Source organism: Pontimicrobium sp. SW4, from assembly GCF_039954625.1.
Lineage (GTDB): Bacteria > Bacteroidota > Bacteroidia > Flavobacteriales > Flavobacteriaceae > Pontimicrobium.
Genome location: NZ_CP157199.1, coordinates 2,305,871 through 2,767,243, shown reverse-complemented (window position 1 = coordinate 2,767,243; position 461,373 = coordinate 2,305,871). Strand labels below are relative to the sequence as shown.

Sequence of the window (461,373 nt, the reverse complement as noted above, 5' to 3'; positions counted from 1 at the left end):
GCAATAAATAAAAGTCTAGTAATGTATGCTTTCAATAGTTTAATATTAGCTAAGTTGTTCACTCGTTTTTCCAAATCGTCTTTCTCTTTGTTGATAGTTTATTATGGCTTCATACAAATGTTGCTTTGTAAAATCTGGCCAAAACACATTTGTAAAATATAATTCAGCATAAGCAATTTGCCATAATAAGAAATTACTTATACGTTGTTCGCCACTAGTTCTAATTAATAAATCTACGTCTGGCAAATTTTGCGTGTAAAGATGCTCATTAATTACGGATTCATCAATTTTTTCTGGCGAAATTATATTATTTTTAACTTTAATACTTATTTGTTTAACAGTATTTACCAATTCGTCTCTAGAACCATAACTTAATGCAAGGGTTAGGGTTAAATGACTGTTAGCTTTTGTTAACTCCATAACATCTATAAGTTCAGTATATACCTTAGATGGCAATGCCTTAAGGTTTCCTATAGCGTTAAGTTTTATATTGTTTTTTTGAAGTGTTTTTATTTCTTTCTTTAAAGATGAAATTAGTAACTTCATAAGGGTTTGCACCTCTAATTTTGGTCTGTTCCAGTTCTCGGTTGAGAACGCATATAGTGTTAAATTTTTAACACCAAGTTCTGCACAACCTTCTACAACTTGCTTTACAGCTTTACTTCCTTTTTCGTGACCAAATAAACGTAATTTCCCCTTTTCTTTAGCCCAACGACCATTACCATCCATAATAATGGCAATGTGTTGCGGTAATTGGTCAATATGAATTTGATCTTTTTTATCCACGTTAAAAATCGCAGTAACAAGGTTTTCGTGCAAAGGTATAAGTTAAAGTAATACCTGTAAACATATACCAATCATTATTATTTAAATTCCCAAAACTATAATTAAAAAGCGATGATCTTTCTGGAAAATTACCATCTAGCTCATCAGAAAATGTATAGCGAGCCCCTATTTCGGCAGCAATAAGTATGTGATTGGTTAAAGTTGTTTTATAGCCTAATGCCATTGGTATTCCAGTGGCCCAACTTGATGTGTTTTCAGAAGTTTGAACCCCATTTCTAAAGTAATAATTGTCATGTTTTGCAAAAGAAATACCTGTATAAATATACGGCGTAGATTTGTTTCCATCACCATGAAGGTTAAAATCAAAAAAAGTAAATTCCATACCTAATGCAACCTCTAACAAATTACCATTAAAAGAATAATCTCTATCTATTCTTCTTGGATCGTCTGATTTTGAATCTTTTGCATCTAAGTCAGTAAAAATCACAGACAGCCTATAAGAATGTCTAGGGCTTCTATTCCATTTAAAAACACCTCCAAATGCTGGTTGATTAGGAGCAATATATCTACTCGAACCTACATCTCCAATTAAATTACTTCCACCAGCAAAAACACCAACTTCATAAATTTGGGCATAATTTAATTGGCTGTTTAAAAAGCATATAATAAAAACGGTTAAATACCTCATAGATGTTCAAAAGTTTGCAAATATAATAAATATGATGAGCCTATTATAATTTGTTGTTTAGTATTACAGATAAACACTAATTAAGAAAATTTATTGTCTAATTCCGTTTATCTTCACCCCAAAGAAGTTTATTGCGAAGTGTGCTTAAAAAACTTTCGCTAGAAAGTTCAATCATTTTAATTTTGAAGTCAGCTAATTTTATAATTACGGTTGCGTTATTGTCTAGCGTCGCAATTCTAGAATCAAGAGATACTAAATAGCTATCCTCTCTACCGCTAACTCTTAGTTTTATTTCGGTAGAATTTTGGATTACTAAAGGTCTAGCATTTAAATTATGAGGTGCAATGGGTGTTAAGGTAATGCTATCTGATTCAGGCATAATAACAGGTCCTCCGCAACTTAAAGAATATCCAGTAGACCCAGTTGGCGTAGATATTATGAGTCCATCTGCCCAATATGATGTTAGATATTCATTGTTTAGATAGGTTTCGACAGTAATCATTGAAGTAGTATTTTTTCTACTCACAGCAATTTCATTTAATGCTACGTTAAAGTCGAATAACGATTCATTCTCAGGCTCAGTGCGTATGGTGAGTAGACTTCTTTCAGAAATTCTATAATTCCCTTTTACAATATCATCTATAGCTTTTGCAATATTATTCTTTTGGATAGTTGCCAAAAAACCTAAACGACCAGTATTAATGCCTATAATAGGAATATTTAAATCACGTATATAAGTAGTGGCTCTTAATATTGTTCCATCACCACCAATACTTATAAGGAGCTCAAAAGTGCTATCTAATAATTTAAAAGTATTAAAACCTTTGATGATTTCTCGGATACTTTCTTCTTGCTCGATAGATTCAAAAAAGGAGGCTTCAATATGAACATCAAAAGATTTTTTATGGCAAATTTGAATAAGACTTTCAATAGGAATTAATGAATCCCTCTGATATACTTGACCGTAAATAGCAACTTTCATATACTATAGGTTTAAGTATTTATTTAAATAATCTGATCTTTCTTTAAGGTTTTGAACAAAAGTATCGTCCTCATGACCAGAAATAATGTTATAGCTATAGCGTCTAAAACTTTGAATAATATCATTAAGCCCAGTATTTCCTATTTTGAGTGTAATTTGCACCATATCGTTTTCAATTTTAGAAATAAAAGCACCCAATAGCTTACCGTTATTAGATTCGGCTATTTGGCAAACTTCACTAAACGAATAATCATTATACCCTTTTTCTACAATTAAGATGCCACCTGGTTCTGAGAAAAAAGGTGTTTGATTGAACATAGAGATAATATCATTAAGCTCATAGTAACCCAAATACTCATTGTTATCTCCTAAAACAGGCATAACATTTGTGTCCTTTTGAGCGAAAGCTTCTAAAATATCCAGCCAAAGGGTAGATTTTCTAACAAAAAAACCTTCAAGAGTGTATAAATGTTCAGCTATAGATTTATCCGAATCAAAGCAATGTGCATCAGTTTCAGAGATACAGCCAATATAAACTCCATCTTTTTGAACGGGAATATGAGAATACGTTAGCTGATTGAAAAGCTGTTGAGCCTCACCAATATTACTGGTAACTTTTAGAGGTTTAATATCATTAATTATATACTCGTTTAAAGGCATAATAGGATGTGTTATCTATTGCAAAATAATCAAAAATAAATACAATAAGCGTAACTTACTTTGTATTTTTGTGTTTAAAATTTTACTGATGACAAAGTTAAGTGTAAACATTAATAAGATAGCAACGTTGCGAAACTCAAGAGGGGGAAATACACCAAATGTTGTGCAATTTGCTAAAGATGTTCAAGAATTTGGAGCTGAAGGCGTGACAATCCATCCACGTCCAGACGAACGCCATATACGATATCAAGACGCTTACGATTTAAAACCAGTTGTTTATACTGAATATAATATTGAAGGGAATCCAATTCCAAAGTTTGTGGATATGGTTTTAGCTATTAAACCAACTCAAGTCACTCTGGTGCCTGATGCTGTAGATGTATTAACAAGCAACGCTGGCTGGAACACAATTAAGCATAAAGGGTTTTTAACTGAAATTATTAAGGAATTTAAAAATAACGGAATTAGAACCTCAATTTTTTTAGACCCTGTTGTTGAACAAGTGGATGGTGCCAAAGAAACAGGAACAGATAGAATTGAATTATATACTGAAGCTTTTGCACATCAATACAGCTTAGGAAATAAAAAGGCTGTTGAACCATATGCAAAATGCGCAGTTAGATGCAGTGAATTAGGCTTAGGTATAAACGCAGGTCACGATTTGTCACTTGATAATATTCAATTTTTTAAAGAAAACATACCTAACCTTTTGGAAGTATCTATTGGCCACGCATTAATTTCCGAAAGTTTGTATTTAGGAGTTGAAAATGTTGTACAAATGTATTTGAATAAATTGAAGTAAATGAAAAAAACAGTTTTAATAACTGGGGCTAGTAAAGGTATAGGATTTGCCCTTGCAAAAAAGTTTTTAGAAGAAGGTTTTTATGTTATTGGTACATCTAGAGATGGAAAAATTAAAGATGTTTTCAGTAAAGATTTTACAGTAATAAAACTAGATTTATCTGATGTTTCAAGCATTAACATAGCAAGCGATACGATTTTAAAACAATTCAAACCAATAGACATATTAGTAAACAATGCTGGGATTGGTCCCGATTTAGATATGGAATACCCAGAGTTGGATAGTTTTAACTTAACACTTAATGTTAATTTAACTGGAACAGTTTTCTTTACTGAGTCTATTATAAATTTTATTAAGAAAAAAGTAATTAATATATCTTCTAAAATGGGTTCAGTAAGTATGAATTCGAATACAGACTCTGTAGCTTATAGAATATCTAAAAGCGGTATAAATATGTATACCAAAATTTTAACTAATAGGCTGAAAGATAAAATAAATGTAGCAGCAGTTCATCCAGGTTGGGTAAAAACAACAATTTCAGAAAACAGTAACGAAAATGCTCGATTGACTTCAGAAGAATCAGCTAAGAGAATTTATAATTTTATTAATCGTGATTTTGACAACGGAGTATATTGGGATGTTGAAACTCATAGTAAAATAAGTTGGTAAATCTGTATGGAAAAAGTATTACATTCAAATATAATAGGAGAAGGTAAACCATTTGTGATCCTTCATGGTTTTTTGGGAATGGGTGACAACTGGAAAACGCTTGGAAAGCAATTCAGTGAGCAGGGTTATGAAGTACATTTAGTAGATCAACGTAATCATGGACGTAGTTTTCATGAGGAAGATTTTGATTACGATATTTTGGCTGAAGACCTAAAAAAGTACTGCGACTATCATGAATTAGAGAATATTATTCTACTTGGACATTCTATGGGAGGAAAAACAGCTATGCTTTTCGCGGCTAAATATCCAGAAAAAGTAGAAAAATTAATTGTTGCTGATATTTCTCCGCGTTTTTATCCAATACATCATGATACTATTTTAAAAGGATTAGCGGCATTAGATTTTAATGAGATTTCGTCTAGAACTGAAGCAGATGAAGTACTTTCAAAATATGTTTCAGAATTTGGAATAAGACAGTTCTTATTAAAAAATTTATTTTGGGTAGAAAAAGGACAGTTAGGCCTTAGAGTGAATCTAGAAGTTCTAACTAAAAATATATCCGAAGTAGGCGAAGCTTTACCTATACATTTAAAGTTTGAAAAAAGCACTTTGTTTCTTCGTGGAGATCGATCAGAATATATTGGAGCTAATGATGAGCGACTAATAAAAATGCAATTTCCAAATGCTTCGATTGCTACTGTAAATAAGGCAGGACATTGGTTACATGCCGAAAACCCTAAAGAGTTTTATCAATTCGTTATAGAATTCATAACCTAAAAAGGAATATTTCGTATCTTCAATCAAATAAAAATTAGATATATGAAACTATTAATGAAACTTGTTTTAAGTGCTATTGCTGTAGTTATTTTGGCAAAATTGCTTCCTGGAGTATCACTCGATGACTCATTTACTACACCTTTAATTGTTGCTTTAGTTTTAGCAATATTAAATGTGTTGGTAAAACCAATATTAATTATTTTAACCTTGCCTATTACCATCCTAACCTTAGGGTTATTTTTGTTAGTAGTAAACGCTTTAATTATATTATTGGCTGATAAGTTAATTGATGGTTTCCAAGTGTCTAGTATATGGACAGCTATTCTGTTTAGCTTGTTGCTTTCGTTTTTACAATCCATCTTATATTCTGTATTAAAAGAAGATAAAAAATAGACTGAATTTCAGTCAATTAAAAACTTTGTTCAATCTCAAAAATATCGTACTTTTGCAGCCAAATTTTATTTAGGCAAAATGAATATTACAAGAGAAAATATCGATGCATTAAATGCAGTAGTAAAAGTAGATATTGAAAAAGGCGATTATGCAGATAAAGTAGAGAAAATTTTATCCGATTATCGTAAAACTGCAAACATTCCAGGATTTAGAAAAGGACATGTTCCAATGGGAATGGTTAAAAAGCAATATGGAAAGGCTGTATTGGTAGATGAGGTAAATAAATTACTTCAAGATGCGTTGCATAAATACTTAACCGAAGAAAAGCTTGATGTTCTTGGAAATCCGTTGCCAAAAGCACAAGACGATTTAAATTGGGATGCCGATGATTTTACTTTTGAGTTTGAATTAGGCTTAACTCCAGAGTTCGAAGTAAAACTTAAAGGAAAAAAAGCTATTACGCATTACAACATTGTTGCTGATGATAAAATGATTGATGATCAAGTTGAAAATATTCAGAAGCAATACGGTAAAATCATTTCTAAAAACGAAGTTGAAGAAAATGACGAAATCACAGGAACTTTTGTAAACGAAGAAAAAGAGATTAATAACACCACAACTTTAACTTTAGATAAACTAAAAGGTAAGGTAAACGCTAAAAAGTTTATTGGCGCTAAAGTAGGCGATGTTATTACCTTAAAAACAAAAGGGCTTTTTAGTGACGATCATGATTTAATGAACTACTTAAAAGTACCTCATGGTGATGCTCATGGTTTAAATATTAATGTAGATTTTACAATTACCGAAGTTAACTCTAGAGAACTTGCTGATTTAGATCAAGAGTTATTCGATAAATTATTTGGAAAAGGCAACGTAACATCTGCAACTGAGTTGAAAGAGAAGATTAAAGAAGATGCCGAAAAGCAATTCGTTCAGCAATCTGATCAAAAATTATTAAACGATGTGACAGAATATTTAGTAGAAAACACAAAATTTGATTTGCCAGCTGAGTTTTTACAAAAGTGGATTCAAACAGCAGGAGAAGAGCAATTAGATGAGGTGCAAGCTAAAGAGGAATACGAAAAGTCTGAAAAAGCAATGCGTTATCAGTTAATAGAAAGTAAGTTAATTGTAGAGAATAACCTTCAAATAAACTTTGACGATCTAAAAGCTTATACGCACGAGATGATTAAAGGTCAAATGGCGCAGTTTGGACAAATGAATCCATCTGAAAAAGAGTTGGATGATATTTCGGCTAGAATATTATCAAATCAAGATGAAGTTAAGCGTTTGTCTGAACAATTAACAAGTCAAAAATTATTAGCATTCTATAAAGAAAATGCAAATCTTAAAGCTAAAGAATTGTCTTACGACAAATTTGTTAAAGAAGTTTACGGTTCATAGTTTTAAAAAATCACTATATTTAGGCGTTGAATTCATAAGGATTCAACGCTTTTTTTATTATCAATTATATTACTTAAAATAACTATGGATTACGGAAAAGAATTCGAAAAATTCGCTATAAAAGATCAAGGCATTAGTAGTACTTATTACAATAAAATTATTAGTAGTATGTATCCAACTAATTTAACACCAAATATTATTGAAGAGCGACAAATGAACATTGCTATTTTTGATGTGTTTTCAAGATTAATGATGGATCGTATCATTTTTATGGGAACTGCAATTAACGATCAAGTAGCAAATATTATTCAAGCGCAACTATTATTTTTGGAGAGTACAGATTCTACAAAAGACATTCAAATATATATTAACTCTCCTGGAGGAAGTGTGTACGCAGGTTTAGGTATTTATGATACTATGCAATTAATTAAACCAGATGTAGCAACTATTTGTACAGGAATGGCAGCATCAATGGGAGCAGTACTATTATGTGCAGGAGAAAAAGGAAAACGAAGTGGGTTAACACATTCTAGAGTTATGATTCACCAACCTTTAGGAGGTGCACAAGGGCAAGCTAGTGATATTGAAATTACTGCTCGTGAAATATTAATACTTAAAGAAGAGTTGTATAAAATAATAAGTAAGCATTCTGGACAAGATTACGACAAAGTATATGCTGATAGTGATCGTGATTATTGGATGAAATCTGATAAGGCTTTAGAATATGGAATGATAGACGAGATACTGTCTCGTAACTAGAAAAATAATATGAATAGTGTGTTGGTTTAGAAACATTTTGAAAAGTTTGATCAAAAGGTTTTCACTTTTAACTAATCACTTTTAACTTTAAAGAATGGCGAAGGAAGAATTAGAATGTTCGTTTTGCGGTAGAAAAAAACCAGAAACCAATTTATTAATAGCTGGCTTAGATGCACACATTTGTGATCGTTGTATTGAGCAAGCTCATGGAATTGTTATTGAGGAATCAAAACAAATGGATTCAGGAGATTTGTCTGCAGAATTAATGTTACGCAAACCTCAACAAATTAAAGGATTTTTAGACGAATATATCATAGGTCAAGAGCATACTAAAAAAGTAATGTCTGTAGCTGTGTATAATCATTATAAACGTTTATTGCAATCACCTACCGATGATGATATTGAGATTCAAAAATCAAATATCATGATGGTTGGTCAAACAGGAACAGGTAAAACGTTAATGGCAAAAACTATTGCCAAAATGCTCAATGTGCCTTTGGCAATTGTAGATGCTACAGTACTTACTGAAGCTGGGTATGTCGGTGAAGATGTAGAGAGTATTTTAACACGTTTATTGCAAGCAGCTGATTATAATCTAGAAAAAGCAGAACGAGGTATTGTATTTATTGACGAAATAGATAAAATTGCACGTAAAAGTGATAACCCTTCAATTACCAGAGATGTATCTGGCGAAGGTGTACAACAAGCATTATTAAAATTGCTTGAAGGAACAGTTGTTAATGTACCACCAAAAGGAGGTAGAAAGCATCCAGATCAAAAATTTATTGAAGTAAATACCGAAAATATCTTATTTATAGCAGGAGGTGCTTTTGATGGTATTGAGCGTCATATTTCCAAACGTTTAAATATGTCATCTATTGGTTATAAAGCGTCACATGAAGGAGAAATAATAGATAAGGATAATATTTTGCAATATATTATCCCTAAGGATCTTAAAGACTTTGGTTTAATTCCAGAAATTATTGGACGCCTCCCAGTATTAACATATATGAATCCCTTAGATGCTAATACCCTTAGAGCAATCTTGACGGAACCAAAAAATGCTATAGTAAAACAATACAAGAAATTGTTTGCTATGGATGAAATAGAGCTGTCAATAACTGATGGAGCGTTGGATTTTATTGTAGAAAAGGCAGTTGAGTATAAGCTTGGAGCACGTGGCTTAAGATCGCTTTGTGAAGAAATTTTAACTGACGCTATGTTTAATTTACCAAGTAGTAATGAAACTAAATTAAATGTTACTAAGGCCTATGCTGAAGGGAAACTAACAAAAACAAGACTTAAAAAATTAAAGGCAGTTTCTTAGTTTTTTAAGCTTTTAAAATAAATAAAAAAACCACTCGAAACGAGTGGTTTTTTCGTTGAATGTCTTTTTATTAAACGTCTAAAAATTATAAATTCTATTATATAAGAGCTTCTACAATAATTTTTTTTAAATTTGAGAAAAAGCACTCATGAAAAAGTTAAAAAAAGTATTAGTATTATTAGTAACAGTTTCTACAATATTAAGTTGTAGTAAGAAAGAATCAGCTCCAACTCCTGAAGTTCGAACGGCCGAAGATGTTATAGAAGATTTCCAAAATCTTGATGTACAGCCAGGGATTAATGATTTTGCATTAGAGACATTAGTCAGTGATAAGTACTGGAATTTTAGAGTTGTAGCGCCAGCAGATGCGTCAATTGATAATTTAAGACCGTTGGTTATTGATTTACACGGAGCTTCAGGAGGAAGTCCTTCAGCACATAAAAATACAGAATGTTATGTAGAAGATGGATTACAAATTTTAAATGCGTTCATTATTAGCCCTAATGCAGGTTTTGATGAATGGTACGATTCTTCAAACCAGCAACAAGTACTAGCATTAATAGATTTAGCAAAGTCTAATTGGTATATAAACCCTAGTCAAGTTATTATTACTGGTTATAGTAATGGAGGCAATGGAAGTTGGTTTTATGCAGATTATTATCCAGAACTTTTTTCAGCTGCAATTCCTATGGCAAGCTCATATGATCCAGAAAGAGCATCTGGTGAAGTTCCAGAAATAGATGTGCCATTGTATGTTATTCATGGGGAAGATGACGAATTATTTCCAGTAGAAGCAACGGAAGCTTTTGTAAACAAATCCAGAAATGCTGGCTCAAGCATAGAGTTTGTAGTAGCACCAGGACTATCACATTTGGATGTATGTGATTATGCAAGCTATTTAGCTGATGCTGCCACTTGGGTTCAAACTGAAGTTTGGAATTGATTTTTAGTATACTAAGCTAAAATGACCCTTATAAGTAACCAAGTTATTGTTTAGGTCATTAACACTTATAGTAAACCAATAATCACTTGATGGTAATTTTTTTCCATTAAAAGTACCATCCCAACCGGAGTTTGGATTTAAAATATTAAGCAATTTCCCATACCTGTCGAATATATTAATATCTGAGAAGGTAAAATTATCATGATCTAATCCTTTTACTCTCCAAGTATCATGATAGCCATCATTATTAGGTGTCAAGAATTTTTGAAAACCAAAAACAAAAATTCTTTGCACCACTGTGCCACAAACATTATTAATATATACATCGTAAGTTCCTGGAGGTACATTTTTAAAAGTGTTTTCAGATTGGTAATTAAATGTAAAAACATCATCTATATTGTTTAATGCGTAAAGATTATCGCTATTATGTGCGGCTGATACAGTTACAGTATTGCTATCTCCTACATCAACAGTAATACCGTTTAAAATAGGTGTAGTTGAGCTTAATACTTTAAAAGTTTTTTGCTTTTCACAATCTGAAACATTATCAACAATTGTAAGAATCACTGTTTGAGAGCTAGGTATTGATATTTGATAACCTGTATCATTTGTACTCCAATAATAGCTATAGTTATTTTGTATATTAGTAGGTATTGGAGCGGTTAAAGTGATAGGGAATGAGTTATTGCAAATAATGATGGTTTCCTGAGAATCAAACTCAGGAAATGTACTAATGAGCAAATTTACTTGTCCAGACCCATAACAGTTTCCATTGTCTTCAACTTTAAAAAACAAGGTTGTTTCTTCTGTTGCATAATTGTTTTCAGAAATTTCATTGTCATTTATAGCATTTTCAAGAGAATCATATAAAGTAACAGTATATGTGCCAGCTGGGTTAAGTGAATTAATGATGTTATTTTTAATATCGGATAGTTTAAATAAAGCAGTATCATCTCCCAGATTACAACCATATTCATTTGCTGCTAATAATGCAGTACTTGGTGTTGCTATTAATTCAATTTCACTTAAACTATAGCAGTCATTCCCAATTTCATAAACTTTAGCTATAACAATTTGATTTGCAATTGTATTCGAAAAAATAGGATCTAATGAGTTTTGATTTAAAGGGTCTGATGCTGCATCAGAAACGTTTAAATAGAAATAAACATTAAAATTACTAGATCGATTACTGGTTATTAAATCGATACTGTTTCTTAAATCAAATGTAGTTAGACCATCTTGCGAATCATTATCAAATAAATCACATTTATCTAGCATTACGTTAGAATTAATATTTGGAGGTAAGTTAAATGTAATATTTGCAAAGCCTTCATATTTGTTGTCACAGTTATCATGAGAATCAACAAAAAGCGAATAAGTACCTATAGTATTCGAACCATCACTATTTATGATTAATTGATGAGGAGGAGAAGGCGTTGGGATATTAGTAGTTGTAGTACCATCATTAAACGCCCAAAAATATTCAGCTCCAGGAATGTTAGGTCCGTTAAGTGTATAAGTGCTATCGTAACAGATAGCAAGATCCGCACTAGTTTCAGTAACTTCCTCGTTAGGATTTACAATATTAAAGTCGTTTATAATAAAAAAGGATTGAATAAAAGGAGGTAGTCCTTGCATTACTTGCCTGCCGTTACCAAAGTCAATATAATCTAATTCCAAATTACAATCATCACCTTTTAATTCAGGATTGTGAATTACATCTAAGTATTGTGTCCCCACTGTATATTCTTCAGGAATTGTGACATATATTTTTAAATCTGGACCTAATTGTAATGCACCTCTATAAGCTAACTCAGAATGCAGAAGTGTCATTCTAGTTCTAAGATTAGTATCTTTAAGATCGAACTGATAAAGTTTATATGTATCACTATCTAATGTAGATGCATATAACATATTACCACTCGAAGAGAATTCAATACCATAAGGAGCTTCTACACCACCAGAGTTAAATATCATGTCGCCATCATTGGATACAACACCAGTGCTATTATTAAAACTGTATAATAGAAGCCCACTAGTACTTGAAGTTAATCCTTGATGCGCTACAGCTAACTTTTTTCCATTAGGTGAAATTTTTAAGTAACCTCTGGATTGTCTTGACATAAAATTTACCTGAGAAATAACAGGAGTTGGATTTACCCCATTTTCGGTTACTTTATATGAGTAAAATAAATTATCAACTAACGAAATTACCCAATAACCATCACAATTCTCAGTTTCTACTGCTGTAATTTTTTCTGACCAGAATCCTCCATCGCTACTTCCAGATAAATCTGTAGCAGCTCCTGAAATATCTCCTAAGCCATTATTGAGTGATAAATCTACAGTATAATAATGATAGCCTGAGGGTTCTATTGTGGAGCCAACAGTAAACAAATAATAGATATTTAGATATGTTGGATTAGGAACTATAATAGCAGATTGTGTACTAGATTCATCTCCTAGTAAATCGGTGCCGTTTGGCATAGGTTGATGCGTTCTAGTCCACGCAGTTGAACCATCCGAATAAAACAAAAGTCTTCCATTCGCATCAGATATTGATGCACAACCTTCTAATGTATTTAAACTACCTTGCTGTACTGTTGGTCTAGGCGAGTTTCTATTAAATCGCAATCCCATGTTTTCACCAAAAAACCAGTTGTTAGCTTCGTTTTGGGAAAACAATATGGTAGTAAATAGCATACATATTACTACAATCTTCTTTTTCACTTTCTAAATGTATGAATTTATAAGTAAAATTCAAGTTTTATAAGGCATAAGCTATTAAAGTTAGATTAAATGACTTTTTGAAATAAAAAAACCACTCGAAACAAGTGGTTTTTATCTTGGATTATAATTAATGTCTGCTGTAGGGTTTTTAATATCTTTTTCTTAATTACAGTTTAAAAGTAGCATTATAATTGAGAGAAAAAAAAGTGAGTGTCTATTTTTAGATGAATACAAGTGTATATTCGTTTAAAGAAAAAAGAAGGTCTTTTTTACCGATGAAGAGTAATAGTATTCTTAACTATTCAATCTCAACAACTCCTCCAAATAATCTCTAGAATTAGAAAGCCTTGGAATTTTATGCTGACCACCAAGTTTATCTTTTTCTTTTAACCAATCGTAAAATAATTGTGGTCGTGCAATGTTTATTTTAGGCTGATTAAGTGTAATGTTGTTATAGCGTTTAGCTTCATAATCGGAGTTTAAAGATTTTAAGGCATCGTCTAGTAATACATTAAAATGTTTCATATCGTTAGGAGGTGTTTTAAACTCAATAAGCCATTCATGGGCTCCTTTTTCTTTTCCTTTCATAAAAACTGGAGCAGCTGTATAGTCAATAATTTCAGCATTGGTTTTTTTGCATACATCTTTTAAAGCATCTTCGGCATTTTCTATAATGAGTTCTTCTCCAAATACGTTAATATGATGTTTGGTTCGTCCAGAAACCTTAATTCGATATGGATTTAACGAAGTAAATCGAATAGTATCTCCAATTTTATAACGCCATAACCCAGCGTTAGTCGTAATTATAACTGCATAATTGGTATCCTTTTCAACTTCGCTTAAAGGAATTACTTTTTCTTTAGGAGTTCCATAGGTAGACATATCTATAAACTCATAAAAAATACCATAATCCAACATCAGTAATAATTCACTGGAATTATTTTGATCTTGAATGGCAAAAAAGCCTTCAGAGGCATTATAGATTTCGTAATATTTAAAATCTTTTCGAGGTAAAATAGATTTATATTGATTCATATAAGGCACAAAACTTACACCTCCATGAAAATAGGCTTCTAAATTTGGCCAAATATCAAATATATTTTCTTTTCCTGTAGTTTCTAAAACACTATTAAGTAATACTAACATCCAAGAAGGCACTCCTGCTAAACTTGTTACATTTTCGTTAATAGTTTCGTCAACAATCGCTTGCATTTTATACTCCCAATCACTCATTAAAGACACTCTGCTACTAGGTGTACTGCTAAACTCTGCCCAAAAAGGCATATTGTCTATTAAAATGGCCGATAAATCTCCAAATACAGTACCATTCTCTTGATATAATTCTTTACTACCTCCTAACCTTAAACTTTTACCAGTAAACAATTGAGAGTTTTCGTTGTTATTTAAATACATACAAAGCAAATCTTTACCTGCTGCATAATGACAATCTTCCAGAGACTCCACACTTACTGGAATAAATTTACTCTTCGCATTGGTTGTTCCGCTTGATTTTGCAAACCATTTTATTGGTGTTGGCCAAAAAATATTTTGTTTTCCTTGTCGAGATTCTTCAATAACATTCTGAATATCTTCATATGATACAATAGGAATTCTTTCGCTAAACGTTTTATAGTTTTTAATAGAAGCAAAATCATATTGTTTCCCTATTTGCGTGTCTTTGGCAGTGTCTAAAAGTGAAAAAAGCAGCTCATTTTGAACTTCATTAGGGTATTTTAAAAACAATTCGATTTGATGAAATCGTTTTTTTAAAAACCATGAAGCAATAGAATTTACTAAGGGAATTGGCATATATTGGTTATCTTTACGAGGTCTAAAATAGGAAAAATCTTTTTATGCAGTACCAAGGTGTGTTAACAAAAATGGAAACTGAATTTAGCAGTCCAATTAATTATTATTTAGTGTTTGAATCGGATTTTATAAACATGAATCAGCTTCTTAATAAAACGCTAAAAATCAGTTTTGTAAAGTATCAATGCCTTAATTGTGGTTTAGATAAAACCATTTATAGACAGGGTTTTTGTAAAAGTTGCTTTTTTGATATTCCACAAGCTGCTGACTGGATTATGCGTCCAGAATTAAGTACTGCACATTTAAATAAAGAGGATAGAGACCTGGAGTACGAGAAAAAAGTACAGTTGCAACCACATATAGTCTATTTAGCTAATTCAAGTAATGTAAAAGTTGGAGTTACTAGAAAAAGTCAAGTGCCAACACGTTGGATAGACCAAGGCGCACATGAGGCTATTGAAATTGTTGAAGTGCCAAATCGTTATTTAGCAGGAATTACTGAAGTCGCTTTAAAAGACCATGTGGCTGATAAAACCAATTGGCGAAAAATGCTTAAAAATGATATTGAAGATGAAAACTTAGTGGATTGGCGCGAAAGACTTAAAAATTATATTCCAGATGAAGCAAAAGAATATTACATAGCAAGTAATGCCGAAACTAATATGGATTTTCCAGTACTTAAGTATCCTAAAAAGCCTTCGAGTTTGAATTTAATTAAATCTCAAGAGTATATTGGTAAACTAGTAGGCGTCAAAGGACAATATTTAATTTTTGAAGACGAAACTGTTTTTAATGTTAGAGCAAATGAAGGATTGGTAGTTAGTCTAACGATTAATTGAAAAATCCCATTTAAAACTAGTTTTAAATGGGATGGATATTTTCTATTTTATGAAACATCCATAACTATATTTTGATACCTAAGGAAATGATTAAATGGATGTCGCATGTGACATTAGAAAAACAATAAATATAAACACATGAAATACTAAATTTCCTCTTGATCTCTTAGGCCTTGTATATAAGAAGCTTTTTGGATTTCACGACGTCTTTTAACTGAAGGCTTTGTAAAAAATTGGTTTTCTCTTAAATTTTGCATCACCTTAATATTTCTGTGCTTTCGTTTGTAACGTTTTAAAGCACGCTCTATATTTTCACCTTCTTTGATAATAATTTTTAACATATATATTTTTATTAATGTTTTACTTTTAGGCTTATCCTAAATATGTTTTTAATACTTTACTTTTTGATGTATGTCGTAATCTGCGAATTCCTTTTTCTTTTATTTGTCTAACACGTTCTCGTGTCAATCCAAAAGAGTCGCCTATTTCTTGAAGGCTCATAGGTTGTTTTTTGTCAATCCCGTAATAATGGCGCAAAACTACGGCTTCTTTTTCTGATAGTGTGTCTAATGCGCGATTTATTTCAATAATTAATGAACCTCTCATTAAATCGGCATCAGGTTTTGGTGACTCATTAGAATTTACAACATCGTAAAGTGTTGAATTTTCACCTTCTTTTAAAGGTGCATCCATCGAAACGTGTCTTCCAGAAATTTTCATAGACTGTTTTACATTGCTAACAGAAAGATCTAGATTATTCGCGATTTCTTCAGCACTGGGTGCTCTTTCATGAGTTTGCTCTAAAAAGGAATACGCTTTGTTTATTTTATTAATAGCTCCAATTTTATTTAAAGGGAGTCTAACTATTCGAGATTGCTCAGCTAATGCTTGTAAAATGGCTTGTCTAATCCACCAAACAGCATACGATATAAACTTAAAACCTCTTGTTTCGTCAAAGCGTTTTGCAGCCTTAACTAAACCAGCATTACCTTCATTAATCAAATCTGGTAATGATAATCCTTGATTTTGGTATTGTTTAGAGACAGAAACAACAAAACGTAAGTTAGCTGTTGCGAGCTTATCTAAAGCAACTTGATCTCCAGCACGTATTCTTTGTGCTAATTCTACTTCTTCATCAGCAGTAATTAAATCAATTTTACTTATGTCTTGTAGGTATTTATCAAGTGATTTGGATTCTCTATTGGTAACTTGTTTCGTAATTTTTAATTGCCTCATATATTAGTTTAAAAGTTTAAAGTGTTATATCTTCTTAACTTAACGTTTTTATTCAAAAAACCTAATAAATGAGCTGTTTTATTACAAAAACTACAAAAAAGAAGCTAATTTATGGTATCTTTTTTCTTTTTTCGCTTTTTTAATAAATCACCTAAAATACTTTTAACAGTTTCTTCTGTTTTAGTTTTAGTGCTATCGTTTTTTATATTTGTACTATCTTTTTTAGTTTGTATTTTCGCTTTTGTGCTATCAGTTGGCTTTTTCTTGTTGTTTAAAACACCATCTAGTAAATTCTTCAATTTATCTTTTCCAGAGTTTAAAAGCTTTTGTTTTTCAATCTCGATAAGTTGCTTAGTTAAGTTTGCGACCCCACTTGTTAAATCGGTTGATACTTGCGGACTAGCATATGTACCAGAAATGTTTGCAGTGACTGGAATGGTTATTTTGTTGACTTCGTTATCGTTAATTCTACCAATTAATCTATTAACTTCTCCACCTAAATACTTTGCTGGTACATCAAGTATGGCTTTGTAGTTTAAAGAGGTGTCAAAACCATGAGAGCCTGATACTTGAATATTAATGTCTTTATACTTAACGCTGAAAGGTTTTACATTTACTAAGCCGTTTTCAAAAGATAGATTGGTTTTTAAATCGTTTAGATTTAGTTTGTCAAAATCGATAAAATTTAAGCTTTCTTCTAGCTTTCCAAGTACTTTTAACTTTTCTGAATTTACAGAGCTTACAAAAAGCTGTGCAAAGGTGTTTCCAGAAACCGATGCCAATTCGGGAGTGAACGACTCGTTTAAATTGCCTTTTAAGTTAATAGTAGAGTTTAGTTTTCCTTGTAATGCAGTAGCAATAGGAGCTAAACTTTGAAACAACTCTAAACCGTTAAAAGACTTTGCGATATCAAAATTATCAACTCCTAAGTTGATATTAAATGTTGGTATTGCTTCTTGGGTTGATACATTTCCAGTAATTGCTAAAATACCTTCAAATAGCTTTGAGGTCAAGCCTTTTAAATTGGCTTGCTGGTTATTAATAGATAATGAACCACTAACATCTTTTAAATTTAAATTGTCATAAATAACAGTATTGACATCAGCCGTGATATTGCAATCTAAAAACTCAGGAATTTTGAGCGATTCTGTATTAGAAGTGGTCTTGTTTTCTTCAGCAGTGTCATCTTGTGCAACCATAAAATCGTTCACCGCAAATACGTTCGATGTTACTATAAAATCACCTTGCAATTTATTTTTCTGCATTAAAAAACCAATCAAATTTTTAATAGTTCCAGTGGCATTAATGTCACTTTCGCCTGTTTTAGCAGCAAAATTATTCAGCGAAATGATTCCTGGTTTAAAAGTTAAATCTGCCTTTGAAATATGAATTGGATTTACAATATCTTCTGAAGAGAAAATAAAATCGGTAATACTTACTGAGCCATTATTTTTAATACGATTATATGAATTGGTTTCAATAGCATTCATGTCGAAAGACGTATTTAGTTTCCCTTTTAAAATACCACTAAGCTCTTTGTCTAATTCAATAGGATATGCTTTTGAAATGTTCGCAAGGTTAAGTGTTCCGTCCAAATTGGCATCTACTTGCGTATTGTTTCCTAAGTTTTTTAAGATAGCTGAAGACTTAAAAATATCTTGATCTATTTTAAAGTTAAGCGTACTCAAATCTACATAAGTATCATCAGGATTTCCATTATCATTTTTTACTGAGGCATTAATATTAATATTTTCAACTCGTTTAGGAAGATTAGGATACTTAAACGATGCGTTATTCGACACCATCTTTATATCTATTGTAGGAATGGTTTTGTTGGACACTAAGCCTTTAATAATTCCTTCTACTTTAAAATCGCCTGAGGTTTCTACATCATCAAGGTTTTTAGCATAACGCTCAGGCATGACAGCTAGAAAACCTTTAAACGACGATTCAGGGTTCTTAAAAGTGATGTCAATTAATTGTCCTTCGTCTTTGAGTTGTACATAACCATCAAATTCTAAAGGTAATTGATTGATGAATCCTTTATTTTCTTTAAAGGTGTAGGTGTTGCTTTTTAGATTTAAATCTATTAAAGCATCTAAAGTAATATGATTGTTTTCTAGGTAAGAAGTACTATCAATGTTTAAGCTAACATTGGCTTCAGATTTGGTGTCTAACTCAGAAATAACATCAGTAAATTGTGCATTTCCGGAATGATTTAAACGCGTTACATATACTGTAGTATTTGAAACTTCGTCAATATAAGTTAGTGCACTATTAGTAATGCTGTAATCTTCAATATTAATTTTAAAACCATTACTTTCTGTTGAAGCAGTATTCGTGCTTTCATTGGTTTCGGTTTTAAAAATATCCCAGTTGGTTGCCTCAGTAGTACTTTCTTTTAAAGTGATTAACGTCTCGTCAATAGTAACACTAGTAATAACAATAGGCTCATCATTTTGATTTTTAAAAAGCTCTTTTATAGCCATTTTTAAGCCAATAGATTTAGCCGTTGTAAAAGTTTCATCTTTAAACGGAGCGTTATTGGTAATGGTAAGATTATCAATAGTCACTTTGGCATTTGGGAAACTACTAAGCAAGCTCAAACTAACATCGTCAAATTCTACTTTGGCATTTATGTTTTCATCTACGTAAGCTTGAACGATAGCATCAATTTTAGATTCTAAAACAAAAGGAATTGCTGCTAAAATCACTACAAAAATTAATAATATAATACCAATAATCTTAAATATTTTCTTCATAAATGATTGTTTGTAGGAATATATACGATTAAAATTAGAAAATAAGTCTTAACAAACTATTAAAGCAACGAAATTTCTTCGTTAACCTTTAGTTTAAAACGTTTTCTAAACAAATAGACACCTAAATACAAGAAAGGGGTGTCAATAGCTGCGATCATAACTTTAAATAAAAATCCACTAATTAGTAAGCCTTTAAAGCTTTCCCATGGCAGCACTTCAAAAGTGCATAATAAGGTAAGGATGGAAAAGGTATCAATAAATTGTGAAAACCAAGTGGAAAAATTATTTCGCAACCATAAATGTCTACCTTTGGTTAGGCGTTTCCAGAAATGATAAATTTGAATATCGATAAACTGCGCAAACAAATAAGCGGTCATACTAGCAAATACTGCGATAGCTGATTGTCCAAAAACTTTGGTAAACAAGGCATCATCAACAGGAGAGTTTTCTATTGCTGGAACATTATCAGCAACTAAAATAATGAGTAGTGAAAACACCGAAGCAAAAATTCCTGTAACCACTACTTGATTAGCACGCTTTTTGCCATAAATCTCACTTATTAAATCGGTTATTAAAAAAGTTATTGGATAAGGTAAAATACCAACGGAAATTTCAAATAAATTAGCTCCAAAAATTTCTATATCTAAAGGATGCCAATAAAAAAACTTTTGAAAAATTAGGTTAGACACTACTAACGACGTGATAAATAAAGCTCCTAGTAGCATGTAAATACGTTGCGCTAGAAGTTTGTCTTTTAGTGTCATTTAAATAGCTATTAATAATTTTTCTGTCAGTTCGAATATTTCGCTTTAGCGAAATGTATCAAGAGTTATTGATTAGAATAAATCTTCTCAACACAATTCCGATGAAATATAGGAATCACTCGAAGTGACATATAGTGTTAATTTACACACAAGATGTTTTTGTGAATAAATCGTTACAGTAAATATAAACTAATAAATTTTCTTTTAGTTAATTTGCCATTGCTTATGAACCAACCACAGCAAGTTTATATATCGTTAGGAAGTAATAAAGGCGACAGGTTTAAAAACCTTCAAGAAGCCATTGATCTTATTCATGTTGGAATTGGAACTGTAAAAATAATTTCTAAGGTTTATAATTCACCAGCTTTTGGTTTTCAAGGAGACGATTTTTATAATGCTTGTCTTCATGTATCGACCTATTTGAAACCTAAAAAGGTGATGCAAGAATTATTGTCGATTGAGAAAAGTTTAGGCAGAGTGAGAAGTCAAAAAAATGGTTACGAAGCACGAACTATTGATCTAGATATTTTGCTAATTGATGATGAAGTAATCAACACGAAAACGCTTAAAGTTCCTCATCCTGAAATGCATAAAAGACGTTTTGTATTACGTCCTTTAAATAATATTGCTCCAAAAGTTGAGCATCCAGAACTTAATAAGTCTGCGAGTTTACTTTTAGAAGAATGTGAGGATGGTAGTGAATTGGAAGGCATTAATATTTGGCTTAAGAATCCAAGTAAAGTATTTAATTTTTCTAAGCATAACTATATTGCTATTGAAGGAAATATTGGTGCAGGAAAAACAAGTTTGGCAACAAAAATATCACAAGATTTTAATGCTAAATTGGTGTTAGAGCGTTTTGCAGATAATGCCTTTTTACCAAAATTTTATAAAGAACCACAGCGTTATGCGTTTGCTTTAGAAATGTCTTTTTTGGCTGATAGATACCAACAAATAAGTGACGATTTATCACAACTGGATTTATTTAAAGATTTTATTGTAAGTGATTATGATGTGTTTAAGTCGCTTATTTTTTCTAAAATCACCTTACCAGAAGATGAATTTATCCTATACCGAAAGCTATTCTATTTAATGTATAAAGACATTGCGAAGCCAGATTTGTATGTGTATTTACATCAAAATATTGAGCGCTTACAGGCTAATATAAAAAAACGCGGACGTGATTATGAGCAGAATATTGAAAATGGTTACTTAGAAAAGATTAACTCTGGGTATTTAGAATTTTTGAAAAATCAGACAGAAATTAAAGTTAAAATCATCGATATTTCGGATATGGATTTTATTAAGAATAGAGCAGATTACTTATGGCTATTAAATCAGATTTGTGAAGATGATGCATAGAATTATTCAATCACCTGAGATTTTAATTGTTGGCATGAAAGCTAACATGTCTTTTGAAGCGATTAGTGAAGAAACAGGGAAGTTAGCAAGGCAATTTATGCCAAGATTAAAAGAAATTAATAACCGAGTAGATGATTATACATTGTCGCTTCAAAATTATGATGATTTTAATTTTAGTAAAGTGTCACCAATTATGACTTTCGAAAAATGGGTTGGTATTGAGGTTACTAATTTTAATAATGTCCCGATTGGAATGGAAATACTTACTATTAATCCTGGAAATTATTTAGTAATCGATTTTAAAGATTCTATGCAAGAGTTTGTAAAAAATTGGCATTATATACATTCACAATGGTTACCAAATTCTGAATTTAAACTAGATAACAGGCCACATTTTGAAAAGCTAGGCCCAAGTTATAGTCCAATAAATGCTGTAAATGAGGAAGAAATTTGGATTCCTGTGGTTTGAGAATATTTGTCATTCCGCACTTGATGCGGAATCCAGTAAATTACTTATAACTTCGATAGGTACTCATTAATTATTTTATTTTTGTTAAATTTCCATCATCGAATCCAGCGGTAATATTCTCAATCTTTGTTAAGAAACTTTTATTCTCTTTTAAATATTTTGATATCAAAGAAACGCTAAAGTCTAATACATATTCCCAACCAGATTCGTTAAGTTTTGAATCATTTAAATCCAAATATTTATATTTTGGTTCATAATCAACCTTACAAGCCCAATTCTCATCATTTTCATCAAATTTCTCAGCTCCCATTAAATACATCATATAAGAATTAGTAGTTTCAAATAATCCGAAATTCAATGCTTTTATACTTTCATTTGGTGAATTCTCGGATTCTATCATATTAATCCACTTAAAGAATCTTTCTGGTATTGTTAAATTATTATCAGAAAACGTTAAAAATCTCTTCTTTAATGGTTTATCTCGTTTTCTGAATAGACTTTTCATAATAATGGCATCCAAAGTTATGGTTTGATTTTTTAGCTGTTAATATCAGACGTTAAGCTAAGTTAGCTTACAAAACATATCCCAAATCACAACACCACAACTCACCGAAATATTCAACGAATGCTTGGTGCCATATTGTGGAATTTCAATCACCACATCACTAGCATTAACAACCTCTTGTTGTACACCTTTCACTTCATTGCCAAAAACAATCGCATATCTTGTTTCTTCTTCAGGCATAAAGTCATTAAGCATTGTAGAATTTTCGGCTTGTTCGATTGAAATAATTTTAATGTTGTTTCTTTTTAATTTTTCAACTAGCGTTAACGTACTTTCAACATATTCCCAATCAACAGTTTCGGTACTTCCCAACGCTGTTTTATGAATATCCTTATGTGGTGGTTTAGCAGTAATGCCGCATAAATAAATTTTCTCAATTAAAAATGCATCACTTGTTCGAAAGACACTCCCAATATTATTGAGACTTCTAATGTTGTCTAAAATCACAATTAGAGGCGTTTTTTTAGATTCCTTAAACTCATCAATGGACAATCTATCTAGTTCGCTATTTTTTAGTTTCCGCATCAAAATTTTTTTTGTCATGCTGAGCGCAGTCGAAGCATCTTTTTAGTGAAGATTCTTTACCTTGTTCAAAATGACTATCAACTGTTGTTAAAATCTCCCAATAATTGTAAATAACTTATAATGTTAAGCCTTCACAAAACATGAAATATTAGTTACATTAGCATTCTTAATTTTACTTGTTTTCGATACAATTTGCCAAAGGTAAATCACTCAAACTGACGTAAAATAATTAGAAATATCAATTCGAGTATTTTGATAGCATTCAAAAAGTATCGAGAATCATTTCTAATGCAAAAGTAACATATAAAAATCACTTAAAATTGGCTAAAAAAGCAAAAAAGGTAACACCATTAATGAAACAATACAATGCCATAAAGGTAAAGTATCCTGATGCGTTGTTGCTTTTTAGAGTAGGAGATTTTTATGAAACTTTTGGTGGTGACGCTGTAAAAGCATCTAAAATTTTAGATATTATTCTTACCAAGCGAGGTGCAGGAAGTGAAAGTGAAACTGAACTTGCTGGATTTCCGCATCATTCATTAAACACTTATTTGCCAAAGCTAGTAAAAGCAGGTGAGCGTGTTGCTATTTGCGACCAGTTGGAAGATCCAAAGCAAACTAAAACTATTGTAAAACGTGGTGTGACAGAATTGGTCACTCCTGGAGTTGCCTTGAATGATGAGGTGTTAAGCTCAAAATCTAATAACTTTTTAGCATCAGTATATTTTGGTAAATATATTGGCGTATCGTTTTTGGATGTCTCCACAGGAGAGTTTTTAACCTCTCAAGGGAATGCTGAATATATAGATAAACTGCTTCAAAATTTTAATCCTAGTGAGGTCTTAATTGAAAAGCAAAAACGGACAACGTTTTCTGAAACATTTGGCAACGATTTTCATACATTTTATATGGAAGATTGGGTGTTTCAAGACGATTATGCCAATGAAACCTTGAATAATCACTTTCAAACAAAGTCATTAAAAGGTTTTGGAATTGAAGATTTATACGAAGGCATTGTAGCTTCTGGTGCGATTATGCATTATTTAGGCGAAACACAGCATCATAAATTGCAACATATTACATCTATACAGCGTATTGCTGAAGATGCCTATGTTTGGATGGATAAGTTTACTATTAGAAATCTTGAGCTCTATAATTCAACAAATGTAAATGCTGTTACGTTAATTAATGTCATAGACAAAACGATTTCTCCAATGGGAGCACGTATGCTTAAGCGTTGGTTAGCATTGCCTTTAAAGAATGCTAAAAAAATCAAGAATAGACATGAGGTTATACAATATTTACTGGATAATGATGCCGTATTACATAAAGTACAGCATCAGATAAAGCATATAGGAGATATTGAGCGTTTAATATCTAAAATAGCGACAGGAAAAGTGAATCCTAGAGAGGTTATTCAGCTTAAAAATTCTTTAGAAGCGATTGTTCCAATAAAGGCACTCGCTAGTAATTGTGCTAATGAAGCACTAAAAATTATTGGAGACAATATTCAAAGCTGCGACCTACTTCGAGAAAAAATTAAGGAGACTTTAAACGAAGATGCGCCAGTAAACATATTGAAAGGAAACTCTATTTCTTCTGATTTTTCTTCTGAATTAAAAGAACTTCGTGATTTAGCTTTTTCAGGTAAAGATTACCTAAATAAAATGTTAGAGCGAGAAAGTGAGCGTACAGGAATTACGTCACTTAAAATAGCATCTAATAATGTGTTTGGATATTATATTGAAGTAAGAAATACGCATAAAGATAAAGTCCCAGAAGAGTGGATTCGTAAACAAACCTTGGTAAATGCGGAGCGCTACATTACCGAAGAATTAAAGGAATACGAATCGAAAATATTAGGAGCTGAAGAACGCATTTTAGCCATAGAACAGCAATTATTTAATGAGTTAGTTGCTTGGATGAATCAATACATCAAACCAGTTCAACAAAATGCCAGTTTAATTGGTCAATTAGATTGTTTATGTGGTTTTACGCAATTGGCAAAAGAAAATAATTATGTGTATCCAACAATGGATGAATCGTTCGATTTGGATATTAAAAATGGACGCCATCCAGTTATTGAAAAACAATTGCCAATAGGCGAGCCCTACATTGCTAACGATTTATTTTTAGATAGGACTTCACAACAAATCATTATGATAACTGGACCTAACATGTCTGGTAAATCAGCTATTTTACGTCAAACAGCTTTAATCGTACTACTAGCTCAAATAGGAAGTTTTGTACCAGCTGAAAGTGCTAGAATTGGTTTGGTAGATAAAATATTTACGAGAGTAGGAGCAAGTGATAATATCTCTATGGGAGAATCAACGTTTATGGTTGAAATGAATGAGACAGCTTCTATTCTAAATAACATTTCTGAGCGTAGTTTAGTGTTATTAGATGAGATTGGTCGAGGTACGAGTACTTACGATGGGATTTCTATTGCTTGGGCAATTAGCGAATATTTACACGAGCATCCATCTAAAGCAAAAACCTTATTTGCAACGCATTATCATGAGCTCAATGAAATGACCGAAACCTTTGAGCGCATTAAAAACTATAATGTTTCTATTAAAGAACTTAAGGACAATGTATTGTTTTTAAGAAAACTGGTTGAAGGTGGAAGTCAGCATAGTTTTGGGATACATGTAGCAAAAATGGCAGGAATGCCACAGCAAGTAATCCATAGAGCAAACAAAATATTGAAGCAATTAGAAAAATCACATTCTAGTGAAGAGTTAACAGATAAAGTAAAGTCGCTAAATGATGAAATGCAGTTAAGCTTTTTTAATTTGGATGACCCTCTTTTAGAGGAAATTAAAGATGAGATTTTGCACATCGATATTAATACGCTAACACCTGTTGAAGCTTTAATGAAGCTTAATGAAATAAAGCGAATGTTGCAAAAAAAGAAAAGAGCATAAAAATTATAAAAAAGCCTTTGCTATTATTAGAATTGTTTTAAATTTGCATCCGCAATCATAGGATTGTACGTTCATTAAAAACTGCGAAAGTAGCTCAGGGGTAGAGCATCACCTTGCCAAGGTGAGGGTCGCGGGTTCAAATCCCGTCTTTCGCTCTACACTATAAAAATATACCAATGCTGAAGTGGTGGAATTGGTAGACACGTTGGACTTAAAATCCAATGGACATTAGTCCGTGCGGGTTCAAGTCCCGCCTTCAGTACAAAAGCCTTTGTAAGATTTCTTATAAAGGCTTTTTTTATTCAGGTACAACATAGGTACAACAAATTAGATTTAATCGTTTGTTTTTATCTCCTATAATATTCTACTAATTTCTGTCCGAGTAAATGTAGTAACTCCAATTCATTCAATGGATGCAAATGGGATAAATATTGAGCAAAAGTCTTGTTTAAAATAACGCTTAATTATTTATTACTTACAATTAACAATAGGTTTGCCTATCCATATTAACTCTTAAAATCATAATTCATTACTTACACATCATTTTTTAAAATCTCAACCAGTTTAATAGCTTGTTTTGTACAACAAAACAATATTTGACATGAAAAAACAATTACAATTATTAGTATTTATTTTACCATTAGCTATTTTTAGCCAAACACAATTAGGTATTAATATTGATGGTGAAAATTGGGAGGACCGATTTGGAAGTTCAGCCTCTATATCAGGTGATGGAACTGTTGTTGCAATAGGCGCTTCTAATAACGGAGGTAACGGGGCAGCATCAGGTCATGTTCGAGTATTTCAATTTAGTGGTGGTGCATGGTTACAATTGGGTAGTGATATTGATGGAGAAGCACCGAGTGATCAATCTGGTCGAGCAGTAAGCTTATCTAATGATGGCTTCACGGTAGCAATTGGAACACCTTTTAATGATGGTAATGGCACTAAATCAGGTCATGTACGCGTATACCAATTTAGTGGCGGTAGTTGGTCACAGCTGGGGGTAGATATAGATGGCGTATCAGACAGTTCATCAGGTGATTCAATTAGTATGTCTGGTGATGGAACTATAGTAGCTATTGGAGCGAATTCAGATGATGGAAATGGAACTAATTCTGGTCATGTAAGAGTATATCAATACAATGGTGGCACATGGTCAAAATTAGGAGGTGATATTGACGGTGAAACAGCAGGTGATTTATCAGGTGCTTCTGTAAGCCTAAGTAATGATGGCTCTACAGTTGTTATTGGAGCTTTATATAATGATGGTAATGGAATTGATGCTGGGCATGTAAGAATTTATAGATACAGCGGTGGTACTTGGTCACAATTAGGTGACGATATAGATGGTGAAGCAGCAAATGATAGATCTGGATCTGTGAGTATTTCAAGCGATGGAAATATTGTGGCTGTAGGCTCTTTTCTTAATGATGGAAACGGTAACGCATCAGGTAGTGTGCGAGTTTTTCAATATAGCGGTGGTAGTTGGTCACAATTGGGAGGAGATATAGATGGTGAAGCAGCAGATAGTCGTTTAGGTGAATTTGTAGCTATATCAGCCAATGGATCTATTGTAGCTACTGGCGCTCCATCTGGTGATAATTATGTTCAAGTGTTTCAATATATTGGGGGTGTGTGGTCTAAAGCTGGATCAAATATAGATGTTAATGCTTCATCAGCGGGCACTTCAGTAAGTCTATCAAATGATGGTTCTAAAGTTGCTTTTGGTGCCCCAAGTAATCTTGGAGGTAAAGGTAGTGCTTATGTGTTTGATGTTAGTGGAGTCATATTATCGTCAAATGAGTATGTATTGTCAAAATTTAGCATGTACCCAAACCCAGTAAAAAGTCAATTTAACATTGAACTTAAAGACGGTTTAGAGTTACAAAAAGCAAATGTTTATAATAATTTAGGTCAGTTAGTTGCTACCGAAACCAAACCTGTAATAAGAGCCTCTAATTTTGCTGATGGGCTTTATTATGTAGAAATTATTACAAATAAAGGGAAAGCAACTAAAAAAATAGCTGTTAAAAAATAAGTAGAATATGGTTGGAGAGTTCTATTTATTAAAAAAAAGCCTCAATTAAGTTGAGGCTTTTCTAAAAATAAATTGTATTTAATTTTTTACTATTTCCTTTAAATATAGATGTTTGTCTATATCGTTTGGATAAAACCAAATATCCCTAAGTTTTCCGTCTATTAATAACTCTAACTGGTCTCCATTAAAGGGAGAATCTTTTTGGGATGCATTTCCATAGCTCAAAACACCCTTTGCCCTAATTTTATCGCTGAATTCAACAACAGAGGTAAAGGCCGAACCACCTAATAAAGTATATTTTGTTTTAGACATAGGACGGTAAAAACCAGCATTAAAGCTACCAACTTCACTCAATCCTAGCCCTCCTTTAAAATTCTTGTTAGCATAATTAGTTTCGTATACTTCTCCCCAAGATATATCAAGTTTACTGTATTTCTCTTTTGTTTTTTCAACTGCTTTTAAAAGTAGTCTTTTGGCTTCTTTAGTAAGTGTATTTGGAGTGTTAAGAGGGTCTTCCTTTGTAAATTCAACTTCAAACACCTTAGTTTTCTTTAATGAGTTAAACCAATTTACATAAAGAACCGAGCCTTTGCTAGACGCATCTAAGGTTTTATCCCATTTTTTTAAAACTGCTGCAGCTTTATTTAATAACGAGTCTGTAGATGTTTCTGCAAATTCCACTAATTCAGGAAGTGTTCTATCTGTTAATTCAGCGTAAGTAGAAGACTGAAGCTTTACTATTTCATCAAAGCTAAGTTTATCTTCTTTAACAATCATTTTAAGAGAATTTCTGCTTCTATTATCGAAATTCATAAATGGTTTATCGGTAATATAGGATGCATAATCTTTAGGGAAGATTTCGTATGGGTAGGTACTTGTCCAAGGATCATTATTTGAGTTTGCTACAAAACCAGATTTTGGATTAGTGAATTTTGGCAAATCACTGTATAACACATATTCTGTTACTAGTGCACCTAGCTTATTCGATGGAATTATTTTAGACCATTCATTTAAATTACCTTCAGGACGTTTTGGGATTATTCCATTGTATAAATAGAATATATCTCCTGTTTTATCAGCATAAATAATATTTTGTAGTGGTAATTGTAGTTTTTTTGTGGCTGTTTTAAATTCATTTAAATTCTTTGCCTTGGCCATCTCATTAAATTGTTGCATAAAAAATGGACGGTCAAATCCAGATAGTCTTAAAGCGAGTGCTTTTCCATTTTTTTCTTCTATTATATAGCCAAAATCTGATTTTTTGACTTGAATAGTTTCAAATGAAATGCTGTCTTTCTTTTTTACTTTTATGATTTTTTCTGTTAACTCAATAGGTTTCCAACTTCCTTCAATTAAATATTTGTCATCCTCAATTTCTAACTCAATTAAATCCATAGTATCTGCTTGATTGAATGTAAGTGCCCATCCTAAATTTTCATTAAATCCCATCGCGATACTAGGGCTTCCTACTAAAGCTATTCCATAAATATTTAGGTTTTCACTTATTAAATGAGCCTCAAAAAACAAATAATCTGGAAACCAAGGTGGATGTGGTTGAGTAAGTAATAGCGCATTGCCAGTTTCAGATTTTGAAGGTCCTATAGCCCAAGCATTTGACCCTGCCGTTTTCCATTGGGAAGCTTGTGGCTGCATAGCAAAAGCGCCAACACTTAAATGATATGACACTTGAAGTTGTGCCAGTGGATCGATATGATTTAAAGGAAAAACTGCTTTAAGCTTGTCGCTTATTTGATTTGGATTGTTCTTATAAAAATCATTCATCCCTGCTACAAAGTTTATTAGCATTTTTTTTGTGTCTTCATTTTGAACATCATACCATTGTTGAGCTCTATTAGGAATATTAAGTCTATTTATTAGTTTATCACTTTCAAGGTTTTGCTTACCTCCCCAATATTCAGCTGAACGTCCTCTGGCTTTTGCATACGATTGCAAAATAAGATCTCCGTGTGCTTTCATTTGTGCCCAACCAAAAGCATAATAAGCATCTTCTTCATTTTGAGCGGATATATGTGGAACTCCCCAAGTATCCCATTTTATTTCAGTTTGTTTGGAATCTTGTGCGCAAGCGCTCATATTTATTATTAATAAAAGCACGAGAATCTTACTAATCTTAAAAATTGTCATTGTATTTGATTTAATGAATTACAATGCAAAATTAAGGGCACAAGAACTGTTTAATGTTCGCGAATCGTAATCTCGAACACATTTATAATAAAATTATCTTAGAAGTTTTTGTTTATACTGAGTCGGAGTATAACCTGTTTTCTTTTTAAAAGTTGTATTAAAAACTGATCGAGAATTGAATCCAACATCATACATGACTTCCATAATGGTTAATTGGTCATCTGAATTATTTTCTATTAAATCTATGGCTGATTTAATTCTAAAGGAATTAACATACTCAGAAAAGGAGCTGTTCAGAATATGATTTATGACCAATGATAAAGTTTTAGGGTGAGTATCCATTGACTGAGCTAAAGTAGTTAGGTCTAATTCAGAATCTAAATATGGTTTCTTGTTCTTCATGTAGATTTCTAGATTGTTAGCTAAAACCGTATGGACCTCATTAACTTGATTATTGGATTTGGCAATAAGCTTATCTTTTTTAACCAAATTAAAATCATCTTCTGAAATTTTTTGAAAGAAAAGAGGGTTTTTTAAACCTTGATATATAATAAGGTTTACAAGCATTAATATGCAAACTTGAACAACATGCTCTAATTTTATGGTTAACCCAATAATAGACAATTGGTTTAGTTGCATTTGAACAAGATTTAATACTAAAACAATAACCATACTAATCAAAAGGGTGTTAATCCATTTTATTTCCGAATGATTAATATTTGAAGACACTTGAAGCATCACCTTTTTATACTTTTCAACTTCAAAAAAACCAAGAAAGCAATAAAAAAGCATTACTGGAACAATTAGTAATTTAGCTGTATTACAAATGGCAACCCCAAATAAGGTAAGCATTACAATTGTTAAAAAGGGCAAAGAGTGAAGTGATTCTAATAATTTTATAACAAAGTTTTTACGTAGATGAGATTTTATATATAAAAATAATAAAGGCCCATAGAGAAACCCATAAACACAGCTATATTTTGGCAAAACATTTAAATATAAACTATTAGATAGTAGTACATTATAAATAAAATGTACTCCTAATACGAATAAAAAACCTGCCAAAAATTTATTTTCTTTTTTTTTATTGTATTTAGGAGTAATCAATACAATTGCAAATAGCAAACTTTGCCAAATTATTAAACTATGAATGATATTGATAGATTCTATTTTCATTTAATAAACTACTTATTGTAAAAGTATGTTCTTTTTGCTAAATGAAAAACTATGCATTACAAAATATATAATTAAGCTTAACTAATATTATTAATGTTTATTATATACCATAATTATAAGATTTCAAATCTTATTTAATGCAATTAATTCATGTTACTAATTAAATAGTTTTGGCAACTTTAATGTGTGGTGAGATTAGGGTCCAGGTTCCCAAATTACTATTTTAAAAATATTTACGATTCTTAACATAAAATTCAAAAAATGAAGAAATATTGTTATTTATATGCCTATCAATTTAGTTGTTGTTTTCTTTTTTAAATTAAATAGATAGATTCCTTTATGATTTTTAACCCAACCATTTTTATAGATGATTTGCTTCCCGTTTGGAGAAAACCTAGGCTGAAAACAACCTCCTTCACATTCAATAATTTTCTTTAGGTTACTACCATCTTTATTAACTAAATAAATGGAAGAACTATTGATGTCCTTAGTAGCTTGATTAACAAAAATAATTTTCTTACCATCACTAGACCAACTAGGGTTATATGATACAACTTCTAAATTCTCAATAGGTATAATCTTTTTATTATTCATATTAAAGATAGATACATGAAATTTATCTTTTTTTAATTTAGATTTAGCAGCAAAAAGCAACTCGATTCCATTAGAAGCTATTCTTGGATACACATAATTCATAGACGAATCAATAACTAATTCATTATTCGTTTTTCCATTTAAATCAGTAATAAATACTCTTCTAGATTTTGTTGGTTTGTTAAATTGACTATAAACAATAGACTGAGAATCTGGCAGCCAAGAAGGAGTTACAGAATCAACATCATAATTAGTTATTTTCTTAATAACTTTGGTTTCTACATTATACACATACACTTCTATATCTCCTGGCTCGCCAGTTGTAAATGCTATTTTTTTTCCATCTGGAGACCATGACGGTGTATATTCAGGCTTATCTGTAGTTGTTATTTGTACATTAGATTTTGTTTTTAAATCAAAAACATATAAATCACTTTTATCATTAGATTCCAAAATATAAGCAAATTGATTGCCATCGGGAGACCATGATGGCGCTCCATAGTTACTAGTTTCTTGTCCATAAAAAGAAGAACATAATAACAGATTTAATAAAACAATAATGTTTACTGTTTTTGGTCTAAAGTGATGATATAGTATATTTTTAATCATAAATTTCAATAATATTAGTATTAAATTCAATTATACTAACCTTTAAATAAAGGTACATCATTTTATCTCAATTTATATATATGTATACATCGTTATTAGGGTTATTCATATCAAATTTAAAAACATTCAACTCATTTACACTAAAGCAAAAAGGTTTTTGATAACTTTAATATGTGCAAATTTTAAAATCAAGCCAACAATATTCTAATTAATTTTGGTTTGTATAAACAAAGTAACACATCAAATAATGAAATCTTATTATCTATTACTACTACTGCCTTTCGTTTCTTGCCAAAATAAAAGCATCACAAATACAACACAACTTGCTGACTCAGTAACCATTTTTAGAGATGAGTTTGGTGTACCCCATGTATATGGAGAAGATGATAAAAGTGCTGCTTTTGGATTTGCCTATGCTCAAGCTGAAGATAATTTTCCAATTATTGAGGACAACTACATTGACGCCCTTGGTAGAAGTACAGAGGTTATAGGCAATGATGGAATCTTGGATGACTGGTTAAACAGATCGTTGGAGATTGTAAAATATGCCAAATTAGAATACGACTCTTTTTCACCAGAAGTAAAAGCTATATGTGATGGTTACTCTAGCGGTTTAAATTATTATTTAGAAAAAAATCCTGATGTTAAACCAAAGCTCCTTAATCATTTTGAACCATGGCATATAGTGGCATTTATTAACTATTTATACTATCAAAAGGTATTATTGGTTCACTATTCTAATTTGCCTGAGGCTGGGTTCAAAGATGCTTTTCAAAAATTGAATGGTTCTAAAAGCCTAAATATCGCAAATTTAGACTTCAACAATAAGAAAAATGAAAGTGAAGGGTCAAATACTTGGGCAATAAATGGTGAAAAGAGTGAATCTGGTAATGCACTATTATTTATAAATCCGCATTTAGGATTTTTTGGAAATTCACAAGTTTACGAAGCACATATTATGAGTAAATCTGGTTGGAATTTTACTGGATACACACGATTTGGTTTTCCGTTTCCTTATGTAGGTTTTGGAGAAAATATTGGATGGTCTAGTACCGATAATAATGCTGATTTAGTTGATGCATATATTGAACAAATAGATTTTGCTTCTGAAAATATAACGTATCAATATGAAGGAGAATCAAAACCTCTTAAGAGCTGGAAAGAAACACTAAAAATTAAAGATGGAGAAAAGGAAACTATAAAAGAGTTTACTTTTTATAAAACACACCATGGTCCACTAATTAGTACACAAAACAATCAATTTCTGGCTGTGAGAATGGCAAAATATGAAACTCCTGGTTGGTTGTCTCAATGGTATTGGATGACCAAAGCACAAAATTTTGAGGAATTTAAAAAAGCAGCTTCTACATTAGAAGTGCAATTTGGTAATTACACGTATGCAGATGTAGATGGCAATATTATGTACGTGTATAATGCTGCGGTACCAAAACGCTCAGAAAAATATGATTGGACACAACCTGTTGATGGTAGTACATCAGACACTGAATGGTTAGGTTATCATACGTTTGATGAACTTCCTAAAGTAATTAATCCATCCTCTGGCTGGATTCAGAATTGCAATGGCACTCCTTTTTTAGCAACACTTAACGATAATCCTAATCCTAGTGATTTTCCTTCATATATGGTAGTTGAAAACGACAATATGCGTAGTGAGCAATCTCGTAGAATTCTTTATGAAACCACTATGTTTAATTTTGATAGTTTACGTGAACTCTCATATTCAACCTATCTATTAAGTGCCGAAAAGCAATTACCATCCTTATTCAAAAGTTGGCAAAATTGTAACAATAGCCTTTTAAAAACACCTAAAATAGACGAAGCCATTTCTTTATTACAAAATTGGGATTATAAAAGCACGATAGCATCAGTTGCTACAACCATCTATATTCATTGGAACGAAGAAAGAAGACAACTGGATAAAAATATGGAGTATGTAGATTTAATTGCTTTACAAAACGCCATGAGCAAACTAGAGACAAAATGGAATACATGGAAAGTAGCTTGGGGCGATATTAATCGCCATCAAAGATTTTTAGACAAAGGAGACAATAAACTACAATTTAACGATTCGCTACCAAGTTTACCTATTGCAGGCGTACCTTCTTGGACTGGAGCAACATTTACCTTTTGGACACAAGCTACAGACGATACTAAAAAGCGTTATGGTATTGGAGGAAATAGTTATGTGAGCATTATTGAGTTTGCCAAAAACAATGTAAAGGCTGAGTCATTACATTATTTTGGTGCTAGTGGCAATCCATCCTCACCACATTATTTTGACCAAGCTAAAAGATATACACAGGGTAATTATAAAAGAGCGTATCTAACTTTAAAAGAAGTAAAAGAAAATGCAATAAAAGCCTATAAACCTGGTTTTAAAGCTAAATAATAAAATTTCCCTTGGTTATAAAATTAATAGCGATTCTAACAAGCATCTAATTACCTAATTAACCCAATTTCTTTATGTACTGCTTTGAGTAATTTAAATGGTTCATGTCCTATATCATTAACAATTATTATTTTAATTTTATGATTATTATATGGGTTGAGTTTATTCATGTTTTTTGATTAGAATATGTGTTACAATCGATTAATTATATATTTGATATATCAAATATATAGCAAGTACTTTTTAAGAGTTTCGATTTTTGCTATTTTCAAATCAATAAAAACCACTCCTAATGTATTATTTTTGGTCTTTAAATCATGATTCAAGCACTAGGCTTCAAAGAAGATGATTTTACGTGGCTGAATGGCCATGTGTTTCACCAAAAGCCATAATAGATTTATTTTGTGCAATACTACATGGAAAGAACCCTTAACCTACGTTTTCTCTCTTTCTGATATATAGTATCCCTTTTTATAGATTCAGGAATATGCATTACTTTGCCCTTTTCAAAGCCAAGAAAGAGTATAAAGTGACCTGCATCTTTTAGTAATCCATTGAATTTAAAATGCGGTTGGATTTCTCTGTAAGGAATATTTCCCATATTACTTTTGTTTAACTCAATAAGTTTTGGTCTCGGTGAATGAATATATTTTTTGAACAATTGCATTTCTTTATTATCGAATGCAGGAGGTATAATTATGGCTATACTTTTTGGGTGTTTTTTTAATAATTCTGAAGTGAACCCCTTACCTGACAATTCAGTATGTTGAGAGCCAAAAATTAATAGCGCTTTGAGTTTTTTTTCATAAATTTCTTTTTCAATTATCTTAATAGGATATCTACCACGATTTGAAAATGGTTCAAAGTCATTATAGCTATTAACTTTACTCCAATCTATTGGAGGATCTGCGGCAATAACTCTAATTTTCTTGTTGTTGAATTTTTGATTCACTTCTCGAACAGCCAAAAAAACTGCTCATATACTGGAGAATCCCATACACCACCAACTTGTGTTGTGTTCTGCCACACTTTTCTTAATTTTTGAATAGGAATATTTTTGCCATTAACATAATCATCGATAATATCTTGATATAATGGGTTAGCAAACTCTACTACAATTACATCGACTATTTGGGGAAAATTTCTATGTTTAATTAAACTTAATCTAAAATTAGATTCATTTAACCTACCGTGATTCTCTCCTAATGCTACTATTTGATTTTCATTGAATAAGTTTAAAACAGTATTCGCAAGCTCATTATAATTATTGGTAGAAATCTGAGAATTAGCTGAATTTGTTAATAAAATAGAAATGATTAATACTGTAACCTTTGATTTCCAAATTAATTGGTATTGAAGTGTTGCTGAATTCATTAAATTTAATAATTTAATTAGTTTAGGGATTTAATCAAAATGTGTTACAACAAAAGTATAGCAAACACTTTTTAAGAGTATCAATTTTCGGCATTCTCAAATCAATAAGAATTACTTCCAATGTGATATTTAAGCTATTGGAATCATAAATTAAGCTTTTAGCTTCAAAGAAGATTATTTTTATGCATCACTTCTAACTGTAAAATTCATAGGGAATCGAATAGAATCATAACGAATCCATAAGCTTTTTAAATATTGTATTTAAAAATGTACTCGAATGCGTAGCCGCTTGGGTAGGGTTTAATTGAAACTCATGATTGGTTACTACGATAAGTTCATCTTCAGGAACACAAAGCAATAACTGCCCTCCATAGCCTAACCCGAAAAATACAGACTTACCATTATATGTCCCATTCCACCATAAGTTACTATAATGTAAATTTTCAATGGGTCCGTAATTACCGTTTAAGTCTATTTTTTGATTCCAACTGTTATTAACCCAATCATTTGTTACTATTTGGTCTCCTTTAAACATTCCGCCTTCTAAATATAAATACCCAATCTTAGCACAATCACGAGCCCTTAAAACTAGTCCAGCATCTGACCTTGTAATGCCCTGAGGGTCTTTATCCCAATGGTAATTAGTAACACCTATTTTCTGGAATAAATTTGTGTTTGCAAAATCACTATAACTCATTTCAGATTCTTTATTCAAAACATGAGCAAGCAAAGACACAGCCCCAGAATTATAGTTAAATGTAACTCCTGGATTATCTAAAATCTCTTTTGAAAAAAGATATTCTAAAGGATTGGTAATTTGAGTGTACCAATTTATTGCTTCATTGTTTTCGTTCCAGTTAAACCCTGACTGCATATTTAAAATATGTTGCACTGATAATTCCTGGAGTCTATCATCTGAAGATTCATTAATGTAAGTAGGAAAATAATCTTCAATTTTTATTTCCGTACTAGGAAAAAGGTCTTCTTTTTGTGCAATACCAAATACGATTGATGAAACACTTTTAGTAATAGATCGTATATGAAGCAGTGATTCTTTGTTTTTACCATTATAGTAATTTTCAGAAATTAATTTTCCGTTTTTAACAATGATAAAACTATAAATATTAGGAAGATTACTTGCTTGTAAGGATAACTCATCAATTAAACTATTTGATAACCCGACTGTACTGGGTAATGCTTCTTCCCATTTAAACGCAGACTTTTGTGTGTTTTCATTAACATCATTACTATTTGAACAGGAAAAAAAAGTAATAAAAAGAGAAAGTAAATATTTCATTATTGGCTAATTTATTTTAAAAGAGACCATATAAATTTTACTCAAACCGTTATTACTTTCAACAGTATGTTTTTTAAACTCTGAAATAGTATCAAACTTTTTTGATTTGATGTTATTTCTCTTACTCGTAAAATATAAGATTTGATTTTCTTCATCATAAAATGGGCAATATTCCATATACTTTGTATTGATGGGAATTCCTAAATTTGTTGCCTTTCCCCATTTTCCATTTGCATCCTTTTTCGAAATGTATAAATCACCACTCCCTTGACCATCTTTTTCTCCATATCTTGTATACAATATGAAATCTTCCTCTTCTGAAATAAAAGCATTAAATTCATAACCATCACTATTAATGTTTTCACCTAATAAAACTGGGGTTGAATACTTACCATTTTTCCACTCACAAAAATAAATATCATCTTTGCCAAAACCATTTGGAGAGTCCATTGTAAAATATAGGTTGTTATTTTTACTTACTGAAGGGTAAAATTCATCTAAGTCTGTATTGATTGGTTTTCCAATATTCTTAGGTTTTGACCAATCATCATCTTTACTATCTCTATCCACATACCAAATATCAAAATCCTTTTTATTAGTAACAGAATCGCTCAATGGTCTATCAGAAACAAATAACAATCGATTTCCATTAAATGACAAAAAGGGTTCTAAATACATATATGAGTCGCAAAAAGGCAATAACTTTGGTTCTGACCATTCGTTATTTTCTTTTTTAATGTAAGCTATTTGAGAAATTTCTTGACCAGGACTTTGAATTGTAAAAAATGCTTCTTTGTGGTTTTTTGAAATAGAAAAATCTCGAACATTGAGAAATTGATTTAGTGATTTATCAAATTGTTTGATATCATTTTTATTTTGAGCTATTAATAAATTTGAAGTAAAAATCAACGCTACAATTAATGTGTTTTTTGTCATAATTATATATTATTACTTTATAAAACCCTGTTTATGTTTTAAACGTTATAGTATTTACTTTTTAAATCTTACCACCTTCGACATTTACAAAACCTTCCTTTTCGATACTTCTTTTGCAAGACATATAAAAAATTATGGATAAGGCACAAAAAAGGGTAATTAGCTTTTTCATTATTTATTTTTATTGTAAAAAATTAAAGCATTCTCATTAAAGATGTTATAAAATTTAATAAGTTATGCGATACAAGAGCTAATAGTATACTTCCACTCTTAACTGTTATCCAACCATATAAGTAACCTATAAGTGTTGTTCTAATAAAGGGATAGGCATAGAATGTCACTTCTAATGAGTCGTTTAAAAATAAACCATGCCCAAACCCAAACATAAGTGACGCCACAAGTATAGCAGGGTTTATTCTAGATTTTTTAAAAAGCTTTTTCTCTGAAGATAACACTTGTACTAAAAGCCCAATTATAATAGCTCTAGAAGCCACTTCTTCTTGAATTCCAGGCATTGTTAATTGATATAATAGTGTATCTAAGCTCCAAGGCATTTTATTACTCAAAAAGACATAAGAAATGACTTCAATTAATATATAAACTAAAAGAATAAGTATACCTTTTTTTAAAAATGATTTATTTTGCTTTAAAGTAAGGTAGTAATCTTTTAGTTGAAACTTTCCATACACAACCAAAAATAATAGAACACCAAGGGTAGCATACAATTTACCAGACCAATTCCATTTACTATCAAATAGCACTAATGACTCATATTCTATTGGAACAATCATTAAAACGTTGGAAAGTAGTGCTATGGAAGCAAAAGCTAATATAACTTTTAGTGTTTGCCTTTTTTTGTCTTTTAAAGAGTAGATGATTATTGGTGAAATTAACACTAAATAAAAGAGTGTTTCTAAAATTGCTTTTTTCATTGAGATTGATTTTAAACTTTATACTAATTAGACACTTTCTTTGTAGCAATTTGAGCATGAGTTATAATAGAAAATCCATTACCGTAAGTACGTTGCGAAATGTATAAGTGAATATTACTATCGAGTATTGTATATGTAATATTATCTACAGCGTTTTCATCTTCATATATTACTGTTTCTACCATCTTTCCATCAACTAGTTTTGTAGTATATTTTATTTTTTTACCTGTAGCAATCTCTAAATAATTATTCTCCCAGCTATCTGTTTCTTCAATATAGTCGTAAGTGATTTTAAGGATTAATTCTCCTTTATCATTAAGAGTTTCTTCAACGAACGTAAGACCGTTATCTGCTACATAAACCTTATGTTTTCCAGTCCCTGTTTTCCACTTGTATCGACTTATTAATGCTTTGTGAGTAGCATCCCATTCTCCAATGCGAAATGCATATTGATACACACCTTTAGGCGCATTTACACTAATACCTAATTCATCTTTTTCAATTGGTATATTATTTTGCGCCTTGCAGCTCAAAAAGGTTATAAACAGTAATAATAGAATGTAATTTTTCATGTTTTTTTTATAAAGAAACTAAATACTACTTATGAATTTTGATAATTGATTTAGATGATGCTAAAAATGATTTAGAACGATAATTTATTCTTCCCTATTAGTAATTCTTTCACATAATTAATATTAGGTTTGCATAAGCGACAACTATTCTAGTTCTAGTTACACTTTTCTTTTTCTGCATGAAGATAGCTAGCTATTTCTGGCATAAAGGCCTCTAAATTTTTATATGTGTTTCTGTTAGATTTATACTTTTTTATAAGTGGTACCAGTCCTTTTAAATAGATGAAACGTCCGTTTTCATAAAAATCTATATATAATTTGCTTGCGGTTTTGCTTCCTAATATTTCTTCGGTAAGAATCACTTCATTTGCTCTAACTAAATGTTCATATAAACATGATTTCCATGTTGAGTAAGCTTGTTTTTTCATAGCTTCTTTTATTGGGTTTAAAAGACAAGCATCTTTTTCGAGCTCATCAAAAAATTTGTCTACTAATGGATTACAAAAAGTATGACTGAATTCATGAATAATATAATCTTTAAGGAGTCTATTCGGGTCAAAATAGGGAACAGCCCTACTATTCTCTGATGGTCCAATAATTGCAAATAAATCTGTGCCTACCTTAGATTGGATTCTTGTAGCAAAACCACCATCATGTAATAATGGTGTTAGAATAATATTATAAGACTGTTGTTCTAAGCCATAATGTGTTTCCATGATTTTTACAATATCATGCTTTTCAATTTCGCTTTGAACATTTTCTATTAATTGATTATATAGCTCCTTATGGTTTTTATAGAATTGATGGAAGTTTGTTACTTCATAAAAATCTTTTAATTCAACAAAAAACTGTTGAATTTTATCTTTGTTCTTTTCAAATTTTATTTGAGATTGTTCTTTTATGGAAAACTCATGTTTTAAATTAAAACCTGGGAAATCGTAATGATACATTATCATTGGAACTTTATCGAAATTAAAAAAATCGTTTTGAATGTCTTGAATTAACCCAATAACTTCATGATTTATATAATCCTTAAAGTAAGTATCAATATCTTTAGTATAGTTTATATCTGCTTGTGTTAATAAAAAATAACCACTTAAATATTGTACTGTGGTAATGAGTTCCATTCTTTCATCAACAGTAGTGTTTATCTTTTTTGATTGACTGTTTATATTTAAACATTTTAGAATAAGGATAATTAAAAATAGATTTTTCATAAAACTCAATATTTTCAATTTGTAATCCTATATTTTTTTTCAAAAGCTTTTAAGCTTTTTCTTTCTAACTTTGTTGGTTGTAGAGCTTTTATAGGTTCATTATCTAAAATGCTATTTATAATATTTGCTAGAGACTTTACACTACTCATACTTCTATTAGTTAGAATAATAATAATTCTATTTTTCTTTTCATCTACTTCTGCCCAACTTACAAATCCTCTTTGACTACCTGAGTGATGGTATTTATTGCTACTATCTATTGTCCAAGCAAAACCATAATTAGATAAAGTATTATCATTTAAAACTGCAGGTTCTTTTGATTGACTTAACATGGCAGGGGAAAAGAAATCTTGATTTCCATAATATGCTCTTGTCCATTTAAATAAATCTTTAATAGTTAGTGCCACATTTTTGTCTCCATAAATTCCTTCAGGAGGCTTATTCTCCATTAATTTAAAGTCCGTAGTATAACGATTAGCTAAAAATTCATTGGCATTATCATTTGGGTTGATCAAATAAGCACTATTTAATCCAAGAGGAATAAAAAACTCTTTTTGCAGAAAACTTTGAAATGATATTTTAGAAACAGCTTCAATAATTGAAGCTAAAACAAGATATCCAGAATTTGTGTACTTAAAACTCTCTCCAGACGAAAAATCTAATTCTGGTTTTATCTCGTTAAATAGATTAAGAATGTATTTGTTTGTTAAAAAACTGGGTTCATTTTTATTTCTATTAGTAAACCATAGGTGTAAATATCCATGAAGCCCAGATGTATGGTTAAGAAGCTGTCTAATGGTAATATTTTTATATGGAAAATCTACTAAATATTTTGAAGCAAAGTCATCTAGATCTAGTTGAGAACGGTCACATAGAAGCATAATACCTGCAGCCGTAAACTGTTTAGAGATTGATGCGATGTTAAAAATTGTCTTATCAGAGATTGGTGTTAAAGACTCTGCTTTAGATAAACCATAAGATTTAATAAACTGAATGCTGTCTAGTGAACCAATTAGTAAGGTTCCATTAAACTGATTATTGCTATATAAATTATCAAATGATTTTTCAACTTTTTGATACTGACCATAGCTTAAATTTGTAGTAATTATAAAAGTAATTAATAATTTTAGAGTGTGATTTTTCATAATCTGCTTATTTCAATTTATTTGTGGTACATTAAATTCTACTTTATTTCTTCTTTTAATAACAAATTTAGTATACTCTAAAGAGCACACTTCAAATTATTTTTATGATATATTTAATCACCTATGGCAAACTCAATATATTTGATTATTAAATCAATCATTTCTTTGTCAACAACATTTTGGTTTCCTATCCTTTTAAAACATTTAATCCCTAAAAAATAACCATCAAAATATAGTTCAATGCAAGGATTATTTGTTTCGTGGGCTAGGGTTATGCCATCATATCCTAAAAAGCCATCTTTTCTTGTCCATAAAACTTTTAAGTTATCATTCCAGTTTCCTTCCATAGAGTAATCAACTCTTATGATCCCATATAAATTTATTTCTTTTAGCACATCAGGTAATATTGTCATATATTTTTTTATTTATGATTATTGCTTAAAGGTTAGCTGCTGTTTTATAACTCTTTAATGTTTTGTTTAAAACTCAGAAGTCGTCTTAGAATTTCTTTATCACTATTCAAAATACTCAGCTACAAATTGTGTCCATTCATATAGAGGTATCGTTTTATCTAAAAAGATGTCTGGCTGTAAGCCTTTTCCATCTATTGCAAAATCAGGTACTCTTTGACTCCTTGTTAAACAGTGGCTTTCCCAAAAAATGCCACTTGGTGAAGTAACATTATACATATTTGAAAAATCAAGCATCCCTGCTGTTGTCTGTCCAAATAACTTTACCTTTTTACTCTGTTTTGCGGCTAATATAAATTGCTCATCTGTACTTGCATTTCTGCCATTTATGATAACACCTATATTTTTTGGATAGGGGTAAATTGTATCAAAGGTTGTTATGTTTATGTCTTTATCGCTAACACGAACAAATTCTCCACGTTGCCTTTCTAACTTGTCAAAAGCCTCCTGATACCATTTTTTATCTTCATAAGTTGGAGCATAGATAGAGTCATTCATAAACTTAAGCATTCTCTTATTGTTTAACTCAGTTGATCGATATTCCACCGCTGGAGTTCTAATTGGATTTGTATATAGAAAAGGCAGTATTTCTCGATAACTAATACCTGATCCACCAGTGCCATAATGGATATCGATAATTAAGTTTTTAGTACTTAATATCTTCTCTTTATTTTTATTTATCACACTATCAATGGCAGCTTTTGACCTACGATTAAATGAAGGAATTCTAAAATACAGCGTATTCTTGTTTAGTTCTTCTAAATAGGGTTTTTTACTGGTAAGAGCCTTATAATAATTAGCATACATTTTATTTGTTTTTGATTCTAATTTTGGATACATTCTTTCTAAACCATTCATATCAACCTGTAAATGATTTTCTCCCATTAAAAAGACGTCATCTGATTCCAGAGTAATTCCTTTAACGATATAAAAAGTCGACTTAATTTCATCACCATCTATAGTAAACTCAAACCGTACATCTTTTTCTTTCCAAGCTTTATCTTCTGAAGTTATAATAAACCCGATATATGCATCTCCTTGTTTTTTTATACCGATTGTTTGTGTATCCATTTTCCAAATCCCTTCATAATCGTGAGATTCTTTTTGGGCTAAGTACTTTTTAAATTCTTCAATATCAATAGTCATTTTTTGCCAATCAGAAAAATCTTCAGTAATACCAGTGTCTATGTATTTCTTTTTATAGTCTTTGGTAAAACCAAAACCAACATGCCCCATTCTAAAAAAATGAAGCCAATCAAATAAAATATTTTTACACACTGCGTATGTTTTTGCCTTCTTTACTTTTTCGAGTGTTTTTGCATTAAAAGAAGCGTAAGCCAACTCTCCTTTTTCTTTAATATGATAAGTAAAACCAGCATCGTTTTCTTCAAATGTTTTTTTTAACCATTGGAATTCTGATGTACAATCGCAATCTTGTGAGGCAATTGCTTCTTTTTTGGTTTTCTTATTACAAGACAATAGTATTAGCCCTGCAAAAATTAGATAGTAAAATGTAGCTTTCATTTATAATGATTTAATCAATAACAAAGGTTTTAAATTGCTCTATAAATGGTACCGCATTGGTATATCCCATGCTAGTTATATTGTCTTGAGCCTTAGAATAGGCTTTTAAAGGAATATGAGCAACAAATAGTTGCTTAGGGTTAATATATTTTACAATAATATTCTCTTTTTGAGATGGCCCCAAAAGCCAATAGGGCAATATGACTACATCAATATTCTCATTGCCTAAATTAAATGCTTTAAGTCTTTTAATTTCTACATTAGAATCTCCCAGGTGAAGAATCTTTTTTCCTCCAATAGTGATTAAATACGCTACATTTTCGGCTTCTTTCCAAGGGGAATCTCCAGCGTGTTCAAACCTCAACACTTTAATTTTGACATTATTTAAAGTAAGCGTTTTACTCTCAAAAAAATTAGGGGTTTCTGAAGTTACCTGAGATGAAATAGTTTGAAATGCGTCAAAATTTTCCTTAAGTTGGTTTGCTGTTTCGTTTGGACCTAAAAAACGAGCTTTAGTATTATATTTTAAATGGTGTCCAACAAGCTGAGCATTAAAGTGGTCGCCATGTAAATGCGTTGATAAAACGATATCTACATTACTATAAGGAGCTTCTGCCTTTTTAAGTTTTTCTAATTGATTGTCTGGTAACACATCTAAATAATCAAACTCTTTGTCAAAAATAGCATCAATAAGTATTTCGGTATTTTCATATTTTACAAGTACACCTTCATTGGCCAAATATTGTATTTTAACTTTTTGAGCGATTATACAATTAGACTGTAATAAAAACACTCCTAAAATAGCGGCTATAATGTAGTTTTTCATTTTGATAATGTTATAGTTCCTGAATGATTCCCATCACAGTCAGTTCCAGTTATGTTTATGATAATGGAGTTATCTTCAAGTAGTTTTCCGTTACCTGCAAAAAGACCATTGCAATTTGGAATGATATCATCATACTTAAAATTGCTAAGTACATTATTGTCTATCGTAAAAGAAACAGCACCATCATTTTCTCCACTATTGCAACAACTGGTGAAGTTGTTCGAGATAAAAAATGAACCTTTAAATTCCCCAGAAGCAAGTTCATTAATACTTGCCGAAATAGGTAAGTCCGTAAACGACCTTTCGGCAGTTGATGAGCTCCATAAACCTGTATAATTTCCTGAAGTTAAGGTATATTCATTCTCAACGGGATTCCCTTTATCTTTAGAATCTTTTTGATTGCAAGATGAAAAAGAAATAATAATACATATTAATAGTAAATAGGTTTTACTCAATACTCTCATGAACAAGATATTAAATTTATTTTTTGGCCATTTTTATGATTTTAATTAATTTTATTTAGCATCATTTTATAAATTAATTTCCAAGTCTTCATATTATCTCTAGAGTAATAGAAGTTTCTTTGGTATTGGTTGTTAGAAATTATTATATCAATAGCTTTCACATCATATTCTTCATTACCACTATAGCCTCCTTTTACAATTGTAGTCATTTTCCCATCAATTATTTTACTGGAAAATTGATGCCATCTTTGAGCTCTTGCATTTAAAAAAAGAGCTTTCCATTCTTTTGTTTCAGTATTATATGTCCTAATATCTGTTGTAAAGGCTCCCTTTTTAGTTGAATACTGAGATTGAAATGTTTTATGGTCTTTTAAAAACATTCCTCTTATCGTAGATTCACCCTCCATTTTTTTAAAAGAGCCATCCTTTTGCTTGATTTCCATTTGAACACGCCAAAGACCTCTATAGTATTCAAATTGAGAAAGCTCTGGTATTGATTTATCTGCCATCCCATACAAGCCAGTGTTTTGCGAATACACTAAACAATTAAGCCAAAAAAATAATAAAAAAGCAACTACTAACTTCTTCATTTACTAAATATTAATTAGGCTTTTTTGTTGCAATACTCACATGATTCACTATTGTATAACCATTACCAAATGTTCGACGTGCAGTATAAATATAAATGTTGTCTGCAAGAACTGTATAGGTATTATTATTTGTACTGTCCTCTCTAACAATTGTTTCTACCATATTTCCATCAACTACTTTTGAAGAATATTTCACCTTTTCACCTGTATTGTCTGAATAATTATTTTCCCAACTATCAGTGGCTTCTATATAATCATATGTAATTTTATGAGTAATATTTCCTTTGTCATCTATTCCTTCTTCAATAAAAGTAAGCCCATTATCTGCTAGATAAACTCTATGTGAACCCGAACTACTATCAGTTTTCCATTCATATCTTGATATTAAGGACCTTGAAATGCCATCCCACTCTCCAATACGAAAAGCATATTGATAAACACCTTCAGGGGCAGTTAAACTAATGCCTTTTTCATCTTTTGGGACATCGGAATTATTTGATTTTTTTTCTTGTGCATTTGCTTGTGAAAATACAATTAAACATAAAATTAGTATTAGTCTTTTCATGATTTTTAAATTCTGTTTTGTAATTTTTTGAGTGATAAATATCAAAAGAAAAATAGTTGCCAAATCAGAATTAATTGTTAATTGAGTTGAAACAATTAATTTTTGATGTAGAATAGCTAAAAAATGCTCTATAAACAGGAACCTCTTTACATTTAAAAATCAACGATGTGTTTTTAGTGTTAATTTTCAGTATTTGATATTGCCCATTTTTTCCAACTCTCAATATCGTTTTCATCATAATCCTTTTGACTCCATTTTTTAATAACCGTATAAGCATTTTTGTAATTATGAGCGTCCTTTTTCTCTAAAATTTCAATAAGAATCTCAGACAATCTTTTTGAATCTTCCTTATTTAAATTATCTAGTGGTATAGATCTTAAAATTACTAGAGCTTTATTTCTGTCTGTAAAGCTTGGAAAATCTAACGCATCAATTATTTTTGAGATATTAAATTCCATATCTGGAAATGCACGTGCCATATAATAAATAACGCGCATGCTATTGTTTCTCACACTGCTCTCAGCATCCCGAATACTAGGCATCAATGTTTGCAGTAAGTCTTCGTTATTCATTTCAGCGTGTGCTAATAAAAATGCTGCTGAGGCTCTTTGATCTGCCAACTCACTTGTATTTAATATATTAATAAGCTCATCTTTATGCTTAGGTGCGTAGGTGTTTATAGCATCTAAATAAGGTTCTAGCTTTGGATGATTAAACGACCATAAACAGTGTATTACTGGACAGCTATAATCTTTAATCTCACCATCTTTGAATAGTTGGTAACTAAGCTCTTCATACTCTTGCCATTTTGCTATCAATCCATTTGGATCATCAAAATGCTTCGTATTAATAGTCCTATAATTAAGACGCATTTTTGCCTCCTTAGCTTCTACAAAATCAATGATGAAATCATAATCATTGGTGAAACTTTTAAATAGACGAACATTTGCATAGGCAAAATCACCCAATGTTAGCAACTTATTGTCTAATTCTATCTTTTTTGTTTTGTATGTTTCACGATCAGAATCGTAAAGTGTTTTCAGCATTTGTAACTCATCCTTACATTTTTTTACAACTTCTTCTTTAGAAATAATATCTGTACCAAATACGGTTACGCCATAATCTTGCGCAAAAGCAACATTTATAGTACTTATAGCCATTAAAAATATAGCAAAGGTTTTTTTATTAAAATTTTTAATATTCATTTTTACATTTTTTTAGTTTGCATGTTTTTTTAAAAATTTACCAATCCTTGTCATGGTTTCAATCTGATTGTCTTTTTTTCTAATACCATGACCCTCATCTTCAAACAAAATATATTCTGTTGGCACCTTATTAGCTCTTACTCTTGCAACAATGCTGTCCGACTCACTTTGATGTACTTTAGGATCGTTTGCTCCTTGAATCACCATTAATGGTTTTTTAATATTATCACTAAAAAATAATGGTGATTTATTATACAACATTAAAGAATCTTTTTTAGGATCTCCCATTTCCTCAAAAAGTGCTTTTTTTCTAGCTGCCCAAAAATCAGGTGTATTATTTAGCACTTGTAGCCAGTTTGAAATTCCAAACATATCAATTCCAAATGCAAATTCATCGGGATGAAATGTTAATGCAGCCAATACTAAATAGCCTCCATAAGAATCTCCAATAATTCCTATTCTATCTTTATCAATACCTTCCATGGACGCTAACAACTCTTTCCCCTTAATAATATCTTGAAGATCATCAACACCATGTTTTTGATTATCTAAAGTTTTAAAGGTTTTTCCATAACCACTACTTCCTCTGTTGTTTACCGCTAATACAGTATATCCTTGGTTAACTGCAAATTGTATGTATTGGTTGTAGTTAGTACGAAATTGTCCTCCAGGGCCACCATGTGTCCAAACCAAAGCTGCACCATTTTTTACGCTACTGTGAGGTTCATATAAAAATGCAGGAATTTCAAGCCCATCAAAAGAAGTAATTGTGATGTCTTGTGGTTTAGATAAATCATTTGGATTTATTTCATCGTTAAGACTAGAAAGTATTTGTTCAGCTTTCCCAGTTTTTAGATTTAAAAGCCAAATGTTTTTTGGTTGATTATATCCCGTGACCCTTAATGCCAAATACTTATTATTAGGGCCAAAATTTGCTTCCTCTACTTCAGCAGTCTTTAAAAAGGGAATGTCTAAAAATTTGTCTTTCTGTAAATCTTTAACTTTAACCCGAGCTCTACCATTTTCGTTTGTGTAAACTACTAAGAAATTATGGTCTGGAGTAAAGCCAATTTTAACTATATCCCAATTTTCTTTTACAATTACAGTTCTTTCTTTGGTTTCAATATTATATTTCTCTAAATACAGAAATTCATTTCCATAGTTAGTTAGATAATATACTTCTTTGTTATTTAGTGAAAATCCTTTACCATAAAATTGAGAATCGTTATTTTCTGGAGATAAGGAAATACTCGTTTTATTAACTATATCATATAAATGAAGATTGGTAATATCTTCGGTTACTCCTTCGTGTAACAAAATATATTTATGGTCGTAAGAATTAAAACTAGTGCTATATTTTGTATCATTTTGAAATACTAATTTTGATGTTTTGTTTGCAAAATTATATTCATACCTATCGAATTTTCGAGGAGTTCGTTGATTTGATACATAATATATACCTGAAAAATCATTGTTTACGCCACGCCAAGTAGCTCTAACATTTTCACCAGAAGTTATATTTGTTATAATATTATCTTCTTTAGCATAAAGATGCATGGATCTACCACCATTAGGATTCATGATATATATTAAGTCATCATTATCTCCATAAAGCGTCAATGAATAAATAGCATTTACAGAATCTGAATGTATTAAGGTTTTCTTTTTTGTATTAATATCATAAACCCATGCTGAAGGCGAACCCGTTTCATCACTTGTGTATAATAATTTGTTACCGTCCTTTGAAAAAGAACCAGAAGATAAATATTTATTTTTTGCAAATTGTTCAGGCGTATAATTCTCTACATAATTAACTACATTACTATTTTGATCTATATTTTTGCTATTACTTAATACATAGTACAAGAAAATAGCTAGTAAGAGAATTATTGAAAAGGCTAGTAGCACAAATCTTAGGGATGCTTTTTTTAATTTCATGTGAATTTATTTTTTTGTTTTCTACTTTTTTGATTTACAATCGGAAGGCTAAAATAGTTCCGAAAGCTTTCCTTTCATAATAATGTAATTCTCATTCGTGCGAATGGGAGGTAATTGCTACTAAAATTATTGAGATGGGTAATGTAATAGTAGAATGCTCATTTAAATACTTAAATTGTAGGATGGATATAAGACACAAACTATCAAAAAAATGAACTGGAATTATTTGTCTTTACTGGAAAGAAGCTTGACAAAATAAAAGAAGATGACATTCTTACATTTAATCAATAAAACTAATTAATGAATTTGATTTAGAAATGTATAACCAAAATATAGAAGCATAAATTTCTAAGCTATTGCCCCTTTTTACATGCAAGCCACTAGTTCAAAAACTTCATTTAAATCAAACCAGATGCTGTTAAGGACAGAAAATAGTATGTTAAAATCATTATTTCTTATTGAACTACAAGATTTATGTGTAATACTATTAAAAAAACTAATTTACGCTTTGTAAAGTACTTTGCTCTTTTATGATTAAAAATAATATTTATGAAAAAAATTCTTATAATTTTTAGCTGCTTAATTCTATCGCAATTAACGGCACAACAAAGCAAAAATGACAAAATTTTTGAGGCAGTTAATAAAAAACTTGATGAACTTTGGAAAGATTCAACTGCTCCTGGATTATCATTATCCATTGTACTGCCCGACGGAGAAGCAAAAACACTAACAAGAGGTTTTGCTGATCTTGAGAAAAAAATTAAAATGTCTCCAACAACTAGAATGCTAGGCGGGAGCACAGGAAAGGTATTCTATTCTGTTGTTGCACTTCAATTGATTGAAGAGGGTAAGCTTAAATTGGATGAACCCATATATAAATCCATGTCAAGTTATTCTTGGTTTGACAAAATTCCAAATGCAAAAAGTTTAACTGTCCGATCTTTAATGAGACATGAAACAGGTATTCCTAGGTATGTTTTTAGTGAAGCATTTCAAGCAGATGTCTTAAAAGACGTAGACAAAGTTTGGAAACCTGAAGAATTGCTATCTTATGTTTTTGAATCAGATTCAGAATTTGAAGTTGGAGATAGCTGGGCTTATTCAGACACTAACTATATTATATTATGCATACTTATTGAGAAAGTAACTGGTAACTCTTTATATAGTGAGGTCCAAAAAAGAGTTTTGGATAAAGCTGGATTAAAAAATGTTGTACCTCAAACAACTAGAAAATATAAGAACATTGCACAAGGATATAATGCTAAGGATGATTCTTTTTTTCCAGGTGTGCAATTTGATGAAACTGGAAAAAGTCGTTATAATTTACAGTTTGAATGGGCTGGAGGAGGCCTAGTAATTACTACTCATGACTTAGCGGTATTAGGAAAGAAAATTTATGAAGGAAAAATGTTTGACCCTAAACTTCTTGATGAATATTTTAGAGGTATTGACACTGATAGAGAGGCAAGTCAATGGGGATTGGGGGTTCATATTCGTGATACACCTAATGGTTTAATATATGGGCATAGTGGTTTTATGCCAGGGTATGTTACTAATATGATGTACTTTTCTAAAGACAAATTTTCAATTTGCTATCAACTTAACACATCAGATAGAGCCAAAACATCTATTATGAGGCATCTTCCATCAATTGGTGAGTTAATTAGTGAAGAATTGAATAAATAATTTATTTGATAAACTAATATAATTCATTAAAAGATTATTTATTCAATTACTCGCTCTTTAATGAAGATTTATATTGATTATACAATATAAGTCAACTAAAAGTTTAGGTGTTAATGACATAGAATATAAAGACATGATTCTACTTATAAAGTAATAGGCTTTATTAAAATATTCTTATAATGAGTTCTCACGATTAATTTAGAACCACCACCATTAATTTTACCAGATAATTGGTTGGTGAAATTTTGAATTTTAGTTCCATCATTTGAAAACACCTCAAAACCTGTTTCTATAATTCCTTTTTTTGAAGTTGCATTTATGTTTGCGTTAATATTCTTTGGAAATAAAAGGCTTATTTTTCCACTATAACTACTAAAAGCCATTATTGAGTCAGAAAATATGGAATCAAAACTTAAAAAAATATCACCGCTGGTAGTGTCTGCGGACGTTGTTCCTGAAATATATAAGCCTATAATATTACCGCTTCCGTTAGAAAGCTCTAGGTTTCCAGAAACACCTTCAACTTTAATATTACCATTACTAATAGTTTTTAGATTTAAATTAGTTTTTTTAGGCACTTTAATTTTGTAATTAAATGTTATTTGTGGAGTTTTATTTCTAATAGTGATAATGTTATTGAACTCATCAATAACAATGTTTTCAAAATTAGTATCATCAGCATTTATACCTAAAATCGTTATTTCTACATCTTTCCCTTCATAGGCTGTTACTTCTATGTTTCCTTTTACTTGTTTTAATACTATTTTTCCAGTTTTTGATGGATCGCTTAGTTTTATTATTTTAGATTTTGAAGTCTCATTTATTTGAGAAAACACATTTAAACTAAAAGAGACAAAGAGTAATAGTAAAATATTTATCTTTTTCATAGTTAAGAATTATAGTTTAGTAAGATATACATCACCATTAGTTGTTTTAAAACTATATTCAATTGGATTGGTTAGATTATTTTTACTAGCTTCTATTTTTAATTCAGAATAAAGTTTACCACTTCCTCCTTTATTATTAAAATTGATATTTGCATTTAAATTGGCTTGATAAGCGATCCTTATATCTCCGTTAATTGACTGATACAAAGATGCTTTGTTCGGATTTTTTGTATAGGATATTTTGATGTCTCCATTAATAGTTTTAGCTTTTGTGTTTCCCGAAATATTAGTCAAAATTAAATCGCCAGCTATATTGGTGGTTTTTATATGTTGACTTTGTATTCCATTAACTTTTAATGACCCTTTTCCAATGGTTCTTGCATCAATATTTGTTGCTATTGGTACTTTTACTTTAAAGTTTAATTGAAATGTATAAGGAGCTTTTGGAACAGAATCGTTAAAATGAATGTTCATTTGATTATCATAACTAAAAAAAGGAGCGTTAGGATGAATAGTGATTTCGTTGCTTTTTTCAATAATTGAATAGGATATTTCTTTTTTCCCCTGTTCTAAATATTCGTCATCTGCTGTATTAATAACTTTTTCTACTTCAATAATTATTTGATTGCTTTCATGACCTTCTATTTCTATATTGCCATAAACATTTTTCAACACCAAATTGTTTGATCCATTAAGGTTGTTAAATTCTATTTTTTTTGTACTTAGCTCTTTGTAGCTTTGTGCCAATATTAAGTTACATGTAAAAATTAGTGTTAGTATTAAGGTTGCTTTTTTCATAATATTTATTTTTTAGATTTTTGATATCATTATTTTTTCAATATCTTCTTTAACTGTTGGATTTATTTTTTTTATATCGATGAGTTTTTCAATAGCTTCTATTCCCTCTTTATTTTCGAGACTCATCATTAATTCTGCCAACGTCATTTGTATAATAGGTGAATCTTGAAATGAAATGCTTTCTATTAAGCCTTTAATTACATTATCATCATTTTTAAATTGGATTAAGAAATCTAAAATGGATAGCCTTACATTAACATTTGAATCAGAATTCAACGATTTAAACAAAACATTTAGCAAGTTATTATCAATTGATGCTAAATGATTAATTTTACTGACCCCTTGGAGTCTTTTATCAACCTCTGGTTCATTTAACAAATAAACAACTTGTTCCAATTCATTGTGTACAGAAACCCCATTATTAACCCTAGATTTGTTAACTTTAATACCAATTACACTGCCAATAAATATTAAACAAACGGCATATGCCAGTTTCAAGGAATTACTTTTGTTAAAAATAAACGTTGACAAAATCAAATTATTAAACCAATTTGATTTTGATGACTTAATATTAGCCTCAAGCATTTGGTAAAACTGTACGTCCATGGTTGTATTTGGCTCTGGAGAATCATCTAAGATTGACAGCTGATTCCATGTATTTTTTATGCCTTCAAAATGCTTTTTTAGACTATCATCATTCCTAAGTTGAGCTTCAAAATATTTTGCTTCTTTTTTAGATAAGTTATTTGATAAATAGTCTACTATTTTTTTTTCAAATTCCATATTATTAACGAGTTCTATTATGCAGCCTAAAAAATATTATTCTAAGTTCTTTTAAGGCTCTAAATACTTTTGTTTTCACCGCTCCTTCATTACAATCTAAAATAATTGCAATCTCTTTATAAGGCATCTCATGGTATTTACTTAAAATCAAAATCTCCATTTGATTTATTGACAGTTGCTTAAACGCATGTTGAAGCAGTTCTTTTTCTTCATTTAAATTTTGAGTTGTATCTAATTCATAAGAAACCAAATCTTTGAAAGAATCATATTCCAACGAGGTTGTTTTATTTTTTTTATAATGATCATAATAAACATTCCTAGCTATTCTAAAAATCCAGCTTGTAAAAGTTCCTTTGTCAATAAATTTTTTTCGATATTTTAATATCCTTACAAATACGTTTTGGACTAAATCTTCACTTAATTGTGCGTCATTATTTAGTTTATAGAAATAGCCAAATAATCTTTTTTTATAGCGCTCATAAAGTAACCCGAGAGTTTCGATATTACCGTCTTTTACTTTTAGCATTAATTCATTATCTGTTAGCATAAAAATCTATTGATAAATTGACACAACTTACTCCTTAATAATTTTAAAGCTATTCATCATATTTTGTTTAAGACGAGTTATTGGACTTTTATCATTCTTACTGTTTTCTTTTCCTCCTATAGTCACTCTAACAAATTTGTCATCTAACCCTATTTTTTCAGGTTGTAAACCGAAGTTAGACATGTTTTCGTAATAAGCAACTACTAGCTCGCTTCTATAATCGCTTGCATAGTTTACTAAAAAATCGCTTAAAACAACGTCTTCATATTCGTAATTATTTTCTTCTAAATAACCGTAGGTAACTTCATGCTCTAGACCTTTCCCTTTCCATTTGTCGATGAAGTTTCTAATATGAAGAACATTTACAGCATTAATATTTTCTTTACCAAACCAATGATCTCCTAGTAAAATAGAATCATTATAATTCTTTTTATATGTATACTCATTGTCTGGTAAATACGCTTCGAATTGAAAAGTTAACATTTTTTTTATTGAATCGTTTTCAACAACAGCGAAAAGATATCTTTCAACTTCAGCAGAATTGAAAAGTACGAAGTTTAATTTTCCAATAAATTCATATTCTTTATCTACTTCAATTGTAATATTTGGTTGTGCATCAGAAACAATTCGGTTTTCTTTTACAGTTCTCTCTGGTTTTTGTTGCGTAAAAAAGCAGAACAGCACTATGGTTATAATAAATACGTATTTCATGTTTGTTTTAATTATTATTTATGTCCAGGATAACTCCAAAAAACACAAATGGTTACAAGAAATGCTTAATTTTTTATTTATACTGTAAAAAAAAGTGCTAGCACTATATTCTTTTCTTTTTTAGTAAACCTTTAATGTTATTATAATCAATATAATATACTATTCTAAGTGAAAACACATGCTCTATAGGTTGATCGAATAAAGTGCTTAAACTATCAAAATAGTTATCACTGGACATACTATTAATATTAAATAGTGAATTCCTGTAAAGTGCTGTTAATAAGCTGCCAGGAGCAAATTGCCATGAATAGCTAAAATCTAAATTCCAGGTGCTAAAATTCACATTAGGGTTGAAACCAATATTTTCCAGATTGTAGCCTGTACTGTTATCAATTGATCCATCATCAAGCAATGTATAAAGGTTGTAATCATAATCTGCAGTAGACCAATAATTTCTGAATGTTAATTTTAAGCCATGAAACGAGTTAAAGTTGTACGATCCAGTTATTGAGTTTTCTATTGTACGTTGATCGCGCTGTCCAAATATAATGCCATCATTTATTTTAGTTACATAACCTCTATCTCCATTTCCATCTTGTATTAAACTACTATACCTTAGAGAAAATTTGTCTGAAAATCTAAATCTTACTCCAACAGAAACATACTTTCTAAAGGTATCACGATCAGGGTCAAAGTATGTTGTAATTCCACTACCCAACCCAACCGACAAAGGTTTTGCTTGATTAGAGGTAATACTAGCTGTTATGGTAAACATGTTTTCATAAGTGAAGAAGCGACCATCTGTTCTTGGTTCCCAATAATCATACTGTTTGCCAAAGTCCCAATTCATGTTGCTACTTAGTTGCCATAGATTTTTAAATTGCATTGAAGCAAAATATCCAATATTTTTACTTACATATGTATCTGGGTTAAAAAGTCTCCTATAATTAAACCAAGTACTAGCTCTAAAATTATTTATGTTACCCTTTGGTTTAAATGTTCTATAGGAAAGAAAATAATGGAAGTTGTGATAGTTGTTCTGGAACTGAATTCCCATATCGTTAATATTATATTTTTTATCAGCAAAGGAGTATCCTGCATTATGTCTGAAGTTGCCACTTATCTCACTAAAATCAATGCTTCCACTAAATCCTGTAAAGGTTTCATTGGTTTCCATATATTTTACGTTACTCATTTTAAGAGCACCTTCATAATTAAAAGTGTTTTTTTTATTGGTAATGTCGAATAACCCAGCAGTTACATTTGCATCTCTAAAGCCACCATCTCTCATTACATTCGTATTTACCAAACTAATAGAAGAGTTTCCGCTAAATTGTTTGTCAATTACTAAGATGTTATAATTGGCAAGCGGTTCAACAACTTCTCTTCTGGTTTCTTGAGTTACATTATTTTTAATTACTGCTTCTGTCTTTTCTGTAATCGCATTAAAAAACCCAACTCCTAACCCTTCTTTGGTTCTTCCGGAGAGCTTTAAGGCATTTAATACTTTAACACTGCTTGGATAATTGGTCACTTCTTCATCGGCTTCAAGTATTGGGTATCCAGTAGGAGCACTTCCTATACGTCTTGAATAGAACAGATTCCCTTTGTTAAAAAGATCAACACCTTCTTTAAAGAATTGACGTTGTTCGGCTAACTGCTGCTCAAATGGCCCTAAGTTTAATTCAATATTATCAAATCCAGCCTGACTGAAATCGGGAACAAGAGTAGCATCGAGGGTAAAGTTTTCAGTAATTCCATATTTTAAATCCATTCCAAAAGTGAAATCACTATCGGTTTCTCCATCATAACTTCTTGTTAGTCCAGATGCAAACGGATAAAAGCTAAGTCTGGTTGGAGGTGTAATGTTTTCAATACCATGTACTTCGCCGCTCATTTGTCCAGCTTTCATCCCAGAAGATAAGTCCAATGGATTCCAAGAGTATTGACTATTGTTTCTAATAAACTTTCTGTGAAAGTTTATAGCCCAGGTTTGAATCCCTTTGTTAGAGAAACGTAAAGCTGAATAAGGGATTTTTACTTCAACTACCCACCCGTTGTCAACAATTTTAACGGCACTGTCCCAAACAGCATTCCAACCCCAATCTTCATTTCCGTTAGAAGTTACAATAGCATCACCTTGAGTCCCTGAGCTAAATACAACAAATTGAGTATCGTTTTGTCCATTATTATTAGGGTTAATGGCAATTAGAAAAAAATCAGTTTGTCCAAAATTGTCACGCGTGGTGAATTGCTTCATAATTTTAGCTGGATTATCTTGCAAATGAGCTGCGAAATAAACAGCGTTGTCATCATAAGTCATTTTCACAACAGTTTTCTGATTAGGATCTTCAACAACTCCCATGTCGGGTCTAAATTGAACAAAATCTTTGGCCTCCTCAGCATTTTTCCAAGCGGGATCGTTAAGAACACCATCAATCTTTGGCGCTGAGTTCGTTCTTTTGATGGTTAAGGTTTTCTTTTCTTGGGAAAAAATTGTCAAAATGCTAAACATAGCAATAAGAAATAATAATGTTTGTTTCATGGATATTAATTCAATTGATTAAATAATTGTGTATAATATCAATAACTTTGAAAAAAAATAAAGGTGACATTTTTTTAAAACTTTGATGTGGAATGCTACAATTATGATGTGATTGCCTTCGTAAAAACTTAGAAAAATATTTGATTTTAAAATCAAGAGTGGTTTTTGATGTACTCCGAAGGTGTAAACCCTGTTTGAGCTTTAAATGCGCGATAAAAAGTAGCAGTACTTTTAAATCCAGCTTCATTAGCTAATCCAGAAATTGATAAGTGTTTTTTGTCTATATTTAATAAGTCTTTTTTAACATAATCAACTCGATGTTTATTCATCAAATCATTAAAACTACACTCTAATTCTTGATTTAGAAATTCTGTAAGTTGGTGACGACTTATTGCTAACTTATCAGCTAAATCTTCTGCTTTTAAGTTAGGCGTAAGAAATATTTTCTCTTGACTTAAAAGGATATTTAACCTCTCGTCTAATTCTTCTAAATTCTGTGATTGTAAATTTGAGTTTTTATATTTTTTTACTTGGAATACAGTAAAGTCAAAAGAGGTACTAAATCCCTTTATCAAGTGAACTTCTAAAATTGTTATAAAACCAATTAAAAAAACAGTTACAATGGATATTAAATCAATGCTTTTTATTTCAAATACAATGATAGCTAAATACTCCAAAAAGACAATAATTGCAAAAAGTAACATACAAATAGTAAGAAATTTTAAAACTTTTGTAGGTTCTATGTCTTCTTTTTTTCCTTTACCAAGCAATTTAAAACTTACTATACTATAGCTTAATAATTGTATTACTAAGGATGAAAATATTACTTTTTTTAATGTTGGAGTGTTTATTCCAATAAACATAATAGATGAAAAGAAAATAAAAGGTAAAAAATGCAATGCAGTTTTTAATGAAAACTTTTTATAATTAAGATTGCTTGAGCAAAATAGAAAATATAACGGTGGAATCAGAAACATAGGAGAAAACCCAAGCATAAAAAAGGCTCGGTAATTTTCTCTATACCCTAACTCAGTTAACATATATTGAATTACAATAAAAGTAGTAACAAGTAACAAAGAAATTAAATAATAAATTCCTTTGTTACGCTTTCCTTCAGCTGTACTTAATAAATAAATAAGCAATAAGCTTTGAATAGTCGCATACCCAATAACAAAAATCAATAAATTCATAATGACTTCTAAAATGTATGTTTAAAGTAATTCATTTTAGCAATTTTATTAAAAATATACAATTAAGCTAAAGTAGTTTCTTCAACAAACGGAATTATTATTCGCGTAATAACTCCTCCACTCTCAATATTATCAAAATAAAACTCGGAATTATTACCATATAATGCTTTTAATCTTTCCATTATATTACTTATGCCGTTTCCTTTAGAAATGGTAGTTTTTTTATTAATTGGTTTACCATTGTTAAAGACTTCAATAACTAATTTGTTTTCTTTTTTAAAGACATTGAGTTCAATAACTAGTTTTTTAACTTTTATTGAATAGCCATACTTTATTGAGTTTTCAACGATTGGCTGAAGCAACATAGCGGGTATTAAACTAAATAGAGTGTTTTCTTCAATATTAGTTTTTATGGTTAAATGGTCAGAAAAACGAATTAACATAATACTAAAGTACTTATCTAATACATTCATTTCTTTTCGCAACGTTATAAAATCGTCATTTTTTAATTCTAAAATCTCCCTTAAGAGGTCGCTTAAATCTGCAATAGTATTTTGAGCTTGAGTTGGATTTGTTTTTACTAAAGTAGAAATACCATTTAAAGTATTAAATAAAAAATGAGGATGTAATTGGTCTTTTAAGGCTTTCATCTTAGCACTAGTCAATTGATCTGAAAGCTTAGTCTTTAGGTATTCATACTCTTTTATCTTATTTACATAATAGTATACATATATTATTGCAGCCATTACAAAATAGTTAACAAAGTTTATATCAAAAGTTCTAGCGAAATGGTTAATAGAAAGATTGTTTATAGCTTTTTCTAAGTCGTATTGCCCAATGATTAAATTAATAATAGAGGCGCAAATAAATAGAAACCAAGTCATTAAAATAGATAGCATAAAATGAGTTAAAAGTATTGAAGGTAGCTTAACATTTCTATCAATCATTCTTTTAGTTAATAATGCAACAAACAGCATATAAATCACTACTAAAACCCAATCTAAAAAAGTACCTGAAAAAATTAACTCAAACCAACTAAAGTCATTATTTTCAAAGGCCTTTGCTGAAATTATGAAATACAATCTTTTAGAAAAGGTTAATAACACAACCACTCCATAAAAGGCAGCTAGAATTTTGATTAGTTTTCTATCTATTTTTTTTTTCATTTTAACTAAACCCCTATTTTTTTTAAAAAATCTTTTTTATAGCTCTTGCTTATTCTAAAAAGTTTGTGATCCTTCATTTTAACATCCATATCTCCAAAATTAGAGTTAATCAATTCATGGACGTACTTTATGTTAATTATTGTAGACCTATGCACTCTAATAAAATTATTTGGGTCCAATTCAGTTGATAGTTTTGTTAAGGATTCTCTCATTAAATGCTTTTTATCATCCGTATAGATTTCTGCATAATAACCGGACGCCAATATATACTTGATATCACTTAGCTTTAAAAAAGAGATTTTATTCCCTAATCTTATTGGGATATTTTTTTTGTAATTATTTTTAGACTCGTTTGATGAGCCCTTTAAATATGACAAAAACTCACTAAGTTTTTCATCGTACAAAGGCTTATTGTTCTTAATATAATCTAATGCATTTGAAGTAGATTTAAAAAACCTTTCATCCTTAAATGGCTTTAAAAGATAATCGAAAGCAAAATTGTCAAAAGCTTTTAAAGCAAACTCATCGTAAGCAGTTACAAAAATAACCAGTGGCTTTTTTTTTGTGGAAATTTTATCTAAAACGTCAAAACCCGTCATATCCTTTAATTCAATATCCAAAAAAATAATATCTGGCTCTAACTCATCTATTGTTTTGACAGCCTCTTCACCAGTTTTACAAACCCCCTCAAGTTTAATAGCATGGATATCGTTTAACAAATTTTTTAACCTCTGTCGGGCTAATGGCTCATCATCTATAATTAAAACCTTTATTTGATTGTCCATTTTCTTCCTTTTTTAACAATTTCTAAGGGAAATTAATATTTTTATTTAAAGAATGTATTAAAAGTACACACCTAATATCATTATAAGTACCACCTACATCTCTTTATGTATTATATAAATCATTTTACAAGTCATTAAGTGCATGTGTAGATTGTCCTAAAAAGTAGTAATTATGCAATGAAAACCATTGCAAATGATTAATGAAGTTACAAAACACCTCCAATTCTTAAAAACTCTCAATCAATGTGTCAGACATTTCACATCGTGTAAACGACCTCTAAAATCATTAAAAGCGACTTTCAATTCATTACCCTTAAAACAAAGTTAAACTTCTCCTTTCTTTACTTCGCAATTTTTACAAAAGGCAGTGTAGTGAAACTAACTAATATGTTAAGGTTCCACTAAACTTTGACTTCATTTTATTAGTAATAAATATTTGAATTAGTCACTTGAAATTTATTAACTGCCTGCCTTTTTTTTATTGTACAGACAAATACTAATTCAATTTAAACTAAAATTTTATGATGGTAAAGAATTACTTTATTATGTCATTGCTGCTATTGTTTTCAATAGCCTCAACGGCTCAGGTGAAAAAAATTTCAGGAACAGTTTCAGATGAATCTGGAACGCCGCTTCCTGGGGTTAATATTGTAGTAAAAGGCACTACAAATGGGACACAAACAGATTTTGATGGTAATTATACGATTAATGCCAATACTGGTGATGTTCTTGCTTTTACTTATTTAGGTCTTAAATCCTCAGAGCAAACGGTAGGGTCTTCTCTAACGATTAATGTTACTATGAAAGAAGACGCAGCTCAGTTGGACGAAGTTGTTGTTACCGGTGTAGCTGGGGCAACGTCCAGAAAAAAATTATCTGTTACAGTTGCAAAAGTATCTTCAGATGATTTAGAAAACATTCCAACAACTTCCGCTGCTTCTGCACTTCAAGGAAAAATTCCGGGAGTAACTGTTACCAATTTCGGAAGACCAGGGCAAGGATCAACTATTTTGTTAAGAGGGTCAACTAACTTATTTGGTTCTCAATCACCGTTAATTTTGGTAGATGGTATAATTGTTCAAGGAGGATTGCAAGACATAAATATTGATGACATAGAATCCTTTGAAGTTGTAAAAGGCGCTTCAGCCTCTGCATTATATGGGTCAAGAGCTGGTAATGGTGTAATTGTTATTACTACTAAAAAAGGAAAAAGTGGTAAGGTAAATGTTTCCCTTAAAAGTGAAATTGGTTTTTCCGAATTCAATAGAAGAGTTGAGTTAAGTAAATCACATAATTTTGATTTAGCTAGTGATTGGGAAGATTTTAAAGGTGTTTATACAAAATACGATGGAGTTACTTACCCATCTGATTACAATGGCTCAAATTATGCTAATGTAACAGGGGGGCGTATACCCTCAGCAGATGGCTATACTGATAATCCATATGGCAAGTATTATGACAACCAAGATTTGTTTTTTAGAACTGGTGTAAATCAAACACTTTACGCATCTTTAGCTACAGCATCTGAAAATTCCAATATTTATTTTTCAGGAGAAAATGTTAAGCAAGAAGGTGTATATAGAGATACGGAAGGCTACGAAAGAATTTCGGCTAGACTAAATGCCGATTTTAGGATAAATGAATGGTTGAAGTTTTCTGGAAAATCTAATTTTATAAAAACAGTAGATAAAACACCTGGTGGAGGTTCTTTATTTGCATTAACGTTAGCTGAACCAGATGTAAATTTAAGCGCTCCAAATCCAGATGGTCAGCCATATTTATATGTGCCTAATCTTTGGGCGTCTAACGTAACTAACCCTCTTTATGGTTTATACGATGCCAAACCAATCGCCCTAGGAAACACATTTTTAGGTTCATATAGTTTTAATATTAAACCGTCGAATTGGTTGAATTTTGATGTAGAATATACTTTAGAAGCTACTAATAGTCGTTTTGAATCATTTTTTGGCACAAATTCCCTAACAACTGGTGGACCAAAATCAAATTATTATTCACAATACTTTACAGGTCAGTTAACCAAAACTTCTAGCTATACACTTTCACAAAAAACACAGTTTACGGCTAATTTTCAGCACTCATTAGAGAATCTGAATATTAAAGGCAAGCTGAGCTATTTAATGGAAGACTATCATTCAGAATGGTTTCGTGGAGTTGGAAATAATTTAATCTATCAAGGTGTGGTTTCATTGGACAATTTTGATTCAGCCAATACGAGAACATCATCAAGGTATTCTGATCAAAGAGCCCAAAATGCCTTTGCTATTATTGGTCTTGATTATAAGGACAAACTTATCCTAGATGCCATGTATAGAATTGATGGTTCTTCACTATTTGGTAGTGAGCAAAGATGGAATCCGTATTATCGTGTTTCCGGAGCATATCGAATTTCTCAAGATTTTGAGAATGACAACGTGCAAGAATTGAAATTAAGAGCGGCTTATGGAACTGCTGGTCAACGACCAGGGTTTAGTTGGCAGTATGATAGAATTACCTTACTTGAGGGGCAATTATCAACTAACAGGACTCAAGCAAATCCAAATTTATTACCATCTGAGACTACAGAATTTGAAGTAGGGCTTTCTGGTAGATTCTTTGATAGATTTGATATAGATGCCATTTATTCAAAATCAAAAACTGAAGATCAATTTATGCTAGTTGATATTTTTGCACCAGCTAATAATGGTCAGAATAAAAAATGGGATAATATTGGAACCATAGATTTTGAGACTATCGAAGTGAATTTAGGTGTTGATATCCTTAAAGGTGGTCCTTTTAAATGGAATACAAATTTTGCGTTTTCAACGACAAAAAACGAAATCACAAAATTAGATGTAGATCCGATTAAAGTTGGGCCTTCAAATGCATTTTATATAAAAGAAGGAACTGAATTTGGAACAATGTTTGGAAGAAAATTTGTTAGCTCCTTAGATCAAATGAGTAACCAATTGCCTTCAGGCAGAACACTTGATGAATATTCCGTTAACTCCGATGGAGTAGTAGTAGAAACAGCCTCGATAGGCACTACTTCTGAAAAAGCTATTATACTCCTAAATGATGACGGAAGCGAGGCATATAAGGAAATTGGAACTCAAACCCCTGATTTTACCTTAGGAATAACTTCAAATATGAGTTACAAAGATTTCAGCCTGTATATGTTATGGGACATAAAAAAAGGTGGAGATATTTATAATCAAAATGGACAATGGCTAACCAGAGATAATAGACATGCTATGGTTGACCAGGCAGGAAAACCAGCAGCTCAGAAAAAAACTTATGATTACTATCAGAGCTTATATGATGTAAATCAAGTTAACGGTTTTTGGGTTGAAGATGCTTCATTTACTAAGCTTAGAGAAGCTTCCTTATTCTATACATTTAGTAAGGATAAATTGAGTGGTGTTGCCAATGGTTTTTTTGATTCTCTTCGTATTGGCCTAACTGGGAATAACTTATTGACATTAACTGACTATTCTGGTTTTGATCCTGAGGTACAAACCTTAGATAATAATACTCAGCAGTATTTTGCAGTTGATAACCAATCATATCCGGTCTTTAGTACCTATACATTCTCTGTATTACTTAAATTTTAAAAAAAAACTATGAAAACAATAAAATCTATTTTAGCATTTATAATAATCTCTTCAAGCTTTATGGCCTGTGAAGATTATAATACCGACCTTGAAGTTGATAATATTGAAGACCCAAATAGTCTTCAACTAGGGACTGAATCAACTGCACAAAAATTATTTCAAAACTGGTACTTTAATGCAAATCGATATGTCAGCCCTTCCTTAGCTATGGCAACTATGTCAGATATGCACTCGTGTTCATGGGGAAATGCTGCAATGCGAGATATGTCAAGTGAGCCACGAATAGCTTGGAATAATGATCCTGCATATTCTAATCAAACATTTACTAATACTTTTTTTAATTCCATGCATGTGGTTTTAGCAGATGCTAATGCTATTATTGCATCTATTGATAATGGTGCTATATTTTCTGATAATAATAAAATAAAAGCTATAGCAAGAATGGCGCAAGGTTTATCAGTTGGATATTTAGCACTTAATTTTAATCAAGTTTGGTTATCAGATGAAAGTGGACCATTAAATGATGGTGGACCTGTACCATATGGGGAAGCTATAGATTTTGCTCTGAGCATGCTTGATGATGCAATAAATATTTCTAACAACAATACCTTTACAGTAGAGGGGACATACTTTAATGGCGTTGACAAAAGTAGCACTGAATTTTCACAATTAGTAAATGCATTTGCTGCAAGGATTTTAGTTAATAGTGTAAGAAATTCTACTCAAAGGGATGCTTTAAACTGGACAAGCGTAATAAACTACGTTGATAATAGTGTTTCAAGTGACTTCGAAATTGCTGGAAATGGATGGAATGATAATTGGGTAAACGAATGGCCTTTGTATGGATATTTCCCTGGATGGGGTCGTGTAGATATGAGAGTAGTTAATCTAATGGATCCTAACACAATTGACTATTGGACAGACACAAATCCGGTAGCACCACAATCAACGAGTACAGATAATCGTTTAACTACAGATTTTCAATATTTAAACAGTCAAGACTTTATACCAAGTAGAGGAATCTACCATTATTCATCTTATAGGCACTCACGATACGATTGGTATATTAATGCTAACTACTTTGGTAATTATCCAGAGATATTAAAAGCCGAAATGGACTTATATAAGGCTGAAGCATTATTAAGAACTGGAGATTTGGCAGGTGCTGCTGCAATAATTAATGCTGGCACAAGAACCACTAGAGGTGGTCTTCCAAATGTAGCTACAGATGCACAGGAAATTGCAGATGCTATACATTATGAAAGATCAATAGAGCTTATGAGTACTGGGTCTGGTTTATCATTTTATGAAATGCGTAGAGAAAATATGCTGCAAGCCGGAACATTATTACATTTCCCTGTTCCTGGTAAACAATTACAAGCTGCTGGAATTGAAAACTACACCTTTGGTGGAACGTCAGGTACTCCAGGGGAAGATTACTCTATAAGTGGTTGGAATGATTAAATACAAATTAGTAATCAAATCCCTGACAAGATAGATTATAGCCCAAAGTTTTAATTAAGTTCTGATGATTTTTAATTAAATGGTGATTGGTTATATAGCTCGCAAGAAATTGCGAGCTATTTTTTATTTTATAACTAATTATATAGCTAGTGCGAATCCAGTTTAATCTAAAAAAATAACTTCTTAGACTATATTAAATAATTAAAGATTTAATTAATGGAACATCTTAAAAAAGACTTGTAATTAATTTATTGAAATTTGGATTAGTTAGCATACATGATTTTTTATTCGATTTAAATAATTAGAACCCCAAAGTACCATTAAAGAACTCTTTTTATAAATACCGATGCATTTAATAATGTTGACTAAGAGTAACCATTAGTCAACAAATAACAATAGTTTCTTTATAGCAGAATTAAATAGATTAACTTGATAAATCTTTTTATCTGTGGATAACAAAAAAATAGCCAAAGCTAATCACAGCTTTGGCTATAGAACTAAAAAAATTTACATAAACAAAATGAAATGGTACTACTCAGAACCAAAATTTTGTTTTAAATCCTCACTGCAAGATATATATTAAAACAAGTAAAAACGTTAATTTGAAAGACTATGATCTGGACAGATATTTAAATGATGTAAACTAAAATATTTATGCTACACAATCATTGTTTTGTGCTAATAACTAAGTTTAAATAAAAAACCCACTATATAAATATAATGGGTTTCTCAAAAAACTCTATTGGGACATTATTATTCTTAACAAACATACAATATGTCCCAAATTGAGTTCACTTAATCACTAATCAGGTTTTAATTAAAATTATATCTTAATCCAACTCTAATTTGCCATCTAGAACTTTGAACACCTAAATCATCAATTTGTTCTATATTATCTACAACAGATGGGTCGAAATTAAATACAGGATCTGGCGCAGCTGAAACTGTATTAAGTAATTCAATTTCCCCAAAGTTTGGTACATACTTTCTAACTCCCCATTCTTTGTTTAATAGGTTTGTTAAATTAAAAATATCCATTGTAAACTGTAAGGTGTTTTTAGTGTTTCCAAAATTAAAGTTTAAATCTTGAGCCAATTTAAAATCCACAACATGACTCCATGATTCTCCTCTATCTCCATTTCTTTCAGCATATTTACCTCTTCTGCTTCTCAGATACTTATTATCCTCTATAAAAGCGTTTAATGCATCCCATTGCTCTTGTGTAGTAAGCCCGTTGGCTCCATCTAATAATGTTATTTCGCTTTGGTCAGCTGGAACATAAATTAATGCATTATCACTGGAATCATCATTTAATAAATCCGGTCCGTCATTATATGTATATGAAAAAGGCATTCCTTCTCTTCCCTCATAGTAAAAACTTACAGCAGTTTTAAGATTTTTTAACCATTTAAATTCATAAGACATCCAACTAGCAATTTTATGTCCTGCAGCGAAATCTGATCTTGTAACTGGTAGATTTGAATTCTTACCATTAACCGTTTGAAGATTTCTCCATTGTGAACTGTTCTGCGAAGATGTTAAATCAAATATTCCTCTAGCATCACCGTAAGTATAAGTTATATTACCCATAAATCCTTTTGAATACGTTTTTGTTAAACCTACTGAAGCATTCCATGAATAACCTTCTCCTGTATTAGATCCTAAAATTACTCTTCCATAAGTATTATCTATTAAATCACCAAAACTATCGCTATAGTAAGGTCTATTATCTGCGCCATTTAAATGACCTGCTGGCCCTTTAATATTCAAGTTTTCATAATATAAAGTTTGAATATTATCTTGATAGATAAAGTCGGCATTAAGAACTAATCCCCACCAAGGTAATTTTTTATCTACACCAATATTATACTTTACTATTTGAGGTAATTTCAAGTCTGAAGCAAATAAATCTATATTCCCTCCAGTTCCTCCCGAGCCTGGTGCAACTCCAACAGGTTGATTATTAATATCTGGATTAAACATAAAATCAGGACTTCCATCAAATAAATAACCTCCTGTTATCCCATTATTATTATATACTGCTCCTGGCCAAACATTTGGCATTCTAGATGTAAATACACCCAAACCTCCTCTAATTTGAGTTCTATAATCTCCATTAACATTCCAATTGAATCCCATTCTTGGAGAAAAATGTACTGTAGAAGAAATACCACCACCTGCTCTTGCCCCTTGCAAGTTTTTGCCAGCAGCTTCTAATAGAGGAATAGTTCTATTATTAAAATCATCATTAAGTAAACCATCTTTCCATACTGGTAAGTCAAATCTCAATCCGAAAGACATTTTTAAATCATCGGTCATTTGTACTTCATCTTGAAAATACACTCCATATTGTACCAAATCAAACTCTGCTGCTCCTGATGATGTATCACCAACCCCATCAGATAAAAGAGAGTATCCTCTTTGGTACTGATTTGGTAATGCATTGGTTAAGAAGTCATTTAAATTAGAAAATCTATAAAATCCATAATTGTTTGCGAAAAATAAATTTTTAGAAGAAGAAAATTCATTATGAGTGCCAATAGTCAGTGTATGGGCGCCTCTATAAATTTCAAAATTATCAGTAATTGTAAATACTTTTTGATCTAAAAGATTTGCTGTGGAATATTGTTCACCTCCAAATTGTATATTACCACTTCCATCTCGAATTTGTACAGATGGAAAAGGATTACCAGAAGGATCTCTGTCATCAGCAACTTTAGTATATCCAATTATTAAATTATTAGATGCTCTATTTCCAATTTGCCAATTCCACTCCAAAGTAGCAGAATTTGTCTTAGAAGAAAACAATTCAGATCCGTTAGCAAAATTTATACTATTATAGTCGGTAGTATTAGCTTCAAGATTTTCTATTCCAGTATATCTATAGGATAATGAGAATTTATGATTTTCATTGGCATTGTAATCCAATTTAGCTGTTACTTTATCATTCTCTAAAAATGTTGTGCCAGAGTTTGGGCTTCCAGGATCATATCCAAATCTCGACACTAAATCACTGCGAAGAGCACTAAGGTCTGTTGCTAAACTATTCCCAATATAACCATCCAAATTAAATGAATTAGGTGTTTCGTTTTCTTCTCTTTCATAATTAACAAAGAAGAACAATTTATCTTTCTTTATAGGCCCACCAATACTAATACCATATGTATTAGAAGTAAATTCGGCTACTTTTTCTCTTTTCCCACTAGTAACTAAATCTACCGGTGTTTTTCCAACTAAATCCTCATTTCTTGAAAAGCCATAAACAGTTCCTTTAAAATCATTTGAACCTGATTTTGTAATTGCGTTGATTGCCCCTCCAGTAAAACCTGATAGCTTAACATCAAATGGTGCAACAGCAACATTAAATTGCTCAATCGCATCCATCGAAAATGGAGAAGCACCAGTTTGTCCACCATTAGTACCAGATGCAGAAAGTCCAAATTGATCATTATTAACGGCTCCATCAACAAAAATGGTATTAAAACGATTATTCTGTCCAGCAATATTAATACTGAATCCATCAGAGCCTTCAGATATTGTAGCTTGAGGTGTTATTCTAACAAAATCGGCTATAGATCTTGAAGTTGTAGGTAAACTATTAATTTGCCTAGAATTAATTGTTGTTTCTGTCCCTGTTTTATTTCCATCAAAAATATTATTACTTTGGGCAGTAATGACTATTTCTTCCAACGCATTTATATCCTCAACCATAACAGCATTGACCCTAAAGGTTTGTCCTAACTGAAGTGCAATATTTTCTCTAATAAAGTCTTTGAAACCAACGTACGTTATACTTACAGTATATGGCCCTCCTACTCTCATGTTAGGAATTCTAAAAAGACCATCAATATCTGAGATCGTACCATATTGAGTCCCAGAAGGTATATGTGTAGCAACTATATTCGCCCCTAGCAAGGGTGTATCTCCATCGAGTACTTTTCCATTAATCGAAGAAGTTGTAATCCCCTGTGAAAAAGAACTTTGAGAGATAAAAACAAATACAATTGCAGCTAAAAATTTAGTGAGATTTTTCATTAATAATTTTGTTTAAATAAGTAATTTGTTAATTTTTTAATAAAATTAACTTATACAAATCACGAGTAGTCAATAAATGAAGTGAACGCTCTATTATATGAAGTGAAGATGTATTTTTTACGAGTTCCTATTTTTGTATAAAAATTATAGATCCTTTATTTAACAAAATGGTAAACTTTAAATAAAACAAACGATTTTTTAAATTAGACCCGATGTTTAGTTTGGCAAAAGTAGTCAGTTATAAATTGTGAAAATTTAGAGTGAGTTTAATTAAAAAAAACAGAACTTAAAATCAAAAATTATTTGTATAAAAAAATTACCAAGTAGGCATTATATTAATGCTTGGTTCATTTGTGAGCATAGTCTCTTTCCACGTGATAAGGTTTTTCTTGAATAATTGCTGTTTTTCTCTTGACCATCCCCGAAAAAACTATCTAATCTCCTAAATCAGACCAAACCGGAGAAGAGTAAGAAACTATATTGTTAGTCACAATTCTTAAAAATCAAAACACAGTCTTTATTGGGAGGCTACAAGTTATTCTACATTTATTACAATACTAGAGACTATTTTCAATTATTCAATACACTCAATTTATAAACACATTCGCTGTGGTAAATCATGGATGATTCAATATGATCAATATTATGAAAACTAGCAAGCTCATCCATAATAAAAGATCTCAAACTATCAGAATCTATTACAGCAACATGAATCATAAAATCGGTATCTCCAGCAAGGTGGTAAAACCGTATGACACCTTTAATAGAATTTAGTTTCTTTATAAACGAATTTACTATTTCCCTTTCATGTCTTTTTAAACGAACAGCTACCAACACCTCTATGTTAACGCCTAATTTTTTCAAGTTTAAGTCTGCATTAAATGCTTTAAAAAAACCCTCATTAGTTAACTTTTTAAGCCTTTCATGGCAAGTTGACGGAGCAATATCTAGTTCAACTGCTAACTCTTTGTTAGACAACCGAGCATTATTCTGTAATAGTGTTAATATCCGAATATCCTTTTGATCTAGTTTCATAATAATTTTTTTATAGAATTATTTTCAGTTTAATTAAAATTATGAAGAATAATAAATTGATTTAATACAAAAAATAAGAATTTTGTTCAAATATAATTAAATATTTTTATAAATGAATATTGGCATAATAGGACTTGGAACCGTTACTCAAGGATTTGTAGAAATCTTGCAAGAAAAAGAAGATTGGATTAGAGATACATTTGGATCTAGTTTAAAAATTGTAGCTATTAAAGACCTTCAAAAAGGCAATATCTATAATTCTAATGGTATAGACTTAAAAACCCTTTTAAGTAAGTTACAAAATAATGAAACTATTAGTGATGGAAGTTTGCATGAAAACGACGCTGTTTCTTTAATTAAAGATGTAGACTTAATCGTTGAAGCTACATATAGTGATTATAAAACCGGAGATCCTGCCTATACTTTTATAAAAGATGCATTAAAGAATGGGAAACATGTTGTAACTACAAACAAAGGTCCTATTGCTTTACATTATGCAGAGCTTAACAAAATTGCCATTAAAAATAAGGTGTCATTGTGTTATGAAGGCACTGTATTAAGTGGTACACCAACATTTAATTTAATAGACAACTCTTTAGCTGGAAATAATATTATTGAAGTAAGAGGTATTCTTAATGGAACTAGTAATTATATACTTTCCGAAATGGCAAAAGGTGAGTCTTTTAAAGACGTTTTAGCTATAGCACAAGAAAAAGGATATGCCGAAGCGGATCCAACGAATGATGTGAAAGGGCACGACGCTAGGGGGAAAGTAGCAATTCTTTCTCATAGAATCTTTGGTGTTGATTTAGGTTTAGAAAACATTCCAACAATGGGAATTGACGCAATTTCTAAAGAAGAGCTAGACACTGCAAAAAAAGAGCACAAGAACATTCGCTTAATTGGCACACTTAAAAAAGAAGGCAATATCGTTACAGGTAAAGTTCAACCAGAAGTATTAGATGCTTCAGATGCTTTATTTGGTATTGATGGCGTTACGAATGCTATAGAATTTACTACAGAATATTTAGGAAAAACTATGATTACTGGTCCAGGTGCTGGGAAACTTGAAACTGGATACGCTGTGTTTTCAGATGTTTTATCAATCATTAAGAAAACGAAATAGCTATGACTTTAAAAATGTTAATTGGCGACAATTGGATTGAAACTAAAGAGAAATTTCCAATTCAAAATGCATATTCAGGTAGAACCATTTACTATGGCTCCTGTGCTTCAAAAAAGCATACAGAAGATGCGCTGCTATCGGCAGAAAAAGGAAAAGAGATTTCAAGAGAACTATCTCCATATATGCGTAGTGAAATTTTAACTAAAGTAGCTACTCTTTTAAGTGAAAGAAAAGAAGAATTTGCAAAAACGATTGTTTCTGAAGGTGTAAAAACTATTAATGAGTCCAGAAAAGAAGTCGATAGATGTATTAACACATTAACACTTTGTGCTGAAGAAGCCAAGAGAAATAATGGAGAAATGGTCTCTTTTAATGCCTTTAAAGGATCGGAAAACAGAACAGGATATTATGTAAATAGTCCAATAGGTATTGTAACAGCAATTACACCGTTTAATGATCCCTTAAATTTAGTGGCTCATAAATTAGGACCAGCTGTAGCTGCTGGAAATGCTATTATTTTAAAACCTTCAGATTTTACTCCTGTTTCAGCCATAAAACTAGGAGAATTATTCTTAGAAGCGGGTTTACCATATCATGTGTTAAATATTGTAACAGGACCGCTTAGCAATTTTGGAAACATTTTAGTTACGGACAATAGAGTAAACATGGTAAGCTTTACAGGAGGAACGAAATCTGGGGAAGCTATTACTAAAGTAGCTGGAATAAAGAAAGTCGCCATGGAGCTAGGATCAAGTTCACCAGTAATTGTAATGAATGATGTTAATGTTGATGAAGTAGCTACAAATTGTTTTGGGGCTATTACTTGGGCGGCTGGTCAAAACTGTGTTGGTGTAAAAAGAATGTATGTACATGAAGACATTTACGATGCTTTTAAAAACAAATTAATAGAGTGTGCTAAAAAGGTAAAAATTGGAAATCCAGAAGATGAAACCACAGATATGGGACCAATTATTTCTAATCACGCCATAGAAGAAATTGAAACATCAATAGAAGAGCTTAAGACTTCAGGATACACTGTTTTACAAGGCGGTAATAGAATAAATAATGTTTTTGAACCTACCATTTTAGAAGGGAATTTTGATAACCCACTAAATGGTAAAAAAGAAATTTTTGGACCAGTAGCAACATTGTCTAAAATAAAAACCCTAGAAGAAGGTATTAAAGCATGTAACGATTCGCCTTACGGATTACATGCTGGCATTTTTACTAATAATGTTAATATGGCTTTTAAAGCAACAGAGCAAATACAATGTGGTGGTGTTATGGTTAATGATACATCAGATTACAGAATAGATATGATGCCTTTTGGAGGTATTAAGCAAAGTGGTATTGGTAGAGAGGGTGTTGCATCAGCCATTAAAGAAATGACCACAACCAAAATTGTATGTTTTAATTTAAATAACAAATAGATTATGAGTGATATAACAAATTCCAAAATTTTATCTCCAAGGAGAAAATCTTCTACAGTAACTACTATAGAAGCTTTAGCAGCAGAGCAATTAGAGCATTTTAGCATAGATGCCAATAGCGATTATGGTAAAGCACTTAAAAGTGCTGCCATTGATATTTACAACGCACAGTCCGATATTACCAAGTTGCAGGAAATAACTAGTAATACTATTTCTAAACTAGATCAAGGAGAAAAAGTAGCCTATTTTAATGCAAAGCGTTTTTTGTCTTTTCAAATAGCCAAAGTACTAGAGACATTACAAGGGCCATTAAACAAAACTTATCAGTCTTTAGGTCAATCAGACGAAACTTTGCAGGCTAAAGGACCATTTCCTTTAACTAATAATATTGCAGCATTATTTTCTGCAACTCCAGTAATTGCTCGTACGTCTACATATGATTATTCTTGTACGGAGTGGGTTGATGATGCATTCAATGGTAAAGAATCTATTCACCACATCTATTCAAGATTATTAAACCCAACTTCTATGGCACTTTCACAACAGATTGTACATATAGAAGCAGGAAAATATGCCGATGATTATACCGCTTGGAACTTTAATAGTGGTATGGCAGCTGTTGATGCATTGTTGAGTAACATATTGAATTATGGAGATGTACTTGTACTTTCAAGAAACGTGTATGGTGGCGTATATCAATTAATTGAAGATTTTTTTGCTAAAAAGAATAAATTCGGCATCAAAATAGTTTGGTTTGATGGTTACTCAGTAGAAGATTTCAAACCTGTACTTGAAAAAGCAAAAGAAGATTATAAGGACATTCTTTCTTCTGGCAACAAATTACACGTATATATGGAATCTCCTTGTAATCCACATGGTTATATGTTAGATGTTCCTGCTATTTGTAAATTCTCTAAACAACATGGAGCAACTGTAGTTTTAGACGGAACGGTTGCTACACCTTTTCTAATTAAGCCTCTACAGCACGAAGACGAACAACTTCGACCTGACTATTTATTTCATAGTTACACGAAAGATATTACTGGTTCTGGTAATGCTATTGCAGCAGGCATTATTGCTAAAAATGACTTGATGTTCTTGCCTAAAGGTGAGAAGAAAAATGGTATTAACTGGGATGAAACTCTTTTTTGGAATGTATACTATGTGAAAGGCGCTTTCTTAAATTCTGATACTGCTTTTGAAGTATTATCTGGATTAAAAACATTGAGTTTAAGAATGGCTCAAAAATGTGTAAATACATTAGTGCTTGCTAATTTTTTTGACTCTAACCCTGGAGTAACAGTACATTGTAGTGGACTGGAAGGAAACCACAACAATGCAATTATGAAGAAAATTAGCAAATATCAATTAGCTGCACCTTTGTTCACTATTGATTTTGAGAACGCAAAAATATCGGACAAGGCATTTAAAATGTTCTTTGATGCATTAGCACCAGCTTATGGTCTTCAGGTAAGTTTAGGGCAAATTAATACGACACTTTTATGTCCTGCCTTCACATCACATTCAGAATTGAATAAAGAAGCCTTATTGGATGCAGGTATACATAAAACAACCATGCGTGTATCAGTAGGTAATGAAAACCCTAAAGAGTTGATAGGTCATTTTTTACAGTCTATTAAATTAATGATAGATCCAGAAAAACCAGAATTCTCTAACGAGTTCTTATCTATGAAAGAAGTAGATAAATTATACGCAGAAACGTATATGGAAGTACAAAAACAATTAATTGACAATGGTTATTTGAGCTAATAATTAACACTTAAAAATAAAAACATGATTAACGGATTAAATTTAGAAGCATTAGGAGCCTATAAAGCGACTGTAGAGCAAGACGCAAAAAAAGGAATGTACAATGGAGGCATAAAGGCTACTTGGATGGGTGGCACTAAAGTAGGAGTAAAAACAAACAACCTTATTTTAGGTGATGAAACTATTCCTCATGATTTTTCTTTTACCATTGATGAACCAGAACAATTATTGGGAGCACATTCTGCACCAACGCCTCAAGATTATATGTTAGGAGGATTATCTGGTTGTATGATGGTTACTTTTGTGGCTATGTGTTCTATTAAAGGAATAGAATTGGAATCTGTTACGTTAGACATAAAGTCAGGATTAGATCTTCAAGGTTTCTTGGGCATCAACGAAACATCTCCAGTTGGTTTTGATACTGTTGAGTACGCATTTTCAGTAAAAGGAAATGGAACAGAAACTCAATATCAAGAAGCAGCTAACGAAGTCATTAAATTTTCTCCTAATTACGCAACAATGGCTAATAAAGTAAAGATGGTAGCTAGTTTAAGTATAGTTTAATTAGGGTGGTGAGTTTTTTATACTCATCTGCAACCAAGGGCTTATTAACACTAATAAGCCCTTAACTTTAAAAATCTAAAGAAATACAATGGAAGAATTTAAAAAGGAAGATATTACTGTTCTTTGGGATGCTACCAAATGTGTACATGCTGGTTATTGTGTGAAATTATTGCCTAACGTATACAGACCAGGAGAAACTCCTTGGGTACATACAGATTGTGCTTCTAAAGAAGATATTATAAACCAAGTTTCTCAATGTCCATCAGGAGCATTAACGATAAAGCAACAGTAACTAAAAAATAATATTTATATGACAATTTCTGTATGGTCAGATATTAGATGCCCTTTTTGCTATATAGCAAAAAGGAAATTAGAGGATGCTATTTCACAATTCAACAACAATGAAGATAAAATTATTGTTGAATGGAAAAGTTTTGAATTAGATTCAAACCTTCAAACCAATATAGATATAAACTTAATAGATTACTATGTAAACAAAGGAGCTAATAAGCAACAAATAACAGATTTATTTACTCATGCAGAAAATATGGCAAAAGAAGTTAATCTAGAATTTAATTTAGATAAAGTTGTTGTAGCTAACTCATTTAATGCTCATAAACTAATACACTTGGCTAAGACAATAAATAAACAAAATGAAGCCAAAGAATTATTATTTAAAGCTTACTTATGTGAAGGAAAAAATATTGATAGTACTAATACTTTGTTAAGTATTGGGGGAGTTCTTGGGTTAAGTATTAATAATGTATTAGAAGGTTTAAAGAGTAAAAAACTAAAAAACGAAGTATTTAATGATCAAATAAAAGCTAAAGAGGTTGGTGTCTCTGGAGTACCTTTTTTTATATTCAATAATAAGTATAGTTTATCTGGAGCCCAACCAGTAGAAACATTTTTAGATGTAATAGAAAAGGCTTACAATAATTAATTAAAAAAGCTCTAGAATTTCTAGAGCTTTACAAAATTTGAACTTTAAATAAGTTCTAGTTTTTTATCATATCAGCTGCTTTGTTAGCATCTTTTTTAGCGTCTTCTACTACATCTTTTGCCTTTTCAACAGATTCCATAGAAAGTGCTTTTAACTCTTCTAATGCTTGTTTAGCTTCTTCAACTTTTTTGTCAGCAGCTATTTTAGCATCTCCTACTGCATTTTTTGCAGCTTCTTGAGCTTCTGCTAATGCTTTTTCTGCATTTTCTACAAGTTCGTTACCTGCTTTTTTTGCTTTAGCTACAGCGTCTTCAGTTTCCTCAACTACGTCTTTAGTGTTTTCAACAACTTCTGTCATAGTTTCTTCAACTTCCTCTGAAGCTTTTTTGTCTTTACAAGACGTAAATGTTAAGCCTAATGCTAAAACAAATGCAGTACTTAGAAATAATTTTCTCATTTTAGTGATTTTTAGTGATTTAATTTAGTTTTTAAAAATATGATTATTTAATCGACAAACTATCGATATGTAAATAACTAATACTATTTACGTTTATAATTCAGTTTTGGATTTTTAGTAAATAAAAAAGTCTTATAATGCTGTAAGATCTTTATTTATTTTTAATCTGTTTGATTTTTGTATTCATTTTTTCAAGCCATTCAAAATGTTCTTTAATCTTTAAACGCCTTTCTTCAAGGGTTTGAAATTTCTCTTCTCTTAATTTTTGTAGTTCAAGTTTTTCAGCCTCTCTATTTGCTAATTTTTGAAGCTTATCTTTTTCTCGCTTTTTTTTTCTTCGCGCCTCAAGAATCTCTGGCATCCAAGAATATAAATACATAGCTCCAAAAAAAAGAACCATTGCAAGTATCATTTTTAAACCATCTGCCATAATCTAAATATATGAAAAAAGCTCTAAACAATTCATTTAGAGCTTTTTTTATTTTAGAAATGATACTAATTAGTATTATTTATTTGAGACAACGCCTCCTTTTTCACTATCTACAGTAATTGTATAATTGGAGTTTCCTTTAATAATCCACCGTACTTTTACAATACTATTTCCAGGTATGTTTGCGACTCTTAATGTTTCAGGGTTGGTTTTTTGTTCTTCGGTAAACCCAAAATCTTCATTAGTAATAATCATTCCAGCAACCACATTTGTACCTTTTATAGAAATGTAATCTGGTCTAGTAATTTTGTATTTTAAATCTTGACTTGCATGTGTAGGCATAAGTCTATCATTCTTTATATAGGCAGTAACCTCGGTTAACCCACCACCTATTTTCTTTTCTTTAACTTGATCAATAGATAAATTTGGCATATGAAAGGCATGATAAAATGTAAATGCCATGTTACGATGCAACTCTTCTTCTAACATAAATCCTGGAGTTGCACGTCCAATGTTTTTTCTAAATCCTCCAATTTCTATCTCACCATATGTTGGGTGGTTGTATGGTTTCCATTCAGTAAAAGCATCACCTAATAACAAATCTTTTTCAAAATTATACATTTGGTTTCTATCTCTTTCATTAGTCTTATAATAAGCAAAAGAGCTGAATATTTCATTGGTAAATGTATAGACACCACGACTACCATAGAACCAGTCTAATTCGCCTCCAAATACAGAATATAAATCTTTGTAAACTACCATATAGCGATACCCAGGCATCATTTCTTCTCCTTTTTTACCTATGGCATCATAGATAGCGATATCTGCTCTATTATATGTAGATAGATCTTCTTCGGCACCTGGTCCTCTTAAAATCATCCCACCAGAGTTATGAAAACTTTGCGCACCAGCAATATTTGGATGTTTTAGTACAAAATCTGCAACGGCTCTTGTTTCTGGAGCTGAAAAAGGATACTTGTAAGCACCACCTTGGATATAATCTGGTTGCCATTTCCAAGCCCAATCTCTATTAGGGTCATAGTAACCAGGACGATCTTCATTAACACGACCATCGCCATCATTATCTATTCCTTCAGAGCCTAGGTTTTCATAACGTTGAGCTGTTACAACATCATCAGGACCAACTTGAATCATCATTCTTGGGTCTTTTGGGTCAATAATCATGTTCCCATTCGGATTTTTACGACGCATACTTGTAACCGAGCCATCACCATCTAAATCTTCAAGACCATCTTCATCAAACAAACCATCTCTATCATCATCTAAAGCTATCATTCCAGCTCTTGGACTACTTCCTGTATTGGCTTCTTTCATATAATTATTCCTAGCATCAGGATTGATGGTTGGAACGATATAAAAAACACGATCATTAAGCATATTTGTGATATAGTCAATATCTCCAAAATTTTCGGTTAAATACCAAGCTGTATATGTGCTAATTTCAGCACCTTGAATTTCATTAGAGTGTATGTTACCATCAATATAGAATCCAGGTTTTCTATCGGCATCTCCTACTTTGTAATTGGTAATAGCCATCATCCAGATGTCTCTTCCTTCAGTAGATTTTCCAATAGATTCTCTTCTTACTAAGTTTGGATGAGCATCAGCAATTTTCTTGCTTATAGCTGCAAGTCCTTCAGCTGTATAGTATTTGTTAAAAGAAATTTGAACTTTAGGGTTGTGAGGTGAACCTGCAGCTCTAAATATTTCTTCGGCTTTTTGTGCATTTATTGCTAATGGAACCATTAACATAATCGCAATTAAGAGTTTTATTTTGTTATGTGTTTTCATGATTCTTATTTTAAATTAATGGTTGTTGAGTCTGTTCCTGTGTGTGCAGCACCTGCTTCAATCGTTACAGAGCCTTTGCCTTTAATTAGCCATGTTAATTCTTCTGAACTGTCGCCATCAATACTGTCTATGAGTTGAACTTTTCTTCCAGAAACTACCTCTTGGTTGCTATTTAGTTTTAAATCAACTTTAATACGCCTTAACCATCGCGAGCGTTTACCCATTTCGGTATGTGTTGGTAATAGTCCCTTATTATGAATATTTAAGGTTACTCTAGTAAGACCATTATCTACTTTTTCGGTAGTAACATTTTCGATAGAAATATTTGGTTGCATTTTAGTCAGTTCAACAACAAAATCGGTATGTTTCGTGCTTATATCTCCAACCATATTATAAGGAGGGTTTGACATTTTAAATGGAGCAATACCTCCAACTTCAACTTTTTTATTTGGAAAATCAGGATGTTTTACCTCTTTCCAATCAACAAAATGGTTAGACAGATTTTCTTCTTCAGCCCATTGTAAAAAGTTTGCTTTATAGTTCTTTTTTGCTTTTACAGTAGAATCTCCTTTAAATTTTGGTGCCCACCAACCTGGAGTACTCATAGCTAATTTACCAAAGTGAAAATAAGACCATTCAAAAAATCCACCGCCTTTCCCATTGGCAGTTGGTGCGTCTTTGGTATCAGTAATTTTAGAGTATTTTTTTGAAATAAACTTATTTAACGCTTCATCGTCTTTTAAAATACTAGTCACTACTCTTTTTTTAGCATTTGCAGCATTATATTTTAAAGGATTTGATAAATTATTTGTTGGACCTAAAGTGATTATTGCATAAATATTCCATTGCTCATAAAGAAAATCTAAAAGTGCACGATGTTCTTTTTCAGAAACAGCATGCTCACCAGCTCCTGGTTTGAAATATGGAAAATTGTAAGTTAGATTTTTATTGAAATGAATTCCTCCGTCTCCATCTTCATTATAGTTTCCATCTTTATCATTATCAATCCCTTCACTATAGACTTTATAAGCACCTTTTTCACCTTCTTGAGCATCGGCTTTAACCATGATTCTTTCATCTTCTTTTAGCTTCACATAATCTCCAGTGACATCTTCAACTCTTATTAAAGTAATTAATCCGTCGTTATTTAAATCTTCAAAAGGGTCTTCATTAAAGAGGCCATCTCTATCATCATCAGTTTCCTTAGCATTTCCCAACTTATGATATTTAAGTGAAGAGAAATATTGTTGAGAAGCATGTGGACTCATGTTTGGAAAAATATAAAAAGTAGTATGTTCCAAAACATCTTTATGGTTGTTCAAAATATTTTCAGCAATATTTACAGCCATTTCTCTACTCAGTAATAAACTCCCATCAACACCTCCTACAATTGCAATTGCTGGATTGTTTTCAGGTTTTCCTTGAAATAAGGTTAAAGCCCAAATGTCATGCCCTCCAATAGTTTTTGTTAATGATTGAAGTTTTACATTTGAAGCATGTTTGCTTTTAATTTGTTTTAGTGCATTTGTTAACTCGTTATTATTTCTGTAATCTGATTGCGCAAAGATATTTACAGAAACGAGACACATACATATCCAAAAAAGTTTGAATATTGGTTGGTTGGTTTTAAACATAATGTGTGTAAATTTAGTTTATGATTATGAATAAGCCCTTCAAAGAGGACATCTAACAAACCTATTTGATATTTACATATAATCCAAACAAATTAAAAGCTTTAACGTTTGTTTAGGTATGTTAATATTTGTGCTACTGCGCCTTTGTTTTTAGAAATATAGTTAGCATTAAACTCACCAGATTTGATTCTTAAATCATCATTTTTAATTAATCGATTTAAAATAGAATCAAATTCAGTTTGGTTTTCAATACTGAACATGCCTTTATTATCAATCATAGCTTTAGCCTCTGGAAATTTCTCATGGTTTCCTCCAATAATAATGGGCACGCCAAAAACAGCAGGTTCTAAGGTGTTATGCAATCCTGTTGAACCCATAGCACCACCAACATAAGCGATATCACTATAACTATATATTTTCGATAAAATACCAATAGTATCAATTATAAAGACTTTAGCTTTGGTTAAATCAACGGAGTCTTTTTCAGAATAGAGTATGGCTAGTTTATTTAGTTTGTTTTTTAAACTTGAAATTTGACCACTCTTAATATTGTGAGGTGCAATAATGTATTTAGTGTTTGAACTATCATTATTAATAGAGTTAATAAATAAAGCTTCATCTTCTGGCCAAGTGCTACCAGCTACAATGCAAAGTTTATTTTGTTTGAAAGTTTCAATAAAGTGCAATTTATTGTTGATTTTTAATTGATTTGAAACCCGATCAAACCTAGTGTCACCAGAAACAGTAACCTCATGATAACCAATAGTATTTAAAAGTTTTTTTGATGTTTCATTCTGAACAAAAATATGTTTAAAAGCAAATAATGCTTCTTGCATCCACTTTCCAGAAGCTTTGAAAAAACTCTGATTTTTTCTAAATAACGCAGAAATTAAAATAGCATGAATTTGTCGCTTATTGATTTCTAGAAGGTAATTTGGCCAAATCTCATATTTCACAAAAACGATTAATTCAGGTTGTATCAAATCAAGAAATTGTTTAGCATTTTGCTTTGTGTCTAAGGGTAAATACACGACACAATCTGCAATAGGTGAGTTTTTTCGTATTTCAAAACCAGAAGGCGAGAAAAAGGAAAGTACAATTTTATGGTTAGGCTGTGAAGCTCTAATTTCTTCAAAAACAGGAAGTCCTTGTTCGTATTCACCAAGCGAAGCACAATGAAACCAAATAACTTGGTCTTTATCACTAATTTTATTTTTTAAGACAGAAAAAGTCTCATCTCTGCCTTGTACACCAAGTTTTAGTTTATTATTAAAAATGGCGGCTATTTTTATATGAAATGCGGCAATATGAGTTAATATGTTGTAAAGTCTTTTCAAAGTAATTTCTATAAAGCTAAAATACATTCTTTAATCTAAAATACATTCGCAAAAACCTACGAATTTTGTATTTTCGCTAACTAAGAAATTCAAATTCTACTGATGAAAAAAATACAAATGGTAGACCTTAAAGGTCAGTATGAAGAAATTAAAGAGACCGTTAATTCTTCTGTATTAGAAGTTATAGATTCTACAGCTTTTATTAATGGGCCTAAGGTTCATGAATTTCAAAAAAACTTAGAAGATTATTTAAGTGTAAAACATGTTATTCCTTGTGCAAATGGTACAGATGCGTTACAAATAGCCATGATGGGATTAGGGTTAAAAGCAGGAGATGAGGTTATTACTGCGGACTTTACCTTTGCTGCTACTGTAGAGGTTATTGCATTATTAGGTTTAACTCCAGTTTTGGTTGATGTTGAACCAAAGACCTTTAATATTGATATTGACGCCATAAAAAAAGCCATTACACCTAATACTAAAGCTATTGTTCCTGTACATTTATTTGGACAATGCGCAAATATGGATGCCATTATGGATATAGCCAAAGAGCATGGTTTATATGTCATTGAAGATAATGCGCAAGCTATTGGAGCGACATATACATCGTCTAATGGAACAAAGCAAAAAGCAGGAACTATTGGTCATGTGGCTTCTACATCATTTTTCCCCTCTAAAAACTTGGGATGTTATGGTGATGGTGGTGCCATTTTTACAAATGATGATGATTTAGCTCATATAATTAGAGGTATTGTAAATCATGGAATGTATAGACGCTATTATCATGATGTGGTTGGTGTAAACTCTAGATTAGACTCTATTCAAGCAGCTATTTTAAATACAAAACTTCCAAAATTAGACGTATACAATGAACGTCGAAAAAATGCAGCTAAAAAATATGATGAAGCTTTTAAGAATATTGAAAACATTATAATACCATTTAGAGATGGGGATAATGATAATCATGTGTTTCATCAATACACTTTAAAAATAACGAATGGTAAACGAGATGCTCTTGTAGAGCATTTAAACAACAACGGAATTCCTTGTGGTGTCTATTATCCTGTGCCATTACATAGCCAAAAAGCATATCAAGATTCAAGATATAAAGAAGAAGATTTTCCTGTAACTAATCAGCTTATAAAGGAAGTGATTTCATTGCCAATGCATACAGAGTTAGATGACGACCAAATTGCATTTATAACTAGTACTATAATTGATTTTATAAATGGCTAAAATACTTGTAACAGGAGGTTTAGGGTTTATTGGGTCACACACAGTTGTAGAGCTTCAAAATGAGGGTTTTGAAGTAATTATTATTGATGATTTATCAAATTCTTCGGAAGATGTTTTAGATAGAATTGCTTCAATAACAGGCATAAAACCTTTTTTTGAAAAACTTGACTTAAAAGAAAAGCCTAAAGTTCAATCTTTTTTTAAAAAGCATAGCGATATACAAGGAGTTATTCATTTTGCAGCAAGTAAGGCAGTTGGCGAAAGTGTTGAAAAACCACTTTTATACTATGAGAACAATATAAATACCTTGGTTTACGTACTTCAAGAAATACAACAACTTGAAACTGCTAACTTTATTTTCAGCTCCTCTTGCACAGTTTATGGACAAGCAGATGTTATGCCAATAACCGAAGACGCTCTAGTAAAAAAAGCTGAATCGCCTTATGGGAACACTAAACAAATAGGTGAGGAGATTATTCAAGATGTGTGCAAAATTAATAACGAGTTTAACGGCATCGCTTTACGTTATTTTAATCCAATTGGTGCGCATAAAAGTGCTAAAATTGGTGAATTACCAATTGGAGTTCCGCAAAATTTAGTGCCATTCATTACGCAAACTGCTATTGGATTAAGAGAACAATTGTCTGTTTTTGGAGATGATTATCCAACACATGATGGTACTTGTATAAGAGATTATATTCACGTAGTAGATTTAGCAAAAGCGCATGTAGTTGCATTGCAACGTTTGTTAAATGCGAAAAACACTTCAAATTTTGAAACTTTTAATATCGGGACTGGAAAAGGGAGCAGTGTATTAGATGTTATTAAATCATTTGAAAGAGTTTCTGGACAAAAGCTTAATTATATAATGACCGATAGAAGAGCAGGCGATATTATAGAGGCATATGCTAATACCAAAAAAGCCAATACTGTTTTAGGCTGGAAAGCACATTCTAGTTTAGATGATGCATTAGCTTCTGCTTGGAAGTGGGAGCAAAACATTCGAAAAAATCCCTAAATTAGAGGTTTAAATTTATAACATTTAACAATTAACCAAAAAATGAAAAAATTACTTTTTCTACTTACCATATTGCTATCATTTAGTATTACTGCCCAAAACACCTATTTACATTGTGGAAAATTAATTGATACTAAAACTGGAAAAGTTTTAAAAAATAAAACTTTAGTAATATCTGGTAAAAAAATTGAATCTGTTTTAGACGGATTTGTAAATCCTGAAAGAAATGATGATGTGGTCGTTGATCTAAAAACAAAAACTGTTATGCCAGGACTTATAGATATGCACGTGCATATTGAAGGTGAATCCAGTCCAAGCAGGTATATGGATACATTTACTAAAAATGATGCTGATGTTGCTTTTGGATCTTTAAAATACGCTAAAAAAACACTTATGGCTGGTTTTACTACCATTAGAGATTTGGGCGGAAGTGGCGTTAATATTTCATTGCGCAACGCTATTAATAGCGGTGAAGTTAAAGGTCCAAGAATTTTTACAGCTGGGAAAGCTATTGGTACAACAGGAGGACATGCCGACCCAACTAATGGACTACGTAAAGACCTTATGGGAAATCCAGGACCAAAAGAAGGAGTTGTTAACAGTGTTGATGATGCTAAAAAAGCGGTAAGACAACGCTATAAAGATGGTGCCGATAATATTAAAATCACTGCTACAGGTGGTGTTTTGAGTATGGCTAAAAATGGACAAAACCCACAGTTTACCTTAGAAGAAATACAAGCTATCTGTCAAACAGCAAAAGATTATGGAATGATTATCGCTGCTCACGCCCATGGAGATGAAGGTATGCAACGCGCAGTAATTGGAGGTGTTACGACGATAGAACATGGAACTTTAATGAGTGAAGAAACCATGGATTTAATGATAAAACACGGGACGTATTATGTACCAACTATTATTGCTGGTAAAAAAGTAGTTGAGAAGGCAAAAATTGAAGGATATTTTCCAGCGATTATTGTCCCTAAAGCTTTAGAAATTGGACCAAAAATCCAAGCAACTTTTGGTAAAGCTTATAAAAAAGGTGTTAAAATTGCTTTTGGTACAGACGCAGGAGTTTTTAATCATGGAGAGAATGGAGAAGAATTTGGTTATATGGTTGAAGCTGGAATGTCTGAAATAGAAGCCATTCAATCAGCAACTATTACAAACGCTAAAGTATTAGGAATGGGTAATGAACTTGGACAAATATCAGAAGGTTTTTTAGCAGATATCATTGCTACGGATGATGATCCAACTAAAAACATAAAGACTATGACTAACATAGTTTTTGTTATGAAAGAAGGTAAAATTTATAAAAAATAAGCAGTATCAATTAACAGCCTCAACATTGTTGAGGCTTCTTTTATGTCTTTACTTTGTCTTTTTTTCGTTGTTTTAAACTAGACCAAAGTATTAATATCATTCCAGTAGTTACAGATAAATCTGCAATATTAAAAATACCAGTACTTACAAAACCTAGGTCTATGAATAGAAAATCGGTTACTCTACCGTAAGCAAACCTATCAAAAACGTTAGCAATCCCACCACCAACAACACACGAAAAGCCAATTAATGACAACCTATCCATTTGCTTTTCTTTAAACACATAATAAAGTACAAATAAAAGAACAGCTGCTGGTAATATTAGTAATAGAATTATTCTTAAGGGGTCGCTCAAATCACTACCCATTCCTAAAAAAGCACCTTTATTTTCAACATTTCTTAATGTAAGATAGTCACCAATTATTGGTGTACTACTACGAGGTTCTACCACAGCTTTTACCCAAAATTTTGAAATTTGGTCTGCTGCAATATTTGCAATAACCAATAGAATTATAGATGTGTTGCGAGATATATTCATCTAGGGTTAAGCTTCTAAAGTTGCTGATGCTGTTTCGGCTTCACGATGTATTTTCTTTACTAACCCTTGCAATACTTTTCCTGGACCTACTTCAGTAAAGTGTGTAGCTCCATCAGCAATCATTTGCTGTACAGACTGTGTCCATCTAACAGGCGCTGTTAATTGTGAAATTAAATTTGCTTTTATGTCATTTTCATCAATTACCGCAGTTGCAGTCACATTTTGATAAATTGGGCAGTTTGGTTTGCTAAACGTTGTGTTTTCAATAGCTGCTGCCAATTCTTCACGAGCAGGCTCCATCATTGGTGAGTGAAATGCACCACCAACAGGTAATACTAAAGCGCGACGAGCGCCTTCTTCTTTTAAGGCTTCACAAGCTCTATTAATAGCATCAATCTCACCTGAAATTACTAACTGCCCTGGACAATTATAGTTAGCAGCTACCACAACACCATCGGTTGTTGCACATATTTTTTCAACGACATCATCATCTAAACCTAAAACGGCAGCCATAGTACTTGGTTGAATTTCGCAGGCTTTTTGCATCGCTTGAGCGCGTTGAGAAACTAGTTTTAAACCATCTTCAAAAGTCAATGCTCCTGCAGCAACTAAAGCAGAAAATTCCCCAAGTGAATGTCCAGCCACCATGTCTGGTTTAAAATTTTCACCTAAGGTTTTTGCTAAAATTACTGAATGAAGGAAAATAGCTGGTTGTGTTACTTTAGTTTCTTTTAAATCATCAGCAGAACCTTCAAACATAATGTCAGTGATTGAAAAACCTAAAACTTCATTAGCTTTTTCAAAAAGCTCTTGTGCTAATTGAGAGTTTTCGTATAAGTCTAAACCCATTCCTGAAAATTGAGCTCCTTGACCTGGAAAAATATATGCGTTCATGTGTTTTATTTTGAGTTGCAAAAATAGGAATATTTTTTTTAGATGTAAGACCGCTTTGCTGTTAGATATTAGAACATAGACTTCACTCTAAATTATATTAAACCTAGAATATCTATCTATATTTACAATCCAACAATTGCGGCTTCCGCACAACGTTCACCATCCATAGCAGCAGATACAATGCCTCCAGCATAACCACCACCTTCACCACAAGGAAATAAGTTATGTACGTCTGGATGTTGTAAATTTTCATTTCTTGGAATACTTACAGGAGACGATGTTCTGGATTCTACACCAACAACATTGGCTTCAGCTGTGTAATAACCTTTCATTTTCTGTCCAAATGCGGCAAAGCCTTTTCGCAAATTACCACCTATCAGTTTTGGTAATAACGAATGTAATGGCGCCGATTTTAACCCTGGTTGATACGAAGTTGAATTTAAATCTCGAGATAAGTTTCCTTCAACAAAATCGGTGAGTCTTTGTGCTGGAGCAGTCTGCGTTCGCCCTCCAGACGTAAAAGCTAATCGTTCTAAATTCTTTTGATATTCCAACCCTTTTAGCGCACCAAATTGTTCATATTTTGGAAGGTCTTTATCAACATTTATTTCTACAACAATGCCTGAATTAGCAAATTCGTTGTTTCGTTTTGAAGGCGACATACCATTAACAACCACTTCGCCATTTGCTGTTGCAGCTGGTACAATAAAACCGCCAGGGCACATGCAAAACGAATACACACCTCTATCATTTACTTGTTGCACCAAACTGTAAGCAGCTGCAGGAAGTAATTCATCTCTTTTACCCGAACAATGATATTGTATGGAATCTATAATATGTTGAGGATGTTCTACACGAACTCCCATAGCAAATGATTTTGCTTCAAGTGCAACTCTTTTTTTATCTAATAAATAAAAAATATCTCTTGCAGAATGCCCTGTTGCTAAAATGACTTTTTCGGTTGTGAGTTCTTTATCGTTTTGTAATTGAATGGCTTGTATGTTATTATCTTTAATAATAAAATCAGTGACACGGCTTTCAAAATGAATTTCACCACCATATTTTAAAATGGTTTCTCGAATGTTTTGGACCACCTTAGGTAATTTGTTGGTGCCAATATGTGGGTGCGCATCTACCAAAATTTGTTCAGTAGCTCCATGAAATACTAAATTTTCAAAAATGCGTCTTACATCACCACGTTTTAAACTTCGGGTATATAATTTGCCATCACTATACGTTCCTGCACCACCTTCTCCAAAACAGTAATTAGAATCTTCATTCACATAATGGTCTTGATTAATAGCTTTTAAATCACGACGTCTGTCCTGTACATTTTTTCCTCGTTCTAAAACTATTGGTTTATAGCCTAATTCAATACAGCGTAAAGCAGCATACATACCAGCTGGACCAAAACCGATAATATGAATAGGTTTAGCTTTCGACACATCTTTGTAATCAAAATGATATTTGGAAGTTTCTGGTAATGGTTCTTTTATAAAAACAGAAACTTTATAATTAAACATAATTTTAGGCTTTCTGGCATCAATGGATTTTCGAAGAATTTTAATACCAGAGATATCGTGATGCGAAACGTTTAGAAATTCGGCAGATTTCTTTTGCAGAATATCCTGAATTCTTTCTTCTTTTAAAGAAATGCGAAGCTGAATGTCTTTTACCATAGCACAAAATTAGGTATATTTAGTAAGTATAAAAGAGAATTTAGAATATTGAATATTTATCATAGAGGTTTCATTATACAAGAATGCAGTTTCGCTATTTCAATTCTTCTACAAGTTGAATGTTGTTTCCACAAGTATCGTTAAAAACAGCAACCTTTACATTTCCCATTTCGGTTGGTTTCATGCTAAATTCTACTTCAAGTTTAGTTAATCGGTCATATTCTGCATCAACACTTTTAACGTCAAATTGGGTATAAGGATAACCTGCTTCCAGAAGTGCATCTTGATAAACTTTACAGGGTTTAAAATGTAATGGACCTGGTTCTAATAACAATTCTGGACCATCTTGCCATTCTGCCGAAACTAATGTTAGCCATCTATTTCCTCCACCTAATGGAAGATCTTTCTTTTTTAAGAAGCCTAGTTTTTTTGTATAAAAGTTTAAAGCTTTTTCTTGATCTCTGACTGGAATACTGATTAGTGTTACTTTCATCTTTAGTTGTTAATTAGTTTATAAATATTGGTCGTTTAATCTCGCAAATAATGCTGATATGAGCTAATTAATAAGTACTAAAAGACCTTAAGCAATTTCGATAAAAATAATTAGAGAGTCAAATCTAAACTCTTTGATAGGTTAAAAATGAAAACGCATATTCATGATTTTCGTCTTTATCATGAAAGGTATTACTGGTTTCTTTCCATAAAGAGGTATCTATCTTTGGGAAAAAGGTATCTGCTTCAAAGGAGTGATGCACTCTTGTAAGTTCAATTGTATCGGCCAAAGGCATGGCCTGTTTGTAAATTTCGCCGCCACCAATAACAAACGGTTGTGTGTCATTTCTAGCAGCATCAATAGCATCTTCTAAAGAGTTCACTACAATGACACCATCTGGAACTTTGTAATTTGCTTGACGCGTAATGACTACATGAATTCTATTAGGTAAAGGCTTTGGGAAGCTTTCAAACGTTTTGCGTCCCATAATAATATGGTGATTATTAGTTAGACGTTTAAATCGTTGTAAGTCGTCACTTAAATGCCAAATAAGTTTATTGTCTTTGCCAATAGCATCGTTTTCGCCTGCAGCTACAATAATTGTGAGCTTATTAGTTTTTTTTTTGGAGATGGCTTCTATCTTATTTTCAGGATTAGCTTCGTTATAAGCTTGACTTTGTGCTATGAGTTTTTCCTCTTTTATAAAACCTTCTTTTAGTTTGTTTATACGTTCTTGTTGTTTGGCAACGAGTTTATCTAACTGAGATTTTTCCCAATCTTTGTCCATAAACTTATTGGTAACAAATACATTAAAACAATGATAAAGAAACAGGAATAGCCAAGCAAAAGTTGCAAAAAGAAACCATTCTTTCCCAAAGAATTTCACGTCTTTGCCAATTCCTAAAACAGTATTTGCTAGTATTAAAAAAACGGAACCTATTAAAAATATTACAAAATGCACATATAAACGTTTCTTTTGTTTTATACGTTTTTGAGCATTTTGTATTAATTCTAGTTGTTCACTATCTATGGATGGAATATTTTTCTTTTTTCCGAACATATAACTATTCTATAATTATTAGTTACAAATTTAATTAAAATGGATTAGAAAATAAGAAAGGGTTTTGGTAATCACCAAAACCCTTTCAAAAATATCTTAAAAAGAAGTTTTACTTCTTAATAAATCGTTTAACACCTTTTTTACCATTTGAATTAATTTCTAAAAAGTATATTCCAATATTTAAGTTGTCGACATCTATTTGATTATTTTCTAAAACACCTCTCATAACATTCTGTCCAAGAGCATTGTGAATCATATAAGACGCATTGTCGCTTATTTCACTAGGCATGTTTAGGTTTAATCTATCTGCAACAGGATTAGGGTAAATTTTAATACTCTTGCTAATTTCATTGTCTTCAATTCCTAATACATGATTAATAGTTGCCTCAAACATACCATTACCATGAGTTCCAATAAGTAACTTATTGTCGTCTGGTCTATAAGCTAATGAACTAACTACTGCATAACCAATTAAATTAGGAGCTTCTCTAGTCCAGTCTACACCTGAGCCACCATTTACAGGGTTTGTAGAACTATATAGTCCCCTTGCTGTTCCTACTAGGTATAAAGCCTCTCCAGCAGTATTTGTAGTAATAGCTGCAGACCTAATAGAATGTGAAGATAAATTTCGTTCAGCTACGGTCCAAGTTGGCGTAGCAGCTGTTGCATCAGTCGTAATGTAAATGTTTGTTAAGCCATAGTTGGAATAAGTCAATAACACAATATCTGGATTTGTAGGGTGTATCGCTAAACCAGTAACCACACCAGAAGTTACTCCCGATGGTGTTATGTCTACTGCAGTATTAACATTTGCTGCATTTTGAGGGTCATCCAATCTTAAAACAGTTCCAGTATCACCACCCATTAGCAAATAACTCGAAGCAGGATTATAAGCTCCCCAACTTGCAGAGAATCTACTAAACCATTCATTAGCTCCACTAGTTCCAAAACCAGTAGGTGATCCCATGTTAGTCCAAGTGCCAGAAGTTACATTTGTAGCATCAGTAGTTCTATATAGAACTCCTTTTCCAGCATAATATAGGTTTTTATTGTTACTTTGATCTAAATGAAAATATGTAACAAATTGGCTAGTTGCACCTGTAGGCTCAATATCGGTCCATCCTCCAACATTTTTAAAAATTCGATAAATTGGACCTGCTTGGAAACCAACAAATACAGGAACATTGGCATTATCTCTGGAAATACCAACAGCGACACCATCTCCTCCCCAAATATTGGTTTGAGTAGTTAAACTTGCTTCACCAGCACTTAACCCTCCTTGATTAGTTCCATTGTCTTGAAGACCACCTACCACATAATCAGATGCTGATTGAGGGTCTATTGCTACATGGTAAAATTGTTGTGTTTGATAATCATTATTTAGATTAACCCAAGTGACAGGAAATGTACCACCTGTTGCAGTAATATCAAGAGTTTCACGAACTCCTCCATCTGTTCCAGAAATTAAATTACTGTTATTAAATGGATTAAAAACTAAAGCATGAATATCTGGATGATGGTTTGGATATTGTGCATAGCCACCAGCGGTAGCATATCCTCCAATTCTTCCAAAAGAACCAGCTGCAGTGATATCAGCCATTCTATAGGCATTTGTTCCACCAATAACTACGAAATTTTCATTATCTGGTTTTACGCTAACGACTAGGTCATAACCTCCTTGTACTGCAAGAGGGTCATTACCGTCACTACATCCACTTTCGTCTGGAAGTTTACCAGAGTAGTCTGTCCAAGTTGTAGTAGATTGGTCCCACATTACTAAATCGGCTTCAGGAGCTGCTATACCTGTACAATCTGATGATACACCATTAACGTATAGTACATACAGTTTATTCTGGTTTGATGGTGCTAAACCTAAAACAGCTCTTCCAGTTAGCTTAGTATGTATTGGTATTCCGCCGACAACAGCAGTTGGATACGTAGTATTGTCAGTAATTCTAGTCCAACTACCTTCACCGTTTGCTGAAGTCCATACACCTTCTCTATTAGCATCTTGATTTCCTGAAAATGCAACATAAACCCTACCGCCAGTTGTTATAACAACATCTGTAGCATACGAAGTATTTCCTCCAGAATTTGTTATTTCAATAACCCAAGTAGATGTGCCAACATCATATCTGTAAATTCGACCTCCTACTGCAGCAAATAAATCACCAGTTGTTGGATGAACTTCTAGTTTATAAACAATATCGAAGAAAGAATCATACGATTCATAAGTTCCAGTAGTACCAGCCATCGGCGACCAAGTTAATCCACTATCAGTAGATTTCCATATACCGTCACCTAAAAAGAAAGACCCTAATGATGCAGAGTTACCACGACCTTCACCAGTTCCATAATACCAAGTATTTAAATTGCTAGGGTCCTGTGTTATACTTGTAACACTATGTACTTCATCATTTGAAGATACTTTAGTCCAAGAAGTCCCCCCATTTGTAGTTCTAAAAACCCCGCCGCTAACACCTCCAGCAAGGATTGTGTTACCAGTTCCGTCACTTTGATCAAAAACAATGGTCCTAGTTCTACCACCAAGATTAGAAGGTCCTCTGTTTACAATAGAAGCATCAGGAGCTCTTAAGTTATCTCCACCATCTATTCTGATTTTTGCTTTCTTAGAATTTTTAAATTCCAATTCTTTTTCTTCGATTGGAATTTCACCTGTTGTAGGATTGGCTTGTAGCTTATATTCATATAGCGCTCTTTCCTCAGCATATTGTGCACGTAATTCAGGTGTTTTTTTAGGTAATTTTGGGCGAGAAGCAATTTTTTTATCTTCAATATTTACGTCTTGCTGATCTTCTTGAGATGTAAATTTAAAAGCAATAAATGCCAAAATTAAAAATACTCCAATGGGTAATAGTTTCTTCATAGTTAATGTTTTAGTGTTTCTTTATAGAGATAGAGGGTTATAAGTTACTAAAATAAAGCTTTATACGTCAAAGACAAAATAATATTCGACGAATGGTAATACAGTCATAAAAATTTTGAAAATATTACACCGCAACAGTTCCTTTTATATGTGGATGCGGATTATAATCTATAAGTGTAAAATCGTCAAAAGTAAAATCAAAAATATTTTTAACTTCTGGATTTAAAATCATTTTTGGTAATGGTCTTATGTCTCTAGATAACTGTAATTCTAATTGTTCATAGTGGTTACTGTAAATATGTGCATCTCCAAAGGTGTGAATAAATTCACCAGCTTCATAACCACAAACTTGAGCCATCATCATTGTAAATAAGGCATATGACGCAATATTAAAAGGCACGCCAAGAAAAATGTCAGCACTTCGTTGATATAGTTGGCAAGATAATTTTCCATCAGCGACATAAAACTGAAAAAAAGCATGGCATGGAGGTAATGCCGCTTTTCCATTGGCTACATTTTCACTAAAAGACACAGAAGTATCAGGTAAAACCGAAGGATTCCAAGCAGATACAAGCATGCGTCTGCTATCTGGATTGTTTTTTAAAGTTTCAATAACTTCTTTTATCTGGTCAATTTCATCACTATTCCAGTTACGCCATTGGTGTCCATAAACTGGACCTAAATCGCCATTTTCATCAGCCCACTCATTCCAAATTCTAACACCATTTTCAGTAAGATAATTTGTGTTAGTATCTCCTTTTAAAAACCAAAGCAATTCATAAACTATAGATTTTAAGTGCAGTTTTTTGGTAGTCACCATTGGAAATCCTTTACTTAAATCAAAACGCATTTGATGTCCAAACACACTTTTAGTACCAGTTCCTGTACGATCTGCCTTTTCATTTCCACTTTCTAATACGTGTTTAACTAAGTCTAAATATTGCTTCATTATCTCTTTGATTTCGTGGAAATAAAAGTAAAAAAAAGCTCCAAAACTAAAAGTCTAGAGCTTATATTTATTTAAAAAGTTATTAACTGTTTATCCAATAATCATTCCTGCAATAGTCGCCGAAATAAGTGAGGCAATGGTTCCTCCAATAAGAGCTTTCATTCCAAATTTAGATAAGGTTTTTCGTTGTCCAGGAGCTAACGACCCAATACCTCCGATTTGAATGCCAATAGACGCGAAATTTGCAAATCCACAAAGCATATATGTTGCCATAATAACTGATTTGTTATAAGTTAAATGGGTAGCACTAGCTACATTTTTCAAGTCTGCTAATTGAATATAACCAACAAATTCACTTGCTGCAAGTTTGATTCCTAGGAGTTGTCCCATGAGAGCCATATCTTCCTTAGCTACGCCTAAAAGCCACATTAATGGAGCAAAAGCATAGCCCAAAATAAATTCAAGCGATAAACTTTTATAAGGTGTGTTTGCTACTATCCAATCATTTAGACCTCCTATTTGTCCTATTTGTAAAAAAATCCAATTACCCATTGCAATAAAAGCCACAAAAACTAACAGCATTGCACCAACATTTACTGCTAATTTTAAACCTTCGGTTGTTCCATTGGCGATAGCATCAAGAATATTCGTTCCAATCTTCTCTTGCGAAACAGAAACATCTGTATTTATGTTTTCAGTTTGAGGGTATAATATTTTTGAAATAACTATAGCGCCTGGAGCGGCCATAACAGAAGCTGCCAAAAGATGCTTAGCATACTGTAAACGAAGAACTGGGTCATCACCTCCAAGAAAACCGATATATGCAGCCAATACAGCACCAGCTACGGTCGCCATACCACCAATCATTACTAAAAGCATTTCAGATTTATTCATCTTTTCTAAATATGCTTTAATTAATAGAGGTGCTTCGGTTTGACCTAGAAAAATGTTTCCAGCCACACTTAAACTTTCTGCACCTGATATTTTAAGTAATTTAGAAAGTAACAATCCAAACGCTTTAACAATCCATTGAATAATACCTAAATAAAAGAGAACAGAAGTTAAAGCAGAAAAGAATATTATAGTCGGTAATACTTGAAAAGCGAAAATAAAGCCAAAAGTATCCATATCAACCACTAAACCTTCAAATAGAAACTGACTTCCTGCACGAGTAAAATCTAGCACTTTAACAAATAGTTGTCCGACAAATTCAAAAGACTTTTGAACAAATCCAACTTTTAATACACCTATGGCAATTAATAATTGAAATGAAAGCCCAATACCAACTGTTTTCCAATTGATAGCTTTTTTGTTGCTACTAAATAAATAGGCAATAAAAATGAGAGAAATCATTCCTAGAATACCTTTCCATATGCTAGTAAAAGAGGTGCCTTGACTTGGAACTATTTCAGTTAAAACTTCTTGTGCAAAAGTTGGTGTGATCACAAAAAAAATAGCTGCAAAAGCTAAGAAACATTTTTTCATAAAAGTAAATTTAAAAGTGACGAACACTCACGATGATTGGCTTTTAATAGAATTAGAAAAGCAAGATAAGGATTTATTTTGGATGATAGTTAGTAAAATCTAACGCTTCGACATTTCGTCTCTTATTCTTGCGGCAGTTTCATAATCTTCATTTGCAACAGCTTTATCTAACATTTTTTGAAGCTCGTCTAAAGTTTTTCCTTTAAAATTATCTTGACCAGATGAGGTTTCAATTTCTTCTGCAAGAACTTCATCAACTAGAATGTTATCAGCTTTTTGTTCATCCTCTTTATTTACTTTTAAATAAATTCCAGCTTTATCAAGAATGTTTTTATAAGTAAATATTGGTGCTTGAAAGCGTAAAGCTAACGCAATGGCATCACTTGTACGTGCATCAATAATTTCTTCAATTTTGTCGCGTTCACAAATTAGACTAGAATAAAAAACGCCGTCTACCAGTTTGTGGATAATAACTTGTTTTACAACAATATCAAATCTATCGGAGAAATTTTTAAATAAATCATGAGTAAGAGGTCTTGGAGGTTTTATCTCTTTTTCTAATGCTATTGCTATAGATTGTGCTTCAAAAGCTCCAATGACGATTGGAAGTTTTCGGTCTCCATCCACTTCACTCAAAATTAGTGCATAAGCACCATTTTGCGTTTGACTATAAGAGATTCCTTTTATGTTAAGTCTTACTAAACTCATAATATTTAAAACACAAAGAACTGTTTAAATTTAGACTTTACCAACTACCTAAGGTAGAATTAAGATAAACTAACCTCAAATTTCGCTAAAAGTTAGAAATTAGAAAAAGCAGTATCATTTTAAAGAGGATTTAAACAGTTCCTTGGTATTTAAAGTTAAAAAAATTATGCGTTTTGTGCTTTAAATTCTTTTAATTTTTCTATTAATTGTGGAACAACCTCAAATGCATCACCAACCACACCATAATCCGCAGCCTTAAAGAAAGGTGCTTCAGGGTCAGTATTAATGACTACTTTTACTTTAGAAGCATTAACACCTGCAAGATGTTGAATAGCTCCTGAAATTCCTATAGCAATATAAAGGTTTGAAGCTACTGGTTTTCCTGTTTGTCCAACGTGTTCACTATGTGGTCTCCAACCTAAATCAGAAACAGGTTTAGAACATGCAGTCGCTGCGCCTAGAACTTCGGCTAATTCTTCAATCATTCCCCAATTTTCAGGGCCTTTTAAACCACGACCTCCAGAAACTACTATATCGGCATCAGCAATAGATACTTTATCTGAGGCTTTATCTACTGATTGTACTTTATTGTCTGAAGTCACTAAATTTGGTGTGAAACCTTCAGCTAATGCACTTCCTGAGTTTTCAACTAACCCAAAAGAATTGTTAGAAACACCAACTATTTTAACTTCTGTATTAATTTCTGTTAGGCTAAATGCTTTGTTCGTAAAGGCTGTACGCTTAACAGTAAAAGGAGATGTGCTAGTAGGTGCTTCAATAACATTAGAAACATAACCTGCGTTTAACCCAACAGCTAATAATGGTGCTAAATACTTTGCGTCTGCACTTGAGCTTACAATTACTACTTTTGCATCTTCTTTTTCAGCAGCTTGTTTTAAGGCATCAGCATATATTTTAGCGTTGAATTCGTTTGTGTTTGTTATGTTTAATACTTTATCTACACCATAGTTGCCTAATTCGGAAGCATCACTAACATTAAAAGTAACTGCAGTAACAGTTGTTCCCATTTGCGAAGCCACAGCTTTTGCATAAGAAGCGACTTCTAAAGCAACTTTCTTAAATTTTCCTTGTTCTGATTCTGTATATACTAAAACTGACATGTTTTTAAATTTTGAGAATGATTAAATCACTTTAGCTTCATTGTGAAGTAAGCTTACTAATTCGTCGATATTATCTGGTGATACTAATTTTACAGCTCCTTTAGGTGCTGGTTTTTCAAATTTTACAGCAGAAGTTTCTGCGTTAGCATCTACAGGCTCCACCACAGTTAAAGGCTTTTTGCGAGCCATCATAATACCTCTCATATTCGGAATACGTAAGTCACTTTCTTCAACTAAACCTTTTTGCCCACCTATAATTAATGGTAAACTTGTTGAAATTGTTTCTTTTCCACCATCAATTTCTCTGGTAGCAGTCGCATTAGAACCATCAATTTCTAAACTAATACAATTGTTTACAAAATTGGCATCAGTTAGAGCAGCTAGCATTCCAGGAACCATCCCACCATTATAGTCAATAGATTCACGACCAGCTATTACTAAATCGTAACCACCATCTTTAACCACTTTTGCTAATTGTTTTGCTACAGCAAATCCATCAGTTGCAGGAATATTGACTCTAATTGCACTATCCGCACCTATAGCTAAAGCTTTACGCAATGTCGGTTCGGTTTCAGCTCCTCCAACATTAACTACATCAACAGCAGCACCTTGTTTTTCTTTAAACCACATAGCTCTTGTTAACCCAAATTCATCATTAGGATTTATTACAAATTGAACGCCATTTGTGTCAAATTTTGTGTCGCCTTCAGTAAAGTTAATTTTTGAAGTTGTGTCTGGCACATGGCTAATACATACCAATATTTTCATCTTACTTATTTGATTTTTTAAATGTAATTTTTTGAGGTTACGAAGGTAATTAAAATAATAATAATTTCCTATGCATGCATAATAAATTTTTAAAGTAAAGATTCGCTTATAATTTTCTAATTATTGTTATTTTTGCTGTTCGATTAAAACTTGATAAATGAAAACAATTCAGTTTAGAGAAGCCGTTTGTGAGGCAATGAGTGAAGAGATGCGTAGAGACGAAAGTATCTACTTAATGGGAGAAGAAGTGGCAGAATATAATGGTGCTTACAAAGCTTCAAAAGGGATGTTAGATGAATTCGGACCTAAACGTGTTATAGATACTCCAATTGCGGAGTTAGGTTTTTCAGGAATAGCTGTAGGGTCGACAATGACAGGAAATAGACCAATTGTTGAGTTTATGACTTTTAACTTTGCATTAGTTGGAATAGACCAAATTATAAATAACGCAGCAAAGATTAGACAAATGTCTGGAGGACAATTTAAATGTCCAATTGTGTTTAGAGGCCCAACAGGTTCTGCAGGTCAGTTAGCAGCAACACATTCTCAGGCTTTTGAAAGTTGGTATGCTAATACTCCTGGATTAAAAGTTATTGTACCTTCAAATCCATATGATGCTAAAGGATTGCTTAAGGCTGCTATTAGAGATGACGATCCAGTTATTTTTATGGAAAGTGAGCAAATGTATGGAGATAAAGGAGAAGTGCCAGAAGGCGAATATATTTTGCCAATTGGAGTAGCTGAAGTAAAGAGAGAAGGTACAGATGTGACTGTAGTATCTTTTGGAAAGATTATTAAAGAAGCTTTTAAGGCTGCAGATGAACTTGAAAAAGAAGGAGTTTCTTGTGAAGTTATTGATTTACGAACAGTTCGTCCTTTAGATATCAATACAATTTTAGATTCGGTTAAAAAAACTAACCGATTAGTTATTTTAGAAGAAGCGTGGCCTTTTGGTAATGTGTCCACAGAAATTACTTATCAAGTGCAAGAAAAAGCATTTGATTATTTAGATGCACCAATTCAAAAAATAAATACTGCAGATACGCCTGCGCCATATTCACCAGTGTTATTGGAAGAATGGTTGCCAAATAGTAACGATGTGGTAAAAGCAGTTAAAAAGGTGCTTTACAAATAAAATAAAACAATATTTTTACGTTATAAAGCTTCATTAGCACGATTGTTGATGAAGTTTTTTCTTATTATGAAATATAGATTAGTAGTACTTCTTTTTTTATTCGGAATATATTCTGGATTCACCCAAACAAAAGTTAGTGGTCACGTGCTTGATGAGAACAATGAACCTGTGTCTTTTGCTAATGTTATTTTTAAAAACTCATCTGAGGGAACGATTACTAACGAGAACGGAAGATTTTATTTAGAATCTGATGGGACTTGGGAAACGATTGTTGTTTCATTTATTGGGTATAAAACTTTAGAGTTAAATCTCGACAAAAAAGTAAGTTTCGATTTAAAAATCATCTTAAAAGAAGAGACAGCGCAACTAGATGCTGTTGTTTTGATTTCGGGGAAACAACCAAAAAAGAATAATCCTGCCATTGATATTTTACGAAAAATTTGGGAACATAAACGAAAAAATGGACTTAAACAGTTTAAACAATACGAATACGACAAATACGAAAAAGTAGAATTCGATATCAATACCATAGATAGTACACTTATAAAAAGCAAACTGTTTAGAGGGATGGAATTTGTGTTTGATCAAGTAGATACATCTAGCGTTACTGGTAAAACGTATTTGCCAATGTTTATTAATGAGGCTGTTTCTAAAGTTTATGGAGATAACACGATCAATAAAGAAAAAGAGGTTTTAGAAGGAAACAAAAATTCAGGATTTAGTGATAATCAAGTTATTATTGATTTTGTGGATGATTTGTATTCCGATTTTAATATCTACGATAATTACTTAAAGTTTTTCGACAAGAGTTTCGTAAGTCCTTTGTCTAGAACAGGAATACAAACTTATAACTATGTACTATCTGATAGTGCTTTTATAGATAATAAATGGTGCTATAATATTATTTATTACCCAAGACGTAAAAATGAGTTAACATTTAAAGGAGATTTCTGGGTAAACGATTCCACGTATGCGATAAAAGAAATAAATCTGCAAGCCACCAAAAGCGCCAATATAAACTGGGTAAAAGAAATTTATATAGAGCAAGAATTTGAAGTGCTTAACGACTCCTTGTTTTTGGTAAAACGCGATTATATGTTGTCTGATTTCGCGTTTAATAAAAAAGAGAAATCACGAGGTATCTACGGTAAGCGAACTACTTTATTTAATAATTATATGTTCGACGTTAAAAAGGATAAAAAATTCTATGACGAAGAAGTATATTATTACGACAAGGATGTTTATGATCGAGGCGATGAATTTTGGAACGCCAACCGTTTAGAGGAGCTTAGTAAAGATGAAATAGGTGTCTATAAAATGCTTGATACCTTAAAAACAGTCAAAAAATTTAAACGATTGTATAATTTGGGAAGTATCTTGACCTCAGGTTATATAGAGTTTAATAGCCTGCCATTAGATTATGGTCCCATTTTCTCAACCTTTGGATTTAATGAGGTTGAAGGGATGCGTTTACGAACTGGTGTTCGAACTTACTTTGGAAAAAATGATATTTGGCGTTTAGAAGGGTTTTTAGCCTACGGATTTAGGGATGATAAGTTTAAATATGGTATTTCAGGGAAATGGCTAATTGATAAGAAGAATAGACTTATTATTTCGGGAGGAAAACGACGTGACGTAGAACAAATAGGAGCTAGTTTAACCACGTCAACAGATGTGTTAGGACGAAGTTTAGCATCCTCCTCGGTTGTAGGAACAGGAAGTAACGATAAACTAACATCCATTAACTTAACAAGTGCCGCCATCGAAATGGAGCCTTGGCGAAACTTGGTGATGCGACTTGGTGGAAATTACCGAACGTTAGAATCGGCATCACCTACCTTTAGTTTAGATTACAATACAGCTGATGGTGTAGCTTCGAAGATTGAACAGTTTGAAACTACCTTTTCTATGTCCTATTTTCCAGGAAGAAAAAAGACGGGTTTTGGTGTAGAACGGTATGATGCTAATGATGATTATGCACGTTTGTTTGCTCAAATTAGTTTAGGAAACAAAAATATGTTTAATAGTGATTTTGATTACACGAAGTTACAGTTTTCATATTTACAACCATGGCAAATAGGAGGTTTTGGACGTTTAACTACTACCATTGAAGCTGGGAAAACTATTGGCGATGTACCGCTTGGGTTATTAAGTGTAATTCCAGGAAATCAATCATATTTTTCAATATATAATACTTTTTCGCAGCTCGATTTTTACGAGTTTGTTACAGATACCTATGCATCACTCCATTTAGAGCATAATTTTAATGGTCGTTTCTTTTCTAGAATTCCATTATTACGTAAGTTGAATTTACGCGAAATTATTAGTGTGCGTGGTGTTTGGGGAGAACTATCTGATGGAAATATCGCTTTGAATAGCCCAACCAATATCCCATTAGTAGCGCCTAATAATGAAATTTATTGGGAATACAGCTTAGGTGTAGGTAATATTTTCAAAATCTTCCGTTTAGACTTTAACTTTAGAGGTAATTATCTCGATAATCCAGATGCTAGAAAATTTGGAGTGACTGGAACGTTTGGGTTTCATTTTTAGGAGATTCGTTTAACGGTTAGTGTATGGTTAGTTACGGAAAATCAGTTAGGATTTTCCGACGTTGAGCTAAGTTAATTAATTCGAGTGAATTCCTGCGAAGGAATTCCGTAGTAATTAATTATACACGTTGTTACCTGCTGGCATCTTTTATTGTCTTTTCTGCTTGTTTAATATGTCTTTCATTATGATATATTAGTACTCTAAATGTATCACCTAATCTCAATTTGATAAATGTAGAAATTGAAATTGCCGTTTTAGTTTTGTCTAAATTTACTTTTTTGGATTTATCTAAAAGTTCTATTATCTGATGTTGTTGACCAATGAATTTGTCTAGTGTTTGAATATCTAGATCTGAGTTTAAAGGATTCATAGATTTAAACGTTTTCATTTTGTTTAAATCCTCATTGTAAGCAACTGATTTGCTAAAATATTTACCTAGCCAATTACTTTTAAAAATTTCAGAATGCTCGTATTTAGAAGTTTTTATTTTGTTTGCTATTTCTGGAATATAGAAATCTCCATACCTATTTAGATGTTCAATGCATTCTAATGCACTCCAACTTTCAGAGTCTTGTTTCCAATTTAGAGAATCAAGAGGTTGCTTTTTTAGTAGTTCTACGTTGTTTAAGTTCTTGCGAGTAATTTCTAATAAGTTTTGTAATAATTTTTCAGTTGCTAATGCCATTACATTTATTTTATTACAAATATCAATAGATAATCTTTTAAAAAAATTGATTGAAATTAAGATTTTTTAATTCTTGAAAGTGTTTCAGGTGTCATTCTTAAATACGAAGCGATATATTTATTTGGTATTTCCTGAAATAGCTGAGGACTTCGCTCCAAAACTCTTTTATATCGTTCAATAGGAGATGACGTTAGAATATCTCTTTCCCTTTCCATTTGCTGCAAAACGAAATTTTCTAAAACAGAAAGCCATATTTCTTTATTCTCTGATGATGATTCAATGAAGGGTTTATACTTTTTTTTATTGATGACTTTTACATTAGTTTTTTTTAATGCTTGAATATAGAAGTCTGAAGGTTTTTCATTCAAGAAAGAATCTAGAGAGGCTATTAAGTTGTCCTTATAACCAAATCTTATTGTATGTTCTTCGAATTCATCAACTACAAATATTCTTAAGCTTCCACTTTTTACCAAATAAATATTAGTGTCGATACTTCCTTTTACCTTTAAATATTCATTACGTTCTAATTCGATTTCTCTATCCCAAAGTTGTTGACTGTTTATTTTATCAATTAAATTTGAAATTGGGTTCATATTAGCTTGCAGGTAATGCGATGATATACAACGTTTTAATGTTTTATATCAGTCGTTAAACGAAGTTAGTTGTTTTTTCTTACAAAGTCAAATAGATTTTATTCCAAAAGCCCATCAAGCACTGTAAACGATTCTTCACTATCGCCAACAAAACGATGTAAAATTTTACCTTCTGGGTCTATAATAAACTTGGTTGGGAATCCAGCAACATTAAAATTTAAAACAAAATCGTCATCTCCATTACCATTCATCAAGTGTGTCCAAGTATAGTTGTTTGGTGTTATAAATTTTTCAACTTGCTCTTTAGTGTCTCCTTGATTAATACCAAGAACTACTAACTTGTCTTTATATTTTTCTTGATATTCTTTTACTTTAGGCATTTCGGCAATACATGGTCCACACCACGTTCCCCAAAAATCAATGAGTACATATTTTCCTTTTAAAGAGTCAAACTCAAACGAATCACCAGTAAATGTGCTATTAGTAGTAAAGTTTTCAACTGTTTTTCCAATTAAGGTAGCTTCAATGCCAGCTACACGTTTGGCAACTGCTTTATAAAAAGGATAGTCGTTTAAGTTGTTATCTAGGTTCTTAAAAGCGGTAATAGCTTCGTCATTAGTAACCTGACTACGAATCATCATATCAGATAAATACCAAGCAGCAGCTTCTGAATTTGGATTTGCTAATACAAACTCTTTTTTCAAGGCTACAACTTGTTCATCTATACTATTAATAGAATCTTCAATAACTTTAAATTGAGGATCGTCTTCTTTTAATTTATTTTTTTCTAATAATAAATTAACCGATTTGTTCATTAAAGGAAATATCTTATTATTTATACTTGCTAAATCTTCGTTGCTTTTAGTGCCACTAGGATAAGCGTCTATAAAATCGGTCACTTCACCATTAAAAATAATATGGTCTCCAGGACTTGCCAAAAATGCAAATTGCGACGATTTTGCTGGGTAATAACCACGACCACTTCGTTTAATTGTACGTTCAACATTTGGCCAAAAAATAATATGCTCTGGCTCATCAATTTTTGCAGTATAGGTAAAACTTCCGTTCTCAACAAAAATAGAATCAGATACGCGATTGCCTTCGGCATCTTTGTAACTTCTGCTCATATACTCAGTGTCTAAACCTTTTATGGTTCCAGATACTATAAATGAGTCAGCAGGCACTTTAATTTCTTCTTTACAGCTCTGTGAAAGCATTGCTGCAAAAACTACAACGCTTAATTTTACGATATTCTTTAGCATAATTTATTGTTTTTCTCCTGGTTTATAAGTTTTTGTAGCTCTCTTTTCTACATCTTCTCTGTAATAAGCAATATCTTTAAATTCGCCATCCGCATAGCGTTGCGCTTGGTCATCAAAATGTGGTGAATTCGAATCACTACTCTGTCCACCAGCTAACATGGATTTAGCTTTTACTTTATCACCAAATTCTACAACAGCTACAAAGCTATTTCCGGAAGTTCCATATTGACGCTTAGTATCTTTTCCAAATCGTGTTCCATAGGAGGCTAAAGCTCCCCAAGATCCTGATGCCATACCTACAGCAATACTTGGTTTAGAATCATCAAATTCTTGAAAAATCTTGCCATCGTTTCTTTGGTAACGATTAAACTCTCCCCAAGGTGTTTCCCAAGAACCAAAATCTTTAGTTAATTTTTCTAAAGCGACTTGAAACACTTCTAAACGTTCTTCTGGAGCTGAGATTTTACTCATATAATCAAATCTTCCAAGTGCAGATATTCTTTTATTCCCTGTCATTGTTGGAATTTTTCCTGAGCGATAATAGGCATTCAAATAAAATTGCGCTAATGTCATACTAACTGAGTTTTTGGAAACCTTAAAATCCCAATTCTTTAAAAGCTCTATAGCTGCTTTTGCTTCAGCTGTTTTTACTTCTGAATTTTTAGCTGCCTCTAATAAACCAGTAATTAATAAATTGGCTCCAGGTAAATAGGTGTCGTATGCTAAATCGATTAAAGAGTCTAAAGTTAAATCATCAGCTTCTTGCAATAGAGGTATGGCATGCATGCCTCTAAAATTTTCAGGATAAGAAGTCATGTATTCAGGATAATCTTCTTTTTTCGGACTATACTCTGCCGCACTTGTAAAAGGAGTAGAATTACAATTCTGTATCCAACCATTTGGAGGATTTAAAACTAAAATATTGTCTTTCAAAGGATGTAATCCATTCCAATCGGTTTCAGGATTACTACCATCAACAGGTTTTGTGTAATCAAATTTTTCGTTTCTTTTTGGAATAAAGTTTCCGTGATAATACGCGATAGTTCCATCTGCATCTGCATACACGGTATTGTTTGATGAATTGGTGCGAATATCCATCATTTCGTAAAACTCTTTATGATTAGATTTTTTTGTTCTTGTAAACGATTGCTCTAAAGCTTTTATTGGACTCCACATTAAAGCAGTAGCTACCCATTTGTCGTCATTAGCATGGGTAATTGGACCATGATGAGTTCTATACATCATAAATGTTTTGTCTTTTAATCCATCAGCACTTTTGTAATTTAAAGTGACTTCTATAGAATCTACAGCACGAACTTCATTGCCATATTTATATGATGTTTTACTATCGTCTTTTACAATAGTCTCTTCAAATTCGTCAATAATATCTGTTCCAGTTGAGGTATGCATCCAGCCAGTTTTTTCATTAAAACCTTGGTATACAAAAAATTGTCCCCAAGTTACAGCGCCATAAGCATTTAAGCCTTCTTCGCTCACTACATGTACTTCTCCACGAAAAAAGAATGAGGTATGCGGATTAATAACTAACATGGCATCACCAGATTTTGTTTTATCACCAGAAATGGCAAAACCATTAGAACCACGAGGTTCATCATCTTTCAATCTAATTAAACCATCATTAATGGCTAATACTTCATCATTATCATTATCGTAAAAATCTTTAATTTTTCTAGTAGAAACTCTTTCAATGTCACCACCAATAGAACCTTCGCTAAAATACATTGGCATCCAAGGTTCAAAATGAGTTAATAATTTTGGTTTTACTTCTGGATGTGTTTTAAGATAGTAGTTTACACCATCAGCAAAAGCAACACATAAATCTTTTAACCATTGAGGACTGTTATTGTAATTCTTAATTGCTTCTTCTTTGGTCATGTATAATCTAGCTCGTAAATCACTGTAAATAGAGGCTTCACCTTCTACTTCTGCTAGCCTACCAATAGCCCAAATATAGTTACGCTCAACACGATTAAAATCGTCTTCACATTGCGCATATAATAATCCAAAGACTGCATCGGCATCAGTTTTGCCGTAGATATGTGGTACGCCAAAGTCGTCTCTAATAATTTCGACATTTTCTGCATGTTGTTGCCAACGTTGTTCTTCATCAGTTACAGTTTTTTCATTTTTACAACTGACTAAAATAAAAAGGATAAGAATGGATACTATACGATTCATAATGGTTGGTTTTTTAGTGTTTTAATTATCAAAATAAGCTTTGATTAAGTCTAATTTTTGGAGGAGTAGCAAGTTAGTTTTTTTTTCTTACAAAATCAATGCATATTTTGTTGTTAAAAGTTAAAATGATGTCTACCTTTGCGCTCCCAAAAAATGGTAACTATGAGCAAGAAAAAAGAAGTGACTTTCGATGTGCTAATCGAAATCCCAAAAGGTAGCAGAAACAAATATGAATATGATTTTGTGTTGAACAAGATTCGTTTCGATAGAATGTTGTTTTCATCTATGATGTATCCAGGAGATTATGGGTTTATTCCAGAAACATTAGCGTTAGATGGCGATCCGCTTGACGTATTAGTTTTAGGAACTGAGCCAACATTTCCTATGTGCGTAATGGAAGTTAAACCTATTGGAGTATTCCATATGGCAGACGAAAAAGGACCAGATGAAAAGCTAATTTGTGTACCAATGAACGATCCTATTTGGCATGGTCACAATGATATTGCAGATATTAGTTCACATAGATTAAAAGAAATAGAACATTTCTTTCAAGTGTATAAAGATCTGGAAAAAAAGAAAGTAGATGTTGGTGGTTGGGGAAATGTAGAGGAAGCTATTAGTATTTATAACAAATGTATTGAACGATATGATGAAAGTGAACATAAGAAAAATAGAACGTTCACGATATAATAATGCTTAATATAAAAGCAGTTAAGCCATTCTTTTAAATTAAAGAGTGGCTTTTTTTATCAGCTATATTTTACTATTTTTGGCGCAGTCTAAAAAATAAACAACTAACATATGGAATTATTAGTAAAATTTTTACCAGCATTTGGTGTTTTAGCCTTGATTTTTGTTTTTATAAAAAGCGGTTGGGTTTCAAAACAAGAAGTTGGTGATGCAAAAATGGCGCGTATAGCCAAAAATATTGCCGATGGTGCAATGGCATTTTTAAAAGCTGAATACAAAGTTCTTGCAATTTTTGTGGTTGCAGTAGCAGTGTTATTATTCTTTAAAGGAAGTAATGAAGTAGGCTCAAGTGGAATGGTAGCAGTATCATTTATAGTTGGAGCGATTTGTTCGGCTTTAGCTGGGTTTATTGGAATGAAGGTTGCAACTAAAGCAAATGTTAGAACGACACAAGCTGCACGTACATCTTTAGGAAGAGCCTTAGAAGTGGCATTTGCTGGAGGTTCAGTAATGGGCTTAGGTGTTGTAGGTTTAGGTATTTTAGGATTAAGTGGCTTATTTGTACTTTATCAAAGCATGTGGCCAGGAGCTGAAAATTTAGTAATGGTATTAAATGTGCTTTCAGGGTTTTCATTAGGAGCGTCATCTATTGCTTTATTTGCACGTGTAGGTGGAGGTATTTATACTAAAGCGGCCGATGTAGGTGCTGATTTAGTAGGTAAAGTTGAAGCAGGTATTCCAGAAGATCATCCTTTAAACCCTGCAACAATTGCAGATAATGTTGGAGATAATGTTGGAGATGTTGCTGGAATGGGAGCCGATTTATTTGAATCATATGTTGGGTCAATTATAGGTACTATGGTATTAGGAGCAGTTATCATAACGCCTAGTTTTGATGGCTTAGGAGCTGTATACTTACCATTGGTTCTTGGAGCCGTAGGAATTATAATGTCAATCATAGGAACATTTTTTGTAAAAGTAAAAGATGGTGGAAATCCACAAACAGCATTAAATATTGGTGAATTTGGTTCAGCAGGATTAATGGCTATTGCGACTTACTTTTTAATTCAAGAATTTATTCCAGAAACGTTTAACTTAAATGGCGTTGAGTACACATCTATAGGTGTATTTTTTGCTGTGATTGCTGGTTTAATAGCTGGTTTAGCGGTTGGAAAAATAACAGAGTATTATACAGCTACAGGTAAAAAGCCTGTAATGTCTATTGTAAGGCAATCTGAAACAGGATCTGCTACAAATATTATTGCTGGTTTAGGTGTTGGTATGATGTCTACAGCTATTCCTATTATTTTAATAGCTGCTGCTATTATTGTATCTCATCATTACGCAGGATTATACGGTATTGCAATTGCAGCTGTAGGGATGTTAGCAAACACAGGTATTCAGTTAGCTGTAGATGCTTACGGACCAATTTGTGATAATGCTGGTGGTATTGCTGAAATGGCAGAATTACCAAGTGAAGTACGTGAGCGTACAGATAAATTAGATGCTGTTGGTAATACAACTGCAGCAGTTGGAAAAGGTTTTGCTATTGCTTCGGCAGCGTTAACAGCGTTAGCATTATTTGCCGCTTTTATGCAGACAGCAGGTGTAACTGCAATTGATGTATCTAAACCAAATATTATGGCAGGATTATTAGTTGGAGGTATGTTACCATTTGTTTTTTCTGCATTGTCTATGAATGCAGTTGGTAGAGCAGCTATGGCAATGATTGAAGAAGTTAGACGTCAGTTTAGAGATATTCCTCAATTAAAAGCAGCTTTAGAAGTAATGCGTAAGTATGATAGTGATATGTCTAAAGCATCTGACGCAGATAGAAAAATATTTGATGATGCAGATGGCGTTGCAGATTACGGAAAATGTATTGATATTTCCACAAAAGCGTCAATTAAAGAAATGGTGTTGCCAGGTCTATTGGCAATTGTTGTTCCTGTTGCTGTTGGATTTATTGGAGGAGCAGAAATGCTAGGAGGTCTTCTTGCAGGTGTTACAACTTGTGGAGTACTTATGGCAATCTTCCAATCGAATGCTGGAGGTGCTTGGGATAATGCTAAGAAAACTATTGAAGAAGAAGGTAGAAAAGGAACAGAGGCTCATAAAGCTGCTGTTGTTGGTGATACTGTAGGAGATCCATTTAAAGATACGTCTGGACCATCATTAAATATCTTATTAAAGTTAATGTCTGTAGTAGCATTAGTTATTGCACCAAGTATTGCTTTAACTGGAGACAGTGCTTATGCTGTTGAAGCAAATGAAAAAATTTGGATTGATGAAGATGGAAAAAAACACGTTGTTAAAGGAGATATGGCAATGTTAACTGAAGAAGCTGAAAAAATAGTAAAAGTAAACATCGAAAAGAATGACGATGGTACTGCTAAAGCAACTGTAACAACTAACACCACTAAAGATGGCAAAACAACAACTGAAGATAAAGTATATGAAGGTACTTTAGAAGAGGTTAAGGCACAGTTAGATGCGCTTGAAGATGTTGGGCAAAAGGTAGAAGTGAAGAAGAAGATGATTAAAAAAGTTATCGAAGAAGTAGAAGAAGAGAAAAACTAATACTTCAAACTTCATATTAAATAAAAAACCACGCAATTAGCGTGGTTTTTTATTTATAAATTTGAGGTACATTCTAAAATCGTCAAAATGAAAAGATTTTTTTTAGCACTCTTAATAGTTCTTACAAGTTGTAAATCAACAACGGATCAAGAAATTAGCAATACTAATGAACAACACGTTATCTTGATTACGTTAGATGGATTTAGATGGCAAGAATTGTTTACAGGAATAGATGAAGATTTAATGGTCAATAAAGATTTTTCTAGTGATACTTCAAGGTTAAGGAAGCTTTTCTGGAAAGAGACGCCTCAAGAAAGGCGTAAAGCATTATTACCTTTTATTTGGGAGGCTGTTCCTAAATTAGGTCAAATACATGGTAATAGAATATTGGGTAGTCATGTTAATCTTACCAATTCCTTTTGGTTTTCTTATCCAGGGTATAATGAAATTCTCTCTGGGAATGCTGATGATGATAGAATACAAAGTAATGACAAAATACCAAATCCAAATAGAACTATTTTGGAGATAGCTAATGCAGATGAACGTTACAAAGGTAAAGTTGGTGCTTTTGCAAGTTGGGATGTGTTTCCATATATAATAAACGAAGAGCGTAGTGGAGTGTCTGTAAATGCAGGTTTCGATTTAGCCGAAGGGACTTCTTTAACTAGTAACGAAGCGTATTTAAATAAGCTACAAGAAGCAACACCTAGTCCGTGGAGTACTGTTAGATTAGATGTGTTTACACATCATTTTGCTTTAGAATATCTAAAAAAAGAACATCCAAGCTTGGTATATATTTCTTATGGTGAAACTGATGATTTTGCCCATGATGGAAATTATGATGCTTATCTAAAATCGGCAAATACTACAGACGGATTTATTAAAGAGCTATGGGAGTATACTCAAAATGATCCTATTTATAAAGATAAAACAACCTTTATCATTACTACAGATCATGGACGTGGAACACAACCAATTGAAACGTGGACAGGTCATGGCTCAGATGTAAATGGTGCCGATGAGGTTTGGCTTATTGCTTTTGGAGCAGGTGTTAAGTCTTTAGGAGAAATCACTCAAGATGAACAATTGTATTCTAATCAAATTGCTAGTACAGTTGCTCAATTATTGAAACTGGATTTTGAATCCAATGGCTCACCAATTAACTTGAAGGATTAAATAAAAAACCACGCAATTTGCGTGGTTTTTTGCATAAAAAAATTAAGTTCCTAATCATTTTGAGGGATATCTCTATTCATTTCAATCATATCAACATCTTTAGTCTCAACGCCAAGTAAGTGTTTACTAAAATAATCAACTTGCATCCAAAAGAAATATTCAGTCATATTACCAAAACCGTGACGTTGCCCTGGCATTAGCATAAAATCAAAACGCTTATTGGCTTTTATTAATGCGTTAGCCATTCTTATAGTGCCCCCTGGATGTACATTATTATCAATATCGCCAGTTACTAGTAATAATTTTCCTTTTAGGTTTTTAGCAAGCGACTGGTTTTTATCGATGGCATATTTATATTTAATACTGCCATCAGCTTCCATTTCTTCCTTTATACCATGATGAGTCTCACTCCACCAGCTATTATAAATTGAATTATCATGATTTCCTGCAGAAGATACTGCTACTTTAAAGAAATCAGGATAAACAAGCATTGCAGCTGTAGACATAAAACCACCTCCAGAGTGACCAAAAATACCAACTTTCTCTATATCAATAAATGAGTGTTTATCAGCCAATTGTTCGGCAACATATTTTTTATCGGCTAAACCATAATCTCTTAAATTACCATATCCGTAAGTGTGATACCATTTTGAACGCGCTGGATGACCTCCTCTATTACCTAAAGTAACTACTATAAAGCCAGCTTGAGCTAAACGGTCAGTTCTATTCATTCTAGGAGAAAAAGATTTATTCACTGCTTCTGTTTGCGGCCCAGGATATACATACTCGATTAAAGGATATTTTTTGTTTTCATCAAAATCGAATGGTTTGTACATTACGCCATAAATATCAGTTATACCATCGTCTGCTTTAAACTTAAAAGGTTCTGGAAATTGATATCCAGTAGCCATTAGTTGTGATAAATCGGCTTCTTCTAATTTCATAACCAAGGAACCAGTATTACTTCTTAATTCTGACTTAGGAACTGTATTAACTTTAGAATAGTTGCTCACAAAATACTTGTTAGAATCAGAAACGTCTACACTACTATTAAAATCTCCTGGATTTAAACTTTTAAAGCCTGTTCCGTTTAGGTTGACTTTATATAAATGAGCATAGTATGGGTCTTCATCTTTATTCACACCATTTGCTGTAAAATATACTGTGCGTTCGCTTTCGTCGATGCCTTCAAAAGTGTCAATATGAAATTCGCCACTTGTTATTTGACGTTTCAAGTTTCCATTGGCGTCATATAAATAATAATGTCCCCAACCATCTCTTTCTGACCAGAATAAAATTTCAGACTCATTATTAAATAGCTGAATGCCTTTTCCTCTACTTTCAATATAGGTATTAAAGTGCTCTTCTATTAATGTGGTGACTTCTCCTGTATTAATATCGGCTACATGTATATCAAATCGCTTGCGATCCCTACTGGTGGTATTGAAGTATATTTTCCCTTTTTTAGAAAGTAACAATGCAGGTTTGTGCTTACTGTCATCATTCTTTTTATACCTATGAGAATAAAGACCAACACTTTGTTGTACTGAAGTATCAAGTTTTATTTGAATCATTTCCTTTGTTGGGATATCAAAAATCTCTACGTAAGGCTTATAAAATTCTTGTTCCCCAGCCATGTGGTATTTATAGGTTTCAAGTGTTGGACGATCTTCAGTAGCTGAATTTATCACCCAAAGATCTTTTATGTGTCTTGAATCTGTTTTTTGAATTACAAATTTTTTAGAATCGTGAGACCAATATCCGAAAACACCTTTTCTTTTGTCTTTATTTTTTTCTTTCTCTACATTGTTTTCTCTTCCGCCACCATAGCCAAAGTGTTCAACGCCATCTTTAGTCCATTGGTGTTCCACAATAGTAGAATCTTTTTCATCTTCAACTGCTTTTAAGAAGTTTTCTTTGTCCATCCAATATAAGTTGTGTTTTTTAGAGAACAATACAATAGAACTATCTGGCGCAACATTTGCCCAACGAATACGTTTTTCATCGTCTTTAGAATTATCAATAATGGTTAATCCATTGCCACCTAAACGATACTCTAAGAAATACACCTTTTTTTCCATTTTCGGCTTTTTCTTTTTGGCCTTTTTTATTTTTGTAGAATCTTGCTCGGTGTTTTCCTCTTCCTTTTTATCTTTTTCATCGTCTTTTGCTTCTACTTCTTCAGTAGAAGTTATTCTAAAACGAATAGCCGTTTCATTTTTAACAAACTCGAAATCAAAACGTGGTAAGTGTTGCGCATCATAAGGATCTTTTGTGATTTCGGTTAACCACTTAGCCATTTTAGCATTATCAAACAGTTTAGTTCTTGTGCGTTTGTCTGGGTCTACGATGTAGTAGTTAGAACCTTCGGTAGTTTTGTATTGATACCAAAAACGATTGCCTGTTTTTAACCAATTTGGACGCACAGTTGTTGAGTGTACTAATTTTCCAAGATTGTTTGGCGAATATTTTGCGGCTAATCTATAATTTGGAACGGGTGTTTGTGATTCATCTTGTGCAAAGATGAAAGTTGTGCTTAATATACATATAAGCAAGAATGTAAACTTTCTCATAATTGTTGGTTGGAAATTTATATAAACTTTAGTTTCATTGACTAAAGTAATAAATCTAACCTTTAAAATGAGCGGTGGATATGTTAAAATAAACCGTGAATCTCTGCGTCAATGGTATTAATAATGCTTCCCAAATCTTCTGGATTATCCACAAAGTCTAAATTATCTACATCAATGATAACTAATTTACCTTTATTATAGCCATGAATCCAAGCTTCGTAGCGTTCGTTGAGTCGGCTTAAATAGTCTATGCTTATAGAGTTTTCGTAGTCGCGACCACGTTTATGAATTTGACTTACTAAATTAGGAATTGAACTTCTTAAATAGATTAATAAATCAGGACCTTTTACTAAGGATTCCATAAGTTGAAATAACGACGAATAATTTTCGAAATCACGATTTGTCATTAGACCCATGGCGTGTAAGTTGGGCGCAAAAATATGAGCATCCTCATAAATGGTTCTATCTTGGATAATTTCTTTACCGCTTTGATGAATTTGCAATACTTGGCGAAAACGGCTATTTAAAAAATATACTTGTAGATTAAAGCTCCAACGCTCCATTTGATTATAGAAATCGTCCAAATAAGGGTTGTCAACCACGTCTTCTAATTGAGCTTCCCATTTATAGTGTTTTGCTAGTAATTTTGTAAGCGTAGTTTTTCCTGCGCCTATATTTCCTGCAATTGCAACGTGCATAATTTAATCTTTTATTAGTTGGTATTCATGAAGAAATTCATCGTCGTAAATATACAAGCTTCCATTGGTTACTAAAAACTGTTTTATTAACAATTTTGGAGTGTCAATTGGAATGAGAGCTTGATCATAATTTCTAAAATAAAAAAGACCTTTATCAGATTTTAGCAAAAAATTCTCTTTAAAATCTAGTGTAATATTAGTATAGCCTTTATTCTCAAATTTAAAAATAAGGCTTCCCAAAGAATCATATTTATATAAATAATTTTCTGTAAGCAACCAGCAATAACTATAGTCGCTTTTAAGATCAACAACATTAGATTGAATAGGCAAAGATTTTGCTGTTACTTCACCTGTTTTATAATTATATAACTCTAATTGTTGAGTGTCCTGATTAAAAATCCAAAGTTTATTTCCAAAACTTGTAGTAACATGTGTTATGTTTTTGTAAGGCTTTATAGTGTTGAAATTAACTTTATCCATTTCTGCTAAACGGTTATCTAAAACCACAACAGTATTAAAGTTTTTGTAAAACAACTTGGTTTTTGATGGACTAAAAGCGTCTATAGATGTTATTTCGTCTAATTGTAGGTTGCTGTAATTATAAATAATATTCTCATTTAGTTTTACAAACAACGTGTTATTATCAATATACTTTATAGATTCATAACGATTACTCTTAATAACAGAAGCAATAATTTTTGCTTTTAGCTCAGTTTTTTTTATAAATAAAGTTTTATAAGTTTCTTGAGAGAATATAGATATTGAAATAAAAAAGAAAAGAAAAGGTATGTGTTTCATAGTATTTGGAAAAATACAAAAATCAAACCACTTTTTAGCATATTAATTTATAGCCAAAACCACGAATATTTACAATTTGAATAGTCTCATCTTGTTTTAACTTTTTGCGAAGCTTAGTTATAAAAACGTCCATGCTCCTTGCAGAAAAGAAATCGTCGGTTCCCCAAAGTTTATTTAATATTAGTGAGCGATCTAACACTTCGTTTTTGTTTTTTATCAAATGATATAATAGATGTGCTTCACGATGGGTGAGCTGTACTTTTTCGGAGTTTTTAAAAGTAATGTGTTGCTTAGGAAAGTTAAACGTATATGCACCAATTTCTAAGACATCAGCAGTTTTTTGCAATTGTGTTCTGTTTAGTAAATTATTAATTCTAACAATAAGCTCTTCAATGCTAAACGGTTTTTTTAAGTAGTCATTGCCTCCAATATTAAAGCCTTCAACAACATCTTCAGTTTGAGATTTTGCGGTTAAAAAAATAATAGGAATAGTATCGTCTTCTAAACGGATTTCTTTTGCTAACGTAAAGCCATCTTTTTTTGGCATCATTACGTCAAGTACTAATAGCTCTGGACTGTTTTGTTTGTAAACTTGATAAGCTTTTTCTCCATTTTCGCAGAGCAATACGTGAAAGTTTCTGGTTTCTAAACTCTCTTTAATTATTTGACCTAAAGCTGGTTCGTCTTCAGCGAGTAATATGGTGTTTTTCAATTTATCCATTTGGAACAGAAATTTTAAAAGTTGTCCATTTGTTTTCAAGATTCAAATGAATTGCACCGTCATGTTTTTCAATAATTTTTTTGGCATAATACAGGCCAATTCCAAAACCCTTTACATCATGTGTGTTTCCTCTAGGTATGCGATAAAATTTTTCAAAAATTGTATCCTTATTTTCTTTAGTTAACGTTTTTCCATCATCAGAAATAGTTACAGTAAAACCAATTGTGTTTTGATCAAGGTAAATTTTTATGTTTTCCCCACCATATTTTATAGCGTTATCTATTACATTGTTTATAGCATTTTCAAAATGAAAAGCGTCAATGTTTGCATGGATATCATTTTCAGGATGATTATATGTTAATGATTTTTCTTCTAACTCTAAAGTGTGTTTATTTACAAGGTTTTGTAATAAATGAGTAACATTGCTTTGTTCTTTTTTTAATTGAAGATTTTCGCTATCTAATGAGGCCGTTTCAAGAAGCTTTTCAACCATAATATTCAATTTACTCAATTGAGTATTAGACATGTCTATGTAGCTCTTGGTTTTTTCTTTATCATTAATCACATTAAAATTCTTAATGCTTTCAAGTGCAACACCAATGGTTGCAATTGGTGTTTTAAACTCATGTGTTATATTACTAATAAAGTCGTTTTTTACTTCAGCAATCTTTTTCTGATGTTTTATAATTTTAAGCAGGTAAAACAAACAACTTATAACTATTAATGCTAATAATGTAGATAGTAAAATCCCAGTGAGAATGCGTTTTAATATTTCTTTTGTAGAATTAGAAAACCCAACAAAAAGACTATTGTGAGGTGGTAAAAAAGGAGATTTGGAAAATGTATATAATTCGGAAGCGTTTATTAGTTTAGATTGTAATGAATCAATACCTATATGAGACTGATTATTGTTTAACGTATATTTAATGTCAAGATTTTTAGTTAAAATTTCCTCATTAAAAATCGAATCAATTTCTTTAAGCTGTAATGAGTCGCTAGTCATTGAAATAATAACTTTAGAAGTGAGCATTTCAAAATCCTTTGTAATAATAGAATCTTTTAAGTATAAACTGTCATATCTAATTTTTCTCTTTTTCCAATAAGCTTTATTGTTAATTGATTTAAATATCGAATCTCTTTGAACATCACCAAAAATTGTAATGCCATCCCCAATTTCAAAATCAATAGAATCAATTCCTTTAAAACTTGACTTAGCAATATCTAGATAATGAATTAAGCTATCAACTCCTTTATTCTTAAATAATAAATCGTCATTAGAAGCTGTTTTAAAGGCAAAACTGATGGTTTGCTCTTTAGCTAAATTTGTATAATACTTTTCTACAGCATTATCTAAACTAACTTGAACATCATTAACTAATTGTTGCTTATTGACTTCGTAATTTTTATAGTTCCAATATACTTGAATGCTTATTGTACCAATAATTACGGCAATAATAATATATAGTATTAGTCTATATCTAGCGTCGTTCATAATTCAAAAGTAAACGTTAAAAGCATATTAAACCAATCGCTTAACACACGTTAACACTAGTTAACGGTGAAATTGTAAATTGTAAATCATATTTGTAATGTTAAATTATTAATCAAAAAATAAAATGAACAGATTTACAAAATTATTATTCGCAATTACTGTGCTTATATCTACAAGTGTTATAGCACAAGATTTTCAAGGAATAGCTACTTATAAGTCGCATAGGAAGTTTGATATTAAGCTAGATAGCTCTCAAATGAACTCAGATATGCATAAGCGCATGATGGATATGATGAAAAAGCAGTTTGAAAAAACATACAACCTTGCCTTTAATAAAGAAGAGTCTCTTTTTAAAGAAGAAGAACAATTAGAAGCTCCGCAACCTCAAGGTATGGTAATGGTTATGGTTGAAACAGGAGGGTCTGATGTGATGTATAAAAACACAAAAGAAAAGAGATATACCAATCAAAATGAATCGTTTAGTAAGTTGTTTTTAATTCAAGATAAATTAGAAGATTTAAATTGGGAATTAGGTAGCGAAACTAAAAATATTGGAGAATATACATGCTATAAGGCAACCTTAACAAGAGAGGTAGAAGTAAGAGAAAGTGGTATTAGTGTAAATGGAGACAAGGACCTCGATGAAGAAACTAAGCCAAAAATGGAGGAAATTACTATTACAGCTTGGTATACGCCTCAAATTCCTGTAAATGCTGGTCCAAGAAACTATCAAGGTTTACCTGGGTTGATTTTAGAAGTTACTGATGGTACTGAAACTTTAATGTGTAGTAAGGTAGTACTAAACCCTGAAAAAACTATTGAGATTAAAGAGCCAACAAAAGGTAAAAAAATCACCCAAAAAGAATACGATGTAATTATGGAAAAGAAAATGAAAGAAATGAATGAACGTATGCGAAATAGCCGTGAAAGACGTGATGGAAACAGCTTTGAAATTCGTATAGGAGGATAATTTTCTGAAATATTTAACACATCTCAATTAAACTATTCATCATTTTTAAAGTCAAATACGAGTTAAACGTATTTTAGCATAAATTTTTAGACTTAAAAACAGATGAAATCAAACTCGATTAAATTAATAGTTAGCTGTTTGGCTATCATGATTTCTGCATTTTCTTTTGGACAAGAATTTCAGGGTAAAGCATATTATTTCTCTAAAACAACCATGGACATGGGTAATTTTGGAGGAAGAGAGATGAGTCCAGATATGAAAAAAAGGATTGAAGAAAGAATGAAAAGTATGTTTGAAAAAACATTTATTCTAACCTTCAATAAAGAAGAATCGATTTATAAAGAAGAAGAAAAATTAGAAGCTCCTGGAGGTGGAGGAATGCGTTTTGGTGGATTTTCTATGACTGGCGGTAACCAATACAAAAATATAAAAGAAAATAAATTACTAATAGAGCAGGAGTTTTTTGGAAAACAATTTTTGGTAAATGATAAATTAAAAAAACTAGAATGGGTTATGACCGCCGAAACGAAGCAAATTGGTAAGTATATGGCTATGAAAGCAACAGCTGTTGTAGAATTAGATAACACCGATTTTATGAGCGCTAGAAGAAGAAATAGAGACCGAGATAATGCAGATAGTGCGAAAGCAAGTGATTCTACTAAAACAAATAACCCAATGGATGAGATAGAAATACCAAAAACGCAAATAGTTACTGCATGGTACACACCTCAAATTCCAATTAACCAAGGACCAGGAGAATATTGGGGACTTCCGGGATTAATTCTAGAAGTGAATGCAGGAAGAACAGTTATTTTATGTTCAAAAATAGTCATGAATCCTGGAGAGAAAGAAGAAATTAAACGACCATCTAAAGGAAAAGAAGTAACCCAAAAAGAATATAGCGATATAGTTAAGGAAAAGATGGAAGAAATGATGAATATGCGAGGCAGAGGTCGTCCAGGAGGCGGAAGAAGAAACTAAAATCATTAATCAAAAAAATCAACAAAAAAACATCTAAATGAAACAATTAATTACTGCAATAATTTTGCTAGTAGCCTGCACATCTTTTGCTCAAGTTAGAGTAGAAGGTGTAATAAAAGACAGTATTGGTAACCCGTTGGAGCTTGCTAATGTTATAGCAATAAATCAAGAAACAAAAATTTTAGATTCGTATGGCATTACTAATGGCCAAGGACGATATAAGCTAAACCTTAAAGAAGATTCTAAGTATGAAATTCAGGTAAGTTATATTGGAATGAAAACTACCAAAGATAGTTTAGAAACAAAGAAAGAAGCTATCATTAATAAAGATTTTACATTAATTGCTGATAATTCTTTAGATGCAATTGAGCTTACTTACGAAATGCCTGTTTCTGTTAGAGGAGATACACTAGTTTACAATGCAGATTCCTTTAAAACAGGAACTGAAAGAAAACTTGAAGATGTACTTGAAAACTTACCAGGTGTTGAAATTAATGAAGATGGACAAATAGAAGTTGAAGGAAAAGTGGTCTCTAAAGTAATGGTCGAAGGTAAAGAATTCTTTGATGGTGATACTAAATTAGCGACTAAGAACATTCCGTCTAATGCTGTAGACAAAGTGCAAGTACTTAAAAACTATGCAGATGTTGGGCAATTAAGTGGCGTTACAAATAACCAAGATAATGTCGCTATAAATATCAAACTAAAAGAAGGTAAAACTAATTTCTGGTTTGGGAACATTACTGCTGGAGGAGGAGATTCGCCTAATGGAGGCTTATATATGTTTCAACCAAAATTATTTTATTACAGTCCAAAATATAGTATTAATATCATTGGAGATTTAAATAATCTTGGAGAAGTTGCTTTTACTAGAAGAGATTATTTTAATTTCTCTGGAGGATTTAGAGGACCTAGTAGATCTAGTGGAACAAATATTAATTTAGGAAGTAATAATTTAGGGTTTTTGTCAACTCAAAATAATAGAGCGAAAGATATTGAAACAAAATTTGGTGCTGCAAACTTTAGTTGGTCACCAAACAAAGCTTTAGATTTAAGCGGATTTGCTATTTTTTCTAACAACAAAACTGAAATCCAAGAAAACAGAGATAAGCGATACACTGATCCAGATTTGGGTATTCCTGATGAAAGTACAGAAAGTAATACAATCCAAAATAGTGATTTAGCAATGTTGAAGTTATCAGCAAAGTACAAGCCAAATGCTAATAATCAATTGGACTATGATATTTTTGGTAAAGTTTCAAAAGAAAGACAAGATCAAGGATTTTTCTCATCAGTTATTGGAGATATTAATCAAATAGAAAGCTCGAGTCCTTATAGTATTAACCAGAATGTAAACTATTATTATACACTTAACGAGACTAATATCTTTGCGTTTGAAGCACAACATTTATTGAGTGACGAAGATCCTTTTTACAATGCCATTTTAGAAGATAAAAGCAATTATGATGGCACTGCAAATAATTTAGGCTTAGATGGTGCTCAACTAGATTATAATATAGGACAAGATAAGCGCATAAAATCAAATCAATTAGATGCTAAGCTCGATTATTGGAATATTTTAAACACTAAAAGTGACATTAATTTTACCCTTGGAACTATATTGAGTAATCAAAAATTCGATTCTAATATTTTTCAATTTTTAGATGATGGATCTAAGTATAATCCAACGCCAACAATTAATGGAGGCTTAGATAACAATAATATAGATTATAGTTTTAGCGATGTGTATTTAGGTATTCATTATCGTTTAAAATCTGGTATTTTCACCTTTACTCCTGGAGTGTCTGCACATGCTTATAGTACAAAAAATGACCAATTTAACACAGAGACTACAGATAATTTCTTTAGAGTGCTTCCAGACTTTAATATGCGTATGCAATTAAAAAAGAGTGAGCAGCTAGTATTGAACTACCGTATGCAAACACAATTTACAGACGTATCTAAATTTGCAAGTGGATTAGTACTAAATAATTATAATTCTTTGTTTTCTGGTAATCCAGAGCTGGAAAGTGCATTATCTCATAATTTAAGCCTCTTCTACAATAGCTTTAATATGTTTAATTACACCAATGTATTTGCAAATATTAGTTACAATAAAAGCATTGATAATATTAGAAATAGGTCGAATTTTGAACCAGGAAGTGTGGTAAATATTAGCTCGCCTTTTAATTCAGACTTTGCCGATGAAAGTATAAGTGCATCAGGACGTATGCAAAGAACTTTTAATCAGGTTAGAGGTACTTTAAGAGCGAATTTTAATTACTCTAAGTTCAATCAGTTTATTCAAAATAGAGTTTCACAAAATGAAAGTTTTAGTCAAACATATGTAGCGCAGGTAAGAACTAATTTTAGAACAGCACCAAATGTAGAAATTGGCTATAGCTATAGAATTCAAGATAATAGTTTAGGACAAGGAGGTGGTTCAAAATTCTATACTAAATCCCCTTCTATAGAAGCTGATGCATTAATTTTTAAAGCTTTTACTCTTAGAACAGATTACACATATAACAATTTTAGTGATCAAGATAAAACCATAAACACTTATGAGTTTTGGAATGCTTCCTTAGCATACAGAAAAGATCAAGATGCAAAATTTGAGTATGAGATAAAAGCAACAAATTTGTTAGATACACGAGCTCAAAACCAAAGTAGTACTGGAGCAGTATCAGTAAGTGCAACCGAGTATTTTATACAACCTAGGTTTGTCTCCTTTAGATTACGATACGAACTTTAAAATTTAAGCCAGTTTATTTAAACTGGCTTTTTTATTGACGAAAAGTTGTTAATTAACTAAATCTTAACATTTTCAAAAAATAAAATTACTGTTAAATATTGTAGCTTGTGCAGTTAAATAAAATTTACAACCAATCAATTTTTAAAATGAAAAATGCAATTAAATTATTGTTGGCATTTGTGCTATTACTAAATAGTAACGTATATGCTCAAGATTCAGATCCTGTAATAGAAGGGATTATTAAAGAAGCTAATGAAAATTCAAACTTAGAGCGATTAGCGCACGAACTTTTGGATGTTGTAGGTCCTAGACTTGTAGGAACACCTCAAATGGAACATGCAAGTAAATGGGCAATCGAACAATATGCTAAATGGGGAATTTCAGCTAGAAAAGAAAACTATGGTACATGGCGTGGTTGGGAGCGTGGTATTACGCATATTGACATGGTATCGCCACGTGTACAATCACTAGATGGTACGCAGTTAGCTTGGAATCCAAGTACAGGTAGTAAAGGTGTCACAGCCGAAGCAATTACATTGCCAAACTTTGCAGATGAAGCAGCTTTTAAAGCGTGGTTGCCTAGTGTTAAAGGGAAATTAGTACTTATCTCAATGAACCAACCAACTGGACGTCCAGATTATAACTGGGAAGAATTTGCAACCGAAGAATCTTTTCAAAAAATGAAAGACGACCGTGATGCAATGACTAGAGAATGGAGAGAAAACATTCGCAGAACAGGATACAATACACGTACAATTATCGCTGCCTTAGAAGATGCTGGAGCAGCAGGTCTTGTAGCTTGTAACTGGTCTAGAGGCTTTGGTGTAAATAAAATATTTAGTGCCAGAACTAAAAAAATTCCAACAGTAGATATGGAATTAGAGGATTATACAATGGTATATAGAATGGCAGAATATGGTGACAAGCCAGTACTTAATATTGTAGCAGAATCTAAAGAACTAGGTGAAGTACCAACGTTTAATACTATAGGAGAAATTAAAGGAAGCGAAAAACCTAATGAGTACATTGTACTATCTGCACATTTTGATTCTTGGGATGGTGGAACTGGAGCTACTGATAATGGAACAGGAACTTTAGTTATGCTTGAAGCTATGCGTATTTTAAAGAAAATGTATCCTAACCCAAAGCGTACTATTATTGTTGGACATTGGGGAAGTGAAGAGCAAGGCTTAAATGGCTCCAGAGCTTTTGTTGAAGATCATCCAGAGATCGTAAAAAATGTACAAGCATTATTTAACCAAGATAATGGTACAGGGCGTGTTGTAAATATTTCAGGATCTGGATTTTTACATTCTTACGACTATTTAGGACGTTGGCTAAATGCTGTGCCAAGAAGCATTACCAAACATATAGAAACCAGCTTTCCGGGAAGTCCAAGTACGGGAGGAACAGACCATGCATCGTTTTTAGCTGCTGGTGCACCTGCATTTAATTTAAGTGCTTTAAACTGGTCATACTGGGACTATACATGGCATACAAATCGTGATACATACGATAAAATAGTATTTGACGATGTTCGTAATAATGCTATCCTTACCGCTATTTTAGCTTACATGGCATCTGAAGATCCAGAAAGAGTCTCAAATGAAAAAATGGTAATGCCAATTAATCCAGGTACTGGAGAACGTCGTGATTGGCCTACTAAAAGATCACCAACTAGAAAAGGTGGTATGTAATAAATTATATGCACATTATAAAACTAAGCCTTCTCGATTTGAGAAGGCTTTTTTTGTAGTTTAGCGTGTATGTGTTTTTTATATTAGTTAATAAACGTATCAATATTAATTTTCCTACTTCTATTATTTGCATCCTTTATTGATTGCAACATTTTATCTAATATTGTTCTATCTAAAAATTTGCCATTAGCAATTACAGCATTTATAGTTCTTGTGTTGTTAATATCTTCCAGAGGGTTTTTTTCTAAAAGAACCAAATCAGCTCTCAAGCCAACCTCAATTTTTCCTGCATCACTTTGCATCCATTTTGCAGGAGCAAGAGTTGCTGCATATAGCACTTGACTATTCGTTAGACCTGATTTATTAAGAGACTCTAATTCATCATGTAGAGAAAACCCAGCAATAACACCAGCAGTATTAGAATCTGTTCCTGCTGTGATTGTTACACCATTGTCAGCCAAAGCTTTGGTCATGATATGAATAGCTTCAACATAAGTTTTCCAAAATAGTTTGCTTTTTTTAGCTTTCTCGGGATTGTTTTTTATATCCAAATTTTCATAGCTATTGTTTCCAGGTAACCATCCTTTAGCTAGTTTAGAGCCTTCTATTTCTCCTGGATTTTGATACTCTAGCTCAATAGTTTTAAGGAAATTTTCAATATCAAATTTTTGTTTAGGTAAGCTCTCCATTAACCAGATAGTAGAAGAAACCACCATCTCAATTTCTTTAAGTTCAATGGCAATAGCATCAACATTTTTTTTAAGATAGGTTAAATATGCTTCAGTATTGTCATAACTTAAGCCTCCAAAATCATGCATGGTAGCTTTGGTTATTTCCTCAATATGCGCCAATTGAGATTGGCCAGAAGTATATAATCCTTTCAAACTAACATCAGATGTTAAATGACCTATCGTTGGTATATTTTGTTTTTTTGCCTCATCAGTTATTGCATAATAGATTTCAGTATTTAAAAAAGTACTAAGCTTAAGAGCATTATAGCCTTCTTCTTTATGCTTACGAACAGCTTTTCGTGCTTTATTTGTAGTTGTATAATTAGGACTAGAGCCAAACCAGCTTCTTATTTTTGACATAATTCCTTTTTTGCTAGCTAACTTCCTTGAAGCAACATAAATTTTAGGACTAAGCGCACCATCTTCTGCTTCTTTTCGCCATTTAAGATGTCTTTCTTGTCCAAACATCTCACTTATATGGGTTACTCCATTTGCTAAATATAATAATAGATCATTTTTGCTATCGTGTAAATGTGCATGTGTGTCTACTAACCCTGGAATGAGGTATTGACCTGTTCCATCTATTATGTTGTATTCATTTGTTATACTAACATCTTTAGTAATACTTATAATTTTTCCGTTTCTTATTAATACGGTTAAACTATCTAGCATTTTGGTGCAATCGGTTGAGAGCACACTAACATTTTTTATGGCTAGAGGGGATTCATCTATTTTAAATATTGATGGGTTTATTAATTCTGTTTTTGCTCCTAAATGTTGTTTGATTTGAGATTTAACTCCAATACATGATGCAATGCTAATTACGACTAAAATTAAAATTATACGTAATGACCATTTTTTGATTGTTTTGTATTTCATAATATTTCTATTGTTTTTTATATAATTTAGGCTTGTTTTCTTTTTAGTATGAAGTAAACGACTATCATGTTTGGTATCCAGCTTAGCCACGCAACAATTTTATATGCCATTATAAATTCACCAAAAATAAAAATGAGAAAGGGTAACCATAATCGTAATGTTACGGCTCCAAAAGTACCAGCGTAGCTGTACATCATAAATTTTCGATGTGCTTCAATATGCCCTTTTCGTATTTTACTAAAACCTAAATAAGTAATAATGATCCAAAGTAAAACTCCAATAGAAAAACCTAATTGTGGCAATAATCCACCAGTAGCAAAAAAGGCAATATATAATCCTGCTGGTCCGCTAATTAAAACTGAAGCTATATATACTTTGCCAATAATTCTATGCAATTTTATGTTTTTACTTCTTAACTTTTTACTGAATTGCAACCATCCTATTAAAAGGGCAATACCACCTAAGGTAATATGTGAATAAAAGAAGATATTATAAACATTACTTCTTAATAATTCTGTAGGTTTTGATAATAATAGAGCGATGGGTTTGTCAGCTAATAAGTATTGAATAGGATAGAGGCTAATAAGCACGCATAAGCTTCCGAAAATAATCCAGATAAGTTTTTTCATTTTGATTGATTTTTTTGATTGATAAGGCTAAAATATAATCAAAATAGTGCTTTGGCGTATAATGAATTTAATAAGGGATAAAACTCATTATTTTAGGTGTAATTGTAATAAATTGGTACAAACCAAGCTATTTTAGGTATAAAAATTACAACGATAATAGCTGATTTTTGTAGTTTTTAGAAACAGGTAGTTCTATTTGAGTTAATGAAATGGTTGTGGAATCTTTCCAAGATTTAAAATGTGAAGGATTGATTAAATGCGAACGATGTACTTGCACTAAAAACTGAAAATCAATCTGAATTTTTTTTAATGAACTACGTAATAATTTCGTTTTAAGCTCATTATTTTCGAGGAAGAAAATCTCAACATAATTTTGTGAGTTTGAAATACAGATAAGGTCAGATTGTTTAATTTTTAAAATATCTAATTTATTTTCTCCTTTGAGGGTAATGCATTCTTCTTTTGAAGGTATTAGTTTAAATACATACCTCCGCACAAAGAATATTAGTGGTGTAAATATAAGAATGATATTAACCATGATATCAGTTAAATACTGGCTAAATTCATAAATACCTTCTATCACTGAGCTTTTATAATATATATAAGTCATTATAGTATATAGAAGATAGAATAGAATATAGACACTACTTTCAAGTAGAATACTCCATTTGTCTAATTTTTCATAGACATATTTTTGATACAAACTCACAAAAATATAAACTATAAACGCTATAAAACTATAACCAATACTAACATAAATCCATTTTTGAAAATCCATATAGCCGTGTTCAAAAGGCCTAGAGAAGAAAGCAAACAAAAAACTCCATAAACTTATTACAATTCCAATTAGGATATGATGTTTTAAGGAAGGATTTGATGTTTTCATTTATCTGTTTGAGATATTTTTAAACAGCGTTGATAAACGCATTTTTAAGATAGGATTTAGTTTGAAAACGAAGTTCGTCTTTTTTTATTAAAAAGTCAAACAGCAAAACCTCATAAAACTAATTATGAGGTTTTGTATTATTAAATCTCGTTTCATTAAAGCCAATCAGGTTTATAAACCAAAAGCAGTTTTTACTTTATCAACATAATCTAATTTCTCCCAAGTAAATAACTCTACATCTAAAGTAATTGGTTCACCATTTGGTTGTTGGAAAGTTTTAGTGACAGTTTCATGAGGTCTTCCCATATGTCCATAGGCAGCAGTTTCACTATACATAGGGTTACGTAGTTTTAAACGCTCTTCAATAGCAGCTGGTCGCATATCAAAAATCTGAGATACTTTTTCAGCAATTTCACCATCGGTCATATTAAAAGTACAAGTACCGTAAGTATCTACAAAAATTCCCATTGGCTCAACAACACCAATTGCATAGCTCACTTGCACCAAAATTTCACTACAAACTCCTGCTGCAACTAGGTTTTTTGCAATATGTCGTGTGGCGTAAGCGGCACTTCTATCTACCTTACTTGGGTCTTTTCCTGAGAAAGCACCTCCACCATGAGCACCTTTCCCACCATAGGTGTCTACAATAATTTTTCGCCCAGTTAAGCCTGTATCTCCATGAGGGCCTCCAATAACAAATTTCCCTGTAGGATTAATGTGATATGTAATATCATCAGTAAATAGAGCCTGAATTTCACTAGGCAACTTTGCTACGACTCGAGGTATTAAAATAGCAACAATATCTTTTCTGATTTTCGCAAGCATTGCATCGTCAGTATCAAAATCATCATGCTGCGTAGATACTACAATAGCATCAATACGTTGAGGTATATTATCATCGCTATACTCAATAGTCACTTGACTTTTTGAGTCTGGACGTAAATACGTAATATCTTTGTTTTCACGACGTAATTCAGCAAGTTCAATTAAAATACGATGTGCCAAATCTAATGCCAAAGGCATGTAGTTTTCGGTTTCACTTGTAGCGTAGCCAAACATCATTCCTTGATCTCCAGCACCTTGCTCTTCTTTGTTTTCTCTATCTACACCTCTATTAATATCCTCAGATTGCTCATGGATAGCAGAAAACACACCACAAGAATTTCCATCAAACATGTATTCGCTTTTCGTGTAACCAATTTTATTAATGGTTTCTCTTGCTATCTTTTGAACATCTAAATAAGTGTTCGATTTTACTTCGCCAGCCAATACTACTTGACCTGTAGTTACTAAAGTTTCACAAGCTACTTTTGAGTCTCTATCGAACGCTAAAAAGTTATCAATTAAAGCATCACTAATTTGATCTGCTACTTTATCTGGATGTCCTTCAGAAACACTTTCTGAAGTAAATAAATATGCCATAAATCACTGTTTTTAATAAATAAGGAAAATTGTAATTGCTAAGTAGCTAGAGAAGTATGGTAATTACTGCTTTAGCATTTTTTATGAGGTTGCAATCAGGTCAAATTTTTCCTCGTATTGTTCGTTCGCAAATGTAAAAAATATCGGTAAACTAAAAAACGGTTTTGTTATAAATAGGTGCCAAACCGAAAAAAAATCTAAAAACCAACCCTTAAGCTTACTCTTTTAGAAAAACATCATTCCATTTCTAGATTTACAGAAAACTAATTTTAACTTAACTCAAGAAATATTGAATTATGATTCAGAAAGTTTTACAGTGCAATTTTTTAAATTATAGAAATATTCATCGTCTTCTTTTACTAAATATAGGGTACCTGTAACGGTAACTATGTCATCGGTTTTAAGTTTTGATTTTTGATTTTGAAAATCCACAAGCTCCATAACCGTTTCGGGACCAACACCAGTGCAAAAAAAGCAATTTTCGAAAGGAAATCTTGAGAGCATGTACCACATAGAATCTGCACCTAAGTCTAAAAAATAACCTCTAATGGTAACTTCTTTTCCTTCAACATCTTTTAGAGATATTGTTTGTTTATCGTCCTTATTTTTAAGGACAACTTCTTTGTAAAATAAGGTGGTTTTTTTTTCTTCGTCACTTTTCTTATTATAAATCTCTTTGCGATATATAGTAGTGAGCTCTTTCCAAGTTATTTTTTCTTGACTAAAAGCAGTCGTGTAAAACAAAGTAAAAAGTAAAAAAAACAATACAGATTTAACTTTCATGACTTATAATTTTAGAAATATCCATTTTAAATATTGGACGAATGGCTATTAATGTTGCAATAATAATTATACCAAATATAAACAATAACAATTCTAAGATGTCATTATGGTATTCTAATAAATAGATTTGTTGTTTATAAGTGTCTTTAATTAACGAAAATATAGCTTGTAAGCTAAAGGTAGCTAACAAAACTCCAAAGAAAAAGCTAAAAAGGCCAACTAATAAACCTTCAGAAAATACAAGTAAAATTAACCTGTTTCTACTAGCGCCATAGGTTCTAATTAAAGCTAATTCTTTAGCTCTTTCTTTTACCATTCTATATAAGCTAACAAACATACTTATGCCAGAAACCAATAAGATAGAAAGAGCAATCCATGTAATTGCTTTTGTGCCTATTGCTGTAAATTTAAAAAGTTTATCTAGTTGATACTTTGGTAATGCTGCTTGAAATGGTGTATTTTCATTAATACTCCTTGGGAGAAATAACAATCCCCTTTTATTTTGAAACTTTATTAATAATGCTGTTATATCTTCGTTGTCATGATTGTGATTATCATGGTTACTATTTTTATCTTCGTGTTCATGGAGATGCCAAACAGTTTCTAGATTTGTTAAAATTAATCGATCAATAACATTTTGCGTAGGTTTCAAAATCCCTACAACTTTAAGAGGATGTTCATCATGATTTTCAACAGCATTTTCAATCATTCCATGCGAGCTATAAAGAGTATCTCCAATGTTTAAGTTTAAGTTTTCAGAAACAGCATTACCTATTACAACTTCATTGGTTGTATTGAACATAGCTCCAGTTTCTATACTGGTTTTATGTAAATCGACAAAACCAATAGAAGTACCAACAATTTTATAGCCTTTATAATTATCGCCAATTGAAACTGGAATAGCATCTTCAATGTATTTGTTTTCTGCAATCTTTTTTGCTTCATTATAAGAAATATTCCCAGTGGGATTGTCAATATGTAAAACAGTAGAAAGTACTAATTGTAACGGACTACCTTTGGCACCAACAACCATATCAACTCCGTTTAAACTTTGTTGTAATTGAGATTCAAAAACTTTGTTCAGCTGTTTTACTCCAAGGAGTAGTCCTATGCTTAAAGAAAGTATTAAAACCGTTAAAAAAGTTTGTAACGGTTTGGCAATAATATTTTTATAACTGAGCGTTACAATGTTCATAAAACAATAGTATTAGTAAATGAATTTTTTATACGTTGATCATGAGTGATGATAATCAAATTCGCATTCGACTTTTTTGCCTGATTTTTCAATAAATCAATTACTAATTCACAATTTTCATCATCTAAACTTGAAGTGGGTTCATCTGCAAGAATAATATCTGGTTTATGAATAACGCCTAAAGCAATACCCAAACGTTGCAATTGACCTGTACTTAATGTATTAGGTTTTTGGTTTTTTACAGAAACTAAATCTAATTGATCCAAAATGTTTTCAATCGCTTCTTTTTGATTGGAAATTCCACTAAAATACAATCTAGCTTGTAAGTTTTCGTAAACGGTCAATGACGAAACGGCAATAGTGTTTTGAAAAACAATACCAATATGCTTTCCTCTAAAAGTATCTAATTTTTTACTACTAATACTGGTGATATTGGTATCCTTGACGAAAATATCTCCATTATCAGGACTTAAAATTCCTGCCAATAAATGTAAAAGAGTAGTCTTACCAATACCCGATTTACCAAGAATTAATAATGACTGACTACTGGTTAACTCAATATCAGGAAAATTAAAAGAAGATTCTTTAGTGTAAGAAAAAGTTACATCTACTGTTTTAAGCATATAAAATTATATAAGAGTGTAAATATATTAAGTTTTAATGTTGAAAATAAAAATATAGAATATTTGTAATGTTAAAATATTTTTTGATATTTGTCTTAATTATTGTGAAAAAACAAATTTTAAATATTATTTCTATTATTGTCGTAGTGATTATTTCACAACGATAGGGAATGGTATTGTAAATTTTAAAATAAATTTAAAGCCTTCCCTAAACGGAAGGTTTTTTTAGTTTATAGAAAAAATGAATATAGAATTTACCATAGCAATCATTATTTGTGTTGTTGTCATTATTAGCTCCAGTTGAGTTGATACAGATTGCTATAATCATATTTAAAGCCTGTATCAGTAAGATGCAGGTTTTTTTTATGATAATTTTTTAAGTATTGAACATCATAAAAATAATTAATTAAATAATTGATAATCAATAAATTAAATTAAGTCGCTGTTAAATGAATTTAAACGAGAAATAAATGAGTAAAACACAGAATATTTGTAAAGATTTACTTTCGAACTCTATAAGCTTCGCTTATCAAGAAATTATAGAAATAGAATGAAGGAATTGAATAAACATAGTAGTAGATTAACACAGGATGAGTCTCAACCAGCATCACAAGCAATGTTGTACGCAGTAGGCTTAACTGATGAAGATATGCATAAGGCCCAAGTAGGGATTGCTAGTACTGGTTATGATGGAAACCCATGTAATATGCATCTAAATGGTTTGGCTGGAGAAGTAAAAATAGAATGTAAGATAGCTGGTTTAGTTGGGTTAGGGTTTAATACCATTGGTGTAAGTGATGGGATATCTATGGGAACTTCAGGTATGAATTATTCTTTAGCTTCAAGAGATATAATTGCAGATTCTATAGAAACTGTAATGAATGCACAGAGTTATGATGCGCTAATCTCTGTTGTTGGCTGTGATAAAAATATGCCAGGAGCAGTTATTGCTATGCTACGATTAAACAGACCATCTATAATGATGTATGGTGGTACTATAGCTTCAGGAAAGTATAAAGGAAGAAAGCTTAATATAGTCTCAGCTTTTGAAGCTTTAGGGCAAAAAGTTGCTGGTGAAATAGATGAGAATGAGTATAAAGAAATTATAAGAAGAGCCATTCCAGGTGCTGGTGCTTGCGGTGGGATGTATACTGCAAATACAATGGCTTCAGCAATTGAGTGTATGGGCTTTTCATTACCATATAACTCGTCAATTCCAGCTGAGAATCCAAACAAATTATCTGAAGCAGAAAGAACTGCGTTAGCTATTAAAAATCTACTAGAGCTAGATTTAAAACCTTTAGATATAATTTCTAAAAAATCTATTGAAAACGCTATTGCATTGGTAAATGCATTAGGAGGTTCTACAAATGCAGTGCTACATTTTTTAGCAATTGCGCATGCTGCTGATATAGATTTTACTTTAGAAGATTTCCAACGAGTTAGTGATAGAACACCATTAATAGCAGACTTAAAACCTTCTGGAAAATATTTAATGGAAGATGTTCATGGTATTGGAGGTACACCAGCAGTTATGAAATATTTATTAGACAATGGATATTTATATGGAGATTGTTTAACAGTAACAGGAAAAACTTTAGCTGAAAATTTAAAAGATATTGAGCCACTTACGTTTGAAAGTAATCAAGATGTGATTTATCCAAAAGATAAAGCATTAAAGACTTCAGGAAATATTCAAATCTTATATGGAAACTTAGCTCCCGAAGGAGCGGTTGCAAAAATTAGCGGAAACGAAGGATTATTGTTTGAAGGTAAAGCGGTTGTATATGATGGAGAGCAAGCTGCTAATACTGGAATATCTAATGGAGAGGTTGAAAAAGGCGATGTAGTTGTAATACGTTATGTAGGGCCTAAAGGTGGCCCAGGAATGCCAGAAATGTTAAAACCAACGTCTCTAATTATGGGAGCTGGTTTAGGGAAGTCGGTTGCTTTAATCACAGATGGACGTTTTTCTGGAGGCACACACGGTTTTGTAGTAGGACACATTACACCAGAAGCTCAGTCAGGTGGAGCCATAGGCTTATTACAAACTGGGGACAAAATTAGAATTAATGCAGAAGACAATTCCATTAATGTACAGCTTTCTGAAGAAGAGTTATTAGAAAGAAAATTTAATTGGGTTATGCCAGACTTAAAGCACAAAAAAGGAATATTATATAAATATGCAAGAACTGTATCATCAGCATCTAAAGGATGTGTAACTGATGAATTTTAATTAAAATTATGGATACACAAACAATAAAACAAAAGCAATATTTAGAGCAGCCTAAAGAGCGTATTTCAGGTAGCGAAGCCATAGTAAGATGTTTATTAGCAGAAGGTGTCGATATACTATATGGTTATCCAGGTGGTGCTATAATGCCAGTTTACGACGAACTTTTTAAGTATCAAGATAAAATACATCATGTACTTACACGTCACGAACAAGGTGCTACACATGCAGCGCAAGGATATGCTCGCATTTCTGGAAAAGTAGGAGTTGCTATGGCAACTTCTGGACCAGGAGCTACTAATTTAATAACTGGGATAGCAGATGCACAAATAGATTCTACACCAATGGTATGTATTACAGGTCAAGTGCCTTCACATTTACTTGGTAGTGATGCATTTCAAGAAACAGATATTGTTGGAATTTCAACACCAGTAACTAAATGGAATCACCAAATAACCAAAGCATCAGAAATACCTGAAGTGATTGCAAAAGCATTTTATATTGCAAAAAGCGGACGCCCTGGACCAGTTTTAATAGATATTACTAAGGATGCACAATTTGAAGAGTTTGATTTTCAATATAAAAAGTGTGAAGGCATAAGAAGCTACAAGCCTATTCCTGAAACAAATATTGAATCAGTTAAAGCGGCGGCAGAGTTAATTAATAATGCGAAAAAACCAATGATAATTTGGGGTCAAGGTGTGATTCTTGGTAAAGCCGAAGAAGAATTTAAAGCAGTTATAGATAAAACAGGAATACCTTCGGCATGGACTATTATGGGGGCTTCTGCTATACCAACATCACATCCATTAAATATTGGAATGGTAGGAATGCATGGTAATTATGCGCCAAATGTATTAACCAATGAATGTGATGTGTTAATCGCTATTGGGATGCGTTTTGATGATCGTGTAACAGGAAAATTAGATGAATATGCAACTCAGGCTAAAGTTATTCACTTTGAAATTGATCCTGCAGAGATAGATAAAAATGTAAAGACAGATGTTGCTGTATTAGGTAACGCAAAAGAAAGTTTAGAATTGTTATTACCATTACTAAATAAAAATTCTCATCAGGAATGGCTTCAAAAATTCAAAGATTTATATGCTTTTGAATTTGAAAAAGTGATTAAGGATGATTTACACCCAACGAAAGAAGGATTAACAATGGGTGAAGTTCTTAAAGAGATTAACATTCAAAGCAAAGGTAAAGCAGCAATAGTGTCTGATGTTGGGCAACATCAAATGATTGCTTGTCGTTATGCCGAGTTTAATGAAACAAAAAGTAACATTACTTCAGGTGGTTTAGGGACTATGGGATTTGCATTACCTGCAGCTATTGGAGCTAAAATGGCAGCGCCAGAACGAGAAGTAGTTGCTATAATAGGAGATGGTGGTTATCAAATGACTATACAGGAATTAGGAACCATTTTTCAGCAAAAAGCAGCAGTGAAGATTGTGGTATTAAACAATGAGTTTTTAGGAATGGTACGTCAATGGCAGCAATTGTTTTTTGATAAACGTTATGCATCTACAGAAATGACAAATCCAGACTTTATAACAATTGCTAAAGGCTACTATATAGATGCTAAACGTGTTACAAAAAGAGAAGATTTAGCAAACGCTGTGTCAGAAATGATGGCTTCAAAAGAGGCATATTTCTTAGAAGTTTGTGTAGAAAAAGAAAATAATGTATTTCCAATGGTGCCTTCGGGAGCCTCAGTATCAGATATAAGATTAGAATAGTTATGGATATAGAAAATAAAACATATACAATCTCTATATATACCGAAAATAATATTGGATTGTTAAATCGTGTTTCGGCAATTTTTCAAAGAAGACGTATAAATATTGAAAGTTTAAACATTTCAGTATCTGAAATTGAAGGTGTTTCTCGTTTTACAATAGTTGTAGAAATGACCGAAGATCAAATTAAAAAAATTATTGGTCAAATTGAAAAACAAATAGAGGTTATAAAAGCCTATTATCATACTGATGAAGAAACCATTTATCAGGAATCGGCAATGTTTAAAATTAAGTCTGACTTACTGTTTGAAGAGCGTGAAATTCAGAATATAATTAAGGAGAGTAATGCTCAAATTGTCACTGTAAATAGAGATTTTTTTGTACTTGAAAAGTCAGGTAGAAGACATGAGATAGAGCTTTTACATAGAGAGTTAAGTGTTTTCGGAATTTTACAGTTTACACGTTCAGGACGTATAGCAGTCACTAAAGAACCAATGCAAATATCACAAATGCTAAAGGCATTTAATCAATAAAAACAAAAAACAATGGCAAATTATTTTAATACACTATCGTTAGGTCAAAAACTAGATCAATTGTCTAAGTGTAGATTTATGGAATCTTCAGAATTTGAGAACGGAGTTGAAGTTTTAAAAGGGAAAAAAATAGTAATAGTAGGTTGTGGAGCACAAGGATTAAACCAAGGATTGAATATGAGAGATTCTGGTTTAGATATTTCATACGCACTGCGTGAACAAGCTATTAAAGAAGAGCGTCAGTCTTTTAAAAATGCTAGTTCTAATGGATTTACTGTTGGGACTTATGAAGAGTTAATACCAAATGCAGATTTGGTTTTAAACTTAACACCAGATAAACAACACTCAAATGTTGTGGATACAGTAATGCCAATGATGAAACAAGGTGCGACATTGTCGTATTCACATGGTTTTAATATTGTTGAAGAGGGGAAGCAAATTCGTAAAGACCTTACCGTAATTATGGTAGCACCAAAGTGTCCTGGAACCGAAGTCAGAGAAGAGTATTTAAGAGGCTTTGGAGTACCAACATTAACAGCTGTGCATCCTGAAAATGACCCAGAAGGAAAAGGTTGGGAGCAAGCAAAAGCGTATGCTGCTGCAACAGGAGGACATAAAGCAGGTGTATTAGAATCGTCGTTTGTTGCTGAGGTAAAGAGTGATTTAATGGGTGAGCAAACTATTTTATGTGGCGTGTTACAAACAGCTTCCATCTTATCTTTTGATAAAATGGTAGAAGAAGGAATTAATCCTAATTATGCGTCAAAATTAATTCAGTATGGTTGGGAAACTATTACTGAGGCCTTAAAACATGGCGGTATTACAAATATGATGGATCGTCTATCTAATCCTGCTAAAATTAAAGCATACCAATTATCAGAAGAGCTTAAAACAATTATGAAACCATTGTTTGAGAAGCATATGGACGATATCATGTCTGGGTATTTCTCTCAAACTATGATGGAAGATTGGGCAAATGACGATGTAAATTTATTAAAATGGAGAGCTGCAACAGGAGAAACTGCTTTTGAAAAAACAGAAGCAACATCTGAGCACATATCAGAGCAAGAATATTTCGACCATGGTGTGCTAATGGTTGCCTTTGTAAGAGCAGGAGTAGAATTAGCTTTTGAAACTATGGTGAATTCTGGAATTATAGAAGAGTCAGCTTATTATGAGTCATTACATGAGTTGCCGCTAATTGCAAATACAGTAGCTAGAAAAAAATTATTTGAAATGAATCGCATTATTTCAGATACAGCTGAATACGGATGTTATTTGTTTGACCATGCTGCAAAACCAATGTTAGTAGATTTTATGAAATCTATTAAAACAGATGTTATTGGGAAATCTTTTTCAACAACAAATGCTGTTGATAATGCTGAATTAATTGAGGTTAATAATAACATTAGAAACCATCCAATTGAATCTATTGGAAAAACACTGCGTACTGCTATGACTGATATGAAGGTTATAAAAACCGAAACTCAAAAAAATCCAGTCTTAGCTTAATTAATAAGTATGAAAACCACAACAACATATTTCCCAAGTATAAAGGCAGTAGAAACAGCAGCAAACAAGTTAAAAGATGTTGTGTCTATAACGCCTTTAACTTATAATACAAGATATTCAAGACAATTTGACTGTGATGTATTATTCAAGAGAGAAGACTTGCAACAAGTACGTTCGTATAAAATTAGAGGTGCTTATAATAAAATGGCTTCTTTAAGCGAAAGTGAAATTGAAAACGGAGTAATATGTGCAAGTGCAGGAAATCATGCACAAGGTGTGGCATTATCATGTAAATTATTACAAACAAAAGGAACTATTTATATGCCTGCTCCAACACCTAATCAAAAGGTGGAGCAGGTAAAAATGTTTGGTGAAGAATTTATAGATATAGTATTGGTAGGTGATACTTTTGATGATTCTTATCATGAAGCATTGGTAGAGTGCGAGCGTTTAAATAAAACGTTTATTCATCCTTTTAATGATGAAAAAGTAATAGAAGGTCAAGCGACTGTAGGATTAGAAATAATCAACCAAAGTAGTAAACCTATTGATTATGTTTTTATTCCTGTAGGAGGTGGTGGATTAGCTTCAGGCTTATCTACTGTGTTTAAGTTACTATCTCCTAAAACTAAAATAATTGGAGTAGAACCAGAAGGAGCTCCGTCCATGCTAACATCCATACAAAAAGGACGCGTTATAAAGCTTAAAAATATTGAAAACTTTGTTGATGGTGCTGCAGTAAGAAGCGTTGGCGATAAAACCTTTGCTATTTGTAAAGATACTTTAGACGATATGATTACTGTTCCTGAAGGCAAAGTATGTCAAACAATACTAGAATTATATAATAAAGATGCTGTAGTTGTTGAACCAGCAGGCGCATTAAGTATTGCAGCATTAGATTTTTATGCTGATGAGATTAAAGGTAAAAATGTGGTTTGCCTAGTTAGTGGTAGTAATAATGATATTACAAGAACTCCCGAAATAAAAGAACGCGCATTATTATATGCGAGTTTAAAACACTATTTTATTATTAAGTTTCCACAACGACCAGGAGCTTTAAGAGAGTTTGTGGCTGAAATTTTAGGCCCAAATGATGATATTACTCATTTTGAGTATACAAAAAAGGCAAATCGTGAGAATGATGTTGCAGTTGTAGGGTTAGAGTTAAAATCACCATCCGATTTAAAGCCATTGATTACTAAGATGAAATTGCATAATTTTTATGGAGATTATCTAAACGATAAACCAGATTTATTTCAGTTTTTGGTGTAGTTTTTTAATAAATTATTAAAAAAATTGATAAAATAGTTGTTGTATAAAAATAATTCTTAGATTTACACCAATGAAAATATCATACAATAAAATACGTACAAATTCACCCATATTGCGCTTGCGCAATCGACGTCGCTAATTCTTCTATTTAGCAATAATCCAATACGTAATTTTATTTTTTTCACCTTGTACAAAACCATTTTAATATCATTTTTTCAAAATTTAGTTATCTCTTTAGATAACAAGGTTCCTGTACGCCGATTTTTCCCTCGTCGCCCGTAAGGGTGTTTTATGTTTTAGAACTAAGGTGAGTCCAGTTCTGCTTCTCAAAATCATATTTTTCTAAAGAGTTTAATTCAAAATCAAGATAATAATGGAAATCATTATTGCGGATAAATCACATAGTATTTATGCAGAAATTATTTGCGAAACTATCGCAGAAGCTGCACAAGTTAGAGGAACTGGTATTGCGAAACGCAAGCCAGAATATATTATTACCAAAATGGAAAATGGGAATGCTGTTATAGCTTTAGATGGAAATAAATTTGCAGGCTTTTGTTACATCGAAGTGTGGAGTCATGGAAAATTTGTTGCTAATTCGGGCTTAATAGTACACCCGGATTTTAGGAATAAGGGACTAGCAAAACAAATAAAACAGAAAGTTTTTGAGCACTCTAGAACTAAATTTCCCGAAGCTAAAGTATTTAGTATTACTACTGGATTAGCGGTTATGAAAATGAATAGCGATTTAGGTTATAAACCAGTCACTTTCTCAGAGTTGACAAACGATCAATCTTTCTGGAACGGTTGTCAAACATGTAAAAACTACGATGTATTACAGCGGACAGAACAAAAAATGTGTTTGTGCACTGGAATGTTGTACGATTCAGTTAAATCAAAAACAGAGAATAATAAGCAAATCAAGCCAAAGGTGTTTCAAAGATTAAAGCTTATCAAACAAGCAATGTTTTTAAAAAATAATAAAAAATGAAAAAATTAGTCATAGCATATAGTGGAGGTTTAGATACGTCTTATTGTGCCGTTAGTTTATCAAAAAAAGGATATGACGTGCATGCAGTGAGTGTTAATACTGGCGGATTTACGCAAGAAGAGATAAATACCATTGAGACAAATGCTTATAAAATGGGAGTATCTACGTATAAAAACATTGATGCGGTTGGGACATTCTATCAAAAAGTAGTAAAGTATTTAATCTTTGGAAATGTACTTAAAAACAATACCTATCCTTTATCTGTCAGTGCCGAAAGAATTATTCAAGCTATCGAAATTGTTGAATACGCAAAAAGTATAGACGCAAAATATATTGCACATGGAAGTACAGGCGCAGGAAATGACCAAGTGAGGTTCGATATGATTTTTCAAATTTTAGCACCACATATTCAAATTATTACACCAATTAGAGATCAAAAACTATCAAGACAAGAAGAGATTGAATACCTAAAAAGTAATGGTATTGACATGTCTTGGGATAAGGCAAAATATTCTATTAACAAAGGCCTTTGGGGAACAAGCGTTGGAGGCGAGGAGACTTTAACTTCAGAAAAACCGTTGCCAAGTGAAGCGTATCCTTCACAATTAGAACATACTGAAGAAGAAAAAGTGACATTAACTTTTTTAAAAGGCGAATTGGTTGCTGTTAATGGAATAGAAAACAATCCTGAGGTTAATATTGAAGTGTTGAATAATCTAGCTTCAGTATATGCAATAGGTAGAGATATTCATGTAGGCGATACTATTGTTGGTATAAAAGGGAGAGTGGGTTTTGAAGCTGCTGCTGCTTTAATCATTATAAAGGCACATCATTTATTAGAGAAGCACACACTTACTAAATGGCAGTTACAACACAAAGAGTATTTAGCAAGTTTTTATGGAATGCATTTGCATGAAGGTCAATATTTGGATCCTGTAATGAGAGACATGGAAGCCTTTTTACAGAGTGGTCAGGAGCAAGTTTCTGGAGACGTTATTGTAAGCTTAAAACCGTATCATTTTTCTTTAGATGGAATAATTTCCAAACATGATTTAATGAATGCAAAGTATGGAAGTTATGGCGAAATGAACAAAGGTTGGACCGATGAAGAAGCAAAAGGATTCATTAAGATTCTTGGAAATCAAAACAAAATATATCAACAAGTAAATAATTAGTTATGCTACAAGTAGGAATCATAGGAGGAGCTGGTTATACAGCTGGAGAATTAATAAGATTGTTGATGCATCATCCAAAAGCAGAAATCAATTTTGTGTACAGCACATCAAATGCAGGAAATAAAATTAGTAGCATCCATCAAGATTTAGTGGGTTCCATAGATATGAATTTCACAGATTCAATTAATTCAAGTATCGATGTCTTGTTTTTATGTTTAGGACATGGAAATTCAAAAGCTTTTTTAGAAAAGAATAGCTTTTCGGCTAAAACAAAGATGATCGATTTGAGTAACGATTTCAGATTAGAAAAGGACAAGGTCTTTCAAGGCAAAACCTTTGTATATGGCTTACCAGAATTACAAAAAGAGAAGATTAAATCTGCGAATTATATAGCAAATCCAGGTTGTTTTGCAACGGCCTTGCAATTGGCGATTTTACCATTAGCGGATAAAAGTTTGTTAAATGATGATGTTCATATTAATGCAACTACAGGAGCAACAGGAGCTGGAACGTCCTTGTCCAAAACAACGCATTTTACATGGAGAGACAATAACTTCTCGCATTACAAAGCGTTTACGCATCAGCATTTAGGAGAAATAAATCAAACAGTTAAGCAAATACAAAATGATTTTAATTCTGAAATTAATTTTATGCCCAATAGAGGGAATTTTTCTAGAGGAATTTTCGCCACAGTGTACACAAAATTTCAAGGTAGTTTAGAAGACGCTAAAAAACTTTATAATGACTACTATAAAGATGCAGCTTTCACTTTTGTGTCTAATGAAGAGGTGCATTTGAAGCAAGTTGTAAATACAAATAAATGTTTATTGCATTTACACAAACACAATAACAAATTATTAATTACAAGCATAATAGATAATCTATTAAAAGGCGCTTCAGGTCAAGCCATTCAAAACATGAATTTAATGTATGGTTTTGAAGAAGTTGAAGGATTACAGCTTAAAGCCAACTTTTTTTAACATGCTATCACCTTGAGCGCAGTCGAAAGGTCTTAGTTAGAAAAAAGTTTAATTAAAAAGATAACCGCTTTCGCGGTCAATAAATATGAAAATAGCAATCATAGGAACAGGAAATTTAGGAAAGTCAATCGCAAAAGGATTGATAACAACAAATGCCATTACATCACTCTATTTAACAAAGAGGGATTTAGATAGCATAAAAGAGTTTGAAGGTTATAAAAATGTATTTCTAACGGTGGATAATACCGAAGCGGTTAAAAACTCAGACATCATAATTTTTGCTGTTCAACCAGCACATATGGAGAATATCTTAATCGATATAAAACCATTGCTTCATGAAAATCATGTGTTGATTTCGACCATTACTGGGTTTTCCATTGAAAAAATGGAAAGCATTGTTGGAGCAGATAAATTTCTAATTAGAGCAATGCCAAATACAGCTATTGCAGTTGGGAAGTCTATGACCTGTTTGTGTAGTAATGAAAAAGGAAGTTTAAGAGTAAAAATTGCAGAGGCTATTTTTAACAGGTTAGGAACTTCATTAACGATTCCTGAAAGTCAAATGCAAGCTGCAACTGTAGTTTGTGCTAGCGGAATTGCATTTTGGATGCGATTGATTAGAGCAACAACGCAAGCAGCAATTCAACTAGGTTTTGATGCTAAAGAAGCACAGGCATTAGCTATGCATACTTGTGAAGGAGCTGCAAGTTTATTAATTAATACAGGCAATCATCCAGAACAGGAAATAGATAAAGTAACCACGCCGAAAGGGTGTACGATAGAAGGTTTGAACGAAATGGAACATAAAGGATTAAGCTCTTCTTTAATTCAAGGGATGGTGTCTTCTTATAAGAAAATTAATAGTATTAAAACAGAGCAATTATGAAATTATTCGACGTATATCCTTTGTTTAACATCACTCCTGTAACTGCAAAAGGTGTTTATGTGTATGATGAAAACAACACTAAATATCTCGATTTATATGGAGGTCATGCTGTAATTTCAATTGGTCATTCGCATCCAGAATATGTAAAGCGTATAAGCGACCAAGTCGGCAAATTAGGGTTCTATAGTAATTCTATTCAAAACCCTTTGCAAATTGAATTAGCGGATAAATTAGGGAAGTTATCAGGCTGTGAGAGTTATCAATTATTCTTATGTAATTCTGGAGCAGAAGCTAATGAAAATGCTCTTAAGTTAGCATCTTTTCATACTGGAAATAAGAAAATTGTGTCCTTTAAAAACTCTTTTCATGGTCGTACTTCTGCAGCTGTGGCCGCAACCGACAATCCTAAAATAATTGCACCAATAAATGCTCAACAAGAAGTAGCATTTTTAGAATTGGGAGATTTAGAAGGGTTAAGTGACGTATTGAAAACAGGAGATGTTTGTGCTGTAATTATTGAAACTATTCAAGGAATTGGAGGATTGGATGAGGTTACTACAGCGTTTTATCAAGGCATTAGCAAATTGTGTAAACTTCATGGGGCACTTTTAATTGCAGATGAAATCCAATGTGGATTTGGAAGAACAGGTGATTTCTTTGCTTTTCAAAAACATGATATTGTGCCAGATATTATTTCGATGGCGAAAGGCATGGGTAATGGATTCCCTATCGGAGGCATATTAATTCACCCAGATATTAAAGCATCATTTGGATTATTAGGAACAACCTTTGGAGGAAATCATTTGGCATGTGTAGCATCAATAGCTGTTTTGGATGTGTTGAAGAAAGAGAATGTAATGCAGCATGTAAAAGAAATTTCTAAATATTTCATTGAGAAAGCAGGAGGAATTTTACAAATAAAAAACATAAAAGGAAGAGGGTTAATGTTAGGATTGGAATTCGATTTCCCAATAGCAGAATTACGAAAAACATTGATACATAGGCATCATATATTCACTGGAAGTTCAAAGAATCCTAATTTATTAAGAATTCTACCACCTTTAACAATTCAAAAAGAACATATAGATCTATTTTTTGATGCATTAAGGAGTAGGTTACTAAGTAGTTAATAGCGTCATTCTGAATTCATTTCAGAATCGCATAAAAATATACTAATGAGAAGCTGAAACAAGTTCAGCTTGACGTAAAAATTAAAAAAATGAAAAAATATATAAACATAGATGATATTGAAAATGTTCCCAAAATTATTCAGGAAGCAATTCAATTAAAGCAAAACCCATTTCAATTTGAAAATTTAGGAAAGCATAAAACATTGGTTATGCTATTTTTTAATTCTAGCTTAAGAACGCGACTAAGTACCGAAAAGGCAGCAAAAAACTTAGGTATGGAGGTCATGATTTTAAATGTCAATGATGCTTGGAATTTAGAATACGAAGACGGGAGTATTATGAATTTAAATACTGCCGAACATGTTAAAGAAGTTGCTCAGGTAATTTCACAATATGCCAATATTATTGCAATTAGAGCATTTCCAAGTTTAAAAGATAAGGCTAAGGACGAAACGGAGTATATACTCAATAATTTTAAAAAATACGCTTCTGTGCCTATTGTAAATATGGAAAGTGCAACAGCGCATCCATTGCAAGCATTAACAGATGCTATAACCATTGAAGAGTTAAAGACAAAGCAAAAACCAAAGGTAGTATTGTCGTGGGCACCTCACCCAAAAGCATTACCGCAAGCAGTTGCGAATTCATTTGTAACCATGATGCAGGAGTTGGATGTAGATTTTAGTATAACACATCCAAAAGGTTATGAGTTAAATGCTAAAATAACCAAGGATATTCCAATTAATTATAATCAAGTAGATGCTTTAAAGGATGCTGATTTTGTTTATGTAAAAAATTGGAGTAGTTATTCTGACTATGGAAAAATCTTGTCGCAAGAGTCTAATTGGATGATGACAAAAGAAAAATTAGGGAATGCAAAATTTATGCATTGTTTGCCTGTAAGGCGTAATGTTGTGGTTGAGGATGCTGTGTTAGATAGTGAGCAATCAGTAGTCATTCAACAAGCTAATAACAGGACATTTGCTGCTCAAGTAGTATTGAAGAACATATTAGAAAACGTTAAATAATCGTCATTCTGAATTTATTTTAGAATCACATAATGAGAAGCTGAAACAAGTTCAGCTTGACAAGAAAAATGAAAACATTAAAAATTATAAAAATTGGAGGAAATATCATTGATGATAAAGCATCATTGATAGATTTTCTTGGTGATTTTTCTAAACTAAGAGGCCCAAAAATCTTGGTGCATGGAGGTGGAAAGCTAGCTTCAAAATTGGCGAATCAAATGGGAGTTGATGTAAAAATGACCAATGGAAGACGTATCACAGATCCAGAAACTTTAGATATTGCAACCATGGTATATGCCGGAAAAATTAATAAAAATATTGTTGCACAATTACAAGCAAACAATTGTAATGCTGTTGGATTTTCTGGAGCAGATGGAAATACAATAGTATCTGTGAAACGTCCTGTAAAAGAAGTAGATTTTGGTTTTGTTGGAGATATCATACAAGTAAACACAAAAGTATTACAGTTATTACTTCATAATGATGTAAGCCCAGTTTTTTGTGCATTAACACATGATAAGAATGGACAGTTGTTAAATACCAATGCAGATACTATAGCATCAGAATTGGCTATTGCGTTTGCTAATGATTTTAAGGTAGAATTGTATTACTGTTTTGAGAAAAACGGTGTACTAAAAGATGTAAACGATGAGGATTCGATCATTCCAAATATTAACACAAAGACTTATCAATTTTTAATTGATGAAGGGATTATTACAGACGGCATGTTGCCAAAAATCAACAACTGTTTTCATGCGATAGAACATCAGGTAACTAAAGTGTGTATTGGGAAGCCAAACATGCTGTTCGAATCTAATTCAAAATTCACAACCATTCAGAAATAATGAAGCAAAAAGAATTAACAAAAAACGCTATTACGTTACTCAAAAATTTAATCGAAACACCATCGTTTTCTTCCGAAGAAGAGAACACCGCAGTTTTAATTGAGAATTGGTTTAAGAATTATAAGATTCCGTTTCAAAGAACAAAAAACAATGTTTGGGCTACTAATAAATATTTTAACAAGCACAATCCAACGCTTCTATTAAACTCGCATCACGATACAGTAAAACCAAATAATGGGTATACTAAAGACCCTTTTAAAGCGATTGTTGAAGACGGTAAGTTGTACGGATTGGGAAGTAATGACGCAGGAGGTTGTTTAGTATCTTTATTGGCAACATTTACGCATTTTTATGAGAAGAAAGATGTAAACTATAATTTGGTAATTGTCGCTTCTGCCGAAGAAGAGAGTAGTGGTGCAAATGGGTTAAATAGCATGCTTTCTATTATCCCAAAAATAGATGTTGCCATTGTTGGTGAGCCTACTTTAATGCATCTAGCAATAGCCGAAAAAGGCTTGGTAGTTTTTGATGCCAAGGTAAAAGGCACGCCTAGTCATGCGGCGCATCCTAATCATGATAATGCTATTTATAATACCATAAGTGTGCTAAAATGGTTTCGAGATTTTAAATTTAAAGAAGTCTCAGAAGTACTAGGCGAAGTAAAAATGACCGTGACACAAATTAATGCAGGAAAACAACATAATGCAATTCCAGCTGAGGTGGATTTGGTAGTTGATGTGCGTGTAAATGATAAATACTCTAATCAGGAAATTGCAGATTTGTTAGTGCATAATTCACCATGTACAAGCATTAAAGCACGTAGTTTACGATTAAACTCATCTTCCATTCCAGTGAATCATGAATTAGTAAAGGCTGGAATTTCTTTGGGTAGAAAAACTTACGGATCTCCAACTTTATCAGATCAAGCATGTTTAACCTGTCCTTCTTTAAAATTAGGACCAGGAGATAGTACACGATCGCATACTGCGGATGAGTTTATTTATCTCAAAGAGATAGAAGAAGGTGTTAAAATATATATTGAATTGTTGAATAAAGTAGTTGCTTAACAATTCTGTCATTCCTGCAAAGGCAGGAATCCACAAAATAACAATAAAGAATAAATAGATTCCTACCTTCGCAGGAATGACAAAAGACAACAATTATGAAACTCTGGGACAAAGGATTTACAATAGACAAACAAATAGAGCAATTCACTGTTGGTAACGATAGAGAAATTGATTTACATATTGCTAAATACGATGTAATTGCATCGTTGGCACATGCAAAAATGTTGAAGAAAATTACTATAATTTCTGCTGAAGAATTGCAACAGCTAGAACATGGACTAGCTATTTTAAGTCAACAAATAGAAGAAGGTTCTTTTATTATTGAAGATCAGTTTGAAGACGTACATTCCAAAATAGAAGCAGAACTTACCCAAATGTGTGGAGACGTCGGTAAAAAGATTCATACAGCACGTTCCAGAAACGACCAAGTTTTAGTAGCACTGCAATTATATTATAAAGAGAGCCTTTCCGGAGTAACTACCAAAGTCAAAACCTTATTTGATACGCTTTTACAGTTAGCTGAAACCTATAAAGACAAATTATTACCTGGTTATACACACTTACAAGTAGCTATGCCATCCTCATTCGGTTTATGGTTTTCGGCCTATGCCGAATTATTGATTGACGATGTACATATGTTAAACGCGGTAAACAAAATTGTGGATCAAAATCCTTTGGGGTCTGCAGCAGGTTATGGTAGCTCGTTTCCTATTGATAGAGAGTTTACAACTAAGGAACTAGATTTTTCAACCTTAAAATACAATGTGGTTGCGGCTCAATTAAGCAGAGGTAAAAGTGAACGAGCAGTTGCAAGTGCCTTGGGAGGATTAGCCAATACTTTAAGCAGATTTGCAATGGATATTTGCTTGTATATGAGTCAGAATTTTGGTTTTATATCTTTTCCAGATGAGTTGACTACTGGAAGTAGCATCATGCCACATAAAAAGAATCCAGATGTGTTTGAACTCATAAGAGGAAAATGTAATAAAATTCAAGCATTGCACACCGAAATGCTATTAATCACAAACAATTTGCCAAGTGGCTACCATAGAGATTTTCAGTTGTTAAAAGAGTCTATGATTAATGCTTTCGAGGATATAAAAAATAGTCTAGATATTTTTAATTACGCAATACAACAAGTAATTGTAAAAGATATTGATTTGAGTGATGAAAAATACCAATACCTGTTTACGGTAGATAGTATTAATAATTTGGTAGTCGATGGATTGTCGTTTAGAAAAGCGTATCAACAAATTGGCGCACAAGTACAAGATGGAACGTATAAACCAGATATGAGCAAAGAACATTCTCATGTTGGTAGTATTCATAATTTGTGTTTAGATAAGATTAAGGCTAAGTTTCCAGAGTAGTTAAGCTTGTGTTATATGTGATTAAGTATATTTCTTTGCAAAATTGAAATATCTTATTAGCTTAAAAACTAGCTTAAGGTTAAAAGTGTCTAACGATTTAGATAAGCAAGTAGATGTATTCTTTATTTTAATTGCAACGATTTGATTATCAATTAATAAATTATTATATTGTTGCATATTATAATATTTTACTCTCCCTTAAAGATTCTAATTTTCAGTTATTTTTCATTGTTATTTCTTATTTAATAACTAAAACTGATTACCATGAAATTAAAAAAAGTAACCTGTGTTTTAATGTGTTTTGCATCCTTTTTAGGGTATGCGCAAATTGATAAAGAGCATGTAAAAAAAGATTTGGAAGAAAAACAAGAGAGGTATGTGAAAACTCTCAATATTTATAATAAGGAAAAAGATAAATTTGATACTCTCGTTAAAAATAAGTCCTTTTCCAGCATAAAAGAGGTAGAACTCAAAAAATTAGATAGTTTAATATCAGATTTAAATAAAATATTTGAAGAAGCTCAGTTAGCTCGAAATTATTATTTACAAAGTGATATCAAAGACTTAGCAGACGGTGTGAAAAAAGATTCGCTTGATAAGTTTTATAATATTAATAAATATTCGAAAGTTGTAAAAGAAGAAGCGAAAAAAGAAGAAGCGAAAGTATATCTCTATTTTGGCGATAAAAAAATCATTGAAAAAGATAAATTTTTCAATAGAGAAACTGAAGATGAAATAATTAAAGACATGCTTAACCGAGAGAGTGAATCTTATTTTGGAAATTTTAGCATTCCTGAAAAGGAGAAAGATATATTTCTTGTTGAGTATAAAGAGAAAGCGGATAACTCTTTTAGTTTTGAATATTCTCCTAAATCCTATAAGTTTCATAAGATTGATCTTGAGTTATATGAAGGAAGCTTGGTAGATATTAAGTTGTTTTTAAAAGATAGTGAAGGAAGTGTCTATCTATTTGAAAATAAAATATGGCCAATATCATTACTTAGATTTTCAAAAACGGCCTATAAATTTTATTTGCAATATTCTTCTAAACAAAAAAAAGGAATAGATGAGATTGACGATGGAAAATATAAAGATGAAAAGTATTATGTTAGACTAAGTGATGTATTGCAGTATATAAATAAGCCTGGAAAAAACTTTGTGCCTGATGACCAAAACTTTTCATTTCCAATAGAAGACGAAAACACCAGTCCTACAGTTTATGAGTTAAGGCAAGATACCAGTTTAAAAAATGTGTTAGAGCTAAGAGCTTACACTGACTTTTTGGGCTTGTTTAATGATGATCCTAATGGTATTGTACAGTTTGAAGGAGATGCTAGTTTTTATATTTTCCCTTTTAGATATCCAAATACAAATATTTATTATTTAAAAAAAATCAAACCTTATGTGCGATTTTCTCGATTTGATGAAGGAGATAATATAGTGCAAATAAACAGCGATTCATTGGTAAATGGACTAGATGTAATTAAAAAAACCTACCTAAGTTTAGGAGTTAAACTTGATGTTTTAAATTTTAAGTTTAGTAAGGAATTGCCTTTTGAAGTTAATATTTATGGAGCAGCAAGGTACAACGTTGCCAATGTAGCTTTCGATGCAGAGAAAAAAGAAAAGGAAAACTATAAAGCCATGGGTTTGGGAGTCGGGGCGAATTTAGATTTTAGACGATTTGATAATTTTGGTTTTAATCTATCAACAGAGTTTATATGGTATAATCTAGATGATTGGAACAATTATAACCAAATTATTGATATGCAAAAACATCTTTTGGCATTTAAATTAGAATCTGAAATATCCTATTTCCCAGCTAGTTCAAAAACAAGTGCGATTTTTTTAAGGCTAAAAGTGTTTAATGATATAGATAGACAAAGAGATTCCAACTTTTTTCAATTTCAATTTGGGTATAAATTTAGTGTGGGCTTAAATGCTATTAAAAAATAATGTATTTGCAATCAATTTATATAATTGTGGATTGTCTCAAATGTATATTGGTAAAATTTAAATTCGAGTCATTAAGAGAAGTGTATCTAAATACCATATTGGGAGTATTCATAATTTGTGCCTAGATAAAATTAAAGCTAAGTTTCCTTAATAGTAGGCTTTGTAAAGAAATTAATCTAGCTTCGTTTTGTGCAAGTGTAAATGATCAAAAAGAACAGAGTTAGTATACTATAAACTAAAAAGCTAATAATAACTATATTTAACAGTTTTAAAGCTCATAAGTATTTAAATGAAGAAAATAGTTATTCTACTTACATTAAGCATTTTGTTCTGTCATAGCTACGGACAAACAAAAGAATCAATAACAAAAAAACTAATAGAAGATCTAGAGCAAATCTATTCGCAAGATTATATTAACGGATTTTCGGTGGCAATTGTAAATGAAGAAGAAACGCTTTTTGAAAAAGGATTTGGTTATTCTAATAGAAAATTAAACAAAAAGTATACAAAAAATACTATCCAGAATATTGCTTCTATTTCTAAAACTTTTATAGGGATTGCTTTGTTAAAAGCTCAAGAACTTAATAAGCTTAATCTTGATGATCCTATAAACAAGTATTTACCTTTTAATGTGGTCAATCCTTATTTTCCGAATACACCAATAACTATTCGGCAATTGGCGACACATACGTCTAGTATTAAAGATCCTTCTAGATATGAAAAAAATGGATACATTTTAAAAGATAAAAACAATGGAGAAGCTAAAGTAAATAGTAATTTCCGTTCTCCAGATGAAATGATAACACAAAGTGTTTTTTTGAAAAACATTTTAAATGAAAAGGGTAAATGGTATAAAAAAAGTAATTTTTTAAAAGCCAAACCAGGAATGCTTTTTGAATACTCCAATGTTGCAGCAAGTTTAGCAGCTTTTGTTTTAGAAAATGCAACAGGTAAATCCTTTAATGAATTTACAAAGACTTATATTTTTGAACCTTTAGAAATGTCTGATACTGGTTGGTCTTTTCATGAAGTAGATTTTTCAAATTATTCAAATCTTTACGCGAATAAAGAAACACAACTAGCCTTTTACCATTTAGTAACTTATCCCGATGGAGGTTTAATCACATCATCAAGTGATTTAGGTAAATATTTATCAGAACTAATTTCTGGGTACAGTGCAAAAGGAAAAATCCTTACTACTGAAAGCTATATTGAGTTGTTTAAACCATATTTAACTGATAAACATTATAAAGAAAGAAATGATAGCTTGTACAATGACGAATACAATATGGGGATTTTTATAGGTATTTCTGCTCAAGGACAAATAGGTCATACAGGAGGAGATCCAGGAGTGGCAACATTTATGTTTTTTAATTCCAAAACCAAAGTTGGTAAAATTCTAATTGTAAACACGGAACTTAAAAAGAAAGGGGTTAAAGAGTTTGTAGATATTTGGAAAACATTAGAAAAATATGAAAACAGGTTGTGAATTAAATGCATGAAATTTACAATTGTTCTTCAGTATACAAGGTAATTAACAAACTGACGGTATATTTAAAAATGGTATGAGTAAAGAGCATTTCCATATTGGTAGTTTTCATAATTTGTGCTTAGATAAAATTAGAGCGAAGCTTCCAGAGTAGTTGACTTTGTAAGAAAATTAAGCTAACTTCGTTTACTTCTGCTGAACTAGCTTCAGTGACAACGGATAAAAGCAATTAAAAAAAAATATATCAAAGCATTGTACATAATTATTAGAGCATAAGTTCCTATTCAATAATTTTAGAACTTTAAGAATGAATCTCCTTGGAAAAATTTCTCATGAAAATGAGGTAATAGATAAAAAAGTAAAATTGTTCTATGATTATTTTCATAGCTTTCTATCTAAAAACGAATATTTAAGGCTTCAAAACCATCCTTTGAATAATCATTTAACATTATTCCAAAAAATAGATTATAGACTAAATCAAGATAAATTAGAGTCTAGTTCTAAGGTAATCTTAAAAAAATTAGTTCAAAATAAAATGTTTAATTCATCAGATGAATTTTCTAAAAAACAAGAACTATCGATAATAATTAAAAAAATTAGAATGCTATTATCTCAGCCAAATATCTCGATTTCGGAGTTGAAGGAAGAAGTTGAAAAAGGTGTGATTTATCTAAATGATTCTTATAATTATGAAAGCATTAATTATCTCGATAAATGTATCCATGAATTGATTTCATATCTTAGTTGTGGATGCGATTTATCTGTACATAAGGCACAAATAATTTATTACTCAAAATTAATTTCTTCAGAGTTTATACGTCATAACTTCAAACTAGATGAATTAACCAGAGGTGACGGACTATTCAACAAAATACTATCAAAAGAAATAAACATCGAACCTTCATCAAATTATACTTACACAAATTTTCCGCTTCCAGAAGAAATTGAAAAACTAAGAGAGAACACTCCTGAATTTAATGAAAAAGTTGAAGAGTTTTTATCAAATCGAACTTTTAAACAACAATTTCAAGGAATTGTAAATTATCTACAAAAAGAAGAATCACCTTCATACTTTATTGTTAAGGTTGCTAATGTAAATACGAGAGAAGAGTTTAAAAATATATTTGGTGAATATGAGATATTTACGAAATCATATTTTGATATGATTAAAATAAATTTACCTCAAGAATGTCATGAAAATCTTGATAGATTTAGTAATCAAGAGAATATTATTTTTATAAAAATACAAGTAAAGTCTAAATCCAAAAAAAATGCTAAACAGATTGCATTCTCTGAAGCTGAAAATGTATTATCGTATCTAAATTATCCAAATGAAACAAAAGGATATATAGACAAAAGTGAAATTATTGAAATATTTGAAGAGTCTATAAGTTATTCTTATACACATGAAATCTTGCGTATCGCCCATGATAATGGATATATTTTAGATAAATCAATAGAAAACACAAGATTATATACACAATTGAAAAATTTAGACAAACTATATTTCAGAGCATTTACTAGTAATTTAACAGAGGATAAAATTGTAAACGCTTGGAGATATATCGAAATTCTTGCTAAATATGCCAATTTTAGCAATGATAATATTAGGATAAAAAAAATACCATATATTTTAATGTGTTCAGAAGAACACATTACTAAAACTCACCTTGATTTATTAATTTTTAATTTGATTTATAATAATCAAACTGAAGTCAACTCAACAATTTCACATAAAGAATTTCATAATATATCTGGAAAACCAATAGACATTGATTTTCTACAAATAAAAACAAACTATTATTTCACTAATGAGTTAATTGATATTTCAAAAAAGTTTACTGTACTATTTAACGAATCGTATAATAGATACAAAACGCAGTTTGAATTATTGTATGAACAAAGAAACTATATAATTCACCAATCTGAAATATGTTCTATAGATATAGATTCATTTATTGAATTTATTCAAAATTTACTAAAAAGAATAAGAAGGTCTATAATTGATTATATAAAACTTACACCAGACACGAATCTAAAGGATGCAATAGAATATCTAATAACAACTGGACAAGCAAAAATGGAAGAATAACTATGTACAACACCGCATATAAAAAATTTCTTTTTACAGCTAAATTCAATGTTTATTAATTTTTAATTACTATTTTTTAAACTCGGAAAACAGGGTTTGTATAAAACGCAACTTTCCATATTTAAACCCGTTAAACGAACAGATAGAAAATAAAGTTAAGAAGCACCTCAATCAAGATGCTTTTTTTAGTATGTTTTACAATCAATTTATATAATTGTAGACTGTCCCAAATGAATATTAGTAAAATTTAAATTTGAGTCTTCAGGATTTGTAATAAAATCTTCAATAAAGTCGCCAACCTTACCGGTAGTAACATTATCGTATTTTGTATTAATATCTGGTGTTGTAATATGTAATTTCAAAGATTTTTCGACTGCTGTTTTAATTAAATCAGCTTCCGCATGCAATTCAAAATGCTCTAATAACATGGCTGCCGATAAAATAGAAGCAATTGGATTCGCAATACCTTTCCCTTTAGCTTGAGGATATGAGCCATGAATCGGTTCAAACATCGCATACTTATCTCCAACAGAAGCAGATGCTAATAAGCCAATTGAGCCTCCAATAACACTAGCTTCATCGCTAATAATATCACCAAACATATTTTCAGTTAAAATCACGTCAAACTGTTTTGGGTTCAATATCATTTGCATGGCAGCATTATCTACAAACAAGAAGTCTAATTCTACATCTTTGTAGTTTGCGGCGATTTCAGTTACTACTTTACGCCATAAACGTGAGCTTTCTAATACGTTAGCCTTATCTACTAGCGTCACTTTGCGTCTTCTAGATTGTGCAGCTTTAAATGCTAGATGTGCAATACGCTCAATTTCTTCACGTGAATATTCACATAAATCAGAAGCTGTGTTGCCATCTTCACTTAAATTCTTTTCACCAAAATAGATACCTCCAGTCAATTCACGATAAATACTAATATCTGTGCCTTTAATAATATGACGTTTTAAAGGCGACTTGTCTAATAAGCTTTCGTATGCTTTAACAGGTCTGATGTTAGCATATAAACCTAATGATTTACGGAGTCTTAGCAATCCTTGTTCTGGTCTTACTTTTGCAGAAGGATCATTATCATATTTTGGGTCACCAATAGCACCAAATAAAATAGCATCGGTTGCCTCACACACATCTAAAGTTTCTTCTGGTAAAGGGTTTCCAGTTTCGTCAATGGCGATAGCGCCAACAGGAGCATATGTAAATGTAAATGAATGGTTAAATTCCATAGCAATAGCTTTCAAAGCTTTTATGGCTTGATCTGTTACTTCTGGTCCAATACCATCTCCTGGTAAAACAGCAATATTAAGTTTCATCGAAAAATTTATTTTTCGTTCCCATGCAAATGGGAACCTTTCTTTATAATTTTATTCTTTATTTTTTGCGTTACCTTTCGTTTACACTTCAGGTCGCGTTTTCCGTTTTATCTTTTGTTTTGTTCTCGATACTTGCTTTGCAAACTCGAACTGACAAAAAAAGGATGTCACTGCAACCGCTAACGCGACATTTCAAAAGCTTCAATTTGTTCTTTTTTACTTAACAAATAGTCAATATCATCATAACCATTTATCATGCATGTTTTTTTATAAGCATCTATTTCAAACGACTCAGATATGTTTGAGTCTGAAATAACAATTGTTTGCGCTTCTAGGTTAACTTCAATTTGTGTTTCAGGATTGTTTGTGACAGTATCTAACAAAGTCTTTAAAAACACTTCTGATACTTGTACGGGAAGCAATCCATTATTAAGTGCATTGCCTTTAAAAATATCTGCAAAAAAACTAGATACAATAACTTTAAAACCATAGCCAACTAAAGCCCAAGCTGCATGTTCACGACTGGAGCCACAACCAAAATTATCTCCTGCTACTAGAATGCTTCCTGAGTACTTTTGGTTGTTTAGATTAAAATCAATATTAAGCTCTCCAGCTTCATTAAATCTCCAATCGCGAAATACGTTATCACCAAATCCTTGTTTATCGGTTGCTTTTAAAAAGCGTGCAGGAATAATCTGGTCTGTGTCAACATTTTCAATGGCTAATGGAATAGCTCTTGATGTAAGTGTTGTGAATTTTTCCATAATTAAGCCAATTCTAAAGTTTCTATATCTTTTGTTACATCTACAATTTTTCCAGCAACTGCAGTTGCTGCAGCCACTAAAGGACTTGCTAAAATGGTTCTTGAACCTTGTCCTTGTCTACCTTCAAAATTTCTATTTGAAGTAGATACGCAATATTCTCCTTGCGGAATTTTATCATCGTTCATTGCTAAACACGCTGAACAACCTGGTTGACGAAGCTCAAAACCAGCAGTATCAAAAATATCTTTAAGACCTTCTTCAATTATTTGTGCTTCTACTTGTTTACTTCCAGGAACTAACCATGCAGTAACATTATTTGCCTTTTGTTTTCCTTTAATAAAGTTGGCAGCTACTCTAAAATCTTCAATTCTCGAATTTGTGCAACTACCAATAAACACATAATTTATAGGCTTATTAATCAATGATTCTCCAGCTTCAAAATTCATGTATTCTAATGATTTTTTAAAGGAAGCATTGTTGTCTACAGGAATAGTTTCAGAGATTTTAATTCCCATTCCAGGATTGGTTCCGTAAGTTACCATTGGCTCAATATCTGCTGCGTCAAAGTAATATTCCTTATCAAAAACAGCATCAGCATCAGTTGGTAAGGTTTTCCAATAGGCTATTTTTTTGTCAAATGCTTGTCCTTTAGGTGCAAATTCTCGACCTTTTACATACTCAAAAGTCGTTTCGTCTGGAGCAATCATTCCGCCACGAGCTCCCATTTCAATACTCATATTACAAACGGTCATTCGACCTTCCATACTCATGTTTTCAAATACATCGCCTGCATATTCACAAAAATAACCTGTACCAGAATTTGTTCCCAGCTTAGAAATGATGTAAAGAATGACATCTTTTGGTAAGACGCCATTCTTTAATTTGCCATTAACCGTAACCCTTAAACTTTTCGGTTTAGATAATAATAAGCATTGACTAGCAAATACTTGTGCTACTTGACTGGTGCCAATACCAAAAGCAATAGTACCAAAAGCACCGTGTGTTGAGGTGTGACTATCACCACAGACCATGGTCATTCCAGGTTGTGTGATGCCTAGTTCTGGAGCCATTACATGTACAATACCGTTGTATTTATGACCAAGCTCATAAAGCGTAATATCATTTTTGTTGCAATTTTCAGAAAGCTGCTCTAGTTGTTTTCTAGATAGTTCATCCTTAATTGGTAAATCTTGGTTTAAGGTTGGCGTATTATGATCAGCTGTTGCAACAATTTGATTTGGTCTAAAAACTGGAATTCCGCGAGCTTCTAATTCATTGAACGCTTGCGGACTTGTTACTTCGTGTATTAAGTGTTTGTCTATATATAAAATTTGAGGTCCATTTTGAACCGAATCGACGACATGTGCATCCCAAACTTTATCAAATAATGTTTTTCCCATATGTATTTTCCGCGAAAACGGAAATCTCTTTTTAGTTAAGCTGAGATAATTTCTCTATAAATTTTACTAGTCTCAATAATTTGATGAATATCACTATCATTGATTTCTTTCTTTTTATCTGCAAAGGTTAAGAAATTTGCATATACTTCATCCAGTTGTAATTTAGTAAGTTCGTAACCTACATTTTTTGCTCTATACGCTAATGCAGCACGACCACTACGTGCAGTTAATACAATGGCAGATTCAGTAACACCAACTTCTTTAGGGTCAATAATTTCGTAAGTTTCACGATTTTTTATCACACCATCTTGATGTATTCCTGAGCTATGAGCAAATGCATTAGCACCAACAATAGCTTTATTTGGTTGTGTATATATTCCCATACTATCAGACACTAATTGGCTAATACCATATAGCATTTCTGTTTGAATATTGGTGTCTAAATTTAAGTATGGATGCTGTTTTAAAATCATCACGACTTCTTCTAAAGCCGTATTTCCAGCACGTTCACCAATGCCATTAATTGTGCATTCAATTTGACGAGCACCATTAATAACACCTTCAATAGAATTTGCAGTAGCAAGTCCTAAATCGTTATGACAATGACAAGATAAAATAGCTTTTTCAATGCCTTTTACATTTTCTTTTAAGTACTTTATTTTTGCACCATATTCATGAGGTAAACAGTAACCTGTAGTATCTGGAATATTTAACACAGTTGCTCCAGCTTTTATGGCAGCTTCACAAACACGTGCTAAATAATCGTTGTCAGTTCGTCCAGCATCTTCAGCATAGAATTCAACATCTTCAACAAAAGATTTTGCATAACTCACAGCTGCATAAGCGCGTTCTATAATATCTTCACGATTACTTTTAAATTTATGTACGATGTGAGAATCAGAAGTGCCAATTCCTGTATGTATTCTTGGTTTTTTTGCATGTTTCAATGCTTCTGCTGCAACCTTTATATCATTTTCTACCGATCGCGTTAAACCACAAACCGTTGCGTTTTTTACTATTTTTGAAATTTCTTCAACCGATTTAAAATCTCCTGGACTAGATACTGGAAATCCAGCTTCTATTACGTCAACACCTAATGTATCTAGTTGTTCAGCTATCACAACTTTTTGTTCAGTATTCAATTTGCAACCAGGAACTTGTTCGCCATCTCTGAGGGTTGTATCAAAAATTTGTACTTGAGAATTTGACATTTGTTCTAATATATTTTTGTATTGTAATACGAATTTATATTTTGGATTATTCAAAGTATCGATTGCATAGCCATTAATTACGATGTCAACACAAATTTTATTTAATTTAAAATATTGATTAACAGTGATTTAAATTCATTATTTGCACTATGACTAAAGAGCAAAAAGACAACTTATTCGTATTGGTAAAATCGCTGTCTAAATCAGAGAAGCGTCAATTTAAGCTTTATGTTGGTCGCCTGGGAGTTAATGAAGATTCTAAATTTTTGCTATTGTTTAATGTTTTGGATAAAATGGCTGGATATGACGAACAAATTATTCTAAAGAAAGGGATTGTAAAAAAACAACAACTCTCAAACTTAAAAGCGCATCTTTATAAACAAATCTTAATTAGTTTAAGACTTAACCCTTTGCATCAAAATATTAGAGTTCAAATTCGTGAACAATTGGATTTTGCAACTATTTTGTACCACAAAGGACTTTATAAACAAAGTTTAAAAATTCTTGATAAAGCTAAAACCTTAGCTCTTAATTATGAAGAAAAAAATATAGCTTATGAAGTTTTAGAACTTGAAAAAATTATTGAATCACAATATATTACTAGAAGTATTAGTAGTAGAGCAGATGAACTAACAATACAAGCAAAGGAGTTAAACAGACAAAATTTATTAACTAGTAAATTATCTAATTTGTCTCTTCAATTATATGGGCTATTTCTTAAAACAGGATATGTTAAAAACGACGAAGAATACAAAAAGGTTACAAAATATTTTAACGATAGATTACCTAAATTTACAATTAAAGAACTAGGTTTTAGAGAAAAATTATGGCTGTATAAATCGTATTTGTGGTATAGTTTTTTAACTCAAGATTTTTTAGCATGCTACAAATATTCTAAAAAATGGGTGGATTTGTTTTACGAAAACCCAAGCATGATTAAGTTAAATCCAGTATTTTTTCTTAAAGGAAATCAATATTTATTAGAAGCCTTATTCTTTATAAGACATTATAACAAATTCAAAGATACCCTTGACAATTTGGAAACTATAACAAAGGAGAAAGACTTTCCTAAAGACGATAATGTTGAAAGCTTAATCTTCCTATATGTATATGCAAATAAATTTAATTTGCATTTCATGGAAGGGAGTTTTCATGAAGGATTACCTCTAGTTAATGAGGTGTTAGCAGGTATCAAAAAACATAAGAGCAGGATTGATGAACATCACATAATGGTATTCTATTATAAAATTGCAAGCTTATATTTTAGTATAGGTAAGCATAAAAAGTCCATTGAGTTTTTAGATAAAATTATTAGTAATAAGTCACTCTCAATGCGAGAAGACCTATTATGCTTTTCAAGGATTTTAAACCTAGTTGCACACTATGAAGCTGGATTAGATTATAATCTAGACACACTCATTAGAAGTACATATAAGTTTCTAATTCGAATGGAAGATTTATACGAAGTACAGAAAGAAATGATTAAGTTTTTAAGAAGCTTAGGCGATATTTATCCTCATCAAATACGCGGAGAATTTATAAAACTCCATAAAAAGCTAAAAACTTACGAAGACCATCCTTACGAAAGTCGCGCATTTTTGTATTTGGATGTTATTTCTTGGCTTGAAAGTAAAATAGAAAATAAATCGGTTGATTTAATTATTAGAGAAAAATTTAAAGCTAAAAACAAAATAAATTAAAATAAACCGAAAAATATTTGGTTATTACTATTTTCTTTCTGAATATTTGCGCTCACAAAGTTCAAAAACTTACTGAAATGTTATCAAGAAAGGTGGAGGGATTAGACCCTGTGAAGCCTTAGCAACCCTTTAGCAATAAAGAAGGTGCTAAATTCTACTTGAAGAAGCAATTTATTTATTGCTATTCGGATAGATAACTCAAGCGTAATTACTCATCCTTAATTACGTATTTTCTTATAACATTTTTCTATTAAGTACGTCAATAATGACGCATTTGACTTTTGGTTTAATTTATTATTAACTCAAAAATTAGAGAAATGAGTACACAAAAATTCGCAACAAAAGCGTTGCATGCAGGTCACAATGTTAACCAAACAGCAGGTACAAGAGCAGTGCCTATTTATCAATCTACAGCCTATGTTTTTAATGATTCAGATCATGCTGCAAATTTATTTGCGCTAACAGAACCTGGAAATATTTATACCAGAATTAATAATCCAACTAATGATATTTTAGAGCAACGATTAGCTGCGTTAGACGGAGGTATTGCTGCAGTTGTAACAGCATCAGGTACAGCTGCAATTGCAACAACATTATTAACGCTTTTAAAAACAGGCGACCACATAGTAGCTTCAAATAGTTTGTATGGTGGGACTTACAATTTATTAAATGTAACGCTGCCTCGTCATGGTATTACAACAACGTTTGTAGACCCTTCAAATCCAGAAAACTTCAAAAATGCAGCTCAAGAAAACACGAGGGTTTTCTTTGCTGAGTCTTTAGGGAATCCTAAGTTAGATGTATTAGATTTAAAGGCAATTTCTAAACAAGCAAAAGCTTTTAAAGTTCCTTTTATTGTAGATAATACAGTAGCTACATCCTATTTGGTGAAACCAATAGAGCACGGTGCAAATATTGTAATTCATTCATTAACAAAGTACGTAAATGGTAATGGTACTGCACTTGGCGGTGCTATTATTGATGCAGGAACGTTTGATTGGGCTAGTGGGAAATTCCCTGAGTTTACCGAGCCATCTGCAGGCTATCATGGACTTGTTTATAGTGAAGTTTTAAAGGAAGCTGCATTTATTGCAAAAGTGCGTATTGAAGGCTTAAGAGATTATGGTTCAGCATTGAGTCCGTTTAATGCATTCCAAATTATTCAAGGTTTGGAAACCTTAGAGCTTAGAATAAAAAAGCATAGTAGCAATGCATTAGCGCTAGCAAAATGGTTACAAGAACAACCAGAAGTAAATTGGGTTAATTACCCAGGTTTAGAAACTAGTAAGTATAAAGATCTTGTAAAGCAATATTTACCAAAAGGGCAAAGTGGTTTAGTTACGTTTGGTGTAGATGGTGGTTACGAATCGGCTAAAACTATAGCAGACACAACAAAACTATTCTCGCTTTTAGCAAATATAGGAGACACAAAGTCGCTCATTATACATCCAGCTAGTACGACACATCAACAGTTAAGTGAAGAAGCACAAGAAACTACAGGTGTTACAAAAGATTTAATTAGGCTGTCTGTTGGTCTAGAAGATATAGAAGATTTGAAAGCAGACTTAAAAGAAGCTTTTGCTGTGGTAAAAAATAAATTGAAAAGTTTAGTTTAGTTCTGAGGGTAGGTATGCTTATTTAATAAGGGTGCCTACTCTTTTTTAATTAATTCACACATATGAACACACTAAATTTTATAGAAGTAGCCGATTACATAACTAATACAGGCTCAAAAAACACTATTAAACTGTCATACGAAGTATTTGGTAAACCTTTACATGAAGCTCCAGTAGTATTGGTAAATCATGCATTAACAGGAAATAGTAATGTGGCTGGAGAAAAAGGCTGGTGGAAAGATTTAATAGGAGAAGATAAAGTTATAGACACAAATACATATTCGGTTTTGTCTTTTAATATTCCTGGAAATGGATATGATGGATTTGTGATAGAAAATTATAAAGATTATGTAGCACGCGATGTTGCTAACATCTTTTTAAAAGGTTTAGAACTTTTAAAAATAGACAAGTTGTTTGCTATTATTGGAGGATCGTTAGGTGGTGGGATTGCTTGGGAAATGGCAGTTTTAAATCCAAAAATAACAGAGCATTTAATTCCAGTAGCTACCGATTGGAAATCTACCGATTGGCTCATCGCTAATTGTCAAATACAAGAACAATTTTTATTAAATTCTAATAATCCAGTACATGATGCTAGAATGCATGCTATGTTATGTTATAGAACACCAGAGTCTTTTAAGGAACGTTTTCAACGCTCAAAAAATGATGATTTAGAAATATTTAATGTAGAAAGTTGGTTGTTACACCATGGCAAAAAATTGCAAGAACGGTTTCAGTTATCTGCCTATAAATTAATGAACCAATTATTAAAAACAATTGATGTTGCAAAAGACCGTGAAGCCAATTTTAAAGTACTAGACTCCATTAAAGCCAAAATCCACATTATTGGTGTCGATTCTGATATGTTTTTTACAGCAGAAGAGAATAGAGAAACACATAAACAATTAGCATTAACGCATCCAAATGTTACTTATAACGAGATTAGTTCGGTACATGGTCATGACGCTTTTTTAATAGAATATAAACAGTTAGAAAAAATTATTGAAGGAATTTTTAAACCAGATTCAAAAGAAAAAGGAATGAAAATATTGAAATTTGGAGGAAAATCTCTTGCAAATGACATTGGGATTAATTCAGTAATCTCAATTATTGAAGATAAAGTTAATCTTAATGAAAGAATAGCTGTAGTAGTTTCTGCTCGAGGAAATGCAACAGACGAATTAGAAGCTATTCTAGAAAAAGCAGTTAAAAATGAAGCCTATAATGAGGAATTTGAAGCATTTAAAGATTACCAATCTAAAATATCTAATAATGTAGATTTTTCGAAGGAGTTTTCAACTTTAGAAAAGTTATTTGAAGGTGTAAAACTTTTAGGAGACTATAGTAAAAAAATCAAAGATGAGGTTTTGGCGCAAGGAGAATTACTTTCTATAAAACTTATTGAACAATTATTAAAAGAAAAAGGAATTAAGGCAAATGCAACAGATGCGAGATTGCTAATTAAAACTGATGAAAACTTTGGTGATGCTCAACCTTTAACAAAACTATCTAAAGAGAATGTTATAAGTCATTTTGAAAAATATAATGGTAAAACAGTAAACATAGTTACTGGTTTTATAGCTTCAAACACTAAAAATGAAACCACAACTTTAGGTAGAAATGGTAGTAACTATACTGCGTCTTTATTGGCTAATTATTTAGATGCCGAAGAGTTACAAAACTATACACATGTTAACGGAATTTATACTGCCAATCCAGATTTGGTTCAAGATGCTAAAAAAATAGAAGAATTATCGTATAGCGAAGCCAACGAATTAGCAAACTTTGGGACAACAGTATTACATGCTAAAACAATAATTCCGCTAATTGAAAAAAATATATCTCTTAGAATTTTAAACACTTTTAATCCTAAAGACAAAGGCACTTTAATAACATCACGAACAAATTTAGAAGGAATTAAATCCTTATCAGTTTTAGATAATGTAGCATTGATAAATTTTGAAGGTCGTGGTTTACTAGGAAAAGTAGGTGTAGATGCAAGAATTTTTAGAGCTTTAAGTAATCATAATATTAGTGTTAGTATAATTTCTCAAGGTTCTTCTGAGAGAGGTATTGGCTTAATTATTGATTCAAAAAGAGCTTCGGAAGCTGTTATTGCTCTAGAAAGAGAATTTGAAAATGATTTCTATTCAAAAGATGTAAATAAAATTGACATTATAGATGACGTATCTGTTATTTCTATAGTTGGACAAGACTTAAGCACGTTTCATAAACCATTCAATGCATTAATAAAAAACCAAATAGTCCCATTGTTGTTTAACAATACTGTTTCTGGAAAAAATGTAAGCTTGGTAGTAAAAAAAACAAACCTTCATAAAGCACTAAACGTAATTCATGGGGAAATTTTCGGAATTTCTAAAAAAATAAACTTAGCTATTTTCGGACATGGTTTGGTTGGAGGGACTTTAATAGACCAAATAATATCTTCAGCAAAAGAAATCGAAAAACGTAAAGGTATAAAGCTTAACATTTTTGCTATTGCCAATTCTAGAAAAGTATTATTAAATTCAAGAGGCGTAAATAATGATTGGAAGAACGAGCTAGAAGAAAAAGGAGAAGCGTATACAATTAACACCATTATTGACTATGCAAATAAACTGCATTTAGAAAATTTAATAGCAATCGATAATACATCAAGTAAAGATTTTGTAAACCAATATACCAAACTGGTAGACCACGGATTTGATTTAGTGTCTTCAAATAAAATAGCAAATACTATTGGATTAGACTTCTATCATGAATTGAGATCGCATTTAGCAAAACACCAAAAGCGTTATTTGTACGAAACTAATGTTGGTGCAGGCTTACCGCTAATAGATACGATTAAACTATTGCATTTATCGGGTGAGAATATTACACGTATTAGAGGTGTGTTTTCAGGGTCGTTAAGTTATTTGTTTAATAATTTCTCGACCAATGATAGACCGTTTTCTAAAGTACTACAAGAAGCCGTTGATAACGGATTTACAGAACCAGACCCAAGAGAAGATTTATGCGGGAATGATGTAGCAAGAAAACTATTGATTTTAGCAAGAGAGCTTGATTTACATAACGAAATTGATGATGTGAAAATTCAAAATTTAATTCCTGAATCATTGAGAACTGTTGAAGCTTCAGAGTTTTTAAAGTCATTCGAAAAAATGAATGATGAATATCAAATTTTGAAAAACAACCAATCACCAAATCATGTATTGCGATATATTGGTGATTTACATGGAAATCTTGCAGATGAAAGTGGTGCAAATCTAGATGTAAAATTAGTGTCGGTTCCAGAAAGCTCGCCGTTAGGCGCCTTAAAAGGATCAGATTCAATATTTGAAATATATACGGAGTCCTACGGAGAACAGCCTTTAGTAATACAAGGCGCAGGAGCAGGAGCACAAGTAACTGCTCGAGGTGTATTTGGAGATATATTAAGATTAGTAGATAACAATAACTAAAATAGTTAAGTCATTCTGAATATGTTTTCAGAATCACATAAAATTATAACATGAGCAATTATAAACAAGAAACCGAAGCCATTAGAACGCAGTTAGAGCGATCACAATATTTAGAGCACACAACACCATTATATTTAACCTCAAGTTTTGTATTTGAAGATGCCGAAGATATGAGAGCTTCTTTCACTGAGGAAAAACAACGTAATATTTATAGTCGATTTTCAAACCCTAACACATCAGAGTTTGTAGACAAAGTATGCAAAATGGAAGGCGCAGAAGATGGATATGCTTTTGCTACTGGAATGGCAGCAGTATTTTCCACTTTAGCAGCTTTATTAGATAGTGGTGACCATATAGTATCTGCGCAATCCGTATTTGGTTCTACACATACCTTGTTTACAAAATATTTACCAAAATGGAATATTACAACAAGCTATTTTAAAGTAAATGAAATAGATACATTAGAGAACCTTATAACTCCAAAGACTAAAATACTATATGCTGAATCACCGACCAACCCAGCAGTAGATATTTTAGATTTGGAGTTTTTAGGAAAGATTGCCAAAAAGCATAATTTAATTTTAGTAATAGACAATTGTTTTGCAACTCCCTACTTGCAACAACCTATTAAATTTGGTGCAGATATAGTTATACATTCAGCTACTAAATTAATGGATGGTCAGGGACGAGTGTTAGGTGGTGTTGCAGTAGGTAGAGCCGATTTAATAAGGGAAATCTATTTATTTTCTAGAAATACAGGACCTGCACTATCGCCATTTAATGCATGGACATTATCTAAAAGTTTAGAAACCTTAGCTGTACGTGTAGATAGACATTGTGAAAACGCTTTAAAAGTTGCCAAGTTTCTTGAAAATCATGATAAAGTGAATTGGGTAAAATATCCATTCTTGAAATCGCATCCACAATATGAAGTAGCAAAAAAACAAATGAAACAAGGAGGAAGCATTGTAGCATTTGAAGTTAAAGGAGGTGTTGAAGCAGGGCGTAAATTTTTAAATGCGATAAAGCTTTGTTCTTTATCGGCAAACTTAGGAGATACTAGAACTATTGTTACACATCCTGCATCAACAACCCATAGTAAATTGAGCGAAACAGATAGATTGGAAGTAAGTATTACAGATGGTTTGGTGCGTGTGTCTGTTGGTTTGGAAAATATAGAAGATGTGATTGATGATTTAAATCAGGCATTGCAAAATTAATGTTATGCGAGTTATAATTTTTATATTCGCAATATGCTTTCAGCAAAAACAAAATATGGTATAAAGGCTATGACGTTTATGGCAAAACAGGAGTATAAAACACCTGTACAAATTGCTGCTATTGCCGAAAGTGAGAATATCTCGCAGAAATACCTAGAAAGTATACTACTCACGCTACGTAAGGCAGGTTTTTTAGGCTCTAAAAAAGGTAAAGGAGGAGGCTATTATTTATTAAAAAAACCGGAGGATATTAAAATGTCTGGAGTGATGCGTGTTTTAGAAGGGCCAATTGCTATGGTACCTTGTGTAAGCTTAAATTTTTACGAAAAATGTGAAGATTGCCCAGACGAAAATGCTTGTGCTGTACATAATTTAATGCTGGAAGTTAGAGATAATACTCTTAATATCTTCAATAATAGGTCTCTTGCCGATTTAATTTCATAAAAAGTTTATTTTTTTTTGATTTTCTAAATATTCCTATATATTTGTATTATTAACCTAGTAATCCGATAGGATAATAGTATTAATTAAATTTAGATATGATTATAGATAATGTTTTACAGATAAAGTCTAACAAAAAAGCTTTAGATGCATCTCAAGAAAAAATTAAAAGAAGCTTAGCAAAAACAATAAGTTGGCGAGTTATAGGTACAATTGATACTGTATTAATATCGTGGTTAATTACAGGAAAAATAGCATTGGCATTATCTATAGGCACCATAGAGTTAATATCAAAAATGATATTATACTTTTTTCATGAACGTGCTTGGAATAAAATAAAATGGGGAAAATAAAGTATTATGAATTTAGAGGGAATAAATAAAACATTAAAAGAAAAATCACCGCTAGAAATCATCAGTTGGGCTCTTAGTTTGGCTAAAAAACCAGTACTAACAACCAATTTTAGACCATATGAAGCTGCAATTTTACATGCAGTTTCAAACGTAAAAAATGATATTTCTGTCATTTGGTGTGATACAGGCTATAATACACGAAATACCTATAAACATGCTGAAGAATTAATTGAAAAATTAAAATTGAATGTTAGTTTATATGTGCCTAAACAAACAGCAGCACATAGAGATATAGTTTTAGGGATTCCAACAATAGAGGATCCTAAACATAAAATTTTCACAGAACAAGTGAAGTTAGAACCTTTTAAACGTGCTATGGCTGAACATCAACCTGATGTTTGGTTTACCAACCTTCGTAAAGGACAAACAGCATTTAGAGATAGTATAGATATTGTGTCTAAAGGTGCAGATGGGATCTTAAAAGTGAGTCCCTTTTATTATTACTCTGATACTGAATTAGACAGGTACTTAAGTGAAAATAAATTACCGAATGAGTTTAAATATTTTGATCCAACAAAACAATTAGAAAACAGAGAGTGTGGATTGCACGCTTAAAAAATATGATTATGAAGAAAGATACCTCAAACATAAACCCATTAGAAAACGAAGCTATTTATATTATGCGAGAAGTAGCAGCACAATTTGAAAAACCTGTGTTGTTGTTTTCTGGAGGAAAAGACTCAATAACCTTGGTGCGATTAGCACAAAAAGCATTTTATCCAGCTAAAATTCCGTTTCCATTAATGCATATAGACACAGGTCATAATTTTCCTGAAACTATTGAATTTAGAGATAGATTGGTAGATGAATTAGGTCTAGAATTAATCGTTAGAAACGTTCAAGATTCTATTAACGAAGGAAAAGTTAAAGAAGAATCAGGTAAATATGCTAGTCGTAATAGTTTGCAAACAACGACACTTTTAGATGCTATTGAGGAGTTTAAATTCGATGCATGTATCGGTGGAGCACGTCGTGATGAAGAAAAAGCAAGAGCTAAAGAACGTATTTTTTCTGTACGTGATGATTTTGGTCAATGGGACGAAAAAAATCAGAGACCAGAATTGTTCGATATGTTAAACGGTCAAATTGAGTTAGGACAAAATGTGCGTGTATTTCCAATTTCAAACTGGACAGAGTTAGATGTTTGGTCTTATATAGAAAAAGAGAATATCGAAATTCCTTCTATCTATTTTGCTCATACGAGAGCTACATTTTTACGAGATGGCTTAATCTGGTCAGCAGATGATGAAGTAGTGTATAGAGAAGAGAATGAAGTGGTTGAAGAAAGAGAAGTGCGCTTTAGAACAGTTGGCGATATGAGTTGTACTGCAGCTGTCTTGTCCGACGCATCAGACATAGCAACAGTGGTTCAAGAAATTAGAAATTCAACAATATCTGAACGTGGTGCTAGAATAGACGATAAGCGCTCTGAAGCTGCCATGGAAAAACGTAAACAACAAGGGTACTTCTAAGTATCAAGAACAAAGTCATAAAAAAAATATAAAAATGAGGTGTTCTAGTAAAGATCTCAATACTAATTACTAGACACTCAATACTAAATAATATGGAAGTATTAAAAATTGCAACAGCAGGAAGTGTAGATGATGGTAAAAGCACCTTAATAGGTAGAATACTTTATGATACAAAATCACTAACAAGTGATAAATTAGAAGCTATTGAAAAAACCAGTAAACAAAAGGGATACGATTATTTAGATTTTTCTTTAGCAACCGATGGTTTAGTGGCCGAAAGAGAACAAGGCATTACAATAGATGTAGCACATATTTACTTTTCAACACAAGCAAAAAGCTACATTATTGCAGATACACCAGGTCATGTTGAGTATACAAGAAACATGGTTACTGGAGCCTCAACGTCTCAAGCAGCAATTATTTTAATTGATGCAAGAAAAGGAGTGATAGAGCAGACAAATCGTCATTTTTTTATTAATAATTTATTACGAGTAAAAGATATTATTGTAGCCATTAATAAAATGGATTTAGTCGATTTTTCAGAAGAAAAGTACAATGAAATCAAAGCGGATTTTGAAGTATTAATGAGTAAGCGAGACTACCAAGATCAAAAAATAACATTTATTCCAGTTAGTGCTTTAAAAGGTGATAATGTGGTTAATAAATCGAAACAAACGCCTTGGTATAAAGGACAAACATTATTAGAACATTTAGAAAATTTAGACAGAAAAGATATTTATAATGTAGGTACACCAAGATTTCCAGTGCAATACGTAATTCGTCCAAAAACAGATGAGTTTCATGATTTTAGAGGGTATGCAGGAAAAGTGTATGGTGGTGAATTAAGTGTAGGTGATGAGGTTGTGGCATTGCCATCACAAACGAAATCAAAAATTAAAGAGATCTATTTCTATAATGATACATATAAAACTGCTTCAAGACGTTCATCTGTAACAATTACACTAGAAGATGATATTAATGTTAGTAGAGGAGATATGCTTGTAAAAGCAAATGATTTACCTAAAATTGATAAACAATTCACGGCGACCATTTCTTGGATGGATTCTAAAAATTTATTAACAGGGAGCAAGTATGTATTGCAACATGGTGTAAATAAAGTGTTGGCAAAAGTAGATGCAATCCACCATAAAATCAATCCAGATTATTCTGGGATAGAAACTGATGTCAATGCTTTAGGTATGAATGATATTGCTTCAGTTACTTTTAAATTAAACAAACCTATCTATTTTGATGAATTTAAAAATCATCGTACAAATGGATCATTTATTTTAATCGATTCTCACTCTAATAATACCGTTGGAGCTGGCTTTATTCAATAAAAAAACAATGGCAATTATTATTACAGACGAATGCATAAACTGTGGTGCATGTGAACCTGAATGCCCAAATACAGCTATTTATGAAGGTGCCGAAGATTGGCAATACAGTCAAGGAACATCATTAACTGGAAACGTAAAGTTACCAAACGGAAGCATTGTTGATGCAGATGCACATCAAGAACCAGTTTCAGATGAGCTTTACTTTATAGTACCAGATAAATGTACAGAATGTAAAGGGTTTCATGAAGAGCCACAATGCGCAGCGGTGTGTCCAGTAGATTGTTGCATACCAGACGAAAATCATGTAGAAACAGAAGAAGAGTTGTTAGAAAAGCAACAATTCATGCATCAATAAGTAAGTCAAAACAATCAATTTTATTTATAAAACTAAAAGAAGACCTTAAATACCTTCAATTAAAACACTATGCAAAGTTTTAGAACCGAAATAGAAAACCCTGTTGTTGAAAAAGATATTATCGATTTAGCTAAAAAAATTGAGCTATTCAAAAATGGTAAGGTAGATGAAGAAAAATTTAGAAGTCTTCGTTTAGCTAGAGGCATTTATGGACAACGACAACAAGGTGTACAAATGATTCGCATCAAACTACCATTTGGTAAAGTGTTAAGCAATCAATTACATAGAATTGCTGATGTTTCCGATGAATATTCTCGCGGACGTTTGCACATCACCACACGTCAAGACATTCAAATTCATTATATTGATTTAGATCGTACACCTGAACTTTGGGCAGAGCTAGAGCGTGACGATGTTACCTTACGTGAAGCTTGTGGTAATACTGTACGTAATGTTACTGCTAGCGAAACAGCAGGGATAGATATTAATGAACCATTTGATGTCTCTCCTTATGCCGATGCTATATTTGGTTTCTTTTTACGCAATCCTATCTGTCAAGAAATGGGACGAAAATTTAAAGTATCGTTTTCTGCTTCAGATGAAGATACAGGATTGTCATACATACACGATTTAGGTTTTATTGCTAAAATTGAAAATGGAGAGAGAGGATTTAAAGTGTTGCTTGGAGGCGGTTTAGGATCTCAGCCTCGTCATGCAGATGTCTTATATGATTTTTTACCGTCAGATAAAATAATTCCTTTAATGGAAGGAGTTTTAAGAGTTTTTGATCGCCATGGCGAACGTAAAAGTCGTGCCAAAGCACGTATGAAATTCTTAATAAAAGATATTGGATTAGAGGCATTCAAAAAATTAGTTGAGGAAGAGCAAGATGCCATCGAATTAAAATCAGTTCCAATAAATGCTAGCGAATTTCCTATTTCTGTTCCTGTTAAAATTAAAGCTCCTGAAGTTGTAATTAAAGATGAGTTTGCCTACAACTTATGGATGTCTACCAATCTTATTCAACAAAAACAAAAAGGCTATGTTGCTATAGGGATTAAAGTGTTATTAGGTGATTTCTATACTGATAAAGCAAGATTACTAGCAGATTTAGTACAAAATTATGCAGCAGGAGAGATGAGATTAACATTACGTCAAAATATTATTATTCCATTCGTAAAGGAAGATTTAGTGCCGTTTTTCTATCAAGAATTAGAAAAATTAGGATTTGTAGAAGCTGGCTATAACAAAGCAGTAGATATTACTGCGTGTCCTGGAACAGATACTTGCAATTTAGGAATTTCAAGTAGTACTGGAATAGCTGAAGAGCTAGAACGTATTATTAAAGAAGATTACCCACAATATTTGCAAAACAAGGATTTGGTCATAAAAATTAGTGGCTGTATGAACGCTTGCGGACAACACAATATGGCAAATATTGGGTTTCAAGGAATGTCTGTTCGTACACCAGATAAGTTAGTAGCACCTGCACTACAAGTACTATTAGGAGGAGGGAATAAAGGAAATGGTGAAGGTGTGTTTGCAGATAAAGTAGTAAAAGTACCAAGCAAAAGAGGGCCTGAAGCATTACGACGTATTTTAAATGATTTTGAAGCGAACGCTAATGGAAAATCCTTTTTTGAGTATTATTTGCTTCAAGGTGAAAAGTATTTTTATAAGCTATTAACTGACTTGTCTGATATTACTAATCTAACTCAAGACGATTTTATTGATTGGGGTACCAACGAGAAATACATTAAAGCAATTGGTATTGGCGAATGTGCAGGTGTTGTTATTGACTTAATAGCCACTTTATTTCTTGAGAGTGAAGAAAAAATTGATACAGCAAAAGAAGCTTTAAAGAATAAAGTCTACTCAAACGCTATTTATTTTGCATATAGTTCAATGGTAAATTCCGCGAAGGCAATATTATTATCAGAAAATATTTCAACCAATACACAAGTAGGAATTATTAGCCAATTTGACATCGAATTTGTAGCGAGTAGTAAAGTGAATTTAGGCATGACGTTTTCTGAATTAATTTATCAGATTAAAAATAATGCACCAACGGAAGCTTTTGCAAAAAGCTATATCAAAAATGCGGAAGCATTTTTAGAAAAAGTTAAATTGTTTAGAAAGCAAGAACAAGAGTTAGTTAAAAAATAAAAAGGCTATGAAAAAAGGAAAACTAACAGTTGTAGGAGCTGGTCCAGGCGACCCAGATTTAATTACGCTAAAAGCTATCAAAGCGATTAAAGATGCAGATGTTATTTTATATGATGCACTTATAAATACAGTTTTATTAGACTATGCCTCACCAGATGCAGAACTTATTTTCGTTGGAAAACGAAAAGGATGTTATTCATATCTGCAAGAGCAGATTAATGAGTTGATAGTAGCTAGAGCAAAAAGTAATAGACATGTTGTTAGACTCAAAGGAGGCGACCCATTTATATTTGGTCGTGGTGCCGAAGAGATAGATTATGCTAATCAATTTGGTTTAGAAACATATATGATTCCTGGTATTTCATCAGCGTTGGCAGTACCAGCGTATCGTGGAATTCCACTTACAAAAAGAGGAAGTTCAGAGAGTTTTTGGGTGATCACAGGAAGTACAAAATCCCATAAAATGTCTAATGATATTCCTTTAGCAGCAAAATCAACAGCGACAGTTGTTATTTTAATGGGAATGTCTAAACTTCAAGAAATTGCAGCAGCTTTTTCTGCTGAAGGAAAACAAAAAACACCAGTAGCTATTATTCAAAATGGAACTACAAAACATGAAAAATTTGGAGTAGGAACTGTTGAAACTATTTGTGAAGCTGTAAAAGAAAAACAATTATCTAATCCAGCAATAATTGTTATTGGTGAAGTAGTTGAACAAAGAGCAAAACTAACGTCTATCTATAGTCAAGTAAGAACATTATCTGTTTAGTCGTGGAAAGAAACGAATTATATCCAATATTTTTAAAGGTACATCAGCTAGATATACTAATTATTGGTGGTGGAGAAGTAGCTTTAGAAAAGCTAACATTCTTATTAAAATCAAGTCCAAATGCAAAAGTGACATTGATAGCTCTAGAGTTTTCTAATGAAATATTAGACTTAGTAAAAGCATACAATGTCTTAACGATACAGCAATCATATTCATCCAATATTTTACATAAGCAGCATTTGGTGATTGCTGCAACTAATAATAGAGAAGTAAATAAGGAAATTTATGAAGATGCTAAAAAAAGACAGCTACTTATAAATGTAGCAGATACACCTGATTTGTGTGATTTCTATCTTGGTGGAATAGTAACAAAAGGCAACGTAAAAATTGCTATTTCAACTAATGGAAAATCCCCAACCACGGCAAAAAGATTGCGTCAATTTTTTGAGGAAGTAATACCAGATGATATTAATAAACTAGTATCAAATTTAAACATATATAGAAAAACGATACAAGGTGATTTTCAAGAAAAGGTGAATACTTTAAATAAAATTACCGAAACATTAATAAGTAAATAAAATGATTAAAACAGACATACTTATAATTGGAGCAGGACCAACAGGATTATTTACTGTTTTTGAAGCAGGGTTATTAAAACTAAAATGTCATCTAATAGATGCTTTAGCACAACCAGGAGGTCAGTGTTCAGAGATTTATCCAAAAAAACCTATATATGATATTCCTGGGTTTCCAGAGATTCTAGCAGGCGATTTAACTAATAACTTGTTGGAACAATCAAAACAGTTCGAACCTGGTTTTACACTTGGAGAACGAGCAGAAACTATAGAAAAGCAAAACGATGGGAGCTTTATTGTAACTACAAATAAAGGCACAAAGCATCAAGCTCCTGTGGTGGCAATTGCTGGAGGCTTAGGTAGTTTTGAGCCACGAAAACCCTTACTTGAAAACTTAAATAGATTTGAAGATAATGGTGTTGCATACATGATTAAAGACCCTGAAGTATATAGAGATAAGAAAGTGATTATAGCTGGAGGTGGAGATTCTGCTTTAGATTGGAGTATATTTTTGGCAAATGTTGCTTCTGAAGTGACTTTGATTCATAGAAGAAATGAATTTAGAGGTGCTTTAGATTCTGTAGAAAAAGTAAGAGAACTAAAATTATTAGGAAAAATAAATCTCATTACACCAGCAGAAGTTACAGCTTTAAATGGCAAAGACAAATTAGAATCAATAGCTGTTAGTAAAGATGGACAAGAAGAGCTATTAGAAACAGATTATTTTATTCCTCTTTTTGGATTGTCACCAAAACTTGGTCAAATAGCTAACTGGGGATTAGAGATTGAAAAGAATGCTATAAAAGTGGATACATTCGATTATCAAACTAATGTTCCAGGAGTGTTTGCTATTGGTGATGTGAATACCTATCCAGGAAAATTAAAATTGATTTTGTGTGGATTTCATGAAGCCACTTTAATGTGTCAATCGGCATTTCAAATAATTAATCCAGGAAAAAAGAATATACTTAAATATACGACTGTAAGTGGTATAGATGGATTTGATGGCACACGTAAGGAAGCTCCTAAAGCAGTAGTTCAAGCAATAAATGTTTAGAAAATGTCTGATATTAATATAAAAGTAAAGGATAGAGAAGGAGTCATACATAACCTGTTAGCTCCAACAGATATGGCAATGAATCTAATGGAAGTGTTTAAAGCTTACGAACTCCCTGTAGAAGGCACTTGTGGAGGTATGGCTATGTGTGCTTCATGTCAATGTTATGTGATATCAAACCATCAGCTCAATAATATGGAAGATGATGAAGAAGCAATGTTAAGCGAAGCATTTTATGTTAAGGAGAATAGTAGATTAGGATGTCAAATTCCGATTACTGAGAACTTGGAAGGCTTAGAAATTGAATTAGCTCCAGAAAGTTAATTATTTTAAAAAAAAAGAATTTGAAGTATTATAATATTTATGTAAAAGATGCTATTGAAGCATTTACAAAGAAACTTTTTTATGTATTGTTTTTAAATGATCAATTACGTAAAGAGGAATTGCCTAAAATAAGGCAACAGTTTTTAGATATTGCAGAGCAATTGCAAATAAGTAATGCAGAGGGTTATTGGAATGACTTTCAAGAAATGTTTGTTACTATTAGAAAGCGGTTAGATCTTGATGCATTGGCAACAGAGCAAAACGACCCAGCGGCAAAAAGTATAGATGAGGTGTATTTAGCATATCCTGGCTTTCATGCCATTGCTATTTATAGATTAAGTAATCAGTTATACAAACAAGGCGTACCATTAATACCAAGAATGATGAGTGAGTATGTACATGGTGTAACAGGTACAGATATTCACCCAGGAGCGACTATTGGTGATTCATTTTTTATAGACCATGCCACAGGAATTGTAATAGGCGAGACATCGATTATAAAAAACAATGTAAAAATATATCAAGGAGTAACACTAGGAGGTATTCAAATTAAGAAAAGTTTAGCATCAACTAAACGTCATCCAACTATTGAAGATAATGTGGTAATCTATGCGAACGCTACTATTTTGGGAGGCGATATTGTTATAGGCAAAAACTCAATTATTGGAGCTAATGTTTGGATAACAACCTCAATTCCAGAAAATTCTTTAGTTACCAATCAGTTAGAAAATAAAATTACTACTAGAAAAAAATGATTAACTCTAAAACAATACTTGATCAAATAGGGAATACGCCTTTAATTGAAGCTACATATCTTATTACAAAACCAGGTATTCGGTTGTTTTTAAAATTAGAAGGTAATAACCCTGGAGGAAGTGTAAAAGATAGGCCTGTTTTAAATATGATTTCTGAAGCTGTAAGAAGAGGAACCATACAAAAAGGAGATACCTTAGTTGAAGCAACTAGTGGAAATACAGGTATTGCATTAGCATACATTTCTAAAGTTTTTGGTTTAAATATGGTATTAATAATGCCTGAAAACTCTACAGTTGAGCGTGTAAAAACGATGGAAGCCTATGGAGCAAAAGTAATTTTAACATCTTCAGAAATTGGTATAGAAGGTTCAAGAGATTTAGCATTTCAATTACGAGATGAAAAAGGATACACTTTATTAAATCAGTTTGAAAATGATGATAATTGGAAAGCACATTATAAAACGACAGGACCAGAAATTTGGGAAGCCACAAAAGGAGAAATTACACATTTTGTGTCTGCTATGGGAACTACAGGAACCATTACTGGTACGGCAACATATTTAAAAGAACAAAATAAAAATATTACAATAGTTGGTGCTCAGCCAACAGAAGGGTCTAGAATCCCTGGAATTAGAAAGTGGTCACCAGCGTACGTACCAAGTATTTTTAACAAAAAACTTGTAGACAATATTATAGAAGTAACCGAAGATGAAGCTAGAGAAATGACACAGCGTCTAGCGAAGGAGGAAGGTGTTTTTGCAGGTATGAGTAGTGGCGGAGCAGTAGCCACAGCATTAAAAGTTGTGAAGCAAATAAAAAGTGGAATTGTTGTTGCCGTTATTTGCGATAGAGGAGATCGTTACTTGTCTTCTAGCTTGTTTCAATAAAAATCATAAAAAAACATGATGATAATTAAAAATTAATTACGTTACTTTGCAGCGTTCATTAATATTATTGATTGTTATCACGAAAGGCAGAGGGAATAGACCCTGTGAAGCCTTAGCAACCCTTTAACTTAAAGAAGGTGCTAAATTCTAACCTATTTTGAATTATTTCAAGATTAGGACAGATAACCACAAGTAGTTTCAACTTACTTTCCTGATGACATATTGATATAATTTATCAAACAATGTCAGACATTAGTCAAATTTTACAAGAACGAATTTTAGTACTCGATGGTGCTATGGGAACCATGCTTCAGCAATATAATTTTACTGAAGAAGATTTTCGTGGCGAGCGTTTTAAGGACTATCCAACACCTTTAAAAGGGAATAATGATTTGTTGTCCATTACGCAACCAAAGGCCATTGCAGAAGTACATGCAAAATATTTTGAAGCTGGAGCAGATATAATTGAAACCAATACATTTTCTGGAACCACCATTGCTATGGCCGATTACCAAATGGAAGATCTGGTATACGAGCTTAACTATGAATCGGCTAAAATAGCCAAGAAAGTTGCAGATGAGTTTACGGCAAAAGAACCGCACAAACCAAGGTTCGTAGCAGGATCAATTGGACCAACTAATAGAACGGCTAGTATGTCTCCAGATGTAAACGACCCTGGATATCGTGCTGTCACTTTTGATAAATTACGAAGTGCTTATAAACAACAAGTTGAAGCATTACTAGATGGAGGATCTGATATTTTATTGGTAGAAACGATTTTTGATACACTTAATGCTAAAGCCGCTTTATTTGCCATTGAAGAAGTGAAGGCTGAGCGTAATATTGAAGTGCCAGTTATGGTATCGGGAACGATTACAGATGCTTCTGGTAGAACGCTATCTGGACAAACTGCTGAGGCATTTTTAATATCTATTTCACACATTCCATTATTATCAGTTGGGTTTAATTGTGCATTAGGAGCTAATTTATTGCAACCACATTTAGAAGCAATTGCTAATAAAACTGATTTTGCAATATCAGCACACCCCAATGCAGGTTTGCCAAATGCTTTTGGTGAATATGATGAAACTCCAGAGGAAATGGGTGAGCAAATAGAGGAGTATTTAAAAAAGAATTTAATAAACATTATTGGTGGTTGTTGTGGGACGTCGCCCGAGCATATAAAAGTAATCGCAAGTATTGCTGCCAAATATAAACCACGTCGTCATGCTGAACTTGTTTCAGCATCACATTAGGAAATGGTTATGATATTAGAAGTAGCCACATTAAACATAAAGAAAGGTCTTTCCGCAGAATTTGAAATCAATTTCAAAAAAGCAGAAAGCATCATCTCATCAATGAAAGGTTATATATCACATCAATTAAAAAAGTGTGTAGGGCAAGAGGATAAATATATATTATTAGTGAACTGGGAAACGATTGAAGACCACGAAATTGGCTTTAGACAATCAAAGGAGTATCAAGAATGGAAAAAATTATTACACCATTTTTATGAACCTTTTCCAACAGTAGAGCATTATAAGTAATGAAAATAAAACAAAGTAAATACATGAAGTTGTCTGGTTTAGAACCTTTGGTTTTAAACGAAAACAGCAATTTTATAAATGTAGGAGAACGTACCAATGTTGCGGGATCTCGTAAGTTTCTTCGTTTAATCAAAGAAGAAAAATTTGACGAAGCTTTAGATATTGCAAGACATCAAGTAGATGGTGGTGCACAAATTATCGATATTAATTTTGATGATGGTTTGATAGATGGAAAACAAGCCATGGTACGTTTTTTAAATCTTATTGCGGCAGAGCCAGATATTTGCAGAGTACCTATCATGATTGATAGCTCAAAATGGGGAATTATTGAAGCAGGTTTACAAGTTGTTCAAGGAAAGTGTGTAGTAAACTCTATTAGTTTAAAAGAAGGCGAAGACAAATTTATTTGGGAGGCAAAACAGATTAAGCGGTACGGAGCTGCTGTAATTGTTATGGCTTTTGATGAAGAAGGACAAGCTGATAATTACGACAGACGTATAGAAATAGCAAAACGTTCGTATGACATTTTAGTTAATAAAGTAGGTTTTCCTTCAGAAGATATCATTTTCGATTTAAACATTTTCCCTGTAGCTACAGGAATGGAAGAGCATCGTAGAAATGCGATAGACTTTATTGAAGCCACGCGTTGGGTAAGGCAAAATTTACCAAATGTAAGTGTTAGTGGAGGCGTAAGTAATGTGTCGTTTTCGTTTAGAGGAAATGATGGTGTTCGAGAAGCAATGCATTCAGTATTTTTATATCATGCCATTCAAGCAGGGATGAATATAGGGATTGTAAATCCTGCACTTTTAGAAGTGTATGATGATATTCCGAAGGATTTATTAGAGCATGTTGAAGATGTGATTTTAGATAGAAGAGACGATGCTACCGAGCGATTATTAGATTTTGCAGAAACTGTAAAAGGCTCAAAAAAGGAAGCTGGAGCAGATTTAACTTGGAGAGAAAATCCATTGCAAGATAGAATTACGCATGCTTTAGTAAAAGGTATTGATGCTTTTATTATCGAAGATATTGAACAAGCCAGACAAGAAGCAAGTAAGCCTATTGAAGTGATTGAAGGTCATTTAATGATTGGGATGAATGTAGTGGGTGATTTGTTTGGAGCAGGTAAAATGTTCTTGCCACAGGTGGTAAAATCGGCTCGTGTGATGAAAAAGGCAGTAGGCTATTTGAATCCATTTATTGAATCTGAAAAAACCGATAAGCAAGAGCCCGTTGGTAAAATATTAATGGCAACTGTAAAAGGTGACGTACACGATATTGGTAAAAATATTGTGAGCGTGGTATTGGCTTGTAATAACTACGAAATAGTGGATTTAGGTGTTATGGTACCGCCCGAAAAAATTATTGAAACGGCTATAAAAGAACGTGTTGATGCTATTGGGTTATCTGGATTAATTACACCATCACTTGATGAAATGGTGTATTTGGCAAAAGAAATGCAACGTCAGAATTTTGAATTGCCATTATTAATTGGAGGTGCCACAACATCAAAAGCGCATACGGCGGTTAAGATTGATACGCAGTATAAAAATGCCGTGGTTCATGTAAATGATGCCTCAAGAGCGGTAACAGTTGTTGGTGATTTATTGAATAAGAAATCATCGCATGAGTATGTCGCTAAAATGAAAGCTGATTATGATGAATTTCGAACTAAATTTCTAAAACGAGGGAAAGAGAAATCATATATTTCAATTGAAGAGGCTAGAAATAGAAAATATAAAATTGATTGGGAAACTTCTGAAATTGTAAAACCTAAGGAATTAGGTGTTCAGATTTTAAAACAACTAAGTTTAAAAGAATTGGTGCCGTTTATAGATTGGAGTCCGTTTTTTAGAAGTTGGGATTTGCATGGAAAGTTTCCAGATATTTTAACTGATAAAGTTGTTGGTGAGCAAGCTAAAATCATGTATGAAGAAGCGCAACTAATGATAAAAGAAATTGTTGCAAAACAACTTTTAAAACCTAAAGCGGTTTTTGGATTGTTTGAAGCAAACTCAATACATGATGACGATATTTTTGTTCATAAAAAAGGAGAGGAAGTAGTAATTTTTAGAACGCTGCGTCAACAATTAAAAAAGCGCGAAGGGATTCCTAATCATGCATTAGCAGATTTTATTGCACCAAAAGAAACTGGTAAAATGGATTATATGGGAGCATTTTGCGTTGGTATTTTTGGTGCGCAAGAATTAGCCGATAGTTACAGAAAAAAGGAGGATGATTATAATGCAATTATGGCACAAGCCATTGCTGATCGATTTGCAGAAGCCTTCGCAGAATATTTACATAAACAGATTAGAACCAAACATTGGGGATATGCCGTAGACGAAGATTTAACTAACAACGATTTAATAAAAGAAAATTACAAAGGCATTCGTCCAGCACCAGGATATCCTGCATGTCCAGATCATTTAGAAAAAGAAACTATTTGGGAATTGTTAGATGTAGAAAAGCTAATTGGTGTAAAGCTAACCGAAAGTTTGGCTATGTGGCCTGCTGCTAGTGTAAGTGGGTATTATTTTGCAAACCCAGAGTCCAAATATTTTGGGTTAGGTAAAATTACCGATGATCAGGTTGAAGATTTTGCAAATAGAAAAGGAATATCAAAAGAAAAGGCAAGAAAATGGTTGCATCCAGTAATTGCAGATAATTAAAAATATAGAAAAGTAGCATAAATGAAAGTTACAGAGCATATAAAAAAAGCAAACGAGAAAACATTATTCTCTTTTGAAATTATTCCACCTAAAAAAGGAAATAATATTCAAGAATTATACAATAACATAGACCCATTAATGGAGTTTAAACCTCCTTTTATTGATGTTACTACGTCAAGAGAGGAGTATGTTTATATTGAAAAAGACGGATTATTAGATAGAAAGATAACAAGAATGCGTCCAGGAACTGTTGGTATTTGTGCAGCTATAAAGCATAAATACAATGTAGATACCGTTCCACATGTATTATGTGGAGGTTTTACAAAAGAAGAAACAGAATATTTGCTAGTAGATTGTCATTATTTAGGGATTAATAATGTTATGGCTTTACGAGGTGATGCTATGAGTCATCAAAAATATTTTGAAGCCTCGAAAGGAGGTCATATGTATGCAAAACAATTGGTAGATCAAATAAATAACCTAAATAAAGGTAAATATTTACATGATGTTATGGAAGCAGACCATAAGGCAAATTTTTGTATTGGAGTTGCTGGATATCCTGAAAAACATATTGAAGCGCCATCATTACAAACCGATTTAAAGCGTTTAAAAGAAAAAGTAGACGCAGGAGCAGATTATGTAGTAACTCAAATGTTTTTTGATAATAAAAAGTATTTCGATTTTGTTGAAGCAGCTAAAAAAGAAGGCATAAATGTGCCTATTATTCCAGGCATAAAGCCTATTGCTGTTAATCGTCACTTACAATTATTACCCCAAGTGTTTAAAATTGATTTACCAGAAAATCTTATTAAAGAAATAGATAAGTGTAAAAGCAATAAAGAGGTTAGACAAGTAGGAGTAGAATGGAGTATTCAACAATCTAAAGAACTTTTAGCGGCTGGAGTTCCTGTATTGCATTACTATTCTATGGGAAAAAGTGATAATATTAAAGCTATTGCGTCTCAAATATTTTAATTAATCCATTACCTTTAGCTTTGTTAATCAGGTTAATTTATGAAGCAAAGCTTTATTTGTTTATTGTGTTTTTTTAGTATTTTTGTAAAAGCTCAAGAAACACAAAAACAGTCGTCCTTAGATGTCAATTATTTCTCAGGAAATATTGCACTTCATAATGATGATATTCTGCACTTAATAACAGGACATCCAGAAGGCATCATTGTAAGTTGGAACAAAAAAACATTCGGATTTAATACTTGGGAACAACGCTATAATTATCCAGATTATGGTGTCTCCTTCAGTTATCAAAATTTTAAAAATGAAGTACTTGGTAAAAACTATGCTCTTTATGGGCATTATAATTTCTATTTTCTAAATCGAAATTTAATGGTTCGTATTGGTCAAGGATTAGCGTATACAACAAATCCTTATGATAAAGAAACCAATCATAAAAACATTGCTTTTGGGACTAAGTTAATGAGTAGTACGTATGCTATGATTAACTATAAAAGAGAACGTATTTTAGATAATTTTGGATTTCAAACAGGTTTGTCTCTAATACACTATTCTAATGCAAATGTAAAAGCACCAAATACAAGTATCAATTCGTTAACTATTAGCGCTGGAGTAACTTATAATTTTGATGACGAAGATCCAGAATATCAGTACGACTTAAGTGATGATGCAAAGTTTAGTCAACCAATAAAATACAATATTGTTTTTAGAAGCGGTGTTAATGAAAGTGATGTGGTTGGGAGTGGTCAATTTCCGTTTTATATTGTATCTGCTTATGCAGATAAACGTTTGAATAGAAAAAGTGCTATCCAATTTGGAGTTGATGCCTTTATTTCAAGATTTTTAAAAGAATTTATTTACTATGAATCCGTTGCGTTTCCAGATAGAAATATTGATCCTAATACAGATTATAAGCGATTAGGTATTTTTGTTGGTCATGAATTGTTTATTAATAAGTTGTCTATTGTAACGCAACTTGGGTATTATGCTTATTATCCTTTTGATTTTGAAGGAAGAGTATATCAACGAATAGGGTTTAAACGTTATTTTGGAAATAAATGGTTTGCAGCAGTGACCTTAAAATCGCATGCAGCTAAAGCTGAAGCAGTTGAATTAGGAATAGGAATACGATTATAAATTTTGTCATTTCTGCAAAGGCAGAAATCTATTATGAAGAGAATAGTATACTTACTTATTATAGTATTATTTTTTGCTTGTAACAGCGAAGACACTTCCGATTGTTTTCAAACCAAAGGAAATATTGTGCAGCAAGAAGTTACGGTAAACTCGTTTGATAAGATTTTAGTCAATCGCGACATAGAACTTATTGTAAAAGAAGGTTTAGAGTATGAAGTAATAATAGAAACAGGAAAAAACCTTATAAATGATGTTGAAGTAATAGTTGTTGGTGATGAGTTACAACTCACCGATAATAATTCGTGTAATTATGTAAGAGACTATGGCATTACCAAAATATATGTGACTGGTCCAAATATTAGAGAGATTAGAAATTCATCGCAATACGAAGTGTCGTCTAATGGAGTACTTACGTTTCCAGAATTAAAACTTATTTCGGAAGATTTTAATGCTCCTGGAAGTTTTACGATTGGCGATTTCAGACTACAAATAGATAGTGATAAATTACATATAGTGTCTAACAATATTTCATCGTTTTACATTTCTGGAGAGGTTAATGATTTGTTTGTTGGATTTTTCTCAGGAGCAGGGCGTTTTGAAGGAGACAACTTAATAGCTCAAAACGTTGATGTGTTTCATCGAGGTAGTAACGACATGATTGTAAATCCGCAAGTATCTCTTACTGGCGAATTACGAGGTACTGGAAATCTAATTTCTGTAAACCAACCTCCATCAGTTAATGTTGAGGAACTTTATATTGGTCAGCTTATTTTTGAGGATTGAATTTAATTGCTTATTACTACGTTATTTGTTGTCGTTTTTATAAAGATTAAAGAAATCCCAAAATTAAGAAAACCGAAGTTGTTTATTTTTTCATAAACAATATTGAAACCTACTTTATCTTCAAATAAAAACCCTTTTATAAAACCTAAATAATTAAAATAGTCTGAGTAATAACTAAATTGGAATCCATAATAAACATTTGGATGAATTTTTTGGAGCCCAATTGATGTTCCAAAGTTATTTTGTTTGTTAAATTTTTGATGACCAATTTTTAACACTAAAGCTATATTGCTAAATTTTAAATAAGTAGAACCAATAAGACTGAGGTCTCTGTAAAATAAATCTTTAGAGTATAGGTTTTTTTGAGAAAACTCAATTGAAGCTATGTTTAAGTGTCGATTTGGATAATTTAGTGAGAGATTTGTTTTAAAAGTATAATCATTTTTAAAATTAGTTTGACCACTTAATTTATATAAAAAATCTGTTCTTAATTCTTCAAAATGTACTAATGGTTGAATTTCGATATCATTACTTATTGAAGCACCAAAGATTGAATTAGGCGAATCGTAGATAAGTCCTATATCCAAGAATTTAGTTTCAGTAGAAAACTCTTCAAGAAGTATTTCAATATTTTTATTGATTCCAACTTTATAATCTAAATTTTGCATTCCAATCGCCGAAAAAGTTAAAATATCTAAAGAATTAGGGATAGTTATTTTAAAATAGCCATCGAAATTAGTTTCAGTGTTTATTTGAGTTCCTTTAATGGTTACTCTGACACCAGGAAGTAGTGTTTTACTAATATCTCTAACAATTCCAGAGTATTCTTTAGATTGACTATGCAGGACAATACTAAGCAGAAATAATATTAAAAGTAAAGATTTTTTCATTTAAAAATTGTTGAATACTATGTCAAGATAATTACTCATTGATTTATCGAAAAACTATAATGAGTGAAACTATATTTTGAGTTAGTTAACTCGTCAACTCCCTAAACAAACTTTCCAAACTGGTGCTCTTTTGGTTTAATTGTAGAATTTTTAAACCATTATCGTGTGCGAAATCAAATACGTAAGAGCGCATATCTTCGGTTGAATCAAAGGTGATTTCATACATAAAGTCATATAAATTTTCAATTTTAACAACTTTAGGTATACTCTTTAAAAAAGCTTCTTCAACCCTATAATCAAAAGCCACAACAATTACTTGTTGAGAACCTTCTCTAAGTTCTTTTAAGGTTTTGTTAGTAACAATTTCTCCTTTATTAATAATAATCACACGGTCACACATAGCTTCTACCTCTTGCATAATATGAGTAGATAAAAACACGGTTTTTTCCTTTCCAATGGTTTTAATGAGGTTTCTAATATCGACCAATTGGTTTGGGTCTAAACCTGTGGTTGGCTCATCTAGTATCAATACATCAGGATTGTGTAATAAGGCATTGGCTAATCCTACACGCTGGCGATACCCTTTAGATAGTTGTCCAATAGTTTTATGAGATTCAGGCGTCAATCCTGTAAGTTCAATAACTTCATCTATTCGTGATTTTGAAACTTTATAGATTTTAGCATTAAACGCTAAATATTCTTTTACATACATATCTAAGTACAAAGGATTATGCTCTGGTAAATACCCAACACTTTGTTGTACTTTTTTGGTTTCGGTAGTGACATCAAAATCATTAACCTTAGCAGCACCTGTAGTAGCATTAATATATGTAGTCAATATTTTCATCATGGTTGATTTTCCAGCACCATTAGGCCCTAAAAAACCAACAACTTCAGGTTTTTTAACTTCAAAACTTATATTGTTAAGCGCTTTTTGGTTTCCGTAAATCTTAGTGAGTTGCTCTACTTTTATTGACATGCAAAAAATATTTAATCAAAAATAAACATTAAATAAACTTTATTTTAGGTAAAACACCTAAAAAAATGCTTTAGTATTTTGATTTTTGAAAATAATAGTTACATTAGCTCCATCAAAATATAATAATGACAACAAATTTCACATATTTTAACTGGTTTTATTTCTTTTTTAGCAAAAGAAACGAGACGTTATATGTGTAATTTATAGATATAAATTTAAATGTAAGTCTCGATGAAAATCGAGACTTTTTTTTTGAATATGATTAAATCAGTAGCTATACAAGGCGTAAAAGGATCGAACCACTATATTGTATCTCAACAGTATTTTAACAATGGTGTCTCCGTTATGGAGTGCTTGTCATTTGATGAGGTAGTTGACAATTTAATTACTAAAAAGTGCGATGCAGCAATTATGGCAATAGAAAATTCTATTGCAGGTTCTATTATTCCAAATTATGCATTAATTGATGATCAAAACTTACATATTGTTGGAGAGCAATACTTAGATATTCAACATAATTTGATGGCACTTCCTGGACAGTCTATTAAAGATATTCGTGAAGTTTATTCACATCCAATGGCATTGCTTCAGTGTAAAGAGTTTTTTAAAGAATATCCACATATTAAATTAGTTGAAGATAAAGATACGGCCGAAGTTGCGCAACGTATTCAAGAGAATCAATTAAAACATATTGGTGCTATCGCCACTGAAATGGCTGCAGAAATTTTTGAAGTTGAGATACTCGCTAAAAGTATTCAAACAATTAAGCACAACGAAACACGATTTGTTATTGTAAAACGCACAAATTCTGAAATCCCAGAAAATAAAATAAATAAAGCATCGCTTAAATTTGAATTAGATCATAAACGAGGAAGCTTAGCAGCAATGCTCAATGTAATGAGTGATTGTAAATTGAATTTAACCAAAATACAATCGTTGCCAAAAATAGAAACCCCTTGGAAATATGCATTTTTTGTAGATGTTACTTTTGACGCCTATGAAGATTATGTAAAGGCAAAATCCATTATGAATATCATGGCAGAAGATTTTAAAGTTTTAGGGGAGTATATAAATGCAAAGTTATGATTGAAGGAGCTAACAGATTGCATACAGTTGAGGAGTACTACTTCTCGAAAAAATTACGAGAAGTAAATTTGCTAAAAGTAGCAGGCAAACCAATTATAAATTTAGGAATTGGTAGTCCAGATTTGCAACCACCTCAAAAAGTGATAACAGCAATAACTGAAGGGTTGCAAGATGCTAATGCTCATAAGTATCAAAGCTATCAAGGTTTGCCAGAATTGAGAGATGCTATGGCTGAGTTCTATCGTGAACAATTCCAAGTGCATTTAAGTCCAATGACGGAGATATTACCATTAATGGGAAGTAAGGAAGGGATTATGCACATTTCTATGGCATATCTAAATGAAGGTGATGAGGTGTTAATTCCTAATCCTGGATATCCCACTTACCAATCTGTTACTAAATTACTAGGTGCTATACCTGTGTTTTATGAGCTAGATGAGGCTAATAATTGGATGCCAGATATTACAGCACTTGAGAAGTTAGATTTAAGTAAAGTAAAATTAATGTGGTTAAGCTATCCGCATATGCCAACTGGTGCGCAAGCTAATTATAAAGTGTTTGAAGAATTGGTGGATTTTGCAAAAAGAAATAACATTCTAATAGTTAATGATAACCCTTACAGTTTTATACTAACAGATGCACCAAGAAGTATCTTAAAAGTAAAAGGAGCAAAGGAGGTTTGTATAGAGCTTAACTCGCTTAGTAAAACCTTTAATATGGCAGGATGGAGAGTAGGAATGGTATTAGGAGATGGAAAGCATATCAATAATGTTTTAAAAGTGAAAAGTAATATGGATTCTGGAATGTTTTACGGAATTCAAAAAGGAGCTATCGAAGCATTACGTTGTTCTAAATTATGGTATTTAAGTTTAAATAGTGTGTACGAACAACGCCGTTTACTAGTTTGGGAATTAGCCGAGGCTTTAAACTGTACGTATGATAAAAATGCTTCAGGATTATTTGTGTGGGCAAAGTTACCACCTTACACCAAAGCAGAAGAATTTATAGATGTGTTATTAAAAAATAATCATTTGTTTGTAGCTCCAGGAACTATTTTTGGCAGCAAAGGAGAAGGTTACATACGATTTTCTTTATGTGCTTCAACCGAAGATATACAAGAAGCAATAACTAGAGTATTATGAAAAACATATATATCATAGGCGTTGGATTAATAGGCGGAAGTTTAGCATTAGATATTAAAAATTTAGATGCAACAAAAACTATTTATGGAATCGACAAAAGCGATGAGCATTTAGATATTGCTATAGAAAAAGGTGTTATCGATTATAAAGCCAATATTGAAGATATTAAAAATGCCGATTTAGTAATTGTGGCTATTCCTGTAGATGTTGCAGTTAAAGAGTTGCCTAAGCTATTAGACTTGGTTTCTGATAATACATTAATCGTAGATGTTGGATCAACAAAAGAAGATATTTGTTTAGCAGTTGAAAACCATTCTAAACGTAGAAACTTTTTGGCTATGCATCCTATTGCGGGAACCGAATTTTCTGGACCTAATGCTGCAATACTAGGGCTGTATAAAGGAAAAACTAATATTATTTGCGAAGTAGAAGAAACTACTTTTAAGCTTCAAGAAAAAGCATTAAAACTATTTTCAGATATTGGGATGCGAATGAGGTATATGAAGCCAAAAGCCCATGATAAACATATTGCATATATGTCGCATTTATCACATATTAGTGCATTTATGTTAGGAAAAACAGTGATCGAAAAGGAAAAAAATGAACGCGATATTTTCGATATGGCTGGTAGTGGATTTGAGTCTACCGTAAGACTTGCAAAAAGCTCACCTGAAATGTGGACACCTATTTTTGAACAGAATAAAGACAATGTTATTGAAACATTAGAAGAATACATCAATAATCTTACGCAGTTTAAAGAATTAATGCAACAAGATGATTTTGAGGCTATTTATAACGAAATGAAAAACACGAATTATATAAAACAAATTCTTAACGGAATTGCATAAAAACAAGTTATGGAAAATAAAAAAGAACTTAGAACATGGTTAGATAATTTTGGATTAGACCATCCATTAGTAATAGCAGGACCATGTAGTGCAGAAACTGAAGAGCAAGTACTAACTATTGCACATCAATTAAAAGATAGCGATGCTACAGTATTACGTGCAGGAATTTGGAAACCTAGAACACGACCAGGAAATTTTGAAGGTGTAGGCGCTTTAGGTCTCAAATGGTTACAAAAAGCAAAAGAAGAAACAGGATTGCTTACAGCTACAGAAGTAGCAAATGCTAATCATGTAGATTTAGCGTTACAACATGATATTGATATTTTGTGGATTGGAGCTAGATCTACCGTAAGCCCTTTTATAGTTCAGGAAATAGCCGAAGCACTTAAAGGAACAGATAAACCAGTATTAATTAAAAATCCTGTAAATCCTGATTTAGCACTTTGGCTTGGAGCTGTGGAGCGTTTTTATACTGCAGATGTTAAAAACTTAGGAGTAATTCACAGAGGATTTTCTACTTACGAAAAAACAAGATATCGTAATAATCCAGAATGGCAATTACCAATTGATTTACAAAACCGTTTTCCAGATTTACCACTAATATTAGACCCTTCTCATATAGCAGGAAAGCGTGATATTATTTTCGATTTATGTCAAACAGCGCTAGATTTAAATTTTGATGGAATGATGGTCGAAACTCATCATGATCCAGATAAAGCATGGAGTGATGCAGCTCAACAAATTACTCCAGAAGCATTAATACAGTATATGGATGACCTTAAAATTAGAAAAGAAACCTCAGCTGAAGCAGAGTTTAACAACAAGATAAATACGTTACGTACGCAAATTGATGTAATAGACCATCAATTAATTGAAGTATTAGGTAAACGTATGAAAGTATCTGATGGTATTGGAAAACTTAAAAAAGCCAATAACGTAGCGGTATTACAATCCAAGCGTTGGAATGAAATATTAGGAAAAATGATTTTAGAAGGCGAACAACATAAATTAAGTGAAGAGTTTGTGCTAAGAATGTTTAAAGCGATTCATCAAGAATCGATTAATCATCAGGAAAAGATATTTAAAGAAGCTTAATAAAAAAGGCGCCATTGGCGCCTTTTTTAATTAATTCTTTTAAAAATATATCTGGTTATAAAAATTCCATTTCCATCGCCTTTGCCTGAGTCACTTTCAACAGCGCTTGTAACAAAAGCCAATTCCCAACCCTCACTTATCATGGTATTAATTTTAGAAGTTATCACAGCGTCATTAGCAGCAATATTTTGAAATCGAATACCTCCTAAATTATAAAAGTTCAATAATTTAGTTTCTTCAAAGTCCTTAACACGTATATCGCTTCTTTTAGATTTATTTCTGGTATTATCTTCCTCAGTTTGTTCTGATGTAAATTCTTTATAATCTCGTTGGTCTTCAGTCGAAATTATTCTTGACCTTCCTAAGCCGGCGGGAACAATTGACTCCACGCTAGTAATTACTTTATATTCTATTTGGGCATTTAAATCTAAAAATGAGAATAAAGTTAAGGTAAATACAAAAAGTAGTTTTTTCATGATGTTAAATTTTTATGTTTTAAAAAAACAAGATATGACAATATCCATGCCAAAAAAAATATAATTTTAGTTTACATTTGATGCTTGATGACAGGTCTCGTTTATAAATCTACAGGAAGTTGGTATACCGTTAAAACACTTAACGGTAAGTTTTATGAATGCCGAATTAAAGGAAAATTTCGTTTAAAGGGTATTAAAAGTACAAACCCAATAGCTGTTGGAGATTTTGTAGCTTTTGAATTGGAAACAAAGAATGATGAAGAAACAGGTGTCATTAATCGTATTCAAGATAGAAAAAATTATATTGTACGCAAGTCGGTAAACCTATCAAAACAAACGCACATTATTGCAAGTAATATTGATCAGGTATTCCTTTTAATAACCATTAATAATCCACCAACATTTACAAGTTTTATAGATAGGTTTTTAATATCAGCTGAAGCATATTCAATTAAAACGGTATTATTATTTAATAAAATTGACACCTACGACGAAGATATACTTTTGGAAGTGAAATTACTTGCAGCTTTATACAGAAAAATTGGGTACGAATGTATTGGTATTTCTGCTAAAACTGGTAAAAATATAGACAAGGTTAAAGCACTAATGAAGAATAAAGTGAGTATGTTTTCTGGTCATTCAGGAGTTGGGAAATCTACCTTAATTAACGCTATTGAACCTGGGTTAGATTTGAAAACAAAAGAAATATCGGAGCAACATCAACAAGGACAACATACTACAACATTTGCCGAAATGTTTGATTTAAGTTTTGATGCTAAAATTATTGACACACCTGGAATAAAAGGCTTTGGTGTTGTTGATATGGATAAAGAAGAGGTTGGTGATTATTTTCCAGATTTTTTTGAATTAAAACAACATTGTAAATTTAACAACTGTTTGCATATTCATGAGCCAAAATGTGCAGTTAAAAAAGCATTGGATAATGGTGAGATTGCATATTCAAGATATAGAAGTTATTTACAAATCTTAGAAGGCGAAGACGAGCATTTTAGAACCGACAATTTTGATAACGAATAAATGAAGACAGTAATCCAGCGTGTATCTAAAGCAAGTGTTACTATTGATGGCATAAAGGTCGCTTGCATAAATGATGGTTTATTGATATTACTTGGGATTATACATGAAGATACTCAAGAAGATATTTCTTGGTTAAGTAATAAAATTACAAATCTCAGAATTTTTGGTGATGATGAAGGAGTCATGAATAAATCGATTTTAGATATTGATGGTGAGGCTATTGTAGTAAGTCAATTTACACTTCACGCTAGTACAAAAAAAGGAAACAGACCAAGTTATTTAAAAGCAGCAAAACCAGATATTGCAATTCCATTATATAAACAATTCGTCTCACAGTTAGAAGCCGATTTAGGTAAAAAAATACAAACCGGTGAGTTTGGAGCCGATATGAAAGTTGAATTACTTAATGACGGACCAGTAACTATTATTATAGATACGAAACAAAAAAGCTAATGGCATCAGTTTTTGGTCATAGTATTGTTGGATTTACACTAGTTAAACTGTTTAAATCTAAACAAAACAGATGGCTTCTAATTTTAGCAATCATGTCAACGATATTGCCAGATATAGATGTTATTGCTTTTAGTTTAAATATTCCTTATTCGCATCCATTTGGACATCGTGGTTTTACACACTCAATTCTATTTGCTGTTATTTGGGCGTTATTATTAATGTCGTTTTTTGGAAAGAAAGATAGACTTGTTTGGTTTACTGTTATTTTTTTATCGACTATTTCACATGGATTATTAGATGCTATGACTTCAGGAGGGAAAGGTATTGGGTTTTTAATTCCTTTTAATAATGAGCGTTTTTTCTTTCCGTTTAGAGAAATAAAGGTGTCACCAATAGGAGTGAGTAAGTTTTTATCAGAATGGGGCTTGCAAGTGATAATGAGTGAGTTAAAATATATTTTAATTCCATGTTTCTTTATACTTTTAGTGAGATTTATACTTCAAAAGTCAAAAAAAACTATATTTTAGCAAATATGATTAATGTCATATATTAAGTCCCCTAAGACTACGTAACTTGAATTTTTAACTAATCTACATTATATGAACTTTAAAAATATAGTGAGTGTTTTTCTTTTACTTACTTGTTTAAATGTTATGTCGCAGAGTAATTCACTTGCAGTGACTGAAATTCCTGAAGAACTTAAAAAAAGCGCCAATGCTGTGATTAGACTCAGTAGTCTGGATGTTGTAATAGAAAAGAAAAACAAAATGACCTATACTTATCAGAGGGATGTTACAGTATTGAATGAGAAAGGTAATCGATTTGTTGAGGCTTATGCAGGATACGATAACCAACTTAAGATACGAAAAATTGAAGCTATCATTTTTGATGAACACGGAGAGGAAATTAAAAAAATCAGAAAAAGAGATTTTATTGATCAAAGTGCCGTAGATGGAGGTACTTTGTATTCAGACTCACGAGTGTTGTATATGTCATATATGCCAACATCTTATCCTTATACAGTTTCTTTTACTTATGAGATGGAAACCCAAAACACGGCATTTATACCTTCTTGGAGACCAATTACAGGGTATTATGTGAGTGTTGAAAAAGATAGTTATAGACTTAAAGATTTAGCCAATTTAGAAATTAGGTACAAAACAAAGAATTTTGAAGGCTATGATGTAAAAATCAATAGTAATGACACATTTCTTGAATTTAGTTTATCTTATATTCAAGCAAAAAAACCAGAGCAATTAAGCCCAGTATTATCTAAAGTTTCGCCTCATTGTATGGTTGCTGTAAATCAATTTTATTATTATGGAGCTGATGGCTATGCTAGTAATTGGAAAGAGTTTGGTGACTGGGTATTTAATGCCTTATTAAAAGGTAGAAATACGGTGAGTAATGAAACAAAAGATAAGATTACTCAATTGGTAAAAGGAATTGATAACCCATTAGAAAGAGCCCAGATAGTTTATGAATACGTGCAGAATAATACAAGATATATTAGTGTACAAGTTGGTATTGGTGGAGTTCAACCAATTCCGGCAAGTGAAGTAGATCGACTTAAATATGGAGATTGTAAAGGATTAACAAACTATACACAAGCTTTATTAACAGTAGCTAATGTTCCTTCCTACTACTCTGTAGTACAATCAGGTCAGGAAATTGTAGATTTTGACCCAGAGTTTGCAACTTTAGAGCAAGGAAATCATATTATTTTAGCCATTCCTAATGGAGATGAACTAACATGGATTGATTGTACATCACAAGTACACCCATTTGGATTTATTGGCGATTTTACAGACAATAGAAATGTACTGTTGGTTAAGGAAGGTGGAAGTGAAATAGTGAAAACAACATTTTATCCTGACAACAAAAATTCACAATATACATCTGCTAAAATTAAATTAGAAGCTAACGGAAATTTTACTTCTGATGTAGAAATTAATACTGAAGGAATCCAGTACGATTCAAGATTCCGTATTGAAAATTTTTCAGATAAAGATTTAATGAGTTATTACAAAAATCTTTGGGGTGATATTAATGACTTAAATATTGCTAACTATAAATTTAACAATGATAAAAATCTAGTGAAGTTTACCGAAGAACTACAGGTAGATGCAAAAGGCTATGCCACCCTTAATAGTGAAAGTATAATTTTTTCGCCAAATATATTTAATAAAAATACATTTGTTCCAGATAGGTATAGAAACAGACAATTTAATATGGAAATTCAGCGAGGGTATTTAGATGTAGATACATTTGAAATTGAAATTCCAGAAAACTATATGATAGAAGGGTTACCCGAAAGTGTAACAGAGGAAAATAAATTTGGTGAATATGTCATCGATTTTTTAATTAAAGATAACACCATTATCTACAAAAGAAAGTTGCTTATTAAAAAAGGAGAATATAGCAAAGAGGATTACAACCTATATAGAGACTTTAGAAGAAAAGTATCTAAACTAGACAAATCAATTATTGTATTAAAATCAAAATAATTAGTCATGATTAAAAAAATTAGCCTAATAACACTGTTAATCTCTATAAGCTTTTTATCAGCACAAGAGATGGAGTTTGGAGAAGTAACTAAAGAAGAACTTTTAGAAACAAAATGTCCAATTGATAGTTCAGCGAACGCCATGGTCATTTATAAATATAGAAACACATATTTTGATGTTAATATTAGTGGAGGAGGGCAGACAGTTACAGAAATTTATCAAAAAATTAAAATCTATAACAAAGAAGGGTTTGAAAATGCAACAAGGCAAATACGTTTATTTGAAAGCAAAAGTGCAAGAGAAGTATTAAGCAAACTTAAAGCGGTAACTTATAATCTTGAAGGCGATAAAATTGTTGAAACAAAACTAGAAAAAAATCAAATTTTCGAAAATGAACAAAGCTACAATATCACAGAAACTAAATTTACAATGCCTAAAGTAAAGGAAGGGTCTGTAATAGAGTTTAAATATAGAGTAACTTCACCTTTTTATTGGGCTATTGATGAGTTCCGTTTCCAAAGCCATATTCCAATAAAAAAGATTGAAGCACGAATTAAAACACCTAAAAGCTTTGTGTTTAAGCCAACGTTTAAAGGTTATATTAGTTTTTACCCAAAAAGAGAATCTTATATAGGTTCTGGTCTTGGAGGTGAAAGTATGGTTGTAGATGTTTATAATTTAGACAATGTCCCAGCTTTAAAAGAAGAGTTATATGTAGATAATATAGATAATTATACGGCAGGAGTAAATTACGAATTAGCTTCAGTTGAGGTGTCGCTTGGTGTTACTCGCGATTTTGCAAAAACTTGGGGTGATGTTGCTAAATCCATTGGAAGCTCAGATGATTATAAAAAAGAATTAGATAAAACAAGAACATTTGATGAAATATTAGACCCCATTTTAGCCGATGCAAGCAGTAAAGAGGAAAAGATGAAGCTAATTTTTAAGTATGTTAAGGATAATATTAAATGGAATGGTAGAGATGGTATATATTTTCAAAAAGGAATTAAAAAAAGCTTAAAAGAAAAAGAAGGTAATGCTGGCGATATAAATTTAGCATTAGTGGCAATGTTAAGATATGCGGATATTGATGCAAACCCTTTAGTAATTAGTACAAAAGATAATCAGATACCATACTTTCCAACTTTGGAAAAACTAAACTATGTAGTTGCCTATGCTGAGATAAACGAAAAAAAGTATTTTCTAGACGCAACACAAGAGTTTAGCGATATTAACTTATTGCCATTGAGGGATTATAATTGGGATGGGATCTTTATAGATAACCCTAATAAAATATGGAAAAAGGTGAGCCTTCTTAGTCCTAAACAAGCAATAACGCAATATCAAATAGATGCTAAATTAGCTGAAGATGGTGTAGTGGAAGGAGACTTTAAATCACGTTTATTTGGTCATCAAGCATACCTGTTTAGAGAAGAAATAAAAGACCAAGATATGGATGCTTTTATAACAAGCAGAGAGGATGATTTTAATGATATAGAAATATCTGATTACGAAACTAAAAACACAGACACCTATGAAGGTAATGTTAATGAGTCTTTTAGCTTTTATCAAGAAAACGGAGCAGAAGTTTTAAGTGATAAAATTTATTTTCAACCATTGATGTTTATGAGAATGACCGAAAATCCGTTTAAGCTAGACAAAAGAGAATATCCAATCGATTTTGGATTTCCATTTAAAGATATGTACATTATAAATGTAGATATTCCTGAAGGTTATGAGTTAGAATCAGATTTAACACCATTTATGGTTCGGTCTCCAGATGGAAACATAGAGTTTAAGTATACTGTTTCTGTAATGAATAATAAATTAAGATTATCAGCAATTTTTGATATTAAAGAAGCTAAACATGCTGCTGAAACTTATTTAATACTTAAAGAAATTTTCAATCAGGCAATTTCTAAACAAGCAGAACAAATAGTATTTAAAAAAATATAATCATGAACATCCAAAACGCACAAAAAGAGGTAGATAATTGGATTAAAAACCATGGAGTTCGTTATTTTAACGAACTAACCAATATGGCACAACTCACAGAAGAAGTTGGTGAGGTAGCACGCATTATTGCTAGACGTTATGGAGAGCAAAGTGAAAAAGAAAGCGATAAAAACAAAGACCTAGGTGAAGAACTAGCCGATGTTATGTTTGTAGTACTTTGTTTAGCGAACCAAACAGGTGTTAATCTTCAAGATGCGTTTGATAAGAAATTAGATTTAAAGACAAAAAGAGACCATGATAGGCATCATAATAACGAAAAGTTAAAGTAACTTTGCAAAACTCTTAAAAGAGTTGTTGTTATGAATATTACCCTTCAAAAATCTAAAATAGTAAAGGAGTCTATAATTAAAATTACTGGCTCTAAAAGTGAATCTAATCGTTTGTTATTATTGCAAGCATTATATCCAAATATTGAGATATCTAATGTGTCTAATTCTGACGATTCCAAGCTTATGCAAAAGGCATTAAGTAGCTCTTCAAATACTATAGATATATATCATGCAGGAACTGCAATGCGATTTCTAACAGCTTATTTTTCATTACAAAAAGGAAGAGAAATCATATTGACAGGCTCTTCTAGAATGCAAGAACGACCAATTGAAGTCCTAGTTAATGCTCTTAAAGATCTAGGTGCAGATATTTCATATATAAATAAAAAAGGCTACCCTCCACTTAACATTAAAGGGCAAGCATTAAAAAAACACCAAGTTACTTTGGCTGCAAATGTGAGTAGTCAATATATATCTGCTTTATTGCTTATTGCACCCCGATTAAAAAAGGGATTAGAACTTACTTTAGAAGGCAAAATAACATCTGTACCTTACATAAAAATGACGCTCAACTTGTTAAGACAAATTGGAGTAAACATAAGTTTTAAAGACAATAAGATAACAGTTCAGCCAATTAACGAAGTTACTTCTAAAAAACTAGTAGTTGAATCCGATTGGTCATCGGTGTCCTATTTTTATAGTATCGTTGCTTTAAGTAATGTCGGGACTAAAATAGAGTTGTCATCATATATACAAAACAGTTTGCAAGGCGATTCTGTTTTAAGTACTATTTATAAAGATTTTGGTGTTGAAACAGTATTTGATGATATGACAATTACTTTAACAAAAAAAAATAACCAAGTTAGCAACTTTGAGTACAATCTTTCTAATGCACCAGATATAGCACAAACAATTACAGTAACTTGTTTAGGTTTAGGTATAAGTTGCCATTTAACAGGATTGCACACACTAAAAATTAAAGAAACAGATAGGTTAGTAGCTTTAAAGACAGAAATAGAAAAGTTTGGAACGCAAGTAACAATTTCAAATGATACTCTAACTATATCAAAAATCAACCCTTTAGTTAGTAATGTAAATGTTGAAACCTATCACGACCATAGAATGGCAATGGCTTTCGCACCACTAGCTCTTAAAGCAACTTTTAATATTCTTGAAGCCAATGTAGTCACCAAATCTTACCCAGATTTTTGGAATGACTTAAAGAATATAGGCTTTAACTTCTCCAAATTTTAAAATAAACCCTCAAATACTTGACAACGCCTATATTGAGATTGTATATTTGCACCTCTCAAAAAAATAAACACGTATATGAAATTATCACATTTCCATTTTGATCTTCCAGAAGAACTATTAGCCGAATACCCTTCAGAACATAGAGATGAAGCAAAACTAATGGTTCTTAATCGTAAAGATCAAACTATAGAACACAAACTTTTTAAAGACCTTATTGATTATTTTGAAGAAGATGATGTCATGGTCTTAAATAATACTAAAGTGTTTCCTGCTAGATTATTTGGTAATAAAGAAAAAACAGGAGCTAGAATAGAAGTGTTTTTATTAAGAGAGCTTAATGCCGAACAACGTTTATGGGATGTATTGGTAGATCCTGCAAGAAAAATACGTATTGGTAACAAGTTATATTTTGGCGATGATGATACTTTAGTAGCTGAGGTTATTGATAATACAACGTCAAGAGGTAGAACTTTACGTTTTCTATATGACGGATCTTATGGTGAATTTAGAAAAAAACTAACAGCCCTTGGGCAAACACCATTACCAAAATATATAAAGAGAGAAGTTGAGCCTGAAGATGAGGATCGTTACCAAACTATTTATGCTAAAAACGAAGGAGCTGTTGCTGCACCAACTGCTGGATTACACTTTTCAAAGCACTTATTAAAGCGTTTAGAGATTAAAGGTGTTGATTTTGCTGAGGTGACTTTGCATGTTGGTTTAGGAACGTTTAATCCTGTAGAAGTTGAAGATTTATCTAAGCATAAAATGGATAGTGAAGAGATAGTGATTAATAAAATTGCTACCGATACCATAAACTCTGCGTTAAAAAATAAAAGACGTATTTGTGCAATTGGTACTACAGCCATGAGAGCTATTGAGAGTTCTGTCTCTTCAAGTGGAACACTAAATGAGTATGAAGGTTGGACTAATAAGTTTATTTTTCCTCCATACGATTTTAGTATTGCTAACAGTATGGTTACTAATTTTCATACACCAAAATCTACATTACTAATGATGGTTTCAGCGTTTGCTGGACATGATTTTATAAAACGTGCTTACCAAGAAGCGATTAAAGAAGGCTATAAATTTTATAGTTATGGCGATGCCATGTTAATCATATAAATTTAAAATGAGCCTCGTTTTTCGAGGCTTTTTTGACTCCAATGACTCAAGCAAAAAAAGACATACGCGCGTTAACTAAAGAAGAGCTCAGAACCTTCTTTGTAGACCAAGGTGATAAAGCATTTAGAGGTAATCAAGTGTATGAATGGTTATGGCAAAAATCTGCGCATAATTTTGAGGATATGACAAGCATCTCAAAACAAACCAGACAAATGCTTGATGACAATTTTGTAATTAACCATATTGAAGTCGATAACATGCAGAGAAGTAGTGATGGAACTATTAAAAATGCTGTGAGATTGCATGATGGTTTAATCGTAGAATCTGTATTAATACCAACTAAAACAAGAACAACAGCTTGTGTGTCTAGTCAAGTTGGGTGCAGTTTAGATTGTAAATTTTGTGCTACGTCACGTTTAAAACGCATGCGAAATTTAAACCCAGACGAAATTTATGATCAAGTAGTTGCTATTGATAAAGAAAGCAAATTATATCATAATCGTCCATTGTCTAATATTGTTTTTATGGGAATGGGAGAACCACTTATGAATTACAATAACGTACTCAAAGCTATAGATAAAATAACATCCCCAGAAGGTTTAGGGATGTCACCAAAACGTATTGTAGTATCAACATCTGGTGTGCCTAAAATGATTAAAAAAATGGCTGATGATGAGGTGAAATTTAAATTAGCAGTGTCTTTGCATTCAGCAAGAGATTCAGTACGTACCTCTATTATGCCATTTAATGCAACATTTCCGTTAGCCGATTTAAGAGAAGCTTTAGAATATTGGTATACTAAAACTAAAAACCCAATCACTTACGAATATGTTGTTTGGCAAGGAATTAATGATAAAAAGGAGGATGTAGATGCATTAATTAAATTCTGCAAATTCGCACCAAGTAAAGTTAATTTAATCGAGTACAATCCTATTGATGATGGCGATTTTAAACAGGCCGATAACGAAGCAATCAATATGTATGTATCAATGCTAGAACGAAATAGGATTACTGTTACTGTTAGACGTTCACGAGGTAAAGATATTGATGCTGCTTGTGGTCAGCTTGCAAATAAATCATAAAAAAAGCTACATCATTGCTGCTCTTTTAAATTTATTCTTTTACTAGCTTTATCAGTTTTGTGCCACCTATGACTTCAATTTTTACAACATATAACCCTTGCGAAATAGCGTTAAGATTAATACGTTCAGTATAACCAGAAAGTTTTTTAGATAGTACTTCTTGTCCTGTTAAGCTATATATTTTTGCTCCACTAAGTAAATAGTTTTTAGATTCTAAATTTAACGAACTTTGTTGCTTATCATAATAATGTGTTACATTAGACAATCTAATATCATTTACACTTAAAGGAGGTGATGATACTTCTATTTCATCAATCCCAATATAATTGGAATTGGCACCATTTGGACCAGCATCATTGGCAAAATATCTAAATGCTATTCGCACATCTGTCGTGCTTGCTAAACCAGAAATATTAATTAGTTGCTCAGTCCAAGCTTCTGGATACCCACCAATAGCTAGTGTAGGGTTAATATCTAATAATAAGGTAGTATAAGAACCAAGATCTGATGAATTAGTTGGATTGGTAGAAGATCCACCATCAATACTCATTCTTACTTGTAATCGATCCGGATAATTACTACCTACAGGACCGCGCGTAAAAAAATTAATTTGATCACCATTATTAACGGTTGTAACAGGTAATATCATCCAGTTACTAATAGTTCCATTATTTGCATGGTTTTGAAAATTTGCGGCAATGTATGAACTATTAGCCCCTGCATAAGCAGGAAAAATATTGCCTATACCTTGAAACCAATTAGTTGTTCCTGGTTGCGAACTTAGGTTTAAAAAGCTCCATCCAGCTCCAGAAAGCGATGTGATATCATTAAAATTTTCGGTAAGAATTTGAGAAAATGATGTATGGTAAAATACCACCACCAAAAGAGTGAGTGTTAATTTTTTCATGAATCTGTTGAATTAAACAATTGACAATCACTAAAATATGAAAAAATTAAATATGTTTCCAAAATACTTTTGAACTTAAAAGTATTATTAGTCTTAATTGGCTTTTTTTAGTAGGTTTGTTAACTGTAAAGTTAAAATTACTTCTCTTGAAAATAGTAGAGCAAATAAAGCAACCCATAGATTATGAAATGGAACTGTTTGAGCAAAAGTTCCGATTGTCCATGTCAAGTAAAGTTGCACTGCTTAATAGAATCACGCATTATATAGTTAATAGAAAAGGGAAGCAAATGCGACCTATGTTCGTATTTCTAGTTTCTAAAATGCTTAATAATGGCGAGGTAAGCGAACGTACGTATAGAGGCGCATCTGTTATTGAACTAATTCACACAGCATCTCTAGTACATGATGATGTTGTGGACGACAGTAACAGACGTCGAGGATTCTTTTCTATTAATGCCTTATGGAAAAATAAAATTGCCGTTTTAGTCGGCGATTATTTATTATCAAAAGGGATGCTAGTATGTATTGATAATAATGATTTCGACTTGCTTAAAATAATTTCGGTAGCAGTTCGTGAAGTAGTAGAAGGAGAGTTATTACAAATCGAAAAAGCACGAAAACTAGATATAACCGAAGACGTCTATTACGAAATTATTCGCCAGAAAACAGCAACACTTATTGCTGCTTGCTGTAGTTTGGGGGCTGCTTCGGTAAAACCAAATTCTACAGAGGTCGTTACTATGCATAAATTTGGTGAACTTATAGGAATGGCATTTCAAATAAAAGACGATTTGTTTGATTATGGCGATACCAAAATAGGAAAGCCAACAGGAATCGATATTAAAGAGCAAAAAATGACTTTGCCATTAATACACGTGTTAAATAATTGTTCTAAAAAAGACCATGATTGGTTAATTAATTCTATAAAAAACCATAATAAAGATAAAAAGCGTGTTAAAGAAGTCATTGCCTTTGTAAAAGACAATGGAGGTTTAGACTATGCAGTGACTAAAATGAAACAATTCCAAGAAGAAGCCTTACAATTATTACAACATTACTCAGATTCTGCTTATAAAAATTCATTAGAACTTATGGTGAATTATGTGATAGATAGAAAGAAATAGTCTACTTTAATATTTGCGCAGCTTCCCAAACAAATTCTTTAGGAAACTCACCAAAATAACTTATATAATCTCCTTTACTGGAAATAACCACAAAACTATGACAAGGATAATGGTGTTTAAAAAACAGATGTTCTATAAATTGGTTGGGGTCTTGTTTCCAATCTAGCAAGCCCTCATAATTTTCTAAGCCTTTGGAGTCTTTATAGATATACAAAGGTTTAATTTTGGCTACTTGCTGTAACCCATTTTCTAGTTGATAATACCATTTACTCATATTGTCTATGTTCTCATTAAGAGCACGATTAAACTTATCTTCTCCAGGATAAAAGATAATAACAATAGGTTTGGTTGAGTCAATTTTAGTGTCTAAACCTACTTCAAGTAGCTCAACAAATTTTGACAGATTAGTCAATGTACCATGTTTTTCTCTGGTGGTTAGTTTTAGTTTTGTAGAGTCGAGTTGTATAGATAACAATTTACCAGTTAAAATTCCTCTAGTATATTCGCGACTACTTATTTCGAAATTGTTTTCATCAAAATAGGTATAGTTTTTTGATGAAGAACATGAGGATATTAATAGACTAATTATAATTATTTTAAGAAGGGTTTTCATTATAATTCTAGGTACAAATTAGCTTTTAAAATCGAAAATTCGTTTAATGTTTTTACGGATATGCGTCGTTTTAATAAATTATATCCGACGTTAAACGAAGTTAGTAGTTTTTTCTCACAAAATCAATGTTTTATAGCTCGTAATAGTTTCTCTAAATTGCAGTCTCAAAAAATATTTTTTAATCGCATACAACCATTTGCATCATTATTGCGTCTATATAGATAGAAGATTAAATGAAGGATCCATTGAAAGTCATTCAACTTTATAAAAACGAAGCTCAGCTTATAAAAAAAGCGAGCCGAAATAATAGAGAAGCACAACATATGTTGTACGAATGGCATGCACCAAAAATGTTAAGCATATGTCGTTATTATATAAGCGACTTTCAACATGCCGAAGAAGTGATGCTTAATGGGTTTTTTAAAGTATTTACTAAGCTGAAGAGCTTTAATAGTAAGGGAAGTTTTGAAGGATGGATACGACGTATTATGGTTAACGAGGCCATTTCGTTTTTACGTTCAAAAAAGCAATTAGAGTTTAGTACAGACGAGACGGTGTTTCCAGAAACAGCAACCAATAATATTAAAACAGAGATTGATGTTGCCGAAATACAACAACTCATAGACAATCTTCCAGAAGGTTACCGAATGGTATTTGTAATGTATGCCATTGAAGGATATAAACATAGCGAAATAGCAACAATGCTTGGTATTAACGAAGGCACTTCTAAATCGCAATTATTTAAAGCAAGACAGCTTTTACAACAACAATTAGCAAAACTTAATAACCTTACCCATGGCACCAATGAAATATGAAGAACAGTTAAAAGATAAATTGGAGCAACGCACCATACAACCAAGCCCAGATGCGTGGCAAAAGTTAAATGATAAACTTGATGCCAATAAATCTAAAAAGAATAACAAAGGCTTTTGGTATTTAGGTATTGCAGCAAGTATCGTTGGTATATTATTAATAACAAATGTATTTGATAATAACAATACTAATATTGTTGAACCAACTATAGTCGATACAGATAAAACAAGCCCAGAGCCAATTAATGATAATGTACAAGAGGACATTCCTACAGAAGAAAAAGAAATATTTTCTAATGAAACTGAAATTTTAGCTTCTAAAAATGATAAGACTGAAACGCCTAAAAAGCAAACAACAAATAAATCTCAATCTAAACAAAAAATAACTAAAGAGCAGCTTAAGTTAATTCCAAGTAAAACCGAAGAACCGATTGTTGCAAGTAATATTAAAGAAGAAAACAAAGAAACAGTTGCTAAAAAGTTAAGCTTCGAAGAACAAAAGGCACAAGAAGTTGTGGCTCAAATTCAAAACATGCAAAAAACTAAGGAAGTGACTGATGCAGAGATAGATACTTTGTTAGGTGCTGCGCAACGAGAAATCACTTTTAAAAGACTATATAACGAAGGCACTAAAACAATAGATGCGAATGCCTTGTTGCTGAGTGTAGAAGAAGACATAGAAGCGCAGTCATTTAGAGCACGTGTTTTAGAAATGCTAAAAACAGGGTTTAATGAAGTAAAAACTGTTGTAGCCGAAAGAAATAATTAAAATTCATCAAATCAAAAATCAAATCAATAAAAAACGAACAGTTATGCAAACAATTACAAAGTACTTGTTAATTTCAATTTTATGCTTTAGCATACAATTAGTAAACGCACAAGAGTCAGTTACTAAAGAAGAAAGCCTCGAAATGCTTGTTAAACTTAAAAAAACAATTGAAGAAGAAGAGCGAGAAGCTTTAAAATCTAAAGTTGAGGCGATTAATCAACGTTTTGACAAAGGAGACATAACACAAGCTGAAGCTGAACGCCTAAAAAAAGAAGCTGCTCAAAAGCATGCGCTAAACATCGAAAACAGAATAGCCATTATTGATAATAAGATTGAACTATTAAAAAGAAATGGCTATGTGTCTAGAGATACTTCTGAAGACGAAGATGGTTTTGTTTTTAGAATAGGTAGTGGTAAAGATGAGAAGGACAGCTTTATATATTTTGGTAAACGAAGAGATGACAAGCCAAGGCGTTATGATAGACGAACTTCAAGTGACATGGTTTTGGCTTTTGGCTTGAACAATGCCATAATAGAAGGTGAAAAATTTGATGATTCACCATACAAAATTGGCGGTTCTCGTTTCTTTGAAATTGGTTGGGCTTGGAAAACACGTGTGTTCGAAAATTCTAATTTTTTAAGAATAAAATATGGTTATTCTTTCCAAATAAACGGATTGAAACCAAAAGACAATATGTACTTTACCCAAAATGGTAATGATACCATGCTAGAAGAGTTTACTTCTGAATTAAAGAAATCAAAACTATCTATCACCAACTTAGTATTTCCTGTACATTTTGAGTTTGGACCATCAAAGCGTATAGATAGAGAAGACTATTTTAGGTACAGTACACGTAATAAATTTAAAATAGGTATTGGTGGTTATGCTGGTTTTAATATTGGCACAAGACAAAAGCTTAAGTATTCCATAGACGGTGAAAACGTTAAGGACAAAATGAAAAAAAGCTTTAATGCCACAAGTTTGGTATATGGCTTAAGCGGTTATATTGCCATTGATGATACAGCTCTGTATGTAAAATACGATATGTCACCAATATTTAAAGACCAAGCAGTAAAACAAAACAACATCTCATTTGGTGTGAGATTCGATATGGACTAATAATCACTACTTATATTTGTTTTTAAAAGGGTTCAGCTATATATTAGTCTGAACCCTTTTTTGCCGATAAATATAAACCTAACTTTTTTAAATACAGTTGTATTATATTACATTTACAGTGTCATTCCTGTATAGGCAGGAATCTATTTTAAATTAAAAATTTGATATCAAAATCCACCATAGATAAAGTATTTGAAACTGCTCGTGTAGAGGAGGTTATTGGTGATTTTGTAAACTTAAAAAAGTCTGGGAGCAACTTTAAAGGCTTAAGTCCGTTTAGTGAAGAACGCTCACCAAGTTTTATGGTGTCTCCTGTAAAGCAAATATGGAAAGATTTTTCAAGTGGAAAAGGAGGGACAGTAGTGTCTTTTTTAATGGAGCATGAACATTTTACGTATCCAGAGGCTATAAAATATTTAGCTAAAAAGTACAATATTGAAATAGAAGAAACTGAGCAAACCAACGAAGAAAAAGAAGAAGCAAGCGAACGTGAAAGTATGTATTTGGTAAGTGAATATGCCAATACCTATTTTCAAAATATGATGCATAAAACAGACATAGGTAAATCTATTGGCTTAAGTTATTTTAAAGAACGTGGTTTTACCGATGAGATTATTAAAAAATTTCAACTTGGCTATGCTTTAGATGAGTGGCAAGCATTTACAGACGAAGCTATAGAACAAGGATATCAACTTGAATATCTAGAAAAAACAGGACTTACTATTGTTAAGGAAGAAAAACAGTTTGATCGATTTAAAGGTCGTGTGATGTTTCCAATACATAGTATGTCTGGTCGTGTGTTGGGTTTTGGTGGTCGTATTTTAGGAACTAATAAAAAAGCAGCCAAATACCTTAACTCACCAGAAAGTGATATCTACCACAAAAGCAAAGTCTTGTATGGTATTTATTATGCTAAACAAAGTATTGCAAAAGAAGATAATTGTTATTTGGTAGAAGGTTATACAGATGTGATTCAGTTTTACCAAAAAGGAATTACTAATGTGGTGTCTTCATCTGGAACAGCTTTGACTTCGGAACAAATACGATTGATTAATCGTCTTACAAAAAATATTACAGTGCTTTTTGATGGTGATGCAGCTGGGATAAGAGCATCGTTAAGAGGAATAGACTTGATTCTAGAACAAGGCATGAATGTAAAGGTTTGTACCTTTCCAGATGGTGAAGATCCAGATAGTTTTGCAAAGCAGAATACCCATGAAGAACTAGCTGAATACTTAAAAACAAACGCTAAAGATTTTATAGCCTACAAAGCATCTTTGTTAATGGAAGATGCGAAGAACGACCCTGTTAAAAAAGCAGCTTTAATTAGAGATATGGTAGCAAGTATTTCTAAAATTCCAGATCGTATTCAAAAGGAAATTTACGTTCAAGAGTGTGCTAGAATTATGGATATTAGTGAAGACGTACTATTTAGCACATTGGCGCAAATTGGTAAAAAAGAACTCCAAGAGGCAAACAAATCATACAAAAAAGAGCAAAAAGCGTTTGAGGTTGTGAAATCAACAACAACCAGAAAAAAAGTAGATATTCAATACGAATTAGAAAGTAAAATTATTGAAGCCTTATTACTTTACGGAAATAAAACAGAAGAATTTGAAGATTTAGTACTAAAAGAAAACGACGAAGGAGGTTTAGGTCTTGAACCTGTGATACATGAGGCAAAAGTGTTCGAAAAAATCTATTTAGATTTACAAGAAGATGAAATGGAGTTTACTAACGATAATTTTAGAGAATTGTATTATGTATTAATAGATACCTTAAATCAAAACCCTGAATTTGCTTTAGAGAGTTTTGTGAATACAGTAGAACCGCATATAGCTAACGAAATCACACATATTCTAATGAATGATGAACGCTATAATTTACATGATTGGGAGCGTAAAAACATTTATCCAAAAGCTAAAACACATAGTATCGGACAATTAGTAAGCGAAACCATTTTAAGCTTACGTTGTTATTTAATAGATCAAAAAGTAAGCGATTTTAAACAAGAAACCATAGAAAATCCATCAAATTCTAAATCTATTTTAGAAGATGTTATGAATTACTCTAACCTAAAAATGTTACTCTCCCGGAAACTGAATCGTGTGTTATAATTAACCCAATTCCAAATGTCGTGCTTGATTAACTAAGTCAACTAAATTTGTAACATTTAGTTTTCTCATTAATCGCGCTTTGTAAGTGCTTACGGTTTTCTCATTAATATCTAACTCTTTAGCAATTTCTTTATTTCGTCTTCCAGATGAGAGAAGTTTTAAAACTTCAACTTCACGCGTAGATAATTTTTTATAAAGTTTACTTGGTTTATTACCACGTTCGTCAAAAGCCAAACGTTGTGCTAAATTATTGCTAATGTAAATACCACCATTATATACTTTTAAAATAGCATCTTTAATGGTTTGCGTACTTACTGTTTTGGTTAAATATCCGGACGCACCAGCTTTTATGGTACTAACAGCATAAATTTCTTCAGGATGTATGCTAAACATAATAACTTTTACGTCGCTGTATTCTTTTTTGAGAGTTCTTAGAGCTGTAATTCCGTTTAATTCTGGTAAATCTATTTCAGAAAGGACAACATCTACGCTGTGTTTTCCTACAAAATCAAACAATTCTTTTCCAGTAGTTACACTGCCAACCACCTGAATGTCAGGAGAGTTATCGAAAAGCATTTTTAGTCCAGTTCTAATGATAGGATGATGATCTGCAACCAATACCTTAATCATGATTAGTGTTTTTAAATTAGTAATTAGGGAAACATAACTTAACTAAGATTAAGTTTATATTTAAAATGGAGATTATTAAAGTTACAAAAAAAAAGCGTAAATTTTTATTTTTCGAGATAAAATTTTATCTCGAAGCCTTTAATTCCTGAGGTATTTTGCAAATTGGAATTGGAATCATTTTGTGCTTATTGGCTGAATTATAGCGTTTAAAGATGCTGAATACTTCTTTTTTTCTACCTGAAAAATTTTCAATATTTTTTCCTTGATTATCCATTTTCATAGCCCATTCTAATTCATCATAATTAGCACCAATTTGGTCTTCATCACTTCTTGCATCTCCAAATAAGCCATCGCTTGGAGCAGCTTTCATAATAGATTTTGGGACTTTTAAATACTCGCCAATTTTGTAGACTTCAGATTTTACTAAATCTGCTATTGGGCTCAAATCAACACCTCCATCACCATACTTTGTATAGAAACCAACACCAAAATCCTCAACTTTATTTCCAGTTCCTGCAACCAACAAGCCTAATAAACCTGCATGATAATATAGTGTTGTCATTCGTAAACGAGCTCTAGTATTTGCCAATGCCATATCAACTGTTGCCTGTTTCCCATCTAATGAGACTTCGGTTTTAAACTCTTCGAAAACTGGTGTTAAATCAACTTTAATATCCGAGACATTTGGATATCGCTCTTTTAATTGAGCTATATGTTCTTGACCTCTACTAACATGACTTTCAGCTTGATGTATAGGCATTTCGACACATAAAACCTTCAGTCCAGTTTCTGCACATAATGTAGATGTAACTGCCGAGTCAATGCCTCCAGAAATACCAATAACAAATCCATTTACTTTTGCCTTTTCTGCATAATCTTTAAGCCACTGTACGATATGTTGGGTTACTTTTTCGGTATTCATTTGGTAAGGTTTTTTGTGTAAAGAATAGTACCTTTGCTCAACAAAAATAAACCAATAGAATAATTAATAAAAATTAATGTCGTTTAAGTTTGATATCCTTAGTCTTATGAAAAGATTTCATATAATTTTACTTGTTACAATTGTTTTAATGTCATGTGATAGCACGTCTAAAGTAGAAAAAGAGATAGCTGCTATAGATATAGACATGACTGTTGAAAGATTTGATAGGTTATTTGCTAATGCTGATGAAGCATCTTTACCAAACTTGAAGCAAGCATATCCGTTTATGTTTTCTAAACGTTATAACGATTCGATTTGGATAAATAGAATTCAAGATACTTTGCAACAACAATTAAACTTTGAGGTAGATAAAACACATGGTGATTTTAAAAATACAGAGGATGATATTTATAGTTTCTTTCAGCATCTAAAATATTACTTCAAAGAGTTTAAAACACCAAGAGTGATAACTGTTACTAACGATGTAGATTATAGAAACAAAGTGATTGTAACAGATACTATTACTCTTATTGCTTTAGATACTTATTTGGGAGCAAGTCATGATTTTTATTATGATATATATGATTACATTAAATTAAACATGGATAAAGACCAAATAGTTCCAGATTTGGCTTTTAGTTATGCTGAAAAATATATCTATCAGCCTAAACGAAAAACATTACTAGATGAAATGATATATTTTGGTAAGACACTTTATTTTAAAGATGTAATGCTTCCAGATACACCAGACGAAATAAAAGTAGGTTATACCAAAGAGCAATTAGATTGGGCAACTGTTAACGAAGAAAATATTTGGCAGCATTTTGTAGAAAATGAAATGTTATTTAGTACTGATAATAAATTGCCAGCAAGATTTATAAATCCAGCACCTTTTTCGAAGTTTAATTTAGAATTAGATGGTGAATCCCCTGGTCGTTTAGGACAGTATATTGGCTGGCAAATAGTAAGAGCGTATGCAAAAAATAATGATGCAACACTTCAAGAGATTTTAAGCATGAGTGCAGAAGATATTTTTAATAAAGCAAACTTTAAACCACGTAAATAATGGCGCAAACACATACATCTAAAATTGAATTGAATGTAGAATTAGATGAAAACAGAATCCCAGAAAAGTTAAAATGGTCAGCTCAAGATGGGGGTATTGCCAATGAAGAAGCTAAAGCTATAATGCTTTCAGTTTGGGATAGTAAAAAACAAGAATCTTTACGTATAGATCTTTGGACTAAAGACATGCCAGTAGATGAAATGAAATTGTTCTTTCACCAAACCTTAGTTAGTATGAGTGATACTTTTAATCGTGCCACACAAGACGAAAAAATGACTGCAACCATGAAAGATTTTTGTGATTATTTTGCTGAAAAATTGGAGCTTAAAAAGTAATTTACAAATATACTTTGTAGAAAGCCACAAAACTTAATATAACAAACTAATTTTCCTGATATGCCTTCCATTTTTCCGCAAAGGTTTCGTCAATAAGCCATGAAGCTTCTATTGTAGCGTTTGGATAATTATCAAAAGCATGAATTTCTTTAGTTGTATTATTGCCTAACCAACCAGAATTCTCTTGAATATTGTTAAGAGTATTAGTTTCTGGTGTAAGTCTTTTATCTAAAGCAGCTGAGAAAAAAGCTCTAGTTAGTCTCCAAGAAGTAAATAAACCTCCAAAGTGATCCATATCAGGTTCTATAGCTAAACCATATAAGTTGCCTTCAGCTCGTTTTGAAAGCACCACATCTGTCATTCGTTGATTTCTTGAAGATTCATCATTCTCTCCCAATAACATCAAACCAGGTACATTATTATTTGTATTAGATGTTGGGTTAATACCACCGCCTCGTATGTTTACAAAAGCAATAACACGTTCAGGTTTTAAATGTGAAAAATTATAACTAAAAACACCTCCAGCAGAATAGCCTTTTAATAGTAAGGGTAGTTTGCCTATATCTGGGATGTTGTTCTTATAAGTTATGGTGTCAAGAGCTTTAATTAAAGCTTCTCCACTGCCCATACTTACATCAGGATAATTGCCGCCTCTAAGTGTAACTCCTAATAGCCCTAGTTTTTCATCTTTCGCATAAGTTTGCCATTCTTCTAAAGTCATATCTCCAAAAGTACTTCCGTTATGGAAGCTTAATAAAACTAAAATAGCTCTTATGTTTTCTTCATCTTCAGGTAACCATAATCTGAATTTAGCTTCTTCAAAATCAAAAGAAGTTTTTGAAAATACGTTAAATGTCCAATTATCAATAAATTCTCCTACAGGCTTAGATTCATTCGTTACCTTAGTAGGTGTTTTATCTATAGCATCAAAACTACATGCAGTTATCGATAGAACAACAATACATATTATTGGAAAAAATTTCTTCATACTGGAATTAAAAATCTCTAAAAATATAGATAATAGAGTAAAAATTAAAGATACGATTTATTGTATAACGAGTTTAGGGTATCATTGGTTTAGAAGTATTTACTAATTTTGTATTTTGACAGCAATAGCCTTATCTAATGAATACAATTTAACCATCTGTTTTTTCATATACGATTCAGGAGCATTTTTAAGAATAAAACTTCTAATTATCTCCATAAATCTGTTTGTTATTGCGATTTTTGACGTAAATCTTGATTGTTTAGTAATTTTATTTAATGTTAACTACCTTTTTCTGTTTTTCAGTTTTACAATTATCCATCCCATAGATGAATAAATTATTCCAAAAAAGGTAGATACTACTATGTAAATTACACCTCTAACAATTGGATTTGATGAGCTTTTCTTGAGGTCAATTTCTTTAATTTGGTCTGAGGTTAATTCATTGTTTTGTCCCATCATTCTTTGTCTTGAAATCTCTATTAGCTTTTCAGGTAATTCAGGGTCAACAAAATAGTTTAAGACAATAAGGTATAACAGATAAATTGAACTGCTTACAAAACCAATTGTGATACCCAATTTAATCGCATGTTTCAACGAAAATTCATTGTTAGACTTTTTAGCGTTAGTTACTGAAAATAAACTGGCTATCAAGAATATTACCCAATATAGATAACTTAATCTTTGATCTTCATTAAAAATCATTCCCGTTGTATATCTAGTTATGCCAATAGTAACTACAATTATGCCTAGTATGATTCCATATCTTATCCCTAATTTGTACTCTCGTTTTTCTAAAATCATTTTATGTTATTTTTAAATAATGTGGTTTGTCGGTAGAGCCAATAATATTTACTTTTAAAATCACTTTATTCGGCTTAGACATTGTTGGTAATAGTTTTATCCAAGGTATATAATTCCACCATCTGTTTTTTTATATAAAATTCGGGGGTGTTTTTAAGGATAAAATTTCTAATTATTTCCAAAAACCTGTTTGTTATTGCGATTTTTGAAGTAAGTCTTGATTGTTTAACTAATTTTTCGACTTTCGGTTTTCTATACTTATAAAATGTATCGTATGCTGTTTCTAAATTTCTTGAATTATAGATAAAATTGGATAAATAATAAGCATCTTCTATAGCTTGAGCACCACCTTGCCCTAAATCTGGAGTCATACTATGTGCAGCGTCTCCGATTAAACAGATATTTTCCGAATTCCATTTGTTTAGTATTTCTAAATCGGAAAGGTCGCCTCTAAATATGTTATTGTTTGCTGTATGTGCAATCAAATCATTTACAAGAGGATGAAACTCTGCAAACATATTAGTTAAAGTGTTCTTTAAGTTTTCTTTGTCGTCGGTCAAGTTAGGTTCGCTCAATTTTACAGCAAACCAATATACTTTTCCTTCAGAAATTTTTGAGACACCAAACTGTAATTTTTTACCCCATAATGTAAAACCAACAGATTTTAATTCACTTTTTATATTATAATCCGAAACTCCCCTCCAGCAGGTTTGCCCCGAATACCTTAATTTGCTATTAGGAAATAATTGTTTTCTTACTTTAGAATTAATTCCGTCTACACCAATTATAGAACCTGTATCTATAAAAGAGCTATCTGTGAATTTTACCCTTAGTGATTTATCGCTATTTTGAGAATATCCGGCAAAATTTTTATTTAGCTCAATAGTATCTTGTTGTACATATTTATACAAAATTTGCTGTAGTTTTCCTCTATGGATTGCCATAGTGGTGTAACCAAATTTTTCTCGAACAAAATTTTGATTAGAGTCTGATATTGGGTTTAATTTATGGTCAGCCACTAAAATTCTATTAAAAGAATTTCCAGCATCTTGAATTTCTTTTAATAAAATAGGATTAATCCATTCCAATACTTGCAATGCATTTGGGGATAGCCATATTCCTGCCCCAACAGCTTCTAATTGTGCTGCTCTTTCATATAGTTTATATGAAATGTTTAATTTATCAAAAGATAAAGCAGTTACTAACCCTCCAATTCCTCCTCCAATTATTGAGATATTATTTTTCATGGGTATCTATTAATCTATCAAACAATATTGCCGACTCAACAAAAGCTCTGTGTTCTTTGCTGGTTAACTTTTCTAACAAATCAAATGATGCTATGTAACTTACCAAACTCCCATTTGAAGAAATAAACTTTCCGTCTTGAACAACCGAAACTTTACTATCGTCTGCAACTATAAGATTGGGATAATCTATTTTCAAAGACTCTCCTCCGGTAACATAAGTAACGATTTCTTTATGGTCTGCAATTCCAGCTTCTCCAATTAAAAAAGCTCCTGCACAATGGCTGGCAATATATTCAGTTGTTTTGTTTTGTTCTCGAACAAATTCTACCAGTTTTTTATCTGAAGTTAGGTCGGCAGGATTGTACGAACTTGGTACAACTAAAACTTTTAGCTCAGGAATGTTTTCAATCACATAATCAGGTGATATTTTTAATCCGTGAGCACTCGTGTAGGTTCTATTTTCTGTTGCAATGGTGATTACGTTAAAAAGATGTTCATTGTCCATATTTGGATTGGAAAAGACATCTAACGGAGCTACAACTTCATTGATTATTACGCTTTCAAATATTAATATTCCAATTGTAGGTAAGTTTTTGTTGATAGATTTCCCTGTCATTTTTTCTTGCATTGAAGTTTTGGTAGTTGGTGTTTTATGTGCTTTGTTTTTGGGTTGTTTTGAGCAACTTACGATTACAAAAGTGATTAAGAAAAGTGCGATTATTTTTTTCATTTTATATTGGTTTTATGCATATCCGTTTATTGTTGGATATCCTATCAAATAAACCTTTTCGGTCTTTTTATTAATAATTCCTTTTTCCCAAGTATAGTTTTCATCATTGTCTAATCCTTTTAGAAGCAAATTCAAATCATCTAAACGATAAATACGACCGCTGGTAATGACAGCATCCCAAGCAAAGCATATTGGTATTATAGGGATTAGGTAAGTAAAAATAATTTGTTTAAGCGTTAAAGGTTTTACTAAAGGTGTAATAAAAAGGCATAGAATTGTACTTAAAGGAATGAATAGCCACCACAAAACGACAGGAAACTTTTTGTTAATTTCCATAATGCATATTGGTTGTTTTTTTTGTTTAGCTTCTTTTAGAATTGATTTAGCCATTGCTGGTTTCATATGATGAAAACTGCCAACCATTGTTAATAATCCAACAACATCATTTTCAAGTTTTGTAGCATCTAAAGGTGTTGTTCTGTAATTAATACCATTTTGTTTACTATTGATGGTTTTAGCAGCTTCTAGGTTGGGATACAGATCAGATAAGGTTAACTCTATGTTTTTTATATTGTGCTTATCTCGTAGTAATTGGTGTACATCTAGCATTGGCCCTCCACTTCCAGAGCATAAGTCGATAATTGTTGAAGTCTTGGTTTTCTCAATAAGGTTTGAAAGTAGTTGCGCCATATCTTCACTGGTTTTAAACTTTTTATGCATTACCATTATAAGTCGGGTAAGGCAAATTCTAATCCAATTAGGGAACCATTGTAAGTCTTCAAATTCAAATAAGTGTATTCTTTTCATATTTAGTATCCAATTATTGTTAATATTCCGATTAATAAAAGAACTACCCATCCAGGATGTTTGCCTTTAGTACCTACTAAAACCAATGCAGATGAAAAAATCATTGTAAAAACAATTGATTGTATTATGAAATCAACGAGTTCTTTGTTTTGTAGACTTTCTAGCACAGCTATTTTTATCAATATTGCACCAATACACCATCCAAAAAAGGATGCCAAATGCCAAGTAGCCCACAGTATTCTTAAATGTCTTTCTTTTAGTTCAATGCTTTCTTTTGAAGGAACTAAAGTTCCTTTTTTTCTTTTTTTCTTAAAAATTAAATACTCTCCAAGAAATGAATGCACAAGTCCTAAAACAAAACACAAAATGGCAGCTATTAATAGGTATAAGTTCAATTGTAAAGTTTTATTAATTAGTATGATTTATCTTGCTATACATATAGGTTATCACTGTTGGTAAAATCAATCCTTTTAAAGGTTTTAATCCTGAATGAGAAGATTGAATTATTTCGCTTGTTGATTCTGATGCTAAATAAAATTGAGATACAATCAAGCTTATAATTCCCAGCCACATACCAATTATTCCTAATTTCTTTTTTGATTTTAGGTTCATATTAGCTGTATTGATTATTTTTTGTCATTTTTCCTAGATTAATTTGTACAGCACTTGTAAACTTTATCTCTCTAACATAATCCATGTTTTTCCATAAATAGGTATTGCCTTTTAATCCTTTTGTTAATTTCATTCTTCTATTTAACCTGTTTAATTCTTGTGGTGTAGCTTTTCTTTTCTCACCTAATTCCCCATATAGTTTAATGGCGGGTGGTGCAGAAAAATGTCCCTTAAAGAGAGATTTGATCCAATAGAGACGATTGCTATTAACTCCCAATACACAGATATTCTTGTTGGTTTTAGCATGAACAGGAAGCTTTGATGTAAATTTTTCAAAATAGAAACCTGTTTGTACATCATTTAAAAATAAAGAGCCAATAGGTGTTACTGTAGGATTGTTTTTAGTGTCTACAGAAGCTACGGATACATAAAAATTTGATTTGAAACTTTTGTTGAAATGGGTTCTTATTTTTCCCCAATCTGTAATTAAATTCATCATTATTGTATATATACAAAGATAAATTTAAGACTATGAATTACATTTGATATAAATCAAATTCGACTATTTAAGCTTCCGTATTCTACTCAATGTTTCAAGAGTCATACCAATATAAGATGCTATATGTGTTAAAGGCACTCTTTGAGTAATATTTGGATAAGCTTCCAATATGTTTTGGTACCTCTGTTCAGCCGATTGAAATTGCATAGATACAATTCGGGCTTGCAATTTTAACATTGTTTTGGTAGCAACTCTGTTCGTTAATCTTTCAAAATTATGATACTTATCTGATAGTTTTATTATATCATCTCTAGAAATCTCTAATAATATAGTTTCTTCAAGTACTTCTATAAAATGTGGACTTGGAATATTTTGAAAAAAGCTATTTATAGCACAGATAAAATCATTCTCAAAAGCAAACCAATCAGTTATATCTTTTCCATCATTTAAGTAATAAGCTCTAGTCGATCCACTAACAATAAAATAAGCTTTATCTGAATATTGTCCTTCTGTAACTAATATTTCTCCTTTTTTTAGAGTCAATATTCTAGAATTAGTAGCAAATTCTGATTTGCAATCATCATTCAAAGGAGCATATTTCTCATTGATAATATTTATAATTTCTTTCTTATTCATTAATGTAATATTTGAACTTAAGAATTCTGATAAATTAATTATTAAAAAAATATTATTAGACATCTTGTCTTGAAAATATGACTGAAGCTTAAAATTTATTAGTTATTCCTAAAATTCGATTATCTATTTTTCTTCTTGTGTGTAATTTGATTTTACAAAACTAATATACATATTTATCAAAGCAATATTTTAAGTATCTTTAAACAAACACCAACCACAATGAAAAAAAGAGACTTTATTAAAACGTTATCGTTGGCTGCATTAGCAACGCCTTTATATGGAAGTGTATTGCATTCTTCTTTGGATGAAGTAGTGTCAACAACAGCAACTGATCTTGCTTCAAACGAAGACTTTTGGCTAAAAGTGAGAAGCGATTATAAACTAAAACCAGACTATATAAACCTTGAGAGTGGTTATTATAATATCATACCAACACCAACACTAGAGGCGCTTCATAAGCATATAAACATGGTCAATTATGAAGGGTCTTATTATATGCGTACCAAAAGGGTTAATGATAAAAAACGAATGGCAGCAAAACTAGCTACTATCATTAAAAGCCCTACCAAAAATGTGGTTATCACTAGAAATACGACAGAGTCTTTAGATTTGGTGATTAAAGGAATGGATTGGAAGTTTGGAGATGAAGCTATTTTTGCAATTCAAGATTATGGTGCTATGAGAATGATGTTTGAGCAAGTAGCAAATCGTTTTGGAGTTGTTAATAAAATTGTTTCTGTTCCCAACCATCCAAAAACAGACGAAGAAATTGTTGAGCTTTATGCTAATGCAATTACTCCGAAAACCAAATTATTGATGGTATGTCATATGATTAATATTTCTGGACACATTTTACCTATTAAAAAGATTTGCCAAATGGCACACAGCAAAGGTGTGAAAGTAATGGTTGATGGTGCACATTGTGTGGGTCATTTCGAGTTTGATATTAAAGAATTGGAATGTGATTATTATGGCTCTAGTTTGCATAAATGGCTGGCTGTTCCGTTAGGAACAGGATTATTATATGTTGCTGATGAACACATAGATACTACGTGGCCTATTTTTGCCTCCCATACAAAAGAATTGGGAAATATTGCAAAGTTAAACCATACAGGAACAAATCCTGTGTATCATGATTTATCAATAGAAGATGCTATTGACTATTACAATATGTTAGGTGGTGCTAGAAAGGAAGCTAGATTAAGATATCTTCAAGAATATTGGACAAAACAAGTGAGAGATTTGCCAAAGATTATTCTTAATACTCCAAAAGAATCTCATAGAGCCTGTGGAATTGCCAATGTGGGAATTGAAGGCGTCATTCCAACGGATTTAGCTAAAAGATTAATGGATGAATATAAAATTTTTACCGTAGGAATAAATGGAAAGGTAGTTCGAGGCTGTAGAATAACTCCTAATGTGTTTACAACAATTGAAGAATTAGATATTTTTGTAGCAGCATTAAAAGAAATGGCAACTTAGTTACCATTCATTAATTCGGTTAGAATCCAATTTCACAAAAACAAATAGTAGAATTGTAAAACCCCAAAGACCTGAACCTCCATAACTAAAAAAGGGTAGTGGAATTCCAACGGTTGGAATTAATCCCATAACCATACCTATATTAATCATAAAATGTAGGAACAATATGGAAGCAACACTATAGCCATAAATACGGCTAAACTGTGACTTTTGTAATTCAGCTAGGTATAAAATCCTAATTAGTAACAGCACAAATAATATTACAACTAAACTGCTTCCAAGAAATCCCCATTCTTCGCCAACAGTACTAAAAATATAATCTGTGTCTTGTTCAGGAACAAATTTACCTATTGTGCGAGTGCCTTCCATAAAACCTTTTCCTGTTACTCCTCCAGAACTTATGGCCTTCTCAGATTCATTTAAATTGTATAGAATAGTACGTTTCATTTGCTCCAATTTTTCTGGATCTTTTTCTAGGCGTAGCCAAAGACTAATTCTATCTTGTTGATGAGGCTGTAAAATATTGTTATAGAAAAAATGAACACCAAAACTAAAAGCAATACAAATAAGTGAGATAAATATTGGGTTTAGAATAGTTCCCTTTTTATTTTTCAAAATAAAGTGATGAACAAAAATTAAAGCGCTTACAATTATGGCAGTTGGTAGAACTGAAAATTTAAGCGATAAAACCGAAAGAACAACTATACTTAATACTAATAATAAATATATTTGAGGAATACCTTCCCTATAAAACACAAAAAAGAAAGCTGTATAAACAATAGTGCTTCCTGCATCATTTTGAAGTAGAATTAAAAACGCTGGTACAAAAATAATCAATGCAGTTTTTAGCTGATCTTTTATGCTTTTAATATTGGTTTGAAGATCACTTATATATTTAGCGACGGCTAACGAAGTAGCGAATTTAGCAAACTCACTTGGTTGCAAGGTAAATCCACCAATACCATACCAAGATATAGCGCCATTTACTGTTTTCCCAAAAAGAAATAGACCTATTAAGGACAGCATAGACACGAGATATATAATACTTGAGAAGCGTTCATAAAATTTAGCTTCAATACTTAAAACTAGAATGATTAATACAAATGTGAATAAAATAAAAATCAACTGTTTTCCATAACGTTGATTTATGTCTAAGTAAGAAGTTATCTCTCCCGAAGAAGACGCTGAGACAATATTAAGCCAGCCAAAACCAACCAATAATAAGAAAATCACTATGGTTATCCAATCGAATTTTAAATTTCGAGTTCTGTTTAAACTCATTCTATGTCTGTTTGGATTTGCTCGTTTTCGATTTTCTTTAAACGGTTATATTGCTCAACGGTCATTAACCCAGAATTGGCATTTATCCTAAATGGTTTTCCAGAGGTAGGTTTTTCATATTCATGTTCTAAAGTATAATCCATAACCCATTTCTCGAGATCAGTTCGTGTAATATCACCTTTAATATATTTTTCAATCATTAAACTAGCAATTCTTCCAGCAAAACGAGCGCCAAAGTATCCGTTTTCAACTAAAACCGCAATGGCAATTTTTGGGTTTTCTTTTGGTGCAAACGCTACAAATATAGAATGGTCTGTCAATTGTGTTTTAACGCTATCTATAATAGTAAAATTTTCGGCTGTACCAGTTTTACCACAAATTTCAATACCAGGAACTTGTAAAAAATTAGCGGTTCCTCCAGATTTATTATAAACATCAAACAACCCTTGAATTACTGGTTCGAAATGTCGTTTATCAATTGATGTTTGACGTTTTGTAGTATAAGCAGTATCAATAGTTTGTCCTTCAATAGATTTTATAATATGTGGCGTATAATAGTAACCTCTATTGGCAATAGCTGCCATCATGTTGGCCAATTGTATTGGTGTTACAAGCACCTCTCCTTGTCCAATGGAATTAGAAATATTAGTAGTTGCTCGCCAACGAAAATCAGGATATTTTTTATCATAATAAGCACCATCTGGAATATTTCCTGGCTTTCCAATAGTAAGATCATATCCTAAAAAATTTCCTAACCCAAAGCTTTTAATGTGACTACTCCAAACATCCATAGCATGAGATGCATCATCATATTTATCGATAGTTTTTCTATATAATGTTGCAAAATATGAATTACAAGACTCCGAAATACCATTAAATAGATTTCTAGTGCCTGTTCCACAATGACAACCCATTGGTCGTCTGCCACCATAATTATAGGCACCTGTACATCTAACTTTAAAATTTTCGTCAACAACACCTTCTTGCAAAGCAGCTAGAGCAACTAATGCTTTAAATGGAGAACCTGGTTCGTGCATTCGTAGCAAGCCTTTGTCAATTAAAGGCAAATGAATGGAGTCGTTATGAAGCTTCGTATAATTTTTAGAACGCTCTCTGCCAACCAATAAGTTTGGATTGTATGAAGGCGCAGATACTAAGCTTAAAATCTCTCCGCTACTTGGTTCAATAGCAACAATTCCACCAACTTTGTTTTGCATGAGTAGTTCGCCATAAGCTTGTAGTTGAGCATCAATTGATACTGTTATATCTTTTCCAGGTGTTGGTATTGTATCTTGTTTTCCATTATCAAAAGGACCTATATCTCTATTAAATCTGTTTTTTTGAATGAACTTAACACCTTTTACTCCTCTTAATTCATTTTCATAAGATTTTTCTATGCCTTGTTTTCCAATTAGGTCACCCATTTGGTAAAAGCCATCTGCATCAATTTCGCCTTGATGTGCTTCAGCAATAAATCCTAATACATTTGCTCCAATAGTAGTTTGATAATCTCTTAATGAACGTTTTTGAATGTAGAATCCTTTGTATTTCCACATTTTTTCTTGGAGAACTGCATAATCTTTTTTAGATAATTGAGGTACAAAAGGAGATGGTAGTCTTGGGGAGTAATTTAGTGCTCTGTCATATTTTTTAATAAAATCTTCTTTACTTATTTTTAGTAAGGAACAAAATTCTAAAGTATCTAAAGATTCAACTTCTCTAGGAATAACCATAACGTCATACGAAGGTTGGTTGGCAACCAAGAGTTCCCCTTTTCGGTCATAAACATATCCTCTTTTTGGGTAGTAAAACACTTTTCTAATAGCATTATCTTCATAAATGTTGTACGCTTTACCTGTATACACTTGAAGATAAAAGAGTCGCGCAATAAAAGTGATTCCCACTAAAACAATTATAGAAAAGAGTAATAGCTTTCTCATTTAGTTTTTCTACTGAATAAAATGGTTATTAATAAGCAAAGTATTAAAGTAAAGATACTAGAGAATAACGTTTTTTTTAAGATTAAAATTATTTTTGAAGCATTAAAAATTTCTAAACCGAATAAAAATAGATGATGTATAAGAATAATGATTAAAAAATACGTTAATCGTTGTACAAGATCTGTATTGCTAAACTTTATGGTTTGATGTTCATAAACAGCACCAAAAGAAAACTTTAAAACTACTGGACGTATATAGGCTATTGTAACACTAGCTGCTGCATGAATACCTCCTGAGTCTGTAAATAAATCAACAGTTAAACCAATTAAAAATGCTAAAAAAATAAACAGCATTCTGTTATTTTTAATAGGGAATAAGATGATGAATAGAATATATAAATACGGATTTATATATTCTAAAAAATTAATATGGTTAAGTACTAATACTTGTACCAAAACTAAAGCTATAAAGCGCGCAATATTTTTGGTTATGGTATTATTCATCTAGGTTGTTTAAATTCGATATTTCGGCAGCATCTAAATTTTCAATAATATACACATGTCCAATATTGGTCATGTCATTAAATAAGGTGACGTCGATTTCAAAATAATTTTCGGTTTCATCAGTTTTAAAAGAAGCAACAGTACCTATTGGAATTCCTTTTGGAAAAATAGTTGAAAGTCCTCCAGTAATAATGGTGTCTCCAACAATAACAGGTGCTTGTTTTGGCAAATCGGTAAGCTGTACAATATAGGGCGATTTACCATTCCAACTTAATATGCCAAAATGATTTGTCTTTTTTAATTGCGCATTAATACCAATATTAGAATTTAGTATAGATCTAACTCTACTATAATTTGGAGAAGTTTTGTCTATTATACCAACAATACCTTTTGATGTAATGACCCCAAATTCATCTTTAATGCTATCTTTTTCTCCTTTATTGATAGTTAAATAATTATTCGTTAGCGAATAACTGTTTTTGTAAACTTGAGCAACTGTAGATTTATAAATAACTTTTAAAGTTGAAGAATCTGCATATGTATCTTTAAATTCTCCAGTTTTAGAGTTAAATAATATAGATTTAAGTCTATTATTTTCTTCAAGGAGTATTTGATTTTCTTTTTTTAAACCGAAGTAACCTCCAATGTTATTTGCCGACTCATAAATTCCTCCAGTTAAAAAATTGGCCGAATTTATAAACTTACTTTTATGATACGAATGTGATTGAAAAGTAGAAAGTAGCGATATACTAAACAGCAACAAAAACAAAAGAAAGGTTTTGTTTCTTATTATAAAATTTATAATTTGTTGCATGAGTTATGCTCTATTTAATCAATACGCTTTTAAACTTAGGAAGATTTTTTAGTACAATTCCAGTTCCTCTTACAACTGCTCTTAAAGGATCTTCAGCAATATAAACAGGTAAATCTGTTTTCTGAGATAATCGTTTGTCTAAACCTCGAAGCATCGATCCTCCACCAGCTAAATAAATTCCTGTATTATAAATATCGGCTGCTAATTCTGGAGGTGTTTGCGATAGCGTTTCCATAACTGAATCTTCTACACGTAAAATAGACTTGTCTAAAGCTTTAGCAATTTCACGATATGATATTTGAACCTGTTTAGGTTTTCCAGTTAGTAAATCACGTCCTTGAACACTCATTTCTTCAGGTGGTAACTCTAAATCTTCTGTAGCTGCACCAATTTGTATTTTAATTTTTTCAGCTGTTCTATCTCCAACATACAAGTTGTGTTGTGTGCGCATGTAATAAATGATGTCGTTTGTAAATACATCACCAGCGACTTTAACCGATTTGTCACAAACAATACCACCTAAGGCAATAACTGCAATTTCAGTAGTTCCACCACCTATATCTACAATCATATTTCCTTTAGGTTGCATAATATCTACCCCAATACCAATAGCTGCTGCCATAGGTTCATGTATCAAATACACTTCTTTACCGTTTACACGTTCGCACGATTCTTTTACAGCTCGCATTTCAACTTCGGTAATTCCTGAAGGAATACAAACCACCATTCGCAATGCAGGAGCAAATAATTTCTTTTTTAAAGCAGGAATGTTTTTAATAAACATGCTTATCATTTGCTCGGAAGCATCAAAATCTGCAATTACACCATCTTTTAAAGGGCGAATTGTTTTAATATTTTCGTGTGTTTTTCCTTGCATTAAGTTGGCTTCTTTACCAACTGCGATTATTTTTCCTGAAATACGGTCTCTTGCGACTATCGATGGACTGTCTACAACTACTTTATCGTTGTGAATTATAAGTGTGTTTGCTGTTCCTAAATCTATTGCAATTTCTTCGGTTAAGAAATCAAAAAATCCCATGGGCTATCTTAAATTATCTGAGGGTTGTTAATATTAAATTCTGATTAACTGTAAATGTAATAAAATATACGTTATTATTAGGAAAACAGACTTCTAAAAAACAGACTTTATTTTCTGCTGAAATTTAGTGCTTAAAATGTCTAGTCCCAGTCATTACCATTGCCATATTGTTTTCATTACAATAATCAATACTCAATTGATCTTTTATAGAGCCTCCAGGTTGAATTACAGCTGTAATTCCTGCATTATTAGCTATTTCTACACAGTCTGGAAAAGGAAAAAAGGCGTCACTTGCCATGACAGCACCTTTTAAATCAAACTTAAACGATTGTGCTTTATGAATGGCTTGATTTAAAGCATCTACACGACTTGTTTGTCCTGTTCCACTAGCACAAAGTTGCTTGTTTTTTGCAAGAACGATAGTATTTGACTTGGTATGTTTACATAATTTTGAGGCAAATAATAAATCTTCAAGTTCTGCTTCTGAAGGTGAGCTATTTGTCGCTGTAGTAAGCATTTCACGAGAATCGGTAATATTATCTCTAAATTGAACTAGTACCCCATTTAAACAGGTTCTCACTGTGGTTTTTGGTAACTGAACATCTTTTTGAACTAAAATAATTCTATTCTTTTTGCCTTTAAGAATGTCTAAAGCCTCATCAGAAAAAGAAGGAGCAATCACAACTTCACAAAACAATTGGTGGATTTCGTTTGCAGTAGCAACATCAATTTCTGAGTTACTAATTAAAATGCCTCCAAAAGCAGAAACAGGATCTCCTGCTAAGGCGTCAACATACGCTTGATGAATGGTATTTCTTTGTGCTAAACCACAAGCGTTATTGTGTTTTAGTATAGCAAATGTTGGAGCTTCACCTTTGAATTCGTTCATTAAATTCACTGCAGCATCAACATCTAAAAGGTTGTTATAGCTTAATTCTTTGCCGTGAAGTTTGTCGAACATCGCTTCAAAATCTCCAAAGAAAAAACCTCTTTGATGTGGATTTTCACCATAGCGCAACACTTGACCTTTGGTTTCACTAATCTTTAACGTAGCAATCTCATGGTTTTTGTTGAAGTAATTGAAAATGGCAGAATCATAATGCGACGATACATTAAACGATTTTGCTGCGAAACGTTTTCTATCAGCTTCAGTAGTAGAGCCATTGTTTTCTGAAATCAACTCCAAAAATTCTTGATAATCATCTACTGAAGAGACACAAATAACGTCGTTATAATTTTTGGCTGCAGCACGAATTAACGAAATACCACCAATATCAATTTTTTCAATAATATCTTGGTTACTAGCTCCTGAAGCAACTGTTTTTTCAAATGGATATAAATCCACAATCACACAATCAATTTGTGGAATATCAAATTCTGCTAATTCTGCAATATCTTGAGCATTGTCTTGACGATTTAAAATACCACCAAATATTTTTGGATGCAAGGTTTTTACACGACCTCCAAGAATGGAAGGATAGGAGGTAATGTCTTCAGCTGGAACAACATTGATACCTAAATCGTTAATAAATTTTTGTGTGCCTCCAGTAGAATAAATGGTGACACCTTGCTCGTTTAATTTTTTAACAATAGGTGCTAAACCGTCTTTACTAAAAACGGAAATTAATGCAGATTTTATGATTTTGTTGTTGCTCATTATAGATGTATTAATAAGCCATCAAAAATAAGCAATTTGCAAGCGTTTTTTATTGAAAATGTATTGGACTTTTTAACTAAAAAGAGGAGTTGTTAACAGACTAGAATTATTTTTGTAGTTTTACTATGGGAGAAGAAACAAAACAAATATATGCGTAAGAGGAAAATACTTTTATTCAGCTTTATTTTCTTGATTTCATTTTCTGCTTTCACTCAAATAAATAAGCCGAAATACAGGAATTTAAGATGTGATGATTCTTTGAAATTTGATACAATTCAAATTCAAAAGAATAACTATATATACAAAGTTGTTTCTCTTTATAGAGTAGAAACAAAAACAGATACTATTTATATTGGAGAAATTATTTTACCTGGTTTTATTCCAAATTCTAGAACGTTACTTTTAAAAGAAGTATTAACCATTATAGGAAAAAATGAAGGTTTTTCAGGATTTGAAGTATATCCAGATTGCGAATCCATTAAGATACAGCAATCTTCATCAGGATATAGTTGGCAAATAAGAGAAGAAAATAGAAAAAATATTGTTGGGAAAATTATGATTGATAATTAAACCAAGATTTCAGAAACCTCTTTACATACAAACTCCAAAAAGCGTTCGTCTGCTTCAGTAAAAGGGTCAGGTGTGTTAGAGTCTATGTCTATTTGTCCAATATTTTCACCATTTACAAAAATTGGGATTACAATTTCGGCTTTTACAGTAATGCTACAAGCTATATAATTGTGTTGTGCTGCTACATCCGGAACCACAAAATTTTCATTACTCACAGCCACTTGTCCGCAAATACCTTTTCCAAATGGAATAATAGTATGATCTGTTGGTTCTCCAACATAAGGACCTAGTTTTAGCTCTTCCTTGTCACCATTTTTAAAATAAAAACCAACCCAATTATAGTAGCTAATATTGGTTTCTAGCAACTTACAGATGTTGTACAACCGATTTTCAACAGTTTCATTTGTGTTTGAAACAATTTCGGTTATTTTTGGTTCAAGAGTTTTGAGTTCCATGTAGTAATTTTTTGTAAAAGTATTTAAAATTCAAATCAATTTGCAAGCACTTTTCGTTAAATATAAGTCGGTTATAAAATTCATCCTAACATTTGTGTTGGTGTATGCAGTTTTATCGATGTCTTATAAGTTGTATTTAGATTATTCTGATGGCTCAAAATATTACCCAGATTATGTTACAAACCTTACGGCAAAGCAAAGCGAATCGCTTTTGGATTCTCTAGGCTATAATGCATCAATTGAAGTACATCCTGATGAACCATCTATGAAATTAATCATCAATAACAAATATGTGGCACGAGTTATAGAAGGTTGTAATTCAGTAAGTGTTATTGTGTTATTTATATCGTTTATCATTGCTTTTTCTGGACGATTAAAGCCAACAATTATTTACTTACTTGCTGGAAGTGTATTGATCTATGCAGTTAATTTAATGCGAATCGTTATTCTATCCATAGGTTTGTTTCATTATCCTTGGCGACGCGATATTTTGCACAACATTATTTTTCCGTTAATTATTTACGGAATAGTATTTTTACTTTGGATGGTTTGGGTAAACCGTTTTGCTACGTTAAAAAAACAAAATGCATAAGTGGTTAAAATACATACTAATTCTTGTTTTAGTGTTTTTACTTGCGTTAATAAGATTTTTTGAAGATTACTTGTTTTACGACCCTTACTTGCAATTTTTTGAGAATGATTACTTGTATATTGATTCTCCACGAAGAGAAACTTTAAAATTGGTACTTTTTACAACCTTGAGGTATATATTAAATTCAATAATTTCAATTAGCATTTTGTTTATTGCTTTTAAAAGTAAAAGTGTTGTCAAGTTTGCAACTATTATTTATGTAATTGCATATTTGTTCCTGTTGGCAGCATTTCTTTATTTTGTAATAAACCCTAAGCAAGAAGATTATTATCTATTTTTTAATATTCGTAGATTTTTAATTCAACCTTTAATTCTAGTAGTTTTACTACCAGCATTTTATTACAATAAAATAAAGGGTTAATGTTAATGGTTTTGTAAAAAAAGCAATCTTTATTTTTACTTTTATACCTTTGTGTTGTGATTAAACAGTTGTTACATCAAATATTTTCAATAAGCCTCGCATTAATTGTGTTATGTTCAACAATATCTTTTAAAGTTGAAAAGCATTTTTGTGGCGATGCTTTAGTAGATGTGTCCATTTTTGCACAAGCTCAAGACTGTAGCGGTATTAGTATGAATACTGCTACTTACAAAAAGAAGAGTTGTTGTAAAAACGAAATCACTGTTATTGAAGGGCAAAACGAATTAATTGTAAAAACGGTTTACGATTTAGAGTTTGAACAGCAACTTTTTGTTTATTCTTTTGCATATTCATACATCAATCTTTTTGAAGGATTACCTCAGTTGGTAATTCCGCATAAAGATTATTCTCCACCCAACTTGGTCGTAGATAAACAAATCATGGATCAAGTATTCTTAATCTGATATTTTTTAATAGAGTGCTACTTTAATTTGTATTGTAGCAATATGTAATGCATTGTGTTTCAATGCGAAATTCTCAAATTATAAACTATTGAAAACAAATATACTTTGAAACGTATACTATACATACTGCTTTTAATGCCAATCTTTATGTTTTCTCAAGAAGAACTTAAAGGGGTAATATTAGAAGCAAACGAAAAAAATGAACAAATACCATTGCCAGGAGCAAATGTGTATTGGTTAAATACAACCGTTGGCGATGTTACTGATATTGATGGAAAGTTTAGCATTCCTTATAAAAAGGAATATAAAAAACTTGTAATTAGTTATGTTGGCTTTACAACAGATACTATTGATATTGTTAATTCAAGAACGGTAAAGCATTGGTTGAAGCCAACATCAAATCTAGATGAAGTTACTATTAAAGGAAGAAAAAAAGCCACAGCAACATCATATTTCGCATCACAAAATGTGATTAATGTGAGTAGTGACGAGTTGTTAAAAGCTGCTTGTTGCAATCTATCGGAAAGTTTTGAAACCAACCCTTCGATAGACGTCAATTTTGCCGATGCAGTATCTGGAACACGGCAAATAAAAATGTTGGGTTTAACAAGTCCTTATATATTAATTACAACCGAAAATGTACCGTCTATAAGAGGTGCATCCCAAGCCTATGGTTTAAGTTTTATTCCTGGAACTTGGGTAGAGAGTATTCAAATTACCAAAGGAGCAGGAAGCGCTGTTAACGGTTTCGAAAGCATTGCAGGACAGATAAATGCAGAATTAAAAAAACCACTAACAGACGATAAACTTTTTGTTAACTTATTTGCCGCAGGAAGCGAGCGTGTAGAACTTAATACACATTTAAACACGAAAGTCAGTAAAAAATGGTCAACAGGATTATATCTTCATGGAAATACACATAACAAAAAGCATGATGTAAACGATGATGGTTTTTTAGATATGCCTTTGTATCATCAAATTAATGTGATGAATCGTTGGCAGTATATTGATAATGAAAAAGGCTTCGTGAGTTTTTTAAATGTTCGATATCTAGACGATGACAAGCAATCAGGACAGGTAAATTTTAACCCAAAAACTGATAAGCTGACCACTAATGCTTGGGGTAGTGAAATAGATACCAAGCGTATTGATTTGTCAGGTAAATTTGGTTATGTGAATCCAGAAATTCCATACCAAAAACTAGGTGTGCAATTAGCTTATAGTAATCATGAGCAAGAGTCATATTTTGGATTGAATGAATACAACATAAAGCATAATAGTTTTTATGCAAATGTGGTGTATAATTCTATAATAAGCGATTCTAGACACAAAGTTAAAACAGGAATTAGTTATGCTAGTGATGTTTATGATGAAGATGTAAACACGAATAACTTTGCAAGAAATGAAAACTCGGTTGGTACATTTTTTGAATATGCTTATGATAATTTAGAAGCTTTAAATTTAACAGCTGGAGTACGAGTAGATCACAGCAATTTACTTGGTACATTTATAACACCTAGAATTCATCTAAGATATACACCTTGGGAAAAGTCGGCATTTAGAGCTTCTATTGGTAGAGGAAAACGAAGTGCTAATATTTTTGCCGAAAACCAAAAACTGTTTGCTACTTCTAGAGTTATTAATCTAGTTGATACTGATGGTGATATTTATGGATTAGATCCAGAAATTGCATGGAACTATGGTGTGTCGTATTTACAAGGATTTAATTTATTTGGACAAAAAGCAGATATAACGTTTGATTTTTATAGAACCGATTTTAAAAATCAGGTCGTAGTAGATTACGAAAACTCGCAAGAAGTTAGTTTTTATAATTTAAAAGAGGATAGTTATGCCAATAGTTTTCAAACAGAATTAAACTACAATATATCAGAAGGATTAGATTTGAGATTAGCGTATAAATTCTATGATGTAAAAACACAATATAACTCAGGTGAGTTAGAAAAACCATTAACACCAAAACATCGAGTTTTTGCTAATCTGTCATATGAAACTAAAATAAAAAACAACTCAAGATGGAAATTCGATACGACATTTAATAGACTAAGTAAACAACGTTTTTCTTCGACTCAAAATAATCCTTTAGAATATCAGTTATCTGATTATTCAGGAACACTTGCAACACTTAATGCCCAAGTAACTAGAGTGTTTTCTGAAAAATTTGAAGTATATTTAGGTGGTGAAAATATCACGAATGTAAAACAAAATAACCCAGTAGTTGCTGCCGATAATCCATTTAGTAGTAGTTTTGATACTACATTTGTTTATGGTCCAATTTTTGGAAGTAACTATTATGCAGGTTTAAGATTAAAAATAAATTAAAAATGAAAAAAGTATTAGTATTAACAATTATGTTACTTGGAGTAACATCATTTGCACAAAACAAAAACGCAAAGGCATCGCTTGAAGTGGATGGAATTTGTTTAATGTGTAAAGAGCGAATAGAAAAAGCCAGTGTGAAAACTAAAGGTGTGAAATCGGCAGTTTGGGATGTAAAAACTCACGAACTTAAATTAATTTTCGACGAGCGTAAAACAAATTTAGATGCTATTAGAAAAAATATTGTAGCTGTAGGTCACGACACCAAAGAACTTAAAGCTACAGACGAAGCTTATAACAGTGTGCATCCTTGCTGTAAATATAGAGATGAGGATGTAAAAAAAGACCACGAAAACGAAACAAAAACAAAAACAAAAAATTAAGTAACGATGAAAAAAACACTATTAATTTTAGCATTAATGCTAAGTGCAAGTACAGTTTTAGTGTCTTGTAAAGGAGAAAAAAAAGAGAATAATGAAGAAATTGAAATGACTGAGAGTCACGCAGCTGATAATGCAGATATGGCTATGAACGATGTGTACCAATGTCCAATGGATTGTGAAGAAGGAAAAACTTATGATAAAGAAGGAAACTGTCCAGTTTGCAAAATGGCTTTAAAGAAAGTAGAAGGTGATAATGATGAAGGAGACTCCGAAGATCATGATGACGATTAATTAAATTTATACATAATAAAAAGCACCTAGCATTAACTAGGTGCTTTTTTTATGATTGATAATTAAAAGTAAGGAACAGAATTATTATCCGACTTCTTAGAAAGAAATCATTAAAATGAATTCAAAACCAATTCTAATCTGTTTATTATTTTCTTTTTACAGCTATGCTCAAACATGTTGTTCTGGTGGAATTCCGTTGTCCAATAATATTGGATTACCAACTTTAAGTAAAGGGAGCTTTCAAATTGGTGTACATTATGATTATAATAATCTCAATACGTTAAATTTCGAAAAAGAAAAACTTGATGATAATTCTAGGTTAAGAATTACCCACTCTGCATTACTAAATATAAATTATTCTATTTTTAATAATTTATCAATTGAAGGATTGTTTACCTATGTCAATCAACGAAGGAAAATAATGCAATTTGGAAATGAAAATTTAGATCAAACCTCAGGAATAGGTGATGCAGTATTACTGACGATGTATAAATTTAAACCTAAGAAAATTCAAAATTTAGAATTCAATATAGGTGTCGGTGCCAAAATTCCACTTGGATCTACAACCGAAAAAAGTACTGAAGGGATCGTTTTAAATGCTGATTTACAACCAGGAAGTAATACTTGGGATGTTATTTATTTAATGTCTGTGGGCCACAGTTTTAATTTCAGACCATCTTTTCAAATTGGAGGAAGAATTATTTATAGAGCAACAGGAATTAATAACTCTTATTATGGAAACACTAGTTATAAATTTGGAGATGAGTTTTTATCTTTTCTAAGTTTTTCAGATATATTCGTAGCTTTTAAAACATTAGTTTCACCCAGTTTGTCATTAAAATATAGAAATGTGGTTAAAGATGAATTGGATGAATTTCCCCTAGATAATACAGGAGGGAATTTTGTGTCATTAATTCCAAATTTTACTATAGATATAACACCAAATATTACGTTTTCAACAAAAGCTGAATTACCAATTTATAGTTATGTAGAAGGGACACAATTAACACCTACTTATAGAGTGACAACAGGTGTGTTATTAAGATTAGAGCCTAAGCCTAGGCTTTTTAACTAAAGCTATCATTATGAAAAAAATATACTCTTTATTAGTCATTTCGGTCATCACATTATCTTGTAATAAAACTGATGATACATCAAATCAAACAAATGGAATATCTATAGAGGCAGAGGAGGAATGGTTAATTGCTAGACGTGAAATTAAAGATGGTGGTGCAGGTAAAGATGGAATTCCATCTATAGATAATCCTGAATTTATAGATGATGCTGGACTTGAGGATGATGAATTAGTCGTAGGTATTTACTTTGAAGGTGAAGCAAGAGCTTATCCTCATTATATTTTAGATTGGCATGAAATAGTTAATGATGTAATTGGTAACGATCCAATTGCTTTGTCATATTGTCCATTAACTGGAACTGCTTTTGCATGGGAAAGAGAAGCAGATAATGCAGACGGAACTTTTGGAGTTTCGGGGCTTTTGTACAATTCCAATCTACTCTTATATGATAGAAAGACTGAAAGTTTATGGTCGCAATTAAAATTGCAATGTGTAAATGGTGATTTGGTTGGTGAAAGACCAACCTTATTTAATGTTGTTGAGACAGATTGGAAAACATGGAAAAAACTATACCCTGAAACATTGGTGCTAAGTGAAGATACTGGGTTTTCAAGAAATTATGACGTATATCCTTATGGAGACTATAAGACAAATGATAATTACTTCCTTTTTCTTCCAGCGCCTCATGACAGGAGGTTGCTAAATAAAAAAAGAGTATATGCTATTATTGATGAAGATAAATCTAAAGTGTATCAATTTGAAGATTTTATGGGAGGAAATGCGATAATAGATACATTTAATAATAAAAAATATCTTATAGTAGGAGATGAGCATATTTTAAACTCATTTGAATTAAGTCAAGATAATGAAGGACTTGTTTTTGAATATGAATTAAGTGATTCTGGAGGGTTCTTTAAAGATGATTTAGGTACAGTTAGGAATGTTTTTGGAGGTGTTCTATCAGGAAATCTTGGTGACTATTTGACTCCTGCTAACTCAGTTGTTAGTTATTGGTTTGCTATTGGAGCTTTTTATCCAGATGCAGAAATATATCAACCATAAAAAAACGCTCCAATTATTGAAGCGTTTTTTATAATTTTGAGAATCGACTTTTGTCTTACATCATTCCTGGCATTCCACCTCCCATTGGTGGCATTGCAGGTGTGTCTTCTTTAATATCTATTAAAGCACACTCGGTAGTTAAAATCATTCCAGCAACAGAAGCTGCATTCTCTAAAGCGATACGTGTTACTTTTTTAGGATCGATAATTCCTGCTTTAAGCATGTCGACATAAGTTTCAGTTTTTGCATCAAAACCAAAATCTTTTTTGCCTTCCATTACTTTAGCAACAACAACACTACCTTCACCACCAGCATTTTCAACAATGGTACGTAAAGGTGCTTCAACAGCTCGCGCTACAATTTGGATTCCAGTAACTTCATCAAGGTTTTCAGTTGTAATCTTTTCTAATAATGATTTTGCTCTTACTAAAGCAACACCACCTCCAGCAACAATACCTTCTTCAACGGCAGCTCTTGTAGCATGTAATGCATCATCTACACGATCTTTTTTCTCTTTCATTTCTACTTCACTTGCAGCACCAACATAAAGTACAGCAACACCTCCAGCTAATTTAGCTAAACGTTCTTGTAGCTTTTCTTTGTCGTAATCACTTGTAGTAGTTTCTATTTGAGCTTTTATTTGATTAACTCTAGCTTTTATTTCGGAAGCTTTTCCTGAGCCATTTACTATAGTTGTATTGTCTTTATCTACAGTTACAGTTTCGGCAGTTCCAAGCATACTTAAATCTGCATTTTCTAGTGAAAACCCTCTTTCTTCAGAAATTACAGTACCACCAGTTAAAATGGCGATATCTTCTAACATTGCTTTACGTCTGTCTCCAAATCCTGGAGCTTTTACGGCAGCAATTTTAAGTCCGCCTCTTAATTTGTTTACTACAAGAGTAGCTAAGGCTTGACCATCAACATCTTCGGCTATAATCAATAATGGACGACCAGATTGTGCTACTGGTTCTAGTATTGGAAGAATTTCTTGTAGGTTAGATATTTTTTTATCAAATAATAAAATGTATGGATTTTCCATATCTGCAATCATTTTATCGGCATCGGTTACAAAGTAAGGAGATAAATAACCTCTGTCAAATTGCATACCTTCTACAACATCAACGTAAGTTTCCATTCCTTTTGCTTCCTCAACGGTAATGACACCTTCTTTTCCTACTTTGCCAAAAGCTTTTGCTATTAAGTCACCAATAGTATCATCATTATTAGCGGAAATAGCAGCTACTTGTTTAATCATTTCTGAAGAGTTACCTACTTTTTTAGCTTGTTTTTCTAAGTCTTTAGTAATGGCATCAACAGCTTTGTCAATACCACGTTTTAAATCCATAGGGTTTGCGCCAGCTGCAACATTTTTTAAGCCTTCTTTTACAATTGCTTGTGCTAAAACAGTTGCAGTTGTTGTTCCATCACCTGCTAAATCATTAGTTTTAGAAGCTACTTCTTTCACCATTTGAGCTCCCATGTTTTCAAGCTCATTTTCAAGTTCAATTTCTTTTGCAACGGTAACACCATCTTTAGTAACCTGAGGTGCTCCAAAACTTTTGCTAATAATTACGTTACGACCTTTTGGTCCTAAAGTTACTTTTACTGCATTTGCTAATGCGTCAACACCACGTTTTAAACCGTCACGTGCTTCAATATCAAATTTTATATCTTTTGCCATTTGTTCGTTATTTTTTAATAATTATACAATTGCAAGAATGTCGCTTTCTCGCATAATTAAATAGTCTTTTCCGTCTAGTTTTAACTCAGTACCAGCATATTTCCCATAAAGTACAGTGTCATGTTTTTTCACTGTCATTGGCTCGTCTTTAGTGCCTTTGCCAACAGCTATAACTGTTCCTTTTTGAGGTTTTTCTTTTGCATTGTCTGGAATAATAATTCCTGAAGCTGTTGTAGTTTCAGCTTCTAATGGTTCTATTAGAACTCTATCTGCTAATGGTTTAATGTTTAAAGCCATTTTCTATATGTTTTAAATTAATGATTAAGATTAACGCTAAAGCGTTGTTCCAAAATTGTGCCAATAAAATATGACTGACAAACTTGCAGAAACAAAAAATGCCAACTGTTTAAGTTGGCATTTTATTATTTTTAAGTCACATTTTTACTGTGCTGAGTCGTTGCTTACTTCGTTAGTAGGAGTGTCAGTTGTAGTAGGAGTCGTTGCTGGAAGAGGTTGAGATGTTGTTGCATCTTGATCTAAAGCTTTAGACTCTGTAGTTGTACCATTACCACCAATTGCTACATTAGAAAGTAAAATTAGTGCAATTAATAAAGTAGCTAAAGCCCAAGTACTTTTATCTAAAAAGTCTGAGGTTTTTTTAACACCACCTAATTGCTGAGTACCACCTCCACCAAATGAAGATGATAATCCTCCACCTTTTGGGTTTTGTACCATTACTACTACTACTAATAGGAACGCTACGATAACGATAAGAATTAAAAATATTGAAAACGTGCTCATTATTATTTATTGTTTTGTTCTTGTATTTCTTTTATTGCTTGAATTTGGTCTGCAAAGAAACCACTTTTTTCTGGATATTTCAAACTTAAAATTTTATAAGATTGAATAGCTTTATAGTAGTTTTTTTGTTCTACATAAATTCGCGCTAATGTTTCAGTCATTAAAGTCTCTGGTTGCATCATTTGTGATTTGGCAATATTGAGTGTTGGTGTATCCTTTTTTATTGGCTGAATTTTTGGACTTGAGGCAATAAATTTATCTATTAATTCAAACTTTCTAGTTTTTTCATCTTCTTCTGGTTTTATTACATCACCAGCTACATCTTGTTCTCTAATAATAGGTTTAAAGCTTGTGATTTTTAGCCATTCACTAAAGGAGTGTACTTCATTTTTGTTGAAATCTAAAGGTTTTCCAACTTCTAGGATTTCTTGAGGTGACTTTTCAATATTAGAGACATCTACTTTAATAATTTTTTCAGGAGAAATTAGTTCTTGTTTTTCTTCAAATAAATCAGGGCGTATTGTTGGTTCAGTATCCTTGATATGTTGTTTTAAAGCTTCATCAATTATAACACTTTTATTAACAGAAATGTCTTCGACATCATTTACTTCTATATCTTTTAAATGTGCAATATTCTTTTTTATATGCTCTGAAATTTCGTTTTGTTGAAATTCGTTTGATGTTATAAAATCAAATAAAATACTTCTATCTGTTGTGTAAGCAGCAGTAGTTTTTAATTCTTGATTGTATTTGAAACTCTCTTGATCTTTTAGTCCTTTAAGATGAATAGCTCTTGCCGATTGAAAATATGGAAACTCATTAATAATAGCTTTTACATCACTTACTTGATTTGCAGAGATATTCTGAGGATTTTGTAGCAGTTTTGTAAAATTAGAAGTATTCATCGCTTACCAGTTTGCAGATAATGATGCATTAACAACATCTTGAGTTATGCGTTCAAATATTTCAGCTATTGCTATAGCTTTTTGACTACCTACTAATTGAGCGCTTCCTTCATAATCAAAATAAAATGAGAAACGTTGATCAAACTCAGCTTCTGGATCGTTTTTGTCATAAAAATGAACTTTAACAGCAATGGTTAAACGGTTTTGTGCAGCAGTGTTATTTGCGGTAGCTGTAGTAGGAGATATACGATACTCTACTATTTCACCTTCGTAAACGAGGTCACCATTAGATTTTACTAAATCTAATTTCGTCTGATTCAAAATAATTTCCTCTAGTGCTATTTTAAAATCGCGCTCTAAACCAGGTTCTATTAAAGGTGCGTTGTTTTGAAAATAATTGACCTGAAACGTTTTCGTGTTTTCAGAAATTGAAACCGAAGTAAAGGAGTATTTCCAACAGCTTTGTAGAGTTGTCAATAAAACTAATAGAAATGAATATTTTAAATATTTCATTTAATACGTGTTAGGTCGTTTCATAGTAATAAACGCATAAATATAGCCAGCATTATCTGCAATATCAAAATCTACACTTATTAATCGGTATCCTTGATAATGCTTTTCGTTTACTAAATCTTCAGCTTCTTGTCTTATTTTTTCGGAGCTATTACGAGCAAACGATTTTCGAATCATAAATATTTCTACTGCCTTCATAAATTTATTTTAAAGATCAAACTGCTTAATTTTTCTATATAATGTACGCTCACTTATGCCAAGTTCTGCTGCTGCTAATTTACGCTTTCCGTTGTGACGTTCTAAAGATTTTTTTATTAATTCCAACTCTTTATCATGCAGCGATAAAGTTTCTTCTTCTTCAATTTCTTCAGCAAAATGGTATTTATCTTGAGTAGTATTTACTATTTCAACAGGTTGCGCACTTTCATTAGGTAAGGACAGTACTTCTAACTCCTCTTTAATTGTTTCGTCATCTTCTTCACCATAAATTTTTTGGATTAGTCCTTGATTGTCTTTTTGAACATCTTGCGTATTACCTTTTTGCATGAGCTCCATAGTAAGCTTCTTTAAGTCGTTAAGGTCGCTTTTCATATCGAACAACACTTTGTAAAGAATTTCCCGCTCATTACTAAAGTCATTTTCTTTTTTAGTTGAGCCGATAACGGCAGGTAAGTTTTGTCCAGAATTAGGTAAATAATGTCTTAGTATTTCACCAGTTATTTCTCGTTTATGTTCTAAGACAGACACTTGTTCGGCAACATTACGTAGCTGTCTTATGTTACCGCTCCAACGATATTTTAAAAGCATAGTGATAGCATCATCACTTAATTTAATTGTTGGCATTTTATATTTAAGAGCAAAATCACTTGCAAACTTTCTGAACAATAAATGAATATCTTCTTTACGGTCTCTTAAAGGAGGAAGATGAATGTCAATAGTGCTTAATCTATAATAAAGGTCTTCTCTAAACTTTTCCTTTTTTATAGCATCAAACATATCCATATTTGTTGCAGCAACAATACGAACATTTGTTTTTTGTACTTTGCTTGAGCCTACTTTTATAAACTCACCATTTTCTAAAACACGTAATAAACGTACTTGCGTGGTTAATGGCAATTCACCAACTTCATCTAAAAAAATGGTGCCTCCATCTGCAACTTCAAAGTAACCAGAGCGTGTTTGTGTAGCGCCTGTAAAAGAGCCTTTTTCATGACCAAAGAGTTCACTGTCTATGGTTCCTTCAGGAATGGCTCCACAGTTAACCGCAATATACTTTCCATGTTTTCTATGTGAAAGCTGGTGAATAATTTTTGGAATACTTTCTTTTCCAACCCCAGACTCCCCAGTTACTAATACCGAAATATCAGTTGGTGCAACTTGTATTGCTTTTTCAATAGCACGATTTAAAGCAGCATCGTTACCAATGATTCCAAAACGTTGTTTTATAGCTTGTACTGATTCCATAGTTTAATTATTATCTGAATAACCTATCGCTTCACCTATAAGTGTTGCTGTGGTACAATTATTCACTTTAACATTTACAAAATCTCCAACTTTATAATGCTCTTTTGGAAATACAGCAACTAAGTTGTGTTCAGTTCTTCCAGACCATTGTTTAGAAGATTTTTTAGATTCTTTTTCAATCAAAACTTCAACAGTTTTATTTAAAAACTGCTCAGTTCTATACTTACTGTGTTTTTGTTGTAATGCAACAACTTCAGCTAACCGTTTCATTTTAACAGACTCAGGAATATCATCTTTTAATTTTCGTGCTGCCATTGTACCTGGTCGTTCAGAATATGCGAACATGTATCCAAACGAATACTTAATATGTTCCATTAAGCTTAAAGTATCTTGATGATCTTTCTCAGTTTCTGTTGGAAAACCTGTAATTAAATCATGAGACACTGTACAATCAGGCAATATTTTTTTTATATCATCAATCAACTTGATGTACTCCTCACGAGTGTGCTGGCGATTCATTTCTTTTAATATTCTGTTACTACCGCTTTGTACTGGAAGATGAATATAGTTGCAAATATTTTTGTGTTTTGCCATAGATTCAACAACATCTAAGGTCATATCTTGAGGATTGGACGTTGAAAACCGAATACGCATTTTGGGTTGCGCTTCTGCACATAATTCCAATAGATTAGCAAAATTTACAGCTGTTGCTTTTTGAATATCACTTGCTTTATCAAAGTCCTTTTTTAATCCACCACCATACCATAAATAACTATCTACATTTTGACCTAGTAAAGTGATTTCTTTAAAACCTTTAGATGCTAAATCATTCACTTCTTCAATAATACTTTGCGGATTTCTACTGCGCTCTCTACCTCTCGTAAAAGGCACAACGCAGAAAGTACACATATTGTCACAACCACGAGTAATGGATACAAATGCTGTAACACCATTGCTTTGCAATCTTACTGGCGAAATATCGCCATAGGTTTCTTCTTTAGATAGAATAACATTGATGGCATCTCTGCCTTTATCAACTTCAGCAAGTAAATTAGGCAAATCTTTATAAGCATCAGGCCCAACAACTAAATCTACAATTTTTTCTTCTTCAAGGAACTTGTCTTTTAAACGCTCAGCCATACAACCTAAAACACCAACTTTCATTTTTGGATTGTGAGTACGTTTTACAGCATTATATTTTTCTAAGCGTTTTCTTATAGTTTGTTCGGCTTTATCTCTAATGGAACATGTATTAACCAAAACTAAATCGGCTTCTTCTAACCTCTGTGTAGTATTAAAGCCATTGTTAGCTAAAATAGACGCTACAATTTCACTGTCGCTAAAATTCATAGCACAGCCATAACTCTCTATAAAAAGCTTTCTAGTATTATTTTGATGTTGGTCTAAAATTAAGGATTGTCCTTGTTTTTTCTCGTCTATAATCTTTTCCATATTGTACTTGAAACCTGTAATAGTCAATAAGCATGCAAAGATACAATTAATTTAGGTTTTATGACAAAGTGGCAGAGTGTTAAATTTAATTAAATTATTTACATTTGAGAGCGAACCAAATTCAATTAATATGAACTACTCCGAAATACAATCGAAAATACAGAATGCACAGCATCTAGATTTTGGAAAAATCCTCGACCTTACAATTAACATGTTTAAGGAGATTTGGTTGAAAGGGTTTTTAATGGTTTTAGTGCTTGTTGCATTTGCTGTTGGTATTTCAATGTTCTTTAGCTTTATTGGTCTAGGTCCAGAGCCTTTTGAAGTTGATTACAACGGAAATTTTAATTTCTTTGAAAACTACACCAGTAATGCTTTTTACTCATTACCACAAACTATATTGATTTCTTTCTTAACAATCGGACTGTTGGCTGGATTTTATAGAATTTGCAAACAAACAGATTTGAATAATTTACAAAAAGATGACTTATTCTATTATTACAAGGGTGAGTTTATAGGTAAAATTTTTACGCTAGGTATTGTATATTCTTTAATTGCCGTAATTGCTCAATGGTTATTTATTATACCATATATATATGCTTTTGTGCCTTTATCATTTTTTGCTGTGGTATTTTCTAATAATCCTGAATTAACCGAAACAGAAATCGTAAAGATTAGTTTTAGTTTAGGAACAAAAAAATGGTTGCTAACTTTTGGGTTACTATTTGTTACTGGTATTTTAGGAATGCTTGGTATTATAGCCTGTGGTATAGGCTTGCTTTTTACAATATCAATAATGTATCTTCCAGTGTATTTTGTATATCGCGATGTTGTAGGCTTTGAAGATGATAGCGAAATAATGAAAATTGGAACCGAATAAAATGACTAATTACAATGTTTTAAAACCTGTCTAGTGCAGGTTTTTTTTATGAGCAAAAGCAAACTAAAATTTGCAAATAAAAAAAATCGTCTACATTTGTACCTCTAAAAAAATGAATAATGGCGAAGAATTTAGTGATTGTAGAGTCACCTGCTAAGGCAAAAACTATTGAAAAATTTCTAGGTAAAGATTTTAAAGTAGAGTCCAGTTATGGACATATTTCAGATTTACCATCAAAGGAATTAGGTGTAGATGTTGAAGGTGATTTTAAGCCTAAATATAAAGTTTCAAGCGATAAAAAAGCGGTAGTAAAAAAATTAAAAGACTTAGCTAAAAAAGCTGATATGGTTTGGTTAGCAAGTGATGAGGATCGTGAAGGAGAGGCTATTGCTTGGCATCTTGCAGAAAATTTAGGATTAGACAAAGAAAAGATAAAGCGTATTGTTTTTCATGAGATTACTAAAGCTGCTATTCAAAAAGCAATTGAAAATCCAAGAAGTATAGACTATAATTTAGTTGATGCACAACAAGCACGTCGTGTATTGGATAGAATTGTTGGTTACGAATTATCACCAGTACTTTGGAGAAAAGTAAAAGGAGGTCTGTCTGCAGGACGTGTGCAATCAGTTTCTGTTAGATTGATTGTAGAGCGTGAAAGAGATATTCAAGCGTTTACCCCTGAAGCATCTTATAGGATAGATGCTGAATTTTCCAACGAAGAAGGTCAGACATTTAAAGCGAAGCTTCCAAAAAACTTTTCTACTAAAGCAGAAGCTCAAAAATTCTTAGAAGCAAATGCAAATGCTGATTTTAAAGTTGCTGATTTAGAGAAAAAACCAGCAAAAAAATCACCAGCAGCACCTTTTACAACATCAACATTACAACAAGAAGCTTCTAGAAAATTAGGTTTTTCAGTAAGCAGAACGATGAATAATGCACAACGTTTATATGAAGCTGGTTTGATTACGTATATGAGAACAGATAGTGTAAATTTATCTGACGAGGCTAGAAAAGGAGCACAAGCTGAAATTGAAAATGCATTTGGAGAAAAATATAGTAAACCAAGAAATTATAAAGGAAAAACAAAAGGGGCTCAAGAGGCGCATGAGGCTATTCGTCCTACCGATTTTTCACTACACACAGCTAATGTAGAAAGAGATCAAGCACGTTTATACGATTTAATTTGGAAACGAGCTATTGCATCTCAAATGAGCGAAGCGCAATTAGAAAGAACCAATGTAAAAGTTTCAGCCTCTACACACAGTAGTTTGTTTTCTGCAAATGGTGAAATGATAAAGTTTGATGGTTTTTTAAAAGTTTATTTAGAGAGTACTGATGATGAAGATGTTGAACAAGAAGGGATGCTACCAACGTTAAAAGTGAATGAAATTCTTTTAAACAATTATATTTCGGCAACAGAACGTTATACAAGACCTCCAGCAAGATATACCGAAGCTTCTTTAGTAAAACAATTAGAAGAGCTTGGTATTGGTCGACCATCTACATATGCACCAACTATTTCAACGATTCAAAATAGAAAATATGTTGAAAAGGGAAGTGTTGAAGGTGAACCACGAAACTATGTGCAACTTATTTTAGAAAACAATAAAGTTTCAGAAAAACAATTGATCGAAAAAGTAGGTTCAGATAAAGGGAAACTTGTTCCAACAGATATTGGAATGATTGTTACCGATTTTCTAGTAACCCATTTCGAATCTATTTTAGATTATAATTTTACTGCAAAAGTTGAAAATCAATTTGATGACATTGCAGATGGCAAAGAAGATTGGACAGAAATGATGAAAGATTTCTATAAAGAGTTTCATCCAATAGTAGAAGATGTTGCTGCCAATGCCGAAAGAGAATCTGGAGAGCGTGTTTTAGGAACAGATCCTGAGACTGGACGTCAAGTAAGTGTGCGTTTAGGAAAATTTGGACCTATGGTTCAAATAGGAACTGTTGATGATGAGGATAAACCATTATTTGCTAGTTTGTCACCAGAACAGCAATTAAATACTATTAGTTATGAGGAAGCCATGGATTTATTTCAACTTCCCAAAGCATTAGGTAATTATAAAAATGAAGAAATAGAAGTTAATAATGGACGTTTTGGGCCTTATGTAAAGTTTGGTAAAAAGTATGTGTCGTTACCAAAAGGTGTAGACCCTTTGTCTGTGGAGTTAGATGATGCTATAGAACTTATAAAAGAAAAAGAAAAGGCAGATGCACCTATATATATGTATCAAGATTTACCAGTTCAAAAAGGTAAAGGACGTTTTGGACCATTTATTAAGTGGAACAATATGTTTATTAATGTTAATAAAAAGTACGATTGGGACGATTTATCTGACACAGATATTGTTGAGTTGATTGAAGATAAAATTCAAAAAGAAAAAGATAAACTAATTCATCATTGGGAAGCCGAAGGTATACGTGTTGAAAAAGCACGCTGGGGAAGACATAATGTAATACAAGGAAAACTCAAAATAGAATTGCCTAAAACGGTAGATGTTTCTAAATTTACACTTGAAGAGGTGCAAGATATTATCGAAAAGAATGTACCAAAGAAAAAAACAAGAAAAAAAGCAACCACCAAAAAGAAATAGCACATGAACTTAAATTTTCTTTCACCAGTTCAAGACTTAGTTTTAGCACACAACGAATTACTCTCAAACCAAGTCTTAGGAAGAAAATTAAAGATTCACTCAAAACAACATGGGATGCCAGATTTAACCAATGTTAAAATGGCAATTGTTGGTGTGCTTGAAAATCGTAATGATATTAATTATATAGGTGAAGAGTTTCAATTAAGTGAAATTAGAAAATCTTTATACTCACTATTTCCTGGAAATTGGCATTATACAGTTGCAGATTTAGGCGATATTTTAAAAGGAGATTCCGTTGCAGATACCTACTTTGCTTTACAAGAAACCATAATTACTTTATTAGATAATAATGTTATACCTATTATAATAGGAGGTAGTCAGGACTTAACGTATGCTAATTATCGAGCTTACGATAATTATTTGCCTATGGTAAATATTGTAAATGTCGATTGTAATTTCGATTTAGGCGATTCTGCAAAACCAATTAAGAATAATTCATTCTTAGGAAAAATCATTTTAGAGAAGCCATACAATTTATTTAACTACTCTACTTTAGGCTATCAAACCTATTTCAATGCTCAAGAAGAAATTGACTTAATGGAGAGACTCTATTTTGAGGCTTACCGACTTGGAGAAGTTTCAAACAATATTGCTTTAGCCGAACCTGTTTTACGAGATGCAAATATTGTAAGTTTAGATATTAAAAGTATTCGATCGTCTGAGGTAAGCACAAAACAAAAGCATTCGCCAAACGGATTTAATGGTAAAGAGATTTGTGCTATTTCTAGATATGCAGGTATAAGTAATAAAGTATCTTCTTTTGGTATTTATGAATATAAAACTTCTAAAGATGATGATGCTACATCTATGCTTTTAGCTCAAATAATATGGTATTTTATAGAAGGTGTAAACTGTAGAGTACAAGATGACGACTTCACTTTAGAGGATAAATATCAAAAATTTACTGTGTTGGTCGACGAACAGCAACTAATATTTTATAAAAGCAATCAAACAGGACGATGGTGGATTGAAATACCTTTTTTACCAAACCTTAATAATAAATTAAAACGTCATACGTTATTACCTTGCATGCATGATGATTACATTGATGCCTGCAAAGGGAAAGTACCAGATAGATGGTACAAAGCATTCAAGAAAAATAGCGTTTAAACGTCGATCAAATACTTAAAATTCATCGATGAAATGCACTTTTTTTAGATAAAATGCATTTTTTTTGCTTAAAAAGTTGTTTTTATGGAAATATATAAATATGTTTACACCCTTAAAATATTTAAGATCATTAATTAACCTCAAATTTATGTGTATTAAGAAGTTATTAACATTAACAGCAGTCTTAGCTATATTAACTAGTTGTGGAACCGGAGACAAAGGTGAACTAGTTGGAGTTAAGGGGAAAAAGTGGCATCCTGAAAAGCCTTATGGAATGAGTTTAATTCCAGGAGGAGCTTTTATTATGGGTAAATCGGATGACGATAGAGCAGGTGTTAAAGACGCACCTACAAAAACTGTTACAGTAAGAGCATTCTATATGGACGAAACAGAAATCACAAATAGTGAGTATCGTCAATTTGTAGAATGGGTTAGAGATTCTACTATTAGAACGAATCTTGCTGAAATGGCAGACCTTGAAGGTAAGGAGCCAGGAAATGGCGACATAGGCGAATTCGCTTATAAAGATGTAAAACCTGAGGAGGAGATGACACCTTATGAGAAGTATATGTTTGAAAACTATGAAGGTGAAATAAGAAAATTAAATACAGATATTGATTTAATATTCGATACTAGTGAATATCCAGACGAGTTATATGCTGAGGTAATGGATAATATGTATTTGCCTTTAGAAGAATCATATAATGGACAACGTACATGGGATGTAAAGCAATTTAAATTCCAATACACAACTATGGACATTCAAACAGCTGCAAAATATCGTGAGCTAAGTCGTAGTGATGTCATTGAGCAAGAAGAGGTAGAAGTATATCCGGATACAACTGTTTGGATTCGAGATTTTGCATACTCTTATAATGAGCCAATGCACAATGATTATTTCTGGCACGATGCTTACAGTGAGTATCCTGTAGTTGGAGTTACTTGGAAACAAGCACAAGCGTTTTGTCAATGGAGAACTTTAAAGAAAAACGCATATCAAAAAGAAAGAAATAAACAACACGTAAATAGATTCAGATTACCGTCTGAAGCAGAATGGGAGTATGCCGCAAGAGGCGGTCTTCAAGGAGCTACATTTCCTTGGGGTGGTCCTTATGCAATAAACGACAGAGGTTGTTTTATGGCAAACTTTAAACCATTACGTGGTGATTATGCAGCAGATCAAGCTTTATATACAGTAGAAGCTGATGCATTCGAACCTAACGATTACAATTTATATAATATGGCTGGTAACGTATCAGAGTGGGTAATGTCCTCTTACGATCCAGCATCATACGAATATTCTTCAACAGTAAACCCAAGTGTTAATGATACCGAAAACGAACGTAAAGTTGTTAGAGGTGGATCTTGGAAAGATGTTGCTTATTTCCTACAAGTAAGTTCAAGAGATTATGAGTACGCTGATTCAGCAAGAAGTTATATTGGCTTCCGTACAGTACAAGACTATATGGGAACCGAAGTAACCAAAAATGCCTCAAAAAAAAGAAGATAAATTAAAAACTTAAACCAAACTTAACTAAAAACAAATATTATGGCACAGTCAAAAGCAAGTAAAAGGTTCATGAATATGGCCTACGGATTAGGAGCATCAATCGTAATTGTTGGAGCACTTTTCAAAATTATTCATTATGAAATAGGACCATTAACTGGTAACGTAATGTTAACCATTGGTCTTGTAACTGAAGCAATTATTTTTGCAATTTCAGCATTCGAACCTGTTGATGATGATTTAGATTGGTCTTTAGTATACCCAGAATTAGAAGGTGGTATGGCAAAAGACAAGAAAAAAGATAACCCAAAAGACGCTGAAGGTTTATTATCTAAAAAATTAGATGATTTATTAAAAGATGCTAAAATCGATGGAGAGCTTATGGCTAGCTTAGGTGATAGTATTAAAAACTTCGAAGGCGCTGCAAAAAATATGGGACCAACTGTTGATGGTATTTCTGCAACTAAAAAGTATAGCGAAGAAATGTCGCTTGCAGCTGCACAAATGGAATCATTAAACAGTCTATACAAAGTACAATTAGAGAGCGTAAACAAGCAAGCATCAATAAACGAAGAGTCTATTGAAAATGCAGCAAAGTTAAAAGAGCAAATGCAATCTTTAGCATCTAACCTGTCATCATTAAATGGTGTATACGGTGGTATGTTAACTGCAATGAACAAAAACTAATTAGATTAATTAACCCATTAATAACAAAAACTAATTAGTTATGGCAGGAGGACAATTATCTGCAAGGCAGAAAATGATAAACTTGATGTATTTAATCTTCATTGCGATGTTAGCATTGAATATGTCAAAAGAAGTGCTGTCGGCATTCGGTTTAATGAACGAGAGATTAACCGAATCTAACACAGCAGCAACAGAGCGTAACTCAGCGTTTATGGGCGAATTAGCAACTAAAGCTAGCGAACAACCTGAGAAGTATAAACCATTAAAAGATAAGGCTGATCAAATTTCAACTTTAGCTAATGATTTTAATTCACATCTTGAAACTCTTAAAGGGAACATGACAGCTACTGTTGATGATGCGTCTGATTATGAAATTATGGATAAAGGGGATTACCTAGATCAAAATTTCTTTAAAGGCGATAAAGTAAAAGAAGATGGACAGAAATTTTTAGATCAAATAGCAACATTTAGAGATGGAGTAGTGGAAGTTTTAGGAGATGATCCTAGATTTGCTGATATTTCTAGAGATGTTAAAACTAAATTTTCTACAGATCCAGTTATAAATAATGATGGAATTGAAATTGATTGGTTAGATTACCACTATAAAGGATTTCCATTGGTAGCGTCATTAACAAAAATGACTCAATTACAGTCTGATATTAAAACGACTCAGTCGGAAGTATTAGGAGCTATGTTTACAGGAACATTGTCTACTGAAGTATCTATGACTAATTATACAACCTTATTAGAGACATCAAAGTCTGCTTATTTTAATGGTGAACAATTTGATGGACAAATAGTATTAGGTCGTAAAGATGCCTCTACAAAACCAAATAGAGTAGAATTAGCATTAGATGGTCGTGCATTAAATGCAAATGAGTATTCTATTGAAGATGGTAAAGTAAAATTAAAGGTAAGTACAGGAAGACCTGGAGAACATAAAATTACTGGGAAGTTAATTTTCTTAGAAAATGGAGAAGAAACTGAGGTTGAAGTAAACCAATCGTTTGCTACAGTACCAAAACCAAATTCGGCAACAATTTCAGCTGATAAAATGAATGTAGTATATCGTGGTGTTAAAAACCCAATGACTATTTCGTTTGCTGGTATTTCTGATAATAAAGTTGTTCCAACAGGACAAGGATTATCTAAAGGGAATGGTGTTGGTAAATATGTAATGGATGTCACCAGAGTACAAGGTAGAGAAGTAACTATTAATGTTACTGGAACTTTACCTGATGGAAATAAAGTAACTGACAATGCTAAGTTTAGAATTAAAGATATTCCAAGACCAACAGGAACAATTAGAGGAGAAGATGGTGCTGTAAAAATGCAACGTCAAAACCTTGACATTTCTACTGTAGGTGCTAAATTGGATGATTTCGATTTTGAATTACCATTAAATATCACAGGCTTTAGTATCAAAGTTCCTGGGCAACCTACAATAGAGGTGAAAGGAAATAAATTGGATGCTAGAGCAAAACAAGCTTTGAAAAAGGCAAAACGTGGAGCTGGAATTCAAATATTTGATATTGAAGCTAAAATACAAGGAAACTCAAGCTATAAGCTTAAAAAAGTATCTCCTGTATTTGTAGAATTAACAAACTAGTAAAGGAAAGTATTAGTCCCAAACTAAAATAAATTAAGAAAATGAATTTTAAAAGTTTTGTATTAACCGTTGCATGTGTTTTAATTGCAAATAGTGTAGTTGCTCAAGCAAATATCCTAAATGCTAAAAGTCCAGAAGAAATTGGTGTAAAAACAGATGCGCAAATATTAATGGATAATGATAGACCATTAGAGTATGGCTATGTTGACGACAGAGACATATTATACGCAACAATGGTTTGGGAAAAAGTAGTGCTTGATGAGCGTGTTAATTTTCCGTTATACTATCCTATAGATACTAATAATATTGGTAAAGATAGACGTTCTTTATTCGACGTATTAATGCGTAGTATAAAAAATGGAGATATCGAGAATGTTTATGATGACTCTTATTTTACTGCAAAGCGTACTTTAAAGGATATTCAAGCATCTATGGTGAAAATTGATACTACTGAAAAAGGTATTGAACAATATAATGCAGGAGAGCCAATTTCTCCAGAATATATTAGTAAACGAGAAATTAGTGCTGCAGATGTGCAAGAATACCATGTAAAAGGAATGTATTATTTCGATAAGCGTTTAGGTGAACTAAAATACCGCTTATTAGGTATTGCACCTGTGATTCCTGATGTTAATTTCATTGACGAAGAAGATCCAGGTCGTTTCCCATTATTTTGGGTATTTTTCCCAGACGCTCGAGATGTGTTACATCATGCAAAAGCCTTTAATGGTAAAAATACTGCCATTCCATTGTCGTTTGATCATCTCTTAAACTCTAGACGTTTTAACGGCTATATTTTTAGAGAAATGAACGTGCAAGGGGATAGAGCTATTACCGAGTATATTTCAGATAATGCTTTGATGCAGTTATTAGAATCGGATAGAATAAAAGAAAAAATTCGAGATTTCGAACAAGATATGTGGACTTACTAAAGTAATGTTCCAATAATTTAAAACGCTCACAATTTTGTGAGCGTTTTTTTTATTCATTTATTTACAACTCAAATTAATTTAGTGAACAAAGTAGATTACATTGTAGTTGGTTCTGGTCTTGCAGGCATTATGTTTTGTGATGTATTAATGCAGCATAATAAAACATTTATGGTTGTTGATGATGGTTCCCAAAAATCATCAATAGTAGCTGGAGGACTTTATAATCCAGTTGTTTTAAAGCGATTTACACCAGTTTGGAAGTCTAAAGAGCAACTAGACTTAGCTATACCGAGATATAAGGCCTTAGAAAAAACCTTAAAGGTACGATTAGATTACAAAGTTCCTGTTTATAGACTATTTGCTTCCATTGAAGAACAGAATAATTGGTTTTTAGCAAGTGATAAAGTAGGACTCTCAGAATATATCCAACCTGAAATTCATCAAATAGAGAACAAGTCTATTAAAAGTGATTTTGGCTTTGGAAAGGTACTTCATACTGGACGAATTGATACTAAAGCATTAATTGATTCATTTAAAAAAGAGCTGAAAAGCAACAATCAATTTGTTGAAATATCTTTTGATTATGATGTGATTCAATTTAATCAAAACAATGTGATATATAAAGGTATTGAAGCTAAACATATAATTTTTGCTGAGGGTTTTGGACTTAAGCAAAACCCATTTTTTAGAGATTTACCATTAAAAGGAACTAAAGGAGAACTTCTAATTATTCATGCTCCAAAACTCAATATAGATTTTGTATTGAAGTCTGGAGCATTTTTAATCCCGTTAGGAGAGCACAAATACATTGTTGGAGCTACTTATGAGTGGAATGATAAATCAAACAACACCACAGAGGAAGCAAGAACTGAGCTTTTAAATAAACTTAAGATATTTATTGACTGTGATTTTGAAGTTGCAAATCAGGTAGCAGGAATACGACCTACAGTTATAGATAGAAGACCTTTGGTTGGACAACACAAAGTACATAAGCAATTATATATACTAAATGGTTTAGGGACAAGAGGCGTTATGATTGCACCTTATGTTGCGAAAAAATTGTACAATTTTATTGAAAATGGCGTTGAAATCGATTCTGAAATTAATATTACCAGATTTAATAACTAGCTCTTTTTCTTAGAAAACTGTTTGTCGTAATGCATAAACAGGTTAATCCAAATATTTCTAGAAAGCCTTAAAATAATAGGTAAAAAGCCAACCATTGTACCAATAATTGCAATAAAAGAAGTTAGCAAGCTTGCACCAAAAAACACATAAGATATTATGAAAGCTGCTACAGCAAAAGCAATTCCAACACCGTAACTAACATACATTGATCCATAAAAAAAAGAAGGCTCTATCTTGTATTTTGTATTGCAGTTAGAGCAACGTTCATTCATTTTTAAGGTTTCAGAAAGCATATATGCATTCTTATTCACATACATATTTTCAACATGACACTTAGGACAAACGCCAGTAATAATGCTGTATAATTTATTTCCTTTTCTTAGCATGGTTAATTATGTTACTTTTGCACCAAATTTGACCACAAAATTAAACTTTATTGAGTTTATAACTGTAACTATTGTAACAAAATGCTAAATATTCATAAGCTTTCAATCTCATTTCAAGGTGAGTATTTATTTGAAGATATTTCCTTTAGACTAAAAGGTGGTGACCGAGTAGGTTTAATTGGTAAGAATGGTGCTGGGAAATCTACACTACTTAAGATTCTTGCTAACGAAATGGAGTATGATACAGGTCAAGTTGCTACCGAAAAAGAGCTAAAAATTGGTTTTTTAAAACAAGATATTGATTTTGTATATGGGCGGACTATTTTGGAAGAAGCCTATGAAGCATTTACTGAAATAAAAGAAATCGAGGCAAGTATTGAGTCTATTAATATACAATTAGCCGAACGAACCGATTATGAAAGCGATGGTTATCATCAACTAATGGTCGATTTAAATGATAAACAACATCAATACGAAATCTTAGGAGGTTATAATTATCAAGGAGAAACAGAAAAAGTTTTACAAGGTTTAGGATTTAAGCGAGACGATTTTACTAAGCTTACCGACACGTTTTCTGGTGGTTGGCGAATGCGTATTGAGTTAGCGAAATTATTATTACAAAACAACGATATATTATTATTAGATGAGCCTACAAACCACCTTGACATCGAGTCTATTATTTGGTTAGAGTCTTTTCTTAAAAATTACTCTGGAGCTGTGGTTATCGTATCTCACGATAAAATGTTTCTAGATAATGTTACCAATAGAACTATCGAGATTTCAATAGGTAGGATTTATGACTATCCAAAGGCGTATACAAAGTACTTAGTTTTACGAGAAGAATTGCGAGAACAACAATTAGCATCTCAAAAAAATCAGCAAAAACAAATAGAACAAACCGAGAAACTCATTGAGAAATTTCGTGCTAAGGCATCCAAAGCTTCTATGGCGCAATCTTTAATTAAAAAATTAGATAAAATAGATCGTATTGAAGTTGATGAAGATGATAACAGTGTAATGACGCTTAACTTTCCAGTTTCAATAACACCTGGGAAGGTGGTTGTAGAAATGGAAAAGATTGAAAAGCATTATGGAGACTTACAAGTGCTAAAGGATATTGATATGATGGTAGATCGTGATAGCAAAATTGCTTTTGTTGGACAGAACGGTCAAGGTAAATCTACACTGGCAAAAATTATTGTTGGCGATATTAAGTATGGAGGACATTTAAAGTTAGGACATAATGCTCAAATTGCATATTTCGCTCAAAATCAAGCAGAATATTTAGATGGTAATAAGACTGTTTTAGATACGATGATTGATGCTGCTAATGAAACAAATAGAAGTAAAGTTCGAGATATTTTAGGTGCTTTTTTGTTTAGAGGCGATGAAGTGGATAAATATGTAAAAGTCTTATCTGGAGGTGAAAGAAACCGTTTGGCATTGGCAAAATTATTATTGCAACCATTAAATGTTTTGGTAATGGATGAGCCAACAAACCATCTAGATATTAAATCTAAAAATGTACTTAAAGAAGCACTTGATAGGTTTCAAGGCACCTTGATTTTAGTATCGCATGATAGAGATTTTTTAAAAGGTTTAACAAATAAGGTGTATGAGTTTAAAGACCAAAAAATAAAAGAATATTTAGGAGATATTGATTTCTTTTTAGAACAACGTAATCTGGAAAACTTAAGAGAAGCCGAAAAACGTGATGTTATAAAAGAACAAAAAGATAAAACTCAAGTAAAACAGTCTTATGAAGATCAAAAAAAACTAAAATCGCTTAATAATAGACTTAGTAAAATTGAATCTCAAATTAATCAACTGGAAAAAGAAATTAAAGAAATAGATATCGAACTGCAGTCTAATTATGATGCTACAGTCGCTAATCCTAATTTCTTTGATAGCTATCAAAAAAAGAAAAAGAACCTTCAAGAGCTTATGAATAGCTGGGAAGAAATTCAGCTAGAAATAGAATCTTTTTAAAGTAGTCCTATTCGTACCTAATTACCGTTTATCGAATAAAGTTGGTAGTTTATCTGGTTAAGTATATATTCGTAGTAGATTATGCCCTCAATTAAAATCTACTACTATGAAAACCTTAAAACTAGCACTACTGTTATGTCTTGTATCTACATTAGCTTTCGGTAATGTTTCAACTAAAGAAAAAGAAGCTTTAATAGCAATTTGTAATGCCACCAATGGTGATAATTGGACAGTTACTTGGGATATAAATAGTCCAATAAACACATGGCATGGAGTTATTATTGAAAACGATAAAGTCGTAGCATTAGATTTAAGTTTTAATAATCTTGAAGGCTTATTACCAACTCAAATAGGAAATCTTGAGAACTTAAGATCATTAAATTTATTTAGAAATAAAATATCAGGAGTAATTCCAGAATCCATAGGAAATCTTAAACAATTAACGTCATTGAACATTGCTTTTAATGCACTTGAAGGAAGGTTGCCAAATACAATAGGAGATTTAACATCTTTAGAATCATTGGAGTTATTTATGAATAAATTAGAAGGATCAATTCCTACTACTATTGGTAAGTTATCTCAATTACAAAAAATTGAAATATTCAGTAATAATTTAACAGGTACAATTCCAAATGAAATAGGAGCTCTTACAAATCTTATGGAATTGTCTTTAAGTAGTAATCAATTATCTGGAGCAATTCCAAAAACAGTTAAAAATTTAGTTAACCTAGAAAAGTTAAGTTTATATGATAATATGTTATTTGGGCCAATTCCATCTAGTTTAGGAGATTTAACTAAGCTAGAAGAAATCATGCTTTCAGATAACTTATTATATGGACATATTCCAACTAATTTAGCAAGTTTAAGTAAGTTGAAAATTTTAATGATAAACAATAATGACCTTAAAGGAGATTTTGCAAGCTTAGGAAAACAACTTCCTAATGGTGTGCAATTTGAATTCGCAAATATAGGAGAAAGAAAAAATTCTGCGCTTGCAGGAACTGATTAAGTAATTTGTATTATAATTATTTTTTTGATGAAAAAGCCATTTCAATTTCGAAGTGGCTTTTTTTTAATATTATGCTTGTTAAAATAGAAAAGGGTTGTATATTTGCAGTCCGAAATGATTTAGTCGGCATTATGAACCGAAAGTTAAAAGCTAAGAAAATTATTTTGAGATTACATCGCGGGATAGAGCAGTAGGTAGCTCGTCGGGCTCATAACCCGAAGGTCACTGGTTCGAGTCCAGTTCCCGCTACTAAGAAAAATCCATTTGACAAAAGTTAAATGGATTTTTTGTTTTATATCATTTTGATAAATAATCATTAACGTTTTAACATCTAAAATAGTAGCAACCTTTAATCCAATGTCTACAGTTACATTATTATTATTATTATTATTATTGATAAATAGTAAGTCAACAAATAATAATATTGTAGTAGGAATGTTTTTCTTTATTGCCTTTTGGTCAGAGGAATCTTATTTTTATTTATTGAATAGTCAGAGGCTTTATTAATTCTTTTAAAAAGAAGAATTAATAAATATAATCTTAGTAGTATTCAATTAATAGGTTGTATGTTAGGTTAATAGCGAAAACGATTGTTAGTACAGGCACAATCACTAATTCCGCGTAAAAAATCTAATCCGATAGTAACGACATGTGTACCAGAATTATAAGGAGATAATCCATTGGTAGTAAATTGGTAAGCATACCCAAAATAAAATATAGATTGTTTAAACCCAACCATTGGACCTATGTTTAGAGGTTTAAAGAACTGATCATTAAGAAAACGATATGATATACCTCCCCAAAAGTAACTATCATCTTTCCCAAATTTTCTAACTTTCATATTTATATCAGTACTTGAGCGTTTGTCGCTTGAGAAATATTGGTAGTATACAGATGGTTCAAACTCAATGCCACCTTCTTTAGCTTGGCCATACGTATAACCTGCATAAAGTTGATAGTTTAATAATAAACTAGGTTCAAATGCTCTAACGCTTTCATCAATTTTTTTCTTTAAAATATTATTTAGGTTTAAACTAAAAAAGAATGCTCTGTATCTATACAACGCACCAACATCAAAGTTACTATTAGTAGTTTTTCTATCATCAGTAATAAAAGGATCGATTATTGGGTTTTCAGGAGTTGAGATAAAATTTTCAATGTCTATTCTAAAATTATTGATATTATAAGTAAGGCCTAACGATAAGTATTGTTCTGTTACTAAATCTAAAATGAGATGATGTGCAAAAGAGAATTTTGCTCCTTTTTGAATGGTATTTCCATTTCTATCATTATAAAATGACAATCCAACTCCAGAACGGTCTGCAATTCTAAAGTCTCCATAGAATGATTGATTGTCTGGAGCACCTTTAATTCCAACCCATTGTGTTAGGCCGTTTGCTCTAAGTTTTAAATTATCTCCAATACCAGCATAAGTTGGAGCAACAACAAAATTATTATCTGCCAAATATTGTGTAAAAACGGGTAAATTCAACTCTTGACCATAACTGTAACTTACAATTAGAGTTAAAAGATATATGATACGTTTTTTCATTTTTTTCATTTTAATGTTTAGATGCATAGCGCTAATTATTAGCGATATAAAGTAAAATGACCAACAAAATGGCGATTATCATTAGTATCGTTTAATTTCACTACATACCAGTAATCTCCAGTTGGGAGTTCATTACCATTATATTTACCATCCCATTTGTCACCCTGGTTAAGCGTGGCTATTACACGACCATATCTATCAAAAATATCGAACGTAAGATTTGGGTATTGAGCCGTACAACCTGGTCCCCAATCATCTTGAACACCATCGTCATTAGGCGTAAAATAATTTGGTATACAAACATCTACATAGGTCATCTCAATTATGGCAGTAGCTACACAACCATTAGCATCAGTTACAGTGACGGTGTAAGTACCAGTTTCATAAATAATAAATGTATCAGTACTTCCATAATCCTCTCCGTTTAATGTGTATTGATAAGGTTCTGAACCACCTGAAGTGATGGCCACAATTTGATTTATTTCACCCTCTTGTAATGTTAATACTAAAGGGTTAAAATCAGGAATATCAAAAAGTTCGGTTCTTTGTATACAACCGTTTGTATGTCTTACATCAATATAATGCCCTGTTCCTGCTGATACATTAACAAACACATTGCTAGCTTGATATAGACCACCATTTAATGAATAGTCTAAATCTGAAAGATTGGTGATACTATCATCAACAATCACAGTAACAATATTTGAAGGAGCATTATTCACACAACCAAATTCTACCTCAACTTGAGGGTCTATTAATACGGATTCAGGGGATGAAATATTCCATTCCGACTCACATCCAAGTGCATCACGCACATAAACAATGTGGTCGCCTCCAGATAATCCTGTAAAATCAAATTGTGTTTGAGTTGGACCACCTATTGTATAAGTGCCATTAATATCATCTAAACTAACGCTGTATGGTAAATTACCTCCAGAGATGTCAACACTAAATTCACCATCTAAATCGCCATCACAAATTTCGGGAAGTATAGAGCCTCCAACAATAGTAAGTGATACAGGAATTGGATCGTTTATTGTAAAATCAATAATCACAAAGCAGCCAAGTTCATCTTGCGCAATAGCTTGATAAACTCCTGGAGCAAGATCTTCAAATATTGGAGAGTCAAAGAACTGATTTAACTGTGGAGAAATGGCATATTTAATAATTCCAGTTCCACCAGAAGCAGTAATCTCAACCATTCCGTTATTGCTACCACTACAAGTGATATCAGTTACTGTATAATTTGCAACTAGAGGTGACGATGGTTCAGTAATGTTTATGATATCTGATGTTGCTAAACAATCACCACTTTCTACTTCTACTTGATAGGTTCCTGCTGGAAGATCAGTAAACACTCCTGGACTATTTTGTGTTGGAGCAGGTAAAATATCATTTCCTGATCCATCTTGTAAGGTGTATACGTAGCTACCTAATCCACCTTCGGCAGTCGCTACAATAACACCAGTATTATCTCCAACGCAATTAATAAAGATATCTGTTGCTTCCAAGTTAACATCCAATGTTGGAAGTGGATCAATTGTTATTTCGTTTGATACAGCAGAAATACATCCATTAGCATCTCTAACGTAATATTGATATGTTCCTGGTGTTACAGAAAATGTAGTTGATGATGCAAAAGACCCTAAAACAGTAGAAAAACTAACGTCATTACTATAAGTGTATGTTCCAGTCCCTCCTGAAGCACTTAAAGTAAGCGTCGCATCAATTGTACAAGTTGGAGTAGTAGCTGCTACTAAACTAGCTTCTACTTGAGTTGGCTCATTAATAGTAATATCTGCTGAAATAAACTCACAATTATAGCCATCAGTTACGACTACTTGATAGGTTCCAGCCCCTAGGTTACCGAACACATTCGATGACTGCGGACCAGACGTACTTACTGTAGGCAACAACATATTCAATGTATATGTATAGTTTGCACCTTGACCACCAGTTGTGGCATTTGCAGTTATTGTTGCATTATCATCTCCAAAACAAGACAATAGTGTTGTACTTGCAGTTACTGTTGAAGTTATTGGTGGTGGAATGTCTAGTGTTACAGTATCTGATGCTATACATCCTCCAGCGTCTCTAACATTTACTGTGTAAGTACCAGCTGATAAGTTTGTAAACGTTCCGTTTGCTGAGTAAGCAATTGTGGCTGCTCCAGTTAATTCATATTCGTAAGTGCCCCAACCACCACTTGCAATAGCAGTTATGGTACCACTATCATCATCACAGGTTACGTTTGACGTTTCCGTTGCAATCACAGTTAAAGCATCAGCTGGAGATGAAATGATGACATCAGTTGTGTTTGAACAAAACGGACTTGCAGTTTCAGTTATTACAACCGTATAAGTTCCTGCGATTAATCCCGTTACTATTTCTGGGTTAGTTGACGTATTCGCTGAAACAAGTCCAAAAACTGATGTACTTCCACTGTCAAACACTTCATAATTATATGCGCCAGTGTAACCGCTCACATTTAATTCAAAAGTACCTGTATTATCTCCAAAGCAAGTGACTGCTGTTGGTGTTGTAGTTAATGTAGGAAGCGTTGCCTCTGGAACTACAATTTCAACATCTTCAGTACATAATGTTGCTGTATCAGTCATAGTAACAGTATATGTTCCTGATGGTACACCAGAAAACACATTGCCAGCTAAGGTAATTGATGCAGGATTTGGACTTATAGAATAACTATAGGTTCCACTTCCACCAGAACCTGTAATGGTTATTTGCCCATCATCATTATTACAAGAAGGCATCGTGGTAATCTCTGGAATTAATTCTAATGAAGCTTCAATATCTACAGACACTAAATTCCCACAACCATTAGCATCTTGAACTTCTATTGTATGCGTTCCTGAGGCTAAATTAGATATTGTAAATGGTGCAGTAAGCGTTTGGAATGCACCACCATCAATACTATAACTGTAAGGCGCTATTCCAGCAGTTGTTAATGCAACATCTATTTCAAAATTCCCGTCGGTAACTGTACATTGATTGCTTACTGAAGCAGCAATGACTGGTTCAGGGTCATTCGGTAACACAATTACTGAAGTGCTTCTAATACAGCCATAAGCATCCATAACATGCGCATAATAGTTGTTTGCATCAACGTTAAATACATTAGCAGATGCCCAAGAAGGGTCTGTAGCTAACGGAGGCGTTGCAGACGTAGTTAATTGATATAAATATGGTGCAGTACCATTTGTTGCAATGGCACTAATAACTCCTGAATTTGGATTACAGTTTGCATTTTTATCAACCGTTGCTGTGATATTTAAATCAAAAGCAGATTCAGTGATATTAAAAGGAACAGTAACCACGCTACATCCAGCATTTGGCCCAGTAGTTTCTGTAATCAGTACAAAATAAGTTCCAAAAGGTAATGGTCCTAAATTGTTTACCGTTAAAGACCCTCCAGCTGCAACTGTACCAGAACCAGAGATACCAGTTGTAGTTGTTGCTAAGGAGTCAAATATTTCATAATTCACATCTGTTGACACACCATAAGTGCTATTTATTGTAAATGATACGTTCCCATCAGCACTACCAACACAGGTAATATTATTTGCTGTTAGGGCATCAGCTGTTAATGTTGAATTGGTTGGAATTGATGTTGTTGCTGTTTCAAAATAACTACAACCAGTAGAAGCATCATATACTATAAAAGTGTAGGTAACTCCAGGTAATAAACCTGTAAAAGTAGCCGATTGACTTCCAGGAGAATCTTCGGGAATCCATGTTCCTCCTGGTGGTGGAGGAGGAATAAATCCTCTATAAATATCAAAATAGAAAGGACCAGTACCAATTAAAGTTGTACCAATACTAATTACAGCTTCTCCACCCAAAGTACAATCAACCGTTGATGTTACAGAAATATCTAAATCATCTGGTGGTGATGCAACGAGTACATCTTGAATTAATATGGAACAGCCATTAGCATCAACAACATTGATTTGATATAGTCCAAAATCAACAACGTCAAACGTTGTAGATGTTGTACCAGAAACATTAAGCTCTGAGGCTGAATAACCATTAGTACCAGTTACAAAGTAATTATAAGGCGCAGTTCCTCCAGTAACACTATCAATTATTATTGACCCTTGTGACACGCCACTTGGGCTACAAGTAATATCAACAGTATGGTAGGTTACTAAAATTGGATCTGGTTCGGTTATGGTAATAGTTTCGGTATCTGTACAAGATTTTGAATCTGTTAATGTAATTGTATAATTGCCAGCAGGTAAACCACTTGTTTGAGTTCCGTAATCAGTGCTAGTAGTAGTAGTATAAACATTAATTGTAAATGGAGGTGTTCCAACATTTGGATTAATGGTTACTTGAATAGAACCGTTTAAATCGCCATTACATAGATTTGAAGTAGATGTTACTGAACTTATTTCAGGTAATGAAATAGCGTTTACTGTTTGCACTCCTGATTCTGTAATACAACCATTTGCATCAGTAATTTGAAATTGATATGTTCCATCAGTCGGAGCAATATAAGTAAATGGAGACCCTGTTGCACCTAACGAAGTATAAGCACCTCCGTTTATAGATACTGCATAAGTAAATGGTGCAGTTCCTCCAGTAATTGTTCCAGTGATGATAGCATCAGGGGAGGCTGTACAGTCTAAATCTTTTGTTAGAACCGTACTCACCGTCGTTGGAGGTAATGGCGCAATAGTGTATGATTCACTATATGTACAATCATTAGCATCTCTTACTTGAAATGTATAAGTTCCTGGAGCAAGTCCTGGGAAAATAGTTGATGTTTGGTAAGGAGTTGCTGAAACTGCTGGAGCAATAATTTGATATTCTAAAGGAGCAGTTCCTCCTGTAGTTCCTGTTATGGTGACATCAGAAGTAATTGATGGACAACTTAAAGGTGTATTGCTAAAAGTAAGATCAGTTGGTGGATTTAATACATCAATCGTTACTGGTACAGCAATAAATGTACAGTTGTTGTCATCTTGTATAGTTATAGTATAAGTTCCTGAAGTTAATCCTGTAAAAGTATTTCCTGATTGAAAAGTAAATCCATCAATACTATACATATATGGTGGAGTTCCACCAGTGACTCCTGAAACTGTAATAACTCCATTAGTTGTACACGTGTAAGGTGTTGTTAACGTTGCAGTGCCATCAATGGCAGTTACTGCAGAGATAGTTACAGTTTGCGGTGCAGTTGCACATACATCTGTTCCTAAAGTGTATTGAACAACTACATCATAATCTCCAGCAGCAAGTCCAGTAAAAATTGGTGAACTAAAAAATGTTGTGCCACCATCAATACTGTATTCTAAAGTATTTCCGTTGGGGTTTGTAACGTTAATACTAATTTCTCCAACATTGCCAGCATCTGAACATAAAATATCTGTTGTTGTAATATTGAAATCTGGAGGTAAAGACTGTTCAACAGTAATAGATGTTGTTGCAATACAGCTGTTAAAGTCATACACTGTGATATTATATACGCCTGAATCAGTTACTGTATAAACTGGTGTATCCTGAGATTCAGTTGTACTATTAATATAATAGGTATATGGAGGAGTTCCACCTTCTGGATATATTGTGATTTCACCATCAGTACATGTTAAAGGTACAGTTAGCGCAGCAGTAACGGTTAATAGAGGAGGCTCAATAATTTCTATATCTTCAGTATAAAAGCAACCATCATCTGTACTAACATTAACAGTGTAATTACCTGAATTCAAATTGGCAAAAGTATAATCACTCTCTGAAATTGGCCCAACACTATTTACTAAGGTTGTGCCTTCATAAATACTATAATAATATTGAGGTAACGCATCATTAACTGCTAGAATAATACTGCCTAAATCACCATAACAAAAAGGTTGAAGGACAGTCGAAGTTACGTTAAAGTTTCTAGCTCTAATGTATACTTCTGGGGTTTCAAAAATACAAGGGTTTGGAGATACACCTATTTGTCTGATATATACTGTATAAAAACCAGGTGTATTAATAATGAAAATATTTGATGTTTGATAAGGTCCATTAGGGTCTAAACTAAATTCATACCCTGAAGGCACACCTCCAACTGTAATTTGTCCTGGTGTTGTACATAAAATATCATTAGCGGTGACTGTTGGCTCTAATAAATTAGTATAAACATTAAAATAAAAAATACTAAAACAACCTCCAGGATAATTAATTACTAAGCGGAATTGTCCTGATGTATTTGCAGTATAATCCGGTCCAGTACCTACTTGATTCCATGTACAAGTAGCATCCTCATTTGCACAATCTTCAACTTCAACCGCTAAGCAACTTGTTTCATCTAATTTTTCCCATACAATAGAAACCGCATCACTTATTCCTGTATTAATAATTCGTTCATCATTTGCACCACACAAGAAAATATTCGGGAGTTCTTTTCCGTCATTAGGGCATATAACTATTTGATCTGCATATGGAATTACAGGATTAGTGATTGTATTTCCATAGGTAATTACATGAAAGACTTCTTCAATAGAAAGACATGTAGCAGATGTTGTATTTGTTACATAATAAGTGCCTGTTGTTGTAACAGAAATAGATTGTGTTGTTCCAATTACTGGAGTACCAGTTGGGCTTGTTGACCAAGAATATGAATCGTATCCGTTTGCAGCTGTTAAAACAACACTATTGCCACAAAGAATTTCAGTTTTTTCAAAATTACAATTAGAAATATCTACAATAAAATTAGTCGGTCCAGGGTCACTTAAACATTCTGTATTTGCATAACTACCTTCCTCTTCTATGATAGTTGAATTAATTACTCCTTGATAAGTTGCAAAAGCTTGATTAATTATTTCGTTAGAACATGCTTGGCTCAGATCATAACAATTTGGTACTATTTGAACTTGTAAACGAATTACAAAGCTAGGATCATTTACTTCAACTGACTCATCGGGAATACTAAAAACAATTGTTCTAGTAATAGGGTCGTATGATAAGAGTGTCGCTCCTCCTGCATTACTTAAATCAATATCTGTAGCAGGATTAAAAATGATATTTTCTGGTAAAATGTCAGTTATTGTAGATTGTGTTATATTATCATTACCGACACTTTGATATGTAATTTCATAAAATACTGTTTGGCCAAGTACAACATTATCTCCATCTATATTAACTCCATTTTCATCTAAAACTATCTTTGTTAGGTCTAAATCAGGCGCTATAATATCTACTGCAAAAGCAGCAAAAAAAGCGAAAATAGGATCTGCTTGTCCTCTCGCTACTTGAAGCCTAAAGTCTGCAGAAGTATCACCATTCTTTATAAATTCTGGTTCAGAATTTTTAATTTCTAAAAAGCCAGTATCATAACCCAAAGTGTTAACACTGAAAGGGTTTCTTGGATGTGATATTCCATTATAGTTTTCAATAACAGATCCGAAAAATTTATTGGCTGGTCTAAAAGGAGTTGTAACCTCTTTACCATTAATTTCTAATTTTGTTGCTCTTTTAGTTCTATCACCATCTAATGTGCCATAGGCAAATTGTAAGTCTATTGGGCCAGCAGGAGGTGTCGTAAAACCGGTTACTGGAACTGTTTCTTGATGACCATTATATATGTGGCTAAACCCATCATAAGTTGTAAAAGATTTTGTGTGAAGATTTGGATCTTCATAAATTACAACTAACGACCAACCTGCAGATAATCCAGTAGAATTATTAAAACCTAAGCTTGAAGTTATATTCGCTAATGTATAAGCCCCTTCAATATCTGTTAAGTCAGTAAGTAAATCTGTTACATCTGCATAGGAAGCATAAGGTGTATTTCCTGGTTCATTAGCTTCAGCAATTATAGGATTTATAGTAGCATCATATATTAACTCACCTGTGATATCATTATAAGTGTTACTTCCTGGTAATTTAAATTTAACATTATTAATATTAGATCTATCTCCACTTTGTAAAACAGCACCCCAATACAAACCAGCATAAGCTACACGATAACAAGTTGTTGAGCTTCCATCTTCTTGAGGCTGCAATACTAAATCTGCGCTACTAGAACTAAAAGTTGATGTATCACCATCAATATCAATATATTGCATGGAGATATCTTGGTTGTCTCGTGTAAGATCATTGAAATTTTGGTTATTTTGGCCAAGAATTGTATTACCAATCACAAGCATACTTCCTTTCACATTGAGATTCTCTCTTGGAGTAAATGGTTTAAAAGTTTGAGCAAAACTATTAAGACCAAATAGCAGTAATAAAACAATATAGGGAATCTTAATATAAGTAGGTTTTTTCATGTTTGTATAATTTTACACCTTTTTTTATTGGGGGCAAATAAAAAAATGATATGCTTAACTACTTTTATTTTGTTGCATCTTCTTTATTATTATATTTTTTTGAGCAAAAACCAATTTTTGCCACTAAAAAAACTTAAAGACAAAAAAATAATTCTGGTTTCCATATTTAAAAATATAAGGATTAACACTACAAATATATGTAATATATCGTAAAAAAAAAGCGTTTCATCGAATATTTAATAATAACCTGTAGAGCACTTTTAATCATTGGAGTCTATTCTATCACAATTAAGTTATAACTAAAAATCATATGAATATTAAAATTTCAAGACAAATTGATTAAAAAATTTTGTGAAAATATAATTTCATTCATGAAACACTTAAAAGTATATAATAAAATAAAAAAGCCTCAACTAGATTTAGGCTTTTAGTAATCTTATGTTCTGTTTAGAGCCGTTTATGTTTTATTAGAGAAAAATGTCCTGAATAAATATTTATATTTTCAAAATTTATTTTATACTAGTAATCTATTGCTTGTAATATTTAACGTCTAAGAGATGGCTTATTAGAACCGGTTATAAAGCTAGTTTGGTGATTATAAAAGAATTCAAAATATCTTACCAAGGGCTACGATTGTTAGTACAGGCACAATCACTAATTCCGCGTAAAAAATCTAATCCGATAGTAACGACATGTGTACCAGAATTATAAGGAGATAATCCATTGGTAGTAAATTGGTAAGCATACCCAAAATAAAATATAGATTGTTTAAACCCAACCATTGGACCTATGTTTAGAGGTTTAAAGAACTGATCATTAAGAAAACGATATGATATACCTCCCCAAAAGTAACTATCATCTTTCCCAAATTTTCTAACTTTCATATTTATATCAGTACTTGAGCGTTTGTCGCTTGAGAAATATTGGTAGTATACAGATGGTTCAAACTCAATGCCACCTTCTTTAGCTTGGCCATACGTATAACCTGCATAAAGTTGATAGTTTAATAATAAACTAGGTTCAAATGCTCTAACGCTTTCATCAATTTTTTTCTTTAAAATATTATTTAGGTTTAAACTAAAAAAGAATGCTCTGTATCTATACAACGCACCAACATCAAAGTTACTATTAGTAGTTTTTCTATCATCAGTAATAAAAGGATCGATTATTGGGTTTTCAGGAGTTGAGATAAAATTTTCAATGTCTATTCTAAAATTATTGATATTATAAGTAAGGCCTAACGATAAGTATTGTTCTGTTACTAAATCTAAAATGAGATGATGTGCAAAAGAGAATTTTGCTCCTTTTTGAATGGTATTTCCATTTCTATCATTATAAAATGACAATCCAACTCCAGAACGGTCTGCAATTCTAAAGTCTCCATAGAATGATTGATTGTCTGGAGCACCTTTAATTCCAACCCATTGTGTTAGGCCGTTTGCTCTAAGTTTTAAATTATCTCCAATACCAGCATAAGTTGGAGCAACAACAAAATTATTATCTGCCAAATATTGTGTAAAAACGGGTAAATTCAACTCTTGACCATAACTGTAACTTACAATTAGAGTTAAAAGATATATGATACGTTTTTTCATTTTTTTCATTTTAATGTTTAGATGCATAGCGCTAATTATTAGCGATATAAAGTAAAATGACCAACAAAATGGCGATTATCATTAGTATCGTTTAATTTCACTACATACCAGTAATCTCCAGTTGGGAGTTCATTACCATTATATTTACCATCCCATTTGTCACCCTGGTTAAGCGTGGCTATTACACGACCATATCTATCAAAAATATCGAACGTAAGATTTGGGTATTGAGCCGTACAACCTGGTCCCCAATCATCTTGAACACCATCGTCATTAGGCGTAAAATAATTTGGTATACAAACATCTACATAGGTCATCTCAATTATGGCAGTAGCTACACAACCATTAGCATCAGTTACAGTGACGGTGTAAGTACCAGTTTCATAAATAATAAATGTATCAGTACTTCCATAATCCTCTCCGTTTAATGTGTATTGATAAGGTTCTGAACCACCTGAAGTGATGGCCACAATTTGATTTATTTCACCCTCTTGTAATGTTAATACTAAAGGGTTAAAATCAGGAATATCAAAAAGTTCGGTTCTTTGTATACAACCGTTTGTATGTCTTACATCAATATAATGCCCTGTTCCTGCTGATACATTAACAAACACATTGCTAGCTTGATATAGACCACCATTTAATGAATAGTCTAAATCTGAAAGATTGGTGATACTATCATCAACAATCACAGTAACAATATTTGAAGGAGCATTATTCACACAACCAAATTCTACCTCAACTTGAGGGTCTATTAATACGGATTCAGGGGATGAAATATTCCATTCCGACTCACATCCAAGTGCATCACGCACATAAACAATGTGGTCGCCTCCAGATAATCCTGTAAAATCAAATTGTGTTTGAGTTGGACCACCTATTGTATAAGTGCCATTAATATCATCTAAACTAACGCTGTATGGTAAATTACCTCCAGAGATGTCAACACTAAATTCACCATCTAAATCGCCATCACAAATTTCGGGAAGTATAGAGCCTCCAACAATAGTAAGTGATACAGGAATTGGATCGTTTATTGTAAAATCAATAATCACAAAGCAGCCAAGTTCATCTTGCGCAATAGCTTGATAAACTCCTGGAGCAAGATCTTCAAATATTGGAGAGTCAAAGAACTGATTTAACTGTGGAGAAATGGCATATTTAATAATTCCAGTTCCACCAGAAGCAGTAATCTCAACCATTCCGTTATTGCTACCACTACAAGTGATATCAGTTACTGTATAATTTGCAACTAGAGGTGACGATGGTTCAGTAATGTTTATGATATCTGATGTTGCTAAACAATCACCACTTTCTACTTCTACTTGATAGGTTCCTGCTGGAAGATCAGTAAACACTCCTGGACTATTTTGTGTTGGAGCAGGTAAAATATCATTTCCTGATCCATCTTGTAAGGTGTATACGTAGCTACCTAATCCACCTTCGGCAGTCGCTACAATAACACCAGTATTATCTCCAACGCAATTAATAAAGATATCTGTTGCTTCCAAGTTAACATCCAATGTTGGAAGTGGATCAATTGTTATTTCGTTTGATACAGCAGAAATACATCCATTAGCATCTCTAACGTAATATTGATATGTTCCTGGTGTTACAGAAAATGTAGTTGATGATGCAAAAGACCCTAAAACAGTAGAAAAACTAACGTCATTACTATAAGTGTATGTTCCAGTCCCTCCTGAAGCACTTAAAGTAAGCGTCGCATCAATTGTACAAGTTGGAGTAGTAGCTGCTACTAAACTAGCTTCTACTTGAGTTGGCTCATTAATAGTAATATCTGCTGAAATAAACTCACAATTATAGCCATCAGTTACGACTACTTGATAGGTTCCAGCCCCTAGGTTACCGAACACATTCGATGACTGCGGACCAGACGTACTTACTGTAGGCAACAACATATTCAATGTATATGTATAGTTTGCACCTTGACCACCAGTTGTGGCATTTGCAGTTATTGTTGCATTATCATCTCCAAAACAAGACAATAGTGTTGTACTTGCAGTTACTGTTGAAGTTATTGGTGGTGGAATGTCTAGTGTTACAGTATCTGATGCTATACATCCTCCAGCGTCTCTAACATTTACTGTGTAAGTACCAGCTGATAAGTTTGTAAACGTTCCGTTTGCTGAGTAAGCAATTGTGGCTGCTCCAGTTAATTCATATTCGTAAGTGCCCCAACCACCACTTGCAATAGCAGTTATGGTACCACTATCATCATCACAGGTTACGTTTGACGTTTCCGTTGCAATCACAGTTAAAGCATCAGCTGGAGATGAAATGATGACATCAGTTGTGTTTGAACAAAACGGACTTGCAGTTTCAGTTATTACAACCGTATAAGTTCCTGCGATTAATCCCGTTACTATTTCTGGGTTAGTTGACGTATTCGCTGAAACAAGTCCAAAAACTGATGTACTTCCACTGTCAAACACTTCATAATTATATGCGCCAGTGTAACCGCTCACATTTAATTCAAAAGTACCTGTATTATCTCCAAAGCAAGTGACTGCTGTTGGTGTTGTAGTTAATGTAGGAAGCGTTGCCTCTGGAACTACAATTTCAACATCTTCAGTACATAATGTTGCTGTATCAGTCATAGTAACAGTATATGTTCCTGATGGTACACCAGAAAACACATTGCCAGCTAAGGTAATTGATGCAGGATTTGGACTTATAGAATAACTATAGGTTCCACTTCCACCAGAACCTGTAATGGTTATTTGCCCATCATCATTATTACAAGAAGGCATCGTGGTAATCTCTGGAATTAATTCTAATGAAGCTTCAATATCTACAGACACTAAATTCCCACAACCATTAGCATCTTGAACTTCTATTGTATGCGTTCCTGAGGCTAAATTAGATATTGTAAATGGTGCAGTAAGCGTTTGGAATGCACCACCATCAATACTATAACTGTAAGGCGCTATTCCAGCAGTTGTTAATGCAACATCTATTTCAAAATTCCCGTCGGTAACTGTACATTGATTGCTTACTGAAGCAGCAATGACTGGTTCAGGGTCATTCGGTAACACAATTACTGAAGTGCTTCTAATACAGCCATAAGCATCCATAACATGCGCATAATAGTTGTTTGCATCAACGTTAAATACATTAGCAGATGCCCAAGAAGGGTCTGTAGCTAACGGAGGCGTTGCAGACGTAGTTAATTGATATAAATATGGTGCAGTACCATTTGTTGCAATGGCACTAATAACTCCTGAATTTGGATTACAGTTTGCATTTTTATCAACCGTTGCTGTGATATTTAAATCAAAAGCAGATTCAGTGATATTAAAAGGAACAGTAACCACGCTACATCCAGCATTTGGCCCAGTAGTTTCTGTAATCAGTACAAAATAAGTTCCAAAAGGTAATGGTCCTAAATTGTTTACCGTTAAAGACCCTCCAGCTGCAACTGTACCAGAACCAGAGATACCAGTTGTAGTTGTTGCTAAGGAGTCAAATATTTCATAATTCACATCTGTTGACACACCATAAGTGCTATTTATTGTAAATGATACGTTCCCATCAGCACTACCAACACAGGTAATATTATTTGCTGTTAGGGCATCAGCTGTTAATGTTGAATTGGTTGGAATTGATGTTGTTGCTGTTTCAAAATAACTACAACCAGTAGAAGCATCATATACTATAAAAGTGTAGGTAACTCCAGGTAATAAACCTGTAAAAGTAGCCGATTGACTTCCAGGAGAATCTTCGGGAATCCATGTTCCTCCTGGTGGTGGAGGAGGAATAAATCCTCTATAAATATCAAAATAGAAAGGACCAGTACCAATTAAAGTTGTACCAATACTAATTACAGCTTCTCCACCCAAAGTACAATCAACCGTTGATGTTACAGAAATATCTAAATCATCTGGTGGTGATGCAACGAGTACATCTTGAATTAATATGGAACAGCCATTAGCATCAACAACATTGATTTGATATAGTCCAAAATCAACAACGTCAAACGTTGTAGATGTTGTACCAGAAACATTAAGCTCTGAGGCTGAATAACCATTAGTACCAGTTACAAAGTAATTATAAGGCGCAGTTCCTCCAGTAACACTATCAATTATTATTGACCCTTGTGACACGCCACTTGGGCTACAAGTAATATCAACAGTATGGTAGGTTACTAAAATTGGATCTGGTTCGGTTATGGTAATAGTTTCGGTATCTGTACAAGATTTTGAATCTGTTAATGTAATTGTATAATTGCCAGCAGGTAAACCACTTGTTTGAGTTCCGTAATCAGTGCTAGTAGTAGTAGTATAAACATTAATTGTAAATGGAGGTGTTCCAACATTTGGATTAATGGTTACTTGAATAGAACCGTTTAAATCGCCATTACATAGATTTGAAGTAGATGTTACTGAACTTATTTCAGGTAATGAAATAGCGTTTACTGTTTGCACTCCTGATTCTGTAATACAACCATTTGCATCAGTAATTTGAAATTGATATGTTCCATCAGTCGGAGCAATATAAGTAAATGGAGACCCTGTTGCACCTAACGAAGTATAAGCACCTCCGTTTATAGATACTGCATAAGTAAATGGTGCAGTTCCTCCAGTAATTGTTCCAGTGATGATAGCATCAGGGGAGGCTGTACAGTCTAAATCTTTTGTTAGAACCGTACTCACCGTCGTTGGAGGTAATGGCGCAATAGTGTATGATTCACTATATGTACAATCATTAGCATCTCTTACTTGAAATGTATAAGTTCCTGGAGCAAGTCCTGGGAAAATAGTTGATGTTTGGTAAGGAGTTGCTGAAACTGCTGGAGCAATAATTTGATATTCTAAAGGAGCAGTTCCTCCTGTAGTTCCTGTTATGGTGACATCAGAAGTAATTGATGGACAACTTAAAGGTGTATTGCTAAAAGTAAGATCAGTTGGTGGATTTAATACATCAATCGTTACTGGTACAGCAATAAATGTACAGTTGTTGTCATCTTGTATAGTTATAGTATAAGTTCCTGAAGTTAATCCTGTAAAAGTATTTCCTGATTGAAAAGTAAATCCATCAATACTATACATATATGGTGGAGTTCCACCAGTGACTCCTGAAACTGTAATAACTCCATTAGTTGTACACGTGTAAGGTGTTGTTAACGTTGCAGTGCCATCAATGGCAGTTACTGCAGAGATAGTTACAGTTTGCGGTGCAGTTGCACATACATCTGTTCCTAAAGTGTATTGAACAACTACATCATAATCTCCAGCAGCAAGTCCAGTAAAAATTGGTGAACTAAAAAATGTTGTGCCACCATCAATACTGTATTCTAAAGTATTTCCGTTGGGGTTTGTAACGTTAATACTAATTTCTCCAACATTACCAGCATCTGAACATAGAATATCTGTATGAGTAACTGTGTATTCTGGAGCAGGAGCAACGTCAACTGTTATAGTAGTATCTGCAGAACAGTTATTAGAATCTAGAACAGTAATATTATAAACCCCAGGCGTTGTAACCGTAATTATAGGTGTTGTTTGAAAAACAGTAGTGCTATTTACGAAATAGAAATATGGAGGAGTTCCACCTACAGGATATATGGTAATTTCTCCTTCGGTACATGTTAATGGTTTTGTAAGTGCAGCAGTTGCTGTTAATAATGGAGGTTCAATAATTTCTATATCACCAGTAAAAGCACAACCATCTTCAGTAGACACATTTATTGTATAAATTCCTGGATTTAAATTACTAAACGTATAATCACTTGGCACTATAGGCCCAACACTATTAATTAGTGTTGCTCCTTGATAAATTGAAAAGAAATATTGTGGATTTGCATCATTTGCAGCAATATGTACACTTCCTAAATCACCATTACAATACGGTTGCGTAATAATTGTTGAAACTGTAAAATCTCTTTCTCTAATTTGAACATCTGGAACTGAAAAAATACAAGGATTAGGAGATACGCCTATTTGTCTAATGTAGATAGAGTAAATTCCAGGAGTCGTAATAGAAAATATATTACTAGCTTGATAATTCACACCATCAATACTATATTCATAACCACTTGGAACATTATTGACTACAATTTCTCCTGGTGTTGTACATACAATATCTCTTGAGGTAACTGTAGGTTCTAATAAATTGGTATAAACATTAAAGTAGAATTGGTTAAAACAACCACCATCATAGTTTAGGGTTAGCCTGTATTGTCCAGCGGTATCCACTAAATAATCAGGTCCTGTGGCAACTTGATTCCATGTACAAGTAGCATCTTCGTTTGCACAATCTTGGTCTACAACTGCAGGACAACTAGTTTCATCTAATTTTTCCCAAATCATTGATGTAGTATCTGTAATTCCCGTTTGAATGAATCTTTCATCATTCGCACCACATAAAAATATATTTGGAAGTTCTTTTCCGTCATTAGGGCATATAACTATTTGATCTGCATATGGAAGTACAGGATTAGGCACATTTGCTCCAAACGTAATGACATTATATTCCTGCTCTATAGATTGGCAAGGTGCTGCTGCTGTATTAAATGAATAATATGTTCCTGTACTTGTAACTGTAATAGACTGTGTGGTTCCAATTACTGGAGTACCAGTTGGGCTAGTTGACCAAGAATATGAATCATAACCATTTGCAGCTGTTAAAACAACACTGTCACCACATAGAATGACTTCTTCTGAAAAAGTACAGTTTAAATCAGCTAGAAAATTAGTTGCAGCAGGTGTTAATAAACAACCTGTATTACTACTTAAACTAGGGTCATCGGTAATTTGAAAAGTAGGGTTTAATGTACCATAATACGTAGTGAATGCTTGATTGCTTATAATATTAGAACAAGCATCACTAAGCAAACTACAAGATTCTACAACTGTTACTTTAAATCTAATTTCTGAAACGGGGTCGTTTTCTTCAACTAAAGATTCATCAATTCTAAAAACAATTTCTTTTGTTGTTGGATTATAACTATCCACAGTAACTCCAGCTGGTAATGATACTATATCTGCAGGATAATTGAAAATGATATTAGTTGGTAGCACATCTCTAATAGTAATATTTGTAGCATCATCATTTCCTGTATTTTGAAAACCAATAACATAGTTAAGTTCATCACCAAGATTTACTAGCTGGCCACCAATATCATTACCTAAAGCATCTTCAACAATTTTAGTAAGGACTAAATTTGGCTCAATAATATCAACTGCTAAAGCGAAGAAATATGGAAAAAAGGTATCGCCACTTGTTTCTAAACGTACGGTTGCATTTGTAGCATTATTCGCGATAACAGTATTTCCAGGGTTAGGAACAACCATAACACCAGTGTCAAATCCTAAGGTATTAGTGCTATTAGGATTTCTATTTGTAACAGGTGTTGCATCTAATCGCGTTACCGAACTGTTAAAAAAGTTAGCTGCAGGTCTATCTACTGTTGAAAGATTTACACCATTAAGCAATAACTGATCACCCAGAATTGGGCTATCTCCTTCTAGAGTAGCAAATGCAAAATTAGCTCTTACAGGAGCTGGAGCAGGAATTGTTCTAAACCCTGAAACTGGTATATCTAACGAAGGATTTCCTCCTGGAACACTAATAGCACTAAAACCATCAAAACTGGTAATGGATTTACCAGGCATTGTTGGGTCTTCATAAACAATAAATAATGACCAACCAGCTGAATGTCCAGTTCCATTATATGGACTGTAAGTATCTGTTTGTCCTTGAGCACTAGACACATTAGCAATTGTATAGGTGCCAAGATTAGCACCATTGCCAATACCTGTAACAATAGATGTTACATCGGCATAAGCGGCATAAGGAAAGCTATCACCACCATCTACAGAGGTGCCATTAGCATTAAAAATAACAGTTCCAACTACATCATAATATGGACCAACTGGACCCTTAAATTTTACATCGGTAATTGATTCAGCACCATTGGTAACCGCTCCCCAATATAATCCAGCGTGTATAATTCTATAACAATTTGGGTTTGGTATTTCTAAATCTGCGCTAGAAGAGTTATATGTTGATGCATCCCCATCAATGTCAATATATTGCATATTAACGTTATGATTATATACCGAATTATCATTAAATGCATTGTTGTCTGGTCCTAAAATATTGTTACCAATTAAGACAATATCACCTTTTACATCTTGATCAAATCTAGGAGTAAATGGAACATAGTTTTGTGCAAAAGACTGTATCCCAAAAAATAGTGCTAAAATAACTAGGCTGGTTTTTAAATAAGTAGGTTTTTTCACGGCTGTATATTTTTGCATTTTTTTCAGTGTTGGGGAATCGTTGAAAAAAATGGTGCGTCTTCATTATATTTTATTTCTCAATTTTCACTATCGACATTTTACTGTTATATGGCTTACCATTATCTAATTGTATGGCTTTTCTTGCTTCGTCTATACTTTGAAATTTTTCATAATAAATAAAGTATTTACTTGAATTAATATCGTAGAAGAAGTCTATTTTTGGTTGACCAGCTGATATTACTTTTGTCAAGAATTCATCCCTTTTATCAACATCATTGTGCACTGCGAGTACAACATAATAACCTTCATCCACATGTTTTACATCTTTAACAATTTGTATGTTATCTAAAATACGTTCCTCACCAAAATCAAAATCTCTTTCGTTTAATAATCTATTAGCACCTATTTCTGTACTTTGTTTTATTTGATTAAGCGTAACTCTGTCTTTTTCATACCTATCTTCTTCATTATCATAAAGTGCTCGTTTTATTCTTCGGTTGCGCTCAAATTCTAAATCAAGATCAATTTTTTCTAATCGTGATACTAAAGATGCTTTTGATCGAATAGATAATTCTTGTTCATCTTTTAATTCTTTAATAGCATTACGGTAATACTCATTAGTTGCATCATTTTTATCTGAAACATTTTTAAGCCTATTGTTATATTGTTTCTCTAGTTCTTCAATATTTTTAGAGCGTTCACTTATTGCATTATCAACTTCTACTTTTAATGCTTCCAAGGCTCTATTTTGTGCAGTAACACTTTTAAAGGGCTTAGGCTCTTTATAGATTCCTTGTTCACTTAAATCGTTTTCTTCTTTTAAATCCTTAAGATCTTCATTTTTGTTCTCAACTGCTTCATTTAATCTGGTTAGCAAGTCTTCTTGTTTTTGCTTAGCTACTTTAGCTAGCTCTGTTATATTAAACATAGTTTTTGCTAACTCATCTTTATGAGTAATATCAAACTGTACTGCTTTTTCAGCTGCTAAACGCTCTCTTTCTGCTTTAGCTTTTAATTCAATTTCTTTTAATTTTTCCTCTGCGATACGAATTTCTTCATCTGCTTTAGCCTTTGTTTCTGCTGCCAATTTTGCTTCTTCAGCTTTAGCAATTAATTCAATTTCCTTAAGTTTTTCAGCTGCGATACGAGCCTCCTCATCTGCCTTCGCTTTTGCTGCTTTTTCAGCTGCTAAACGTTCTTTTTCTGCCTTAGCTTTTAATTCTATCTCTTTAAGCTTTTCTTCAGCAATACGAGCCTCTTCCTCAGATTTTGCCTTAGATTCAGCTGCTAATCTTGCTTTTTCATTAGCTTTAGCAATTAATTCAATTTCCTTAAGTTTTTCAGCTGCAATACGAGCTTCCTCATCTGCCTTAGTTTTAGCTGCTGCTTCAGCTTTTTTTCTAGCTTCTTCGTTAGCTATCAACTCTATCTCCTTAAGTTTTTCTGCAGCAACACGAGCGTCTTCGTCAGCCTTAGCCTTTGCTTTGGCTTCAGCAGCAAGTCTTGCATCTTCGTCCGCTTTAATTTTAGCTTGTGCTCGTTTTTCCCTATCTGCATTTGTCGTAGTAGATTTTGCTAAAACTTTTCTCCTCTTTTTAGGAATTACAAAAGCAGATTCCTCATCATCATCACTATAATAGAAGCTTTCTTTTTTCTTAAATCTATATGCCAAAGTAATGTCATGAGAGGACCCAAATGTTTCTAAATCTCCAATTGTTTTTTCGAAATTATATTCAATGGCGATTTGTTCTGTAATGTTTAGACCAATTCCGCCTGAAAATCCGTAAACGGTATTATAGCCAACTTGTCCCCAAATCCCTTTAGGCACTGTAAGCATTGCAATTCCAGAAATAATAGTATTATCTTTTCTGAATTCAGATCTGATTAGTGTTGAAAATTTTGTTTCATCAAAAAAGCCCCGAGCATCCATGTAGCCTGTATACATTATGTGCGCTTGAATGTTTTGTTGAGGATCTTCTTCAATCAATTCAGAAGCTTTTAAATTATATTGTACCAAGTTGTTTACAGATATTCCTAAATCAAAAAATTGGGTTCCATAATTAATACCAGGACTTATACTCAATAAAAAGTTTGATGGAATATTATCAAGCGAAGGATCTGGAACATTAGTTACAACATTCGCCTCATTGATACCACTTTTATATACACCTAAATTTAAACCAAAAGTTAGATTGCTTTCTTGTTGAAGCCTTGCATTGTATGCAAAGTTTAAAATACCTCCAAATGATGTTAGTACGCCATGGTTTTTTTGAAACAGACCAACTCCAACACCAATATTCTCTCTAAACCTGCCAGAATAACTAGCTAAATAGGTTAGAGGCGCATCGTTAAATTGTACCCACTCTCTTTTGTTAGTGAAACTTAGGTATTTATTTTGTTCTCTTACAAAACTAAAAGTAGGATTTACAACAAACCTATTAAATCTTAAAGAATTTCTAACTGGAATTGCAAGCGAAGCTACTCCATCTTCTTGTGAATAGGAAAGTTGCATTGCGCAGAAAAAAATCAATATGATTAATAAATTAATTTTCATGTTTATCTCACTACTGTTATCGAGCCTTTTCTTGTGTTATTATTTTGAGTTGTAATTACATAATAATAAACTGGGTTTACGTTTTTAAAATTCAATTCTTCTTGTGGCCAATTATTTTGATAATTAGTTGTTTTTAAAACTATCTTGCCATAAGTGTCCATAATTATTACTTCTGTGTTTGTTCCAGAGACAAATTCTTGTGGAATCATCCATGTATCATTAATATTATCACCATTTGGACTTATTAAATTTGGAATGTTTGAAACATCTGGAAACGGATTGCTAACCACAAAATTGAATTCCATTGATGCATTACAGCCGACTGTTTGGGTAATAATGACTTTATAATTACCAATTTGAGAAACTTCATAACTATTATTAATTGCTCCAGAAATAATGTCATTATTCAAATACCAAACATATTCTGGACTATCTGCTGTTGTAGAAACTGTAATCATTAAGGTTTCTCCTTCTGCTATGTAATTAATGTCAGAAACATCAATACTACTTGTAAAACCTGTGTTATCAAGTTCAATGGAAGCACTTGCTGTGCAATCACCTAAATCAATATTTACCTCATATATACCAGATTCGTTGGTAACTAACATTTGGTCTGTTGCTCCTGAAATTTCTTCACCATCTTTAAACCATTTATAGCTATTTCCATTTATAGCGCTCAAAGTGGTAGGGCCTTGAGTTGAGCAATACGGATTTCCTAGACTTGAGCTTATAGATGATGTGGTTTGTCCTGAAGATGCTTCACTAACTGTGACGCGATTTGAAAAGGAATCTGATGTACAAGAGCCATAATTAGTTTTAACAAAGTATACACCTGGTTCAGTTACAGACAATGTTTCTCCCGAAGCTACAAAAACTGAAGTTGTTGGGCTAGTCTCTTTATACCAATTAAATGTCAATGATGGATACTGTAACGGCGAATTGTTTGATTCATTTCCTGGATTATCAATACTCAATAAATAACTGCTTCCTGAGCAAAAAACAGCTGTAGAAATTAAGTTATTAATTGAAAATGGTTCGTCTTGAATTTTATAGTATGCTGGAAAAGCAACAGAGCCTATGCTTGTCGCAGCTGGAGCCGTACTTTTTATTCTGACTTTGTAAGTTTCACTTGCGGTTGTATTTGGCAACGAGAAACCTAAAGTTGCAGGCGATGTTGTAATAGCACCTTGGGTAGATGTGTAAACGGTTGTTGGATTAGAAAAACTACCTGTATCATCTGAAAGCTCTATTATAAATTGATTAGTTGTGTTTAATTCTGATTCAGGAGAAAATGAAAATGTTACATAGTAAGTATTAAAAGACTCGTTTGCACAAGCTTGACTAAAACTTAAGCTAGGTGTGCTAATTACTATTTGTGCACTAATAGTGTAAGTTAAAGAAAAAAGAAAGAAAATAATTAAGGTAAAGTTTCTCATCATACATTATCTATTTACTAGTTAAATGTTTTAGTTGTTCAACGTTTTTACGTCAATTATGGATTAGCAATAACTAACTTAGCTTAAGTAAACAATGGATAAGGGGGTAAATGAGGAAGACTTAAGAGCTTATAATGCTATAATTTGATTAAACATCTTAATATTAATCATCTGTTGATGCCATTATGCTGTTAATTCGCAATCTAAAGTCAGGTCTTTTCTTGTTTTCTGCATTAATAAATGTTTCAGCATCATTGCCTTTAGAGTAGACATTAAAAAAGGCTCTATTACCATACCAATTTTCTAAATCTTCATTATTCAAATTATACTTGGTAAATATATTTCCGTTGCAATTGTTGAAATACATATCTGTAAGCTTTATTTTTTCTAGATTTTCTTGATTAACAGTAATTTTATCATCAAGTAATATTGCTGGGTTGAAACCAGAAATAACGCTTTTGTTTAAATTTAACGAGGCATTTTGACCTACGAACACAGCTTCTTTTACTAAGCCAGATTCAATATCTGATACTAAATTTTCACTATTATTTATCAATGTTAAATTTTGTGCAACGACTAAAGTTCCTTTTTTTGTAAAGTCAACTTCATTTTTTTCATCATAAGACTTAATTAGCATAGATCTTGATCCATCACTACTTGATACATATGGAGATCTAACGGCTAAAGAATTATATAACTGACATTGCGCGCCATAATTAAACTTAAAATCATTTTTATTAGATTTATAAGACACTACTTTTTCTAAATGAACCTCTCCACCCCAAACTTCTAATGAATTACCAGCGGAATAGCTTATCATTATGTTTTCTAGAGTCGTTTGGTTACCAACACTTGCTAATAATAATCCATTAAAATTACCAGCTCCTTTAATTCTCTTTCCTGCATATTCTATTCTTACATATTTTAAAATACCTGATGAACCAGTAAGGCTATCTCCTCCATGATTTGTGTACTCATAATTTGAAGGCTGAAGCTGTGGATAATAAGTAGCTACTGAGCCATTGCCAAATTTATTACTTGGCGCATCACCAAGAATGATAATTCCTCCCCAATCACCAGATCTTTTTACACCTCTATTGGATGTAAAAACAATAGGATCAGTTTCTTCACCATCTGCAATTATTTTAGATCCTCTGCTTATTGTTAATGATGCCTTTGACTTATAATCACCAATAATTACTGTTCCTGGTTCTATGTTTAGAGTAGCATTGTTTGTAACAAACACACTGCCCATTAACATATAAACATATTTTTTAGACAATGTTATATCTTGAGTTATATTCCCTGCTAATATTTGTGTAGGTTCACCATAATCAACTGAGTTAGAATCAAATTCAGTCCAGTTATTTAGCCAATTACTAATTCCTACTATTCCTTTTTCTTGTTGAGCAGATATGTTTCCAATAACAAAAAGAAACATGCATAAGATTTGGGTAAAGTTTTTCATAACGAAAATTTCAAAATTATATTCTTTATTTATACCACAAATCTATGTAACTCATCTTTAAAAAGCAAATATACTCGATTAAATGCATTAATATATATAATTTTTCTTACATATAATATTATGTTAAATGAGTAAAAAGCAAAAAAACATGCTCTTTTTTAATCATATGATTAAAAAAGAGCATGTTTAATCTTTATAAAATTGATTTTTTACAAATGTTTAATAAATTTTCAAACAGTTATAAAATGAAAAGTATTGCTAATCAAATTCATTATATTCATGTAGTAACTTCATTGTTTCTTCATAAAATAGAATAGCTGCAATCAGGTTGCTTTTATCTGAATATGGTAACATTTTTCTTTGGAATTCAATTGTAGTTTTAAGAAAATCATCGGTAGCTTCTACTTTATTCTCAAGGGTCTTTCTATTTTCTTTTGTATTTGGAATGCCAAATGTAGACATTGTTTTACCTGGTTTAGTTGCAAAAGCAATATATGGTAATACCCTTACTAGACTTTCTATACGTTCAATATATAAGCCTAATAGCTCACCTTTTTGCATCCTATTTAATTCTTCTTTATTATGGTATTTTTTGATACCTACTCCTGAACTAATAATACTTTGAGGTTCGTTTTTATCTTGGGCAAAGCTAATACCAAATACGAACAAAAAACTAATTAAAATAAGCTTCTTCATGATTTAGGTTTAAGGGTTTTTAATAATGCAAATTTATGCAATTAATCGAGAAAAAAAAGCATTTTATCGATTATTTGTGTTTATAAAAAATGAATTAGCACTTTTCAATGTGTTTTTTGTTAATGAGAATTTTGTGTTTTTGCACTTCATCGATTCATCGATGAATATTTCCTTTTACTAGATTTTTAATACATACATCGTAATAATTTAGCATTTATACGATTTTTATTTATAGGTAGACTTAAATATTTAATTTTAAGCTAATTAATAAATAATTACCCCATGAAAAGCCTACTTACACTTATTAGTTTTACTTGTTTTTTAGTATTAGGTTATGCTCAAAATACCTTAGAAATTAATAATGATTTTGAAGAAAATTTAACTGATTATAAGAAACGGAATCCAATCTATGACTATTCAGAAAATCAATTAAACAATACAGACACAATTCCAGGTTTTGAAACCAAAGCCAATAAATTAAAGATTACTGGAACTATTTATGAGAGTGATGGTGTAACACCAGCCAAAGATGTTATTTTATATATATATCAATCCGATGAGAATGGTGATTATGAAATAAAAAATGTGAATGATAGACGTTATGTTTATCATAGAGGTTGGATAAAAACCAATACAGAAGGACAATATACATTTTACACCTTTATACCTGGTTCGGCTATAACACCTCTCACATTTCCGCGTAGAAGAGGTCCAAAACAGATACTACCGACAATTAAAGAGCCAAACAAGTCTGAATATAATCTTAGTGCATTTTTGTTTGAAGATGATCCTTTATTGACAAAATCTTGTCGTAAAAGGTTAAAGCGAAAAGGTATAGATAGCATTTTAAAACTTAAAAAAGAAGATGGTATGTATGTGGCAATCAAAAATATTGTGCTAAATAAAAGTGCTGAGGTGTATAAGTAAAAAAATATCTAATACTTAACAACCATAAGATCATCAATATTTTAACATTGTATTGTTATAATTTCATATATTTACAATTGCAATGAAATCTATGCTCCATAAAATACTATCTATTACTATGGCTTTTGTAGTCCTATTTTCTACAATGTCATTTACCGTTAATAAGCATTATTGTGGCAATACACTTGTTGATACTTCTTTATTTAGAGAAGCAAAGTCATGTGGGATGGAAATGCAGAACAATTTAAGTAAAGATTGTTCAATCATAAAAAAGAATTGCTGTAGCAATGAGCAAATAGTTATAGAAGGTCAAGACAACTTGAAGCTTGACTTCTCCAAAATTGATTTCCAAGAAAAAATCTTTCTTACTTCGTTTGTTTATACTTACATCAGCCTTTTTGAAGGTATTACAAAAGAAAGTATTCATTTTAAAGAGTACTCACCTCCTCTTATAGTCAAGGACATACATACGCTTGACGAAGTTTATTTAATTTGATTTTAAGTTTTTAGAGAAATATCCCAATTAGTATTAGTAACATACTAAATATGGGCTTATTTTGATATACGTATTTATTATAGAAATATAATATTCTAAACACTTAAAATAATTACTTATGCTAAATAAAAGCATTAAATTTTTAATAGAAAATAAATTAGTTGCAGTATTGCTTCTAGCTTTATTTATTGGTTGGGGAGTTACCAACGCACCATTTAACTGGGATACTGGAAGCTTTCCTAGAAGTCCTGTTGCTGTTGATGCTATTCCTGATATTGGTGAAAACCAACAAATTGTATTTACTAAATGGGATGGTCGCTCACCTCAAGATATAGAAGATCAAATAACTTATCCTTTAACAACATCTTTATTAGGAATACCAGGAGTTAAAACGATACGTAGTTCATCTATGTTTGGGTTTTCAAGTATCTATGTCATTTTTGAAGAAGACGTAGAGTTTTATTGGAGTAGAAGCCGCATTTTAGAAAAATTAAATTCCTTACCTAATGGATTGCTACCAAATAATATCCAACCAAGTTTAGGTCCAGATGCGACTGGACTAGGACAAATTTTCTGGTATACATTAGAAGGACGGGATGAGAATGGTAAAGTTACTGGAGGATGGGATTTACATGAGCTACGAAGCATACAAGATTATTATGTTAAGTATGGATTGTCTTCAGCATCTGGTGTGTCTGAAGTGGCATCCATTGGCGGTTATGTGCAAGAGTATCAGGTAGATGTTAACCCTGATGTTTTAAAAGAGTATAATATCTCCTTAGATCAAGTAGTAAATGCTGTTAGAAAAACAAACAAAGATATTGGTGCTAAAACCATTGAAATTAATCAAGCAGAGTATTTAGTTCGTGGACTAGGTTATGTAAAATCTACTGAAGATATTGAAACAGCAGTAGTTACTTCAGAGAATAACACACCAATTCTTATTAAAGATGTTGCCAAAGTATCTTTAGGACCAAGTGAACGAAGAGGAATTCTTGATAAGGAAGGAGCCGAAGTTGTTGGAGGTGTAGTTGTTGCTAGATATGGTGCTAATCCAATGGAAGTGATTAATAACGTAAAGAAACAAATTATTGAGCTAAGTGAAGGCTTGCCTACTAAAGTGCTAAAAGATGGTCGTACGTCACAACTTACAATTGTACCATTTTATGATAGAACTGAACTTATACAGGAAACCTTAAATACACTTAATGAAGCATTAACCTTAGAAATTTTAGTTACCATTTTAGTAATCATTATTATGGTATTCAATTTAAGAGCGTCTATATTAATATCTGGATTATTACCAGTTGCAGTGCTTATGGTATTTATTGGTATGAAACTCTTTGGTGTTGATGCAAATATAGTAGCGCTTTCTGGTATTGCCATTGCTATTGGAACAATGGTAGATGTTGGTGTAATTCTTTCTGAAAATATTATTCGACATATCGATGAGTATAGAGAAAAATTTCCAATAAACACTATTGTTTTTAATGCTACTAAAGAAGTGTCTGGAGCAATTTTAACTGCAGTAATGACCACTGTAATTAGTTTTATTCCTGTGTTTACTATGATTGGAGCAGAAGGCAAGTTATTTAGACCTTTAGCAGCAACAAAAACTATGGCACTTATTGCTTCGGTTATGATAGCCTTATTTCTAATTCCACCTTTTGCAGCATGGTTATTTGGATGGAAATCGCCTAAAAGAAAAGTTGGTTATATTTTAAATGTAATACTAGGTGTATTTGGCATTGTAGTTATTTTAAGTGGCTATTTACTAGGAATAATTCTTATAGCTTTTGCTATTGTAAACGTTTTAAAATTAAAAGGCACATTATCTAAATTACAGGCTAATAAAGTTAATATAGCTATTTCGGCTATAGCTATAATTTTTATGCTAAGTGTGTATTGGCGACCTCTAGGTGTAGATTATAGTATTATTTCTAACCTTGTTTTTGTAAGTATTATTTGTTTTGGCTTATTGGCAGTGTTTACCTTATTTAGACGTTATTATGTGCGTATTTTAAGTTGGGCATTAGCACATAAATTACTCTTTTTAAGTATACCAACAATTATAGTTTTCTTCGGAATTAATATTTGGAGCAATACAGGAAAAGAATTTATGCCATCGTTAAATGAAGGGTCTTTTTTATTGATGCCTACATCGTTGCCTCATTCAGGTATAGCAGAAAACAAGCGTGTATTACAACAGTTAGATATGGCTGTTGCAACTATTCCAGAAATAAAAACTGTTGTAGGTAAAGCTGGACGTGTTGAAAGTGCATTAGATCCTGCTCCTTTATCAATGTATGAGAATATTATTATTTATAAGCCTGAATATAAGTTAAATGTAGAAGGTGAACGAGAAACATTTAAAATAAATGAAGATGGTTTATTTGAAACTAAGTCAGGTAATTTTGTGCCTTCAGGAAGTAAAATAGATACTTCAGAGTTGATTATGGACGATGATGGCGCGTATTATCGCAATTGGCGACAACATATAAAATCCGCCGATGATATTTGGAATGAAATTGTAAAGGTAACAAAACTGCCTGGAGTGACTTCGGCACCTAAATTACAACCTATAGAAACACGATTGGTGATGCTACAAACAGGTATGCGCGCACCAATGGGAATTAAGGTGAAAGGGCAAAATTTAAAAGACATTGAAAGTTTTGGATTGCAACTAGAAAGTATTCTAAAACAGATACCCGAAGTTAAAAAAGAAGCTGTATTTGCTGACCGAATCGTTGGCAAACCATATTTGTTAATTGATATAGATAGAGAAAAAATTGCACGCCATGGTATTTCTATTGAAGATGTACAAACAATTATTGAAATCGCAGTAGGAGGAAAAGTACTCACGCAGACAGTTGAAGGTAGAGAGCGTTACGGAATTCGTGTACGCTATCCAAGAGAGCAGCGATCAAGTCCTGAGGATTTAGAGAATATTTATGTGCCTACTAAGAGCGGAGTTCCTATTCCTTTAAAAGAATTAGTAAATATTAAATATGAACAAGGACCACAGGTTATTAAAAGTGAAGACACTTTTTTAGTTGGCTATGTGCTTTTTGATAAGGTTGCTGAAGAAGCAGAGGTCACCGTTGTAGAAAAAGCTCAAAAAGCTATTCAAGGTGCTATTGAAAGAGGCGAATTAATTGTTCCAAAAGGTGTGAGTTATAAATTTACAGGAACTTATGAAAATCAGTTAAGAGCAGAGAAAACATTATCAGTAGTAGTGCCATTAGCTCTAGTAATCATATTTCTAATTTTGTACTTCCAGTTTAGGTCAGTTTTAACATCTTTAATGGTATTTACAGGGATTGCAGTAGCGTTTGCTGGAGGCTTTATCATGATTTGGCTATATGGCGAGTCATGGTTTTTAAACATCGATCTTTTTGGATTTAATCTTAGAGAATTATTTCAGATGAATCCAGTTAATTTAAGTGTCGCAGTTTGGGTTGGGTTTATTGCATTATTTGGTATTGCTACAGACGATGGTGTAGTTATGGCAACCTATTTAAAACAAACATTTGATAAAAACACGCCTAAATCAGTATCAGAAATTAGAAATTCGGTAATTGAAGCAGGAGAAAAACGAATTCGTCCATGCTTAATGACTACAGCAACAACAATTTTAGCGTTGTTGCCTATTTTAACGTCTACAGGTAGAGGAAGTGATATCATGATACCAATGGCAATACCTAGTTTTGGAGGGATGCTTATTGCATTAATTACATTATTTGTAGTTCCTGTTTTATATAGTTTGAGTAAAGAAGTTTCATTAAAACGTATACAAAATGAAAGCTAAAAATATTTATTTAACAACTATCAGTTTTCTTGCTATTGGCTTTTGTAATGCACAAACATTACAAGAGTATTTAAATATTGCAAAAACTAATAGCTCTGAAATTAAAGAAAAGACTTTTGAACATAATCTATATGAAGAAAAGGTAAATGAAGTAGGGAATTTAGGTAATACTAATATTGGATTTGGATATTTTGTGTCAACTCCAGAAACACGCGTAGGAGCTCAAATTGCTAGGTTAAGTGCGGAACAACAACTCCCTTGGTTTGGAACATTAGAAGCAGAGAAGCGTGTTGCACAATCAATGTCTAAAACAAAATTGTTTGATATAGAATTAGCCGAAAGAGATCTGTTGTACAAAGTTAAAGAATTGTATTATCAATTGTATGAAAAACACAAAATCACAACCATTCTTAAAGAAAGTAAACAAATACTAACAACTTACGAGAATATGGCACTTTCTGCTTTAGAGAACAATAAAGCAACAATGAGTGATGTGCTTAATATTAAGGTTCAAAAAAACGAATTGCATAGTAAAATTTTTAAAAACTTAAACGAGATAGATGCTCTAAGCAAAAATTTTAATAGGCTTTTGCAACGTGATTTAAATATTCAAATAGAGATGCCTGATAGCTTAAGCGTACTAGATATATTAATAAAAGAGCCGACTATTAACGAGCATCCTAGTTTATCTAAAATAGATCAACAAAGTAACGTTTATAAGGCAGAAGATGTATTAGTAAATAAAGATAAGTTACCAAAACTGGCTTTTGGATTAGATTATATTTTGGTTGAAGAAAGACAAGATTTAAAACTAACAGATAATGGAAAAGATATTGTTATGCCAAAAATTGGTTTATCAATTCCATTGTTTACCAAAAAGTATGATTCTAAAACGCAACAAATTAAAATTAAACAAGATGTTTTAGCCTCAAAAAAGGAAAATACAATAAAGCAACTGGAAATGGCTCTTGAAGAAAGTATTCTACAATTAGATAATGCCATTTTAAATGTTGTGGCTACTCAAAAAAATAAAACTGAAACCCAGTTAGCAATTAATGTAGACTTAAAAGCTTATGAAACAGGGATTTTAAATTATGATAAAATTTTAAGATTACAATTACAAAAAATAAAGTTCCAACTTATGGAGGTTGAGGCAGTAAAAACAGCCTTTGTTGCTAAAGCAAAGACGGAGTATTTAACTGAGTGATTATAAATTCAATTAAAAAAGATAACAATGAAAACTATTAAAATATTAAGTGTAGTACTAACAATTTTGACTTTTGGATGTAAATCTGAAACGAAAGAGAAGTCAGGTTTAGATATGAATCATCAAGAGCATCAGATGGAAAAAAAGGAATCTGAGACAAAGAAGAAGCCACTAAGTCCTCATACATCAACAATGGCAATGATTGGTGATGCTCATATTCATATTGATTATTCATCACCAGGAGTAAGAGGAAGAATTATTTTTGGAGGGTTAGTTGGTTATGATAATGTATGGCAAGCTGGAGCACATAAAGCGACATGGATAGAAACTAATAAGGATTTATCAATCAATGGAGACTTACTTCCAGCAGGTAAATATGGATTTTTTACTATTCCTTCAAAAGGAGATTGGATGATTATGATTAATAAAAACTGGGATCAGCATGGTAAGGATGACTACGATGAAAAAGAGGATATTATCAGGTTTAAGGTTACACCAATTATTTCAGATGAGATTACAGAACATTTAGAGTATAAAGTCAATAAAATAAATGAAAATGAGGGGACTATTTCTCTTGCTTGGGAAAAGGTCACAATTAGCTTTCCGTTTAAAGTGAATCAATAAATATTTTGATATGAAACATCCATAACTATAATCTAGATACCTATGGAAATGATTAAATGGATGTCGCGTGACAATTGAAAAACAATAAATATAAACACATGAAAAATAATAAAATAGTAATCTATATAGGAATTTTAACCATTGGACTTGTTCTTGGATGGTTGTTATTTGGAAGTTCACCAAGGAATAATATAGAACATAATTACACAGAAGTATCTGAAGATGGTAAAATGTGGACCTGTTCTATGCATCCACAAATTATGCAACCAGAACCAGGTGATTGCCCAATTTGTGGCATGGACTTAATACCTGTTGAGACTAATGATGTAGGGTTGGCAGCAGACCAATTTAAAATGACGAACAATGCTATAGCGCTTGCAAATATTGAAACAACTATTTTAACTTCTTCTGAAAAGTCTAACGCAAATGGAGGTCTAAAGCTATCAGGTAAAATTATAGCTAATGATAATACTACTGCAATACAAGCAGCTCATTTTGGTGGAAGAATAGAAAAACTAATCTTTAAAAGCGAAGGAGAGTATGTAAGCAATGGTACTTTAATTGCATCTATTTACTCTCCAGATCTTGTTACTGCGCAAAACGAATTGATTGAAGCTTTAGATATAAAAAATGAGCAACCAGAGCTTTATAAGGCGGTTAGAAATAAATTGAAATATTGGAAAATTTCTGAGCAGCAAATTCAAAATTTAGAGCGTACCAAAAGAGTAGTAAATAATTTTAATATGTATGCTACAACAAATGGTTTTATAGAAAAAATGCTTGTTGAAGAAGGCAATCATGTTAAAGAAGGTGCATCATTGTTCAAGGTAACTAATTTAAATACTGTTTGGGCACAATTAGATGTTTACGAACAAGATGTTAAGCGTTTGAGTCTTAATCAAGACATTGTAATTAATTTAAACGCCTATCCAGATGAAATTATATCTGCAAAAATAGATTATATAAGCCCAATATTAAATAACGACACTAGAACGGTTACTGTAAGAGCAACACTTATTAATCCTAAAGGAAAGTTAAAACCAGGAATGTTAATCTCAGGCTTGGTTAAACTTGATGAAACTATAAAAGATGAAACTATTAGTGTTCCAAAATCAGCAGTTATGTGGACTGGAAAACGCTCTATTGTGTATGTAAAAACATCAAATGAAGAACCTGTTTTTGAATTGAGAGAAGTGCAAGTTGGAGCTTCAGTTGGGTCAAATTTTCTAATATTGTCTGGTTTAAACCCTAATGATGAAATTGTTACTAATGGCACCTTTACCGTAGATGCTGCTGCGCAACTACAAGGTAAACGATCTATGATGAATCATATTAATGCAAATAAAAGTAACCAGATTAAAATAGAACGATTGCAAGCTCCTGAACCTTTTCAAAAACAACTTAAAAAGGTAGTAGATAGTTATCTATTGTTAAAAGATGATTTAGTAAATGATAAGGCTTCTAGTTCTGTCGTTTATGCAAAAAAAATACTAGTAGATTTAAACAATGTAGATATGACGTTGTTAACAAGCAAAGCAGCACATAATCAATGGATGAGCTTATTAAATGAAATTAAAACGTCTGCAAATTTCTTATCAAAGGCAAACGATATAGAATCACAGCGTAAGCATTTTAAACCATTATCTTCTAGCTTAACAAAAGTAGTAGAGTTATTTGGAATAAATAGAACAGTGTATTCACAGTTTTGCCCTATGGCAGATAATGACAAAGGTGCTTTTTGGTTGAGTCTAAACGAAGAAATAAGAAATCCTTACTTTGGAGATGCTATGCTAGAATGTGGAAGTGTAAAACAAACAATAGAATAATAATTAAAAACTAATATTAAATTTTAAAACCAATGAAAAAAGTAATTTTAAGTTTAGCAGTAATTTCAGCTATTGGATTTGCTAGTTGTAAAAATGAAACAAAGACAGTAGAATCTAATGAGAAAGAAGTAGTATCAAAAGAAATAGCTATGGCTGAAGCTAATTTTGGGGTTCGTGGTAATTGTGGAATGTGCAAAACTACAATTGAGAAGGCAGCCAATGGAGTAGATGGAGTCGCAAATGCGACTTGGGATAGAGATAAGAAAAGTATGCATGTATCTTTTGACGATACAAAAACTAATGAAATGGATATTCAATCAGCTGTAGCAGCTTCTGGCTATGACACTGAGAAGGTTGAAGGAGATTTAACTGCTTATGATGGTTTACCTGGATGTTGCAAATATGATCATGATATGGAAATGAACCAATCTGGTGAAACAAAACCTGAAGATTCTTCAGAAGATAAGCATTAGAACTATCTTACTTTCCTTAAAAACCCAACTTATTAGTAAGTTGGGTTTTTCTTTTTAATTATATTTTAAACTTTTTGCAAGTCAACAAAAAAAAATGTATTTGGTCTAACTTATTCTTTATTAAAAATTAATATAGTATAAATTCGCAATAGAAGATTAAATTATCTTTTATTATGAAAAACCTTTTTTTGCCCATAAAACCCCTACTATTACTTTGTGTTTTGAATTTCACTTCATTGACAGTGGTGTCTCAAACTCCTATTATTATTCCTGGAACTATTGAATCTACAAATGTTAATTTATCACTCCAAAATGGAACATTTCAATTTTTTCCTGGAGAAAACACTTCTACAATGGGAGTTAATGGTCCACTTTTAGGACCAACGCTTATTATGAACAATGGTGATAACATGAATATAAGCATCACCAATAATCTTGGGGAGGAAACTACTATTCATTGGCATGGGATGCATGTATCTGCAGCTAACGATGGAGGCCCACATACAGTAATAGGCGTTGGACAAACATGGAATCCGCAATTTGAAGTAAAAGATAAAGCGAGTACTTATTGGTATCATCCACATTTATTAAATCAAACAGATGAACATGCCTCAAAAGGTATTTCAGGGTTTATAATTGTAAGAGATACAGAGGAAGCTGCTTTAAGCTTACCAAGAACTTATAGTGTTGATGATTTCCCTTTAGCGGTACAAACAAAATCTTTTGATGGGTCATATCAAATACAAGCAAATGTTAATGATGATGATGTGTTAATGGTTAATGCAACCATAAATGGACAATTAGATGTGCCAGCACAAGTAGTACGGTTACGTTTGTTAAATGGTTCATCACAACGAACTTTTAATTTTGGGCTTTCAGGTAATAATGCCTTTCATCTTATTGGTACAGATGGAGGTTTATTAAATGCACCTGTTGCATTAACTAGATTGCCTTTATCTCCAGGAGCTAGAGCAGAAATACTAGTTAATTTTACAGGACTACAAGGACAAACGATTCATTTAATGAGTTATGCTTCGGAACTAGCAGATGGTAATTATGGGGCAACATACCCAGGGAATTCGCCTTCTAAACCTCTTAATGGTTACAGCCCTAATGTGTTAAACGGAACAGATTTTAATGTTCTGCAAATGGATGTTGTGACTCAAACTGCAAATCCAATAACGACGATTCCAGTAACGTTGGCTAATGATGTGCCTTTGGCAGAAGTTACTGCTGACGAAACAAGAGCATTTACTTTCGAACCACTAACATCTGGTTCTCAACAATTAAATGGTGATTTTTCTATTAATAATGTGACAATGGATATGAATGTTGTAAATGTTACTGTTCCTTTAAATAACACAGAAATATGGACTTTTCAAAACAATTCGGCTATTGCTCATCCTTTTCATATGCATGATGTTCAGTTTTATATTTTGGATATTAATGGGAGTCCTCCACCTTCTTATTTACAAGGTAGAAAAGACACCTTTTTAGTACCAACTGGTGCAACAGCAAGAATTATTACCAAATTTGAAGATTATTTTGATGATACTATACCTTATATGTATCATTGCCACATGCTAAAACATGAGGATGCACTTGCTGGAATGATGGGACAGTTTGTAGTAGTTGATCAAACTGCTGGACTAGATGATTTAGAATTGTCTAAAGATGCTGTTCTATATCCTAATCCATCAAAAGGGTCGTATATGACAGTTAGATTGAATAAACCATCAGAAACTATTAAAGCATATTCAATAGTTAATCAGTTAGGTCAAATAGTAAGATATCATAAAATTCACGAAAATGAAATAAGCAATATGTATTCTTTTCCAATTTTTGAATTGGCTCAAGGACAGTATTTTATAAAAGTATTTACGCAAGATAGAATTATAACAAAAAAGTTTACAAAAAATCATTAAATAACTTAGATGCCTTTCACTAGCTTCTTTTAAGCTATTAAGAAGTGAGTGGAATTAATTAAAATTGATTAATAAAAAAGCCTCATTTTTAAATGAGGCTTTTTAACTTTTATACAAGTTCTTTTTTGTATTTTCCTTTACTCTTCCTAATACGAACAGCAACTACTTTATATTCAGGACACATGGCTTCAGAGTCATGAACATCACCTGTAATATTATTAATCATAATTTCTGGGAAGTGGAACGTGGTACTTAAAATACCTTCTTTAACTTCGTCTGTAATTCTTGCTTTCACATCTACTTTTCCTCGAGGTGACTCCAAACAGACATAATCACCTTCATTAATTAAATGTGATTTAGCATCACTTGGATGAATCATTAAATAATCATCTTGTAGAATTTGCTCATTAGCTGTTCTACGTGTCATAGCACCACAATTATAATGTTCTAATTCTCGATTAGTTGTTAAAATATAAGGGTAGTCTTTTGCGTGTTCTGTCAATTCAACAGTTTCTTCCCAAGCATTAAATTCAAATTTACCCTTGCCTCTCTTAAAATCTACAGTATGTAATATTTGCGTGTCTGTTCCATCTGGAGCAACTGGCCATTGTAAGCCATTGATGCCTAATCTATCCCATTTAATACCTGCAAAGAAAGGTACAATTTGAGAAATCTCTTCTAACATGCCGTCAGGTGTATAGTCTGGTTGATTGTAACCCATTCTATTCATTATATCTACAATGATTTGACCATCTGGTTTAGATCCAATAACTGGTTCAACTACTTGACGAACTGCTTGTACTCGTCTTTCACCATTAGTAAAAGTTCCTGATTTTTCAAGGAATGATGCTCCTGGTAAAATGACATCAGCATATTTGGCTGTTTCAGTCATAAATAATTCTTGAACAATTACTAAATCTGTTGCTTCAAGAGCTTTTATTACTTTTTGAGTATTTGGGTCAGTTTGCACCACATCTTCACCAATAATCCAGATAGATTTTAACTTGCCTTCTAAGGCAGCATCAAACATTTCAGGGATTTTATAGCCTATATGTTTTGGTACTTCAACACCATAAAACTCATTGTATTTTTTGTTGACATCATCTTTGGTAATGTCTAAATAACCTGCGCCTTGATGAGGTTGAACTCCCATGTCTGCTGAACCTTGAACATTGTTTTGCCCACGTAATGGGTTTACACCAACACCACGCCTACCAATATTACCAGTCATAAGTGCTAAATCTGCAATTTGCATCACAGTAAACGTTCCTTGAGAATGTTCGGTGACACCTAAACCATGAAATGACATGGCGTTTGGAGCTGAGGCGTAAGCCACAGCTGCAGCTCGAACTTCTTCTCGGGTAACTCCAGATATTTGTTCTATTTGATCTAAATCAATAGCTAGTAATTCTTTTTTAAAATCTTCATAACCTTCAGTTCTATTTTCAATGAAGGACGTATCTACTAAATTTTCAGAAACAATATAGTACATCATCATATTCAAAACAGCAACATTAGTTCCTGGCCTTAAAGCTATATGATGGGTTGCATATCTTGCTAATTCAGTTCTTCTAGGATCAATGACAATGGAGACATTATCAGATTTCATGGCAAACTGCTTCAACTTAGCTCCTGTTACTGGGTGGGCGTCTGTTGGATTTGCACCAATAACCATGATACAATTAGTATCTTTTAAATCATCAATAGAGTTAGTAGCAGCTCCTGTTCCATATGTACGTTGCATACCTAAAGCAGTAGGAGAGTGGCAAACCCTAGCACAACCATCAATGTTATTGGTGTTGATGACTGCTCTATAGAATTTCTGCATCAAATAATTCTCTTCGTTTGTGCAACGAGAAGATGATATTCCAGCCATAGAATCTGGTCCAAACTCTTCTTTGAAGCTAGTTAATTTATTAGCTATGTAATCGTAAACTTCGTCCCAGCTTACTTTTTCGAATTCATCATTTCGCTTAATCATTGGAGAATTTAAACGTTCAGGATGATCGTAAAATTTAAAGGCATAACGTCCTTTTAAACACGTGTGTCCTTGATTGACTTCAGCATCGTAAGGTGCGCGAATACTCAATATTTCTCCATTACTTGTTGAAACTTCAAGATTACATCCAACACCACAATACGTACAAATAGTTCTTGTAGTATCTGTTGCTTGAATAGCTTTAGATTGGAATACATCCGAAATAGCTGAGGTTGGACATGCTTGCGAACAAGCACCGCAACTCACACAGTCTGAATCCATAAAAGAATCATCTAATCCTTTAATAATTTTAGAGTCAAATCCTCTTCCAGACATACTTAATACGAACTCACCTTGAACTTCGTCACAAGCTCTTACACAACGGTAACAGTTAATGCATTTTGATAAATCTGAAGTCATGTAAGGATGACTCAAATCTTTCATTCTGTAAAGATGATTATCACCTTCTGGATAGCGAACATCACGAATGCCAACTTGAGCAGCAACAGTTTGTAATTCACAGTTACCATTTACTTCACAAGTCAAACAATCTAAAGGATGATCTGTTAAAACTAATTCTACAATATTTTTACGTAATGTTTTTACTGCTTCTGAACTTGTGTATATATATTGACCTTCTGCGACTGGAGAATGACAAGAAGCCATTGTTTTAACAGGTCCATTTGCTTCTAGGGCTACTTCAACGCTGCATACACGACAAGATCCAAAAGGGTCAAGGTTTGGTGCATCACACAATGTTGGGACTAAGTTTTTTTCTTTATAACGACGAATAAAATCAAGCATGGTTTCACCATCCTTAATTTCAAATGCTTTGTTATCTATATATGCTGTTTTACTCATAGTCTTCTAGTTGAAATATTGTCTTAATTCATCATCAAAATACTGTAAGGCATTGCGAACAGGTAATGGTATTCCACCACCATGAGCACATAATGAACCTTGCTCTAAAGTGGTTAATAAATCAGTAAATAGCTTTTTATCTATTTTATAATCTGATGTTAATGCTTTTTCCGTCAATTCTTGACCTCGTTTTGTGCCTAATCTACATGGAAAACATTTTCCGCAACTTTCATAGGCTGCAAAATCGAACAAATGCTCAATGAACTTCATAATTGGGTAATCTGAAGGTACAGACACAACTGAAGCATGACCTAATAAGAAACCCTCTTTTGAGAACGATTCAAAGTCAATGGTTAAATCGTCTATTTTTGAAACAGGTACTAATCCACCAAGTGGGCCGCCAATTTGAACTGCTTTTACATCAGATTTAAAACCGCCACCAAGGTCATTAACTACATATGATAGAGGCGTTCCCATTTCTACTTCATACATTCCTGGATTATTAAAGAAGCTATCTAAAGATACTAATTTTGTTCCTGATGATCTTTCCGTTCCAATAGCTTTCCATGCCGCTCCACCATTTGAAATAATATAATGTAATGCTGCTAAAGTCTCAACGTTATTAACCGTTGTTGGTTTGTTAAATAATCCTTTTTGTGCAGGAAACGGAGGGCGAACTCTTACTTCAGGACGTTGCCCTTCTATAGAATTAATAAGAGCAGTTTCTTCACCGCAAATGTAAGAGCCTTGTGCTTGTATGATTTTAAACTGAAAATCAAACCCGCTTCCAGAAATATTCTTTCCAATTAATCCTGCTTTTTCAAGCTCGTCAATAGCATCTTGAACAATACTTACAGCTTCTGGATATTCAGCTCTAATGTATAAAATACCATAGTTGGCATGTGTAACATAACCAGAAATCAACATTCCAAATAACACCGAATGTGGTTGATGTTCTAATAAATATCTATCGGAATATGCTCCAGGATCACCTTCATCTGCATTGCAAATAATGAATTTTGTTTCATTTTCAACATTTCTACAGAATTGTAATTTCAATCCCATTGGAAAACCAGCACCTCCACGACCACGAACATTTGATGTTTTTATTTCTTCTAAAACATCAGCAGAATCTTTTTTTAATGCATCCAAAAATGGTTGGTAATAACTAGAAGCATTAGTGAAAGGTTTTGTTAATATCTGTTTTCCACTTGCGGTTATATTATAATTATCCTGATTTAAATCAGTATCAGAACTAGTAATAGACTTTAAATTTGATATAGCATCACCCGAATAATTTTTTCCATCATAATGAAACGCTGAGTTTTCATGACAACGACCAAGACAAGTCATATGACCAATTTCATTAGCTTCAAATTCAGTTTTAAGAGAATCTATTACTTTTTCTTGAGTGCCAGCACAAACGCAAGCAGTTCCATTACAGACATATACTTTTTTGCCTTTGTTTTCAGGTTTCAAAAAATCGTAGAAACTGGCAGTGCCAAAAGCATTAGCTTTACCAATGAGAAATTCATCAGCTAATTTCGCCATGGCATCATCACTTGGAGCGCCTTCTGGTTTTGCTAATTTTCCTAATTTATCAAAGAGGTTATCTTTGAGTCCTTTTCTTCCTAATAATTCACTTAAATTATCTGACATATATTTTTAACTCGCTTTGGTGTTGGTTGATTCTATTTTGGTTCGTTGCGGATTGGAATAACACGTTGCTCTTTTATCTCTACAGAAAGCAAACAGTGTGATTCCGAGTTCTTTAGCGTAATCTACTGCTAACGATGAAGGTGCAGAAACTGCTGCTAGAAAAGGTATTCTAGCTTTAAAGCATTTGATAACAATTTCATAGGAAATACGACCACTTACAGTCATAACCTTAGCTTTATGTAGTTTTTTATTATTAATTAGCTTTCCAACTATTTTATCTACTGCATTATGGCGACCAATGTCTTCCATTGCGCACAACATATCTCCTTTAATGCTAAAAGCAGCTGCAGCATGTGTGCCCCCTGATTTTCTAAAATTAAACTGTAAAGAGTTCATTTTATCAAACATATCATGAATGAGCCCAATTTCTATTTTCTCACTATCGTCAATAGTTTTTCCAATAAAAGCTAAATCACCAAGTTCAGTTTTTCCACAAATACCACATGATGATACAGACAGCAAACTTCTACTATTAGAATAGCCTTCTCCTAATTCGCTCTTTGGAATATTGACATTAACAATGGTAACTATACCTTTTTCATTTTCTTTTTTTAGAGAAACCTCAGGATTAAGATTTACATTATTTATTACACCTTCAGCATGTAATAGGCCACGAACAAGCTCTATGTCATTCCCTGGAGTGCGCATGGAAACAGTAAAAGGCTCATTATTAATGTTTATTTGCAAAGCTTCTTCAACAGTCAATGCGTCAACAATCTTGTCGATTTCTTTTTGATCAAATTTTTTACCTTCGTAGTTACGCGTTGCCATAAAACTATAATTACCTTAGTTTTCTGTCTAAATTAGCGGTCAATTTACATAAAGTTGAGCGAATTTGCCATTTTTATTTTATAACGATGTGTTAAAATAAAAAATTACTCATCTAGAAGTTGTAGTGTGACTAAGTATGCGCAATGATCTGATGCAATTAAATCACAAATTACATCTCTTTTAAGGACTTTCCAGCGATGTTTTGGATAGAACAATATATAGTCTATTTTTTTAGTTGGATTTTCTGATGAAAAGGTAGGCTGCGGGTTACTTTTATCATAAGAAGCTGTCCAGAAACTTTCTAATATATTCATCGTATTACTATTTGGTTCAGCATTCAAATCACCTGCTAAAATAGTTGGGTATTTATTGCTGGAAAACAGGTTGTTGATTTCTTTAGCTTGCATAATTTTGTTGGTTTCAAGCTTTAAATGGTCAAGATGCGTTCCTATAAATGAAATTGTATCTTTTGAAGGTAAAATCGTAGTAATTTCTAATGCAGCTCTAGGTTCGTCGCCTTGAAGATAAGGTAAAGGATGATTTCTAGTTTGTAAAAAAGTGTGCTTTGAAAGAACACCTTCACCATATTCGCCACCATCATAATGCATAGCTCTACCATAAATAGGAGCCATTTTTGTACGCCAGCCTAATTCGGTAACTAAATCATACTTTTTAGCTCGATTGGTTTTGTAATCTACTTCTTGAAGCGCTACAAAATCTGGATTTGCATCAATAATAACTTTGGCTATAACATTCAAGTTGAAATCGCCTTTCATAGTCCTTCCGTGTAAAATATTAAAGGATAAGACTTTTACGATTTTTGTGCTATCAATTTGTTGCGACCAAACAGTACTGGAAATTAGACTAGCAACAAGTATTGTAATACATATTTGCTTAATATTTTTCATAGATTTTTGAAAGATGGTCTTGAATTTGACTTCTAATTTTAGAATTGGGAGCATTGTAATTATTGTTCATATAGCTAAAAACTAATACCGTTCCTTTCTTTGTAATTACATAGCCGCTTAAGCAATAAGTATTAGATAATGTTCCAGATTTTGCATATACGTAAGGTTTTTTCTTTCCGCCATACCAATTGCGCAAAGTTCCGCTTTCTCCACCTACAGGAAAATAGTTTAATAATTTGTTTAAGGGAATTTCTTGATACATTTTTGTGAGTAAGTGTGCTGTATCTTCAGGAGAAAACAAATTATAGACTGATAAGCCAGAGCCATCTCTCCAAACAGGTTTTTGGGGCAAGTCCTGTAAGTGGTTTTCAAGAATATATTCAATACCATCTTCAACATTGTATGTGCCTTTCATTTTTTTTGCAACTTGAAGCATTAATTGTTCTGCAATAAAATTATCACTCACTACAAGCATTTGTTTGTAAACAGAATCTACAGCTATACTATACAAAGACTTAAAATTTAAATCTTTTTTTTGAGACATTACATTTACAGGCTTACTTAAAGTATCACTTAGTAACTCAGCAATAAGTTTTGTTGATGTTTTAAAAGGAATATAATTTGAAGTGGAATCTAAACGTTCTAAATAAAACTTGTTTTCTTCAAACTCTCTATTCATATCTATTGAATCTAAAACAGTAATCTGTTTTTTGAAATATGAAGGATGAGATACAATAGAGTCATCATTCATAGCATAAGTAACTACGTTTCCATACATTGGAAATAAACTCCTTTCTGGCATATAATAATATTGATAATCTTCCCAAGACCATCCATTTCCGAAGCGGTTGTCATCTAAAGATACATCAAGTATAACTATTGGACCATTATGACTATTTAAAAAAGGAATTGTTTTAGAGTCTTCAAATTCATATAAAAATGAAGGATCTGCGGCACCTTTAATAAATAAGGTGTCATTGTTTTTGTAATACTCAAGCCCTTTTAGAGAATCTCCTAAAGTTTTATAGGCTGAATAAAACGTATACAACTTTGTGTTTGAAGCAGGCGTAAAAAACTTACTACCATTATGGTTAATGATTTGAGTTCTAGTTTCAGGATTATATAAAACAAATCCTTTAAAGAATTCTGATTCTTTTTGATGCTTATTAAAATCTTTTTTGAGCTTGTAAGTGGTGCTGCAAGAGCTGACTGTGATTAAAAGTGTAAGTAAAAATAGCTTAATAAATACCTTCATTTTGTGAGTTATGATTTTTAAAAATTGAAGAGATAATCATTTCCGAAGATACAGAATTTGATTAAAAGAAAATATATGGAACAAAGGCTTGCTATGAAAACTTGAAATATCGTTATATTGGACACGCTTTTCACTTACAAAAAATAAATTATGAAGAATATTTTATGGTTAATAGTAGTTATACTTTTCTCATGCAGTTCAAACTCAAAATTGGATATTGCAGATACTGTGATTACAAATGCTAGAGTGTATACCCTGAGTTGGGATGATCCTTCATTAGATGGAGTTCCTGCACAAAATGCATCGATTAAAAATGATGTTTGGCAACCTGATGCACAAGCCATTGCTATAAAAAATGGATTAATTCAATTTGTTGGCTCAAATGAAGAAATACAAAAGTATATTGGTGAAAACACCAAGATTGTCGATGCTAAAAATGCTTTTGTCGTTCCAGGGCTTATTGAATCTCATGGTCATGTACATGAAATAGGGGAAAAATCTGAAATGGTAGCTTTAAATAATTTGTCTGGAGATGAGATTATTGAAGCAATTTATCAAAAATCACTTCAAATACCAGTTGGTGAATGGATAATTGGTTATGGATGGGATGAAGCTGAATTTGCGAATGAATACCCTGATATGATTGCGTTAAGCAATAAAGTGAAAAATCATCCAGTGGCATTGCAAGGCTTAAGAGGTTTTGGAGCTATGGGAAATGCTTTAGCTTTTGAGTTGGCAGAGATTACTACAGAAACTGTTGCTACCGATGGAGGAGAAATTTTGAAAGATGAAAAAGGCAATTTGAAATATGTTTTACTAAACCATGCAAAAAACCTGTTAGATAATAAAATTCCAAAAAAGACATTAGAACAAAGAGGAAGAATTCTAAAATATGGGCTAAACCATTTGGCTAGTCTAGGTTATACTACAGCGCATCATGCTGGAGTGGTAAAAGAATGGATGGAAGGTTATGAAGATTTAGATAGTAGAAATGAATTATTATTAAGAACTCAAATTTTTGTAGCTGCTAGAATGCATAACATTGAACTTGTTGAAGAATGGGTAGAAAAGGGACCAACAAGTAGCGATTCAGCCTTTTTACAAGTAAAAACGTTTAAAGCCTATTATGATGGTTCTTTGGGTTCTAGAGGTGCGAACTTTTTGGAAGATTATAGTGATCAGCCTGGGCATAAAGGTGTAGCAAGTACAGATTATGGCTTTCACGAAGGTTTAATAAAAAAGGCTCTAGATGCTGGATTTCAATTAGCAATCCATTGTATTGGAGATAAAGCAAATCGTGAAGTTTTAGATTTATACGATGATTATTTTAAAGAGCATCCTGAGTCTAGAGATTTACGACATCGTATTGAGCATGCACAAATTATTCACCCAGATGATTTTACTCGTTTTAAAGACTTAAATATTGTCGCTTCATTAGAACCTGGACATGCTGTTGAGGATATGCCTTGGGCTATTGATCGAGTTGGAGAAGAGCGTATTAAAGGAGGTTATGCTTGGCGTTCTCTTAGAAAAGCAGGAGCAACAGTGATTTTTAATTCAGATTATGCTGGAACAGACCCAAGTTTTTTCTATGGTGCTTATTGTGCTATTACAAAGCAAAAAAGAGATGATGACAAACAGTGGTTTCCAGAACAAGTCTTTACACCAGAGGAAACTTTAAGGGCTTACACCATTTGGGCTGCTTATGCATCTAAACAAGAACACTTAACAGGAACTATTGAAAAAGGAAAATGGGCAGACTTCACTTTTATGGACATGGATGTTTTAAACATAGGTAACACCAATCCCAACCAACTATTAAATGGTCAGATTTTAAAAACGATGGTGAATGGAAAAGTTGTTTATGAGAAATAAGCGACTTCTTAATCTAATTTTACTTTTTATTTTTTCCAATAACTAATAATATATCAGCAATTGGGTGGGCTAAAGCAACAGTTATTCCAAATATTCCATATAATGTTTTCCCTTGGGGTAAAAACCCAGTTATTGAAAACCATAAAATTAGCAAGCAAAAAGGATAGAGTAGAAGCCTAGTCAAAATTTTTGTAAAAGTCCATTCTTTAACCTTTTCTTTCTTTGATTCAGCTTTCTGCTTGTTTATAAATTTAGGATTATTTACTTGTTCAATATTTTCTATAGCTTCTTTCAGTTCGTCAGTCAAAATTTTTGTTTCGTACTTTTTCGATTTTGACATTATTAAATGCAATAATGTTCCAATTACAGAAATTCCAATTATTCCAATAATGGCAGTCTTAAATTCAGTTGTAATTAACAGAAACAAAGTAAGTAGAATAAAAACTCCGATTGATATTTTAATCAGAAGTTGGTGATAAGGATTTTTTTTCGTTTTTATTCCGCTCAGTTTTCCATTTTGATGAAAAGTCAGATGAAAAACTGGGTAAACACCCCTTAAAAAATGTGCTGACCTCCAAATTAAAAGCTCATTCGATTTTATTTCTCCACTATACTTTGTGGTATTATAAAAAAAAGCATCATTCCAATGATTTTTCAGAGTACTTTTTTTGTTCTGAACTATCAATTTTTCGATGTCTTTTTTTTCTACCATAAAGTTTAGTTGAAATTACAGTCAACTAAGAATTAATCCTCCTTTTCATATACAACTTTACCATCAAAAATAGTCATCACAACTTCGGTGTCAAGAATTTTATCTTCATCTACGGTCATTAAATCTTGATTGTAAATCGTGAAATCGGCAAGTTTACCAACCTCAATAGACCCTTTTATGCCTTCTTCAAAAGCACCATAAGCAGCGTCTAAAGTATAAGATTTTAACGCTTGCTCTCTCGTCATTTTTTGTTCTGGCTCGTAACCTCCTTCAGGAGTTCCTTTTAAAGTTTTACGACTTACACTAGCATAAAAACTGGCTATTGGATTTAAAGGCTCTACCGGAACATCTGTACCATTAACAATTGGAACACCGCTTTGTAACAAATCTTGCCACATATAAGCACCTTCCTTAATTCGTTTTTCCCCTAAACGATCAATAGCCCAAGGTCTGTCCGACGACATATGAACAGCTTGCATTGCTGGAATTACTTGTAATTCTGCAAATCTAGGAATATCTTCAGGATGCAAATGTTGTGCGTGTTCAATTCTAAATCGGTGATCAGAATCGATCTTAGATAATTCAGTCATTGCAGCTTCATAGCGATCTAATATTTCTCTATTTGCTCGATCACCTATGGCATGTGAGCATACCTGAAACCCATTTCGAAGCCCATTACGTGCTGTTTTATCTACCATTTCCATTGGAAGCGTTTCAAGACCAAAATGACCAGGTCTATCTGTATAAGATTCAAGTAGCCAAGCTCCTCGATTTCCTAATGCACCATCACAGTTTAATTTTATAGATCGAATAGTAAATCTATGATCAGGATCAATACTTGGTCCTTTTTCATACCATTCATTAAGAAGTTTTTCATCATTGCCAGTAAGCATTGCATAAATTCTAATATTCATATTGCCTTCAGCTTTCATACGATCGTAAAAAGCTATGGTTCCTCTTCCAATTCCTGCATCATGGAATCCTGTAATACCATTTTCGTAACAAGCTTCAATGGCTAAATTAAAGGCTTGGATATTTGATTCAGGTGTGTTAGTAGGAATATGTTTACCAATTAAACCTCCAGCACGTTCACTAAAAATTCCTGTTGGTCTACCAGCTTGATCAACAATAACTTCACCTCCTTCTATTTCATAGGTGTTAATACCATCTGTAGATAATGTGAGTAAGCCAGCAATTTCCATGGCTTTTTCATTAGCAAAGCCAGCATGACCACTAGCATGTCTTAAATACACTGGATTGTCGGGTGATACTTCACTTAGCGCGTGATGCGTTTGAAATCCTTTAACGGTATATTCTGGCACACTATCCCATTTACTTTGATGCCAACCTCTACCAGTAATCCATTCACCTGGCTCAGCGTTTTTAACACGCTCAGCTACGGCATCAATAATGTCTTGATAACTTTTGGTATTCATTAAATCTAGTTCAAGCTCATTATAACCTAATCCCATAAAATGTCCGTGCCCTTCTATTAAACCTGGCGTCATTGTTTTTCCTTCCAAATCAATAACTTCAGTTTGTTCGTTTTTAAAGCTTTCGGCTTCTTCTAAGCTTCCAGCAAAAAGTATTTTGTTGTCTTTAACTGCTACAGCTTCTACAGTTGCTTGATTTGAATCTACCGTGTATATTGTTCCACCATGAATAATCATGGTTGCAGATTCTTTATTCGTATCAGAACAAGAACTAAAAAAAATAAGGGTAATTGCAATTGAAAAAAAATGTGAAAATCGTGATATCATGTTGGTTGGTTTTAGAGATTGTAAGTTACAATTTGCTTTAAGTGCTTTTCAAATATAACTCAAAAATTTTGGTTATTGAAAGCAATAAACAATTCAAGGTTGTAACTTTGCAACTAAATTTTAAATATGCATAAAGCAGGGTTTGTAAATATAATAGGGAATCCAAATGTTGGTAAATCTACTTTGATGAATGCCTTTGTTGGTGAGAAGTTATCTATTATTACCTCCAAAGCGCAAACAACTAGGCATCGTATTCTAGGTATTGTAAATGGAGATGATTTCCAAATGGTATTATCGGATACACCAGGGATAATTAAACCAGCGTATGAACTGCAAGAGTCCATGATGGGTTTTGTGAAATCAGCTTTTGAAGATGCCGATGTATTAATCTATATGGTTGAAATCGGTGAAAAAGAATTGAAGGATGAAGCTTTTTTTAATAAAATAACCAATTCAAAAATTCCTGTATTACTACTCCTAAATAAAATTGATAGTTCTAATCAAGAAGAATTGGAAGAGCAAGCAGCGTTGTGGCAAAGTAAGGTGCCAAATGCTGAGTTTTTTCCTATTTCAGCACTTGAAGGGTTTAATGTTAATGAAGTATTTAATCGAATTATTGAGCTCTTACCAGAATCTCCACCCTTTTATCCAAAAGACCAATTAACAGATAAGCCTGAACGGTTTTTCGTCAATGAAAAAATTAGGGAGAAAATTTTAATGCATTATAAAAAGGAGATTCCTTATGCTGTTGAGGTGGATACGGAGGAGTTTCATGAAGAAGAAAATATTATTAGAATGCGTTCGGTAATTATGGTAGAACGAGAAACCCAAAAAGGCATTCTTATAGGTCACAAAGGTTCTGCATTAAAGCGCGTAGGAGTGGAAGCAAGAAAAGATCTTGAGAAATTTTTTGATAAAAAAGTACATCTTGAACTATATGTTAAGGTGAATAAAAACTGGAGAAGTAATCAAAGTCAATTAAAGCGATTTGGGTATAATCAGAAGTAGATACTTTTGATTATTTAAGTAAATAATTCTTTTTTCTTGTAAGCTTATTTTTTTAGGACGACTCCATACCAAAAGGTATCACTATGAAAAAACTAACCATGCTTCTTATTCTAATAGTTTTAGTTGGATGTTCTAAAAACAATCCTGATACTGAGAAGATAGTTGAAGAAAACGAATGGTTGGTTAATAAAGATGACCTCTCTGGCTCTTTTGCGATGTATCCTTTAGGCGATAACCCAGAATATACTACTGTTGCAAACACAAATTTACAAAATTCTGAACGTGTAGGCGTTATGAGCTTTGGTGATGAGGTTAGAGTATATCCTTATCCAAATACTTTTGCTACTGAAATTATTAATGACCAATACCAATCTCAAAAATATGCATTTACGTATTGTCCAATTACTAAAAGTGCATTGGCATATACTAGAAGTAAAACACTTAGAGCTTCGGGTTATTTATATAAAAATAATATGGTGCCTTGGGATGAAGATACCCAAACACTTTGGTCACAAATGCTTATAAGAGGCATTAAAGGTAGCCGTATTAACCAAAGATTAAACACACTTGCTGTTGTAGAAACCAGATGGGAAACCATAAAAAACTACTTTCCAAATGCTAAGGTTTTAAAAAGTATTGTGCCTTCTTCAAGTAGAATCAATACATCATCAAAAACAGCTAAATCAAACTTAAGGACTACTAATATTCCTGATGAAAGAGATTATGTTTATGGTATTTTAGATGAAGATGATAATGTAACTATTTATCAATATAATGACTTTACAAGTCAAAACAGGTATGACATTACATTAAGACAGTACAGTTATATTGTGTATGGAAATAAATCTCACCAAATTATTAGTGCATTTGAAGTAGATGATTTTAATAATTATCAAACACTTGACGAAAGTGAATTCCCTTATGTATTACAAGATTTAGATGGTGTAAAATATAATGTACTAGGTTTTGGTGCTAATGGTGAGATACTAAAAAAGCCTAAGTACGCTTATGTAGCTGCATGGTGGGCTTTTGATGATTTTTTCACCAACTTTACATTTCAAGAATAAACTATTTGCTATAGAGTAAACTATTCATAAAATTATGCAGGAGTACCATTTGATCTCTTCCAGTTGCTTTTCCTAAACGGCCTCCAAAATAGAGTGCAACCCATAAAACAATCATTAGTATGGCGACAAATAATTGAATGGCAAAATCGGTTTTTAAAGTCCAGTTTGTGTATGCCCAAATTCCAAAGCCAATAAATAGACCAGCAACAATAAAGTGAAAAAACATGAACATAGTCCATACGGTTGGATTAGGTCCAAATAAGCCAAACAAGCGACTAGAGTTGTTATCAATCTCAATGATTTCTAGGTGTAGTTGTGGTGACCAAAAATGTTGGTCAGCCTTAGGAATTTTTATAAATACATGGTCATCAACTCTAGATACAATAAAATCTTTTTGAGTTTTTTTGGCTTCTTCAAAAACCTTTAAAACTTCTTGATTATTTTTTTTAAGTTCAATTTTAAACCTTGGGCGTAATACTATGTCGTTGTTTAGAGACATCTCTAATTAAATTATCTGCTGAATTTACTGTTTTTTTTCAATAAGGAAACACTACCTTTGCAGAATATTTTAAGATATGGGAAATATTGTTGCAATAGTAGGACGTCCTAATGTAGGGAAATCAACTTTTTTTAATCGTTTAATTCAAAGGCGAGAAGCAATTGTTGATGCTGTTAGTGGAGTGACTAGAGATAGGCATTATGGGAAGAGTGACTGGAATGGAAAGGAATTTTCGTTGATTGATACTGGAGGTTATGTAAAAGGAAGTGATGATGTTTTTGAAGCTGAAATAGACAAGCAAGTTGAGTTAGCGATTGATGAAGCAGACGCTATTATCTTTATGGTCGATGTAGAGTCTGGAGTTACTGGGATGGACGAAGATGTTGCTAAATTGCTACGAAAAGTTGATAAACCTGTTTTTTTAGTCATTAATAAAGTAGATAATGGTAAAAGAGCTGAAGATGCTGTTGAGTTTTATTCTTTAGGCCTTGGAGAGTATTTTACTATAGCGAGTATAAATGGTAGTGGAACTGGAGATTTGCTGGATGCCTTAGTTGAAGCTCTTCCAGAGCAAGAAGAAGTTGAAGAAAATGAACTTCCTCGATTTGCCGTTGTTGGTCGTCCAAATGCTGGAAAATCATCATTCATAAATGCGTTGATAGGAGAAGATCGATACATTGTTACAGATATTGCTGGAACCACAAGAGACTCTATTGATACAAGGTATAATCGATTTGGTTTTGAGTTTAATCTTGTTGATACTGCAGGAATTCGTAGAAAAGCTAAAGTAAAGGAAAACTTAGAGTTCTATTCAGTGATGCGAAGCGTAAGAGCGATTGAGCATGCTGATGTTTGTTTGTTAGTTTGTGATGCAACTAGAGGTTTTGATGGTCAAGTTCAAAATATATTTTGGCTAGCTGAACGTAACAGAAAAGGGATAGTGATACTTGTTAATAAATGGGATTTAGTTGAAAAAGATAATAAAACAACTAAGGATTTTGAAAAGTATATTCGTCAACAAATAGAGCCATTTACAGACGTGCCAATTGTGTTTATTTCTGCATTAACAAAGCAACGAATTTTCAAAGCTATTGAAACTGCTGTTGAGGTATACAAAAACAGAACGAAGCGTATTAAAACAAGTGTATTGAATGATGTATTGTTGCCAATAATTGAGAATTATCCACCACCTGCCTATAAAGGTAAATTTGTAAAAATAAAGTACATTATGCAGTTGCCTACACCGCAACCGCAGTTTGCGTTTTTTTGTAACCTTCCTCAGTATGTAAAAGAACCTTATAAGCGTTTTCTAGAAAATAAGTTAAGAGAACATTTTGATTTTCATGGAGTTCCAGTAAGTGTCTACATGAGAAAGAAATAGTTTTTTAAGATAAAATTATCATTTCTTTAAGAAAATTCACACGATAATTAATATACTTTCGCCTAGTAAAATTAATTACCAACCTTACTAATGAAACAATTTCTTTTTGTACTTGCAATTTTTTGTGCACTATTTACTAACGCACAATCTAAAGAATTTAAAATTTCTGGAACAATTATTTCTGAAGCAGAAAGTACGCCCTTAGAATCGGCAACTGTTCATCTTGAAAGAATAAAGGATAGTACTCTAATTACTTATACTATAAGTGATAAAGATGGGAAATTCACTTTAGAAGGAAAATCATTCGATAAAGACTTAAACTTATTTATTTCTTATGTAGGTTATAGAACACACAAGCAAAAAATTGTACTTGATAAAGAAACTATAAATCTTGACGCGATAAAACTACAGACAGATGATAATGCTTTGGATGAAGTGGTTGTAACTTCAAGAGCACCAATTACTGTAAAAAAAGACACCTTAGAGTTTAATGTGGCCTCTTTTAAAACCAAGAGGGATGCTAATGTAGAAGATCTACTAAAGCAATTACCAGGGGTTGAAGTTGATGAAGAAGGTAAGATTTCAGTTAATGGTAAAGAAGTAAACAAAATTTTGGTGAATGGAAAACCTTTCTTTGGTAACGACCCCACAATTACAACTAGAAATTTAACCAAAGAGCTTATTAGTAAAGTTCAAATTACGGATACAAAAACTAAAGCAGAAGCATTTGCAGGAGAAGAAGGCGATAAAGAAAATAAAACGATTAATCTTACTATAAAAGAAGATAAAAATAAAGGTGTTTTTGGGCGCTTGTCAGCAGGAGCTGGAACAGATGAGAGATATGAATTTGCTGGAATGCTCAATGTTTTTGATAATGATCAGCGTTTAAGCGTGTTAGCTGGAGGCAATAACACAAACTCTGCTGGATTTAGTTTTGGGGAGATTACTAAAATGTTTGGAAGAGGAAGTGTTTCTTTTACTAGTAGTGGAGGAGGGCAATCATTTAGCATTGGCGGACGTAGTTTTGGTGGAGGCCAAGGTATTACGACTTCTCAAAATTATGGTGCAAATTATGCCGATAAAATTGGAGAAAAGATAGATGTGTCAGCAGATTATTTTTATTCAAAAAGTAACTTAGAGAATGAGAGTACGACTGAAAGGGAGAATATCCTTCCAGATTCAAGATACTACACAAATTCCAGCTCAAATTCTTATAGAGAAAGCGATAGCCACAGAGCAAATTTAGAGTTTGAAATAGAAGTAGATTCAACATTTAGAATAGATATCGAACCATCTTTCAATGCGACTAATAGTAAAAGGGAGTTTTCTAGTAGTGAAGCATCAAGAGATGAGGGAGATGTTTTAACAAATGAATCGAGTTCTTCTTCATTTGTTGAAACTATAGGGAAGGACTTTAGTAATGAGTTAGATATAACTAAGAGATTTGGTAGTAATGGCGCTTTTTTAAGATTTAGTTTAAATAATGATTATAATTCTACTGAAACTGACGATTATTTAAACTCAACGACAAATATTTACGGAACTGCTCCAGAGGATATAATAAGAGATCAATTTACAGATGGTAACAGAGTCTCAAAAGGGTTTTCAACAAGCCTTAATTATAGATTGCCAATAAATGGTAAAGAACTTTATTTAGACTTAAAATATAGTTTGAACAACAGTAAACGCGAAAATGAAGTAAGTACCTATGATTTTGATTCTGGAACTCAAGATTACACAACTTTTAATACAGATTTGAGTACAGATTTTGAATATATTAATAAGACAAATACACCTTCTGTTAAGCTTAGTTATCGAAAGGATAAATTATTTACAAGTTTTGAAACGCGTTATGTATTTAGAAGCCTACAAAACAAAGACTTTTTAAGACCTAATTTAAGTTTAGAGGAAGATTTTGAAGCTGTAGAAATACGTTCAAATTTAAGATATAGATTTAGCACTAAATCTTCAGTTAATTTTGGGTATAGATTAAGTAATAATTCACCAGATTTATCGCAATTGCAGCCTTTTCAAGATGTATCAGATCCATTAAATACCGTTACTGGAAATCCAAACCTTGAACCAAGTAATAATCACAATTTGTATTTATATTATAATGCATTTGATTTTCAAAAAGGAACAGGCTTTTTTGGTCATTTTAGCACTAATTTTAGAAATAATCAAGTAGTTACAAATACTACTATTGATGAGAATTTTGTTAGAAATACAACTTACGCAAATGTTGATGGAGCATACAATGTAAATGGAAGTGTTAGTTATAGTAAAACGATTAAAATAGACACTTTAAAAACGGTTAAATATAGAGTAGGTTTATCAACTGGAGTTAATAAAAATATTAACTTTAATAATGGTGAGAAATATGCATCAAATAACACTTCTTTATCTCCAAGTTTAGGACTTACTTTTACTTGGAAAGATATTATGGAATTAAGCCCTAGTTATAACATATCATTTACTAGAAATAGATTTGACTTAACGAATTTTAAAAATCAAGAATTTGCTAGTCATACAGTTGGGATTCGAACAACAACGACGGTTCCTAAAAAGGTTGAATGGCGTAATGATATAAGCTTTAATTACAACCCTCAAATTGCATCAGGTTTTCAAAAAAGCGCATGGTCATGGAACTCAACATTGGCGTATTCAGTTTTAAAAGACCAAGGAGCAATTACCATAAAAGCTTACGATTTATTAAATCAAAATACAAATGCTAGAAGAATTGCAACCGCTAATTACATACAAGATTCGCAAAGTACTGTACTGCAACGTTACTTTATGCTAAGTTTTAGCTGGAAATTTAACAGTTTAGGGCCACAAGCTAATCAAAGTGGTCGTGGAAGAGGGAGTTTTAGAATGATGAGACATTAAAAAAGCTACAAATTATTTTTTAATTTGATTAACTGATTTTTTACAGCTTCCAACTTATTGATAATCTCAAAGTTATCTAAAGACTGTTTTTTTTCTTCTTTTAAGTGGGTTTTTGCACCTTCTAAAGTAAATCCACGTTCTTTTACAAGATGGTAAATGAACTTAAGGTTTTTTATATCCTCAGGAGTGAATTTACGATTCCCTTTAGCATTCTTTTTAGGCTTAAGAATATCGAACTCTTTTTCCCAAAAACGGATTAATGATGTATTTACATCAAATGCTTTGGCAACTTCACCAATTCCGTAATACCGTTTTTCTGGGAGTTCTACATACATTAGTCTAGGGATTGGTTTTCTAAGGATGCTTTTGCTAAAAGCTCACTAAATTCTTTTGCAGATAAATTTCCATAGTAGAAATTTATTGGATTAATTCTTACACCATCTTTAAATATTTCATAATGTAAATGAGGTGCTTCTGACCTTCCAGTACTACCAACAAAACCAATAAGATCACCTCGTTTTACCTTTTGATTTTTCTTTACGTTATACTTATAAAGATGCGCATACAAACTAACATAACCATAACCATGGTCTATACGTATATGTTTACCATATCCTGTTGCTCCTGAATCAGCACGTTTTACAACACCATCTCCAGTAGCATAAATTGGTGTGCCTCTGGGTGCAGTAAAATCCATACCATAATGAAATTTTCTAACCTTGGTAAAAGGATCAGTTCTATAACCATAACCAGAAGCCATACGTGTTAGTTCTTCGTTGTTTACAGGTTGAATAGCTGGAATAGTTGCTAAAAACTTTTCTTTATCCTCTGCTAATACAGCAATTTCATCTAATGATTTAGATTGTACCACAATTTGTTTTTGAATAATATCAATACGTCGATTAGCATCAATAATTAGTTTTGAATTATCATAACCCTCAAATTGTTTGTATCGATTAATTCCTCCAAAACCTTGACGTCTTTGTTCATTTGGTATTGGATTTGCTTCAAAATAGAGCCTATAAATAGCATTGTCTCGTTCTTCGACGTTTGCTAAAACTGACTCAGCTTCATCCATTTTTTTGTCTAACAATTCATATTGAAATTGCATGTTTTGCAATTCTCTTGCTAAAGCTTTCTCTTTTGGAGATTCAAAATACTGACTAGCGATAAATACAAACATAAAACCAAACAAGGCAGATCCTAATAAGAACATAAAAATATACTTAGCAGTAGTTCTTTTTCTACGTACTACTTTCCTGTATGAAAGTGTTTCTGAATCGTAATAATATTTTACTTTAGACATATCTTAAAATATTCTATTTTTGCAGGATTAATAGAACGAAGAACAAATATATAAATTGTTTCACATTTAGAGCAATTTACATCAAACAGGTTATTAACAACTATATATGAAGTCTCAAGACGTACGACAGAAATTTTTGGATTTTTTTGAAAGCAAAAAACACAGCATTGTAGCATCTGCACCAATGGTTGTTAAAAATGATCCTACGCTTATGTTTGTTAATTCGGGAATGGCGCCTTTTAAAGAATACTTTTTAGGAAATGCGCAGCCAAAAAACAATCGAATTGCTGATTCTCAAAAGTGTCTACGTGTTTCTGGAAAACATAATGATTTAGAAGAAGTTGGTTATGACACATACCATCATACATTGTTTGAAATGCTTGGTAACTGGAGTTTTGGTGATTATTTTAAAAATGAAGCTATTGCTTGGTCTTGGGAATTATTGACTGAGGTTTATGGTATAGATAAAGATGTTTTATATGTGACTGTTTTTGAAGGAAGTGATGATGCGGATAATTTAAAAATGGATACTGAAGCTTACGATATTTGGAAACAATACATATCTGAAGATCGCATTTTGAAAGGAAATAAGAAAGATAATTTCTGGGAAATGGGAGATCAAGGACCTTGTGGACCTTGTAGTGAAATACATGTAGATATTCGTTCGGATGAAGAAAAAGCAAAGATTGATGGAAAATCTTTGGTAAATATGGACCATCCTCAAGTGGTTGAGATTTGGAATCTAGTCTTTATGCAATACAATCGAAAAGCAAATGGTTCACTTGAAGTATTGCCTAATAAACATATTGATACAGGAATGGGATTTGAGCGTTTATGTATGGTATTACAGGATGTAAAATCTAATTATGATACAGATGTGTTTACACCAATAATTCGCGAGATTGAAACTATAACTGACAAGGATTATGGAAAAAATAATGAGGTAGATATAGCAATTCGTGTAATTTCGGACCATGTTCGTGCAGTTGCATTTTCTATTGCTGATGGGCAATTACCAAGCAACACTGGTGCAGGTTATGTAATACGACGTATTTTACGTAGAGCTGTACGCTATGGTTTCACTTTTTTAGATAAAAAAGAGCCTTTTATTTATAGATTGGTTGATGTGTTGAGTAAAAAAATGGGAAAAGCATTTCCTGAATTAAAATCTCAAAAACAATTAATTGAAAACGTAATTAAAGAAGAAGAAGCTTCTTTTTTAAGAACACTCGATCAAGGTTTAGTATTATTAAATGGCATTGTTAAGGAAACTAAAGGAAATACTGTTTCTGGAGAAAAGGCTTTTGAGTTATATGATACCTATGGTTTTCCAATAGATTTAACAGCTTTAATTCTTTCTGAAAAAGGATTGAAATTAGATGAAGAAGGCTTTAATGAGCAACTTCAAAAACAAAAAAACAGATCACGAGCTGCAAGCGAAATGTCAACAGACGATTGGACAGTTCTAGTTGATGATGCTGAACAAGAGTTTATAGGTTATGATGCTTTAGAAGCAAATGTGAAAATCACAAGATACCGAAAAGTAACCTCTAAAAAAGATGGTGAAATGTATCAATTGGTATTCAATTTAACACCTTTTTATGCAGAAGGTGGTGGTCAAGTAGGAGATAAAGGCTATTTGGAAGATACACATGGCGATGTGGTTTATATTTTAGACACAAAGAAAGAAAACAATGTCATCATTCATTTTACTAAAAACTTACCAGATTATTTATTAGAAACTTTCAAAGCAGTAGTAGATGCGAAACAGCGTCAAAGAACTGAGGCTAATCATACAGCAACACATTTATTGCATCAAGCTTTAAGAGAAGTTCTAGGTGACCATGTTGAGCAAAAAGGAAGTGCGGTACATTCTAAGTATTTACGATTTGATTTTTCACATTTTTCCAAATTGACTACTGAACAATTGCGAGATGTTGAAAATTTTGTAAATGCTCGAATTAACGAAAAATTACCTTTAGAAGAAAATAGAAATGTACCAATGGAGCAAGCAATTGCAGATGGAGCAATGGCGTTGTTTGGTGAAAAATACGGAGATACAGTTAGAACCATTCGTTTTGGACAATCTATGGAATTATGCGGAGGAACTCACGTAAAAAATACAGGAGACATTTGGCATTTTAAAATTCGCTCAGAAAGCGCTATCGCATCAGGAGTTAGACGAATAGAAGCTATCACTAATGATGCTGTTAAAGATTTTTATTTTGATACGAATAGAGCGTATTTTGAAATTAGAGATTTACTTAATAACGCTAAAGACCCCGTGAAAGCTGTCTCCGATTTAAAAGACGAAAACACCGATTTAAAAAAGCAAATAGAAAGCTTATTAAAAGATAAGGCTAAGAATATTAAAGGAGAGTTAAAAGGGGAATTGCAAGAAATTAACGGCGTTCAATTTTTAGCAAAACAATTAGACTTGGATGCCTCTGGTATGAAAGATTTATGTTTTGAATTAGGAAGTGAGTTTAATAATCTATTCTTGCTATTTGGTTCTGAAAATGATGGAAAAGCTTTACTGACTTGCTATGTATCCAAAGAGTTAGTTACTGAGAGAAACCTAAATGCTGGTCAAGTAGTTAGAGAATTAGGTAAATATATTCAAGGCGGAGGTGGAGGACAGCCTTTCTTTGCAACTGCAGGTGGTAAAAAACCAAAGGGGATTAATGAGGCTTTAGCTGAAGCAAAAAAATACATTCAGTAACTTGTCATTCCGCACTTGATGCGGAATCCACTATGAAACTACAAACAACAATACCACTAGAACCACAGCAACATAATCAAATAGATTATAACTCTAGTATATTGTTATTAGGTTCGTGTTTTGTAGAGAATATTGGTAACAAATTAGACTATTTTAAGTTTCAGAATCTTCAAAATCCATTCGGTATTTTATTTCAACCTTTGGCAATTGAAAAGCTAATTACCAATGCTATAAATAAAAAAGAATATACTGAAGATGATATTTTTTTTCACAATGAACAATGGCATTGTTATGATGCGCACTCTAAGTTAAGTAATGCTTCAAAAGAAGACTTGTTAAACGATTTAAGTAAAAAAATCAAATTAACAAATCAACTAATCTACGAATCAACACACATTATCATTACATTAGGAACATCTTGGGTTTATAGATTTGTTGAAACAGATACAATTGTAGGTAATTGCCATAAAGTTCCTCAAAAACAGTTTTTAAAAGAGCTTATTTCTATTGATAAAATCACGGAATCCTTACAATCAATAATAGCATTAATTAAAAGTGTTAATAATACGGTTTCAATTTTATTTACAGTATCGCCTGTCCGTCATTTAAAAGATGGTTTTATTGAAAATTCGCGAAGTAAATCACATTTAGTTTCAGCAATTCATCAAGTTGTAGAACCTAGAAATAAGATTAATTATTTTCCATCCTACGAAATTATGATGGATGAGTTACGTGATTATCGTTTTTATACCGAAGACATGATTCATCCAAATCAAACAGCTATCAACTATATTTGGGAGAAGTTTCAGGAAGTTTGGATTTCAAAAGAAGCCTCTAAAACGATAGAAGATGTTATTGTTATTCAAAAAGGGATGAGTCATAAACCATTTAATCCAAATTCTGAAGCGTATCAAATATTTCTATCTGGCTTAGAAGAAAAAAAAGAACTCCTTCAACAAAGGCATCCCCATATTTTATTTAAATAATACTAAATCTCATAGATTGAGATGGTTAAGTTGCTTTTTAAAAATAAATAAAACGAGATGTTTATTTATGTAAAATTCATCCAAGTCTCTTTATCTTTTTTAACGACTTCTTATCGAAAAAAAAATTTTTGAACCCAAAAATAGCATATCTTCGAATTGCTATTAATCAATTTTTAAAAGGCGTCAGGTATAATGTTCTGTTTGTTCAGAAGATTACTGATGCTTTTTTTTATGCCTTGTTTTTTTTGACTTTAGAATTAAACAAGTTGACTTAATCGAACAAAATTACAGAAGTTTTCAGTTGGTCTAGTTTAATATTACACTAGTCGAAAAACCCATCATAGTTCTATTTTTAAAGTTACATTTACAATGCTATTAATCAATATATGAAGCGCTACCAATCTTTGTTTACAAAGAGACGTAGCGTTTCTTTTTTTTATAGAATTAGCAATTTCAAATTCTTAAATTTGAAAATATTCGTCAAGTTTTTTCGTCATTTTGTGTTTTAATCGAATAAATGAGCATATTATTTCCGTTCATCTAATATTCTATGAAAGTAGTCGAAAAACACAACTAGGTTGTACTATTAAAGTTACATTTACATTGCTATTAATCAAATATTTGAAGCATTAGTTGACGTTCGTTTACGAAAAGATCTAATGCTTCTTTTTTGTTTAATATAGTATATAAGAGTTCACTTCTAATCAATATTACAAAAGCTGATTTAAGCTTTGCCAGCCACCACCATTTATCGCTTCAATACCATTTTTTTTCAAGATGCTTGCTGCAGTTCCTGATCTCATACCACTAGCGCAACAAGTAATAATAGGCTTGTTTAGTTTTTTAATATCAGAAATATTACTGCTCAATATTTGTAATGGAATATTCTTAGAACCTGGAATTGCGCCTATTGAATATTCTGCTTTCGTGCGTACATCTAGTACTATTGCCTCTTTCATCATAAACTCTTCTACCATCTTTCTCTTGTTTTTAAATAAAAAATCAAAAAATCCCATAAATAATGTTTTTGCAAATAACAGAAATATTAAACGATTAAGATGTAACTTGTGTTACAGTTTTTAGTATCTATCATTTAAATAGTTAACTCTTGAGATACGAAACATAGAAAAACTAAGTTACTACAAACTTTGGCATTCTATAACAAAAGGAAAGGTTAGAGTACCGTAATAATAATATGTATAGATAAATGGAATTAAAGCTTACTATTTTTAACTTTATTTACATTTAATAACGATAAACCACCTTCAATGAGGTGAGCTTTTTTAGGGTGCTGTTTTATAAGTTGATATAAGTGCTCGAGTATCCGTTCTTTTTGTATCGTTAGAGTACTATTTTGAATGAGTTCAAACAATTCTAGCATTAACAGCCAATCTGTAGGGTAATCATTTGTTAGTTTGCTAAAAATGCGTTCAATTTCTAAAGAATCTAATTCTGGGTTAGTATTATTTCTTAGTTGTCGAACGTCATGGTATAATTGCTCTAATTTTAATGCTTTGGTGTCTTTTACCAAATGTTCCGTTTTGGTTTCAGAAACATGATATAAATTGTTAAAAGAACTATAATCGGCACTTCCTGCAAATGCAGAAATGATTTCAGAACCTACAACTAGGTCAAAAGTACCATACTCAGGTTTAAATAGTAGTTCTCTTTTATACATTACAGTACAATCGTTAAACTGAATTAATATAAGTTTTCCATTAATATTCCTTATTCCAGTAATGTTGAGTCCTTCAACTATAATTCCACTTTCATATTCAAAGGCAATACGTTTGCCATCATAAAAATTATAAGCTTTTAAATCTCTTGGACTCATGTTTTCAATAGCTAAATTGATACCTTTAAGTTTTCCTAAAGGAGAGCTAAAACCTTGACTATGAATTTCAGTGCCATGACCAATTAATTCTTTTTCTCTGTAAGCCAGAGCAGTTGGTCCTTCAGTTTTAAAGAATACGACATTGTTATCTTCATCTGTTATCATTTTTGAAAAAACGCCAGATATTTGCAAACCTGTATTTAGTTCTATAGTACCAATTTTCTGAGAATCGATTAGTTTTTGTAAGCCTCTAAAACCTCCTTTTCTGAGTGCCATGGTTTCTGTAAATTCTTCTAGTACCTGCATTAAGTAGGCAAAATCTGGAGTAACATATAACTGTGGTTGTGGTTTTGTTATGTCGAATTCTTGTTCAGAAGCCTCAATAGAGTATGGAATTTTCTTAACTGCACTAGTCATACACCATTTACTTTCTCCGATTGATGATAATAAGCCAGCACCATAAATTTTTGGAGTTTCAACTGTGCCTATTAATCCGTACTCAACAGTCCACCAATGAAGGTTTCTAATTTTTGCCATTTCAGAAAGTGGCACTTTTTTATTTTGTAGTTGGTTTACTAAATCTTCGGCTAATTTAATCTCTTTTTTTGTTGAATGTGGAGCTTCTTTAATAATTGATAAAGCTCTAACAGCTTCATACATTTCATTATCATGAGCCGATAAAATTGCTTTAGCTCCAATTTCGCCAAACCTACGAAGGTATTCAGCATAATCTGGATTGGCAATAATTGGGGCATGACCAGCGGCCTCATGTATTATATCTGGAGCTGGTGTATACTCAATATTTTCAAGTTGTCGAATATCTGAAGCGATAACAAGAACTTTATAAGCCTGAAATTCCATAAAAGCATTTGGAGGTATAAAACCATCAACCGCAACCGCAGCCCATCCTATATTTTTTAATATACGATTCATACCATACATACTTGGTATGTTATCTATTGAAATTCCAGTTTCTTTTAACCCTCTCTTATATGATTCATGAGCAAAATCACCCAAATACGAAATATTTTTTCGCATTACATAGCGCCAAACAGCTTGGTTTATTGGTGAGTAGCTTTCGTAATCTTGGGGTTTGATAAATTGTTTAAGGTGAGGAGGTAGCCTGTCAATTAAAGGGTTAGATTCAATGGTATTTGTCATGCGATTTTGTGTTTTACTGACCTTAGTACAAAACTATATATTTATTCATTTAAATCTCAAAGTCTATCTCACTTAATTTTTACAATTAATATTGATTATCTATATTGTACTTATGAAACAGAAAACACGTAAAGACGAAATAATTCAAACATCAGCTATACTGTTTCAAAAAAAAGGATTTAGTGCGGTAACAATGCGCGATATTGCTAAGGCAATGGGAATTAAAGCTGCAAGCTTGTACAATCATATCAAATCGAAACAAGAAATACTTTCAGAGATAATTATTTCTTTAGCAGAACAGTTTACCGAGCAAATGAAAATTATCAAAACCTCTGATGATAATAGCATTGATAAATTAAAACAGATTGTGGCTTTGCATGTTAGTATAACTTCAAATAACCAATTTGGGATGGCATCTTTAAATAATGATTGGATGCACTTAGAAAGTAAGTTAGAGTATTACTTAAAACTCCGAAAAAACTATGAAAATGATTTTAGAAGCATTATTGAGAAAGGCATAGAAGAAACTGAGCTTATTGATGGAAACTCTGAAGTTATGGTGTTTTCAATGTTATCTACTTTACGATCACTTTATATATGGTTGCCAAAAAAAGAAGATTTAGATACAAAGAAGTTTACAACCGAATTAAGTTTAGTACTCATTAACGGAATTAACAAATAGTTTTAATTTTTTTTGTAAATTTGTTTTTAAAACTAACAAGTGTTAGTTTAATATTTTATCACAATATGGTAGATTTTTATAATATAAAAGTTGCAGATTTATATAAGGAAACAAAAGATACAGTAGTTATTACTTTTGATATCCCTGAAGATTTAAAAGCAACATTTAAATTTAAACAAGGTCAACACTTAACACTTCGTAAAGAAATTAACGGAGAAGATATTCGTCGTAATTATTCGTTGTGCACAAGTCCAATAGATAATGAATGGAAAGTTGCAGTTAAAACCATTCGTAATGGTGTATTCTCTAATTACGCTTTTAACGAATTAAAAAAAGGAGATGAGCTTCAAGTAATGCCACCACATGGCGAATTTTATGTTGAGGTAAATAAGCAAGCATCCAATAATTACGTAGCATTTGCAGCAGGAAGTGGTATTACACCAATGCTATCTATTATAAGGACTCATCTATTATTAGAGCCTAAAAGTACTTTCAAGTTATTCTACTTGAATCGAATGGTAAAATCAATTATCTTTAAGGAAGAGTTGGAGCAGCTTAAAAATCAGTTTTTTGGACGCTTTCAAGTATTTTACTTTTTGACTAAAGAAAAGCGCGATATTCCATTTTTAAATGGTCGTTTTGATAAAGAAAAATTAGCAGTTTTAACAAAAACGTTTATTGATATTCCAGATACCAATCATGCATTTATCTGTGGACCTCAAGATATGATTTTCTTGATTAGAGACGAATTACAAGCAGCTGGACTGGATAAAGGAAAAATTCATTATGAACTATTCTTTTCAGGAAGTTCAGAAGAAGAAAATAAACACATTGCTGAGGTTCTTGATGAAAAAGCAGATGGGACTAAAGTTACAATCATTGATGGAGGAAAAGAATTCCATTTTGTAATGGATGACGATTTTGATAATATTTTAGATGGAGCACTCTCCGCAGGAGCAGATTTACCATTTGCTTGTAAAGGAGGCGTGTGTAGTACGTGCAAATGCAAAGTGTTGGAAGGTGAAGTAAAAATGAAAGTGAATTATGCCCTAGAAGAAAAAGAAGTGGCACAAAACTTTGTATTAAGTTGTCAAGCAGTGCCTGTAACAGAAAAAGTAGTCGTAGATTTTGATGTATAAATTATGAGCGAAGCACAAATTAAAAGTTTAGAGGAAGAATTTGAAGCACGTATAGCACGTGACGAAAAAATTGAACCTAAAGATTGGATGCCTGAAAAGTATCGTAAAACACATATTAGGCAGATGTCTCAACACGCACATTCCGAAATTGTTGGAATGTTGCCAGAAGGAAATTGGATATCAAGAGCACCTTCATTACGTCGTAAAGTAGCTTTGTTAGCTAAAGTTCAAGATGAAGGTGGTCATGGTTTATACCTTTATAGTGCAACTGAAACCCTTGGTATTACTAGAGATGAACTATTTGAACAATTACATACAGGAAAAGCCAAATACTCAAGTATTTTTAACTATCCAGCATTAACTTGGGCAGATATTGGAGCTATTGGATGGTTGGTTGATGGCGCAGCAATTATAAATCAAGTAGCACTTTGTGGAACGTCTTTTGGTCCTTATGCAAGAGCTATGGTTCGTATTTGTAAAGAAGAGAGCTTTCATCAACGTCAGGGTTACGAAATCACTTTAAAATTGGCTCAAGGTACACCAGAACAAAAGGCAATGGCTCAAGATGCGTTAAATAGATTTTGGTGGCCATCATTAATGATGTTTGGTCCAGCTGATGCTGATTCTCCAAATACTGAGCAATCCATGAAGTGGAAATTGAAGCGTAAAACTAATGATGAGCTACGCCAACAGTTTATTGACCAAACTGTGCCACAAGCTGAGTTAATAGGATTAACTATTCCAGACCCAGAGTTAAAATGGAATGAAGAAAAAGGAGGATACGATTTTGGTGAGATTGATTGGGACGAATTTTGGCAAGTAGTAAAAGGGTATGGTCCATGTAATAAAGAACGAATGAAAGCAAGAGTATCTGCATGGGAAAATGGTGAGTGGGTTCGTGATGCCGCTTTAGCTCACGCTGAAAAACAACAAGAAAAAAAATTAAATAAAGCAGTTTAAAAGTAATGAGATATTAGAAGTGAGAAATCAGAAGTTTTTCCTCAATGCTAAAATCTCAAATCTCAATACTATAAATTATGAAAAAAGAATGGCCTCTTTGGGAAGTCTTCGTAAGAAGTAAAAACGGATTAGAACATCGACATTTTGGAAGTCTTCATGCTGCAGATGCTGAAATGGCTTTGGAAAATGCACGTGATGTTTATACAAGAAGAAACGAAGGCGTAAGTATTTGGGTAGTTGAATCTAAAAATATAACGGCTTCAAATCCTGAGCATAATGCCGAATTATTCGAGCCAGCTCAGGATAAAGTATATCGTCACCCAACATTTTACGATTTACCAGACGAAATTAAACACATGTAAATTATGAATACTAATTTATATAATTACTTATTAGGCATTGCGGACAACTCTTTAATACTTGGTCAGCGTCTAGGTGAGTTATGTGGTCATGGACCTTCATTGGAAACAGATATCGCTTTGACTAATATTTCTTTGGATTTATTTGGGCAAGTTAGAAGCTACTATCAATATGCTGCAAAAGTTGCTGGAGATAATCGCGATGAAGATACCATTGCAATGATGCGCCCAGAACGAGAGTATGTTAGTGTATTATTAGTAGAACAACCTAATACAGATTTTGGATATGTTATAGCACGTCAGTTTTTGTTTGATGTCTATCATTATATGTTCTTGACTGAGCTACAAAACAGTAAGGATGAAACATTAGCAGCAATTGCTAAAAAATCCATAAAAGAAGCGTCGTATCATGTACGCTTTTCTTCTGATTGGATAAAGCGTCTTGGAGATGGAACAGAAGAAAGTCTTAAACGAATTCAAAATGCTATAAATGACCTTTGGACATATACAGATGAATTGTTCCATCAAACAGAAGCAGATAAAGAAATGATTAATGAAGGTGTTGGAGTTGACACATCTAAACTTAAAGAGCAATATTATAAGCATATATCTGAAGTGTTGAATGAAGCTACTTTAGTAGTTCCTGACTTAAAATATTTTCAAAAAGGAGGAAAACAGGGTGTGCATACAGAACACATGGGATATATTTTAACCGAATTACAATATATGCAAAGAGCATATCCAAACATGTCTTGGTAAATAAATGAATAAACCAATGATTGAGCATGCTGATATTGATACAGAATTAATTCCTATTCTAGATAAAGTCTCTGATCCAGAAATACCTGTGTTAACTATTTTAGATATGGGAGTGGTTCGTTATGCAAAGCTTGTTGATGATTTAGTTTTGATAAAAATAACACCAACGTATAGTGGCTGTCCCGCTATGGATGTAATTGCAGATGATATAACAGCTGCGTTTAAAAAAGCTGGTTACAAAGTAAATATAGACTTGATATTAACCCCAGCTTGGACAACCGACTGGATTTCAGAAGAAGGTAGAGACGCACTTGAAAAATATGGTATTGCACCACCTTTGGAAGCCGATGCCGATAAAGAAGCATTATTAGGAAATAAAAGAATAGTAAAGTGTACCAATTGTGGTTCACAAAACACAAAATTGGTAAGTCAATTTGGTTCAACAGCCTGTAAAGCATTATTTCAATGTGAAGACTGTCAAGAGCCTTTTGATTATTTTAAATGTCTTAAATAGACAACTTGTTGTCATTCTGAATTGTCACACTGATCGTAGCCGAAGTATTGTTTCAGAATCTCATCAAGAGTTAAGATTAGAAACTGTATGTCAGTTCGAGTGAAATTCTTCAAAAAAAGAATTTTGTATCGAGAACATATAAAAGAAAATGAAATAAGGTATGAGCAATTCAATTCTTTTAAAAATTGAAAATAAAATCGCTTTTATAACACTCAACAGACCAGAAGTGTTTAATAGCTTTAATCGCGAAATGGCATTAAGTTTACAAAAGATTCTTGATGATTGTGAATCCAACAATGAAGTTAGAGCAATCGTATTAACTGGAAATGGAAAAGCATTTTGTGCAGGACAAGATCTAAAAGAAGTAACATCTCCAGAATTAAACCCAGGTTTTAAAAAAATTCTGGAAGAACATTACAATCCTATAATCACTAGAATCCGTTCTATTAAAAAACCAATTATTGGAGCCATCAATGGTGTAGCAGCAGGAGCAGGAGCTAACATAGCTTTGGCTTGCGACGTTGTTGTGGCACATGAAAAGGTGAGTTTTATTCAAGCTTTTAGTTTAATAGGTTTGATTCCTGATAGTGCAGGAACATACTTTTTACCTCGATTAATAGGTTTTCAAAAAGCTCAAGCTTTAGCCATGTTAGGAGATAAAATTTCTGCAGAAGACGCTGAGAAAATAGGAATGATTTATAAGGTAATCCCTTTTGAAAACTTTGAAAACGATGTGAATCAACTAGCATCAAAATTGGCTAATATGCCAACTAAAGCGCTTGGTTTGATAAAGGAATTGTTCAACAAATCGATGACGAATACCTTAGAAGACCAATTGGCATTAGAATCAAAACTTCAAATTGAAGCAGCGCAAAGTGAAGATTATGCTGAAGGTGTTGCAGCATTTATTGAAAAAAGACAACCTAATTTTAAAGGCAAGTAGTGAATAAAGAATTCCTCATACAAGTCCACAATCGTGTGAAACCTTACATTCACAAAACACCTGTGTTATCCTCACAATTAATAAATGAGATTGCAGGATGTAAGGTGTATTTTAAATGTGAGAATTTTCAAAAAATGGGAGCATTCAAAATGCGTGGAGCAGCAAATGCTATTTTAAATTTGTCTGAAGAAGACAGAAATAAAGGCGTTGTTACTCATTCCTCAGGTAATTTCGCCCAAGCACTTTCTTTAGCAGCAAATAAAATTGGTATTGAAGCATACATTGTGATGCCAGAAAATGCACCACAAGTAAAGAAGAATGCTGTAAAAGGTTACAAAGGGCATATCATTGAAAGCGAATCTACACCAATTGCTCGCGAGCAATTGGCAGAAAAGGTTAAGCTAGAAACAGGCGCAACCTTTATTCATCCTTCAAATGATGATGATGTGATTCATGGTCAAGGAACAGCAGCCATTGAATTATTAGAAGAAGAACCACAACTCGATTATATATTTACTCCTGTTGGTGGAGGTGGACTCATAGCTGGAACAGCTCTAGCGGCTAAATATTTTTCGAATAAATGTAAAGTAATTGGTGGAGAGCCAAAGAATGCAGATGACGCATTTCGTTCAAAGCAATCAGGTAAAATTGAATACAATGAAAAAGTAAATACCATTGCTGACGGTTTACGAACATTTTTAGGAGATCGGAATTTCCCGATTATTATGAATGATGTAGAGCGCATTATTTTGGTAGAAGAAGATGAAATCATTCATGCTATGAAATTAGTTTGGGAACGAATGAAAATCATTATTGAACCTTCAAGTGCAGTTGCATTTGCCGCACTTTTAAAAGAAAAAGAGCAGTTTAAAAATAAAGATGTCGGAATTATTATTTCTGGCGGAAATGTAGATGTAACCAATCTACCATTTTAAATCAAAAATATGAACGTAGGAATTATTGGTTCTGGAACAATGGGAAGCGGCATTGCACAAGTTGCTGCAACTTCTGGTTGTAAAGTGAAATTGTACGACACAAACACTACAGCATTAGATAAAGCTAAAACGGCTTTAGATAAAATACTGAATCGGCTTATTGAAAAAGGACGCATAGATGAAAAAGAGAAGAATAGAATTCAAAGTAATATTGAGTATGTCAACAGCTTAAATAACTTATCTGATGCCGACTTAACTATCGAGGCTATTGTTGAAAATTTAGAGATTAAGAAACAAGTTTTTTTGGAATTAGAAGGTTATGTGTCTGACGATTGTATCATTGCTTCTAACACTTCAAGTTTGTCAATTGCTTCTATTGCAGCTTCTTTACAAAAGCCTGATCGCTGCATTGGTATACACTTTTTCAATCCTGCACCTTTAATGGAGTTAGTTGAAGTCATTCCTGCAATTCAAACATCAAAAGTAACATTAGATAAATCAGTTCAAATTATTAAAGATTGGAAAAAAACAGTTGCAGTCGCAAAAGATACTCCAGGTTTTATTGTTAATCGTGTGGCAAGACCTTTTTACGGAGAATCCTTAAGAATTTATGAAGAAGGGATTGCTGATTTTGCCACCATTGATTGGAGTTTGAAAACTTTAGGTGGATTCAGGATGGGACCATTTGAATTAATGGATTTTATTGGTAATGATATCAATTACACAGTAACCGAAACTGTATTTACTGCATTTTATTTTGATCCAAGATATAAACCAGCCTTCACTCAAAAACGTTTTGCAGAAGCAGGCTATTTAGGTCGAAAATCTGGTAAAGGATATTACGATTATTCGGAAGGTATATCCAAACCGAATCCAAAAGAAGATAAAGAGTTAGCTAAGAATGTTTTTAATCGTGTTTTAATCATGCTCATCAACGAAGCAGCAGAAGCCTTGTTTTTAAATATTGCTTCAGCTGAAGATATTGACAATGCCATGACCAAAGGCGTTAATTACCCAAAAGGACTATTAGCTTGGGCTGATGAAAAAGGAATAGATTGGTGTGTGACGAAAATGGATGAATTATATAACGAATATCACGAGGACAGATATCGTTGCAGTCCATTATTACGAAAAATGAATAAAGAAAACAAAACATTCTTTTAATGAACGGCGAAGCTATTCCATATAAAATGTTATCTCAAGACGCTTTCAGTCAATGGATGGGAATTAAGATCGTAGAATGTGAATTAGGTCGCTGTAAAGTTGCCATGACCATTAGAAAAGAAATGCTCAATAGTATGAATTATGCACATGGAGGCATCAGTTATACCTTAGCAGATACAGCTTTCGGCTTTGCTGCAAATACCCATGGTAAATATGCTGTGTCTATTGAAACAAGTATTAATCATATCGAAGCATTAAACGAAGGCGATTATTTAGTTGCCGAATCAGTGATAGAAAAAGTGAATAATAAATTAGGCTTCAATGTGATTGAAGTCAAACGAGGAGATGAACTAGTAGCACTTTTTAAAGGTGTCGTGTATCGCACTCAAAAAGATTGGGAAGAATAATGAAATCGAAGATTACATTTGACCATTAATGAAAATAGAAGATACCAAATGAAAGAAGCATACATCATAGCTGGAGTTCGTACTCCTATAGGAAGTTATCAAGGCACATTATCAGCAGTCCGAACAGACGATTTAGCAGCTTTGGTCATTGAAGAAATTGTAAAACGAAATCCAAACATCCCAAAGGAAGCCTATGACGATGTTATTTTAGGTTGCGCCAATCAAGCTGGAGAAGATAATCGTAACGTAGCGAGAATGGCGTCTTTATTGGCAGGATTACCATATTCTGTTCCTGGAGAAACTGTAAATCGTTTATGTAGCTCTGGACTATCAACAATCATTAATGCCAATCGTGCAATTAAATCTGGTGATGGCGATGTGTTTATAGCAGGAGGAGTAGAGAATATGACGCGTGGACCATACGTCATCGCGAAACCATCAACAGGATTTGGAACTGATTCAAAAATGTATGATTCCAGTTTTGGATGGCGATTCATCAATCCAAAAATGCAAAAAATGTATGGAACAGATGGCATGGGAAATACTGCTGAAAATTTGGTGGAGAAATACAACATCTCTCGAGAAGATCAAGACAAGTTTGCCTATTGGAGCCAAATGAAAGCTTCGAAAGCTCAAGAAAATGGTCGATTGGCTAAAGAAATTGTAACGGTTGAAATTCCACAACGTAAAAAAGATCCAATCCTATTTTCAAAGGATGAGTTTGTTAAGCCTAATACTAGTTTAGACGTTTTAGCAAAATTAAGAGGTGCTTTTAAAGCAGAAGGAGGAAGTGTCACAGCTGGTAATTCATCAGGCTTAAATGATGGAGCAGCAGCAACAATCATTGCATCAGAAGATGCTGTAAAAAAATATAATCTAAAACCATTAGCCCGAATTGTAAGTTCTGCTGTGGTTGGTGTAGAACCTAGAATCATGGGAATTGGTCCAGTAGAGGCCTCAAATAAAGCCTTGGCAAAAGCTGGCTTAACCATGAGTGATATGGATATTATCGAATTGAACGAAGCGTTTGCGGCTCAAGCTTTAGCTTGCACAAGAGCTTGGGGTTTAGTAGATGATGATCCAAGATTAAATCCAAATGGAGGATCCATCGCAATAGGTCATCCTCTTGGTGTCACTGGAACGAGAATTGCCTATTCGGCGGCTTTAGAGCTTCATGAACAGCAAAAACGTTATGCCTTAATAACCATGTGTATTGGCGTAGGTCAAGGATATGCAGCAATAATTGAACGCGTTTAAGATGAAAATACTAATCATTGGAGGAAACGGAACCATTGGAAAAAAAGTCATCGAAAGATTTTCAGAAAAACACGAAGTACTTGTGGCTGGACGAAACTCTGGTGACGTAAAAGTGAATTTTTCAGATTCAGAATCTATAAAATCAATGTTTGAGGTGGTTGGAAAAGTGGATGCTATCGTAGCCATTGCTGGAGATGCCAAATGGGACAAGTTTGAGAATTTATCTGAAGATGATTTTTACATTGGAATCAAAAGCAAACTGATGGGACAAGTTAATGCGGTGAGAATTGGGAAAGACTATTTAAATCATGGAGGTTCTATAACATTATCAACAGGAATTTTAGCAGATGATCCAGTTGATATGACCACAAGTGCAGCAATGGTTAATGGAGCCATTCATAGTTTTGTAAAAGCAGTTGTTTTGGAATTATATAACATTAGAGTCAATGTAGTTTGCTCTGATTTAGTTGAAGATTCATTCGAGAAGTATAAAGACTATTTTCCTGGTAATACGCCTGTGCCAATGCATAAAATTGTAGATGGTTATGTAAAGTGTGTCGAAGGAAAAATAAATGGAAGAATATTAAGAATAATGGCATAACATTATGAAAAAAATACAACATTACATTACAGGACAATGGTTAGAGGGAACAGATAAAGGGATTCCGGTATTCGATGCAATTACAGGAGAACTCATCGCTAATTCAGCTGTTAATGGCCTAAATGTTTCTGATGCTTTACAATATGGAAGAGATAAAGGAGAAACATTGCGTAAAATGACCTTTCAAGAGCGAGGTAATATGCTAAAAAAATTAGCATTATATCTTACCAAAAAGAAAGATGCATTTTACGAGTTAAGTTATAGAACAGGAGCAACCAAAGTGGATAGTTGGATTGATATTGAAGGTGGTTTTGGTAATTTGTTTGCCAATGCATCATTGCGAAAATTATTCCCAAATCAATCGTATCATGTTGAAGGTGATCCAATCGATTTGTCTCGTGGAGGCCGCTTTATGGCACATCACATTATGGTGCCTAAGAAAGGAGTAGCAGTCCATATTAACGCATTCAATTTCCCAGTTTGGGGAATGCTAGAAAAATGCGCAGTGAACTGGATGGCTGGAGTTCCTGCAGTCGTATTACCTGCTCCTTCATCATCATATTTAGCAGAAGCTGTGGCACGAGAAATAATCAATTCAGGCATTTTACCTGAAGGTGCTTTACAAATCATCAACGGAACAGTTAAAACCATTTTAGATACAGTAGAATCTCAAGATGTAGTTACGTTTACTGGCTCAGCGGCAACAGGAAGATTATTAAAAGCGCATCCTAGAATCATTCAAGAGGCTGTGCCTTTTACCATGGAAGCCGATTCTTTAAATGCGTCTATTTTGGGTGAAGATGCCGTTCCTGGAACACCAGAATTTGATATTTTTATTAAAGAAGTTAGAAAAGAAATGACAGTAAAAGCAGGACAAAAATGTACTGCGATTCGTCGTATCATTGTTCCTGAGAACTTGGTTGAAGATGTACAGATTGCTTTAGGAAAAGAGTTAGATAAAATTACTATTGGTGATCCAAGGCTCAAAGAAGTTAGAATGGGTTCTCTGATTAGCAAAGAACAAGTTGAGGAAGTGCGAAATAGTGTTTCTGATATTGCCAAAAAGGCTAAAATCGTCTATGGAAACCTTGATAAGATTGAAACCATTGGAGCAGATGCTAAAAAAGGAGCGTTTATCAGTCCTATTCTTTTAAGAGAAGACCATCCATTTGATAATTTAGCGGTTCACGAACGTGAAGCCTTTGGTCCAGTAAGTACCATAATGCCTTATAAAACGCTAGAAGAAGCTGTTACTTTATCTCAAATGGGGAAAGGCTCTTTGGTATCTTCAATCATTACGAATAACGATAGCATTGCCAAAGATTATGTTGTCAATGCAGCAAGTCATCATGGACGTATTTTAGTGTTGAACAGAGAAAACGCAAAAGAAAGCACAGGTCATGGTTCACCTTTACCAACTTTAGTTCATGGTGGTCCTGGTCGAGCTGGAGGTGGTGAAGAAATGGGCGGAATGCGAGGTGTCAAACACTACTTACAACGAACGGCAATTCAAGGAAGTCCTACAACCTTAACTGAAATCACAGGTATTTATCAGCCAGGAGGTGCTTATAAAGAAGCAGAACAACATCCTTTTAAATATCATTGGGAAGACATTCAACCTGGAATGTCAATGAAAACTCATAAGCGTACGTTAACAGATTCAGATATAATAAATTTCTCAAATCTTACTTGGGATCACTTTTATGCTCATACAGATATTACATCGTTAGATGGAAGTATTTTTGAAAAACGAACTGCTCATGGCTATTTCATTCTAGCAGCGGCAGCTGGATTGTTTGTTTATCCAAATAAAGGTCCTGTGTCTGCCAATTATGGATTGGAAGAATGTAGATTCCTTAGACCACTTTATCATAATGACACTATTTATGTGCGATTAACGTGTAAACAGAAAATTGACAGAGATGTGAATGGTGCTGAACATCCAAGCGGTATTGTAAAGTGGTTTGCTGAGGTTTTTGATGCTCATGATGAACTAGTAGCTGTGGCAACTGTATTAACAATGGTTCAGAAGAAACAAGATGTTTTTGTAGAGATGACTAATGAAATAATCCTAGAATGCTTGGCGAAATTATCAGCAGAATCCAAACCAAAATGGGGAACCATGTCTCCTCAACATATGCTAGAACACCTTGAATATACGTACAAAATTGCGTCTGGTCAAAATCAAAATTTTGAAATAAATACACCTGAAAAAATACTAGATAAAGTGCACAATTCACTTTATAATTATCATAAAATGCCAAGAGAACATATGTTCCCTCTAGCGGAAGAATCTAAAATAAATGAATTAAAGCATAAAGATTTAGTAGAGGCTAAATTAAAAATGCTTGAAAGCAGACAAGAATATCTCGATTTCTTTAAAGAAAATCCCGATGCGGTATTAAAGAATACTGTCTTTGGAGAAATGAATAGATATGAATGGTATTTATTAGATAGGAAACATTTAAATCATCATTTCGAGCAATTCAATTTGTTATAGTAAATTGAATTGCTCGAAATTCCCACGAAAGTGGGAATCTTTTAAAACAAACAAATTGAAGTATTATGTATATATAGTAACGAATAAACCAAATGGAGTTTTATATATAGGAAGTACAAAAAGATTAAAAACAAGAATATATCAACATAAAACTAAAGCACATCCAAACACATTTTCAGCAAGATATAATTTAGATAAGCTTGTTTATTTTGAAGAATATAATAACGAAATTGAATCTGAATTAAGAGAAAAGCAGATGAAGAAATGGAATAGGGCTTGGAAAGTTGAATTAATTGAAAAAACAAATCCTTATTGGAAGGATTTGTATAAAAAATTAAAATAAAGTTTAACAATAAAAAGATTTCCGCATTCGCGGAAAGTAAACATGGAACCATACGTAAAACAATACATTAAAAATAAGGTTGGATATATAGAGTTTTTCCATCCTTCACATAATTCATTGCCATCAAATTTGCTTACAGAATTGGCAAGAACCATTACTAAAGCTGGTGAAGATGAAGGCATTAGAGTTATTGTTCTAAAAAGTGGTGGAGATAGAACCTTTTGTGCTGGAGCTAGTTTTGAAGAGCTTGTAGATATTAGTAATGAAGAAATGGGAAAAGCTTTTTTCTCTGGTTTTGCTAATGTGATTAACGCCATGCGAAAATGCCCAAAGTTTATAGTTGGACGTATTCAAGGTAAAACTGTTGGAGGAGGAGTAGGTTTGGCTTCTGCAACTGACTATTGTATGGCAACAAAGTTTGCTGCTATAAAATTAAGTGAATTGAATGTTGGTATTGGACCTTTCGTAGTTGGTCCAGCAGTACAAAGAAAACTTGGGTTGAGTGCAATGTCTCAAATTGCCATAGATGCCAACACATTTTATTCAGCTGAATGGGCACAACAAAAAGGACTTTTTACACAAGTTTATCAAACAGTTGAAGAATTAGATGAGGCTGTTAATACTTTTGCCAAAAACCTTTGCAGTTACAACCCAAAAGCCATGAGCGAAATGAAAACTATGTTTTGGAGAGGCACTGAAGACTGGGATCAATTACTAATTCAACGAGCAAAAATTAGTGGCCGATTAGTATTAAGTGATTTTACAAAAGAAACATTAAAAAAGTATAAATGATTTACAGTTTCAAAGGATACATACCAGTAGTTCACGAAAGTAGTTTTGTGCATCCTTTGGCTGCAGTGACTGGAAATGTCATCATCGGGAAAAACTGTTACATAGGTCCTGGAGCCGCCATTCGCGGAGATTGGGGACAAATCATTCTAGAAGATGGAGTAAACGTTCAAGAAAATTGCACAGTACATATGTTTCCTGGTAAGTCTATCACGCTAAAAGAAAGTGCTCATATAGGCCATGGAGCCATTATTCATGGAGCTAATATTGGTAGAAATGTATTGGTTGGAATGAATACTGTGATTATGGATGATGCCGTAATTGGTGACGAATGTATTGTTGGAGCAATGGCGTTTGTAAAAGCAGAAACCATTATTCCGAAGCGAAGTTTAGTAGTTGGCAATCCAGCAAAAGTGGTGAAACAAGTGACAGATGAAATGATAGATTGGAAAACTAAAGGCACAACATTGTATCAGCAATTGCCAAAGGAATGTCATGAAAGTCTAAAAGAAGTTGAGCCCTTGCGTGAGATTCCTGAGAACATGAAAATACAAGAAGGTGTTTATGACACGCTTAGAGAACATTTCCTGCGAAAGCAGGAATCTCAGAATAAAAAATGAGAAAGCAAATTAGAATTAAGCAAAAGAATTTTTATTAATAGTTGCCTAGCTTTAACAATGATAGAAAAAGAACAAACTAACAAACATTAGTTCATAAACTTCCTGCGAAAGCAGGGATCTCAGAATAAAGAAGAATGAATTTATGGTATGTATATATTATGGCAAATAAGCCAAATGGAGTAATTTATATTGGTGTGACTGATAATATTGAGGAAAGAGTTAAAGAGCATAAATTAAGAATTAGACCAGAATCATTTACCGCAAAATACAACTGTGATGAACTAGTTTATTTTGAAGAATATGAAAATGATAAAGAAGCACTTGTAAGGGAAAGGCAGTTCAAGAAATGGAAAAGAGACTGGAAAATTAAATTAATTGAAGAAATGAATCCAAGTTGGATAGATTTAAGTATGAATTGGAATTTAAGCAATAAAACGGAAAGATTTGGAAACCAATAAACAGATTCCTGCCTACGCAGGAATGTACGAATTTAAAATGCCCAAACTGGGAGAAAGTATTACTGAAGCAGCCATTATAACTTGGTTCAAAAATGTTGGTGATACCATCGAACAAGATGAAATGCTTTTAGAGGTCGCTACAGATAAAGTTGATTCTGAAGTACCATCAACAGTATCAGGTGTCATTGAAGAGATTTTATTCAAAGCCAATGAGGTTATAAAAATTGGTGATACCATTGCTATCATTAAAACAGATGGAAAAGCAACACTAACTAAGCCATCTGATAAGAAAGTAGAATCAAAAGTTGAGAAACAAATACCTAAATCGGTAGCTAAGAAACCAAAACAATTAGCCACTGCAGCTCAAAATAATAATACCTTCTTTTCGCCATTAATTATTTCAATAGCCAAAGAACATCATATAAGTTTTGAGGAATTGGCCCGAATTCAGGCCACTGGGAATGATGGACGATTGCGAAAAAGCGATGTCTTTCAATATATAAAAGATGGAAGACCATATAAGTTTGTGCAACCTAGTGTCACACAAGATCCAACTGCATATCGCATTCCTCAGCCAAAGCTAGATAAAGGCACTGGAAAGATTGTGAAAATGGATAGAATGCGCCAAATGATTGCAGATCGTATGGTATATTCAAAACATACTTCACCACATGTTACTGCATATGTTGAAGCCGATTTAACAAATTTGGTTCAATGGCGAAATTCAAATAAAATGGTCTTCCAGGAAAAATATAATTGCAAGTTAACATTCACACCTTTATTTGTTGAGGCTGTAGCAAAAGCAGTTAAAGATTTCCCAATGATAAATGTGTCTGTTGATGGTGAAAATATCATTGTCAAAGAGCATATAAATATAGGAATGGCTACAGCATTACCAAGCGGAAATTTAATTGTCCCAGTGGTTAAAGATGCAGACAAAAAAAGTTTAAAAGATCTGGCTTCTGATGTTAATAAATTATCAGTAAAAGCAAGAAATAATAAGTTAGATCCTGAAGATATTAAAGGAAGCACATTTACCATTTCTAATGTTGGAACCTTTGGAAGTGTCATGGGAACACCAATCATCAATCAACCTGAAGTAGCCATATTGGCAATGGGAATTATTAAAAAGAGACCAGAAGTTATAGAAACCGAAAAAGGAGACGAAATAGCTATTAGGAGCATGATGTACTTATCATTATCGTTTGACCATAGAGTAGTTGACGGTTATTTAGGAGGGAGTTTTGTACGTCGCGTGGCAGATTATTTAGAACAATTTGATATAAATAGAAAAATATAAAAAGCTTTTGTAATTCCGCAGTTTCACACTGAGTGAAGTCGAAGTGCGATGTGGAATCTACAATAGAAACATAAATATTATGAAGCATAACATTTCAATAAAAAGAGTGGAAAAATCAAAAGTTGAGAATTTGGACTTTGATAATATCCCTTTAGGTAGAATTTTTACAGATCATATGTTTATATGTGATTACCAGAATGGGCAATGGACTAACCCAAGAGTTGAGCCATTGCACCTAATTCTGACTCATCCAGCAGCGATGGCTTTGCATTATGGTCAAGCCATTTTTGAAGGTATGAAAGCAACTTTAGATACTGAAAAAACTCCAATGTTGTTCAGGCCAAAAAAGAATGCAGAAAGATTAAACTCAAGCGCAACCAGAATGGGAATGCCACACTTTCCAGAAGATTTGTTTGTGGAAGGGTTAAAGCAATTGGTTGCTGTTGAGCAAGCATGGATTCCACCACAAGAAGGAAGCGCTTTATATTTAAGGCCTTTTATGTATGCAGATGAACCTTTTATTGGGATGCGAGCAGCCACAAGTTTTAAATTTATCATTATTGCCTCACCATCGGGACCATTCTTTACCAAAAGAATAAAACTATATGCCGAAACTAAATACATTCGTGCAGCAGAAGGTGGAACAGGAGAAGCTAAGGCTGCAGGAAATTATGCAGCTGCGATTCGTCCAACAGAATTGGCGAAAGCAAAAGGTTTTGATCAAGTGTTATGGCTTGATGCCATAGAGCATAAATATATTCAAGAAGTTGGTACCATGAATATCTTCTTCAAAATTGACGGAAAATTTGTAACACCTAAACGTGATGGAGCCATCTTAGATGGTATCACCAGAATGAGTGTTATTGATTTGTTGAAGCATAAAGGCTATGAAGTTATTGAACGACCAATTTCAATTGACGAAATTAAAGAAGCTTCCAAAAAAGGAATCTTAGAAGAGGCTTTTGGTACTGGAACAGCGGTTGGTATTGCCTATATTCAAGACATTGGTTTAAAAGATGAGATCATTCACGTTTCTGATGAAAGTCCTGTAGGATTGGAAGTAAATAACATATTAAACGGAATTAAAACAGGTAAAATTGAGGATACTTTTAACTGGATGGTTAAAATTGAAAAAGAGTTGGTTTAATGAATAAAGAAACACTTAAAAAAGCATTTTCAACGCTTTGTACTGCAAAGGCTATGACCGAATTGTACGAAGCCAATTTCAAGCAGGTTTCAAAATACGTGCATGCAACTTCCAGAGGTCATGAAGCTATCCAGATTGCTTTAGGTTTACAATTATTACCACAAGATTATGCATTTCCTTATTATAGAGATGACGCGATGTTGTTGTCGTTCGGATTAGAACCTTACGATTTGATGTTGCAGTTAATGGCGAAACGCGAAGATCCTTTTTCAGGTGGACGAACCTATTATTGTCACCCAAGTTTAAAAGATGATGATAAACCTAAAATCCCTCATCAATCTTCAGCTACAGGAATGCAAGCCATTCCAGCAACAGGAGTAGCTATGGGAATGCAATACCTCGAAAAGCAAGGCTTAAAAAACCCAGTAACGTCGACAAAAGTCGACACTTATCAAAAACCAATTACAGTCTGCTCATTAGGTGATGCTTCAGTAACCGAAGGCGAAATAGCAGAAGCCTTCCAAATGGCTGCCTTAAAACAAATGCCAATATTGTATCTGGTGCAAGATAATGGCTGGGATATCTCGGCAAATGAAGCTGAAACCAGAGCTCAAAATGCGTTTGAATATGCCAAAGGATTTAAAGGATTAGATGCGATTTCCATTGATGGAGCCAACTTTATTGAAAGTTATGAAGCTATTGAAAAGGTTATTAAAATAATTCGTGAAGAACGCAGACCATTTTTAGTTCATGCTAAAGTTCCGTTGTTGAATCATCATACTTCTGGAGTCCGTATGGAATGGTATCGTGACGATTTAGAGGAAGCGCGTTCACGTGATCCGTATCCAGTTCTAAAGCAACAATTATTAGATAATGGATGTTCTGATAAAGAAATCCAAACCATTGAAAATTCTGCAAAAGCAAAAGTGCAATCTGATTTTGAAAAAGCCTTACAAGCCGAAGATCCAAAACCAGAAGATTTATTTACTCACGATTTTGTGCCAACACCTATTACAGTAGAAGTTGGAATTCGTGCTCCTGAAGGCGCAGGAAAAGTAGTCATGGTAGATTGTGCTCTATTTGCAGTTGAAGAGATCATGAAAAAGCACAAAGAATGTTTGCTCTATGGACAAGATGTAGGTGGAAGACTTGGAGGTGTGTTTCGTGAAGCAGCAACTTTAGCACAAAAATTTGGCGATGACAGAGTATTTAATACACCAATTCAAGAAGCCTTTATTGTCGGTTCAACTGTTGGAATTAGTGCAGTTGGATTGAAGCCCATTGTTGAGGTTCAGTTTGCCGATTATATTTGGCCTGGACTCAATCAATTATTCACAGAAGTGAGCAGAAGTTGCTACCTCTCTAATGGCAAGTGGCCAGTGAGTATGGTTCTACGTGTGCCAATTGGTGCTTATGGAAGTGGAGGACCTTATCATTCAAGTTCTGTTGAAAGTGTTATTACCAACATACGAGGCATCAAAATCGTGTATCCGAGTAATGGAGCCGATTTAAAAGGTTTGATGAAAGCAGCCTATTACGATCCAAATCCAGTAGTGATTTTAGAGCACAAAGGCTTGTATTGGTCAAAAGTTCCAGGAACCTTAACTGCGACGTCAGTTGAACCTTCTGAAGATTATGTATTGCCTCTTGGAAAAGCTTGGGTCTTACAAGAAATTTGGAAACAAGAAGATGTGGAGACGCTTACTATTGTTACTTACGGAATGGGTGTGCATTGGGCTTATAATGCGTCTGGTGAATTAGATATGAGAGACCAAATTGAAATTATTGATTTACGTACTTTATTTCCACTAGATGAAGATGCAATTATGAGGTCTGTTAAGAAAACTGGAAAATGTTTAGTGGTCACTGAAGAACCTAGTAACAATAGTTTTGCACTCGCCTTGGCTGGAAAAATTCAAGAACAATGTTTTCAATATTTAGATGCTCCAGTAATGACCATTGGTAGCGAGAACATGCCAGCAATTCCTTTAAATTCTACGTTGGAACAGACCATGATTCCTTCTACAGAAAAAGTAAAAGCCAAAATTAATACCTTGTTAAACTACTAAACTTTATTACCTTAGTTGTTCTATCATTGTAAACTATGAGAGCAGCTGTTTTTGAAGCATTCCAAGGTCCAATTACCATTCAAAACATCAACGATCCAACACCAAAAAATGATGGTGTCGTTGTTAAAGTAAATGCAACTGGGTTATGTAGGAGTGATTGGCATGGTTGGATGGGACACGATCAAGATATCGTGTTACCTCATGTTCCTGGACATGAATTAGTTGGAATCATCGTTGAAGTTGGGAAAGATATCAAGAATTTTAAAATAGGAGATAGAGTCACCATACCATTTGTAGCTGGTTGTGGTAATTGTGGAGAATGCAAATCTGGAAATCAGCAAGTATGTGATCACCAATCTCAGGCTGGTTTTACGCATCATGGTTCGTTTGCTGAGTATGTGGCTTTAGATTATGCAGATACTAATTTGGTAAAACTTCCAGAGGAAATAAACGATGTGACTGCTGCAACATTAGGCTGCCGATTTATCACAGCCTTTAGAGCCATTGTAGCCCAAGGGAAAGTATCAAAGGGACAACATGTAGCCATTCATGGATGTGGAGGCGTTGGGTTGTCTGCGATTATGATTGCCAATGCACTTGGTGCTCAAGTCACAGCAATTGATATTAATAATGAAACCTTAGCGTTAGCGAAGCAACTAGGAGCCCAATACATTGTTAATGCTATGAATAGTAATGTTGTAGAAGCCATAAAAGATATCTCTAAAGGAGGCGCTCACGTCTCAATGGATGCTTTAGGAAGTGAAATTACTTGTCTTAATTCAATTGCATCATTGAAGAAAAGAGGCAAACATCTTCAAGTTGGATTGATGACAGGAAATCACAAACATTTAAAAATTCCGATGGATAGAATTCTAGCAGACGAACTCGAGATTATAGGCAGTCATGGTATGCAAGCGCATAAATATCCAGAAATGTTAAAAATGATAATTGAAGGTAAATTGCATCCAGAAAAACTCATAGAAAAAACCATTACTTTAGAAGAAGCAGCGGCTGCTCTACCAAAGATGAACAAATTTGAAAACAAAGGTGTTTTGGTCGTCAACCGTTTCTAAACTAATTAAAATTAAAAAAGACACTTTTTAAAGAGTGTCTTTTTTGAGCCGATGGAGGGACTCGAACCCACGACCTGCTGATTACAAATCAGCTGCTCTAGCCAGCTGAGCTACATCGGCGTTACAGGCAGCAAATATAATCTTGAAAATAATATTTGCAAATATTTTAAAATATTTTTTTTCGAATATTATTCCAATGTAATTGTCTGATAAATTTGCCTTGTTCTTCGTTAACAAGGAAAGGTTGGTTTTCTTTTTTTGCTTTAAAGTATCCAATAATTGAATTGGAAAAATATGAAACTTGTTTTTTGTTAAAGGCACTTTTAAGAGTGGCAATTACCATTAGTAAAAATCCAAAACGCATTTTGTATAAAGCCTCACCTCTTAGGTGTTTCGTGTTTTTACCATATGTTTTTCCAGTTGGTTTTAGATGCTTAACATGTAAGTTTTTGTCTGTTTGAATTTTCCAGCCATAATATTGAGCCAGTAAAACATCTATGGAGTCCCAGCCAACAGATTTTTTTAAGCCACCAATTTCATTAAAGCATTCCTTTCGATAAGATTTTATTGGACCTCTCACATGGTTTTTAGAAGCAATAGTTTCAAATACCCATGTATTATTTTTTTTTATAAAAGGAATTCCGCTTGCGATTCCAATTTTAGGATCGTTTTTAAACAATTTTGCTATGGAATCTATATAGTTATTCGGAAAAATAATATCTGCGTCATACTTGCAAATAATGTCGAAATTATCATCAAGAGATTCTAAGCCTTTGTAAAAGGCATTAATTATTTTTGCTCCTGGGATATGTTCATTTGATGTAGAAATATTTTCAGATGAAATCCAATTATACTTTTTGACATATTTTGATATGACTTGAGGTGTATTATCTGAAGAGTTGTCATTAACTACAACAATACGTTTTGGTAGTAATGTTTGTTTTACAAGTGATTCTAAAGTAAGACCAATGGTGTCTTCTTCGTTATGTGCTGGTATAATAATATAAAAATCCATTAGATTCTTTCAGCATAAACAATGTAATAGCGAGGTGTAAACCATCTTAAAATTGGTCTAAATCCAATTCTTTTAGTGGGATTGGTCCATTTCTTCCTGTCAATAATTTTCCAACCAGCTTTTTCGAGTAGCCAATCAAACTGCCAATCTTCAAATTCATGATAATGTCTATCCCATTTGTCAGTTTTACTTCTGTAAGCTGAAGAAAACCAAAGATTAAGAGGTATACTAGCTACAAGTTTATCAGCTTTAATACTTTTTAAAACAGTGAATGGAGATAATAAATGCTCAAAAATTTCAAAGGCAGTAACTACTTCTGCATTAGATTTTTCAATATTTGAAGTGTCAATGTCTATATCTTCACCTTTAGTATTCTCTACCTTGTAGCCATGTTCTTTCATGACTTGGGTAAATGGGTTTTCTACACCTAAATCTAAAATTGAAGACGTTGTAGAAATGTGCTTTTGTAAAAATTGGAATGTGAGTTTATAACGCTTATGTGGAAATTTACCTTCGTACATTTTAGACCTTGTATACTATAGCATTAATATTCATTCCGGCTCCAACACTTGCAAACAAAATAGTATCACCTTTATTTATGTTGTGGCCTTTTAATTTACCTTTTAGAATCATATCATATAATGTTGGTACAGTCGCAACACTAGAATTGCCTAGTTTATTAATTGTCATTGGCATAATGCCTTCTGGCATATCCATATTGTGTAGTTTGTAAAAACGCTTTACAATAGCTTCATCCATTTTTTCATTAGCTTGGTGAATCAATATTTTTTTAACCTCACCAATTGGAATTCCAGATTGCTCAAGGCAAGATTTCATTGCTTGAGGAACATTGTTCAAGGCAAATTCATAGATTTTTCGTCCATACATTTTAATGTATCGACGTTTGTCCGTAACCTCTTGATTATTAGTTTCTCCAAAATAGATAAAATGAGCTTCATCGTAAGTATAGGTAGCAGTGTCATGTGCTAGAATGCCTCCTTCTTCATTGGTGGTTTCAATAACCGTTGCAGCTGCTCCATCAGAATAAATCATCGAATCTCTATCATGCTTATCTACAACTCTAGATAATGTTTCAGATCCAATTACTAAGCACTTTTTTGCCATTCCAGCTTTAATGAATGCCTGCGCTTGTATAACACCTTCAACCCAACCTGGACAACCAAAAAGAATGTCATAGCCAACACATTTGGGGTTTTTAATTCCAAGAAGATGCTTTACACGTGATGCAATACTAGGTACTGTATCACTTTGATCAGTATTATGTTTTATATCTCCGTAATTATGAGCAACAATAATATAGTCTAGTTCTTCAGGGTCAATTTGAGCATCAGCTATAGCTTTTTCGGCGGCATAAGTAGCTATATCAGAATTGTTTAATTGATCTTTAATATAGCGTCTTTCATCAATTCCAGTAATAGCTTTAAACTTTTCAACAATAACTTCATTTGTATTGTTTATTGGAGAACCATCTGCATTTAAAAATTCATGTTGATAAAAATCTTCGTTCGTTTCAATTCGGCTTGGAATGTAACTTCCTGTACCTGTAATCTTAATATTCATATAATAAAAAGTTGCCTTTAATTTTTGCTAATGTAATAAATATAACAGCAAAAAATTAAAGGCAAAAAATGTTTTCCTTTCTTTTACGATGTTCAAAGCACAAATTAAGCTTCTATGAAGTCTTCAATTGGTGCACATGTACAAATTAAATTTCTATCTCCAAAAGCATCATCCACACGTCTTACGCTTGGCCAAAACTTGTTCTCGTATACATAATCCAGAGGGAATGCAGCTTCAGTTCTGCTATATGGTAAATCCCAAGTGTCAGCAGTTAACATAGTCATTGTATGTGGTGCATTTTTAAGCACATTATTTGGATTATCCTTGTCTGCTAATTCAATTTCTTTTCTAATAGAAATCATGGCATCACAAAAACGATCTATTTCTGCTTTATTTTCACTTTCGGTTGGTTCAATCATTAAGGTTCCAGCTACAGGGAAAGATACTGTTGGTGCGTGGAAACCATAATCCATTAAACGTTTCGCAATATCTACAACTTCAATACCATGTGCTTTAAAAGCTCTACAGTCTACAATCATTTCGTGAGCAGCACGACCTCTTTCACCTGAATATAAAGTATCGAAATGGCCTTCTAAACGCTGCTTTAAATAGTTTGCATTTAAAATGGCAATTTTAGTAGACTGAGTAAGACCTTCGGCACCTAGCATACAGATATAACCATAAGAAATTAAACATGCTAGAGCAGAGCCATAAGGTGCTGCAGAAATAGCTGTTATACCTTTTTCTCCTCCTACATTCACTATTGGATTTCCTGGTAAAAATGGTACTAATTGTTTAGCAACGCAAATTGGTCCAACACCTGGACCACCACCACCATGAGGAATAGCAAAAGTCTTGTGCAAGTTTAAATGACAAACATCTGCACCAATATTTCCAGGATTAGTCAATCCTACTTGAGCATTCATGTTGGCACCATCCATATAGACTTGTCCACCATTATCATGGATAATTTGAGTAATTTCTTTAATTGCAGATTCATAAACACCGTGAGTAGATGGGTATGTTACCATTAAAGCTGACAAATTATCTTTATGTAATTCGGCTTTTTCTCTTAAATCGTCAACATCAATATTACCTTCTTCTGTAGATTTAGTAACTACAACCTTCATTCCAGCCATAACTGCACTTGCAGGATTTGTTCCGTGTGCTGATGATGGAATTAAGCAAATATTTCTATGATGATCACCACGAGATTCGTGGTATGCCTTTATTACCATTAGTCCAGCATATTCACCTTGAGCACCAGAATTTGGTTGTAAAGATGTGTCAGAAAATCCTGTAATTTCTGTTAGTTGATCTTCTAGTTTCTTAAGAACTGTCAAATAACCTTCCACTTGATTTAATGGTGCAAATGGATGAATATTTCCCCAATTAGACCAACTTAATGGTAGCATTTCAGCTGCGGCATTAAGCTTCATTGTACATGAGCCTAAAGAAATCATGGAATGGTTTAAAGATAGATCTTTACGTTCCAATGATTTTATATAGCGCATTAAATCAGTTTCAGAATGGTACGTATTAAACACTTCGTTTTCTAAAAATTCTGATGTTCTTTTTGCAGCCTCTAAAATATTATTTGAAGATGTAATTGAAGTTAACTTTTCAGGAGTTTTACCTGCAACTTCTGCAAAAATTGAAATAATTGTATTTACGTCTGAAAGAGTCGTTGTTTCATTCAACGAAATAGTCACAGTATCAGCATCAGGATAATAAAAATTAACACCTTTAGTTTCTGCGATAGCTTTTACTTTATCAGCATTAGCTTTTACTTTTAAAGTGTCAAAATATGCTGAATTTTCTTGTGCAAAGCCTAAACCTTGTAATGCATTATCCAAATTAGAAGCTGCATTGTGTACTTTGTTAGCAATATATTCTAATCCTTTTGGGCCATGATACACAGCGTACATTCCAGCCATAACTGCTAATAATACTTGAGCAGTACAGATGTTTGAGGTTGCTTTATCACGCTTAATATGTTGCTCACGAGTTTGTAAAGCCATTCTTAATGCGCGATTTCCATTGGTATCTTTGGTAACACCTATAATTCGTCCTGGTATATTTCTTTTATATTCTTCTTTAGTTGCAAAATAAGCTGCATGAGGACCTCCATAACCCATTGGGATTCCAAAGCGTTGTGTGGTTCCAACGACAACATCAGCTCCAAACTTTCCAGGAGCTTCAAGTTTTACTAAACTTAAAATATCGGCAGCTACTGCTACTTTAATATCAGCTGCATTTGCTTTTGATATGAATGATGCAATATCATTTATTTGTCCGTCTTTTCCTGGATATTGAACAATAGCTGCGAAATAATCTGATGAAAAATCAAAACTATTTGAATTGCCAACTACCAATTCTATACCTAAAGGATTAGATCTTGTTTGTAAAAGTGATAATGTTTGCGGTAAAATTTGTTCATCAACAAAAAGCTTAACAATATTGTCTTTCTTTTGTTGACGTTCTCTTACAGCAAAGAGTAAAGCCATAGCTTCAGCAGCTGCAGTACTTTCATCTAGCAATGAGGCGTTAGCTATTTCCATACCAGTTAGGTCAGTCACCATGGTTTGGAAATTTAAAAGAGCTTCTAAACGACCTTGAGCAATTTCGGCTTGGTAAGGTGTGTAAGCTGTATACCAACCTGGATTTTCTAAAATATTTCGCTGAATAACTGCAGGTAAATTAGAAGGATAGTAACCCAATCCGATGTATGATTTATATACTTTGTTTTTTGAAGCTAAATCATGTATATGTTGCAAGTACTCTTGCTCACTCATAGCAGCATTCAAATTAAGCGGTTGCTGTAATCTGATGTTATCTGGAATGGTTTCAGTAATAAGTTGGTCTATTGAAGATGCTCCAATGGTATTGAGCATTGCCTCATGGTCACTAGTTCTAGGTCCAATGTGGCGTAGTGCAAACGAATCTATATTCATACTAAAAGGTTGATTTTTGATGAACAAAACTAAGGAAATAAATGCGGTTTTAATATACTAATAATGAAAGTTTTTAACCATTTTAAGTCATTATTAACAGTTTAACTAAATTTGTATTATGCAAGTGTTAAAAAGGCTTTTTGATTTTTACATTAATAGTAGTATTCATGTTGCATTGGCTGTATGCGGATTGGTTTGGGTGACATTATTAAATTTTAATGTTGGAGTCAATTTAGATTTTATATATTTTATTTTTTTTGCTACTGTTACTGGTTACAATTTCGTGAAGTATTTTGGGTTAGCAAAATTCCATCATAGAAGTTTAGCGAGTTGGTTAAAGTATATTCAAATATTTTCGTTTTTGTGTTTTTTAGGTTTGGTATATTTTACCTTCAAACTAAAAGGACAAACTATAATTTATTTCGGAGCTTTAGGCATTATTACATTTTTATATGCAATTCCGTTTCTTCCTAAAAAAATATTTATGGAAGCTGGTAATTTAAGAGCAATAAGTGGTTTAAAAATCTATGTGATAGCTTTTGTTTGGATGTGTGTTACTGTAATTATTCCACTACTAAATGAAAATTATAGTCTAGATAATGATGTTTTAGTCGAGGCAATTCAACGTTATTTATATGTTATTATCGCTATATTGCCTTTTGAAATTCGAGATATGAGATATGATAGTTTAAAACTGTCAACAATTCCTCAACGTATAGGTATTTCAAGAACCAAAACAATTGGAGTTTTGTTGATCATGCTTATTTTTTTTTTAGAGTTTTTTAAAGACGAATTTTGGATAAAAAAGACAATTATTTTAGGAGTAATATGTGTGTTGTTATTAGCGTCTTTAGTGCTTAGTAATATTAATCAAAAGAAGTATTTTAGTGGATTTTGGGTAGAAGGTATTCCTATACTATGGGCAATTTTAGTAACGGCTAATTATTGATGACTCTTTAATTCTTTTTGAAAATTAGTTTCAAGTTTTTCTTTTTCACAATGCTTAAGGCAATCTACTTCAGGTTTACGTGTAAGCTCGGTAAGCTTAGCATTGTTGGCAGAATATTTTCTACAAGCTTTACAATAAATAAGATGAATATTAAGCTTGATTTTATCCCACAGTGAAGCCTCATTATACTGTGTTTTGTCACAAGTATGAGCTGCTTTATCGCATGAAACAAATAATTTAAAACCTTTACTCATTATTCTATATTAAAACCAATTTTTTTCCATACAAGATGCCAAAGCTGTTCTGGCTCTATGTATTATTACCCAAAGATTAGACGCCGTGATACCCAATTCATTACAAATAGTTTCTGTCTCGTAACCTAATAATGTTTTCATTTTAAAAACTTCAGCTTGTTTTGTTGGTAATTTACTTATGCAATTATGAATAGCCAAACCAAGCTCGGTGTTTTCTAAATTATTTTCTGCAGTTTTATCATAAGGGTCAGCTACACGTTGTTCTATCCAATCACCTTCATTCTCGCCATCAAAATTTAAATTCATTCTAACTTCGGCCTTGCCTTTATTAGAATTTATTTTTCTATAATGGTCAATTATTTTTCGCTTTAAAATAGAGATTAACCAAGTACGTTCACTTGCTTCACCTTTAAAGTTTTTCATGGATTTTAAACCTGCAAAAAAAGTTTCTTGTACTAAATCTTGAGCAGTCTCTCTGTCTCTTACACGTGTAATAGTGTAATTAAAAAGATAATCTGAATACAAATCTATCCACATATTGGGATTTATTTTGTGACCTGACATAGATTGCTGTTAATTTTTTACTCTTTCAAAAATAGGATAAAAAGTGGACTTGTACTGTTTTTATAATAAGTTTAGGATTATTATGTATAGATAGGATTTATGATACGCTTGTTTTCAACTGAAATGTCAGAACCTGTTGCTAAAAACACTGATTTTGGCATTAATTGATTTAACATTCTAAATTCTGAACCATAATTTGCTGCGAAATTAACATTAATATCATAATTAATAATCTCCTTTTGCTTCCACTTTGGGTGCTTAACCTCATACTCAAAAGTTTTGTGCTTGCCTTTGGTGTAACCATAGTAATGTTCTGCTATAAATTCAGCTTCAGAGTTTTCAATTATTGGAATAGTATTTTGTTTTGTCTTTACTGAAAGAGACTGCCATTTTTCTTTAATTTTCCAATGATAACTATAATGATTGTTAGTGTTATCTTCATCATGTTTCATTTTACAAGTTTGATAATGCTCATTATATAATGAGTTAGCAATAAAAGTTATTAAAGGTTTGGGTACTATTTCTTTAATAAAAACGACACCGCGTTTATCATTTCTCTTCACATAAAATCGAAGATTGACTTTTTCAAAGTTGATATGATATGGCATTTTAATACCCAAGACCTTAGTGTTTTTAAACATAAAACCGACTAAACTTATGTAGCAGTTCCCTTCAAAAAAATCAAGTTGAGTACCAGAAGGTATATGTGGCTTTAGTATTTCTGAATTTATGACATAATTAGCCATTATAAGATTTTCCCATTTTGCAGTTAGAAAGCTCATGATATTAAGTTTTTTGTTGCAAGATTAATATTTTCGAATTTAAACGTAAAGCCTTGATTTAATAATCGTTCTGGAATTACATTTCTACTTTTTAAGATTAATTCGGTTTCTGTTCCAATTACTTTTGCTCCAAATTTTAATAATGCTTTTGGTTGAGGAATTCCAAATGGTATTCCTAATGATTTCTGTAAGCTTTTCATTAAGGTCTTATTGTTTGTAGGTTTTGGAACGCATACATTAAAGTTGCCGTTTAAGTTTTTATTATTAATTAGAAACTCAACTGCTCTAGCAAAGTCCAACTCATGAATCCAACTTACTTTTTGCTTTCCGTGTCCTTGTTTTCCTCCCAATCCTAATTTTGTTAGAGTTTTTAGAGGTTTAAAAGCACCTCCGTTCTTTCCAAGTACGATAGCAGTTCGCAATGCAATCTTTCGAGTCTTTGGATTGGTAATAGAGTAGAAGGCATTTTCCCATGATTTGGCAATGTTCATTGAAAAATCATCTCCTATTTCGCCATTATCTTCATTCATTTCTTGGTCATAAGAATCACGGTAAATAGTAGCAGTGGATGCATTCATCCAAAGTTTTGGCGGATTCTCACAAAGATTAATTGCCAAACCTAAAATATTCGTTGAGTTGATTCTAGAATCATAAATACGTTTCTTGTTTTTCTCATTATATCTACAATCAACGGATTTTCCTGTAAGGTTAATCAATACATCTGAATTCTCTATGGCAATTGTCCATTCACCTAAATCGTTTCCATTCCAATAAATGTCATTTTCTTTTTTAGGCTTTCTAGTTAAAATTATAAGCTTGTAACCTTTTTGTGTAAAGTAGTCTTCAAGAACTTGTCCTAAAAAACCACTTCCACCTGCTATAATTATTGTTTTCATTGTGTCTTATATATTTTGTTTAGAATAGATAAAAAGTAGACTGCAATGCATAAAGGAATTGCTATAACTCCAAAAACAAATACATATAATTCAATAGAAGCATTCCAATCAATAAGCCATAATAATCCATATATAGATATGATTATCCAGTATTTATATAGTTTTATTCTTAATTGTTGTTTAATTTTTTTCCAATAGAACAAAAGTATAATTGAAGTAAACACTTGCATTAAACCTAAAACAATTTGTGAATAAAGCCCTAGAAACAGTGTAAGATATAATATTGCAGTTATTATTAATATTGCTTTGTTTAGAATGTATAGTATTTTCATTTTATGTATTTTAAACTTTCAGAAAAAATTGAAAGTATAGTTTAAATTTTTTTAGTTTAAGAGTTTAATGATTGACTTTGTCAACCAGTTTTGTTTTTGAGTTACTAATTTGTTTAACATAGAATCTGCATTAAAGGTTAAGTCATGCAATGCTTTCGTTTGTTTAATTAGCTCTTGAGTTTTTTCAGTACCATCATCTTTGATTGAAGACACATCGTTAAGTACTTTTATGACTGGTTGAATTTCTCTTCGGCTACGTTCTTTCGCAATAATTCTAGTTAGTTCTTGTACATCTTTTTCGGTTGTGAAAAACTCTTTTCGCTCTCCTGGAATGAGTTCTTTGGTTACAATTCCCCAATCAATAAGCTGTCTTAAATTCATACTTGTATTACCACGAGAAATTTTAAGTTGCTCCATAATATCTTCCATTGATAAGGGTTTTGTAGAAATAAAAAGGAGTGCTTGAATCTGTGCCATGGCCTTATTTATGCCCCAAAGTGAGCCTAAACTTCCCCAAGTGCCAATAAATTTATCTTTTGCTTCTTGATATTCCATAAGGCAAATATACAATAATTTTTAAACTTTCAATAATTATTGAAAGTTTATTTTATTTGTAAATGAATATGATCATCATGTCTAACCGCTCCACAACCATGAAATCTAATTTTTGATTCGTTAGATAAACCTAATGACTGCTTTAGGTGAGGTTCAATAAATATCTTTTGAGTTATAGGAGAAGCAATGAGATTTTGAATTAGTTTTTTTGTAACCTTTTCGTCAAGAGCAAGCTCATTAATAGTCCCAAAAGTTAGATATTTAGGGTAATCATATTGCCAATATCCTTTTTCAAGACAAGTAGAATTTGAATAATTATCTTCAGAATTAGAAAAGAAACCGTACCCAGAGACCGAAGGTTTTTTATTAGTTGGTTTTCCTTCTTTGTCTAAATACATAAAAGATATGTCAATCTTTTTTCCATCGTTGTGGCTAAGGTGAGGTAATAGAGGGAAACCATTAATAAAAGGAAAATTGGCATCTAGATATGTAATATTTATTTCATTTTTACTGGAATCTTCAAATAATAAATTTTTTAAGTTTGGATTTACATAATTTCTAAATAATAGAGGATAAACCCAATTTCTTGGTTTTACGTTTTCACTAAAAACTGGAAGTCTTTCGCGTCCAAATAATTTAGCAATTGGAGGGATTATTAAAATATTAAAAGTTAAGTAGAGTAAAGGAAAAACTAATCGTTTTTTCTTTTTTATCTTTGATGATGTTATAATTGTGATTAACCAAATTAAACCACCAACCTGTGTTAGTATAGTTAATAAGACGACAAATAGAATATGACCAATGATTTTAAGTAATCTCATACTCCAAATTAACGAATAAACAGATTGACTTATTTCAACAACCCAGCACGCCTCAACAAAGCTTCAGGTTTTGGTTCTTGACCACGAAAACGTTTGTACAATACCATTGGATCTTCAGTGCCTCCTTGGGACAATACGTGGTCTTTAAATTTATTGGCAACTGTTTTATCGAAAACACCTTCTTCTTTAAAGTATTCAAAAGCATCAGCATCCAACACTTCAGCCCACTTGTAGCTATAATATCCAGAAGAATAGCCTCCTTGAAAAATATGTGCAAAAGCTGTACTCATACAGTTTTCTGCTACATCGGGATATAATAGTGTGTCACCAAATGCCTTTATTTCTTGTGCTTTCACATCAGAAATTCCTGTTGGGTCTAGTCCATGCCAACTCATATCTAGTAATCCAAAACTTATCTGACGAAGCGTTTGCATGCCTTCATGAAAGGTTGCAGATTCCTTAATTTTGTTCACTAAATTCATCGGAATCACTTCATTGGTCTCGTAGTGTTTTGCAAACAATTCTAAAGCTTCTTTTTCGTAACACCAATTTTCCATTACTTGACTTGGTAATTCGACAAAGTCCCAATAGACGCTTGTTCCTGATAGACTAGGATAAGTCGTGTTGGCGAGCATACCATGAAGTGCATGACCAAACTCGTGAAATAAAGTCGTAACTTCGTTAAAGGTTAGGAGCGACGGTTTGCTTTTTGTAGGTTTAGTGAAATTACACACAATAGATACATGTGGTCGCTCTTCTTTACCATTTTGAATATATTGAGGTTTAAAAGAGGTCATCCACGCCCCATTACGTTTTCCTGGTCTTGGGAAAAAATCTGCGTAAAAAATGGATACTAAATTATCATTACTGTCAGTTACTTTATAAGTTAACACATCGTCATGATATTTATCAATATAATCTATAGCATTCTTATCTTTAATTTCCTCAAATCTTAAATCGAAGAGTTTATTGGCTACTGTAAATGCACCATTAATCACATTTTCTAGTTTAAAATAGGGTTTAAGTTGTTCATCGTCTAAATCAAAAAGTTTTTGTTTTAATTTTTCTGCATAATAACTTGAATCCCATTTCTCAAGTCTATCAATTTTATCTAAATCTTTGGCAAAACCCTCTAGCTTCGAAAATTCTTTTTCTGCTGCTGGTTTTGCTTTTTCTAGCAATTCATTTAAGAAATTTTCAACCTTTTCAGGGGTTTTAGCCATTCGTTCTTCCAATACAAAATGCGCATGTGTTTTATAACCTAATAATTGTGCGCGTTTAAAACGAAGGTTTGCAATTTTAATAACGATGTCTTGATTATCTAATTCATCATTTTTAAAGGCTTTACTGCCAAATGCTAATGATAGTTTTTGTCGTATCTCACGATTATTAGCATACGTCATAAAAGGGATGTAACTAGGATAATCAAGCGTTATCATCCAGCCCTCTTTATCTTTGCTTTCTGCTAATTGTTTTGCAGCTTCCTTTGCGCCATCAGGCAAACCAGATAAATCATTTTCATTTGTAATTAGCATTTCAAACTTATTAGTTTCTGCTAACACATTTTCACCAAATTTTAATTTTAATTGGCTTAACTCTTTATCAATAGCGCGTAATTGCTCTTTTTTATCATCAGTAAGATTAGCGCCATTTCTAGAAAAACTCTTGTAACGTTTATCAAGTAGTGTTTTTTGTTCTTCGGTTAAATTTTTTGGTTTAGAATCGTAAACTGTTTTTATGCGTTTAAATAAATCTTCGTTTAAAGTGATATCATTCCCAAATTCAGATAATAAAGGAGATACTTCTTGTGCTATTTTTTGAATCTCGTCATTAGTTTCAGCAGAATTTAGGTTAAAAAAGATGCTCGATATTCTATCTAATTCTTGACCTGAATATTCTAAGGCTTCTATGGTATTTTTAAATGAAGGAGCTTCTAAATTTGACGTAATTGAATTTATTTCTTTTTTAGCTTTTTCTATTGCAATCTTAAATGCAGGGAGGAAATCTTTATTAGATATCTTAGAAAATGGAGCTGTATTGAAAGGGGTTGAAAAGGGTTGATTTAGAACGTTCATTTTAGATGTAAGGAAATTATTAAAAATACTGTAATAGATTCAATTGTAATTATTGTTAATTGTAATATTTTTCTTTATAACTAATTGATTTCATGAATATTAACATTAATAAATTAGGTGGTTGTTTAAAAAATATTACTTTCGCCGATATTTTTTCAGAGAGTCTTTTAGGTTCTTAAAAATAGTTGATTAATAGCAATTGTAAAACCCCAACTCGCTTGGGGTTTTATTGTTTTATAGATTTTGCAGCATCAATAACTTTTGCCTTAAGACCTTCTTTAAAAACAATCATTTTATCAAGGACACATTTATCTGAAGCACCAATAATTTGAGCTGCTAAAATACCTGCATTTTTAGCACCATTTAAAGCAACAGTAGCTACTGGAACTCCTCCAGGCATTTGTAAAATAGATAGTACAGAATCCCAACCATCAATAGAATTTCTTGATTTTACCGGAACACCAATGACTGGTAATGGAGATAGTGAAGCAATCATTCCGGGTAAATGAGCTGCGCCTCCAGCGCCTGCAATAATAACTTTAATGCCTCTGCTATGTGCATTTTTACCGTAATCAAACATTTTTTCGGGTGTTCTATGAGCTGAAACAATATCGACTTCAACTTCAATATCAAAACCTTTTAAAATATCTATTGCTTCTTGCATAACAGGAAGATCACTATTACTTCCCATAATTATTCCTACTTGTGCCATATTATTCGCTTATTACTTTAATTTTCTTTTTAACATCGGCTGCAATCTTACGTGCTTCATTTATATCTTCATGAACTATAGTTACATGACCCATTTTTCGAAAAGGACGTGTTTGTTTTTTACCATAAATATGTGGTGTTACACCATCCATAGTCATAATTTGTTCAATATTTTTATAGACTACATCTCCAGTATATCCTTCAGCACCAACTAAGTTTACCATAATGCCGCCAACTTTACTATCCGTTTTCCCTAAAGGTAAGCCTAAAACAGCTCTTATGTGTTGTTCAAACTGCGATGTGTAACTAGCTTCTATTGTATGATGGCCAGAGTTATGTGGTCTGGGAGCCACTTCGTTTATTAAAATTTCGTCATCTTTAGTTTGAAACATTTCTACAGCTAATAAGCCAACATGTTTAAAGGCAGCAGAGGTCTTTAAAGCTATTAATTCTGCTTTTAAAGCGACTTCTTTAGAGATTCTTGCTGGACAAATAACATATTCTACTTGGTTAGCTTCAGGATGAAACTCCATTTCAACTACAGGATACACTTTTACGTTTCCATCTACGTTTCTGGCAACAATTACTGAAAGCTCGTTTTTAAATGGTATTAATATTTCTGTAATACATTCTACATTTGGTAATTCATCCAAATCAGAATGCGAACGTACAACTTTAACACCTGTACCATCATATCCAAATTGTGCACTTTTCCAAACAAAAGGAAACTCTAAAGATTCGTGTTCAATTGCTGTAAATATCTCATCTTTGTAAGCAAATCTAGAAAAAGGAGCAGTAGGCAAATTGTTATCTACATAAAATAGTTTTTGTTTTGCTTTATTTTGAATAGTACGTAGAGTTTTAGCTGATGGAAACACTTTTGTGCCTTCCTTTTCCAACTTTTCAAGAGCATCTACATTTACATTTTCAATTTCAATAGTTAATACATCTACTTTTTTACCAAATTGGTACACTGTATCAAAATCCATTAAATCGCCCTGTACAAACTCATTACTGGCAATTTTACTAGGAGCTTCACTACTAGGGTCTAAAACACATGTGTAAATATCGAATTTTCTAGTGTCATTAAGTAACATCTTACCAAGTTGTCCGCCACCTAGAATACCTAATTTGAAATTGGAAGAAAAATAATTCATTTTAAAAATTTCGCCTTGTTTTTCGTGTTTTCAATGCAAAAATACATTTTAATATTGAACCAATTTCTAAAAACATAAATCAAAACATCGTTTAAACTTAATCAATTGATTATCTTTGCCTCTTTCAAAATTTAATAAGGTGATAAAGCTTCACGATAAATACTTTAAACCGTTTATTTCTGAACAAGAAATTGATGATGCCATTACAAAAATGGTTGATAACGTTCTTGTGGATTTAGGTGATGAAGTTCCTGTATTTGTTGGAATTTTGAATGGCTCATTTATGTTTGTGAGTGATTTTGTTAAAAAATACCCTAAGCCTTGCGAGGTGACATTTATTAAGCTAGCATCTTATGAAGGTGTAAAGTCGACTGAGGATATTCAACGCCTTATTGGATTGACACAAGATTTAACAGGAAGAACTGTGGTGATTCTTGAAGATATTATTGATACAGGAAATACACTTGAAGAAGTTCATAGAATTTTTGAAAATGAAAATGTAAAATCACTGATAATTGCAACGTTATTTTACAAGCCGCAAGCATACAAAAAAGACTATAAATTACATTATGTAGGTATAGAAATTCCTAACAAATTTATTGTAGGATACGGATTAGATTATGATGGTTTAGGAAGAGATATACCTGAGGTTTACCAAATAAAAGAAACACAACACATGACAAACTTAGTGCTATTCGGACCTCCAGGAGCAGGAAAAGGAACGCAAGCTGAATTTTTAAAAGAAAAATATAATCTAGTTCACATTTCTACAGGAGATGTATTTAGATATAATATAAAAAACGAAACAGCTTTAGGTACACTTGCAAAATCTTATATGGATAAAGGAGGGTTGGTTCCTGATGAAGTAACTATTAAAATGTTAAATGCTGAGGTGGAAAAAAACTCAGATGCAAACGGTTTTATTTTTGATGGTTTCCCACGTACTGAAGCACAAGCAAAAGCATTGGATAAATTAATGGAAGACAAAGACTCTAGCATTAATGCAATGATTGCTTTAGAAGTGGATGATGAAGTCCTTGTTGGGCGCTTACTAGAAAGAGGAAAAACTAGTGGTAGAGCCGATGACGCAGATGAAGGTATTATTAGAAGTAGAATTACCGAGTATTATAATAAAACAGCAATTTTAAAAAACTATTATTCTGCGCAAAGCAAATATTTTGGTGTAGATGGTGTTGGTAGTATAGAAGATATTACATTGCGTTTAAATAAAGTGATTGATAGTTTATAAAACAGATTTTACTTTTAAATAAAAATTAATTAATTTGATTCCTGCTAATGCAGGAATCTTAATATATAAATATGACTGAAGATTTGAAATTAAAAAGAGGCAGCTTGTGCTTGTCAGATATTTTCAAAATCAAAATAACAATTAGTCAATAAATAATAAATAAGATGACAGAGGGTAACTTCGTTGATTATGTAAAGATTTTTGCCTCTTCTGGAAATGGAGGGAAAGGCTCTGTGCATCTTCATCGCGAAAAATTTATTACTAAAGGCGGTCCTGATGGTGGTGATGGAGGACGTGGAGGCCATGTTATTATAAGAGGTAATGAAAACCTTTGGACGCTATATCATTTAAAGTTTAAAAAGCATTTTAAAGCTGGTCATGGAGGTCATGGAAGTAAAAGTAGAAGTACTGGAGCCGATGGCGAAGATGTATATATAGATGTGCCTTTAGGAACAGTTGTAAGAGATTCAGAAACCGAAGAAATTCTTTTTGAAATTACAGAAAATAATGAAGAAATTATTTTATGTGAAGGAGGAATGGGAGGTCGAGGTAATTGGCACTTTAAAAACTCGGTTAACCAAACACCTCGATATGCACAACCAGGAATTCCTCTTGAGGAAAAGCGTATTACAGTTGAACTTAAAGTTTTAGCAGATGTTGGTTTAGTGGGTTTTCCAAATGTAGGAAAGTCTACATTGTTATCTGTAATTACATCAGCAAAGCCAAAAATTGCTGATTATGAGTTTACAACCCTAAAGCCAAATTTAGGTATCGTAGAATATAGAGATTATCAGTCGTTTGTTATGGCAGATATTCCTGGAATTATTGAAGGAGCTGCTGAAGGCAAAGGTCTTGGGCACTATTTTTTAAGGCATATAGAGCGTAATTCTGTTTTGTTATTTATGATTCCAGCCGATGCAGATGACATTCATAAACAATATGATATTCTGTTAGATGAATTACGACGTTATAACCCTGAAATGTTGGATAAAGAGCGTTTTATTGCTATTTCCAAAAGCGATATGTTGGATGATGAGTTAAAAGCAGAACTTAAAGAAGAATTAGATAACAACTTACCAATAGACTATATGTTTATATCTTCTGTAGCTCAACAAGGAATTACAGAGTTAAAAGACAAACTTTGGAAAATGTTGAATTCTTAATATGAGTGTAATTTATGAGAGCGTTTATTAAAAGCTTCGTAGAATTTAATGATAATAAATTAAGTCGATGGTTTGCTTTTTTTATTCAAGCGCTTATTTTACTCTCTTTAATAACATTTTCGGTTGAAACATTACCAAATTTAGCACCACAAACAAGAACAATTTTAAGAGTTATTGAAGTTACTTGCGTGGTTGTTTTTACCATAGAATACATTTTAAGAATTTACGTAGCAGACAGTAAGTTAAGATTTGTTTTTAGTTTTTTTGGGCTCATTGACCTCATTGCTATACTTCCTTTTTACTTGTCTTTTGGAGTAGATTTACGTTCGTTGAGAGCCTTACGTTTTTTACGTTTATTTAGAATATTAAAGTTAGTTCGTTATAACAAAGCAATGAATCATTTTGTACGAGCTATTAAAACTGCTAAGGAAGAAATATTGCTTTTTATATTCATTACGTTAATGCTAATATACTTCTCTGCAGTAGGTATTTACTATTTTGAAAACGAAGCGCAACCAGAACATTTCACGTCTATTTTTGATAGCCTTTGGTGGGCAATTATCACTTTAACAACAGTTGGTTATGGTGATGTATATCCAATTACTGTTGGTGGTAAAGTATTCACTTTTTTTATTTTAATGATAGGTTTAGGTATAGTAGCCATTCCAACAGGGATTATTTCATCGGCTTTAACACGATCGGTAGATAAAAAGGAATAATTTTTGATTAACTTTAATAAAATTTAAGTTGATGAAAAAGTTACTTGTCTTATTAACTGTATTTATGGTTGTATCATGCGCACCAATTTATGTGAAATACGACTACGAGAAGCAAACCAATTTTTCTAAATACAAAACCTATAATTACTATTCTGATCTTGAAACTGGGTTGAGTGAACTTGATACTAAACGATTATTAAATGCTCTAGATGAAGCTTTATCTGTCAAAGGGCTGGCATTATCTGATACTCCAGACTTTTTTGTTGATATCACAAGTTCCGAATTTCAAAATACTCAAAGAAATTCTGTAGGTGTTGGAGTAGGTGGAAGTGGGCGTAATGTAGGTGGTGGTATTTCTATCGGATTACCAATAGGTCAACCAAAATTAAATCGAGAAATAGTATTCGATTTTCATGACGAAAATGGTATTGGTCTATTTTGGCAGGCTGTAAGCGAATCTGGTTATAATCCAAATGCATCGTCAGAGCAAAAAGAAATACGTATTAAAGCCATTGTTGAAAAAGTACTAAAAGGGTATCCTCCCAAAAACAATTAACGTTTTTTTGATAGTTAAGTCTGTGTTAATTCATTTTACGTGAGATTTGTTTTATCTTAATTTAATAATAATTTAAATCACTCATAAAATGAAAATACTTGCCAAATTATTAGTTTTTACAATTTTTACAGTTTCAGTACAAGCTCAAAACACTATAGAACCTCCAAAGGGATTTACAAACGATATTGGAAATATGATATCGATGCTTGATAATTTAAAACAACGTGTAGAACGATTGGTTGTAAATTTAAATCAAGAGCAAACAGATTTTTTATTAGATGAAAATGCCAATAGAATAGGAGCAATCATTTATCATTTAGCAGCAACCGAAGCCTATTATCAAGTCTATACTTTTGAAAATAGAGGATTTAATAAAGAAGAAAGAGAAAAATGGGATATGGCTTTAAACTTAGGTGCTAAAGCTAGAAGCGAATTACAAGGGAAACCTATTCAATATTATTTAGATATTTATAACGATGTTAGAGCAAAAACTAAGGAGCTTTTAAAGACCAAAGATGACAAATGGTTTTCTAAAAAGAATAGAAGTATGAGTAACCATTGGGCTTGGTTTCATGTTATGGAACATCAAGCAAACCACATGGGGCAATTGGCATTAATAACCAAGCGTTTATAGAATAAAAAAGAGGCTTTAAGCCTCTTTTTTATTCTATATTTATCCTAACACCTTCACTATGACTACTAAATTCTGGAGCATACATGCTTTGTATGGTTGTAATACCGTTACTCATATTTCCAGCATTGTTCACACGTAAATCATATTCAAAAACATACACGCCTTTTGGTAAAAAGTCAAAAAAGAAATTAGTGCTTGTATCTTTGGTGCTTTCATAATAACCCAACCCATCTTGCCATTTGTATTGTGACAACACATTTACGGGTTCTAATCCAGCAGCTCGCATATCTTTCATATGCATAAATTCCATAGTTCTATCACTTCGTAATTCGATTCGAACTCTTACCAAATCACCAACTTGCAATTTCGTGTCAGAAGTGATTTCAGTAATTTCTTCGCCTTTGTCTGTATTGGTTTTTAGGAATAATTTTTTATTCAATTTTAAAGGTGTTTCCGCTGAAGTAATCTTATCTAAATCTTCAAAATACTGCCAATACAAACTTCCCCAAGCAATACCATCGCCTTTTTTGGTGAGTTTTACGTCTGCCATTTCTGGTTGAATTTCAGAACCATTCCAAGAGGTTTTATAATAACCAGTACCAGCTTCAACTTTTACGTTTTCTAGTTTAGTTGGATTAATTTCTTTCCCTCCTAAAACTACATCAACCAAATCAGTAACGCTTAACCAATCACTACCTTGCAACAATAAAGCATATACAGCTTCAGTAGTTGCTTTGGTCGTTTTCCATTGGTTGGTTTGCTTGTTTTTAAGTAACCATATTTTAAGGTTATCAATAGTTTCAGTATCGTTCTCAATTTCTGCAAAAGCTTCAATTAATAAGGCTTGCGTTTCAATTGGTGCTTGATACCAATACCACGAATTGGTGTTTTCTTTCCAATACATTCCTAATTCATCCGAAGTAATGCTATTCTCTTTTAATGACTTTAAAATTTTAATTGAAGTCGTTTTGTCATCCATTCTATCAACCACTAAAGCCATCAATCCTTTTGCATACAATGAGCGAGATAGCCAATATTTTTTGATTTGAGAATGATAATATGCTGTGATATCTTCCACTTCTTTTGATTTTTCAATGTCAGAGAAGAAGCTTCGCATATACAAATAATGCAGTTGTGTATAACTTAGATGGTCTTTGCTTAAATCGACATCTTTGTTATACTTTCTAATGTCTTTGTATTCTTTTATGAATTCAGCATCTAAATATTGAATGGCTTTTTGAATCATGTTTGGTTGAGACCCTTCGACTGCGCTCAGGGTGACATTTAATTGTTTTAAATGACCAAAACCAGTAATAATGTGTTGTGTGATATAGCGATTTTCACGTCCACCATTAAACCAAGCCCAAGCACCAGAAGTCATTTGATTGTTTTGCAGTTTACGTAAAGCCGATTGTAACTCGTTACTCATTTTGTTCATGTCGAATAACAGAGCAATGCGTTTTTTCTGTTCGGTTTCGCTTTGTGCATCTCGTAACCAAGGTGTTTCTTGAATGAGAATAGATTTAAGTTCCTCATTTTTTTCAAGATTAGAAATAAGTGCGTCAGCATTTCTCCATTGATTAAAGACTTCTTGAATTCTAGGATTGCTATTCGCAATATGACTTGCTAAGGCATTAGCATAATATCTTGAAAAGGTTTGCTCATTACACTCATAAGGATATTCCATTAAGTATGGTAAGGCTTGAACAGCATACCAAGCTGGATTGCTTGTCATCTCTAATGTAAGTTTATGATGTTTAAGCGTTGTCGAGGTGTTTGTTTTTAGCTTATCTAAAGTGAATGTTCTGGTTTCGTTGCTTCTTATCCACATTGGTAAGGTTTCGGTCACTAACATTCTGTTACTTAAGACTGGTAAAGCGTTTTGTTCGCCATCACTAAAATCGCCAGCTTTTGCTATGACTTTGTATTGTACTGCTTGTACTGTGTCTGGAATATCCAATTGCCAAGATACTTGTGTGTTGCCTTTGGCGTCTACAGTAAAGGAAGCCTCCTCTAACTCCTCCAAAGGAGGAGAACTAGCTTGTTTTCGGATTAGTAGATGCGAAATGTCTTTTCCTGAGATTGCATCTGTTAGCTCTAATTTCGCTTGACCTGAAAGTTGCTTATCTGAAAGGTTTGCGATTTTGGTGCTAATAGTGATTTGGTCACCTTCACGTAAAAAACGAGGTGTATTTGGAATAACCATCAGTTCTTTTTGAGTGACTGTTTCTAATGATGTGACAGCACTTTCCAAGGCTTTAGTATGTGCTACTAATTGTAATTTCCATTTGGTTAAGGCTTCTGGTGTGGAGAAACTAAAGGTCACATTGCCTTCTGCATCTGTTTGTAAATGTGGAAAGAAAAAGGCAGTTTCTTGAAGGTTTTTGCGAATGGTAACACCTGAGAAGTCAGAACCTTCTACTTCTTCAGTTATTTGAACTCCTGCTACTTTTCCAGATAATATTGAAGCAACATCTTCTTCAGTTTCAGCAATACTTTCATAACTAACAGAAACAGAAGAACTTAATTTTGCTCTCCTCTGTTGAGTTCCATAGCCAGTAACAACAACTTCATCTAAATGTGCAGAATCCTCAGCCATTGAAATGCTTAGACTATTGTTTTTATCAAGATTGATTTCACGTGAAGTAAATCCAACATAACTAAAAACCAGTATTTCATTTTTTGTAGCTTCTATACTAAAATTACCATCAAAATCTGTTTGAGTGCCTCTTGTAGTACCTTTCACGATAACATTCACTCCAGGTAATGGATTACCTTGTTCATTGAAGATAGTTCCTGAAACATACCCTTTTTTAATAGAATCATCATATTCTGATTCGGATTTTAATCTTAGAGATTTAACATAATTGTCATATTGCCACTTGTTAAAGTTGAAGTTAAATCCAAACCAATTAAAATAGTCATACTGCTGTGTTTTAAACTGGTAATATGCTGTTCTATCTCGATGTACTCTAAAATTCACCGTTCCAAACCCTTGTCTAGCATTCCTATATGAAGCGCTTCGATATATTGGATTTTGAATTGGATTAAAATTCCATTGATGTGGTTTAAACTGGTCTAAAGATGCATCATACATGCTTGCTAATAATTCGGCAGAGACTTTATCGCCTTTTGGTCCTTTTATTTTAAAACTCCAAGTTTCGTCAGTTCCAGGTTGTAGCTTATCTCTAAACGTGAATGTTTCAATGTCCAAATCTGTTTTTGGATATGGTACGCTAATGTTTACCACGCCACTTTCAAAACTATTAAAGGCAGCAAAACTGTAATGCACCACAAAACCTCCTAAGTCTTTTTTATCGACAGGAATACAAATAGTTTCTTTATTATTATCAAGATGGATAACTTCAGTTTTAATTATTTTGTGGTCTTTTTCAATGTCAACGGTTACTGTGAGATTAGCTGCAGATGCAAATGTGATTTCAGCTGTATCTCCAATGTTATACTTCGATTTGTCAGTCGTAACAGCAAATAATTGGTTGTCAGAAACCTGCTTGTCTTTATCGCTATACAAGGTGGTTTTTATTTGGTCTTTTACCTCTTGACCAAACTTGTCTTTGGTTTCCAAAACAATAATAAATTGTCCAGATTCCCATTTTTTAGTCTTTCCTAAAGCAAGTTCTTTTGATATTTCTGTATCGAATGACTTCTCTAAAACGAGTGTTCCTTTTTTCCACTGGTTACTATCATGTTCATTGGTATAAGCATCATGAGGAAACAGTTGTTTAAACTCACTTTCAGAAAGCATTTGATAATCTGGTGCTTTCCAAGGACGCCGCCTCAATACATGTTTAGGCGCAATTAATTTGTATATTTTTATAATTCCTTTTGCTGGTACAAATTCACCATTTAGGTTTTTGGTGTCAATCCTTAGTTTGTGATTCTTTTGAGTTTTATCCAGTTTAGCATCCACCGAAACATTGGCTGTTAAGGCATGATAGCCAACATTGACGATAGTGGTTGCACTTCTGGTTTCACCATTTAAATCAGTGACATCTGCAATGATTTCATAATTAAAAATAGGTAAGCTGCCTTTATTAACGCTTTCATCTGGTTGCGCTTTAAAAGTGATTTCAAATTCACCTTTCTCATTTGTGATAGTTTCACCATGAGTGATTTCTTTTGGTTCGCTATTAAACCAAGGACGATACCAATAATACCAACGAGGATATTGCACTTTTCTATGCACACGATACACCACTTTGGCATCAGTAATGTTGCTTCCAGCGTAAGCCAACGCCTTTCCTTTTACGGTCACAGAATCGTTTATTTTATAAGTTTCAGTAACTGGATTGAAAGTAGTTTCAAATTTAGGACGTTTGTATTCTTCGACTGAGATATAAGTATTCGATCTAAATCTATTATTGTTGACTGAATATATTTCAATTCGAAATTCTCCGTTTAAGCCATTACTTGGTAGGATAAATTCGCCAGAAATTGAACCAAAATCATTGGTCTTTAAATTGTGTTGAGAAATAATTTCATTATTGACATCAAAAAGCGTTGCAATGACAGCTTCTTTTTCTAAAACCTCAGATTTCCCATTTTCAGCTTTCATGGCAATGCCTTTAAAATAAACCGTTTGTCCAGGTCTGTAAATACTTCGGTCAGTAAATAAAAAAGCGTTGTAGGTTACTCTTTCTTCTTTATCGTCATTGTAATATCTGTATAGATTGTAGTTGTCAAAATAAGCTATGTCATTTTTATTTTGAACAATCATGTTAAGTCTCCAACGATCTTTAGCTTTGGTGAGTTGAATTTCGCCATTAGAGTTTGTGGTCTTATGTTCGGTTTGCTCATTGTTATTGCCTCTACTAAAGTTTAACGTCACTTTTGTATTAGCAATAGGTTGTCCGTTGTTTCTATCAATGACTTGATAAATGTAGTTTTTGCTGTCACTTTTATCTACAATTGCCATATTAGTGACTTGAAGTGTTGCAAAAGCAAAGGTTTGTTCATTTGAGGTTTCAGGTGATGCAAACACTACAAAATAGCCATTGTTTAATGCAGGAACAACCACTTCAGTTGTGTGTGTCTGATAATCGTTTTCATTAGGCAAATTACTTTGCCATTGTTTATCGACCTTTAGCTTTTTAATAAATGCGAGTTGCTCTTCTTTTCTGTAGGTTGTATTTAGCGTTTCATATTGATTTCTACTTAATTGATAGACTTTAAAAGCTAAGTTTTCAAGGTTTTTGTATCGAATTAATAACCGCGAATTTGAGTGGATTGGCAAATGACTTTCAGCTGTAATTTGTAACGAGGACTGAAGGATTTGCTGCTTTAAAATTTGGCACTTTTCAGCACCTTTGCTTTTAGGGAATTTATTGATGACAGCATCACATATTTCAATTGCTTCTTTGAGTTTCCAACGATGTGTCTCGCTGGTTGTAGGTTGATAGGTATTGCCTTGTTCAAAATAGATTGAAGCTATTTCAAAATCATATAAAGCAGACACTTCGTGTGATTTTAAACGGTTGCTTTCAGCTTTTAAGGTTTCTAATAGTTTAGTATCAATATCACTAAAAGTAGCATGCTGCTTCACATACAATAAACGATTGATGTCAACATCAGCAAGTGCATAAGGTTCTTTATCTTTTAGATGAAATTTGGTTAACTCTTGATACAATTTTAAGGCTTGTAACTGTAAAGAGCTTCTGTCTTTTGAGGTGATGTTCAATCGCGAAAAGCGTTGCGAATCACTTAAAAACTGGGCATTATCAATTTCAAACTTGTAAGTAGGTTTGGTGATGCTATTTTCGTCAGTGGTATAAAATTCCAAAGCATTATGAGCTAGAAAATCGAAAAGTGTTGGTCTAAAAGTTTTGGAATCTTCTTGCAAGATTAATAGCTCATCGTAGTTTTTTAAACCTTCAAGCTGAAGCAATAATTGTTGCTCTAATGAATTTTGATAATGCACGCTAATCTCATCAAATAAGGTTTGTAAATCCCAAGTTCTAAAATCGTCTTTATCTACTTTTTCTGAAGTTTTTGTTCTATTATAAAATTGCCATCTATTTTGTTGAAAATATTGCCAATGTAAGTTTGCTAATAAGTTTTCTAAAATATTTTTTGTTGGAAATTCACTTTTAGAAATTTGTGTTTTAAAATCAGCGATAATTTTTAATTGAGCATCTTCTTCGAGAACTAACGCAAACTTACTTTTAAATAGCAATGCTTTAATACGTTGAATATTGTTATCATCATTTTCTGCTTTTTTGCTAATTGTTTCGACTACCTCTAGAGCAGATTTTGGTAAACCTTCAACTTCAAATTTTTCGACAGATTTCCATAAATCAGTATAATTATTTTGTGAATAGCCTAGGTTTGCGAATAGCAGAATCATTATGACGGTAATTGTTTTGTTCATGTTTGATGTTTTCTACGATAATACATTCAAAATGTGTTCCAAAAAATACGAATTGAGTGAATTGCTTCGTTGGATGAGTAAAGTTACCTATTTTAAAAGTTAAAACGAAAGTTTAAATTTGCACTTTCGACTTATATCACATGAAAAAGTTTTTGTTTTTACTATTGTTTCCAATATTTAGTTTCTCTCAATCAATCATGATTGAAGTTAATCAGCTATTCCAACAAAAACAATTTGTAGAAGCTGAAAAAATAGCTAGTGCTTATGTAAAGAAAAATCCGAGTAATTTAAAAGCTATAGAGCTTTTAGGAGATGCTTATGGACATCAAAAAAAATGGGACAACGCTATTGAACAATACAAAAAACTTGTCAATGCTAAAAATGATAATGCTAATTATCATTATAAATTTGGAGGTGCTTTGGGTATGAAAGCGCTTGAAGTAAATAAATTTAAAGCTTTAGGAATTATTGGTGACGTTAAAGAGGCTTTTTTAACAGCAGCAGAGCTTGACCCAAAACATATAGATACACGTTGGGCTTTGGTGGAGTTGTACATGCAGTTACCAGGAATTATTGGAGGAAGTAAAAGTAAGTCGCTTAAATATGCTGATGAGTTGGAACAATTATCAAAAGTTGATGGTTACTTGGCAAAAGGTTATATATATGAATATGATAAAGAACCAGAGCTTGCTGAAACTTATTACAAAAAAGCCATTGAGATTGGAGGTTCTTTAACCTGTTATGACAAGCTCACCAATTTGTATGAAGCTGAAAAACAACCTTTAAAAGCGATATCCAATATAGAAGAAGCCTATGAAAAACACAATAAAAATCACTTGCATTATCAAATAGGAAAAGTTAGTGCAGACTATAATATTGAGTTAGACAAAGGCGAACGTTGTTTGAAAATGTACATTGAAAATCATTCTGCAAAAGATGGAGTTCCAGTAGAATGGGCTTATTATAGATTGGCACAAATACAGAAACACAGAGCAAACAAACAAGAGGCTTTAAAGTGGATTGATAAAGCACTTGATATTCGTTCGGATTTTAAGCAAGCAAAAGAAGAGAAGGAGAAAATACTTTCGCTATAGAATTTGTCATTCCTGCGAAGGCAGGAATCTACTAAAGAACAAAATTAATGTTGTCAAAAAAACTTCTAACTTCAAACTTCTATCTTCTAGCATCAATTATTATATTTACTTCTCGATACAATTCCGAAATATTAGGAATCACTCGAAGTGACATTTCGAATTATATTTTACTATGAACGTACATTTTATTGCTATTGGTGGTGCTGCAATGCACAATCTGGCCATAGCACTTCACAATAAAGGCTATAACATTACTGGAAGCGATGATATCATTCACGATCCTTCAAAATCTAGATTAGAAGTTAAAGGCTTATTGCCTGAAGCTTTTGGTTGGTTTCCGGAAAAAATCACTCAGAATTTAGATGCTATCGTTTTAGGAATGCATGCAAAGGCAGATAATCCTGAACTATTGAAAGCTCAAGAATTAGGTTTGAAAATTTATAGTTATCCTGAGTTTCTGTACGAGCAATCTAAAGACAAAACTCGTGTGGTTATTGGTGGAAGCCATGGCAAAACAACTATAACGTCTATGATTTTACATGTGATGCATTACCATGATAGAGATGTTGATTACATGGTTGGCGCACAATTGGAAGGTTTTGATGTGATGGTAAAACTCACTGAAGATAACGATTTTATTGTACTGGAAGGTGATGAGTATTTGAGTTCACCAATAGATAGACGTCCAAAATTTCATTTATACAAACCAAATATTGCCTTGTTAAGTGGTATTGCTTGGGATCATATTAACGTGTTCCCAACTTATGACAATTACGTAGAGCAGTTTAGCATTTTTGTAGACAGCATTGTTAATGGTGGAAGTATTAATTATAATGAAGAAGATGCTGAAGTGAAACGCGTTGTTGAAGCTTCTGAGAACACCATTAGAAAATTGCCTTACCACACACCAGAATACACAGTTGAGAATGGAGTCACCTTATTGGAAACCCCTGAAGGGCCTTTACCAATTGAAGTGTTTGGAAAGCACAACCTGAACAATTTGGCAGGAGCAAAGTGGATTTGCCAACACATGGGAATTGACGAAGACGATTTTTATGAAGCCGTTTCTACTTTTAAAGGTGCAAGTAAGCGCTTAGAAAAAATAGCTGAAAGTAATAATAGTGTTGCTTTTAAGGATTTTGCACATTCACCAAGTAAAGTTGAGGCAACCACTAATGCTGTAAAAGAACAATACCAAGATAGAGTAGTAGTAGCTTGTTTAGAATTACACACTTACTCAAGTTTAAATGCTGAATTTTTAAAAGAGTACAAAGGCGCTTTAGATGCAGCTGATGTAGCTGTGGTATTTTATTCGCCTCATGCTGTAGAAATTAAAAAATTAAAAGAAGTTACGCATGAGCAAATAGCCAATGCTTTTGAGCGTGATGATTTAATTATTTATACCAATCCAGACGATTTTAAACAATTCCTGTTCTCCCAAAATTTTGATAATAAAGCTTTACTCTTGATGAGTTCAGGCAATTATGGAGGATTGGATTTTGAGGAGGTAAAAAGTTTAATTACTTAGTCTGTCATTCCTGCGAAGGCAGGAATCCATTTTAAAGTTAATTTATTCCATGTAGATTCCGCATCAAGTGCGGAATGACAAAATGGTTTGTTTTTAAGAATTTAATTCATTGATTTTGTCATGCTTAACTTAATTCAGTATCTCATTACATTTCGACTGCGCTCAGTGTGACAACAGAGTACAATAAAAATTATTCGCTTAAACAAACGTAATTCCATGTCTGCCACAAATCTCAGCGACTTTTGGAAAGTCTGGTGGACCTTCAGGAAGTTCGGATAATTCTTTAAACATAAATTCAATTCCAGCAGGAAATGCACTTGTAATCATTTTGGCCTTTTCAGTTCCAACCACTTTCCATGAATGAGATATGTTTTTAGGTGCAAAAGCAATGTCACCTTCATTTAAAACAGTTGTTTTTCCATCAACCATAATTTCTATTTGTCCTTTTATCACTCTAAAAATCTCATCTTCTTTAGTGTGAATATGTGGTGGAATACCAACACCTGGTTCAACATTATCTACCCATTCTACAATCTGGTTTCCTGTATTTTTACCTACAAGTTTGTGAGTTTGAATGTCACCAATAACATTGAGCACTTTTCCATCAGCATCTCTTATAATTTTAGGTTCCATGCCTTCAAAATTAATACTGTTGTTTGAAGTTTGACTTTGAATTATTCCTGGAAGTAGTGTTAAACCTAAACCAATTCCTGATGTTTTTATAAATTGTTTTCTATCCATTGTAAAAGTTTTTTACAATGTAATTTAAATGAAAGAATCCTAAAGCATGAAAAACACGGTAAAACCTTAGAATTTAGGAAATACTAGCTTTTTCTGAGCTTTGAAGGTGTTATTCCTGTATGTTGTTTGTAGAAATAGCTAAAATAATCTGGCGAAGAAAAGCCTAATTCGTAACCAATTTCTTTAATAGTTTTATCGGAAAATTTCAATTCGTGACGCGCTCGCATTATGCGTTGTTCGGTAATCAGGCTTTTTGCATTTGTGTCAAGTGTTTCTTTAACACATTCGTTTAAATATTTACTAGACAGATTAAGAAGTTTTGCATAGTCTTCCACATCATGATATTTGTAAAACCATTCGTTAACCAGTTTTTTGTATTTAAATACAATATTCTTTTTGTTATTGTTTTCACTGATGTTTGATTTGATATTGCATTGTCCATCACAATACACAAAGAATGTGTTTAACAGTGAGATAATTGCATCTTCCTTGTGTTTTAAATGAGAGCCTAATAATTCATCAATCATTTCAAGAATATCTAAAGCTCTTTTTTCAATACCAGGAGCCAGATTTATTTTAGCAATTTCATTATTAGCAAAAAGTCTTACCTCATTAATATGAAGTTTACTTAACAACGGATTATCTAAAATTTGTTTTGGAAGATAAAGCACATAACCTGAAGTTGATGAAGCGTCTTTTTTTGTAATCTTCCAATAGTTTCTTGGCAATAAAAAGAAAATGGAGTTGGACACATTTTCATAAGTAACACCATCAATTTTAATCGCATCAATATCAGATTGAAGTAAACAAACCGAGTAATAGTTGTCTTCATTTTTTGAAGTAATCTTGTTGCTTATTTTTGATATTTTAATGGAATTAGAACTCATGATTTAAAGATAAAATATCTAAATGAAACAAAAAGCTGTTTTACGAAGTTTAAGGTGATAATTTTATGATTTCGTTTAACGTTATGTATATGGTTAGTTACAAGTGTAGCAACTAATTTAATTAACAAATGCTAGCCAGAGAAAATTCCGAAGGAATTTTCCAGATGAGTACTTGCTATAGCAATTAATAATACAAGGTGTTGTAAGACGTTTAAAATCATACTAAATCTGATAGCATCGTACTTAATTCCATCCAAAACTGATTATGTAATTCATTTGTACCTTTTTTTAAATCAATTCTAATATGATTTACGTTGAAATAATCAGAGTCTATTTGCCATTTTGAGCCCCTATTTTCTTCAGTGATAGCCCTTTCTTCTTTTATATAAGGTTTTATTTCAATACAATTGCATTCGTAATTTCTACCTGAATTATATTTAGATAGAAAATAGGGTTTTACAACGGTTAATAATTTTTTCTCAATATTAGATTCATATGCGATACTGAGATAACTATGATTATATCTGTCAATAGAGTCTTTATTTTTTTTAGAGAAGATAGGTCTTATGCTTTCGTTATTCCCAATCAGGCGAAGATGTGCAATTATTCCTTTGTCAATTTTATTTAGCACAATTTCTTCTTCAAGAGAATCTGTATAATATTTTTTTAAATAGTCATTTAAATATTGTCCGTTCACTTTCTAATTCTGATTAGTGCTGCTCGAATAACTTACAATTTATGATGTGTATGGAATCGTTTCAATGTTTTACACAAAATTAAACGAAGTTAGTCGCTTTTTCTTATAAAGTCAAACATGCTGATCTACCAAAATTGGGTTACCATCAGGGTCTACAATCACAAAACTTGCTGGCCCAGAAGTCGTTTCATCAACTTCGGTTATCATTGTGAAGCCTTTGGTTTTAAGTTCTTTTTGTATATCTCTAACATCTGTAAACGATTTTAGTTTATTGGCATTACCATCCCATCCCGGATTAAAAGTCAAAATATTTTGGTCAAACATACCTTGAAATATACCAATAGTAGCAGTTCCATTTTTCATAATGAGCCAGTTTTGTTCTAAATCTCCGCCAAATTTTATAAATCCAAGTTGCTCGTAAAACAACTTAGACCTTTTTATATCTTTTACAGTTAAACTCACAGAAAATGCACCTAATTTCATGTCTTATCTTTTTTTATTTTTATTCTAAACTTATTTAAAATGCTCAAAGTCATTTATTATTCCATTATAAATCCATTTAGCTAAAGCTTGTCGGTTTTCATAGTTAAGAATTCTTTTTTGATCTTTATCACTTTTAATATTTCCTAATTCAATGTATACCATAGGAGGTAATGTGTTTTTTACTAGGTATAAACTACTTCTTGAGCTTACGGTTCCAGAGTATACTCTATTTGGTTGGTGTTCGTTGTATTTTTGTTTAAACGAATTATGAATATTTTCGGCTAGTTGTTTGCCTTTTTTACTGTTTTTATGATGATAGAAAAAAACATCTATATTTTTACTCTTACTTCTACTATCTACATGAGTAACTATTAATCTTTGATATTTTGATTTTTGCTTAAAAAAAAGGTTGTTTACAGCTTCAGTTCTTTGCTTTAAACGTAGTTTTTGACTTAAAGGGATTTTTTTATTTGAGTAACTTACTTCGTCATAGTCTACTTCCAAAATACGTTTATCTCTAATACCATCATTAGGATCTTTAATAATTATATACACCTTAGCTCCACTGGCTATTAGCATTCGTGCTAAACGTAATGTTACATCGTAGGCATATTCGTCTTCAGAGATTAATGTTTTATTATAGATTTCAGTAGCTCCTGGGTCTGGGCCACCGTGTCCAGAGATTAAATAATATATAGCACCTTCAAGCTTTTTGTCTTCAATAACTACTGAAGCATATTCTTCGCCAAAAATTGAAAATTCTTCTTTTTCTAAAGCTGGAATTATCTCTTTTGATTTACTGTTTTTGAGTTTAATACTGTCAATTTGCGTTGTTACCGTACTATCAACAATAATAGTATTAATCTCTGGGAGGCTATAAGTTTTACCAATAAATAAACTATTGTCTTTTCCTAAATTCTTTTGGTTAAGTATAATGAATTCTTTGAAATGTTTTAATGGGTCTAATCCATTTTTACGAAGTAGAGAATAGATACCATCTCCTTTTATTGCAATTACTTTTTTTTGAGGAGTTTGGCTAAAAGCTAAATGACATCCAATAAAAAAGAAGAATATAAAAGGCACTATTTTTGTCATAATTAATTAAAAACAGAATTTAAGAAGTTTTCAATATTCACTTGATTTGCTCTAATGAGTTCTTGTTTTGCACCTTCAATATCACTTTTATTTTTGTCTTGTGACAATTTGAATTTACCTTCCCAATCTGTTATGGTTATTTCAAACATTTTTATATAATCTAACGCACCTTCCATTCTAGGATTGTCTGCTTCCAAAATATATTTATGATCAGGTTGTTCTAAAAACTCAGTCATTGTTATAAGTGAATTTTTTAAAGCATCCTTACTTTCAATTGCTTTAACGGTTCCTTTTAAATGTACTTTTATATAATTCCAAGTTGGTAATTGTGTTGATGTATAAACGCTTGGTGATATATAACATTGTGGTCCAGAAAAAATGATAGTGAGGTCATTATCATCACGCATTAATTTGGTTTGCGGATTATAAATATCAATATGTCCAATTAATTTGCCGTCAGTTTCTCTATAAATTAATGGCATATGAGTTACCAAAGGAACATTGTCTTTTACAGAGATGACAGTAGCTAAAGGATAAGCTTTAATAACTTTAATCATGTTGTTTATATCATGATCTTGATGGTGTGGTGGTGGATAGTTACTCATTATTTATACTCCAAATTGTTTTAAATGATGATCTAAATGTTTGTATTGCATTTGTCCCCATTGTTCGGTATTAAAATTACCAAAAAATGGATGCTTTGGCCAGTTACTTTTATCTTTTATATTCGAAAATTCATTAATTACGTTTACCAATTTACTCTTTTCTTGATTGAATTCTTTAGTTTCAGTAATTTTAAATTCCTTGACAGTAGCCAAGTTTTTTTGCCAAGTTTTATCATTGTACATAAGCGGTTTGAAAAATTTAAACATAAGCTTTTTTAAAAAACCAATTTTAGTATTTAACTGTAAGTTGCCGTTTGCAACTTCAAGGGGTTTTTGACAATGAGTAAGCATTTGTCCAACAGACATTTTTCCCCAATTAGCTGAGGTGTTTTCGTTTAATTTCTCAATTCTTTCAAGAATTTCTTTATGAGTATCAGCATTAAATAAAGATTTCATATTTAAAGTTTTTATTGCTTCTGAAATTTACAATATTTATCTTTAACCAATGAGTGAAAAACCATCTTCGTTTTCAATTAAAAATTGGAGTCAAGACGATCAACCAAGAGAAAAACTTCGTGATAAAGGAAAAGTAGCATTAAGTGATGCCGAATTAGTTGCTATTTTAATTGGTTCGGGAAATAGAGACGAAAGTGCTGTAGCCTTATGTAAGCGTATTTTAGCAAGTGTTGATAATAACTTGAGCGAGCTAGGAAAACTATCTATTAAGCAACTTATGAATTTTAAAGGTATTGGTGAAGCGAAAGCTATAACTATTGCTGCAGCTTTAGAGTTAGGTAGGAGACGTAGAGGAGGAGAGGCTTTAGAAAAGAAAAAAATCACATCAAGTGCTTCGGTTTTTGAATTCATGCAGCCCATTATTGGCGAATTACCACATGAAGAATTTTGGATAGTGTATTTGAATAATTCTAATAAAGTCATTCAAAAAAATCAATTAAGTAAAGGAGGTATAACAGGAACACTTGTTGATGTTCGTTTAGCACTTAAGACCGCTTTAGAAGTTGGAGCGACAGGAATTATTTTAGCACATAACCATCCTTCAGGAACACTTAAGCCTAGTGAAGCAGATAAACAACTAACTGCCAAATTAAATACTGCAGCAAAAAGTTTAGACATAAAGGTTTTGGATCATTTAATTATAACCGAAAAAGCATACTTTAGCTTCGCAGATGAAAATATCTTGTAATGCTTTTAGTCTATACTCATAAAATTACACCTCGTTTAAATTACATATTTAAGCAAGTGTGTACGCGTATTTTAGGTATTCCAGTATCTTTTACCACACAAGTTGAAGAGTTTATTGCGCATGATAGTTTAAAAATGTCTTATTCTACACAGCAACTTGGTAATGAATTTCATATAAAAAATCATTCAATTTTATTTGAACAAGGTTTAGCCGATAATGATATTCATGTACAAGATTGGGGGGATACAAAGTGTTTCTTTTATAGTGGAGAAAAAAATTCAATGCCATTCGATATTTTTGCCGCGTCTTTTTATTTGTTAAGTCGTTATGAAGAGTATATGCCACATGTAAAAGATGAATATGGACGATTTACTGCCAATGATAGTTTAGCTTATAAGCACAATTTTTTAGAGCAACCTGTTGTTGATATTTGGGCTTTTAAATTTAGAAAGGCTTTACAAAGAAAATTTCCTGATTTTCAATTTAAAGAGAGAACTTATAACGTAAAGCCTGTTATAGATGTTCCAATGGCATACTATTTTAAGCAAAAAGGTTTAATGAGAACCATTGGAGGAACTCTAAATGATATTTTCAGGTTTAAATTTAAACAGTTATACCAGCGTTATTTGGTATTGCTACAATTTAAAAGAGATCCATATGATACTTATAAATGGATTATTAATATGCAAAAACATAGTAAGAGCAAGTTTTTAGTATGTTTTTTAATTGGTGATTACACAACCTACGATAAAAATATAAGTATCAATAAAAAAGTATTTGTGTCTTTAATAAAATCGGTTGCCGATTATTGTAATGTTGGCTTAAAAGCCTCTTTTTTCGCATTGGAAGATTTCGACATTTTAAAGAGTGAAAAGCAAAGCATGGAATCTACAATTAATACATCACTTATAGCTTCAAGAAACTCGTTTTCAAAACTTAATTTGCCTAGTGCCTACCGTAATTTAATAGATTTAGAGATTAAAGAAGATTATACAATGGGTTATATTAGCCATATTGGTTTTAGAGCAGGAACCTGTACACCATTTTTGTTTTATGATTTAGATTATGAAGTACAAACACCTTTACTAGTTAATACATTCCATCTAATGGATTATTCGCTTTTAAGACATGTTTCTTTATTAGATAAAAAACAAACCTTAGAAAAAATTATATTACAAATAAAAAAAGTGAATGGTACTTTTACACCAATATTTCATAATTACTCTTTTAGTGATGACCCAATATGGTCTGGATATAAAGAGTTATTTGCAATAGCATTAAATTCAGAACATGAAACATCAATATCTAATACTACAGTGATATAAATGAATAATAATTTGATGTTACATATGTCCTTAGAAAAAAATAAATAAAAACAGATGAAAATTAATAATATCTCTCACGTTTTTTTTGATTTAGATCATACCCTTTGGGATTTTGATAAAAATTCTGGGCTTACTTTCGAAAAAATATTTCAATTAAATAATATAGATACTAATTTAAAAGAGTTTTTAGAAGTTTATGAGCCAATCAACTTTCAGTATTGGAAACTATATAGAGAGGAAAAAATAGAAAAATCAAAATTGCGTTTTGGTCGTTTGCATGATGCATTTAGTGAGCTAAATATTGTTGTAAAACCTAGCTTGATTTATAAATTATCGGAAGACTATATTACTCATTTATGCTCGTTTAACCATTTGTTTGATGGTGCTGTAGAAATCTTAGATTATTTAAAACCAAAATACCAGTTACATATAATTACAAATGGTTTTAAAGAAGTACAACAAGGAAAATTAAACAATGCAAATATTGAACATTATTTTAAAACTGTTACCAATTCTGAAATGGTAGGAGTAAAGAAGCCAAATCCAAAAATCTTTAATCATGCTCTTAGTTTAGCAAAAGCTAACAAAAGTAATAGCATTATGATTGGGGATAATCTAGAAGCGGATATTTTAGGAGCCTTAGATGTTGGATTAGATGCTATTTGTTTTAATTACCATAACGAAGATTTAAACGGAGAATTGAAACATGTTAATAACCTCATAGAGTTGAAGCAATTTTTATAATTACAAAATGTATCTTTATAGTCATAGATTAATTTAAAAAATAATGAAAAAATTATTGATAATATCCCTGTTTTTAGGTAGCGTTTCATCGGCAATAGCACAAAAAAGCCTTAACGATTATAAATATGTAATTGTACCTTATAAGTACGATTTTGTAGACGAAAAAGATAAATATCAGCTTAATTCTTTATCTCAGTTTTTGTTTAATAAATATGGATTTGAAGCTATTATGGAAGATGCGGAGTACCCGATGGATTTAGCTAAAAATAGATGTTTAGGATTAAGAAGTGATGTTTTAAAGGAGAAAGGTCTCTTTCAAACAAAATTAAAAGCGCAACTAAAAGATTGTGATGGCAATATTGTCTACACAACAAAAATTGGGTCTACGAGAGAGAAGAATTTCAAAACCGCTTATACATTAGCTTTGAGAGGAGCTTTTGAAGATTTTGAAACAGTTAATTATAAATACCAACCCAATGAAAACATATTGGCTAGAGCTTCGGTAAGCTCTGAAAAAGATTCAAATGAAGAAATCCAAAAGTTAAAAGAAGAAATAAATACTTTAAAACAAAAGCAAACACAAGTAAAAGAAATTCCTGAAAAAAAAGCAGCAAAAGAAGAAATAAAAAAGCCTACAACGGTCATTGGAAGAGAAGTTAAAAAGGTTGTTAAACAAGGAGAGCCTGAAATAAATATTCTATATGCACAAAAAATAGAAAACGGCTACCAGTTAGTAGATAAAACTCCAAAGGTAGTAATGATAATGCTTGAAACTAATTTGGAAAATGTGTTTTTGGTGAAGGACGAAAATGCTATTGTTTATAAAGAAGATGGCTTTTGGTATCTATCAAAAAACGATGGGAAACAAGCAACTGTAAAAACTTTAAATATTAAGTTTTAATAGTCGTATTTATCTTTCCAACGATTTTTTAAAAACTCGCGCATTCCTTTTTCCCTTGAGTTTTCACCTGGATCATAGAGTTTAGTACCAGATATATCATCTGGAAGGAATTCATGAAGTGCAAAATTATTTTCATGGTTATGCGCATATTGGTAATTATCGCCATAACCTAATTCTTTCATGAGCTTTGTTGGCGCATTTCTTATGGAAAGTGGCACACTTAAATCGCCAGTTTCTTGTACCAATTGTTGCGCATCTTTTATGGCTTTATAAGCTGTATTACTCTTAGGTGAACATGCTAAATATGTAACACATTGGCTTAAAATAATTCTAGATTCAGGATTACCAATAGTTGAAACCGCTTGAAAGGTACTATTGGCAATAACTAATGCCGTTGGATTTGCATTTCCAATATCTTCACTAGCAAGGATTAATAATCGTCTAGCAATAAACTTTACATCTTCACCACCTTCAATCATTCTTGCCAACCAATAAACAGCAGCATTTGGGTCACTACCTCTAATAGATTTTATTAATGCTGAAATAATATCGTAATGTTGTTCGCCGGTTTTATCATAACGAACTGTGTTGTTTTGAACTTTCTGTAAAACGGCTTCGTTGGTAATTATAATTTTGTCAGAATCGTAAGAATTAACGATTAGTTCGAAAATGTTTAACAATTTCCTAGCGTCACCTCCAGAAAGACGTAATAGAGCTTCCGTTTCGTCGATGATTATGTTCTTTTTGGATAGAATGTCATCTTTTTCAACAGCGCGCTTTAAAAGGCTCTCTAAATCGTTTTTGTCGAAAGAATTTAAAATATAGACTTGACAACGAGATAGCAATGCAGGAATAACTTCGAAACTTGGATTTTCTGTCGTTGCTCCAATCAGAGTTACCCAACCTTTTTCTACGGCTTGTAGCAAAGAATCTTGTTGCGATTTACTAAAGCGATGTATTTCATCAATAAACAAAATTGGATTTTTTGTAGTAAATAAGCCTCCGCTTTGTTTTGCTTTATCAATTACCTCGCGTACATCCTTCACTCCAGAGTTAATAGCACTTAAAGTGTAAAAAGGTCTTTTAGATTCATTCGCAATGATGTGTGCTAACGTAGTTTTTCCAATTCCTGGTGGTCCCCAAAGTATAATAGAGGGAATAATTCCTTGCTTAATTGAACTTGTTAGTGAGCCATTAGTACCAATCAAATGTGACTGACTAATATAATCCTCTAAGATTTTTGGTCTTAAACGTTCTGCTAAAGGTTCATTCATATTGTAAAATTAAGTCAATTATTTATTATTTTAATGACAAAGTTTCATAATCAATAGCTTTGGTTAGTTATTTGATTAATAACGACTAAAAAGAACCATGAACAATCAAGATCAATTTAAATATACAACTGGAGTCGTTGGCTTTCCATTAGCTTTTGTAATGATTTTATGGTTGATTTTTTGGTTTGAAGTTAGATTTGGATTCAGTTTTAATGATTTAGGAGTATACCCTAGAACCTTAAGTGGCTTAAAAGGCATTGTTTTTAGTCCATTTGTTCATGGAAGTATGGAGCATTTGTATCATAACTCTATTCCACTCTTTGTGTTATCGGTGGCTCTTTTTTATTTCTATAGAGAGATTTCCTGGAAAGTTATAGGCTATGGTATATTGTTTTCTGGCTTACTTACTTGGTTTATTGCACGTCCATCTTATCATATTGGAGCAAGTGGATTGATTTATGTCCTTATGAGCTTCATACTTTTTAAAGGCATTTTTGCTAAGCATTTTAGACTTATTGCTTTATCGCTATTGGTTGTCTTTCTTTATGGTTCTATGATTTGGTATGTATTCCCAATTAAAGAAAAGGTGTCTTGGGAAGGACATTTATCTGGACTAATCATAGGATTTGTTTTTGCATTATTGTTCAGAAAGTCGATTGCAAAGCCTAAAAAATATGCTTGGGAACAACCAAATTATAATGAAGATGACGATCCTTTCTTAAAACATTTTGATGAAAATGGAAATTTTATTGAAAACTTACCAGAGGAGTCAGAAATAGTAGAGGAGGATAATAAGCCTAGATTTAAAATAACGTACCATCTTAGGCGCAGAAATAATGATTAAAGTCTTTGTCTAATTACTTCGTATAGAAAGGCACCACAAGCTACAGACACATTAAGAGAACCTATTTCTCCACGCATTGGTAATTTTGCTTTGTCGTCAACTAATTTTAAAACTGAAGGGTTTATTCCTCTTCCTTCAGATCCCATGATAATAGCACATGGTTCTACAAAGGATACATCATAAATGGTATCATTCGTTTTTTCAGTTGCAGCTATTACTTTAATTCCTGATGCTTGTAAATAAAACATAGCATCTTTTATATGATCAACTTTACATATTGGTATGTTAAAAACTGCTCCAGCACTTGTTTTAATCGTATCACCATTTATTGGAGCGCCTCCTTTTTTTTGAATAATTATGCCGTTAACTCCTGTGCATTCTGCTGTTCTAATAATGGCGCCAAAATTTCTAACATCACTAATTTGGTCTAGCAGTAAGAATAATGGGTTTTTCCCAGATTCAATAACATCTAAAACTAATGTCTCTAAATCATGAAATTCTATAGGTGAAATTTGTGCAACAACACCTTGATGATTTTTGTTTGAAAGCCTATTTAACTTTTCAAGAGGGACATAAGATGTGTTAATTGAGTATTTTCTAAGTAACTTATCTAGCTCAAAAAAGAGTTCGCCTTTGAGCCCTTTCTGTATAAAGACTTTATCAATTGTTTCACCAGAATTTATAGCTTCAATTATTGCTCTAATCCCAAAAATTTTTGTTTCTTTTTCCATGAATGCAAAAGTAGGTAAAATAAAAAACTCCTCTAAACATTGTTTAGAGGAGTTAACTTATATGAAATATCTTTTATTTCTTATCTCCAACCACCAGTTGAATAATCTTCACCAGCAACACCTTCTGTGCCTCCTAAAGTATAGTATTCAGCAGGAATAGATTCTAATGCACTTCCAGGTACAGGGAAATGTAATAAAGTACCTGCTTGTAAAAGATCTTCTTTTCTCATTTCACAGAACCCAATATAAGGAGCTGTGTATGCAAACTCAACCATTCTTTCATAGTGAATAGCATCCTTAATCTCTTGAGCATCTGCAGCAACAGGAGGCAAATTTCCTCTAGTAACTCTAGTTCCTGCATTAATTACAGCGGCAGCACCAGCTAAATCTGGAGCAGCTTTGTTTACTAATGCTTCAGCCATGTACATATCATTCTCAGATTTTGAATATTCAACTACATTCATAGTCCAATACGTGATATAGTCATCATATCTACTATAGCGATAGCTACTGTAGTGATATTGACCTCTTTCAGGACGGAAGTTATTAGAAGATAAGTAACCATAATCAGTTGCTAAACGCGCATCAGCAGACGTAGATTCAGCTTGAAACGTTACACCATCTTCCCAATAAGCAGGAGTAGAAGGATCCATCATATTAATAACTCTCATATCAACTCTTGCCCAACCTGGGTATACTAAATATGTTTTTGGAACTAAATCGTACCAAGTAACATCATCCATATAGATTTCAAAATCTTCAGTAATACCATTTTGTGTATAAGTTAATACTCTGTTCCAATCGATTGAAGCTTTTTGAGTACTATTTCTTACGTTACTCACTAACCAACGAGCACCAAGACTGTTCATGTATTTAACAGCATTTACACCAGCACCACCAGGGATGATAGCTTCATCAAAAGTAATTCCATTAGCAGAAGCAATAGCAATAGCTTCATCTAATTTATTTAAAGCAAAGGTCATTGCTGTAGCATAGTCTGAAGCACCTTCAAGACCAGTTCCAGCTACAACACCAGTTTCGTCAGATAACCATACTTGATCAAATACTATTGCTAGTTGTGCAATAGCTGTAGCTTGAGCAAACTTTGCAATGGTGAGAATTTTTTCAGGATTATCAAACTCAGTTCCATTTTCTACTGCTAATGCTAAAGTATTAGCATCAGACAGTACTGAATACATGGAATTAAAATAAGATCTTGTAACATTGTTACCGTAAGCAGGTGAATTATTAAACGCTACTCTAGGCTCACTAGATAAATCTCTCATACCAAAGTTACCCCAAGAGCAACTAGTGATGTCCGCCATTGTAGCAAATGCTGCAGCAGGCGAAGCTGTACTGTGAGACGTCATAAATAAGTTTCTTACTACACCATCAGCAGTTGCAGCTAAGGCAACAGGATCAGATGTTAAAATGTCATCATTTGGATTTTCTAAGTTATCTACACCTAAATCTGAAGAGAAGTCGTCACACGACACTCCAAAAGCTAATAGTGCAGCTAAAGAAAATATGTTAATTATTTTTTTCATAATAGTATGTTTGTTTTTATAATAAGATGCAACCTTTTTAAAAAGGTTGCGTCTTATTGCAATTTTTTTTAGAATTTAATTTGAACTGACATTGAGTATGATGATTGGTTAGGGTAAACACCATAATCAACACTGTAGTACTGTTGTGTACCACCATCATAATTAGCAATTTCAGGATCCCAACCTTTATAGTCAGAAAACGTTAAAAGGTTTCTACCAATTAAACTCACTTTAAGTGAACTTAAGAAAGGAATTTGTTTAGAGTCAAATGTATAAGAAACAGAAGCCTCTTTTAACTTTACAAAGCTACCATCTTCAACCCAAAAGGCGTTATTTTGGTTAACATCGTATAGAGAACCGTAATATACTCTGGTTTTCTTTTCAGAATCTGGCTTACCAGCTTGATCAACAATTGCGTTTCTCTCACTAATAGTAGTCCATTGTCCGTTTACGTTATAAATATCACCGCCTTGTTTCCAATCCCAAAGCATATAGAAATCTAACTTTTTATAGCTGAAATTTGATACAATACCTACGTTAAAGTCTGCATTTTGATTACCAATTTTTTCAAAAACAGGAGTCCCGTTAGCATCTACTTCAATAATTGCAGCTTCACCAGTAGTACCAATTTGAGATGTTTCAACAACGACACCATCACTGTTTACACTATAATCTCCAATAGACATACCTGAAGGTAGTTGATTAGCCATAGTTGCTAAGTCTGTAACAAAACGTCTACCATACATAGAACCATATTCAATACCCTCTCTTAATAAGAATAAACCGCTAGGCCCTACTTGTTGTTCAGGAGCGTTTAACTTAGTAATTTTAGAATCAACCGTTGTAAAGTTTACACCTAAGTCCCATTTCACATTTGGAGTATCAATAATTTGAGAGTTTAAAGACACCTCAATAGTATTTGATTCCAAATCACCAACATTTTGCCATTGTCTATTTTTTCCAGCATTTGCAGGAGCAAATAAACTAACAAGCATAAACTGATCTGTTGACACTTGATTAGAGTATGCAGCTTCTAAAGTAAATCTATCTAAGAAAGAGGCGTTTAAACCAAATTCATTCTCTGTTGTTAATGACGGTTTTAAATCTGGATTACCTTTGATTCTATTTGTTGATAAAGAACCTCCACCAAGAGCCGTTTGCTCATATTGCCATGAGAATCCTGGACGTTGTCCTGAAGTACCTCTCGCAAAGTTTAACTTTAATTCTTGAACACCTGGAATTTCTATATCTTGAGTAACTCTATAGGCTCCAGAAACTCTATAATAGTTGTTCCATCTTTCATTAGCTCCAAATAAAGAAGAACCATCACGTCTAAATAAGGCATCAATAATATAGCGATCTTTATATACTAAACCACCAATTACAAACATGTTTTGTGCTCTTTCAGCATTTTGGTCTGAAGAAGCAGATATATCTGCATTAGCAAAGTTATCTAAAGTAGGTAAACCTCTAAATAAATAATTTTGACCAGAAGCAGACACTTGTTCATAAGCTCTATCTTCTAATAAATAACTTAATTTACCTTTTACTTCAAGGTCACCAAAAGTTTTAGCATAGTTTATTGTTGCTTGCGCTTTTTGAGATAACTCAAAAGAACTGTTTTTATTCAAAGAACCTTCACTGTAACCAAATCCTATAGGGTCACCAGTTGTTGTATATGTTTCATATTTATTATGCCTTGTAAAACGATAGTTATTGCTTTCAAATGCATATTCCAATTCAGCAGTAACGGCATCAGTTAATCTTAAGTTTAAATTATAAGACCCTAAGAAACGTTGTTGCTTAGCTTTTGCGTCTCTTACATATAAATTATATAATGGGTTACTAATTTCAGATTCCCATGGATCTGGCTTATACCAATAAGGTTGCCCATCTGGGTTCTCAACAAATAGCTGTGCATCTGGTGCTAGTCTTGCAATAGTTCTATAAATGTCATTTCCACCACCTGGAGAGTTATCATTTAATTTTATGAATGCGTTACTCGTTGTAAATTTAATCCAGTCATTAAAATAATAATCTGCATTTAAACGTAAACCATTTCTAGTATATCCATCAGTTTCTTCTAAAACACCTTCAGCTTCTGTGTTTTCAGAAGAAAAGAATACACGAGACTTATCATTACCACTAGAAATAGAAGCATAATTAGTTGTGTTAATACCATTTTTAAAGAATGCATCTTGAAAATTGTTGTATACACCATAAGGGTTGTCAGAATAACCATCGGCAGATTCAATTCTACCACCAGTAACTGCGTTTACACCTGAAGCAGCCCATACACCTTGGTAACCAGCTGGATAGGTTACACCTTCATATTTTGTGTATTGCCCTTTAAATTGTTCCCAATCTGAGGCTAGCTCGTAACCATGAGATTGGTTAGTTTCAATGTAGTTATTGATTTTAGAGAATCCAACTTCTGATCTAAGTGTAATCTCAGATTTACCAAGTTTACCTCTTTTAGAAGTAATAGATATAACTCCATTTCCAGCTCTTGACCCGTATAAAGATGAAGCAGATGCTCCTTTTACAATTTCAAAAGATGCAATATCATCAACATTTATATCTCCAAGACCACCTTCAACAAATACACCATCTAATAATACTAATGGTGCTTGCGAACCATAAAAATTGGCTGCACCTCTTAGAAGAAGAGTTGCTCCTTGTCCAGGACGACCTAAGTTTGTTACAGAGACACCAGCAACTTTACCTTGAAGCGCACTAGCTGCAGAACCAGCTGGTACTTTTTCAATTTGCTCAGTACTAACTTTTGCTACAGTAACCGATAGTTTTTTTCTAGATGTAGCTCCTGCCACACCAGTTACTACTACTTCGTCTAATACGGCAGCATCTTCTTCCATTGTAACATTAATCGTATTTGCAGCTCCAACAGTTTGCTCAACAGTTTTTAATCCTACATAGGTAAAAACTAATACATCACCAACATTGGCAGTAATAGTATAATTACCATCAAAATCAGTTTGAGTACCGTTAGTCGTGTTTTTTACAATAATGTTAACTCCAGGTAAAGGCATTCCAGATTGATCTGAAATTGTTCCCGAAATTGTTTTTCCTTGTGCAAAGGTAAATTGCACAACAAACGCCAGTAATAGCGTTAAAATTCCACTAAACTTTGTTTTCATTTTATATTTTATTTGAATTAGTCTAAGCCAAAAATCATAATAAAAAGTTAAAAAAGCAATTATTATTAGGGTTATTTTAACTTTTTTAACTTTCTAGCCTGTAAATTATATCTTTTTAGTTGAAATATTTTACAACACATGTGTTTAACAATTGTATTTATTTGTAAAAAAAGAAAAGGCTCAACATAATTTGTTGAGCCTTTTTTATATAAAACAAAGTTTTTTAATAAACTAGTTTACATCCCACCATAGTTTAGTGTAAATGTTATCTGCACCTTGCGCAGCAACCATAGCGTCATAATTTGCTTTGTTGTTGCTTTCTATAGCTGCATCATAAGCATCTCTAGTTGGGATCTGTTGTGTACTTGCAAAAGGCGAAGGTGTAAGTAAAGGAAGATCTAAACGTCTCCACTCAGCCCAAGCTTCAGGTCCTTGTAAATATAATGCTACCCACTTTTCATAAGCAATTTCTGCAATTCCAACATAAGGGTGTGCAGCAAGATAAGCCGCAGCGTCAGCTGTATCTACTCCCCAGTAATCCATAGAAGCAAGAACTCCTAAGTCATAGTGTGCAGCAGCAGTACCACCACCAACATTCCATCCTTTCATTGCAGCTTCAGCCATTTTGAAATGCGTTTCAGCAGCAGTAAATAAAGGAGATGGGAATTGTTTCTCATAAATGATATCACTTGTAATGAAAGAGTAATCAGGTACATTACCATTTACTGCTCCATTTGGTGCTCCAACATAACCTGCATCTATCCCTCCTGGGAAGTTAGGTGAAGGATGTACACTATCTCTAGCTTCTTCTGCATATTCAAACATTCTCGGATCTAAGTTAGCTCTTTGCTCTTCAATCATTGTTACAGACAAGATATAATCTTCACGAGTTTGGAAGTTATCTTCCCATGGACTATCACTTGTTTCATCAGACCCATAATTGAATTCAATGTTATCAGCGTTATCTGTAATTAACATTCCAGAGGCAACAGCTTGCTCAAACTTAGTTTGTGCTAAAGTTGGATTTACATCAGAAATTCTCATAGCCATTTGTGCTTTTAAGTTATTTCCAAAAGCAGCCCATCTGTCCATATCTCCATCAAATAATACATCGCCTTGAGGTCCAGCTCCACTAGAAATCATTGCTAATGCAGCATCTACTTCAGCAAACATAAAGTTGTAAATAGATTCTTGAGAATCAAAAGCTGGTTGAGGGCTTTGAACTCCTTGGAATGCTTCCGACCAAGGCAAATAACCCCATCTATCAGTCATATACTGCAAGTAATATGCTCTTAATATTTTAGAAACTGCTAATTGATTTTCTGTAGCTCCATATGCTAGAGCCGCCGCCGCAGTTGCAGGATCTTCGTTAAGTTTAATAATTTCATTTAGATTCTGCATAGGTCCAGTATACCAACCATTATAACTTGCAGTTAACGTTTCGTAACGAGATGACCCAGGATATTGTCCTTGAGTAATGTGTTGCATATATAGAATAGCTTTTTCATCTACAGCAATTGCTGGTATAGAAGCCTGAGCAGACGTAAGCAACTGTGAAGTCACAGGGGCTGTAGGCCCACTAGGGTTGTCATTTGTAGTACCATAATCAATAGTTTCACATGAACTAAAGAACATAGTAACGCATATTAATAATGCTATGTTTTTTATTGTATTCTTCATTTTTCTTAGTTTTTTAGAATGTTAGTCTTAAGTTAACTCCCATCGATCTTGTTTGAGGAAGTGTACCAGCTTCAGCCCAGTTTATTCCACCTCGTCTTTCAAGCTCTGAAGGATCTACCCAATTAAGTTCAGAATCAATTAACCAAACGTTATTAGCAAAGAAGCCAATTGATGCAGCAGTTAAACTAAACTTGCTTACAAAATCTTTCTCGAAGTTGTAGTTTAACTTCACACTTCTTAATTTAATATAAGATGCATCGTGTAAGTTGTTTTCGTAGATGTTACCTAAGTTACCTAGGTTGTATAAATCTTGTGCTTCAACATAAGCATCTACAACAGTACCATCTGATGTTGGTTGTCCGTTAGCATCTGTACCAGTTTCTAATACACCAACGATGTGTACACCACCACCTGAAGCTACAGGGTCTCTTTTTGGGTTACCTTTATCGTTAAGACCTGCCGTTTTAGCAGATAAACCAGAATGATCCATATATCTTTCAGTTCTAGAGTAGTATTTACCGCCTTTTTGGAAGTCAAATCCTAAACTTAAGTCCCAGTTTTTATAAGTCATATTAGATGTTAAACCACCAGTAAAATCAGGCAATACATTACCTAAGTTTTTGTTTGTTTGACGACTGTAGAAATAACGACCACCACTAGCAGCTCGATACATAATTTCGCCATTAGCACCGTATGCAAAACCTCTACCAATTAAAGTACCCCATTCTTCACCAACTCTTTCTTGAAGTCTCATGTTAGATGTATAAGTACTTAAATCTCTAGAGTCAATTCCTGGATATAAAGCATCTACATATCTATTAAGTGTTGCAAAGTTTACACCAAGTTCCCAAGTAAAGTTATCATTTCTAACTACATCACCTAATAATGCAACTTCAAAACCAGAAGATGTTTGCTTACCACTATTAATATTTGTATTAGAATAACCAGTTGCACCATCTAAAGGAATATTTATTGGTAGTTGATCATCTGTCCTATCCCAGTAAGATAAGTCTAAACCAATTTTTCCATTAAATAAACGGAATTCAGTACCAACTTCAAACTCTGATCTAACACCACCTTTAAGGTCTGGGTTCTCTTGTCTACTATTAATACCAAGTCTACCATTTCCTTGATACAGAGAGCCAACTGTATAAACATTTTGAGTTAGATATGGGCCAGGGAAATAAGGTGCTTCAGAATAACCTACTCTTAATTTAGCAAAGGTTACAACATCATTTTTAGGTAATACTTCGTGTGCTAAGAAACTAGCCGAAGCTCCAAGTGTTTCAACTCTGTTATCCTCTGGATTAGCAGTAGAAGACCAGTCAAGTCTATACGATCCATCTAAATATAAGAATTTTTTATAGCTTACCGATCCTTTGGCAAAAATACCATCATTCTTTTGAAGCCTTTTACCACCACTTGCAGCTACAGGATCTAAAGAGCCAGCTAAATTATAAAAATCTGGAATTGTTAAGTCACCAACAGTGTTAGCATTTAAGCTTCTAAAATCTCTGTGAATTTTTTCTACACCCAAATTAACGTTATAGTCGATATCTCCATTTAAGGCTACATCACTATAAGTTGCCATGGCGAAATAATCTATTCTTTCATTTCTACTATGACTTTCACTAAAGAAAGCAGGGTCTAATAAACTCTTAGTTGTTCCTCTATCATCAGTATTGTATGAGTTAAAAGTTTTTCTAATCTCTGCTGTAATATTGAAATTGTCGTTGAAGGTATATGTACCACCAACTTTTCCAAAATATGTATTTTTTCTATAGTTGTTATCGTTTTCATATGAGTGGAAATAAGGCATATCCCAATATAAAGGACGTGCATCTCTAGGGCCACGAATATTCCAAGATACTACTTGACCATTACGCTCATATCTTTTTAAACGTTTAAAGTCTAATTGTCTTTGCCACCATTGGTTAAAGTTAGATCCTAAGTTAGCATACCCTTGATCTGGGTTATTAAGCATATCTCTATCTTCAACATTTATGTTAGCAAAAAACTCAAATTTTTCTGTGATATTATATGTTGCATTAAGCGCAAATCTAGTTGATTTATTGCTTGAATTTGGAATAATACCGTTTGCTTCAACATAAGTTAATGACGTTCTAATATTGTAATCTTCTCCTCCTTTAGAAAAAGATAATGTTGTATTGTTTGTATAAGCGTCTTCATAAAAAGTATTAATATCATTTTTACTTGGAGACCAAGGTCTTAATTCACCAAACTCTGGAGTTCCAGGAACCCAACTATCCCAGTGACGTACTAAAGTACCGTCTAATCTAGGACCCCAACTTTCATCTGCCCAGAAATCTGGATAAGGTTGTCCATCAAAAGCAGCCCATTCAGCAGGATCAGTAGCAGGGTTATAAGTAAACGTGTTAAACGTTTGGCTATATCCACCACCATATTCATTTTGATATTCAGGTAAATTAGTTACTTGGTTAATAGTGAAAGCTTGATCAATTTGAAATTGAGCTACACCAGATTCAGCTGTTTTTGTTGTAATAACAATAGCACCACTTCTTCCATCAGGACCATAAAGCGCTGTTGCAGCACCAGATTTAAGTACTGAAATATCTGCAACGTTTTCTGGGTTAATGTCACTTATAGCATACACTCTAACTCCATCAACTACATATAAAAGATCAGTTTGACCTCTTAAACGAATGCTTGAGTTTCCAAATGTAGAACTGTTATTACCTACTATTTGGACACCAGCTACTTTACCAGCCAAAGCATCAGCAATATCAGTTTCTTTTGCTTTTACTAGTTCTTCACCACCAACTGATTGTTGCGCATAACCAAGCGATTTCTTTTCTCTTTTAATCCCTAAAGCTGTAACAACTACTTCATCTAACAACGCAGCATCTTCTTGCATTGTTACATTTATAGTGTTAGAAGATCCTACTGTTTGCTCAACAGTTTTAAGACCTACATAGGTGAAAGTAAGAACATCACCAGCACTTGCATTAATGGTATAGTTACCATCAAAATCTGTTTGCGTTCCATTAGTTGTTCCTTTTACAATAATGTTTACCCCAGGAAGAGGCATTCCAGATTCATCTGAAACAGTTCCCGAAATAGTTTTTTCTTGCGCAAAGGATACTTGCACAATAAACGCTAACAATAGCGTTAAAATTCCACTAAACTTTGTTTTCATTTTATAATTTATTTGAATTAGTCAAGCCCAAAAATCACAATAAAAAGTTAATTAACCAATTATTATTTATTAAAATTTCAAATTTATTTGTAATTAATCATTGAAAATCATGACTATTTTATAATTTGACATTTAAACTTAAATGAATTTTTGAGTTTGAGAACTTGAATTTTTGATTTTCATTTTTTCCGTTTGCGTAGTTGAGTTTTAATAAGCCTACTTTGGTTAGAATTCCAATTCCAAATCCAAATCCATATAGCTTTTCATTTAGGTTTGCTATACTATTATTGAGATACGCAGCATCTGTTATAGTGTGTAAATATATTGTAGAGCTTAGATTATATCTGTATTCCAAGTTAATAAAACTGTATAATGTCGCTAATAGGCTATTTTCTTCGAAGCCTCTTATGCTATTTATACCTCCAAATCTAAGAAGCTCATTTGCGAAATAATCTTCTGATTGAATCCCTTGCAATTTTATTCGTAAATAAACACTGTTTTTTTGATTTAAGTTGAAAATTTTGTAGGTGTTTACTTCATAAAGTGTCTGATTGACTTTATTTCCATTATTTTTTCTATCTCCAAAGGCTAACTTAATATCAAAATTATAGTTGTTAAGAAAAAGTAAATTATTGTATTGTGGTTTAAATATTTGATATTGTAAATTATAGAAGGTTGAGTTATAATCCTCAATATTTAATAAAGAGTTACTTTCTAATAAATTATTGGATTGTATAGAAGCTAAACCAGCATATAGTATTTGTTGATTATTAATTTGGTAGAATAAATTACCAGATTGACTAACAGTTGTAAAGGTTGAATCTTTTTTAAAAATCTCAAGGTTAAGTTCAACTCCTATTGGTGAATTAAATATGTATGGTGCTTTAGTATTTATATTAAACGTTTTCTGCTCGCTTTCGTCGCTTTTGTATATAAGATTAATGGACTCACCATAATTGAGGTTATTTGTGAGCTTTAAATCTAAATAACCATCAAATTCAAGTTTACCAGATATTTCATTTGTGCCAAAACCTAAAAAGCCATCAAAAATATTGCTTTTGCGTTTTTCTAAGTATAAATATACTGTAGAAGAATCTTGAGTAAATAAAATTTCAGGTTCTCTAGTTGTGTTTGTAAATGGTAATGTATTTAAAATTTTAACTTTTTCTTTTAACGAATTTATACTTAGAGTTTTTTTAGGTTTTAGTTTTAGGTAGTGTTTTAAATAAGATTTTGGAAAATTCTCATAGCCTTTAATCACAACTTTATCAATAGTTCTTTCGTCGTTAGATTTTATTGTTAATTCGGCTTCGAGGCTTTCATTGTCAATATGTTTTTTAAAATAGTCTAATTTCACAGAAGAAAATGGATATCCATTTTCAATTAAATAAGCATTTATCTTAGAAAGAAGGTATGGAACATTAGTGATGCTAGTTTTTAAATAAGAGTCATTGTAGTTTTCTAATAAAGATTTAATATAATCTATATAGATATCACTTTTATTGTAGCGTATATATATGGTGTTGTATTTTTTGCCTAATCTTATATTGCTATGGTATGTAGAATCATCTTTTATATTTGTTTCTAAAATTTGATTTTCAATAAAGCCAATTTTTTGCAAGCCATCTTTAAGGTTTTCAATTTCTTCGTGTAGCAATTTAAAATTAACAAATACTTTCTTGTATCCAATAGAATCAATAATTCTGGTTTCGTTATCAGAATTTCCAGAAACTATTAAGTTTAAGTTTTGAGACTGTACCCTATTAATAAAGAATATGCCACAAAAGGAAAGAATAGTAATAAGTCTTAAGATATTCAAGCTAAAATTTTGAGTATAAAACTAACGGAAATTAACATCAAATAATATCTTGATAAAATTTATTTTCACTCGTGATTGAAATTTAATTATTTAAGATTTGAATTATTCATATAAATTTCTACCTTTGCAGCCCTCTAAAGAGAGGGTTTAATAAAATTATATAGAAATATATGCCAACAATTTCACAATTAGTAAGAAAAGGAAGAGCCAAAATAACTAAGAAGAGTAAATCGGCTGCTTTAAATTCTTGTCCTCAAAGACGTGGAGTTTGTACTCGTGTTTATACGACAACACCAAAAAAACCTAACTCAGCAATGCGTAAAGTTGCAAGGGTAAGGTTAACAAATGGTAACGAAGTAAACGCATACATTCCAGGAGAAGGGCACAATTTACAAGAGCACTCGATAGTATTAGTTAGAGGTGGAAGGGTAAAAGATTTACCAGGAGTTAGATATCACATTGTTCGTGGCGCATTAGATACAGCAGGTGTCGAAGGTAGAACGCAACGTAGATCTAAGTATGGTGCTAAACGCCCTAAAAAGTAATTTAAACTTTAAGAAGAAGACATGAGAAAAAGAGCAGCGAAAAAAAGACCGCTTTTACCAGATCCAAAATTTAACGACCAGTTAGTAACTCGTTTCGTTAATATGATGATGTGGGATGGTAAAAAGTCAGTAGCTTTTAAAATTTTCTACGACGCAATTGATATTGTGGAAGAAAAGAACACAGACGAAGAAAAAACAGCTTTAGAAATATGGAAAGATGCTTTATCAAACGTTATGCCTCACGTAGAAGTACGTAGTCGTAGAGTAGGTGGAGCAACATTTCAAATTCCAATGCAAATACGTCCAGACCGTAAAGTTTCAACAGCAATGAAATGGCTAATTAGTTATTCAAGAAAAAGAAACGAAAAATCTATGGCTCAAAAATTAGCAGCAGAAGTATTAGCCGCAGCTAAAGAAGAAGGAGCTGCTGTCAAGAAAAGAGTAGATACTCACAAAATGGCAGAAGCGAATAAAGCATTCTCACATTTTAGATTTTAATACGATATGGCAAGAGATTTAAAATACACAAGAAATATAGGTATTGCTGCGCATATTGATGCCGGTAAAACAACTACTACTGAACGTATTCTTTATTATACAGGTGTTTCACATAAAATTGGTGAAGTGCATGATGGTGCTGCAACAATGGACTGGATGGAGCAAGAGCAAGAAAGAGGAATTACAATTACCTCTGCAGCAACAACTTGTACTTGGCAGTTTCCATTGGAAAATGCACAACCAACACCTGAAACTCAAGGATACCACTTTAATATTATAGACACTCCTGGTCACGTAGATTTTACGGTTGAAGTAAACCGTTCTTTACGTGTATTAGATGGTTTAGTATTTCTATTTAGTGCAGTTGATGGTGTTGAGCCACAATCTGAAACTAACTGGAGATTAGCCGATAACTACAAAGTGCCACGTATTGGATTTGTAAATAAAATGGATCGTCAAGGATCTAATTTTATGGAAGTTTGTCAGCAAGTTAAAGACATGCTAGGTTCAAATGCTGTGCCAATTGTTATGAATATTGGTGATGAAGCAGACTTTAAAGGTATTGTAGACTTAGTAAAAAACCGTGCTATAGTTTGGCATGATGAAACACAAGGTGCTACTTTTGATGTTATCGATATTCCTGAAGAATTAAAAGCAGAAGCTGCCGAATTAAGAGCAAAACTTATTGAAGAAGTTGCTACTTATGATGAGAACTTGTTAGAGAAATTCATGGAAGATGAAGATTCTATCACAGAGGACGAAGTGCACGCTGCGCTTAGAGCTGCCGTAATGGATATGGCTATCATTCCAATGATTTGTGGTTCTGCATTTAAAAATAAAGGAGTACAATTCTTATTAGATGCTGTATGTCGTTATTTACCTTCTCCAATTGATAAAGAAGGTATTGTAGGAATTAATCCAGAGACAGAGCAAGAAGAAATTCGTAAGCCATCTGCAAGCGAACCATTTGCTGCATTGGCTTTTAAAATTGCTACCGATCCTTTTGTAGGTCGTTTAGCATTCTTTAGAGCTTATTCTGGTCGTTTAGATGCTGGATCTTATATCTTGAACAATCGTTCAGGTAAAAAAGAACGTATCTCACGTATCTATCAAATGCACTCTAATAAGCAAAATGCCATCGATTTTATCGAAGCTGGTGATATTGGAGCAGCAGTAGGTTTTAAAGATATTAAGACTGGTGATACTATGTCTGATGAAAAGCATCCTATTGTTTTGGAATCTATGGATTTCCCTGATCCAGTAATTGGTATTGCAGTGGAACCTAAGACTAAAGCAGATGTTGATAAATTAGGTATGTCTTTAGCTAAATTAGCAGAAGAAGATCCAACATTTACAGTAAGAACAGATGAAGCTTCAGGACAGACTATTATTTCTGGAATGGGCGAGCTTCACTTAGATATTATTGTTGACCGTTTACGTCGCGAATTTAAAGTTGAAGTAAATCAAGGGCAACCGCAAGTAGAGTACAAAGAAGCTATTACTGCTGCGGCAGATCATAGAGAGGTTTACAAAAAACAATCTGGTGGTCGTGGTAAGTTTGCTGATATTGTATTTACTATTGAGCCAGCTGATGAAGGTGTTACTGGACTTCAGTTTGAATCTATTATTAAAGGTGGTAATGTTCCTAAAGAATTTATCCCTTCAATCGAAAAAGGATTTAAAATGGCAATGGTTAATGGACCATTAGCAGGTTACGAAGTAGATTCTATGAAAGTGACATTGAAAGATGGATCTTACCATGATGTGGATTCAGATCAATTATCTTTCGAATTAGCTGCAAAATTAGGATTTAAAAATTCTGCGAAAGCTGCTAAAGCGGTAATTATGGAGCCTATTATGAAACTTGAGGTAATTACTCCTGAAGAAAACATGGGTGATATCGTTGGTGATTTAAATAGAAGAAGAGGTCAAGTAAGTGATATGGGAGATAGAGCTGGTGCAAAAACTGTAAAGGCTACTGTACCATTATCTGAAATGTTTGGATATGTAACAACATTAAGAACATTATCATCAGGTCGTGCAACATCAACTATGGAATTTTCACATTATGCTGAAACTCCTTCAAATATATCTGAAGAAGTAATTAAAGCTGCTAAAGGCGTTGAATCGTAAATCTTAAGAAAATGAGTCAAAAAATCAGAATAAAATTAAAATCTTACGATCACAGTTTAGTAGATAAATCTGCTGAGAAGATTGTAAAGACAGTAAAAAGTACAGGTGCTGTTGTAACTGGACCAATTCCATTACCAACACACAAGAAAATTTTCACTGTATTACGTTCACCACACGTAAATAAGAAGTCAAGAGAACAATTTCAATTAAGCTCTTACAAGAGGTTATTAGATATTTATTCTTCATCTTCTAAGACAATTGATGCTCTAATGAAGTTAGAGTTGCCAAGTGGTGTTGAAGTAGAGATTAAAGTTTAAGAAATAAACTTACATGTCCTAAGCTGCGAGCGAGGGAAAAACGGTAAAAATACAATTCAAGGCTGAAATGTATTTCAGCCTTGAATTTTAAATAACAAATAGTAATAATTAATAATAAATAATATGTCTGGGTTAATTGGAAAAAAAATCGGAATGACCAGCATTTTTGATGAAAACGGGAAGAATATTCCTTGTACAGTAATCGAAGCTGGACCATGCGTTGTTACCCAAGTCAGAACTGAAGAAGTTGATGGTTATCAAGCCCTTCAACTTGGTTTCGATGACAAGACAGAAAAAAATGCTACAAAGGCTGACATTGGTCACGCTAAAAAAGCAGGTACTTCTGTTAAAAGAAAAGTCGCTGAATTTCAAGGTTTTGATGAGGAGTACAAATTAGGTGATACAATAACAGTAGAGCACTTTGCAGAAGGTGAATTTGTTGATATTGCTGGAACCTCAAAAGGTAAAGGATTTCAAGGTGTTGTAAAACGTCATGGTTTTGGTGGTGTAGGTCAAGCTACTCACGGTCAACATAACCGTTTAAGAGCACCAGGATCAATTGGAGCTGCATCGTATCCTGCAAGAGTTTTCAAAGGAATGAAAATGGCAGGACGAATGGGTGGTGAAAAAGTGAAAGTTCAAAATTTAAGAGTTTTAAAAGTAGTTGCTGATAAGAATCTGCTTGTGGTAAAAGGATGCGTTCCTGGACACAAAAACGCTTATGTAACAATTCAGAAATAATGAAGGTAGCAGTTTTAGATGTAAACGGAAAAGACACAGGAAGAAAGGTAGACCTTTCTAAAGATGTGTTCGCAATAGAGCCAAATAATCATGCTGTATACTTAGATGTGAAGCAATATCTTGCTAATCAACGTCAAGGAACACATAAGGCTAAAGAAAGAGCAGAAATCACTGGAAGTACACGTAAGATTAAAAAACAAAAAGGTACTGGTACTGCAAGAGCAGGTAGTATTAAATCTGGTGTATTTAAAGGTGGTGGACGTATGTTTGGACCAAGACCAAGAAACTATAGTTTTAAATTAAACAAAAACGTGAAGCGTTTAGCTCGTAAATCAGCATTAACAATTAAGGCTGGAGAGAAAGCAATAACAGTTTTAGAGGACTTCAGTTTTGATGCTCCAAAAACTAAAAACTTCACAGCAGTTTTAAAGGCTTTAGACTTGCAAAACAAAAAATCTTTGTTTGTGTTGGGAGCTTCAAATAATAATGTATATTTGTCGTCACGCAATTTAAAAGGGTCTGAGGTTATAATGAGTTCAGAATTAAGTACTTACAAGATTTTAAATGCAAATCAAGTAATACTTTTAGAAAGCTCTTTAGAAGGAATTGAATCGAATTTAAGTAAATAAGAAGACCATGAGTATCTTAATTAAACCGATAATCACAGAAAAGGCAACAAACGATAGCGAGTTAAATAACCGCTACACTTTTCAAGTGAACAAAAAGGCGAACAAGGTAGAAATCAAAAAAGCAGTGGAAGCTGTTTATGGTGTTTCTGTTGAAAAAGTTCGTACTATAAATGTCCGTCCAGATAGAAAAACTAAGTTTACAAAAACTGGTGTTCAACATGGTAAAACAAATGCTGTTAAAAAAGCAATTGTACAACTGGCGGAAGGTGAGACGATTGATTTATATGCTAATATGTAATTAGACAAAAAATGTCAGTAAGAAAATTAAAACCAATCACACCAGGACAGCGATTTAGAGTAGTAAACGGATTTGACGCCATTACTACTGATAAGCCGGAGAAAAGTTTATTAGCTCCGAACAAAAGGTCTGGTGGTAGAAACAGTCAAGGAAAAATGACCATGCGCTATAAGGGTGGAGGTCATAAAAAAAGGTATCGTATTATTGATTTTAAACGTAACAAAACTGGAATTCCAGCAGAAGTTGCTTCGATAGAATACGATCCAAACAGAACAGCTTTTATCGCATTATTGAATTATCAAGATGGTGAAAAGCGATACATTATTGCGCAAAATGGACTTCAAGTTGGGCAAAATGTAGTATCTGGTGAAAGTGAAATTGCTCCAGAAATTGGAAATGCAATGCCGCTTAGCGAAATACCTTTAGGAACAATTATTTCTTGTATAGAGTTACGTCCAGGTCAAGGAGCTGTTATGGCTCGTAGTGCTGGTGCATTTGCTCAATTAATGGCAAGAGATGGGAAATTTGCAACAGTTAAGTTGCCATCAGGTGAAACAAGATTAATTCTTGCTAACTGTATGGCTACAATTGGAGTTGTATCTAATTCAGATCATCAATTATTAGTATCTGGTAAAGCAGGTAGAAGTAGATGGTTAGGTAGACGTCCAAGAACTAGACCAGTAGTAATGAATCCAGTCGATCACCCAATGGGTGGTGGTGAAGGTAAATCTTCGGGAGGACACCCACGTTCTAGAAATGGAATACCAGCTAAAGGATATAGAACACGTTCTAAGACTAAAGCAAGTAATAAATATATTGTTGAACGTAGAAAGAAATAATAAATCATGGCAAGATCATTAAAAAAAGGACCTTACGTTCATTATAAATTAGAAAGAAAAGTGGCTGCTAATGTAGAAGCTAACAAGAAAACAGTTATCAAAACTTGGTCAAGAGCAAGTATGATTACTCCAGATTTTGTTGGACAAACAATTGCAGTACATAATGGCCGCCAATTTGTACCAGTATATGTTACTGAAAACATGGTAGGACATAAATTAGGAGAATTTTCACCAACAAGATCTTTTAGAGGTCACGCAGGTGCTAAAAATAAAGGTAAAAAATAAGAGCTATGGGAAGTCGTAAAAAACAAATGGCAGACGCTATTAAGGAAGGGAAGAAGCAAGTTGCTTTTGCTAAACTTAATAACTGTCCTACGTCACCAAGAAAAATGCGCTTAGTAGCCGATTTAGTAAGAGGTGAAAAGGTAGAAAAAGCACTTAATATTTTAAGATTCAGTCAAAAAGAAGCATCTCGCCGTTTAGAGAAATTGTTATTGTCTGCAGTTGCAAACTGGCAAGCTAAAAATGAAGATGCTGATATTGAAGATGCTGAATTATTTGTAAAAGAGATCAGAGTAGATGGTGGATCAATGTTAAAAAGATTGCGTCCAGCGCCTCAAGGTCGTGCACATAGAATTAGAAAAAGATCTAATCACGTAACACTCGTGCTTGGAGCTAATAATAACACACAAAGCAATTAATAAATGGGACAAAAGACAAATCCAATAGGAAATCGCCTTGGAATTATCAGAGGATGGGAATCTAACTGGTATGGAGGAAATGATTATGGAGATAAACTTGCTGAAGATGACAAAATCAGAAAGTATGTGTATGCACGTTTATCAAAAGCTAGTGTGTCGAGAGTAATCATCGAAAGAACTCTTAAACTTGTAACCGTTACTATCACTACTGCTAGACCTGGTATTATTATCGGTAAAGGTGGACAAGAGGTAGACAAGTTAAAAGAGGAGCTTAAAAAGATTACAGGTAAAGAAGTTCAATTGAACATCTTTGAAATTAAACGTCCAGAATTGGATGCATATCTAGTAGCGTCAAGTGTTGCTCGTCAAATTGAAAATCGTATTTCATATAAGCGTGCAATCAAGATGGCTATTCAGGCTGCAATGCGTATGAATTCTGAAGGTATTAAAATTCAAATTAGTGGTCGTTTAAATGGTGCTGAAATGGCACGTAGCGAGCATTATAAAGATGGAAGAATTCCTTTATCAACATTTAGAGCCGATATTGATTATGCTTTAGTTGAGGCCCACACTACTTATGGTAGATTGGGTATTAAAGTATGGATTATGAAAGGTGAAGTATATGGTAAAAGAGAACTTTCTCCGCTTGTTGGTTTATCTAAGAAGCAAGGAAAAGGTGGAGCGCGAGGTGGAAATAAGAATCAATCTCGTCGTAGAAAGTAATTTTTTAAATTAAAGAAAAATGTTACAACCAAAAAGAACAAAATTCCGTAAGCAGCAAAAAGGGCGTATGAAAGGTAACTCTGGAAGAGGTCATTTGCTTTCAAGCGGAATGTTTGGTATAAAATCGTTAGACTCGAAGTTTATTACTTCTCGTCAAATAGAAGCAGCGCGTATTGCCGCTACACGTTATATGAAAAGAGAAGGGCAGTTATGGATTAAAATATTTCCAGACAAGCCTATTACAAAAAAGCCTCTTGAAGTACGTATGGGTAAAGGTAAAGGTGCCGTTGAATATTGGGCAGCTGTTGTTAAACCAGGAAGAGTTTTATTTGAAGTAGGAGGTGTGCCATTAGACGTTGCAAAAGAAGCATTACGTTTAGCTGCGCAAAAACTTCCAGTAAAAACTAAGTTTATTATCGCTAGAGATTATGAAGCTTAATTTATTGATATTATGAAACAATCAGAAATTAAAGAACTATCTAATGCTGAGTTACAAGAAAAACTTAGTGAAACTAAAAAGAGTTATACAGACCTTAAATTGGCTCATGCTATATCTCCTCTTGAAAATCCAATTCAGTTACGTGCTGTAAGAAGAAACGTGGCAAGATTGGCAACAGAGTTAACTAAAAGAGAAGTACAATAATTGTATTCGGCTTAAAGATGGAAAAAAGAAATTTAAGAAAAGAACGTATAGGAATTGTTACTAGTAACAAAATGATGAAATCAATTGTTGTTGCTGAAGTGAAAAAAGTAAAACATCCTATGTATGGAAAGTTCGTGTTAAAAACAAAAAAATATGTTGCACACGACGAAACAAACGACTGTAACGAAGGAGATACTGTAAGAATTATGGAAACACGACCTTTAAGTAAATCTAAGTGTTGGAGACTAGTAGAAATAATTGAAAGAGCTAAGTAATTATGGTACAACAAGAATCAAGATTAAAAGTAGCTGATAACACTGGAGCAAAAGAAGTTTTAACTATTCGTGTTCTAGGTGGTACAAAAAGAAGATACGCTTCTGTTGGTGACAAAATTGTTGTTACTGTTAAAGACGCTACTCCTAATGGAAACATTAAAAAAGGAGCAGTTTCTACAGCAGTTGTTGTTCGTACTGTAAAAGAGGTTAGAAGACCAGATGGATCGTACATCAGATTTGATGACAACGCATGTGTGCTTTTAAATCCAACTGGAGAAATGAGAGGTACTCGTGTATTTGGACCAGTAGCTAGAGAACTTCGTGATAAGCAATTCATGAAAATTGTATCATTAGCACCAGAAGTGCTTTAATACAAAATATTACAATGGGAAAGTTTAAAATAAAATCAGGAGATACAGTTAAAGTAATTGCTGGAGATCATAAAGGATCAGAAGGGAAAGTGCTTAAAGTATTAACCGATAAGAATAAAGCGATAGTAGAAGGTGTAAATATGATTAAAAAACATATGAAACCTAGCGCTGATAATCCTCAAGGAGGAATCGTTGAAAAAGAAGCTTCTATTCAAGTTTCTAACCTATCATTGTTGACCTCTAAAGGGGAAACAACTAGAGTTGGATATAGAATGGAAGATGATAAGAAAGTGAGATTTGCTAAAAAATCTAATGAAGTAATTTAATAGTTATGGCTTATATTCCAAGATTAAAACAAGAGTACAAGGACAAGGTTGTTGCCGCTCTTACAGAAGAATTCGGATATAAAAATGTAATGCAAGTACCTAAACTAACTAAGATAGTAATATCTAGAGGTGTAGGTGGCGCAGTTGCAGATAAGAAGTTAATAGATTACTCTATTGACGAAATCAGTAAAATATCTGGACAAAAAGCAGTAGCTACAATATCTAAAAAAGATGTTGCATCTTTTAAATTGCGTAAAGGCATGCCAATTGGTGTAAAAGTTACTTTAAGAGGAGAGCAAATGTATGAGTTTTTAGACCGTTTAGTAACATCTTCATTACCACGTGTAAGAGATTTTAATGGTATAAAAGCAACTGGCTTTGATGGTAGAGGTAATTACAACTTAGGAATTACTGAGCAAATTATTTTTCCTGAAATCGATATTGATAAGGTAAATAAAATTGCAGGTATGGATATTACTTTTGTAACAACAGCCGATACCGATAAAGAAGCAAAATCATTATTAACAGAACTAGGAATACCTTTTAAAAAGAACTAAGTTATGGCTAAAGAATCAATGAAAGCCCGCGAGGTGAAAAGAGCAAAAACAGTAGCAAAGTATGCAGCTAAACGTAAAGCTTTAAAAGAAGCTGGAGATTACGAAGCATTACAAAAGTTGCCAAAAAATGCATCACCAATTCGCATGCATAACAGATGTAAATTAACAGGAAGACCTAAAGGTTATATGAGAACATTTGGAATATCTCGTGTTACATTTCGTGAAATGGCTAACCAAGGATTAATTCCAGGAGTTAAAAAAGCAAGTTGGTAAAATTATAAATTGATTAAAGGTTTAACAGAAGTTAAAAACCATAATCGCAAATTAATAACTATGTATACAGATCCAGTAGCGGATTATTTAACAAGAATTAGAAATGCTGTAGCTGCTAACCACAGAGTGGTTGAGATTCCAGCGTCTAATTTAAAGAAAGAGATGACTAAAATATTATTCGATCAAGGATATATTTTAAGTTACAAGTTCGATGATGATTCTACAGTACAAGGAACTATTAAAATAGCTCTTAAATACACTAAAGAAACTAAAGAACCTGTAATAAAAAGGATTCAAAGAATAAGTAAACCAGGTTTACGTAAATATGCAAGTTCGAAAGAACTTCCTCGTATTCTTAATGGTCTTGGTATTGCCATTGTTTCTACTTCTCATGGAGTAATGACAGGTAAACAAGCACAAAGAGAAAATGTAGGTGGTGAAGTATTGTGTTACGTATACTAATTTAAAGCCCAAAAGAAATGTCAAGAATAGGAAATAATCCAGTAGCCATTCCAGAAGGCGTAACAGTTGATGTTAAAGAAAATGTCGTGACTGTTAAAGGTAAATTAGGAGAGTTAACACAAAACTACGATTCTATAGAAATTAAAGTTGAAGATAGTAACATTATGGTTACTCGTTCTTCAGATACTAAAGATCAAAAAGCAAAACATGGTTTATACAGATCATTAATGCATAACATGATTGAGGGTGTATCTAAAGGATGGACTAAAGAATTAGAATTAGTAGGAGTAGGATATAGAGCAAGTAATCAAGGGCAGAAACTAGATTTAGCTTTAGGTTTTTCTCATAACATTGTATTAGACATTGCTCCAGAGATCAAGGTTGAAACAATTTCAGAAAAAGGAAAGAATCCTATAGTAAAGTTAACTTCACATGACAAACAATTAGTAGGTCAAGTAGCGGCAAAAATCCGTGGATTTAGACCACCTGAGCCTTATAAAGGTAAAGGAGTTAAGTTTGTAGGAGAAGAAATTAGAAGAAAAGCAGGTAAATCAGCATAATAAGTAAGTTATGGCATTATCAAAGAACGATAGAAGACAAAGAATACAAAACAGAATTCGTAAAATAGTTTCAGGAACTGAAACTAGACCAAGATTATCTGTTTTTAGAAGTAATAAAGAAATTTACGCGCAAATAATTGATGACGTAAGTGGTAAAACTATTAGTACAGCATCTTCTAGAGACAAGGACATCAGTTCAAAAGGAACAAAAACAGAAGTTGCTACTTTAGTAGGTAAAAGCGTTGCTGAAAAAGCTTTAAAAGCAGGTGTAGAGACTATCTCTTTCGATAGAGGTGGATATTTATACCATGGTAGAGTAAAATCATTAGCCGAAGGAGCTAGAGAAGCAGGACTTAAATTCTAAGAAATTATGTATCAAAAATACAAAAGCGCAGAGTTAGTAAAACCAAGTGGATTAGATCTAAAAGATCGTTTAGTTGGTGTGCAAAGAGTTACAAAAGTAACAAAAGGTGGTAGAGCATTTGGTTTCTCGGCAATCGTAGTGGTTGGAGATGAAGCTGGTGTTGTAGGACATGGTTTAGGAAAATCTAAAGATGTTGCTAGTGCAATTGCAAAAGCAGTAGAAGATGCTAAGAAAAACCTAGTTCGAATTCCTATTATTAAAGGAACATTACCTCATGAACAAAAAGGTAAATACGGTGGAGCAAGAGTAAATATTATTCCTGCAGCACCTGGTACAGGAGTTATTGCTGGTGGAGCTGTAAGAACAGTTTTAGAAGCAGTAGGTGTTCATGATGTATTATCGAAATCTCAAGGTTCATCAAACCCTCATAACGTGGTAAAAGCTACTTTTGATGCTTTATTGCAATTAAGAGATGCTAGACTTATTGCTAAGAACAGAGGAATTTCTTTAGAAAAAGTTTTTAACGGATAATTAAGGATACGATGGCTAAGATTAAAGTAACAAAAGAAAAAAGTGCAATCAATCGTACAAAAAGACAAAAGCTAACATTATTAGCTCTAGGCTTAAAAAAGATTGGTCAAACTGTAGAACACGATGCTACACCAAATATTCTTGGTATGGTTAATAAAGTTAAACATTTAGTTTCTGTTAAGGAAGCTTAAAAATATAAACTGAAATGGATTTAAGTAATTTAAAACCTGCAGAAGGTTCAGTTAACAATAATAGTAAACGCGTTGGTCGTGGACAAGGTTCTGGAAAAGGTGGTACCGCTACAAGAGGTCACAAAGGAGCTAAGTCTCGTTCTGGTTATTCTAGAAAATTAGGTTTTGAAGGTGGACAAATGCCACTTCAAAGACGTGTGCCAAAGTTTGGTTTTACTAACATTAACCGTAAAGAATATCAAGGGATAAACCTAGATACTTTACAACAAATGGTTGACGATAAGAAAATAAAAGGTACTGTAGATTTAGATACATTTGCTGCATTCCGTTTAGCTGGTAAAAATGAACTAGTTAAAATATTAGGAAGAGGTGAATTAAAAGCTAAATTAAAAGTATCTGCTCATAAATTTACTGCTTCAGCAAAAGCTGCAATAGAAGCTGCTGGAGGAGAAGCTGTAACTTTATAATAAGACCCAACAAACAATGAAATTAATAGAGACTTTAAAGAATGTTTGGAAAATAACGGAACTAAAAGATAGAATCATTCTTACTTTAGGAATGCTTTTAGTCTATCGTTTTGGAGCACAAGTTGTGCTTCCTGGTATTGATGCAAGTAAATTAGGTGCTCTTGGTGATAATACAGAACAAGGACTATTAGGTTTACTTAACGCCTTTACAGGAGGAGCCTTTGCAAATGCATCTGTGTTTGCATTGGGTATTATGCCTTATATCTCTGCATCTATTGTAGTACAGTTAATGGGAATTGCGATTCCTTACTTGCAAAAACTACAAAAAGAAGGAGCTAGTGGTCAAAAGAAGATAACACAAATAACACGTTGGTTAACCATTGCTATATGTATGGTTCAAGCTCCAGGTTATTTAGTAAGCTTACCTTCTTTAGGAATACCTCAAGAAGCATTTTTATTAGGTCAAGGAGGTTTGTTTTACTTCTCTTCAATTGTAATCTTAGTTACTGGCTGTATTTTTGCAATGTGGTTAGGAGAAAAAATTACAGATAAAGGAATAGGTAATGGTATCTCTCTATTAATTATGGTTGGTATTATTGCAACATTGCCAGTATCTTTTGTACAAGAATATGCAGCAAGAGTTACTGAGTCTAATGGAGGATTAATTATGATTCTTATAGAGTTAGTAATTTGGTTTGTAATTATCTTAGCATCAGTAATGCTAGTAATGGCTGTACGTAAAATTGCAGTACAATATGCACGTAGAACTGCCTCTGGTGGTTATGAGAAAAATGTGTTTGGATCTAGACAATACATTCCATTAAAGCTAAATGCATCAGGAGTTATGCCAATAATTTTTGCACAAGCAATTATGTTTGTACCTGGATTAATAGGTGGAATGGATTTTATGAAAGATTCTAATGTAGGACAGTGGTTGCAAGCTCAATTTTCGGATATATTTGGATTGTGGTATAATGTAGTATTTGCTTTATTAATTATAATATTCACATATTTTTATACAGCAATTACAGTGCCTACAAACAAAATGGCAGATGATTTAAAACGTAGTGGTGGTTTTATTCCAGGGATTCGTCCAGGAACTGAAACATCAGAATATTTAGATAAAATAATGTCGCAAATAACATTACCAGGTTCTATATTCTTAGCTTTAATAGCAGTGTTCCCTGCATTTATTGTAAAGCTAATGAACGTACAACAAGGTTGGGCATTATTCTTTGGTGGTACATCACTATTAATTATGGTTGGAGTTGCAATTGATACGATGCAGCAAGTGAATTCATACTTGTTGAACAAACATTATGATGGCTTGATGAAGACAGGTAAAAATAGAAAAGGCTAAAAACCTAATTACTATGGCAAAGCAAGCAGCAATAGAACAAGACGGAACAATAATAGAAGCATTGTCAAATGCTATGTTTCGTGTAGAATTAGAAAATGGTCACATTGTGACTGCACATATTTCTGGTAAAATGCGTATGCATTATATTAAGTTATTACCAGGAGACAAAGTGAAATTAGAAATGAGTCCTTATGATTTGACAAAGGCTCGCATAACTTATAGATACTAATAATAAGTACAGATGAAAGTAAGAGCATCAGTAAAAAAGCGTAGCGCAGATTGCAAAATTGTGCGTAGAAAAGGTAGACTTTACGTCATTAACAAAAAGAATCCTAGATTCAAACAAAGACAAGGGTAATTATGGCAAGAATTGCAGGTGTAGACATACCAAAACAAAAAAGAGGAGTAATCTCTTTAACTTATATCTATGGAATAGGTAGAAGTAGAGCAAAAGAAATTTTAGCTACTGCTAAAGTTGACGAAAGTACTAAAGTTCAAGATTGGACTGACGATGAAATTGGAGCAATCCGTGATACTGTTGGTACATTTAAAATTGAAGGTGAATTACGTTCTGAAACACAATTAAACATTAAGCGATTAATGGATATTGGATGTTACAGAGGTATTCGTCATAGAGCTGGTCTTCCATTAAGAGGGCAACGTACTAAAAACAACTCTAGAACTAGAAAAGGTAGAAGAAAAACAGTTGCTAACAAGAAAAAAGTAACTAAATAATAATTAAAGACATTAGTCATTAGTAATGAGACGTTAGATGAATCTGTCTGAAATGTAAAAGTCTAGGATTCTAACAACTAAATGCTAACAACTAGAAACTAAAAAACATGGCAAAGTCAAGTACTAAAAAACGTAAAGTTATAGTAGAATCTGCAGGAGAAGCACATATTACAGCTTCTTTTAATAACATTATCATTTCTCTTACCAACAAAAAAGGTGACGTAATTTCTTGGTCATCAGCTGGTAAAATGGGATTTAGAGGATCTAAGAAAAATACGCCTTACGCTGCACAATTAGCTGCAGAAGATGCTTTAAACGTTGCTAAAGAAGCAGGTTTAAAGAAAGTAAAAGTGTATGTTAAAGGTCCTGGTAATGGTAGAGAATCTGCTATTAGATCAATTCATAATGGTGGTATTGAAGTTACAGAAATTATTGATGTAACACCAACACCTCATAATGGATGTAGACCTCCAAAACGTAGAAGAGTTTAATCTGAATAATTTCAGATTATTTAAATAGAAATAAAACAACAAGTATCAACAAGAGATAACTGATTATCGAAGGATAAGATTAAGACCTTAATTCATAATCACTCTTAAAACAAATTAAAAATGGCAAGATATACTGGTCCTAAAACTAAAATAGCACGTAAATTCGGAGAAGCTATTTTTGGAGAAGATAAATCTTTTGAAAAAAGAAATTACCCTCCAGGTCAACACGGAAACGCAAGACGTCGTGGAAAAAAATCTGAATATGCAATCCAATTAATGGAGAAGCAAAAAGCAAAATACTCTTACGGTATTTTAGAACGTCAATTTAGAAACATGTTTAAACAAGCAACTGCAGCACCAGGAATTACAGGTGAGGTATTGTTACAGTTATGTGAATCTAGATTAGATAACGTTGTTTATAGAATGGGTTTATCTCGTTCTAGAAGAGGTGCTAGACAATTAGTATCTCATAGACATATTACTGTGAATGGTAACATTGTAAACATTCCTTCATATTCTTTAAAAGCAGGAGATGTTATAGCAGTTAGAGAGAAATCAAAATCGTTAGAAGCTATTGGTAATGCATTAGCATCATCATCAAATGTTTATGAATGGATTACATGGAATAACGACACTATGCAAGGAACATTTGTTTCTGTTCCTGCTAGAGTTCAAATTCCTGAAAACATTAATGAGCAGTTCATCGTCGAATTATATTCTAAATAATAAATTAAATATATTGGTATTTGGCCAAAGGGTTTATCAGTACTTCTTCAAACTTTTGACCGCGCAACTAAATAACAATTAAAACGAAGAAAAATATGGCAATTTTAAATTTTCAAAAGCCCGATAAAGTAATCATGATTGATTCTACGGATTCTCAAGGTAAATTCGAATTTAGACCTTTAGAACCTGGTTATGGATTAACAGTAGGAAATGCTTTAAGAAGAGTGTTACTTTCTTCTTTAGAAGGATTTGCGATTACTTCAGTTAGAATTGAAGGAGTAGAGCATGAATTCTCTACTATTGCAGGTGTAGTAGAAGATGTAACAGAAATTATTCTTAACTTAAAACAAGTACGTTTTAAGCGTCAAATAGACGAAATAGACAACGAATCAGTATCTATTTCAATCTCAGGACAAGAGCAAATTACTGCAGGTGATTTTCAAAAATTTATTTCAGGATTCCAAGTATTAAATTCAGATTTAGTTATCTGTAACTTAGATCCTAAAGTAAGTATCAATATGGAAATTGCTATAGAAAAAGGTAGAGGATATGTACCAGCTGAAGAAAATAAAAAAGCTACAGCACCTATAGGAACTATCTTTACAGATTCTATTTACACACCAATAAAGAATGTTAAGTATAGCGTTGAAAACTTTCGTGTAGAGCAAAAAACAGATTACGAAAAATTAGTTTTCGAAATAGACACAGATGGTTCAATCAACCCTCAAGATGCTTTAACTGAAGCAGCTAAAATATTAATTCACCACTTCATGTTATTCTCTGATGAGCGTATTACGCTTGAAGCTGATGAAATAGCACAAACTGAAACTTATGATGAAGAATCACTTCACATGAGACAGTTGCTTAAAACTAAGTTAATCGATATGGATTTATCTGTACGTGCACTTAACTGTTTAAAAGCTGCTGAAGTAGATACATTAGGAGACTTAGTATCATTCAACAAAAATGACCTTATGAAGTTCCGTAACTTTGGTAAGAAGTCTTTAACTGAGCTTGAAGAGCTTGTAAATGTTAAAGGTTTAAACTTCGGAATGGACTTAAGCAAATATAAATTAGATAAAGATTAATTAATCATATTTTGCTCTCTAGATAATTTTGTCTGGATTTGGTAGCAAGATGATAAAACAAATGTCATGAGACACGGAAAAAAATTCAATCACTTAGGAAGACAAACAGCGCACAGAAAGGCGATGCTAGCTAATATGGCTTGTTCTTTAATAGAGCATAAACGTATTAACACAACAGTAGCTAAGGCTAAAGCTTTAAAGCAGTTTGTTGAACCAATGATTACAAAATCAAAGGAAGATACAACACATAACAGACGTATTGTTATGTCTCGTTTAAGACAAAAAGAAGCTGTTGCTGAACTTTTTAGGGAGGTAGCTGCTAAAGTTGGTGATCGTCCAGGAGGTTATACAAGAATTATTAAACTTGGTAATCGTTTAGGTGATAATGCTGATATGGCAATGATAGAGCTTGTAGATTATAATGAAATCTACAACGCAGGTAAAGAATCTAAGAAGACAACAAGAAGAAGTAGAAGAGGCGGTAAGAAAGCCACAACTCCTCCAGTTGCTCAAGAAACTAAAGCTACTAACGAAGAAGAATAAATGTTAATAAGCTTTAATAAAATAGAGGATAAACTTTTTTAGTTTATCCTTTTTTTATACAATTTTGCGAAACCTTTTTTAAATAAAACATGAAATATAATAAACTTAGAAAAGCCTTAATCTTGCTCGCAGACGGAACAATATTCCATGGTAAGTCTGTAGCTAATAAAGAAGGAACTGCATTTGGAGAAGTTTGCTTCAACACAGGAATGACTGGATATCAAGAAATCTTTACAGATCCTTCATATTTTGGTCAGTTAATGGTTACTACCAATGCGCATATTGGTAATTACGGTGTTAATGATGAAGAAACAGAATCAGATTCGATTAAAATAGCTGGTTTAATTTGTAAAAACTTTAGCTACGAATATTCTCGTGCGGACTCCAATGGATCTTTAGAAGATTTTTTCAATAAAAACAACTTATTTGCCATTTCTGATGTTGACACTAGAGCATTAGTAAGTTACATTCGAGATAATGGAGCGATGAATGCAGTAATCTCTACAGATGTAGATAACGTTGAAGGTTTAAAACTACAATTGGCTAGTATCCCAAATATGGAAGGCCTAGAATTGGCTTCAAAAGTATCCACTAAAGTGCCATATTATTTTGGTGAAGAAAATGCGAAGTATAAAATTGCAGCTTTGGATATTGGAATAAAAAAGAATATCCTTCGCAATTTAGTAAAGCGTGATGCTTACATAAAAGTGTTTCCTTATAATTCTAAATTTGAAGAATTAGAAGCGTTTAAACCAGATGGTTATTTTTTGTCTAATGGTCCTGGAGATCCAGAACCTTTAGTTGAAGCACAAGAAGTAGCAAAAGAAATCATAAAGAGAGATTTACCATTATTTGGAATTTGTCTTGGACATCAAGTAATAGCTTTGGCAAATGGTATCTCTACTTATAAAATGCATAATGGACATAGAGGAATAAATCATCCTGTAAAAAACTTAGAAACGGGTAAGGGAGAAATCACCTCTCAAAATCACGGATTTGCAGTTAATAGAGAAGAAGCAGAAGCTCATAAAGATTTAAAGGTGACGCATGTACACTTAAATGATTATACTGTTGCAGGTTTAGCAATGAAAAATAAAAACTGCTTTTCAGTACAATATCACCCAGAAGCAAGCCCTGGACCACATGATTCAACATATTTGTTTGATCAGTTTATAGAAAACATAAAATCAAAATAATTAAAAGGCAATGTGTGAACATTGCCTTTTAATTTACTAAAACGTTTTAGCAGAAATTTATACTAATAATAAGAAAGTAAAGTATTTTTAGTATGACAATTTTGTAAATTTGAAAATTCAAAAAAATCAACATAAATAAGATTCAATGAGCATAATAATAGACATTCACGCAAGACAAATTTTTGACTCCAGAGGAAATCCAACAGTAGAGGTAGATGTAATTACAGAAAATGGAATTTTGGGTAGAGCAGCTGTACCTTCAGGAGCTTCTACAGGAGAACATGAAGCTGTAGAATTACGAGATGGTGGAAATGCTTATATGGGAAAAGGAGTTTTAAAAGCAGTAGAAAACGTTAATACTATTCTAGCTCAAGAATTATTGGGAGCTTCAGTGTTTGAGCAAAATCTAATTGATCAAACTATGAACGATTTAGATGGAACACCAAACAAAGCAAAGTTAGGAGCAAATGCTATTTTAGGTGTGTCTTTAGCTGTCGCTAAAGCTGCAGCGAACGAATTAGGGATGCCTTTATACCGCTATGTTGGTGGTGTATCGGCAAATACATTGCCATTACCAATGATGAATATCATTAATGGTGGCTCACATAGTGATGCACCAATTGCCTTTCAAGAGTTTATGGTAATGCCAGTAAAAGCCAAAAACTTTTCGCAAGCAATGCAAATGGGTTCTGAAATTTTCCATCACTTAAAAAAAGTACTACATGATAGAAATTTGAGTACAGCAGTTGGCGATGAAGGTGGATTTGCACCAAATCTAGAAGGAGGAACTGAAGATGCTTTAGAAACTATTGCAAAAGCAACTGAAAATGCTGGATACAAGTTAGGAGACGATATTATGATTGCTTTAGATTGTGCAGCAGCCGAATTTTATAAAGATGGGAAATACGATTATACAATTTTTGAAGGCAATAAAGGCGTTGTAAGAACATCTAAAGAGCAAGCAGAATACTTGGAAGAGCTTTGTAATAAATACCCAATAATTTCTATTGAAGATGGTATGGATGAAAATGATTGGGATGGCTGGAAAATACTAACTGATAAAGTTGGAGATAAAGTACAATTGGTTGGAGATGATTTGTTTGTAACAAATGTAGAGCGATTATCAAAAGGTATTAACAATGGTATCGCTAACTCCATTCTTATTAAGGTAAACCAAATAGGAACACTTACCGAAACTATTGCTGCGGTTAATATGGCTCATAATGCAGGTTATACATCTGTAATGTCACATAGATCTGGTGAAACCGAAGATAATACTATTGCTGATTTAGCAGTAGCGTTAAATACAGGACAAATTAAAACTGGTTCTGCATCACGTAGTGACCGTATGGCAAAGTATAACCAATTACTTCGTATAGAAGAAGAATTAGGAAGTACTGCATATTTTCCTGGAGAAAGTGCTTTTAAAGTAAAATAGTATTTAAATATTATAGATTTTATAAGGCCATTATTTTTCATTAATGGTCTTCTTTTTATGATTATTTTTTTTAATACCATTATCAATAATTCAATGCATTCTATGCTTTAAAAAGTGTCAGATATTTTGTATTTTCGTAGAGTTATTTTCAACAATGAATTCATAATATAATTATCAAAAAAAATGCTAAATACTGCTACGTTAGAAGTTAATGGTCAAAAACACGAATTCCCTATAGTTACTGGAACAGAAAATGAAGTTGCCATAGATATAAAAGCTTTAAGGAGTGAAACAGGAGGAGTTATTACTATCGATCCTGGATATAAAAATACTGGGGCTTGTGAAAGCGGTATCACTTTTTTAGATGGAGAAAAAGGTATTTTAAGATATAGAGGTTACTCTATTGAAGAACTAGCTGAAAAAGCTGACTTTTTAGAAGTCGCTTACCTTTTAATTTTTGGTGAACTACCAACAAAAGAGCAACATGATAAATTTCATGCAGATATAAAGTCAAAATCTGTTGTAGATGACGATATACGTAAAATTGTTGATGCCTTTCCAAAGTCAGCACACCCAATGGGAGTGTTATCATCATTAACAAGTGCTTTAACTGCATTTAACCCTTCTTCAGTTAATGTAAATTCTGAAGAAGATATGTACAATTCTGTAGTAAAAATAATGGGAAAGTTTCCTGTTTTAGTAGCGTGGACATTGCGTAAAAAACAAGGACTTCCATTAGATTACGGAGACAACAGTTTAGGCTATGTAGAAAACGTTTTAAAAATGATGTTTAAACAGCCTAATGAAGAGTATGTTCAAAATCAAGTAATTGTTGATGCTCTAGATAAATTATTAATATTGCATGCAGACCACGAGCAAAACTGTTCAACATCTACAGTAAGAATTGTTGGCTCATCTCACGCAGGATTATTTGCGTCGTTATCAGCAGGAATATCAGCACTTTGGGGGCCACTTCATGGAGGAGCTAATCAAGCAGTACTAGAAATGTTGGAAGCTATTAAAGAAGATGGAGGTGATACTAAAAAGTATATGGCTAAAGCTAAAGATAAGAATGATCCTTTCCGTTTGATGGGGTTTGGTCATAGAGTCTATAAAAATTTCGATCCTAGAGCAAAAATTATTAAAGTAGCTGCAGATGAGGTATTAGCAGATCTTGGTGTAGATGATCCAATTTTAGATATTGCTAAAGGTCTTGAAAAAGAAGCTCTTGAAGATCCTTACTTTGTTGATAGAAAATTATATCCTAACGTAGATTTCTATTCAGGAATTATTTATAGAGCTATGGGAATTCCTACAGACATGTTTACTGTTATGTTTGCTTTAGGGCGTTTACCAGGTTGGATTGCTCAATGGCGTGAAATGCGTTTGCGTAAAGAACCAATTGGGAGACCAAGACAATTGTATATAGGTGAAACATACAGAGAATTTAAAACTATTAACAATAGATAATTCAACAATAAACAACAAAAGACCTCATAGTAACCTATGAGGTTTTTTTATATTTGTGATAGGAAACTCATATTTTTTAAATAGATGAAACGTATTAAGATAATTAAGAATAGATCAGACATCGGTGCAGGAAGTCGTGGTTCAGACATGGGTATTGATGCTATAGAAATAGCTGCTATAAATGTGAATAATGATTATTTTAATAGACACGAATTTATAGATGTAGAGACTGAGAATGAATCTATTTATAATAAGGTGAAAAATACTTACTCAAAGCGAATTGAACATGTCTCTTATCAATGTGAAAGAGTTAGTAATGCTGTAAATGCTAGTTTAACAGAACAGTCTTTTCCATTAGTAATTTCTGGAGACCATTCTTCTGCATTGGGTACAATTAGTGGTATAAAAAAGACTTATCCAAATAAAAGACTTGGAGTAATATGGATTGATGCACATGCCGATATTCATTCACCTTATACGTCCCCATCTGGAAACATTCATGGAATGCCTTTAGCAGCAGCAATGAGTGAAGACAATATGGATGATAAAGTTAATGAAGTATCTAATACTTCTACCCAGTATTGGGAAAGCATGAAAAATATTGGTGTAAAAGGCCAAAAAGTAAGACCTGATGATCTTGTATATTTTGGCGTAAGAGATACCGAAGAGCCAGAGGATAATCTAATGGAAAAGCTAAAACTTCGAAACTATATGGTTCATGAAGTTAGACATCGAGGATTAGAAGTATGTGTAGATGAAGCATTAGATAGGTTAAAGGATTGTGATATGCTATACATATCATTTGATGTAGATAGTATGGATTGTGACCTTATTTCTTATGGAACAGGAACTCCAGTGCCTAAAGGTTTTGACGAATTCGAGATTATTAAAATGATAGATCGAATTATTAAAAGTGAAAAAGTAATTTGTATGGAATTTGTAGAAGTAAATCCGCTACTAGATCATAAAGGAAACAAAATGGGAGAAACAGCCTTTATAATACTTGACGAAGTAACCAAAACATTAACGACAAGTCTTAATATATAAGAATCATTAATAAGTTAACTATTAAATTATTATGAAAGTTTTTTTAAAATATATTTTTCTATTCTTAGTATTTACACAATTCGCTTTTGCGCAAAAATTATCTAGAAAAGAAAAGAAGATTATCCAGACTATTGAAACTAATAATGCTGAAGCTATTGCATTTTTAAAAGATATCGTAAACATTAATAGTGGTACGATGAATCATGAAGGTGTTAAGCAGGTTGGTGAGGTTTTAGGAAAGGCATTCGAAAATATTGGATTTAACAGCGTTTGGCATGATATGTCTGAAGTAAATCGTTCAGGACATTTGTTTGCCGAAAATAAAGGAAGTAAAGGGAAGAAACTCTTACTCATAGGTCATCTAGATACAGTCTTTGAGGCAGATAGTCCATTTCAAGAATTTAAAATGGTTAACGATAGTATTGCTCATGCTCCAGGAGGAAATGACATGAAAGGAGGAAATGTAATTATCCTTTATGCGTTAAAGGCTTTAAAAGAAAATGGTTTTTTAAATGATGCTCAAATTATAGCAGCATTTACAGGAGATGAAGAAGCTACAGGAAAGCCTTTAGCAATTAGTAGAAAACATCTAATAGAAGCTGCAAAGCAAAGCGATATTGCTCTTGGGTTTGAAACTTCGACAGGATTTAACTATGCTACAGTTGCTAGACGAGGTTCTTCAGGATGGAAAGTTGAGGTTACAGGTAAAAGAGCTCATTCGTCTGGGATATTTAGAGAAGGTGTAGGAGCAGGTGCGATTTTTGAGATGTCTAGAATACTTAATGAGTTTTATAATGAAGTAAAAGGAGAAGAATATTTAACCTTTAACCCTGGAATTATCCTTGGAGGAACACAAGTAGATTACAATAGTGAATTGACTAAAGGAAATGCATTTGGTAAAACAAATGTCGTAGCACAAACTGCTGTTGTAGAAGGTGGATTACGCTTTATTTCAGAAGAACAAAAAGAGAAAGCTAGAGCAAAAATGCGAAACATAGTAAGTAACAATTTATCACAAACATCTGCTAAGATAACTTTTATAGATAGTTATCCTGCTATGGGACCAACCGAAGGGAATCATAAAATTTTAGATTTGTTAAACCAAGTAAGTTTAGATCTTAACCAAGGAGAAGTAGAAGCTTATGATCCTGGTCGTAGAGGTGCAGCAGATACGTCTTTTGTTGCCGAATATGTTGATTGTTTAGATGGTCTTGGTACTATGGGTAATGGAGCACACACGCCTAAAGAAACGGTTAATTTAAATACCATAGAAGCTTTAACAAAACGTACAGCTATTTTAATTTATAGACTAATTAATCAAAGGTAATAAGATAAACTAGTCCCAAACAAATTTCCAGTTCCCATCAGTTTGTCTTTTCCAGACTGTATGGAAAATACCAGTTTCTTCGGTAACAACACCTAAAGAGTCTGTTTTTATATATAGGTATTTACCATAGGTGTATCCTAAATCACCAGATTTTGAAACATCTACAAAATCAGGTTTCCAAGAAAGTTTAGCTAAATCGGCTTCAGGTTTTCGGTCTTTATATGAAGCTCTTAAAGAATCAATGCCAACAAGAACTTTTTTTCCTTTTTTAATAACGACATCATCTGCAGCAAAAGCTAAGAATGCTTCAGGAATACTTTTTTCTTTAGCCATTTTTGCAAATGCAAGTTCTGTATCTACAATTTCTTGCTTCCATTTTTCTATCAACTCAGGGCTGCTTTCAATATTGTTGCATCCCAATAAAATGAGGAAAAGGCAAATAATAATAAACATGAAATTTTTCATAAAAACCTATTAATTAGTTATTTATAAAGATAATTAAAAAAATAAAAATTGGAGTAGGGTAAGTTTCTTTATAGTTGCCTTAAGTGTGTAAACGAATTAAATATTTAATTAAATAAAATTTGAATTATGAAAAGATTTAAGATATTAATGTTAGTAGTATTATGTTTTACAAGTAATGTATTTGCTCAAGAAAAGGAAGAAATATCTAAAGAAGATAGATTGTCGTATTACGAACAGCATACAAAGGAAGTTATATAAGTTTTTAGCAATAGTCTTTTTACTTTTTTTTCCATAATTCTTTTCCAAGATAAAGATGTTTGGTTAACATTTTCTCATATATGTTACCAACATTGTCTCCATTAAGAAATACTAAATAGCCATTTTTTGTTTTTGGAAAAATAATTGCTAATGTACTAACACCAGGTTCTTTACCTGTATGAATCAGGGCTTGTTCTCCTGTGCTAAAGCCTGTTAATATTTCCCATCCTAATCCAAAAAAGTCATTCTCTTTGAGTTTTACTTGATGTGTTAGCATTTCTTTTAATGTGTTTTCAGATAGATTAGCTCCATTAATTACATAGGCCAAAAAATTGCCATAGTCCTCTACTGTAGTTAAAAGATTAGCAGCAGCATTAGCTTTATAATACTTTTCTGTTGTTATATTATGCCCTTTAATATCAAAATTTTGAGCATATCTTGATTCATCCATTGTTTCATCCCACCAAAACCTAGTATCTGTCATTTTAGCAGGAATAAATATTAATTCATTAGCTAGCTCTTCGATGCTTTTATTAAACTTTATTTCAATGGTTTTTCTCAAGTATTCAAAACCTTCGCCTGAGTATTGATATTTAGCCTCAGGATCAAATTCAAATTCTAGCTTATTGGAGTGCTTCATATACCTCCAATTAGGAAATCCAGTTTGGTGAGAAAGCACTATTCTTGGTGTTAACTTTTCGTGTCGTTTATCTTCTTTTAAATCAGGATCAATCCAGTATTTATATAATGGCTCATCTAAACCTAGAAGACCTTTGTCTATTAATTTAAGAACTGTTAAAGCAAAAACAGGTTTGGTTAGAGAAGCGACTTTGAAAATAGTATTGTAAGGAGCTGTATTTTTATTATCTAAGCTTCCATATACTTGTACTTTTGTTAGTTTACCTTTTTCAATAATCCCTAAGCCCATTGCAGGAACTTTATTGTCTAAAAGTAATTGCTCCATAGAATCAACAATTGTTTTCTGCTTATCTGGATTTTGATGATCATAGCTTAATACGTCACTCATTTTCCATTCATTATTATCTAGTAACCATACAGAGGTGAATTTGGCAATGCTTGTCCATAAATCTTCTTTCGCTTTTTCTCTTATATAGAAATGATGAATACCATTCTGTATTGCTCCATAAAGTTTACCATTATTATAGAGTGGAAAAACCGTTAAACTACCTTTTTTAAGTTTTCTTATTGGTTTTTTATCAGGGTTTGAACAGATATATTTTTTGATGTTTTCGAAAAATACTTTTCTATCCTGGATACCACTTTGGTCATGATAAAATTTAAGATTTTTAGATATTTTTCTCTCAAGGTATTTTATATCACATTGATTAAAGCCTTTTTCAAATAATATGCTATCCTGTTTTTTTAATTCAAGAAAAAGGGAAGAATCTGTACTTACTTGAGAATTAATTTTATAAAAATTAAATATTACAATAATTAGAAAAGGGATGATGTTTTTTGTCATGATTGATTTTTTTAACAAAGGTTATAATCAACAATGAAATAGCAACATTATTTACCTGACAATAGGACGACAATTACCCGACAATACTTATATAATGCTAAATTTTAAGCTTATATATAGTTTTTTATTTTTGTCAATTTCAGCAGAATTTCTAATTATAATATAAATATTTACTAAAATAGAAAGCATTATAACTACTAAATTTAGTTTGTTTCCAGAGAAAAACCATTTTTCAACAACAGAAGAAAATAAGAAAAGAATAACAGAAAAAATAGTCCATAAAATTTGAATAGTAATTATTCGTTTCGTTATATAATTGAATTGTTTTTTTGCAAGCATTATGGTAAGGGGAATTAAAATATTTGCAGGAGGAAAAATTATAAATGGTAAAGATGAAAGATTAATAAGTTTAATCAATCTATAGCTAAATTTAGAGTTTGCAGTAGTATTCTTAAGTAATTTACTTTTCTCTACGTCCAAAGTTTTGGCTAATGCTTTTAGTGTGTGACCTTTTGGATTTGTTCCAGCTTCTATACGTTGAATTGTTCTTACAGAAATGCCTGATTTTTCAGCTAACTCTTCTTGGGTTAAGTTTAGTTTTTCTCTGAATTTTAGTAGCTTAGACATTGATTTTTTTACAAATTTATATTGAACTTGAACGAAGTTCGTATTTTTTTTAACCAAAGCCAAGTTTAGGTCATCTTAAAAATGATTAATTTTACAGTTCTTATTAAACGTAAATGCAACAAACAACCAATACCATATTAATGGTTCGTCCAACTAGTTTTAGAGCCAATGAGCAAACTGCTATAAACAACCATTATCAAAAAGAAATACATGATGTTACACAGTTGGCATTACAGCTAAAAGCCGAAAAAGAATTCGATACGTTTGTTGAAAAATTACGAAGTGTTGGTGTTAATGTAGTTCTGTTTGAAGCTAATGATGGTTTAGATACGCCAGATGCCCATTTCCCAAATAACTGGATATCTTTTCATGAAAATGGCGTGGTTGGCTTATATCCAATGTTTGCAGAAAATAGACGCTTAGAACGTCGTGAAGATATCTTATTTCAATTGGAAGAAGAGGGTTTTCAAATAGATCATATTATTGATTATAGAGCAGCCGAAGAAGAAGGGTTGTTTCTAGAAGGAACTGGTGCTTTAATTTTAGACCGTGTTAATCGTAAAGCATATTGTGCGTTATCGCAACGCGCAAATGAAGACTTGTTTATAGAGTTTTGCGAGGATTTTGAGTTTACACCTATTGTTTTTACTGCAAATCAAACAGTTGATGGTAAACGCGAACCAATTTACCATACGAATGTTATGATGTGTATAGGAGAAACATTTGCAGTGATTTGTTTGTCTTGTATAGATGATAAAAAAGAACGAAAAAACGTTATTAAACATTTAAAAGAAGATGGTAAAGAAATTATAGATATTAGCGAAGCTCAAGTAAATAATTTTGCTGGAAATATGCTGCAGGTAAAGGGTGAAAATGATAAATCGTATTTAGTTATGAGTCAGTCTGCATATGATGTTTTAACACAAGATCAAATTAGAAGAATAGAAAATCACGCTGAAATTTTATCAAGCTCGTTAGAAATTATTGAAGCTTGTGGCGGTGGAAGTGCACGTTGTATGATGGCTGAAGTATTTTTGTCGAAAATTTAATTACTCAATAGGTTTAGCCTTTGGAAGTTCAACAAAGAATTTACTTCCAAGGTTTTGCTCACTTTCTACCCAAATTTTACCATAGTTAAGCTCAACCATTTGTTTACAAATAGAGAGTCCTAAACCAGTACCTTTTTCATGTCCAGTTCCTCTAGTTGTAAAGCCAGTACTTTTAAATAGTTTTTCTTGATTTTCTTCAGAAATCCCAACACCTGTATCTTCAATACAAATAAGCACATTACCATTACGAACTCTATTAGAAATAGTTATTACATCTCCAACTCTAGAAAATTTCACAGCGTTTGCTAATAGGTTTTGAATTACAATTTCTATCATGCTTCTATCTGCATAAACAAAATCTTTCATAGACTCGTCTAGTAAAATAATTTGTTTTTCATTTACCTTTTTCTCAATTAAATTCATCTTATCAGCAAATACTTCTTGTATGTTAAATAGCTCTGGTTTTGGTTCCAGATTTTGCATTTGCGATTTAGACCAGTTTAATAAATTCATTAATAAAGCTGCAGCATTATCTGCATTTTCACTTAACTCGGGAATCAGTTCATCAAACTCTTCTTTACTTATACTGTCTTCTTTTAATAAATCTAAAAAGGCTTTAACACCAGTAATAGAATCTTTTAAGTCATGAGATACAATAGAGAATAATCTATCTTTTACTTGATTCATTTCTTCAAGATGGCGTGTCTGCTCTAAAATAGAATCGTTTTGTAATTTGTATTGCTTGTTAGTTTGCTCTATTTCATCAAACGCTTCTTTTCTATTACGATTGGTAATGTACATCACTATAAAAGCAATTAGTGCTACAAGAAATGCACCTCCTAAAGTATAGGCTATTATTTTTAATTGCTTTATTTTTTTTGTATCGACAGGAAAACTAACATTATCTGTAGGTGTGTCTGTAGGTTGATTAATATCTACTGGTTCTGCTTCAAAAACTAAAGGTATTGCTTTTTTTGCATCTAGCTTATTTTTTAAAGCATGATAATCGGCTTGCCATTTAAAAGCATTTCTAAAGTCGCCATTTGTAGAATCTATAGAGATTCTTAATTTGTAATTTTTTAGAAGCTCGTCATCATTATCTACTTGTTGCGTTAATGAATAGGCTTCATTTAATTGTACTTCTGCTAACCTTACTTTTTTTTGTTTAAAGTTTAGGTTTGCTAAACTATTAAGCGATTTTAAAACACCTAATTTATTATTAGTTCTTCTATTTAACCTTAAGCCTTCCAATAAATAAGAGGCAGATTTTTCATAATCGTTAAATTGTAAATATTCATCACCAATTCTAGGCAATACATCGCCTCTAATGATTTGGTCTTTTTCATTGGAAGTATCTAAGTAACCTAATAACCTTTCGTAATATTCAATAGCTCTTCTATGCTCTTTACGCATAGAATAAAGTATAGCAATATTTTTTGTTGAAGCTTTAATTCCAGAACTGTCACGAAGCTGTTCACGTATTTCCAAAGCTTTGAGGTTGAATTCAAGCGATTTATCAACTTGATTAGTATTAAAATAGGCTTCGGATAGATTGTTATAAGCTAAGCTTAATTCACTTCTTAGATTTTTACGTTCAAAAATATCTATTGCAGATAATGAATAGCGTAAACCTTTACCATAATTTCCTCTTTTAATTTCGATGAGTCCTAAACTGTTGTTCACTTTAGCAATTCCAAGAGAATCCTGCATTTGACTAAACAATCTAAGTGATGCATTGTAGTTGTCTAATGCATTATAATAATCATCCCTTTGTGAATAGATAAGCGCTTTGTAGTATTTAATTTCAGCAGTAGCACTATGGTATTGTAAAGAAGTAGATAGCCTTTCAGTTTGAGATATATATGCTAAGGCTTTTTGATAATCCTTAGTATTATAGAATGATTTTATAAGTTGTATTGAGGTATCAACCTTTGTTGAGTCTAGCTTTTGAAATGCAAATTGCATGACAAGACTATCCTGTTCTTTAGTTTGAGATAAACTAGAGAATATAGTAAATAAAAATGCAGTTAAGGTAATTAACTGTTTCATAAACTATAAATGGTTTTAGGCGCAACAACTATAGCATTACCTAAACTAACCTTGAGGGAGAGGAAAATTAAGTATACATTTATAAGCAATCTATTTGCTTTATAACTAAAAGTAGTTGTTATCATCGTTGGGGACCGAAATTAATAGCTTAACAAAAGTTGCCAAAAGAGAAAGAAAACCCTAATTTCTGCGTTTTAAAGCATAAATATTAGATAAAAGGAACAATATTTTTTTATAAAAAAAGTTGGTGTCGACAAACGGCAAAAAACATAGAAAAACGACACTTTTGTCGATGAAATGCATTTATCTAATTATCATATTTTCGATAAAATGTAAATAATTGATAATTAAAGCATTATGTTTGATTTAAAATTATTGTTGTTGTGATTTAGTACACTTTTTTTCATCTCATTTGCAGAGATGCATAAAGCCATAAAAATTACGTTTTATTTAAGTAAACTAACTTAGTGTAAGCACTCAAGGTATTTGTAGAAAACTAATTTTGATTTCAAGGTAATCCGTAGAGTGTTTAAGTCTCGATTATCGAGTAAAAGTTCTATCTTTGCAGCTTAAAATTTAGTAGGAATGACCATTCAGGAAACCTTATCACAACATATTAAAACTGCCTTTTCTAAGTTATATAAAGCTGAACTTGAGACTGTAGAATTTCAATCAACACGTAAAGAGTTTGAAGGAGATATTACAGTGGTAACTTTTCCAATGCTGAGAGCGGTTAAAATGAATCCTGCCAAATTAGGAGAAGATTTAGGAAACTATTTAGTAAATCATGTAGATGAGGTAAAAGCATTTAATGTGGTTAAAGGCTTTTTAAATATTGTGATTGACGATGTATTTTATCTAAATTTTTTCAACACCATTAAAGATAATAATACGTATGGTTTTAAGCCTCAAACCGAAGAGGCTATTATGGTGGAATATTCGTCGCCAAATACTAATAAACCTTTGCATTTAGGGCATATTAGAAATAACCTTTTGGGCTATAGTGTTGCCGAAATTTTAAAGGCAGCTGGACATAAAGTGTATAAAACCCAAATTATAAACGATAGAGGCATTCATATTTGTAAAAGTATGTTGGCTTGGGAACGTTATGGTAATAGAGAAACACCTGAAAGTACAGGATTGAAAGGTGATAAATTGGTTGGGAATTACTATGTGAAGTTTGATCAAGAATATAAAAAGGAGATTGCAAATTTAATTGCTCAAGGGAAAACAGAAGAGGAAGCTAAAAAAGAAGCGCCAATTTTAATGGAAGCTCAAGAAATGCTTCTAAAATGGGAAGCTGGAGATGAAGATGTAGTTACTTTATGGAAAATGATGAACGGTTGGGTGTATGAGGGCTTTGAAACGACTTATAAAAATTTAGGAGTCGATTTTGATTGCTATTATTATGAAAGTGATACCTATTTATTAGGAAAAGAGTTTGTTGCCGAAGGTTTAAAAAGTGGCGTATTCTTAAAAAAGGAAGATGGCTCTGTTTGGTGCGATTTAACAGAGGATGGTCTAGATGAAAAAATTGTATTACGTGCGGATGGTACAGCGGTGTATATGACGCAAGATATTGGTACAGCCATACAACGTATTAAAGATTATCCTGATGTTGGAGGCATGGTATATACAGTTGGTAACGAACAAGATTATCATTTTAAAGTCCTGTTTTTAATCTTGAAAAAGCTTGGGTTTGATTGGGCAAAAAATCTATATCATTTAAGTTATGGTATGGTAGATTTACCTAGTGGAAAAATGAAAAGTCGTGAAGGTACTGTAGTGGACGCCGACGATTTAATTATTGAAATGGCAACGACTGCTAAAGAACTATCTCAAGAGCTAGGGAAATTAGACGATTATAGTGATAATGAGAAGCAAACTATTTACAATACCATTGGCTTAGGTGCTTTAAAGTATTTTATATTAAAGGTTGACCCTAAAAAGCGTATTCTGTTTGACCCAAAAGAGTCTGTAGATTTCCAAGGAAACACAGGGCCATTTATACAATATACGTACGCACGAATTCAGGCTATTTTAAGAAAAGCAGATTTTAATACCTCTATTACATTGAGCGCAAACGAAGTGTCTTTAGAGCCTAAGGAAAAAGAACTTATAAAACAATTAGAGTTATTCCCTGAAGTAATACAAAATGCTGCACAAAACCATAGTCCTGCATTAATTGCTAATTATACCTACGATTTGGTCAAGGAGTTTAACTCGTTTTACCAAAATGTCTCTATTCTTGGAGCCGATAACCAAAACGAAAAAGTGTTTAGGGTACAGTTATCCAATACAGTAGCGAGTACTATAAAAAATGCGTTTGGGTTGTTAGGAATTGAAGTGCCTGAGCGTATGTAGGTTTTGAAATTAGCTATAATTCCTTTATGTATCGTAACCAATATTGAAGTCTTTAAAAAAAGGAATAACCAAAAACTACTGAAAAAGCTTTATACTCAGAGAACCAGTAAACATAATTGCCAAAAATATCTCTACTTGTTTGAAGTCTTAATTCAATACTATAAGTGTCATCAAGTTTATAACCTAATCCAAAGGCTAAATTACTTTGTGTTTCAAAATCTAGATCATTAACAACAGTATCATTGTCAAGTCTTGTTATAGTAATGTTAGATTCAAAATTGACATCAAATACCATTGAAACATTAGCGAAAATTTTAGAATTTTCATTTAAGAAAAAATAATGCCTCAAGCCAATTGGAACTTCGATTGAGCTATAATTTACCTTAGCTGATAATTGATTAAGAATAATTTGTTTATTTACAGTTAAAACGTCTGATTGATAATTTTGATAAGCAGCTTCAATTAAAATTGCCCATTTATTTTTGTTAAAGGGTAAAATGAACTCAGTCTCAATACCTAATCCTAAGCCAAGTTTATTGCCGAAATTTGTATCATATTGCTCTGAAGCTTTGTTATGTATAATTAAAGATGAGCTTTTTAAACGAGGTCTAATCGTTAAATTAAAAAGGTCTTTACTTTTGTTTTGTTCATAATTAGTAAAGGTAGAATTATTACATATATTATATTCAGAAAAAAACTTTATTAAGTCATTTTTTCTATACTCTAGACTTTCAATTTTTTTTATTTCAACAGTAGAACATTTTAAATTATTCCAAAGTTGTTGTTTATATTGAGTGTTCTTTCCTAATTTATTATCGTTTGTTCTATAACTTTTATATACTAACTGCTCAATATTTTCTCCTTCTTTGTTATAGAAAAAACGTTTTAAATTTCCTTTTCCATAATAGTATAAATTAGCAACTCCTTCAACTAATACTTTTAGAAAAAGCTCTTCCTCTACAAATTCAGGGTTTCTATTATTGGTCATAAGGTTAAAGTTTTCTGTTGATCTGTCTATGTTAACTGTGTGCTTAACGTATTTAGATATCTCATAAATCTCAAACTCTTTAATAGAAGTAATATTTATAATTTTTACTTCACTATTTTCAGATAACTTATATTCAAACTCTGTTGGGTTATTCAACCAATCGGAGTTTTTAATAAAACAATCAACTTTTAGGTTATTGTTATTGATAAAGTGCCCTCTTTCAAAAGAAATTTGAGAATAGCAATTAATAGTCATAATTGTTATTAAAAAAACTAATAGATTCTTTTTCATTTCAGTATATTTTTTTTGAGTATAAACAAATATAGAGTTTTTTCTTACGAAGTCATATTACTATTGTATTTATAAGAGTTCTTTAATATCATTTTCATCATCCTCATCTTCCGTTTTTTCAACTAACTCGGTAAGGTTTTTTGGTAAATTATCTTTACCATAAAATAATATTGGTACAGGTAATATTGCAGCCATCCCTATCATAAGTAATAATAGAAATAGACGCAAAAAACGTTTAAATTTTTGCATAGGTTTGTTTATAAAAATGATACAATATCTACAACCAAGGTTTTGGTGTAGAACACATTAGAAATAAAAAAGTGATTAACCTATGGATGTGTCGTCTTTAGAAAGAGAAGACTGAAGGATAGTTTTTAGATAGTCAGATTTAATAGGTAAGTTTAAATTATCTTGCTTTTTGTATTGTGTAGCAAATAAACTTTTATGATGCGTTAAACAACATTTAAAATCGAAAATAGAAAAGTTGTTTTCAAGAATACTATGCGCTTTTCTATGATTAATATGATACGTATTCTCGTTTGAAGACTTTTCAAAACTACTAATTACCCATGATGTACTGGTGGCTTCAACTGTTACATATGTATCCACTTGAAATGTTAGGCAACAAGCAATAAGAGTAAAGCTAAAGAATAGAGGTGTAATTCGTTTTGAAATCCGCATGTTTAAATATATGCTTTTTATTATTAATTTTTTATATTAAATCTATTAAACATATCCTAAATTATAGTTTTAAAATCTTTTTGTTAAAGTTTCTTTTAAAATAAAAGAGAACAGGTAATAACTTTATTAAACGTAATAAGTTATTACCTGTTGTTTTTTAATAATTAAAACTATAAAAAAGAATTAATCATTTTTAAAAGACTTATCTGGATAGGCTGGAACTGGAGGTACTTTTCTAGGGTCTTTTGCAATTAACTCTTTAAGATGTTTTATAGCAGCTTCTAATTGCGCATCTTTACCATTAAAGGTTGCGTGAGGTAAGTTGTCTACTTCAATATCTGGAACAAAACCATGACCTTCAATAAGCCATTCACTATTGTTGCCATATACACCCATCATAGGCGCTCGGGCTAATCCATTGTCTGATAGTCTATTGACACTACTTAGCCAAATTTCTCCTCCCCAAGTACGCATACCAATGGCAGTTCCTAATCCTAGCTTTTTAAATCCATCTGCAAAAGCTTCACCATCTGATGCTGTATTTTCGTCAACTAAAATTACGATATGACCTCTAAAGGCATATTGCATATTCCAAGAAGGCTTGCCAGATCGCGATTTCCAATACATCCAAGCTTTACGAAGCAATTTTTCAAGAATAAAACTTTCTATATTTCCACCTCTATTATGTCGTACATCTATAATTAGACCAGGTCTATCAAATACAGGATAAAACTCTCTATACCATTGGTTAATATCGTTTGATCCCATAGCTTGAAGATGTACATAACCAATATTATTGTTGCTTTCTTTTTCAGTAATTAAACGTCGAGAATATTCCCAGTCTTTATAACGCAAGCTATACATACTACCAATAGGTTCTACAATAACATCTCGACTAGAAGTAGCACGCTTAATTTTGAGTTTTACTTGTTTACCAATTTGGTTTCTAATTAACTCTCCAATGTCTAGAGATTCTAATGATGGTTTGCCGTTAACATGTGTAATCACATCACCAACTCTTATATCTAGGTACGGGTCATCTAACGGAGATTTAGTGTCTGGATAATCAGGATCTGCTTTGTATATATAGTCAATACGATAGCCTTTGTTTGCATTGTCTCTACTAAAACGAGCGCCTAAATTTGCAATAGGAATATTTGCATTGTCATTTCTTGTATCTCCTCCTCGAACGCTAGTATGTAGTGCAGCAAGTTCACCTACAAAGCGACCAATAAGATCCGATAATTCATTTCTAGTAGTAACTCTATCTACAAGAGGATAGTATTTATCATGCATTTTTTTCCAGTTAACACCATGCATATTTTTATCATAAAAATAATCACGTTCCATACGCCATGCATCTGTAAAAATTTGCTTCCAGTCTTCTAATGGTGTTATGGCAAATTTCCAACCGCTTAAATCAATTTTACTATCATTTAGACCATTTACTTTTCCTGTTCCAGCATCTACCATATAATAGTTGCTTCCTTTACTAACTAATAATTTTTTGCCATTTCCAGTAAGTTGAAAACCTCTAACACCTTCAATCATGGTATTAAGCTTAACGTCTTCGTTGCTAATTTTAATTACAGCAAGATCTGTTTGAGAATTTGCACCTGTACTACTAGATAATGTATAAATAGCCTTATCGGTAACTTCTAAACTTCTATAATTTCCTGGAGCTACTGGAACTTCTTCAATACGTTCAATAATTCCGTTTTTATCAATTTTTATTGAAACAGGTTCTTTAGAATCTTCTTTTTTAGAATCTTCAGAAACTAATTCGTTATCTTTTCTAAAAGGAGACCTAGTACCTTTTTGTAAAGCAATGTGATATACTTTCTCACTAATATCAAAATAAGGTTCAGGTTGCCTTGGTCCCCAAGGAGAACCAACTATAGTTCTAAAATTTCTATCAGAAAGGAAATAAATAAACTTTCCATCAGGACTCCATTTTGCATTTACACTATTAGCACGATCTGTAGTTATTGGAAAAGTTTCGTTTGTGTCCAAACCATGTAAAAATATTTGAGCCATAGTATTATCTGCTACCTGTACAAAGGCTAACCATTTACTATCTGGAGACCATGAAAAACTGTAAATCCCTTCTTCATTAGTCGATATTTTTTTGCTCTTTCCGTTAGCTAGGTTAAGAATAAACATATTATTCTCTAAATCACTATAAGCTAAAAATTTACCGTCTGGTGAAGGTGTTCCACCATATCTTAAAACGCTTCCATCTTTGGTAATAGGTTTTGGCTGATCTTCACCTTTTGTATCTATTTTCACAAATTCAAATTCACCACTTTCATCAGATAAGGTATATATGTCTTCTCCGTTGGAAGAAAACGTAGCGTCTCTATATCTTACATCTTTTTGATGTGTAAATTCTACAAATCGTCCTGATTTTACAGGTGCTATAAAAGCACGACCTCTAGCTGTGATCACGATGCGCTCGCCTTTAGAATCTGGACTTACAGAAGTGATATAACTAGATGGGTTCTCAACCCAATTTTCTCTAAGTTGATCTAAATCGGACTGTAGTCTAATGTCAATTTTTTTAGTGGTATTTGATGTAATATTATAATGCCAAATGTCTGCTCCTAATTGGTACACAATATTACCATTGTTTTGTTTTGCATAGCGGACATCAAAACCTTCATGTTTGGTATGCTGTTTTAAGTCGTTACCATTTTCATCCATCGACCAAACATTCATAGTACCATCCCTATCTGTAATAAAGTAGACACGATTATTATACCACATTGGGTGATGGCTCCCTCCAGAAAAATCGGTTGTTAATTTTATAGCTTCTTTACTACCAGTCGTAAATTTCCAAATCTGTCTAGCTGTACCTCCTTTATAACGTTTAGTTACATTACCATGATAGGAAGGGCGAACAAAAAACACTGTGTTTCCATTAGCATTATAAGTTGCTTCACTTGCCTGATGTAGAGGGACTCTATGTTTGTCTTTAGTTTTAGTGTTTATAGTAACTAATTGTCTGTCTGGTAAAGTGGCAAAAGCTCTTGTGTCGTAAACAATTTCACCATTTGGAGTCCAAGTATTGACTAGAGAAGCATCACTTTCGTAAGTCCATCGCATTGGTAATCCACCAGTAATTGGCATAGTGTAAACTTCTGTAGGCCCTTCATAGCTTGCGGAAAATGCAATGGTTTTTCCGTTTGGAGAAATAGCTGGATTAAATTCTTCTTCGGCATGTGTGGTTAATCTTTGCGCAAGTCCACCGTTTAATGGAACGCTCCACAAATCACCTTCGGCACTAAAAATTACCGTGTTTCCATGTATTGTTGGCGTGCGATAATAACCTTCAAAACCTTGTGAGAAAACAAAAGTTGAAGAAAAAAGTAAAGTAATAAAAAGTAATAAGAATTGCGACTTAGAAAAATGAGTTTTAAAATACATACAATGGTCTTTAAAATATTAGATGATTGTAGTAGTTAAATTCTCAATAAATAAAAGGCAAGCTAATTTAGGTTTTTTAAAATGAATTTCAAAGCACTAAAAATGTAATCTGAAGCTGAAATTTGGTGTAATTCCAAGGGATAAATTTTCTACTTTCGAGATGTTGTCTTCGTCATCAATGATATAATATGCATTAATGGTGTTTTTCTTGTTAAGTAAATTCCATAATGAAAACCCAACAATAGCATTAGCATTGTAAGATACTTTAAAGGTATAGGTTGTAGAAAAATCGGTTCTTAAGTAATCTTTAATATTGCTGCTATTTGGTGATGCGTAATTTATAGTATTATTAGTGTTAGGATTATTGGCATCTGGTTTTGTGTAAGGTTTTCCAGTTCGCCAATTAAAACCTAAAGCAAATTTGAAATTTGTGATAGTATATGTGCCAGCAAAGGTAAGAGCATGAGTTACATCAATATTATTTGGAAAAGAGTTACCAAGGTTTAAATCTTTAAAAACATAATTGTTTTTACTAAATGAATAACTTAACCAAACACTCGTATTGGAATATTGTTTATTTATTAAAAAATCTACACCCTTAATTTGATAATTACCAATAGCATTTACAAATTGATATTGATTTTGAAATCCCTGACTTCTTGTAGTAATCCCATTAACTTCTTTCATATATGCATCAGCACTTAGTAATAGCCTGTTTTTATTATATCTAATTCCAGCTGATATCTGTTTACTTTTTATAATAGGAATATTCGTGTCATTTGATAACACCCAACGACGTTTTTCAATACCTAAAAAATCATTCTGTAAATCAATAATTTGTGATGTGGTTTGACTCTTTAATTCACCTAATATTTCGAATCTAAAATTATTTAAAAAGCGTTGATTGAAACTAAAACGAGGTTCAAAAAGTGTTTTCGAGAATTTCTCGAAATAATTACCACGAACACCAACTTTTAGTTTGGTGCTTTGTGAATTTGCAGCAAAGTCTAATTCACTATAAAGTGAATGTGTTCGTATCACTTCTTTAATATAACTTCTAAAAATAGGATTGTTTACATCTTCTAAATTGCTCACGCCAACTTCAGAAAATTGATAACCATTATTTAATTTTAAGTTGTCGTTAAATTGATAATTTAATTGAGTTTTAATACCATTATCATACACTTGGTTTTCTTGTATAAGTCGTTGGTTATTTATGACGTCAAAATTAGTAGCATCTAAATTATATTTTGATACATATACTTGAACAGATGTTGAGAGTTGTGAACTCCAATCTCGAGTGTAATCTATAGAAGCAGCTAAATTACTTTGAGTTAGTTTGCTTTTTAATTCTTCGTCTACATCATTAATTCTTGATTGTTCGTTGTAGTTTAGACTATTAAAAACATTTAAAAAATTAGCTCTTAATTTATCTTTTGCTGAAAGGTCGTAAAGCACCTTTAGAGTTGTGTCGTAAAAATAAAAATGCTCATCTTTTGAGACTGTACTATTATTTTGATTGTTCGTTAGATCTGAATCTTGAAAAATACGTTTGAAATATTGATCGTAGGTTGGTGTAGCGATAAGGTCGGTTAAAGAACGCCTTGCCGAAAGTTGTATTTCTGTTTTTTTATTTAAGGGGATTTTAGCGAACATATCACCGTTAATAAAATTAAAACCACCTCCACCTGATGCTTTTTTGCTAATAGAATTTGAAGATTGCATATCAATGACACTAGAAACACCATCACCATACATAGTGCTTGTTCCATTTTTTGATACACTTACAGTTTCTGTTAGATAAGGGTTGAAGGCAGAAATTAAACCAAAAAAGTGCCCAGATTGGTACATTTTTATACCATCCCAAAGCATCAAATTTTGGTCATGGGTGCCTCCACGAATATTTACATTAGACACACGTTCGTCAACACTAATAACCCCTGGAAGCGATTGTATTGTTTGTAGAATATCGGGTTCTATAAGCCCTGGTAAAATCCCAAATGATTCAGGTTTTATGGTTGTAGAACCACCATTAGTTAATGAAATACCTTTGGTTAAATAATTATTTATGACTACTTCTTCTAAGTATTGTGTTTTAAAAGATTTTGATGGTTTTTGTGCTTCTTTTTTTATAATTAAAATTTTGTTGTCTAATGTTTCAAAAGAAAGATTTGTATTGGCAGAAATATAATCTAACACTTCAGTAAGTGATAATCCAGAAGAAGGTAATACAATAGTTTTATCCTTTAAATTGGCATCAGCATAAGAAAATGTAACATTGTGCGCAGTTTCTATTTGCTTTAAAAAGGCAACAAGAGGAATTGTTTCTTTATTAATTTGAGCAGCAACCGTCAAAGAACTAAAGAAAAATAAAACAATGTATAGAAAACTTAAAGTTGTTCTAGTCACGTGATAATTCTATGATAGTTTTATTTTTAAAATTATACTTTACATCTAAAGGTAAAGTTATAGATTTTAAAGCCAATTCTATATCGTTATGGCTAAAACTTCCTGTGAATAATTGTTTTACATTTATGTTTTGAGGGTTTATAGACACATTGTATTGCCTTTCGAACTCACGAATTACGTACTCGAAAGGCATACTTTTAAAGTAGCTTTCATTATTGATCCATGAAGGATGTAATGAGTTTTCTTTTTCTTTAGCAATTAATTTCCCATCAATTTTTAAAAAGCTATTTCCTGGTTTAAGTATTACAATGTCACTATTATGAGTTACTTTAACAGAGCCTTCGTAACAAATTACTTCAAAATAATTGTCACGTTGCTTTACGTTAAATTCTGTTCCTAAAACGGTAACTATACCGTGTTTTGTTTTTACATTAAAAGTAGATCCTTTTGCAACTTTAAAAAATGCTTCACCCTTTAAAGTTACATCCCGATTTTTGCTCCAACGATTTTCATTAAACGCTAAACTTGACATAGCATTTAACGATACATTTGAAGCATCTGGAAGTTCAATAGTTGTTTTTTGTGCAGCAAGGGTAGTGAAATTGGTATCTAGAGTTGTTGTATAATAATACACCGAAAAAGAAATTGCTAAAATAGCAGCAATTCTTAAAACTGGACGTAACCAATGCGTTTTGGATTCTTTTTTAGTAGTACTAATATTCTGCAACGCACTATTAAGCTCTTCTTGAACATTGTATTCAGGAGCTTTAAATCGTGTAAGGTTGTTTGAAAGCGTCGTTAATTCCTTATAGTCTTCAAGCTTTTTAAATGCTTCAAGTTCCTGAGGATTTAACTCGTTATCTAACCATTTTTTTATTAATCCTTTGCGTTCCATAATATTAATTACACCTATATAACAATCAACTTTTAAAAACTCCTACCTTGTTTTTAAATTTCTTTAATACTTTCTCGTAATTTTTTTAGCGCACCATAAATTCGTTTTTCAACTGCTTTTTGAGAAATATCTAAAAGCACAGCAATTTCTTTATGTTTTTTTCCTTCAACTCTATTAAGTAAAAAAGCAGTACGCTGTGCTTCACTTAAATTTCCAATGGCTTTTTGGAGTTTATCCATATATTCATTTCCTTCTAAAATAAATTCGGGAGTTTCATTGGTATGGGTTTTTGGTTTCGTTTTTTGATATTTTAAAACCACTTTTTGATGTGATGCTTCATTTAGCATTAAATTATTAGCTACAGTAAATAAAAAAGATTTTGCTTTACTAGGTGTGACTTTACCACAATGTTCCCATAGTTTAATAAATGCTTCTTGTACTTTATCCTTTGGATTAAAATGTTCACCAAACTTATAATATAAAAAGTCGTGTAGATTTTTTGAGTGTTTTTCAAATAGACTTGAAAACAAATGTTCGTCGCAAATATTATCGCTTATTTCTTTAGCCATTAACATATCTTGATGCGGTAAAAATAAAAAAAAGAAGCTTGAGGGTAGGTTTTTTTTTGACTTAACTGTTTTTATTTAAAAATTAAATTATTTAAAGGTTAATTATGAAAAAAAGAAAAAAAAATTGGAGTAACATTTTAGGATACGTAAGAGTTATTACTGTTGGAGTTTTAATGGTTGGATGCTCAACAGATGATGATATGAAACTGCCTGTTGTAAATGAAACCATTCCTAACGGATTTTTTGAAGATTGGGTTTCAATACCTAAGAAAACATTAAGCGGTAAGGAATACATAAAAGATTCTCTGGTCTATTGGCAAGAATCAATTGTTAACATCATTGGAAGAGCTCAAACAGGAGTAGGCATTGTAAATAAGTATACAGGAAGCGATGCAAATGGAACTGCTCTTTTTTTAAAAAGAGGTGATGGTGATTGGGCTACAGAAAGTCGAAATAGTGTTTTTACTAAGTTTGAGTTAAAATTGAAACCTAAAAAAATAAAAGGGCGCTATAAGTTTAAAGGCTCTAATAAGTCCAATGGATTAGATAAGGGAGTTGACACCTTGAAAATTCAAGTTTATTTTTCTAAAAGATTAAATGCTATTGAAACTTCTCAGCTAGTAACTGGTTTATTTCCTGAAAATTCTAGAGAGTTTATTGTTACTACACCAACAACTACTTTTACGTCTTTTGAAATAGATATCAATGACTTTCCTGAAGAAGATTATGAAATAGCATATATTCAATTTGTAATGAATATTGGAAAATTAAATCTGGCAGAATATGGTGGAGAGTTTTCTGAAGCCGTTATAGATGATTTAAGTTTTACGTACTAAATAAAAAAAAAGAAGTTTCAAGGTAGGAGTTTTTAAAGTTTAGTTGTTTTATAAGAAAATTGAAGTAAAACAAAAACCTACATTATGAAAACGAAATTTAATTACACGCTTTTATTAGCCTTTTTTGCCCTTTTAACTTTTTCTTCTTGTCAAGATGAAGTTATTGAAATCACAGGACCTAGTGAGAATCAAGTTATTGCTCCACAATCTACCTTGGCTAACTTGATGATGTCTACATCTTCTAATGATGGTACAACAGATGATATTATGGATAGCGCTAATTGCTTATCTGTAAATTTACCCGTTACTATTATTGTAAATGGAATTACTATTACAATTACTACTGAAGAAGACTTAGATTTTATTAGAGATGTTTTTGAAGAATTTAGTGACGACGACGATACGTTAGAATTCATCTTTCCTATTACCATTGTATTGAATGACCATACTGAAGTGGTTATCGAAAACATGGACCAATTAGAAAATTTTATTGATAGATGTGAAAATGAAGAAGTTATTGAATGTGTAGATTTTGTTTACCCTATTTCATTCTCAATTTATAATACAGATTTTCAAGTTATTGAAACAGTTGTTATAGAAAATGATAGAAAACTTTACCAATTCATGGAAAGAATAGAAAATGCTGAACAAGCTATTTTAGCAAGTTTAAATTTTCCAGTTAAAATGGTTTATGCTAATGGTGAAACAGTAGAAGTGCATAACAATCAAGAATTAGAACGTGTGATTAATGAAGCAGAAGATATGTGTGATCAAGAAGATGATTGCGATATAGATGAAGTAGATGAATACTTAATGGAATGTTATTGGAAAATATTTAGATATAATGGTGACGATCATTTAAGACCTTACCATCTTGCCTTCCTAGAAAATGGACAATTAAAAGTAATTAATCCAGATGGTTCAACATCTATATACGGAACTTGGAATACAAGAGAAACTGATGATGGAATTGTCTTAAAAATCACAGAATTAAACGCTTTCAATGAAAATTTGAGTGGAGAGTGGTTAATAGAAGAATGTGATGACGACAGATTTAAACTTGTAAGAGAAAGTGATATTGCTGGAACTAGTGATACTACAATGGTTCTTAAGCAACGTTGTGAAGATGAACCAGACTGCTCAGCTCAAGAAATAAAAAGATATTTAAAAGACTGCTCATGGTATGCAGGAACAAATTTAAATAGTAGCGGAGCCTTAGGGAAGTTTAATTTTGCAGAAGATGGAACTTTAACTATGGAGGACTCCAATCCTGCTTCAGGCGCTATTACTGGAACATGGGAAGTTGCACTAACAGATTATGCTATTAAATTAATTTTAGACTTACCAGCACCATATGATAACTTTTCTGGATATTGGAAGGTTTACGAATGTGATGACAATAGAATTAAAGTAATACGTGAGAATCATTATATAGTTTTTGAAAAAGAATGCTATAATCCTTTTGATTGTTTCGAAAACAGAGATGTAGTTATTTGTGAAGATGGCGTAGAGTTTGACGGAATTGCAACATTCAATTTAAATGAGGTTTATGATGAATGTTCAAATGATGATGTAGAAGTTACATTCCATTTAAGTGAAAGTGAAGCTCATAATAATGATAATGCTTTACCATCTGAATATACAAACACGAATAATCAACAACCTCTTTGGGTTAGAGTTACTCTAGCAGGAACAACTAGATACGAAGTTTTCTTCGCAGTACTTTATGTAGAAGATTGTAGTGACGATTGTACAGAGGAAATGATTGACTCATATTTAGTAGAGGCTAATTGTCATTGGGTACCAGTAGCGATTAACAGTAGTAACGATTTTAACGGTTACGATTTCTATTTTAATGCTAATCAAGATTTAGTAATAAAAGATAGTAATGGAAATGAAACTGTTGGTACATGGTCAACAAACGCAGGAACTGGAACAGGTGTAGTAATAAGCATTAGTCAAATAGCTGCTCCTTTCGAGCCATTTAATAAGGACTGGGTTGTTGTTGAATGTGGTGCTGAACGTATGATACTTGTTAATGATAATGTAGAATTAATTATAGAAAGAGAATGTCTGTAAAGACGTAAAGATATACGAGCTTACACATAAGCTTTAGTTGTTTTTAGTTATTGGTTAGAGAAAAAGGGTTGCAATTTTATTGCAGCCCTTTTTTATAGTACTATAACTTCTATTATATGCTTCAAATTATTAAATTTGCAGTTCTCAAAATTATAAGTAGAATATGTTTAATAATTTAAGCGATAAGTTAGATAAAGCACTTCACGTCCTAAAAGGACATGGTAGTATTACCGAAGTAAATGTAGCAGAAACTTTAAAAGAAGTTCGTAGAGCACTTTTAGATGCCGATGTTAACTTTAAAATCGCAAAAGAGTTTACTAACAGAGTAAAAGAAAAAGCTCTAGGTCAAAATGTATTAACAACATTGCAACCAGGGCAATTAATGGTTAAAATCGTTAAAGACGAACTAACCGAATTAATGGGTGGTGATGCTGCGGGTGTAAATCTTTCAGGAGCACCATCAGTAATTTTAATGTCTGGTTTACAAGGTTCTGGTAAAACCACATTTTCTGGTAAACTGGCCAATTATTTAAAAAACAAGAAAACTAAAAAACCGTTATTGGTCGCTTGTGATGTGTATCGTCCTGCTGCGATAGACCAATTACATATAGTTGGAGAACAAATTAATGTTGAGGTATTTAGTGATCGTGGAAATAATGATCCAGTAGCCATTGCAAAAGCAGGTGTCGCTCATGCGAAGGCTAACGGATTTAATGTAGTAATTATAGATACCGCAGGTCGTTTAGCTGTAGATGAGGCGATGATGACCGAAATCTCTAACATTTATAAAGCAGTACAACCGGAGGAAACATTGTTTGTAGTCGACTCTATGACAGGTCAAGATGCTGTTAATACAGCAAAAGCTTTTAATGATGTTCTAAATTTCGAAGGTGTTATTTTAACAAAGTTAGATGGTGATACTCGAGGAGGAGCAGCAATATCAATTAAATCTGTTGTAAATAAGCCTATTAAATTTATAGGTACAGGAGAAAAGATGGATGCTATCGATGTGTTCTATCCTGCTCGTATGGCAGAACGAATCCTTGGAATGGGAGACGTTGTGTCTTTGGTAGAACGCGCTCAAGAACAATTTGATGAAGAAGAAGCACGAAAGCTTCAAAAGAAAATTGCCAAAAACCAATTTGGTTTCGACGATTTCCTAAAGCAAATTCAACAAGTTAAGAAAATGGGTAGCATGAAAGACCTTATGGGAATGATTCCTGGTGCTGGAAAAATGATGAAAGATGTCGATATTGATGATGATGCTTTTAAAGGAATTGAAGCAATTATACATTCAATGACACCAGAAGAGCGTTCAACACCATCAATATTAAATGCAAGTAGAAAAAAGCGTATAGGGAAAGGTTCAGGAACATCAGTTCAGGAAGTAAATCAATTGCTAAAGCAATTCAACCAAATGAGTAAGATGATGAAGATGATGCAAGGAGGCGGTGGAAAGAAAATGATGCAAATGATGAAGAATATGCCACGTTAGTTTGAGTGAGCAGTCTCAGTTTAAAGTTGGCAGTGAAAATTATTAGAATATAAACTTTGTGTCTTTGCGACTTTGCGAGTGATGATTCGTAAATCAGTACTGACTCTAAACTTAAGAAAAATATGATAATTCTAGACGGTAGAAAAGTTAGTAACGATATTAAAGATGAAATTGCTGAACAAGTAGCAAAAATGAAATCTAATGGTGAAAAAGTGCCTCATCTAGCTGCTGTTTTAGTTGGAACTGATGGTGCTAGTATGACTTATGTTGGAGCTAAAGTTAAAGCTTGTGAGCGTATAGGATTCGATTCTACATTAATTGATTTACCTGAAGAAACAACGGAAGAAGAGCTATTGAATCACATTAATGATTTAAACAATGACGATAATATCGATGGATTCATTGTACAATTGCCTTTGCCAAAACATATTGACGAGCAAAAAGTGTTAATGGCAGTAGACCCAGATAAAGATGTTGATGGATTTCATCCAACAAACGTAGGAAGAATGACATTAGATTTACCATCATTTTTACCAGCAACACCATTCGGAATTCTAGAATTGCTAGAACGTTACAATGTTGAAACTTCTGGAAAGAATGTGGTAGTTATGGGACGTAGCCACATTGTTGGTCGTCCAATGAGTATTTTAATGAGCCAAAAGCGTAAAGCTGGAAATGCTACGGTTACTGTAGTACACAGTCGTACACAAAACCTTGCTGATTTTACTCGTGGTGCTGATATTATTGTGGCAGCCATAGGTATTTCAGAGTTTTTAACTGGAGATATGGTTAAAGATGGTGTAGTTATCATTGATGTAGGTATTACGCGTGTTCCAGATGACACAAAAAAACGAGGTTACAGACTTGCTGGTGATGTGGATTTTGAAAGCGTGAGTAAAAAAGCTAGTTATATAACTCCAGTTCCTGGAGGTGTTGGGCCAATGACAATTGCGATGCTTTTAAAAAACACCTTGCTAGCAAGAGAAATGCGCAGCAAATAATAATATCACTCTAAGCTCAGTTGAAGTGTCTTTTTAGTGTTTTTCCCTCTCAAAAAAAATGAGTACCTTTTTTACAAATTAAAAAGGTGTTCTTATGCGACTATTTAAAATCCTGTCCCTATCATTATGTTTTCTTGTTTTCAATTGTGAAACAACTGCTAAAAAAGCCAATTCTGTAGCAGTTAATGTATCGTTTTCTAATGATGCTAACAGCCAACCTCTCGACGGAAGATTACTCTTAGTATTTGCTGATAATAATGAACGTGAACCACGTTTTCAAGTAAGTGAAGGTCTTAATGCGCAGCCCATTTTTGGGATGAATGTTGATGGTTTAGCACCAAACGAGAAAGTGAAGTTCGATCAAACTATTTCAGGATTCCCATATCAAAGTTTAGGCGATATGGCATCTGGAATTTATTATGCGCAGGCAGTGTTACATACCTATGAAACGTTTAATTTATCAACAGGGCATACGGTAAAATTACCAATGGATAATGGCGAAGGACAACAGTGGAATCGCTCACCAGGAAATTTATATAGCACGCCAATTCAGGTTGAGGTTACTGAAGAAGGAATTAAAGATCTTGAGATAGTTATGGATAATGTCATTCCAGAAATCGTGCCACCAGAAGATACTGAATGGATTAAGCATATTACCATGAAATCAGAATTACTGTCTGAATTTTGGGGACGAGATATGTATTTAGGAGCTCACGTTTTGTTGCCAAAAGGATTTGATGAACATCCTGAAGCCAAATATCCACTTATGGTGTTTCAAGGACATTTTCCATCTGATTTTGGAGGATTTAGAACCACACCACCTGATGAAAATCTAGAACCTGTATATTCTGAACGATTTGATTTAGATGGTTACAATATTATTCAACAACAAGAGGCTTACGATTTTTACAAACGCTGGAATGAACCAGATTTTCCACGTTTCTTAATTATAGAAATCCAGCATCCAACACCATATTATGATGATTCGTATGCAGTAAATTCTGCGAGCCAAGGACCTTATGGTGATGCTTTGACGTATGAGTTAATTCCGTATATCGAAGAAATGTTTAGAGGTCAAGGCGAAGGTTGGTCGCGATTTTTGTATGGAGGCTCTACAGGAGGTTGGGAAGCCTTAGCTGTTCAAGTAAAATACCCTGATGAGTATAACGGTTGTTTTGCAGCATGTCCTGACCCAATTGATTTTGCAGCCTATTGCTTAACTAATATTTATGAGGATGAAAATGCGTATTATGTTGGTGGTAAACATAAAAAAGTAGAAGTTCCAGGACGTAGAGATTATTTAGGAAATATAAGTTCTACGGTGAGAGAGTCTAATCATTTGGAGCTAGTATTGGGAGATAAAACACGTTCAGGAGGACAATATGATATTTGGGAAGCTACGTATTCGCCTCAAGGTGACGATGGGTATCCTGTAAGACTCTGGGATAAAGTCACAGGCGACATTAACCATGAAGTTGCTGAATACTGGAAAGAGAATTACGATTTACGACATATTTTAGAACGCGATTGGGATAAAGTAGGAGAGAAACTTAAAGGGAAAATACATATTTACTGTGGCGATATGGATAACTATTATCTAAACAATGCAGTGTATTTAATGGAAGATTTTCTTGAAAGCACTACAGACCCTTATTATGCTGGCGAAGTGGATTATGGAGACAGAGCCGAGCATTGTTGGAATGGCGATCAAGAAAATCCAAATGCTATTTCTAGATTACGTTACAATAGTATGTACGTGCCAAAAATTATGAAGCGTATTGCTGAAAGCGCACCAACTGGTGCTGATTTGACTAGTTGGAGGTATAAGTAATTTATGATTAAACGGAAATACATATTTGCAATTCTCACTTTGATGCTTTTTATTCATACAAGTTTTTCGCAAGCTTGTGGAATTTACCGAATAAAATACGTTGGAAAGATTGAATCTAAAACACATAAAATTAAAAAAATAAAACTCCCATCAATAATGTTTCTTCATAATGTGGTTGACAGAAGTGAAAATGTGGCATTTATTGAAGTAGATATTGATGTGGATGAAATCAATAAAGAAACAGCCTCTCATTTAAATTCACATCTTTACGATAATTCTAATAAATTATTAGAATTTTATAAAAGGAGTAGAGATAACCTCCTTATAGTTTTCATTATAAATGAGGATGGTAATGATATAGAAATATCTAAAAAACTAAATTGGAGTGATGTTGAAATTAAGATTGTGGAAGATGAAGGATTTGGAAATTTATTTGAAATAAATTTAAAAGAAATAAAACTAAAATAACTAATTTGATAAACTATGTCAATTGATGGTACATACGGACGACTGAGTGCTCATAACCAAAGATTCAAGGAGTTGCGTCGAAAGAAATTAGAAAGAAGGGAGAAAAAAATTTGGCGAAATAGTTTGAAAAACACTCATAAAGAACAAACTATATCCGAAAAGAATTTAGATTTAATTGACCCTAAAAAATTAGAGTTGATAAAAATTGAAATACGTAAGAAAGCTAAAACTCAACTACGGAAAGAATTTTTTATCTACATTATTTCATTTATTATGACAGGGATATTGACTTATTATTTATTCTTTCATTAGTCTGAATAAACTCTAGTTTAATTTCCACTCTCATACAACAACCAAGAATTTGGGTCAATAACTATCTCTTTAACTTTTCCTTTTACATCTAATTTGGCTGAGGCTTTTTTATCTTTTACAGATAAAGTCACAACCTCAGAAGAGTCATCTTCATATACAAGTTTTAACTCTATTGGAAACGCAAAGACTACATCAGTTTTTTGAGTTTGCTCAATATTAAACGTTAGTGTTTTATCATTAGATTTCCATGAGGTTTTTAAAATTGGGTGTCCTGGTTTTTCTAACCATTGCTCAAAAAAAGCATCTAATTCTTGTTTGGTGATTTCTTCAAACACATTTTTTAAATCATCACTTGAGGCGTTTTTCAGAGCATATTTTTTGTAGTATGCTCTAATGCTATTCCAAAACGGCACATCGCCTACTTTTTTACGTAACATGTGTAAAACCCAAGCACCTTTTTGATAAGAATTAGCATTTAATAATCGCATTAAGCTTTTGGTTTGTGTATCCAAAATAGGGGTAAACTGCTGTTTAGAAAATTTAATAACCGCATCACGATTTCCGTTAACTAATTCAAGAAATGCGTCTCTGCCTTTCATTTTTTCAACATATAAGTTGGTGAAATAGGTTGCAAATCCTTCACTTAACCAAACATGTGTCCAATCACTTTCCGAAGCCGAATTACCAAACCATTGGTGAGCAATTTCATGAGCAATGAGGTTTTCAATTTTACGCTCACCACTAACTGAGTTTTCAAAATAGAAAATATTACTCGCATTTTCCATACCACCAAAACGTGTTTTAGACTGTACGTTCGCCAATTTTGAATAAGGATAAGGGCCAACATGTTCTATAAAGAAATTAATAATGTTTTTTCCCATGGCATAATCGTAAAAACCTGCGTCTTTGTTTTGTGGATATACCCAAGATGAAATAGGAATGTTATTAGTTTCACCAATATGCTGCACTGCAAAACGTGCAATACCAATGACCATTACTTTAGTAGGAATTGGAACCTCTGTTTTCCAAACATAATAGGTGCTTTGGTTGTCTAAATCGGTTTCTTCAACTTGGATGCCATTACCAACAACTTGATAATGTGAAGGTGCTGTAACATGCCATTCTACCAAGGCTTTATCTGAAGGATGGTCTACTGTTGGTAACCATTGATGTGCTCTATTTGGCCAATTATCGCCAAAAAAAGTACGATCGCCATATTTATTTTTAGAAATCACTAATCCATCTTTGGGAACGCCATGATATGTAATAGTAAATGTTTTTTGCTCACCAGAATTTACATTGCTAAAAATGGTAAGTACGTTGTTTTGATGTTCAAATGTTACAGGATTCCCATTTTCAGAAACTGAGGTTGCCATCATTCCTTTATTAGTCTCATCGGTATTTTCTAAGTCTAATTTAAAACTCTCTAAATTTGAGGTTGCGATGAGGTTGACTTTAGCTTCTCCTTGTATGTCATTATTATCGTCATTTACAGAAATATGGAACTCGTATTTTTGAATGTCAATAGCGCCATAATCTGTGTAAACACGTTGACTAAAGGATGATAAACTCAAACATAAAACTACTAATAGGAGGATGGATTTTTTCATGGCAAGGATTAATTATTTAGCAAATAGTTGGCTCATATCTTTAAAGGTCTTAAACTCTAAAGCATTTCCTGAAGGGTCTAAAAAAAACATCGTTGCTTGTTCGCCAACAAGACCTTCAAATCTAATATAAGGTTCAATAACAAATTCAATGCCTTTTGCTTTTAATGATTCAGCGAAGGTTTGAAATGTATCCCAAGGAAGTATAACTCCAAAATGAGGAACAGGAACATTTTTACCATCCACTGGATTAGTGTGTACAGCCTCTTTAGATTTTTCTTTGTAATGAATCACTAATTGGTGTCCAAAAAAATCAAAATCTACCCAATGGTCGCTACTACGTCCTTCAACACAACCAAGAGTGTCTCTGTAAAATGTTCTGCAAATGTCTAAATTCCATACAGGGATTGCCAAGTGAAAAGGAGAAATTTGTGTCATTGATTTCGTTTATAGCGTAAATTTACATTTTTTGTCGAATACAATCACTTTTTCAAGTAGAGTAATACTATTTACTAATAGTTTTTTGAACTAGAATTATGGATTTTTGTTGAATCACTCAACAAATTGTTAAGTGTTTTTAGCTCTTCGGTTGAGAGATTTCTATAACTTCCAACAGGGACATCTAAGGTTATATTCATAATACGACTACGTTTTAAAGTCTGTACTTCGTAATTTAAATACTCACACATTCTACGAATTTGTCTGTTTAAACCTTGCGTTAGAATGATACTGAAGGTATGCGAGTTTATTTTTTTAACCTTACACTTTTTTGTTGTTTGACCTAAATCTTCAATAAAAATTCCACCAGACATCCTATTAACAAAGGTTTGCGAAATTGGTTTGTCAACCGTTACAATATATTCTTTTTCGTGATTGTTGCTGGCTCTAAGAATTTTATTAACGATATCGCCATCATCAGTTAGGAGTATTAAACCTTCGCTTGGTTTGTCTAAACGACCAATTGGGAAGATACGTTTATGATAATTAATATAATCGATGATGTTGTCTTTTTCAACGCTTGTATCTGTGGTACAAACAATACCAACGGGTTTGTTAAATGCTAAATAGGTGCGTTCAACGTCTTTGTTTTTAATAAGTTCACCATCAACAGCAACAACATCTTGTTCTGTGACTTTGGTTCCCATTTCTGGAACTAATCCATTAATGGTCACACGACCTTCTTCAATAAGTTTGTCGGCTGCTCGTCGAGAGCAGAAACCAGCTTCACTTAAATATTTATTGAGTCGGGTTAACTTTTCTTCCATTAGACAAAAGTACTATTTATTATTAGCTTTTTATAAAGTCAACAATGCTTTTGGTAACAGATGTACTATTAAGTGAATGACCTAATCCTTTTGTAGAAATTAAGGTACTGTTTTTATAATTCGATGTAATAAGTGTTGCATCAGAAAAAGGAATAATTGGGTCTTTGACATCATGAATGATGAGTCCTTCAGTAGCTATGTCTTTAACGAATTTAGACGTTGAAAATGCTGTTGGCGCAGCACCAAAACGATTGATGATGATTCTGCTTAAGCTATTTTCAATTTTCTTATTGTAGCCTAAAAGATTGATGTAGTTTTTGAGAATATCTTCAAATTCGGATGGTGCTCCAAGCAACACCATTTTTTGAATAGATTCTAATCGATATTTTTGTTGATAAAATACTAATGACATACCACCAACTGAGTGACCAATAACTATTTGAGGTTGGTATTTTTGAGCGACAATATTTATAAATTCAGAATAAAGTAATGCATTAAAAGATTTGCTTTCAGACGCGCCATGAGCTGGAGCATCTAAAGCGATAACATTAAACCCTTCATTAGTAAAACTGTCAATTTTATCTTTCCAGCGTGCCGAATTGCTTTCCCAGCCATGAGCCAACAAAATGGTTGCTTTGTCTCCTTTCCAATGGTAGGTTGCAATCTTTAAGTCATCATAATGTAAGACTTCTTTTTTAGCTGAATTTAAAAAAACTTCTTGCTTAGATGTTAGCTTCCCTTTTCGTGGTTTTGAAAATATATGTAGTGCTTTGTTTGCAGCGTAATCTGCCGAAACATAGCTTAATACATTAAGATAGGAGCCAATAAGTTTGATGATGTATTTTTCCATAAAAATAGGTGTGCTTAGTCTTCTCTATGAACTTTGTCAATAGAAAAAGCGGGTGTACAAATTGCTAAATACTCACAAGGTTCGGTAAATGGATTTGAGTACTGTACTCTAACATTTTTATTGATTTTTATAGATTGTCCAGCTTCTAACACAATGGTTTCACCATCAATAATAAATTGCTTTTTGCCTTTAAGAATATAGGTGTATTCATCAAATTCAGGTGTTTGAAAAGGCTCGCTCCAACCCGAAGGTGCAACCATATGTGCAATACTTAATTCTGGGTTGTTGTTTATTGCATTTCCAAAATGTTCCTCGATAAGTTTACCATCATCAGTAGGAACAATAAAAGGTAATTTTTGTAGGGTGTATTTTTTCATCTAAAACCACTGAATAAAAAAGTTTTTAATCTTAGCATCATCAGGAATATGAATAGCTTCAATTTTTAAATTCATATCAAAACGCATTTCAGCGGGTAATTCATTCTTGTCGATTGTAAAATACACGTTGATATCATCAATAGATACAATAATATTACGTAAGGTATTTTGAATGCTCGAAATCTTATAGTTATCTCTAACAGTTTTAAAAGTGCTGTTAGCACGTAATCCTTTATGTGTTTTATAGCGTTCATCAATAACTCTAACAGTCCTAATGGTTGCAGTAGAATCTAGAGATTGAGATGGTGAAAGGACGAGTAATTGTTTACCTCCTTTTTCGTAAACAAGAATATCGTTTGTACTACCACTAAATTCATCACCACTTACTGAGGTAACAATGGAATCGTTTGCGAATACCATCTTTAAATCTTTTACTTGAGTAGAATCGTTTAGGTTACCAACATTTTGTGTTGCTATTTGAAAAGGGTCTTGTTCTTTATTACAAGAAATTAATAAGGTAATAGATAGAATTAAGGCTAAGATTGAGTGTTTCATTTGTAAATATATGTGACTTTAGGTTTTTTGTTTTGTTTATATTGACAGTAGTTGTGAAATGGCCATTATGGGATTATTTCATTACTTTTTTTAGAACTCCAAATACAGCTCTTATGAATGTTGCGCTAGTTAATACTTTAATAACAGGATTTTGTCGTTGGGATCTTGTTGAAGATCTTTTTCTCGAATTTGATTCTTTTTCTTTTCTGAGTTTTTCACGTTCTTCTTCAAGTGCTAAACGTTCGTCTTCTTTTTTCCTTAAGTTTTCCGCTTTTTTAATTTTTTCGTTGAGCATTTCATAAGCACTTTCACGGTCAATTTCTTCATTATATTTTAAGACTAACTTCGAGTCGTCTAATAATTGATTTAACTCCTTTTGAGCCAAAATATCCATCCTACTCATAGGCGCTCGCATCATAGTTGCAGCCAATGGTGTGGGACGTCCTTTTTCGTCTAAGGCAGATACTAATGCTTCACCAATTCCTAGAGAAGTTAATACTTCGGCAGTGTCATAATAATCCGTATCTGGATAATTTTGAGCTGTTAGTTTTATAGCTTTTCTGTCTTTTGCGGTAAACGCTCGTAAGGCGTGTTGCACTTTTAAACCTAACTGACTCAAAACTGCTTCAGGCACATCTGTAGGGTTTTGAGTTACAAAATAGAGTCCAATACCTTTACTTCTTATAAGTTTTACAATGCTTTCAATTTGATTAAGAAGGGCTTTAGAAGCTTCGTTAAAAATTAAATGCGCTTCGTCAATAAACATAATAAGTTCTGGTCTTCCAGAATCGCCTTGCTCAGGGAAAGTTTCATAGATTTCTGCTAATAAACTCAACATAAATGTTGAAAATAGTTTTGGCTTATCTTGAATATCGGTTAATCTAATAATATTTATGTAGCCTTGACCATCTTTGGTAATTCTAACTAAGTCTTCAACCTCAAAACTCTTTTCACCAAAAAATAAATCGCCACCTTGTTGTTCTAGTTCTACAATGCGACGCAAAATAGCACCAGTAGAAGCTGTAGAGATTCTGCCATAGGCTTCTTCAAATTCTTTTTTGCCCTCATTGGTAGCATATTGAAGAATTTTCTTGAAATCTTTTAAATCTAGAAGCGGTAACTTATTATCGTCGCAATATTTAAATATTACCGAAATAATTCCAGATTGAGTTTCCGATACATCTAAAATTCGCGAAATTAATACAGGTCCAAATTCACTTACCGTTGCTCTTAAACGAACACCATCTTGTTCCGATAGAGACATGATTTCAACAGGAAATGCTTTTGGATCAAAAGGTAATCCAATTTTTTCGTGGCGTTCATCAATTTTTGGATGTCCAGGACTTGGTTGTGCTAAACCACTTAAATCGCCTTTAATATCCATTAAAACTACAGGTATACCTTGTTCGCTTAAATTTTCGGCTAATACCTGAAGTGTTTTGGTTTTACCTGTCCCTGTAGCTCCAGCAATTAAACCATGTCTATTCATAGTTTTTAGTGGCACTTTTACATAGGCATTTTTAACTGTTTCTTCATCTAATATTGCCGAACCCAAAGTGATATAATCACCTTTAAATGTGTTACCTTGAGTGATGTGATTAAAGAATTCTTCTTTGCGAGTCATGGTCTGTAAAATTTTCATAAAAATAAGTAATCTTAATCAAATCAAAATAAAAATAGTTTTAAGTTTTAAGGAGAAACTAGAATCTCTAAACTATCTTTGCGCACAATGAAGAAAGAAATTTTAGAACTTGTAAATAAAGGTGAAATGCTTCCGTTAATGGAAGAGTTTTATACCATTCAAGGAGAGGGCTATCACAAAGGAACTGCTGCTTATTTTGTTAGAATTGGAGGCTGTGATGTTGGCTGCCATTGGTGCGATGTAAAAGAAAGTTGGAATGCCAATTTGCATCCGCCAACTGATACGTCTACAATTATTAATAATGCAATAAAGTATAGTGATACAGTTGTGGTTACAGGTGGTGAGCCTTTAACATGGGACATGACTAAGTTAACAGAAGGTTTAAAAGAAAAAGGAGCAAAGGTGCATATTGAAACCTCTGGCGCGTACGAACTTACTGGTACTTGGGATTGGATTTGCTTATCGCCAAAGAAAATGAAGCTTCCAACAAAAGAAGTCTACGAGAAAGCAAATGAACTTAAAGTGATTGTTTATAATAAAGATGATTTAAGATTTGCAGAAGAGCAAGCTGCTAAAGTTAATAAAGACTGTATTTTGTATTTACAACCAGAATGGAGTAAACGAGATAAAGTAATTCCGTTAATTGTAGACTACGTGATGGAAAACCCTAAATGGAAAGTGTCTTTACAAACTCATAAGTATTTGAATATACCTTAATAAAAAAGCCTTGATTTATCAAGGCTTTTTTTAATTGTTATATATGGTTTTTACATCATAGGTACAGATACTCTAACCTTATCCCAGCCCATATGCATTGTTCCATCTTTGTCAAATACAATAGAGAATACTTCTAGTGATTCGTCTGCCATTGTTGCTTTAACTTTAATTCTTGCAACATCATTTTCTTCATTATAAAAATAACTTCCCCAAACATTTAGGTCCGAACTTAAAATTAACGTCCATTCTTTTTCGCCTGGAATCGCAGACATTGTATATGTTCCAGCTTTAATGGCTTGACCACCAAAAGTTACATCTTTATAAAAAGATATTTCGGCAGCTTCATTAGCACCTAGACGCCATTGTTTTCCGTTAGGAGCAAGTTTTTCTAAAGAACGACCATTTAATTGTGGGCGACCATAAACGATTTTCGCAACTTTATTAGATACTTTGTAATCGTTTGGGTGAGAGGCTGCATCCATTGGACTCTTATCTAGTCCAGGAAATTTTTGAGCATTTACATTAGTTGTTAATAACATAATAAATGCGAAAGCGATAGTAGTAATTAATGATGATTTTTTCATGTTTAGTTTTATTTAATAATTGTTTTAAAAATATTGAATTTATTATTCATAAGTCGAAAGGTTTTGTTAAACTTAACAAAGGGATAATAGTTTTTAAATAATAAAAGCCTCAAATTGTTGAGGCTTTAGTAAATTATCTAAAAGAAGTTCTAATTCAGAGGAACGGCAACTCTTACAATTCCCCATCCTAAATGCATATTTCCATCATCGTCAAATGCAATAGAAAATGCTTCAAGTGAATCACTACTAGTTGATGCTTTAGCCATAAATCTAGTTACTTCACCAGATTTTGCATTACCTCCCCAAGTACCAAGAGTAGAGTTAAGAATAACTGTCCATTCTTTCTCCCCTGGAATTGTTGTTAACGTATAAGTTCCTGCTTTTACACTTTTGCCACCAAGTGTCATATCATTTTTAAAAGTGATTTCAGTGCCTTCATTAGCACCAGTACGCCATACTTTTCCATTAGGAGCAAGCTTACTTAGTTCTCTACCTTTTAATTGTGGTCTACTGTAAATAATTTTTACAGATTTGTCTTTTGACACGCTAATGTCTAATGGGCTTTTATCTAAGCCTGCAAATTTTTGCGCTTCTACATTAGTTGATAATAACATTATAAATGCGAAAGCAATTGTAGAAATAAATGATGATTTTCTCATGTGTAATTTTATTAATTTTAAATTTTATTTTTTTTAAAAATATTGAATAGAAAATGTAAAACTTGCAAGATTTTGTTAAACTTTACAATTTACAAGTGTATCTTGTAATTTTTGTTAATTTTAGTTACAATAAATCATTAATATATTTTTAATCGATTTCAATATGTAATTAATAATACTTTAAGTGTTTATAATATGATATGTAATTTACACATTTGTACTATAATATTTAAATAAAAAGATTATGTGTGGTATTGTATGTGCTTTCGATTTGAAAGAAAAATCAGAAATATTAAGACCTCAAATTCTGGAAATGGCAAAAACTATTCGTCATCGTGGACCAGATTGGAGTGGTGTGTATAGTGATGAGAAAGCTATATTAGCTCATGAACGATTAGCTATTGTAGATCCAGCTTCTGGAAAACAACCACTTTTTAGTGAAGACAAGAAACTTATTTTAGCAGCAAATGGCGAAATATATAACCATCGTCAATTACGTAAGCAATTTCCTGATTATAAGTTTCAAACAGAAAGTGACTGTGAGGTAATTCTAGCATTATATAAAGAAAAAGGATCCGACTTCATCGATGAGATGAATGGCATATTTGGCTTTGCTATTTATGATGTAGAGAAGGATGAGTATTTCATCGCACGTGACCACATGGGAATTATTCCATTATATATTGGTTGGGATAAACAAGGAACGTTTTATGTAGCGTCAGAATTAAAAGCATTAGAAGGCGTGTGTACAAAAATTGAATTGTTTCCTCCAGGTCATTATATGAGCAGTAAGGATGGTGAATTTGTACAATGGTACAAGCGAGATTGGGAAGATTTTGATGCTGTTAAAGAGAATAAAACTGAAATAGCAGCAGTAAGACAAGCTTTGGAAGATGCAGTGCACAGACAATTAATGAGCGATGTGCCTTATGGTGTGCTGTTATCTGGTGGATTAGATTCTTCAGTAACATCTGCTATTGCAAAAAAATATGCTGAGCGACGTATTGAAGCTGACGATAAAGAACAAGCTTGGTGGCCACAACTACACAGTTTTTCTGTTGGACTAGAGGGTTCACCAGATTTAAAAGCTGCTAAAAAAGTAGCAGACCATATTGGAACTGTTCATCACGAAATTAAGTTTACAATTCAGGAAGGTTTAGATGCCATTAAGGATGTGATTTATCAATTAGAAACCTATGATATAACAACTATTAGAGCGAGTACACCAATGTATTTAATGGCTAGAGTTATTAAGTCAATGGGAATAAAAATGGTGTTGTCTGGTGAAGGAGCGGACGAACTATTTGGAGGCTATTTATACTTTCATAAAGCGCCAAATGCTAAAGAATTTCACGAAGAAACGGTTCGTAAATTAAGTAAATTACATATGTATGATTGCTTACGTGCAAACAAAAGTTTGGCAGCTTGGGGAATTGAAGGGCGTGTCCCATTTTTAGATAAAGAATTTATGGATGTGGCTATGCGTATCAACCCTCAAGATAAAATGATAAATGGTGAACGTATGGAAAAATGGGTGGTTAGAAAAGCCTTTGAAGATATGTTACCTGAAAGTGTTGTATGGAGACAAAAAGAACAATTTAGCGATGGTGTTGGTTATAGCTGGATTGATACTTTAAAGGAAGTTGTTAATGAAGAAGTAACAGATGATCAATTGGAAAACGCTCATTTTAGATTTCCAATTCAAACACCACAAAACAAAGAAGAGTATTATTATCGTACAATTTTCGAGTCACATTTTCCAAGCGATACAGCAGCTTTAAGTGTGCCACAAGAACCAAGTGTGGCGTGTAGTACGAAAATTGCACTAGAGTGGGATGAGGCATTTAAAAACATGAACGATCCATCCGGAAGAGCAGTGGCAAAAGTACATGATGATGCATATTAGGTAACTAATTTGGTTGGTTAATTAGTTATTAGATAAGGTTGGCAATTTGCCAACCTTTTTTATTTTATAAAACTATATTTGAGACAATGAAACTAAAACTAGCAGCTAAATCATTTCAACTTATCCTAAAGCATCCGTTTACGATTTCCAGATCCACTAGGATTTCTCAAGATACTGTTGTTGTTTCAATTTCTAATGGCGTAAATACTGGTTATGGTGAAGCAATTCCATATCCATATTATAATATTACACATAAGAAAATTGAGGAATCTATTTTAAAATCACAAAGCATTATTGAAAATGCTTTTGGAAAACATCCAGACGATTTATGGCAATTACTAGAACCAAATTTAAAAGACGATTATTTTACATTATGTGCTATTAATTGTGCCTACTGGGATTATTATGCCAAATCTCAAGATAGAACTACAAGAAGCTATTTTTGCATGGGGAATGAAGATTCACCATTAAGTGATTACACGATTGGTATTGATACCATTGATATAATGAAGCAGAAAATATTGGACACACCTTGGCCTATTTATAAAATTAAGCTAGGAACTGAGCAGGACGTTATAATTATTTCTGAACTTAGAAAAATCACAGATGCTATCTTTAGAATTGATGCCAATTGTGCTTGGACTGTCGAGGAAACATTGCAAAATGCGATTCAGCTAAAAAAACTTGGCGTAGAATTTATTGAACAGCCTCTAAAAGCTGATGATTGGGAAGGTATGAAGCGTTTAAAAAAAGAATGTGTTTTGCCATTAATTGCTGATGAAAGTTGCCAACGTTTTGAAGATGTGCAAAAATGTGCCGAAGGATTTCATGGCATCAATATAAAACTTATGAAATGTGGTGGACTTACACCAGCTCTAAAAATGATAGAGAAGGCACGAGAACTTAATTTAAATGTCATGGCTGGTTGTATGGCAGAATCTACAGTTGGTATTTCAAATTTGGCGCAAATTGGTCCGCTTTTAGATTATATAGATGCCGATGGTGCTATGTTGCTAAAAAACGATACAGCAAAAGGTGTGAATTTGGATTATGGTAGAATTGTATATCCTAATGAAAATGGCTCAGGAATTATACTTTTTGATTGCTAAAAATCTGCTAAAATTTCTTGTAAAATTCAAATACATAAATCAAAAAAATCGTCTTAGAGCAATGTTTTTGATTTTTTAAAATTGAATTCATGTGAAAAATCGTTAAAATTCGTTTTAAGGTGCTTTTTAAGCATTTTAAGGCACTTTTACGTAATTAACAAATGTTGATAATTATGTGGTAAATGCAATAAAAACCTTAAAAAAGAGGTTTAATAATTGTATATTTGTATGTATTAGGAATGATACAATTTGTGTCATTTTTTTTATGGTATAAAATGAAAATTTAACTTATAGATATATAGTAATATGAGTCAAGAAAAGGAAGAGTTTAATAAGCATAATTATTCTGCTGATAGTATTCAAGCATTAGAAGGAATGGAGCATGTACGTATGCGTCCATCTATGTATATTGGAGATGTTGGTACAAGAGGTTTACATCATTTAGTTTATGAAGTTGTAGATAACTCCATTGATGAAGCTTTAGCTGGTCACTGTAATAATATTACTGTGATTATCAATGAAGACAATTCTATCACAACCGAAGATGATGGTCGTGGTATTCCTGTAGATCTTCATAAAAAAGAAGGTGTTTCTGCACTTGAGGTTGTAATGACAAAAATTGGAGCAGGAGGAAAGTTTGATAAAGATTCTTATAAGGTTTCTGGTGGATTGCATGGTGTTGGTGTAAGTTGTGTAAACGCTTTGTCTGAACACTTAAAGGCAACTGTTTTTAGAGAAGGTAAAGTTTACGAACAAGAATATGAACGTGGAAAAGCCATGTATCCTGTTAAGCAAGTTGGAGAGACAGATAAAAGAGGAACAACAGTAACCTTTAGACCTGACTCTACAATCTTTACGCAAACTTTAGAGTATAGTTATGATACCCTTGCTAGTCGTTTACGTGAATTAGCATATTTAAATAAAGGAATTACAATCCATTTAGTTGATAAAAGACATAAGAAAGATGATGGTGAATTTGAAGGTGAAACATTCCATTCTGAAGAAGGTCTTAAAGAATTTATCAAATTCCTAGACGGAAACAGAGAACCTTTAATGAAAGACGTTATCGCTTTTGAAGGTGAGAAAAATGGTGTTCCTGTGGAAGTTGCGATGATTTATAATACATCATACGCTGAGAATTTACATTCGTATGTAAACAACATTAACACACATGAAGGAGGTACACATCTTTCTGGTTTCCGTCGTGGCTTAACACATACACTTAAAAAGTATGCCGACGAATCTGGTATGCTAGATAAATTAAAGTTTGATATAGCTGGTGACGATTTTCGTGAAGGTTTAACTGCAATTATATCTGTAAAAGTTCAGGAACCTCAATTTGAAGGTCAAACAAAAACCAAGTTAGGAAACAGAGAAGTTTCTGCATCGGTTAGTCAAGCAGTTTCTGAAATGTTAACCGATTACTTAGAAGAACATCCAGATGATGCTAAGATTATAGTTCAAAAAGTTATACTAGCTGCTCAAGCACGTCATGCTGCTCAGAAAGCGCGTGAAATGGTACAACGTAAAACCGTGATGAGTATTGGTGGTTTGCCTGGAAAATTAAGTGATTGTTCAGAGCAAGACCCAGCAAAATGTGAAGTATTTTTGGTAGAGGGAGATTCGGCAGGTGGAACAGCAAAAGCTGGACGAGATAGAAATTTTCAAGCTATTTTACCATTGAGAGGTAAAATATTGAATGTAGAAAAGGCAATGTCTCATAAAGTGTTTGAAAATGAAGAAATCAAAAATATTTTTACCGCTCTTGGTGTAACTATTGGAACGGAAGAAGACAGTAAAGCTTTAAATCTTTCAAAATTACGTTATCATAAAGTAGTAATTATGTGTGATGCCGATATTGATGGTAGTCATATTGCTACATTGATTTTGACTTTCTTCTTTAGATATATGAAAGAATTGATTGAGAATGGTCATATCTATATCGCAACTCCACCGCTTTACTTAGTTAAAAGAGGTGCAAAAAGCAAATATGCTTGGAGTGATAAAGAACGTGATGAGATTGTTGCGGAATTTGGAGATGGTTCTAAAATTCAACGATATAAAGGTCTTGGAGAAATGAATGCTATCCAACTTTGGGATACTACTATGAACCCAGAATTTAGAACCATGCGTTTAGTACAAATAGATAATGGTATAGAAGCCGATCGCATTTTCTCAATGTTAATGGGAGACGATGTGCCACCACGTAGAGAATTTATCGAGAAAAATGCTATTTATGCAAATATAGATGCGTAAATAGTAATTAAAATTTTGTAAAACAGCCATATTATTTACTAAATAGTGTGGCTATTTTTTTGTTATAGGAATTATAAAAACATCGATAAAATGTTATTTTTTTTCGATAAAACGTTATTTTTTGAAATATTTTTCATATGTTTGATAAACCTAAATTTATTTAACATGAAAAAATTATCCCTCTTGTTTTCGCTTTTAATAGCGATGCATACGTCACATTCTCAAGAATTAGAGAGTTTGTTATTAGCATCTGAAGATGCAAGTAAATTAACTGAAAACTATATTAATCCAGTTATGAAAGGATTAATGTATAGTATTAATGGAGGTTGGGCTACAACTGGAAAAGTGCATAAAACTCTTGGATTTGACCTAACTATAAGCGCTAATGCTTCATTTGTTCCAGATGCCGATAAATTATTTTCATTTGTACCTAGTGATTATTCATATTTAACATTACCTAATGGCGAAACTTCCTTACCAACTGTTATGAGTGAAAATGATTTGGAGACAACGGTAGATGTTGAGATTGATAATGGTGATGGAACTTATAATGTAGCTAGTTTTGAAATGCCTGGTGGTATAACTAAAGATTTGCCAGTAAATGGAGTGCCTGCTCCAATGGTGCAACTTGGTGTTGGATTACCTTTTAAAACTGATATAAAACTGAGATATGTGCCAAAGCTAAACTTTGATGATTCTGTTGAAGCTAATCTAATTGGACTAGGCTTGCAACATGATTTAACTCAATATTTAGGACCAATAGATAAACTCCCATTAAGTATATCTGTGTTGGGTGCTTTCACTAATATGGATGTATCATATAGTATTGAAGATGATAATCCTTCGGATGAGATTACAGTAACAAATGGCGAAGCAGTTTTCGAAATGAAAACATGGACCTTACAAGCTATAGGCTCGTTAGATTTTAAAATTGTAACACTTTATGGAAGTGTTGGGTATAATGGAGGGAAATCGTCTATAAAATTAAAAGGAACCTACGATTTAGAGTATGAAGTTGAAGATGGTAGTGGAACTGTAATAGGTAGTTATAGTGACTCCGTTACCGATCCAATTAATTTAAACTTTGAAGGAAAAGGGATGAGAGCTTCTTTAGGAGCAAGATTAAATTTAGCATTCTTTAAAATATTCGCAGATTATACATTACAGGAATATAATACAGCATCTGCTGGTATAGCTTTTAGTTTTAGATAATTAACCATAACAATAAACAATTAGAAAGCGTAAGATATTATCTTGCGCTTTCTTCATTTAGAGTAGAATTATTTGTAATTTTGCAGTCTTAAAAAACAACACAATACAAACCTTAAATTAAGAAAAAACAAATGAAAGTAACAGTAGTAGGAGCAGGAGCTGTAGGAGCAAGTTGTGCAGAATATATCGCCTTTAAAAATTTTGCTTCAGAAGTCGTTTTATTAGATATTAAAGAAGGATTTGCTGAAGGAAAAGCTATGGATTTAATGCAGTGTGCTTCATTAAATAGTTTTGACACAAAAATAACAGGAACGACTGGAGATTACTCAAAAACCGCAAATAGTGATATTTGTGTAATTACTTCTGGTATTCCTCGTAAACCAGGAATGACAAGAGAAGAATTAATTGGCATTAATGCTGGTATAGTTAAAACAGTAGCTTCTAGCTTGATTGAGCATTCTCCAAACACAATTCTTATTGTTGTTAGTAATCCTATGGATACCATGACATATTTAGCTCATAAAGCAACAGGATTACCAAAAAACAGAATTATTGGAATGGGAGGTGCATTAGACTCAGCTCGTTTTAAATATAGATTAGCAGAAGCCTTAGGGGCTCCTATTAGCGATGTAGATGGAATGGTAATCGGTGGACATAGTGATAAAGGTATGGTTCCTTTAACTGATCATGCAACCAGAAATAGTGTAAAAGTTACTGAGTTTTTATCTGCCGAACGTTTAGACCAAGTAAAAGAAGACACGAAAGTTGGAGGGGCGACATTAACAAAACTGTTAGGTACTTCTGCTTGGTATGCACCTGGAGCTGCAGTTTCAGGATTAGTTCAAGCAATTGCTTGCGACCAACAAAAAATGTTTCCATGCTCAACGTTATTAGAAGGGGAATATGGTTTGAATGATTTATGTATTGGTGTTCCAGTAATTTTAGGAAAAAATGGAATTGAAAAAATCGTTGAAATAAAATTGAGTGATGCTGAAAAAGCACATATGGAAGAAAGTGCCGAAGGCGTTAAAAAGACTAACAGTTTGTTAGAACTATAGATTTATAAACTGAAAATATGAAAAAAGTATTAGTATTAGTAGTTGCCTTAACATTAAGTGTTGTTGGGTATTCTCAAAGTAAAATAAATGAAGGGAAGTTAATAGTTACCCAAAAAATGTCAAGTGATAATGAGCAAGCAAATGCTCAAATTGCATCAATGGGAAACACTACTTCTACAACCTATTTTAAAGGTAAAAAATCGAGAACAGAAGCTTCTAGTCCGATGACAGGGGATATGATTGTAATTGCAGATGGAGCAACTAATGAAATGATAACCTATATGAATAATCCAATGCTTGGAAAAAAATATGTGAAAGGCTCTATGGATGATTCTCAAGTAGATTCTAGTAAGGTGACGGTAAAAAAGGGAGATAAGACCAAAACTATCTTGGGTTATGAATGTCAGCAATATTTTTTAACGGCTGAGGTGCAAGGACAAACTATGGAAATGGAATTGTATACTACTGAAGCAATCGATGCTTACTCACAACAAACAACTGCATTAGGTGTTGATGTTGGAGGTTTTCCATTATATTCGACCATCAATGTGTCACAAATGGGAATGAAATTAACAATAACAAGTGAAGTGACTGAAATTAATGAAGAAACTGTATCTGATGATAAGTTTAGTATGACGATACTTGAAGGCTATGAAGAAATGGCGCAGCCAGAAATTAAAAACTAAAAGAGATTTAGAACTTTATAAATAAAAAAAACCAGCCTATTGGCTGGTTTTTTTTATGCTTAATTATTTTTTATGATAACCCTGAAATCACACCGTCTTTATCAATAGACATGCCTTCCGATGCTGGAACAGCAGGTAGTCCAGGCATTCGCATCATTTTTCCAAGTATTGGAATAATAAATTGGGCACCAGCAGCAATTTCTATTTCACGAACAGTGACTTTAAACCCAGTTGGTCTTCCAATAAGCTTCTCATCATCCGAAAAAGATTTTTGTGTTTTTGCCATACATATAGCAAAATCATTAAATCCTAAGTTATTAATACGACGTAGATTTAATTCGGCTAGTTTATCATAAATCACACCATCTGCACCGTAAATTTCTCTGGCAATAGTTTCAATTTTTTCTTTTACAGGACTTTTCCAATCATAAAGTGGTTTGTATTGAGTCGCTTTATTTTCAACCACATTTACAACTGCATTTGCAAGATTCTTTGTGCCTTCACCACCTTTTGCCCAACCTTCTGATAACACTGCTTGTACACCTAAACTTTCGCAAGTAGCTTTTACATAATTAATCTCTTCTTCAGAATCGGAAACAAACGCATTGATAGCTACAACAGGCTCAATATTGTATTTTCTAATATTTTCAATATGCTTTTCTAAGTTTTTAAACCCATCTTTTACAGCATCTAAATTAGGTGTATTGTAATCTTCTTTTTGAACACCTCCATGATGACGTAATGCTCTAACAGTAGCAACTAATACGACACACTTTGGATTTAATCCTGCATATGCAGACTTAATATTTAAGAATTTTTCAGCACCCAAATCTGCACCAAAACCAGCTTCGGTAACTACATAGTTAGATAATGATAGTCCCATTTTTGTAGCAATAATGGTATTTGTTCCTTGTGCAATATTAGCAAAAGGACCACCATGTATAATAGCAGGATTTTCTTCTAAGGTTTGTACTAAGTTAGGCTTAACAGCATCTTTTAATAAAATAGCCATTGCATTTTCGGCCTTCAAATCTCTTGCGAAAATTGGTTTTCTGTCAAATGTAAAACCAATAAAAATATCACCAAGACGTTTCTTTAAATCTTCAAAATCTGTCGCCATACATAAAATAGCCATCACTTCGGAAGCTGGTGTAATATTAAAACCATCTTCACGAGGTACACCATTTGCTGTTCCACCAAGACCAATTGTTATTTGTCTTAAAGCACGATCGTTCATGTCTATAACACGTTTCCACAAAATGGTACGAGGATCTATGTTTAAATTTCGTGTTTTACTCTGTATATTATTGTCAATTAAAGCAGATAATAAATTGTTAGCTTTTTCAACAGCATTAAAATCACCAGTAAAATGCAAATTAATATCTTCCATTGGTACTACTTGAGAGTAGCCACCACCAGCAGCTCCACCTTTAATCCCAAAAACAGGACCAAGCGAAGGTTCGCGTAAAACGACTGTTGCTTGCTTGCCTACCTTGTTAAGACCTTCGGTTAAGCCAATAGAAACTGTTGTTTTTCCTTCTCCTGCAGGAGTTGGTGTAATGGCAGTTACAAGCACTAGATTATTTTGTTTTATCTTATTTTCATCAATCAGATTTAAAGGAAGCTTTGCTTTGTATTTACCATATAGTTCTAAATCGTCTTCAGAAATAAGTAATTTTTTTGCAATGTTTTTAATATGTGTAATGTCGTTTGCTTGAGCGATTTCAATGTCAGATAAATGCGCCATAGATTGTTAGTTTAATTTTTAAGAGGTTGAATGTAATTAATTTACAGCTAATATTTAAAAGCAAGCTTAAATTTTACTTGCTAAAAACTAAGCGGGAATAAAAATAGTTAAAATGATATATAAATTCGTTTAGATTATTAGATTTTTTAATTTCATCGAACATATAATTCTTTCTATCGGTTACATTCTGTTCTTTTTATATAAATATCCCAATTCTATTGCCAAATCTTTTGGTAAATCATATATTTGGCGCATGAATAAAAAATGGTATATAATTGGTTTTGTTATAATTTTAGCTTTTTTAAGCGGAGTTGTAACTCAACAACATATATCTAAGCCTAATCAGGAAATAGTATTATATTTTACAAGCAATGCTATAGATTACGATGAGGTAGAGGAAGCTGTTTCGGATATAAAGCATCAGTTGGAAGCGGTAGGTGTATCTAATATTCAAGTTACCAAGTTTGATAATGGTGAGTTTAATATTACTTATCATAGTATGTCTAAAGTTTCAGACATAAAGCGAATTTTATCAAATTTTGGTGCAATTTCTCTTAATGAAGAGCCTCCTTCTCAAGTTCCTGCAGAAAAGTCTAAAGCTTCATTTAATTTTGATGTATATGAAATTAAAACAGTTTCTGATACTGATTTTAATATTCAATATGTAACCACTTCGTCATCTTCAAAGGAAGGTTATAAACAAAATTTAGAAACTAATTATTTTGCTTATAAAACGTCGAGTATTTTCGACTTTCATAAACAAAATGAAACAACTGCTTATAAAATCTATAACCAAAATAGATTTGTATTTAGTTGTAACTCTCATAAAATTCCAGAGGTTAGAGCTGGACCTTATCTTTTAGGGTGATACCATTAGCTGAGGCTAGGTGTTTCCTATTACTTCAAGCGTTAAAGTCAATTATTGAATTCAAAATTTTTAATTGCACAAATTATAAATGCTTTTTGTATGTAATCGAAAAGCTTTTTAAATAACAATATAAACTTAAACATTAATTGTCAAATTACGAGTAAAATTATATTTGCTCCTCCTGAAAATCAGGGATAGTTTGACCCAATAAACAATTTAGTAATGCAAAACAAAGGAATAGTAAAGTTGTTTGCCCTGTTATTTGGATTGGTAAGTATTTATCAATTATCATTTACATTTAAAGCAAATCAAATTGAAAGCAATGCAAAAGAGGCAGCGATAGCTAAAATTGCAGAAACAGAAGATGAATACGATGCTCTTAGAGGAATTGAAGAAGCAAGATATTTAGATTCTCTAAACAATCTAGAAGTCTTTAATATTGGTATAGCAAAATATACATATACCGAAGTTAAAGAGAAATCTATGAACCTTGGTCTTGACCTTAAAGGAGGTATTAGTGTTATTCTTCAAATTCAGGTTGATGATATTTTAAAGGGACTAGCAAACAAGAGTAAAGACCCTGTATTTAATAAAGCATTAAATGATGCTGAAGAACTACAAAAAAATAGTCAGAATACATATTTAGACGATTTCTTTGTAGCATTCGATGCTATAAAAGGTGACACAAAATTAGCATCTCCAGATATTTTTGCTAATCGTGATTTAAGTGATGAAATCACTTTTAACATGACAGACGATGAAGTAAAGCCAATTTTAAGAACAAAGATTGACGAATCAATCGTTTCTGCATTTGAAGTTTTGCGTAAACGTATTGACCAATTTGGAGTAACACAACCAAATATTCAACGTTTAGGAACTTCAGGGCGTATATTGGTAGAATTACCAGGTGTTAAAGATAAGCAACGTGCAACAGAGTTAATTACTACAACTGCACAATTAGAATTTTGGGATGTTTATAAAGCTGAAGAATTAGGAGTCTTTTTAAATCAAGCAAATGAAGTTTTAAAAGGATTAGTTGATACGAAAACTGAAACCAATGAAGCTGAATCGCAAGATGAGCAAGATAGCACCATAGATGATTTGTTAGGTGAAACTACTACAGATTCTACCGATGTAGCTACTTTAGGACCTTTATTTGATTTAATTAGGGTTCCTGGTCAAACAGGACAGCCTATGTTAGCTATGTTTGAAGCGAAGGACAAACAAATAGTATTAGAATATTTAAATAGAAGTGAAGTACGAGCTTTATTACCAGCAGAACAGCGTTATGCTAAGTTTGTTTGGGGAAAGCAAACAAAAGAGAATCCGCTTGTTGAGCTTTATGCTTTAAAAGGAAATAGAGATAATACACCTGAATTAAGTGGAGCGGTTGTGACTGATGCTCGTAACCAATTTGGACCTACAGGAGAATCAGAAGTATCTATGCAAATGAATGCTAGAGGTGCTAAGGTTTGGGAAGAAATGACAGGAAGAGCTTATGCACAACAAAGCCAAATAGCTATTGTTTTAGATGATATAGTATATTCTGCACCAGGAGTAACAACTGGACCAATATCTGGAGGAAGCTCATCAATCTCTGGAAACTTCACATTAAATGAAGCAATAGATTTAGCAAACGTATTAAGAGCAGGTAAGTTACCAGCTTCAGCAGAGATTGTTCAAGCAGATGTAGTTGGACCATCATTAGGTCAAGAAGCTATCGATAGCGGAATGAAGTCTTTTATGATTGCTTTAGCCTTAGTATTAGTTTGGATGATATTTTACTATGGTAAAGCAGGTGTGTTTTCGGATATAGCATTAGTGTTGAACATTATTTTAATCTTTGGTATTTTAGCAGGTTTAGGAGCTGTATTAACACTTCCTGGAATTGCTGGTATTGTATTAACAATAGGTATTGCAGTTGATGCAAACGTTCTTATTTATGAGCGTGTTCGTGAAGAGATATCTAAAGGTAAAGGACAAAAAGAAGCAATTAAGGATGGATTTAGTAATGCACTATCTTCAATTTTAGATGCCAATATTACTACAGGATTAACAGCGTTAATTTTATTTGTATTTGGTACAGGGCCAATTAAAGGATTCGCAACAACTTTATTAATAGGTATAGTAACATCATTATTTACAGCCATATTTATTACTAGATTACTCATTGATTGGTATGTAAATAAAGGAGGAAAATTAGATTTCTCTACATCTTTAACTAAAGGACTGTTTAGAAACATCAATATTGATTTCTTGAAAAAGCGTAAAATATCTTATGTGATTTCTGGAGTTATTATTATTGTTGGTTTATCTTCATTATTTACGACAGGTTTAGATGAAGGTATTGATTTTGTTGGAGGAAGAACTTATACTGTTCGTTTTGACCAAGATGTAAACACCGAAGAAGTTAAAGACGCTGTAGTAGCAACATTTGGAAGTGCTGAAGTAAAAACTATAGGTAGTGCTAATCAATTAAAAATATCTACCAAATATAAGATTGATGAAAATTCAACAGAGGTAGATGAGGAAATACAGAGTAAACTCTATCAATCTTTAGGGACATTTTTGCCAAGTGGATTAAGCTATGATGATTTTAATGATAGTGATAATAATGTAGGTATAATGTACTCTGGAAAAGTTAGTCCAACAATAGCCGATGATATTAAGAAATCTTCTATTTGGGCTGTATTAGGATCGTTAATAGTGGTATTCTTATACATTTTATTACGATTTAAAAAATGGCAATTCTCATTAGGTGCTGTTGCGGCAGTATTTCATGATGTATTAATTGTACTAGGTGTATTCTCAATTACATGGAAATTTATGCCATTTAGTATGGAAATTGATCAAGCATTTATTGCAGCGATATTAACGGTAATAGGTTACTCACTTAATGATACTGTGGTAGTATTTGATAGAATTAGAGAGTTTTTAAATGAGCATACAGGTTGGGAGTTTGGAAAAACAGTAAACACCGCTTTAAATAGCACTTTAAGTAGAACGTTAAACACCTCTTTAACTACTTTAGTAGTGTTATTAGCAATGTTCATTTTTGGTGCAGATTCGTTAAGAGGATTATTATTTGCATTAATTGTGGGTGTTATAGTTGGTACATATTCGTCTGTATTTATAGCAACACCAGTAATGCACGATACAGTAAATAAGTTAGATAAAAAGAAGAAGTAGTTTTTCTTTGAGTTATATAATTTAAAAAGCCTTTCCTTTTGGAGAGGCTTTTTTTAGTTTGTAAAAAAATGTATGTTTTTTTATTGCTCTTAATTAAATGAATTCCTAAAATAAAGACGTATTATATTGGATTAAAAAGGTAAGAATAAAATAATTAGTTAGTTTTTGTAAAAGACATTTTATCACCAACTTCAATATTTAATTGTTGTGATAGACCACCATTTATTTCAAGTACAAATTGTGCAGGTGTTCCAGAAGGTAAAGAAGCTTCGTCTAATGGTTTTGCGTTTTCTTGAATACTAACTATAGTATTGTTGTTATCTAGATAAATAATATCTAATG

The 461,373-nt window shown here is 32.4% G+C and carries 401 protein-coding genes, 4 tRNA genes and 2 riboswitches (2 of these 407 only partly in view); of the genes, 222 read left to right on the top strand and 183 right to left on the bottom strand.

The annotated features are described in order from the left end of the window. From bamA to ABGB03_RS12790, 5 genes are all read right to left on the bottom strand, one after another. Window positions 1–35: the start of an outer membrane protein assembly factor BamA gene (gene bamA, locus ABGB03_RS12810; RefSeq protein ID WP_347922968.1), read on the bottom strand. Its footprint begins 2,551 nt before the window's first position; only the first 35 of its 2,586 coding nucleotides appear in the window; the start codon lies at window positions 33–35; its stop codon lies beyond the left edge, outside the window. Between the two features lie 10 nt (window positions 36–45). Then, window positions 46–786: an isoprenyl transferase gene (locus ABGB03_RS12805; protein ID WP_347922967.1), complete on the bottom strand. Its 741-nt coding sequence runs from the start codon at window positions 784–786 to the stop codon at window positions 46–48. A gap of 1 nt (window position 787) precedes the next feature. Beyond that, the gene (locus ABGB03_RS12800) at window positions 788–1,474 is read right to left on the bottom strand and encodes a DUF6089 family protein (RefSeq protein WP_347922966.1); all 687 of its coding nucleotides are present in this window, start codon (window positions 1,472–1,474) and stop codon (window positions 788–790) included. A gap of 97 nt (window positions 1,475–1,571) precedes the next feature. Further along, entirely contained in the window at window positions 1,572–2,456 is an 885-nt protein-coding gene (locus ABGB03_RS12795) for an NAD kinase (RefSeq protein ID WP_347922965.1), read from the bottom strand. A 3-nt stretch (window positions 2,457–2,459) separates the two neighbouring features. Beyond that, window positions 2,460–3,116 (bottom strand): acetoin utilization protein acuB, encoded by a 657-nt coding sequence (locus ABGB03_RS12790; protein ID WP_347922964.1) that lies wholly within the window; start codon window positions 3,114–3,116, stop codon window positions 2,460–2,462. Between the two features lie 88 nt (window positions 3,117–3,204). Here ABGB03_RS12790 and ABGB03_RS12785 point away from each other — a divergent pair, with 88 nt between their 5' ends. From ABGB03_RS12785 to ABGB03_RS12750, 8 genes are all read left to right on the top strand, one after another. Then, on the top strand, window positions 3,205–3,918 hold the full coding sequence (locus ABGB03_RS12785; protein WP_347922963.1) for a pyridoxine 5'-phosphate synthase: 714 nt from the start codon (window positions 3,205–3,207) through the stop codon (window positions 3,916–3,918). Continuing rightward, the gene (locus ABGB03_RS12780) at window positions 3,919–4,587 is read left to right on the top strand and encodes an SDR family NAD(P)-dependent oxidoreductase (RefSeq protein WP_347922962.1); all 669 of its coding nucleotides are present in this window, start codon (window positions 3,919–3,921) and stop codon (window positions 4,585–4,587) included. 6 nt (window positions 4,588–4,593) lie between these two features. Further along, window positions 4,594–5,364 carry an alpha/beta fold hydrolase gene (locus ABGB03_RS12775; RefSeq protein WP_347922961.1) on the top strand — a complete coding sequence of 257 codons (771 nt, stop codon included), beginning with the start codon at window positions 4,594–4,596 and terminating at the stop codon, window positions 5,362–5,364. Between the two features lie 42 nt (window positions 5,365–5,406). Beyond that, on the top strand, window positions 5,407–5,757 hold the full coding sequence (locus ABGB03_RS12770) for a phage holin family protein (protein ID WP_347922960.1): 351 nt from the start codon (window positions 5,407–5,409) through the stop codon (window positions 5,755–5,757). 78 nt (window positions 5,758–5,835) lie between these two features. Continuing rightward, complete coding sequence (tig, locus tag ABGB03_RS12765; protein WP_347922959.1) at window positions 5,836–7,161, top strand: trigger factor; 1,326 nt, start codon at window positions 5,836–5,838, stop codon at window positions 7,159–7,161. 84 nt (window positions 7,162–7,245) lie between these two features. Beyond that, the gene (clpP, locus tag ABGB03_RS12760; RefSeq protein ID WP_347922958.1) at window positions 7,246–7,920 is read left to right on the top strand and encodes an ATP-dependent Clp endopeptidase proteolytic subunit ClpP; all 675 of its coding nucleotides are present in this window, start codon (window positions 7,246–7,248) and stop codon (window positions 7,918–7,920) included. Window positions 7,921–8,014: 94 nt separating this feature from the next. Further along, window positions 8,015–9,247, top strand: coding sequence for an ATP-dependent Clp protease ATP-binding subunit ClpX (gene clpX / locus ABGB03_RS12755; RefSeq protein WP_347922957.1), 1,233 nt, complete (start codon window positions 8,015–8,017; stop codon window positions 9,245–9,247). 148 nt (window positions 9,248–9,395) lie between these two features. After that, window positions 9,396–10,190, top strand: coding sequence for a prolyl oligopeptidase family serine peptidase (locus tag ABGB03_RS12750; protein WP_347922956.1), 795 nt, complete (start codon window positions 9,396–9,398; stop codon window positions 10,188–10,190). 3 nt (window positions 10,191–10,193) lie between these two features. Here ABGB03_RS12750 and ABGB03_RS12745 read toward each other — a convergent pair whose 3' ends face one another. Then, the gene (locus ABGB03_RS12745; protein WP_347922955.1) at window positions 10,194–12,920 is read right to left on the bottom strand and encodes a T9SS type B sorting domain-containing protein; all 2,727 of its coding nucleotides are present in this window, start codon (window positions 12,918–12,920) and stop codon (window positions 10,194–10,196) included. 294 nt (window positions 12,921–13,214) lie between these two features. Further along, window positions 13,215–14,729 (bottom strand): GH3 auxin-responsive promoter family protein, encoded by a 1,515-nt coding sequence (locus tag ABGB03_RS12740; RefSeq protein ID WP_347922954.1) that lies wholly within the window; start codon window positions 14,727–14,729, stop codon window positions 13,215–13,217. 44 nt (window positions 14,730–14,773) lie between these two features. On the opposite strand from ABGB03_RS12740, the gene ABGB03_RS12735 reads away from it, so the two are divergent. Continuing rightward, complete coding sequence (locus tag ABGB03_RS12735) at window positions 14,774–15,568, top strand: DUF2797 domain-containing protein (RefSeq protein ID WP_347922953.1); 795 nt, start codon at window positions 14,774–14,776, stop codon at window positions 15,566–15,568. A 146-nt stretch (window positions 15,569–15,714) separates the two neighbouring features. Here ABGB03_RS12735 and rpsU read toward each other — a convergent pair whose 3' ends face one another. The 4 genes from rpsU to ABGB03_RS12715 form a co-directional block, all read right to left on the bottom strand. After that, window positions 15,715–15,909: a 30S ribosomal protein S21 gene (rpsU, locus tag ABGB03_RS12730; protein WP_347922952.1), complete on the bottom strand. Its 195-nt coding sequence runs from the start codon at window positions 15,907–15,909 to the stop codon at window positions 15,715–15,717. Window positions 15,910–15,940: 31 nt separating this feature from the next. After that, the gene (locus tag ABGB03_RS12725; protein WP_347922951.1) at window positions 15,941–16,804 is read right to left on the bottom strand and encodes an RNA polymerase sigma factor RpoD/SigA; all 864 of its coding nucleotides are present in this window, start codon (window positions 16,802–16,804) and stop codon (window positions 15,941–15,943) included. Between the two features lie 104 nt (window positions 16,805–16,908). Next, window positions 16,909–19,566 carry an AsmA-like C-terminal region-containing protein gene (locus ABGB03_RS12720; RefSeq protein WP_347922950.1) on the bottom strand — a complete coding sequence of 886 codons (2,658 nt, stop codon included), beginning with the start codon at window positions 19,564–19,566 and terminating at the stop codon, window positions 16,909–16,911. Window positions 19,567–19,625: 59 nt separating this feature from the next. Then, complete coding sequence (locus ABGB03_RS12715) at window positions 19,626–20,330, bottom strand: queuosine precursor transporter (protein WP_347922949.1); 705 nt, start codon at window positions 20,328–20,330, stop codon at window positions 19,626–19,628. A 225-nt stretch (window positions 20,331–20,555) separates the two neighbouring features. On the opposite strand from ABGB03_RS12715, the gene folK reads away from it, so the two are divergent. Beyond that, the gene (folK, locus tag ABGB03_RS12710) at window positions 20,556–21,692 is read left to right on the top strand and encodes a 2-amino-4-hydroxy-6-hydroxymethyldihydropteridine diphosphokinase (RefSeq protein WP_347922948.1); all 1,137 of its coding nucleotides are present in this window, start codon (window positions 20,556–20,558) and stop codon (window positions 21,690–21,692) included. Next, complete coding sequence (locus ABGB03_RS12705) at window positions 21,682–22,161, top strand: effector binding domain-containing protein (RefSeq protein WP_347922947.1); 480 nt, start codon at window positions 21,682–21,684, stop codon at window positions 22,159–22,161. Before folK ends, ABGB03_RS12705 begins: the two co-directional genes overlap by 11 nt. A gap of 70 nt (window positions 22,162–22,231) precedes the next feature. Here ABGB03_RS12705 and ABGB03_RS12700 read toward each other — a convergent pair whose 3' ends face one another. Further along, window positions 22,232–22,666 carry a hypothetical protein gene (locus tag ABGB03_RS12700; protein ID WP_347922946.1) on the bottom strand — a complete coding sequence of 145 codons (435 nt, stop codon included), beginning with the start codon at window positions 22,664–22,666 and terminating at the stop codon, window positions 22,232–22,234. A gap of 57 nt (window positions 22,667–22,723) precedes the next feature. Further along, window positions 22,724–23,251: an RNA methyltransferase gene (locus ABGB03_RS12695; protein WP_347922945.1), complete on the bottom strand. Its 528-nt coding sequence runs from the start codon at window positions 23,249–23,251 to the stop codon at window positions 22,724–22,726. A gap of 320 nt (window positions 23,252–23,571) precedes the next feature. On the opposite strand from ABGB03_RS12695, the gene mutS reads away from it, so the two are divergent. From mutS to ABGB03_RS12675, 4 genes are all read left to right on the top strand, one after another. Then, window positions 23,572–26,181: a DNA mismatch repair protein MutS gene (gene mutS / locus ABGB03_RS12690; protein WP_347922944.1), complete on the top strand. Its 2,610-nt coding sequence runs from the start codon at window positions 23,572–23,574 to the stop codon at window positions 26,179–26,181. Between the two features lie 83 nt (window positions 26,182–26,264). Next, a tRNA-Gly gene (locus ABGB03_RS12685) sits at window positions 26,265–26,336 on the top strand. Between the two features lie 23 nt (window positions 26,337–26,359). Then, a tRNA-Leu gene (locus ABGB03_RS12680) sits at window positions 26,360–26,443 on the top strand. A 339-nt stretch (window positions 26,444–26,782) separates the two neighbouring features. Beyond that, the gene (locus ABGB03_RS12675) at window positions 26,783–28,222 is read left to right on the top strand and encodes a T9SS type A sorting domain-containing protein (protein WP_347922943.1); all 1,440 of its coding nucleotides are present in this window, start codon (window positions 26,783–26,785) and stop codon (window positions 28,220–28,222) included. A gap of 78 nt (window positions 28,223–28,300) precedes the next feature. Here the strand turns inward: ABGB03_RS12675 and ABGB03_RS12670 are convergent, their stop codons facing one another. The 3 genes from ABGB03_RS12670 to ABGB03_RS12660 all read right to left on the bottom strand — a co-directional run bounded on the left by ABGB03_RS12670 (window position 28,301) and on the right by ABGB03_RS12660 (window position 32,746). Next, the gene (locus ABGB03_RS12670) at window positions 28,301–30,316 is read right to left on the bottom strand and encodes a penicillin acylase family protein (protein ID WP_347922942.1); all 2,016 of its coding nucleotides are present in this window, start codon (window positions 30,314–30,316) and stop codon (window positions 28,301–28,303) included. 144 nt (window positions 30,317–30,460) lie between these two features. Further along, entirely contained in the window at window positions 30,461–31,219 is a 759-nt protein-coding gene (locus tag ABGB03_RS12665; protein ID WP_347922941.1) for an AraC family transcriptional regulator, read from the bottom strand. 603 nt (window positions 31,220–31,822) lie between these two features. Continuing rightward, window positions 31,823–32,746, bottom strand: a complete 924-nt coding sequence (locus ABGB03_RS12660; protein WP_347922940.1) for a DPP IV N-terminal domain-containing protein — start codon at window positions 32,744–32,746, stop codon at window positions 31,823–31,825. 247 nt (window positions 32,747–32,993) lie between these two features. Between ABGB03_RS12660 and ABGB03_RS12655 the strand changes: the two genes are divergently transcribed. Further along, window positions 32,994–35,156, top strand: coding sequence for a penicillin acylase family protein (locus ABGB03_RS12655; protein ID WP_347922939.1), 2,163 nt, complete (start codon window positions 32,994–32,996; stop codon window positions 35,154–35,156). A gap of 412 nt (window positions 35,157–35,568) precedes the next feature. Here ABGB03_RS12655 and ABGB03_RS12650 read toward each other — a convergent pair whose 3' ends face one another. From ABGB03_RS12650 to ABGB03_RS12575, 16 genes are all read right to left on the bottom strand, one after another. Then, window positions 35,569–36,108 (bottom strand): hypothetical protein, encoded by a 540-nt coding sequence (locus ABGB03_RS12650; protein ID WP_347922938.1) that lies wholly within the window; start codon window positions 36,106–36,108, stop codon window positions 35,569–35,571. Beyond that, window positions 36,105–36,530: a hypothetical protein gene (locus ABGB03_RS12645; protein WP_347922937.1), complete on the bottom strand. Its 426-nt coding sequence runs from the start codon at window positions 36,528–36,530 to the stop codon at window positions 36,105–36,107. The genes ABGB03_RS12650 and ABGB03_RS12645 overlap by 4 nt, the downstream gene beginning before the upstream one ends. Before the next feature lie 226 nt (window positions 36,531–36,756). Then, complete coding sequence (locus ABGB03_RS12640; RefSeq protein WP_347922936.1) at window positions 36,757–37,827, bottom strand: serine hydrolase; 1,071 nt, start codon at window positions 37,825–37,827, stop codon at window positions 36,757–36,759. 6 nt (window positions 37,828–37,833) lie between these two features. Then, window positions 37,834–38,763, bottom strand: a complete 930-nt coding sequence (locus ABGB03_RS12635) for a hypothetical protein (RefSeq protein ID WP_347922935.1) — start codon at window positions 38,761–38,763, stop codon at window positions 37,834–37,836. Window positions 38,764–38,957: 194 nt separating this feature from the next. Beyond that, complete coding sequence (locus ABGB03_RS12630) at window positions 38,958–39,695, bottom strand: CPBP family intramembrane glutamic endopeptidase (RefSeq protein WP_347922934.1); 738 nt, start codon at window positions 39,693–39,695, stop codon at window positions 38,958–38,960. 23 nt (window positions 39,696–39,718) lie between these two features. Next, window positions 39,719–40,267 carry a hypothetical protein gene (locus tag ABGB03_RS12625; RefSeq protein ID WP_347922933.1) on the bottom strand — a complete coding sequence of 183 codons (549 nt, stop codon included), beginning with the start codon at window positions 40,265–40,267 and terminating at the stop codon, window positions 39,719–39,721. 155 nt (window positions 40,268–40,422) lie between these two features. After that, the gene (locus ABGB03_RS12620; protein ID WP_347922932.1) at window positions 40,423–41,484 is read right to left on the bottom strand and encodes a DUF4932 domain-containing protein; all 1,062 of its coding nucleotides are present in this window, start codon (window positions 41,482–41,484) and stop codon (window positions 40,423–40,425) included. A 14-nt stretch (window positions 41,485–41,498) separates the two neighbouring features. Then, window positions 41,499–42,629: a serine hydrolase domain-containing protein gene (locus ABGB03_RS12615; protein WP_347922931.1), complete on the bottom strand. Its 1,131-nt coding sequence runs from the start codon at window positions 42,627–42,629 to the stop codon at window positions 41,499–41,501. Between the two features lie 113 nt (window positions 42,630–42,742). Then, the gene (locus ABGB03_RS12610) at window positions 42,743–43,042 is read right to left on the bottom strand and encodes a hypothetical protein (protein ID WP_347922930.1); all 300 of its coding nucleotides are present in this window, start codon (window positions 43,040–43,042) and stop codon (window positions 42,743–42,745) included. Window positions 43,043–43,144: 102 nt separating this feature from the next. Further along, the gene (locus ABGB03_RS12605) at window positions 43,145–44,623 is read right to left on the bottom strand and encodes a S41 family peptidase (RefSeq protein WP_347922929.1); all 1,479 of its coding nucleotides are present in this window, start codon (window positions 44,621–44,623) and stop codon (window positions 43,145–43,147) included. A 10-nt stretch (window positions 44,624–44,633) separates the two neighbouring features. Then, complete coding sequence (locus ABGB03_RS12600) at window positions 44,634–45,449, bottom strand: MBL fold metallo-hydrolase (protein ID WP_347922928.1); 816 nt, start codon at window positions 45,447–45,449, stop codon at window positions 44,634–44,636. Beyond that, window positions 45,446–45,913 carry a hypothetical protein gene (locus tag ABGB03_RS12595; RefSeq protein WP_347922927.1) on the bottom strand — a complete coding sequence of 156 codons (468 nt, stop codon included), beginning with the start codon at window positions 45,911–45,913 and terminating at the stop codon, window positions 45,446–45,448. The genes ABGB03_RS12600 and ABGB03_RS12595 overlap by 4 nt, the downstream gene beginning before the upstream one ends. Before the next feature lie 41 nt (window positions 45,914–45,954). Beyond that, window positions 45,955–46,503 (bottom strand): hypothetical protein, encoded by a 549-nt coding sequence (locus ABGB03_RS12590; protein ID WP_347922926.1) that lies wholly within the window; start codon window positions 46,501–46,503, stop codon window positions 45,955–45,957. A 10-nt stretch (window positions 46,504–46,513) separates the two neighbouring features. Beyond that, window positions 46,514–47,068, bottom strand: coding sequence for a hypothetical protein (locus ABGB03_RS12585; RefSeq protein WP_347922925.1), 555 nt, complete (start codon window positions 47,066–47,068; stop codon window positions 46,514–46,516). 179 nt (window positions 47,069–47,247) lie between these two features. Beyond that, on the bottom strand, window positions 47,248–48,273 hold the full coding sequence (locus tag ABGB03_RS12580; RefSeq protein WP_347922924.1) for a hypothetical protein: 1,026 nt from the start codon (window positions 48,271–48,273) through the stop codon (window positions 47,248–47,250). Between the two features lie 12 nt (window positions 48,274–48,285). Next, the gene (locus tag ABGB03_RS12575) at window positions 48,286–50,211 is read right to left on the bottom strand and encodes a S9 family peptidase (protein ID WP_347922923.1); all 1,926 of its coding nucleotides are present in this window, start codon (window positions 50,209–50,211) and stop codon (window positions 48,286–48,288) included. A 549-nt stretch (window positions 50,212–50,760) separates the two neighbouring features. Here ABGB03_RS12575 and ABGB03_RS12570 point away from each other — a divergent pair. Further along, window positions 50,761–51,897 (top strand): serine hydrolase domain-containing protein, encoded by a 1,137-nt coding sequence (locus ABGB03_RS12570; protein ID WP_347922922.1) that lies wholly within the window; start codon window positions 50,761–50,763, stop codon window positions 51,895–51,897. Between the two features lie 143 nt (window positions 51,898–52,040). Here ABGB03_RS12570 and ABGB03_RS12565 read toward each other — a convergent pair whose 3' ends face one another. From ABGB03_RS12565 to ABGB03_RS12525, 9 genes are all read right to left on the bottom strand, one after another. Beyond that, a complete protein-coding gene (locus ABGB03_RS12565; protein ID WP_347922921.1) occupies window positions 52,041–52,784 on the bottom strand; it encodes a hypothetical protein in 744 nt (247 codons plus the stop codon). A 9-nt stretch (window positions 52,785–52,793) separates the two neighbouring features. Then, the gene (locus ABGB03_RS12560) at window positions 52,794–53,582 is read right to left on the bottom strand and encodes a DUF4097 family beta strand repeat-containing protein (RefSeq protein ID WP_347922920.1); all 789 of its coding nucleotides are present in this window, start codon (window positions 53,580–53,582) and stop codon (window positions 52,794–52,796) included. 12 nt (window positions 53,583–53,594) lie between these two features. Next, window positions 53,595–54,365: a hypothetical protein gene (locus ABGB03_RS12555; RefSeq protein ID WP_347922919.1), complete on the bottom strand. Its 771-nt coding sequence runs from the start codon at window positions 54,363–54,365 to the stop codon at window positions 53,595–53,597. A gap of 4 nt (window positions 54,366–54,369) precedes the next feature. Then, window positions 54,370–54,891, bottom strand: a complete 522-nt coding sequence (locus ABGB03_RS12550) for an RNA polymerase sigma factor (protein WP_347922918.1) — start codon at window positions 54,889–54,891, stop codon at window positions 54,370–54,372. A 48-nt stretch (window positions 54,892–54,939) separates the two neighbouring features. Next, entirely contained in the window at window positions 54,940–55,623 is a 684-nt protein-coding gene (locus ABGB03_RS12545; RefSeq protein ID WP_347922917.1) for a hypothetical protein, read from the bottom strand. Window positions 55,624–55,726: 103 nt separating this feature from the next. Then, the gene (locus ABGB03_RS12540; RefSeq protein ID WP_347922916.1) at window positions 55,727–58,168 is read right to left on the bottom strand and encodes a DUF5916 domain-containing protein; all 2,442 of its coding nucleotides are present in this window, start codon (window positions 58,166–58,168) and stop codon (window positions 55,727–55,729) included. 152 nt (window positions 58,169–58,320) lie between these two features. Continuing rightward, window positions 58,321–59,358, bottom strand: coding sequence for a helix-turn-helix domain-containing protein (locus tag ABGB03_RS12535; protein ID WP_347922915.1), 1,038 nt, complete (start codon window positions 59,356–59,358; stop codon window positions 58,321–58,323). A 62-nt stretch (window positions 59,359–59,420) separates the two neighbouring features. After that, window positions 59,421–60,524 (bottom strand): histidine kinase, encoded by a 1,104-nt coding sequence (locus ABGB03_RS12530; RefSeq protein WP_347922914.1) that lies wholly within the window; start codon window positions 60,522–60,524, stop codon window positions 59,421–59,423. Window positions 60,525–60,529: 5 nt separating this feature from the next. Beyond that, window positions 60,530–61,309, bottom strand: a complete 780-nt coding sequence (locus ABGB03_RS12525; RefSeq protein ID WP_347922913.1) for a LytTR family DNA-binding domain-containing protein — start codon at window positions 61,307–61,309, stop codon at window positions 60,530–60,532. A 521-nt stretch (window positions 61,310–61,830) separates the two neighbouring features. Between ABGB03_RS12525 and ABGB03_RS12520 the strand changes: the two genes are divergently transcribed. Then, entirely contained in the window at window positions 61,831–64,920 is a 3,090-nt protein-coding gene (locus tag ABGB03_RS12520; protein WP_347922912.1) for a SusC/RagA family TonB-linked outer membrane protein, read from the top strand. Window positions 64,921–64,929: 9 nt separating this feature from the next. After that, complete coding sequence (locus ABGB03_RS12515) at window positions 64,930–66,384, top strand: RagB/SusD family nutrient uptake outer membrane protein (RefSeq protein WP_347922911.1); 1,455 nt, start codon at window positions 64,930–64,932, stop codon at window positions 66,382–66,384. An 813-nt stretch (window positions 66,385–67,197) separates the two neighbouring features. Here ABGB03_RS12515 and ABGB03_RS12510 read toward each other — a convergent pair. Together ABGB03_RS12510 and ABGB03_RS12505 are read right to left on the bottom strand one after the other, a co-directional pair. Continuing rightward, window positions 67,198–70,419, bottom strand: a complete 3,222-nt coding sequence (locus ABGB03_RS12510) for a carboxypeptidase regulatory-like domain-containing protein (protein ID WP_347922910.1) — start codon at window positions 70,417–70,419, stop codon at window positions 67,198–67,200. Window positions 70,420–70,989: 570 nt separating this feature from the next. Further along, window positions 70,990–71,454 carry an Lrp/AsnC family transcriptional regulator gene (locus ABGB03_RS12505; RefSeq protein WP_347922909.1) on the bottom strand — a complete coding sequence of 155 codons (465 nt, stop codon included), beginning with the start codon at window positions 71,452–71,454 and terminating at the stop codon, window positions 70,990–70,992. A gap of 112 nt (window positions 71,455–71,566) precedes the next feature. On the opposite strand from ABGB03_RS12505, the gene ABGB03_RS12500 reads away from it, so the two are divergent. The 6 genes from ABGB03_RS12500 (at window position 71,567) to ABGB03_RS12475 (ending at window position 77,287) form a co-directional block, all read left to right on the top strand. Beyond that, a complete protein-coding gene (locus ABGB03_RS12500; protein WP_347922908.1) occupies window positions 71,567–72,580 on the top strand; it encodes a homoserine dehydrogenase in 1,014 nt (337 codons plus the stop codon). A 2-nt stretch (window positions 72,581–72,582) separates the two neighbouring features. Beyond that, window positions 72,583–74,010, top strand: a complete 1,428-nt coding sequence (locus tag ABGB03_RS12495) for an aldehyde dehydrogenase family protein (RefSeq protein WP_347922907.1) — start codon at window positions 72,583–72,585, stop codon at window positions 74,008–74,010. A 3-nt stretch (window positions 74,011–74,013) separates the two neighbouring features. Beyond that, window positions 74,014–75,780: a PLP-dependent transferase gene (locus tag ABGB03_RS12490; protein WP_347922906.1), complete on the top strand. Its 1,767-nt coding sequence runs from the start codon at window positions 74,014–74,016 to the stop codon at window positions 75,778–75,780. 24 nt (window positions 75,781–75,804) lie between these two features. Beyond that, entirely contained in the window at window positions 75,805–76,344 is a 540-nt protein-coding gene (locus ABGB03_RS12485) for an OsmC family protein (protein WP_347922905.1), read from the top strand. 88 nt (window positions 76,345–76,432) lie between these two features. Further along, window positions 76,433–76,636, top strand: a complete 204-nt coding sequence (locus ABGB03_RS12480) for a (4Fe-4S)-binding protein (RefSeq protein WP_347922904.1) — start codon at window positions 76,433–76,435, stop codon at window positions 76,634–76,636. A gap of 18 nt (window positions 76,637–76,654) precedes the next feature. Continuing rightward, complete coding sequence (locus ABGB03_RS12475) at window positions 76,655–77,287, top strand: DsbA family oxidoreductase (RefSeq protein WP_347922903.1); 633 nt, start codon at window positions 76,655–76,657, stop codon at window positions 77,285–77,287. 55 nt (window positions 77,288–77,342) lie between these two features. Here ABGB03_RS12475 and ABGB03_RS12470 read toward each other — a convergent pair whose 3' ends face one another. The 5 genes from ABGB03_RS12470 to ABGB03_RS12450 all read right to left on the bottom strand — a co-directional run bounded on the left by ABGB03_RS12470 (window position 77,343) and on the right by ABGB03_RS12450 (window position 82,957). Further along, window positions 77,343–77,744, bottom strand: a complete 402-nt coding sequence (locus tag ABGB03_RS12470) for a hypothetical protein (protein WP_347922902.1) — start codon at window positions 77,742–77,744, stop codon at window positions 77,343–77,345. 151 nt (window positions 77,745–77,895) lie between these two features. Then, window positions 77,896–78,174: a hypothetical protein gene (locus tag ABGB03_RS12465; RefSeq protein WP_347922901.1), complete on the bottom strand. Its 279-nt coding sequence runs from the start codon at window positions 78,172–78,174 to the stop codon at window positions 77,896–77,898. A gap of 75 nt (window positions 78,175–78,249) precedes the next feature. After that, window positions 78,250–79,986, bottom strand: a complete 1,737-nt coding sequence (locus tag ABGB03_RS12460) for a M14 family metallopeptidase (RefSeq protein WP_347922900.1) — start codon at window positions 79,984–79,986, stop codon at window positions 78,250–78,252. Window positions 79,987–79,991: 5 nt separating this feature from the next. Continuing rightward, window positions 79,992–81,620, bottom strand: a complete 1,629-nt coding sequence (locus ABGB03_RS12455) for a M14 family metallopeptidase (RefSeq protein WP_347922899.1) — start codon at window positions 81,618–81,620, stop codon at window positions 79,992–79,994. Window positions 81,621–81,721: 101 nt separating this feature from the next. Further along, the gene (locus tag ABGB03_RS12450) at window positions 81,722–82,957 is read right to left on the bottom strand and encodes a glycosyltransferase N-terminal domain-containing protein (RefSeq protein WP_347922898.1); all 1,236 of its coding nucleotides are present in this window, start codon (window positions 82,955–82,957) and stop codon (window positions 81,722–81,724) included. Between the two features lie 102 nt (window positions 82,958–83,059). Here ABGB03_RS12450 and ABGB03_RS12445 point away from each other — a divergent pair, with 102 nt between their 5' ends. The 3 genes from ABGB03_RS12445 to ABGB03_RS12435 are packed head-to-tail and all read left to right on the top strand — an operon-like array spanning window position 83,060 to window position 86,531. Then, window positions 83,060–84,193, top strand: a complete 1,134-nt coding sequence (locus ABGB03_RS12445; RefSeq protein WP_347922897.1) for a DegT/DnrJ/EryC1/StrS family aminotransferase — start codon at window positions 83,060–83,062, stop codon at window positions 84,191–84,193. Continuing rightward, entirely contained in the window at window positions 84,186–85,211 is a 1,026-nt protein-coding gene (galE, locus tag ABGB03_RS12440) for a UDP-glucose 4-epimerase GalE (RefSeq protein ID WP_347922896.1), read from the top strand. Before ABGB03_RS12445 ends, galE begins: the two co-directional genes overlap by 8 nt. Before the next feature lie 42 nt (window positions 85,212–85,253). Then, on the top strand, window positions 85,254–86,531 hold the full coding sequence (locus ABGB03_RS12435; protein ID WP_347922895.1) for an amidohydrolase family protein: 1,278 nt from the start codon (window positions 85,254–85,256) through the stop codon (window positions 86,529–86,531). A gap of 40 nt (window positions 86,532–86,571) precedes the next feature. Here the strand turns inward: ABGB03_RS12435 and lspA are convergent, their stop codons facing one another. From lspA to ABGB03_RS12380, 11 genes are all read right to left on the bottom strand, one after another. Next, complete coding sequence (gene lspA, locus ABGB03_RS12430) at window positions 86,572–87,069, bottom strand: signal peptidase II (protein WP_347922894.1); 498 nt, start codon at window positions 87,067–87,069, stop codon at window positions 86,572–86,574. A gap of 6 nt (window positions 87,070–87,075) precedes the next feature. Next, entirely contained in the window at window positions 87,076–87,963 is an 888-nt protein-coding gene (gene fabD / locus ABGB03_RS12425) for an ACP S-malonyltransferase (RefSeq protein ID WP_347922893.1), read from the bottom strand. Between the two features lie 122 nt (window positions 87,964–88,085). Continuing rightward, a complete protein-coding gene (locus ABGB03_RS12420) occupies window positions 88,086–89,642 on the bottom strand; it encodes an FAD-dependent protein (protein ID WP_347922892.1) in 1,557 nt (518 codons plus the stop codon). Window positions 89,643–89,736: 94 nt separating this feature from the next. Then, window positions 89,737–90,135, bottom strand: coding sequence for a VOC family protein (locus ABGB03_RS12415; protein ID WP_347922891.1), 399 nt, complete (start codon window positions 90,133–90,135; stop codon window positions 89,737–89,739). Window positions 90,136–90,259: 124 nt separating this feature from the next. After that, window positions 90,260–91,195, bottom strand: a complete 936-nt coding sequence (locus ABGB03_RS12410) for a dihydrofolate reductase (RefSeq protein ID WP_347922890.1) — start codon at window positions 91,193–91,195, stop codon at window positions 90,260–90,262. A gap of 109 nt (window positions 91,196–91,304) precedes the next feature. Then, window positions 91,305–94,082 carry a T9SS type A sorting domain-containing protein gene (locus ABGB03_RS12405; protein ID WP_347922889.1) on the bottom strand — a complete coding sequence of 926 codons (2,778 nt, stop codon included), beginning with the start codon at window positions 94,080–94,082 and terminating at the stop codon, window positions 91,305–91,307. A gap of 124 nt (window positions 94,083–94,206) precedes the next feature. Continuing rightward, window positions 94,207–95,031: a thymidylate synthase gene (locus tag ABGB03_RS12400; RefSeq protein ID WP_347922888.1), complete on the bottom strand. Its 825-nt coding sequence runs from the start codon at window positions 95,029–95,031 to the stop codon at window positions 94,207–94,209. 90 nt (window positions 95,032–95,121) lie between these two features. Next, window positions 95,122–96,516, bottom strand: a complete 1,395-nt coding sequence (locus tag ABGB03_RS12395) for a nucleoside transporter C-terminal domain-containing protein (protein ID WP_347922887.1) — start codon at window positions 96,514–96,516, stop codon at window positions 95,122–95,124. A gap of 99 nt (window positions 96,517–96,615) precedes the next feature. After that, window positions 96,616–97,224 carry a bifunctional nuclease family protein gene (locus ABGB03_RS12390; protein ID WP_347922886.1) on the bottom strand — a complete coding sequence of 203 codons (609 nt, stop codon included), beginning with the start codon at window positions 97,222–97,224 and terminating at the stop codon, window positions 96,616–96,618. 164 nt (window positions 97,225–97,388) lie between these two features. Then, complete coding sequence (locus ABGB03_RS12385) at window positions 97,389–98,345, bottom strand: electron transfer flavoprotein subunit alpha/FixB family protein (RefSeq protein WP_347922885.1); 957 nt, start codon at window positions 98,343–98,345, stop codon at window positions 97,389–97,391. A gap of 21 nt (window positions 98,346–98,366) precedes the next feature. After that, window positions 98,367–99,113: an electron transfer flavoprotein subunit beta/FixA family protein gene (locus tag ABGB03_RS12380; RefSeq protein WP_347922884.1), complete on the bottom strand. Its 747-nt coding sequence runs from the start codon at window positions 99,111–99,113 to the stop codon at window positions 98,367–98,369. A 157-nt stretch (window positions 99,114–99,270) separates the two neighbouring features. Between ABGB03_RS12380 and ABGB03_RS12375 the strand changes: the two genes are divergently transcribed. After that, a complete protein-coding gene (locus ABGB03_RS12375) occupies window positions 99,271–100,248 on the top strand; it encodes a pyruvate dehydrogenase complex E1 component subunit beta (RefSeq protein ID WP_347922883.1) in 978 nt (325 codons plus the stop codon). 66 nt (window positions 100,249–100,314) lie between these two features. Next, the gene (locus ABGB03_RS12370; RefSeq protein WP_347922882.1) at window positions 100,315–102,801 is read left to right on the top strand and encodes a DUF5686 family protein; all 2,487 of its coding nucleotides are present in this window, start codon (window positions 100,315–100,317) and stop codon (window positions 102,799–102,801) included. A 130-nt stretch (window positions 102,802–102,931) separates the two neighbouring features. Here ABGB03_RS12370 and ABGB03_RS12365 read toward each other — a convergent pair whose 3' ends face one another. From ABGB03_RS12365 to ABGB03_RS12350, 4 genes are all read right to left on the bottom strand, one after another. Continuing rightward, a complete protein-coding gene (locus ABGB03_RS12365; RefSeq protein WP_347922881.1) occupies window positions 102,932–103,486 on the bottom strand; it encodes a DinB family protein in 555 nt (184 codons plus the stop codon). Between the two features lie 56 nt (window positions 103,487–103,542). Continuing rightward, window positions 103,543–104,079 (bottom strand): Crp/Fnr family transcriptional regulator, encoded by a 537-nt coding sequence (locus tag ABGB03_RS12360; RefSeq protein WP_347922880.1) that lies wholly within the window; start codon window positions 104,077–104,079, stop codon window positions 103,543–103,545. Between the two features lie 98 nt (window positions 104,080–104,177). Beyond that, window positions 104,178–105,341: a TlpA disulfide reductase family protein gene (locus ABGB03_RS12355; RefSeq protein ID WP_347922879.1), complete on the bottom strand. Its 1,164-nt coding sequence runs from the start codon at window positions 105,339–105,341 to the stop codon at window positions 104,178–104,180. A 3-nt stretch (window positions 105,342–105,344) separates the two neighbouring features. Then, window positions 105,345–107,540, bottom strand: a complete 2,196-nt coding sequence (locus ABGB03_RS12350; protein WP_347922878.1) for an acylase — start codon at window positions 107,538–107,540, stop codon at window positions 105,345–105,347. Window positions 107,541–107,702: 162 nt separating this feature from the next. Here ABGB03_RS12350 and ABGB03_RS12345 point away from each other — a divergent pair, with 162 nt between their 5' ends. The 3 genes from ABGB03_RS12345 (at window position 107,703) to ABGB03_RS12335 (ending at window position 111,986) form a co-directional block, all read left to right on the top strand. Then, entirely contained in the window at window positions 107,703–108,230 is a 528-nt protein-coding gene (locus tag ABGB03_RS12345) for an inorganic diphosphatase (RefSeq protein WP_347922877.1), read from the top strand. 111 nt (window positions 108,231–108,341) lie between these two features. Continuing rightward, window positions 108,342–110,810, top strand: coding sequence for a sodium-translocating pyrophosphatase (locus ABGB03_RS12340; RefSeq protein WP_347922876.1), 2,469 nt, complete (start codon window positions 108,342–108,344; stop codon window positions 110,808–110,810). A gap of 87 nt (window positions 110,811–110,897) precedes the next feature. After that, a complete protein-coding gene (locus tag ABGB03_RS12335; protein WP_347922875.1) occupies window positions 110,898–111,986 on the top strand; it encodes an alkaline phosphatase family protein in 1,089 nt (362 codons plus the stop codon). A 50-nt stretch (window positions 111,987–112,036) separates the two neighbouring features. Here the strand turns inward: ABGB03_RS12335 and ABGB03_RS12330 are convergent, their stop codons facing one another. From ABGB03_RS12330 to ABGB03_RS12310, 5 genes are all read right to left on the bottom strand, one after another. Continuing rightward, on the bottom strand, window positions 112,037–114,559 hold the full coding sequence (locus ABGB03_RS12330; RefSeq protein ID WP_347922874.1) for a DPP IV N-terminal domain-containing protein: 2,523 nt from the start codon (window positions 114,557–114,559) through the stop codon (window positions 112,037–112,039). A gap of 83 nt (window positions 114,560–114,642) precedes the next feature. Next, the gene (locus ABGB03_RS12325; RefSeq protein WP_347922873.1) at window positions 114,643–115,257 is read right to left on the bottom strand and encodes a deoxynucleoside kinase; all 615 of its coding nucleotides are present in this window, start codon (window positions 115,255–115,257) and stop codon (window positions 114,643–114,645) included. Between the two features lie 3 nt (window positions 115,258–115,260). Continuing rightward, window positions 115,261–116,055, bottom strand: coding sequence for a hypothetical protein (locus ABGB03_RS12320; protein WP_347922872.1), 795 nt, complete (start codon window positions 116,053–116,055; stop codon window positions 115,261–115,263). A gap of 34 nt (window positions 116,056–116,089) precedes the next feature. Continuing rightward, the gene (locus tag ABGB03_RS12315) at window positions 116,090–116,776 is read right to left on the bottom strand and encodes a response regulator transcription factor (RefSeq protein WP_347922871.1); all 687 of its coding nucleotides are present in this window, start codon (window positions 116,774–116,776) and stop codon (window positions 116,090–116,092) included. Then, entirely contained in the window at window positions 116,769–118,268 is a 1,500-nt protein-coding gene (locus ABGB03_RS12310; protein ID WP_347922870.1) for a HAMP domain-containing sensor histidine kinase, read from the bottom strand. The genes ABGB03_RS12315 and ABGB03_RS12310 overlap by 8 nt, the downstream gene beginning before the upstream one ends. Window positions 118,269–118,392: 124 nt before the next feature. Here ABGB03_RS12310 and ABGB03_RS12305 point away from each other — a divergent pair, with 124 nt between their 5' ends. The 4 genes from ABGB03_RS12305 (at window position 118,393) to ABGB03_RS12290 (ending at window position 124,671) form a co-directional block, all read left to right on the top strand. After that, window positions 118,393–119,238, top strand: coding sequence for a GLPGLI family protein (locus tag ABGB03_RS12305; RefSeq protein WP_347922869.1), 846 nt, complete (start codon window positions 118,393–118,395; stop codon window positions 119,236–119,238). A 102-nt stretch (window positions 119,239–119,340) separates the two neighbouring features. Then, the gene (locus ABGB03_RS12300) at window positions 119,341–120,219 is read left to right on the top strand and encodes a GLPGLI family protein (protein ID WP_347922868.1); all 879 of its coding nucleotides are present in this window, start codon (window positions 119,341–119,343) and stop codon (window positions 120,217–120,219) included. 37 nt (window positions 120,220–120,256) lie between these two features. Then, window positions 120,257–122,974, top strand: a complete 2,718-nt coding sequence (locus ABGB03_RS12295) for a carboxypeptidase-like regulatory domain-containing protein (protein WP_347922867.1) — start codon at window positions 120,257–120,259, stop codon at window positions 122,972–122,974. A gap of 146 nt (window positions 122,975–123,120) precedes the next feature. Continuing rightward, window positions 123,121–124,671: a M20/M25/M40 family metallo-hydrolase gene (locus tag ABGB03_RS12290; protein ID WP_347922866.1), complete on the top strand. Its 1,551-nt coding sequence runs from the start codon at window positions 123,121–123,123 to the stop codon at window positions 124,669–124,671. A gap of 83 nt (window positions 124,672–124,754) precedes the next feature. Here ABGB03_RS12290 and ABGB03_RS12285 read toward each other — a convergent pair whose 3' ends face one another. The 7 genes from ABGB03_RS12285 to ABGB03_RS12255 all read right to left on the bottom strand — a co-directional run bounded on the left by ABGB03_RS12285 (window position 124,755) and on the right by ABGB03_RS12255 (window position 131,822). Next, the gene (locus ABGB03_RS12285; protein WP_347922865.1) at window positions 124,755–126,281 is read right to left on the bottom strand and encodes an amidohydrolase family protein; all 1,527 of its coding nucleotides are present in this window, start codon (window positions 126,279–126,281) and stop codon (window positions 124,755–124,757) included. Window positions 126,282–126,307: 26 nt separating this feature from the next. After that, window positions 126,308–126,910, bottom strand: coding sequence for a DUF2306 domain-containing protein (locus ABGB03_RS12280; protein ID WP_347922864.1), 603 nt, complete (start codon window positions 126,908–126,910; stop codon window positions 126,308–126,310). A gap of 145 nt (window positions 126,911–127,055) precedes the next feature. Continuing rightward, a complete protein-coding gene (locus ABGB03_RS12275; RefSeq protein ID WP_347922863.1) occupies window positions 127,056–127,796 on the bottom strand; it encodes a LytTR family DNA-binding domain-containing protein in 741 nt (246 codons plus the stop codon). 171 nt (window positions 127,797–127,967) lie between these two features. After that, window positions 127,968–129,221, bottom strand: coding sequence for a methionine adenosyltransferase (gene metK, locus ABGB03_RS12270; RefSeq protein ID WP_347922862.1), 1,254 nt, complete (start codon window positions 129,219–129,221; stop codon window positions 127,968–127,970). Between the two features lie 294 nt (window positions 129,222–129,515). Further along, entirely contained in the window at window positions 129,516–130,004 is a 489-nt protein-coding gene (locus ABGB03_RS12265; RefSeq protein WP_347922861.1) for a hypothetical protein, read from the bottom strand. Further along, window positions 129,994–131,199, bottom strand: a complete 1,206-nt coding sequence (locus ABGB03_RS12260; protein ID WP_347922860.1) for an FtsX-like permease family protein — start codon at window positions 131,197–131,199, stop codon at window positions 129,994–129,996. The genes ABGB03_RS12265 and ABGB03_RS12260 overlap by 11 nt, the downstream gene beginning before the upstream one ends. Next, window positions 131,196–131,822, bottom strand: coding sequence for an ATP-binding cassette domain-containing protein (locus ABGB03_RS12255; RefSeq protein WP_347922859.1), 627 nt, complete (start codon window positions 131,820–131,822; stop codon window positions 131,196–131,198). Before ABGB03_RS12255 ends, ABGB03_RS12260 begins: the two co-directional genes overlap by 4 nt. A gap of 550 nt (window positions 131,823–132,372) precedes the next feature. Between ABGB03_RS12255 and ilvD the strand changes: the two genes are divergently transcribed. The 17 genes from ilvD to ABGB03_RS12170 all read left to right on the top strand — a co-directional run bounded on the left by ilvD (window position 132,373) and on the right by ABGB03_RS12170 (window position 154,126). Continuing rightward, window positions 132,373–134,058, top strand: a complete 1,686-nt coding sequence (gene ilvD / locus ABGB03_RS12250) for a dihydroxy-acid dehydratase (RefSeq protein ID WP_347922858.1) — start codon at window positions 132,373–132,375, stop codon at window positions 134,056–134,058. A gap of 8 nt (window positions 134,059–134,066) precedes the next feature. Continuing rightward, window positions 134,067–135,800, top strand: coding sequence for a biosynthetic-type acetolactate synthase large subunit (gene ilvB / locus ABGB03_RS12245; RefSeq protein WP_347922857.1), 1,734 nt, complete (start codon window positions 134,067–134,069; stop codon window positions 135,798–135,800). A 2-nt stretch (window positions 135,801–135,802) separates the two neighbouring features. Further along, window positions 135,803–136,333, top strand: a complete 531-nt coding sequence (ilvN, locus tag ABGB03_RS12240) for an acetolactate synthase small subunit (RefSeq protein ID WP_347922856.1) — start codon at window positions 135,803–135,805, stop codon at window positions 136,331–136,333. Between the two features lie 12 nt (window positions 136,334–136,345). Then, window positions 136,346–137,845 carry a ketol-acid reductoisomerase gene (gene ilvC, locus ABGB03_RS12235; protein WP_347922855.1) on the top strand — a complete coding sequence of 500 codons (1,500 nt, stop codon included), beginning with the start codon at window positions 136,346–136,348 and terminating at the stop codon, window positions 137,843–137,845. Between the two features lie 9 nt (window positions 137,846–137,854). Beyond that, window positions 137,855–139,117, top strand: a complete 1,263-nt coding sequence (gene ilvA / locus ABGB03_RS12230; RefSeq protein ID WP_347922854.1) for a threonine ammonia-lyase IlvA — start codon at window positions 137,855–137,857, stop codon at window positions 139,115–139,117. A 373-nt stretch (window positions 139,118–139,490) separates the two neighbouring features. Beyond that, window positions 139,491–140,108 carry a GNAT family N-acetyltransferase gene (locus tag ABGB03_RS12225; protein ID WP_347922853.1) on the top strand — a complete coding sequence of 206 codons (618 nt, stop codon included), beginning with the start codon at window positions 139,491–139,493 and terminating at the stop codon, window positions 140,106–140,108. Next, on the top strand, window positions 140,105–141,283 hold the full coding sequence (locus tag ABGB03_RS12220; RefSeq protein WP_347922852.1) for an argininosuccinate synthase domain-containing protein: 1,179 nt from the start codon (window positions 140,105–140,107) through the stop codon (window positions 141,281–141,283). Before ABGB03_RS12225 ends, ABGB03_RS12220 begins: the two co-directional genes overlap by 4 nt. 2 nt (window positions 141,284–141,285) lie before the next feature. Further along, entirely contained in the window at window positions 141,286–142,263 is a 978-nt protein-coding gene (argC, locus tag ABGB03_RS12215; RefSeq protein ID WP_347922851.1) for an N-acetyl-gamma-glutamyl-phosphate reductase, read from the top strand. Between the two features lie 85 nt (window positions 142,264–142,348). After that, entirely contained in the window at window positions 142,349–143,149 is an 801-nt protein-coding gene (gene proC / locus ABGB03_RS12210) for a pyrroline-5-carboxylate reductase (protein ID WP_347922850.1), read from the top strand. After that, window positions 143,146–144,279, top strand: coding sequence for an aminotransferase class III-fold pyridoxal phosphate-dependent enzyme (locus ABGB03_RS12205; RefSeq protein WP_347922849.1), 1,134 nt, complete (start codon window positions 143,146–143,148; stop codon window positions 144,277–144,279). Before proC ends, ABGB03_RS12205 begins: the two co-directional genes overlap by 4 nt. A gap of 89 nt (window positions 144,280–144,368) precedes the next feature. Further along, entirely contained in the window at window positions 144,369–145,307 is a 939-nt protein-coding gene (locus ABGB03_RS12200; protein ID WP_347922848.1) for an acetylornithine carbamoyltransferase, read from the top strand. Window positions 145,308–145,375: 68 nt separating this feature from the next. Then, entirely contained in the window at window positions 145,376–146,152 is a 777-nt protein-coding gene (gene argB, locus ABGB03_RS12195) for an acetylglutamate kinase (protein WP_347922847.1), read from the top strand. Continuing rightward, window positions 146,152–147,219 (top strand): M20 family metallo-hydrolase, encoded by a 1,068-nt coding sequence (locus ABGB03_RS12190; protein ID WP_347922846.1) that lies wholly within the window; start codon window positions 146,152–146,154, stop codon window positions 147,217–147,219. Before argB ends, ABGB03_RS12190 begins: the two co-directional genes overlap by 1 nt. 95 nt (window positions 147,220–147,314) lie before the next feature. Continuing rightward, window positions 147,315–148,589: an argininosuccinate lyase gene (gene argH, locus ABGB03_RS12185; RefSeq protein WP_347922845.1), complete on the top strand. Its 1,275-nt coding sequence runs from the start codon at window positions 147,315–147,317 to the stop codon at window positions 148,587–148,589. Between the two features lie 264 nt (window positions 148,590–148,853). Further along, window positions 148,854–150,545: a hypothetical protein gene (locus ABGB03_RS12180; RefSeq protein ID WP_347922844.1), complete on the top strand. Its 1,692-nt coding sequence runs from the start codon at window positions 148,854–148,856 to the stop codon at window positions 150,543–150,545. Window positions 150,546–150,834: 289 nt separating this feature from the next. Then, entirely contained in the window at window positions 150,835–152,034 is a 1,200-nt protein-coding gene (locus ABGB03_RS12175) for a serine hydrolase domain-containing protein (protein ID WP_347922843.1), read from the top strand. A 307-nt stretch (window positions 152,035–152,341) separates the two neighbouring features. Continuing rightward, window positions 152,342–154,126, top strand: a complete 1,785-nt coding sequence (locus ABGB03_RS12170) for a hypothetical protein (protein WP_347922842.1) — start codon at window positions 152,342–152,344, stop codon at window positions 154,124–154,126. A 206-nt stretch (window positions 154,127–154,332) separates the two neighbouring features. Here the strand turns inward: ABGB03_RS12170 and leuB are convergent, their stop codons facing one another. The 4 genes from leuB to ABGB03_RS12150 all read right to left on the bottom strand — a co-directional run bounded on the left by leuB (window position 154,333) and on the right by ABGB03_RS12150 (window position 158,826). Beyond that, window positions 154,333–155,451 carry a 3-isopropylmalate dehydrogenase gene (leuB, locus tag ABGB03_RS12165; protein WP_347922841.1) on the bottom strand — a complete coding sequence of 373 codons (1,119 nt, stop codon included), beginning with the start codon at window positions 155,449–155,451 and terminating at the stop codon, window positions 154,333–154,335. Window positions 155,452–155,630: 179 nt separating this feature from the next. Next, complete coding sequence (gene leuD / locus ABGB03_RS12160; RefSeq protein ID WP_347922840.1) at window positions 155,631–156,215, bottom strand: 3-isopropylmalate dehydratase small subunit; 585 nt, start codon at window positions 156,213–156,215, stop codon at window positions 155,631–155,633. A gap of 2 nt (window positions 156,216–156,217) precedes the next feature. Beyond that, complete coding sequence (gene leuC, locus ABGB03_RS12155) at window positions 156,218–157,615, bottom strand: 3-isopropylmalate dehydratase large subunit (protein WP_347922839.1); 1,398 nt, start codon at window positions 157,613–157,615, stop codon at window positions 156,218–156,220. 35 nt (window positions 157,616–157,650) lie between these two features. After that, window positions 157,651–158,826 carry a 2-isopropylmalate synthase gene (locus tag ABGB03_RS12150; RefSeq protein ID WP_347922838.1) on the bottom strand — a complete coding sequence of 392 codons (1,176 nt, stop codon included), beginning with the start codon at window positions 158,824–158,826 and terminating at the stop codon, window positions 157,651–157,653. Window positions 158,827–158,975: 149 nt separating this feature from the next. On the opposite strand from ABGB03_RS12150, the gene ABGB03_RS12145 reads away from it, so the two are divergent. From ABGB03_RS12145 to ABGB03_RS12035, 23 genes are all read left to right on the top strand, one after another. Continuing rightward, window positions 158,976–160,526, top strand: coding sequence for a hypothetical protein (locus tag ABGB03_RS12145; RefSeq protein WP_347922837.1), 1,551 nt, complete (start codon window positions 158,976–158,978; stop codon window positions 160,524–160,526). Between the two features lie 77 nt (window positions 160,527–160,603). Further along, a riboswitch (SAM riboswitch) is annotated at window positions 160,604–160,726 on the top strand. A 117-nt stretch (window positions 160,727–160,843) separates the two neighbouring features. Then, on the top strand, window positions 160,844–162,142 hold the full coding sequence (locus tag ABGB03_RS12140; protein ID WP_347922836.1) for an O-acetylhomoserine aminocarboxypropyltransferase/cysteine synthase family protein: 1,299 nt from the start codon (window positions 160,844–160,846) through the stop codon (window positions 162,140–162,142). Window positions 162,143–162,204: 62 nt separating this feature from the next. After that, window positions 162,205–165,603 (top strand): bifunctional aspartate kinase/homoserine dehydrogenase I, encoded by a 3,399-nt coding sequence (gene thrA / locus ABGB03_RS12135; protein ID WP_347922835.1) that lies wholly within the window; start codon window positions 162,205–162,207, stop codon window positions 165,601–165,603. A 50-nt stretch (window positions 165,604–165,653) separates the two neighbouring features. After that, the gene (locus ABGB03_RS12130; protein ID WP_347922834.1) at window positions 165,654–166,823 is read left to right on the top strand and encodes an aminotransferase class I/II-fold pyridoxal phosphate-dependent enzyme; all 1,170 of its coding nucleotides are present in this window, start codon (window positions 165,654–165,656) and stop codon (window positions 166,821–166,823) included. Between the two features lie 33 nt (window positions 166,824–166,856). After that, window positions 166,857–167,267: an Rrf2 family transcriptional regulator gene (locus tag ABGB03_RS12125; protein WP_347922833.1), complete on the top strand. Its 411-nt coding sequence runs from the start codon at window positions 166,857–166,859 to the stop codon at window positions 167,265–167,267. A 95-nt stretch (window positions 167,268–167,362) separates the two neighbouring features. Further along, window positions 167,363–167,617: a DUF2061 domain-containing protein gene (locus ABGB03_RS12120; protein ID WP_347922832.1), complete on the top strand. Its 255-nt coding sequence runs from the start codon at window positions 167,363–167,365 to the stop codon at window positions 167,615–167,617. Between the two features lie 6 nt (window positions 167,618–167,623). Continuing rightward, the gene (locus ABGB03_RS12115; protein WP_347922831.1) at window positions 167,624–168,232 is read left to right on the top strand and encodes a phosphoadenosine phosphosulfate reductase family protein; all 609 of its coding nucleotides are present in this window, start codon (window positions 167,624–167,626) and stop codon (window positions 168,230–168,232) included. Window positions 168,233–168,243: 11 nt separating this feature from the next. Next, on the top strand, window positions 168,244–169,149 hold the full coding sequence (gene cysD, locus ABGB03_RS12110; protein ID WP_347922830.1) for a sulfate adenylyltransferase subunit CysD: 906 nt from the start codon (window positions 168,244–168,246) through the stop codon (window positions 169,147–169,149). A 92-nt stretch (window positions 169,150–169,241) separates the two neighbouring features. After that, window positions 169,242–170,489 carry a GTP-binding protein gene (locus ABGB03_RS12105; RefSeq protein ID WP_347922829.1) on the top strand — a complete coding sequence of 416 codons (1,248 nt, stop codon included), beginning with the start codon at window positions 169,242–169,244 and terminating at the stop codon, window positions 170,487–170,489. A gap of 7 nt (window positions 170,490–170,496) precedes the next feature. Continuing rightward, the gene (locus ABGB03_RS12100) at window positions 170,497–170,844 is read left to right on the top strand and encodes a 4Fe-4S dicluster domain-containing protein (protein WP_347922828.1); all 348 of its coding nucleotides are present in this window, start codon (window positions 170,497–170,499) and stop codon (window positions 170,842–170,844) included. Window positions 170,845–170,913: 69 nt separating this feature from the next. Then, window positions 170,914–173,010, top strand: a complete 2,097-nt coding sequence (locus ABGB03_RS12095) for a nitrite reductase (RefSeq protein WP_347922827.1) — start codon at window positions 170,914–170,916, stop codon at window positions 173,008–173,010. A gap of 7 nt (window positions 173,011–173,017) precedes the next feature. Beyond that, window positions 173,018–173,779 carry a uroporphyrinogen-III C-methyltransferase gene (gene cobA, locus ABGB03_RS12090; protein WP_347922826.1) on the top strand — a complete coding sequence of 254 codons (762 nt, stop codon included), beginning with the start codon at window positions 173,018–173,020 and terminating at the stop codon, window positions 173,777–173,779. A 2-nt stretch (window positions 173,780–173,781) separates the two neighbouring features. Continuing rightward, on the top strand, window positions 173,782–174,357 hold the full coding sequence (locus tag ABGB03_RS12085; RefSeq protein ID WP_347922825.1) for a bifunctional precorrin-2 dehydrogenase/sirohydrochlorin ferrochelatase: 576 nt from the start codon (window positions 173,782–173,784) through the stop codon (window positions 174,355–174,357). A 1-nt stretch (window position 174,358) separates the two neighbouring features. After that, the gene (locus ABGB03_RS12080; protein WP_347922824.1) at window positions 174,359–175,411 is read left to right on the top strand and encodes an NAD(P)/FAD-dependent oxidoreductase; all 1,053 of its coding nucleotides are present in this window, start codon (window positions 174,359–174,361) and stop codon (window positions 175,409–175,411) included. 3 nt (window positions 175,412–175,414) lie between these two features. Continuing rightward, window positions 175,415–175,735 (top strand): 2Fe-2S iron-sulfur cluster-binding protein, encoded by a 321-nt coding sequence (locus ABGB03_RS12075; protein WP_347922823.1) that lies wholly within the window; start codon window positions 175,415–175,417, stop codon window positions 175,733–175,735. Between the two features lie 20 nt (window positions 175,736–175,755). Beyond that, complete coding sequence (epsC, locus tag ABGB03_RS12070) at window positions 175,756–176,490, top strand: serine O-acetyltransferase EpsC (RefSeq protein WP_347922822.1); 735 nt, start codon at window positions 175,756–175,758, stop codon at window positions 176,488–176,490. Beyond that, a complete protein-coding gene (gene cysM, locus ABGB03_RS12065; protein ID WP_347922821.1) occupies window positions 176,487–177,377 on the top strand; it encodes a cysteine synthase CysM in 891 nt (296 codons plus the stop codon). Before epsC ends, cysM begins: the two co-directional genes overlap by 4 nt. Window positions 177,378–177,448: 71 nt before the next feature. Continuing rightward, window positions 177,449–177,566, top strand: a riboswitch (SAM riboswitch). 53 nt (window positions 177,567–177,619) lie between these two features. Further along, window positions 177,620–178,633, top strand: a complete 1,014-nt coding sequence (locus ABGB03_RS12060; RefSeq protein WP_347922820.1) for a homocysteine S-methyltransferase family protein — start codon at window positions 177,620–177,622, stop codon at window positions 178,631–178,633. Between the two features lie 9 nt (window positions 178,634–178,642). Beyond that, window positions 178,643–178,924: an antibiotic biosynthesis monooxygenase gene (locus tag ABGB03_RS12055; protein ID WP_347922819.1), complete on the top strand. Its 282-nt coding sequence runs from the start codon at window positions 178,643–178,645 to the stop codon at window positions 178,922–178,924. Beyond that, window positions 178,924–181,599 carry a methionine synthase gene (gene metH, locus ABGB03_RS12050; protein WP_347922818.1) on the top strand — a complete coding sequence of 892 codons (2,676 nt, stop codon included), beginning with the start codon at window positions 178,924–178,926 and terminating at the stop codon, window positions 181,597–181,599. Before ABGB03_RS12055 ends, metH begins: the two co-directional genes overlap by 1 nt. A 21-nt stretch (window positions 181,600–181,620) precedes the next feature. Further along, entirely contained in the window at window positions 181,621–182,574 is a 954-nt protein-coding gene (metF, locus tag ABGB03_RS12045) for a methylenetetrahydrofolate reductase [NAD(P)H] (RefSeq protein WP_347922817.1), read from the top strand. 39 nt (window positions 182,575–182,613) lie between these two features. Further along, window positions 182,614–183,708, top strand: a complete 1,095-nt coding sequence (locus tag ABGB03_RS12040) for an acyloxyacyl hydrolase (RefSeq protein ID WP_347922816.1) — start codon at window positions 182,614–182,616, stop codon at window positions 183,706–183,708. Between the two features lie 33 nt (window positions 183,709–183,741). Continuing rightward, window positions 183,742–184,491: a head GIN domain-containing protein gene (locus ABGB03_RS12035; protein WP_347922815.1), complete on the top strand. Its 750-nt coding sequence runs from the start codon at window positions 183,742–183,744 to the stop codon at window positions 184,489–184,491. 2 nt (window positions 184,492–184,493) lie between these two features. On the opposite strand, the gene ABGB03_RS12030 is transcribed toward ABGB03_RS12035, so the two are convergent. Together ABGB03_RS12030 and gldA are read right to left on the bottom strand one after the other, a co-directional pair. Continuing rightward, window positions 184,494–185,381 carry a carboxypeptidase-like regulatory domain-containing protein gene (locus tag ABGB03_RS12030; RefSeq protein ID WP_347922814.1) on the bottom strand — a complete coding sequence of 296 codons (888 nt, stop codon included), beginning with the start codon at window positions 185,379–185,381 and terminating at the stop codon, window positions 184,494–184,496. Between the two features lie 85 nt (window positions 185,382–185,466). Further along, the gene (gene gldA / locus ABGB03_RS12025; RefSeq protein WP_347922813.1) at window positions 185,467–186,360 is read right to left on the bottom strand and encodes a gliding motility-associated ABC transporter ATP-binding subunit GldA; all 894 of its coding nucleotides are present in this window, start codon (window positions 186,358–186,360) and stop codon (window positions 185,467–185,469) included. A 258-nt stretch (window positions 186,361–186,618) separates the two neighbouring features. Between gldA and ABGB03_RS12020 the strand changes: the two genes are divergently transcribed. Genes ABGB03_RS12020 through ABGB03_RS12005 form a run of 4 tightly spaced genes read left to right on the top strand, consistent with a single transcriptional unit; the run spans window position 186,619 to window position 190,531 of the window. Next, window positions 186,619–187,446 (top strand): prephenate dehydratase, encoded by an 828-nt coding sequence (locus ABGB03_RS12020; protein WP_347922812.1) that lies wholly within the window; start codon window positions 186,619–186,621, stop codon window positions 187,444–187,446. Continuing rightward, window positions 187,443–188,588, top strand: coding sequence for an aminotransferase class I/II-fold pyridoxal phosphate-dependent enzyme (locus ABGB03_RS12015; protein WP_347922811.1), 1,146 nt, complete (start codon window positions 187,443–187,445; stop codon window positions 188,586–188,588). The genes ABGB03_RS12020 and ABGB03_RS12015 overlap by 4 nt, the downstream gene beginning before the upstream one ends. Further along, window positions 188,585–189,436: a prephenate dehydrogenase gene (locus tag ABGB03_RS12010; protein WP_347922810.1), complete on the top strand. Its 852-nt coding sequence runs from the start codon at window positions 188,585–188,587 to the stop codon at window positions 189,434–189,436. Before ABGB03_RS12015 ends, ABGB03_RS12010 begins: the two co-directional genes overlap by 4 nt. Before the next feature lie 9 nt (window positions 189,437–189,445). After that, complete coding sequence (locus ABGB03_RS12005; protein WP_347922809.1) at window positions 189,446–190,531, top strand: bifunctional 3-deoxy-7-phosphoheptulonate synthase/chorismate mutase type II; 1,086 nt, start codon at window positions 189,446–189,448, stop codon at window positions 190,529–190,531. 26 nt (window positions 190,532–190,557) lie between these two features. Here ABGB03_RS12005 and ABGB03_RS12000 read toward each other — a convergent pair whose 3' ends face one another. Next, complete coding sequence (locus ABGB03_RS12000) at window positions 190,558–191,007, bottom strand: hypothetical protein (protein ID WP_347922808.1); 450 nt, start codon at window positions 191,005–191,007, stop codon at window positions 190,558–190,560. 87 nt (window positions 191,008–191,094) lie between these two features. Between ABGB03_RS12000 and rsgA the strand changes: the two genes are divergently transcribed. The 9 genes from rsgA to rlmN all read left to right on the top strand — a co-directional run bounded on the left by rsgA (window position 191,095) and on the right by rlmN (window position 200,751). After that, window positions 191,095–192,045 carry a ribosome small subunit-dependent GTPase A gene (gene rsgA, locus ABGB03_RS11995; protein WP_347926419.1) on the top strand — a complete coding sequence of 317 codons (951 nt, stop codon included), beginning with the start codon at window positions 191,095–191,097 and terminating at the stop codon, window positions 192,043–192,045. Continuing rightward, entirely contained in the window at window positions 192,046–192,498 is a 453-nt protein-coding gene (gene dtd / locus ABGB03_RS11990) for a D-aminoacyl-tRNA deacylase (protein WP_347922807.1), read from the top strand. Beyond that, complete coding sequence (locus tag ABGB03_RS11985) at window positions 192,498–193,025, top strand: metal-dependent hydrolase (protein WP_347922806.1); 528 nt, start codon at window positions 192,498–192,500, stop codon at window positions 193,023–193,025. Before dtd ends, ABGB03_RS11985 begins: the two co-directional genes overlap by 1 nt. A gap of 126 nt (window positions 193,026–193,151) precedes the next feature. Next, window positions 193,152–195,005 (top strand): DUF3857 domain-containing protein, encoded by a 1,854-nt coding sequence (locus tag ABGB03_RS11980; RefSeq protein ID WP_347922805.1) that lies wholly within the window; start codon window positions 193,152–193,154, stop codon window positions 195,003–195,005. A 6-nt stretch (window positions 195,006–195,011) separates the two neighbouring features. Beyond that, the gene (locus ABGB03_RS11975; protein WP_347922804.1) at window positions 195,012–196,961 is read left to right on the top strand and encodes a DUF3857 domain-containing protein; all 1,950 of its coding nucleotides are present in this window, start codon (window positions 195,012–195,014) and stop codon (window positions 196,959–196,961) included. Between the two features lie 2 nt (window positions 196,962–196,963). Beyond that, on the top strand, window positions 196,964–197,290 hold the full coding sequence (locus ABGB03_RS11970; RefSeq protein WP_347922803.1) for a nucleotide pyrophosphohydrolase: 327 nt from the start codon (window positions 196,964–196,966) through the stop codon (window positions 197,288–197,290). 30 nt (window positions 197,291–197,320) lie between these two features. Continuing rightward, entirely contained in the window at window positions 197,321–198,544 is a 1,224-nt protein-coding gene (locus ABGB03_RS11965; RefSeq protein ID WP_347922802.1) for a 3-phosphoshikimate 1-carboxyvinyltransferase, read from the top strand. 75 nt (window positions 198,545–198,619) lie between these two features. Continuing rightward, window positions 198,620–199,669, top strand: a complete 1,050-nt coding sequence (gene queA / locus ABGB03_RS11960) for a tRNA preQ1(34) S-adenosylmethionine ribosyltransferase-isomerase QueA (RefSeq protein ID WP_347922801.1) — start codon at window positions 198,620–198,622, stop codon at window positions 199,667–199,669. Window positions 199,670–199,710: 41 nt separating this feature from the next. Continuing rightward, window positions 199,711–200,751 (top strand): 23S rRNA (adenine(2503)-C(2))-methyltransferase RlmN, encoded by a 1,041-nt coding sequence (gene rlmN / locus ABGB03_RS11955; protein ID WP_347922800.1) that lies wholly within the window; start codon window positions 199,711–199,713, stop codon window positions 200,749–200,751. Between the two features lie 31 nt (window positions 200,752–200,782). Here rlmN and ABGB03_RS11950 read toward each other — a convergent pair whose 3' ends face one another. Next, window positions 200,783–201,658 carry a choice-of-anchor J domain-containing protein gene (locus tag ABGB03_RS11950; protein WP_347922799.1) on the bottom strand — a complete coding sequence of 292 codons (876 nt, stop codon included), beginning with the start codon at window positions 201,656–201,658 and terminating at the stop codon, window positions 200,783–200,785. A 146-nt stretch (window positions 201,659–201,804) separates the two neighbouring features. Here ABGB03_RS11950 and ABGB03_RS11945 point away from each other — a divergent pair, with 146 nt between their 5' ends. Beyond that, the gene (locus ABGB03_RS11945) at window positions 201,805–202,782 is read left to right on the top strand and encodes a polyprenyl synthetase family protein (RefSeq protein WP_347922798.1); all 978 of its coding nucleotides are present in this window, start codon (window positions 201,805–201,807) and stop codon (window positions 202,780–202,782) included. A 1-nt stretch (window position 202,783) separates the two neighbouring features. On the opposite strand, the gene ABGB03_RS11940 is transcribed toward ABGB03_RS11945, so the two are convergent. Beyond that, the gene (locus tag ABGB03_RS11940; protein ID WP_347922797.1) at window positions 202,784–203,395 is read right to left on the bottom strand and encodes a hypothetical protein; all 612 of its coding nucleotides are present in this window, start codon (window positions 203,393–203,395) and stop codon (window positions 202,784–202,786) included. A 233-nt stretch (window positions 203,396–203,628) separates the two neighbouring features. Here ABGB03_RS11940 and ABGB03_RS11935 point away from each other — a divergent pair, with 233 nt between their 5' ends. From ABGB03_RS11935 to dnaG, 4 genes are all read left to right on the top strand, one after another. After that, window positions 203,629–204,210, top strand: a complete 582-nt coding sequence (locus tag ABGB03_RS11935) for an RNA polymerase sigma factor (protein ID WP_347922796.1) — start codon at window positions 203,629–203,631, stop codon at window positions 204,208–204,210. Continuing rightward, entirely contained in the window at window positions 204,191–204,976 is a 786-nt protein-coding gene (locus ABGB03_RS11930; RefSeq protein WP_347922795.1) for a hypothetical protein, read from the top strand. The genes ABGB03_RS11935 and ABGB03_RS11930 overlap by 20 nt, the downstream gene beginning before the upstream one ends. 43 nt (window positions 204,977–205,019) lie before the next feature. Beyond that, window positions 205,020–206,096 carry a hypothetical protein gene (locus tag ABGB03_RS11925; protein WP_347922794.1) on the top strand — a complete coding sequence of 359 codons (1,077 nt, stop codon included), beginning with the start codon at window positions 205,020–205,022 and terminating at the stop codon, window positions 206,094–206,096. A 161-nt stretch (window positions 206,097–206,257) separates the two neighbouring features. After that, window positions 206,258–208,213, top strand: coding sequence for a DNA primase (dnaG, locus tag ABGB03_RS11920; protein WP_347922793.1), 1,956 nt, complete (start codon window positions 206,258–206,260; stop codon window positions 208,211–208,213). On the opposite strand, the gene ABGB03_RS11915 is transcribed toward dnaG, so the two are convergent. Beyond that, a complete protein-coding gene (locus ABGB03_RS11915; protein WP_347922792.1) occupies window positions 208,214–208,843 on the bottom strand; it encodes a response regulator transcription factor in 630 nt (209 codons plus the stop codon). Window positions 208,844–208,967: 124 nt separating this feature from the next. Beyond that, window positions 208,968–209,765: an NAD(+) synthase gene (gene nadE, locus ABGB03_RS11910; protein ID WP_347922791.1), complete on the bottom strand. Its 798-nt coding sequence runs from the start codon at window positions 209,763–209,765 to the stop codon at window positions 208,968–208,970. Window positions 209,766–209,871: 106 nt separating this feature from the next. Between nadE and gldB the strand changes: the two genes are divergently transcribed. Next, complete coding sequence (gldB, locus tag ABGB03_RS11905; RefSeq protein WP_347922790.1) at window positions 209,872–210,831, top strand: gliding motility lipoprotein GldB; 960 nt, start codon at window positions 209,872–209,874, stop codon at window positions 210,829–210,831. Further along, window positions 210,831–211,166, top strand: coding sequence for a gliding motility protein GldC (gene gldC / locus ABGB03_RS11900; protein WP_347922789.1), 336 nt, complete (start codon window positions 210,831–210,833; stop codon window positions 211,164–211,166). Before gldB ends, gldC begins: the two co-directional genes overlap by 1 nt. Window positions 211,167–211,212: 46 nt before the next feature. Here the strand turns inward: gldC and ABGB03_RS11895 are convergent, their stop codons facing one another. From ABGB03_RS11895 to ABGB03_RS11855, 9 genes are all read right to left on the bottom strand, one after another. Continuing rightward, window positions 211,213–212,154 (bottom strand): hypothetical protein, encoded by a 942-nt coding sequence (locus ABGB03_RS11895; protein ID WP_347922788.1) that lies wholly within the window; start codon window positions 212,152–212,154, stop codon window positions 211,213–211,215. A gap of 282 nt (window positions 212,155–212,436) precedes the next feature. Next, window positions 212,437–212,955, bottom strand: a complete 519-nt coding sequence (locus tag ABGB03_RS11890; RefSeq protein ID WP_347922787.1) for a DUF4199 domain-containing protein — start codon at window positions 212,953–212,955, stop codon at window positions 212,437–212,439. A gap of 74 nt (window positions 212,956–213,029) precedes the next feature. After that, window positions 213,030–214,202, bottom strand: coding sequence for an FAD-dependent monooxygenase (locus ABGB03_RS11885; RefSeq protein ID WP_347922786.1), 1,173 nt, complete (start codon window positions 214,200–214,202; stop codon window positions 213,030–213,032). Beyond that, a complete protein-coding gene (locus ABGB03_RS11880) occupies window positions 214,192–214,932 on the bottom strand; it encodes a DJ-1/PfpI family protein (protein WP_347922785.1) in 741 nt (246 codons plus the stop codon). Before ABGB03_RS11880 ends, ABGB03_RS11885 begins: the two co-directional genes overlap by 11 nt. Window positions 214,933–214,944: 12 nt before the next feature. Next, complete coding sequence (locus ABGB03_RS11875) at window positions 214,945–215,739, bottom strand: class I SAM-dependent methyltransferase (protein ID WP_347922784.1); 795 nt, start codon at window positions 215,737–215,739, stop codon at window positions 214,945–214,947. Window positions 215,740–215,741: 2 nt separating this feature from the next. Further along, the gene (locus ABGB03_RS11870; RefSeq protein ID WP_347922783.1) at window positions 215,742–216,134 is read right to left on the bottom strand and encodes a hypothetical protein; all 393 of its coding nucleotides are present in this window, start codon (window positions 216,132–216,134) and stop codon (window positions 215,742–215,744) included. A 13-nt stretch (window positions 216,135–216,147) separates the two neighbouring features. Next, window positions 216,148–216,351: a hypothetical protein gene (locus tag ABGB03_RS11865; RefSeq protein ID WP_347922782.1), complete on the bottom strand. Its 204-nt coding sequence runs from the start codon at window positions 216,349–216,351 to the stop codon at window positions 216,148–216,150. 1 nt (window position 216,352) lies between these two features. After that, on the bottom strand, window positions 216,353–216,850 hold the full coding sequence (locus tag ABGB03_RS11860) for a hypothetical protein (protein ID WP_347922781.1): 498 nt from the start codon (window positions 216,848–216,850) through the stop codon (window positions 216,353–216,355). Window positions 216,851–216,913: 63 nt separating this feature from the next. Further along, window positions 216,914–217,486 (bottom strand): Crp/Fnr family transcriptional regulator, encoded by a 573-nt coding sequence (locus ABGB03_RS11855; RefSeq protein ID WP_347922780.1) that lies wholly within the window; start codon window positions 217,484–217,486, stop codon window positions 216,914–216,916. A 219-nt stretch (window positions 217,487–217,705) separates the two neighbouring features. Here ABGB03_RS11855 and ABGB03_RS11850 point away from each other — a divergent pair, with 219 nt between their 5' ends. After that, window positions 217,706–218,968: an aminotransferase class V-fold PLP-dependent enzyme gene (locus ABGB03_RS11850; protein ID WP_347922779.1), complete on the top strand. Its 1,263-nt coding sequence runs from the start codon at window positions 217,706–217,708 to the stop codon at window positions 218,966–218,968. On the opposite strand, the gene rodA is transcribed toward ABGB03_RS11850, so the two are convergent. The 6 genes from rodA to purH all read right to left on the bottom strand — a co-directional run bounded on the left by rodA (window position 218,969) and on the right by purH (window position 226,202). Next, window positions 218,969–220,249 carry a rod shape-determining protein RodA gene (gene rodA, locus ABGB03_RS11845; RefSeq protein ID WP_347922778.1) on the bottom strand — a complete coding sequence of 427 codons (1,281 nt, stop codon included), beginning with the start codon at window positions 220,247–220,249 and terminating at the stop codon, window positions 218,969–218,971. It abuts the gene before it with no gap. Beyond that, window positions 220,246–222,189, bottom strand: coding sequence for a penicillin-binding protein 2 (mrdA, locus tag ABGB03_RS11840; protein WP_347922777.1), 1,944 nt, complete (start codon window positions 222,187–222,189; stop codon window positions 220,246–220,248). The genes rodA and mrdA overlap by 4 nt, the downstream gene beginning before the upstream one ends. Then, window positions 222,186–222,692, bottom strand: a complete 507-nt coding sequence (locus ABGB03_RS11835; protein WP_347922776.1) for a rod shape-determining protein MreD — start codon at window positions 222,690–222,692, stop codon at window positions 222,186–222,188. Before ABGB03_RS11835 ends, mrdA begins: the two co-directional genes overlap by 4 nt. Further along, on the bottom strand, window positions 222,685–223,506 hold the full coding sequence (gene mreC / locus ABGB03_RS11830) for a rod shape-determining protein MreC (RefSeq protein WP_347922775.1): 822 nt from the start codon (window positions 223,504–223,506) through the stop codon (window positions 222,685–222,687). The genes ABGB03_RS11835 and mreC overlap by 8 nt, the downstream gene beginning before the upstream one ends. 10 nt (window positions 223,507–223,516) lie before the next feature. After that, a complete protein-coding gene (locus tag ABGB03_RS11825; protein ID WP_347922774.1) occupies window positions 223,517–224,545 on the bottom strand; it encodes a rod shape-determining protein in 1,029 nt (342 codons plus the stop codon). A 124-nt stretch (window positions 224,546–224,669) separates the two neighbouring features. Further along, window positions 224,670–226,202, bottom strand: coding sequence for a bifunctional phosphoribosylaminoimidazolecarboxamide formyltransferase/IMP cyclohydrolase (gene purH / locus ABGB03_RS11820; RefSeq protein WP_347922773.1), 1,533 nt, complete (start codon window positions 226,200–226,202; stop codon window positions 224,670–224,672). Window positions 226,203–226,460: 258 nt separating this feature from the next. Here purH and ABGB03_RS11815 point away from each other — a divergent pair, with 258 nt between their 5' ends. Beyond that, entirely contained in the window at window positions 226,461–226,772 is a 312-nt protein-coding gene (locus ABGB03_RS11815) for a hypothetical protein (RefSeq protein ID WP_347922772.1), read from the top strand. Here ABGB03_RS11815 and ABGB03_RS11810 read toward each other — a convergent pair. Further along, complete coding sequence (locus ABGB03_RS11810) at window positions 226,769–227,227, bottom strand: GAF domain-containing protein (RefSeq protein WP_347922771.1); 459 nt, start codon at window positions 227,225–227,227, stop codon at window positions 226,769–226,771. The two genes, ABGB03_RS11815 and ABGB03_RS11810, sit on opposite strands and share 4 nt — an antisense overlap. 40 nt (window positions 227,228–227,267) lie before the next feature. Here ABGB03_RS11810 and xrtF point away from each other — a divergent pair, with 40 nt between their 5' ends. The 8 genes from xrtF to ABGB03_RS11770 all read left to right on the top strand — a co-directional run bounded on the left by xrtF (window position 227,268) and on the right by ABGB03_RS11770 (window position 233,853). Next, window positions 227,268–227,819, top strand: coding sequence for an exosortase family protein XrtF (gene xrtF, locus ABGB03_RS11805; protein WP_347922770.1), 552 nt, complete (start codon window positions 227,268–227,270; stop codon window positions 227,817–227,819). After that, the gene (locus tag ABGB03_RS11800) at window positions 227,812–228,240 is read left to right on the top strand and encodes an exosortase F system-associated protein (protein ID WP_347922769.1); all 429 of its coding nucleotides are present in this window, start codon (window positions 227,812–227,814) and stop codon (window positions 228,238–228,240) included. The genes xrtF and ABGB03_RS11800 overlap by 8 nt, the downstream gene beginning before the upstream one ends. Window positions 228,241–228,308: 68 nt before the next feature. Continuing rightward, window positions 228,309–228,704, top strand: a complete 396-nt coding sequence (locus tag ABGB03_RS11795; protein ID WP_347922768.1) for a hypothetical protein — start codon at window positions 228,309–228,311, stop codon at window positions 228,702–228,704. A 105-nt stretch (window positions 228,705–228,809) separates the two neighbouring features. Beyond that, entirely contained in the window at window positions 228,810–231,044 is a 2,235-nt protein-coding gene (locus tag ABGB03_RS11790) for a TonB-dependent receptor (protein ID WP_347922767.1), read from the top strand. Window positions 231,045–231,046: 2 nt separating this feature from the next. Next, window positions 231,047–231,424, top strand: a complete 378-nt coding sequence (locus ABGB03_RS11785; RefSeq protein ID WP_347922766.1) for a cation transporter — start codon at window positions 231,047–231,049, stop codon at window positions 231,422–231,424. A gap of 6 nt (window positions 231,425–231,430) precedes the next feature. Further along, a complete protein-coding gene (locus tag ABGB03_RS11780) occupies window positions 231,431–231,715 on the top strand; it encodes a heavy metal-binding domain-containing protein (protein WP_347922765.1) in 285 nt (94 codons plus the stop codon). Window positions 231,716–231,830: 115 nt separating this feature from the next. Next, the gene (locus ABGB03_RS11775) at window positions 231,831–232,790 is read left to right on the top strand and encodes a transporter (protein WP_347922764.1); all 960 of its coding nucleotides are present in this window, start codon (window positions 231,831–231,833) and stop codon (window positions 232,788–232,790) included. A 10-nt stretch (window positions 232,791–232,800) separates the two neighbouring features. Continuing rightward, complete coding sequence (locus ABGB03_RS11770; RefSeq protein ID WP_347922763.1) at window positions 232,801–233,853, top strand: DUF3179 domain-containing protein; 1,053 nt, start codon at window positions 232,801–232,803, stop codon at window positions 233,851–233,853. Between the two features lie 55 nt (window positions 233,854–233,908). Here the strand turns inward: ABGB03_RS11770 and groL are convergent, their stop codons facing one another. The 8 genes from groL to miaB form a co-directional block, all read right to left on the bottom strand. Further along, entirely contained in the window at window positions 233,909–235,537 is a 1,629-nt protein-coding gene (groL, locus tag ABGB03_RS11765; protein ID WP_347922762.1) for a chaperonin GroEL, read from the bottom strand. A 21-nt stretch (window positions 235,538–235,558) separates the two neighbouring features. Then, window positions 235,559–235,834, bottom strand: coding sequence for a co-chaperone GroES (gene groES, locus ABGB03_RS11760; RefSeq protein WP_167608792.1), 276 nt, complete (start codon window positions 235,832–235,834; stop codon window positions 235,559–235,561). 144 nt (window positions 235,835–235,978) lie between these two features. Then, window positions 235,979–236,338, bottom strand: coding sequence for a preprotein translocase subunit SecG (secG, locus tag ABGB03_RS11755; RefSeq protein WP_347922761.1), 360 nt, complete (start codon window positions 236,336–236,338; stop codon window positions 235,979–235,981). A gap of 2 nt (window positions 236,339–236,340) precedes the next feature. Continuing rightward, a complete protein-coding gene (locus ABGB03_RS11750) occupies window positions 236,341–237,243 on the bottom strand; it encodes a hypothetical protein (RefSeq protein ID WP_347922760.1) in 903 nt (300 codons plus the stop codon). Between the two features lie 3 nt (window positions 237,244–237,246). Then, a complete protein-coding gene (locus ABGB03_RS11745; protein ID WP_347922759.1) occupies window positions 237,247–237,756 on the bottom strand; it encodes an LptE family protein in 510 nt (169 codons plus the stop codon). After that, window positions 237,757–237,954, bottom strand: coding sequence for a hypothetical protein (locus ABGB03_RS11740; RefSeq protein WP_347922758.1), 198 nt, complete (start codon window positions 237,952–237,954; stop codon window positions 237,757–237,759). A 9-nt stretch (window positions 237,955–237,963) separates the two neighbouring features. After that, the gene (locus tag ABGB03_RS11735) at window positions 237,964–239,220 is read right to left on the bottom strand and encodes a sigma-54 dependent transcriptional regulator (RefSeq protein WP_347922757.1); all 1,257 of its coding nucleotides are present in this window, start codon (window positions 239,218–239,220) and stop codon (window positions 237,964–237,966) included. Window positions 239,221–239,223: 3 nt separating this feature from the next. Then, a complete protein-coding gene (gene miaB, locus ABGB03_RS11730) occupies window positions 239,224–240,672 on the bottom strand; it encodes a tRNA (N6-isopentenyl adenosine(37)-C2)-methylthiotransferase MiaB (protein ID WP_347922756.1) in 1,449 nt (482 codons plus the stop codon). Window positions 240,673–240,802: 130 nt separating this feature from the next. Here miaB and ABGB03_RS11725 point away from each other — a divergent pair, with 130 nt between their 5' ends. From ABGB03_RS11725 to ABGB03_RS11690, 8 genes are all read left to right on the top strand, one after another. Next, entirely contained in the window at window positions 240,803–241,552 is a 750-nt protein-coding gene (locus tag ABGB03_RS11725) for a hypothetical protein (RefSeq protein WP_347922755.1), read from the top strand. A 119-nt stretch (window positions 241,553–241,671) separates the two neighbouring features. Continuing rightward, the gene (gene topA / locus ABGB03_RS11720) at window positions 241,672–244,158 is read left to right on the top strand and encodes a type I DNA topoisomerase (RefSeq protein ID WP_347922754.1); all 2,487 of its coding nucleotides are present in this window, start codon (window positions 241,672–241,674) and stop codon (window positions 244,156–244,158) included. 3 nt (window positions 244,159–244,161) lie between these two features. Next, window positions 244,162–245,328, top strand: coding sequence for a formimidoylglutamase (locus tag ABGB03_RS11715; RefSeq protein ID WP_347922753.1), 1,167 nt, complete (start codon window positions 244,162–244,164; stop codon window positions 245,326–245,328). 148 nt (window positions 245,329–245,476) lie between these two features. After that, the gene (gene gldK / locus ABGB03_RS11710; protein WP_347922752.1) at window positions 245,477–246,838 is read left to right on the top strand and encodes a gliding motility lipoprotein GldK; all 1,362 of its coding nucleotides are present in this window, start codon (window positions 245,477–245,479) and stop codon (window positions 246,836–246,838) included. A gap of 39 nt (window positions 246,839–246,877) precedes the next feature. Further along, entirely contained in the window at window positions 246,878–247,522 is a 645-nt protein-coding gene (gene gldL, locus ABGB03_RS11705) for a gliding motility protein GldL (protein ID WP_347922751.1), read from the top strand. Window positions 247,523–247,562: 40 nt separating this feature from the next. Next, on the top strand, window positions 247,563–249,131 hold the full coding sequence (gene gldM / locus ABGB03_RS11700; protein WP_347922750.1) for a gliding motility protein GldM: 1,569 nt from the start codon (window positions 247,563–247,565) through the stop codon (window positions 249,129–249,131). 41 nt (window positions 249,132–249,172) lie between these two features. Then, window positions 249,173–250,063: a gliding motility protein GldN gene (gldN, locus tag ABGB03_RS11695; protein ID WP_347922749.1), complete on the top strand. Its 891-nt coding sequence runs from the start codon at window positions 249,173–249,175 to the stop codon at window positions 250,061–250,063. Between the two features lie 81 nt (window positions 250,064–250,144). Continuing rightward, window positions 250,145–251,191: an FAD-dependent oxidoreductase gene (locus tag ABGB03_RS11690; protein ID WP_347922748.1), complete on the top strand. Its 1,047-nt coding sequence runs from the start codon at window positions 250,145–250,147 to the stop codon at window positions 251,189–251,191. Here ABGB03_RS11690 and ABGB03_RS11685 read toward each other — a convergent pair. Next, window positions 251,188–251,577 carry a DUF983 domain-containing protein gene (locus tag ABGB03_RS11685; RefSeq protein WP_347922747.1) on the bottom strand — a complete coding sequence of 130 codons (390 nt, stop codon included), beginning with the start codon at window positions 251,575–251,577 and terminating at the stop codon, window positions 251,188–251,190. The two genes, ABGB03_RS11690 and ABGB03_RS11685, sit on opposite strands and share 4 nt — an antisense overlap. Window positions 251,578–251,658: 81 nt before the next feature. Between ABGB03_RS11685 and ABGB03_RS11680 the strand changes: the two genes are divergently transcribed. From ABGB03_RS11680 to ABGB03_RS11670, 3 genes are all read left to right on the top strand, one after another. Next, window positions 251,659–253,566, top strand: coding sequence for an ABC-F family ATP-binding cassette domain-containing protein (locus ABGB03_RS11680; protein ID WP_347922746.1), 1,908 nt, complete (start codon window positions 251,659–251,661; stop codon window positions 253,564–253,566). A gap of 106 nt (window positions 253,567–253,672) precedes the next feature. Next, window positions 253,673–254,575: a Two component regulator three Y domain protein gene (locus tag ABGB03_RS11675; RefSeq protein WP_347922745.1), complete on the top strand. Its 903-nt coding sequence runs from the start codon at window positions 253,673–253,675 to the stop codon at window positions 254,573–254,575. 176 nt (window positions 254,576–254,751) lie between these two features. After that, a tRNA-Met gene (locus ABGB03_RS11670) sits at window positions 254,752–254,824 on the top strand. Window positions 254,825–255,149: 325 nt separating this feature from the next. Here ABGB03_RS11670 and ABGB03_RS11665 read toward each other — a convergent pair. From ABGB03_RS11665 to ABGB03_RS11630, 8 genes are all read right to left on the bottom strand, one after another. After that, window positions 255,150–256,127, bottom strand: coding sequence for a type IX secretion system membrane protein PorP/SprF (locus tag ABGB03_RS11665; RefSeq protein WP_347922744.1), 978 nt, complete (start codon window positions 256,125–256,127; stop codon window positions 255,150–255,152). 38 nt (window positions 256,128–256,165) lie between these two features. After that, complete coding sequence (locus tag ABGB03_RS11660; RefSeq protein WP_347922743.1) at window positions 256,166–264,403, bottom strand: T9SS type B sorting domain-containing protein; 8,238 nt, start codon at window positions 264,401–264,403, stop codon at window positions 256,166–256,168. Between the two features lie 617 nt (window positions 264,404–265,020). Continuing rightward, window positions 265,021–265,998: a type IX secretion system membrane protein PorP/SprF gene (locus tag ABGB03_RS11655; protein WP_347922742.1), complete on the bottom strand. Its 978-nt coding sequence runs from the start codon at window positions 265,996–265,998 to the stop codon at window positions 265,021–265,023. A 38-nt stretch (window positions 265,999–266,036) separates the two neighbouring features. Then, on the bottom strand, window positions 266,037–274,262 hold the full coding sequence (locus ABGB03_RS11650; protein WP_347922741.1) for a T9SS type B sorting domain-containing protein: 8,226 nt from the start codon (window positions 274,260–274,262) through the stop codon (window positions 266,037–266,039). A gap of 70 nt (window positions 274,263–274,332) precedes the next feature. After that, a complete protein-coding gene (locus tag ABGB03_RS11645; RefSeq protein ID WP_347922740.1) occupies window positions 274,333–276,816 on the bottom strand; it encodes a PorP/SprF family type IX secretion system membrane protein in 2,484 nt (827 codons plus the stop codon). A 2-nt stretch (window positions 276,817–276,818) separates the two neighbouring features. Beyond that, the gene (locus ABGB03_RS11640) at window positions 276,819–278,255 is read right to left on the bottom strand and encodes a gliding motility-associated C-terminal domain-containing protein (protein WP_347922739.1); all 1,437 of its coding nucleotides are present in this window, start codon (window positions 278,253–278,255) and stop codon (window positions 276,819–276,821) included. Window positions 278,256–278,415: 160 nt separating this feature from the next. Then, window positions 278,416–279,720 (bottom strand): hypothetical protein, encoded by a 1,305-nt coding sequence (locus tag ABGB03_RS11635; protein ID WP_347922738.1) that lies wholly within the window; start codon window positions 279,718–279,720, stop codon window positions 278,416–278,418. Window positions 279,721–279,978: 258 nt separating this feature from the next. Beyond that, window positions 279,979–280,416, bottom strand: coding sequence for a hypothetical protein (locus tag ABGB03_RS11630; protein WP_347922737.1), 438 nt, complete (start codon window positions 280,414–280,416; stop codon window positions 279,979–279,981). A gap of 282 nt (window positions 280,417–280,698) precedes the next feature. Here ABGB03_RS11630 and ABGB03_RS11625 point away from each other — a divergent pair, with 282 nt between their 5' ends. The 8 genes from ABGB03_RS11625 to ABGB03_RS11590 all read left to right on the top strand — a co-directional run bounded on the left by ABGB03_RS11625 (window position 280,699) and on the right by ABGB03_RS11590 (window position 291,702). Beyond that, complete coding sequence (locus tag ABGB03_RS11625; protein WP_347922736.1) at window positions 280,699–281,343, top strand: hypothetical protein; 645 nt, start codon at window positions 280,699–280,701, stop codon at window positions 281,341–281,343. Between the two features lie 82 nt (window positions 281,344–281,425). Next, window positions 281,426–281,839 (top strand): hypothetical protein, encoded by a 414-nt coding sequence (locus ABGB03_RS11620; protein WP_347922735.1) that lies wholly within the window; start codon window positions 281,426–281,428, stop codon window positions 281,837–281,839. 118 nt (window positions 281,840–281,957) lie between these two features. Continuing rightward, a complete protein-coding gene (locus ABGB03_RS11615) occupies window positions 281,958–285,647 on the top strand; it encodes an efflux RND transporter permease subunit (RefSeq protein WP_347922734.1) in 3,690 nt (1,229 codons plus the stop codon). Continuing rightward, entirely contained in the window at window positions 285,637–286,854 is a 1,218-nt protein-coding gene (locus tag ABGB03_RS11610) for a TolC family protein (RefSeq protein WP_347922733.1), read from the top strand. Before ABGB03_RS11615 ends, ABGB03_RS11610 begins: the two co-directional genes overlap by 11 nt. A 27-nt stretch (window positions 286,855–286,881) precedes the next feature. Continuing rightward, a complete protein-coding gene (locus tag ABGB03_RS11605; protein ID WP_347922732.1) occupies window positions 286,882–287,478 on the top strand; it encodes a DUF2911 domain-containing protein in 597 nt (198 codons plus the stop codon). A gap of 98 nt (window positions 287,479–287,576) precedes the next feature. Next, the gene (locus ABGB03_RS11600; RefSeq protein ID WP_347922731.1) at window positions 287,577–289,304 is read left to right on the top strand and encodes an efflux RND transporter periplasmic adaptor subunit; all 1,728 of its coding nucleotides are present in this window, start codon (window positions 287,577–287,579) and stop codon (window positions 289,302–289,304) included. A 32-nt stretch (window positions 289,305–289,336) separates the two neighbouring features. After that, window positions 289,337–289,777: a cation transporter gene (locus tag ABGB03_RS11595; RefSeq protein WP_347922730.1), complete on the top strand. Its 441-nt coding sequence runs from the start codon at window positions 289,337–289,339 to the stop codon at window positions 289,775–289,777. A 173-nt stretch (window positions 289,778–289,950) separates the two neighbouring features. Beyond that, window positions 289,951–291,702: a multicopper oxidase domain-containing protein gene (locus tag ABGB03_RS11590; protein WP_347922729.1), complete on the top strand. Its 1,752-nt coding sequence runs from the start codon at window positions 289,951–289,953 to the stop codon at window positions 291,700–291,702. A 109-nt stretch (window positions 291,703–291,811) separates the two neighbouring features. Here ABGB03_RS11590 and fdhF read toward each other — a convergent pair whose 3' ends face one another. From fdhF to ABGB03_RS11565, 5 genes are all read right to left on the bottom strand, one after another. Then, window positions 291,812–294,541: a formate dehydrogenase subunit alpha gene (gene fdhF, locus ABGB03_RS11585; protein WP_347922728.1), complete on the bottom strand. Its 2,730-nt coding sequence runs from the start codon at window positions 294,539–294,541 to the stop codon at window positions 291,812–291,814. Window positions 294,542–294,547: 6 nt separating this feature from the next. Further along, complete coding sequence (locus ABGB03_RS11580; RefSeq protein ID WP_347922727.1) at window positions 294,548–296,200, bottom strand: NADH-ubiquinone oxidoreductase-F iron-sulfur binding region domain-containing protein; 1,653 nt, start codon at window positions 296,198–296,200, stop codon at window positions 294,548–294,550. Window positions 296,201–296,206: 6 nt separating this feature from the next. After that, the gene (fdhD, locus tag ABGB03_RS11575) at window positions 296,207–297,031 is read right to left on the bottom strand and encodes a formate dehydrogenase accessory sulfurtransferase FdhD (protein ID WP_347922726.1); all 825 of its coding nucleotides are present in this window, start codon (window positions 297,029–297,031) and stop codon (window positions 296,207–296,209) included. Between the two features lie 104 nt (window positions 297,032–297,135). Next, the gene (locus tag ABGB03_RS11570; RefSeq protein WP_347922725.1) at window positions 297,136–297,939 is read right to left on the bottom strand and encodes an endonuclease/exonuclease/phosphatase family protein; all 804 of its coding nucleotides are present in this window, start codon (window positions 297,937–297,939) and stop codon (window positions 297,136–297,138) included. Further along, complete coding sequence (locus ABGB03_RS11565; protein WP_347922723.1) at window positions 297,926–299,194, bottom strand: D-alanyl-D-alanine carboxypeptidase; 1,269 nt, start codon at window positions 299,192–299,194, stop codon at window positions 297,926–297,928. Before ABGB03_RS11565 ends, ABGB03_RS11570 begins: the two co-directional genes overlap by 14 nt. A 150-nt stretch (window positions 299,195–299,344) precedes the next feature. Between ABGB03_RS11565 and ABGB03_RS11560 the strand changes: the two genes are divergently transcribed. Next, window positions 299,345–301,069 (top strand): amidohydrolase family protein, encoded by a 1,725-nt coding sequence (locus ABGB03_RS11560; RefSeq protein ID WP_347922721.1) that lies wholly within the window; start codon window positions 299,345–299,347, stop codon window positions 301,067–301,069. Between the two features lie 19 nt (window positions 301,070–301,088). Here the strand turns inward: ABGB03_RS11560 and ABGB03_RS11555 are convergent, their stop codons facing one another. Beyond that, a complete protein-coding gene (locus ABGB03_RS11555; RefSeq protein ID WP_347922720.1) occupies window positions 301,089–301,781 on the bottom strand; it encodes a hypothetical protein in 693 nt (230 codons plus the stop codon). A gap of 32 nt (window positions 301,782–301,813) precedes the next feature. Next, complete coding sequence (locus ABGB03_RS11550; RefSeq protein ID WP_347922718.1) at window positions 301,814–303,541, bottom strand: amidohydrolase; 1,728 nt, start codon at window positions 303,539–303,541, stop codon at window positions 301,814–301,816. Window positions 303,542–303,667: 126 nt separating this feature from the next. Here ABGB03_RS11550 and era point away from each other — a divergent pair, with 126 nt between their 5' ends. Together era and ABGB03_RS11540 are read left to right on the top strand one after the other, a co-directional pair. After that, on the top strand, window positions 303,668–304,549 hold the full coding sequence (gene era, locus ABGB03_RS11545) for a GTPase Era (protein WP_347922716.1): 882 nt from the start codon (window positions 303,668–303,670) through the stop codon (window positions 304,547–304,549). A gap of 83 nt (window positions 304,550–304,632) precedes the next feature. Continuing rightward, entirely contained in the window at window positions 304,633–305,616 is a 984-nt protein-coding gene (locus tag ABGB03_RS11540) for a DUF3179 domain-containing (seleno)protein (protein ID WP_347922714.1), read from the top strand. Between the two features lies 1 nt (window position 305,617). Here ABGB03_RS11540 and ABGB03_RS11535 read toward each other — a convergent pair whose 3' ends face one another. Beyond that, on the bottom strand, window positions 305,618–306,115 hold the full coding sequence (locus tag ABGB03_RS11535; RefSeq protein WP_347922713.1) for a GTP-binding protein: 498 nt from the start codon (window positions 306,113–306,115) through the stop codon (window positions 305,618–305,620). A 76-nt stretch (window positions 306,116–306,191) separates the two neighbouring features. Here ABGB03_RS11535 and der point away from each other — a divergent pair, with 76 nt between their 5' ends. Then, window positions 306,192–307,496 (top strand): ribosome biogenesis GTPase Der, encoded by a 1,305-nt coding sequence (gene der / locus ABGB03_RS11530; protein WP_347922711.1) that lies wholly within the window; start codon window positions 306,192–306,194, stop codon window positions 307,494–307,496. A 90-nt stretch (window positions 307,497–307,586) separates the two neighbouring features. Then, a complete protein-coding gene (locus ABGB03_RS11525; protein ID WP_347922709.1) occupies window positions 307,587–310,385 on the top strand; it encodes an outer membrane beta-barrel protein in 2,799 nt (932 codons plus the stop codon). Window positions 310,386–310,390: 5 nt separating this feature from the next. Here ABGB03_RS11525 and ABGB03_RS11520 read toward each other — a convergent pair whose 3' ends face one another. Beyond that, window positions 310,391–310,720, bottom strand: a complete 330-nt coding sequence (locus tag ABGB03_RS11520) for a MerR family transcriptional regulator (RefSeq protein ID WP_347922708.1) — start codon at window positions 310,718–310,720, stop codon at window positions 310,391–310,393. Then, window positions 310,720–311,691, bottom strand: a complete 972-nt coding sequence (locus tag ABGB03_RS11515; protein ID WP_347922707.1) for a M23 family metallopeptidase — start codon at window positions 311,689–311,691, stop codon at window positions 310,720–310,722. The genes ABGB03_RS11520 and ABGB03_RS11515 overlap by 1 nt, the downstream gene beginning before the upstream one ends. Before the next feature lie 106 nt (window positions 311,692–311,797). Here ABGB03_RS11515 and alaS point away from each other — a divergent pair, with 106 nt between their 5' ends. Both alaS and ABGB03_RS11505 read left to right on the top strand, forming a co-directional pair. Further along, window positions 311,798–314,413 (top strand): alanine--tRNA ligase, encoded by a 2,616-nt coding sequence (gene alaS, locus ABGB03_RS11510; RefSeq protein WP_347922706.1) that lies wholly within the window; start codon window positions 311,798–311,800, stop codon window positions 314,411–314,413. A 32-nt stretch (window positions 314,414–314,445) separates the two neighbouring features. Continuing rightward, a complete protein-coding gene (locus ABGB03_RS11505; RefSeq protein WP_347922704.1) occupies window positions 314,446–315,399 on the top strand; it encodes a GSCFA domain-containing protein in 954 nt (317 codons plus the stop codon). Window positions 315,400–316,109: 710 nt separating this feature from the next. Here the strand turns inward: ABGB03_RS11505 and ABGB03_RS11500 are convergent. Both ABGB03_RS11500 and ABGB03_RS11495 read right to left on the bottom strand, forming a co-directional pair. Further along, window positions 316,110–316,376, bottom strand: coding sequence for a rhodanese-like domain-containing protein (locus tag ABGB03_RS11500; RefSeq protein ID WP_347922702.1), 267 nt, complete (start codon window positions 316,374–316,376; stop codon window positions 316,110–316,112). Window positions 316,377–316,612: 236 nt separating this feature from the next. Continuing rightward, a complete protein-coding gene (locus ABGB03_RS11495) occupies window positions 316,613–318,394 on the bottom strand; it encodes an aromatic amino acid hydroxylase (protein WP_347922701.1) in 1,782 nt (593 codons plus the stop codon). A gap of 112 nt (window positions 318,395–318,506) precedes the next feature. Here ABGB03_RS11495 and ABGB03_RS11490 point away from each other — a divergent pair, with 112 nt between their 5' ends. The 21 genes from ABGB03_RS11490 to ABGB03_RS11390 all read left to right on the top strand — a co-directional run bounded on the left by ABGB03_RS11490 (window position 318,507) and on the right by ABGB03_RS11390 (window position 338,413). Continuing rightward, window positions 318,507–319,076 (top strand): TetR/AcrR family transcriptional regulator, encoded by a 570-nt coding sequence (locus ABGB03_RS11490; RefSeq protein WP_347922699.1) that lies wholly within the window; start codon window positions 318,507–318,509, stop codon window positions 319,074–319,076. Between the two features lie 65 nt (window positions 319,077–319,141). Further along, window positions 319,142–320,215 carry a 1,2-phenylacetyl-CoA epoxidase subunit PaaE gene (gene paaE / locus ABGB03_RS11485; RefSeq protein WP_347922697.1) on the top strand — a complete coding sequence of 358 codons (1,074 nt, stop codon included), beginning with the start codon at window positions 319,142–319,144 and terminating at the stop codon, window positions 320,213–320,215. 3 nt (window positions 320,216–320,218) lie between these two features. After that, a complete protein-coding gene (gene paaA / locus ABGB03_RS11480; protein WP_347922695.1) occupies window positions 320,219–321,175 on the top strand; it encodes a 1,2-phenylacetyl-CoA epoxidase subunit PaaA in 957 nt (318 codons plus the stop codon). 77 nt (window positions 321,176–321,252) lie between these two features. Beyond that, a complete protein-coding gene (gene paaB, locus ABGB03_RS11475) occupies window positions 321,253–321,537 on the top strand; it encodes a 1,2-phenylacetyl-CoA epoxidase subunit PaaB (protein ID WP_136841305.1) in 285 nt (94 codons plus the stop codon). A 3-nt stretch (window positions 321,538–321,540) separates the two neighbouring features. Further along, entirely contained in the window at window positions 321,541–322,293 is a 753-nt protein-coding gene (gene paaC / locus ABGB03_RS11470; protein ID WP_347922693.1) for a 1,2-phenylacetyl-CoA epoxidase subunit PaaC, read from the top strand. A 4-nt stretch (window positions 322,294–322,297) separates the two neighbouring features. Further along, complete coding sequence (gene paaD, locus ABGB03_RS11465; protein WP_347922692.1) at window positions 322,298–322,807, top strand: 1,2-phenylacetyl-CoA epoxidase subunit PaaD; 510 nt, start codon at window positions 322,298–322,300, stop codon at window positions 322,805–322,807. A 160-nt stretch (window positions 322,808–322,967) separates the two neighbouring features. Further along, on the top strand, window positions 322,968–323,750 hold the full coding sequence (locus tag ABGB03_RS11460) for an enoyl-CoA hydratase-related protein (RefSeq protein WP_347922690.1): 783 nt from the start codon (window positions 322,968–322,970) through the stop codon (window positions 323,748–323,750). Beyond that, window positions 323,750–324,685: a pyridoxal-phosphate dependent enzyme gene (locus ABGB03_RS11455; RefSeq protein WP_347922688.1), complete on the top strand. Its 936-nt coding sequence runs from the start codon at window positions 323,750–323,752 to the stop codon at window positions 324,683–324,685. The genes ABGB03_RS11460 and ABGB03_RS11455 overlap by 1 nt, the downstream gene beginning before the upstream one ends. A gap of 9 nt (window positions 324,686–324,694) precedes the next feature. Next, complete coding sequence (locus tag ABGB03_RS11450) at window positions 324,695–325,849, top strand: 3-hydroxyacyl-CoA dehydrogenase NAD-binding domain-containing protein (RefSeq protein ID WP_347922686.1); 1,155 nt, start codon at window positions 324,695–324,697, stop codon at window positions 325,847–325,849. Then, a complete protein-coding gene (locus tag ABGB03_RS11445) occupies window positions 325,849–326,256 on the top strand; it encodes a hotdog fold thioesterase (RefSeq protein ID WP_347922685.1) in 408 nt (135 codons plus the stop codon). The genes ABGB03_RS11450 and ABGB03_RS11445 overlap by 1 nt, the downstream gene beginning before the upstream one ends. Before the next feature lie 48 nt (window positions 326,257–326,304). Next, window positions 326,305–327,513: a 3-oxoadipyl-CoA thiolase gene (gene pcaF, locus ABGB03_RS11440; protein ID WP_347922683.1), complete on the top strand. Its 1,209-nt coding sequence runs from the start codon at window positions 326,305–326,307 to the stop codon at window positions 327,511–327,513. A gap of 1 nt (window position 327,514) precedes the next feature. Then, window positions 327,515–328,114: a short chain dehydrogenase gene (locus tag ABGB03_RS11435; protein WP_347922681.1), complete on the top strand. Its 600-nt coding sequence runs from the start codon at window positions 327,515–327,517 to the stop codon at window positions 328,112–328,114. 4 nt (window positions 328,115–328,118) lie between these two features. Next, complete coding sequence (gene paaZ / locus ABGB03_RS11430) at window positions 328,119–330,614, top strand: phenylacetic acid degradation bifunctional protein PaaZ (RefSeq protein WP_347922679.1); 2,496 nt, start codon at window positions 328,119–328,121, stop codon at window positions 330,612–330,614. A gap of 55 nt (window positions 330,615–330,669) precedes the next feature. Then, window positions 330,670–330,957 carry a GIY-YIG nuclease family protein gene (locus ABGB03_RS11425; protein ID WP_347922677.1) on the top strand — a complete coding sequence of 96 codons (288 nt, stop codon included), beginning with the start codon at window positions 330,670–330,672 and terminating at the stop codon, window positions 330,955–330,957. A gap of 42 nt (window positions 330,958–330,999) precedes the next feature. Beyond that, window positions 331,000–331,749 carry an enoyl-CoA hydratase/isomerase family protein gene (locus ABGB03_RS11420; protein WP_347922675.1) on the top strand — a complete coding sequence of 250 codons (750 nt, stop codon included), beginning with the start codon at window positions 331,000–331,002 and terminating at the stop codon, window positions 331,747–331,749. Continuing rightward, window positions 331,746–332,366: a transferase hexapeptide repeat family protein gene (locus ABGB03_RS11415; RefSeq protein ID WP_347922673.1), complete on the top strand. Its 621-nt coding sequence runs from the start codon at window positions 331,746–331,748 to the stop codon at window positions 332,364–332,366. The genes ABGB03_RS11420 and ABGB03_RS11415 overlap by 4 nt, the downstream gene beginning before the upstream one ends. A gap of 134 nt (window positions 332,367–332,500) precedes the next feature. Further along, complete coding sequence (locus ABGB03_RS11410) at window positions 332,501–332,824, top strand: GIY-YIG nuclease family protein (RefSeq protein WP_347922671.1); 324 nt, start codon at window positions 332,501–332,503, stop codon at window positions 332,822–332,824. A gap of 22 nt (window positions 332,825–332,846) precedes the next feature. Further along, on the top strand, window positions 332,847–334,124 hold the full coding sequence (locus ABGB03_RS11405) for a dihydrolipoamide acetyltransferase family protein (protein WP_347926417.1): 1,278 nt from the start codon (window positions 332,847–332,849) through the stop codon (window positions 334,122–334,124). A gap of 79 nt (window positions 334,125–334,203) precedes the next feature. Continuing rightward, window positions 334,204–335,271 (top strand): branched-chain amino acid aminotransferase, encoded by a 1,068-nt coding sequence (locus ABGB03_RS11400; RefSeq protein ID WP_347922670.1) that lies wholly within the window; start codon window positions 334,204–334,206, stop codon window positions 335,269–335,271. After that, on the top strand, window positions 335,271–337,340 hold the full coding sequence (locus tag ABGB03_RS11395) for a thiamine pyrophosphate-dependent enzyme (protein WP_347922669.1): 2,070 nt from the start codon (window positions 335,271–335,273) through the stop codon (window positions 337,338–337,340). Before ABGB03_RS11400 ends, ABGB03_RS11395 begins: the two co-directional genes overlap by 1 nt. A 35-nt stretch (window positions 337,341–337,375) precedes the next feature. After that, window positions 337,376–338,413: a zinc-dependent alcohol dehydrogenase family protein gene (locus ABGB03_RS11390; protein ID WP_347922667.1), complete on the top strand. Its 1,038-nt coding sequence runs from the start codon at window positions 337,376–337,378 to the stop codon at window positions 338,411–338,413. A 46-nt stretch (window positions 338,414–338,459) separates the two neighbouring features. Here ABGB03_RS11390 and ABGB03_RS11385 read toward each other — a convergent pair. The 5 genes from ABGB03_RS11385 to gcvP all read right to left on the bottom strand — a co-directional run bounded on the left by ABGB03_RS11385 (window position 338,460) and on the right by gcvP (window position 343,963). After that, window positions 338,460–338,533 (bottom strand) — tRNA-Thr (locus ABGB03_RS11385). A gap of 46 nt (window positions 338,534–338,579) precedes the next feature. Beyond that, entirely contained in the window at window positions 338,580–339,428 is an 849-nt protein-coding gene (locus tag ABGB03_RS11380) for a glycosyltransferase (RefSeq protein WP_347922665.1), read from the bottom strand. Further along, window positions 339,428–339,949, bottom strand: coding sequence for a methyltransferase (locus ABGB03_RS11375; protein ID WP_347922663.1), 522 nt, complete (start codon window positions 339,947–339,949; stop codon window positions 339,428–339,430). Before ABGB03_RS11375 ends, ABGB03_RS11380 begins: the two co-directional genes overlap by 1 nt. A 1-nt stretch (window position 339,950) precedes the next feature. Further along, complete coding sequence (locus ABGB03_RS11370) at window positions 339,951–341,009, bottom strand: ketoacyl-ACP synthase III (RefSeq protein WP_347922661.1); 1,059 nt, start codon at window positions 341,007–341,009, stop codon at window positions 339,951–339,953. 104 nt (window positions 341,010–341,113) lie between these two features. After that, window positions 341,114–343,963 carry an aminomethyl-transferring glycine dehydrogenase gene (gcvP, locus tag ABGB03_RS11365; RefSeq protein ID WP_347922660.1) on the bottom strand — a complete coding sequence of 950 codons (2,850 nt, stop codon included), beginning with the start codon at window positions 343,961–343,963 and terminating at the stop codon, window positions 341,114–341,116. A gap of 118 nt (window positions 343,964–344,081) precedes the next feature. Here gcvP and ABGB03_RS11360 point away from each other — a divergent pair, with 118 nt between their 5' ends. Beyond that, entirely contained in the window at window positions 344,082–344,912 is an 831-nt protein-coding gene (locus ABGB03_RS11360) for a hypothetical protein (RefSeq protein WP_347922658.1), read from the top strand. Here ABGB03_RS11360 and ABGB03_RS11355 read toward each other — a convergent pair. The 10 genes from ABGB03_RS11355 to ABGB03_RS11310 form a co-directional block, all read right to left on the bottom strand. Next, a complete protein-coding gene (locus ABGB03_RS11355; protein WP_347922656.1) occupies window positions 344,906–345,166 on the bottom strand; it encodes a hypothetical protein in 261 nt (86 codons plus the stop codon). The two genes, ABGB03_RS11360 and ABGB03_RS11355, sit on opposite strands and share 7 nt — an antisense overlap. A gap of 9 nt (window positions 345,167–345,175) precedes the next feature. Beyond that, window positions 345,176–345,730, bottom strand: a complete 555-nt coding sequence (locus ABGB03_RS11350) for a sigma-70 family RNA polymerase sigma factor (protein WP_347922654.1) — start codon at window positions 345,728–345,730, stop codon at window positions 345,176–345,178. Window positions 345,731–345,810: 80 nt separating this feature from the next. After that, the gene (locus ABGB03_RS11345) at window positions 345,811–346,512 is read right to left on the bottom strand and encodes a DUF2071 domain-containing protein (RefSeq protein ID WP_347922652.1); all 702 of its coding nucleotides are present in this window, start codon (window positions 346,510–346,512) and stop codon (window positions 345,811–345,813) included. Continuing rightward, entirely contained in the window at window positions 346,509–347,408 is a 900-nt protein-coding gene (locus tag ABGB03_RS11340) for a TIGR01777 family oxidoreductase (protein ID WP_347922650.1), read from the bottom strand. Before ABGB03_RS11340 ends, ABGB03_RS11345 begins: the two co-directional genes overlap by 4 nt. Then, window positions 347,405–347,740 carry a hypothetical protein gene (locus tag ABGB03_RS11335; RefSeq protein WP_347922648.1) on the bottom strand — a complete coding sequence of 112 codons (336 nt, stop codon included), beginning with the start codon at window positions 347,738–347,740 and terminating at the stop codon, window positions 347,405–347,407. The genes ABGB03_RS11340 and ABGB03_RS11335 overlap by 4 nt, the downstream gene beginning before the upstream one ends. Window positions 347,741–347,791: 51 nt before the next feature. Next, window positions 347,792–348,295: a MarR family transcriptional regulator gene (locus ABGB03_RS11330; RefSeq protein ID WP_347922647.1), complete on the bottom strand. Its 504-nt coding sequence runs from the start codon at window positions 348,293–348,295 to the stop codon at window positions 347,792–347,794. A 47-nt stretch (window positions 348,296–348,342) separates the two neighbouring features. Beyond that, window positions 348,343–349,116, bottom strand: a complete 774-nt coding sequence (locus ABGB03_RS11325) for a hypothetical protein (RefSeq protein ID WP_347922646.1) — start codon at window positions 349,114–349,116, stop codon at window positions 348,343–348,345. A 29-nt stretch (window positions 349,117–349,145) separates the two neighbouring features. After that, window positions 349,146–351,191, bottom strand: coding sequence for a M3 family metallopeptidase (locus ABGB03_RS11320; protein ID WP_347922645.1), 2,046 nt, complete (start codon window positions 351,189–351,191; stop codon window positions 349,146–349,148). A gap of 226 nt (window positions 351,192–351,417) precedes the next feature. Next, entirely contained in the window at window positions 351,418–351,903 is a 486-nt protein-coding gene (gene purE, locus ABGB03_RS11315; RefSeq protein WP_347922644.1) for a 5-(carboxyamino)imidazole ribonucleotide mutase, read from the bottom strand. A gap of 1 nt (window position 351,904) precedes the next feature. Further along, the gene (locus ABGB03_RS11310) at window positions 351,905–353,059 is read right to left on the bottom strand and encodes a 5-(carboxyamino)imidazole ribonucleotide synthase (RefSeq protein WP_347922642.1); all 1,155 of its coding nucleotides are present in this window, start codon (window positions 353,057–353,059) and stop codon (window positions 351,905–351,907) included. 139 nt (window positions 353,060–353,198) lie between these two features. Between ABGB03_RS11310 and ABGB03_RS11305 the strand changes: the two genes are divergently transcribed. The 5 genes from ABGB03_RS11305 to ABGB03_RS11285 all read left to right on the top strand — a co-directional run bounded on the left by ABGB03_RS11305 (window position 353,199) and on the right by ABGB03_RS11285 (window position 357,380). Then, window positions 353,199–354,308 (top strand): adenylate kinase, encoded by a 1,110-nt coding sequence (locus ABGB03_RS11305; RefSeq protein WP_347922640.1) that lies wholly within the window; start codon window positions 353,199–353,201, stop codon window positions 354,306–354,308. A gap of 164 nt (window positions 354,309–354,472) precedes the next feature. Then, on the top strand, window positions 354,473–355,471 hold the full coding sequence (gene obgE, locus ABGB03_RS11300) for a GTPase ObgE (RefSeq protein WP_347922638.1): 999 nt from the start codon (window positions 354,473–354,475) through the stop codon (window positions 355,469–355,471). Between the two features lie 14 nt (window positions 355,472–355,485). Beyond that, window positions 355,486–356,190, top strand: a complete 705-nt coding sequence (locus ABGB03_RS11295; protein ID WP_347922637.1) for an ion transporter — start codon at window positions 355,486–355,488, stop codon at window positions 356,188–356,190. Between the two features lie 31 nt (window positions 356,191–356,221). After that, complete coding sequence (locus tag ABGB03_RS11290; protein WP_347922636.1) at window positions 356,222–356,746, top strand: DUF4136 domain-containing protein; 525 nt, start codon at window positions 356,222–356,224, stop codon at window positions 356,744–356,746. 88 nt (window positions 356,747–356,834) lie between these two features. Then, window positions 356,835–357,380 carry a DUF664 domain-containing protein gene (locus ABGB03_RS11285; RefSeq protein WP_347922634.1) on the top strand — a complete coding sequence of 182 codons (546 nt, stop codon included), beginning with the start codon at window positions 356,835–356,837 and terminating at the stop codon, window positions 357,378–357,380. 28 nt (window positions 357,381–357,408) lie between these two features. Here ABGB03_RS11285 and ABGB03_RS11280 read toward each other — a convergent pair whose 3' ends face one another. Then, on the bottom strand, window positions 357,409–363,768 hold the full coding sequence (locus ABGB03_RS11280; RefSeq protein ID WP_347922633.1) for a carboxypeptidase-like regulatory domain-containing protein: 6,360 nt from the start codon (window positions 363,766–363,768) through the stop codon (window positions 357,409–357,411). Between the two features lie 140 nt (window positions 363,769–363,908). Here ABGB03_RS11280 and ABGB03_RS11275 point away from each other — a divergent pair, with 140 nt between their 5' ends. Both ABGB03_RS11275 and ABGB03_RS11270 read left to right on the top strand, forming a co-directional pair. Next, on the top strand, window positions 363,909–364,862 hold the full coding sequence (locus ABGB03_RS11275; RefSeq protein WP_347922632.1) for a tetratricopeptide repeat protein: 954 nt from the start codon (window positions 363,909–363,911) through the stop codon (window positions 364,860–364,862). A gap of 172 nt (window positions 364,863–365,034) precedes the next feature. Next, window positions 365,035–366,390 carry a Mur ligase family protein gene (locus ABGB03_RS11270; RefSeq protein ID WP_347922630.1) on the top strand — a complete coding sequence of 452 codons (1,356 nt, stop codon included), beginning with the start codon at window positions 365,035–365,037 and terminating at the stop codon, window positions 366,388–366,390. 198 nt (window positions 366,391–366,588) lie between these two features. Here the strand turns inward: ABGB03_RS11270 and ABGB03_RS11265 are convergent, their stop codons facing one another. From ABGB03_RS11265 to ABGB03_RS11235, 7 genes are all read right to left on the bottom strand, one after another. Then, entirely contained in the window at window positions 366,589–367,131 is a 543-nt protein-coding gene (locus ABGB03_RS11265) for a cupin domain-containing protein (RefSeq protein ID WP_347922628.1), read from the bottom strand. 83 nt (window positions 367,132–367,214) lie between these two features. Next, a complete protein-coding gene (locus tag ABGB03_RS11260; protein ID WP_347922626.1) occupies window positions 367,215–368,018 on the bottom strand; it encodes a helix-turn-helix domain-containing protein in 804 nt (267 codons plus the stop codon). Between the two features lie 217 nt (window positions 368,019–368,235). Next, on the bottom strand, window positions 368,236–368,715 hold the full coding sequence (locus tag ABGB03_RS11255; protein ID WP_347922625.1) for a hypothetical protein: 480 nt from the start codon (window positions 368,713–368,715) through the stop codon (window positions 368,236–368,238). A 111-nt stretch (window positions 368,716–368,826) separates the two neighbouring features. After that, the gene (locus tag ABGB03_RS11250; protein WP_347922624.1) at window positions 368,827–369,198 is read right to left on the bottom strand and encodes a VOC family protein; all 372 of its coding nucleotides are present in this window, start codon (window positions 369,196–369,198) and stop codon (window positions 368,827–368,829) included. Between the two features lie 30 nt (window positions 369,199–369,228). Then, a complete protein-coding gene (locus ABGB03_RS11245; protein WP_347922622.1) occupies window positions 369,229–370,293 on the bottom strand; it encodes an N-acetylmuramoyl-L-alanine amidase in 1,065 nt (354 codons plus the stop codon). A 2-nt stretch (window positions 370,294–370,295) separates the two neighbouring features. Continuing rightward, a complete protein-coding gene (locus tag ABGB03_RS11240) occupies window positions 370,296–370,898 on the bottom strand; it encodes an FMN-binding negative transcriptional regulator (RefSeq protein ID WP_347922621.1) in 603 nt (200 codons plus the stop codon). Window positions 370,899–370,901: 3 nt separating this feature from the next. Continuing rightward, on the bottom strand, window positions 370,902–371,354 hold the full coding sequence (locus ABGB03_RS11235) for a DUF1569 domain-containing protein (protein WP_347922620.1): 453 nt from the start codon (window positions 371,352–371,354) through the stop codon (window positions 370,902–370,904). A 49-nt stretch (window positions 371,355–371,403) separates the two neighbouring features. Between ABGB03_RS11235 and radC the strand changes: the two genes are divergently transcribed. The 4 genes from radC to ABGB03_RS11215 are packed head-to-tail and all read left to right on the top strand — an operon-like array spanning window position 371,404 to window position 375,072. Continuing rightward, a complete protein-coding gene (radC, locus tag ABGB03_RS11230; RefSeq protein WP_347922618.1) occupies window positions 371,404–372,102 on the top strand; it encodes a DNA repair protein RadC in 699 nt (232 codons plus the stop codon). Then, window positions 372,102–373,427: a polysaccharide deacetylase family protein gene (locus ABGB03_RS11225; RefSeq protein WP_347922617.1), complete on the top strand. Its 1,326-nt coding sequence runs from the start codon at window positions 372,102–372,104 to the stop codon at window positions 373,425–373,427. The genes radC and ABGB03_RS11225 overlap by 1 nt, the downstream gene beginning before the upstream one ends. 54 nt (window positions 373,428–373,481) lie before the next feature. Further along, window positions 373,482–374,171: a YjjG family noncanonical pyrimidine nucleotidase gene (locus tag ABGB03_RS11220; RefSeq protein WP_347922616.1), complete on the top strand. Its 690-nt coding sequence runs from the start codon at window positions 373,482–373,484 to the stop codon at window positions 374,169–374,171. 43 nt (window positions 374,172–374,214) lie between these two features. Then, entirely contained in the window at window positions 374,215–375,072 is an 858-nt protein-coding gene (locus ABGB03_RS11215; RefSeq protein WP_347922615.1) for a hypothetical protein, read from the top strand. Here the strand turns inward: ABGB03_RS11215 and ABGB03_RS11210 are convergent. After that, on the bottom strand, window positions 375,069–376,346 hold the full coding sequence (locus ABGB03_RS11210; RefSeq protein ID WP_347922613.1) for a replication-associated recombination protein A: 1,278 nt from the start codon (window positions 376,344–376,346) through the stop codon (window positions 375,069–375,071). The two genes, ABGB03_RS11215 and ABGB03_RS11210, sit on opposite strands and share 4 nt — an antisense overlap. 97 nt (window positions 376,347–376,443) lie before the next feature. Between ABGB03_RS11210 and ABGB03_RS11205 the strand changes: the two genes are divergently transcribed. Continuing rightward, the gene (locus ABGB03_RS11205; protein WP_347922612.1) at window positions 376,444–377,190 is read left to right on the top strand and encodes a rhomboid family intramembrane serine protease; all 747 of its coding nucleotides are present in this window, start codon (window positions 376,444–376,446) and stop codon (window positions 377,188–377,190) included. Here the strand turns inward: ABGB03_RS11205 and rlmB are convergent. The 6 genes from rlmB to ABGB03_RS11175 form a co-directional block, all read right to left on the bottom strand. Continuing rightward, the gene (gene rlmB / locus ABGB03_RS11200) at window positions 377,187–377,921 is read right to left on the bottom strand and encodes a 23S rRNA (guanosine(2251)-2'-O)-methyltransferase RlmB (protein WP_347922611.1); all 735 of its coding nucleotides are present in this window, start codon (window positions 377,919–377,921) and stop codon (window positions 377,187–377,189) included. The two genes, ABGB03_RS11205 and rlmB, sit on opposite strands and share 4 nt — an antisense overlap. Before the next feature lie 80 nt (window positions 377,922–378,001). Then, window positions 378,002–379,468 carry a hypothetical protein gene (locus tag ABGB03_RS11195; protein WP_347922609.1) on the bottom strand — a complete coding sequence of 489 codons (1,467 nt, stop codon included), beginning with the start codon at window positions 379,466–379,468 and terminating at the stop codon, window positions 378,002–378,004. A 68-nt stretch (window positions 379,469–379,536) separates the two neighbouring features. Further along, window positions 379,537–382,626 carry a SusC/RagA family TonB-linked outer membrane protein gene (locus tag ABGB03_RS11190; protein WP_347922608.1) on the bottom strand — a complete coding sequence of 1,030 codons (3,090 nt, stop codon included), beginning with the start codon at window positions 382,624–382,626 and terminating at the stop codon, window positions 379,537–379,539. Between the two features lie 231 nt (window positions 382,627–382,857). Then, the gene (locus ABGB03_RS11185) at window positions 382,858–384,306 is read right to left on the bottom strand and encodes a SusD/RagB family nutrient-binding outer membrane lipoprotein (RefSeq protein WP_347922606.1); all 1,449 of its coding nucleotides are present in this window, start codon (window positions 384,304–384,306) and stop codon (window positions 382,858–382,860) included. A gap of 13 nt (window positions 384,307–384,319) precedes the next feature. Further along, window positions 384,320–387,484, bottom strand: a complete 3,165-nt coding sequence (locus ABGB03_RS11180) for a SusC/RagA family TonB-linked outer membrane protein (RefSeq protein WP_347922604.1) — start codon at window positions 387,482–387,484, stop codon at window positions 384,320–384,322. Window positions 387,485–387,602: 118 nt separating this feature from the next. After that, complete coding sequence (locus ABGB03_RS11175; RefSeq protein ID WP_347922603.1) at window positions 387,603–389,303, bottom strand: hypothetical protein; 1,701 nt, start codon at window positions 389,301–389,303, stop codon at window positions 387,603–387,605. Between the two features lie 170 nt (window positions 389,304–389,473). Here ABGB03_RS11175 and rpsL point away from each other — a divergent pair, with 170 nt between their 5' ends. The 37 genes from rpsL to ABGB03_RS10990 all read left to right on the top strand — a co-directional run bounded on the left by rpsL (window position 389,474) and on the right by ABGB03_RS10990 (window position 413,168). After that, window positions 389,474–389,848 (top strand): 30S ribosomal protein S12, encoded by a 375-nt coding sequence (gene rpsL / locus ABGB03_RS11170; protein ID WP_044399731.1) that lies wholly within the window; start codon window positions 389,474–389,476, stop codon window positions 389,846–389,848. A gap of 21 nt (window positions 389,849–389,869) precedes the next feature. Beyond that, the gene (gene rpsG, locus ABGB03_RS11165) at window positions 389,870–390,346 is read left to right on the top strand and encodes a 30S ribosomal protein S7 (RefSeq protein ID WP_347922601.1); all 477 of its coding nucleotides are present in this window, start codon (window positions 389,870–389,872) and stop codon (window positions 390,344–390,346) included. Window positions 390,347–390,352: 6 nt separating this feature from the next. Then, complete coding sequence (gene fusA, locus ABGB03_RS11160) at window positions 390,353–392,479, top strand: elongation factor G (RefSeq protein WP_347922599.1); 2,127 nt, start codon at window positions 390,353–390,355, stop codon at window positions 392,477–392,479. Window positions 392,480–392,490: 11 nt separating this feature from the next. Further along, window positions 392,491–392,796 carry a 30S ribosomal protein S10 gene (gene rpsJ, locus ABGB03_RS11155; RefSeq protein ID WP_092133880.1) on the top strand — a complete coding sequence of 102 codons (306 nt, stop codon included), beginning with the start codon at window positions 392,491–392,493 and terminating at the stop codon, window positions 392,794–392,796. 123 nt (window positions 392,797–392,919) lie between these two features. Further along, window positions 392,920–393,537, top strand: coding sequence for a 50S ribosomal protein L3 (gene rplC, locus ABGB03_RS11150; protein ID WP_347922598.1), 618 nt, complete (start codon window positions 392,920–392,922; stop codon window positions 393,535–393,537). Beyond that, the gene (gene rplD, locus ABGB03_RS11145) at window positions 393,537–394,166 is read left to right on the top strand and encodes a 50S ribosomal protein L4 (protein ID WP_347922597.1); all 630 of its coding nucleotides are present in this window, start codon (window positions 393,537–393,539) and stop codon (window positions 394,164–394,166) included. The genes rplC and rplD overlap by 1 nt, the downstream gene beginning before the upstream one ends. A 7-nt stretch (window positions 394,167–394,173) precedes the next feature. Further along, window positions 394,174–394,464, top strand: a complete 291-nt coding sequence (gene rplW, locus ABGB03_RS11140) for a 50S ribosomal protein L23 (protein WP_136841402.1) — start codon at window positions 394,174–394,176, stop codon at window positions 394,462–394,464. Between the two features lie 11 nt (window positions 394,465–394,475). Next, complete coding sequence (rplB, locus tag ABGB03_RS11135) at window positions 394,476–395,303, top strand: 50S ribosomal protein L2 (protein ID WP_347922596.1); 828 nt, start codon at window positions 394,476–394,478, stop codon at window positions 395,301–395,303. 6 nt (window positions 395,304–395,309) lie between these two features. Further along, a complete protein-coding gene (gene rpsS, locus ABGB03_RS11130) occupies window positions 395,310–395,588 on the top strand; it encodes a 30S ribosomal protein S19 (RefSeq protein ID WP_013869040.1) in 279 nt (92 codons plus the stop codon). Between the two features lie 5 nt (window positions 395,589–395,593). Then, window positions 395,594–396,004, top strand: a complete 411-nt coding sequence (rplV, locus tag ABGB03_RS11125; protein ID WP_347922594.1) for a 50S ribosomal protein L22 — start codon at window positions 395,594–395,596, stop codon at window positions 396,002–396,004. A gap of 3 nt (window positions 396,005–396,007) precedes the next feature. Continuing rightward, on the top strand, window positions 396,008–396,727 hold the full coding sequence (gene rpsC / locus ABGB03_RS11120) for a 30S ribosomal protein S3 (protein ID WP_347922593.1): 720 nt from the start codon (window positions 396,008–396,010) through the stop codon (window positions 396,725–396,727). A 19-nt stretch (window positions 396,728–396,746) separates the two neighbouring features. Then, complete coding sequence (rplP, locus tag ABGB03_RS11115) at window positions 396,747–397,166, top strand: 50S ribosomal protein L16 (RefSeq protein WP_167609148.1); 420 nt, start codon at window positions 396,747–396,749, stop codon at window positions 397,164–397,166. Between the two features lie 12 nt (window positions 397,167–397,178). Then, window positions 397,179–397,370 (top strand): 50S ribosomal protein L29, encoded by a 192-nt coding sequence (gene rpmC, locus ABGB03_RS11110; protein ID WP_347922592.1) that lies wholly within the window; start codon window positions 397,179–397,181, stop codon window positions 397,368–397,370. Window positions 397,371–397,387: 17 nt separating this feature from the next. Continuing rightward, window positions 397,388–397,645 carry a 30S ribosomal protein S17 gene (gene rpsQ, locus ABGB03_RS11105; RefSeq protein WP_347922591.1) on the top strand — a complete coding sequence of 86 codons (258 nt, stop codon included), beginning with the start codon at window positions 397,388–397,390 and terminating at the stop codon, window positions 397,643–397,645. 2 nt (window positions 397,646–397,647) lie between these two features. Beyond that, window positions 397,648–398,016 (top strand): 50S ribosomal protein L14, encoded by a 369-nt coding sequence (gene rplN / locus ABGB03_RS11100; RefSeq protein WP_117933755.1) that lies wholly within the window; start codon window positions 397,648–397,650, stop codon window positions 398,014–398,016. Window positions 398,017–398,030: 14 nt separating this feature from the next. Continuing rightward, window positions 398,031–398,342 carry a 50S ribosomal protein L24 gene (rplX, locus tag ABGB03_RS11095; RefSeq protein ID WP_347922590.1) on the top strand — a complete coding sequence of 104 codons (312 nt, stop codon included), beginning with the start codon at window positions 398,031–398,033 and terminating at the stop codon, window positions 398,340–398,342. Between the two features lie 5 nt (window positions 398,343–398,347). Next, window positions 398,348–398,899: a 50S ribosomal protein L5 gene (gene rplE / locus ABGB03_RS11090; protein ID WP_347922589.1), complete on the top strand. Its 552-nt coding sequence runs from the start codon at window positions 398,348–398,350 to the stop codon at window positions 398,897–398,899. Window positions 398,900–398,902: 3 nt separating this feature from the next. Next, a complete protein-coding gene (rpsN, locus tag ABGB03_RS11085) occupies window positions 398,903–399,172 on the top strand; it encodes a 30S ribosomal protein S14 (protein ID WP_167609163.1) in 270 nt (89 codons plus the stop codon). A gap of 60 nt (window positions 399,173–399,232) precedes the next feature. After that, the gene (gene rpsH, locus ABGB03_RS11080; RefSeq protein WP_347922587.1) at window positions 399,233–399,634 is read left to right on the top strand and encodes a 30S ribosomal protein S8; all 402 of its coding nucleotides are present in this window, start codon (window positions 399,233–399,235) and stop codon (window positions 399,632–399,634) included. A gap of 17 nt (window positions 399,635–399,651) precedes the next feature. After that, window positions 399,652–400,194 carry a 50S ribosomal protein L6 gene (rplF, locus tag ABGB03_RS11075; RefSeq protein WP_347922586.1) on the top strand — a complete coding sequence of 181 codons (543 nt, stop codon included), beginning with the start codon at window positions 399,652–399,654 and terminating at the stop codon, window positions 400,192–400,194. Window positions 400,195–400,204: 10 nt separating this feature from the next. Next, entirely contained in the window at window positions 400,205–400,558 is a 354-nt protein-coding gene (rplR, locus tag ABGB03_RS11070) for a 50S ribosomal protein L18 (protein WP_347922585.1), read from the top strand. 6 nt (window positions 400,559–400,564) lie between these two features. After that, window positions 400,565–401,089 carry a 30S ribosomal protein S5 gene (gene rpsE, locus ABGB03_RS11065; protein WP_347922584.1) on the top strand — a complete coding sequence of 175 codons (525 nt, stop codon included), beginning with the start codon at window positions 400,565–400,567 and terminating at the stop codon, window positions 401,087–401,089. 11 nt (window positions 401,090–401,100) lie between these two features. After that, complete coding sequence (gene rpmD / locus ABGB03_RS11060; protein ID WP_347922582.1) at window positions 401,101–401,280, top strand: 50S ribosomal protein L30; 180 nt, start codon at window positions 401,101–401,103, stop codon at window positions 401,278–401,280. A gap of 14 nt (window positions 401,281–401,294) precedes the next feature. Beyond that, window positions 401,295–401,747 (top strand): 50S ribosomal protein L15, encoded by a 453-nt coding sequence (gene rplO / locus ABGB03_RS11055; protein WP_347922581.1) that lies wholly within the window; start codon window positions 401,295–401,297, stop codon window positions 401,745–401,747. 16 nt (window positions 401,748–401,763) lie between these two features. After that, the gene (gene secY / locus ABGB03_RS11050; protein WP_347922579.1) at window positions 401,764–403,107 is read left to right on the top strand and encodes a preprotein translocase subunit SecY; all 1,344 of its coding nucleotides are present in this window, start codon (window positions 401,764–401,766) and stop codon (window positions 403,105–403,107) included. A 13-nt stretch (window positions 403,108–403,120) separates the two neighbouring features. Continuing rightward, window positions 403,121–403,336 carry a translation initiation factor IF-1 gene (gene infA / locus ABGB03_RS11045; RefSeq protein ID WP_007094967.1) on the top strand — a complete coding sequence of 72 codons (216 nt, stop codon included), beginning with the start codon at window positions 403,121–403,123 and terminating at the stop codon, window positions 403,334–403,336. 12 nt (window positions 403,337–403,348) lie between these two features. Continuing rightward, window positions 403,349–403,465: a type B 50S ribosomal protein L36 gene (gene ykgO, locus ABGB03_RS11040; RefSeq protein WP_013305171.1), complete on the top strand. Its 117-nt coding sequence runs from the start codon at window positions 403,349–403,351 to the stop codon at window positions 403,463–403,465. A 2-nt stretch (window positions 403,466–403,467) separates the two neighbouring features. Next, the gene (gene rpsM, locus ABGB03_RS11035) at window positions 403,468–403,842 is read left to right on the top strand and encodes a 30S ribosomal protein S13 (protein ID WP_347922578.1); all 375 of its coding nucleotides are present in this window, start codon (window positions 403,468–403,470) and stop codon (window positions 403,840–403,842) included. Window positions 403,843–403,949: 107 nt separating this feature from the next. Next, window positions 403,950–404,333, top strand: a complete 384-nt coding sequence (rpsK, locus tag ABGB03_RS11030) for a 30S ribosomal protein S11 (RefSeq protein ID WP_347922577.1) — start codon at window positions 403,950–403,952, stop codon at window positions 404,331–404,333. Window positions 404,334–404,453: 120 nt separating this feature from the next. Then, a complete protein-coding gene (rpsD, locus tag ABGB03_RS11025; protein WP_347922576.1) occupies window positions 404,454–405,059 on the top strand; it encodes a 30S ribosomal protein S4 in 606 nt (201 codons plus the stop codon). Between the two features lie 95 nt (window positions 405,060–405,154). Beyond that, a complete protein-coding gene (locus ABGB03_RS11020) occupies window positions 405,155–406,147 on the top strand; it encodes a DNA-directed RNA polymerase subunit alpha (RefSeq protein WP_347922575.1) in 993 nt (330 codons plus the stop codon). 66 nt (window positions 406,148–406,213) lie between these two features. Then, window positions 406,214–406,690: a 50S ribosomal protein L17 gene (gene rplQ / locus ABGB03_RS11015; RefSeq protein ID WP_347922574.1), complete on the top strand. Its 477-nt coding sequence runs from the start codon at window positions 406,214–406,216 to the stop codon at window positions 406,688–406,690. A gap of 89 nt (window positions 406,691–406,779) precedes the next feature. After that, window positions 406,780–407,886, top strand: coding sequence for a glutamine-hydrolyzing carbamoyl-phosphate synthase small subunit (carA, locus tag ABGB03_RS11010; protein ID WP_347922573.1), 1,107 nt, complete (start codon window positions 406,780–406,782; stop codon window positions 407,884–407,886). Between the two features lie 145 nt (window positions 407,887–408,031). Continuing rightward, the gene (gene eno / locus ABGB03_RS11005) at window positions 408,032–409,324 is read left to right on the top strand and encodes a phosphopyruvate hydratase (RefSeq protein ID WP_347922572.1); all 1,293 of its coding nucleotides are present in this window, start codon (window positions 408,032–408,034) and stop codon (window positions 409,322–409,324) included. A 183-nt stretch (window positions 409,325–409,507) separates the two neighbouring features. Then, window positions 409,508–410,794 (top strand): citrate synthase, encoded by a 1,287-nt coding sequence (locus ABGB03_RS11000; RefSeq protein ID WP_347922571.1) that lies wholly within the window; start codon window positions 409,508–409,510, stop codon window positions 410,792–410,794. Window positions 410,795–410,878: 84 nt separating this feature from the next. Then, window positions 410,879–411,841: an arginase gene (locus tag ABGB03_RS10995; protein ID WP_347922570.1), complete on the top strand. Its 963-nt coding sequence runs from the start codon at window positions 410,879–410,881 to the stop codon at window positions 411,839–411,841. A 31-nt stretch (window positions 411,842–411,872) separates the two neighbouring features. Beyond that, complete coding sequence (locus ABGB03_RS10990) at window positions 411,873–413,168, top strand: M20/M25/M40 family metallo-hydrolase (protein WP_347922569.1); 1,296 nt, start codon at window positions 411,873–411,875, stop codon at window positions 413,166–413,168. 9 nt (window positions 413,169–413,177) lie between these two features. Here ABGB03_RS10990 and ABGB03_RS10985 read toward each other — a convergent pair whose 3' ends face one another. After that, window positions 413,178–413,633 carry a DUF4440 domain-containing protein gene (locus tag ABGB03_RS10985; RefSeq protein ID WP_347922567.1) on the bottom strand — a complete coding sequence of 152 codons (456 nt, stop codon included), beginning with the start codon at window positions 413,631–413,633 and terminating at the stop codon, window positions 413,178–413,180. A 126-nt stretch (window positions 413,634–413,759) separates the two neighbouring features. Between ABGB03_RS10985 and ABGB03_RS10980 the strand changes: the two genes are divergently transcribed. Further along, complete coding sequence (locus tag ABGB03_RS10980; protein WP_347922566.1) at window positions 413,760–413,891, top strand: hypothetical protein; 132 nt, start codon at window positions 413,760–413,762, stop codon at window positions 413,889–413,891. A gap of 19 nt (window positions 413,892–413,910) precedes the next feature. On the opposite strand, the gene ABGB03_RS10975 is transcribed toward ABGB03_RS10980, so the two are convergent. Further along, window positions 413,911–415,374, bottom strand: a complete 1,464-nt coding sequence (locus tag ABGB03_RS10975; protein ID WP_347922565.1) for a serine hydrolase — start codon at window positions 415,372–415,374, stop codon at window positions 413,911–413,913. Window positions 415,375–415,461: 87 nt separating this feature from the next. Further along, complete coding sequence (locus tag ABGB03_RS10970; protein ID WP_347922564.1) at window positions 415,462–416,001, bottom strand: helix-turn-helix domain-containing protein; 540 nt, start codon at window positions 415,999–416,001, stop codon at window positions 415,462–415,464. Window positions 416,002–416,114: 113 nt separating this feature from the next. On the opposite strand from ABGB03_RS10970, the gene ABGB03_RS10965 reads away from it, so the two are divergent. Next, complete coding sequence (locus ABGB03_RS10965; protein WP_347922562.1) at window positions 416,115–417,050, top strand: arginine deiminase-related protein; 936 nt, start codon at window positions 416,115–416,117, stop codon at window positions 417,048–417,050. Here ABGB03_RS10965 and ABGB03_RS10960 read toward each other — a convergent pair whose 3' ends face one another. Next, window positions 417,051–419,099, bottom strand: coding sequence for a tetratricopeptide repeat-containing sensor histidine kinase (locus tag ABGB03_RS10960; protein WP_347922561.1), 2,049 nt, complete (start codon window positions 419,097–419,099; stop codon window positions 417,051–417,053). A 585-nt stretch (window positions 419,100–419,684) separates the two neighbouring features. On the opposite strand from ABGB03_RS10960, the gene argS reads away from it, so the two are divergent. Then, the gene (gene argS, locus ABGB03_RS10955; RefSeq protein WP_347922560.1) at window positions 419,685–421,463 is read left to right on the top strand and encodes an arginine--tRNA ligase; all 1,779 of its coding nucleotides are present in this window, start codon (window positions 419,685–419,687) and stop codon (window positions 421,461–421,463) included. Window positions 421,464–421,515: 52 nt separating this feature from the next. On the opposite strand, the gene ABGB03_RS10950 is transcribed toward argS, so the two are convergent. From ABGB03_RS10950 to ABGB03_RS10920, 7 genes are all read right to left on the bottom strand, one after another. Then, entirely contained in the window at window positions 421,516–422,742 is a 1,227-nt protein-coding gene (locus ABGB03_RS10950) for a tRNA modification GTPase (protein WP_347922559.1), read from the bottom strand. Window positions 422,743–422,811: 69 nt separating this feature from the next. Further along, window positions 422,812–422,991 carry a hypothetical protein gene (locus tag ABGB03_RS10945; RefSeq protein ID WP_347922557.1) on the bottom strand — a complete coding sequence of 60 codons (180 nt, stop codon included), beginning with the start codon at window positions 422,989–422,991 and terminating at the stop codon, window positions 422,812–422,814. 75 nt (window positions 422,992–423,066) lie between these two features. Next, on the bottom strand, window positions 423,067–423,423 hold the full coding sequence (locus ABGB03_RS10940; RefSeq protein WP_347922556.1) for a hypothetical protein: 357 nt from the start codon (window positions 423,421–423,423) through the stop codon (window positions 423,067–423,069). 183 nt (window positions 423,424–423,606) lie between these two features. Further along, a complete protein-coding gene (locus ABGB03_RS10935) occupies window positions 423,607–426,849 on the bottom strand; it encodes a S41 family peptidase (RefSeq protein WP_347922555.1) in 3,243 nt (1,080 codons plus the stop codon). 96 nt (window positions 426,850–426,945) lie between these two features. After that, window positions 426,946–429,258, bottom strand: coding sequence for a TonB-dependent receptor (locus ABGB03_RS10930; protein ID WP_347922554.1), 2,313 nt, complete (start codon window positions 429,256–429,258; stop codon window positions 426,946–426,948). After that, window positions 429,251–430,153 carry a FecR family protein gene (locus ABGB03_RS10925; RefSeq protein ID WP_347922553.1) on the bottom strand — a complete coding sequence of 301 codons (903 nt, stop codon included), beginning with the start codon at window positions 430,151–430,153 and terminating at the stop codon, window positions 429,251–429,253. Before ABGB03_RS10925 ends, ABGB03_RS10930 begins: the two co-directional genes overlap by 8 nt. Before the next feature lie 53 nt (window positions 430,154–430,206). Next, entirely contained in the window at window positions 430,207–430,722 is a 516-nt protein-coding gene (locus tag ABGB03_RS10920) for an RNA polymerase sigma factor (RefSeq protein WP_347922552.1), read from the bottom strand. 104 nt (window positions 430,723–430,826) lie between these two features. Here ABGB03_RS10920 and ABGB03_RS10915 point away from each other — a divergent pair, with 104 nt between their 5' ends. From ABGB03_RS10915 to ABGB03_RS10890, 6 genes are all read left to right on the top strand, one after another. Further along, window positions 430,827–431,558 (top strand): hypothetical protein, encoded by a 732-nt coding sequence (locus ABGB03_RS10915; RefSeq protein ID WP_347922551.1) that lies wholly within the window; start codon window positions 430,827–430,829, stop codon window positions 431,556–431,558. 84 nt (window positions 431,559–431,642) lie between these two features. After that, the gene (locus ABGB03_RS10910) at window positions 431,643–433,637 is read left to right on the top strand and encodes a hypothetical protein (RefSeq protein WP_347922550.1); all 1,995 of its coding nucleotides are present in this window, start codon (window positions 431,643–431,645) and stop codon (window positions 433,635–433,637) included. A gap of 163 nt (window positions 433,638–433,800) precedes the next feature. Further along, complete coding sequence (gene ffh / locus ABGB03_RS10905) at window positions 433,801–435,132, top strand: signal recognition particle protein (protein WP_347922549.1); 1,332 nt, start codon at window positions 433,801–433,803, stop codon at window positions 435,130–435,132. Between the two features lie 122 nt (window positions 435,133–435,254). Then, complete coding sequence (folD, locus tag ABGB03_RS10900; RefSeq protein WP_347922548.1) at window positions 435,255–436,133, top strand: bifunctional methylenetetrahydrofolate dehydrogenase/methenyltetrahydrofolate cyclohydrolase FolD; 879 nt, start codon at window positions 435,255–435,257, stop codon at window positions 436,131–436,133. Between the two features lie 94 nt (window positions 436,134–436,227). Continuing rightward, a complete protein-coding gene (locus tag ABGB03_RS10895; protein WP_347922547.1) occupies window positions 436,228–437,964 on the top strand; it encodes an alpha/beta hydrolase-fold protein in 1,737 nt (578 codons plus the stop codon). A 42-nt stretch (window positions 437,965–438,006) separates the two neighbouring features. After that, window positions 438,007–438,432 carry a hypothetical protein gene (locus ABGB03_RS10890; protein ID WP_347922545.1) on the top strand — a complete coding sequence of 142 codons (426 nt, stop codon included), beginning with the start codon at window positions 438,007–438,009 and terminating at the stop codon, window positions 438,430–438,432. Between the two features lie 329 nt (window positions 438,433–438,761). On the opposite strand, the gene ABGB03_RS10885 is transcribed toward ABGB03_RS10890, so the two are convergent. From ABGB03_RS10885 to ABGB03_RS10855, 7 genes are all read right to left on the bottom strand, one after another. Beyond that, window positions 438,762–440,354 (bottom strand): M1 family metallopeptidase, encoded by a 1,593-nt coding sequence (locus ABGB03_RS10885; RefSeq protein WP_347922544.1) that lies wholly within the window; start codon window positions 440,352–440,354, stop codon window positions 438,762–438,764. A gap of 12 nt (window positions 440,355–440,366) precedes the next feature. Then, complete coding sequence (locus ABGB03_RS10880) at window positions 440,367–440,789, bottom strand: VOC family protein (protein ID WP_347922543.1); 423 nt, start codon at window positions 440,787–440,789, stop codon at window positions 440,367–440,369. A 74-nt stretch (window positions 440,790–440,863) separates the two neighbouring features. Further along, on the bottom strand, window positions 440,864–441,616 hold the full coding sequence (gene rluF, locus ABGB03_RS10875; RefSeq protein WP_347922542.1) for a 23S rRNA pseudouridine(2604) synthase RluF: 753 nt from the start codon (window positions 441,614–441,616) through the stop codon (window positions 440,864–440,866). A 22-nt stretch (window positions 441,617–441,638) separates the two neighbouring features. Beyond that, the gene (locus ABGB03_RS10870; protein ID WP_347922540.1) at window positions 441,639–442,466 is read right to left on the bottom strand and encodes an alpha/beta hydrolase; all 828 of its coding nucleotides are present in this window, start codon (window positions 442,464–442,466) and stop codon (window positions 441,639–441,641) included. A gap of 14 nt (window positions 442,467–442,480) precedes the next feature. Further along, a complete protein-coding gene (locus ABGB03_RS10865) occupies window positions 442,481–442,843 on the bottom strand; it encodes a cupin domain-containing protein (protein WP_347922539.1) in 363 nt (120 codons plus the stop codon). Then, window positions 442,844–443,398 (bottom strand): hypothetical protein, encoded by a 555-nt coding sequence (locus tag ABGB03_RS10860; RefSeq protein ID WP_347922538.1) that lies wholly within the window; start codon window positions 443,396–443,398, stop codon window positions 442,844–442,846. Between the two features lie 73 nt (window positions 443,399–443,471). Then, the gene (locus ABGB03_RS10855; RefSeq protein ID WP_347926415.1) at window positions 443,472–445,022 is read right to left on the bottom strand and encodes a helicase HerA-like domain-containing protein; all 1,551 of its coding nucleotides are present in this window, start codon (window positions 445,020–445,022) and stop codon (window positions 443,472–443,474) included. 105 nt (window positions 445,023–445,127) lie between these two features. Here ABGB03_RS10855 and ABGB03_RS10850 point away from each other — a divergent pair, with 105 nt between their 5' ends. After that, a complete protein-coding gene (locus ABGB03_RS10850; protein ID WP_347922537.1) occupies window positions 445,128–445,757 on the top strand; it encodes a 7-carboxy-7-deazaguanine synthase QueE in 630 nt (209 codons plus the stop codon). Window positions 445,758–445,807: 50 nt separating this feature from the next. Here ABGB03_RS10850 and ABGB03_RS10845 read toward each other — a convergent pair whose 3' ends face one another. After that, complete coding sequence (locus tag ABGB03_RS10845) at window positions 445,808–446,341, bottom strand: DUF2911 domain-containing protein (RefSeq protein ID WP_347922536.1); 534 nt, start codon at window positions 446,339–446,341, stop codon at window positions 445,808–445,810. A gap of 149 nt (window positions 446,342–446,490) precedes the next feature. Next, window positions 446,491–447,000 carry a DUF2911 domain-containing protein gene (locus ABGB03_RS10840; RefSeq protein ID WP_347922535.1) on the bottom strand — a complete coding sequence of 170 codons (510 nt, stop codon included), beginning with the start codon at window positions 446,998–447,000 and terminating at the stop codon, window positions 446,491–446,493. 244 nt (window positions 447,001–447,244) lie between these two features. Between ABGB03_RS10840 and asnB the strand changes: the two genes are divergently transcribed. From asnB to ABGB03_RS10810, 6 genes are all read left to right on the top strand, one after another. After that, the gene (gene asnB, locus ABGB03_RS10835) at window positions 447,245–448,906 is read left to right on the top strand and encodes an asparagine synthase B (protein WP_347922534.1); all 1,662 of its coding nucleotides are present in this window, start codon (window positions 447,245–447,247) and stop codon (window positions 448,904–448,906) included. An 86-nt stretch (window positions 448,907–448,992) separates the two neighbouring features. Next, a complete protein-coding gene (locus tag ABGB03_RS10830) occupies window positions 448,993–450,015 on the top strand; it encodes a dipeptide epimerase (protein ID WP_347922533.1) in 1,023 nt (340 codons plus the stop codon). A 306-nt stretch (window positions 450,016–450,321) separates the two neighbouring features. Next, a complete protein-coding gene (gyrB, locus tag ABGB03_RS10825; RefSeq protein WP_347922532.1) occupies window positions 450,322–452,271 on the top strand; it encodes a DNA topoisomerase (ATP-hydrolyzing) subunit B in 1,950 nt (649 codons plus the stop codon). Between the two features lie 165 nt (window positions 452,272–452,436). Continuing rightward, window positions 452,437–453,483: a DUF6588 family protein gene (locus ABGB03_RS10820; RefSeq protein WP_347922531.1), complete on the top strand. Its 1,047-nt coding sequence runs from the start codon at window positions 452,437–452,439 to the stop codon at window positions 453,481–453,483. A gap of 131 nt (window positions 453,484–453,614) precedes the next feature. After that, the gene (gene mdh / locus ABGB03_RS10815) at window positions 453,615–454,541 is read left to right on the top strand and encodes a malate dehydrogenase (RefSeq protein ID WP_347922530.1); all 927 of its coding nucleotides are present in this window, start codon (window positions 453,615–453,617) and stop codon (window positions 454,539–454,541) included. A gap of 17 nt (window positions 454,542–454,558) precedes the next feature. Continuing rightward, window positions 454,559–455,227 (top strand): hypothetical protein, encoded by a 669-nt coding sequence (locus ABGB03_RS10810; protein ID WP_347922529.1) that lies wholly within the window; start codon window positions 454,559–454,561, stop codon window positions 455,225–455,227. Between the two features lie 70 nt (window positions 455,228–455,297). Here ABGB03_RS10810 and ABGB03_RS10805 read toward each other — a convergent pair whose 3' ends face one another. Continuing rightward, entirely contained in the window at window positions 455,298–456,974 is a 1,677-nt protein-coding gene (locus ABGB03_RS10805) for a formate--tetrahydrofolate ligase (RefSeq protein ID WP_347922528.1), read from the bottom strand. A gap of 253 nt (window positions 456,975–457,227) precedes the next feature. Between ABGB03_RS10805 and ABGB03_RS10800 the strand changes: the two genes are divergently transcribed. Together ABGB03_RS10800 and secDF are read left to right on the top strand one after the other, a co-directional pair. Further along, window positions 457,228–457,842, top strand: coding sequence for a hypothetical protein (locus tag ABGB03_RS10800; RefSeq protein ID WP_347922527.1), 615 nt, complete (start codon window positions 457,228–457,230; stop codon window positions 457,840–457,842). Between the two features lie 222 nt (window positions 457,843–458,064). Continuing rightward, entirely contained in the window at window positions 458,065–461,031 is a 2,967-nt protein-coding gene (gene secDF, locus ABGB03_RS10795) for a protein translocase subunit SecDF (protein WP_347922526.1), read from the top strand. 154 nt (window positions 461,032–461,185) lie between these two features. Here the strand turns inward: secDF and ABGB03_RS10790 are convergent, their stop codons facing one another. Beyond that, window positions 461,186–461,373, bottom strand: the 3' portion of a protein-coding gene (locus ABGB03_RS10790; RefSeq protein WP_347922525.1) for a DUF192 domain-containing protein. Its footprint extends 316 nt past the window's final position; only the last 188 of its 504 coding nucleotides appear in the window; its start codon lies off the right edge, out of view; the stop codon is at window positions 461,186–461,188.

Excerpts from the sequence above, each read along its gene's own strand:
- ABGB03_RS10805 (WP_347922528.1), bottom strand. The coding sequence starts at position 456,974 with ATGGCGCATTTATCTGACATTGAAATCGCTCAAGCAAACGACATTACA.
- ABGB03_RS11540 (WP_347922714.1), top strand. The coding sequence starts at position 304,633 with ATGAAAAAACTAACCATGCTTCTTATTCTAATAGTTTTAGTTGGATGT.
- era (WP_347922716.1), top strand. The coding sequence starts at position 303,668 with ATGCATAAAGCAGGGTTTGTAAATATAATAGGGAATCCAAATGTTGGT.
- ABGB03_RS12375 (WP_347922883.1), top strand. The coding sequence starts at position 99,271 with ATGAAAACAATTCAGTTTAGAGAAGCCGTTTGTGAGGCAATGAGTGAA.
- ABGB03_RS12370 (WP_347922882.1), top strand. The coding sequence starts at position 100,315 with ATGAAATATAGATTAGTAGTACTTCTTTTTTTATTCGGAATATATTCT.
- rpsU (WP_347922952.1), bottom strand. The coding sequence starts at position 15,909 with ATGTTAAAAATTATTATCAAAGAAGGTGAAAATATAGAGCGTGCTTTA.
- ABGB03_RS12770 (WP_347922960.1), top strand. The coding sequence starts at position 5,407 with ATGAAACTATTAATGAAACTTGTTTTAAGTGCTATTGCTGTAGTTATT.
- ABGB03_RS11195 (WP_347922609.1), bottom strand. The coding sequence starts at position 379,468 with ATGAAAAAAATAATTAACATATTTTCTTTAGCTGCACTATTAGCTTTT.
- ABGB03_RS12200 (WP_347922848.1), top strand. The coding sequence starts at position 144,369 with ATGAAAAAATATATAAACATAGATGATATTGAAAATGTTCCCAAAATT.
- cysD (WP_347922830.1), top strand. The coding sequence starts at position 168,244 with ATGAAGAAAGATACCTCAAACATAAACCCATTAGAAAACGAAGCTATT.
- ABGB03_RS12405 (WP_347922889.1), bottom strand. The coding sequence starts at position 94,082 with ATGAAGAAACTATTACCCATTGGAGTATTTTTAATTTTGGCATTTATT.
- ABGB03_RS11245 (WP_347922622.1), bottom strand. The coding sequence starts at position 370,293 with ATGACAAAAATAGTGCCTTTTATATTCTTCTTTTTTATTGGATGTCAT.
- argC (WP_347922851.1), top strand. The coding sequence starts at position 141,286 with ATGCTACAAGTAGGAATCATAGGAGGAGCTGGTTATACAGCTGGAGAA.
- ABGB03_RS11270 (WP_347922630.1), top strand. The coding sequence starts at position 365,035 with ATGAACGTACATTTTATTGCTATTGGTGGTGCTGCAATGCACAATCTG.
- ABGB03_RS12290 (WP_347922866.1), top strand. The coding sequence starts at position 123,121 with ATGAAAAATGCAATTAAATTATTGTTGGCATTTGTGCTATTACTAAAT.
- rplD (WP_347922597.1), top strand. The coding sequence starts at position 393,537 with ATGAAGGTAGCAGTTTTAGATGTAAACGGAAAAGACACAGGAAGAAAG.
- ilvA (WP_347922854.1), top strand. The coding sequence starts at position 137,855 with ATGAAAACCACAACAACATATTTCCCAAGTATAAAGGCAGTAGAAACA.
- ABGB03_RS11590 (WP_347922729.1), top strand. The coding sequence starts at position 289,951 with ATGAAAAACCTTTTTTTGCCCATAAAACCCCTACTATTACTTTGTGTT.
- ABGB03_RS12645 (WP_347922937.1), bottom strand. The coding sequence starts at position 36,530 with ATGAATTCAGCAACACTTCAATACCAATTAATTTGGAAATCAAAGGTT.
- rodA (WP_347922778.1), bottom strand. The coding sequence starts at position 220,249 with ATGAGTTTAAACAGAACTCGAAATTTAAAATTCGATTGGATAACCATA.
- ABGB03_RS11950 (WP_347922799.1), bottom strand. The coding sequence starts at position 201,658 with ATGAAAAAATTAACACTCACTCTTTTGGTGGTGGTATTTTACCATACA.
- ilvN (WP_347922856.1), top strand. The coding sequence starts at position 135,803 with ATGGATATAGAAAATAAAACATATACAATCTCTATATATACCGAAAAT.
- secY (WP_347922579.1), top strand. The coding sequence starts at position 401,764 with ATGAAATTAATAGAGACTTTAAAGAATGTTTGGAAAATAACGGAACTA.
- ABGB03_RS11000 (WP_347922571.1), top strand. The coding sequence starts at position 409,508 with ATGCTAAATACTGCTACGTTAGAAGTTAATGGTCAAAAACACGAATTC.
- ABGB03_RS12720 (WP_347922950.1), bottom strand. The coding sequence starts at position 19,566 with ATGAAGAAAATATTTAAGATTATTGGTATTATATTATTAATTTTTGTA.
- ABGB03_RS12615 (WP_347922931.1), bottom strand. The coding sequence starts at position 42,629 with ATGAAAAATCACACTCTAAAATTATTAATTACTTTTATAATTACTACA.
- ABGB03_RS10840 (WP_347922535.1), bottom strand. The coding sequence starts at position 447,000 with ATGAGAAAATCATCATTTATTTCTACAATTGCTTTCGCATTTATAATG.
- ABGB03_RS11415 (WP_347922673.1), top strand. The coding sequence starts at position 331,746 with ATGATTTACAGTTTCAAAGGATACATACCAGTAGTTCACGAAAGTAGT.
- ABGB03_RS12670 (WP_347922942.1), bottom strand. The coding sequence starts at position 30,316 with ATGAGCGCTTGCGCACAAGATTCCAAACAAACTGAAATAAAATGGGAT.
- ABGB03_RS12555 (WP_347922919.1), bottom strand. The coding sequence starts at position 54,365 with ATGGAATTTGAAAAAAAAATAGTAGACTATTTATCAAATAACTTATCT.
- ABGB03_RS12105 (WP_347922829.1), top strand. The coding sequence starts at position 169,242 with ATGGAAGTATTAAAAATTGCAACAGCAGGAAGTGTAGATGATGGTAAA.
- ABGB03_RS10960 (WP_347922561.1), bottom strand. The coding sequence starts at position 419,099 with ATGAAACAGTTAATTACCTTAACTGCATTTTTATTTACTATATTCTCT.
- ABGB03_RS12015 (WP_347922811.1), top strand. The coding sequence starts at position 187,443 with ATGATTGAAGGAGCTAACAGATTGCATACAGTTGAGGAGTACTACTTC.
- ABGB03_RS12610 (WP_347922930.1), bottom strand. The coding sequence starts at position 43,042 with ATGACAATATTACCTGATGTGCTAAAAGAAATAAATTTATATGGGATC.
- ABGB03_RS11235 (WP_347922620.1), bottom strand. The coding sequence starts at position 371,354 with ATGAAATCTTTATTTAATGCTGATACTCATAAAGAAATTCTTGAAAGA.
- ABGB03_RS11550 (WP_347922718.1), bottom strand. The coding sequence starts at position 303,541 with ATGATATCACGATTTTCACATTTTTTTTCAATTGCAATTACCCTTATT.
- ABGB03_RS12515 (WP_347922911.1), top strand. The coding sequence starts at position 64,930 with ATGAAAACAATAAAATCTATTTTAGCATTTATAATAATCTCTTCAAGC.
- ABGB03_RS10860 (WP_347922538.1), bottom strand. The coding sequence starts at position 443,398 with ATGAAACACTCAATCTTAGCCTTAATTCTATCTATTACCTTATTAATT.
- ABGB03_RS12095 (WP_347922827.1), top strand. The coding sequence starts at position 170,914 with ATGCAAAGTTTTAGAACCGAAATAGAAAACCCTGTTGTTGAAAAAGAT.
- thrA (WP_347922835.1), top strand. The coding sequence starts at position 162,205 with ATGAACACACTAAATTTTATAGAAGTAGCCGATTACATAACTAATACA.
- leuD (WP_347922840.1), bottom strand. The coding sequence starts at position 156,215 with ATGGAAAAATTCACAACACTTACATCAAGAGCTATTCCATTAGCCATT.
- ABGB03_RS12335 (WP_347922875.1), top strand. The coding sequence starts at position 110,898 with ATGAAAAGATTTTTTTTAGCACTCTTAATAGTTCTTACAAGTTGTAAA.
- ABGB03_RS12545 (WP_347922917.1), bottom strand. The coding sequence starts at position 55,623 with ATGAAATACGTATTTATTATAACCATAGTGCTGTTCTGCTTTTTTACG.
- groL (WP_347922762.1), bottom strand. The coding sequence starts at position 235,537 with ATGGCAAAAGATATAAAATTTGATATTGAAGCACGTGACGGTTTAAAA.
- ABGB03_RS12390 (WP_347922886.1), bottom strand. The coding sequence starts at position 97,224 with ATGAGTTTAGTAAGACTTAACATAAAAGGAATCTCTTATAGTCAAACG.
- ABGB03_RS11850 (WP_347922779.1), top strand. The coding sequence starts at position 217,706 with ATGAAAAAAAGAGACTTTATTAAAACGTTATCGTTGGCTGCATTAGCA.
- asnB (WP_347922534.1), top strand. The coding sequence starts at position 447,245 with ATGTGTGGTATTGTATGTGCTTTCGATTTGAAAGAAAAATCAGAAATA.
- ABGB03_RS12660 (WP_347922940.1), bottom strand. The coding sequence starts at position 32,746 with ATGATTAAAAATATACTATATCATCACTTTAGACCAAAAACAGTAAAC.
- gldL (WP_347922751.1), top strand. The coding sequence starts at position 246,878 with ATGGCACAGTCAAAAGCAAGTAAAAGGTTCATGAATATGGCCTACGGA.
- paaD (WP_347922692.1), top strand. The coding sequence starts at position 322,298 with ATGAATAAACCAATGATTGAGCATGCTGATATTGATACAGAATTAATT.
- fabD (WP_347922893.1), bottom strand. The coding sequence starts at position 87,963 with ATGAACGCATATATTTTTCCAGGTCAAGGAGCTCAATTTTCAGGAATG.
- ABGB03_RS12500 (WP_347922908.1), top strand. The coding sequence starts at position 71,567 with ATGAATATTGGCATAATAGGACTTGGAACCGTTACTCAAGGATTTGTA.
- gldC (WP_347922789.1), top strand. The coding sequence starts at position 210,831 with ATGGCGCAAACACATACATCTAAAATTGAATTGAATGTAGAATTAGAT.
- ABGB03_RS11325 (WP_347922646.1), bottom strand. The coding sequence starts at position 349,116 with ATGAGATTACTTAAAATCATTGGTCATATTCTATTTGTCGTCTTATTA.
- ABGB03_RS10975 (WP_347922565.1), bottom strand. The coding sequence starts at position 415,374 with ATGACAAAAAACATCATCCCTTTTCTAATTATTGTAATATTTAATTTT.
- ABGB03_RS11580 (WP_347922727.1), bottom strand. The coding sequence starts at position 296,200 with ATGTCAGATAATTTAAGTGAATTATTAGGAAGAAAAGGACTCAAAGAT.
- ABGB03_RS11205 (WP_347922612.1), top strand. The coding sequence starts at position 376,444 with ATGAACAATCAAGATCAATTTAAATATACAACTGGAGTCGTTGGCTTT.
- ABGB03_RS12365 (WP_347922881.1), bottom strand. The coding sequence starts at position 103,486 with ATGGCATTAGCAACTGAAAAATTATTACAAAACTTATTAGAAATTACT.
- ABGB03_RS12100 (WP_347922828.1), top strand. The coding sequence starts at position 170,497 with ATGGCAATTATTATTACAGACGAATGCATAAACTGTGGTGCATGTGAA.
- ABGB03_RS12005 (WP_347922809.1), top strand. The coding sequence starts at position 189,446 with ATGGAAAATAAAAAAGAACTTAGAACATGGTTAGATAATTTTGGATTA.
- ABGB03_RS10845 (WP_347922536.1), bottom strand. The coding sequence starts at position 446,341 with ATGAAAAAATCATCATTAATTACTACTATCGCTTTCGCATTTATTATG.
- ABGB03_RS11635 (WP_347922738.1), bottom strand. The coding sequence starts at position 279,720 with ATGAAAAACTTTACCCAAATCTTATGCATGTTTCTTTTTGTTATTGGA.
- ABGB03_RS11770 (WP_347922763.1), top strand. The coding sequence starts at position 232,801 with ATGAAAAAAATATACTCTTTATTAGTCATTTCGGTCATCACATTATCT.
- ABGB03_RS12355 (WP_347922879.1), bottom strand. The coding sequence starts at position 105,341 with ATGCTAAAGAATATCGTAAAATTAAGCGTTGTAGTTTTTGCAGCAATG.
- ABGB03_RS12750 (WP_347922956.1), top strand. The coding sequence starts at position 9,396 with ATGAAAAAGTTAAAAAAAGTATTAGTATTATTAGTAACAGTTTCTACA.
- fusA (WP_347922599.1), top strand. The coding sequence starts at position 390,353 with ATGGCAAGAGATTTAAAATACACAAGAAATATAGGTATTGCTGCGCAT.
- rpmC (WP_347922592.1), top strand. The coding sequence starts at position 397,179 with ATGAAACAATCAGAAATTAAAGAACTATCTAATGCTGAGTTACAAGAA.
- ABGB03_RS11265 (WP_347922628.1), bottom strand. The coding sequence starts at position 367,131 with ATGGATAGAAAACAATTTATAAAAACATCAGGAATTGGTTTAGGTTTA.
- ABGB03_RS12790 (WP_347922964.1), bottom strand. The coding sequence starts at position 3,116 with ATGCCTTTAAACGAGTATATAATTAATGATATTAAACCTCTAAAAGTT.
- ABGB03_RS12205 (WP_347922849.1), top strand. The coding sequence starts at position 143,146 with ATGAAATTATTCGACGTATATCCTTTGTTTAACATCACTCCTGTAACT.
- ABGB03_RS11600 (WP_347922731.1), top strand. The coding sequence starts at position 287,577 with ATGAAAAATAATAAAATAGTAATCTATATAGGAATTTTAACCATTGGA.
- topA (WP_347922754.1), top strand. The coding sequence starts at position 241,672 with ATGGCGAAGAATTTAGTGATTGTAGAGTCACCTGCTAAGGCAAAAACT.
- folD (WP_347922548.1), top strand. The coding sequence starts at position 435,255 with ATGATAATTCTAGACGGTAGAAAAGTTAGTAACGATATTAAAGATGAA.
- ABGB03_RS11780 (WP_347922765.1), top strand. The coding sequence starts at position 231,431 with ATGAAAAAAACACTATTAATTTTAGCATTAATGCTAAGTGCAAGTACA.
- rplN (WP_117933755.1), top strand. The coding sequence starts at position 397,648 with ATGGTACAACAAGAATCAAGATTAAAAGTAGCTGATAACACTGGAGCA.
- ABGB03_RS10820 (WP_347922531.1), top strand. The coding sequence starts at position 452,437 with ATGAAAAAATTATCCCTCTTGTTTTCGCTTTTAATAGCGATGCATACG.
- ABGB03_RS12145 (WP_347922837.1), top strand. The coding sequence starts at position 158,976 with ATGACTAAAGAGCAAAAAGACAACTTATTCGTATTGGTAAAATCGCTG.
- rpsC (WP_347922593.1), top strand. The coding sequence starts at position 396,008 with ATGGGACAAAAGACAAATCCAATAGGAAATCGCCTTGGAATTATCAGA.
- ABGB03_RS11855 (WP_347922780.1), bottom strand. The coding sequence starts at position 217,486 with ATGAATAAGAAAGAAATTATAAATATTATCAATGAGAAATATGCTCCT.
- ABGB03_RS11890 (WP_347922787.1), bottom strand. The coding sequence starts at position 212,955 with ATGATTTTAGAAAAACGAGAGTACAAATTAGGGATAAGATATGGAATC.
- ABGB03_RS11225 (WP_347922617.1), top strand. The coding sequence starts at position 372,102 with ATGCTTTTAGTCTATACTCATAAAATTACACCTCGTTTAAATTACATA.
- ABGB03_RS11460 (WP_347922690.1), top strand. The coding sequence starts at position 322,968 with ATGAGCAATTCAATTCTTTTAAAAATTGAAAATAAAATCGCTTTTATA.
- eno (WP_347922572.1), top strand. The coding sequence starts at position 408,032 with ATGAGCATAATAATAGACATTCACGCAAGACAAATTTTTGACTCCAGA.
- ABGB03_RS11615 (WP_347922734.1), top strand. The coding sequence starts at position 281,958 with ATGCTAAATAAAAGCATTAAATTTTTAATAGAAAATAAATTAGTTGCA.
- ABGB03_RS11515 (WP_347922707.1), bottom strand. The coding sequence starts at position 311,691 with ATGTCTAAAGTAAAATATTATTACGATTCAGAAACACTTTCATACAGG.
- ABGB03_RS11835 (WP_347922776.1), bottom strand. The coding sequence starts at position 222,692 with ATGAATAATACCATAACCAAAAATATTGCGCGCTTTATAGCTTTAGTT.
- ABGB03_RS10920 (WP_347922552.1), bottom strand. The coding sequence starts at position 430,722 with ATGGCTAAAGAAATAAGCGATAATATTTGCGACGAACATTTGTTTTCA.
- ABGB03_RS12275 (WP_347922863.1), bottom strand. The coding sequence starts at position 127,796 with ATGAAAACATCAAATCCTTCCTTAAAACATCATATCCTAATTGGAATT.
- ABGB03_RS10800 (WP_347922527.1), top strand. The coding sequence starts at position 457,228 with ATGAATAAAAAATGGTATATAATTGGTTTTGTTATAATTTTAGCTTTT.
- metK (WP_347922862.1), bottom strand. The coding sequence starts at position 129,221 with ATGGCATATTTATTTACTTCAGAAAGTGTTTCTGAAGGACATCCAGAT.
- ABGB03_RS11495 (WP_347922701.1), bottom strand. The coding sequence starts at position 318,394 with ATGACAAATACCATTGAATCTAACCCTTTAATTGACAGGCTACCTCCT.
- secG (WP_347922761.1), bottom strand. The coding sequence starts at position 236,338 with ATGAGCACGTTTTCAATATTTTTAATTCTTATCGTTATCGTAGCGTTC.
- ABGB03_RS11970 (WP_347922803.1), top strand. The coding sequence starts at position 196,964 with ATGAACATCCAAAACGCACAAAAAGAGGTAGATAATTGGATTAAAAAC.
- ABGB03_RS12445 (WP_347922897.1), top strand. The coding sequence starts at position 83,060 with ATGAAAAAAATACAAATGGTAGACCTTAAAGGTCAGTATGAAGAAATT.
- ABGB03_RS11825 (WP_347922774.1), bottom strand. The coding sequence starts at position 224,545 with ATGGGATTTTTTGATTTCTTAACCGAAGAAATTGCAATAGATTTAGGA.
- queA (WP_347922801.1), top strand. The coding sequence starts at position 198,620 with ATGAAATTATCACATTTCCATTTTGATCTTCCAGAAGAACTATTAGCC.
- ABGB03_RS11645 (WP_347922740.1), bottom strand. The coding sequence starts at position 276,816 with ATGAAAATTAATTTATTAATCATATTGATTTTTTTCTGCGCAATGCAA.
- rpsQ (WP_347922591.1), top strand. The coding sequence starts at position 397,388 with ATGGAAAAAAGAAATTTAAGAAAAGAACGTATAGGAATTGTTACTAGT.
- ABGB03_RS11665 (WP_347922744.1), bottom strand. The coding sequence starts at position 256,127 with ATGAAAAAACGTATCATATATCTTTTAACTCTAATTGTAAGTTACAGT.
- ABGB03_RS12055 (WP_347922819.1), top strand. The coding sequence starts at position 178,643 with ATGATATTAGAAGTAGCCACATTAAACATAAAGAAAGGTCTTTCCGCA.
- paaC (WP_347922693.1), top strand. The coding sequence starts at position 321,541 with ATGAATACTAATTTATATAATTACTTATTAGGCATTGCGGACAACTCT.
- ABGB03_RS11345 (WP_347922652.1), bottom strand. The coding sequence starts at position 346,512 with ATGAGCTTTCTAACTGCAAAATGGGAAAATCTTATAATGGCTAATTAT.
- ABGB03_RS12560 (WP_347922920.1), bottom strand. The coding sequence starts at position 53,582 with ATGAAAAAAGCAACCTTAATACTAACACTAATTTTTACATGTAACTTA.
- rplX (WP_347922590.1), top strand. The coding sequence starts at position 398,031 with ATGGGAAAGTTTAAAATAAAATCAGGAGATACAGTTAAAGTAATTGCT.
- ABGB03_RS10985 (WP_347922567.1), bottom strand. The coding sequence starts at position 413,633 with ATGAAAAATTTCATGTTTATTATTATTTGCCTTTTCCTCATTTTATTG.
- ABGB03_RS11295 (WP_347922637.1), top strand. The coding sequence starts at position 355,486 with ATGAGAGCGTTTATTAAAAGCTTCGTAGAATTTAATGATAATAAATTA.
- leuB (WP_347922841.1), bottom strand. The coding sequence starts at position 155,451 with ATGAAACTTAATATTGCTGTTTTACCAGGAGATGGTATTGGACCAGAA.
- ABGB03_RS11355 (WP_347922656.1), bottom strand. The coding sequence starts at position 345,166 with ATGAGTAAAGGTTTTAAATTATTTGTTTCATGCGATAAAGCAGCTCAT.
- dtd (WP_347922807.1), top strand. The coding sequence starts at position 192,046 with ATGAAGACAGTAATCCAGCGTGTATCTAAAGCAAGTGTTACTATTGAT.
- ABGB03_RS10935 (WP_347922555.1), bottom strand. The coding sequence starts at position 426,849 with ATGTATTTTAAAACTCATTTTTCTAAGTCGCAATTCTTATTACTTTTT.
- ABGB03_RS11240 (WP_347922621.1), bottom strand. The coding sequence starts at position 370,898 with ATGAGTAACTATCCACCACCACACCATCAAGATCATGATATAAACAAC.
- cobA (WP_347922826.1), top strand. The coding sequence starts at position 173,018 with ATGAAAAAAGGAAAACTAACAGTTGTAGGAGCTGGTCCAGGCGACCCA.
- ABGB03_RS12320 (WP_347922872.1), bottom strand. The coding sequence starts at position 116,055 with ATGAAACACATACCTTTTCTTTTCTTTTTTATTTCAATATCTATATTC.
- ABGB03_RS12040 (WP_347922816.1), top strand. The coding sequence starts at position 182,614 with ATGAAGCAAAGCTTTATTTGTTTATTGTGTTTTTTTAGTATTTTTGTA.
- ABGB03_RS12800 (WP_347922966.1), bottom strand. The coding sequence starts at position 1,474 with ATGAGGTATTTAACCGTTTTTATTATATGCTTTTTAAACAGCCAATTA.
- ABGB03_RS11620 (WP_347922735.1), top strand. The coding sequence starts at position 281,426 with ATGAAATCTATGCTCCATAAAATACTATCTATTACTATGGCTTTTGTA.
- ABGB03_RS12705 (WP_347922947.1), top strand. The coding sequence starts at position 21,682 with ATGATGCATAGAATTATTCAATCACCTGAGATTTTAATTGTTGGCATG.
- clpP (WP_347922958.1), top strand. The coding sequence starts at position 7,246 with ATGGATTACGGAAAAGAATTCGAAAAATTCGCTATAAAAGATCAAGGC.
- nadE (WP_347922791.1), bottom strand. The coding sequence starts at position 209,765 with ATGAATACCGAAAAAGTAACCCAACATATCGTACAGTGGCTTAAAGAT.
- ABGB03_RS10890 (WP_347922545.1), top strand. The coding sequence starts at position 438,007 with ATGCTTTTTATTCATACAAGTTTTTCGCAAGCTTGTGGAATTTACCGA.
- ABGB03_RS11435 (WP_347922681.1), top strand. The coding sequence starts at position 327,515 with ATGAAAATACTAATCATTGGAGGAAACGGAACCATTGGAAAAAAAGTC.
- ABGB03_RS11375 (WP_347922663.1), bottom strand. The coding sequence starts at position 339,949 with ATGTACGAAGGTAAATTTCCACATAAGCGTTATAAACTCACATTCCAA.
- ABGB03_RS12530 (WP_347922914.1), bottom strand. The coding sequence starts at position 60,524 with ATGAAAAAAAAAATAGATAGAAAACTAATCAAAATTCTAGCTGCCTTT.
- ABGB03_RS12725 (WP_347922951.1), bottom strand. The coding sequence starts at position 16,804 with ATGAGGCAATTAAAAATTACGAAACAAGTTACCAATAGAGAATCCAAA.
- ABGB03_RS11915 (WP_347922792.1), bottom strand. The coding sequence starts at position 208,843 with ATGATTAAGGTATTGGTTGCAGATCATCATCCTATCATTAGAACTGGA.
- ABGB03_RS12785 (WP_347922963.1), top strand. The coding sequence starts at position 3,205 with ATGACAAAGTTAAGTGTAAACATTAATAAGATAGCAACGTTGCGAAAC.
- rpsJ (WP_092133880.1), top strand. The coding sequence starts at position 392,491 with ATGAGTCAAAAAATCAGAATAAAATTAAAATCTTACGATCACAGTTTA.
- ABGB03_RS12520 (WP_347922912.1), top strand. The coding sequence starts at position 61,831 with ATGATGGTAAAGAATTACTTTATTATGTCATTGCTGCTATTGTTTTCA.
- ABGB03_RS12315 (WP_347922871.1), bottom strand. The coding sequence starts at position 116,776 with ATGGATAAATTGAAAAACACCATATTACTCGCTGAAGACGAACCAGCT.
- ABGB03_RS12590 (WP_347922926.1), bottom strand. The coding sequence starts at position 46,503 with ATGAAGAAGTTAGTAGTTGCTTTTTTATTATTTTTTTGGCTTAATTGT.
- ABGB03_RS12295 (WP_347922867.1), top strand. The coding sequence starts at position 120,257 with ATGAAACAATTAATTACTGCAATAATTTTGCTAGTAGCCTGCACATCT.
- rplP (WP_167609148.1), top strand. The coding sequence starts at position 396,747 with ATGTTACAACCAAAAAGAACAAAATTCCGTAAGCAGCAAAAAGGGCGT.
- ABGB03_RS11610 (WP_347922733.1), top strand. The coding sequence starts at position 285,637 with ATGAAAGCTAAAAATATTTATTTAACAACTATCAGTTTTCTTGCTATT.
- paaZ (WP_347922679.1), top strand. The coding sequence starts at position 328,119 with ATGAAAAAAATACAACATTACATTACAGGACAATGGTTAGAGGGAACA.
- carA (WP_347922573.1), top strand. The coding sequence starts at position 406,780 with ATGAAATATAATAAACTTAGAAAAGCCTTAATCTTGCTCGCAGACGGA.
- ABGB03_RS11595 (WP_347922730.1), top strand. The coding sequence starts at position 289,337 with ATGAAAAAAGTAATTTTAAGTTTAGCAGTAATTTCAGCTATTGGATTT.
- mrdA (WP_347922777.1), bottom strand. The coding sequence starts at position 222,189 with ATGAGAAAGCTATTACTCTTTTCTATAATTGTTTTAGTGGGAATCACT.
- rplB (WP_347922596.1), top strand. The coding sequence starts at position 394,476 with ATGTCAGTAAGAAAATTAAAACCAATCACACCAGGACAGCGATTTAGA.
- miaB (WP_347922756.1), bottom strand. The coding sequence starts at position 240,672 with ATGGAAAAGATTATAGACGAGAAAAAACAAGGACAATCCTTAATTTTA.
- ABGB03_RS12130 (WP_347922834.1), top strand. The coding sequence starts at position 165,654 with ATGAGCAATTATAAACAAGAAACCGAAGCCATTAGAACGCAGTTAGAG.
- paaA (WP_347922695.1), top strand. The coding sequence starts at position 320,219 with ATGAGCGAAGCACAAATTAAAAGTTTAGAGGAAGAATTTGAAGCACGT.
- ABGB03_RS11020 (WP_347922575.1), top strand. The coding sequence starts at position 405,155 with ATGGCAATTTTAAATTTTCAAAAGCCCGATAAAGTAATCATGATTGAT.
- ABGB03_RS12175 (WP_347922843.1), top strand. The coding sequence starts at position 150,835 with ATGAAGAAAATAGTTATTCTACTTACATTAAGCATTTTGTTCTGTCAT.
- ABGB03_RS12715 (WP_347922949.1), bottom strand. The coding sequence starts at position 20,330 with ATGACACTAAAAGACAAACTTCTAGCGCAACGTATTTACATGCTACTA.
- clpX (WP_347922957.1), top strand. The coding sequence starts at position 8,015 with ATGGCGAAGGAAGAATTAGAATGTTCGTTTTGCGGTAGAAAAAAACCA.
- ilvC (WP_347922855.1), top strand. The coding sequence starts at position 136,346 with ATGGCAAATTATTTTAATACACTATCGTTAGGTCAAAAACTAGATCAA.
- ABGB03_RS11895 (WP_347922788.1), bottom strand. The coding sequence starts at position 212,154 with ATGAAGAAATTTTTTCCAATAATATGTATTGTTGTTCTATCGATAACT.
- ABGB03_RS12570 (WP_347922922.1), top strand. The coding sequence starts at position 50,761 with ATGAAAAAAATTCTTATAATTTTTAGCTGCTTAATTCTATCGCAATTA.
- ABGB03_RS10995 (WP_347922570.1), top strand. The coding sequence starts at position 410,879 with ATGAAACGTATTAAGATAATTAAGAATAGATCAGACATCGGTGCAGGA.
- ABGB03_RS12310 (WP_347922870.1), bottom strand. The coding sequence starts at position 118,268 with ATGAACGACGCTAGATATAGACTAATACTATATATTATTATTGCCGTA.
- pcaF (WP_347922683.1), top strand. The coding sequence starts at position 326,305 with ATGAAAGAAGCATACATCATAGCTGGAGTTCGTACTCCTATAGGAAGT.
- ABGB03_RS11935 (WP_347922796.1), top strand. The coding sequence starts at position 203,629 with ATGAAGGATCCATTGAAAGTCATTCAACTTTATAAAAACGAAGCTCAG.
- ABGB03_RS12490 (WP_347922906.1), top strand. The coding sequence starts at position 74,014 with ATGAGTGATATAACAAATTCCAAAATTTTATCTCCAAGGAGAAAATCT.
- ABGB03_RS11340 (WP_347922650.1), bottom strand. The coding sequence starts at position 347,408 with ATGAAAACAATAATTATAGCAGGTGGAAGTGGTTTTTTAGGACAAGTT.
- ABGB03_RS10915 (WP_347922551.1), top strand. The coding sequence starts at position 430,827 with ATGAAAAAAAGAAAAAAAAATTGGAGTAACATTTTAGGATACGTAAGA.
- rplQ (WP_347922574.1), top strand. The coding sequence starts at position 406,214 with ATGAGACACGGAAAAAAATTCAATCACTTAGGAAGACAAACAGCGCAC.
- der (WP_347922711.1), top strand. The coding sequence starts at position 306,192 with ATGGGAAATATTGTTGCAATAGTAGGACGTCCTAATGTAGGGAAATCA.
- ABGB03_RS11735 (WP_347922757.1), bottom strand. The coding sequence starts at position 239,220 with ATGGAATCAGTACAAGCTATAAAACAACGTTTTGGAATCATTGGTAAC.
- ABGB03_RS12265 (WP_347922861.1), bottom strand. The coding sequence starts at position 130,004 with ATGAAAGTTAAATCTGTATTGTTTTTTTTACTTTTTACTTTGTTTTAC.
- ABGB03_RS12220 (WP_347922852.1), top strand. The coding sequence starts at position 140,105 with ATGAAAAAATTAGTCATAGCATATAGTGGAGGTTTAGATACGTCTTAT.
- ABGB03_RS12120 (WP_347922832.1), top strand. The coding sequence starts at position 167,363 with ATGATTATAGATAATGTTTTACAGATAAAGTCTAACAAAAAAGCTTTA.
- ABGB03_RS12575 (WP_347922923.1), bottom strand. The coding sequence starts at position 50,211 with ATGAAATTAAAAAAAGCATCCCTAAGATTTGTGCTACTAGCCTTTTCA.
- ABGB03_RS12465 (WP_347922901.1), bottom strand. The coding sequence starts at position 78,174 with ATGGCAGATGGTTTAAAAATGATACTTGCAATGGTTCTTTTTTTTGGA.
- ABGB03_RS11860 (WP_347922781.1), bottom strand. The coding sequence starts at position 216,850 with ATGATGAATTTAATTACAGATTGGGGAAAAATAAGAACCCATTTCAAC.
- proC (WP_347922850.1), top strand. The coding sequence starts at position 142,349 with ATGAAAATAGCAATCATAGGAACAGGAAATTTAGGAAAGTCAATCGCA.
- tig (WP_347922959.1), top strand. The coding sequence starts at position 5,836 with ATGAATATTACAAGAGAAAATATCGATGCATTAAATGCAGTAGTAAAA.
- rplO (WP_347922581.1), top strand. The coding sequence starts at position 401,295 with ATGGATTTAAGTAATTTAAAACCTGCAGAAGGTTCAGTTAACAATAAT.
- ABGB03_RS12305 (WP_347922869.1), top strand. The coding sequence starts at position 118,393 with ATGAACAGATTTACAAAATTATTATTCGCAATTACTGTGCTTATATCT.
- ABGB03_RS12260 (WP_347922860.1), bottom strand. The coding sequence starts at position 131,199 with ATGAACATTGTAACGCTCAGTTATAAAAATATTATTGCCAAACCGTTA.
- ABGB03_RS11350 (WP_347922654.1), bottom strand. The coding sequence starts at position 345,730 with ATGTCAGGTCACAAAATAAATCCCAATATGTGGATAGATTTGTATTCA.
- fdhD (WP_347922726.1), bottom strand. The coding sequence starts at position 297,031 with ATGGCAACGCGTAACTACGAAGGTAAAAAATTTGATCAAAAAGAAATC.
- ABGB03_RS10950 (WP_347922559.1), bottom strand. The coding sequence starts at position 422,742 with ATGAAAAAGAATCTATTAGTTTTTTTAATAACAATTATGACTATTAAT.
- ABGB03_RS12630 (WP_347922934.1), bottom strand. The coding sequence starts at position 39,695 with ATGAAAAAAGCAATTTTAGAAACACTCTTTTATTTAGTGTTAATTTCA.
- ABGB03_RS11965 (WP_347922802.1), top strand. The coding sequence starts at position 197,321 with ATGAATATTACCCTTCAAAAATCTAAAATAGTAAAGGAGTCTATAATT.
- ABGB03_RS11810 (WP_347922771.1), bottom strand. The coding sequence starts at position 227,227 with ATGGAACTCAAAACTCTTGAACCAAAAATAACCGAAATTGTTTCAAAC.
- ABGB03_RS12340 (WP_347922876.1), top strand. The coding sequence starts at position 108,342 with ATGGAATTATTAGTAAAATTTTTACCAGCATTTGGTGTTTTAGCCTTG.
- ABGB03_RS11885 (WP_347922786.1), bottom strand. The coding sequence starts at position 214,202 with ATGAAAAATAATATCTCAATAATTGGAGGAGGAATTGGAGGGTTAGTA.
- ABGB03_RS10880 (WP_347922543.1), bottom strand. The coding sequence starts at position 440,789 with ATGACACAAATTTCTCCTTTTCACTTGGCAATCCCTGTATGGAATTTA.
- ABGB03_RS11310 (WP_347922642.1), bottom strand. The coding sequence starts at position 353,059 with ATGAATTATTTTTCTTCCAATTTCAAATTAGGTATTCTAGGTGGCGGA.
- ABGB03_RS12485 (WP_347922905.1), top strand. The coding sequence starts at position 75,805 with ATGATTAACGGATTAAATTTAGAAGCATTAGGAGCCTATAAAGCGACT.
- ABGB03_RS11360 (WP_347922658.1), top strand. The coding sequence starts at position 344,082 with ATGCAAGTGTTAAAAAGGCTTTTTGATTTTTACATTAATAGTAGTATT.
- ABGB03_RS12400 (WP_347922888.1), bottom strand. The coding sequence starts at position 95,031 with ATGAAGCAATATTTAGACTTAGTTAAACACGTATTAGAAAGTGGAAAT.
- ABGB03_RS10990 (WP_347922569.1), top strand. The coding sequence starts at position 411,873 with ATGAAAGTTTTTTTAAAATATATTTTTCTATTCTTAGTATTTACACAA.
- ABGB03_RS12395 (WP_347922887.1), bottom strand. The coding sequence starts at position 96,516 with ATGAAAAAATGTTTCTTAGCTTTTGCAGCTATTTTTTTTGTGATCACA.
- ABGB03_RS11980 (WP_347922805.1), top strand. The coding sequence starts at position 193,152 with ATGTCGCAGAGTAATTCACTTGCAGTGACTGAAATTCCTGAAGAACTT.
- ABGB03_RS10830 (WP_347922533.1), top strand. The coding sequence starts at position 448,993 with ATGAAACTAAAACTAGCAGCTAAATCATTTCAACTTATCCTAAAGCAT.
- ABGB03_RS12640 (WP_347922936.1), bottom strand. The coding sequence starts at position 37,827 with ATGAAATATTTACTTTCTCTTTTTATTACTTTTTTTTCCTGTTCAAAT.
- obgE (WP_347922638.1), top strand. The coding sequence starts at position 354,473 with ATGACAGAGGGTAACTTCGTTGATTATGTAAAGATTTTTGCCTCTTCT.
- ABGB03_RS10850 (WP_347922537.1), top strand. The coding sequence starts at position 445,128 with ATGAAGAAAGAAATTTTAGAACTTGTAAATAAAGGTGAAATGCTTCCG.
- ABGB03_RS11445 (WP_347922685.1), top strand. The coding sequence starts at position 325,849 with ATGAACGGCGAAGCTATTCCATATAAAATGTTATCTCAAGACGCTTTC.
- rplC (WP_347922598.1), top strand. The coding sequence starts at position 392,920 with ATGTCTGGGTTAATTGGAAAAAAAATCGGAATGACCAGCATTTTTGAT.
- ABGB03_RS12035 (WP_347922815.1), top strand. The coding sequence starts at position 183,742 with ATGAAGAGAATAGTATACTTACTTATTATAGTATTATTTTTTGCTTGT.
- rplW (WP_136841402.1), top strand. The coding sequence starts at position 394,174 with ATGAGTATCTTAATTAAACCGATAATCACAGAAAAGGCAACAAACGAT.
- gldN (WP_347922749.1), top strand. The coding sequence starts at position 249,173 with ATGAATTTTAAAAGTTTTGTATTAACCGTTGCATGTGTTTTAATTGCA.
- paaE (WP_347922697.1), top strand. The coding sequence starts at position 319,142 with ATGGTAGATTTTTATAATATAAAAGTTGCAGATTTATATAAGGAAACA.
- ABGB03_RS12345 (WP_347922877.1), top strand. The coding sequence starts at position 107,703 with ATGAGCAAGAAAAAAGAAGTGACTTTCGATGTGCTAATCGAAATCCCA.
- ABGB03_RS12620 (WP_347922932.1), bottom strand. The coding sequence starts at position 41,484 with ATGAAAAATCTATTTTTAATTATCCTTATTCTAAAATGTTTAAATATA.
- ABGB03_RS12585 (WP_347922925.1), bottom strand. The coding sequence starts at position 47,068 with ATGAAAAGACTAATACTAATTTTATGTTTAATTGTATTTTCACAAGCA.
- ABGB03_RS12255 (WP_347922859.1), bottom strand. The coding sequence starts at position 131,822 with ATGCTTAAAACAGTAGATGTAACTTTTTCTTACACTAAAGAATCTTCT.
- ABGB03_RS11520 (WP_347922708.1), bottom strand. The coding sequence starts at position 310,720 with ATGTATGTAGAACTCCCAGAAAAACGGTATTACGGAATTGGTGAAGTT.
- ABGB03_RS12775 (WP_347922961.1), top strand. The coding sequence starts at position 4,594 with ATGGAAAAAGTATTACATTCAAATATAATAGGAGAAGGTAAACCATTT.
- ABGB03_RS11925 (WP_347922794.1), top strand. The coding sequence starts at position 205,020 with ATGCAAACAATTACAAAGTACTTGTTAATTTCAATTTTATGCTTTAGC.
- ABGB03_RS12415 (WP_347922891.1), bottom strand. The coding sequence starts at position 90,135 with ATGAAAGTAACACTAATCAGTATTCCAGTCAGAGATCAAGAAAAAGCT.
- ABGB03_RS12285 (WP_347922865.1), bottom strand. The coding sequence starts at position 126,281 with ATGAAATACAAAACAATCAAAAAATGGTCATTACGTATAATTTTAATT.
- ABGB03_RS11335 (WP_347922648.1), bottom strand. The coding sequence starts at position 347,740 with ATGAAAATACTATACATTCTAAACAAAGCAATATTAATAATAACTGCA.
- ABGB03_RS12115 (WP_347922831.1), top strand. The coding sequence starts at position 167,624 with ATGAATTTAGAGGGAATAAATAAAACATTAAAAGAAAAATCACCGCTA.
- ABGB03_RS12795 (WP_347922965.1), bottom strand. The coding sequence starts at position 2,456 with ATGAAAGTTGCTATTTACGGTCAAGTATATCAGAGGGATTCATTAATT.
- rlmN (WP_347922800.1), top strand. The coding sequence starts at position 199,711 with ATGACTCAAGCAAAAAAAGACATACGCGCGTTAACTAAAGAAGAGCTC.
- leuC (WP_347922839.1), bottom strand. The coding sequence starts at position 157,615 with ATGGGAAAAACATTATTTGATAAAGTTTGGGATGCACATGTCGTCGAT.
- ABGB03_RS11505 (WP_347922704.1), top strand. The coding sequence starts at position 314,446 with ATGAAACTACAAACAACAATACCACTAGAACCACAGCAACATAATCAA.
- ABGB03_RS12460 (WP_347922900.1), bottom strand. The coding sequence starts at position 79,986 with ATGAAAACACATAACAAAATAAAACTCTTAATTGCGATTATGTTAATG.
- ABGB03_RS11380 (WP_347922665.1), bottom strand. The coding sequence starts at position 339,428 with ATGGATTTTTATATTATTATACCAGCACATAACGAAGAAGACACCATT.
- folK (WP_347922948.1), top strand. The coding sequence starts at position 20,556 with ATGAACCAACCACAGCAAGTTTATATATCGTTAGGAAGTAATAAAGGC.
- ilvB (WP_347922857.1), top strand. The coding sequence starts at position 134,067 with ATGGATACACAAACAATAAAACAAAAGCAATATTTAGAGCAGCCTAAA.
- ABGB03_RS12605 (WP_347922929.1), bottom strand. The coding sequence starts at position 44,623 with ATGAAAGCTACATTTTACTATCTAATTTTTGCAGGGCTAATACTATTG.
- gcvP (WP_347922660.1), bottom strand. The coding sequence starts at position 343,963 with ATGAATATAGATTCGTTTGCACTACGCCACATTGGACCTAGAACTAGT.
- ABGB03_RS12655 (WP_347922939.1), top strand. The coding sequence starts at position 32,994 with ATGAAATCTTATTATCTATTACTACTACTGCCTTTCGTTTCTTGCCAA.
- rpsS (WP_013869040.1), top strand. The coding sequence starts at position 395,310 with ATGGCAAGATCATTAAAAAAAGGACCTTACGTTCATTATAAATTAGAA.
- ABGB03_RS11405 (WP_347926417.1), top strand. The coding sequence starts at position 332,847 with ATGTACGAATTTAAAATGCCCAAACTGGGAGAAAGTATTACTGAAGCA.
- ABGB03_RS11560 (WP_347922721.1), top strand. The coding sequence starts at position 299,345 with ATGAAGAATATTTTATGGTTAATAGTAGTTATACTTTTCTCATGCAGT.
- ABGB03_RS12735 (WP_347922953.1), top strand. The coding sequence starts at position 14,774 with ATGCAGTACCAAGGTGTGTTAACAAAAATGGAAACTGAATTTAGCAGT.
- ABGB03_RS11785 (WP_347922766.1), top strand. The coding sequence starts at position 231,047 with ATGAAAAAAGTATTAGTATTAACAATTATGTTACTTGGAGTAACATCA.
- ABGB03_RS11640 (WP_347922739.1), bottom strand. The coding sequence starts at position 278,255 with ATGATGAGAAACTTTACCTTAATTATTTTCTTTCTTTTTTCTTTAACT.
- ABGB03_RS11930 (WP_347922795.1), top strand. The coding sequence starts at position 204,191 with ATGGCACCAATGAAATATGAAGAACAGTTAAAAGATAAATTGGAGCAA.
- purH (WP_347922773.1), bottom strand. The coding sequence starts at position 226,202 with ATGAGCAACAACAAAATCATAAAATCTGCATTAATTTCCGTTTTTAGT.
- ABGB03_RS11330 (WP_347922647.1), bottom strand. The coding sequence starts at position 348,295 with ATGGAATATCAAGAAGCAAAAGATAAATTTATTGGCACTTGGGGAAGT.
- rlmB (WP_347922611.1), bottom strand. The coding sequence starts at position 377,921 with ATGGAAAAAGAAACAAAAATTTTTGGGATTAGAGCAATAATTGAAGCT.
- infA (WP_007094967.1), top strand. The coding sequence starts at position 403,121 with ATGGCAAAGCAAGCAGCAATAGAACAAGACGGAACAATAATAGAAGCA.
- ilvD (WP_347922858.1), top strand. The coding sequence starts at position 132,373 with ATGAAGGAATTGAATAAACATAGTAGTAGATTAACACAGGATGAGTCT.
- ABGB03_RS11880 (WP_347922785.1), bottom strand. The coding sequence starts at position 214,932 with ATGAAAAAAATAATCGCACTTTTCTTAATCACTTTTGTAATCGTAAGT.
- ABGB03_RS11865 (WP_347922782.1), bottom strand. The coding sequence starts at position 216,351 with ATGAACCTAAAATCAAAAAAGAAATTAGGAATAATTGGTATGTGGCTG.
- ABGB03_RS12000 (WP_347922808.1), bottom strand. The coding sequence starts at position 191,007 with ATGAAAAAACTACTTTTTGTATTTACCTTAACTTTATTCTCATTTTTA.
- ABGB03_RS11775 (WP_347922764.1), top strand. The coding sequence starts at position 231,831 with ATGAATTCAAAACCAATTCTAATCTGTTTATTATTTTCTTTTTACAGC.
- rpsK (WP_347922577.1), top strand. The coding sequence starts at position 403,950 with ATGGCAAAGTCAAGTACTAAAAAACGTAAAGTTATAGTAGAATCTGCA.
- ABGB03_RS12325 (WP_347922873.1), bottom strand. The coding sequence starts at position 115,257 with ATGCACGTTGCAATTGCAGGAAATATAGGCGCAGGAAAAACTACGCTT.
- ABGB03_RS11395 (WP_347922669.1), top strand. The coding sequence starts at position 335,271 with ATGAATAAAGAAACACTTAAAAAAGCATTTTCAACGCTTTGTACTGCA.
- ABGB03_RS12565 (WP_347922921.1), bottom strand. The coding sequence starts at position 52,784 with ATGAAAAAGATAAATATTTTACTATTACTCTTTGTCTCTTTTAGTTTA.
- ykgO (WP_013305171.1), top strand. The coding sequence starts at position 403,349 with ATGAAAGTAAGAGCATCAGTAAAAAAGCGTAGCGCAGATTGCAAAATT.
- ABGB03_RS11320 (WP_347922645.1), bottom strand. The coding sequence starts at position 351,191 with ATGAACGTTCTAAATCAACCCTTTTCAACCCCTTTCAATACAGCTCCA.
- ABGB03_RS11400 (WP_347922670.1), top strand. The coding sequence starts at position 334,204 with ATGAAGCATAACATTTCAATAAAAAGAGTGGAAAAATCAAAAGTTGAG.
- ABGB03_RS12580 (WP_347922924.1), bottom strand. The coding sequence starts at position 48,273 with ATGAATATTAAAAATTTTAATAAAAAAACCTTTGCTATATTTTTAATG.
- gyrB (WP_347922532.1), top strand. The coding sequence starts at position 450,322 with ATGAGTCAAGAAAAGGAAGAGTTTAATAAGCATAATTATTCTGCTGAT.
- ABGB03_RS11490 (WP_347922699.1), top strand. The coding sequence starts at position 318,507 with ATGAAACAGAAAACACGTAAAGACGAAATAATTCAAACATCAGCTATA.
- ABGB03_RS12550 (WP_347922918.1), bottom strand. The coding sequence starts at position 54,891 with ATGCTAAAAGTAAAAGACGGTAATATCGAAACTCTCGGGTTACTTTAT.
- ABGB03_RS11215 (WP_347922615.1), top strand. The coding sequence starts at position 374,215 with ATGAAAAAATTATTGATAATATCCCTGTTTTTAGGTAGCGTTTCATCG.
- ABGB03_RS11535 (WP_347922713.1), bottom strand. The coding sequence starts at position 306,115 with ATGTCTCTAAACAACGACATAGTATTACGCCCAAGGTTTAAAATTGAA.
- rplR (WP_347922585.1), top strand. The coding sequence starts at position 400,205 with ATGGCATTATCAAAGAACGATAGAAGACAAAGAATACAAAACAGAATT.
- ABGB03_RS12300 (WP_347922868.1), top strand. The coding sequence starts at position 119,341 with ATGAAATCAAACTCGATTAAATTAATAGTTAGCTGTTTGGCTATCATG.
- rpsN (WP_167609163.1), top strand. The coding sequence starts at position 398,903 with ATGGCTAAAGAATCAATGAAAGCCCGCGAGGTGAAAAGAGCAAAAACA.
- ABGB03_RS12740 (WP_347922954.1), bottom strand. The coding sequence starts at position 14,729 with ATGCCAATTCCCTTAGTAAATTCTATTGCTTCATGGTTTTTAAAAAAA.
- ABGB03_RS10965 (WP_347922562.1), top strand. The coding sequence starts at position 416,115 with ATGCAACAAACAACCAATACCATATTAATGGTTCGTCCAACTAGTTTT.
- ABGB03_RS11285 (WP_347922634.1), top strand. The coding sequence starts at position 356,835 with ATGAAAATACTTGCCAAATTATTAGTTTTTACAATTTTTACAGTTTCA.
- ABGB03_RS11745 (WP_347922759.1), bottom strand. The coding sequence starts at position 237,756 with ATGAAATATTTAAAATATTCATTTCTATTAGTTTTATTGACAACTCTA.
- ABGB03_RS11725 (WP_347922755.1), top strand. The coding sequence starts at position 240,803 with ATGAACTACTCCGAAATACAATCGAAAATACAGAATGCACAGCATCTA.
- rpsG (WP_347922601.1), top strand. The coding sequence starts at position 389,870 with ATGAGAAAAAGAGCAGCGAAAAAAAGACCGCTTTTACCAGATCCAAAA.
- paaB (WP_136841305.1), top strand. The coding sequence starts at position 321,253 with ATGAAAAAAGAATGGCCTCTTTGGGAAGTCTTCGTAAGAAGTAAAAAC.
- ABGB03_RS10895 (WP_347922547.1), top strand. The coding sequence starts at position 436,228 with ATGCGACTATTTAAAATCCTGTCCCTATCATTATGTTTTCTTGTTTTC.
- ABGB03_RS11420 (WP_347922675.1), top strand. The coding sequence starts at position 331,000 with ATGGAACCATACGTAAAACAATACATTAAAAATAAGGTTGGATATATA.
- mreC (WP_347922775.1), bottom strand. The coding sequence starts at position 223,506 with ATGCAACAAATTATAAATTTTATAATAAGAAACAAAACCTTTCTTTTG.
- ABGB03_RS10910 (WP_347922550.1), top strand. The coding sequence starts at position 431,643 with ATGAAAACGAAATTTAATTACACGCTTTTATTAGCCTTTTTTGCCCTT.
- ABGB03_RS11625 (WP_347922736.1), top strand. The coding sequence starts at position 280,699 with ATGAAAAGCCTACTTACACTTATTAGTTTTACTTGTTTTTTAGTATTA.
- ABGB03_RS12030 (WP_347922814.1), bottom strand. The coding sequence starts at position 185,381 with ATGAAAAAATCTTTACTTTTAATATTATTTCTGCTTAGTATTGTCCTG.
- ABGB03_RS10885 (WP_347922544.1), bottom strand. The coding sequence starts at position 440,354 with ATGAAAAAATCCATCCTCCTATTAGTAGTTTTATGTTTGAGTTTATCA.
- rplF (WP_347922586.1), top strand. The coding sequence starts at position 399,652 with ATGTCAAGAATAGGAAATAATCCAGTAGCCATTCCAGAAGGCGTAACA.
- ABGB03_RS12525 (WP_347922913.1), bottom strand. The coding sequence starts at position 61,309 with ATGGACAATCAAATAAAGGTTTTAATTATAGATGATGAGCCATTAGCC.
- ABGB03_RS10940 (WP_347922556.1), bottom strand. The coding sequence starts at position 423,423 with ATGCGGATTTCAAAACGAATTACACCTCTATTCTTTAGCTTTACTCTT.
- gldA (WP_347922813.1), bottom strand. The coding sequence starts at position 186,360 with ATGTCAATAAAAGTAGAGCAACTCACTAAGATTTACGGAAACCAAAAA.
- ABGB03_RS12080 (WP_347922824.1), top strand. The coding sequence starts at position 174,359 with ATGATTAAAACAGACATACTTATAATTGGAGCAGGACCAACAGGATTA.
- galE (WP_347922896.1), top strand. The coding sequence starts at position 84,186 with ATGGCTAAAATACTTGTAACAGGAGGTTTAGGGTTTATTGGGTCACAC.
- ABGB03_RS11680 (WP_347922746.1), top strand. The coding sequence starts at position 251,659 with ATGCTAAATATTCATAAGCTTTCAATCTCATTTCAAGGTGAGTATTTA.
- ABGB03_RS10870 (WP_347922540.1), bottom strand. The coding sequence starts at position 442,466 with ATGGAAAAATACATCATCAAACTTATTGGCTCCTATCTTAATGTATTA.
- ABGB03_RS11280 (WP_347922633.1), bottom strand. The coding sequence starts at position 363,768 with ATGAACAAAACAATTACCGTCATAATGATTCTGCTATTCGCAAACCTA.
- ABGB03_RS12180 (WP_347922844.1), top strand. The coding sequence starts at position 148,854 with ATGAAATTAAAAAAAGTAACCTGTGTTTTAATGTGTTTTGCATCCTTT.
- mdh (WP_347922530.1), top strand. The coding sequence starts at position 453,615 with ATGAAAGTAACAGTAGTAGGAGCAGGAGCTGTAGGAGCAAGTTGTGCA.
- ABGB03_RS11630 (WP_347922737.1), bottom strand. The coding sequence starts at position 280,416 with ATGAAGAAGCTTATTTTAATTAGTTTTTTGTTCGTATTTGGTATTAGC.
- gldB (WP_347922790.1), top strand. The coding sequence starts at position 209,872 with ATGAAAAGATTTCATATAATTTTACTTGTTACAATTGTTTTAATGTCA.
- ABGB03_RS12410 (WP_347922890.1), bottom strand. The coding sequence starts at position 91,195 with ATGTTCGGAAAAAAGAAAAATATTCCATCCATAGATAGTGAACAACTA.
- secDF (WP_347922526.1), top strand. The coding sequence starts at position 458,065 with ATGCAAAACAAAGGAATAGTAAAGTTGTTTGCCCTGTTATTTGGATTG.
- argH (WP_347922845.1), top strand. The coding sequence starts at position 147,315 with ATGAAACTCTGGGACAAAGGATTTACAATAGACAAACAAATAGAGCAA.
- ABGB03_RS11185 (WP_347922606.1), bottom strand. The coding sequence starts at position 384,306 with ATGAAGAATACAATAAAAAACATAGCATTATTAATATGCGTTACTATG.
- ABGB03_RS11975 (WP_347922804.1), top strand. The coding sequence starts at position 195,012 with ATGATTAAAAAAATTAGCCTAATAACACTGTTAATCTCTATAAGCTTT.
- ABGB03_RS12695 (WP_347922945.1), bottom strand. The coding sequence starts at position 23,251 with ATGCGGAAACTAAAAAATAGCGAACTAGATAGATTGTCCATTGATGAG.
- ABGB03_RS12190 (WP_347922846.1), top strand. The coding sequence starts at position 146,152 with ATGAAGCAAAAAGAATTAACAAAAAACGCTATTACGTTACTCAAAAAT.
- ABGB03_RS11180 (WP_347922604.1), bottom strand. The coding sequence starts at position 387,484 with ATGAAAACAAAGTTTAGTGGAATTTTAACGCTATTGTTAGCGTTTATT.
- ABGB03_RS12700 (WP_347922946.1), bottom strand. The coding sequence starts at position 22,666 with ATGAAAAGTCTATTCAGAAAACGAGATAAACCATTAAAGAAGAGATTT.
- ABGB03_RS10980 (WP_347922566.1), top strand. The coding sequence starts at position 413,760 with ATGAAAAGATTTAAGATATTAATGTTAGTAGTATTATGTTTTACAAGT.
- ABGB03_RS11750 (WP_347922760.1), bottom strand. The coding sequence starts at position 237,243 with ATGAATACTTCTAATTTTACAAAACTGCTACAAAATCCTCAGAATATC.
- metH (WP_347922818.1), top strand. The coding sequence starts at position 178,924 with ATGAAAATAAAACAAAGTAAATACATGAAGTTGTCTGGTTTAGAACCT.
- ABGB03_RS12600 (WP_347922928.1), bottom strand. The coding sequence starts at position 45,449 with ATGAAAAACTACATTATAGCCGCTATTTTAGGAGTGTTTTTATTACAG.
- ABGB03_RS10810 (WP_347922529.1), top strand. The coding sequence starts at position 454,559 with ATGAAAAAAGTATTAGTATTAGTAGTTGCCTTAACATTAAGTGTTGTT.
- fdhF (WP_347922728.1), bottom strand. The coding sequence starts at position 294,541 with ATGAGTAAAACAGCATATATAGATAACAAAGCATTTGAAATTAAGGAT.
- ABGB03_RS12625 (WP_347922933.1), bottom strand. The coding sequence starts at position 40,267 with ATGAAAAATTACATTCTATTATTACTGTTTATAACCTTTTTGAGCTGC.
- ABGB03_RS11605 (WP_347922732.1), top strand. The coding sequence starts at position 286,882 with ATGAAAACTATTAAAATATTAAGTGTAGTACTAACAATTTTGACTTTT.
- ABGB03_RS11275 (WP_347922632.1), top strand. The coding sequence starts at position 363,909 with ATGAAAAAGTTTTTGTTTTTACTATTGTTTCCAATATTTAGTTTCTCT.
- ABGB03_RS12455 (WP_347922899.1), bottom strand. The coding sequence starts at position 81,620 with ATGTTTAAAACCAACCAACCAATATTCAAACTTTTTTGGATATGTATG.
- ABGB03_RS12350 (WP_347922878.1), bottom strand. The coding sequence starts at position 107,540 with ATGAATCGTATAGTATCCATTCTTATCCTTTTTATTTTAGTCAGTTGT.
- ABGB03_RS11250 (WP_347922624.1), bottom strand. The coding sequence starts at position 369,198 with ATGAAATTAGGTGCATTTTCTGTGAGTTTAACTGTAAAAGATATAAAA.
- ABGB03_RS11570 (WP_347922725.1), bottom strand. The coding sequence starts at position 297,939 with ATGAAAAATATTAAGCAAATATGTATTACAATACTTGTTGCTAGTCTA.
- ABGB03_RS11410 (WP_347922671.1), top strand. The coding sequence starts at position 332,501 with ATGAATTTATGGTATGTATATATTATGGCAAATAAGCCAAATGGAGTA.
- ABGB03_RS11685 (WP_347922747.1), bottom strand. The coding sequence starts at position 251,577 with ATGCTAAGAAAAGGAAATAAATTATACAGCATTATTACTGGCGTTTGT.
- metF (WP_347922817.1), top strand. The coding sequence starts at position 181,621 with ATGAAAGTTACAGAGCATATAAAAAAAGCAAACGAGAAAACATTATTC.
- rpmD (WP_347922582.1), top strand. The coding sequence starts at position 401,101 with ATGGCTAAGATTAAAGTAACAAAAGAAAAAAGTGCAATCAATCGTACA.
- ABGB03_RS12505 (WP_347922909.1), bottom strand. The coding sequence starts at position 71,454 with ATGAAACTAGATCAAAAGGATATTCGGATATTAACACTATTACAGAAT.
- ABGB03_RS12060 (WP_347922820.1), top strand. The coding sequence starts at position 177,620 with ATGTCAGACATTAGTCAAATTTTACAAGAACGAATTTTAGTACTCGAT.
- ABGB03_RS12480 (WP_347922904.1), top strand. The coding sequence starts at position 76,433 with ATGGAAGAATTTAAAAAGGAAGATATTACTGTTCTTTGGGATGCTACC.
- ABGB03_RS11985 (WP_347922806.1), top strand. The coding sequence starts at position 192,498 with ATGGCATCAGTTTTTGGTCATAGTATTGTTGGATTTACACTAGTTAAA.
- ABGB03_RS11565 (WP_347922723.1), bottom strand. The coding sequence starts at position 299,194 with ATGAAGGTATTTATTAAGCTATTTTTACTTACACTTTTAATCACAGTC.
- ABGB03_RS11940 (WP_347922797.1), bottom strand. The coding sequence starts at position 203,395 with ATGAAAACCCTTCTTAAAATAATTATAATTAGTCTATTAATATCCTCA.
- radC (WP_347922618.1), top strand. The coding sequence starts at position 371,404 with ATGAGTGAAAAACCATCTTCGTTTTCAATTAAAAATTGGAGTCAAGAC.
- ABGB03_RS11525 (WP_347922709.1), top strand. The coding sequence starts at position 307,587 with ATGAAACAATTTCTTTTTGTACTTGCAATTTTTTGTGCACTATTTACT.
- ABGB03_RS12435 (WP_347922895.1), top strand. The coding sequence starts at position 85,254 with ATGAAAAAATTACTTTTTCTACTTACCATATTGCTATCATTTAGTATT.
- ABGB03_RS12280 (WP_347922864.1), bottom strand. The coding sequence starts at position 126,910 with ATGAAAAAACTTATCTGGATTATTTTCGGAAGCTTATGCGTGCTTATT.
- ABGB03_RS11370 (WP_347922661.1), bottom strand. The coding sequence starts at position 341,009 with ATGAATATTAAGATTACAGGTACAGGAAGTTACATTCCAAGCCGAATT.
- ABGB03_RS12675 (WP_347922943.1), top strand. The coding sequence starts at position 26,783 with ATGAAAAAACAATTACAATTATTAGTATTTATTTTACCATTAGCTATT.
- ABGB03_RS12125 (WP_347922833.1), top strand. The coding sequence starts at position 166,857 with ATGCTTTCAGCAAAAACAAAATATGGTATAAAGGCTATGACGTTTATG.
- ABGB03_RS11260 (WP_347922626.1), bottom strand. The coding sequence starts at position 368,018 with ATGAGTTCTAATTCCATTAAAATATCAAAAATAAGCAACAAGATTACT.
- rluF (WP_347922542.1), bottom strand. The coding sequence starts at position 441,616 with ATGGAAGAAAAGTTAACCCGACTCAATAAATATTTAAGTGAAGCTGGT.
- ffh (WP_347922549.1), top strand. The coding sequence starts at position 433,801 with ATGTTTAATAATTTAAGCGATAAGTTAGATAAAGCACTTCACGTCCTA.
- rpsM (WP_347922578.1), top strand. The coding sequence starts at position 403,468 with ATGGCAAGAATTGCAGGTGTAGACATACCAAAACAAAAAAGAGGAGTA.
- ABGB03_RS11220 (WP_347922616.1), top strand. The coding sequence starts at position 373,482 with ATGAAAATTAATAATATCTCTCACGTTTTTTTTGATTTAGATCATACC.
- ABGB03_RS12010 (WP_347922810.1), top strand. The coding sequence starts at position 188,585 with ATGAAAAACATATATATCATAGGCGTTGGATTAATAGGCGGAAGTTTA.
- ABGB03_RS12665 (WP_347922941.1), bottom strand. The coding sequence starts at position 31,219 with ATGCTTACCTTATTTGGGGTTGCCATTTGTAATACAGCTAAATTACTA.
- ABGB03_RS11390 (WP_347922667.1), top strand. The coding sequence starts at position 337,376 with ATGAGAGCAGCTGTTTTTGAAGCATTCCAAGGTCCAATTACCATTCAA.
- argB (WP_347922847.1), top strand. The coding sequence starts at position 145,376 with ATGAAAACATTAAAAATTATAAAAATTGGAGGAAATATCATTGATGAT.
- ABGB03_RS12510 (WP_347922910.1), bottom strand. The coding sequence starts at position 70,419 with ATGAAAAATCTCACTAAATTTTTAGCTGCAATTGTATTTGTTTTTATC.
- ABGB03_RS10970 (WP_347922564.1), bottom strand. The coding sequence starts at position 416,001 with ATGTCTAAGCTACTAAAATTCAGAGAAAAACTAAACTTAACCCAAGAA.
- ABGB03_RS10945 (WP_347922557.1), bottom strand. The coding sequence starts at position 422,991 with ATGCAAAAATTTAAACGTTTTTTGCGTCTATTTCTATTATTACTTATG.
- ABGB03_RS12470 (WP_347922902.1), bottom strand. The coding sequence starts at position 77,744 with ATGAGAAAATTATTTCTAAGTACTGCATTTGTTTTAGCATTAGGCTTA.
- rpsL (WP_044399731.1), top strand. The coding sequence starts at position 389,474 with ATGCCAACAATTTCACAATTAGTAAGAAAAGGAAGAGCCAAAATAACT.
- argS (WP_347922560.1), top strand. The coding sequence starts at position 419,685 with ATGACCATTCAGGAAACCTTATCACAACATATTAAAACTGCCTTTTCT.
- ABGB03_RS12380 (WP_347922884.1), bottom strand. The coding sequence starts at position 99,113 with ATGAAAATATTGGTATGTATTAGCCATGTGCCAGACACAACTTCAAAA.
- ABGB03_RS11660 (WP_347922743.1), bottom strand. The coding sequence starts at position 264,403 with ATGAAAAAACCTACTTATATTAAGATTCCCTATATTGTTTTATTACTG.
- rplE (WP_347922589.1), top strand. The coding sequence starts at position 398,348 with ATGGCTTATATTCCAAGATTAAAACAAGAGTACAAGGACAAGGTTGTT.
- rpsH (WP_347922587.1), top strand. The coding sequence starts at position 399,233 with ATGTATACAGATCCAGTAGCGGATTATTTAACAAGAATTAGAAATGCT.
- ABGB03_RS11675 (WP_347922745.1), top strand. The coding sequence starts at position 253,673 with ATGAAAACCTTAAAACTAGCACTACTGTTATGTCTTGTATCTACATTA.
- ABGB03_RS11555 (WP_347922720.1), bottom strand. The coding sequence starts at position 301,781 with ATGGTAGAAAAAAAAGACATCGAAAAATTGATAGTTCAGAACAAAAAA.
- ABGB03_RS11500 (WP_347922702.1), bottom strand. The coding sequence starts at position 316,376 with ATGGTAGAAGAGTTTATGATGAAAGAGGCAATAGTACTAGATGTACGC.
- alaS (WP_347922706.1), top strand. The coding sequence starts at position 311,798 with ATGAAGTCTCAAGACGTACGACAGAAATTTTTGGATTTTTTTGAAAGC.
- ABGB03_RS12385 (WP_347922885.1), bottom strand. The coding sequence starts at position 98,345 with ATGTCAGTTTTAGTATATACAGAATCAGAACAAGGAAAATTTAAGAAA.
- ABGB03_RS12360 (WP_347922880.1), bottom strand. The coding sequence starts at position 104,079 with ATGAACCCAATTTCAAATTTAATTGATAAAATAAACAGTCAACAACTT.
- rpsE (WP_347922584.1), top strand. The coding sequence starts at position 400,565 with ATGTATCAAAAATACAAAAGCGCAGAGTTAGTAAAACCAAGTGGATTA.
- ABGB03_RS12420 (WP_347922892.1), bottom strand. The coding sequence starts at position 89,642 with ATGGTAAAAGACATTCAGCTTCGCATTTCTTTAAAAGAAGAAAGAATT.
- ABGB03_RS11715 (WP_347922753.1), top strand. The coding sequence starts at position 244,162 with ATGAACTTAAATTTTCTTTCACCAGTTCAAGACTTAGTTTTAGCACAC.
- ABGB03_RS12150 (WP_347922838.1), bottom strand. The coding sequence starts at position 158,826 with ATGTCAAATTCTCAAGTACAAATTTTTGATACAACCCTCAGAGATGGC.
- ABGB03_RS12225 (WP_347922853.1), top strand. The coding sequence starts at position 139,491 with ATGGAAATCATTATTGCGGATAAATCACATAGTATTTATGCAGAAATT.
- rplV (WP_347922594.1), top strand. The coding sequence starts at position 395,594 with ATGGGAAGTCGTAAAAAACAAATGGCAGACGCTATTAAGGAAGGGAAG.
- ABGB03_RS11740 (WP_347922758.1), bottom strand. The coding sequence starts at position 237,954 with ATGAAGGCAGTAGAAATATTTATGATTCGAAAATCGTTTGCTCGTAAT.
- ABGB03_RS11655 (WP_347922742.1), bottom strand. The coding sequence starts at position 265,998 with ATGAAAAAACGTATCATATATCTTTTAACTCTAATTGTAAGTTACAGT.
- ABGB03_RS12780 (WP_347922962.1), top strand. The coding sequence starts at position 3,919 with ATGAAAAAAACAGTTTTAATAACTGGGGCTAGTAAAGGTATAGGATTT.
- ABGB03_RS10925 (WP_347922553.1), bottom strand. The coding sequence starts at position 430,153 with ATGGAACGCAAAGGATTAATAAAAAAATGGTTAGATAACGAGTTAAAT.
- ABGB03_RS12475 (WP_347922903.1), top strand. The coding sequence starts at position 76,655 with ATGACAATTTCTGTATGGTCAGATATTAGATGCCCTTTTTGCTATATA.
- ABGB03_RS11450 (WP_347922686.1), top strand. The coding sequence starts at position 324,695 with ATGAACGTAGGAATTATTGGTTCTGGAACAATGGGAAGCGGCATTGCA.
- ABGB03_RS12595 (WP_347922927.1), bottom strand. The coding sequence starts at position 45,913 with ATGAGAGTATTGAGTAAAACCTATTTACTATTAATATGTATTATTATT.
- ABGB03_RS12495 (WP_347922907.1), top strand. The coding sequence starts at position 72,583 with ATGACTTTAAAAATGTTAATTGGCGACAATTGGATTGAAACTAAAGAG.
- lspA (WP_347922894.1), bottom strand. The coding sequence starts at position 87,069 with ATGAATATATCTCGCAACACATCTATAATTCTATTGGTTATTGCAAAT.
- ABGB03_RS11800 (WP_347922769.1), top strand. The coding sequence starts at position 227,812 with ATGCATAAGTGGTTAAAATACATACTAATTCTTGTTTTAGTGTTTTTA.
- gldM (WP_347922750.1), top strand. The coding sequence starts at position 247,563 with ATGGCAGGAGGACAATTATCTGCAAGGCAGAAAATGATAAACTTGATG.
- rpsD (WP_347922576.1), top strand. The coding sequence starts at position 404,454 with ATGGCAAGATATACTGGTCCTAAAACTAAAATAGCACGTAAATTCGGA.
- ABGB03_RS12140 (WP_347922836.1), top strand. The coding sequence starts at position 160,844 with ATGAGTACACAAAAATTCGCAACAAAAGCGTTGCATGCAGGTCACAAT.
- ABGB03_RS12075 (WP_347922823.1), top strand. The coding sequence starts at position 175,415 with ATGTCTGATATTAATATAAAAGTAAAGGATAGAGAAGGAGTCATACAT.
- groES (WP_167608792.1), bottom strand. The coding sequence starts at position 235,834 with ATGGCTTTAAACATTAAACCATTAGCAGATAGAGTTCTAATAGAACCA.
- ABGB03_RS12540 (WP_347922916.1), bottom strand. The coding sequence starts at position 58,168 with ATGAAACAAACATTATTATTTCTTATTGCTATGTTTAGCATTTTGACA.
- ABGB03_RS12635 (WP_347922935.1), bottom strand. The coding sequence starts at position 38,763 with ATGACAAAAAACACATTAATTGTAGCGTTGATTTTTACTTCAAATTTA.
- gldK (WP_347922752.1), top strand. The coding sequence starts at position 245,477 with ATGTGTATTAAGAAGTTATTAACATTAACAGCAGTCTTAGCTATATTA.
- ABGB03_RS11210 (WP_347922613.1), bottom strand. The coding sequence starts at position 376,346 with ATGAATGAACCTTTAGCAGAACGTTTAAGACCAAAAATCTTAGAGGAT.
- rsgA (WP_347926419.1), top strand. The coding sequence starts at position 191,095 with ATGACAGGTCTCGTTTATAAATCTACAGGAAGTTGGTATACCGTTAAA.
- ABGB03_RS12535 (WP_347922915.1), bottom strand. The coding sequence starts at position 59,358 with ATGAATTTATTGATTTTTGTTATTGGGTATGCGACTATTCAAAGCTTA.
- ABGB03_RS11875 (WP_347922784.1), bottom strand. The coding sequence starts at position 215,739 with ATGAAAAGAATACACTTATTTGAATTTGAAGACTTACAATGGTTCCCT.
- purE (WP_347922644.1), bottom strand. The coding sequence starts at position 351,903 with ATGGCACAAGTAGGAATAATTATGGGAAGTAATAGTGATCTTCCTGTT.
- ABGB03_RS12330 (WP_347922874.1), bottom strand. The coding sequence starts at position 114,559 with ATGAGAAAGTTTACATTCTTGCTTATATGTATATTAAGCACAACTTTC.
- ABGB03_RS10865 (WP_347922539.1), bottom strand. The coding sequence starts at position 442,843 with ATGAAAAAATACACCCTACAAAAATTACCTTTTATTGTTCCTACTGAT.
- ABGB03_RS11190 (WP_347922608.1), bottom strand. The coding sequence starts at position 382,626 with ATGAAAACAAAGTTTAGTGGAATTTTAACGCTATTACTGGCGTTTGTT.
- ABGB03_RS12170 (WP_347922842.1), top strand. The coding sequence starts at position 152,342 with ATGAATCTCCTTGGAAAAATTTCTCATGAAAATGAGGTAATAGATAAA.
- ABGB03_RS11290 (WP_347922636.1), top strand. The coding sequence starts at position 356,222 with ATGAAAAAGTTACTTGTCTTATTAACTGTATTTATGGTTGTATCATGC.
- ABGB03_RS12020 (WP_347922812.1), top strand. The coding sequence starts at position 186,619 with ATGATTAAATCAGTAGCTATACAAGGCGTAAAAGGATCGAACCACTAT.
- ABGB03_RS10855 (WP_347926415.1), bottom strand. The coding sequence starts at position 445,022 with ATGACTCGCAAAGAAGAATTCTTTAATCACATCACTCAAGGTAACACA.
- cysM (WP_347922821.1), top strand. The coding sequence starts at position 176,487 with ATGATTAACTCTAAAACAATACTTGATCAAATAGGGAATACGCCTTTA.